This window comes from Paenibacillus sp. J22P165, assembly GCF_059692015.1.
This window is the reverse complement of record NZ_JCAUAP010000001.1, coordinates 519,043-932,022: the sequence shown is the minus strand read 5'-3', so window position 1 is coordinate 932,022 and position 412,980 is coordinate 519,043. Positions and strand designations below refer to the sequence as shown.

341 protein-coding genes, 3 pseudogenes, 3 riboswitches and 1 other annotated feature (1 of these 348 only partly in view) are annotated in these 412,980 nt (G+C 44.9%); of the genes and pseudogenes, 72 read left to right on the top strand and 272 right to left on the bottom strand.

From position 1 onward, the window contains the following. The 5 genes from AC58QM_RS04040 to AC58QM_RS04020 form a co-directional block, all read right to left on the bottom strand. A partial coding sequence (locus AC58QM_RS04040; protein ID WP_497281541.1) for a helix-turn-helix domain-containing protein occupies window positions 1-224 on the bottom strand: 224 nt, incomplete at its 3' end. 406 nt (window positions 225-630) lie between these two features. Then, window positions 631-1,686 (bottom strand): acyltransferase, encoded by a 1,056-nt coding sequence (locus AC58QM_RS04035; protein ID WP_497281539.1) that lies wholly within the window; start codon window positions 1,684-1,686, stop codon window positions 631-633. 116 nt (window positions 1,687-1,802) lie between these two features. Continuing rightward, window positions 1,803-2,375 (bottom strand): ferric reductase-like transmembrane domain-containing protein, encoded by a 573-nt coding sequence (locus tag AC58QM_RS04030; protein WP_497281537.1) that lies wholly within the window; start codon window positions 2,373-2,375, stop codon window positions 1,803-1,805. After that, window positions 2,372-3,337: an FAD:protein FMN transferase gene (locus tag AC58QM_RS04025; protein ID WP_497281536.1), complete on the bottom strand. Its 966-nt coding sequence runs from the start codon at window positions 3,335-3,337 to the stop codon at window positions 2,372-2,374. Before AC58QM_RS04025 ends, AC58QM_RS04030 begins: the two co-directional genes overlap by 4 nt. 32 nt (window positions 3,338-3,369) lie before the next feature. Beyond that, a complete protein-coding gene (locus AC58QM_RS04020) occupies window positions 3,370-3,684 on the bottom strand; it encodes a hypothetical protein (protein WP_497281534.1) in 315 nt (104 codons plus the stop codon). Between the two features lie 383 nt (window positions 3,685-4,067). Between AC58QM_RS04020 and AC58QM_RS04015 the strand changes: the two genes are divergently transcribed. From AC58QM_RS04015 to AC58QM_RS03995, 5 genes are all read left to right on the top strand, one after another. Continuing rightward, on the top strand, window positions 4,068-5,459 hold the full coding sequence (locus tag AC58QM_RS04015) for a YheC/YheD family endospore coat-associated protein (protein ID WP_497281533.1): 1,392 nt from the start codon (window positions 4,068-4,070) through the stop codon (window positions 5,457-5,459). A 14-nt stretch (window positions 5,460-5,473) separates the two neighbouring features. Beyond that, window positions 5,474-6,580: a YheC/YheD family endospore coat-associated protein gene (locus AC58QM_RS04010; protein WP_497281531.1), complete on the top strand. Its 1,107-nt coding sequence runs from the start codon at window positions 5,474-5,476 to the stop codon at window positions 6,578-6,580. Window positions 6,581-6,683: 103 nt separating this feature from the next. Beyond that, window positions 6,684-8,048 carry a YheC/YheD family endospore coat-associated protein gene (locus AC58QM_RS04005; RefSeq protein WP_497281529.1) on the top strand — a complete coding sequence of 455 codons (1,365 nt, stop codon included), beginning with the start codon at window positions 6,684-6,686 and terminating at the stop codon, window positions 8,046-8,048. Beyond that, entirely contained in the window at window positions 8,048-9,175 is a 1,128-nt protein-coding gene (locus AC58QM_RS04000) for a YheC/YheD family endospore coat-associated protein (RefSeq protein WP_497281528.1), read from the top strand. Before AC58QM_RS04005 ends, AC58QM_RS04000 begins: the two co-directional genes overlap by 1 nt. 6 nt (window positions 9,176-9,181) lie before the next feature. Next, a complete protein-coding gene (locus AC58QM_RS03995) occupies window positions 9,182-10,288 on the top strand; it encodes a YheC/YheD family endospore coat-associated protein (RefSeq protein ID WP_497281526.1) in 1,107 nt (368 codons plus the stop codon). A gap of 24 nt (window positions 10,289-10,312) precedes the next feature. Here AC58QM_RS03995 and AC58QM_RS03990 read toward each other — a convergent pair whose 3' ends face one another. The 4 genes from AC58QM_RS03990 to AC58QM_RS03975 all read right to left on the bottom strand — a co-directional run bounded on the left by AC58QM_RS03990 (window position 10,313) and on the right by AC58QM_RS03975 (window position 12,972). After that, entirely contained in the window at window positions 10,313-10,723 is a 411-nt protein-coding gene (locus AC58QM_RS03990) for an ArsR/SmtB family transcription factor (protein ID WP_497281525.1), read from the bottom strand. Between the two features lie 30 nt (window positions 10,724-10,753). Beyond that, window positions 10,754-11,809, bottom strand: coding sequence for a cation diffusion facilitator family transporter (locus AC58QM_RS03985; RefSeq protein ID WP_497281523.1), 1,056 nt, complete (start codon window positions 11,807-11,809; stop codon window positions 10,754-10,756). Between the two features lie 191 nt (window positions 11,810-12,000). After that, a complete protein-coding gene (locus AC58QM_RS03980; protein ID WP_310500439.1) occupies window positions 12,001-12,225 on the bottom strand; it encodes a spore germination protein in 225 nt (74 codons plus the stop codon). 75 nt (window positions 12,226-12,300) lie between these two features. After that, complete coding sequence (locus AC58QM_RS03975) at window positions 12,301-12,972, bottom strand: HAD family hydrolase (protein ID WP_497281521.1); 672 nt, start codon at window positions 12,970-12,972, stop codon at window positions 12,301-12,303. A gap of 248 nt (window positions 12,973-13,220) precedes the next feature. Between AC58QM_RS03975 and nagB the strand changes: the two genes are divergently transcribed. Together nagB and nagA are read left to right on the top strand one after the other, a co-directional pair. Next, window positions 13,221-13,949: a glucosamine-6-phosphate deaminase gene (gene nagB, locus AC58QM_RS03970; RefSeq protein ID WP_497281519.1), complete on the top strand. Its 729-nt coding sequence runs from the start codon at window positions 13,221-13,223 to the stop codon at window positions 13,947-13,949. Continuing rightward, complete coding sequence (gene nagA, locus AC58QM_RS03965) at window positions 13,946-15,115, top strand: N-acetylglucosamine-6-phosphate deacetylase (RefSeq protein WP_497281518.1); 1,170 nt, start codon at window positions 13,946-13,948, stop codon at window positions 15,113-15,115. The genes nagB and nagA overlap by 4 nt, the downstream gene beginning before the upstream one ends. 184 nt (window positions 15,116-15,299) lie before the next feature. Here the strand turns inward: nagA and AC58QM_RS03960 are convergent. Further along, window positions 15,300-15,371, bottom strand: a pseudogene (locus tag AC58QM_RS03960) (manganese catalase family protein); the annotation flags it as partial. A 262-nt stretch (window positions 15,372-15,633) separates the two neighbouring features. Here AC58QM_RS03960 and AC58QM_RS03955 point away from each other — a divergent pair. Then, window positions 15,634-17,046 (top strand): MDR family MFS transporter, encoded by a 1,413-nt coding sequence (locus AC58QM_RS03955; RefSeq protein WP_497281517.1) that lies wholly within the window; start codon window positions 15,634-15,636, stop codon window positions 17,044-17,046. A gap of 96 nt (window positions 17,047-17,142) precedes the next feature. Here AC58QM_RS03955 and AC58QM_RS03950 read toward each other — a convergent pair whose 3' ends face one another. The 11 genes from AC58QM_RS03950 to AC58QM_RS03900 form a co-directional block, all read right to left on the bottom strand. Next, entirely contained in the window at window positions 17,143-17,709 is a 567-nt protein-coding gene (locus AC58QM_RS03950) for a manganese catalase family protein (RefSeq protein WP_497281516.1), read from the bottom strand. A gap of 15 nt (window positions 17,710-17,724) precedes the next feature. Continuing rightward, the gene (locus AC58QM_RS03945; protein ID WP_497281514.1) at window positions 17,725-17,991 is read right to left on the bottom strand and encodes a spore coat protein CotJB; all 267 of its coding nucleotides are present in this window, start codon (window positions 17,989-17,991) and stop codon (window positions 17,725-17,727) included. Further along, a complete protein-coding gene (locus tag AC58QM_RS03940) occupies window positions 17,988-18,233 on the bottom strand; it encodes a spore coat associated protein CotJA (protein ID WP_497281512.1) in 246 nt (81 codons plus the stop codon). The genes AC58QM_RS03945 and AC58QM_RS03940 overlap by 4 nt, the downstream gene beginning before the upstream one ends. 163 nt (window positions 18,234-18,396) lie before the next feature. After that, window positions 18,397-19,443, bottom strand: a complete 1,047-nt coding sequence (ytvI, locus tag AC58QM_RS03935; protein WP_497281510.1) for a sporulation integral membrane protein YtvI — start codon at window positions 19,441-19,443, stop codon at window positions 18,397-18,399. 14 nt (window positions 19,444-19,457) lie between these two features. Next, complete coding sequence (locus tag AC58QM_RS03930) at window positions 19,458-20,795, bottom strand: hemolysin family protein (RefSeq protein WP_497281508.1); 1,338 nt, start codon at window positions 20,793-20,795, stop codon at window positions 19,458-19,460. 27 nt (window positions 20,796-20,822) lie between these two features. Further along, window positions 20,823-21,950 (bottom strand): radical SAM/CxCxxxxC motif protein YfkAB, encoded by a 1,128-nt coding sequence (gene yfkAB, locus AC58QM_RS03925; RefSeq protein ID WP_497281506.1) that lies wholly within the window; start codon window positions 21,948-21,950, stop codon window positions 20,823-20,825. Between the two features lie 126 nt (window positions 21,951-22,076). Further along, window positions 22,077-24,317, bottom strand: coding sequence for an MMPL family transporter (locus AC58QM_RS03920; RefSeq protein ID WP_497281504.1), 2,241 nt, complete (start codon window positions 24,315-24,317; stop codon window positions 22,077-22,079). A 69-nt stretch (window positions 24,318-24,386) separates the two neighbouring features. Next, on the bottom strand, window positions 24,387-25,520 hold the full coding sequence (locus AC58QM_RS03915; RefSeq protein WP_497281502.1) for an HD-GYP domain-containing protein: 1,134 nt from the start codon (window positions 25,518-25,520) through the stop codon (window positions 24,387-24,389). A 117-nt stretch (window positions 25,521-25,637) separates the two neighbouring features. Next, the gene (locus AC58QM_RS03910) at window positions 25,638-26,456 is read right to left on the bottom strand and encodes an undecaprenyl-diphosphate phosphatase (protein WP_497281501.1); all 819 of its coding nucleotides are present in this window, start codon (window positions 26,454-26,456) and stop codon (window positions 25,638-25,640) included. A gap of 48 nt (window positions 26,457-26,504) precedes the next feature. Further along, window positions 26,505-27,971: a bifunctional metallophosphatase/5'-nucleotidase gene (locus tag AC58QM_RS03905; RefSeq protein ID WP_497281499.1), complete on the bottom strand. Its 1,467-nt coding sequence runs from the start codon at window positions 27,969-27,971 to the stop codon at window positions 26,505-26,507. A gap of 68 nt (window positions 27,972-28,039) precedes the next feature. Further along, on the bottom strand, window positions 28,040-28,510 hold the full coding sequence (locus AC58QM_RS03900) for a hypothetical protein (protein ID WP_497281497.1): 471 nt from the start codon (window positions 28,508-28,510) through the stop codon (window positions 28,040-28,042). A 123-nt stretch (window positions 28,511-28,633) separates the two neighbouring features. Here AC58QM_RS03900 and AC58QM_RS03895 point away from each other — a divergent pair, with 123 nt between their 5' ends. The 3 genes from AC58QM_RS03895 to AC58QM_RS03885 are packed head-to-tail and all read left to right on the top strand — an operon-like array spanning window position 28,634 to window position 31,520. Then, a complete protein-coding gene (locus tag AC58QM_RS03895) occupies window positions 28,634-29,338 on the top strand; it encodes a molybdenum cofactor biosynthesis protein MoaE (protein ID WP_497281495.1) in 705 nt (234 codons plus the stop codon). Window positions 29,339-29,359: 21 nt separating this feature from the next. Next, entirely contained in the window at window positions 29,360-30,424 is a 1,065-nt protein-coding gene (locus AC58QM_RS03890; protein WP_497281493.1) for a ThiF family adenylyltransferase, read from the top strand. A 46-nt stretch (window positions 30,425-30,470) separates the two neighbouring features. Then, on the top strand, window positions 30,471-31,520 hold the full coding sequence (locus AC58QM_RS03885) for an HD-GYP domain-containing protein (RefSeq protein ID WP_497281491.1): 1,050 nt from the start codon (window positions 30,471-30,473) through the stop codon (window positions 31,518-31,520). Window positions 31,521-31,532: 12 nt separating this feature from the next. Here the strand turns inward: AC58QM_RS03885 and AC58QM_RS03880 are convergent, their stop codons facing one another. From AC58QM_RS03880 to AC58QM_RS03855, 6 genes are all read right to left on the bottom strand, one after another. After that, window positions 31,533-31,922 (bottom strand): DUF350 domain-containing protein, encoded by a 390-nt coding sequence (locus tag AC58QM_RS03880; RefSeq protein WP_497281490.1) that lies wholly within the window; start codon window positions 31,920-31,922, stop codon window positions 31,533-31,535. Continuing rightward, window positions 31,919-32,584, bottom strand: coding sequence for a signal peptide protein (locus AC58QM_RS03875; RefSeq protein WP_497281488.1), 666 nt, complete (start codon window positions 32,582-32,584; stop codon window positions 31,919-31,921). Before AC58QM_RS03875 ends, AC58QM_RS03880 begins: the two co-directional genes overlap by 4 nt. Next, entirely contained in the window at window positions 32,581-33,777 is a 1,197-nt protein-coding gene (locus AC58QM_RS03870; RefSeq protein ID WP_497281486.1) for a glutathionylspermidine synthase family protein, read from the bottom strand. The genes AC58QM_RS03875 and AC58QM_RS03870 overlap by 4 nt, the downstream gene beginning before the upstream one ends. A 4-nt stretch (window positions 33,778-33,781) precedes the next feature. Beyond that, a complete protein-coding gene (locus AC58QM_RS03865; RefSeq protein ID WP_497281484.1) occupies window positions 33,782-34,429 on the bottom strand; it encodes a hypothetical protein in 648 nt (215 codons plus the stop codon). Beyond that, the gene (locus tag AC58QM_RS03860) at window positions 34,426-34,647 is read right to left on the bottom strand and encodes a hypothetical protein (protein ID WP_497281483.1); all 222 of its coding nucleotides are present in this window, start codon (window positions 34,645-34,647) and stop codon (window positions 34,426-34,428) included. Before AC58QM_RS03860 ends, AC58QM_RS03865 begins: the two co-directional genes overlap by 4 nt. 120 nt (window positions 34,648-34,767) lie before the next feature. Next, window positions 34,768-35,889, bottom strand: coding sequence for a C40 family peptidase (locus AC58QM_RS03855; RefSeq protein ID WP_497281481.1), 1,122 nt, complete (start codon window positions 35,887-35,889; stop codon window positions 34,768-34,770). Window positions 35,890-36,077: 188 nt separating this feature from the next. Here AC58QM_RS03855 and AC58QM_RS03850 point away from each other — a divergent pair, with 188 nt between their 5' ends. Further along, a complete protein-coding gene (locus AC58QM_RS03850; RefSeq protein ID WP_497281479.1) occupies window positions 36,078-36,503 on the top strand; it encodes a PH domain-containing protein in 426 nt (141 codons plus the stop codon). A 60-nt stretch (window positions 36,504-36,563) separates the two neighbouring features. On the opposite strand, the gene sufB is transcribed toward AC58QM_RS03850, so the two are convergent. From sufB to AC58QM_RS03810, 8 genes are all read right to left on the bottom strand, one after another. Next, window positions 36,564-37,961 carry a Fe-S cluster assembly protein SufB gene (sufB, locus tag AC58QM_RS03845; RefSeq protein ID WP_056624188.1) on the bottom strand — a complete coding sequence of 466 codons (1,398 nt, stop codon included), beginning with the start codon at window positions 37,959-37,961 and terminating at the stop codon, window positions 36,564-36,566. 62 nt (window positions 37,962-38,023) lie between these two features. Then, entirely contained in the window at window positions 38,024-38,458 is a 435-nt protein-coding gene (gene sufU / locus AC58QM_RS03840) for a Fe-S cluster assembly sulfur transfer protein SufU (protein ID WP_497281477.1), read from the bottom strand. Then, window positions 38,445-39,671, bottom strand: coding sequence for a cysteine desulfurase (locus AC58QM_RS03835; RefSeq protein WP_497281475.1), 1,227 nt, complete (start codon window positions 39,669-39,671; stop codon window positions 38,445-38,447). Before AC58QM_RS03835 ends, sufU begins: the two co-directional genes overlap by 14 nt. Next, a complete protein-coding gene (gene sufD / locus AC58QM_RS03830) occupies window positions 39,668-40,963 on the bottom strand; it encodes a Fe-S cluster assembly protein SufD (protein ID WP_497281473.1) in 1,296 nt (431 codons plus the stop codon). The genes AC58QM_RS03835 and sufD overlap by 4 nt, the downstream gene beginning before the upstream one ends. Window positions 40,964-40,977: 14 nt before the next feature. Beyond that, complete coding sequence (gene sufC / locus AC58QM_RS03825) at window positions 40,978-41,808, bottom strand: Fe-S cluster assembly ATPase SufC (RefSeq protein ID WP_497281471.1); 831 nt, start codon at window positions 41,806-41,808, stop codon at window positions 40,978-40,980. A 166-nt stretch (window positions 41,809-41,974) separates the two neighbouring features. Then, window positions 41,975-42,544, bottom strand: a complete 570-nt coding sequence (locus tag AC58QM_RS03820; protein WP_497281470.1) for a DUF1802 family protein — start codon at window positions 42,542-42,544, stop codon at window positions 41,975-41,977. Between the two features lie 129 nt (window positions 42,545-42,673). Continuing rightward, window positions 42,674-42,832, bottom strand: a complete 159-nt coding sequence (locus AC58QM_RS03815) for a hypothetical protein (protein ID WP_497281468.1) — start codon at window positions 42,830-42,832, stop codon at window positions 42,674-42,676. Between the two features lie 91 nt (window positions 42,833-42,923). After that, a complete protein-coding gene (locus AC58QM_RS03810) occupies window positions 42,924-43,382 on the bottom strand; it encodes a Dps family protein (RefSeq protein ID WP_497281466.1) in 459 nt (152 codons plus the stop codon). 199 nt (window positions 43,383-43,581) lie between these two features. On the opposite strand from AC58QM_RS03810, the gene mtnK reads away from it, so the two are divergent. Then, window positions 43,582-44,802 (top strand): S-methyl-5-thioribose kinase, encoded by a 1,221-nt coding sequence (gene mtnK, locus AC58QM_RS03805; RefSeq protein ID WP_497281464.1) that lies wholly within the window; start codon window positions 43,582-43,584, stop codon window positions 44,800-44,802. Further along, window positions 44,799-45,875, top strand: coding sequence for an S-methyl-5-thioribose-1-phosphate isomerase (gene mtnA, locus AC58QM_RS03800; RefSeq protein WP_497281462.1), 1,077 nt, complete (start codon window positions 44,799-44,801; stop codon window positions 45,873-45,875). The genes mtnK and mtnA overlap by 4 nt, the downstream gene beginning before the upstream one ends. A gap of 330 nt (window positions 45,876-46,205) precedes the next feature. On the opposite strand, the gene AC58QM_RS03795 is transcribed toward mtnA, so the two are convergent. Then, window positions 46,206-47,174, bottom strand: a complete 969-nt coding sequence (locus AC58QM_RS03795; protein WP_497281460.1) for a cupin domain-containing protein — start codon at window positions 47,172-47,174, stop codon at window positions 46,206-46,208. Window positions 47,175-47,210: 36 nt separating this feature from the next. Next, the gene (locus tag AC58QM_RS03790; protein WP_497281458.1) at window positions 47,211-48,227 is read right to left on the bottom strand and encodes a Gfo/Idh/MocA family protein; all 1,017 of its coding nucleotides are present in this window, start codon (window positions 48,225-48,227) and stop codon (window positions 47,211-47,213) included. 240 nt (window positions 48,228-48,467) lie between these two features. Between AC58QM_RS03790 and namA the strand changes: the two genes are divergently transcribed. Further along, on the top strand, window positions 48,468-49,472 hold the full coding sequence (gene namA / locus AC58QM_RS03785) for an NADPH dehydrogenase NamA (protein WP_497281456.1): 1,005 nt from the start codon (window positions 48,468-48,470) through the stop codon (window positions 49,470-49,472). A 54-nt stretch (window positions 49,473-49,526) separates the two neighbouring features. On the opposite strand, the gene AC58QM_RS03780 is transcribed toward namA, so the two are convergent. From AC58QM_RS03780 to AC58QM_RS03720, 13 genes are all read right to left on the bottom strand, one after another. Beyond that, the gene (locus tag AC58QM_RS03780; protein ID WP_497281454.1) at window positions 49,527-50,417 is read right to left on the bottom strand and encodes a M15 family metallopeptidase; all 891 of its coding nucleotides are present in this window, start codon (window positions 50,415-50,417) and stop codon (window positions 49,527-49,529) included. Between the two features lie 179 nt (window positions 50,418-50,596). Next, window positions 50,597-51,892 (bottom strand): homocysteine synthase, encoded by a 1,296-nt coding sequence (locus tag AC58QM_RS03775; protein WP_497281452.1) that lies wholly within the window; start codon window positions 51,890-51,892, stop codon window positions 50,597-50,599. 112 nt (window positions 51,893-52,004) lie between these two features. Further along, on the bottom strand, window positions 52,005-52,889 hold the full coding sequence (locus AC58QM_RS03770) for an ABC transporter ATP-binding protein (RefSeq protein ID WP_310500478.1): 885 nt from the start codon (window positions 52,887-52,889) through the stop codon (window positions 52,005-52,007). A gap of 2 nt (window positions 52,890-52,891) precedes the next feature. After that, window positions 52,892-55,792: an ABC transporter permease gene (locus tag AC58QM_RS03765; protein ID WP_497281450.1), complete on the bottom strand. Its 2,901-nt coding sequence runs from the start codon at window positions 55,790-55,792 to the stop codon at window positions 52,892-52,894. Window positions 55,793-55,856: 64 nt separating this feature from the next. Further along, window positions 55,857-56,891, bottom strand: a complete 1,035-nt coding sequence (locus tag AC58QM_RS03760) for an efflux RND transporter periplasmic adaptor subunit (RefSeq protein ID WP_497281604.1) — start codon at window positions 56,889-56,891, stop codon at window positions 55,857-55,859. Continuing rightward, window positions 56,881-57,570, bottom strand: coding sequence for an ABC transporter ATP-binding protein (locus AC58QM_RS03755; protein WP_497281602.1), 690 nt, complete (start codon window positions 57,568-57,570; stop codon window positions 56,881-56,883). Before AC58QM_RS03755 ends, AC58QM_RS03760 begins: the two co-directional genes overlap by 11 nt. A 157-nt stretch (window positions 57,571-57,727) precedes the next feature. Continuing rightward, entirely contained in the window at window positions 57,728-59,287 is a 1,560-nt protein-coding gene (locus AC58QM_RS03750) for a response regulator (RefSeq protein ID WP_497281448.1), read from the bottom strand. A gap of 8 nt (window positions 59,288-59,295) precedes the next feature. Continuing rightward, window positions 59,296-61,047, bottom strand: coding sequence for a sensor histidine kinase (locus AC58QM_RS03745; RefSeq protein ID WP_497281446.1), 1,752 nt, complete (start codon window positions 61,045-61,047; stop codon window positions 59,296-59,298). Between the two features lie 130 nt (window positions 61,048-61,177). Further along, window positions 61,178-61,900, bottom strand: coding sequence for an amino acid ABC transporter ATP-binding protein (locus tag AC58QM_RS03740; RefSeq protein ID WP_497281601.1), 723 nt, complete (start codon window positions 61,898-61,900; stop codon window positions 61,178-61,180). 12 nt (window positions 61,901-61,912) lie between these two features. After that, window positions 61,913-62,560: an amino acid ABC transporter permease gene (locus AC58QM_RS03735; RefSeq protein ID WP_497281444.1), complete on the bottom strand. Its 648-nt coding sequence runs from the start codon at window positions 62,558-62,560 to the stop codon at window positions 61,913-61,915. An 83-nt stretch (window positions 62,561-62,643) separates the two neighbouring features. After that, window positions 62,644-63,384, bottom strand: a complete 741-nt coding sequence (locus AC58QM_RS03730) for a basic amino acid ABC transporter substrate-binding protein (RefSeq protein WP_497281599.1) — start codon at window positions 63,382-63,384, stop codon at window positions 62,644-62,646. A 274-nt stretch (window positions 63,385-63,658) separates the two neighbouring features. Next, window positions 63,659-63,961, bottom strand: a complete 303-nt coding sequence (locus AC58QM_RS03725; RefSeq protein ID WP_065854190.1) for a YunC family protein — start codon at window positions 63,959-63,961, stop codon at window positions 63,659-63,661. Between the two features lie 125 nt (window positions 63,962-64,086). Next, entirely contained in the window at window positions 64,087-64,359 is a 273-nt protein-coding gene (locus tag AC58QM_RS03720; protein WP_497281442.1) for a hypothetical protein, read from the bottom strand. Between the two features lie 135 nt (window positions 64,360-64,494). On the opposite strand from AC58QM_RS03720, the gene AC58QM_RS03715 reads away from it, so the two are divergent. Continuing rightward, window positions 64,495-64,989, top strand: coding sequence for a hypothetical protein (locus AC58QM_RS03715; protein WP_497281440.1), 495 nt, complete (start codon window positions 64,495-64,497; stop codon window positions 64,987-64,989). A gap of 42 nt (window positions 64,990-65,031) precedes the next feature. On the opposite strand, the gene AC58QM_RS03710 is transcribed toward AC58QM_RS03715, so the two are convergent. From AC58QM_RS03710 to AC58QM_RS03675, 8 genes are all read right to left on the bottom strand, one after another. Beyond that, window positions 65,032-66,897: a putative bifunctional diguanylate cyclase/phosphodiesterase gene (locus tag AC58QM_RS03710; RefSeq protein ID WP_497281438.1), complete on the bottom strand. Its 1,866-nt coding sequence runs from the start codon at window positions 66,895-66,897 to the stop codon at window positions 65,032-65,034. 189 nt (window positions 66,898-67,086) lie between these two features. Further along, complete coding sequence (locus AC58QM_RS03705) at window positions 67,087-67,455, bottom strand: DUF423 domain-containing protein (protein ID WP_497281597.1); 369 nt, start codon at window positions 67,453-67,455, stop codon at window positions 67,087-67,089. Window positions 67,456-67,490: 35 nt separating this feature from the next. After that, window positions 67,491-67,793, bottom strand: a complete 303-nt coding sequence (locus AC58QM_RS03700; RefSeq protein ID WP_497281436.1) for a hypothetical protein — start codon at window positions 67,791-67,793, stop codon at window positions 67,491-67,493. A 99-nt stretch (window positions 67,794-67,892) separates the two neighbouring features. Next, window positions 67,893-68,813 carry an AEC family transporter gene (locus AC58QM_RS03695; RefSeq protein ID WP_497281595.1) on the bottom strand — a complete coding sequence of 307 codons (921 nt, stop codon included), beginning with the start codon at window positions 68,811-68,813 and terminating at the stop codon, window positions 67,893-67,895. A gap of 39 nt (window positions 68,814-68,852) precedes the next feature. Then, window positions 68,853-69,293: a MarR family winged helix-turn-helix transcriptional regulator gene (locus AC58QM_RS03690; protein WP_497281435.1), complete on the bottom strand. Its 441-nt coding sequence runs from the start codon at window positions 69,291-69,293 to the stop codon at window positions 68,853-68,855. A gap of 143 nt (window positions 69,294-69,436) precedes the next feature. Continuing rightward, a complete protein-coding gene (locus AC58QM_RS03685; RefSeq protein WP_497281593.1) occupies window positions 69,437-71,038 on the bottom strand; it encodes an extracellular solute-binding protein in 1,602 nt (533 codons plus the stop codon). Window positions 71,039-71,113: 75 nt separating this feature from the next. Continuing rightward, window positions 71,114-72,004 carry a carbohydrate ABC transporter permease gene (locus AC58QM_RS03680; RefSeq protein ID WP_497281433.1) on the bottom strand — a complete coding sequence of 297 codons (891 nt, stop codon included), beginning with the start codon at window positions 72,002-72,004 and terminating at the stop codon, window positions 71,114-71,116. A gap of 12 nt (window positions 72,005-72,016) precedes the next feature. Next, entirely contained in the window at window positions 72,017-72,940 is a 924-nt protein-coding gene (locus AC58QM_RS03675; protein WP_310500491.1) for an ABC transporter permease, read from the bottom strand. Window positions 72,941-73,214: 274 nt separating this feature from the next. Between AC58QM_RS03675 and AC58QM_RS03670 the strand changes: the two genes are divergently transcribed. The 3 genes from AC58QM_RS03670 (at window position 73,215) to AC58QM_RS03660 (ending at window position 76,750) form a co-directional block, all read left to right on the top strand. Then, window positions 73,215-75,500: a helix-turn-helix domain-containing protein gene (locus AC58QM_RS03670; RefSeq protein ID WP_497281431.1), complete on the top strand. Its 2,286-nt coding sequence runs from the start codon at window positions 73,215-73,217 to the stop codon at window positions 75,498-75,500. Then, a complete protein-coding gene (locus AC58QM_RS03665; protein ID WP_497281429.1) occupies window positions 75,497-76,435 on the top strand; it encodes a hypothetical protein in 939 nt (312 codons plus the stop codon). Before AC58QM_RS03670 ends, AC58QM_RS03665 begins: the two co-directional genes overlap by 4 nt. 75 nt (window positions 76,436-76,510) lie before the next feature. Further along, complete coding sequence (locus AC58QM_RS03660) at window positions 76,511-76,750, top strand: NHLP leader peptide family RiPP precursor (protein WP_497281427.1); 240 nt, start codon at window positions 76,511-76,513, stop codon at window positions 76,748-76,750. Between the two features lie 45 nt (window positions 76,751-76,795). Here AC58QM_RS03660 and AC58QM_RS03655 read toward each other — a convergent pair whose 3' ends face one another. The 11 genes from AC58QM_RS03655 to AC58QM_RS03605 all read right to left on the bottom strand — a co-directional run bounded on the left by AC58QM_RS03655 (window position 76,796) and on the right by AC58QM_RS03605 (window position 89,993). After that, window positions 76,796-78,697, bottom strand: coding sequence for an ATP-binding protein (locus tag AC58QM_RS03655; RefSeq protein WP_497281426.1), 1,902 nt, complete (start codon window positions 78,695-78,697; stop codon window positions 76,796-76,798). Window positions 78,698-78,836: 139 nt separating this feature from the next. After that, window positions 78,837-80,078, bottom strand: coding sequence for an amidohydrolase family protein (locus AC58QM_RS03650; RefSeq protein ID WP_497281591.1), 1,242 nt, complete (start codon window positions 80,076-80,078; stop codon window positions 78,837-78,839). A 39-nt stretch (window positions 80,079-80,117) separates the two neighbouring features. Further along, the gene (locus AC58QM_RS03645) at window positions 80,118-80,900 is read right to left on the bottom strand and encodes an ABC transporter permease (protein WP_497281590.1); all 783 of its coding nucleotides are present in this window, start codon (window positions 80,898-80,900) and stop codon (window positions 80,118-80,120) included. Window positions 80,901-81,033: 133 nt separating this feature from the next. Further along, on the bottom strand, window positions 81,034-82,377 hold the full coding sequence (locus tag AC58QM_RS03640; RefSeq protein WP_497281424.1) for an FAD-binding oxidoreductase: 1,344 nt from the start codon (window positions 82,375-82,377) through the stop codon (window positions 81,034-81,036). Between the two features lie 19 nt (window positions 82,378-82,396). Next, entirely contained in the window at window positions 82,397-83,200 is an 804-nt protein-coding gene (locus tag AC58QM_RS03635; RefSeq protein ID WP_497281423.1) for an ABC transporter ATP-binding protein, read from the bottom strand. 40 nt (window positions 83,201-83,240) lie between these two features. Beyond that, window positions 83,241-84,053: a creatininase family protein gene (locus AC58QM_RS03630; RefSeq protein ID WP_497281421.1), complete on the bottom strand. Its 813-nt coding sequence runs from the start codon at window positions 84,051-84,053 to the stop codon at window positions 83,241-83,243. Window positions 84,054-84,157: 104 nt separating this feature from the next. Then, window positions 84,158-84,880 (bottom strand): NAD(P)H-dependent oxidoreductase, encoded by a 723-nt coding sequence (locus AC58QM_RS03625; RefSeq protein WP_497281419.1) that lies wholly within the window; start codon window positions 84,878-84,880, stop codon window positions 84,158-84,160. A gap of 9 nt (window positions 84,881-84,889) precedes the next feature. Next, window positions 84,890-86,266 carry an amidohydrolase family protein gene (locus tag AC58QM_RS03620; RefSeq protein ID WP_497281418.1) on the bottom strand — a complete coding sequence of 459 codons (1,377 nt, stop codon included), beginning with the start codon at window positions 86,264-86,266 and terminating at the stop codon, window positions 84,890-84,892. Between the two features lie 23 nt (window positions 86,267-86,289). After that, window positions 86,290-87,375: an ABC transporter substrate-binding protein gene (locus AC58QM_RS03615; RefSeq protein ID WP_497281417.1), complete on the bottom strand. Its 1,086-nt coding sequence runs from the start codon at window positions 87,373-87,375 to the stop codon at window positions 86,290-86,292. Window positions 87,376-87,586: 211 nt separating this feature from the next. Next, complete coding sequence (locus AC58QM_RS03610) at window positions 87,587-88,582, bottom strand: aromatic ring-hydroxylating dioxygenase subunit alpha (RefSeq protein ID WP_497281415.1); 996 nt, start codon at window positions 88,580-88,582, stop codon at window positions 87,587-87,589. Between the two features lie 25 nt (window positions 88,583-88,607). Further along, the gene (locus tag AC58QM_RS03605) at window positions 88,608-89,993 is read right to left on the bottom strand and encodes an amidohydrolase family protein (protein ID WP_497281413.1); all 1,386 of its coding nucleotides are present in this window, start codon (window positions 89,991-89,993) and stop codon (window positions 88,608-88,610) included. Between the two features lie 270 nt (window positions 89,994-90,263). Here AC58QM_RS03605 and AC58QM_RS03600 point away from each other — a divergent pair, with 270 nt between their 5' ends. After that, window positions 90,264-90,725 carry an Lrp/AsnC family transcriptional regulator gene (locus AC58QM_RS03600; RefSeq protein WP_497281412.1) on the top strand — a complete coding sequence of 154 codons (462 nt, stop codon included), beginning with the start codon at window positions 90,264-90,266 and terminating at the stop codon, window positions 90,723-90,725. A gap of 385 nt (window positions 90,726-91,110) precedes the next feature. On the opposite strand, the gene AC58QM_RS03595 is transcribed toward AC58QM_RS03600, so the two are convergent. The 11 genes from AC58QM_RS03595 to AC58QM_RS03545 form a co-directional block, all read right to left on the bottom strand. Continuing rightward, window positions 91,111-92,067 carry a 3'-5' exoribonuclease YhaM family protein gene (locus AC58QM_RS03595; protein ID WP_497281410.1) on the bottom strand — a complete coding sequence of 319 codons (957 nt, stop codon included), beginning with the start codon at window positions 92,065-92,067 and terminating at the stop codon, window positions 91,111-91,113. A 113-nt stretch (window positions 92,068-92,180) separates the two neighbouring features. Then, window positions 92,181-92,789 carry a hypothetical protein gene (locus tag AC58QM_RS03590; protein ID WP_497281408.1) on the bottom strand — a complete coding sequence of 203 codons (609 nt, stop codon included), beginning with the start codon at window positions 92,787-92,789 and terminating at the stop codon, window positions 92,181-92,183. Window positions 92,790-92,972: 183 nt separating this feature from the next. Continuing rightward, a complete protein-coding gene (locus AC58QM_RS03585) occupies window positions 92,973-94,838 on the bottom strand; it encodes an FAD-dependent oxidoreductase (RefSeq protein ID WP_497281406.1) in 1,866 nt (621 codons plus the stop codon). Window positions 94,839-95,022: 184 nt separating this feature from the next. Next, window positions 95,023-96,270: an NAD(P)/FAD-dependent oxidoreductase gene (locus AC58QM_RS03580; RefSeq protein WP_497281404.1), complete on the bottom strand. Its 1,248-nt coding sequence runs from the start codon at window positions 96,268-96,270 to the stop codon at window positions 95,023-95,025. Between the two features lie 95 nt (window positions 96,271-96,365). Further along, window positions 96,366-99,011 (bottom strand): winged helix-turn-helix domain-containing protein, encoded by a 2,646-nt coding sequence (locus AC58QM_RS03575; RefSeq protein WP_497281402.1) that lies wholly within the window; start codon window positions 99,009-99,011, stop codon window positions 96,366-96,368. Between the two features lie 105 nt (window positions 99,012-99,116). Then, window positions 99,117-99,953: a (2Fe-2S)-binding protein gene (locus AC58QM_RS03570; RefSeq protein WP_497281400.1), complete on the bottom strand. Its 837-nt coding sequence runs from the start codon at window positions 99,951-99,953 to the stop codon at window positions 99,117-99,119. A 230-nt stretch (window positions 99,954-100,183) separates the two neighbouring features. Further along, on the bottom strand, window positions 100,184-104,614 hold the full coding sequence (locus tag AC58QM_RS03565) for a coiled-coil domain-containing protein (RefSeq protein WP_497281399.1): 4,431 nt from the start codon (window positions 104,612-104,614) through the stop codon (window positions 100,184-100,186). Then, window positions 104,598-105,359, bottom strand: a complete 762-nt coding sequence (locus AC58QM_RS03560; RefSeq protein ID WP_497281398.1) for a DUF6063 family protein — start codon at window positions 105,357-105,359, stop codon at window positions 104,598-104,600. The genes AC58QM_RS03565 and AC58QM_RS03560 overlap by 17 nt, the downstream gene beginning before the upstream one ends. Next, on the bottom strand, window positions 105,343-106,869 hold the full coding sequence (locus AC58QM_RS03555) for a replicative DNA helicase (protein ID WP_497281397.1): 1,527 nt from the start codon (window positions 106,867-106,869) through the stop codon (window positions 105,343-105,345). The genes AC58QM_RS03560 and AC58QM_RS03555 overlap by 17 nt, the downstream gene beginning before the upstream one ends. A gap of 213 nt (window positions 106,870-107,082) precedes the next feature. After that, complete coding sequence (locus tag AC58QM_RS03550; protein WP_497281395.1) at window positions 107,083-107,322, bottom strand: Uma2 family endonuclease; 240 nt, start codon at window positions 107,320-107,322, stop codon at window positions 107,083-107,085. After that, window positions 107,291-107,536 carry a hypothetical protein gene (locus AC58QM_RS03545; RefSeq protein ID WP_497281606.1) on the bottom strand — a complete coding sequence of 82 codons (246 nt, stop codon included), beginning with the start codon at window positions 107,534-107,536 and terminating at the stop codon, window positions 107,291-107,293. Before AC58QM_RS03545 ends, AC58QM_RS03550 begins: the two co-directional genes overlap by 32 nt. A 316-nt stretch (window positions 107,537-107,852) precedes the next feature. Between AC58QM_RS03545 and yhbH the strand changes: the two genes are divergently transcribed. Both yhbH and AC58QM_RS03535 read left to right on the top strand, forming a co-directional pair. Then, window positions 107,853-109,010, top strand: a complete 1,158-nt coding sequence (yhbH, locus tag AC58QM_RS03540) for a sporulation protein YhbH (protein ID WP_497281393.1) — start codon at window positions 107,853-107,855, stop codon at window positions 109,008-109,010. Beyond that, window positions 109,007-109,822, top strand: a pseudogene (locus tag AC58QM_RS03535) (SpoVR family protein); the annotation flags it as partial. The gene yhbH and the pseudogene AC58QM_RS03535, both read left to right, overlap by 4 nt. 59 nt (window positions 109,823-109,881) lie before the next feature. On the opposite strand, the gene AC58QM_RS03530 reads toward AC58QM_RS03535, so the two are convergent. Both AC58QM_RS03530 and AC58QM_RS03525 read right to left on the bottom strand, forming a co-directional pair. Continuing rightward, complete coding sequence (locus tag AC58QM_RS03530) at window positions 109,882-110,163, bottom strand: hypothetical protein (RefSeq protein ID WP_497281391.1); 282 nt, start codon at window positions 110,161-110,163, stop codon at window positions 109,882-109,884. Continuing rightward, the gene (locus tag AC58QM_RS03525) at window positions 110,164-110,397 is read right to left on the bottom strand and encodes a hypothetical protein (RefSeq protein WP_497281389.1); all 234 of its coding nucleotides are present in this window, start codon (window positions 110,395-110,397) and stop codon (window positions 110,164-110,166) included. It lies immediately after the preceding gene. A gap of 199 nt (window positions 110,398-110,596) precedes the next feature. Here AC58QM_RS03525 and AC58QM_RS03520 point away from each other — a divergent pair, with 199 nt between their 5' ends. Then, window positions 110,597-112,027, top strand: a complete 1,431-nt coding sequence (locus tag AC58QM_RS03520) for a SpoVR family protein (RefSeq protein ID WP_497281387.1) — start codon at window positions 110,597-110,599, stop codon at window positions 112,025-112,027. An 85-nt stretch (window positions 112,028-112,112) separates the two neighbouring features. Here the strand turns inward: AC58QM_RS03520 and AC58QM_RS03515 are convergent, their stop codons facing one another. The 11 genes from AC58QM_RS03515 to AC58QM_RS03465 form a co-directional block, all read right to left on the bottom strand. Further along, window positions 112,113-114,005, bottom strand: coding sequence for a Helicase associated domain protein (locus AC58QM_RS03515; protein WP_497281588.1), 1,893 nt, complete (start codon window positions 114,003-114,005; stop codon window positions 112,113-112,115). Then, window positions 113,906-115,243, bottom strand: coding sequence for a DEAD/DEAH box helicase family protein (locus AC58QM_RS03510; RefSeq protein WP_497281385.1), 1,338 nt, complete (start codon window positions 115,241-115,243; stop codon window positions 113,906-113,908). Before AC58QM_RS03510 ends, AC58QM_RS03515 begins: the two co-directional genes overlap by 100 nt. 337 nt (window positions 115,244-115,580) lie before the next feature. Further along, window positions 115,581-117,029 (bottom strand): restriction endonuclease subunit S, encoded by a 1,449-nt coding sequence (locus AC58QM_RS03505; protein ID WP_497281383.1) that lies wholly within the window; start codon window positions 117,027-117,029, stop codon window positions 115,581-115,583. Next, complete coding sequence (locus AC58QM_RS03500; RefSeq protein WP_497281381.1) at window positions 117,022-118,509, bottom strand: class I SAM-dependent DNA methyltransferase; 1,488 nt, start codon at window positions 118,507-118,509, stop codon at window positions 117,022-117,024. Before AC58QM_RS03500 ends, AC58QM_RS03505 begins: the two co-directional genes overlap by 8 nt. After that, the gene (hsdR, locus tag AC58QM_RS03495; protein WP_497281379.1) at window positions 118,510-121,758 is read right to left on the bottom strand and encodes a type I restriction-modification system endonuclease; all 3,249 of its coding nucleotides are present in this window, start codon (window positions 121,756-121,758) and stop codon (window positions 118,510-118,512) included. Between the two features lie 444 nt (window positions 121,759-122,202). Further along, complete coding sequence (locus AC58QM_RS03490) at window positions 122,203-122,505, bottom strand: hypothetical protein (protein ID WP_497281378.1); 303 nt, start codon at window positions 122,503-122,505, stop codon at window positions 122,203-122,205. A gap of 450 nt (window positions 122,506-122,955) precedes the next feature. Next, the gene (locus AC58QM_RS03485) at window positions 122,956-124,086 is read right to left on the bottom strand and encodes a hypothetical protein (protein WP_497281377.1); all 1,131 of its coding nucleotides are present in this window, start codon (window positions 124,084-124,086) and stop codon (window positions 122,956-122,958) included. A gap of 108 nt (window positions 124,087-124,194) precedes the next feature. After that, window positions 124,195-125,097, bottom strand: coding sequence for a GIY-YIG nuclease family protein (locus AC58QM_RS03480; RefSeq protein WP_497281375.1), 903 nt, complete (start codon window positions 125,095-125,097; stop codon window positions 124,195-124,197). 28 nt (window positions 125,098-125,125) lie between these two features. Beyond that, window positions 125,126-126,286 carry an EVE domain-containing protein gene (locus AC58QM_RS03475; protein ID WP_497281373.1) on the bottom strand — a complete coding sequence of 387 codons (1,161 nt, stop codon included), beginning with the start codon at window positions 126,284-126,286 and terminating at the stop codon, window positions 125,126-125,128. Between the two features lie 6 nt (window positions 126,287-126,292). Continuing rightward, a complete protein-coding gene (locus AC58QM_RS03470; protein WP_497281371.1) occupies window positions 126,293-127,330 on the bottom strand; it encodes an McrC family protein in 1,038 nt (345 codons plus the stop codon). 2 nt (window positions 127,331-127,332) lie between these two features. Next, the gene (locus AC58QM_RS03465; protein WP_497281369.1) at window positions 127,333-129,930 is read right to left on the bottom strand and encodes an AAA family ATPase; all 2,598 of its coding nucleotides are present in this window, start codon (window positions 129,928-129,930) and stop codon (window positions 127,333-127,335) included. 519 nt (window positions 129,931-130,449) lie between these two features. On the opposite strand from AC58QM_RS03465, the gene AC58QM_RS03460 reads away from it, so the two are divergent. The 3 genes from AC58QM_RS03460 to AC58QM_RS03450 all read left to right on the top strand — a co-directional run bounded on the left by AC58QM_RS03460 (window position 130,450) and on the right by AC58QM_RS03450 (window position 135,370). Next, the gene (locus AC58QM_RS03460; RefSeq protein ID WP_497281367.1) at window positions 130,450-131,361 is read left to right on the top strand and encodes a hypothetical protein; all 912 of its coding nucleotides are present in this window, start codon (window positions 130,450-130,452) and stop codon (window positions 131,359-131,361) included. Window positions 131,362-131,513: 152 nt separating this feature from the next. Continuing rightward, on the top strand, window positions 131,514-134,840 hold the full coding sequence (locus tag AC58QM_RS03455; RefSeq protein WP_497281365.1) for a RecQ family ATP-dependent DNA helicase: 3,327 nt from the start codon (window positions 131,514-131,516) through the stop codon (window positions 134,838-134,840). Further along, on the top strand, window positions 134,828-135,370 hold the full coding sequence (locus tag AC58QM_RS03450; RefSeq protein WP_497281363.1) for a hypothetical protein: 543 nt from the start codon (window positions 134,828-134,830) through the stop codon (window positions 135,368-135,370). Before AC58QM_RS03455 ends, AC58QM_RS03450 begins: the two co-directional genes overlap by 13 nt. A gap of 292 nt (window positions 135,371-135,662) precedes the next feature. Here the strand turns inward: AC58QM_RS03450 and AC58QM_RS03445 are convergent, their stop codons facing one another. Beyond that, window positions 135,663-137,144 (bottom strand): recombinase family protein, encoded by a 1,482-nt coding sequence (locus AC58QM_RS03445; RefSeq protein WP_497281361.1) that lies wholly within the window; start codon window positions 137,142-137,144, stop codon window positions 135,663-135,665. Window positions 137,145-137,247: 103 nt separating this feature from the next. Here AC58QM_RS03445 and AC58QM_RS03440 point away from each other — a divergent pair, with 103 nt between their 5' ends. Continuing rightward, a complete protein-coding gene (locus tag AC58QM_RS03440) occupies window positions 137,248-137,508 on the top strand; it encodes a hypothetical protein (RefSeq protein WP_497281359.1) in 261 nt (86 codons plus the stop codon). A gap of 101 nt (window positions 137,509-137,609) precedes the next feature. On the opposite strand, the gene AC58QM_RS03435 is transcribed toward AC58QM_RS03440, so the two are convergent. Continuing rightward, window positions 137,610-137,954, bottom strand: a complete 345-nt coding sequence (locus AC58QM_RS03435) for a helix-turn-helix domain-containing protein (protein ID WP_497281358.1) — start codon at window positions 137,952-137,954, stop codon at window positions 137,610-137,612. A 30-nt stretch (window positions 137,955-137,984) separates the two neighbouring features. On the opposite strand from AC58QM_RS03435, the gene AC58QM_RS03430 reads away from it, so the two are divergent. The 5 genes from AC58QM_RS03430 to AC58QM_RS03410 all read left to right on the top strand — a co-directional run bounded on the left by AC58QM_RS03430 (window position 137,985) and on the right by AC58QM_RS03410 (window position 144,396). After that, window positions 137,985-138,146 (top strand): hypothetical protein, encoded by a 162-nt coding sequence (locus AC58QM_RS03430; protein WP_497281356.1) that lies wholly within the window; start codon window positions 137,985-137,987, stop codon window positions 138,144-138,146. Between the two features lie 3 nt (window positions 138,147-138,149). Beyond that, the gene (locus AC58QM_RS03425; protein ID WP_497281354.1) at window positions 138,150-139,601 is read left to right on the top strand and encodes a recombinase family protein; all 1,452 of its coding nucleotides are present in this window, start codon (window positions 138,150-138,152) and stop codon (window positions 139,599-139,601) included. Continuing rightward, entirely contained in the window at window positions 139,585-141,162 is a 1,578-nt protein-coding gene (locus AC58QM_RS03420; protein WP_497281352.1) for a recombinase family protein, read from the top strand. The genes AC58QM_RS03425 and AC58QM_RS03420 overlap by 17 nt, the downstream gene beginning before the upstream one ends. A gap of 387 nt (window positions 141,163-141,549) precedes the next feature. After that, entirely contained in the window at window positions 141,550-142,602 is a 1,053-nt protein-coding gene (locus tag AC58QM_RS03415; RefSeq protein WP_497281350.1) for an SIR2 family protein, read from the top strand. Between the two features lie 15 nt (window positions 142,603-142,617). After that, window positions 142,618-144,396 (top strand): ATP-binding protein, encoded by a 1,779-nt coding sequence (locus tag AC58QM_RS03410; RefSeq protein WP_497281348.1) that lies wholly within the window; start codon window positions 142,618-142,620, stop codon window positions 144,394-144,396. A 55-nt stretch (window positions 144,397-144,451) separates the two neighbouring features. On the opposite strand, the gene AC58QM_RS03405 is transcribed toward AC58QM_RS03410, so the two are convergent. The 3 genes from AC58QM_RS03405 to AC58QM_RS03395 form a co-directional block, all read right to left on the bottom strand. After that, window positions 144,452-144,751, bottom strand: coding sequence for a hypothetical protein (locus tag AC58QM_RS03405; RefSeq protein WP_497281346.1), 300 nt, complete (start codon window positions 144,749-144,751; stop codon window positions 144,452-144,454). A gap of 107 nt (window positions 144,752-144,858) precedes the next feature. Further along, complete coding sequence (locus AC58QM_RS03400) at window positions 144,859-146,208, bottom strand: hypothetical protein (RefSeq protein WP_497281345.1); 1,350 nt, start codon at window positions 146,206-146,208, stop codon at window positions 144,859-144,861. A gap of 2 nt (window positions 146,209-146,210) precedes the next feature. Then, window positions 146,211-147,464 (bottom strand): hypothetical protein, encoded by a 1,254-nt coding sequence (locus tag AC58QM_RS03395; protein ID WP_497281343.1) that lies wholly within the window; start codon window positions 147,462-147,464, stop codon window positions 146,211-146,213. A 513-nt stretch (window positions 147,465-147,977) separates the two neighbouring features. Between AC58QM_RS03395 and AC58QM_RS03390 the strand changes: the two are divergent. After that, a pseudogene (locus AC58QM_RS03390) lies at window positions 147,978-148,613 on the top strand (SpoVR family protein); the annotation flags it as partial. Window positions 148,614-148,718: 105 nt separating this feature from the next. Continuing rightward, window positions 148,719-148,895, top strand: coding sequence for a YjfB family protein (locus tag AC58QM_RS03385; RefSeq protein WP_310500517.1), 177 nt, complete (start codon window positions 148,719-148,721; stop codon window positions 148,893-148,895). 123 nt (window positions 148,896-149,018) lie between these two features. On the opposite strand, the gene AC58QM_RS03380 is transcribed toward AC58QM_RS03385, so the two are convergent. Then, window positions 149,019-150,122, bottom strand: coding sequence for an ABC transporter permease (locus AC58QM_RS03380; RefSeq protein ID WP_497281342.1), 1,104 nt, complete (start codon window positions 150,120-150,122; stop codon window positions 149,019-149,021). Further along, window positions 150,119-151,066 (bottom strand): ABC transporter ATP-binding protein, encoded by a 948-nt coding sequence (locus AC58QM_RS03375; protein ID WP_497281340.1) that lies wholly within the window; start codon window positions 151,064-151,066, stop codon window positions 150,119-150,121. Before AC58QM_RS03375 ends, AC58QM_RS03380 begins: the two co-directional genes overlap by 4 nt. 245 nt (window positions 151,067-151,311) lie before the next feature. On the opposite strand from AC58QM_RS03375, the gene AC58QM_RS03370 reads away from it, so the two are divergent. Both AC58QM_RS03370 and AC58QM_RS03365 read left to right on the top strand, forming a co-directional pair. Beyond that, entirely contained in the window at window positions 151,312-151,524 is a 213-nt protein-coding gene (locus tag AC58QM_RS03370) for a hypothetical protein (RefSeq protein WP_173111184.1), read from the top strand. A gap of 160 nt (window positions 151,525-151,684) precedes the next feature. Then, on the top strand, window positions 151,685-152,485 hold the full coding sequence (locus AC58QM_RS03365) for a hypothetical protein (protein WP_497281338.1): 801 nt from the start codon (window positions 151,685-151,687) through the stop codon (window positions 152,483-152,485). A gap of 182 nt (window positions 152,486-152,667) precedes the next feature. On the opposite strand, the gene AC58QM_RS03360 is transcribed toward AC58QM_RS03365, so the two are convergent. The 6 genes from AC58QM_RS03360 to AC58QM_RS03335 all read right to left on the bottom strand — a co-directional run bounded on the left by AC58QM_RS03360 (window position 152,668) and on the right by AC58QM_RS03335 (window position 159,279). After that, window positions 152,668-153,447 carry an aldo/keto reductase gene (locus AC58QM_RS03360; protein WP_497281586.1) on the bottom strand — a complete coding sequence of 260 codons (780 nt, stop codon included), beginning with the start codon at window positions 153,445-153,447 and terminating at the stop codon, window positions 152,668-152,670. Between the two features lie 199 nt (window positions 153,448-153,646). Next, complete coding sequence (locus AC58QM_RS03355) at window positions 153,647-155,107, bottom strand: nicotinate phosphoribosyltransferase (RefSeq protein WP_497281336.1); 1,461 nt, start codon at window positions 155,105-155,107, stop codon at window positions 153,647-153,649. A 49-nt stretch (window positions 155,108-155,156) separates the two neighbouring features. Next, the gene (locus AC58QM_RS03350) at window positions 155,157-155,705 is read right to left on the bottom strand and encodes a cysteine hydrolase family protein (protein WP_497281334.1); all 549 of its coding nucleotides are present in this window, start codon (window positions 155,703-155,705) and stop codon (window positions 155,157-155,159) included. Between the two features lie 190 nt (window positions 155,706-155,895). Continuing rightward, window positions 155,896-156,216 carry an SPW repeat domain-containing protein gene (locus tag AC58QM_RS03345; RefSeq protein ID WP_497281332.1) on the bottom strand — a complete coding sequence of 107 codons (321 nt, stop codon included), beginning with the start codon at window positions 156,214-156,216 and terminating at the stop codon, window positions 155,896-155,898. Between the two features lie 138 nt (window positions 156,217-156,354). Continuing rightward, on the bottom strand, window positions 156,355-157,464 hold the full coding sequence (locus tag AC58QM_RS03340; protein ID WP_497281331.1) for a stalk domain-containing protein: 1,110 nt from the start codon (window positions 157,462-157,464) through the stop codon (window positions 156,355-156,357). A 111-nt stretch (window positions 157,465-157,575) separates the two neighbouring features. Further along, on the bottom strand, window positions 157,576-159,279 hold the full coding sequence (locus tag AC58QM_RS03335; RefSeq protein ID WP_497281329.1) for a methyl-accepting chemotaxis protein: 1,704 nt from the start codon (window positions 159,277-159,279) through the stop codon (window positions 157,576-157,578). Window positions 159,280-159,438: 159 nt separating this feature from the next. Here AC58QM_RS03335 and AC58QM_RS03330 point away from each other — a divergent pair, with 159 nt between their 5' ends. Together AC58QM_RS03330 and trhO are read left to right on the top strand one after the other, a co-directional pair. Further along, the gene (locus AC58QM_RS03330) at window positions 159,439-163,230 is read left to right on the top strand and encodes a response regulator (RefSeq protein ID WP_497281328.1); all 3,792 of its coding nucleotides are present in this window, start codon (window positions 159,439-159,441) and stop codon (window positions 163,228-163,230) included. Between the two features lie 82 nt (window positions 163,231-163,312). Then, window positions 163,313-164,218, top strand: a complete 906-nt coding sequence (trhO, locus tag AC58QM_RS03325; protein ID WP_497281326.1) for an oxygen-dependent tRNA uridine(34) hydroxylase TrhO — start codon at window positions 163,313-163,315, stop codon at window positions 164,216-164,218. 310 nt (window positions 164,219-164,528) lie between these two features. Here the strand turns inward: trhO and AC58QM_RS03320 are convergent, their stop codons facing one another. Both AC58QM_RS03320 and AC58QM_RS03315 read right to left on the bottom strand, forming a co-directional pair. Further along, complete coding sequence (locus AC58QM_RS03320; protein WP_497281325.1) at window positions 164,529-165,071, bottom strand: hemerythrin domain-containing protein; 543 nt, start codon at window positions 165,069-165,071, stop codon at window positions 164,529-164,531. A 272-nt stretch (window positions 165,072-165,343) separates the two neighbouring features. Further along, the gene (locus tag AC58QM_RS03315; protein ID WP_497281324.1) at window positions 165,344-167,557 is read right to left on the bottom strand and encodes a methyl-accepting chemotaxis protein; all 2,214 of its coding nucleotides are present in this window, start codon (window positions 167,555-167,557) and stop codon (window positions 165,344-165,346) included. A 346-nt stretch (window positions 167,558-167,903) separates the two neighbouring features. Here AC58QM_RS03315 and AC58QM_RS03310 point away from each other — a divergent pair, with 346 nt between their 5' ends. From AC58QM_RS03310 to AC58QM_RS03300, 3 genes are read left to right on the top strand one after another with little or no spacing between them, the layout of a single operon-like run. Next, window positions 167,904-169,358 (top strand): circularly permuted type 2 ATP-grasp protein, encoded by a 1,455-nt coding sequence (locus AC58QM_RS03310; protein ID WP_497281322.1) that lies wholly within the window; start codon window positions 167,904-167,906, stop codon window positions 169,356-169,358. Window positions 169,359-169,392: 34 nt separating this feature from the next. Beyond that, the gene (locus AC58QM_RS03305; protein WP_497281320.1) at window positions 169,393-170,352 is read left to right on the top strand and encodes an alpha-E domain-containing protein; all 960 of its coding nucleotides are present in this window, start codon (window positions 169,393-169,395) and stop codon (window positions 170,350-170,352) included. Further along, window positions 170,349-171,212, top strand: a complete 864-nt coding sequence (locus tag AC58QM_RS03300; protein WP_497281318.1) for a transglutaminase family protein — start codon at window positions 170,349-170,351, stop codon at window positions 171,210-171,212. Before AC58QM_RS03305 ends, AC58QM_RS03300 begins: the two co-directional genes overlap by 4 nt. A gap of 64 nt (window positions 171,213-171,276) precedes the next feature. Here the strand turns inward: AC58QM_RS03300 and AC58QM_RS03295 are convergent, their stop codons facing one another. Continuing rightward, on the bottom strand, window positions 171,277-172,470 hold the full coding sequence (locus AC58QM_RS03295; RefSeq protein WP_497281316.1) for a GNAT family N-acetyltransferase: 1,194 nt from the start codon (window positions 172,468-172,470) through the stop codon (window positions 171,277-171,279). Between the two features lie 396 nt (window positions 172,471-172,866). Between AC58QM_RS03295 and AC58QM_RS03290 the strand changes: the two genes are divergently transcribed. Next, window positions 172,867-174,114, top strand: a complete 1,248-nt coding sequence (locus AC58QM_RS03290) for a carbohydrate-binding protein (protein WP_497281314.1) — start codon at window positions 172,867-172,869, stop codon at window positions 174,112-174,114. Between the two features lie 970 nt (window positions 174,115-175,084). On the opposite strand, the gene AC58QM_RS03285 is transcribed toward AC58QM_RS03290, so the two are convergent. The 4 genes from AC58QM_RS03285 to AC58QM_RS03270 all read right to left on the bottom strand — a co-directional run bounded on the left by AC58QM_RS03285 (window position 175,085) and on the right by AC58QM_RS03270 (window position 183,898). Further along, window positions 175,085-180,346, bottom strand: coding sequence for an S-layer homology domain-containing protein (locus AC58QM_RS03285; RefSeq protein WP_497281312.1), 5,262 nt, complete (start codon window positions 180,344-180,346; stop codon window positions 175,085-175,087). Between the two features lie 87 nt (window positions 180,347-180,433). Further along, window positions 180,434-182,095, bottom strand: coding sequence for an extracellular solute-binding protein (locus AC58QM_RS03280; protein ID WP_497281311.1), 1,662 nt, complete (start codon window positions 182,093-182,095; stop codon window positions 180,434-180,436). 18 nt (window positions 182,096-182,113) lie between these two features. Continuing rightward, window positions 182,114-182,974 (bottom strand): carbohydrate ABC transporter permease, encoded by an 861-nt coding sequence (locus AC58QM_RS03275; protein WP_497281309.1) that lies wholly within the window; start codon window positions 182,972-182,974, stop codon window positions 182,114-182,116. Between the two features lie 18 nt (window positions 182,975-182,992). Further along, entirely contained in the window at window positions 182,993-183,898 is a 906-nt protein-coding gene (locus AC58QM_RS03270) for an ABC transporter permease (protein WP_497281307.1), read from the bottom strand. A gap of 336 nt (window positions 183,899-184,234) precedes the next feature. Here AC58QM_RS03270 and AC58QM_RS03265 point away from each other — a divergent pair, with 336 nt between their 5' ends. Then, a complete protein-coding gene (locus AC58QM_RS03265) occupies window positions 184,235-185,386 on the top strand; it encodes a hypothetical protein (protein ID WP_497281306.1) in 1,152 nt (383 codons plus the stop codon). Further along, a complete protein-coding gene (locus tag AC58QM_RS03260) occupies window positions 185,383-186,507 on the top strand; it encodes a helix-turn-helix domain-containing protein (RefSeq protein ID WP_497281305.1) in 1,125 nt (374 codons plus the stop codon). Before AC58QM_RS03265 ends, AC58QM_RS03260 begins: the two co-directional genes overlap by 4 nt. A 61-nt stretch (window positions 186,508-186,568) precedes the next feature. Here AC58QM_RS03260 and AC58QM_RS03255 read toward each other — a convergent pair whose 3' ends face one another. From AC58QM_RS03255 to AC58QM_RS03225, 7 genes are all read right to left on the bottom strand, one after another. Then, entirely contained in the window at window positions 186,569-187,537 is a 969-nt protein-coding gene (locus AC58QM_RS03255; RefSeq protein WP_497281303.1) for a GNAT family N-acetyltransferase, read from the bottom strand. A gap of 430 nt (window positions 187,538-187,967) precedes the next feature. Further along, window positions 187,968-189,047 carry a Gfo/Idh/MocA family protein gene (locus AC58QM_RS03250; protein WP_497281302.1) on the bottom strand — a complete coding sequence of 360 codons (1,080 nt, stop codon included), beginning with the start codon at window positions 189,045-189,047 and terminating at the stop codon, window positions 187,968-187,970. A gap of 27 nt (window positions 189,048-189,074) precedes the next feature. Then, the gene (locus tag AC58QM_RS03245) at window positions 189,075-189,983 is read right to left on the bottom strand and encodes an AraC family transcriptional regulator (RefSeq protein ID WP_497281301.1); all 909 of its coding nucleotides are present in this window, start codon (window positions 189,981-189,983) and stop codon (window positions 189,075-189,077) included. 98 nt (window positions 189,984-190,081) lie between these two features. Further along, the gene (locus AC58QM_RS03240) at window positions 190,082-191,263 is read right to left on the bottom strand and encodes an N-acetylglucosamine-6-phosphate deacetylase (RefSeq protein ID WP_497281300.1); all 1,182 of its coding nucleotides are present in this window, start codon (window positions 191,261-191,263) and stop codon (window positions 190,082-190,084) included. Then, a complete protein-coding gene (locus AC58QM_RS03235) occupies window positions 191,253-192,035 on the bottom strand; it encodes a glucosamine-6-phosphate deaminase (RefSeq protein WP_497281298.1) in 783 nt (260 codons plus the stop codon). Before AC58QM_RS03235 ends, AC58QM_RS03240 begins: the two co-directional genes overlap by 11 nt. A gap of 18 nt (window positions 192,036-192,053) precedes the next feature. After that, window positions 192,054-193,070 (bottom strand): Gfo/Idh/MocA family protein, encoded by a 1,017-nt coding sequence (locus AC58QM_RS03230; RefSeq protein WP_497281296.1) that lies wholly within the window; start codon window positions 193,068-193,070, stop codon window positions 192,054-192,056. 2 nt (window positions 193,071-193,072) lie between these two features. Continuing rightward, entirely contained in the window at window positions 193,073-193,927 is an 855-nt protein-coding gene (locus AC58QM_RS03225; RefSeq protein WP_497281294.1) for a sugar phosphate isomerase/epimerase family protein, read from the bottom strand. Window positions 193,928-194,203: 276 nt separating this feature from the next. Here AC58QM_RS03225 and AC58QM_RS03220 point away from each other — a divergent pair, with 276 nt between their 5' ends. Beyond that, window positions 194,204-194,440: an AbrB/MazE/SpoVT family DNA-binding domain-containing protein gene (locus AC58QM_RS03220; protein ID WP_310500548.1), complete on the top strand. Its 237-nt coding sequence runs from the start codon at window positions 194,204-194,206 to the stop codon at window positions 194,438-194,440. Between the two features lie 510 nt (window positions 194,441-194,950). Here AC58QM_RS03220 and AC58QM_RS03215 read toward each other — a convergent pair. Beyond that, window positions 194,951-198,067, bottom strand: coding sequence for a beta-galactosidase (locus AC58QM_RS03215; protein WP_497281292.1), 3,117 nt, complete (start codon window positions 198,065-198,067; stop codon window positions 194,951-194,953). A 242-nt stretch (window positions 198,068-198,309) separates the two neighbouring features. On the opposite strand from AC58QM_RS03215, the gene AC58QM_RS03210 reads away from it, so the two are divergent. Beyond that, on the top strand, window positions 198,310-199,377 hold the full coding sequence (locus AC58QM_RS03210) for a LacI family DNA-binding transcriptional regulator (RefSeq protein ID WP_497281290.1): 1,068 nt from the start codon (window positions 198,310-198,312) through the stop codon (window positions 199,375-199,377). Window positions 199,378-199,454: 77 nt separating this feature from the next. Here the strand turns inward: AC58QM_RS03210 and AC58QM_RS03205 are convergent, their stop codons facing one another. The 28 genes from AC58QM_RS03205 to AC58QM_RS03070 form a co-directional block, all read right to left on the bottom strand. After that, a complete protein-coding gene (locus tag AC58QM_RS03205; protein WP_497281288.1) occupies window positions 199,455-199,718 on the bottom strand; it encodes a hypothetical protein in 264 nt (87 codons plus the stop codon). A 126-nt stretch (window positions 199,719-199,844) separates the two neighbouring features. Then, window positions 199,845-200,534: a putative endonuclease domain-containing protein gene (locus tag AC58QM_RS03200; RefSeq protein ID WP_497281286.1), complete on the bottom strand. Its 690-nt coding sequence runs from the start codon at window positions 200,532-200,534 to the stop codon at window positions 199,845-199,847. A gap of 302 nt (window positions 200,535-200,836) precedes the next feature. Beyond that, window positions 200,837-201,406 (bottom strand): peroxiredoxin, encoded by a 570-nt coding sequence (locus AC58QM_RS03195; RefSeq protein ID WP_497281285.1) that lies wholly within the window; start codon window positions 201,404-201,406, stop codon window positions 200,837-200,839. Between the two features lie 31 nt (window positions 201,407-201,437). Next, window positions 201,438-201,677 (bottom strand): glutaredoxin family protein, encoded by a 240-nt coding sequence (locus AC58QM_RS03190; protein ID WP_310500553.1) that lies wholly within the window; start codon window positions 201,675-201,677, stop codon window positions 201,438-201,440. Window positions 201,678-201,703: 26 nt separating this feature from the next. Beyond that, a complete protein-coding gene (locus tag AC58QM_RS03185) occupies window positions 201,704-202,627 on the bottom strand; it encodes an NAD(P)/FAD-dependent oxidoreductase (protein ID WP_497281283.1) in 924 nt (307 codons plus the stop codon). A 271-nt stretch (window positions 202,628-202,898) separates the two neighbouring features. Then, window positions 202,899-209,399, bottom strand: coding sequence for a polysaccharide lyase family 8 super-sandwich domain-containing protein (locus AC58QM_RS03180; protein ID WP_497281282.1), 6,501 nt, complete (start codon window positions 209,397-209,399; stop codon window positions 202,899-202,901). A 460-nt stretch (window positions 209,400-209,859) separates the two neighbouring features. Next, window positions 209,860-210,315, bottom strand: a complete 456-nt coding sequence (locus AC58QM_RS03175) for a hypothetical protein (protein WP_497281281.1) — start codon at window positions 210,313-210,315, stop codon at window positions 209,860-209,862. Window positions 210,316-210,625: 310 nt separating this feature from the next. Continuing rightward, complete coding sequence (locus tag AC58QM_RS03170) at window positions 210,626-211,681, bottom strand: hypothetical protein (RefSeq protein WP_497281279.1); 1,056 nt, start codon at window positions 211,679-211,681, stop codon at window positions 210,626-210,628. Between the two features lie 489 nt (window positions 211,682-212,170). Next, window positions 212,171-212,494 carry a hypothetical protein gene (locus tag AC58QM_RS03165; RefSeq protein ID WP_497281277.1) on the bottom strand — a complete coding sequence of 108 codons (324 nt, stop codon included), beginning with the start codon at window positions 212,492-212,494 and terminating at the stop codon, window positions 212,171-212,173. After that, the gene (locus tag AC58QM_RS03160; protein WP_497281276.1) at window positions 212,466-212,687 is read right to left on the bottom strand and encodes a hypothetical protein; all 222 of its coding nucleotides are present in this window, start codon (window positions 212,685-212,687) and stop codon (window positions 212,466-212,468) included. The genes AC58QM_RS03165 and AC58QM_RS03160 overlap by 29 nt, the downstream gene beginning before the upstream one ends. A gap of 149 nt (window positions 212,688-212,836) precedes the next feature. Beyond that, complete coding sequence (locus AC58QM_RS03155; RefSeq protein ID WP_310500564.1) at window positions 212,837-214,732, bottom strand: PrkA family serine protein kinase; 1,896 nt, start codon at window positions 214,730-214,732, stop codon at window positions 212,837-212,839. Window positions 214,733-214,908: 176 nt separating this feature from the next. Continuing rightward, on the bottom strand, window positions 214,909-217,197 hold the full coding sequence (locus AC58QM_RS03150) for a glycosyl hydrolase family 95 catalytic domain-containing protein (protein ID WP_497281274.1): 2,289 nt from the start codon (window positions 217,195-217,197) through the stop codon (window positions 214,909-214,911). Window positions 217,198-217,208: 11 nt separating this feature from the next. Continuing rightward, window positions 217,209-219,044 carry a cache domain-containing sensor histidine kinase gene (locus tag AC58QM_RS03145; RefSeq protein WP_497281272.1) on the bottom strand — a complete coding sequence of 612 codons (1,836 nt, stop codon included), beginning with the start codon at window positions 219,042-219,044 and terminating at the stop codon, window positions 217,209-217,211. Continuing rightward, window positions 219,041-220,060 (bottom strand): response regulator transcription factor, encoded by a 1,020-nt coding sequence (locus tag AC58QM_RS03140; RefSeq protein WP_497281271.1) that lies wholly within the window; start codon window positions 220,058-220,060, stop codon window positions 219,041-219,043. Before AC58QM_RS03140 ends, AC58QM_RS03145 begins: the two co-directional genes overlap by 4 nt. Before the next feature lie 79 nt (window positions 220,061-220,139). After that, a complete protein-coding gene (locus AC58QM_RS03135; protein WP_497281269.1) occupies window positions 220,140-222,260 on the bottom strand; it encodes a glycoside hydrolase family 31 protein in 2,121 nt (706 codons plus the stop codon). A gap of 18 nt (window positions 222,261-222,278) precedes the next feature. Further along, window positions 222,279-223,241 (bottom strand): Gfo/Idh/MocA family protein, encoded by a 963-nt coding sequence (locus AC58QM_RS03130; protein WP_497281267.1) that lies wholly within the window; start codon window positions 223,239-223,241, stop codon window positions 222,279-222,281. A gap of 174 nt (window positions 223,242-223,415) precedes the next feature. Further along, window positions 223,416-224,993 carry an extracellular solute-binding protein gene (locus tag AC58QM_RS03125; protein ID WP_497281266.1) on the bottom strand — a complete coding sequence of 526 codons (1,578 nt, stop codon included), beginning with the start codon at window positions 224,991-224,993 and terminating at the stop codon, window positions 223,416-223,418. A gap of 350 nt (window positions 224,994-225,343) precedes the next feature. Next, window positions 225,344-232,177, bottom strand: a complete 6,834-nt coding sequence (locus AC58QM_RS03120; RefSeq protein ID WP_497281264.1) for an Ig-like domain-containing protein — start codon at window positions 232,175-232,177, stop codon at window positions 225,344-225,346. Window positions 232,178-232,442: 265 nt separating this feature from the next. Continuing rightward, window positions 232,443-233,312: a carbohydrate ABC transporter permease gene (locus AC58QM_RS03115; protein WP_497281262.1), complete on the bottom strand. Its 870-nt coding sequence runs from the start codon at window positions 233,310-233,312 to the stop codon at window positions 232,443-232,445. A 28-nt stretch (window positions 233,313-233,340) separates the two neighbouring features. Next, window positions 233,341-234,297 carry an ABC transporter permease gene (locus AC58QM_RS03110; protein ID WP_497281261.1) on the bottom strand — a complete coding sequence of 319 codons (957 nt, stop codon included), beginning with the start codon at window positions 234,295-234,297 and terminating at the stop codon, window positions 233,341-233,343. Between the two features lie 101 nt (window positions 234,298-234,398). Continuing rightward, on the bottom strand, window positions 234,399-235,604 hold the full coding sequence (locus tag AC58QM_RS03105; protein ID WP_497281259.1) for a glucuronate isomerase: 1,206 nt from the start codon (window positions 235,602-235,604) through the stop codon (window positions 234,399-234,401). A 224-nt stretch (window positions 235,605-235,828) separates the two neighbouring features. Further along, window positions 235,829-236,821 carry an aldo/keto reductase gene (locus AC58QM_RS03100; protein WP_497281257.1) on the bottom strand — a complete coding sequence of 331 codons (993 nt, stop codon included), beginning with the start codon at window positions 236,819-236,821 and terminating at the stop codon, window positions 235,829-235,831. 38 nt (window positions 236,822-236,859) lie between these two features. After that, entirely contained in the window at window positions 236,860-238,638 is a 1,779-nt protein-coding gene (locus AC58QM_RS03095; RefSeq protein ID WP_497281252.1) for a glycoside hydrolase family 36 protein, read from the bottom strand. Further along, on the bottom strand, window positions 238,635-239,009 hold the full coding sequence (locus AC58QM_RS03090; protein WP_497281251.1) for a cupin domain-containing protein: 375 nt from the start codon (window positions 239,007-239,009) through the stop codon (window positions 238,635-238,637). Before AC58QM_RS03090 ends, AC58QM_RS03095 begins: the two co-directional genes overlap by 4 nt. A gap of 4 nt (window positions 239,010-239,013) precedes the next feature. Then, a complete protein-coding gene (locus AC58QM_RS03085; RefSeq protein ID WP_497281249.1) occupies window positions 239,014-241,224 on the bottom strand; it encodes an alpha-galactosidase in 2,211 nt (736 codons plus the stop codon). 25 nt (window positions 241,225-241,249) lie between these two features. After that, window positions 241,250-242,632 carry an MATE family efflux transporter gene (locus AC58QM_RS03080; RefSeq protein WP_497281247.1) on the bottom strand — a complete coding sequence of 461 codons (1,383 nt, stop codon included), beginning with the start codon at window positions 242,630-242,632 and terminating at the stop codon, window positions 241,250-241,252. 13 nt (window positions 242,633-242,645) lie between these two features. Next, on the bottom strand, window positions 242,646-244,031 hold the full coding sequence (locus tag AC58QM_RS03075) for a family 4 glycosyl hydrolase (RefSeq protein WP_497281245.1): 1,386 nt from the start codon (window positions 244,029-244,031) through the stop codon (window positions 242,646-242,648). Between the two features lie 210 nt (window positions 244,032-244,241). Further along, entirely contained in the window at window positions 244,242-245,540 is a 1,299-nt protein-coding gene (locus tag AC58QM_RS03070) for a sn-glycerol-1-phosphate dehydrogenase (protein ID WP_497281243.1), read from the bottom strand. A gap of 119 nt (window positions 245,541-245,659) precedes the next feature. On the opposite strand from AC58QM_RS03070, the gene AC58QM_RS03065 reads away from it, so the two are divergent. Continuing rightward, entirely contained in the window at window positions 245,660-246,382 is a 723-nt protein-coding gene (locus AC58QM_RS03065) for a DUF2161 domain-containing phosphodiesterase (RefSeq protein ID WP_497281242.1), read from the top strand. On the opposite strand, the gene AC58QM_RS03060 is transcribed toward AC58QM_RS03065, so the two are convergent. The 5 genes from AC58QM_RS03060 to AC58QM_RS03040 form a co-directional block, all read right to left on the bottom strand. Then, complete coding sequence (locus AC58QM_RS03060) at window positions 246,377-247,327, bottom strand: NAD(P)/FAD-dependent oxidoreductase (protein WP_497281240.1); 951 nt, start codon at window positions 247,325-247,327, stop codon at window positions 246,377-246,379. The two genes, AC58QM_RS03065 and AC58QM_RS03060, sit on opposite strands and share 6 nt — an antisense overlap. Window positions 247,328-247,439: 112 nt before the next feature. Beyond that, on the bottom strand, window positions 247,440-248,669 hold the full coding sequence (locus tag AC58QM_RS03055) for an MFS transporter (protein ID WP_497281238.1): 1,230 nt from the start codon (window positions 248,667-248,669) through the stop codon (window positions 247,440-247,442). Between the two features lie 104 nt (window positions 248,670-248,773). Continuing rightward, window positions 248,774-250,096 (bottom strand): ABC transporter substrate-binding protein, encoded by a 1,323-nt coding sequence (locus AC58QM_RS03050; protein ID WP_497281237.1) that lies wholly within the window; start codon window positions 250,094-250,096, stop codon window positions 248,774-248,776. Between the two features lie 160 nt (window positions 250,097-250,256). Further along, window positions 250,257-251,093 (bottom strand): carbohydrate ABC transporter permease, encoded by an 837-nt coding sequence (locus AC58QM_RS03045; RefSeq protein ID WP_497281235.1) that lies wholly within the window; start codon window positions 251,091-251,093, stop codon window positions 250,257-250,259. Further along, window positions 251,093-251,962 (bottom strand): carbohydrate ABC transporter permease, encoded by an 870-nt coding sequence (locus AC58QM_RS03040; protein WP_310502017.1) that lies wholly within the window; start codon window positions 251,960-251,962, stop codon window positions 251,093-251,095. The genes AC58QM_RS03045 and AC58QM_RS03040 overlap by 1 nt, the downstream gene beginning before the upstream one ends. Before the next feature lie 172 nt (window positions 251,963-252,134). Between AC58QM_RS03040 and AC58QM_RS03035 the strand changes: the two genes are divergently transcribed. Genes AC58QM_RS03035 through AC58QM_RS03020 form a run of 4 tightly spaced genes read left to right on the top strand, consistent with a single transcriptional unit; the run spans window position 252,135 to window position 257,149 of the window. Further along, entirely contained in the window at window positions 252,135-253,961 is a 1,827-nt protein-coding gene (locus AC58QM_RS03035) for a cache domain-containing sensor histidine kinase (protein ID WP_497281233.1), read from the top strand. 1 nt (window position 253,962) lies between these two features. Beyond that, on the top strand, window positions 253,963-255,591 hold the full coding sequence (locus AC58QM_RS03030) for a response regulator (RefSeq protein WP_497281231.1): 1,629 nt from the start codon (window positions 253,963-253,965) through the stop codon (window positions 255,589-255,591). Window positions 255,592-255,644: 53 nt separating this feature from the next. Continuing rightward, on the top strand, window positions 255,645-256,076 hold the full coding sequence (locus AC58QM_RS03025; RefSeq protein WP_310501919.1) for a hypothetical protein: 432 nt from the start codon (window positions 255,645-255,647) through the stop codon (window positions 256,074-256,076). Beyond that, entirely contained in the window at window positions 256,076-257,149 is a 1,074-nt protein-coding gene (locus tag AC58QM_RS03020) for a phosphodiester glycosidase family protein (protein WP_497281230.1), read from the top strand. Before AC58QM_RS03025 ends, AC58QM_RS03020 begins: the two co-directional genes overlap by 1 nt. Before the next feature lie 277 nt (window positions 257,150-257,426). Here the strand turns inward: AC58QM_RS03020 and AC58QM_RS03015 are convergent, their stop codons facing one another. Both AC58QM_RS03015 and trmL read right to left on the bottom strand, forming a co-directional pair. Beyond that, a complete protein-coding gene (locus AC58QM_RS03015) occupies window positions 257,427-257,681 on the bottom strand; it encodes an AbrB/MazE/SpoVT family DNA-binding domain-containing protein (protein ID WP_171630099.1) in 255 nt (84 codons plus the stop codon). A gap of 194 nt (window positions 257,682-257,875) precedes the next feature. Further along, complete coding sequence (gene trmL / locus AC58QM_RS03010; protein WP_497281228.1) at window positions 257,876-258,340, bottom strand: tRNA (uridine(34)/cytosine(34)/5-carboxymethylaminomethyluridine(34)-2'-O)-methyltransferase TrmL; 465 nt, start codon at window positions 258,338-258,340, stop codon at window positions 257,876-257,878. A 142-nt stretch (window positions 258,341-258,482) separates the two neighbouring features. Between trmL and AC58QM_RS03005 the strand changes: the two genes are divergently transcribed. Then, window positions 258,483-259,196, top strand: coding sequence for a response regulator transcription factor (locus AC58QM_RS03005; protein WP_497281226.1), 714 nt, complete (start codon window positions 258,483-258,485; stop codon window positions 259,194-259,196). Between the two features lie 64 nt (window positions 259,197-259,260). On the opposite strand, the gene AC58QM_RS03000 is transcribed toward AC58QM_RS03005, so the two are convergent. From AC58QM_RS03000 to liaF, 23 genes are all read right to left on the bottom strand, one after another. Beyond that, on the bottom strand, window positions 259,261-260,814 hold the full coding sequence (locus AC58QM_RS03000) for an MDR family MFS transporter (protein ID WP_497281224.1): 1,554 nt from the start codon (window positions 260,812-260,814) through the stop codon (window positions 259,261-259,263). 60 nt (window positions 260,815-260,874) lie between these two features. After that, the gene (locus AC58QM_RS02995) at window positions 260,875-261,615 is read right to left on the bottom strand and encodes a hypothetical protein (RefSeq protein WP_497281223.1); all 741 of its coding nucleotides are present in this window, start codon (window positions 261,613-261,615) and stop codon (window positions 260,875-260,877) included. A 25-nt stretch (window positions 261,616-261,640) separates the two neighbouring features. Continuing rightward, the gene (locus AC58QM_RS02990; protein ID WP_497281221.1) at window positions 261,641-262,321 is read right to left on the bottom strand and encodes a polymer-forming cytoskeletal protein; all 681 of its coding nucleotides are present in this window, start codon (window positions 262,319-262,321) and stop codon (window positions 261,641-261,643) included. Between the two features lie 13 nt (window positions 262,322-262,334). After that, window positions 262,335-262,964 carry a YhbD family protein gene (locus AC58QM_RS02985; RefSeq protein ID WP_497281219.1) on the bottom strand — a complete coding sequence of 210 codons (630 nt, stop codon included), beginning with the start codon at window positions 262,962-262,964 and terminating at the stop codon, window positions 262,335-262,337. Window positions 262,965-263,590: 626 nt separating this feature from the next. After that, window positions 263,591-264,577 (bottom strand): class 1b ribonucleoside-diphosphate reductase subunit beta, encoded by a 987-nt coding sequence (gene nrdF / locus AC58QM_RS02980; protein ID WP_497281217.1) that lies wholly within the window; start codon window positions 264,575-264,577, stop codon window positions 263,591-263,593. A 21-nt stretch (window positions 264,578-264,598) separates the two neighbouring features. After that, on the bottom strand, window positions 264,599-266,683 hold the full coding sequence (gene nrdE / locus AC58QM_RS02975; RefSeq protein WP_497281215.1) for a class 1b ribonucleoside-diphosphate reductase subunit alpha: 2,085 nt from the start codon (window positions 266,681-266,683) through the stop codon (window positions 264,599-264,601). Then, window positions 266,670-267,029: a class Ib ribonucleoside-diphosphate reductase assembly flavoprotein NrdI gene (nrdI, locus tag AC58QM_RS02970; RefSeq protein ID WP_310501929.1), complete on the bottom strand. Its 360-nt coding sequence runs from the start codon at window positions 267,027-267,029 to the stop codon at window positions 266,670-266,672. Before nrdI ends, nrdE begins: the two co-directional genes overlap by 14 nt. Before the next feature lie 592 nt (window positions 267,030-267,621). Next, window positions 267,622-268,710, bottom strand: a complete 1,089-nt coding sequence (gene serC, locus AC58QM_RS02965) for a 3-phosphoserine/phosphohydroxythreonine transaminase (RefSeq protein WP_497281213.1) — start codon at window positions 268,708-268,710, stop codon at window positions 267,622-267,624. Window positions 268,711-268,780: 70 nt separating this feature from the next. Further along, window positions 268,781-269,299, bottom strand: a complete 519-nt coding sequence (locus AC58QM_RS02960; RefSeq protein WP_497281211.1) for a mismatch-specific DNA-glycosylase — start codon at window positions 269,297-269,299, stop codon at window positions 268,781-268,783. 24 nt (window positions 269,300-269,323) lie between these two features. Then, window positions 269,324-270,556, bottom strand: a complete 1,233-nt coding sequence (locus AC58QM_RS02955; RefSeq protein ID WP_497281209.1) for a DUF1501 domain-containing protein — start codon at window positions 270,554-270,556, stop codon at window positions 269,324-269,326. 11 nt (window positions 270,557-270,567) lie between these two features. After that, window positions 270,568-271,896 carry a DUF1800 domain-containing protein gene (locus AC58QM_RS02950; protein WP_497281208.1) on the bottom strand — a complete coding sequence of 443 codons (1,329 nt, stop codon included), beginning with the start codon at window positions 271,894-271,896 and terminating at the stop codon, window positions 270,568-270,570. 125 nt (window positions 271,897-272,021) lie between these two features. Continuing rightward, window positions 272,022-272,573, bottom strand: a complete 552-nt coding sequence (locus tag AC58QM_RS02945) for an NADPH-dependent FMN reductase (RefSeq protein WP_497281206.1) — start codon at window positions 272,571-272,573, stop codon at window positions 272,022-272,024. 158 nt (window positions 272,574-272,731) lie between these two features. After that, window positions 272,732-274,156 (bottom strand): type I glutamate--ammonia ligase, encoded by a 1,425-nt coding sequence (gene glnA, locus AC58QM_RS02940; RefSeq protein ID WP_310501935.1) that lies wholly within the window; start codon window positions 274,154-274,156, stop codon window positions 272,732-272,734. Between the two features lie 238 nt (window positions 274,157-274,394). Then, entirely contained in the window at window positions 274,395-275,438 is a 1,044-nt protein-coding gene (aroF, locus tag AC58QM_RS02935; RefSeq protein WP_310501936.1) for a 3-deoxy-7-phosphoheptulonate synthase, read from the bottom strand. A gap of 155 nt (window positions 275,439-275,593) precedes the next feature. Next, window positions 275,594-276,133 (bottom strand): DUF2062 domain-containing protein, encoded by a 540-nt coding sequence (locus AC58QM_RS02930; RefSeq protein WP_497281203.1) that lies wholly within the window; start codon window positions 276,131-276,133, stop codon window positions 275,594-275,596. A 36-nt stretch (window positions 276,134-276,169) separates the two neighbouring features. Further along, window positions 276,170-277,126, bottom strand: a complete 957-nt coding sequence (locus tag AC58QM_RS02925; protein WP_497281584.1) for a 4-hydroxy-3-methylbut-2-enyl diphosphate reductase — start codon at window positions 277,124-277,126, stop codon at window positions 276,170-276,172. A gap of 45 nt (window positions 277,127-277,171) precedes the next feature. Beyond that, entirely contained in the window at window positions 277,172-278,665 is a 1,494-nt protein-coding gene (locus AC58QM_RS02920; RefSeq protein WP_497281201.1) for a sensor histidine kinase, read from the bottom strand. Between the two features lies 1 nt (window position 278,666). Then, window positions 278,667-279,356: a response regulator transcription factor gene (locus tag AC58QM_RS02915; protein WP_497281199.1), complete on the bottom strand. Its 690-nt coding sequence runs from the start codon at window positions 279,354-279,356 to the stop codon at window positions 278,667-278,669. 120 nt (window positions 279,357-279,476) lie between these two features. Then, window positions 279,477-281,066: a S1C family serine protease gene (locus tag AC58QM_RS02910; RefSeq protein WP_497281197.1), complete on the bottom strand. Its 1,590-nt coding sequence runs from the start codon at window positions 281,064-281,066 to the stop codon at window positions 279,477-279,479. A 139-nt stretch (window positions 281,067-281,205) separates the two neighbouring features. Continuing rightward, window positions 281,206-281,619 (bottom strand): YugN family protein, encoded by a 414-nt coding sequence (locus AC58QM_RS02905; RefSeq protein ID WP_497281195.1) that lies wholly within the window; start codon window positions 281,617-281,619, stop codon window positions 281,206-281,208. Between the two features lie 103 nt (window positions 281,620-281,722). Next, window positions 281,723-282,373, bottom strand: a complete 651-nt coding sequence (locus AC58QM_RS02900; RefSeq protein WP_497281193.1) for a response regulator transcription factor — start codon at window positions 282,371-282,373, stop codon at window positions 281,723-281,725. A 12-nt stretch (window positions 282,374-282,385) separates the two neighbouring features. Beyond that, complete coding sequence (locus AC58QM_RS02895) at window positions 282,386-283,408, bottom strand: HAMP domain-containing sensor histidine kinase (RefSeq protein WP_497281192.1); 1,023 nt, start codon at window positions 283,406-283,408, stop codon at window positions 282,386-282,388. A 9-nt stretch (window positions 283,409-283,417) separates the two neighbouring features. Next, a complete protein-coding gene (liaF, locus tag AC58QM_RS02890; RefSeq protein ID WP_497281190.1) occupies window positions 283,418-284,536 on the bottom strand; it encodes a cell wall-active antibiotics response protein LiaF in 1,119 nt (372 codons plus the stop codon). Between the two features lie 273 nt (window positions 284,537-284,809). Between liaF and AC58QM_RS02885 the strand changes: the two genes are divergently transcribed. Further along, entirely contained in the window at window positions 284,810-286,099 is a 1,290-nt protein-coding gene (locus AC58QM_RS02885; RefSeq protein ID WP_497281188.1) for an ammonium transporter, read from the top strand. Window positions 286,100-286,146: 47 nt separating this feature from the next. Here the strand turns inward: AC58QM_RS02885 and AC58QM_RS02880 are convergent, their stop codons facing one another. The 9 genes from AC58QM_RS02880 to metA form a co-directional block, all read right to left on the bottom strand. After that, complete coding sequence (locus AC58QM_RS02880; protein ID WP_497281186.1) at window positions 286,147-286,524, bottom strand: hypothetical protein; 378 nt, start codon at window positions 286,522-286,524, stop codon at window positions 286,147-286,149. 78 nt (window positions 286,525-286,602) lie between these two features. After that, entirely contained in the window at window positions 286,603-288,126 is a 1,524-nt protein-coding gene (locus AC58QM_RS02875) for a methyl-accepting chemotaxis protein (protein ID WP_497281582.1), read from the bottom strand. Window positions 288,127-288,440: 314 nt separating this feature from the next. After that, complete coding sequence (locus AC58QM_RS02870; RefSeq protein WP_497281184.1) at window positions 288,441-289,094, bottom strand: 3D domain-containing protein; 654 nt, start codon at window positions 289,092-289,094, stop codon at window positions 288,441-288,443. Between the two features lie 179 nt (window positions 289,095-289,273). Then, entirely contained in the window at window positions 289,274-291,208 is a 1,935-nt protein-coding gene (gene thrS, locus AC58QM_RS02865; RefSeq protein ID WP_497281182.1) for a threonine--tRNA ligase, read from the bottom strand. A gap of 347 nt (window positions 291,209-291,555) precedes the next feature. Next, the gene (locus tag AC58QM_RS02860; RefSeq protein WP_497281180.1) at window positions 291,556-292,503 is read right to left on the bottom strand and encodes a putative sporulation protein YtxC; all 948 of its coding nucleotides are present in this window, start codon (window positions 292,501-292,503) and stop codon (window positions 291,556-291,558) included. A 470-nt stretch (window positions 292,504-292,973) separates the two neighbouring features. Next, entirely contained in the window at window positions 292,974-294,110 is a 1,137-nt protein-coding gene (gene mqnC, locus AC58QM_RS02855; RefSeq protein WP_497281178.1) for a cyclic dehypoxanthinyl futalosine synthase, read from the bottom strand. A 136-nt stretch (window positions 294,111-294,246) separates the two neighbouring features. Continuing rightward, complete coding sequence (locus tag AC58QM_RS02850; RefSeq protein WP_497281176.1) at window positions 294,247-295,422, bottom strand: trans-sulfuration enzyme family protein; 1,176 nt, start codon at window positions 295,420-295,422, stop codon at window positions 294,247-294,249. Continuing rightward, entirely contained in the window at window positions 295,419-296,588 is a 1,170-nt protein-coding gene (locus AC58QM_RS02845) for an aminotransferase class I/II-fold pyridoxal phosphate-dependent enzyme (RefSeq protein ID WP_497281580.1), read from the bottom strand. Before AC58QM_RS02845 ends, AC58QM_RS02850 begins: the two co-directional genes overlap by 4 nt. Before the next feature lie 38 nt (window positions 296,589-296,626). Beyond that, a complete protein-coding gene (gene metA, locus AC58QM_RS02840; protein ID WP_497281174.1) occupies window positions 296,627-297,571 on the bottom strand; it encodes a homoserine O-acetyltransferase MetA in 945 nt (314 codons plus the stop codon). A 113-nt stretch (window positions 297,572-297,684) separates the two neighbouring features. Then, a riboswitch (SAM riboswitch) is annotated at window positions 297,685-297,811 on the bottom strand. Window positions 297,812-298,055: 244 nt separating this feature from the next. On the opposite strand from metA, the gene AC58QM_RS02835 reads away from it, so the two are divergent. Together AC58QM_RS02835 and corA are read left to right on the top strand one after the other, a co-directional pair. Further along, on the top strand, window positions 298,056-298,283 hold the full coding sequence (locus AC58QM_RS02835; protein WP_497281172.1) for a hypothetical protein: 228 nt from the start codon (window positions 298,056-298,058) through the stop codon (window positions 298,281-298,283). Between the two features lie 307 nt (window positions 298,284-298,590). Continuing rightward, window positions 298,591-299,529 carry a magnesium/cobalt transporter CorA gene (gene corA, locus AC58QM_RS02830; RefSeq protein WP_310501954.1) on the top strand — a complete coding sequence of 313 codons (939 nt, stop codon included), beginning with the start codon at window positions 298,591-298,593 and terminating at the stop codon, window positions 299,527-299,529. A gap of 71 nt (window positions 299,530-299,600) precedes the next feature. Here corA and tyrS read toward each other — a convergent pair whose 3' ends face one another. Both tyrS and AC58QM_RS02820 read right to left on the bottom strand, forming a co-directional pair. After that, entirely contained in the window at window positions 299,601-300,860 is a 1,260-nt protein-coding gene (tyrS, locus tag AC58QM_RS02825) for a tyrosine--tRNA ligase (protein ID WP_497281170.1), read from the bottom strand. Window positions 300,861-300,916: 56 nt separating this feature from the next. Continuing rightward, window positions 300,917-301,189 (bottom strand) — a binding site (T-box leader). A 55-nt stretch (window positions 301,190-301,244) separates the two neighbouring features. After that, window positions 301,245-302,258 (bottom strand): HRDC domain-containing protein, encoded by a 1,014-nt coding sequence (locus tag AC58QM_RS02820; RefSeq protein WP_497281168.1) that lies wholly within the window; start codon window positions 302,256-302,258, stop codon window positions 301,245-301,247. A 205-nt stretch (window positions 302,259-302,463) separates the two neighbouring features. Between AC58QM_RS02820 and AC58QM_RS02815 the strand changes: the two genes are divergently transcribed. Continuing rightward, on the top strand, window positions 302,464-302,757 hold the full coding sequence (locus AC58QM_RS02815; protein WP_310501957.1) for a DUF3055 domain-containing protein: 294 nt from the start codon (window positions 302,464-302,466) through the stop codon (window positions 302,755-302,757). 52 nt (window positions 302,758-302,809) lie between these two features. Continuing rightward, window positions 302,810-303,121, top strand: a complete 312-nt coding sequence (locus AC58QM_RS02810) for a hypothetical protein (RefSeq protein WP_497281166.1) — start codon at window positions 302,810-302,812, stop codon at window positions 303,119-303,121. Between the two features lie 61 nt (window positions 303,122-303,182). On the opposite strand, the gene AC58QM_RS02805 is transcribed toward AC58QM_RS02810, so the two are convergent. Next, window positions 303,183-304,667: a tagaturonate epimerase family protein gene (locus AC58QM_RS02805; protein WP_497281164.1), complete on the bottom strand. Its 1,485-nt coding sequence runs from the start codon at window positions 304,665-304,667 to the stop codon at window positions 303,183-303,185. Between the two features lie 177 nt (window positions 304,668-304,844). On the opposite strand from AC58QM_RS02805, the gene AC58QM_RS02800 reads away from it, so the two are divergent. After that, window positions 304,845-305,699 (top strand): AraC family transcriptional regulator, encoded by an 855-nt coding sequence (locus AC58QM_RS02800; RefSeq protein WP_497281162.1) that lies wholly within the window; start codon window positions 304,845-304,847, stop codon window positions 305,697-305,699. A 378-nt stretch (window positions 305,700-306,077) separates the two neighbouring features. Here the strand turns inward: AC58QM_RS02800 and AC58QM_RS02795 are convergent, their stop codons facing one another. From AC58QM_RS02795 to AC58QM_RS02585, 43 genes are all read right to left on the bottom strand, one after another. After that, window positions 306,078-308,189, bottom strand: coding sequence for an alpha-galactosidase (locus tag AC58QM_RS02795; protein ID WP_497281160.1), 2,112 nt, complete (start codon window positions 308,187-308,189; stop codon window positions 306,078-306,080). A 19-nt stretch (window positions 308,190-308,208) separates the two neighbouring features. Further along, window positions 308,209-309,027, bottom strand: a complete 819-nt coding sequence (locus AC58QM_RS02790; protein WP_497281159.1) for a carbohydrate ABC transporter permease — start codon at window positions 309,025-309,027, stop codon at window positions 308,209-308,211. After that, a complete protein-coding gene (locus AC58QM_RS02785; protein ID WP_497281157.1) occupies window positions 309,027-309,905 on the bottom strand; it encodes a carbohydrate ABC transporter permease in 879 nt (292 codons plus the stop codon). Before AC58QM_RS02785 ends, AC58QM_RS02790 begins: the two co-directional genes overlap by 1 nt. 63 nt (window positions 309,906-309,968) lie before the next feature. Continuing rightward, on the bottom strand, window positions 309,969-311,297 hold the full coding sequence (locus tag AC58QM_RS02780; protein WP_497281156.1) for an ABC transporter substrate-binding protein: 1,329 nt from the start codon (window positions 311,295-311,297) through the stop codon (window positions 309,969-309,971). Window positions 311,298-311,408: 111 nt separating this feature from the next. Further along, window positions 311,409-313,031, bottom strand: coding sequence for a response regulator transcription factor (locus AC58QM_RS02775; RefSeq protein WP_497281155.1), 1,623 nt, complete (start codon window positions 313,029-313,031; stop codon window positions 311,409-311,411). Continuing rightward, window positions 313,006-314,823 (bottom strand): sensor histidine kinase, encoded by a 1,818-nt coding sequence (locus AC58QM_RS02770; protein WP_497281154.1) that lies wholly within the window; start codon window positions 314,821-314,823, stop codon window positions 313,006-313,008. Before AC58QM_RS02770 ends, AC58QM_RS02775 begins: the two co-directional genes overlap by 26 nt. Before the next feature lie 195 nt (window positions 314,824-315,018). Beyond that, complete coding sequence (locus tag AC58QM_RS02765; protein ID WP_497281152.1) at window positions 315,019-316,359, bottom strand: ABC transporter substrate-binding protein; 1,341 nt, start codon at window positions 316,357-316,359, stop codon at window positions 315,019-315,021. Window positions 316,360-316,923: 564 nt separating this feature from the next. Then, window positions 316,924-317,799, bottom strand: coding sequence for a 5'-3' exonuclease (locus tag AC58QM_RS02760; protein ID WP_497281150.1), 876 nt, complete (start codon window positions 317,797-317,799; stop codon window positions 316,924-316,926). Window positions 317,800-317,950: 151 nt separating this feature from the next. Further along, complete coding sequence (locus AC58QM_RS02755; protein WP_497281149.1) at window positions 317,951-320,134, bottom strand: alpha-galactosidase; 2,184 nt, start codon at window positions 320,132-320,134, stop codon at window positions 317,951-317,953. Window positions 320,135-320,176: 42 nt separating this feature from the next. Beyond that, window positions 320,177-322,360, bottom strand: coding sequence for a helix-turn-helix domain-containing protein (locus AC58QM_RS02750; RefSeq protein ID WP_497281148.1), 2,184 nt, complete (start codon window positions 322,358-322,360; stop codon window positions 320,177-320,179). 109 nt (window positions 322,361-322,469) lie between these two features. Then, window positions 322,470-324,083 (bottom strand): type 2 periplasmic-binding domain-containing protein, encoded by a 1,614-nt coding sequence (locus AC58QM_RS02745; RefSeq protein WP_497281146.1) that lies wholly within the window; start codon window positions 324,081-324,083, stop codon window positions 322,470-322,472. A 64-nt stretch (window positions 324,084-324,147) separates the two neighbouring features. Then, window positions 324,148-325,023, bottom strand: a complete 876-nt coding sequence (locus AC58QM_RS02740) for a carbohydrate ABC transporter permease (RefSeq protein WP_497281144.1) — start codon at window positions 325,021-325,023, stop codon at window positions 324,148-324,150. A gap of 30 nt (window positions 325,024-325,053) precedes the next feature. Next, window positions 325,054-325,968, bottom strand: coding sequence for an ABC transporter permease (locus AC58QM_RS02735; RefSeq protein ID WP_497281142.1), 915 nt, complete (start codon window positions 325,966-325,968; stop codon window positions 325,054-325,056). A 267-nt stretch (window positions 325,969-326,235) separates the two neighbouring features. Further along, window positions 326,236-326,778: an NADPH-dependent FMN reductase gene (ssuE, locus tag AC58QM_RS02730; protein WP_310501969.1), complete on the bottom strand. Its 543-nt coding sequence runs from the start codon at window positions 326,776-326,778 to the stop codon at window positions 326,236-326,238. A 164-nt stretch (window positions 326,779-326,942) separates the two neighbouring features. Further along, window positions 326,943-330,185: a glycosyltransferase family 39 protein gene (locus tag AC58QM_RS02725; protein WP_497281140.1), complete on the bottom strand. Its 3,243-nt coding sequence runs from the start codon at window positions 330,183-330,185 to the stop codon at window positions 326,943-326,945. Between the two features lie 81 nt (window positions 330,186-330,266). Next, window positions 330,267-330,494 carry a DUF7667 family protein gene (locus AC58QM_RS02720; RefSeq protein ID WP_497281138.1) on the bottom strand — a complete coding sequence of 76 codons (228 nt, stop codon included), beginning with the start codon at window positions 330,492-330,494 and terminating at the stop codon, window positions 330,267-330,269. A gap of 231 nt (window positions 330,495-330,725) precedes the next feature. Continuing rightward, window positions 330,726-330,917, bottom strand: a complete 192-nt coding sequence (locus AC58QM_RS02715) for a hypothetical protein (RefSeq protein ID WP_310501972.1) — start codon at window positions 330,915-330,917, stop codon at window positions 330,726-330,728. Window positions 330,918-331,088: 171 nt separating this feature from the next. Continuing rightward, window positions 331,089-332,264 carry a DNA sulfur modification protein DndB gene (locus tag AC58QM_RS02710; RefSeq protein ID WP_310501973.1) on the bottom strand — a complete coding sequence of 392 codons (1,176 nt, stop codon included), beginning with the start codon at window positions 332,262-332,264 and terminating at the stop codon, window positions 331,089-331,091. Then, window positions 332,264-333,430 (bottom strand): DNA sulfur modification protein DndB, encoded by a 1,167-nt coding sequence (locus AC58QM_RS02705; protein WP_497281135.1) that lies wholly within the window; start codon window positions 333,428-333,430, stop codon window positions 332,264-332,266. Before AC58QM_RS02705 ends, AC58QM_RS02710 begins: the two co-directional genes overlap by 1 nt. A gap of 90 nt (window positions 333,431-333,520) precedes the next feature. Then, window positions 333,521-334,696, bottom strand: coding sequence for an aminotransferase class I/II-fold pyridoxal phosphate-dependent enzyme (locus tag AC58QM_RS02700; protein ID WP_497281133.1), 1,176 nt, complete (start codon window positions 334,694-334,696; stop codon window positions 333,521-333,523). Between the two features lie 31 nt (window positions 334,697-334,727). Next, window positions 334,728-335,828 (bottom strand): site-2 protease family protein, encoded by a 1,101-nt coding sequence (locus AC58QM_RS02695; RefSeq protein ID WP_497281131.1) that lies wholly within the window; start codon window positions 335,826-335,828, stop codon window positions 334,728-334,730. 7 nt (window positions 335,829-335,835) lie between these two features. Continuing rightward, window positions 335,836-336,201: an arsenate reductase family protein gene (locus tag AC58QM_RS02690; RefSeq protein ID WP_497281129.1), complete on the bottom strand. Its 366-nt coding sequence runs from the start codon at window positions 336,199-336,201 to the stop codon at window positions 335,836-335,838. Between the two features lie 127 nt (window positions 336,202-336,328). Then, on the bottom strand, window positions 336,329-337,270 hold the full coding sequence (locus tag AC58QM_RS02685) for an RluA family pseudouridine synthase (protein WP_497281127.1): 942 nt from the start codon (window positions 337,268-337,270) through the stop codon (window positions 336,329-336,331). Beyond that, complete coding sequence (locus AC58QM_RS02680; RefSeq protein WP_497281125.1) at window positions 337,267-337,836, bottom strand: cob(I)yrinic acid a,c-diamide adenosyltransferase; 570 nt, start codon at window positions 337,834-337,836, stop codon at window positions 337,267-337,269. The genes AC58QM_RS02685 and AC58QM_RS02680 overlap by 4 nt, the downstream gene beginning before the upstream one ends. Further along, complete coding sequence (locus AC58QM_RS02675; RefSeq protein ID WP_497281124.1) at window positions 337,833-339,437, bottom strand: cobyric acid synthase; 1,605 nt, start codon at window positions 339,435-339,437, stop codon at window positions 337,833-337,835. The genes AC58QM_RS02680 and AC58QM_RS02675 overlap by 4 nt, the downstream gene beginning before the upstream one ends. A gap of 2 nt (window positions 339,438-339,439) precedes the next feature. Next, window positions 339,440-340,537 (bottom strand): threonine-phosphate decarboxylase CobD, encoded by a 1,098-nt coding sequence (cobD, locus tag AC58QM_RS02670; RefSeq protein ID WP_497281122.1) that lies wholly within the window; start codon window positions 340,535-340,537, stop codon window positions 339,440-339,442. Window positions 340,538-340,573: 36 nt separating this feature from the next. Continuing rightward, a complete protein-coding gene (gene cobS / locus AC58QM_RS02665; RefSeq protein WP_497281121.1) occupies window positions 340,574-341,398 on the bottom strand; it encodes an adenosylcobinamide-GDP ribazoletransferase in 825 nt (274 codons plus the stop codon). Beyond that, window positions 341,374-342,369, bottom strand: a complete 996-nt coding sequence (gene cbiB / locus AC58QM_RS02660) for an adenosylcobinamide-phosphate synthase CbiB (RefSeq protein WP_497281119.1) — start codon at window positions 342,367-342,369, stop codon at window positions 341,374-341,376. Before cbiB ends, cobS begins: the two co-directional genes overlap by 25 nt. A gap of 36 nt (window positions 342,370-342,405) precedes the next feature. Next, window positions 342,406-342,972: a bifunctional adenosylcobinamide kinase/adenosylcobinamide-phosphate guanylyltransferase gene (gene cobU, locus AC58QM_RS02655; RefSeq protein WP_497281117.1), complete on the bottom strand. Its 567-nt coding sequence runs from the start codon at window positions 342,970-342,972 to the stop codon at window positions 342,406-342,408. 31 nt (window positions 342,973-343,003) lie between these two features. Next, window positions 343,004-344,149 (bottom strand): nicotinate-nucleotide--dimethylbenzimidazole phosphoribosyltransferase, encoded by a 1,146-nt coding sequence (locus tag AC58QM_RS02650; RefSeq protein ID WP_497281115.1) that lies wholly within the window; start codon window positions 344,147-344,149, stop codon window positions 343,004-343,006. Window positions 344,150-344,169: 20 nt separating this feature from the next. Further along, on the bottom strand, window positions 344,170-344,946 hold the full coding sequence (locus AC58QM_RS02645) for a heme ABC transporter ATP-binding protein (protein WP_497281113.1): 777 nt from the start codon (window positions 344,944-344,946) through the stop codon (window positions 344,170-344,172). A gap of 2 nt (window positions 344,947-344,948) precedes the next feature. Further along, window positions 344,949-345,989 (bottom strand): FecCD family ABC transporter permease, encoded by a 1,041-nt coding sequence (locus tag AC58QM_RS02640; protein WP_497281112.1) that lies wholly within the window; start codon window positions 345,987-345,989, stop codon window positions 344,949-344,951. Then, window positions 345,989-347,005, bottom strand: coding sequence for an ABC transporter substrate-binding protein (locus AC58QM_RS02635; RefSeq protein WP_497281110.1), 1,017 nt, complete (start codon window positions 347,003-347,005; stop codon window positions 345,989-345,991). The genes AC58QM_RS02640 and AC58QM_RS02635 overlap by 1 nt, the downstream gene beginning before the upstream one ends. A gap of 151 nt (window positions 347,006-347,156) precedes the next feature. After that, window positions 347,157-347,309, bottom strand: a riboswitch (cobalamin riboswitch). Window positions 347,310-347,346: 37 nt separating this feature from the next. Next, window positions 347,347-347,874 carry a hypothetical protein gene (locus AC58QM_RS02630; protein ID WP_497281109.1) on the bottom strand — a complete coding sequence of 176 codons (528 nt, stop codon included), beginning with the start codon at window positions 347,872-347,874 and terminating at the stop codon, window positions 347,347-347,349. 62 nt (window positions 347,875-347,936) lie between these two features. Then, the gene (locus tag AC58QM_RS02625; RefSeq protein ID WP_497281578.1) at window positions 347,937-348,194 is read right to left on the bottom strand and encodes an aspartyl-phosphate phosphatase Spo0E family protein; all 258 of its coding nucleotides are present in this window, start codon (window positions 348,192-348,194) and stop codon (window positions 347,937-347,939) included. A gap of 77 nt (window positions 348,195-348,271) precedes the next feature. After that, on the bottom strand, window positions 348,272-349,474 hold the full coding sequence (locus AC58QM_RS02620; RefSeq protein WP_497281107.1) for an aminotransferase class I/II-fold pyridoxal phosphate-dependent enzyme: 1,203 nt from the start codon (window positions 349,472-349,474) through the stop codon (window positions 348,272-348,274). 15 nt (window positions 349,475-349,489) lie between these two features. Continuing rightward, a complete protein-coding gene (locus AC58QM_RS02615; RefSeq protein ID WP_171630068.1) occupies window positions 349,490-349,981 on the bottom strand; it encodes an Lrp/AsnC family transcriptional regulator in 492 nt (163 codons plus the stop codon). Window positions 349,982-350,184: 203 nt separating this feature from the next. After that, window positions 350,185-351,105: a cysteine synthase A gene (cysK, locus tag AC58QM_RS02610; RefSeq protein WP_497281104.1), complete on the bottom strand. Its 921-nt coding sequence runs from the start codon at window positions 351,103-351,105 to the stop codon at window positions 350,185-350,187. A 63-nt stretch (window positions 351,106-351,168) separates the two neighbouring features. Then, window positions 351,169-352,395, bottom strand: a complete 1,227-nt coding sequence (locus AC58QM_RS02605; protein ID WP_497281103.1) for an MFS transporter — start codon at window positions 352,393-352,395, stop codon at window positions 351,169-351,171. Between the two features lie 122 nt (window positions 352,396-352,517). Continuing rightward, window positions 352,518-353,018, bottom strand: coding sequence for a hypothetical protein (locus tag AC58QM_RS02600; RefSeq protein ID WP_056609397.1), 501 nt, complete (start codon window positions 353,016-353,018; stop codon window positions 352,518-352,520). Window positions 353,019-353,155: 137 nt separating this feature from the next. Further along, window positions 353,156-353,575: a DUF350 domain-containing protein gene (locus tag AC58QM_RS02595; RefSeq protein WP_497281101.1), complete on the bottom strand. Its 420-nt coding sequence runs from the start codon at window positions 353,573-353,575 to the stop codon at window positions 353,156-353,158. Between the two features lie 123 nt (window positions 353,576-353,698). Further along, the gene (locus AC58QM_RS02590; RefSeq protein ID WP_497281099.1) at window positions 353,699-354,379 is read right to left on the bottom strand and encodes a PspA/IM30 family protein; all 681 of its coding nucleotides are present in this window, start codon (window positions 354,377-354,379) and stop codon (window positions 353,699-353,701) included. 92 nt (window positions 354,380-354,471) lie between these two features. Next, the gene (locus AC58QM_RS02585; RefSeq protein WP_497281098.1) at window positions 354,472-356,832 is read right to left on the bottom strand and encodes an endonuclease MutS2; all 2,361 of its coding nucleotides are present in this window, start codon (window positions 356,830-356,832) and stop codon (window positions 354,472-354,474) included. Between the two features lie 241 nt (window positions 356,833-357,073). Here AC58QM_RS02585 and AC58QM_RS02580 point away from each other — a divergent pair, with 241 nt between their 5' ends. Both AC58QM_RS02580 and AC58QM_RS02575 read left to right on the top strand, forming a co-directional pair. Continuing rightward, a complete protein-coding gene (locus tag AC58QM_RS02580) occupies window positions 357,074-357,442 on the top strand; it encodes a phage holin family protein (RefSeq protein WP_310501995.1) in 369 nt (122 codons plus the stop codon). Between the two features lie 176 nt (window positions 357,443-357,618). Continuing rightward, entirely contained in the window at window positions 357,619-358,062 is a 444-nt protein-coding gene (locus AC58QM_RS02575) for a cupredoxin domain-containing protein (protein ID WP_497281096.1), read from the top strand. 59 nt (window positions 358,063-358,121) lie between these two features. On the opposite strand, the gene AC58QM_RS02570 is transcribed toward AC58QM_RS02575, so the two are convergent. The 5 genes from AC58QM_RS02570 to pheS all read right to left on the bottom strand — a co-directional run bounded on the left by AC58QM_RS02570 (window position 358,122) and on the right by pheS (window position 365,659). Continuing rightward, window positions 358,122-358,736: a transposase gene (locus tag AC58QM_RS02570; protein WP_497281094.1), complete on the bottom strand. Its 615-nt coding sequence runs from the start codon at window positions 358,734-358,736 to the stop codon at window positions 358,122-358,124. Window positions 358,737-359,189: 453 nt separating this feature from the next. Next, window positions 359,190-359,744, bottom strand: a complete 555-nt coding sequence (locus AC58QM_RS02565; RefSeq protein ID WP_310501998.1) for a CvpA family protein — start codon at window positions 359,742-359,744, stop codon at window positions 359,190-359,192. A gap of 6 nt (window positions 359,745-359,750) precedes the next feature. Next, entirely contained in the window at window positions 359,751-362,012 is a 2,262-nt protein-coding gene (gene zapA, locus AC58QM_RS02560) for a cell division protein ZapA (protein WP_497281092.1), read from the bottom strand. 94 nt (window positions 362,013-362,106) lie between these two features. Beyond that, complete coding sequence (gene pheT / locus AC58QM_RS02555; RefSeq protein ID WP_497281090.1) at window positions 362,107-364,599, bottom strand: phenylalanine--tRNA ligase subunit beta; 2,493 nt, start codon at window positions 364,597-364,599, stop codon at window positions 362,107-362,109. 25 nt (window positions 364,600-364,624) lie between these two features. Further along, entirely contained in the window at window positions 364,625-365,659 is a 1,035-nt protein-coding gene (pheS, locus tag AC58QM_RS02550; RefSeq protein WP_497281088.1) for a phenylalanine--tRNA ligase subunit alpha, read from the bottom strand. Between the two features lie 532 nt (window positions 365,660-366,191). Between pheS and AC58QM_RS02545 the strand changes: the two genes are divergently transcribed. Next, on the top strand, window positions 366,192-366,620 hold the full coding sequence (locus AC58QM_RS02545; RefSeq protein ID WP_497281086.1) for a MarR family winged helix-turn-helix transcriptional regulator: 429 nt from the start codon (window positions 366,192-366,194) through the stop codon (window positions 366,618-366,620). Between the two features lie 129 nt (window positions 366,621-366,749). Continuing rightward, entirely contained in the window at window positions 366,750-368,297 is a 1,548-nt protein-coding gene (locus tag AC58QM_RS02540; protein WP_497281576.1) for an MDR family MFS transporter, read from the top strand. A 43-nt stretch (window positions 368,298-368,340) separates the two neighbouring features. On the opposite strand, the gene lepB is transcribed toward AC58QM_RS02540, so the two are convergent. Continuing rightward, window positions 368,341-368,871, bottom strand: coding sequence for a signal peptidase I (gene lepB, locus AC58QM_RS02535; RefSeq protein WP_497281084.1), 531 nt, complete (start codon window positions 368,869-368,871; stop codon window positions 368,341-368,343). 206 nt (window positions 368,872-369,077) lie between these two features. Between lepB and AC58QM_RS02530 the strand changes: the two genes are divergently transcribed. Continuing rightward, on the top strand, window positions 369,078-369,998 hold the full coding sequence (locus tag AC58QM_RS02530) for an aldo/keto reductase (protein WP_497281082.1): 921 nt from the start codon (window positions 369,078-369,080) through the stop codon (window positions 369,996-369,998). A 24-nt stretch (window positions 369,999-370,022) separates the two neighbouring features. Further along, entirely contained in the window at window positions 370,023-370,976 is a 954-nt protein-coding gene (gene glsA, locus AC58QM_RS02525; protein ID WP_497281081.1) for a glutaminase A, read from the top strand. 84 nt (window positions 370,977-371,060) lie between these two features. Here glsA and AC58QM_RS02520 read toward each other — a convergent pair whose 3' ends face one another. The 12 genes from AC58QM_RS02520 to AC58QM_RS02465 all read right to left on the bottom strand — a co-directional run bounded on the left by AC58QM_RS02520 (window position 371,061) and on the right by AC58QM_RS02465 (window position 381,769). Then, window positions 371,061-371,246, bottom strand: a complete 186-nt coding sequence (locus tag AC58QM_RS02520) for a hypothetical protein (RefSeq protein WP_497281079.1) — start codon at window positions 371,244-371,246, stop codon at window positions 371,061-371,063. A 42-nt stretch (window positions 371,247-371,288) separates the two neighbouring features. Beyond that, window positions 371,289-372,938 carry a copper resistance CopC/CopD family protein gene (locus AC58QM_RS02515; protein WP_497281077.1) on the bottom strand — a complete coding sequence of 550 codons (1,650 nt, stop codon included), beginning with the start codon at window positions 372,936-372,938 and terminating at the stop codon, window positions 371,289-371,291. Window positions 372,939-372,951: 13 nt separating this feature from the next. Further along, complete coding sequence (locus AC58QM_RS02510) at window positions 372,952-373,356, bottom strand: DUF2203 domain-containing protein (RefSeq protein ID WP_497281076.1); 405 nt, start codon at window positions 373,354-373,356, stop codon at window positions 372,952-372,954. Between the two features lie 51 nt (window positions 373,357-373,407). Beyond that, window positions 373,408-373,884 carry a nickel-responsive transcriptional regulator NikR gene (nikR, locus tag AC58QM_RS02505; RefSeq protein ID WP_497281074.1) on the bottom strand — a complete coding sequence of 159 codons (477 nt, stop codon included), beginning with the start codon at window positions 373,882-373,884 and terminating at the stop codon, window positions 373,408-373,410. A 145-nt stretch (window positions 373,885-374,029) separates the two neighbouring features. Then, window positions 374,030-375,793, bottom strand: coding sequence for a response regulator (locus tag AC58QM_RS02500; RefSeq protein ID WP_497281072.1), 1,764 nt, complete (start codon window positions 375,791-375,793; stop codon window positions 374,030-374,032). Between the two features lie 59 nt (window positions 375,794-375,852). Continuing rightward, a complete protein-coding gene (locus AC58QM_RS02495; protein WP_497281070.1) occupies window positions 375,853-376,227 on the bottom strand; it encodes a response regulator in 375 nt (124 codons plus the stop codon). A 92-nt stretch (window positions 376,228-376,319) separates the two neighbouring features. Continuing rightward, a complete protein-coding gene (locus AC58QM_RS02490; RefSeq protein ID WP_497281068.1) occupies window positions 376,320-376,706 on the bottom strand; it encodes a gamma-glutamylcyclotransferase family protein in 387 nt (128 codons plus the stop codon). Between the two features lie 116 nt (window positions 376,707-376,822). Beyond that, a complete protein-coding gene (locus AC58QM_RS02485; protein ID WP_028556449.1) occupies window positions 376,823-377,110 on the bottom strand; it encodes a CD3324 family protein in 288 nt (95 codons plus the stop codon). A 1,324-nt stretch (window positions 377,111-378,434) separates the two neighbouring features. Next, the gene (locus AC58QM_RS02480) at window positions 378,435-379,196 is read right to left on the bottom strand and encodes a LamB/YcsF family protein (RefSeq protein ID WP_497281066.1); all 762 of its coding nucleotides are present in this window, start codon (window positions 379,194-379,196) and stop codon (window positions 378,435-378,437) included. Between the two features lie 14 nt (window positions 379,197-379,210). Beyond that, window positions 379,211-380,206 carry a 5-oxoprolinase subunit C family protein gene (locus AC58QM_RS02475; RefSeq protein ID WP_497281065.1) on the bottom strand — a complete coding sequence of 332 codons (996 nt, stop codon included), beginning with the start codon at window positions 380,204-380,206 and terminating at the stop codon, window positions 379,211-379,213. Next, window positions 380,196-380,969: a 5-oxoprolinase subunit PxpB gene (gene pxpB, locus AC58QM_RS02470; protein ID WP_497281063.1), complete on the bottom strand. Its 774-nt coding sequence runs from the start codon at window positions 380,967-380,969 to the stop codon at window positions 380,196-380,198. The genes AC58QM_RS02475 and pxpB overlap by 11 nt, the downstream gene beginning before the upstream one ends. Next, window positions 380,957-381,769 carry an alpha/beta hydrolase gene (locus AC58QM_RS02465; protein ID WP_497281061.1) on the bottom strand — a complete coding sequence of 271 codons (813 nt, stop codon included), beginning with the start codon at window positions 381,767-381,769 and terminating at the stop codon, window positions 380,957-380,959. Before AC58QM_RS02465 ends, pxpB begins: the two co-directional genes overlap by 13 nt. 99 nt (window positions 381,770-381,868) lie before the next feature. On the opposite strand from AC58QM_RS02465, the gene AC58QM_RS02460 reads away from it, so the two are divergent. Together AC58QM_RS02460 and AC58QM_RS02455 are read left to right on the top strand one after the other, a co-directional pair. Then, window positions 381,869-382,189 carry a YbjQ family protein gene (locus AC58QM_RS02460; RefSeq protein ID WP_310501165.1) on the top strand — a complete coding sequence of 107 codons (321 nt, stop codon included), beginning with the start codon at window positions 381,869-381,871 and terminating at the stop codon, window positions 382,187-382,189. After that, window positions 382,186-382,431: an HD family phosphohydrolase gene (locus AC58QM_RS02455; protein WP_497281059.1), complete on the top strand. Its 246-nt coding sequence runs from the start codon at window positions 382,186-382,188 to the stop codon at window positions 382,429-382,431. The genes AC58QM_RS02460 and AC58QM_RS02455 overlap by 4 nt, the downstream gene beginning before the upstream one ends. Window positions 382,432-382,504: 73 nt before the next feature. Here the strand turns inward: AC58QM_RS02455 and AC58QM_RS02450 are convergent, their stop codons facing one another. Further along, window positions 382,505-384,097: a bifunctional metallophosphatase/5'-nucleotidase gene (locus AC58QM_RS02450; protein WP_497281058.1), complete on the bottom strand. Its 1,593-nt coding sequence runs from the start codon at window positions 384,095-384,097 to the stop codon at window positions 382,505-382,507. 147 nt (window positions 384,098-384,244) lie between these two features. Here AC58QM_RS02450 and AC58QM_RS02445 point away from each other — a divergent pair, with 147 nt between their 5' ends. Together AC58QM_RS02445 and AC58QM_RS02440 are read left to right on the top strand one after the other, a co-directional pair. Beyond that, complete coding sequence (locus AC58QM_RS02445) at window positions 384,245-385,216, top strand: phosphate/phosphite/phosphonate ABC transporter substrate-binding protein (protein WP_497281056.1); 972 nt, start codon at window positions 384,245-384,247, stop codon at window positions 385,214-385,216. A gap of 226 nt (window positions 385,217-385,442) precedes the next feature. Beyond that, on the top strand, window positions 385,443-385,682 hold the full coding sequence (locus AC58QM_RS02440) for a hypothetical protein (protein WP_497281054.1): 240 nt from the start codon (window positions 385,443-385,445) through the stop codon (window positions 385,680-385,682). A 94-nt stretch (window positions 385,683-385,776) separates the two neighbouring features. Here the strand turns inward: AC58QM_RS02440 and phnE are convergent, their stop codons facing one another. The 3 genes from phnE to AC58QM_RS02425 all read right to left on the bottom strand — a co-directional run bounded on the left by phnE (window position 385,777) and on the right by AC58QM_RS02425 (window position 389,408). Next, complete coding sequence (phnE, locus tag AC58QM_RS02435) at window positions 385,777-387,351, bottom strand: phosphonate ABC transporter, permease protein PhnE (protein ID WP_497281052.1); 1,575 nt, start codon at window positions 387,349-387,351, stop codon at window positions 385,777-385,779. Continuing rightward, window positions 387,348-388,121, bottom strand: coding sequence for a phosphonate ABC transporter ATP-binding protein (phnC, locus tag AC58QM_RS02430; protein WP_497281050.1), 774 nt, complete (start codon window positions 388,119-388,121; stop codon window positions 387,348-387,350). The genes phnE and phnC overlap by 4 nt, the downstream gene beginning before the upstream one ends. Before the next feature lie 255 nt (window positions 388,122-388,376). Further along, window positions 388,377-389,408, bottom strand: a complete 1,032-nt coding sequence (locus AC58QM_RS02425) for a HoxN/HupN/NixA family nickel/cobalt transporter (RefSeq protein ID WP_497281048.1) — start codon at window positions 389,406-389,408, stop codon at window positions 388,377-388,379. A gap of 206 nt (window positions 389,409-389,614) precedes the next feature. On the opposite strand from AC58QM_RS02425, the gene AC58QM_RS02420 reads away from it, so the two are divergent. The 3 genes from AC58QM_RS02420 to AC58QM_RS02410 all read left to right on the top strand — a co-directional run bounded on the left by AC58QM_RS02420 (window position 389,615) and on the right by AC58QM_RS02410 (window position 391,927). Continuing rightward, window positions 389,615-390,436, top strand: coding sequence for a sensor histidine kinase (locus AC58QM_RS02420; RefSeq protein ID WP_497281047.1), 822 nt, complete (start codon window positions 389,615-389,617; stop codon window positions 390,434-390,436). After that, complete coding sequence (locus AC58QM_RS02415; protein ID WP_497281045.1) at window positions 390,436-391,098, top strand: response regulator; 663 nt, start codon at window positions 390,436-390,438, stop codon at window positions 391,096-391,098. The genes AC58QM_RS02420 and AC58QM_RS02415 overlap by 1 nt, the downstream gene beginning before the upstream one ends. 199 nt (window positions 391,099-391,297) lie before the next feature. Continuing rightward, the gene (locus tag AC58QM_RS02410) at window positions 391,298-391,927 is read left to right on the top strand and encodes a YcnI family copper-binding membrane protein (protein WP_497281044.1); all 630 of its coding nucleotides are present in this window, start codon (window positions 391,298-391,300) and stop codon (window positions 391,925-391,927) included. A 303-nt stretch (window positions 391,928-392,230) separates the two neighbouring features. Here the strand turns inward: AC58QM_RS02410 and AC58QM_RS02405 are convergent, their stop codons facing one another. Further along, on the bottom strand, window positions 392,231-392,710 hold the full coding sequence (locus AC58QM_RS02405) for a dihydrofolate reductase (RefSeq protein ID WP_497281043.1): 480 nt from the start codon (window positions 392,708-392,710) through the stop codon (window positions 392,231-392,233). 33 nt (window positions 392,711-392,743) lie between these two features. Next, on the bottom strand, window positions 392,744-393,538 hold the full coding sequence (thyA, locus tag AC58QM_RS02400) for a thymidylate synthase (RefSeq protein ID WP_497281042.1): 795 nt from the start codon (window positions 393,536-393,538) through the stop codon (window positions 392,744-392,746). Window positions 393,539-393,686: 148 nt separating this feature from the next. Between thyA and AC58QM_RS02395 the strand changes: the two genes are divergently transcribed. Then, the gene (locus AC58QM_RS02395; protein WP_497281040.1) at window positions 393,687-394,244 is read left to right on the top strand and encodes a DJ-1/PfpI family protein; all 558 of its coding nucleotides are present in this window, start codon (window positions 393,687-393,689) and stop codon (window positions 394,242-394,244) included. An 89-nt stretch (window positions 394,245-394,333) separates the two neighbouring features. Here AC58QM_RS02395 and AC58QM_RS02390 read toward each other — a convergent pair whose 3' ends face one another. The 14 genes from AC58QM_RS02390 to AC58QM_RS02325 all read right to left on the bottom strand — a co-directional run bounded on the left by AC58QM_RS02390 (window position 394,334) and on the right by AC58QM_RS02325 (window position 412,729). Then, window positions 394,334-395,236: a fumarylacetoacetate hydrolase family protein gene (locus tag AC58QM_RS02390; RefSeq protein WP_497281039.1), complete on the bottom strand. Its 903-nt coding sequence runs from the start codon at window positions 395,234-395,236 to the stop codon at window positions 394,334-394,336. 29 nt (window positions 395,237-395,265) lie between these two features. Then, window positions 395,266-396,549 carry an aspartate aminotransferase family protein gene (locus AC58QM_RS02385; RefSeq protein WP_497281037.1) on the bottom strand — a complete coding sequence of 428 codons (1,284 nt, stop codon included), beginning with the start codon at window positions 396,547-396,549 and terminating at the stop codon, window positions 395,266-395,268. A 22-nt stretch (window positions 396,550-396,571) separates the two neighbouring features. Then, the gene (locus AC58QM_RS02380) at window positions 396,572-397,420 is read right to left on the bottom strand and encodes an amidohydrolase family protein (protein WP_497281035.1); all 849 of its coding nucleotides are present in this window, start codon (window positions 397,418-397,420) and stop codon (window positions 396,572-396,574) included. A 111-nt stretch (window positions 397,421-397,531) separates the two neighbouring features. Next, window positions 397,532-397,717 (bottom strand): twin-arginine translocase TatA/TatE family subunit, encoded by a 186-nt coding sequence (locus tag AC58QM_RS02375; protein WP_497281575.1) that lies wholly within the window; start codon window positions 397,715-397,717, stop codon window positions 397,532-397,534. Window positions 397,718-397,805: 88 nt separating this feature from the next. Further along, complete coding sequence (locus AC58QM_RS02370; protein WP_497281034.1) at window positions 397,806-399,185, bottom strand: extracellular solute-binding protein; 1,380 nt, start codon at window positions 399,183-399,185, stop codon at window positions 397,806-397,808. A gap of 139 nt (window positions 399,186-399,324) precedes the next feature. Beyond that, on the bottom strand, window positions 399,325-401,757 hold the full coding sequence (locus AC58QM_RS02365) for a putative phage tail protein (RefSeq protein ID WP_497281033.1): 2,433 nt from the start codon (window positions 401,755-401,757) through the stop codon (window positions 399,325-399,327). Between the two features lie 57 nt (window positions 401,758-401,814). After that, window positions 401,815-403,542 (bottom strand): IlvD/Edd family dehydratase, encoded by a 1,728-nt coding sequence (locus AC58QM_RS02360; RefSeq protein ID WP_497281032.1) that lies wholly within the window; start codon window positions 403,540-403,542, stop codon window positions 401,815-401,817. Window positions 403,543-403,590: 48 nt separating this feature from the next. Continuing rightward, complete coding sequence (locus AC58QM_RS02355; protein ID WP_497281031.1) at window positions 403,591-404,373, bottom strand: SDR family NAD(P)-dependent oxidoreductase; 783 nt, start codon at window positions 404,371-404,373, stop codon at window positions 403,591-403,593. Window positions 404,374-404,481: 108 nt separating this feature from the next. Then, window positions 404,482-406,086: a type 2 periplasmic-binding domain-containing protein gene (locus tag AC58QM_RS02350; RefSeq protein WP_497281029.1), complete on the bottom strand. Its 1,605-nt coding sequence runs from the start codon at window positions 406,084-406,086 to the stop codon at window positions 404,482-404,484. 186 nt (window positions 406,087-406,272) lie between these two features. After that, entirely contained in the window at window positions 406,273-407,160 is an 888-nt protein-coding gene (locus AC58QM_RS02345) for a carbohydrate ABC transporter permease (RefSeq protein WP_173110729.1), read from the bottom strand. 13 nt (window positions 407,161-407,173) lie between these two features. Beyond that, window positions 407,174-408,133: an ABC transporter permease gene (locus tag AC58QM_RS02340; RefSeq protein WP_497281027.1), complete on the bottom strand. Its 960-nt coding sequence runs from the start codon at window positions 408,131-408,133 to the stop codon at window positions 407,174-407,176. Window positions 408,134-408,151: 18 nt separating this feature from the next. Further along, window positions 408,152-409,177 carry a zinc-dependent alcohol dehydrogenase gene (locus AC58QM_RS02335; RefSeq protein WP_497281026.1) on the bottom strand — a complete coding sequence of 342 codons (1,026 nt, stop codon included), beginning with the start codon at window positions 409,175-409,177 and terminating at the stop codon, window positions 408,152-408,154. A 246-nt stretch (window positions 409,178-409,423) separates the two neighbouring features. Next, entirely contained in the window at window positions 409,424-411,541 is a 2,118-nt protein-coding gene (locus tag AC58QM_RS02330) for a putative phage tail protein (RefSeq protein WP_497281024.1), read from the bottom strand. 42 nt (window positions 411,542-411,583) lie between these two features. Further along, the gene (locus tag AC58QM_RS02325) at window positions 411,584-412,729 is read right to left on the bottom strand and encodes a GNAT family N-acetyltransferase (protein ID WP_497281022.1); all 1,146 of its coding nucleotides are present in this window, start codon (window positions 412,727-412,729) and stop codon (window positions 411,584-411,586) included. Between the two features lie 242 nt (window positions 412,730-412,971). Continuing rightward, window positions 412,972-412,980, top strand: a riboswitch (PreQ1 riboswitch) (it continues 35 nt past the right edge of the window).

Below are 412,980 nucleotides of genomic sequence, written 5' to 3'. Positions count from 1 at the left end.
TTTTCATAACGTTCTTCAACCATTTGTAGTCTTTGTAGTTCTTGCAAATGCTCGTCCGCCATTGGTATTTCTTCTTGTGAAATGGTGTCACGATGTTCCCTAATCCACTGGAGAATAGTTTCTGGATGAATGTCGTACATACGAGCTAAAACCCCAACCTTAACTCCAGCCAATGCTTCTTTAACTATTTTAAGACGTTCTTCTTCTTTTAACCTTTTTCCCATGCCGAATCATCTCCCTTATCCCTATTTTAATAAAATGGGTAGGAAGACTCCAGTTTAGTTAGGGGGCCTAGGAGAAAGTACAACTTTCTCACCACTTTCCAGCTCAAAACTAGTGAATTGTTGCAAAAATACATCTTTTTCGCATAAAAACATGCTTTTTTTACGATACAACCAAAAATAGATGCTTATTTGCATGCATTTCCTTTTCCATCCGAAAAATGGCCTCCAAAGCTGCATTTTCGCAGTTTTGCAAGGCACTTTTTTGCACTCATCTTCCTAGCACTCACTTAGAATCCTAGGAGCCGTATTCCCTTCTCCAACAAAAAGCCCTCACCACAACTACATTTTCGCAGTTGTGGTGGGAGCTTTTTTGCAAGAGCTACTTTTGTGTAAATTAGTTTTGAAGTCACTTCAGCAACACTTTTCTTCCCTTCCGATATAACAAAGTCAGTATCCAAGGAATGGCTACAATCAAGACGAAAACAACACCGTTATAAACATTAAATAATAGAATCGAACCTGGCATGTGCACCTTATACTTCCATAAGGAGAGTAAGGCAGGATGCATGAGGTATACGCCGAAAGAAACCAATCCCAGTGAGACGAAAAATTGCGCGATGCGCTTCCATCTTACTAGAAGCTCCTTCGCCATCCAGATCATGCTCACGCCTATGCCCAGATTGTAGATCAGCCATGTAATCTCATACCACGTATTTTCAAACGAATAGCCTCGCGATGCTAACAGATAAAGCCCGGTGTATACCAATCCACTTACGATGGAAGCTGGAATGACCCACCCTTTGTTGCGTTCGAGCCAAGCGCGGAAATTGCTATAGTTCATCCCTATAGCACCGCCAACGAGGAAGTAACCAAAATAGGTAATACACAGCTCTGGTTTATGACTAATAGGACCGACCCAGTGACTGTAAATGTAGACACCTGCCTGAATCGCTAACCCCCAGAATGCGAGTGTTTTACGAAACCATGCTGCATTTCTTACTGCCCACACGAGCAGTGGAAACAACAAGTAGAACTGCACGATAATGATCATAAAATACAAATGATAGCCTGAATCTGCCCATTTTAGCTGCTCGAGAAAGACTTTCAGATCTATTTTGATTGGATGCCCTGGCGTCCATAGCCACGGATTATATATATAGTAGAAAAACGACCAAACAATATAAGGAACAAGCACTTGCCTAACACGTTTCCAATAGAAAATGCCTGCTTGCTTAGCGCTCCAATTATCTGCATAAATATAGAACAACACAATACCGCTCAAAAAGATAAAGACAGGAACTGCGAAATAACTTATTTTGTTTAAAAATAAAACAAGCAACTGCGTGCTGCTGCCTTTCAAAGCCGGATCCACGGTCCAATCCGCCGTTACATGAATCAGAACAACAGCAAGGATCGAAATTGCTCTAACAATATCAAGCTCTGTGATTTTTGCTTTTGCCATATCGGTTTATTATCCTCATTTCCTTATAAATACCCTTTAACTATAGACATTTTCGACATGTTTCGCAACAAGGGAATATGTAAAAGAGCCCCAATCCAAGGGATTGAAACTCTGTGTCATAATTGTTTGGTTCGCCCTAACTTAACTTGACGTTTTCGTGAGGATTGTTGCATTCGCAATACGGTTAAACCAAGAAGGATGATGGCTGTTGTCATGTACATCATGATTGCCCAACCTTGCTTACTATCTGTCCCTAGAAAGAATCCATGAAGTAACGACAATGCAAAAATCGGATAGGACAACATATGCAGAGCCAGCCACAGTTTTCTTTTTAACTTATGCCGAATATCCGTTGTAAATAAAACAAGAAGTAAGCCATACATCGCGATTGTACCTACGCCATTCCATAGCGGGCTATGTGCCGCATGAAAAGGGATTAGGAGTTCAGCCCAGTCGAAAGGCATGAAAGTATCTATAATGAGAAGAACCGTATGAAGAAGTGCGAAGCAAGTTCCTGTTATATTGGCATAAGTGTGCCATCGGAGCAGTTGGCCCTTACGGTGCCCTTTGATATTAGGAAAGCTATAGCTAATCCCTATTACCATGCCAATGAACAAGGTTAGATAGGATAGGATACCGAATGATCGAATGAGCATCCACGTAGGTAATTCAACCAAAATAGGAATCATAGGCATCTCACTCCTTTCAGACCTGTCCAGGATAATTCCTTACTGCCGAAACGTGGCTTCACATGACACACATCACCGACTGAGGTGAACAATAGAGCTTCCATTCCCTGGGCCTTGCGCTGAAAGAGGGGGACGCCATCCTCAATACTTCGCATACACAGCACTTTGGCCCATACTTCACAAGCAATCAAATCCTGACCGGCAACGGTGCACTGCACCACATCGGATAGACTTGGCTGCATCGTACGTGTATCAATGAGGTGATGCCTCTCTCCTTCACTCGTTTGCCAACGTCTATGCAATTTACTCGAGGTAGCTACAGCACCAGTTACGAGTTGAACCGCAGCTTCTTGGGACGTATCCGATGCATAGGGATTTGCAATGCCGATACACCAGGGTTCCTTCTCCGATGATCCTCCCCACACTACCACATCGCCGCCTGCATTGATGAAGCCTCTATTCACTTGCCAATCCATCAGTAGGTGATTCGCTGTCTGTTGTGCTGTCCAGCTCTTCACTATCCCGCCAAAATCCAACTTATGGCCCTTCGAGATGCGAACTGATTTCATCCTAGCATCTACTAGCAGCGACATGCCTAATTTGGCAAGGGGCTGTGGCTGCTCAATCTCTACAGGACTTACCTGTATGATCTCAAAAGATTGTCTATATCCGGCCTGCTCTATCGCTTGTCCAACACCAATATCAAAAGCGCCATTCGTTTGTTCCTGATAGTACTTCGCTAACTCAAGTACCCCCAGCATACTGTCAGAAACGAAACTTAGCTGCCCGCTTCTCGCATTGAGATACGAACATTCACTTGTGGAAAGAAAACGACTAAACCGTTGTTCTGCCTGTACGAAACGCTCCAATACGGGGATTTCAAGCTGAGCCAAAGGCACATCGGATTCCAGAAGGAGCTGCACGTGTGCATTCATGGATCGAAATGTGAGCTCGTGAAACATACATTATCAACTCCCTTCCTAGCTTTAAAAGACTAGGATGCACGGCTTCTAGTATGGGACTTTGTTTGTGGAAGGGATTGCGAGAACGAATCGTCCGACTCATTCAGTTGGTCGCGGCTTCTTCCCGTGCGCTCCATTTTCGCAGCTGCATTTCTATCGAAAGGTTCTGATGATAAATCTTGCCTTTGTTGTGTAGTCACTGGGGCCATAGGAAGTTTGGCATTCGCCGCTTCACGAACAGCTGCTAGGAACTCTGGGCTTTCTTTGACTTCCTGAAACAAATAAACCACAAGCATCGCGATTACGATTGCAATCTGCCACTTCGTCCATCTCGAGGATACTTTCATACCTCATCCATCCCATCTCAATGAATAAGAATCTAAGCTCATTATACGCGGTTATGGTCCTAAAATCCTGAATAACTCCTAAAAAATGGCTGAAAGATCCCTGAAGTTATGTTTGAAGAATGGGCGCTTTCCTGCAGAAGCCTAGGCACAAAGGGAAATATGTCCTCATATGATGGAGTAGTTTACTTTGCTTGAGCAGTAATACCATTGTGACCATATGAGAAAAGATACGTTTTCGATGAACGAAAATAGCTTTCTTGTTGGCGATAAAATCTAACTTTCCCGGGGCCCCCGCAAAGGTCACTTTGTAGGGGAGAATAGCGGTCGATCATCCTTGAATGACCTCGATAGGGATTTTCTCATGCTGGAAGGAGTGTTCACTATTGACCAGAACGAAAGTTGGCGTATCCATTCAAAGCACCAGCATCTATTTGGATGATCGGACCGTTGTTCTAAGTGCAGCCATTGCAAAAAAATGGAAAGTTCCATCCAATCAAATGATTAACATGCGATTCGGCTCTTATCAGCAGGATGTCAAAGTGGTCACAGCTGCTGTACCGAATAGCCTCCGCGTCGACCCTGCACTTGCATCTAAGATAGGTCTTCAACAAGGGGCTCGGCTTACGATCAACTATAAGCCAACTTCGAATACAATGTCGATTGGACCCTTAATTGGCGTTATGATTAGCCGCGTTAATGCGAGTTCCCAGAGTCGCCCATTCGGTCCGATTACCACCTTTTGCAAAGAGTTGACCGATGCTTGTGATCAACTAGGGGCTAGTGTATGTTTCTTTCCACCCAAAGAAATGCGCGCCAATCCCCAATCCATTTCAGCGTATTCCTACGCAAATGGCTCTTGGAGTAAAAGAACGTTCCCAATTCCGAATGTCATCTACAATCGTCTCACCTCGCGCAAGTACGAGAATATGACCAATGTTCAACAGTTCATGAAAGACGTCAAATCTCGCTATGGCACGGAAATTTTTAATGAGAAATATTTGAACAAAACAGAAGTGTTTGAGGCTTTACGTAAAGATAGCTCCTTGCATACTTACTTACCTGAGTCTTATCTTTTCAAAAACTTTCAAATGCTGAAATCTATGGCCGCCCGCCACAGTGTTCTATTCCTTAAACCAATAACTGGAAGTCTTGGAAATGGCATTATTCGTGTTCGAAGAGATGGTTTTGGCGAATCGTATACAGCTCATTCAACTAGCCTTGCCGGCGTACGTAGACAAACGTTTCCTTCTTTACTAGCCGTATTTCAATCCATTTCTGGGAAACTGAAAACGCAGCGCTATCAAATTCAACAAGGGCTTGATCTCATTACATCCGAGGGAAATCCAATTGACTTCCGATCACTTGTACAGCGGGGGGAAAAAGGAGAATGGGAAATTACTTCCATTGTAGGTCGGATTGCAGGTGCGCAGCACTTTGTATCCAACTTGGCAAGAGGCGGATCCTTATCCACTGTACCGGCAGCGTTAGCCAAAGCCTCCTTCTCGACAACTGCAGCCCGCGCCTCCATCATACGTCGATTACGTAAAGCTTCATTGGATATCGCTAAAGGAATCGAAACTCAGATTCCCAGTCATTTCGGTGAACTAGGAATTGATCTTGCCGTAGATCGATTAGGCAGAGTTTGGCTGCTTGAAGTGAACTCCAAACCGTCTAAAGACGATAATACAGCTCTTAACACGGATAATACTAAAAATAAAATTAGACCTTCCGTCAAAACATTAGTCAAATACGCTCGCTTTCTAGCGAAGTATTGAGGTGAATTATGCGATTGCGAACACAACGCCCTTTGTTAGGTATCATGGTTACCGAACTGAATCGCGACCTTCCTTTTGCCAGCTCGAGTTTCTATCAGAATCTAACCATACAGGGTGCTAACAAGGGCATCGATGTGTTTGTTTTCTCGCCTAATCGCATCGATTGGTTGCAAGCAACGGTACGGGGCTATATGTATGATCGGACACAGTTGGCCTGGATTACCAAGCTGTTCCCTCTTCCATCACTCATTTACGATCGTTGCTTCTTTGGTACGAAGCAGAGTTATCTCACGTATCAATATCACGTGCGCAAGCTGCGTGAAATCCCCTCCATCCGTTTCCTAGGTTACGGACTTGGCGGCAAGTGGGAAGTGGGCCAGATTCTCCAGCAAGATGCTGCTTTACGTCCCTTCTTACCAGAGACTAGTCGATTACGGAGCGGTCAGCAACTTGAAACATGGCTGCTGAGCCAGCCTGACGTATTCCTAAAGCCCCAAGGTGGCAGTCAAGGCAAAGGTGCCATACACATACACAAAGATGGCTACCTTTTTCAAGTAAAAGGAAGAGATGGACGTAATCATCCCGTAGCAGCCGAGTTCAAGGAATGGACCGCTTGCTGGCAGTGGCTGAAGCGTTTATTAGGCTCACGTCCGTACCTCCTGCAACAATATTTACATCTCCACGCGATGAACGGGAAGTCTTACGATGTACGTTCCTTAGTACAGAAAAACGGGCGCGGAAATTGGGAACACACAGGAGTAGCCGTTCGCGTAGGTCAACAGGGAAGCATTACCTCCAATCTGCATGGCGGAGGCACTGCCGAAGATGCGAGTGATTATCTCACTAGAGAATTTGGTGAATCGAAGTCTACTCAACTGATGGATACGATTGATATGCTATCAAAGCACATACCATCCGTACTGGAGTCCTATCATGGTCGACTAGCCGAGCTCGGCATTGATTTCGGCATTGATACCAGCGGAAACGTTTGGATTCTAGAAGTAAATTCAAAGCCAGGCCGAACAATCTTCGCCCGTTTGCATAATGAACGAGCACGAACGAAATCAATTGCAAATCCGATCCACTATGCTGGATTTTTGTTGAACAAACAGCTGAGCTGAAGTCAGGCTAAGCTTTGTTTGAACGTGCTCATGGGGGCAGAAAGTCAACTGCTTGTTTGACACGGAAAGCCCCGTAGGGCAACAAGTTTAGGAGGGTAACCTAATGAGTTTGACATCGTGTATGCTCCACGCCGTACAACGAACAGATAGATCGGTCTACTTAACGAGTGATCTCGCCAAAGCTTTACGGTTAACCGGAACTAAATCCATTACTGTAAAGGTTGGGAGTAAAGGGACTTCGTTACCGGTCCGTTTGATCAAAAAAAGTGGTCAGCATATGTACATCCCGCTTTCCCTAATGGCCTCCTTGCGTATTCCTCGCACAGGGAATGTGTTAGTCATCAATACGAACAATAAAGAACTTCGCATCGGTCCGCTTATTGGCGTTCTAACCAATGTGGAAAGCGGTACATCACCTTTCGGTTCCAAAACTGGCTTCATTCGTCAAGTGATCAACACTGGTTCACAACGCTCTTTCAGTTTTGCTTTCAGTCCTAAGAGTGTGAACTGGATTCAAGAGACCGTGTCCGGCATAATCCCCAAAGAAGGCGGAGGTTGGACACGTAAAACATTCCCGCTCCCAGATGTCATCTACAATCGGCTATCCAGCCGTAAAGCAGAGAAATCAGCAGGTATGGAGGGATTTAAGAATCGCTTCGTAGGGCGGGGTATTCCGATCTTTAACTGGAGCTTCTTTGATAAATGGGATGTTTACAAATTATTAGACGGCGACGAAGCGTTTCGTTTCGTACCTGAATCCCGTATAAATCCCACTGCCGAACAGATCAAGGATATGCTCGATAAACATAAATTTATTTACTTGAAACCAACAGCAGGCAGCTTAGGCATCGGTATTTATCGCGTTACTTATAATCCGAAGCGTGGTTATTTCGTCCGTTACCGAAAAGCTAATAAAAATGTGCTGATTCGTTATTCCAAATTTGAAGGCTTGATGCAAATGCTGGGAACAGGACGGGGTCGATTAGCAAGCTACGTTGCCCAACAAGGGATTCGGCTTATAGAAATTGATAATTGCCCTATTGATTTCCGTTTTCATTTAACAAAAAATGGTAGTAATCAGTGGGTAGTCTCAGCCATTGGCGCCAAGAAGTCTGGTAAAGGCAGTGTTACAACTCATATCCGTAACGGCGGTCAACTCATGACACCTGAGCAGGTACTTCGTTTAGTTTATGGGGCACGTGGGGAACAGATTCTCGACAATGCGAAGGAAACAGCAATTAAACTCGCGCAAGGCATTGAAAATAATTACAATCATTTGCTCGGTGAACTTGGTTTCGATATCGGTATTGATCAAAATGAAAAAATATGGATGTTTGAAGCCAATGCGAAACCTGGTCGATCGATTTTCAAACATCCATCATTAAAAGACGGAGATACCGCCACGCTGCAAAGTGTCTATGAGCATTGCCTTTATTTGAGCCGCTTCCGCTCAAGGAGGGAGAACTAATGGGTTTTACCCTTCATGAGAAATCTCCTAAACCTACATTAGCTATCCTCACGGTAAAAGACAGTTCCCGTGTATTTCGCGGAAACTTAGATAACTTTCTAGATCTGATTCGAACAGGTGAACGCTATGGGCTCGACGTGTACGTCGTAACTACGAAAGACTTCAGTATTTCAAATTCTGAAATGTACGGTTATCGCTTTTACCCAAGTACAAAGAAATGGAGCAGGGAACTTGTTCCCTCTCCTCAAGTTGTCTATAACCGCATTCCCTACCGCAAAATGGAAATGAAACCAGAGGTTCAACAAACCATTCAAGCCTGCAAGCGCAGCACCAGCATTCATTTATTCAATCCTTCATTTTTTAACAAATGGACATTATTCAGTTGGTTAAATAGTGCGAAAGAAAGTAAACCGTTCATGCCTGATACTTTGCAAATGAATGAAGTATCCGATGTCTCTCAATTATTACAGAAGCACCCAGTCCTTTACTTGAAGCCTGTGAAAGGTAAAGCTGGAATGGGGATTATGCGGATAGATCGCGTAAATGCGAAGGGACAAAGTGGACACTATCGTTTAAGCCGTCTTCATGAGAAGAAAATGGTCTATAGCTATCACAACACAGCAGATGACATCTGGCTGGAATGGGACCGTCATCGCGGTGGCCAAGATTATATCGTCCAACAGGGTATTGCACTTACCCGATTCAAAGAGCGTGCCTATGATCTGCGTGCTCTAGTCCAGAAAACAGCAAAAGGTGAATGGAAGGTTTCTGGCATTGGAGCTAGGGTAGCTGGTAAAGCAAGTATTACCACACACGTTCCGCGCGGAGGCTCAATTGATGAACCTAGAAAACTGCTCACGTATGCTTTTGGAGCCAAAGAAGCCAAAAACATTTTAAAACGCGTGGGAGCTGCGGCTGTTACCTTAGCCACTCAAATAGAGAAATCATCGGGTAATCCACTTGGTGAAATGTCGATGGATATTGGTGTTGACACTTCTGGACACATCTGGTTCTTTGAGGCAAATTCAAAGCCAATGAAATTCGATGAACCCCGAATCCGCCAGAAATCACTTGAACGAATTATTCAATACAGCTTGCATTTGATTAATTCTAGGAGAAGAAGGTGATTATGCTTGGCTCAAGAACGACTAGGCGTACTCGCTATCTATCTAAACAACTCACGACTTGAAGAACTGGCTTATTTTAAACGGCTAAGCAAGGAAGGCCAACGACTAGGCGTTCAAGTTGAGGTATTCACTCCGGCGGATGTACAGGGAAACGCAGTGCGAACACTCACATTTGATTCCAATCGAGAAAGATGGCTTCGGAAATACACCACCTTACCTCCAATTATCTATGATCGCTGCCGCTATAAAGCCGCGGCGAATTATCATATGCTTCAAGCCTTTCGCAATCGACATGGCAAGCTCATCTATTTAAGTAAACCACTCGCCAATAAATGGTCAATGCATCAAACCTTATCTCAAAGCGCAGCCATTCGTCCCTATCTCCCCGCCACGGTTCGTTACAGTTCAATCTCTGAGTTGATGAAGTTTCTAAAGAAATATAAGCTCATTTATGTTAAACCGAAGAATGGCACTGGGGGAAGAGGGATTCTACGAATTGAACAAATCTCCCCCGATTTGTATTTGTTACAAGGTAGAAATCAATATCGCTCCATCATCGCGCCTTTCAGAGCTAATGAAAGACAGCTGGCCATCAAGCTGCATACGCTGAATTTGAGCCCTGACTATGTCGTTCAACAAGGGATCCATCTGACTCTGAATGACGGTCGTGTTCATGACTATCGTTTGCTTATTCAGAAAAATGGTCAAGGTGAGTGGGAAGTGACGGGGTGTGCAGGAAGAATTGGTCCTCATCGCAGTATTACATCCAATCTTCACGGCGGCGGTACGGCTGTAACGCAAGATCGCTTGTTAAGCTATCGGTTCCCTTCCCCAGAGAAAAGAGAATCCATTAAGGAAGAGATGAACGAATTTGCTTATAACCTGGCTGACTACTTGGAAGTCAAATTCGGTAAGTTATGTGAGTTGGGTATGGACATCGCCGTCGATCTCAAAGGCAATGTCTGGCTGCTTGAAGTGAATCCGAAGCCTTCCCGGGAAGTGTTCCGCAGGATTGGTCAGCATGCCACTTACCAGAAAGCCGTCACACGACCATTGGAATATGCACTCTGGATGCTCAGTCAAAAAAAAAGCGCTGACGATAGGAATGATTAATACCATATGAAAAAAACAAGCGTTTCACTTAGTAGAGTGAACGCTTGTTTTTGGTGTTTCCTGATTGTGCCCTAGATGCCCCATCGTTTGAACAAAGATCTGCTCAATGTGCTCATCATCCAGCGAGTAATAGACCGTCTTTCCTTCTTTGCGTCTTTTCACAATATGCAGATCCCTCAAATACCTTAGTTGATGTGAAACTGCAGATTGTTCCATCCCAATTCGCAGCCCAAGATCGTGAACACAGAGCTCTTTATTCAGCAAAAAGTAAATGATCTTAACGCGCGTTGGATCTCCAAGGGCTTTGAATATCTCAGCAATCCCAATCGCTTGTTCATCGGCTAGCCCAATCTCGCGTTCATTTTGATTCGAATCCGAATGGACGCAGCTGCAATCGTCAGCGATCGTATTTACTTCCAGCACTCCTTTATCCATACTTATCTCCTCCTGTCTTCGCTACTTATTTTATACTTGAAGAGCCCGGTGGTTGTTCGTTGACTTCTCGATTTGGATCGTCGCGTGCGTTATGCCGAATTGCTTCTCAATCGCAGTAATCCCTTGTTGCAGAATGGCTTGACTGTCTTGATCATCCTTTATCAACAGATGGCAGCTTAAAGCTTCCATACCCGAAGTAATCGTCCACACATGTAAATCATGAACGTCAACGACACCGTCAATACCTTCTAGCACTTGTTTCACAGATGTCATCGAGATCGCATGCGGTGTTCCTTCCATCAAGATGTGGAGCGTTGATTTGAGGACACCCCATGCCCCTTTCAAAATAAGAAGAGACACAATAATACTTATAATAGGATCGGCCGCATACCACCCAAACAGCAGCATGACAGCACCAGCAATGATTGCACCTACAGAGCCTAACGCATCTCCTAATATATGCAAATAAGCACTGCGCAAATTCAAATTGCCATGAACATCTCCCTTACGCATGAGCGACCAGGCACTTAATAAATTGGCTAGTAGACCAATGCATGCGATCAACATCATAGAGCCACTAGCAACAACTGTAGGATGAAGGAAACGTTCAATGGCTTCCCATATAATGAGTCCAGCAATAACAAATAACGTCACCGCATTAAAGAGTGCGGCCAATATCTCAAAACGATGAAAACCGAAGGATAACCGTGTCGATGTCGGCTTCGCTGCAAACCACAGTGCCAATAAACTTAATGCTAATGCACCTGCATCGCTTAACATATGGCCCGAATCAGAAAGCAACGCCAAGCTATTCGTCCAGAGGCCGCCGACAAATTCAAGTAACATGATGCCTGCCGTTATGCATAAGGCAATGAGCAACCCCGCTTTATTACCAGAATGTCCATGATGATGCCCATGCCCGTGATGATGATGGCCGTGTCCATGGCTATGTCCATGACTGTGTCCATGATGTTCGTCATGACCGTGATGGCTGTGCCCTTCATGAGCATGATGCTCATGACCTTTCTTCTCATGCTCATGGTCATGTCCACATGCGTGTTCCTTTTCCGAATCATGCTGATGCATGGCATTCCCTCCCTAGCTGCTCACAAATGATGAATTTAAGTCTATATCCTTATATATGAATGATTGTTCATATGTTAATAATAAATAAGCAGACTTGCCAGTGTCAATAGGCTTCACCAAAAATAAAAGACCGATTCATCAACTCACGTATGTGAGTTTGAATCGGTCTTCATCATGCTCCGCTCCATGGACTAAGTCCCTGTCGCTGTTTTATTCGCCCCCGCTTCAATCACGTCAGGATCTAACGTAATTGTTGCACTGAAAACGGATGTGGATATCGAGAAATCCCCTGTGATTCCACCGCCAGCTCCTGTATATGTTTTGGAGGCACTTGTCGGGGCAATGACAGCTGTATCTCCGTTAATCAGGTTTCCTTCATTCCTTATAATATTAAATATTCCTACAAAAGAAGGCATTCTGATCAGCACCTTTATCTCTCAATGTGCTACAGTGTATGCCCAAAGCACCCGCTTTGCGACAACCTGCGCGAATTAGCTTAAATGATCAAGCAACTCGGCAAATCGACCGATACGGATATGTGCACCCTCGAGCTCACCAGCATCTCGGAAGCCTGCATAATCGCAAGCTGCAACAATCAGGTTATTGCGAAGTCCTGCCTCTACATCGGACGAGCGATCTCCAACCATCCAAGCGGACTGAATCCCGTGTTTTTCCAGCAAGATTTGAACTAAATCTACTTTGGATCTCGTTTGATACTCGCCAGCACTGAACAAGCCTTCAAAAAGATGAGCAATCCCCATCGCAGCTACGACTTGTTTGACATAATCCTCCAACCCGTTGCTAGCTACAAATAAACGAACACCTTTGGCATGCAAGGTCTGTAAGGTTTCAGCCACACCTTCATATAACACGCCGCGGCCTTCTTGAAGCCCTTCAACCTGGTATTTAATCAATAACTTGTCCGCTTCCTGATGCACGGTAACAGGCGCTTCTGGCATGACACGCATCCAGATATGTTCAAGGAGCATACCCAATGCACCTAGAATTCGTTCCTCTGGTGGTGTCTCTCCTTCAAAAATACCTCTTGCTCGAAGTTCGTCGAATGTCGCATGGTACGCCGGTAAAAGTAAGGTTTCCGTTTGAAATAACGTCCCATCCAAATCAAAGAGCATTGCTTCTGGCAGTTGTCCCCGAGTAGTCATTTTCTTACTCCTTTATATGTATAAAATAGTTGTAATGATCTACGTTAAGAATGGCAAACATACCCATGTAAGTCAATGTACAATCATGGAAAATGCTTATTGCCGATCTTAATAATTTCAGTTATGATTGAAATGAGAATAATTTGATCAAAAAATGAAATTTTCATGCAAAATAAATTGAGCTTCATCTAAATAGCAACTTGAATTCAACCTTCCACTCCCACCTATGAAAGCGAGGAATAATGATTATGAATCTTCATATTTTTCAAAACCAACAAGAACTGAACGAAGCAGGTGCAGGTATTATCACCTCCCTCGTTCAAATGCAGCCAAAAGCCGTTCTCGGCTTGGCAACCGGCGGAACACCCGTTGGTATTTACGAAGAACTGGTGAAGGCTTATCAAAAAGGTCGCGTTAGTTTTAAACAAGTGACGACATTTAACCTAGATGAGTACGTCGGGTTACCTGACGACCACTCTGAGAGCTACCATGCCTATATGCAGCAGCATTTATTTGCTCATATCGATCTTCCTGCTGAATCCGCTCATATACCGAATGGCAATGCCTCTGATTTGGAAGCAGAATGTGCGCGATTCAATCAACTTTTGGACGACGCCAAGCAAATCGATCTTCAAATTCTAGGTCTTGGTCATAACGGACATATTGGCTTTAATGAGCCTGATGATTCCTTAATTAGTGGCACTCACCGTGTAGAATTAAAAGAAGAAACACGTGAAGCGAATGCTCGTTACTTCGATTCGATCAATGATGTGCCGACGCACGCTTTGACAATGGGGGTAGGCACGATCCTGAAAGCCAAAACCATCCTATTAATCGTACGTGGTGCCGATAAAGCAGAAATCGTACACCGTGCGTTAACAGGTCCTATTACAACGGAAGTTCCTGCTACACTCTTGCAAACTCATCCTCACCTTGTTGTACTGCTTGATGCTGAGGCTGGGAGGTTGTTCGAATGAGCGAACTTCTCATCTCAGGTGCCAAGGTTGTTACGGAACAAGGCATAATTGAAAATGGATTGGTTCACGTCATTGATGGCAAATTGGCGTACGTCGGCGAATCCTCTGCTTGGCAGAATACAGCTAGTCCAAGTGTGGTTCGCATAGAAGCAGACGGTAAATGGTTACTCCCTGGCTTCATTGACGTTCATGTGCATGGCGGTTACGGGGCCGATTTCATGGATTCGAACACTGAGAACCTAGATACCATTACACGTTTTCATGCTGCTCACGGCACAACGGGCATGCTGGCTACGACAATGACTGCAACACGTGAAGCGATTGATCGAGTACTTGTTGAAGTGCACAGCTATATGGAGCAAGAAATGCCTTATGCTCAGTTACTTGGCGTGCACTTGGAAGGACCTTTCATTTCGCCCAAATGGGCAGGAGCTCAAGATCCGAAGCTCATGGTCACGCCGCAGCTTAATTGGTTGAGGGATTGGCATGAGCGGTTCCCACAGCTCATGAAGCAGTTGACGTTGGCCCCTGAACGCGAGGGGGGCCATGAGATGATCGCGTGGCTGCGCGATCAAGGCATCGTTGCCGCATGCGGCCACACGGACGCCTCCTACGCCGACATTCAGGCGGCGGCGGAAGTGGGGCTCTCGCATGCGGTGCACACCTTCAACGCGATGAAGCCACTGCATCATCGCGAGCCAGGTACCGTCGGTGCTGTGCTCACCGACGCACGTATCAGCGGCGAGGTGATCGCCGATGGGATTCACGTGCATCCAGCAGCGATTAAGCTGCTGACGATGGTGAAGCAGCCGCATGGCTTGCTGCTGATCACGGACGCCATGTCCGCCGCCGGGCTCGGCGACGGGCAGTACGACCTTGGCGGCCAAGCCGTGACCGTGCAGTCGGGCGTTGCCCGGCTGACGGAGGGCGGCGCGCTCGCCGGCAGTACGCTGACGATGATCGATGCGCTCCGGTTTATGGTGCGCGAGGTCGGTGTCAGCGTCGCAGACGCGAGCCGCTATGCGAGCGGCAATCCGGCGAGGCTGCTTGGCCTCACGGATACGCACGGCTCGATTGCCGAAGGCAGACACGCCGACTTGCTGCTGCTCAGCTCGGAGCTGGAACTGGAGCAGGTTTGGGTGCACGGCTCGGCGATAAAACAATAACTATGCACTTAGGGACGTCCAGTCCCAGTGCTCTTAAAAAAAAAGGCCCTATGGGGCCTTTTTTTGCTATACATCGGTAGCGGCGTACCTTTTCCCTGCTTTAGCGCCCCTTTTGGGCGTTAAAGCTATCCCTGCGACGCTCACCCGCGCCAATAAGGCCCCAAAAGGGCCTTATTTCCCCAATCTCCAAAGTTGCATCTTTCGTCAGCTTATACACCATCGTAGCAATCATCTCAAGATGAGCAAATTCTTCTGTACATCATTTCAGTGACGATTACTCCCACAACTGAGATGAAGAATTTGCTTGCTTGTTTCAATTGACTTATAAGAAGCTGCTATTTATACTTTCCAAGAAAGGAAGTGGTCCGGTCTATGTACCAGCTCATCATCTTTACGCCAGAGAAAACCCGTTCAATAACATAATGGGCCTCAGGCGAATAGCATAATTCTACAATAATCTAACGTGACGTTGAATGTGGATTCGCTTTTTCCTTGAGGTACCACCTGGAGGAGAAAAAATGAAGCAAGATACGGGAAAGTGGCCGGTAATTCTGGCCGTATTACTTGGCACATTTACGGTGATATTAAATACAAGTCTACTAAATCCAGCGTTGCCTGCTTTTGCAGAGCAATTCAAGGTTGACGAATTAAGCGTCAGCTGGATTATAAACATATATGTATTAGTAATGGGTCTTACACTTCCGTTAACAGGATTTTTTAGCAGGAGATATGGTTCCAAGAAGGTGTACTTGGTCGGCTTAATTCTATTTCTGATAGGTTCATCTTTGGCAGCAGTTTCTGGGAATCTTGCGGAGCTTATTGCTTGCCGTGCCTTGCAAGGGTTTGGCGCGGGACTTTTGATGCCTTTATCGATTACGCTTATATTTACGGCTGTTCCTGCCCACGAAAGGGGAATGGCAACGGGAATTTGGGGTGTAGTAAGTATGCTGGCCCCAACAATTGGGCCCACTCTGGGTGGTTTGATTATCGACCACGGGGATCCCAGACTGTTATTCCTAATTAACCTTCCTACATGTCTGCTTGGTTGGCTAACAGCAGTACGGTTTCTTAAGACTTCTGCTACTGAAAACAAACAAGACTCTCCATTTGACGCAAAAGGATATTTGTATCTGTCAGCAGGTATCGGATTGTCCTTATATGCACTTGGAAATATGAATACAGTTGAACGCATATCGAGCCTGTTTCATTGGGGCGTACTGTTTGCGGGGATATGCTGTATTTTACTTTTTATCACGGGACGGCGTAAGCATACCTTATTGAATTTGTCTTTACTGAAAATCCAGCAATTTCGGATCGGTACGATCGTTACCACTTTAACTGCTGTAGGTTATTATTTATCGTTTTTATTAATCCCGATTATTATTCAGAATGTGTATCATTACAGTGCTACGTATACCGGCCTTTTGTTTATTCCTGATGCCGTGATGACAGGAATATTTATGCTGGCTGGAGGCAAAATTCTGGATCGAAAAGGTGCTCGGAATGTCGTTGCCTGGGGCCTTTGTATAACCGGGGTAACGACACTCCTGCTCGGGTGTTTAACTTCGAATACCTCATTCTGGTTCATTACTTTGTTAATGGCAGTACGGGGAGCCGGTTTTGGACTTTCCAGCATTCCCGCCACCACAGCAGGACTGGGGGCTTTGCCGGAGGATAGTCTCGTAGAAGGATCTGTGTTAAATGATTTGATTGAACAGATCGTCTCTTCCGTAGCCATTGTCATTTGTTTATTAGCTTTTGTCATTTGGAGAGATGCTTCAGCAGTGTCCCAACATCTTTCATTGGAAGCAGCCAGTCTGAAAGTATCAAATGGATTATTTATCGCGCTTGGTATTGCCATATTCTTCGTGCTTGTTGTCTGGCTGCGTTCTTCGCCAAAGCCGAGTCAAGATGTCGTGAGAGAGCTCTGAACTAATAATAATTTCATAACAGTAAAGCCACCCTTGAGCAGGGTGGCTTTTTTAATGCGTGAGGTACCAAGTTCAGAGGATATCTGCGGACTGGATTCAAAATATCTTCTTCACCCGATCATCCTTCAGAATCTCAACAGCCTCCCTAAAACGAAGCGAATGCACAATCTCCCTCTCCCTGAGAAATTTCAAGCTATCCTGTAAATCCACATCATCCGTGAGGTCGATTAGCCACTGATATGTCGCTCTCGCTTTCTCCTCTGCCGCTATATCCTCGTAAAGGTCAGCTATGGGATCTCCCTTGGCTTGTATGTATGTCGCTGACCAGGGTACCCCTCCGGCGCTCTGATAGAACAGCCCGCGATCATGAGCTACATAGTGATCATCCAATCCAGCCGCCTTCATTTGCTCCAAAGTTGCATCTTTCGTCAGCTTATACACCATGGTTGCAATCATTTCAAGATGAGCAAATTCCTCCGTCCCAATATCCGTCAATAATCCGACAACCTTATCCGGAATCGAGTAGCGTTGGTTCAAATAACGAAGCGCCGCAGCGAGCTCCCCATCAGCTCCCCCGTACTGCTCTAGAAGCAGTTTGGCCATCCGAGGGTCGCATTTACTAACCTTGACCGGGTATTGCAGCTTTTTTTCATAAATCCACATTGACAATCCTCCTTCCTAAACTTGCCACGGCCAAGGAGTTTCGCCCCACTGCCATGGCGCTTTCGAGAAGCTATGTCCATAGGACATCAAAGGACCGAATTCCAACTCAAACTGTTGAACCATGTGCATTCGCTTGTGGGCAAATTGATTATATTGTTGGATCACGCTCAGATCATCAGGGTGTGTGTCCAAATAAAGCGTCAACTCCACCAATACAAAATCCACGGCTTGCAGATCACGAAGTTGCTTGTAATAGGCTTCTGGCAGCACACGCTCGCTCATGTTGACTGGCCCCCTTCATCCCCTCTTGGCTCCTCCTGTAACGGATTCGGATAAGGCCCATAAAGAGCAGGCCAAAGCGTCCCAACCCTTAAAGCATCATAAGGACTAAACTGAGGCAATCCTGGCGGTTGAAAATGCATATATAATTGCGGCGGTGTATTATACCATTTCACGCGGATCGGCGGACAAGGATCGCACGGCCCAACATACGGGTACCAACTTTTAAATTGTGTGTGTTTCATACGTCTCCTCCTTCTCAGAGCCTATATGACACGTTATATGCTGTATAACTTGACCAAAATCACCGATTTCCCATCTTTTTCGAGGAAATGTTCTCAAATAACTGAAAAATCCCTCTCCGGTTGCGTCACACACAACTCGAAAAGGGATTTAAGTTACTCGCCGTTAATCCAATTTGATATTATATCTCAACACGTCTGCTTTGCGTAAGGCTTGATAAATAATAACGACCAAGGGTCCGAGGAACAGTCCTGCAAGCCCAAGCCACTCGAATCCGATATACAAGGAAATCAACGCTGCTAATGAATTGATGCCAACGGCATCACTAAGCACTTTAGGCTCGACAATCCGGCGGAGAATGATCAGTACCAAGAAAAGTACAAACAAACCAATTCCCATTCCCGAGTATCCCATCAATAGCTGATAAATAATCCACGGAATGAAAATAATACCAGTCCCGATCACCGGCACGAATTCCATCACCATGACGAGGAGAGAAATGGCCAGTGGATACTCAGCACGAAGAACAAGTAAGCCGATGAACGTGAGCAAATAGGTGAAAATCGCCATGATCAACTGGGCTCGAATGAAGCCGAAGATCGCCTCTCGTAAATAGACCAAGACATGTTCCATTTTATCTTTGGATTTCGTTTCAAACATGGAGAGAAATGCCGCCTTCAGATTAGGCAGGTTATACATGCACAAATAGAGGGCGATCACATACACGATTAGCAGCATGAAGAGATTCGGAATTTTCCCGGCCATGTTCAGGAAAAAACCTGAAATGCCACTCAAAATACTCGTCAACGCACCTGTTAACGTTTCTGTACTGCGTTCCACCCAGGTCTGTACCTGTTCTGCCATTTCCGGCGATAAAGAATCATAGAACACTTGAGTTCGCGTAACAGCTTGATCCACGTATTTATTGACATCTTCCATATAGTTAGGCGCTTTCCGCCCAAGATCGATGAGCTCGGTTACCACATTCATCCCAATGAAATAGATTAAGGCCACCATCAGTAACGTAAAGGCTGTACTAACGATAGTCGCTGCAATAAAGCGGCTTATTTTCGCGAAACGCATCAAAAGAGATGTTAATGGGTCCAAGAAAATAGCTGTCACCAGTGCTAGGAGAAAAGGCAGTCCTACGGTGAATAAACCGTATAACAGCAACAATCCTAACACCATGAGTATGGCTGTCTTAGGTGACATAGAGACTCCTCCGATTATTCATTTCCCGGTTTAACAGTGTCGATATTCGTGATATGTATACGAACAATACGCAATCGATCTACCTCGGTCACTTCAAATACATGATTAGCATAAGGCACTTTCTTCCCTTTGACAGGTGCGCCTTCCACTTTTTTAAACAACCATCCACCAATCGAATCTACATCGTCATCTTCAATTTGGAGGTCTAGCATATCATTCAGATCTTCCAGCAAAACACGACCATCGACAGATGTGTATTTGTCTTTGACTTCCACACCAGGACGCTCATTCACATCGAATTCATCATGCAGTTCTCCCACGATTTCTTCGATAATATCTTCTAACGCCAAGAGCCCTGCCGTTCCCCCATACTCATCAACAACAATTGCGAGTTGGGAATGCTTTTTCTGCATGAGCTTAAGCACGCGGCTAACTTCCATCGACTCAGGAACGTTCAGAATAGGACGAATAAAGGTCTTAAGCTCCTGCTCAACATCTGGGTCTGCCGTAAGTAGATCGGCAATATGTACAAAGCCTACAATGTTATCTTTGTGCTGATCAGCAACCGGATAGCGTGTATGCTTGGTTTCATGAACGAAGCGTAAATTATCAATAAAGCTTACTTCTAGAAATAGACAATCCATATCGGTCCGCGGCAGCATAACTTCCCGAGCGATGAGATCGGAGAATTCAAAAATATTATCAAACAGCGTCATTTCATCTTCGTTGATATGACCGCTTTTGACACTCTCATCCATCAGGATGCGAATTTCTTCCTCCGTGTGCGCTGCCTCATTCTCACTTGCAGGCTCGACACCTATCATTGCGAGAAATTTATTCGCGGCTCCGTTAAGTACCCAAATTATCGGGCTAAATAATTTATAGAAAAACAATAGCGGTGCTGATAACCACAAGGAAGTCAATTCTGGCTTTTGAATGGCAAAGGATTTGGGCGCAAGCTCACCGAGCACGATATGCATAAATGTAATAAACCCGAAAGCGACGATAAACGACAGCGTCGTTGTATACATTGATTCGCCTACACCAAGTGTGTGAAAAAGAGGCTCCATAATCAACTCATCAATCGCCGGTTCCCCAATCCAACCTAGCCCCAATGAAGCTAGTGTAATCCCCAGCTGCGTAGCGGATAGATACCGATCCAGCTGAGAAGTCACTCTACTCGCATATTTGGCCTTGCCGCTGCCTTCATTAACCAGTTGTTGAAGTCGAGACTGTCGAACCTTCACAAGCGCAAACTCTGCTGCTACGAAAAATCCGTTTAGCATCACGAGTAGGATAACTAGGAAAAGATTAAGTACGATAGAACCGAAATCAAACGACGTATGTGGCAAAATGTAATTTCTCCTTCAGAAAGATGATTAGATAATAGCTTTACGGCTTTTGAAATCCACATCTCGATAGTACGAATCAGCAACAAGCAGGTTGGGACCGCAGCACGATGCGGCACTACAGAAGCAATTCACGCGCTGGTTCAGCGCATTATTCTCCCAACGTGCAAAGATGGCATCAAGACCATCATCATGTATATTTCCAAGCGGAGGCTCATTAGCAAAATCGGTGACGAACACTTCGCCAGTGAATGTACTGACATTCAAGCGGTTCCGTCCATCCGGGTCATTACGAACCGTAACATTCGGTGCTTCACGCAGACGCTTAACTAAATTTCGATCCACATCTAGCTGATTACATGCGAAGAAAGGTAGCGTTCCGAACAGCATCCACATGTCAGGGTTACGCTGATCCAACAAACGATGGATACTCGCACGCAATTCGTCCAGTGAAACCATCGGAAGATGTGAGGCAAAAGAGCTCGCATACATCGGATGTACCTCGTGACGCTGGCAGCCCATTTCGTTAATCAGCTGGTGAATCTCAGGCAACTTCAAATGCGTCCGTGTGTTAATCATGGATTCCGCAGAAACATACAAGCCGCCTTTGCTAAGTGCGATTGTATTGTTAACCATCCGCTCATACATCCCTGCAGCCACCACTTGCCCAACTGGACGCTGCGAATTAACAAAGCCTACTTGATGGAAGTCGTCAGCATTCAAATAATTAAACGAGATATGCATCACATCGAGATAGGGTGCAAGCAGCTCATAACGCTCCAAATCTAACGTTAAATTCGAGTTGATTTGAGTGCGAATGCCCCGCTCCCGCGCATACTTAAGGATCGGAAGCATATAGTCCTTCACGATCTTAATGTGGTAAGACGGCTCGCCGCCCGTAAGACTGATCGTTTCCAAATGCTCAATTTCATCCAGCTTTTGCAAAATGACTGGCAACGGGATACGTGGCCCTTCTGTCATTGTAAGTGAATCCCCAACTGCACAATGCTCACAACGCATGTTACACAGATTGGTGATGGTTAGCTCTATACTTGTTAATACATGTTTCCCGTATTTCCGATACGACCGGATGGGGTCCCAAGGATCATACTGGGGAGTTAACTCCGGTAAGATGGAGTGTGTTACGTTCCTATTCATGCTGTTTACACCTGACCTATCATTTCCTATTCAAGAACTTATTAGTACCTATTATGCCTATACCTATGCCCTTTATTGTAACTTATGATTCACAAAAAAGGAAACAGCCGAAGGGGCCATGAGGGGCTACGGCTTCTCCACTTTGGCCTGAAGCTTCACATGGGGCTTCACTCGGAGCCACCTCGGCGCCCACCAGTTCGCTTCACCAAGCAATTTCATAAGGGCAGGCACAAGCATGACGCGTACGATCGTGGCATCGATCAATACGGCAAGTCCGAGACCTAGTCCCAGCGCTTTCATAATTTCAATATCCGTGAAAATAAATGAACCCACAACGACAACAAGGATGAAAGCTGCGCTTGTAATTAAGCTTCCTGTTTTTTTCAAACCTTCCGCTGTACTCTGATCGTTGTCGCCGGTTGCCTCGTATTCCTCCATGATCCGAGAAATAAGGAACACTTCGTAATCCATCGAAATGCCAAACACGACACAGAAAATAATCACAGGTAAGGTCGCGCTCACATAACCGATTGACGTGATGTGCAGCATATCCGCCATATACCCATACTGAAATACGACAACAACGATACCCAAGCTAGCACCTAAACTAAGCATATTCATAAGTACTGCCTTCAGAGGAAGCAAAATAGAGCGGAAAGCAAATAGCAGAACCAGATAAGTAATCCCCATTACGAAAATGAGCACTACCGGAATTTCCTTTTGAATACGGTCAATGATGTCCAAACGGTAGGCTGGTCCACCTGTAACTGCCGTCTCTAAACCTTCATGATTCAGCTTGCGGAGCTCATGAACTAGCGCATCCGTCGCAGGATCGTCGGTATCCTTTTCAGGAACAACAATCATCAAAGCCGTATGCCCCTTCGCTAATTGTGCGTCCTCTATTTGCTTTTTAACCTCTAATTTCGTAAACATACCAGCAAGTTCTGTATCCGTATGTGTTCCCAAAACACTTAGATAGCTCTGCACTTCTTTAACACCAGCCACAGCTTTGACGCGATCCCCGTAAGCATGAATCTCCTCAATCGAAGCTGATGACCATATCTCTTCTTTCGTATGTATCACAACCTGAATCGGTCCTGTCATGCGAGGATCATAGGCCGTTTTCAACAGTTCCGCACCATAGCGGGATTCATAGGTTGGGGGAAGCACCTCAGCATTAGGTACGCCTAATTTCATATGTCCAATGGGTGTCATACTATAGATCAATACACCACCAACAAGAACGACCAATACGACCGGACGCTTCATCACTGCGTAAGCAATTTTCTCCCAGAACTTCGATGTTTCTTGTTTACGAAATCGCTTAGGAACGACTTGCAGGGAGTTTATCCGATGTCCCAAAATACCTAGAAGTGCTAGCAGCACCGTATTGGCTACAACCACAGAAATTGAAACTACGATTACCCCTCCCAGACATAGGGATCTGAAGAACGTTAAATCCACAAACAGCATACCCAATAACCCAATGAGTACAGCGATCCCTGAGAAGAAAATCGATCTTCCTGCTGTTTGACACGTCATGGCCACGGCAGCAGCTACACTACTTTGAACCTTGAGCTCTTCACGAAAGCGGCTGACCAGAAAGAGCGCATAATCAATTCCGACAGCAAGTCCCAGCATCGTAACCATATTGGGCAAAAAATTGGATAAAGACTGATGTTGTGCTATGAAATAGGTCACTCCAAGCGTGAGAGTCACGCTCATGATTCCGACAATCATCGGCAGGAGCGCTGCAACGAATGTACCGAAGACTACGAGCAGAACAAGGAGCGCAATGGGTAAACCAATTGCTTCTGACTTGGCAATATCATGTTTGCTGGCCACCTGCATGTCATAGAGAATCGCTGGTCCCCCGGTTACATACACGTCCATGCCGTCCGGTGGATGTACGAGTGACTTGAGCTCTGGGAATTTCTCTAGCGCAGGATCTGTATCCAACTCGAGCGATACGTTTACTGCTTGAACGTCCAGATGCCCCTCGTTACGTGGCGTAGTTACAAATTTCACATCTTCCACATAAGGCAGTTCTTTCAGCTTCGTAAGTGATGCCATGATCGCATCTTGCTGCGCTTTTTCCGTTAAATGAAGCCCATTATGCCCTGTATATACCAAACTCAACTGCGTTCGCGGCACACCCAGCTCATCCCTCATTTGAATCAAGCCCTGATCCGATTCACTACCTTTCGGTGTAAACCCGTTATCTTTCAGCATCCCCGGCGTTTTCTGCGCGAACACAGCAAAGATGAGCATTAAGCTGATTCCAATCGCCAGCACTAGCCAGCGGAACCGAAACATGGCGTGCCCCCATTTCCAAAACCTTCCTTGTTCCATGGTCTCCCGCATCATGCATCCTCCTTGATCTACAAAAAGAACCTGGTTTCCCAGGTTCTTCATTCAATAAGTGCTATGTTTATTCTAAAGAATGGTTGGCATACTTGCATCAAGCTCTACATCATTCACTTTAATTTCCCCAATTTCGGAAATTAATATCGACAGTTTGCTTGAAAGGTCAACTTCATAAGGCTCCTTCAGCACCGTACCTGCCTCATCTTGAAGCACGCGTATCGTCGGTCTGTGAGGTACGGACATGTTCAGCTTAGATACGATACCGTATTCCCCTGTATTCAGACGTACCGTTATCCCTAATGGGTAAATGGCGATTTTGTCTCGGAACAGAGCAATCTGACTTTGATCATACATGGTACCAGAGCCAGCAAATAATTGCTCCATCGCTTCATGCGGTAATAACGGTCTTCGATACACCCGCGTAGTCGTCATGGCATCATAAGAATCGACAAGTCCAATCCATCTGGCGAACTCATTAATTTCATTCCCTTTAATCCCGCGTGGATATCCGCTGCCATTAATTCGTTCATGATGCTGCAAGGCACAATGGGCAGAAAGTAATGGGATGTTCGGCTCATCCTTCAATAGATTAAAACCATAGGTTGTATGATTCTTCATCTCTTGGAACTCTTCAGGAGTTAGCTGAGAAGGCTTTCGTAGAATGCCTAATGGCACTTTGGTCTTCCCAATATCATGCAATAATGCTCCCAAACCAAGCGTCTCAAGCTTCTCCCTGCTATACCCATAACTAATACCAAGCATAATTGCGTATATACTTACATTCACGGAGTGCTGGAATAAGTAATTATCTTTGACGTTCATATTATTGAGCATCACCATGGCTCCTTCATGAGCACTGAGATCATCAATAATCATCTTCATCACATCTCGAAAATTACGACCAATATTATAATAATTAACAGCTCCGCGTTTATTCGAGTCCTCCATGACCTTCTTGAAGGTGTTCCGAATTTCGGTAACCGCTCTGCTTCTTGTTTCGTCTTGAATGATATCTTCTTGAATGATGTCATCCGTTCTAGCGTCTTCTATGTAGATATAATCGATTCCATAACTAAACAGGCGATCAAGGAGTCTCTGTGTAAGCTCAACATTCACAGCTAGCAGGACCATACCATCATCGTTGTATATATTCTTGGCCAACCTCATTCCAGGCTGACACATGTTGATCGGCATAAACAGCATTTCAGGACCCCCGCCTAGGTGAGCATTACGTTCTATCTAAATGTAATAGATTTCCGGGAAAAGTTCAATACAAAAAACCGCGTCTTTCGACGCGATTCGCTAGTCTTATGCCTTATATTACTTAAGAAACATGTAAAGTGCGAAAATAATCGCAATAGCAAAACGATAATATGCAAAGTACGTTAACTTCATTTTTTGAACAAGTTTAATGAATGTTACGACAGCCAGCAGGGCAACAACGAAAGCCACTAGGAATCCAACGATAAAAAAGGCCAAATCATCGGACGAAAGCGCATCATAGTTTTTCAAAAAGTAGACCCCGGAAGCTCCGAACATAATCGGAATCGCCATGATGAAGGTAAAGTCAGCAGAAGCCGCACGGCTTACGCCAGAAAGCATTCCCCCTGCTATCGTTGAACCCGATCTTGAAAACCCTGGCCAGATAGAAACGAGTTGCCATAAACCGATGGCAAAAGCTTGACGATACGTCAAGTCATCCAGCACCATCGTTGTAGGCTGCTCTTTCCTCTTCTCAGCAATGATCAACAGAATACCGCCAAGCATGAGTCCAACTAACACGGTAGTTGTGTTGAAGAGCTTTTCATCCACAATATCATTAAAGAGTACGCCAACGATCCCTGCAGGCACGATACCAATTAAAATGTGAAATAAATTCAGCTTTTTCCCTGTTTTACTTTCGCTCTTCCGTTTCACTAATCCAAATAAGGAAAGGATTCGCTTCCAATAGATGAGTACAACAGCCAGAATAGCGCCCAATTGAATGACAAAATTGAACGTATTCATCACCGGGTCATTCTCCATGTCAATGTGTAACAAACTTTCAGTTAAAATCATATGCCCTGTTGAGGATACGGGTAAAAACTCAGTTAAGCCTTCAACGATCCCAATAATGATCGCCTCAAAAATTGTATGCATAATAGCCCCCTATAATCTGATAACGATCAGAAATCTTGCTCCAAGTTCCTATTCTACCTGTTTATGACTGGGTCTGACAACATCTATGAATCGAAGCTGATGGCTGCTTGCAATCGCAGTCTCATTCTGCAGTTGATCCGCCAGCACATCACGGATAAATTCTGGCAGCATGTAAACGATCTGCTTGCCGCGGCTCAGTGATAAATAGCCAGAGCCGAACGTAAACATATCGATCGTACCCACGAGGTAGGATCGTTCTGGATCTAACAGTTCCTCGCCAACATAGACGGCGAGGATTCGCTCATTTGGGGATCTCGTGGCATCCACGTGGACGGTAATCCCGTCCACACAGAGTACGCCGAGTACCTCTCCCCGGAAGCCGTAGCCGCGTATCGGCTTCTCCATGAATTCGTCAAGCAGCGACTCTTCGAGCGCTTGACGAATATCCGCGCCGCTGAGCAGCATGCGGCAGGGATTGATCGGGCCGGGGCAGATTTCCAGCAGCCGGCCCCGGGTCAAGCCCCCCTCCTTCAGTCCCTGAAGGAGCTGCCCGCTATTGACCAGCCCGATCTCGGCGCTGGTCCAGCGGCGAATACCCGCGGCAAGCAAGTTGCCGAGCGGGGATTCGCCGTACCAATCCAGGCGCATCGGCTGCCGCAGCTGCGCCACCTCCACCGCCAGCGCTGAGCTGCTGGCGATGCGGTAGTGCTCCAGCAGCGTGATGACGCTGCTGTCTTCTTCGCTCGCGTCGGTCATCGGGACGACGCGGCCCTGCAGCTCCACGATCCGGCGCTGCGCCGGGTCGTAGGCAAGTTCGATGTGGCCGGCGTATTGACCGAACTTGCCGGCCGCACAAATATAAGTGCCGCTGAGCAAGAGCGGCTCTTCGAGAAGATGATGGGTATGTCCGCCGAGGATGACATCAATACCCTCCAGCTCCTCAGCCATCCGTTGATCCGTTCTCAGACCCAGGTGCGACATAACGATTAGAATATCCACCTTAGGCCGCAAAAGGCTCACATGGGCGCTTACAGCCTTCATAGGATCACTCACATCCCAACCAAGCAATTCATAGTAAGCTTGGTAGGCGGCTGTAACCCCAATCAGACCGATACGAAGACCCGATTTCTCAAGTGTGAGTGAAGGCAGCATCCAATCAGGCGTTTTGTTCGTTTGGATTTCCGTAATATTGCTGCCAATAATCGGGAATTGCGCATGTTCTAGCACAACCGATCGCAGCCAATCCGGTGTAAAAGTCAGCCCTTCATTATTTCCAAGAACCATAGCCTCATAGCCTGTGGCATTCATGATTTCCAAATTGGCGATGGCATTGGTTCCTTCGGTCTCTGGAAACATCCGATCCATATGGTCGCCAATATCTAGTGTCAGTACCTGATCAGGGGGCCAAAGGCGGCGGACTCGATCAAAATAGGCACTAATTTTGGGCATCTGTTCAAAATGACTGTGAATATCGTTCGTATGTAAAATGACAAGTCGTTGCAAAGGCGCCGACATCCCGTTCACCTCTCTTCGTGGTCAACTAGTTCCTAGCATGTCTATATATTATGCAAGTTTCTGCTTGCTCATTTCTTGAATTTGAGCTCATCCAAAGATACATTGTTCTTAAACCCATATGTGGCTTCATCGCCTAAGGCTGGTTCGTTCAGAAACCACACTTTAACAATACTTTTTACATTGAGACATTCACTGCTGCCATCCGGCACGTATAGACGAATAGGATACCCTTTCTTGAGCGGAAGACCCTCTTGTTCATACAGAAATACAGCTTGATCCACTTGAATCCACGGAATCAACGCCTGAAATTCATCTACAGCTTCCACCCTTACATGGGTAGGCTCCTCTTCCTCGTTCTCTTGCTTCTGGCTTTGCCAGCTTCGATACCAGGATTTAAGATCAAAAGCCGCTCCTTCCACCGACGGTACACGCTCTTGAATAGGTAATCGCTGATTCGCCAAAGCCACCATTTCATCAACGGTAAAAGTCTCATTCTTCCTATGTATGTCAGTCACTACTATGTGTAATTTAGCTTGCATGCTGAAATCTCCTTCCCTGGATCCAAGGCATTTCCTGCCCAGCGATCACTCCATTATACCATTTTCAGGGCAAAATATGATATGCTGTAAGGGATTCTAACATCTATCGCTAGGAGAAACAAATTGAACCTACACATCCAACTTTTCGCAGGTCTCGCTGACCTGTTCGGGACTTCTGTTTTGACTATTCCCATTGAACAAGACTCCATCACCATCGCACAATTGAAGGATAAAATCATGACTGACTATCCTGCGGCCTCGGCGCAGCTTCCTATATGCTTTTTTGCCAAAAATCAAGCTTACGCCAGCGATCAAGAGACCGTTTCCGCGTCCGATGAGCTCGCTCTCATCCCGCCTGTTTCCGGCGGACAACCTTCGCTGTATGAAATCACCGACTCAACAATTGATGTTGTATCGGTGACATCCAAGGTGAATCATCCGAATCACGGTGCCTCCCTTGCCTTCATTGGCACAACTCGTGAAATGACGTTTGGACAACGAACTGTCCTTCTGGAGTATGAAGCTTACATTCCGATGGCTTTAAAAACGATGGCGAGCATCGGAGAGGAAATTGATGCCAAGTGGCCAGGCACCCTGTGTGCCATCACACATCGTTTAGGTAAAGTTGCGATTGCAGAGGCAAGTGTCGTGATCGCGGTATCTTCTCCACACCGTGCGGGTTGTTATGAAGCAAGCCGCTACGCCATTGAGCGCTTGAAACAAATCGTCCCTATTTGGAAAAAAGAAATATGGGAAGATGGGTCCGAGTGGAAAGGGAATCAAACAGGACCCTGGAACCCGCTCCAAGTACCGAACGCAGAAAACTGATTTGATCGGAGATGACCTTTCTTGGAACCACATTTACATACAGATATCGCTTCAGATGTTGACCCGCGCTACTCCAGACAAATTCTCTTCCCCCCTATTGGCATGGAGGGTCAGCGTAAGCTTGGCCAGGGCCGTGTCGCCATTGTTGGTATGGGTGCTCTTGGTACCGTTCTAGCTAATCATATGGTACGTGCAGGCGTTGGCTATGTACGAATCATTGATCGTGATTTTGTTGACAAGAGCAATCTGCAAAGACAAATGCTCTACGACGAAGAAGATGCTTCCGCTACGGTTCCAAAGTCTATTGCCGCAGCCAAGCGTCTGCAGTTAGTGAATTCTGCTGTCGTTATTGATCCGCATGTTTGCGATCTTAACGTTACGAATGCCGAACAGTTGCTTCATGATGTCGATGTGATTCTCGACGGTACAGATAATTTTGCCGTTCGGTTCCTGCTCAACGATGTCAGCATGAAATTAGGCATTCCATGGATCTATGGAGGTGCCGTAGCCTCTAGAGGTGTCTCATTAACGATAATCCCAGAACAAACACCATGCTTACGTTGTCTTTTCCCACAAGCACCAGCTGCTGGTACTACAGATACGTGTGACACGGCTGGAGTCATAGGCGGAATTATCCATGTTGTTGCTTCATTTCAAGCCACTGAGGCGCTCAAACTGCTCGTTAGAGCTACAGATCAGCTCAATCTCAGCATGCAGCAATGGGACTTATGGTTCAATCAAAATTCAGCAATCCGGGTATCTGGGGCTAAGAAGTCAGATTGTCCTGCTTGTGCGCTAAAGCGCTATGAGTACTTAGACGCACATCTTGAAAGTGATACCATTCAGTCCTTATGCGGGAGAAATTCCGTCCAAATTCATCCAGTTATTCCTAGCACGCAACCCCTGGAATACTGGGAGGAGCGGTTGAAACCCCTTGGCCTCGTTGAGAAAAACCGATTTTTGTTGAAGTTTCACGCTTCTGAAGATATCCAAATTATTCTGTTCCCTGGCGGTCGTGTTCTCATTCAAGGGACTGAGGATTTAATTCAAGCCAAAAGTCTTTACAGTCGTTATATTGGGATGTAGTATTACAATATACCTATCTGATACTAGGATTTGGAGAGGAGCTTCTATGCGCGTACATGTGCTTCAACTAATCGTTGGTGACAAATTAATTTCCGATTCCTACAATGCAGTAGGTCTACATCTTCTATCGTCCGGGACGATTCTTGATGCTGGAGACATTTCGATGCTCAATCGCCACAGTGTGGATTATGTAGATATAGCTTCAAGAAACAGTGAAATTGAGAACGTCGTCGAGGAAACCCCAACCAGACAAGCTAACACGTTACAGGTTACCTCATTTAATAACGCAAGTCAGGGCATCAGAGAAATATTTGAAACTTTACAAGACGGGGGTACTCTTCGCAATGAAGCTGTAGAATCCGCTTTCAATCCCCTGATCGAGAGCATTCAAGACGAGAAAGATGTGGTTTCGTTACTTCTTTCGTTACATAGTCAAGATGACTATACCCTTCAACATAGTGTCCAGGTTGGTATGTTGTCTTATTATATTGCCAAATGGATGAATAAATCCGAGAAAGAAGCTTTGATCATTGGGAAAGCAGGGTATTTACATGACATTGGGAAGTGTAGAATTCATCCCGATATTCTGAATAAACCCGGCAAGCTGACGAAGGAAGAGTTCGAGGAAGTTCAGAAGCATACGATTCATGGTTATGATATCATTCGCAAATCGATAAAGGATGAAACACTCGCTCTTGTAGCCCTACAGCATCATGAGCGTATGGATGGCACTGGCTATCCATTGCGCAAAGTCGGGACGGACATCCATTCTTACTCGCGAATTGTCGCAGTTGCTGATGTCTACAGCGCTATGATATCCAGGAGGGTCTATCAACAGCGACGTGATCTCTTGTTTGTATTGAAAGAGCTTCATCGCATGAGCTTTGGTGAATTGGACCCCAAAATCACCCAAGTATTCATTCGCAACATGATTCCAAACTTTATTGGCAAAAAAGTGTCATTGAGCGACGGACGCGAAGGAACGATCATCATGACGAACCCTACTGATTTCTTCCGACCGCTCATCAACATTGACAATCAGTTCTTAGATTTATCGCAACTTGGGGATGTAGAAATCACCAAAATTGCGATCTAAGACTTACGTCTCTTAAATAATTAAACTGCTTACCGAAATCGCAATACCAATATATACAGAAGCAAGCAGGGTACCAACAGCCACGTTACCTTGCTTTAGCTGGTCTGATAGTTTCATGCCTGGGGTTAACCAATCGAACACCCAATATGAAGCGATTAAGCATACATAACCAACCGCAAACCACAAGCTCATATGCCAAATGGAGGAGTTCGTATAGGCAGCGATGCCCAAAATGATAGCAGTAGCCACGAACTTACCTCCCATGGTGATCCCAACGGCCATATTGCCGTTGTTTATCTCTTCCATATCCCGATAAGGTGTCATTAAACTAAAGATGTACATACCTGCAAACTGTAATAGGACAATGACAAATAAACTAATAATAAGATCCACTACGATCACTCTGCCCACCCCCGAAATTTAGCCATGGTTTGATCAAAATTGGTATAATCATGTACTTCTTCTAGAACCACACTAACTTCTTTTTTATCCTTAAAGGTTGAATAGCGATCTTCTGGAATCGGCTGCTTGACCTTCTGTCCCGTTGGCAGTTCCACCACAGCAAAGTACCTAACTTTGCTATCCATCTCTGTTTTATAAACCCCAACCAAACTTACATCCGTTTTGATCTCTACTTTCAACTCCGCCAAATCTTTATCTGCATCTTCTTTTGATTTGAAGGACTTTAGGGGTTTCCATTGTGACAAAGTAACCTCATTCTTCCCCTGACTATCTGCTTTCATCGATGCTTGCATGAAGCTCAACACCCAGATGGTATCCCCAGTCGCGAAGTTCTGGTCGTTAGAAATCCGTTCATTGTTCGGCAGCAACACCATATCACCATCAATCAGATCACCAACCTTGACTTGCTGGACCTGATAGTCCCAAGGTACTTCACCACTGTTTGAAACGATTGTTCCATTGCTGGTGTATGATGTCTGATTACCTGATGTGGATTGGCTTAGAACCGTTGGCTTCTTATCAAATGCCGTGCTGATGATCCAAATGATCACAATAATGCCGATTAATCCTATTGCCAATAGCATAAATCTTCCTTGTTTCAAGGCGCTTTCACTCCAATCGCCACAAATTGACTTGCATTTCCTGTTATGATCCCGCCAGCCCTGCCCAGAAGCCCGCATGGCGTACCATTTAATACGAATAGACCGGTTAATAAATGGCCTTGACCATGCTGGAAGGATAGCCGCGGCAAATCCGCCCGCTGTTGATACACACGTTTAAAAAACACACTGGTGTCAAAGCCTGCCTCATCCTTGAACTCCAGCTCACCATGCTCGTTATATAGCTCGACAGAGCCGCCTTCTCGACCGAACATCGATTTGGACACATAATGACCTTCTAGAACAGGCTCCATGTACGTGGGAAGCATGTAGGTCTTTATGATTGCGTGCTCCTCTAGGGTAAATAAGTCCGAATGACTTGAATGGAGATCCCAGATAATCGCCTGTAAACCTTTGGATTGCAAAATCACAGCGTGCAAGGGATTAAACAAATGTACGAATTGTTCTTCGATCGCATACGACAGCGCTTCTCCCCCATCGTCTACCCCCATCCACTCCTTCGGATATAGGGCATACATACGCTGAATGATTTGATCAGTACCCACCTTGACGACACCTTCATCAATCCATAGATCCAAACAATCTACACACGTCATCTTTCTCTCGCTATGTGCGACAAGTGCATTGATCGTGCCGGTGTCTTCTGCATGTTTGCCGTAAGCGATACACGCTGCGTAATCAGGCGCTTCAATTTCCCATGCGGCTCTAACAAGCTCTTTCATCCGCAGATTTGGTGATGCCAAACCGTACTGCTCGCAGAGCCAAGGAGTCGCGATGGCTGCCTCGACATAGCCTGTAGGTGTATCTGCGTTTAGTTCTAGTAGTTTAATGTTGCCTGACTGATCGATTGTGAAATCAAATCTGGCATAGCGACTTATGACACCTTCACTATTCATCTCAAGTCGATCTAAGCCATCCCATAGCACCTCTGGGATCGATAAGTTTGCATATAGGTCCCTTTTCTGGTGAACGAAACGAGCCGCTTTATCAAACACCTGCCATAACCCTGCTGCCGCATAAATAAGATCCTGATAGACCTCGTTAGGCAGAAGAACAAGCTGATCAATCCAGTATTCTTCATCCTCCAAATTAGCCCATGTAAACCCTAGATCAGCTAATTGTTGAACGCGAGCATTTCTGTCCGGGTCTGGCGTTCCTATGACTTCAAATCCCATCCAATTAACCCCCTGAGCTTGAGCTGGAGGAGGAACTAAATCCACTTGATTTACCGCCTATGCTGCCCGAAGAGGTAGAAGTCGACTTGGATCCACTGGATGACGTGCTTCCACTCGAGCTTGAGCTGCCAACCGAAGAACTGGTCGTGCCTGATTTATTCGACGTAAAGGTTCCGCTTCCGCTTGAGGTCGTCGGTGTCTTCGTGGTCGAACGATTCGTAAACGAGCTTGGCTGATAGGTTTTATTCACATAAGGTGTATTAGAACGATAGTAATAAGAGCGATGCTTGCTCCCCCAGTTGCTAGATGAATAAGGACTTACCGTATTGAAAATGAGATGATACAGCAATAAATCATCCCATCCAAATCCACCACCTGACACTTGATTCACAATAATAGGTGCGGTGCCCCCACCTGTACTCGGTGTAGGGGATGGCGAGGGTGAAGCTAGACTCTTATCCGGCGGGATAGGTAAGCTCCAATCGACCTGCGGATCATAATAAGCTTTGACATCCTCATTCGACCACTCCACCAATTTGGCTGAACCTGCATTCGGACTTGGCGTCTCCGCAGCCTGAGCAGCTCCTAGCATCATTTGCCCCAACAGAATCAGACTAAGCGAAGCTGATAGTACTTTAAGCGGTCTCTTCACCCCTTGCTCCCTCCCCCTTCTGAACTGGCAGCTACGAGAAGCAATTCAAACACGTTGAGATCTAAATTCAATCGCCCCTCAATCATTTCGTATTCCTTCCCACCAACAAGGATAAAGTTAGCCACATTTAAGGCTTGAATCAACTTATCATCCCATGTACGTTCGCCAAGTCGGAGCAGTTGCCCCTCGAGCAATTTTTCATAAAGTACAATTGTCATTCAGTCTTGCCTCCTCCACAAAAAACTTCATACACAATTAAACGCATAAAGCATTCATTTGTTTCAAAATTAACAAAAATAAAGGCCTATCCATGGGATAGACCTTTACCACTACTTCCATTAATAGGCAATACGTTTTGCTTTTAGAAACGTTTTTTTCCAATATGGTTTATTAATATTCGTAATTTGCACGCCATTTTTAGGCTCTGGCGAAGCATGAAGCATCTTCATATTGCCAATGTAAATGCCTACATGGCCAACTGTTCTATTGGATTTGAAGCGCCCTGGCACATAAAAGAACATCAAATCCCCTTTACGCAAGGACTTGCGTGAGATCAAGTTCCCTTTAGCACCTTGTTGACGTGCCACACGTGGCAGCTTGACATTATATTTCCCAAAAATATATTGGGTAAAGGTGGAACAGTCGAAACGCCCCGTTTTCGGATAGGCACCTGTGCCAAATTTATATTTTACACCTAAATAATTCTTCCCCTTATTTATTAGGGCATTGATGTCGACATTTTTCAAAACTGGCATGACCTCACCTGGATTACTCGCCGACCAAGCTTGTAAAACTTGTAAATCCGCATTTGTTTGATTAGATATCCATGCGGGATTTGCCTCAGCCTCCCCTCCTTTGAAGGGATCGGTTGGATCATCACCGAAATTTAGCTCTGGCGAGTTGTCATTCGCGCTTGCAGGATCATCTTCATGCTCGATAATTGCAATAGGTGAAGCGTGAATAACGACCTCATTGGTCTTAACTTCATAAGACATATCATCTTGGAACAGATCTGCTAAATCTGAAACAGGTAAATAAGCCGTGGTCCCTTCCTTCACAACAGGCTGGCTAAGTTGAATATCTGTTCCATCCTTAACGGCCTTATTCGAGTTCATGATCAATTCGAAATTGGCATCATTATCACCTATAATCAGCCTACCTTGGTTATCTTCCCATTCTGATTGAAATTTCAGTGTTTTGATAAGGTCTTGAGCAGATACATAGTTTACGCTCCCGATTTGTTTCATGGGGAGAATGGCATCGTCAGTTGCAAGCCCAATGACATTATTGCCAGTTTGAGATAAACTCTTCGTTATCGAATTTCCTGTTCCTGTCACAGATGGACTTTGCGATGGTGATACATTTCGGGGACTCCCCGTATCCTTCCCACAAGCTGCTGTCGTAATCGCCAGCATGACGACCATACTCCCTATGGCTGGTGTCTTAAGCTTACTCCACATGAATTTCTCTCTCCTTCAGGGGCACATTCTTATCCTTTATAGAGTGAGACAAGTGGCACACAAATATGCAATTCCTTCGTTCAATCTGAGTTGGCTTATGTTGGAAGGCAGCCACCCCATTGAAAAAGGTTTACACTGTATATTTGTAGAATCTATACATATATTTGTTCAAGGAGGAGTGATGATTAATGGGTATTTTCAGTGGATTACTTGGAAATTTATCAGAAGTTTCGGTTGAGGAGCTCACCAAGCAGTATGGCGCTTATTTGATGCCGAATGAAGTAATCTCTACAGGCTTTAAGCTAGTTCGGGATTCATTCATAATCACTGATGAGCGCATTGTTTTAATTGATCACCAAGGGGTAACAGGCAAGAAGACCAAAGTATCCACCATCGATCTGGATGCTATTTATGAAGTATCCATGGAATCTGGCGGCACAGGATTCGATGATAGCGAGTTAATCATCCACTACATAACGTCTCCCTATTACAAAGCGAATAACATTACAACTGCTGTATACCGTTTTGAATTCAAGAAAAAATTCAATATCCAATCGTTGTATGTGGCTCTCCAGTCGGCCGCGACACAAAATCGTAAGCGGATTAATGGGTAAATAAAAAAGCGTGCCTGAGAAAGTTCTCTCTCTGGCACGCTTTTTTATTTATATTGACAATTAACCGATAGAGCCTTCCATCTCAAACTTGATGAGACGATTCATTTCCACGGCATATTCCATCGGAAGTTCTTTGGTGAATGGCTCGATGAAGCCCATAACGATCATTTGCGTCGCTTCAGCTTCGGTAAGGCCACGGCTCATGAGGTAGAACAATTGGTCCTCAGATACCTTGGATACGGTCGCTTCATGCTCAAGCGTAATGTTATCGTTCAGGATTTCATTGTAAGGAATAGTATCTGATGTTGATTCGTTATCCAAGATCAACGTATCGCATTTGATGTTAGCTTTGGAACCTTGGGAGTTACGTCCGAAGGAAGCCAAACCACGGTACGTTACTTTACCGCCATGCTTGGAAATCGATTTGGATACGATTGTAGACGTTGTATCTGGAGCCAAATGCGTCATTTTCGCGCCCGCATCTTGATGTTGACCTTTGCCTGCAACAGCGATGGAAAGAACCATCCCTTTAGCGCCGCGGCCTTTAAGTACAACTGCTGGGTACTTCATTGTCAATTTGGAACCGATGTTACCATCAACCCACTCCATCGTAGCTCCTTCTTCTGCAACCGCACGTTTCGTAACGAGGTTGTAGATGTTAGGTGCCCAGTTTTGGATCGTTGTGTAACGAGCACGGGAATTTTTTAGACATACGATCTCAACAACCGCACTATGAAGGGAGTTCGTGCTGTAGATTGGAGCTGTACAGCCCTCAACGTAGTGCACGAAGCTGTCTTCATCGGTGATGATCAACGTACGCTCGAATTGCCCCATGTTCTCGGAGTTAATACGGAAGTAAGCCTGCAAAGGCACTTCACATTTAACGCCTTTTGGTACATAGATGAAGGATCCACCGGACCAAACTGCGCTGTTTAATGCAGCAAATTTGTTGTCAGCTGGCGGAATGATTGTTCCAAAATATTGTCTGAACAATTCTGGGTATTCACGAAGAGCTGTGTCTGTATCTGTAAAGATAACACCTTGATCTTCGAGCTCTTTTTGCATGCTGTGGTAAACAACCTCTGACTCATACTGAGCAGATACACCAGCAAGGAACTTTTGCTCTGCTTCAGGGATACCAAGCTTGTCGAATGTTTCTTTAATTTCTGTAGGAACTTCTTCCCACGTTTTACCTTGCTTTTCGGATGGACGAACATAGTACTGGATATCATCAAAATCCAGGTCATCCATGTTTCCGCCCCAACGCGGCATCGGCATTTTGAAGAATTGCTCAAGTGATTTCAGACGGAACTCTAACATCCATTCTGGTTCGCCTTTAATTCTTGAGATTTCTTCAACGATTTCACGAGTCAAACCTTTACCGGATTGGAAAATGGATTTGTGCTCGTCTCTAAAACCATATTTGTAATCCTCTAAATCTGGCATTTGTTTAGCCATGGTTGATTCCTCCTTAACGTTCTCTTACTTACATATAGTTAACCTATTCCATCGCAAATGCGTTAGTTATCGGTCTTATGAGAATGTTCAATCCCTTTGCGTAGTGCGTTCCACGCCAGAGTTGCGCATTTAATCCTCGCTGGGAATTTATTAACGCCCGACAGAGCCTCAATGTCTTCATATTCAAAATCTACGGATTCACCCTTCATCAAGCCAGAGAAATCATCCGCCATCTTCAGTGCTTCTTCGATTGTTTTGCCTTTGACAGCATCCGTCATCATGGATGCAGAGGATAAGCTAATCGAGCAGCCTTCACCTGTGAATTTCGCCATTTTCACGATACCCTCTTCAACTTGCATCTGTAGTGAGATTTTATCCCCACAGGTTGGGTTGTTAAGATCAATCGTGACGGACTCGCCGGACTCAAATTTTCCACGGTTGCGAGGAGTTTTATAGTGATCCATAATTACTCTACGGTATAAATCATCCAATTGCATCGCCGAAGTACTCCTTTGTTTTCAGTAAAGCCGTCACAAGACGGTCTACATCATCTTCCGTATTATATAGATAAAAGCTAGCACGAGCTGTGCTGCTTTGTTCTAACCATCTCATAAGCGGTTGGCAGCAGTGGTGACCAGCACGGACAGCAATGCCCATGGAATCTAAAACGGTTGCCACGTCATGCGGATGAACATCTCCAAGATTGAAAGTTACAAGACCTGCACGATTCGTTGTCGGCCCGTAAACAGCTAAATCAGGAATCTGCATCATACGATCCAAAGCATAATTCGTCAGTTGAACATCATGTTTATATATATTATCCATCCCGACCTCAGTTAAGAAGTCGATCGCTGCGCCAAGACCTACTGCTCCTGCAATCATAGGCGTTCCGCCTTCAAATTTCCACGGAAGTTCCTTCCAAGTCGACTCGTAAAGATCAACGTGATCGATCATTTCGCCGCCAAACTCAACAGGTTCCATGTTATTTAGCAAAGACTTCTTCCCATACAATGCCCCGATTCCGGTTGGACCACACATCTTATGCCCGGACAAGGCATAAAAGTCACAATCCAAATCTTGCACATCTACCTTCATATGCGGCGTGCTTTGTGCACCATCGACCATGATTTTGGCGCCATGCTTGTGGGCAATAGCTGCAATTTCTTTGATCGGGTTGATTACGCCTAACACATTGGATACATATACAATCGACACGATCTTCGTACGATCTGTAATGGTATTCTCAACATCTGCTAAGGAGATAGATCCATCAGCTTGCAACGGAATATATTTTAAAGTAGCCCCTGATTTCTTAGCTGCTTGCTGCCAAGGGATCAGGTTACTGTGATGCTCCATCGGTGTAAGGACGATTTCATCGCCCTCACGAAGTACCGACTCAGCAAAACTAGCTGCCACGATATTAATAGCAGTTGTCGTGCCTCTAGTAAAAATAATTTCTTGTTCGCTGGCTGCGCCGATGAACTTAGCCACTTTGGCTCTAGCTCCTTCGTACGCATCCGTTGCTCGGGAACCAAGGGTATGAACCCCGCGATGAACGTTCGCATTATCCCACTCGTAGTAATGCTTCAGTGCCTCAATCACCTGAATAGGCTTCTGGGAAGTAGCAGCACTATCCAAGTAAACCAGAGGATGACCGTTCACTTCTTGCTTCAGAATGGGAAAAAGTTCACGTATCTCGGCAGATATCATTGTCCTAGCTTCCTCTCCACTAAGCTTTGCAGCTGTTCTTCAACGCTCTTAACAGGAATTTCGGACACGACTGGCGCCAAGAATCCGTAAATGATTAAGCGTTGAGCTTCTTCCTTCGTAATACCACGGGACATAAGGTAGTGAACTTGTTCTGCATTCACTTGCCCAACGCTCGCAGCATGACCTGCTTTAACATCATCTTCGTCAATAAGAAGAATCGGATTCGCGTCTCCACGAGCTTTCGGGCTTAGCATCAAGACTTTCTCCGTCTGTTGACCATTACAGCCTTGTGCGCCTTTTTCGATCTTCGTGATTCCATTGATGATGGCTGTAGAACTATCACGCATAACTGCACGTGTAATCATATCACTTGTCGACGCTTTGCCCCAATGTACGGCGCGAGTCGTTAGATTTAGTTTTTGTTCATGAGTACCAACACAGATCACTTTGGCATCGGAGTCAGACCCTTTTCCTTTGAGAATAGATGTCGTATCAGACATCGAATTCCCATAATTCAATTCGCCAACAACCCAACCAATGCGGGAATCATCTTCAAGGATCGCACGACGATACGTGAGATCTGTTACGGATGCTTCCAAGCTGTGGATGGAGGAATAGCTTACCCGTGAACCTGGTTTTGCAAACACTTCAACAATCCCGTTCTGTACTAGAGCTGCACCGCCAACGGAGGATACGAAGTTATCTACATACGTCACAGAGCTGAATTGTTCAGCTACAATCAGAACATGCGGAGCAAATGTAGCTTCTGCATCATCTGCTACAAACAAAGCTTGAAGTGGGATGTCTACAACAACGTTCTTCGGAACGTAGATGAAGATACCGCCATTCCACAAAGCTGCATGTAACGCTGTAAGCTGATTCTCATTCGCTTGAACAGCTTTCATGAAATAAGGCTTTACAAGGTCAGCATGATCACGAACCGCTGTTTCTAAATCCGTGAAAATAACGCCTTGCTTTTTCAATTCTTCAGACACTTGATTGAACACAATTCCGGAATTGCGTTGAACAATCAGGTTATCGGAATTTGTTAATCCTTTGGTCACTTCTGGCAATGCCTCAAGTGAGCTCAAAGTTGCTTGCGCTTTATAGGAACCGTAGGCGGAGATGCTCCAACGGTCAATTCTCGTCTTTTCTAGCGTTGGTAATTCCAACGAATTTGCTAATGCTAACCCTTCTGTACGAAGGGCTGTCATCCATTCTGGCTCTTGCTTGCTGCGCGAGAGCTCAATGACAGCATTAGTATCGATGGAAATGGTTGTTTGAGTGCTCATGGTTTTCCTCCTGATTAGTACTTCGGCCCTGGCGTGTTCATAGGAACTTTGAATTCTTCCGTATCTTGACCAACGGTTTCATCAACAATGCCGAGCTCTTCTTTGATCCAGTCGTAACCTTCCGCTTCCAAACGCTCTGCGAGCTCAGGACCACCGGATTTCACGATACGACCTTGCATCATAACATGTACAAAATCAGGTTTCACGTAGTTCAACAAACGTTGGTAATGCGTAATGATCAAGAATCCACGCTCTTCACTGCGCATTGCATTAACACCTTCAGCTACGATACGCAAAGCATCGATATCTAGACCGGAGTCAATTTCATCAAGGATCACGAATTTAGGCTCAAGCAAAAGCATTTGAAGAATTTCATTACGCTTTTTCTCACCGCCGGAGAAACCTTCATTCAAGTAACGGTGCATGAACTCAGGGTTCATTTCCAGTTGCTTCATTTTTGCTTCCATTTGACGAATGAATTTGATTAAGGAAATCTCGTTACCTTCACCGCGGCGAACGTTCATTGCACTGCGCAAGAAGTCAGCATTTGTTACGCCAGTGATTTCGCTTGGGTACTGCATTGCCAAGAACAAACCAGCGCGTGCTCTTTCGTCAACAGCCATCTCAAGAACATCTTCGCCATCCAAAGTGACAGTACCCTCTGTTACTTCATATTTCGGGTGACCCATTAACGCGGATGCCAATGTACTTTTACCTGTACCATTCGGCCCCATGATCGCGTGAATTTCGCCGCCTTTGATTTCTAGGCTAAGACCTTTCAAAATTTCCTTTCCTTCGATGGTCGCCTTCAGACCGTCTATTGTAAATGTTGATGAATTTGCCATTTTCTTTAAGCCTCCATAATGTTTGAGTGTACTTGATAGATGACAATCTTGTGTAGTGATTATCACTGATTCTCATTAGAATAATTCTATTATAACTTACTGTAACAAATCAAGAAAGGGCAATCCCATGAAAAAGGCGAGCGTTTTGTGAAATACTACGTAAATTTTACGCCAAAGTACGTTTAATTTCAGCAACTTGTGCGGAAAATTGTTCGTCATTTAACACGGGGGTCATCTCAGAATCATCTGGTACCGAAGCGCCAAGCTGTATCCATGATTTGCAGCCAATATAGGCCTGTTCGATCTCAATTTGAAGCGGCTGATGGAGCGTATAGACCCGTAATAACATTATATGCAGGGGGTTTTTACGTTTCCACTTTAAACGCTCTTCCGTAAAATTTTCCGTCCAAATGTGAAAAGGAAATAACTGATTGAGCTTATCTTGATCGCTGATTTCAATATCCTCCACCATTCGAGCAAAAGAGTTAATTGTTACGTGAGTATCTGTAGCGCTCCAATGAATCAATGTGTCATCGATAATTCCGCGAAATTGCTCTTTCAGCAGTTCTTTTCGCTGATGTTCATATGTTGGATAGAGGAAGAAATCATTCGACTCCACCTGGAAATCTCTCGTTTCTTCAACAATACCTCCCTTGCGCATAATAAAAATTTGCGAGCCAGCTTCTAACGCTTTGACCGCAGACGCCCATTCCTTTAACGCCTTCCCCTGTCCCATAACGCCCACTCCTCGTTCTCCTCATTAATCCATCTATTATAAATAAACTTTGTATGCAAAACAAATGGATTTGACATTTTACAGGAAAAATAAAAAGGAACAGCCCAAAATTCAGGCCATTCCTTCTCCTTATTTCGATGAATCCTTGTCATACGTAGGCTGTATTCGGGAAAACTGTTCTTGATTATGTTTCATTGGATGGGGATCTTGGGTGCGATCAGGCGTATCTGCCTGATAGGCAAGAAGCAATAAAAGAATGCAGGCTGCCACGGCAAATATGAATTTCATCCATTCCACATCCTTTGACCCTAATTAGTCTCTAGATTAACTGACTTACATTAAGTGAATATTCGAGGGTAATGAAGATTGTGTAAATTTCTCACCCAAGAAATGATTGCAGCATCCAGCGATGCTTTTCTAAGGACGTTTGAATCGCTAGCAGCATATCCGATGTCGTATCATCGCTGGCTTCTTCACAGATCTTCATGCCCGCCTTTAACTCTTGGGTAAGGATTGTGAAGTCTTCAACAATCGCTTCAACCATTTTCGTGGCGGTCTCCGTGCCTGAGGCTTCTTTCAAGGAAGATACCTCTAAATAAGCTTTCATCGTCGCGGCAGGCTGCCCGCCAATTGCTAATAATCGTTCAGCCAATTCATCGACATGCAGGGCAGCCTCATTATAAAGCTCTTCGAATTTCACATGGAGTGTGAAAAATTGATTTCCTTTTACATACCAATGAAAGTTATGAAGTTTTACGAACAGTAAATTCCAATTGGCGATCTGTTTATTGAGAACAGCTTGAATCGATTGCGTGGATGCTAAGGTTGCGCTCGTCATCTAAATCCTCCTCATGTTGCCTGAAAATTGTCCTTGTACACGCTAATTTACGTTTATTTGGAGGATTTTATGTAAAATAAACGACATTTCTGAAAAGTGTATTTCATGCGGTAACATTTTGTCTTATACTAGGTAAAGACTTATTAATACTCAGTAAACTAGTTGGAATTAATTCCAATCACTTATAGGAGGTTCGTCCATGTCCACTTACCATCCGTTATCGGAAGCACAAGCCATTGAATACGCACGCCAAATCCCGCAATTGTTCCAAGCTGATGCTGATTTGACTAGCCAAGAAATCGGGGATGGGAATTTAAACCTCGTATTTCGCATAACAGAAGCGGCTACAGGAAAAAGTATTATTTTGAAGCAAGCACTCCCTTATGCCAAAGTTGTTGGTGAATCTTGGCCACTGACACTAGACCGTGCCCGCATTGAGAGTGAAGCTTTGATCATCGAAGAAGCCTTAAATCCTGATCTTGTTCCTCATGTTTATGCTTATGATGCTGAGCTTGCTCTCACCGTGATGGAAGACTTAAGCGATCATGTTATTATGCGCAGAGGGTTGATCGAGGGTAACCAATACCCGCTATTTGCTGAGCATATTGGCCGTTTTCTAGCTAATACGTTGTTCTTCACTTCGGATTTAGGGAAACATCAACAAGAGAAAAAGATTCAGATGGGACGCTTTATTAACCCTGAACTTTGCAAAATCACAGAAGATCTGATCTTCGATGATCCCTATCGCGATGCGGAAACGAACAACATTGAAGCGCCAATCCGTGATGCAGCGGAACTGCTTTGGGCAGACAACGAACTTCACTTCGAAGTTGCGATTCTACGCAATAAGTTCCTGACTTCAGCCCAAGCGCTATTGCATGGCGACTTGCATACAGGCAGTATTTTCATCAAACAGGATTCTACCAAAGTGATTGACCCCGAATTCGCCTACTATGGCCCAATGGGCTTTGATATTGGTGCTGTTCTAGCCAACCTCCTTCTTAACTTTGCTGCCCAAGAAGGTTGGAGTAAGGATGAAGCAAGCCGTTCCGCTTACCGTGCTTATTTAACGCAAACCGTCAAGGATGTATGGACGCATTTCGAGCAGAATTTCCGTGCATTATGGAACGAACAAGGGGTAGATCGTGTATTTGCTGCTCCTGGTTACCAAGATTATTTCATTTCCAACTTGCTTCGTGATACGGTCGGATTCACAGGCGCCAAAATGGTGCGTCGCGTAGTCGGTCTTGCCCACGTCGCAGATATCGATAAAATTGAGGACGCTGCAGCAAGAGAACGCGCGCAGCGCATGGCACTAACGATCGGTACAGCATGCATTCGCGCTAACCGTCAGGTAGCAACGATTGATGAGCTTATTGCAATTGCAACACGAGCAGCAGAAAGAGGTTATGTACTATGACTACGACGAACAACGTAACAGAAGAAGTGCAAGGTGCTTTGCAATCCTTGCGCTGGAATGGTCAGCAGCTAGATTTGCTGGATCAACGACTGCTGCCAGAGGAGATTGTTTACTTGCCGCTGGAGACACCGATTGAGGTGTGGGAAGCGATTCGGCACTTAAAAGTGCGCGGCGCACCTGCGATTGGGATCGCCGCCGCGTATGGGGTATATCTCGGCATCCGCGGTGTGGATGCTGCGATTGATGGGCTTCTGGCGGAAGTCCAGAAGCAAGCGGACTATCTGGCGACGTCGCGTCCGACGGCGGTGAACTTGTTCTGGGCACTCGATCGCATGCGCGCGAGAGCAAGTGCTTTGGCAGCCGAAGGCGTGAGCCCGGATGCCTTCAAGGCTGCGCTTCTGACAGAAGCGCAAGTCATTCAGGCGGAGGACGAAGACACCAACCGCCGTATTGGGGAACATGCGCTCACGCTGTTCGAGGATGGGTTTGGCGTGCTGACGCATTGCAACGCCGGCGGTTTGGCTACAGCCAAGTACGGCACGGCGCTAGCGCCGTTCTACTTGGCGAAGGAACAAGGGATGAACATCAAAGTGTTCGCCGATGAAACTCGCCCCGTGCTGCAAGGCGCGCGGCTGACAGCATTTGAACTGCAGCAAGCCGGCGTAGACGTTACGCTGATCTGTGATAACATGGCCGGCGCGGTCATGGCGAAGGGCTGGATTCAAGCGGTCATCGTCGGAACAGATCGCGTTGCGGCTAACGGCGATGTCGCCAACAAAATCGGCACGTACAGCGTTGCTGTACTGGCGAAGGCGCACGGCATCCCGTTCTATGTGGCAAGTCCGTTGTCCACGATCGACTTGAACACGCCGACTGGCGGCGATATCCCGATTGAGGAGCGCCACGAGGACGAGATCACGCAAGGATTTGGCAAACGCACGGCGCCTGTGGGCGTGAAAGTGTTTAACCCAGCTTTTGACGTGACACCGAATGAATATGTGACGGCGATTATCACGGAAAAAGGAATCGTTCAAGCGCCTTATACGAAAAATCTGCGTAAGCTTTTTGAATAAAGCTCGGAAGTCGATGTCTTGGACTTGCCGCGATGCAAATAACTGGAGAACCTCCAGTTAAATCCTTGATTTTCAGCTAAAATACGACCTTAGATGGAAAAACTCCAGTTAATTTTCGGCTCTCTGCTTCATTTGCGGAAATAGCCTGAAAATAACTGGAGTTTTTCCTGTTAATTCAGATTTTGACTACTGATTGATTAAAATAGCTGGATATTTTCCATTTAATGGGTTATAAGGAAAATAGTTGGCAATTCGTTGACTTCCCTCCACAAAAAAGAAGCTCAAACGCAGTAGATTTCACGTTTGAGCTTCTTTGAGTTTCTCGCGGTTTTACATGGTGCTGACTTGTTGGAGCAGTTTATTTTCACGGTAGGCGTTTGGCGTTGTGCCATGCGCTTTTTTGAAGACATAGTGCAAGTAATTGCTAGACGTAAAGCCGCTGCGCTCAGCTATTTTCTCCAGTGTCAAGGTCGTTTGCTGCAACTCGTTGCAAACAAATTTGAGGCGAACTTGTTCCAAATACTCGCTAAACGAAACATCCGCTTTTTCCTTGAAAATCCGCTGGAGCTGCCTAGAGCTGATCTGCACGCGTTCTGCTACCCCTTCCAAAGTCAGGGGACGACGGAAATTATCTGCAATGAATTGAACGGCCATGTGATAACGATAGCTTTTCATATCGCGGGCAGGCAAGTTCACTCCCTGTTGCTCCGGCTTATAGGCGCTAACCGTTCTTAAAAGCATCTGGAGGATGGACTGTTTAATAACCGTGTACTGACCTAGTTGGTTGTTCCTCCAGGCTTCATACGCGACGAGGAAACATTTCATCGCTTCGTGACGATCTACTGCAGGTATAAGAGGCAGATGGCTTAGCTGCCCGATACACGCTTCTGCTTCTGCGATCTCCCACTCTTCTCCCCAACCGGGGGCTGAGCTTGCCTTGGAAGCTGCTTCCTCATTGTCCGTTAGCTTCACTATATCCACATGGAGACACAGCTCACCCATTGCTTCATGTTCATCTGCTTCTTGCCGATGAATCACACCAGGGGCTGTGACATAGAGCAGTCCTTCATGGAGTGAATGTGTAATCCCATCCAGAATGACTCTCCCTTTGCCACTGGGGATATAGTGAATCTCATACTCCGAATGCTGATGATAATTTACGATGGCTCCTGGAGGAAAGGAAGTCAGGTGACAACGCAAAACGCGAATGCCGTAAGCTCCCCAACGAAAACTTAACTCTAGGCGATCTAAAGCCATCGGATTTTCAAGCATGGGTTCGAAGTAAAAGGGTTGACTCATGAGGATAAACACCGCTTCCTATCCAGGATGTGAGCTTTAATTTTGCAAAGAATCTAGTCTAACTTGGCCTTTGTTTGCAACGGATAAATTAGAAGCTTCCATCAGCTTCGTTAAGTCCACAGCCAGCCCGATATTCTCAGTCGCTTTGGTACCATTTTGAATATGAGCTACCCATTGGTCAAATGCACTTGGCTTTGCCTCTGGCAGTGACTCGTAAGCCACCCATTGTCCTGTAGCATCTTCTAATTTGTTCGTACGCAGCATAACGCGGCCATCTTGATCCGAATACAAGACACTGCCTGCGGTACCGTGAACTTCAATAACGAAAGGCGAGAAAGCATTCACAAAGCCCGCTTCAACAATCCCTAAAGCACCGTTCTCATATTGCAACAGTGATACGGCATTATCTTCAACTTCTCTTCCTGTCACATAACCATAAGAAGCGCTTACAGAGACAGGTAATCCTAGGAAAAGACGGTTGAGATACATAGGATGACAACCCAGATCGATTAGAGCTCCACCACCACATTGCTCGGCATTATAGAAATGCTGCGGCAACCAGCCGTTTGGATTCGCTGAAGTTGAAATCCCACCATTATGAGAAAGACGTGTACGAACAAGCGTGATTTCGCCTAGCAACTCTTTGGCAACAATTTCTTGAATGGCTAGTGTAGATGGTGAATTCAAACGTGGTAAAGAGACAGTTAACGTTACGCCTGCTTCTTCCACAGCTGCGAGAATCTCGTTCACTTCACGAAGTGTAGGAGCAATAACTTTCTCTGTAAAAATATGTTTACCTGCTCTTGCAGCAGCGATGATTACATCTCGGTGAAGGTTGGTAGGTGTATCTACCACAACAGCTTCGATTTCTGGATTAGCTAGTAACTCTTCAAGACTTGCGTAAAAAGCCACACCACGAACTTCGGCTTCTTGCTGACCTCTTTCCACAATCTCGTCCCAAATCGCAACAATCTCTGTATCTGGGTGCTCATTTACCTGTTTGGCATAATCTTTTGCGTGTACATGCCAGAAACTCAACATTGCTACTTTCATCTTGAATAACCTCCAAATAAGTGACTTGGGATCATTGTATCATGGGCAATGAAGCGGTTAAATTTCGAATTAGTGACAGATCAAGGTGCAAAATTACGACGTAATCGCAATGATGATCTTACACGAAGATTATGATAGAATCGCTGGAACGTCAAGCATTATCTTAAAATTGATAATTCCCATGGGTTTAGTATACAATTAAAAGATTATTGTTCATACCCTGAAAGGAGTTCATTTCCTATGTTATTTACACCCTATACGATAGCTGGTGTCACGCTCAAGAATCGGATCGTCATGTCACCGATGTGTATGTATGCCTCTGATGATTCAGGTGAGGTCAAAGACTGGCACCATGTTCATTACGCTACACGAGCCGTCGGTCAAGTTGGACTTATCCTATTAGAAGCAACAGCAGTCACTGCACAAGGACGAATTTCGACGCGGGATTTGGGCATCTGGGAGGACGCGCATATCGATGGTTTAAAGCGCATTGTCTCTTCCATCCATGGACATGGTGCTCATGTGGGCATTCAGCTCGCACACGCAGGCAGAAAAGCCGTCCTCGATACACCAATCATTGCCCCCTCCTCCATCCCGTTCTCAGATACGTTCAAAACACCTGATGAAGCTACACTGACAAACATTCAAGAGACGATTCAAGCATTCGCTGATGCGGCTGATCGTGCCAAGCAAGCGGGATTTGATGTCATCGAAATTCATGCGGCACATGGCTATCTCATTAATGAATTCCTATCTCCCTACTCAAATCATCGTCAAGATGCATACGGTGGTGATCAAAATGGACGATTCCGCTTCTTACGTGAAACGGTTCAGGCCATTCAAACCCGGTGGGACGGTCCGTTGTTTGTCCGGATTTCGGCCCACGAGTATGTGGAAGGCGGTCTTACGCCGCAGGATCATGTCTATTTCGCGACGCAGCTCAAAGAGCTTGGCGTTCATCTGATTGATGTCAGCTCTGGCGGCAATGCACCGATAGTTCCACACTTTTTCCCAGGTTATCAAGTACCATTCGCCGAAGAAATCGGCACCCAAGCTGCGATTCCTGTTGGGGCAGTCGGGCTCATCACAGAGCCGCAGCAAGCGGAAGAACTTCTTCAAAATAACCGCGCCGATCTTGTATTTCTAGGCAGAGTGTTATTACGCGACCCTTACTGGGCTAGATCAGCTGCGCATGCCTTACGCGTAGAACTCGTGCCTCCTACTCCTTACCAACGCGGTTGGTAACAAAAACAACCCCACATGGATTTTTCGGATCCTAGTGGGGTTATTGGCAATACGTTATTTGGAGACAGCCACCGTATGATAATATTCTTCCATCGTCACATTCTTCGACTGAATTTCCTTAGCAATATCAGTCCCTACATATCTCAAATGCCAAGGCTCATATTGATAACCCGTAATGGCCGCTTTTCCTTGTGGATAACGGATAATAAAACCGTACTCAGTAGCATGCTTCTCTAACCAAATGGCTTCCTTTGTTCCGCCAAAGCAATCTGACGCCGCGCATTTGCCATTACTGCCCGCTACATCGATAGCAAGTCCTGTTTCATGCTCACTAGTTCCCGGCACGGCGCTGTAGGTTTTTGCCTTTTCTTCACCGTCTTTTTTCACATAGCTATCAAAAAGTGATTTCTGTGTTGCATACGAACGATACGCAGAAACACCTGCTAATGGAACACCATCTTTGGCCGCTCCAGCGAATAGCTTCTCTATCGCAGTTGCTGCGACTTGGCGCATTTTACGCTTATCAATTTTCTCGGAAAATGTAAAGGCAATATTCGGATACACAAGATCTGTCGGCTCATAGCTCGCTGGCAGCGAGTTCTGTTTATTGACCAGAACGGTAATACTTTCCGGTTTGGCAATCACTTGAACTGCGCCATTCTTAGTTGGCGTAGTGCTGGCAGCAGGTGAAGTCGCAGGATTTGAAGATGGCTTCACAGTAGCCGTAGCCGCTGGTGAAGTAGTCGCTGATGTCGTCGGTGTAGAACCTGCACTCGGTGAAACCGTAGGGCTAGTTGTTACACTAGCTGAAGGTGTTGGGCTAGGAGAATTCGTAGAGTCTCCTTCATTCTTACTCCCACAACCTGCCACAATCGTTAATGCCAAGAGAATGGTCAAGGTTGCATTCATTTTAATTTTCATGTTAGTTTCCAATATTCCTTTCATTTCGTGTCGTCATGCCTCCTAGAAGTTGAAAAAGCTTTTCAAAATAATAGACAGCGATTTGAATCAAAAAGTTTCATTCTCGCAATAATTGTAACTCAACAAAAAAAGGCTGCATTTAGGTTGAGCTCCTAAATCGCAGCCTTCTCATATTTTATGCGGAAAGAGTTATCGTTTCAAGTTTACTTCTGACTAGCAACAATCGCTTGCTCTAAATCATAGATAATATCTTCAATTGCTTCTGTTCCAACGGATAAACGTATAAGTCCTGGTGAAACACCTGCTGATACTTGTTCTTGTTCATTCAATTGCGAATGCGTTGTGCTTGCGGGATGAATAATTAAGGACTTGGAATCGCCTACGTTGGCCAAATGAGAGAATAATTCCACGGCGTGTATGAGCTTTTTGCCTGCTTCGATACCGCCTTTGATGCCAAAGCTTAGAATTGCGCCCTGTCCTTTCGGCAAATACTTCTTAGCTAAGGAATAGGACGGATGACTCTCAAGTCCCGCATAGCTAACCCACTCGACAGACTCATGTGCTTCTAAATATTGAGCTACTTTCAACGCATTGGCACTGTGACGTTCAAGACGAAGATGCAACGTTTCTAGGCCTTGTAATAATAGGAATGAACTGTTCGGAGACAAGGATGCTCCCAAATCTCGCAATAGTTGCACACGTGCCTTGATAATATAGGCAATTGCACCAACCGCTTCTGTGTAAACTACGCCATTATAACTCGGATCTGGTGTCGTCAAACCTGGGAATTTGCCACTTGCCGCCCAATCAAACTTTCCTCCGTCTACAATAACGCCACCGATGGTCGTACCATGACCTCCGATAAACTTGGTCGCAGAGTGCACCACGATATCAGCGCCATGCTCGATCGGTCTAAGCAGATACGGACTTGGGAACGTATTATCTACGATAAGCGGAATGCCATTCTCATGTGCAATGGCCGCTACGGCTTCAATATCCAAGACGTCCCCTTTGGGATTACCAATGGATTCAGCATAGATCGCTTTCGTTTTATCCGTAATCGCAGCCCGGAAATTATCAGGATTACTAGCATCTACGAATTTCACTTTAATCCCTAATTTAGGCAATGTATTGGCAAATAAATTGTATGTACCACCATATAAAGCAGAAGCTGATACGATTTCATCCCCAACTTCAGCAATGTTCAGAATCGAAAATGTGATAGCTGCTTGACCGGATGCCACAGCAAGCGCGGCTGGTGCACCTTCGAGTGCAGCAATACGTTGTTCAAATACGTCTGTTGTCGGATTCATAATGCGTGTATAGATATTGCCGAATTCCTTGAGTGCGAATAAGTTAGCAGCATGCTCCGTGTCGTTAAAAACATAAGACGTCGTTTGATAGATGGGAACCGCTCGTGAATTAGTCGCAGGATCAACTTTTTGACCTGCATGAATCGCTAGTGTTTCCGGTAAGTGTTTACGTTCAGAATTGGACATGAGCATGCCTCCTAGGATTATGTTTCATTTGTCGAGCGATTAAGAAATAAGAACTAAAATAATTCCTACTGGAATAGTATGTTATAATTTTACTGGCACATTCTTCCTAAAGTCAAGCTTTATCCTGTGGAAGAAGAATAATCCGCCCATTCTCCATCTCCACCCGCATTTTATTCGTACCTGCAGCGCCTATGGACTCCAGATAGTTCGCTGGAATCTGCAATCTGCCTGCCTTGTCAACGACCGCATACTCAACATGAGAATCTTCTTCAGACGAAATAATCCCTTGCTCGAGCTCCAGCAATTCCTCTTGATAGGATTTGCGTCGTAAGATTTCGGAGGAGGTTTTGCCATCTCGAATCGCGACTACGCGATCTACCTTCTTCGCCAGTAGCGGATCATGCGTTACAATGACGACCGTCAAGCCGAAGCTGCGGTTCAACTCACGGAATAGGTCCAGAATCTGATTCGCCATCTTCGTATCAACAGATCCAGTCGGTTCATCTGCAAGCAAAAGCCTTGGCTGATTAGCTAGCGCAATCGCAATGGCAACGCGCTGCTGCTCCCCCCCAGATAGCTCATTCAGCTTATTATTTTTCCGATGGCTCAAGCCTACAGCCTCCAATAAATCCAGCGCACGATAACGTTTGCGCCGGCCCTGCAGAAGGATCGGCAATTCTACATTTTCCATGGCCGTCAAATAAGGAATCAAGTTCCGCGCATTATTTTGCCACACGAAGCCCACCGTTTCCCGTTTATATTTGACCAAATCCGCTTCCTTAAATTTCAATAAATCTTTCCCATCCACACTGAGATTACCAGCTGAAGGACGATCGAGCCCACCTAGCATATTAAGCAGGGTCGACTTGCCACTACCGCTATTGCCGATAATGGCCATTAATTCTCCCTCTTCAATATGAAGGTCAAGCCCTTGCAGAGCAACTACTTCAAGATCAGCCGCTTTATAAATTTTAACTAAATTTTCACAATGAATCATGCTTAATCCTCCCCAAGCTTAACGGCTTGATGAATTTTAATTCTGGAGAGCATCGTGCCGAGAAGTAATAATCCAATGCCAATCATGATGATCACAATGACATATAAATGCAGCTGATCTTGCGGATCGAAACGGACTTGAAACGGCGGTACTTGGCTCGATGAATCGAACGTTAATTGGAATAAGGGAACGAACAAACGGCTTGCTGCATTTCCCGTTATCATGCCAATGATCACCGCTGCGCCCGAGGTTAGCAGCTGCTCCGCAACTAGCATCCCAATTAACTGCCTGAAGGAAATCCCCATGGCACGGAGCACACCAAATTGTAGAATCTGCCCGTACAAAGAGAGCAGCCAGTACAATAGAAAGCCAATGAAGCTGATACTTATTGCGATCAAGAAGCCAAGCGTCATCACACCATTCACAGCCAACTGGAAAGGGTCATTCTTCGAACGAATCACCATCATATTCGTATCGACTAAACGCGTGACCGACATATGTTTCTGTTCCAGCAATTCATACAAAGCTTGGCTTGTCATATCTGGCTTCAGTTTTAACCACACGTCATAGGGCTCTACCGCTAGATTATTTTGGATGAACGATAGATGACCAATAACCAGCTTCGGCGCATCCACTTTGCTTGGCTTCGAAGTATCTGTCTTGCTTGCTGTACTTGTTGATGCGGTCAAAATCGGATTCGGATTCCAGCTAGGCCAATAATCAATAATGCCATTGACGACAGAGGTAGCTCCCTCGACATCATTCCATCCAATCCGAACTACATCGCCTACTTTGGCCCCTATTTCATCGGCAATGGATCTCGAAATCAGCACAGCTTTGGAATCGGTCGCCAACACGTTCAAATAGTCATAGAAATGATGATCTAGCAGCTGGTCCCTGAACCAGGCTGTTCGTCCGAAATCATCCGTATCAATCCCCATAAGCGTTGTTTTTTTCGTATCTTTGCCTAGTGCAATATAGGCGTCCTGTTTCTTAAACACGCGAGCCGCTGATTCTACCCCTGTCAGTTGCGAGAACGGCATAAACGGGGGCTCTACGTATTGGACGCGTTTTTTGCCTCCACCCGCACTCCCGGATGCGTTCCCTTCACCAGCGGCCCCTGGCGGCCCCGACTGTGGTGGAGGGGCATCATTATCCCAAGCTGTTTGGAGAACAATATCGGCACCGTTTTTATAATGAATTTTCTCTTCCACATTCTTGTTCATCGTTCTGGCGGCGCTGGCACTAAAAATCCCTGTAGCTAGCGTCATAATAATAAAAAGCATGATGAATTGATATTGTGTCGTGGATCTGCCCACCTGAAGCAACGTAGAATACAAGTAAGGCGGCCACCATTTTCGCCCAATGATATAAATCAGTTGAATGATCCACGGGTAAATCCGCAGCACCACAAGGCCCAATGCGAAGATAAAAATAGCAGGTACCACGAATAGAAGCGGATCCACCTTCATATCCATCGAATCCAAGCCTAACGCGACCAGATCACCCATTCTTCGATTAAAGCTTTGTAATAAATACATGGAAACAGCCAGTAGCACGACATCAAGGTATATTTTATGAACAAAAGAAAGCTTATTCTTCCTCGCTAATGTTTGCTTATGACCAACGATACTTACACGCGTAGCTAAGACCGCAGGAATGAGCGTCATCCCTACAGAAGCAACAACGGCAATGATACCGTATTGATACGCCTCTCTATTCAGCTTCACTTCCATCGCAGCACGTTGGACAAACGATAGAAACCCATTCGAAGCTCCTAAAATTTGTGTTAATTGAAGTCCCAGTAAAGGCCCTACAAGCAGCGCAATGCCTCCTAGTAAGATACCTTCTATCACATATCCCAGTAGGATTTGTGTTCGACTAGCGCCTCGACTTCGCAGAACGGCAATCTCTGTTTTCTGTCTTTCGGTTATCAAATTAGCAACCATGAATAAATAGAAAGCAAGCAAGATGCTAACGGGCACATTCAAGGACCAGAGTAAGATGCGGAGCTTTTTCTCTTTGTCATCATACGTCGTTAAGGTGACGATGGTTTGATTAAACGACTTGTAGGTCTCCAAATAGTTCCAAGCGTATTCCTCCATTTGTGCATAGGCCGTGATGTATGTATCTAGTCCTTCTAATTTTAATTGATGATAATCTAAGGCATAATTCCAGTACGTTAATTGATCGACAAACTTGCTGCCCCTTGTTAATTCTTGCTCGAATAAGGAAGTAGGTATGAAGAATCTTGAACTCAAATCCGGCATCATATTCGTCGTCCAGTAGATATCAGCAAGATCTGCGCGATCAATCACAGCTACGGGTTTAATGCGAATATTTCTATTCAGTTCCTCGCTCTTCACTGTCACTTCATTGCCAAGTACGATTTTCATCTTCGTTAATAGTTCAGGAAATACCCATGCCTCATAGACACCATCCACGAGCTTGGCAGCAGGCATCACACCATCAACGAGGCGTATGTGCTTCTCCAAATCTGTCATAGCGGCAATTTCGCCATACCGTTTCTCTTTCGGATCGACTTTGCTAGGATCGCTAGGCGTAAGTTCAAAGGTCTTGGTGCTGCGCGTAATCGTAGACTGAAGAATGGGCAATCCGAATTGCTTTATGTGCTCCGTCATATACGCTTCTGCATCACGCATACGATCAGCACCATCTTTGATCACCGTAAAGAAGGCATGATTGTTCACTAATCCAGGAAATCGCTGTGTATCTGTCTGCTGAACTTCCAAATCTTTGATCAGCATACGTTGCAAAATGGCATGTGTATAAATCGGCATTGAGCTAGCTAGCGCAACGGAAATAATTAACCCGATGAGTAGGCTTAGCTCTAACCAACGGTTTTTGGCCATTTTACGGAGAATCATCAGAAATAAAGCCATTGCAATCCTCCTAAAAGTTTTGCTTAAGCAAAACTAGCATCATAAGCATATACTCTAAAGCGTGCTAATTATTTAAAATGACTTGCTGACCTTCGGTCAGTCCAGAACGGATTTCCACTTCGGTGGCTGTGAGAAGCCCTCTCTCGACATCCACTTCTTTCCGGCTTTCGCCATTGAGCACTTGTACATAGTCACGACCTAAATAAGAACGAAGTCCTGTTCTTGGGATCACGAGCACATTTTCTCTTTTCTCTACAATGATCGTCATGTCGCCAGATGCTCCAATTTGCGCTCCCGCTGTACCCTCTGGAATACCTACTATAATCGTTTTGGCATTTCGTTCAGCTTGCTGTTTATTATCCGTTCGAGGCGCGCTTGAAGGCGTCTGCAGCACTTTACCTGGCACTGCACTCCCTTGGGAGCCGATCTTCACTTCCACATTCATACCAACTTCAACACCTGCAAGCGCTGTACTATCGGATGATTCATAATATAATTGCAGCTTCGCTGGATCCGACACAACCACCAATGTGTTGAAAGGATCGATCATATTTCCTGTCTGCGCATCCGTCACAAAGGTAACTACGCCACCGGATTCAGCCGTAATTCTGGTTTTTGCTAACTCAGCCTGCAGATTGGCAAGCTGTAGCTGCGCCGCCTCCACATCGATAGCCTTAAGTCGAATCGAAAGTTCCTGATCTGGCGTAGTCACCTTAGCCTGTTGGCTGGCAATCTGCGCCTTTTCTAGATTTAACTTTTGCAACGCGATCTTCGTTGGTAAGTCACCCTGCTCTAATTCACCAAGTACATCTCCCTGCTTCACGATATCTCCGGATTTGACACGCATGCCAGCTAGTCGATGACCCGATTCTTTAAAGGAATAACTCGTCGTTTGGCTTGATCTGAATGTCGCAAGCGCACTGAGCTTTCTGGTAATCGTACTTTTCTTCACTTCATACAGCTCGAAATTTTCTTTGACTGGTTTAACTAAAGGCGGCTTCAACGCTTCTTCTTCCTTCGGCAGCAAAGAACAGCCCGCTAGTATGAATAGGGAGCCCGCTATTAGAATAAACCTTGAAGCGATTGTATTAACCTTCATCGACAATGGAACCATCCTCCAATGCATAGACTTCATCGACAATCTCCATGATTGCCAAATCATGTGTAGTTAAAATAATGGTCATTCCTTCTTGCACCAAATCCTTGAACAATTTGAGTATCTGAAGACCCATTCTACTATCTAGTTCCGCCGTAGGCTCATCGGCCAGAATCAGTTTAGGCTTATGGGCAATTGCTCTGGCAATCGCAACTCGCTGCTGCTCACCACCAGAAAGCTCATAAGGACGATGCTTCATTCTAGCTTTCAAACCTACGAAATGAAGCGCTTCTTCAGCTAATGATTTATGCTGACTGGGTGGAATACCCGAAATACGCAAACCGAACTCTACATTTTCATAAGCGGACATATACGGAACTAAGGCAAATGATTGGAAGATAAGGCCGATCTGCTTCCGTCTAAGTTCATTTCGTTTGGACTCGGAAAGTGAGCTAATCTCCATCCCTTCCAGGTAAACGGCACCTTCCGAAGGGTGATCCAAGGCTCCAATGATGTTCAACAGGGTTGTTTTACCAGAACCAGACCTCCCGCGTAAGGCCACAAGTCTGCCTCTTGGTATGGAAAGATTTGCTCCACGCAAAGCATGTACCGCACCGGTTCCCTTCCCAAATACACGTGTGACACCAATGGTTTGCACCATAGGCACTTGATACTCATGCATAGTCAAAGCTAACACCTCATCTTTACACTCATTCTACAGGTTAGGTTCTCTTTAAATGTAAACCTATACAACCCAAATAAACAGACCACCTTTGTTGGAAAAGGTGTCTGTTTGTTCGTTTTTCACTCTACGATATACGAGATTCGAACAAAAGCGACTACATAGGCTTCTCAAACTCTTTGGGTGAGCAACCTACAACACGTTTGAACGTCTTGGCGAATGTTTTGGCATCAGGAAAGCCTACCGCATCCGCTACTTCGTAGACCTTCATTTCCCCCGCCCGCAATCTCATCTTCGCTTCCTCCATCCGAATGCGCGTCAACGTTTCACTCAGAGATTCTCCCATTTCTTTACTGTATAAATCACTTAAATAGCTGCGACTAAGCCGAACGTGATCGGCCATGTCTGATGTGCTGATTGGCAAAGCATAGTTCTCTTGCATATAGGTCAGCACTTTCCGTATAAACGTATTGTTGGAGCGAGACGGCTGATTGCCACCTATCACAGCACCCGTGTTCGCCATGAGCATGCTTAGCGCTTGACGAACAAGCTCCGTAACTCCTTCGAAGCTGACACAATGATTCAGCGCTTTGTTATGAACGAACAGCTCTTCATAGCGTTCAATCTCTGCGCATCCGCGTTCGCGCGCATAACCGGCAGCAAGCGCTAGCAGCTCTTGGATAAAGGGCAGCACCTTCCCCTTCTCAGGGCGCTGCTCCCTCAATCGTGCGCATAGTGTGTCCGCATGATGCAGATATCCCTCGCTGTTATCGTGCACGATACAGCGCAGAAGATCGCTGCGTATGTCATACGGCAGCGATGTTGTAATCTCGCTTGCGGCCTCTGGCGCAAGCACGATCCGGCGATTCCGGCTCACGCCGTAGAATCGCTCATGCAGCTGCTGCGCGTGGAGCGCCGCAGCAGGCTGCACTTCTTGGAGCCGGCGGATGACGACGCCGGCTCCGATGAACCAGTCCGGCGCATCCGCGAGCCGGACCTGCGCCGCGCGCTCCAGCGCAGCCGCAGCGCTGTCTACGTCTGCTGCCGACATGAGCAGCAGCACGCTGTCGGCTGCCAGCGGCAGCGCCGCCAGGCAGCCCGTCCAGCGCCAGCCTGCGGCGGCAGCGCTGGTCCCGGTGTGCAGCAGCAGGCTCACTAAGCCGCCTGCTGTAAGATGGGTACGACTAGCGCTAGCCGACTCAGCGCCAAATAGCTCCTCTTGCAGCTCCGCTTCGCCGAGCCCCGCCTGCAGATACAGCTGCAGACGATGCGCAAGCTGCATCTGCAGGGTCGACGCCAATTCAAGATCCCGCTGCTCTTGTTCCTTGCGTTCGTTTCGTTGATTTTGGAGTTCTCTCTTCACGCCGAGCAGAATGTCAATTAAGGATTCGGGCTCCATGGTCGGCTTCAGCAAATAATCCTTAGCCCCCAGCTTCATTGCTTCTTTCACATACGTAAAATCATCCATACAGCTCAGTACGACGGCACTGATCGGTCTTGGATTGTCTTTTAACTTCCGTATCAAGGCTAACCCATCCATTCGTGGCATGATGAGGTCTGTGATCACGATATCGATGTCTAAAGCATCTAGAAGCTCGTATGCCTCCAGACCATCCTCCGCATCCCCCGCATAGGTAAAGCCATGGTATTCCCAATCTACTAATTCACGTAATCCTTGCCGAATGATAGGTTCATCATCCACCACAAGTACATTCATTTGCCCGTTCACTCCTCGCCCTGATGGATGGGAAGAAACATCCTGACCGTGGTCCCTTCACCAGGTTTGCTAGTAATATGCATTTTGAACTCTGGGCCATAGATCAGTTTAATTTTCTCCCGAATATGTGAGATTCCCACACCGCTCATCCGCTCCTTCAGCATGCGCTCTGCCTGTGCTCCGCCTGCGGCTTGCATAGCTTCCCAGCCCGAACTGCCCTCTGCGACCTGCATCCCCACACCATTATCCTCCACCTGGCAAAATAAAAGATCCCTATCTAACCAGGCCCGAATTGTAATGACGCCTTCTCGTTTGGTCGGTCCAATGCCGTGAATAATCGCATTCTCCACTAGCGGCTGCAAGAGCATTCTTGGAACTAAACACCCTAGTGTGATTTCATCCACATGCGTTTCGATCTGGATCCGATCTCCGTATCTAAATCTTTGGATGGCCATGTAATCATGGGTCAGCCCCATTTCATCACGCAGCGTGATAAAATCCCCTTTTTTCCCTAAACTAGCTTGCAAAAGACGTACTAATGCACTAACGACCTCAGAGATCTGAGGTGTTTTATGGAGTTTGGCCACCCATTTTATCGTATTCAACGTGTTGTAGAGGAAATGCGGATTCAACTGATAGTGGAGCGCCTCCATCTCAGCTTCTTTCTTCAAAGACTCTTCCCGCTTCACCTGCTTAATCAGATCTTCTAACCGATTCAACATTTGATTATAGCTTTGCCCCACTTGCATCCATGCATCAGCGCTTTTGAACGTCCAATACGCCCGCAGATCCCCTCGCTCAGCACGATTCATTAGTGCTTTCAGTACATACAGCGGCTTCGTTACCGTGGAGATAAAAAGCAGGATTCCCATTAAACTTAATGCGATAACTAAACCAATTAGTAAGATAAGCCACATACGGTAACCAGGTAATGCACTTAAACTATATGGTAACAGTGGAGCATCGTAATACGATAACCAAGGGTCGTTGCCAATCACTTCTACTTGTTTCACGGAATAGATCCGTGTTCCATCCTTATGTACACTGCCAAGTTCCTGGACCCCGCCTTGCCAATCTCCTGTGTAAACACCATCTCGGTAAATCATCCGTTTATCTGGGGCTAGCAACACATAGGTATAGGAAGTGTTTTTTCCAGTGCCCGTAATCTCTTTCCACAGCTTGTTCATATTTATCCAAATGATCACTTTACCAAGCTCTTGCGTGCTTGCCCGATCTATCATGGACTCCGAATACGTCAGCAGATAAGCGTTGGCATGACTAACATCTTCTCCTAACGGTTCAAAGCGTTTATTCAAACTTTTCCCTTGTAACATCAGCTTCCCATCTACTTCCCCATTTTGGGCACATAAGGTTCGGTTGGATGCTTGGACCGTTAAACACACCTGCTCGATATACCGTGTGTGCACCGTTTGCTCAGAAAGCAGACTATTCACATAGGCATTTAAATCTGCTGTTGTTTGGTTAGCTGCCTCTTGGCGCTTAGCAAACGAAAGAATGCCATAATCCGCAGCGAGTCGATGCGTTATTTCCGTCAAATCGGAGAGTTCTCGTTGTACGCCTTGGACAAGTTGATCATGTTGCTTATCAATGTCCTGCATCATGGCTCGCTCACTGTAGGATGAGAATTGGTGATTGCCCACATAGAGCGCGACAAACAACGGCAGGGTTATAGCTACAAGCAAATAAAGCAGAACACGAAGTTGAAATCTATTAATGAGGTGAGAGAACAGCGATGGCATACGTCACCTTTCGTTACTATTAAATGGAATGGGATATTTTATTTCCATCATAGCACATTGTGATTTTTCCCATCTCTACTTTTTGGCAAAAAAAAGAAGAGCCGCATCCAGCGACTCTCCTAACCTAGCACTATAATACTTTAGACAAAAATGATTTCGTACGCTCTTGGGTCGGTGCCTCAAAAATTTGCTCTGGCTTGCCTTCCTCCACAATAACCCCTTGCTCCATGAACATAACGCGATCGCCTACCTCACGGGCAAAGCCCATTTCATGGGTAACGACAACCATCGTCATGCCTTCTTTGGCTAATTGTTTCATGACGCCCAGCACTTCGCCAACCATTTCGGGATCCAGGGCTGACGTCGGTTCATCAAACAGCATAATCTTCGGCTCCATCGCAAGTGCACGTGCAATCGCGACACGTTGTGCCTGACCACCCGATAAAGAGTCCGGCAGTGCATTCGCTTTATCTGCAAGTCCGACTTTAGCTAGAAGCTCCATAGCTTTCTTCCGTGCTTTCTCTTCCGGCCACTTCCGTACCTGGATCGGAGCCAGCATAATATTATCAATAACCTTCATATGTGGAAATAAGTGAAACCGCTGAAATACCATACCCAATTCCATGCGGATCTCATTAATTTTGTTCGTTGGATCCATGAGATTCCGACCTTCAATCGAAATCGTTCCGCCATTTGGTTGCTCCAGCAAGTTCAGGCATCGCAAGAATGTCGATTTTCCTGATCCTGAAGGACCAATCACAACGAGAACTTCTTGATGCTGGATATCTGCGCTGATATCGCGAAGAACGACATTATCTCCGAAAGCTTTCTTTAAGTTCCTAACTTCAATCATAGCTGTCATGGTTTATACTCTCCTTTCAATATAGCTGAGAAGCTTGCTAAGAGAGTAAGTAAGAATGAAATAAATGAGTGCAGCTGTTAGATACGGCTCCCATACCTTGAAATACTGGCTGCGCATGGCATTGGACCAATACATAAGTTCAGGCGCTGCAATGATGGCAAATAACGACGAATCCTTGATCAATACGATAAATTCGTTCCCGAAAGGTGGAATCATGCGTTTAATGGCTTGCGGTAAAATGACCGATTTCATCGTTTGGAAATGCGTCATACCCAGAGAATGAGCGGCTTCGGTCTGTCCTTTATCAATCGACTGAATACCTGCACGGAAAATTTCCGCCATATATCCTGCTGAATTCAAGGATAGTGCCACAATAGAAGCAATAATCGGGTTCGTTGACCCTAAAAATAAAGGAACTACCCCGAAATGGACGAGCAATATTTGAACCAGCAACGGTGTGCCACGGAAAAAGTTAACGTAAATACTCGTTGGCCATCTCAGATAGCCGCGGTGCGACATTTTGCCCAAACCAACCGCCAGTCCCAATACAGAACCGAAGCAGATGGAGAGAATGGAAATACCAATCGTCCATAGCGTACCTTTCAGCAGCAAGGGAAGATAATCAAGAATAATATCAAAGCGAAAATCCATTCCACACTTCCTTTCTATTCATTATTTTGCTACTTACAGAAGAAAAGCATGCGTTTGGTTACATCACGCATGCTTTTGAACTTTTATTTTTGATCGAGCAATTTTTTCGTGTCTGGCTCTTGACCAAACCACTTTTTGTATACTGTTGCGTATTTGCCGTTCTCAATGACTTTTTTGATGGCTGGATCAATCTTTGCTTTAAGGTCGCTGCCTTTTGGAAGCAAAATGCCGTAGTATTCGGATTCGAAGTTTTTCGCGTCAGCGATGGAAACGAATTTTTTGTTTGGATTGTTTTTAACATACTCACGAATAATAGCAATATCCGCAACTACCGCGTCTACACCGTTATTCTCAAGTTCCAGTAGTGCAAGCGTGTTGTTGTCCATACGTTTTAAAGACTTGTTTTCGCCACCCATGATTTTCGTCATAAGCGTATCTGCCGTCGTGGAAATTTGAACAGCCACTTTCTTATCTTTCAAATCTAGTGCTGTTTTGATTGGGCTGCCTTCTTTAACAAGAATCATGTTCGTTGATTCAAAATAGGGAGCAGAGTAATCGTACGTTTGTTTACGCTCATCCGTAATGGATACGCTGGAAATACCCGCTTGGTACTCTTTACCTTGTTGAACACTCGTTAACATGGTATCCCAACCTGTGTTGGTAATTGAATAAGAAAGACCTGCTTCTTTCATAACTTCAGCAAGGAAATCAATATCAAACCCTGCCACCTTGTCTTTATCCATATATTCCATCGGTGCATAGGCTGCATCTGTTGCAAATTTAATTTTAGTACCACCGCTATCTTTTGAGCCACAACCGGCCATTGTTAGAACTAGAGCTGCTGCTACGATAGATATCATTAACTTTTTCACTGTTTTTCCCCCATTCTATGTATTGGACGAATCATATATTAACACTTGGTTAATAAAATAACAACTCCTTTATACATAAAAAAAGCAAGGAAATTGCAGGAAGTGTGAATTTTTATACATTTTTATTTTCATGCACAGCTGACTAGGTTTGCTTTGTATACTTGCACGAAGCAAAAAAACGCTAAGGTCAATTCCCCCAGCGTTTAAGCTTACCATTTCATATGGCTTACATCATTTTCAAAATAGCTTCTCTACCTGTCATCCCAGCTACAATGCCCAGGTCTTCCGCTGTATAGGTCACTGATTCAAGCGGTGCTTCCAGCAGCTCCTCGATCGTTCGAACCCCAGTTGCTCGCGCCGCTACAATATTCCTGTCACTCAATCGCTCATTCAGTAGCCCCACATCAAGGGCTCCACACATAATGTATCCTTTATCCGTCGTCACCACTAATAAGGTCGTCTTCGGCAATTTGACCTCTATCGCGATTGCTGTATGGCCTTCAAGAAGAATGGGTTCCACGCGCATCATGCTCTGCACAGCTCCTCTTCGCAGTCTTACGGTAGTATATGCGCCTGCGGCTAGTACGGTGTGAGGTTACTGTAAAGATTCTGTGTGAATTTCCTATTTATTGTGAAAATGCTCTTTATTTTCGATTATAACCGCATTAACGCTCTTCGTTCCGCTTGTTGCCTGCAGACCGGACAAACGCCAACAACCCTTCCCTGCTCGTCAGAGTAGAAGATGAGTTTCTTTTGCTTCTTACGACAAAATGAACAAGTTTGCTTATTCAGCTTCAAAGATTTCTTCCCCTGCAAAGACAGTTTAATGATCTTCCCTGCTGTAACCTTATCTTTTACTTTCAACGTCATCCGATAAACCAAAAGCAGGATCCCCAATAGAACAAGAACAAGTACAATCCATTTCATGGCTCAACCTTCCTTCACGGTATAATCATCTCATTGTATTCTTCTATCACAACGATTTATGAAAAACGATGCTACATTTGGTCATGATATCATGATATAGTTAAGCTATTGCGTTTTCAGTGCAGTTAGGAGGCAATGATGAACCCGCGGAATTCAAACATAAGTCCAAAGAATGGGCATTTATTCACCGTAGAGATTTTAATTGAAGACGAAACAAATGGCCTTGCAATGGAAAAGCTCCTTCATTTATTAAATGTAGAAACCGTTAAAGATTATCAAATCCTTAAAGGTATTCAGCTGGGTCAACTTATTGAATTGAACACGAAACAAGGAAGTGCAGCTTCCTCACATTCAAATAAAAATCCTTTCGTTTCTTCACCAGTTTCTACGGTCAGAACGAACCACTCCGAAGCTGCTTTGAACATTGTTGAGCAGCTGGAAAATTTCAAAGCCAATAATACCTTGATCCGTTTGACAGTGATCAAAGCACAAGGTATTAAATTGAGTCTACCCTGTCGGATCCTCAACTTTGATACCATGAGCCAGAATGTAACCGTTTATCATGTTGATGAGAAGAAGGTTTATCTGTTCAAGCTCAATGAAATTGAAGATTATGTAGCCACCCAATAAACAAAAAGGTACCTTTGCTGATCATCTGCAAGGGTACCTTTTCTATTCTCTTAACGCAATTGCTGAGCCAACAGCAATACCGTTCTTGAGCATATGCTCCAACTCAACTCGGTTAACCGGAGGACTATACCAATACCCCTGCACTTCATAGCATCGATTCTGATGTAAGAAATTCAACTGATCTTCCGTCTCCACACCTTCTGCAATGACCTTCAGATTTAAATGGTGCGTCATGGCAATAATTGTCGCCACAATAGCCGCATCATTCGGATCCACCATAATATCTCTTACGAAGGAACGGTCAATTTTCAACTTATCAATCGGAAATTTCTTCAAATAATAGAGTGAGCTGTAGCCCGTACCGAAATCGTCGATACTTACATTCACACCAAGTTCTTTCAATTCCAGCAGCGATAGAATCGCATGTTCAACATCCATCGTCATACTTTCAGTGATTTCCAGCTCCAAATATGCGGGATCCAGACCTGTCTGCTCAAGGACATGACTGATTTTCCCTTTCAAATTATGCTGAAAGAACTGTCGCATGGATAAATTCACGGAGATAGGAATAGGGGCATAACCCTCAGATTGCCAGGTTTTATTTTGCTTGCATGCGGCTCGGAGCACCCATTCGCCAATGGGAACAATCAATCCGCTTTCTTCGGCTAATGGAATAAAATGATTAGGCATAACCATACCTTTATCGGGGTGATTCCACCGAATCAAAGCTTCAACACCAACGATACGCCCGGATTCAATCTCGACTTGCGGCTGATAGTACAGTACGAATTCTTCGTTAGTTAACGCTCTGCGAAGCTCATTCTCCAGCTTTAACCGATTAATAGAAACAGATTTCATATCCGAATTGAAGATCTGAAAATCATTTCGACCTTTCTCTTTCGCCCTCGCTAATGCAATATCCGCATATTTCATCAAGGTATCCGCTTCGTCTGTATCATCTGCTGAAATAGCTACACCGATGCTCGAAGTGAGATGCAACTCGTATTGTTCAAGAAGAAACGGCTTCTCCAAGACACGATTGATCTCTGCAATAACCGTCATCACATCGTTCACATCTTCAACATGTGAATAGCAAAAGGCGAATTCATCACCTTCCGTGCGTGCCAGAAAATCCTCCTCGGTTAAACAACGCGTGAATCGCTCCGCAAGTTGAAGCAGCAGCATGTTGCCATAGTCATGGCCGAAACTGTCATTAACCAACTTAAAGCGATCAATATCCAAATAAAACACCGCAACTTTATGTCCTTCCGCTTTACATAAACGAAGTCGTTCATTCAGATGATCTCTAAATAACCGTCGATTCGGCAGCCCCGTCATATCATCGTAATAAGCCATATAACGGACTTGCTCATCCCCCCGCTTACGCTCTGTCACGTCCTGACAAATCAGAATAGTACCTTTGGCATGATGATGGATATCGACAGGGACAGCTGTGACATGCAAATCAACACGATAACCACGCTGATGATTCACAGCAGTCTCAAAAGTATAGGGAATCCCATTACGGCTTTGCTGTAACTGCCGCTCCGTACGCTTCAATTGTTCTTCCGTTACAATGCTCGTAAAAGGGTGGTGCAACAGTTCTGTAACCGAGTACCCTAGGATCGATTCTGCCGCTTGATTCATCCGAATGAATTTACCCTCTTCATTAAAAATTCCGATCGCATTGGGGTTATGTTCAAAAAGGGAATCCAGTACGCTGAGATAGGCGTGATCCCTCGGTAATTCCTTGGAAATCGACTTCGCTTGCCGCATCCTGTTATCACGCAAGAGATAAAGCAATGCAAGTGCGCCCAAGAGACAAATCCATGGTGCGTACGGCTTTACAAAAAGGCTAACGTATATGGCTGCGACGACATATATGCCAATATAGAGCCGATTTTTCACGAATTGGCCTCCTACCTTGTTTTATCTTCGTTAGGGATGCTTTTCATAGATGTCCGACCTGACTCCCAGATGTTGTCCTTCATTCACGCGCTAATGACTAATCCTTATTTCATTCTACAAAGGTAGTGCTTTTTCCTGCTAACTTGCCATAAAATGCTAAAAAGAGCCAAATTTCTCTGGCTCTTTCTCCTATTTCAACTTAAGCGCAGCAAGGGCTAGCAGGATCCAGCCGACTAGGAAGCTTAGTCCACCTAAAGGTGTTATCGGCCCAAAGGCCTTGATTCCTGTCAAGCTTAATCCATACAGACTGCCAGAGAACAAAATAATTCCGATGAAGATCGCCCAACCTGAAGCAGTTACCAACGAATTATTTCCTAGCTTGTCTGTAAGCAACGCGACCACGATAAGAGCAATCGCATGAATCATGTGATAATGAACGCCGGTTTGAAAAACATCGATCTTATCCGGAATTTTCGTTTTTAAATAGTGAGCGCCAAATGCACCTAAGGCAACGGATAGGAAGGCATTCAAGCTTCCAATCAGCATAAACAATTTCATCATAAGACTTTCTTTCCTTTCACAGCTAAAATAGATTACTCGACTTCACCAATATCATGTTGACCCACAATCAATTGAACAGGCTCCAAGAAGACACGCGATACGGTAGGCATCTCGATTAAATTCACTTCAATATCTTCAATCTTGTAACGAATCGTTTTGCCTTCACGCTTGTCATAGACAACATCGAACTGTTTCAAGCCTAATTGGTGAATCAGAACGGATGAACCGATCGCAATCGCATTCGCTTCATATTCCCCATGCTCAAATAATACCTCAGACAAAATCTCATCATTCATATCGACAATCGTAACATACTGGCAAAATTGGTATCTCATCGCAAAAAATCCCCCTTAGATTTGGATAATTTTAGGTATAAGTACCCATTCGCCGAAAATTGTCGATATTCCTGCTATTTTCATGATTCCCTATCATGTTCACATAAAATCCAATAAATAGATAACAATTGGAATCGTAAACATACTAAATAGCGTTGATGTAAAGACCGCCTGAGAGGAGAACTCCGCCTCATTTTCATACTCAATAGCCAGCAATACGCTGCTGAGTGAAGTAGGAACTGCGCAAGACAGGACTAATGCCTTAGCCGTCAAGCCTTCAATGCCTAGCATCCACACGACAAAAAAACCTAACAGTGGTGCAATCGCCAATCGCAGCATATTTGATAATAACACATTTGAGAAGTGAAACTCCCATTTCATCGCGCCGAGCTGTACACCTAAGGTCAACAAGGCCGTTGCCATAAAGGCATTTGCAATGTAATTCAACGGGATATGAATCGAGGATGGCACCGGTACATGGTAATAACGCAACAAGAGCGCGATGGGAATGGCATAAATCACCGGTAACGAGAGAATCGTTTTCAATGTTGCTTTCCAAGTCGCTTTATGCGCATTTAACGTATAAATCCCATACGTATTCGGGATGAGCGTCTGCATAATCATAATCACGATCTGGATGGCAAGTGTATAGGCATTGCCGCCGAATACGGTTTGATTCAATGGCAGTGCATAATTGGCACTATTATAGAAAATAACACTATTTCGCATGGCAATGCGCATGCCGCGTTGCATCTTCTGTATGCGAATGATCACTTCAATGATTGCGAATAACAAGCTGAAGAAAATGGCAAAGAATAAGAGCACCTGCATCAGGATGGAAAGACTCATTTCGGATTCATAGAGCTTCACAAAAACAAGTGCAGGGGAGAATACATAGAAATTAAGCTTGGACAACGTACGAATATCAATGCGGAAGGCCCGATACATCGTTACGCCAATTGCAATCATAATACAAATCGGAACAATGTTATTAATAAGAATATACACAAAGTAATTCATTTGAAAGCCTCGATTCATCGAGAATCCCCAAGATGCTCCTTACATTGAGGCATTCACGCTAGTAATAATTCGTTTCAACTGTGCATTAAAATTGGCAATTTCTTCAGCTGATAAACCACTCGAAGCGAACAGTGTCTGTGGGATGCACAGCGCCTGATCATGGAGGGCTAGCCCTGCCTCTGTGATGCGAATAAGAACAACACGCTCATCTTCCTGCGAACGGTTTCGAACGAGTAGCTTCTGTGCCTCCATTCGCTTGAGCATCGGTGTTAGGGTCCCTGAGTCTAGATCCAGCTTCTCACTAAGCTCCTTCACCGTGCTTTCCTTTTGTTCCCAGAGCACAAGCAGTACGAGATATTGTGGATAGGTAATACCGAGTTCTTCGAGAAAAGGGCGATACATACGAGTGATCGCTCTGGAGCTCGCATATAGGCTGAAACAAAGCTGATTCTCCAGCTTCAAAAATTCACTACTGTTCATTGTCGTTTCCTTTCTCTCCGTCATATTGTGAACAATCGATTTGCTTCCAATTTAAACAAAAAGCCTCTGACTGTCAATACAAAACGCAAAGAACGCCCCTCCAACAGGCGCTCTTCGGCTGATTCGCATTTATTCAAACTGGCTTATTTAATATTTTGACTTTTTACATACTCCAACCATTGTTTCTTGTATTCCGCTTGAATTTTATCCAGCCCAGCTACTTTCGCTTTTTCCATAAATGTTTTCAGACCGCCTTCTACGTCCGCTACAAGCCCTGCTTCAAGTGGGTAGAGGTATTGCTTCTCAACTTGCTCTAACGCCGCTCTTTCAGCTTGATAGCTTGTGTAGTCTTCTGCAAAACCTGTGTATTTATCTGGAGTTGCAATTTTATCTAAATCTGCGAAAATCTTCTTCACGCCATCATACCCTTTGTCGAATAACATAAACTCTGGATTTCTCCAAGCCCAACCTTGCATAGCTTCTCTTGGGAAACCATTGCTGTTGCTGTCACCGATCATGGTGTAGTAACCATTATCAACCGTATAGTTTTTGCCTAAAATACCATACTCCGTTAATTGATTATACGTTTTGTCTGTTACCATTTTTTCATAGAACGCCAGCGCACGCTCAGCATTTTTACTGCTTTTTGGAATCGCGAAGCCGTTGTGAATCGGGTGAACAGGCTCAGCATGACCTTTGATCATAGGAGCTGGATAGTACTCGAGCTTCCAATCTGGGTGAGTAGAGGCAATTTTGAGCTTCTGATCGTTGAAACGCGTAGGATTATCCCCTAGATTCGCTGCTGCTTTACCGCTTGTAATCAGGTCTGTCATGGCATCCTTCGTATTCAGAACGTTCTTCGTAATGTAACCGGCGTCTTGCCATTTCTTCATCGTTTTCAACTCATTTAAGTGCTCAGGGGAGCCCCAATACAAGCTAACCTCTGATGGTGTTTTATAACCAATGTTCAACCCATAAGGAACAGCTCCAATTGGGTCGATCGTCAAGTTCTTGTATTGATCAGAAAGACTGCCCTTCACATCGCTATTGGCTGCCAATGGTACCATGTCAGGTACATTTTTCTTAATGCCAGCTAGATAGGCTTCGAAATTAGCCAGGGAATCCGGTTTCGGCAAATTGAATTTCTCTCTGAGATCTTCACGCCAGATGAAACCTGTCGTTACATACTCTTTATAGGTGGCAGGAACGGTGAAGATTTTGCCATCAATTTTGACAGCTTCCCACATATCTTTCGGTACGAAGCTATTCAATTTCGGTGCGGCTTTCGGGAGTAACTCATCGAGTGCTAGGAAGGCTCCTTTTTTCGCGTACGATTGATACTGTGTCCACTCCGCTGTGAAGATCAGATCCACCGCTTGACCGGAAGATAATAGCAGCTTATATTTCTGATCCCAATCCGTCCATGTTGTGAAATTGAATTTTACCGTCGCGTTCAAATCTTTCAAGGCTAACTTGTTAATTTCTTCTTCAATGACAGGAAGATCCTTCGGTGCAGGTCCTAACATGTAGAATTGCAATTCCACTTTCTTCGATGTATCTAGTCCTGTTGGTTTCGCGGTAGCCGCTGCCGCCGTTGCTTCTGGAGCTTTGGTTGCTACTGCTGCTGCGGAAGGGCTCGGAGAACTTGTAGTTGTGGTGCTGCTGCACCCTGCTACGACGGAACCGGCGAGCGCAACGGCAACGGACACACTATACATCTTCTTTGCATTTCTTTTCATGTAAATCCTCCCTTTTATTTGAGTAAATTTAGAATGAGAACAGCAATCTATGTTAGCTGACGGAGTGATTCCGTTTCAGTTCTAACCTTTAACAGCGCCTATCGTTAGGCCTTTAACGAAAAACCGTTGAACGAACGGGTACAGGAATAGAATAGGGCCCGTCACGATGATGGCCATCGCCAGTTTGGTGGATTCCGTCGGAATTTCCTGACTCATCGTCGCACCTGTGCTGATTCCAAGACTGGATACGGCCGCTGCCGTGTTTATGATGTTATATAAGAAATACTGCAGCTCGTATTTGTTCTGATCATTAATGAAAAGCGATGTGGAAAACCAGCTGTTCCAATAATGTAGCGCTAGGAATAAACCAACCGTTGCTATGCCGGGCATGGCTAGAGGCAGTACGACACGATAGTATATTGTAAAATCATTCGCACCGTCGATCTTTGAACACTCCGTCAACTCTTCAGGAATCGATGACTTAATGAAGCTGCGCATTAATATAATAAGAAAGGGAGACATGAGGCCTGGGAAAATAAGTGCCGCATACGTATCTGTCAGCTGCAGATATTTCGTTATCATGATGTACCATGGGACAAGGCCGCCTCCGAATAGGGTCGTGAAGTAAATATAGAAGGAAAGCTTATTCCGATATTTAAAATCTTTCCTTTGAAGGACATACCCTGCCATAGTCATCATGAACAACCCTAGCACGGTGCCAACCACGGTAACGAAGATAGTAACTCCATATGCTCTTAACACTTTTTCAGGGTAAGTTAGCACAGCTTTATAAGCCGTTAATGAAAAGACATCCGGTATGAGGTGATAGCCATCGCGTATAATCGATTCATTATCTGTTAAAGAGCCGGAAATGATGAGCAGGAAAGGAAACATACAGACAAGGGAAATTGCGATAATGACAAGATAGGCAATGAAATTAAATGTAACAGAATCAATTCCTCTAGTTCGCAAGCGATTCACCTCCTAAAAGAGTGCATATTCATCGTTAGATTTTTTGATCAAATAGTTGACGGTCATGATCAGCGCAAATCCAAAGATGGACTGATATAACCCAGCAGAAGTCGCCATACCGATATCAAACGTCACCTTCAAAGAACGGAATACATAGGTGTCCAAGATGTCGGTCGCATTGTACAAAATACCGTTATTTCCAATTAACTGGTAGAACAAATCAAACTGACCTTTCATAATGCTGCCCAGAGCGAACAAAAGTAAGATAATGAAAGTTGGCTTGAGCATTGGAATCGTGATGTACCAGATTCGCTGGAATATGTTTGCTCCGTCAATCTTCGCTGCTTCGTAATACTCATCACTGATGCCTGTGATCGTCGCCAGATAGATCACCATGGTGTAGCCTACATTCTTCCATACATAGAACATCACAAGCAGAAAGACCCAGGAAGATGGGGTGTTATAAATATCGACCGGGTTAGATCCCCAGGATTTAAGGGTGGTATTCACGAATCCCGTATCGTAATTAAACATGTTGTAAGCGATTGCATTAAGAAGAACAAATGAAATAAAATAAGGTAAGAACATCACGGATTGCGTAAGTTTCTTGAAAAACTTGCCTGACATTTCACTTAATAGGATGGCGCAAAAAATGGCTGTCACATTTAAGAAAACAATGAATGCCAGGTTATAGGCCACTGTATTGCGCGTCAATGTCCACAGCACGCCAGATTTCCACAAGAATTCGAAATTCTCGAATCCTACAAATGGACTTCCGAAAAGCCCCCCATTAAAATCAAAACGGGTAAATGCGAAGTAGATCCCTACCATCGGTACATACGAGTTAATAAAGAAGAAAATCAATGTTGGCGCTATCATGAGAAACAACAATTTATTTTTGTTTAACTCATAGAAGAAACCTTTCTTTCGGATCATGCTGTAAAACCTCCCTAGCATTAATGTATCCTGTTGTTCTTGTCGGTTGCCATAATCGAATTATAGACAGGATCGTATCATCAGCGATACTGAAGATCTGCTAACATTTATGAACGAAATAACCAGTGAAGCCTATTTTCACATATGCACAATCTAAACTTTCATGGAAAAACTGGCTTTTCTCGTGCTTTTCAGCCCCCAAGACTATCCGATTCCATTGCACGCAGTATATAGTTGGGATATACTTTTTTTACCAAAGGGGGAGACAGATCGCATGATGCTTCGCAATCAAGAGAGTAAATTTATGTATCGCAACATACTGCTTAGTATCGTTTTATCCATTGTCATTACACTGCTTGTCTCCTCAACGATCCTCTATGTTAATTTCGATAATATTGCACTTAAACAAGTGTATGAATCCGATTCCAACTCCTTGCTCCAAACAAGCCAAGAAATTCGAACTATTACGGAAACAGCAACCTCCCTGTCCTTTCAGATTTATCGTGATTTTGTGATCAGTAAATTGCTTTTTTACGATAAACCCGATATCTATGATGTCCAAGGCAGCATGTCGCAATTGAATTTATATCGTCTAGCCATGCCATTCATCGAATCGATTTATGTGTATAATGGAAAATCGGAGCTCTTCTATGTCAGCTCTAACAATTTCCAGAGCGGTATCCAAACGAAAGCCACGCTAGGCGATCCTAGCATGATTGATATTCTCGATCATTTTCAGAATTATATCCCTTTCTTACCAATCCCCCGATATTTCAAAGCGAATGGTGCCAACACACTTGAATCAACCTCCATCGGGATCTATTCTTATTTGTGCTATGATGCGATTAATTTGAATAATTCCTTAAATTCTGCTGTCGTCGTCAATATTTCAGAATCCTTCTTCAATAAATCTTTAAAAAACGTGGCCAACAATCGAGCAAGCAATGAAATCATTATTAATAAAGAAGGCATTCTCATTTCCACAGATGGGACAAATCCCGTCTTGTCCAATTATGCCGATAAGGGCTATATCCAACAGATTATCGCCAATCCATCCTCACCAGGCTATTTGGTGGATCAAGTGAATGAAACGAAATCTTTAATTTCGTACACAGCACCAGATTCTCTAGGTTGGCGTTATGTGCGTACAACCCCCTACACAATTATTACGGAAGAAATCAGAGACATGCGTCTCAAAACGATATATATCTCCCTCACTATCCTTCTTGTGGGGCTGCTGATTTCACTCATTATGTCCAAACGACTCTTCGATCCCATTGATAAAGTCATTCGAAACTTAAAAACGTTAGAGATAGAAAAACGTGATAATCTTCAAATTTTGCGGCAAAATTTCCTGAGAAATATTATTATGGGAAGAGACGCCTATCACCCTCAAGCATTACAATCAAAATTAACGTATTTCGGCTCCAAAATCACAGTCGGACATCCCTCTCTGCTGCTTATGGTCAAAATGGATCGCTACGAAGAAAACATGCGCACCTATAAGGATCAGCTTACGTTGCTTCGTTATGCCGTTATGAATATTTGTACAGAGATTAGTTCGACCACCTATCACGCGGAGGGCGTCGATATGGGAGATGATCATATCATCCTGATTCTTTCTGCTAAGGAAGCGGATTTCATCTGGGAGTGCTCAGCTTTTACCGAGTTACTCCAGAACATGCAAGCGTCTATCGCATCCTTCATTAAGTTATCCGTATCGATCACTGTGAGCCCGCTGCAAGATGACGCCACACAGAGCTTTCAGCTTTACAAACAGCTGCTAGAAGCCTCCTATCATCGCTTGTTTAGAGGCCATGGCTGTATCATCTCATCAGAAGAAATCATTGCGTACCGCACCAAAGAGTACAAGTTCCCCTCTCAGAAGGAAAGACAGCTTGTCGATTGTCTCATGACGGGTGATTCCGAAGAAGCTGAACGTATTTATACCGATATCATTCATGAAACGTCTTTATATCCTTACACAGTTGTTCATTTAGCCATTTCTCATCTGACGTTAACCGTCAATAATGTGCTGACGACGATCAACAAGAATAACGCGCTTGCTTTCCCTCTCTACCTGGATGCTGCAGTCGCTTCTCTGACTCACGTAGAGACGATTGAAGAAATCAACATGCAATTCATTGACTTATTCAGGCAGTTACAGAAAAAACTAGACGAAAAACGAAGCTCCAAGCACGTGGAACTGATCAAGAAGATGAACGACATCATTGATCGGGATTATGCGAATCAAAATTTGTCACTCAATTCCATTGCCGATGAACTTGCGATGTCCTCCATTTATATCAGCCGCTTGTACAAACAACATACGATGATTGCCATTACCGATGTTATCCAAGATGTGCGCATGCATAAGTCCAAAGATCTACTGTTAAACACATCACTCTCCGTAGCTGAAATCGCTGAAAAAACTGGCTTCACAAGCGACTCCTACTTCTATCGATTGTTCAAGAAATACAATGGCATCACGCCGAACGATTTCCGCAAGCAGCTGAAATACGAAAATACCCTCAATCAGAAAGGAATTGAAGAACGATGACATGGCTAACTGCTCACGAAAACCAATTACACATTGTTTTTGAAGAAGCTAAGGAAGCTGTCCGCCAATTTCCAACGCCATTGGATCAGCTTGGTCTCGCCTATCTAGCCAAATTTGACGCAAGTCGTGAGGGTACTACCAAAAATTATATTTGCTATCTCCTCCCTTATTGGATGGAAGATATCAGTGAGCTTCGTGCTGAAACGTTGAATAAGCTGTCACTGGCCAATATATTCGTTATGCTCTATTACTTCATTCAAGATGATATTATGGATGCTGCCAAAGGGGAGCATGCGAGCAAGCTGCCCCTTGCTAACCTGTTTCACTTTCAATTCCTGTCTATCTATCGGGAACTCTTTCCTTCAGATTCCCCTTTCTGGAGCTACTATGAGACGTATATTCTTGAATGGGCCCAAAGTGTAACGAATGAGCAGCAGTCTGATTACTTTCATCATGACAAATTGCAAATAGCCAAGAAAGCGAGTCCTGTTAAAAATGCCAGTACTGGTGCACTTCTCCTCGCTAATCAAGCGCAGCTCATACCTGCCGTCACAGCTGCGGTTGAGCAAACGCTTGTTACCCTGCAAATGTTGGACGATTGGGCAGACTGGGAAGAGGATCTAGAGGATGGATCCTATAATTGCTTATTGGCATCCATCCGCAATCAATTACAGCTTTCGACAGCAGATGCACTCACGCCTGAAATAGTCAAAAAGCAAATCTATGTCCATGATTTCTTTGCGGCTTATGCCGGGGTTGCTGACTCCCATCACGAGCACCTGCTCAGCCTGACCGTCGGCATGGGGCAGCTTACCGCTTTCCATGATTCACTCGTACAGAATATCCATCGGGTGGCTAATGAAATTAAAGCTAGAAGGGCTGCTTTAGTCTCTGGCGGCTTCTACTATTTTTTGTCTAATAATGATAAATTTTGATAGATTATTAGATTTAGTCATGGTATACTTTTTTTATGTAGGAAAAATTACCCAAATGACTAGGAGTGAATACAAATGTCCACAAATGAAAGCGTAAAAGCCAAAATTATTCAAAAAGCTTGGGAAGATGAAGCCTTTAAACAACAACTTCTAGCCGATCCTAAAGCAGCGCTTAAACAAGCATTTAACATTACACTCCCAGGTGATATCAAAGTTAAAGCTGTTGAAGAAACATCAACAGAATTCGTTCTAGTAATCCCTACAAATCCAGCTAAGATATTGGTTACTTCCAATGGTGCAGAAGGTATCTGGTAGTCATATAAAAAGGTGTCCCGCTTCGTAAGCGGAACACCTTTTTTTTCAATTCACAATCACATAGGGGAAACGCATGATGACCTCTGTGCCTGCATATTTTTGACTTTTAAACTCAATATGGCCTTTCATAATCTCGATAAGCCTAAAGGTGACCATTAAGCCTAAGCCTGTCCCCTTCGTTTTTGTTGAGTAATAGGGCTCCCCTAGCTTTGCCAGCTGTATCGGCTCGATCCCCTCACCATTATCCTTGATATGGATAAAGACTTCCTCATTTTTCTTATAGGCCCAAATATTAATTTGACCATCTACTTGGAAAGCTTCGATACTATTCTTAATAATATTGATCAAGATTTGCTTCAGCTTTGAAGAATTCCCATATATGTGCAAATCTGCTGGTACGCTGACGGTGATTCTTCCACCATTCAATGTCGCTAAAGGAACGATGATTCCTTCAATTTGGCTAATTTCCTTACTCACATTCAATTCCACGATCTCATCCAATTGCGGCTTCGCAAAGGTCAGAAAATCAGTAATGATCACAGAAGCCCGATCCAATTCTTCGATCGCGATGGTCATATATTCCTTGTTCTTGTCGTCTGTTCTAGCTGCCACAAGCTGCAGGAATCCACGCGTAACTTGAAGCGGATTTCTCACCTCGTGTGCGACAGATGCCGCTAATGAGCTAATCATTTCCATTTTCTCCGAAAGCTGCAGCTGATGATTGTAGAATTCAAGCTCTTTCGAATAGTTGGACATCTGCTCCTGATTAATCGCGAATCTCCTACCCAGAATGACGATAAGCGCAATAATGAATCCAACTACCCCAAATTTCCAAAGGAAAAACTGATACTTTTGATTATTCGCATAGTAGAGAATGAGATCAAACATCCCCATGAGTGCGAAAATAGCGAAACCAGAAGAGAAAATGACAGCCTCTCTATTACCCCTTATGACAAAAAAGATAGAAAGTCCTATAATCGTAATAAATTGGATGATCATAATCGCACCTAACAGGGTAACCGTGAACAAATGATAAGCGTCAACAAATTGATAATCATTGAGTTGATTAAATAAGATTAATACAACACAGAACGTTGAATACATAATTTGAAATTTACGAAACCATCGAACCCATTTGAAGCGGCCATTGTCGAAAATTTTCTCAAAAAAGTACGTTAACGCTGGCAGTAAGACGGCCAGTGAAATATCGAAAATATCCAAGAATACGACCCCAAAGCGGGTAAAATTAGCATAGAGAAATGGCGAATAGGTAAGAAAAATTGTGCCTAAGGTTAGAATGATTAAACTTAGAGAAATCCATGTAGCCCGCCCTATTTTTTTCAAGTAAAAGGAACAAATGAGCATGATCACGGCAATAAATAGAAAAGCAAACCCGAGAATAATATTCTGTAAATCACGGAAAATAAATGTTCGCGTCAAGGTGGAGTAATGGTCTATTCTAATGTCAGATTGAATTCCAAGACGCTCCATGGAGGTCTGAAGCTTAAGATACACAATGCCTCCAGCGTCTTCTGCACTCAGTGGAAATAAGCTGCGTTGTTGGTCTGTCAGAAAATCAAATTTAACCTCATCTAGGAGCCGGCCTCCAATATACACGGACAAATGTTGCGCATAGATACGATCAATATACATGCCATAGTCCTTGGGCAACTGTTTCGGAAGTTGGATACGAACCCAGGCTGTAGAAACTTCATCTGGCTTATCCGGCATCTCAGCTTCACTCTCGATGGTCATCCATTCACGTGGAGAAGCGATGATATCCTCGATCTTATCCGTGGGACTACCCCAAAGTAACGACCAATTTGGAATCGCTTTCACTCCTTCAGGCTGCTCCGCGAAAACATGATTACCCATAAATAATAGACCAATAAGGAGAACTAACCATGTTTTCCATCGTAGTTGATGCTTTTGAAGCAATTGTTGCATGTACTCACCTTCCCCCTAGATGACTGTAAGTTATTTACATTAAATGAATTCGACGGGGGTATGTGCTTTCCTTCTTAACTAAGTAAACATTCTATAAACAAAATGAAACGCCCACCTCATTGTAACAGGCGAGCGTTCCTTAATTGTCAGTGAACCAAAAAGTTTTGGCTGGCAAGGTTTCGGTAATAAGTTGACCCTGACTTACGACATTACGGCACGAAGGTTGCCCCCGAATCAGATCCATTGCCGTCTCACCAGGAAGCATAATGAAACTAGCAGGTAGACCTAATCCTATGCCGTAATCCTTCAATTGTAAGGTTTGGGCAGCTCGTAGGGTAACCATCCGAACCAGCTCAGCTAGTTCCTCACGCCCTGTCATATGGGCTAGATGGGCAGCCATATGAGCCGCTTGCAACATATTTCCCGTACCTAGGGGATAGAATGGCGTCCGAATATCATCATGAGCAACGCTTACATTGATACCAGCCAGCCACATCTCCTTGATGCGAGCAATACCCCGACCTTTGGGACTACTGTCGAATCGCCCCTGCATAGCACTATTGATTAGCGGACAGCATACGATATGAATCCCTGAACTGGCCACGATGCCCAGCAATTTCTGGAAATATGCTTCACTATAGTAAGCTGTCGCATTCACATGTGCAGCAGTTACTCGTTCTCTTAAACCCGAACGAATGGCTAGATGGGCAACATTTTCTATAAATGTGGCGTGTGGATCATCCGTTTCATCACAGAATACGTGAACGAAGCATCCGTACTTCTCTGCTATCCGGAAGCAGATGTCCAAGGAGGCTTCACCTTCCGATCGCGTAGGCTCCAGATGCGGGACTGCACTTATACCGTCTGCACCTAGCTCCAAGGCAAGTTCGAGCCGTCGTTCGTTATCGGGGCAGGCACGAATCCCATCTTGCGGAAAGGCGATAACCTGCAGTTGCATATAAGGCTTCACACGCTCACGAAGCGCCAGTATCGCTCTTAATGCAGTTAGACTTGGATCTGAAATATCCACCATCGACCGTACATGAAGGACACCCGATGAGATTTGCATCCGAAGCACCTTCTCTGCACGCGCCATGACGTCATCATACGTGAGTGTCTGTTTGCGCTTCTGCCAAAGGCCTATCCCTTCGAACAGTGTACCACTCTCATTCCAAGTAGGCTCCCCCGCAGTTAATACGGTGTCCAAATGAATGTGCGACTCTACGAAAGGGGGCAAAAGCAAGTGCCCCGTTCCGTCAACCTCTCGCTCTCCGCGATCGGCGACTTCACCCATCGCGACGATTTTACCCTTTGCCACGCCGATGTCTATGGGCCCTTGGAAGGTGGGATCACCGAGTAATCGCACTTGACGATACACCATATCAAGCAAATCTATCACCTCTCACTTATCGCTGTGCGATTAATTATCACGTTTCATTTCTGACTCGTGCCAGGAGCTCAAAAGCCATTTCGCAAAGGCATTCACCAACAAGAAGAAAACAATCCCCAGCGCGGAAGCAGATAACCCACAAGCGAATAAGTAAGGTGTTTTTAAGCGCGCAGCGGCATAAGTAATGGCATAGCCTAATCCACCTTGCCCACCGCCGATACCTGCAATATATTCCCCGACAATGGCACCAACAACAGACAACGTACAAGAAATTTTCAAGCCAGCCACAATATAAGGAAGTGCGGCCGGAATACGAAGCTTCCACATCGTTTGAAAGCCATTGGCATTATAGAGATAGAATAAATTGCTCATATTTTGATCCGTCGAATTGAGTCCGATTAAGGTATTGGACAGCATCGGAAAGAACCCGATTAAGAACGTAATGATCACGATCGCATTCATGCCTGCATCGAACCAGATCACGATCAATGGTGCGATCGCAACAATGGGAATCGTTTGTAAGATAATTGCGTATGGATACACGCTTTTCTCAATCCATTTCGAGCTGGCAAGCAGAATAGCTCCCGCAATACCCAGGATAATACTGAGGATAAATCCAAGAACAGCTTCGAAAGTTGTCGTTCGCACGGATACCCAAAGCCCGCTCCTGTTCTCAATGGCTGCTTTTACGATATCCGAAGGTTTAGGAACAAGATACACAGGCGCGTTCGTCAAGGCAGCGATTAGCTCCCATCCGCCAATAAAGACAACGAACGCAACTAAAGGTGGCAGTAGCTGTTTGAGCAGCATCATCAAACGGCGACTTAACGACACCCCCTCCTCCATGCGACTCAACCAAGCTGCACGCTCACGAGCGGGAAATATTTCATCAGGTAATATTTGTAGGTACTTCGAATCGACAGCCATTGCACATATCCCCCCTTCTTTATGACTTACAAATGATTTTGCCAGGATTGAGAAGTCCCTTCGGATCATTCTCCCGTTTCTTGCGTTCCATACTGCCTACTTCGCCACGACCACCTTGGTCGAGCACCCAGGTATGTGGATCGAATATTTTGACACCAACAGATTCGAAGTAGTCGATAATTTCATATAAACGTTCTTCCGTTGTAAACCTGACTACAGGGAGTGCCGATGGCGTCACAGCCCCGCCACTACGCACCCATTCGACATGCAGATACACTTCATCACCGAACTCGGATTTGATCTGTCTGATCTGCTCCAAGTAGCTATCCGTCTTAAATCCCGCTTGCAGATACGTCATCGATGCGTCTGTTTTCATTGCCCACAACGTCGTGTGGTTCCAAGTAAAGTCGGATACTCCTATGGTTTTACGGTAGTTTTTCGCCTCGATCACATGACCGATATGCCCGCCAAATTGCTTCGCAAGTACATCTACTGACCCTAGTGTTTCTTCAGCAAATTCCAACATAACAGCAGCCATTTCTGGGATAATCACTTTGCTAAAAGGTATAAAATACGAAGGAATCGGCCACTCCATCGGTGCGATGAGACGTTTAGGAATCGCTTCTTCACGAGCGAGAGCCTCACCAAACTGCATCGCCTGCTCAAATGTTGGGAATTGGGCAATGGCTTGTGTCCATTCCGTCCGCGGTGAAAGTGGAATCGTAACCTCGGTCAAAATGCCCGTAGTCCCGTAATTGTGAATATAGGTAAACAATTCAGAACCTGTAACAACGAGGCGCTGTGGCGTTTCTTCCATTGTATAGATCACAGCCTCGTGTACGTTGCCATCCCACAGATTGCCATGCATGATTGAACCAATACCACCAGAACCACCGCTCACGAAGCCTCCAACCGTCGCTTTCACATACGTACTAGGGTAGATGCGAATTTCTTGCCCAACTTCACGTGCTTTCTTATCAATCACACCTAGACGAACTCCGCATTGCAGGCGGGCAAAACCCAGTCCAATCTCAAGGATTTCATCCATGCGGCTAAGATCCAGAACGATCCCTTTCTGTAATGGAACGGCCTGACCGTAGTTGCCAGTCCCAGCACCGCGTACCGTTACCGGAATGCCATGGCGATATCCAAAAGCCAACGCATCGGATACCTCATCTTCATTACGGGGTAACACTACAACATCAGCGGATGCGATCCCCTGCAGCTGACGATTAAGGACTGGTGAATACCAGTAATAGTCTTTAGAAAGCTTATCTCTTGTTTCTTGATCGATGGCTACGATTTCTTTCCCTAGCTGCTCTTCAATCTCATGAACCCAGGTAACTTCCGCTTCCGTGGACATGCTGTCATCACCTCTCGTCTTAATGGTCCAAAGCGTCATTCACAATGCGCACTAAATCGCTGAATTGATTTGTTGTTCGGTACGATTCATCTCTTGGAAATGGAACAGGTATATCAATACGTGCTGAGATTTTACCTGGCCTTGGTGTCATAACAACCACACTTGTCGATAAGAACACCGATTCGAACACATTATGTGTGACGAACAACACGGTCATCGATTTATCCTGCTGCCAAATATTAAGCAGCTCCATTTGCAACGTTTGACGCGTAATTTCGTCCAATGCACCGAACGGCTCATCCATCAGCAGCAGCTTCGGCCTCGAAATGAGCGCTCGCGCGATAGATACGCGCATTTTCATACCACCTGAAAGCTGCCTAGGCAGCACTTTCATGTAATCCTTCAAGCCAACAAGCTCAAGCACTCGCTCCGCTTCTTGTTGTTGGGTCTTCTTATCCACTCCGCGCAATTCTAGCGGGAGCTTCACATTCGCTTCAACCGTCGACCAGGGTAAGAGCGTATGATCTTGAAACACAAAAGCGATGTCACTTTGCTTGCGCGCTTCCTTCGGTGTTGTTCCAAAGACATCCAACGAGCCTTTGCTCGGTTTGGATAAGCCTGTGATGATTTTAAAAATCGTCGATTTCCCGCATCCCGATGGACCTACAAAGCATAAAAACTCACCTTCTTGAATAGTCAGATTGACATCCTGCAAGGCAATCGTTCCGTTCGGATAAGTCTTAGAAAGATTCGTCATACTCACGAAAGTAGAACCTGCGGTTTGTCGGCTAGCTGTATCAATTAGAGAAGAATTTTTCGACATGTGTGTCATCTCCTATACGTGTTTGTTTGGCTTACCCGATCTACTTGCTAATTTTGAGCGATTGCATATCGAAAGCTTGAAATTCAAGCAGTGCCTCTGCGATATAAGTCCCATACTTATCCGTCATCGCCTTGCCTTTGGCCATTGTTGCCGCTGTTGCATCTCCAGAAACGCCGGTATGAGAAAGATCATCCATCACCCAAGCGAAGGCACGATTCCGTAGTGCCAGATATCGAGATTCGGGGTAACTCGGATACTCCGTTGGCGCTACATCCATGTCCACCCAATGCGGCATCGCCGCCATGACGATGGATGTCTCCATATCACCTGCATGAATGCCGGCCTGTTTCTCTAACGGTGTTATCCATTCATCTGCGCCGCCGAGCCCACCGGGATCTAAGCGAAACACAGCTAAACCTGTTTCGATGCGAATTTCCCTCCCCATCATGTTCAACAGATCGGTATTCCCGCCATGCGAGTTAACGAGAACGAGCTTCTGAAAGCCGCTACGCCGAAGGCTTTTGGCAATATCCATCACGACAGCCATTAACGTTGTTGCCGATAAGGTGATCGTACCTGCATGACCTAGATGCTCCGTGCTCTTCCCGTAGGGAATCGCTGGAAGCAGCCATATATTCGCATCGTCAGGAAGCTGCTCGAAAGCTTCTGTCAACAGTACTTCCGAGATTAATGTGTCGGTAAACACCGGCATATGTGGACCGTGTTGCTCAACAGCCCCGACTGGCAGCACGATTAAAGCATTTTCCTTGGGAATCTCAGCTACTTGAAGTTTACTAAGGCTCGGGAAGAAGCACTGATCCCAGGCTTTCCCTTGATAGCGATTGAATGTCATGCCGAGAAGCACCTCCTGTAAGATGGATCATCTATTTGTGAAAAAAGAACCAAACTCTTTCTAGAGGGGTTCTTTCTACTTTCGAATTTATAGGGTTACGCGCCCTAGCTCTTCTTGATTTGAAACTGCTTGATAGCCGCCGCAATGTCCGCTACTCGCTCACCTAATCGCGCTGCCATCAGCAACTCCCTAGGATCTGGCAAAAGGGAACTGTCCGGTCCCGCTAAAGTGGATGCCCCATAAGGCGAGCAGCCAATCGCATCGGCGGTTAAATACTCCGGATTCTCCGAATACGGCAACCCTACAAAGATCATACCGAAATGAAATAAAGGTACCATTGCGGTTAATATCGCTGCTTCATGCCCCGTATGGATGGATGCTGTACTATTAAATATGCCGGTCGGTTTGCCCTCAAGGGCACCCTCGATGCAAAGATCTCCAGCCATCTCAAGGAACAATTTAACTTGCGCCGGCATTGAGCCGTAATACGTCGGGAACCCCCAGAGGATGCCATCAGCCCAGCGCAGATCATCATTTGTTGCGATTGGAATTTCTTTTTGCAACGCTAGTGTAGCTTCATACTTCGAATAACGATCCGTTAAACGAAATTGCTTAGATAACGTAGTCGAGTTAGATGTTTTCTCTTGCATGGCAGGGCGTCTGTCTTGATCAGATTGGATCACACGATTCACATCTGCAGCCATTTCCGGTATACGCACAATTCGTACAGGATGCGCACCAGATTGGCTGGCACCATCTGCAACGGCTTGCGCCATCTGATATACGTGACCAAAAGCGCTGTAATAAATGACCAACAGATTAGCCATCTTAACGGTTCACCCTTTCGCGAATTCGGGCTTTTGGAACGATACAGCTTCACTTGCCTTTTGCCAGAACTGCGCTAAGGCATTGTTGTTCCACACTGCTTTCGTGCCAGGTGATCTGACGAAGCGTCCTTGGCTGTACACCCATCTGCGATCAGGAAGCATGGTAAATATTTCTTCAACTGAATGACCATCTACAATGACAAAATTGGCTGGAAGACCCTCAGTGATCCCATAATCCGTAAGTCCAAGAACATGAGCAGGAGCTTCCGTGATCATCCGCAGCAATGTGCGTAGATCTGCGGGTCTGCCCATATGGGCAGCATAGGAGGAGATCAGTGCTATTTGAAGTAAATCCCCTCGCCCGAAAGGGTGGAAAGGATCATGAATATTGTCCGATGCAACTGCGATTGGAATGCCTCTCTCATGAATTTGCTTTAAGCGAGTGACCCCTCTTCTCACAGGGAATGAATCATGTCTTCCTTGCAAGTACAGATTAACTGCTGGCAAGGAAACTGCCTTTAGTTTGGCCTCTGCCATCTTGTCCATGATGCCGCCTGCATCCTCATCAGTCATCGAGGCTAATGCACACAAGTGATCAACGGTCACTCTGCCCTCGTAGCCTGTTTCTTTCGTGCGTTCTGCTACATATTCCACAGTTCGCATCTGCGGATTATCGGTTTCGTCACAGTGTAGATCAATCAGAACATCGTATTTCTCTGCCATTTTAAAAATAAAATCAATGTCTTCCTTCGGTGTTAACGATAAATGCGGTGCGCCACCGATGCCATCCACACCCATTCGTAAGGCTTCCTCAATGGCTTCATTATCCAGAGAAATGAAATTGTAGGGACACATTGGGAAAAGCTGCAAAGTCATGTAAGGCGCTAAGGCTGCTTTGGCTTCCAGTGCTGCTTCAATTGTGCGTAAAGCGATGTCACGTGAAAATCGAAGATTGAAATCCAGATGCGTGCGAATATGCGTGGTTCCAAAAGACAGAGCTTGTAGCGCAGATCGCATCATTCTGGCTTTGATCTCGTCTTTCGAGAACGTAGGCGATGCCGCTGAGTAGTTACGAACAGCCTCTTCCAGCGTACCGCTGATATTCTCAACGGTTGTTAACGAGAACGCTTTGTCGAGATGCATATGCGAATCTACAAAGCCTGGCAGTAAGATTTTACCCTGAAGATCCAGTCGTGTGATGCCGGACGTTGCTACCTGTTGATCAGGATTCCATTCTTCGAGTATGGTTGAAATGGAAGCAGCGGCATCTGCTTCTTGTTTCCGAATATGCGTCCAACTTCCATCGCGAATCGAGAGAAGATATAATTCCCTTTCATCTACTAATGGCAATCGGACATTACATAGATCGATGTTGTTAGAAACCAATGCCGCCACCTCCTGAAGGTTGTTTATTTCTTAGGTAAGAATTGTGTCGTAAACACTTTATCAATATTCTCAGCAGTCTTCAGTACGCCTACTTCAACTAATTGCTTCTGCACTTCTTCCCATCTCTCTTTGGTCATGATGCCTGTGCCTTTGGTCGCTGCATCCCCACCGAATACAAAATCCATTTCTTTCGCTGCGCTGTATTTCATCATGTCGATGCCCATATCTGGGTTCTTCGTTTGAATGCTTGGGTTGATCTCATCGGAATGATCTTTGTAGTAATCCCAGCCCTTCACCGTCGCTTCAACGAAAGCTTTAACTTGATCAGGATGCTCTGCAATCATTTTCTCCGTTGTGAAGTACACGCCAGCATAGATTTTATAACCAGAATCCGCTACAAGCAGCGTTCCGTAATCCACTTTTTGTTGATCCATCGTAAATGGCTCTGAGGTCACATAGCCTTGCGTTAGTGCCGTTTTGTCACTCACAAAGTTTACTAATTGTCCTGTATATTTCATTTCTTGAGCGTTAGTTAATTTGTATTTGTTTTTGATAAATTGCCAGAAGCTCGCTGTTGATGCTACATACACCTTATGCGTATTTAAATCCCCGAAATCTTTCACACCGGAATCTTTATGATAAAACAGGGCTTGTGGACTCTTCTGCATCGAGGTTGCAATCGCTACGACAGGTATGCCTTCTTGTCTGGCTACCAAAATGTCATCACCATTCGCCATCCCGAATTGGGCCTTACCGGAAGCAACGATCTGAGTTGAGGATACGGACGGACCACCAGGCATCAAGGTCATATCGAAACCTGCATCCTTGTAATAACCTTTCGCTAGTGCTGCGAAATTCCCACCATGCTCAGGTTCCGCGAACCAGTTCAATACCACGGTTGCTGGAACAATCGGTTTGGCAGTTGGCGCCGCCGATGCTGCAGGAGAAACCGCCGCCGCCGTAGTTGGTGCTACTGTTGGTGCTGACGAGGAAACGGGAGTACTTGAACTTCCACATGCGGCTAACAAACTAGAAATCATCACTAAACTAAGGGATACAGCTCCTCGGCGTTTTGTTGCAAGTGCAAGAGTACGTTGAAATCGTTTCATGGTTAACTTCCCCTCCATATTTGGTTTTCTATCTGTCTACATCGTGCTAACCTTGAGTCAAATATACGTTTCACGGCTTGTCTCCGTCAACGAATAGACTGACGTTTTGTATTTTTTACAATAAAAGTACGCCTTTTTATCACTTTTCCAACTGTATGATATTCGAAAAGTGAATAATTCCATTCAAACCCGAACATTAAGCCGAAAAAAACTAAATCGTCCCAACCACTACACCTAATTCTTTCAACCAACGGCGATAAGCAATCGAGAAGCGATCTACTTTATGATTCAGCTCGACTTGAAGGTCTAGAGGCAGCAGTTCAGGCTTCTGCGTCTCAATGACTCTGGCATCCTGTTCAAACACGATATCTTGGAATTTAATGAAATTTGCATCATCTACGTCGTACGCATAATTACGAGAAACCATCATGAAGACGACGCATTCTTCCGCAGCTACTGGCAGTACAGTGAGCATAATCCATAACGTTTGACCATTACTTGGATCCGCCTTCGATAACCTAGCAGACAACGGCCGATACACTTCCTTCCTATAGACATACGTGGTGCCTGCGCTTTTATCGGAACCAGAATGCGCAACAGGCTGGAAAATTGGAATATTGTCGATATAGATGCGATCCTCTTCCTTCACAACCTGGAAATCCGGAAGCTCGGCATAGTCTGGGTGACCTAGTAAATCCTGATGCACGAACATGAGGTGAGCGAAGTCTGTGAAATTTTCAATCACACGCGTTCCCGCTGCGGCAACCTTATACGGCCCACAAGGAAGTGGGTGATACTCGAGATTCGCAAACTCCTCAAAATGTGGAATCGGAGCTGCTGGTTCACCAATACATACCCAGATGAAGCCATATTTCTCTTCACATGCATACGTAACAGCTTTCGCCCGGAGTGGAATTTTCTCCCCTTTAGGCTGTGCAGGAATACACACACATTGTCCAGAGGAGTCGTACTGCCAGCCATGATACGGACAAACCAGCACATCATCCTTGACCCAGCCTTTGGATAACATAGCACCGCGATGTACGCATAGATCTTGCATGGCGTGAACGCCGCTACTGGAGCGGTAAAGCGCTACTCTTTCTCCTAAAATAATGACACCCACAGGCTGATCCTTCAGTTCGGACGCAAGGAATACCGCATGCCAATCATTTTCAAGAACGGGATCGTGTAGTCGTTGTAATGCCATAGAAATCATCCTCCTCTTATTGGACCTACGTGTGATTTGCAAAAATAGGATATTGTCCCGCCAACTTGTTGCGAAGTACATCTACTCTGGCTTGTGCTCTTTTTAAAATTTCCTGCTCATCGATCCATGTGCTCTTCCCATGTTCCACAACGACTTGCCCGCCTACCATCACCAAATCGACGTCATTGCCGTTGGCGTTATAGACAAGTGCCGAAGATGCGCGATGTACGGGGCTGATATGGGCTTTCATCATATCTACTGTGACTAGATCTGCTTTCTTACCCGGCTCTAGGCTGCCTAGATCTTGGCTTCGGCCTACTGCCTTGGCACCATTCACCGTTGCCATTCGCAGCACATCCATTGGGGGAAGCAATGTGGCATCCAGCTCATTCACTTTGTGCAAGCACGCAGTAAACTTCAACACTTCGAGATTATCTTGGCAGTTGTTGCTGCCAGGTCCATCTGTTCCTAGGGCTACATTGATGCCCATTCGCAACATCTCAGGTACCCGAGCAACGCCGGAAGCTAGATACATATTAGAAACGGGACAATGGATCACGGATGCTTGTTTATCTTTAATGAGCTCGAGCTCCCCGTCATCTAGCCAAACACCATGGACAACCTGCGTCTGATCGCCGAGTAAGCCTACTTCATTAAGTAGCTCCAAATTCCTAAGACCATATCGCGCCATCGTCGTATCGATTTGTTCACTCGTTTCTGCGACATGTACATGAGAAATGAGCTTGCGATCTCGGCTGAACATGGCTGCTTGTTCGAGGTATTCGCGGGAACATCCGTATAAGTTCAGTGGTCCTAACGCTATTCGGATACGACCGTTCGCTGCACCTTCCCACTGATCGAGCAATGCATCTGTAGCATTGAATATCTGCTCACTAGTCTCTCGCAAACGAACTTCACCTGCTAGGTCGGACCCTCCTCGTGCCAAATGTCCACGAATTCCCGAATCGACCATTGCCCTCAGCACGCTGGCATCATTCTCAGGGTATGTGTGGATATAGTGATGATCCATCATATACGTAGCCCCTGATTTCAGATTTTCAATACACCCGATCAATGCAGCCAGATAGAAATCCTCCGGCTCCATCGCGAGACTCATCGGCCATATAATCTCTTTCAGCCATTGGGCTAAGGGAGAATGGTCCGATACGCCACGCATAAATGTTTGGAACAGATGTGTATGGCCATTCACTATGCCGGGGATCACTACTTTTCCTTCAGCGTTGTACCGATAGGAAGCCTCTTGGAGAAGATGATCTAAGCTGCCATCTGACTTCCATTCGCCAACTTCACAAATCACATCATGTTCCATGTACACATACCCTGGTTTGAACATTTCGTTCGTAGCATTCATCGTCAGGACAGTTCCGTTGTAGATGAGTTTTTTGGACATATGACAGCTCCTTATGTTATATTTTATAACATTTAATTCATGGTTGTTAATTTATGTTATATTAATTAACATGATTATATGTACACTTACGAGTATGGTCAACACCATATGTAAATGCACATCACAATAATAGTTTCGTTTTTTCAAAAATATCGTGATAATTAATTAACATTCGTTGTATTTTTGATGTTTTTAGCGACATATTTTAAAAAGAGCAAGGAATACCGAGCAATTGTATATATTTTCAGATTTGGATGAGGAGTGAGGTTTATGTTAGATTTGCATGATCTAGACCCTGTCGATCAAGAAATTATTAAGTTGCTGCACGAGAACAGTAGAATGTCCTATGCGAAAATCGGTGAGATTTTGAATCTATCGCGTGTCGCGATTCAAAAACGTGTTGAAAACCTGATCGACAATGAAATCATCGAGAATTTCACGATACGCTTGAATGCGACGAAGCTAGGGAAGGTCGTTAGCGCCTTTTTCGAGGTCGAAGTGGAGCCGCGCTATGCCGAGGAAGTGGGGAACACACTTTCAGCTGATCCGAACGTGGTGTCCATCTACCAAATGACCGGAACGAGCTCCTTGCATATGCATGCTTTGTTGAAGGATGAAGCTGCGCTGGAGGAATTCCTCTATAAGAACCTTTACAAACTAAATGGGGTTGTGCGGGTGAATACCCAAATGGTCATTAAGCGATTCAAGCAGGGGACTGGTTTGGAGCTTTGATCGGGACTATCGGAAGGTGATTAGATGCCTGAGGTTGTCTATGCCAATTAGCCGAAAAGTCCCCCCTGACGACCTCGTAACGTTTAGTCGAAGAAGAAAGAGAGAGAATATCGGCTACTATAAAGGAGCTTGTGGGTTGAAGTGTTGTTGCTGGGAATAGGTTAGTTGGTGAGGTGAGATAGCTCGAGTATAATGCTGCTGAATATGAGAATTGTGGTAGGCTTGGGGTGCGGGAAGGCTTGGACCTGTTGGGAGTTGCGATTCACTCGCGAGGACAAGTTCGGGTTAGGCTTCGGTGATAGGTGCTTTGAGCATCACCTACCTCCTCCAAACACAAAAAGCTGCTTCCAAGTAGATAACTCCACTCGGAAACAGCTTCCCACTACTACAGCTTCAAACGATACATCGCTTTGTTTTCTAACCCGCGGATCATCGGTGTCCATGCATCGGACTCCGGAGTGACAAGCAGCGTGTCTTCGACCATTTGCAGCTTCGCATCCATCGAGTCGATATAATGAAGTGCGACCGCTTCCGGAAGCTGTGGCAGAACAGGACTTCCCCACTCTGGCAAGTTGTGGTGGGACAATACAATATGCTGCAATCCAATGACGAGATCCGATTGAAGATCAACCCCATGGTGCAAAGCAGCCTCTGTAATCCAATTGGAGGCCATGGAGATGTGACCCAATAGCTTACCTTGCACGCTATAGTCCGAAACGATGCCGAGCTGTGCGATCATTTCCTCTGGCTTCGCGATATCATGAAGGATTATGCCCGCTTTGATCAGGTCAGCATTAAGAAATGGACGCTGTTTGCAAATAAACTCACCGAGCTCCAGCATCCGCACGATATGATAAGCAAGTCCTGCGAAATACGCATGGTGATGCGTTTTGGCCGCTGGATAATGATCCAGTTTATCTTGTACCTTCGCAACACAGAACGAGACGATGGACTGAATCGTTGGGTTCGTAATACTCGCTAATACATGATTAATCGTATGAATGAGGTCGGCTGGACTGATCGGCGCAGAGCGGATAAAATCAGTGATTTGCACGCCATCTTCCGGCAGTGCTTTGCGAATCTTGCCAATCTTCACTTGCAAGCGTTCGCGGTACAATTGAACAAGTCCCTGCACCTTCACTAACGTCATCGGAAAGAATGTCTCTTTATCCGCGCTACTTACGTCCCACATCTTCGCAGATACCTGTCCACTCGCATCGCAGAGTACAATATCCATGAAATCTTTGGCAGGTGTTGTATTCGTCTGTTTAATTTCCAATTCTTTAATTAAGTAAAAGCCCGTAAATTCATCTGGTGCTTGAAAATGTTTAATTAATGTCATGTATGTGCCTCCAATAATCAATAGGAACATTATACTACGAAATAGGCCCAATTGATTAGTGTCACGCTTAGAAATTTATACCGCATCCTTCTTCACAGCACGTGACGGCGAAGTCACATGACATACTCCCTAAAAACTTCATTCAAATACACATACTTACTCTCTGGATATTTGAAACCGAGAAAGAAGCCGGAGAAATCAATGTCAACCGAGACTAACCTCCGACTTGTTACTGTGCTCCGTACCAACCGATTCAATAATACCTTATTCTGCGTATTAATCGCTTTCACGATAAGCGCCGCGTAATAGGGATTACAACTAATTTCCTTATACAAAGGAATAACAGCTTTTGCGATAGCGCGATTTATCGTGGAGCTGAATGTGAACTGCACTTGCCCTGGACGAATCGTGGTTCCATTGGTGATCACCAGAAGCGGCTTCGGCAGCGGAAAATCAACGAACCACCCTACACCATTGGATCCTAGGGCCGATAGTGGTTCTGCCCCGATGACCGAACGCAGCAGCTTATTCATCCGGGCAATATCCGTTTTCCGCACAGCTGTTGCCCACTGTATGGAAAAAGTAAGGTTGCTCGCAAGCTTACGATAAAATGGCAGCATTATTTTAGCAACTTTTCGTATGGCGTACACCCGTTGTTTGATAGGTCTTGTTGCAGACAAGCTAGCTTTCGATGTTAACTTAAGTTTTCGATTTATTCTCATCCATGTTCACACTCCCAAACTCCATATAGAGTAGACTATTGCTAATGTCGGGAGATGGTGCGGGCTTGATAATCCAACGCGCTACAAGTTGAAAACAAAAAATCTGCCTTCCTCCTATGGAGAATCGACAGATTTTCGTTTTACTGATGGATGACTTCGTGATAATACCGATAAACGCAGCCATTAAAGAAGTTTTGCAAGGACTTCGTCTCCCGCTTTATTCCACTCCCAGGTGTAACCTAGCACTTCCGCGAGCTTCGCCCAACTTACAAGTACAAAATTGTTCAGTACCTGAACGTCTGCCGACTCAATCGTTCCTGATTTCCCCTTGAACGTGTAAAGGATTCGTTTGTTTTCTTCATCATAAGTTGCATCGCCAAGCCCTATCTTCTCGAATGTCTGACTTAACGGCACCCATGGGATGCCATTAATCACAATAGGCTTAATTCCATTGTATGTGATGGTCTGGCCTTCCACGCTGACCCGAATGAATGGCAGATGATGGGCGATCTTATTGCCTTTCAGCAGCGTAATCCTCCCACTATTCAACTCCGCTTTCTCTCCCTCAGAGAGATGAGCGATTTTATTCTTGGCTATGATGCGATCATCTAGCTTGATCTGATATTTATGTTCCATCCGTTCATGAAGTCGCTTAATTTCCTCTTGGGATGTCGACTTCAAGCTTCTTCCATTCATTTGCGCCATGAGCACACCGATCGTCTCCCCAGCCATGGCTCCATTCGGTTGAATCCTTGCACTTCCATAGGCTACTGCAGTTGCCCCAACTAGCTTCCCCGTTGTGACAACGTTATCGTAGTCATGCAGCAAATAGCTTCGCAGCGGAATCCCATATTTATCCGGACGACCGATAGCAAGTCCTTCCCGATTGGAGCGCGAACCTTGAATGTCCATAAAATAGCCGCCAATGCTTACGTTATCCCAGAACATACGGCCACTCATTAAGTCAGAAGCTTGCAGTACATATTCGGTTGGGTAGTGGTTGAACTCTCGAATGTACAGTTCGTTGGGCTCTCCACCCAATTCCACCTGCTCGAAGCCAACCATCTGATTACGAAGATGATCGCGTATGAAGGGCATTTCTGCTTTGGCTAACTCCATGCCCCTTTGAATCGTTTCCTTCTGGCTCGGATCAATGCCGTATATCTGCAGTGCGTTAATAATAATTTCCCCGTTGCCTTGATTCAGGATGTTCAACCCTCGGAGATTCAGTTCATTCTTGTTGCGCAGTTCATAAGCCGATACAACTGGCGGGAACCCGTATGCAATGTGTGAATTTACGTAACTTTCAGGTCCGTATTTGTGTGCTCTCTCTACTTTATTCATTTTCCAATAATGCGTTTGAAACTTGTCCCAGTCGACCCCTTTGAATTTCATCATGTACGTGCCGCTCATATATTCGCGTTCCTTGCTCCCATATAGCGCTTCCAACCCTGGTAGAGGTGCCACATCAAGCTTGCGAATTAAGGCAGCATCATCCGAATTATCTACGAAATAGGAAGGCTTTACGATGCGTTTTTTCCCATTACCGTCAAGATAAGTTAGCGAATCGACTTTATTCCCTGACATGCTCACGTCTTCTAGAACAACATTTTTCTCTAGTGGAATTCCTTCAATCAATCTATGAAAATAATGAGCAAAATCTGTTTTGGTACGAATACTTCCTTTCGTATATTGCTGAAATAACTCCTTCATACCGCCCTGCATAAGCTGGGCACCATCATCATCGTAGGTACCATCGAGATAGAGCATTTCCCCCTGGATAAGCTGTCCACCCAATCTACCCTTCGTTTCAAGGATTAACACGCCTAGGCCTTCTTGTTTTGCCCTTTGTGCGAGGTACATCCCTTCAAGCTCGGTTCCCATAACAACGACATCAGGCCGAAAAGACGTTTGTGTATGCAGCGTGAAGCCGCCGTCACTATCTCGGTGCAATCCGAAGTAGCCTAACACACCGCCAACGGCTGCGACGATGATGAGAATGCTTAAGATTACTGTCGATTTCATATTACTCATTAACCAATTTTTCAATATTCATCACCCTGCTGCATCGAATTAGTGCTTCCCTTATTGTATGCATAAAGAGGAAAAAAACCAACAAAAAAGTCAACAGATACGATTAAGCGAAAAGAGTCATGAAAAAAAAGAGCTAACCGATTTCACGAAGGAAATCAATTAGCCCTTTCCGATTATTTCCCAAGCAATTATTGGGTGCTCATTCTACCGATCCAATCCCTTCTTGAATCAAACGGATGATGATTTGTTGTAGCAATTCGGGCTCATTCGCGTAATTATAAATACCAAGAAAAGCCTGAGATGCATCAGGATGACTACCAATCAATCGATTAACCATCGCTTGTTCCATTGTGACGGGTGTATTCTTCGTCGTTTGGCAGGCTAATTGATAGCGAGACATCATTTTGGACTCCATCGCGGTCTGATATTTATGAGCCATTTCGCTCCAATTGGATGTCCAATCAACCGTTTCGGATAAAATATCCCGCAATAAGCGCGCTCCGTATATCGCATCATGCATGCCTTGCCCAACCGCAGGATCCTTGAATGAGACGCTGTCTCCAACTAAAGCCCAACCCTTCCCCATACCTTGGAACCAATCGTTATCGTAACCAAGCAGCCCTTTCATTGGCTCATCCAATGTAGCTTCTCGCAGCCTCTCAGGAAAAGTAGTAGAACTGAAACCTATCTCCACTAATTCGCGCATACCTGCTTCTGGATCGTTGCGAAATTTCTCGCTCCATACCGTATTAGCCAAAGGAAACATAATCCCAATGACCACGAGGTTATCACTTGTCGGAAATACAATCGCGATTTGATCTTTGAGTTTATAAAATTCAACACAAGGGTCGCCTTCTTGACGAAAATCCGAAAAGTACCCCACATACGAAGCGAAATCCGTAGGAACGCTCCACTTCCTTTCACTATTGACCCATTTGCGCACCGTTGAATTACGCCCATCAGCACCAACAATCAACTTGGCCGTAAACTGCTCAGTTGTACCATCGCGTCGCATACCAACAATTCCGGACACGGTATCCTTCTCGTAAAGCAATTCTGTGACTCGGAACCCCTCAATGGCCGTAACAAGCTCCTGATCACAGGCATGATCGAACAGCACTTGATCCAAGTACTTGCGCCGCACACATAAACAGTGGGTTTCTCCATTAACTTCGGGAAATATCCCATCCACGATCATGTCGTCCATTTGAATAAATGCTCGGTTATACATCGGGGTCCCTGTCTGAAGTAATTTCTCCAACACGCCCATCTCTCGAAGCATGGCGACCGAATTGTTAAACAAATTGTGGGTAGATAAAATTTCACTTGGAAACGTAGTACGATCCACGAGCAGCACTTTATACCCCGCTTTCGATAATTCATAAGCCAAGGTTGAACCGGCAACTCGTGCACCAATAATAATAACATCATAGAAATTTTCTGACATTTCCTTCCTCCTCCAGCACTGAATGCTATCAGCTTATCAGAAGTGAAAGTGAGTGCCATCTAACGAACGATATATACGATGGTTATATCTTTTGCTTAAAGTAACCGATGTTGGTTAGCTTTCTGAATAGCCTGCGTTCTGCCGCTTACCTGCAGTTTGCTGTACACGCGATGGAGATGAAGCTTTACTGTCCCTTCGGCAAGCACTAACTTCTTTGCTATCGCTTTGTTGGACAATCCCTCAACGATGAGCTGGAGCACCTCTTTTTCACGAATAGTCAGCATAAACACAGAGGATGCCTCCCGGCTCTCACTACTTTCAGCCTGCCACTTTGCAGAAGAAAGGGAGAGGATCGCTTGAAGATAGTGAAGGGAGACACGCTGTCCTTGCACTTCTACCATATATTTATTCTTCCGCACATCCGCATATTGTCTCAGCAAATGCGCTATATCCGTACCCATAAATATACGCAGATACCCCTCCCGCTCACCCAGTAAAAGCGCCTGATGTAAATGCAGCATACTCGTATGAGGCTTGTTCGTTTTATCATGCAAAAGCGCTAACGCTATGTGAACTTCCAGTTCTGTCATCATTCGACCAGAGATTTTCGATTTCTTTAAGAGTTGCTCACACCAAGTGAGTGCTTCTGCCCAGCTTTTTTTCATCATTAAAATCTGTATATAAATCAGGAGCTCAAAGTCTTGATCTCCAATAATCTCGTTTTGTCTGCTCCAAGGCGACGCCGTCATCCAGTGATCTACAGCCTCTACCTCTCCCATCTCAAGTTGACAGCGAGTCAGAAAAGCATGCAGTAAACTATGCCATTGTGAACTATGGTGATGGGTCAACTTGAGATGATCCATCGCTGCGTAGAGAATGGCTAACGCTTCTTCTTTGTCTTCTCTCTCCCAAAGAATTTTCGACTGAATGATGACAGCGGGAACATAAGCCCCAATGACATGATTCCGTTTGGCGAGGCGAATAGCGTCCTCCGCTAAACAAAAAGACTCTGTTAGCTGATTACGTTCAAAACTTACCTCACAAAGGGCTGCCCGCTGATAGGCCGTAAACGGATAATCGTGGAACCCATTCTTATCGATAAATTCACCATAAAATCGGTGATAACGTTCTGCATGCTTGATTCGACCGCTAAAGCCATAATAGCTTCTGATGAGTGGAATCGTCCCGTCATTCAGCTCCATGCCTAAGCCAAACAGCATCGGCAGTCCTTCAATATTGGGGAGATTCTCGTCGACATACATCTCCTCCAAGAGGGCATAACATTGCTTGAAATCACCTAGCAGCATCGCCTGAAAGTTTTTAACAACCTTCATATCTTCCCGAATGGCAATGTAAAACGAGTCGTCTACACGGTTGGGTGCATGGAGCCCCTTTTGCAAAGTACCCATATGCTTATCCATTTGTTCTTTGTGACCCATAAACAGTTCCGTCCATATTTGAATAATCAGCAACGCGGGACGTTCCCGGATGGCAACAGGTAGTTGAAGCAACCAACGATGCAAGGTGGTAAGTTCTCTTCTTTTTAAAAGCTCTGTAGCAATCGTTAAAATGAGCTCGCTCGCTTTATCAAACGCACTTGCTGCCATCGCATGCTCAATGGCTTCACCCACATGGTTGTGCTTTTCGAACCACTCGCTTGCCGCTAGATGTAAAGAAATAATCTCTTCCGGATGCTGCTGCTTGAGGCGGCAACGCAAAAAATCCGCAAATAAGTGATGATAACGGAACCATTTGCCTTCTGCGTCCAGAGGAATGACAAACAAGTTGGATTTCTCCATTTCTTGCAATCGCCCGCTCTGTGCGGGTTCATCCGTCAACTCGGCGCAAAGCTCTGCATTCATCCTTTCTAATAGTGAAGTCTTTAATAAAAACTTACGAGTTCCCTCTGGTAAGTGATCAAAAACCTCTTCCATTAAATAGTCAACAACATAGCGATGATCGCCTTTAAATTGATGTAAAGCGTCCGCTTGACCTGATAAATGGGATAAAACAGCTAGCTGGATACCAGCAACCCATCCCTCTGTGCGGTCAGATAACAGCTTTAAAGATAATTCGTTAGGTGAAATTCCTGTTTGCCGAAACCAAAAGTCCGCTATTTCCTGCTCCTTAAATCGTAATTCAGAAAGACTGATTTCATTGAGTTGTCCTTGAACGCGTAACTGACCAAAAGCAATTGGAGGTTGTTTGCGACTGAGTAAACACACATGGATGTGAGGAGGCATACGTTCAATAAAAAACGCCACCCAGCGATGAACCTCTTCCGACTCAATGAGATGGTAATCATCAAGAACAAGCAGGATCGGATGTGAGCTTTTAAATAAATCATTGAGCAGCCACGCTATCATTTGCTCTGCAGAAAACGACACTGTCTTCAGTAATGAGAACGATTTATGACCAACACCTGGGCAGATCCGATTTATAGCAGCCATGACATACGTCCAAAATCGCAGTAAGTCATTCTCGCCGCGATCCAAAGAGACCCACGCTACTGGTATCTCCCCATTTAAACACCAATGACTGACCATGGTCGTCTTCCCAAAACCAGGTGGCGAAGTAACGACTGTTACTTTACAATGCATGGCCGAAGACATTTTCGCCATCAGGTGTTCTCTGGGAACAAGATAGGAAGGTTGATGAGGAATATATAATTTCGTGGCAAGCAAGGGATAATCGTCGAATAAAGGCTTGCTCAATTCATCATTTGGTTGCTGACCTCGCACACACCGGTCCTCCTTTGGAAGTAACTAAAAAGTCTGCCTTATCCCGCTGCTTTGCCCCCGGAAATAAGAAACAGACTTTTTTTGAACTCCACTTGCACATAATGGTTACTTCGCAGCACTTTTAGCAGCGGCTGCCTCTTCCGCGAATTGAAGTCGCAATTGTTCTTTGCGCTCTTCCCGCTCTTGCGGTTTCATACGGGGACACGTGTAGCAATATTGTCCGCCTTCCGTTCGGTAGAACATACAACAGGCCGTTTTCATTTTAATTGTAGTGTCGGGCTCGCCGGGTTTACCAGGGTAATCCAGATTCACAACCTTGACAAACAAGGGATTTCGAAGGTGGCCGAATACCTCCCCTTTCAACTCTTTCGTAACGAAGAGATGGTCCTCTTCATAACGAGCCTGCCATTCTTCTGAGGTACTCGCTGCTTTCCATTGTCCAAAAATAATTCGAAGTCGACCAGGTATAATTTTCCATAAATGCAATATGTCCATATCTGCAGCGGCAGCAATCGCTTCCACAAGAGGCCGGATCGTCTCCGCATACCAGCGGGATAAGTGCTCTTCACGCCATTCGTTTCGAAGTCCGCATGGCGGACCGCTCAGTTTTCTTATTTCTTGAAGCACAACACGGAACTCAATAAACCCCTTCTCACTTCGATACATTTGCAGCGACCAAAGCTCAGGAGACAGATCAAATAATTCATCATGTGTAACCATATACTGCATCGCTGCATTTAGGCTTCCGAGACGGCTGATTAAATAGGCTCCAGCAGCTGCAGGTTCAAGTGCTTTCATCAGAGGTGAATAAGCAGCTAAGAACTCTCGCATCCCATTTTCCGTCAAAAGAAGCGGCCCTGCCATCGTGAAAAGCGGATCTGGATGGGACTCCAGATTAACTCCGTAATTGTCCGCTATATAAGTCTGAACTGATACGCTCATTTTCCTCTCTCCTTGTCGGAAATATCACTCCTATTTTATTTGATTATACCATCATCAATAATGATTATCATTATTGATGATGAAAAAGAACTCAACACTCTCTTTCATATTGCCATGATGAGATCCTCTTGGTTCTACGAATTTCAGACGTAACAAAAAGCCTGCTTGATCTCCGACGCACAGCCTCGGAAGATGAAGCAGACTATCTGTGGTTCAATTATAAATATGTCTTAAATAAACAACTCCATCTGCTTAACGTCCCCTAGTCTTTCCAGCGAAAACGGCGCATGATCACGGAAATAAGCTTGATTAATTTCCTTTTCTTTGGTCATGACCTGTTTGCTGCCATTGGCCGCTTGTCTGAGCCTACAGCTAAAGACAACAGGGAAATAGTCCTTGAGGAATTTGCCTTCCGCATGCGCAGTCAGTGCGATGATCTGGAAGCCAAGCTGTTCCGCGATAAAAAATACAGGACTTAACACATGGTCACTCGATGCTTTACCGAAGGGATTATCTAGGATTACGGTGCGATGCCGCTTCATGTTCGCTTGAATATGTTGGCGTTTCTCAGCGACATAGTTGAGCAGTCCTAAGAATAACGTCATATTCTTGCTCCACTTTTCCCCGCCAGACCAATTGTTCGACTGCTCCCATGAGAATGAGGCTTTCGTAACGTTATTCTCATTGGTGACCTTACGACAGGAGACTTTCATGACTTTTTCTTGCAAAACAATCTGCAGAAGCTGCTTCGTATCCAGCCATTTTTCAAGTTCCTTGCGAACCGTTGATTTCACTTCTTGATCGTTTTCATCGCGGTAATGACCTTTTTCTAGTTCGGTTAAAACCCATTCCAGATGCTTACGCAGATGATCCTTCGCCTCCAGTTCATCCCATTCAGGAATGAGAAACGAGAAAATATGCTTCCACTGATCCTCGACTTTGACTCTCGTTTTATTCGGAATATCTCGAAGTTCAGAGGCAATCAGCTTCAAATGGCTGTGCACATGAATGATATACTGTTCGAGCTGCTGGTTGTGCGTGCGCATCGTCTCTTCCGCGACATGATTGACGCGTTCAATGCGGCTGTGCATTTTATGCTGAAATTGCGTTAGTTCGAGATAGTTCACTTTGTTCTCGACACCTTGCTCAGCCATATCCCTCATCTTGACATCTTTGATTTGTTTCCGGCAAAAATCAATAAAGTGCAATCTAGCCTTTTTCACCGTCGCCTCTTCCGCTTCCAGTTCCTTCATCAAGGCAGTTAGTGACGCCACCGATTTCCGCACCCATGTCTGTCTGTCATTCGGAAACTCCGCTCTCTGCTCCGGTGTGATAAAGGCTGCCTGAATGAGTGGATTCTCAAACCCGTGCAAAATTTTGTATTGATTTAGGTAATCGATCACGTCTCCGATTTTACTTAATTGCGCCTGGATTTGCGTATGTTGCTGCTGCAAGCCCAATTTCATCTGTTGTAGACGCATATCCTCACTTTGGACGTGTACATCCACTGTGCTCAGCGAATCTGAGAATGCCAGCGGCCGTTCACCCTTATGGGTATCACGATACTGCTCAACAAGCAATTTAATTCTCGCTGTCATTTCATTAAATTGTTTGTTAATCCGAACCAATTCTTCCTTATCGCGCATCAGTCGTGACTCGTGTTCTTTGAGCTCGGACATTAGCTGGGACATCTGATCTTCACCCGTCACAGAGAAAGCGAGTTCCTCGTTCAAATTCAGGTCCGCTTGTTCTAAGCGAAGCTTGTTCATCTCCCGCTCCAACGTTGTTCTGCTAGTCTGAGCATGCTTCAATTCCGCTTCCAGCTGCTGGCGTCCTTGGGAAATATGATTGAGCTTGAGATGCAAATCTTTTCTCTCTGTTTTCAGCCAATCTAAGCTATGATTCGCCTCTATGGGCTGCACATCACTTAGTTCAATGTACAGATCTTGACTTTGAAGACTCGCTTTCTCGGTTTTCAAAGCGCTCATTCTGCCCCTCACCGATTCGCTCTCCAGCTTTGCTTGATCCATTGAACGACGTCTGCCCTCCAGCTTAAGCTGCTGATCGTCAGACTGCTGGGCAAGCTGATCGATTGCCCCGTTCAACGTGACAATTTCTTTGCCCAGCTCGATGTACTTCCGCCCTTTTTCGATCCACTGCCCAAGCTGAACCATCTCTTCTTTCTGCTCATCTAAAACGGTATTATGCTGCTGAATCATCATCTCTGCCTGACGAATGGATTTCTTGATGGCATCTTCTTGGCTCTCTAGCTCACGAACGGAGTCGCGAGTGAGTCCTACTCGCCGCTCCAATTCTTGCTTAACTTCAAGCGGATATGCCAGAAGGAATCGGCTAAAAGCAGCTTGAAGCTCAGAAGTACGCTGCAGATCACGTTCCTTTTCTTGACGTGCTGTGCGAACTTCCTCTCCTTTCAAAGAGATAGCTTGCTTCCAGCTGTCAAATTCCGCTGCCTCCGCGTTATCACGCCAATGCTGCGGTTCAACCCACATGCTATTGGCCGCCGCAGCTGGAGTATCACTCTTCGCCCGACGCGCCGCTTCCTCAGATGAAATTACCTGAATAGGGAACTGCATATCTTCCGCATACTGCCGCAGCTTACTTGTGACTAACCCGACCTCGCCTTCCGTCGTAATCAATGTGACAGACCAAAGGGGATGGATCAACGCGCGCTCCGTTAACTTTAAACTCTGCAAATAGTAAATACCTGTCTCCAATAACGTGAACTGGTTTCTCCACTTCTCCACCAAGCCAGCCACATAGACATCGGCAAAAAATATAGGCTGGGCGCCATAATCATCGATATATCGGAACGCAAGACGCTCTTTCAGCAAGTAAGCTTCCTTCTCGAGCAGCAACTTTGCCGTATCCTCACTAAGTCGTTCTTCAATCGAACTCTGCTTCTCATAAACAGATGTGAGTCTTCCCCATGAAGACCTGTACGATGCGATTTGTTCCAGCATGGATTGCTGCTCTTTTTCAAATGAAGCAAGCTTATGCTCTGCACTGGCACGGTCTACAAAGGCGGTCTTGAGGCTTTCACTCACGCCAGCCAGTTGTCTTTCATTTTCCTCTTTAGCAAATGCCAAATCTTTGTTCTTCTGCACCAGCCCCACATTGCTGTCATCCAACTTTTGATACCGCTGAATCCAGTCCGTCATACTGCCTTCCATGCTCTCTACGGTTGGATTGGCTAATACATTAGCTCTCAGCTCATCTCTATCCTTCTCACGCGCTTGTACAAGGGATCTATGTTCAATGAGCTGCTTGTTTAATAGCTCTAGTTCACTTGAGAGTTCATTCAGAATCGTTTCCTCTAGATTCAATCTATTCTGATGAGCAGTTACTTCCAGACTGAGTTTCTCTTCTTCAGCCTGCCACTCCCGCTCCATTTTGCTATAAATACTGCGAATTTGCCCGCCATTCTGGCTCCACGCTTCCCGCAGAACATCCTCTTCTTGCGTATGACCGAATCGTTCAAGTTCACGCTGCACATAGTTCATGCGCTCTTCGGCAGAAGTCCACTGCTGTCTGTAATCGGCCAAACGCAACGAATAATAGCTCTCTTTCGCACTTTGGACTAGTTTTTCTTTGAACTCCACGTCATCCTCGACCAATTTGAGCTTCGTTTCCAAGACAGATTGCTCCTGCCCTTGCTTAGCAATATGCAACGATTCCTTCTTTCGAGCGAGTTCTTGCCATTGCTCATCGCATACCGCCATTTGCTGATGCCAATGCGAAAGCTTGGCGGTTTCCTCATTCTTCTGTTCATTGACGAGCAGCCAATAGGCCTTCGTTTCAGCTTGCGCAGCTGCATATGCGGTCTGCTTCATATCCATTGCGGCATAGCGAAGTACATACTGGTCTAATTCCAAGAGGATTTTTTTATTTTCTTCGATTTTTTCTTTTAATTCTTTATATTTTTTGAAGCTATCCCTATGCATTTCAAAATTATTCGCGAACTCGCCTTGTTCATAACCAGCCATGGCATCTTCTACTGTCGGAATTAACAAGCGATCAAACAACTGGCCCGTCGTTTTGCATTCGTCAAAAAAGCTCTCGACCCCGCCCTCCGAGCTATTGATCTTCGCAATCCGTTCCCACTCGGAGGCGATAATATGGTAATCATTTTCCAATATTTTGCGGTATTCTTTCATCGTGGACGGCAGCTTCGCATTCATTCTTTTTACCGTCATCCCGTGGTAATAATCATGAATTTCGCCTTTATCCGCTGCACGAAGATTGCCGGCACTTTCCTTCACAAAAGGAATACGATCAATCGCGTCAGGATCAAGCACCGGATAATCATACACATACCGATAGGAATCTATTCCTGTTGCTGTCAAAAACAAGCTGATGCAGGTCACAACATATCGCCTTGGCCGTTCACTTAGGATCCACTCAATCGCGATGTGCGCAGGACCATTTTCGAGACTTAATGTATCTTTAATTTTACGTCCAGCTAGCTCCTCATGAGGTAGAATAGCTTGAATAGCAGACTGGATGAAAACCGTCTTGCCTCCCCCATTTTCCAGCAAAATCGCGCCGTTATGCCCATCGAAATGAAACAATTCATCGTTGTAACGCTTATTTCCATCCTCGTAGACGACATTCGTAAACCGTATTCTAGAGATCGCTGGCATGTTCGCTTCCCTCCCCCTCAAACGTATGGTTTTGATATAAAAACTCCAAAATACCGCGGTTATACTCCAACTCCATGAAATAACGCTGCACTACGACTTTGGCCTTTTCGGTCAACGTAATTTCTTGATTGCCAATATCGATCACCAATTCTTGTGCGATGAGAAACTTGCGGACAGCATCCATAAAGCTAACCCGGCTTATTGTATTCCCGCTTTGCTTCGCAGCCGTTTCTTTGATATCGTCCATAGCACTCCATTTTTCGATCAAGGCTGTCCAGTTATAGGAGAATTCCTTCTCCATTTCTTTTAATTCTGCTTCCGGATGTGTACTTAATAAGGCAATTCGCTCATTCACAAGCGCTGTCCACTCTTCAATCCCGATAAAACTTCTCGTCGGCTCCATCGTTTGGTAACTGTCATAGAAAGCACCAATCAATACAATAATGCTGACATACATCAGATAAAGATCTGCATTCACCGCGTTCGCTCTCAGATAAGTGCGTTTAATTACTTCATTATTCATATGAAAAGGCGATAGCCTTGTCTCCGGAATCATATATAGCTGTTCGCCTGCAATAATCGTTACGCAATCCACTTCTCGGGCAAATTGATCCACAAGTCCGCGTACCACGTCGTCCGCCATGTAAGCTTGAAGCCATTCTTTCCCCACTTCGTTATCGCGAGCGAGCAAAGTGTAAATTCGAAAAGCTTTCATTACTGTTCCATTTTCAAGTCCGATTGTCATCCTGTTCTCCCCATGAAATCAACATATTCTGTATGCTAAACCTGTCATTCACCTGAATGATGTCCTGTTGTTCAATTACGACCAAACAGCGGTTTCCGAGAAGCGCATACATATCTTCCAGTAACGTCGCCTGCTCCTCATTCTGCTGCAGATCCATATCCACCGCCTGTAAAGGGCTTCTCTGATGCAGATAAATCCAAAAATCATAAAATGCTCGCTCGCTCAGCAATCTTGTATCTTCATTCATTTCTAACCATGCAATGAAAAGTTTCACTTCAACTTGGCCTTGCTCTTCCATCATCTGCAAAAGGAGCTCCATCAGATGCTTGTACAACTTTTTCTGCATCGTCTGGTACCGGTATTCGTCGCTGTCTCCGCCAATTTCCAGAAACGTATTATCCCGCTCCTGACCGGTGCTGTCTTCCAGCAAGTTTTGCTCGGACCACACTGTCAACAGTGACCACATCTTCGTCTCTTGTACAGGTAAAAATGGGGCAATAACACCTTTCATGGTCTCTAAAGGCAGCGGCGTACTAAAGATAAGAGAAGCAATATCCTGATCAAAATTAAAAGAGTCCAATCCCGTATAATATAAGGATTCTTGCGCTGCGCCTAAGGCATGCGATTTCAGCACCATACTCTGGTGAAAAAGAACAGAATGCTCGCCATGCACCTTTTCCAACTCATTAGATATTCGTAAAATTAACTCATACGGTCGTTGATCCACTTGTCTAACGGTCTGTGCCTGAACACGATCCTTGGTCTCTTTCACGAATTGTCGTAATTCTTCAAACTCGTCATTTTCCATTTGCAATCGTAAATAGATATCTTCTAGCAGACCTTTATATCGTCCGAATGTTTCCTCTGATACAATGTTTCTTTTCAGCTCATGCTCCAGCTTAACCATCCGCTCCTGCAGCGCTTCTACATCGATCCGCATTTCGTTGATTTGACGCAAGGCACCTTCGAACTCACCTTTCTCCAACTGTTTGCGCAATACTAACTGATGAATAGACAATTGAAATTCAGTGTAAAATTCCTTGGTCGCAAAAATAAGCTCCAACCCATCTTCGTCGAGCGTGTAGTACTGCGTATTCGTTTTTAAGTCGAAGGCATTCGCTTTCAGAATCGATATGTAAATATGCTCTTTCTGGCCAGATTCCCAGTTCATAAACGTAAAGTCCCGTTTCTTCCCTGTTGTCGGGCGAAACACTTGTGTGATCTGCCTCGCCAGATCTTCGAATCCAGCTTCATCCAAATCAATGAAGATCCCCGTTACTTTCAAAAGAAACTCGGCCAGGTCCTTGACGCCAGCCTTGTTATTTCGCATCAACTTTTGCTCAAAGAAATAAAGTAATGTTAAAAGTCCAAGTTCCATAAAATCAATCGGTTTGTTTTGTCGATCTGTTTGCCGCTTTCTCTGCAGCTCATAGAGCGGGTCAAAAAGTGCCAGCTTGGTCATCCGTTCCCGAAACCCGGAAATCACCTGACCAATTTCTACGTAGTCCATGCTGTGTGCCTCCAAATCTTGTAAAGCTCTTGTGTTGCTCCTGTTTGAGAATTTATCCACCTTACATCATAACCGATTGTAATCGTTCAAACCATTGATCATTGACAGCTTCCAGAAATAAGAAAAAAAATCCACCCGAACTCCAATGCTTGGCATCAGGAGATTAGGCAGACTTTTGTAGTTGCATGAATGAATCCTTGCACCACACCAGTATTACACGATTACGAATATATTCTTCAATTCAAATTCGCATTCTGGAAAAGCAAATGAATACAACTTGTCTTCTCTTCCAAAAACCTCTCGCTTTTGAAACGCCCCCTCTTCTAAACCATAAACTTCAACAGTTAGATGTGCGGGGTCAACTATCCAATATTCTAAAACACCGAACTTTTCATATGTTTTAAACTTTTGGTTTCTATCTTTATTCTGGATTGTCGTATTCTTCTGTTTCACTTAATCTCACATCAAACGGAGAGAAAAGTACCTCACATATTGAATCCTTGAGAAATGAGTGAAGTTCAAGAAAGATGCTACTTAAGATTCGTTGATGTGTCGTAGTAGGAGCAGACGTCATATTAAATGGTACTCCACTAATTAACTCCCATCTGCCTTCCCATTCTTGTAGATCTTGAAAATTATAGTGATGATCCTGTTCAGGCATTTTCATGAAAGTCCCTCACTCACTACTATATTCCCTTTATTTTATCACAATTAGATGAAAAGTCGAAGTTGTAAATCCAGCAACAGACCTTCTCTTCCCATTATTACCGATTGCGAACTATTCAACCTGTAACCATCCCTATCCGTACTGCCAACCTGTCAAAATCATTTTAACAGCCAAACTCATACGCAATTAATTCCTTGCTATCAAAAAAATTTGCACCACATATCCCCCGCACACTTGAATATATTTAATAACAAGCTTTATTTCCCTATGTCTGATCAGCGCTGCCGCTTATCATAAACGCCAAGGAGGTGTCCCCATGACAGAGCCCTTATTTATCGTTTCCAAAGAGGATTGGTCACTCCACCGCAAAGGATACCAAGATCAAACCAGACATCAAGAGAAGGTCAAAGATGCGATTAAACAGAACCTTCCGGATCTCGTTACAGATGAAAGCATTGTCATGTCCAACGGTAAACAAGTCGTGAAGGTACCGATAAAAAGCTTGGACGAATACCGCTTCCGCTATAACTTCAACAAAGGCAAGCATGTCGGTCAAGGCGACGGCGATTCGCAGGTAGGGGATGTTCTGGGAACAGACCCGCAGCCTGCACAGGGGCCAGGCAAAGGCGAAGGCGCAGGAGATAAAGCCGGCGATGATTATTACGAGGCCGAGGTCAGCATGGAGGAACTGCAAGCCATGCTCTTCTCCGAGTTGGAACTGCCAAATCTGCAGCAAAAAGATAAGCGGAACATGACGTCGACCGAAGTTATTTTCAACGACATTCGTAAAAAAGGGATCATGTCCAACATCGATAAGAAGCGGACGATCCTCGAAAATATGCGCCGCAACTCTCGTTCCACGAACCCAGGTATTCATCATATCTCACCAGATGATTTGCGTTTCAAAACGTGGGAAGAGATCGAAAAGCCGCACTCCAATGCGCTTATTATTGCCATGATGGACACCTCTGGTTCTATGGGCTCCTTCGAGAAATACATAGCCCGCAGCTTCTTTTTCTGGATGACCCGATTCTTGCGAACGAAGTATGAGAACGTTGAAATTGTGTTTATCGCTCACCATACCGAGGCCAAAGAGGTAACGGAGGAGGAGTTTTTCACCAAAGGCGAGAGCGGGGGCACGATCTGTTCTTCAGCTTATCAAACAGCCATTGATATTATTGATAAAAGGTACCCCCCTTCTCAATTCAATATTTATCCCTTCCACTTCTCAGACGGCGATAATTTAACTTCCGATAATGAACGATGTGTGAAGCTGATTACACAGTTGATGGAGCGCTCGAACATGTTCGGCTATGGGGAAGTGAACCAATATAATCGCAGCTCAACGCTGATGTCAGCCTTCCGTCATATTAACAACCCTAAATTCCTGCATTATGTCATCCGTGAAAAAGGTGAAGTTTATAAAGCATTAAAAACCTTTTTCACCAAACAGGAAGGAGTGCCTGCACAGTGAGTAAATCCGAAATCCAGAAGCTGGAATATGCCATTGATGAAATTACGGAAATCGCGAAAGGCTTTGGGCTCGACTTCTTTCCGATGCGGTACGAAATTTGTCCAGCAGAAATCATCTACACCTTCGGTGCTTATGGGATGCCAACACGCTATAGTCACTGGAGCTTTGGTAAAAATTTTCATCGTATGAAGACGCAGTACGATTTTGGACTTAGTAAAATTTATGAATTGGTCATCAACTCCGACCCCTGCTATGCCTTCCTTTTGGACGGAAATTCCTTGATTCAAAATAAACTGATCGTCGCGCACGTGTTGGCTCACTGCGACTTCTTCAAAAATAATGCCCGCTTCTCCAAAACGAATCGGAATATGGTGGAAAGCATGTCAGCCACAGCCGAACGCATCCGCCAATATGAAATTGAGCATGGCATCGATGAAGTCGAACAATTCATAGATGCTGTTCTCGCCATCCAAGAGCACATTGACCCCGTACTAACGCTAACGTATGGTCAAACTCGCAAACGCCAAGAGAATAATAAAGCGGCTACACCAAGCGTTCGAGGCGAAGCCACCTACGGATATGAGGATTTATGGGACTTAGATAGTCGCAATAAGCCCCATGTCTCTCTGGATAAAGAAGATACGAAGCGTTTTCCACCGAAGCCGGAGAAGGATCTTCTTCTTTTTATAGAGGAGAATGCCCCTTACATGGAGGAATGGCAACGCGATATCTTGACCATGCTGCGAGATGAAATGCTGTACTTCTGGCCGCAGCTTGAAACCAAAATCATGAACGAAGGCTGGGCTTCGTTTCGCCAAGGTGCTTAAATTGGGGTACAAAAAAACCGACTCGCTTAGGAGCCGGATAATGTTCAATATTTAAGATTGCGTTTCATGGCGCCGTGCTTGAACGAGGTGATCACGTATCTCTCGCCGTTATCCAGCACTTTGTAGGACACAATATAGCGATCCACCACGCAGTAATAAGTGTCGCGGTACTCACGCGATGGCATCATCGTTCCCATACCGACGACCTTCCGCTCCACCCGTCGAAGCAAATTAATCTTGTAGTCGATGGTTTCCTGCTCGCTGAAATGATCGCTCTTGATTTGTCGGAATCGATTTCGCGCCGTCTCGGTCCATTGAACGATCAATTACAGTTCACCACGCTTTATCGCTTCAACCATCTCTTCAGTGGAATAGACTTTACCTTGCATTAAGTCTTTCTCGGAAGCCTCAATCATTTGTCTGATTTCTGGATCGGAATCAAATTCATCAACAGGGCTATAAACTTCATATTCCATGCCTGCAATACGGATGAACTCTTTGTGGTCTTTTAGATAAGAACCAATGACACTGCCGTCTGGAGCTTTGAGACTAAATTGCATGAGCTTCGCCTCCTTAAATGTTTTCGTAGAAAACATGACTTCGTAAGCATATTCTATCTTTGAATTATACCACATCCAGTGCTTCAGCTGAAGCACGTTCACGATGACCGGTGCAAACTCAGGCGGTTACTTCATAAACAGTTTTACCCAAAATGAGCAATGTCACACGTATTCTACAACATTCAAAGGGGGTTCAAGTATGACATCCTCGGATATCAAGTCATTGGAATATGCTATTGATGAAATCACGGAGATCGCCAAGGGGTTCGGACTTGATTTCTACTCGATGCGGTACGAAATTTGCCCCTCCGATATTATTTACACCTTCGGCGCTTACGGTATGCCGACCCGCTTCAGCCATTGGAGCTTCGGTAAGACGTTCAACAAAATGAAGATGCAGTATGATCTCGGACTTAGTAAAATATATGAGCTCGTCATTAACTCCGATCCTTGCTATGCCTTCCTGTTGGACAGTAACTCCCTTGTCCAGAATAAACTGATCGTCGCCCATGTACTCGCCCATTGCGACTTCTTCAAGAATAACGCCCGCTTCTCAAAGACAAATCGGAACATGGTCGAGAGTATGACCGCAACAGCGGAACGTATCAGCGAGTATGCGATGACATACGGAAAATTGGCTGTCGAGCAGTTCATTGACGCCGTTCTTGCGATTCAAGAACACGTCGATTCTTCGATCGTAAAGCCATACCAAATGAGTAGAGACGCATATGTTTCTTCCTTGCAGAAGCAAAAGTCCGCCTCCCCAACGCCTGTTCACTCACCGTATGATGATATTTGGTCTCTGGATACCACGAACGATGTACCGGTGAATCGAGATGAGCCTGTTCGCTTCCCTCCACAGCCGGAGAAGGATATATTATGGTTCATCGAAGAGTATTCATCGATATTGGAGCCGTGGCAGCGCGACATCTTAACGATGCTTCGGGATGAGATGCTCTATTTCTGGGCGCAGATGGAAACGAAAATCATGAATGAAGGCTGGGCGACTTTCTTCCATCAGCGGATCATGCGAGAGCTTGATTTAACTGTCTCTGAGACCATCGAATATGCAAAACTGAACTCCTCTGTTGTACAGCCATCGCAGCATTCATTAAACCCTTATTACTTGGGACTAAAAATTTTTGAAGATATCGAGAAGCGCTGGGATAACCCTACTACGGAGGAAAGAGATCGATACGGTCGAGTACCAGGGCGCGGCAGAGAAAAATTGTTTGAGGTGCGGGAGTACGATCATGATATTTCGTTCATTCGAAATTACTTAACCAAGGACTTGGTAAGGGATCTGGACCTGTATGTATTCGAGAAGAAAGGTCCTGAGTGGAAGATTACAGATAAATCGTGGGAGAATATTCGTGATCAGCTCGCCTATTCGCGAGTGAACGGCGGTTTTCCTTATTTGGTTGTGAAAGATGGGGATTATTTGCGGAACGGGGAAATTTACTTGTTGCACCAGTTCGAAGGCGTAGAGCTGGATTTGAAGTATGTGGAGCGGACGCTACCTTATGTTTATCAGTTGTGGGGGAAGGCGGTTTATTTGGAGACGGTGGTGGAGGATAAGGGAGTGGTATTTTCGTATGATGGGAAGAAAGTGAGTCGGAAGTTTTTATAGGTGGATAAACCCGCGTTCCAGCGCGGGTTTATTTATCATTAATGGAGAAACGTACTTTCACATAAAATCGAATTAACACATATTCTTAGCGGCTCCACTCAAAACCAAGCTTATTTAATCGTTGAAATCTTTCAATGTCGAGTATGCCTTTTTTATATGCGCTCCTTTGTGTTCTAACCCACTCGCCAAGCTGCGGAAAATCTAAGAACTTAAGTGGCACGCTGCAGTGCCCATACTCATAACTGTATTGTACAAGTAGTTTGAACATTTCTTCCCAATTGTCACCATAGGGGTTCCATATAAACCCTAAATCGTTTAATCGCCCCACTTTTTCAAGTTCCAATTCCCCTTTTCTATACCTCCCCCTTTGTTTTGCAACCCACGTACCCAGTTGTGGATTTTCGTCAAATTTATGAGGAACACGAGAATGACCATACTTGGATATAAATTCTTTAAGTTTCATGAACATCTCTTCCCATTTGTTGTAAAAGGGGCTCCAGTCAACTCCGAGATTATTAAAACGCTCAATTAGCTCAATCTCGAGTTTTCCTTTATTATACAAGCTCCGTTGCTTGCCCAACCAATTTGCCAGAATCAGGTTTTCTACATACTTTTGAGGCACACGACAATGACCGAATTTTTCTTTGAATATTTCCAGTTGCCGGAACATTTTTTCTCTCTTGTTATCAAGAGGAGTCCACTCAAACCCAATATTTCTTAACCGTTCTATTTTCTCAGCGGAAAGTTCTCCTTTTTTATATGTGCGTCTTTGCACTAATACCCACATGCCAAGCTGCGGGTTTTCGGCATATCTATTCGGCACACGGCAGTGACCATATTTGACATTATATTGTACAAGCTGATTGAACATTTCTTCCCATACGCCATCTTGCAGAATCCACTCGAAACCAATTTGATTTAATCGTTCTATTTTCTCGAGTATAAGCTTCGCTTCTTTATACGATTGTCTTTGGTTGTTAACCCATGTGCCAAGTTTCTTGTTTTCGGTGAATCTATTCGGCACACGGCAATGACCGTGTTTGATTTTATATTGTACAAGCTGATTGAACATTTCTTCCCACTTGCTTTCAATGGGATTCCATTCAAACTCGAGCTTATCTAAGCGTTCTAACTGCTCACCAACAAGTTTGCCCTCTCTATTTAATTTTCTTTGAGTAAGTATCCACGAACTAAGCTGCGGGTTTTCGGCATATCTTCTCGGCACACGACAATCACCTTGTTTGATTTTGAATTGCACAAGCTGATTAAACATTTCTTCCCATGCACTATCAAGCGGAGCCCACTCAAAATCGAGCTTATTTAGGCGCTCAATCTTCTCAGACGCGAGCTTCCCCTTGAAATATGCTTTTCTTTGCATTCCTACCCAATTTGCCAACTGTGTGTTTTCAGTAAAACCTTGTGGCACTCGGCAATGTCCGTGATTGAATTTAAACATTTCCAGTTCCTGATACCGATAATTCCACGAATCGATCAATCGTTCTTCCACTGATCGAAAAAAAGAAAGCGTTTCATTCAAATCTTCAAGACTTTTGGTCATCAATGTTAGGTCAACTTCCCGTTTAGATAAACCGAATTCTGATCTTCGTTTCGAATGGTTAGCGACCGCTGTTTGGAGTTCCCCATAAAAATCTTCGTAGGTGCGGACCGAGATAAAGTTGTTTACGAAATCAAAAATAAGCGGTTGAAAATGACTGCCAGTTTGAATAGCGCGTCCAATTTGCTGATAATATACATTAGGCGACTCTGTTTCACGCAGTAAAATAACACCCGTAATATTTTTCACATGAATGCCTTCATTTAACATATTAACAGCAAAAAGCAAACAAACTTCTTTGCCTTTATATTTGTCAAAAGCTTTTAGCTTCTCATTGTTACCATTTTCACCACTAAAAATAAAAATTTTATTAGGCAAAGGAAATCCTGCTTTTTGAAACCATTTCTCCACCGTTGGTGACATCTCTGCAAGGTGTTTTTTATCTTTGCAAAACACGATATATTTATTACTCCCTTTTTTACATGTTGTTTTAACACATCAGCTACGCCTTCTGTACGCTCCCAGTTTAGCGCATATGTTTTTAACTGAAGCATGAGCTCTTGTTTGCTTAAATTCGAATTAATGCTATTTTGAATTTTTGTTTTTACTCTCTTCATTTCGGCTTCGATAGAGTAAATGGCGAACACATATCGTGGCATTGGTAACACTTCAGATGCAATTGCATCGGGCAAACTTAAACGTGAAGCAATGATGCCATCGAAAAGTTCATCTGACATATCACGACTATCGTCCAAATAGCGAATCGGAGTTGCGGACGCACCGAGCACTTTTGTAGTTGGGTGTTGAGCAAGCAAACGTTCTACACCTTTTCCCCACACATCAGCACCTGCGCGGTGAAACTCATCCAACACAATGATTGAGGGGTTTAGACGTTGAATATCTGCGTTGTTTAAATTCGCTAGCTTCGCATATGTTAAAAAAGTTGTATCTTTGCCAGACCAACTTACGTTTTTCTCGATTTCCTTCAACACAAAGTGGGACGGGGCAACGACAACACTCATGGTGCCGATGAATTTTGATAACGACTTCGCAATTATAAAACTTTTGCCCGTCCCCGTCGCTTGCACTACCGCTGCTTTTCCCGACTTTTCCCAAGCCTCTACCAAGGCTTCAAAAGCAATTTCGTTATGGGCATACAATTTAATTTGCGGCACCTGCCTGCTCAGATCAAATGACAATATCAGTTCTTCCACATACGACCAGTCATCAAGGCATAAATTAAATTGTTTTAGTTCTATTGCTGCACTTACAAATCCGTTCACAGAAATGACCTGAAATTGGTTACAAGCATAATGATTGTTTGCTTTTTCTTCAAACTTTGTAAGCTCAATTTTGGTGTCGGACCAGCTCAGTGGGTTGTTTTGGTTTTTCGCTTGCACAATCCAGTTGACCCGATCTGGCGTCTTGGGGTGGTACAGCAATATATCTGCACCTAAATCGTTTTTGCCACCTTTTCGAACAGCGATCCAGCCGTTTCCGTTAAAAAGTGCTGTTAGGTACAGCTCGAATACTTTGCCTTTGATCCCTGGGGGTAGTTTTACTAAAGCAAATTTAATAGCTTCAACTTTTTGTTGCTCAGTTAATGACAACAATGTTTTTAATTCGTGTTCAATTCTATCGTTTAAGCCCTTTAAGTCCATAGGCAAATCATCTCCGAACAAAGATTACTATATTCAAGTATTAGCGCTTCAAATTCACTTTAAATTAAATTTGTTAAGTCGTTCAATGTTGCTCAAGATGACTGCTCTGGGATCAACTCTTTCTTAATGTCGAGCGGATGCTGCCTTAAATTTATCAGTTGTAGGGTAAAGCGGTTTATTTGGAGACGGTTGTGGAGGATATGGGTTTGGGGTAAATGTATGATGGGAAAAAGCGAGTAGGAAAATGTTATAGTTTGTAATGTTTGTAGTAATAACAAAATTCAGATTTTGATAACCAAGACTGCCACTCCAGCAGCCTTGGTTACATGTTTGAACATTAAATATATTCTGATAATAACACAACTGAGCTTTGCTCATTTAAATCATTTGTACCAAGGCTTCCACTAAATGCAGATAATAATATTGATTGTGTCAATTTATCTATGCTTTCATACTTTTCCAGGTTGCTCTGAAGCGTCTGTTCAATATTCCAAAATGAATCTAACAAATTGACTATCTCCAATTGTTCTTCGATTGGAGGTAAAAGTAATCGCATCTTTTTTATTGTTTCTGCATTGATATTGGGTTGTGTAATTGCAGTTGTTCCTAACCCCATCATTTTTTGTCCTTTTGGAGACATAAGATAATAAAAAATATATCTGGTGTTTACTTGATGGGTAAATCTAAATCTAATCAAATAGGCACTTGGTACGGCTAAGTAATCTTCATTAAAAATAGCCATAGTACCTATACTACCTGTACGAGTTATAAGTAGGTCACCTTTATTCAACCGAAACTTATCTATATTTTTCTCTTCAATTTGAACTTTTGGTGGGTCTTTGAGTATTATTTCACCATTTTTTGTCATATCGGTCGTTCGAATTGTAGGTATTCCTTCATTTGAATATTCCTCTTTACTAAATCGAGGACCGTAAAATGATTCAGAACACACGTCACCTATCGTCGTTATTTCCCAGGTCTGTGGAATCATTCCTCTTTCAGTAATCTCTAATCCTTTTAGATCATTATTATTAATACCATTAGCGATTGATCCATGACTTTTATCTGAGACTTCTTTCTCTTCCCGCCACTTCTCCGTCATCTCTCCACGAAAAGCCTTGTTTAAAATTGCCGCTCGACGAAGTTCAAAGGTTTCTTTGGCTTCTTCGATTAATTGTTTGGCTTGATTGATTTTGTACAAGAGTCTTTCGACTTTGTCAGTAATTCGGTTTTGTTCGTTTATTGGTGGGAGTGGTATTTTTAAATCTTGAATTCTATGCAATGCTAATTTTGGTTGCGATGTTGCTTTCATTGAATTTTGTATTTGTTCTTTCAGATATTCGCTGTTCAATGCATAATAAATATAACTATTAGTTGAAACCGCCTTAATATTGGATATCTTTGCAGCATTTTCAGTCAAATTTGCTCCGTTTAAATGCTTAGGTATAATTCCACATTTTCCTATAGTACCAGCTATGGAAATATACACATCATCATTCGATATCGTGTATCTAGAGATTAATTTTTGAGTATCATTTGAGATATATTTAAGTCCTTCTTCATTGATAGAACCATTTTCGAAATCACTCACCCGAATATATGGGTGATTCGTTATCTCTTCAACAAATCCATGACCAGATGGTAATCTTTTCCCTCCTTTTACATCAGCAACTGAATTTATTGTAGTCCAAACCCAATTCTCCGGCACCTTATAAGGCTGCTCCTCTTCCGGTACCAATGCCTCTTTCAGCAAATCTTCAACCGATTTTCCGTCTTTCTTACTCATTGCTGTACACCCCGGATGCTTCGGCGACCATTGCAATTCTTGGTTTGCTCTCATCATAACCATCTCGCTTCGTCTCAACCGCCTTCAACTCCGCAACGACCTCACCCAGCAAAGCCAATGCTTCTTCCAGCTTCGCCATGGCTTCTTCTGCAGAGTCAATCGGGTCCGGCAAATTATCGTAGGCAGACAACGATTCATCGGCAATTAAGCCGATATCAAGGCTATCATCCTTCTTGCGTATTTCTACACGAGTAAACACATTAAACCGCTCATCTTCCACTTTCGTACGATCTTCAGCCCCATATGCAGCCACAAAAGCATCAAAATGTGCCACTGTCAAAGGCGTTCGCTTGCCGAAGCTAGGCATGTTGGTGCGTAAATCATACACCCCTAGATCCTTCGTGCTATCTTTATCCGTTTTCTCACGCGTAAAGAACAAGACGTTCGTCTTAACCCCCTGCGCATAGAAAATCCCTGTAGGCAAACGCAGGATCGTATGTAGGTTACACTTATCCATCAAGTCCGCACGAATCTTCGCACCGACACCGCTTTCAAACAAAACGTTGTCCGGCAGAACAACCGCCGCACGCGCTTTACCATTTGCTCTCAACGCACGATAAATATGCTGCAGGAAGTTCAGCTGTTTGTTCGTCGTCGAAAAGGTCAAGTCGTCGCGTGTTGGACGTTCGCCTCCTTGCTTCGTACCAAACGGCGGATTCGTCATAATGACGTCGAAGTTTTTCAAGTTTTCCCCATCGTTGGAGAGTGTATCGCCGAGCATGATCTCGCCATGAATGTCATGTAGCATCGCATTCATCATCGCCAGACGATGCGTATCCTTGACCAATTCGACGCCGGTGAACGCTTGATTTTTCTGGAACTCAGCTTCTTTCTCCCCTAGATCGAAGTAATCGTCTGTCTTGCTGCGTACGTGACGATCTGCCGCGATCATGAAGCCGAAAGTCCCTGCAGCAGGATCATTACAACGCTCCCCTGGTTGCGGATCCACAAGCTTCACGATGACATCAATCAGCGGACGAGGGGTAAAATATTGTCCCGCTCCTGACTTCGTTTCACTGGCGTTCTTCTCAAGCAATCCCTCGTACAGATCGCCAAGACCTTCTTCTTTGGCGCTGTACCAATCTAGCTGATCGATGGAAGTAATGATTTTCTCCAAATTTTTCGGCTCATTGATGTTGGAGGATGCGTTCATGTAAATTTGCTTAATGGTCTCGTTACCTTGAATACCGAGATCAAGGAGCAGCTTCCGATAATGCTGCTGTAGAACCAATCCGTGTTTCTCCGTCAAGGCATCCCACCGATATTCCTCCGGAAGAATGCCCTCGTTATCGGTTTCTTTCATCATTTTCAAAAAGAGCAAGTACGTCAATTCCGTTACATATTGATGGTACGTGATGCCGTCATCACGCAGTACATTACACAAATTCCACAGTTTCTGAACAATATCCTGATTACCCATTTACGCAAGATCCCTCTTTCTAGGTGTATAAAGTGCGAAATTGATGGTCGTTACAATCGTTTCCATCTCGCCATCGAAAATTTTATTCAACTGTTTATAGCCGCCTTTGCTCTTGAAGGGCTCGACGTCAAATGCCTTCTCCGGGCTCGGGTCCAGTACCGATTCCTGCAGCAGCTGCTTCTCAATCCGCTTCAGCCAGTCCTTCTGAACCTTCGACCAGACTTTCATATCATATATCTTTTTCATCGCGCCCTCAATACGCTCTTCGTGGCTAATTAATGGATCGCCGAGCGCTTGCTGACGGATAAAGCTAATAATGTCCGCCGCGATGTCTTCGTTCTTCGCATCCCTCCATGCCGCTTGCAGCATTTTCTCCGAATAGCCTTGTTGATCCAGTGCTACGCGCAGCTTACGAAGTTCGTCACGAGTCAAGTCATTAGGACGCTTACAGATGATTGCAAGAGCCGGTATAAGGTTCATATTCTCTTCTATAAAGGATTGGAACCCCTCCAAATAATCCTCCGGCTTCTCGGCATTGCCATACCCGCGCGTGGTCGAAAGCAGCTTATCCTCATGCTCGGAAATGTAGATTCGATGAGCTCTACCGCGATTTTCATCGATGAATGCGACAAGTGATTTCCTCACTTGCAGGTCAGCTCCTGCCTGAAGAGCACTCATATTTTTCAAATCGGTGATAAACTTCTCTATGCTCATCCCGCCGGACAACGCCTTAAAGTCTTCGTGATCCTTAGACGTCCACGTACGCTTCTTGCGCTGCATTTTGGCGACGATCTCATCCTTATGCTGTTTACCTTTTTCTTCGCTATCGATCTGGGCAAGCTCATCTGTAAGCACATCCAGCGTTATGGACGGTTTGGTCACGACCGGCTTCATGTCTGTATATGGTTTCAACGTCTCGTAAATCCCTACAGCGTCGTAGATCATAAAATGGTCCTTACCAATCTCATCGCAACGTCTGGTCGCTCTTCCCAGCATTTGCTCATACAATATGCGCGAACGTAAGCGGCGCAGGAACACGAGGTTCGTAATGCTCGGAATATCTATACCTGTGGTTAACAGATCTACGGTTACGACAATACTGGGCAGCCTCTCATTTTTGAACAGCTTAATCGCATGCAGCGGGTCCTTGATCGAACCCGTAATCTTGAGAACAGCATTATCATCTACAGTTCCGTACACCTTCTCCAACTCTTCCTTGAAAATCCGAACGACCATATCCGCATGATCATCCGTCGCGGCGAAGATGAGCGTCTTCCCTTCTGATTCTGGGTCTATATATTTGGTGAGTTCTTCCAATATAACTCGATTGAAATTTTCAGTGATGACGGTCTTGTTAAATTGGGTTACTTCCAGGTTGATCTCATCCTGAAGCATCTCCTTATCAATACTTCCGGAGGAGACGTCGTACACCGCAACCTCTTCCCCGATCTGCCATTTGATCCCATGTTTCTTAAGCTGCGTCTCAAATTGCATCGGCGGCTCATGGTCGATCAAATAGCCGTCGATGACCGCTTCCCGGTACGAATAATTGAATACGGGGCGTCCGAAAATATCTACGGTATGCAGCGCTGGCGTAGCTGTTAATCCGATGCGGACCGCATCGAAATAATCAAGCACCTTGCGGTACTTGCTCACGTAATCTTCGTGATCGCGGAACTCCAGCTCAAGCTCCGACATTTCTTTGTCCAACGTGTAACCACGGTGAGCTTCATCGACGATAATACAGTCATACTGATCCACTGAAGGGATATCGTTATCCTCTGAATCGCTATAAAACAACCGCTTAACCATACCCTGAACAGTAGCGATCTGGACTTTGGTCTCTTGATTGGGCTTCTTGTCACCCAGCGTCTGAAGCTCGAAAATTTCAGTAAAAGAATGATAGCTTTCCAACTTGGAATCTTTAAACGCCGCTTCCGCCTGTCGTCCAAGCGCCGAGCGGTCAACAAGGAAGAGGATGCGTTTGAATCGATTATGCTTGATTAGACGGTAAATAAGCCCGATTGCCATACGTGTTTTCCCAGTGCCGGTCGCCATCGCGAGCAGAATATTGCGTTGTCCCGTTTCAATTGCATGTTCGACGGAAAGGATCGCATCCTCTTGATAAGGACGCAGTTTAAGATAATCTAAAGTTTCGTCTTGCAATGCTTGGGTAGATTGCTCCAGATCCTGCTGCAGCAGACTTTTCAGTCCCTGCGGTGAGTACCAGGATTGCAGCGGACGCGGATGATTGGTAGGCTTACGCGAATCGAGGAACCAGATACCCGACATATGTTTCAGCTGCTCGAGATAAGGGCGTCCGTTTGTGGAAAAAAGAAACGGAACCTGGTAGTTGCCCCATGGTCCATGAATGATCTCATCGCCGTGACGAACGACCTGCATCGCATATTTTTTGGCTTGCGCAATATCCGCTTCCACGTTCTTGCTTATCCGTTTCGCTTCAACAATGCCAACCAGCTCTAAGCCACAAAATAGCGCATAGTCTGCAAATCCGGTTTTAAGCGCCCATTCGGCTATCGCAAGATTTCGACCTTTTTCCGGACGAACACCATGACCAAAGCGTAGAGCTTGTGAATCAGCTTCCCAGCCAACTTGGCGCAGCTTCTCGTCGATGATTAGTCTAGTCTCGGCTTCGGTTAGGGTGAAGGCGCTGCCTGCCTGCTTGGACTTCGTGTGGCGCTTCTTCTTAACTTCATTCGTGACGGTCGTCTGCTGCTGACGGAGAGCTACCAGTTCTTGCTGAAGCTGAATCATCTTGTCTTCATAGGATTTAGCAAGCTGATCCAGTTGCTCTTGATTGGCTACGCTATCCTGTTGTGTAGGCTCCATGAATTCAGGCGCTTTGAAGTCCCAATCGCCGTATACCTGCATGAACCAAACACCGATTCGAAAAGCCAGGTGAGTAAGAGTTTGCGCTTCTCGAGTAGACCCGTAGCCTGCTTCATGGTTCGCTTTGTTTCCGATTTTGCGCAGGGTATGGAGCATATCCACGATCTCATCAGATATCAGGTCATCCCGCTTCAGCTGTGACAGCCGATCTATTTGCGTTAGTTCCTTCGTCTCATCCATCTCTTCAATAGCGCAAATAAATTTGGTTAACGTTTCTCCGAACATTCGGAGCTTTATTAATGATGTATTGGGATCAATAAAAAGATTGCGCTCCGCCATCTCACCAAGATTAGATAATATTTCCCATCGGTTATGTAAAAATTGAAAATTTCCAGTCATTCACAACACCTCAATACGCAGTTGATATCGTGCATTTTAACATATTCGTATGACATCTCTCTGTCATGAAACGTTTGTTTGGTAAAATCATGATTAGTTCTTTAGTAACAGATACGAAATAATATTCGGTATTAAGTCCTCAAAAACCTTTATTCCCATTAAGTGCACATCTTAGTGCGTGGCACTTATAAATAGGCTCTATTATCATTGAATGTTGATTTTAGCAAAAGAAAACCACCCGTTAAGGTGGTTATTGAACCATCGTCTCCCGATAGTTCAACGAATGGGATTCGAAATTTTAATTTATTCAACGATAATTGTCGTGTGAACTTCACCAATATAATGGCTATCAACTACCTTATCGGTGAGTGAAAAAGAGCAGTAGGCTGTAATTAAATACTTTCCTGCTGGCAGTATAAGATCCTTTTCCGAATAAAACTTTTTCTAGTATCCTGCATCAGGGTCATCAGCGGAGTAGCCGCCACTTTTGAAAAAAGGAAACTCGTGTGTCTCTCCTCGGTTCAATTTCGTACTTGTCAGTTCTGCTGTATTCACGCCATCCATTATTATTTTTTTGCCATCTGTCACGGTAAACAGAATATAAGTATGACCGCCCCAAATTGTAATCGACTCGTTGTTTCCAATGTAAGTAAGAGATGCTGAGTAAACGATCGGTTCGCCTACTTTAAATTTCGTCTTCTCAATGTTCAGTTTCATCTCGAATTGATTATCTTTGTGTATTACCATTGGGTTTTCCATCATCGTTTTGATTGTCGGATCAATCGCAGATGACTCAAGAGCCTTGCCATTTTGGGTATCACAGGCGGTGAATAAAAGAGTTACCATTTAGACCTATCAGCAAGCATAAATGTTCTAAAAACTGATTTCAACAAATGAAAAAGGAGCTACCGCTTGATATGCTCCTCATCTATCGTTCTTACATTTTATCATTTCTTTCCATTTCTACCGCTTTTGCCGAGTAATGCTAGTATGAAGATGGACACAGCTACGCTGGGTAGTCCAAATTTTTTCAATTTACCATTCCAACATTTATGGCAATAACGCCAAGAAGAAATCATATAATTGCATTCCTTGCCAGCGCATGGACACATGATAGCCTCGCAAACCTTGCATTTAAACTTATTACTTTCATTTATTTTTTCAAATTGCGTATGTCCGTTACATTTCGTGCAGAGCTTAATCATAGTTATCAACCTCCAGCAAAGATATTGGTATATCAATCCTTATTTCTGCGTTTGTTTCAAAAAGAACATTACCGATAGTGATTTTACTGTCAGACTCATTAAGAGCATTAGAGATATTAATTCCTTGACGCTTAAGTTGTGGAGTTAAGCTTGAAAGATTCTCAATATGGTGTTCCACATGGTCTACAAGATTAAAACAGAACATGACCTTTTTCCGTAATTCTGCGTTTTTATCCTGTATAAAGTAATACGATTCTTCATAATTTGCTTCGGCTATTGAGTATTCACCGATATACTGATAACAAATATACAGGAGGTCACGTGCCTCAAGGTATAAGTCAACAAAAAAAGAGTACTCATTAAGTAAAGTTTTGACTTCATAAATATATGTATCATTGTAATCATTCTTTTGTTTGCTAAAAAAATAATTGAATATTTCAAAAAATGATTTTGAATAATTGAGCTTTATTTTTTTTGTGAGTTCATGCTCTATAGAGTTTCTGAAAAAATCCAAATGCTTTTCGATAACAAGTATCGCATTACGAATTAGCTCTATCTCGTTTTCTTTGTGCTTAAATTTTTTAGCCTGTACATTGTGAATAACACGAGAATGTGCATTCAACTCGGAAATCCTGTCCCGCCATGCCTCTTCTCGAACTTTATTAACGGATTCCTGTATTTTATCTAACTTCTTGTTTATTTCAGCTATCTGTATCTGTCCTGAAACTGAACATATCATTTTTGTAATTCCAGAAACGACAGCTTTGGCTTTTGATATCCCGTCAATTTCAAATTTTTCTACTTTAATCTGTCCTGCGAATCTCTTATTGTCGGCACGTTTGAGTACACAGCTACAGCCATCCCAAGTCAGCTCTCCGCTTTTTAGTCCAGCTTGCAAATCCGGTTTCAAAATAACCTTAAAAACTTCTTCTCCCGCATTTTTCGCAGCTTTTAAATGCTCTTTGGTTTCTGATAGGTTTTTAAAAGCAGTGACCGCTGTGTCGAGTATGCTTTTTGGAACGTCAACTTGAGATTTACCTTCTCCAATAACTAGTTCACCTTTACATAATTGAATTTCCCGACTATTTATATACTTTTGAATCTCGTTATTCCCAGCTATCATTTGTACACCTCCAAAAAAACAATAATCGTCTAATTACTAATAAACGTGATCAATAATATTCTTAATGCTGCCGATGAGCAACCTAACTTTAATTGAAACCGTTCTTTCTTAATTACCCCGAGGTTCCGCGCTACTATATTTTCTTTCCTGGTTCTGTTTGTAGGTAAGTCCGTCAGAATCCACCCATTCAATTGGACCCGCCGCTGACCGTCCCAAGATCACTGCTGCAGCCGCGCTTATACTTGTAAATATTGCATTTTCTTTAAAGACATACAAGCTTCCGTTATCCATCAAAACATTCGTCTCAATTAGTTTCTCGCGTAATTTGAGATAGCCTTCTGGAAATGAATTTTGCACCTGCTTCAAACACTGCGAGTTCTCCAATACAACGAACCCTTCTTCGGCTTCAATCAACTTTGCTTCTGCTAATTTGCTCTTTAAATAATACATTTTTGAATCGACTGTTTGCTGCAATTCTTTATGATCATTATTAGATGGTTTATACACAGATGGAACAAGAAACATAAAATTAACTACAGGCAAAATCAATTTGATTTGTTCCAAATAAAATTCCATATCGGATCGATCAGCTTCCGGTAACGTAGTCAACTCAGGATTTACGCTATTATCAATTTCAGCAGCTTTAGCTTCCCGAGCTAATCCAATGATTTTGGATTCAAGATACTTAATATGTGATTTCGTTAACATTTCATCTTTACTGACGAATGCTACCAGTTCAACAAAGTCTTTTTCTGAGTTAGCTAAATGTTGCTTCAACCTCTTCTTGAGATTCTCCGCCTCCCCAATGTAGACGCGCTCATTAAAGTTCTCGCTGTTGGGCATGGATTTAAAAATGTAAACACCTGGTCGTTCAAATTCTTCGCGATCCAAAATCTTAGCTAATGAAGACCGCTGCGAATAGATGGCTTTCCCAGACCAATTGCCTATTTCAATTGTCCTAGGACCTGTAGCTAATCCATCGATTAGGAATATCGTAAGTTTCTTCCCCATTGAGATCTCCTTTAAACTAATAACAATATTATGGGTTCAATATATTTTTCAGTTCATCCATTTTGATCCAAGGACGTCTTCGATGAAGCATTCGATGACAATTGGAGCAGACTAACGCGATATCCTCGATTTTCGCATGATATTCCTCAGCCATCTCGGAAATAGGAATGGTATGATGTCCTTCAATAAAGTCTTCCCCAATTAATCCATATTTTTCAACAAAAGAAAATCCGCATGCCATGCACTGCATTTCATTATTTTGCAGTTTGTACTTTTCTTTGGCTGATTTAATGAGGTGCGGGTTACGTTCTATCATTCGATGTTTTCGATAAACTCTTCTTCCTTCCGGGAAAAGCATTCCTTCTTCATCATCATCAATGTGCTCAACATCAGGCATTCCCCAAATTTCATGTAATTCAGATGCATGTTCATTGCTGATTTTATAATTCGTTTGATTCGCCATTCGAAGGATAAGCAAGTCTTCAAGTACCTTATTTTGCAAAATAGCCGTTCTGGGAATAAACCCATTTAAAACTTTGACTTCTTGTAGTTCAATGGGTACACCAAGCCCTGCCTCTTTCCAATCTTCCGTCTTCCAATATTGCTTCGCGTCTTCATCAGTTCTCATAATCGGCGATCCAATAATTAGTCCTCTTGCAATAAGTCCGCCACTACCAGGCTGACCTGACTCGGTTCTCCACAGGAATACTTCATCTCCTGTACGGATTTCCTTCTCGAAGTGTTTTTGCCGAAGGCTCCACCATATATATTTCTGGTCTTTTATATATGCATCGATATCGAATTTACTGGGATTCCCTTGAAATATCCAGGTTGTTTGATTTTCTGGTGCTTTGTTCTCTAAATCAGAGAGTGAAAGATAAGCTAATTCACTTTTAGAGCCAAATTTTTTTAAGATCATGTCTGTTCGAACTTGGAGCTTATTTAACAGACTGACAGATCCCTCGAACCCTTCGAAAGATAACTGATCTTTGCCGTGGCTATTTTTTTCTACATACCAATTATTTATTTCATAAACACATACAACTTTGCCGCGATTTATTCCGACTGCATATTGAAGATAATTGGTCCGTTTCTTATCTATTCTCCAGATGTGCCTTGTAGCTTCATAAAGATCCTGTCCCTCAACGATGGTGTTATGTATTTTCAATAATACAATTTCTTCTTTCATGAATTGTTATTCCTCCAGAGGGATAATCACTTTCATTAATGCCCTATATATATCCTTCCATGATAAATCCAGATTGATCGTGGTGACTTCCATTGTTATATTAGCATTCCATCTGAACGATTCCTCAACATCAACCCCGTTATACGGGTAAATCAATATACCTCTAACGTTCAATGTTTCTGATTGATGCATTAGATATGTAAAAAGCTGATACATGTTATGGCTATGAAACGTTGATTTCTGAAAATTCTCCTGAAATATGTTTTTGTAAAATTTCGCGTCTATGATAATTTTGTTATTTCCTTGTTTTTGAGATAAAGAAACGTCGGTCTGCATTGAAGGCAGATACATACGGTTTCCTTCGAGCCGCCACTTTAACGTTTCCGATGAGACACTGTACTCTTGTTGTTCCAATCGGTAAAAATGAAACAAAAACTTCTCGAATATTCGATTCAACGAGGTCTCATCCACTTCAGCGGAAATTAAAGACCACTGCCCTGCGTTATGAGAAAGCAACATAAATTCAAATAGTATTTTTGCAATGTGTATCATGCGACGATAGTGCATGTTAAATCGATTAAAGCGAATTTGCGAAAAATATTCCTTTTCCAGTGGCATTGACTCTACTTCCGAAATCGACTCTGCGATCATATATCCGGCTTTTCTGGTCTCATCTTTTACGTATCGATTATTGCAAATCGTACGTAATGTAGATTTCAAGATTTGATTAAGCCTAATATTTGCTGTATATTCATCCTTTTCACAAACAATGACCGGCGCTCTCGCAGCGATAAAAGGAAGCGACTCATTCATCAACAATCGTCCACCTAACCGACCGGTCGATTCCTTTTTCGCTACATATTCTTTCACAAGTCCACACCGAATCAAGTACCGCGCTTCCTTTATAAATTGCTTGCAAATAAAATCGTACGTAATCAAATCTTCATCGACTTCATTTAAGCTATTTATGAGCTCTGGCATTTCATTTAAATAGCTCAGCATACAAAACAAATTGCGGATGGGAACTTTGAAAGTAGTCTCCATAATTACAGACCAACAAACAACGAATTTACAATTTCAGGACGGTCGTAGAAATATTCCTCAACTAATGGCTTAATTTCAAATTGAATAATCCCCTCATACCAGCTAACTTCGTCGAGGTGATCCGGCTTCGCTGCAAAAAAGGAGTGACCAATGGCATAGCCTCTACCTAATTGAAAATCCGCAAGAATTTCTTTATTTATTTTTTCCACATCCAGAAGAATCCGTTCTACAAGGCTATTGGAGACGCCAGATTGTTGAAGGACACGTCTCCACTTATCATTGAAAGTTGGTTCAAGAGTGACAAAAGCAAACCGGCGGCGAAGCGCAACTTCGATCTGCGCAAGAGATCGATCCGCTGTATTCATCGTGCCGATTAAATAAACGTTACTGGGAACTGTAAATTTCGCTTTTGAATATCCCATTGTTACATATTCATCACGTTTATCATGCTCAATCAACATGAACAATTCGCCGAAAATTTTGGATAAGTTACCTCGGTTAATTTCATCTATGATGAAAAAGAAATCATGTTCTGGATGTTTTAAGGCACGCTCACAAAACTCATAGAATACACCATATTCCAAGCCGAACCCGTTTTCCATAGGTCTATATCCCATCACAAAATCTTCATAAGCATAATTTTGGTGAAACTGTACCATCTCTATACGGCTTTCATCTTTTACGCCCATAATCGAATAACCTAGGCGTTTGGATACGAAAGTTTTTCCGACACCAGGTGGACCCTGCAAGATCAAATTCTTCTTATACTTTAATAAGTTAGCCATCGTGTCATACAGTGCTTCATTAATAAATACTTCATTCAAGAAATCCATTTTTGTATAGCTTGGAAGAGAATCATGGCTGACTGAGTCCTCATAAGTTGACGCTATAGCAGCATAGAGATTCGGTTTTAACGACCAAAAGATGTGACCGTTATCTGCGTACCCCCAATCAAACAACACTTCAATGTATGATACTTTGCCATCAATACCTATTATCGGTGGAATGTCCGTTTCATCGTATATGCGTGTTGCCAATTGAACAACCGGCGAATTAAATGAGGAAAAATGTTTATCCATCGCAGTTGCAAGCTCTGTAGCCGTTGCTTTCCCACCTAGTTCATATATTTTATCGATATACTCTCGATCGGTTGATTTAAAAATCTTTTTATTCTGAAGAAGATCCTCCCATTTACTTACACTGATCTCTTGTTCCGGTGCAGAGTTCTCCATGTTTTCTAGTTCATCTCTAAATGTTATTTGATCTTCAGTTTGATCTTCAGAAGCTTGCTCAAGTACGAATTGTGAGATCGAGGACATTTTATGTTGGAATGATTCGTACGTAAACGCATTGCTATCTGTAGTTTCAACCACATCTTCCTGACCTCTGTTTGGATGTTGGTCACCGTATACAAGTCCATAGCGAATGCCGTTTTCATCGATACCAACAAAGCATTGTGGAGCTGTCCGATGATTGAAATGCTTTATATTATATACAGCCAACCAACATTCGCTATTCCCAAAATTTTGATTCCAATTAAAACCATTCAGCACCTTGTTTGGTTCACAATCTGCATTTTTAAATGCGTCCATCCTACGAATTGCTTCATGGATCTTACGTAGTTCTTCTTGGACTTTCTCCTTTACATTGGCATAATACAGCTGAAACAAGATCGTGAAGTTATTCCACGACTGCAAAATGTTGGTTTCGTACTTTTCATTAATTTGTTGTTTTATTTCCTCCAGATCTTCCATATGAACAGACCCGAATTCGACAATCCTGTCAAGCACTTCAAATTTGATACGATTAATCTTTTCCTGGTTGCGATAACGCTCCCGCAGAGCATGCAGCCCGTCGGAATCAAATCGTGCAATTCTTGCTAACAATTGATCCGGTTGCCTCATATATTCGCTTAATTCTATTGCCAATTCATATAAGTATTGGGCTGCACTTTCTACAATGATCTGATCATATTGCGTAGCGCAAAAAAAGAAATCTTGAATATCGAGCATCATCAGATTAGGATTTATTGCAGATAAATGTTCCAAAGCAATCTGACACATGTTCAAAAATATTTGATAATTACTGCCTACACTCCCTAATTTTGAATCAATCCCGAAAGTTGACTTTATACTTGTAAATACCTCTTGGTTGTAAATCGAATAAAGTTCACAGTTCTTTGCAGATAGGAGATATCCAAACAACGGTGCTCCAAGTGAAATAGAAGGATTATACTGTTTTCCTTTTTCTTTAAAGTGATCAATTCTGTTTTCTACAGGGGATGAGGACAAGTAGAGTTCATTAAGTAGTTCCGCAACTTCGGACGGACGGTCCTCAGCATATTTCATCAAATCTGCCATGCTGCTCCCGTGTACAAAACTGACAAATTGAGGATTTTCTTTTTGAATCTTTTTTACAATATCACAAACGGTGAACTCATTGATGTCCAGACCTTTCACGAAATGGTTTAATCGAGGGAGAACCTCATATTTGTATGATTCGTCATATTTCTCAGAATTTTTGAAAGCTAAGTATCTGTTAAATGAAATGTCTATGTATTGATCCCTCAGCATGTACTTTTTCAAATGTATGTAATCCATGGCAATTAACACCTCATTAGAAAATACTTAAATTCACGAATACTATACCGCATTTTTACAGTAAATCACATGGACATTCTGTAATAAACGTAAGTACCTTAATACGAAGACATGGCAGTCTAAATGAAAATATGTTTGATGGGCATGAAGTCTTTAAAATCCTTTATTCCCATAAAATGCTGGTTCTTATGCGTCGAAATTCACATATCAAAAAAGCTAAGCTTTAATCGTAGCCAGCTCAGCCCTAATTGATTTATTTGAATAAACTGAGAATAAACGCATAACTGACATTTCATTTGGTTCAATAGTTTTCTTCAATGAACCTAACCTCTCTCTAGTTCCAAAGTAATAGATTGATAGGTTTATTCGACACTGATACCTATAAAACCTTTCATATTTGGAAATTCCAAGCGTATATATAAGACGAGGGGATCTATCAAGTTAACTTCAACAACTGGTTAACCTCAAGCCAGTCAACGGTTACAACGTTAACCAAATCAAAGGAGCCGTGTTAGAACTATGGCTGATGTTACATTTGGAGTAAAAGTCACACCTGAACTGAAGGATACGATCGAAAAATTTATCAAGGATTCTGACTTCGATACAAACAAAGAATGGCTTCAGCATGTACTCTCCATCTATGAGTTGCATCTACTAAAGAATCAAGATAGCACAAAACGATACGCTAGCGATTTGGACTATATCCAGCAGAACCTGACACGCATCCAAGAGACCATTTTACAGATGATGAAGAAAACAGCCAATGAGGTGGCACATCAAGAAGCAGAATGGAAAAAAGCATCAGATGAGCTTCAGCAGCAACTAAAGCATAACGAACAATTGCGCAAGGATGTAGAATTTAGATTAATTGAAGCCGAGGGGCAGGCAAATCAACACAAGAAAAATCTGACAGACTTACAGAAGCAAAGCAGCGTTCACGACGAACTCTGTTCTACATTGAAGAAATCGTTATTGGGTAAAGAAAACGAAATCGAAACTTTGAAACATGAACAAGCTAGGTGGGTAGCCTCGGACTATCCCGCTACAATCCAGCGTTTAACAGATGAAAACAACGCCCTCAAACAACATTACCAGATGCAGCAACATCAGATCGATCTACTGCGTATGGAATATGAGAAAAAGCTGGAATATGAACAATTAAAAACGGAATTAGCTAAGAAAGATGCGGAGTTGTTCTTTTTGTCCCAACGCAAACCACTCAAAGAAGTTACGGAGACATCAACTCGTAAAAGGGGACGTCCTCCGAGAAATAACGAAGCTGTACTCCCTGTCAGTGGGCAACAGCAACTATTTAATGACGAGTATGATGACGCTGATAATGAGAATGATGAGGAATTTGATCTACCTTTAAATGTTGGTGATTTGCATGAAATGCTCGGGGACGAACCTCCACAGCAACAAGAAGAATAAACGTACCCCCGTCGGAATTCGGCGGGGGCATCTTCATGTTTTTTGTAAGGCTTAGATAGTTATTGGAATCCAGCCAAAAAGCAGATAAGATATAACATAGGAAGTAATGAATATCTTACTAATAGATCATATTCCACTGGAGAAACATACAAATGAAAAAGTTTACAGCCAATTACTGCTACTCAAATCCCAATTTTATTATAACGAATTTGCCTGTTAATCAAATAGTTAACCCTCATACAAACATTATTCGAATTATACAAAATATGATCATGCGTGGGGCACCTACGATTGCTTCGACATTCCTCAGAGGGGAATTAAATATAGACCGCAATTATCTTAATCATCTCGAATCAGTAAAATTTCTATCAAGAGATAATCTGGATTGGTCCAAGCGAATTAAGGGTGATAAACAAAATAATTATTTCCCAGCAGAGCAGTTCTACAATGATCTTGAAGAGATATTAAATAGAGTTGGTTTTATTAGAAACTTAACTATGGCTGAAGTACCGATAACGGATATCATCCCAGAATCGTCGAATGTATTTGCCGAACAACAAGTTGATTTTTACATTCCTATACTTAAAACTGTAATCGAAGTTGATGGTGGGTCACATCACATCCATGAACAGCAAAAGCAACTTGATACAAATAGAGACCGAGCTCTTAACAAAGCCGGCATACAAGTAATTAGGATTAATACAAAAAACATCAATAACAAGGACTATAAAGGGTTTCTCTCTGAGTTTCGGGAGATATACAAACATCACAAATCCAAAATAACTGAATACGAGCATTGTATGGAACTGGATAGGAAGCAGTACAATGCACAAATCAAATTAACATCTATCGCAAGATTCCAGGTCTTCATACTTGAACTCCTAGATAGAGGTGTTATCTCCCTTAATGATGAATATTGGAACATTAATTTGTTCGATAAAGACGCTAAGTCGTATCTCGAGCTAAGCTTAAGGGACTTGGAATTATGGATTAGTAATATCGCGTCTTTATTTAATATACAAATCAGTATGCCTCACCTGAATATAACAACAACCGAAGATGTAAAGCTCTTACCTATCAATCACAAAACCATAAACATCAAATTTGACTTATTTAAGCGTTGGGATGACTCCACTAAAGAATCCAATGTATTTCACATCAAAACTGACTTTGATGACGAGGCAAATTATTCATTTGTAAAAGTAAAGGATCCCATTATTTACTCTTTACAACCAAACTTACATAGAGAAAATTTAGAGTTTTTGCTAGAAAACTTATTCGGTCATAAGTCATTTAATGATGGTCAACTTGAAATTATAATAAATTGCCTGAATGGTCAGGATACTATTGGATTGTTGCCAACTGGTGGCGGTAAATCTCTAACTTATCAAATCTGTGTGATGCTTCAACCTGCTATAAGTTTTGTTGTCGCCCCCATTAAATCTTTGATGTTAGACCAAATCAATAATTTGAGAGCAAAACATTTCATTACTTCATGCAGTTACATCAATGCCGATTTACAGGCTGAAGAATCTAAGAATAGACTTAGTGAATTTGCCAAAGGGAAATATTTATTCCTGATTATTTCACCAGAGCGATTTCAGTCCAAACACTTCAGAGCGCAGTTATCCGACATTAATCTAACTAAAGCAATATCAATTGCCGTTATTGATGAAGTACACTGCTTATCTGAATGGGGACATGAGTTTAGAACATCCTACTTGGCTCTTGCAAATACAATCAATAAATATGCGCCTTCAGCTAGATTTCTTGCTTTAACCGCAACTGCATCTTCAAAAGTATTATTGGATATCAGAAATGAATTAGCTATCGATAACAACAATGTTATAACCATTTCTCGTTTCACTCGAGATGAATTGAAATTCAACATCATACCAATAACTTCAAAAGAACGAGATGAAGTATTAGTTGATCAGTTAATTAATTTTCAGAACCATAATACCAATCGTGCTTCATTAGTTTTTACAACTAACGTGAATGGAAATTCTGGTTGCTTCGAGTTACACCATAAGATAAATAATGTGACGGGATTAAGAACAGGATTTTTCTCAGGAAAACAGCCGAAAAAATGGGAAGCAGAACCATCCCAATCATTCTCAAACTATAAGGATCATATTCAGCAAAAGTTCATGGCAGATCAAATCGATGTCATGGTTGCTACGAAAGCCTTTGGTATGGGCATAGATAAGCCGAATATCGGGTTAACCCTTCATTACGGTATTCCAGGATCATTAGAATCCTTCTATCAAGAAGCCGGTCGTGCAGGTCGGGATAAGAATAATGCTAATTGCGTTGTATTGTATAACCCTGATAATCTGCAAGAAGTTACAAAGCAATCCCTATTTGGCATTCATACCGATGTTGACTTATTAAAAACAGCAGCAAAGCATTTGAAGGGGGATTTAAACTCTTTATATTATTTTTTGTCTAGTAATCTAATGAACATTGAAGCAGAAATAGAAGAAATATTTGATTTTTACGAATTCATTCGCACTACAGATAATATTGAAGTGTTATTAAATTTCCACTTTGATGAAGATCGCGAAAATAAAGAACGGTACGTCTATCGATTAGCATTGCTTGGGGTTATAGAGGACTGGACCATTGATTGGAAAATGCGACAGATTGAAGTTGTATTCGCCAATTGGACAGAGGATAGTGTGATTAAACAACTCATTTCCCATATCCAGAAATATGAGTATACATTTACTTTAAATCCAACTGACCGACATGCTGAACAATATACCGATTACATTACTCGTTTCAATAACGAGAATATCCCCTTTATTAAGAGAGCGCTGCACGTGTTATTGAAATGGTACAACGATAATGTCGTTTACTCCAAAAAACAATCCATTTTGTTGATGAAACAATTCGCAGACGATTTTACTGATAGCGATAGCTTTCAACAGAAGATTGAGACTTATTTCAAGCGAAACGACGATGTTTATGTATTAGAAAGCATTGTCGGCAAACGAAATAATCTTTCTTTGTGGAATAAAATTTTTGTTGTTCAAGCTGAAGGTAAAGAAGATATCCCTCGTGCGAAAAGTACCTTCAAAAGCCTGAAAATCACAGTAAGCCGTTTCTTGGAAAGTTACAAGAATGATATTGCTTTGAATTTAGTCAGCGGCTTACTCAGCCTTGCTGAAGACGACTTTGAGACTATCGACGGAAGAGAAAGGTTACTCTCAGCAATTCGGGATACTAATCAATTGGAATCTGGCGAGCGCGGCGAAATGCTACAATCCATATTGACAACGTCAGATCAATATTTAAACACGGATCAGAAAGAACAATTAAGTGAGTTACTTATTACCAATGGATTTGATCAGATGCCTGATCTAAAGAGCATTTATCAAACTTTCGAAAGTAATAGCATATACGCGCATATCATTAAGAGCCTTCATTCGAGCATTAAACAACAGTCATTGGGAGGATATCCATGGGAAGCTTAGACCAGGTGAATCAACTAGAAGTCTATATCGAGGAATTAGGTGCCGAAATCTCAAAAGTGAAAAAAGCATCGGAGTATTTGAATCTCATTGAAAAAATGCAAATTGAATTAACTCGCACCTCTGCCACGTTGCTTCAATCCAAAGATCAAATCAAATTGTATCAAGAAATTTTAGATAGCAAGCTGGAGTTGTATCACACAATAGCCAAAAATATTGAAGCCAGGCAAGTATTACAAGAACAAGCCCAGGTTAACATCATCGATAAAATTTCGGGGTTGTCGAAACAATTCAAAGCCATTGAAGTGTCATTAGAAAATAACCATAGGGATATTAATAATGAGATTAAACAAGCCCAGCAACAACAAAACCAAAACCATGATAAGCTTGTCCATAACCTCAGTAACATTAGTAACCAGCAAGATCAACAACATTCAACATTATTAGCAAGTATGAAATTTAATAAGATATCATTAGCTATTAACGCTGGTTTAATGGTTATCGTAATATTCCTTGTATTGTTTTTAAAATAGAGATCATAGGCAACCAATACTCTAAACCTCAACTGTAAAATATACAGATAACCCCCGTCCGAGTCCGACGGGGCAGCTTAATGATATTTTTTCTTTTGCGGCAAATAAGGCGGTTCCTTCGATCGACAATCAATTAGCCCTGCTCTCCTTCAATTCGATCTGCAATGCTGAATATTGCATATTAGGAATCAGCCACATATTGCGCCGCTAGCTCTTCCACCTCCTCGACGGTCGAATAAACGATCATCATCTCGTCCACGTCACCACATGAGATACCAATACTTGTCCTCTCTTATAGAGGTAGCAAACGGATCTCAATGTCTTCAACTCCATGAACGACCACAAATTGTATCAACGTTTGAATAATTCCTTTCGCTTGCTCAACTGGCAGTAAATCCATAGCAGAAATGATGTTGTTTATTTTACCGTTCAACTCCTTCTGAACCTGTCCCATATCCAGCTCATCAATTTCCCCATTAGCCATCTGCTCTAATCCAGATAAAATGTGGTCCAATCTAGCCTTCTCCTCGTTCAAATCGTTCAACTCAATTAAGCCTGAGGTATATGCTTCGATTTTCCGCTTATAGCGCGCTTTTGCCGTGTTTACCTTTTGTTCAAGCTGCTCCCGCTCCGATTTTACAGACGCCTCCTTCGCCATGATCATTAGAACGCCTGTTGTATCTTCAACCAGCTGTAGTAAACCATCTTTAAACCATTCTTCGACGGAATCAGCGCGATATTGCTTACTCGTACAAGTCCCTTTATTCTTATTCGCAGAGCAGCGATATACCCGATATCGTTTTCCCGGAGTACCCGAGAATCCGATGCTCATACCCGATCCGCAGTTTCCACATTTAAGCAAGCCACCCAACAGATGAGGGCTCGTCTGGGCTCTTGGAGCTACGGTAATCTGTCCCATTCTCTTCTGAACACGTTCCCAATCCGGTTTGTCGATAATGACAGGGAGACAATCTTCCACATTCACCCACTCCTTTTCATCCTTATCTTTGCGCTGAGATTTGCTCGAATCTATCCGATTCCATACCAAGGCACCTTTGTAGGCAGGATTCGTTAGCATCAGCTTAATCGCTCGAATCGACCACTCTTTCCGCTGTCTGGACGGAATGCCTTCCTCGTTTAATCTTTTGGCAATAGAAAAAAATCCTAGCCCCTCATTTAGATACAAATCGTATACCCTCTTCACAATTTCCGATTCCTTTTCATTAATAACTAGGGACTTGTCCACTAAGTCATACCCGTACGGACTTTGTGTTAGCCATTTCCCAGTAGTGGCGGCATGAAACATATTTTCAAAAACACGTTCACGAATACGCTCCCTCTCAAATTCAGCTACTGCCCCAAGTACCTGAAGCGTCAATCTTCCCGAAGGTGTATTCGTATCGAACGATTCGCTAATGGATACAAACGAAACTTCATAATCCTGAAATAAATCAATCAGATTGAGTAGATCCAGCAATCTTCTACTCATACGATCAAGCTTAGTAACCATGATTCGAGAAACACTGCCACTTTTCAATGCATGAAGCAATCGTTTAAGCTCCGGACGTTCCATGTTTTTGGCTGAGAATCCATCATCTACAAAGACTTGCACCTGATCGGACCAACCCATTGCTCGACAATAGGCTTTCAGTCTTTCTTGCTGCTCATCGAGCGAGACGCCCTCTCTTGCTTGCTCATCCGTCGAGACCCTGCAGTACAAAGCCACTGAACGGAGGCTGCTGAATGGTTCTTTATGCTGCTGTTTGCCGCTCATGACTTCCCCCCTTGTCCATTCCTATGCTTGTCCACTTGAATTTATGTTAAATCGAGGGGTTGTCCCTTCCACCCTACTGCATAGAATAGACCGAGGTGATGTTATGGGACAACTCAAAGTCCGTTTTACAATTGAACATCGTGACAAACAGATCAGCTTTGCATCATTGTCCGACCTTAGTCAGCACTCATTTTCTGATCTTGTTTTATGTCGCCTCAACGAATTTGAAATTCGCATGAAACGTGCAGCGGCGGATATTTGGTTGCAACAAAGGCTCGGCAGAGATAACCAACCAAGTTTCCAAATTACGATCGCTCAGGATGATTCCACCTCAGAATTAACCTGCTGCACGACAAAAGCCTAACCCCTTGTATATGGGTTAGGCTTTCCTCTTCGCAATTATTTTATTCACCAAAATGAACAGCCATTTATTTTCATGAATACTATTCCAGTTTCTGGGGTAGCTTAATGGATGTCCATTGATCTGGCTCCGAATATTTCTACTCCCTGCTCGACCACCGTCATTAAGTAATCTGCAGCATTCGGATTCGTACTGTGCAAGTCCCGTAACAAATCGCTTATGCGTTCTGCGCGCCATACAGCATCGTCGTTCTCTTTTGAGGTTTCGTCGATGATCATATGTAATTCCTGCTGCAGTTTGCTGAGTATTTCCAATTGAATAGTCTGTGTTTTCCCTGTCTCCAGATTACTTAAATACGCTGGTGACACACCTATCTCTTTGGCAAACTCATTCAGTCCGACCCCTCTCTGCTGTCTGATTTGCCGAAGCTGTTGACCAAAATTGCTCATTTTTCATCACCACCTTAGGAGGAATCTCGCATGAACCGTAAAAGACCTCGAACAACTGAGCTTCAAATATCATCCATTAGCCAGATTCATGATCCTCAAGCCGCGCGCAAATGGATGGAGTTATACGTCGATTTACTGAAGAAACAGCTTATCGTTGATCATGCTGACAACAGCCTTGAGGAGGCTGAATAGCCAATGAAGACGGTATTGTATGCACGATCTTCCATTAAATCGCAGGAGCATTCCATTGATATGCAAAAGGCTCTTGCTTTGGAGAAAGTCAAGTCGAAAGGAGTTTTATTCGACGACCTGTATCTGGATGAAGCTGTATCGGCAAGAAAAACCGAAATTCATGAGAGACCGCAGCTGAACCGTCTTATTCATGACATCAAATCGGGCTTAATCTCAACGATCTACGTGTATAAACGTGATCGTTTAGCCAGAAATGTTCTGCAATCGATGGAGTTATTCGAGCTGCTTCGTTCTAAGCAAATTACGGTCGTTTTCACCGCCGACAATGAAATCCCCATTCAATATTCGCCAGCGGGAGAATTCTTCGAACTAATTATTGCCGGCTTCAATCAGCGTGAAGCTAATCAGATCGTCCAGCGTATTAAAGAAACGAAATATTCGATGACAAGACAAGGTAAGCATGCTCAAGGTCGGGTTGCATATGGCTACGTAGTCAACAAAGATAAGAAATACCAAGTTGATCCTACTCAAGGGGAGACGATCAGAAAGCTCTATGATGCGATCATCGAGACAAATTGTGATACATTTTCAGATTTTGTCCGAGATATGCAGCAGAAAACTTGGTTTCCTGCCAAATGGGATTACAATCAAATCCAAAGATTGATTGGACACACTATCTATAAAGGCATCAGAAAAATCGAAGAGTTTGGCGAGTATGTTGAGATCGAAAATGATGACCTCGTTATCGTTGACGAATTGACTTGGAAAATGGCTAACGATCGTTTAAAAAGCCTAGTCCAAACTCGTACTCGAAATAGTAGTCGAACATCCATGATGCTGGACGGTTTGTTATTTTGCAAGAAATGCGGAAATGCCATGTTTGGGAAGGAAGTACCGGATGTAAACACTAGGAAATTTTATACCTGTAAGAAGCATAATTACATCCGTTTTGCTCCTGACCAGTTAGAGACAAGGATTTTAGAGGAGTGTGCAAAATTCATTACCGGGCAGTTTCAAACCTACTTCCTTGAAGTATATCAGCTGACTCATGGCGACTGGATTCAGTTCTATCAAAATTCCATTGCTGAAAGCAAAGAGGCGATTGTGGTATACAAACAAAAACTCTATGAATGTACAGCAATATGGATGGAGTCCACCACGACAAATTCACAGGATGAGTTGTTCTACCTGCTCGATTGCATTCATCGAGAAGAGCTGTTGCAGCAGCATTATCCAGAAGAACTAGATCGATTACGGCAACAATTTCATCTCATGAAGCGGCTACAGCTTTCGGTTGATTTGACTACTGAAGTTCTCTCCTACAGTGACAGCGAAAGAGAAACTTTCATTCGCGACATCGTCCATCGTATCGAGCTTGATGCCCCCTCACTACATCTGCAATTTCGGGATCCTTTCCAAGGAAAGGCTGTGGTCGCACATGTTGCCGTTAGCTAATCTAATTAAGCCTGGGATGAGAGGCGCTTTCTATGGTCGTCACTCTACCGATAAGCAAACGTTGGAAACACAGCGCTCCATGGTTTATGAGTTTGCCAAAAAATACGGGTGTATAATTACGTGTGAGTATGAAGATGCTGGCGTATCCGCTAGAAAAAAACAATTAGATGACCGGGAAGGGGTTTCCCGTCTTCTTAAAGATGCGATTGACGGCAAATTTGATTATGTCGTAATCAATCATCATGACCGTCTTGCGCGAAATCCGATGGAACATCAAAAAATTCGAATGACTCTAACCGGTTGCAATATCCCCGTTGTTATTAGCAGCTCAGAGAGCTTGTATGACTCTGGAGATTTTATTGTTGATCTGATCAAGGATGGAACATCCAAATTAGAAGTCGACAATACCAGGATACGTACTCGCGATACTGCAAAGAGCATTGCAATGCAAGGAAAATGGACTGGTGGAAAAGCTCCATTTGGTTACCGTTATGACAAAATAACCAAAACCTTTTCTCAATGCGCAGAAGAATTAACGATTGTACGACGTGTGTACGAGTTGTACCGCAACAGAGAAGGCTTTCAATCCATTGCTCGCTTGATTAGCAATGAATTCGAAAAGCCTATGAATAAAACAGCTGTTCGGTGGATCATTACGAACCCATTTTACGCAGGTTATTTGTCTCATCATCGCAAGTCCGAACGCTCAAGAAACTCGATAACTCCAATTGATAACTGGATGATGGTAGAAAGTGATTTAATCGAACCCATAATGAGCTTGGATGAATGGAAAGAGACCTGGGCGATCTATGAGAAGAGAAAAACTGGCGAATTAAGTCCAAAAATGTACAAAACGAGCTTCTTTCTCAGCAATCTGCTCTATTGCTCAGTCTGTAGCGGATTATTGGTTTGCAAGGACCAAATCACATTTGATAAGACCCGAAGTCGCCAATATGGAAAAAGGTGGTACCAATGTACGATTTGCAAATATAAAATCGAAGCGGATCGGATGCATGCTGTCATAGATGCCGTGTTAAATGATTTGAAATCACAAAACATGGAGACTGTTAGCTCACTTGTATATGACGAGCTATTGAAGGAACGTCAACTCGTTGCTCATCGGTTGAATAAGACCAAATCCGAGTTAAATAGAGCTGAACATCAGCTGCAGATGGTTGAAGATCACTCTAAACGCCTCGCGGCTTTAGTTAAGGATCTTGAAACCATCGATGGTAACACCAAGATGGTTCAAATCCTTACGCTTCAGAATCAACACCTTACCAGTCGGATTAAAGAACTCAAAACAGAACTTATTCGGTTAGATAAGAGCGCTCAGTACCTTGAACTGATTGAAGGAAACGAAGCTGAAATCACCCGAAATATCAAATCCATGAGCATCATGACGAGCCGCGACAATGACCACGACATCCGGAAAATGATCACTTATTTGGTTCAGCAAGCTTCTTTAACTCCAAAAACCATTGACAGCAAAAATGTTGTTTCTCATGGCGACATCGCCATCCAAACTAGAAGTAGCCTTGTCAGAACGACCATCAGTTAACCGACCGTCCTTAATGAGACGGTCGGTTTTTTAGTTAACTTGGATAAATCAATTGAAAGCTGGACAAGTTCTCGGTTATTGGGTCAGCTTGTCCGTCGCGGGTGCCAAAATCTCGGTAACGAGATAGGCACCCGATCGGTAGCCTACCCAGCTACCGAGACGAAACGCTTGGAAGGTGCTTGTCCACTGGGGTTTGTCCTCTTTCTTACATTCATCAGTATGGACAGGAATTTAGGATGGTAAACGTTTCTCGGTTTTTTGGGATTCTATTATAAAATGATCTCTTACTAATCTCGGAAATTGGTGTTGTTATAAAAAGAGGGAAATTGTCAATATTTGCCGAATATAAAAACAAGTTAAATAATAACACTTTTTTGCGAGGGTCTGATGAACTTTGAAGCAGGATTAGTATACATTCAAGAATTTATTCGAAAAAAACCTATAATAATCGTCGGAACAGGTTTATCCCTATCTATGGGTTTACCCGGAATGAGCCAACTAATGGAACACTTAAAAACAAGAATCCCTCAGTTATGTGATGGAAATAACGAAATATTAACAGAATGGGATACCTGTCTTAAGCTTATAAATCAATTCGGTTTTGAAGAAGGATTAAATAAAATAAATATTTGCGAAGAACTGCTCGATATTATCATCGATGAGACAGCCCTGCTAGTACACAGTAAGGACATTGAAGCTCATAATTTAATTCCAAAACTACAATTAAGTGATTATCCATTTGCTAAATTACTTAAACATCTTGTCGACAGCCTTCCTCCAGACAACCAAACTTTAAATGTTATTACTCCAAATTATGATCATCTAGTAGAATATGCTTGCGATTTAATTGAAGTCAATTGTTGCACTGGCTTCAAGGGAACCTATTTATTAAAATTTGATCTAAATCATTTGAAATCTGATTTATACAAACCAACCCTCCACTTCGATCGGCGAAGTAATGTAAGATACAAAAAAGTACCACGAGTCAGATTACTGAAGCCTCACGGTTCACTATATTGGCAGAGAATCAATGGGGAAACCTACGAATCACACCAAATAATAGATGGAGCTAAACGAGTTATAATTACACCAGGTAGCACAAAATTCAAGACGAGCCTCACAGATTCCACAATGAACTCTCATAGAGAAATGGCAAATGAGTGTATTCAAAATTCCAACTCAATTTTAATACTCGGATATGGATTCAATGATGTTCATCTCCAGACAGTCTTACAAGACAAACTAAAAGCTGGCGTAGATTGTTTGATTTTAACAAAATGGCTTTCTCCCTCAGCTAAAGAACTAATTAATTCATTTAAACAGATAATTGCATTAGAAGAAGTCGGTCACCTGCAAACAAAATGGTACTTTAATCAACAAGAGGGAATTTGGGATGATCCAATTTGGAGTCTTGATCAATTTGTAAAGAGAATTATATAAACTTAGGGGGCAACCATGTCGATATTTGAATACGGAGAACATATGGCTATTGGTGAAGTTAGAGGAGTTGATACATCTCAAATATTTATCAGAGTAACTTCGTCTGAAAAATTATCACAGGCACGCGTTGGACGCTTAGTTTCAATTCAGGGACAAGATGCCAACGAATGGGTGATTGGACTTGTAAATAGAGTTTGGAGAGATCCGATCGAGTATAAACTTCAAGATCAATCAGATGAAGCTACTGTAGACCAAATTCCAGATGAAATGAATACAATTCAAGTCACTTTAGTTGGAACTTATTTAGCACGCCACGGTACAAAGCACAATCATTTTACTAGAGCTATATTAAGTTTACCTGATATAAATCGACTTGTTTTCCCTTTAGAGGGCACTGCACTTGAAAAGTTCATGAGTATTATAGGTAATGCTGAGAACGGAGATATACTCCAGCCTCTTGAGATAGGTGTATATGCATTAGACAGAAAAGCAAAAACTTATCTTGACGCAAACAAACTTTTTCAGCGACATGCTGCATTACTTGGAAGCACAGGATCAGGTAAGTCATGGTCTGTGGCAACAATACTTGAACAAGCCACTCAGCTTAATAATACAAACATAATTCTCTTTGATCTACATGGTGAGTACACAGAACTTCCATATACACAGCAACTGAGAATCGCTGGACCAGGTGATTTAACATCTCCGGATAAAAATGTGCTTTTTTTACCTTTTTGGCTTATGAATTATGAGGAAATCCAATCATTGATTATTGACTATTCAGAACAGTCGGCACCAAATCAGTCTATGGCTGTCCTTGAAGCAATTACAGAAATAAAAAAGCAGACTCTAACTTCTTTAGGTAAAAAAGACGTTCTAGATAGTTTTACTGTAAACAGCCCTATTCCTTTTCATATGGAAAGTATCATTAATTTATTGGAGCAAAAAAACAACGAAGAAATTGAAACAGGTGAAGTATATAAGACCGGAGATAACAAAGGACAAGCAAAAACAAAACAGGGACCCCTATTCGATAAATTAACAAGATTGCTGATAAGATTAAAAAACAAAATTGAAGACAGACGTTACGGTTTTTTATTCCAAGCGCCCGAGGAAAATTACGAATACGAATCATTATTCGAAATTGCAAATACACTCATGGGACATTCCGGTATTGCTGGGTATGAAAAGCCTGGAATTAAAATAATTGACTTCTCAGAGGTACCATCAGACATACTTCCCATTATTGTAAGCTTAGTTGCAAGATTAGTTTACCAAGTACAATTTTGGCTTGATCCTGGTAGTGACAATGAAGGAAGGCATCCAATTTTACTTATCTGTGATGAGGCACATTTATATTTACCAAATTCGCCTCAGAACTCAACAGAACGCAAATCACTCGAAAATTTTGAGCGAATAGCAAAAGAGGGACGTAAATATGGTATTGGGCTCTTTGTTGTCAGTCAGCGTCCATCAGATGTCAGTACCACGATCTTAAGTCAATGTAACAACATTATTTCCTTAAGATTAACGAACGAGCGTGATAAATCAGTCGTTAAAAATTTATTACCAGATACTCTAGGCGGTTTATTAGATGTGTTGCCTGGGCTTGAAGTAGGAGAAGCTGTTGTTGTTGGTGACTCTACGTTGCTACCAACAAGAATATTATTGAATAAGCCTAAACATCCTCCAAAGAGTTCTACAATAGAGTTCTGGTCTAGATGGCAGAATAGTGGCGAAAAGGTTGATTTAGCACAGGCTGTAGAAAATTTACGAAAACAAAGCAGGAACTAACCAATAAAAAAAACGATTGAGCTTGAGCACTCTATCGTTTTTTTTAACTTTTAAATTATAAAGAGCTTTGCAATGTTTCAATATCATCGTTAACTTGTTGAATTTCATCTTTTGCATAAATTCCATTTTCAATTTCTTGTTGTCTGTTTGTAATAGATTCTTGTACACGATTTTTCATTTCATCGTACAAAGCATCAAATACTTGTTCAAAATCATCAGAAGTAACATCTTCTTCATTTACCAAATCTAAATCAGTTAAATAGTCCCTCAATTTACTTACAACTTTTCTTTTCAATAGGGCATCTTCAAAATCTTCATAATTCTTATTTGCTAAATCAACAATATCATAACTCAAAATCAACACTCCTTATTATTTATGAAAGATAAGATGATTTTAACATCTGGAATTAATTTCCGCAAAGCTTTTTAACACCTTAACGAAATAAGCCTATTTTTCATACATTAGGAATTTTTGTATAATTTTATTGTTGACTTATCATACCAGATAAAATTGTTTTTCTTTATCAGCAAATTATAAACTATCTCTTCCAAACATATGATAAGATGGTTTTCCATAATATTGGATATTGCAGGGTATTGATCGAAGTTCCCATATGTAATGTGAAACTCTGTTTCTTTATTGTGAACTATGCAATTTCTCATTCGATATACTAACTCAGAAAAAAAATCACTGATATCTCCATTCCCCACATTATTCCCACGATTATTTTTAAAACCTAGTCTAACTAATAAATCATTGATTTCTACTCTGCTAGTAGAAGTTTTGTTTAACGTGTTTGTCCAAGTTGACATTATTACATTTTTGAACGTTGACGAACCAACGAAAGATGAATCGCTTACAGCCTTAATAAATTTTTTTAATGAATCTTGTTCGCCATCCTGCACTCTCTTGTATAAATTCTGGAAGTGTCTTATGGAAAACATATCCGTTCCACTTCCATTCACAAGTGAGCATATAGGCTCTCTAAACATAAAATTCTCAATAACTTGATAAAGTTTTAGGTATTTATCAATAATATTTTTTTGGAAATTGTATTCACTTAATATGTAAAACGATTCCTCGAATTGTTGATACCCTAATTGGTAATCCCAATTAATTTCCGATGTTATCGAAGGACCTTTGGTGTATCTGTATGGGTTATGAATTTCTCGACCTTCCGAAACCTCAAATAGCTCTATAAATGCATTTATTTTATCAACTTCGATTGGGAGATCCTTGTTGATCATCAAATATTTTTTATTTGCTGGAGGATCTACTGTTATATCAAGATTTAATAATAAATGAAAAATCAATTCATTCGTTAACTCTGAAATTAGTTCATCAAATTTATCAAGGGAATCCAAAGAAAATACAACAACATATTTATCAAGTGTTGCCGCTTTATCAAAATAAAATTTTTTAAATTTTGTATCAAAAGGAACTATTTTAAACAAATCATGTATTAAGGCTAATCCTGCAAGATAACTTGGGTCAAACGAAGCAACTTTTTTTAATAGTTTCAATATTATTTGATAGTAATTAATTGTATTACCCAGAACATCTGGATATTTTTTATGAAGCTCATCAAATATTTTCTCGATTTTCTTTAAATCAGCTACAATATCTCCTTCAGCCCTAGTAGCATCAACTTCAATAAAAGTGTCATTTAATACTGTAATCAAATCGTCCAGATCATTTATACCTTTATCACTAAAATTATTATCGCTATAATTATTAATGACATAATTAACCATTTTTTCTATATTATCATAAAATATATCAATTGGACCTTTTACAATTCCCGTTACCATTTTTAAAGTACACCTCCGAAACAAACACGCCAATCAATACGATCATTTGTATGTAACAAGTTCCGGATCCCAAGTGAAACGGCTTTTTTTGTTATATCTCCAATATTAACTTTGCTTAGGTCCAAATTAGACCTGTATTCATTATAGAGACGCACATTTATTAGATCATTTTCGGTTGAGTTCAAAATATCCATAAAATAATTAAATGTATGTCCAATAGGCTTATCTGTCATTAAATCTTCATGGAATCTACCTAGTGCTGCGAATAGTCCAATAGTCACTGTATCTCTTGAAAGCCATTGCAGACCTTCCTTATCAGGATATTTCTCATCTAAAAAATTATCCAATTCAAGTAAGAACTTTACAACGTCCTGCAAGAAGTCAAATGTAATATGAGATTGTATTGATTCTCCGTTTAAAAATTTCTCTTCTTGTATATCATGTATTAATGACGCATTTGGAGTTATGGTATCCTGCAATAAAAAAGATAGAGATGCTGTAATTAGATGAGAAAATAAAAACTCTCCTTTTTCCCTTCCTTTACTATAAGTTATAGAGCTAATTTTTTTATCTCTTAACAATTTGAATTCATTATGCTTGTATGGGAGGACATCTTCAAAATATGGAAGCAAATTGAGGAAAAGTAACTCTAATTGATGTTTTAACGAAACCTGCTTATGACCCGCATTAAGTAGCAACATTTTTTCCACTTCTTCTTTAGGACTAAGCCCTTCCCAAATTTCAAACCATTGGATTTCGTTAAAACAATCTTTGATGTCATTTAAATTCTTTCCACTATGTATTAATCTTTCTAAAATTAATGTTGAAGAAGAAAATTCTTTTAATTCCTTTCCGAATTTTCTTGAAAGTTCAAGTTTGGAATAGTTATTTAAATCATCATTTAAATTTCGTGATTTATCTTCGAGGAATAAAACAGTATCCCATAATATTTTTAATCTAAATGTTCTTTGTAGCCCGTCGAGAATTTTCACTTCATTAATAATTAAACCATTTTCTACATCCACATTTATGCTCACTTCATCAGTAACAAGAGTAATCGGAGGTATGTGGTCTTTATTCAATACAGTATCGACTATTTTATCTAAATAGATATTATTAACAACACCTCTTTGGATATCATATTCCATAAAATCACTTGATAGATTGTCTAAATATTGCCTTAAACTTATTCCACAAAAATAACATGTTTTATCATTATTCATCACTTTTTTAAATGTGTACTTAGTAAATAACATGTAGTCCTCCTTGTGTTAACTTTAAAATATTAGTTGTACTACCTTCAACTATCGAGCACTTTAAGATTTTTCTCGATCTGTCTCGATTTATTTAACTACCAATTTCTTCCCCATATCCTGTTTATTCTACAACCTCGCTCTCAATGATCATCTATAAAAATCCCTCTCCAGAGCAACCTTCATTAAATGATACGAGGTGCTGTATGTCTTGGCGTCTGAAATAGTAAGATCAATTCGATAACCAGAGTTCTTGAGTAACAATGGGTTATTTTTATCTTGGATGTTTGTTCCAACAACAACTCCATTAGAATTGATTGAGCAATTACATCATTACCACAGAAATGACTTTTTCATACTCGAAATACCTCTTCAGAACAACACCTTTAATTTCGAAAACTTGTAACCTTAAAATTATATCATGGTTCCAAAATTTAGCATATATTAAACACCTCCTTATTTATACCTCACAATAGCCATGGTTATCGTAGATAATTAAAAGCACCTTAGCGATACGAAGGCTGGGCTTCGTACTGGCATCAACATATCCTGCGTGAAATGGATTTGACTGAGGATGAAACGATCGAGTACTCCAAGCTGAACTCCTCCGTCGTCGTTCCCTCTCGCCATTCCTTAAATCCATATTATCTGGGTGTCAAAATATTTGAGGACATCGAGAAGCACTGGGATGCCCCGACGGATGAAGAAATCCGCAGATTCGGGCGGAAGCCTGGTCAAGGCAGGAAGAAGATTTTCGAAGTGCGGGAATACGAGTCCGACACCTCATTTATCCGCAATTATTTGAATAAGCCGCTGGTTGAAGAATTAGACTTGTACGTATTTGAGAAGAAAGGGCCTGAGTGGAAAATCACGGATAAAACGTGGGAAAATACGCGCGATCAGCTGATTTATTCCAGAGTGAATGGCGGCTTCCCTTATATTGTGGTGGAAGACGGGGATTACCAGCGTAACGGCGAGTTGTATTTGAAGCACGCATTCGAAAGTGTAGAGCTGGATTTGAAATATGTCGAGCGGACTCTGCCTTATATCTATAAACTGTGGGGCAAGACTATTCATATGCATACGGTTGTGGAGGATAAGCCGGTGTTGTTTAGCTTTGATGGGAAGAAGCATCATCGACGGTTTTTGTGAGAGAAGGCCCAGCCCAGGAGGGTTGGGCTTTTTTGTCCTAAGAATTACTAACTGATATACCGATATAACAAATGTTGGATACTCACAATTACAAGGAGGGACCTCATGGACATTTCAGCTGCATCAGTTATTCTTGCCCACAATAATCTATCCCAAGCTGTAGGGATCAGTGTTATGAAAATGGCCAAGGATCAGTTTACCGATCAAAGCCAGCAAATGATTCAAATGTTAGAACGCTCTGTACAGCCGAATTTAGGCGGAAATCTGGATATACGTGTTTAAAATCCAGCAACTAATAGGCCGCTAGATTAACTCTGCCTATAAACCTATCAAAATAAGCCCAACCTCTCAATTGGAGAGGTTGGGCTTTCTACTTTTAGAAGACTCATAGCTTACAAACTAGCACTACTCCCACTTAAATGTGAACGTAGCCACGATGAATGATACGACCAACCAGAGAGCTAACATAAGACCTTCCTGCCACAGATCGCCGATACCTGCACCCACATTCATAATTTGCCGAAGGGCCGTGCTGAGTTGGGTAATGGGGATCGATTTCACGATCGGCTGCAAGAACTCTGGCATGCTGGACACGGAGAAAAACACGCCGCCTAAGAACATCAACGGAAATGAGATCAGCCCGGAAATCGGTCCGACGCTCTCTGGGGTTTTGGCTACGCCAGCGATAATAAAACCGATGGACATGAACGTCAATGTACCCATGACGATAAACAACAAGAGCAACCACCATGAGCCGTTCACTTGTGTCCCAAAAATTAAAGCACCAACAAGCAACACGATCAGGGCTTGTGCCGTGTTCATGATAAGTCGTGCGGTAATCTGTGCGGCAATGAAGGTGGACGATGTCAGCGGCGTACTTTGCATCCGTCGCAACACACCACGCTCCCGCCAGGAAGCAATTTGCCCCGAGACGCCGTTCAAGTTGTTGGTCATAATCATCATCGCCAAAATGCCCGGCACCAAGAAATCGATATAACGGAGCTGCAATGCCTGCACACCAACAGGTTCAATTTTTACAACCGGTATGTAGTTAGAGATTTGCTTGGAAACCGTATCTGCCACCTGACTAATTGTTTGAAGACCAATCTGCGCACTCTGTTGGTTCGTCTGATCATAATAGACTTGCAAGAAGCTTGCCTTGGAGCTATCAGCACCTTTTTTGGCTACAGCCTCACCGTAATTCTTCTGAATAATCACAACGAGCTTCTGATCGCCATGCTTCAGTTGTTCTAACGACTTATCCATGTCATCCGACGGCTTAAGCTTCAGAATGCTATTCGTCTGAAGTGCCTCAACCATGATTCTAGATTCCGCACTCTGATCTTGGTCAATAACGACACCATCAACGATGATTTCATTTCCCTTGCCCAGAAAGGAGCCAAGCATAATCATAAAGAATAACGGCATGAACAAGGTGAATATGAGTACTTGTCGGTTGCGCACAAAAAAACGAAGCTGACTTAACGTTAATTGGATATAAGCATTCATTCCTCTTTCAAACTCCTTCCGGTCATGGAAATAAACACATCTTCCAACGTAGCCGTACGCGTCTGCAAGTCTGCCAATTGCCAGCGTCCGCCAGCGCTTTTCTCAATTAGGTCGATCAATGATTCCTGCAGCTTATCTGTGTAGAGGACGAACACGTCCTTCCGCACATCGATTCCCTTAACTTCACGAACCGTGTGCAGCTCCTGAAGAACCGAAGCCTTATCGGCTTCCGCCAAGTCTTGAAGGCTGAATTCGATCGCGCTGTCCGACTGCAAGCTGCTCACTAGATTACGCGGCGTATCCAGCGCAACGACTTTCCCTTGATCCATTAAACAAATACGATCGCAAAGCACGTGCGCTTCTTCCATATAATGCGTGGAGAGCACAATCGTCTTGCCTCGCTCCTTCAGCTTTAGAATAATCTCCCATAGTGTTCGTCTTGCTGTCGGGTCCAGCCCGGTTGTCGGTTCGTCCAAAAAAATAACTTTAGGATCATTCAGAAGGGCAAGCCCAATGGCAAGTCTCTGCTTTTGCCCACCAGATAAATGCTTGACACGCCCATTTTTTTTGTCCGTCAACGTCATATCTTCTAACAGCGGCTTAATAGGAACCGAGCTCGGGTAGAAGCTGGCATACATGCGCATAATTTCCTCAACCGTCAACAACTCGAATAGGGAAGTGGATTGCAATTGCACACCGATGACTTCCTTCACCTTGTTCAAATCCTTCTGCGTATCAAAACCCGCTACAATCGCACGACCGCCGTCAGGCTTACGCAGCCCTTCGATCATCTCCATCGTGGTTGTTTTCCCAGCACCATTAGGACCGAGCAAGCCGAATACTTCGCCTTGAAAAACTTGAAAATTAACCCCTCGCACAGCTTGGAAGGATCCATAGTTTTTAATTAAACCATCCGCTTCAATAACAATGTGTGAAGACTCCATTACGCTAGCCCCCTCCGCTTCCAAATTTTTCTTAACTTACCCTATCATATACCAAACGTATGCGCAGTTACACTATCTCCTTCATAGTTTCAACTCGTGGACAACTTCAAGAAATATCTGCTGACAGAACTAGTGGAATTCCGACACCGTCAATCGACGAACTTATTGAGAAAGGTGTGATAATCTTAATTTCTACTTAATAAAAAAACAATATCTGAAAACAAACCAGAAGGAGATGTGTTGTAGTGAGAATGAACATTTTATTTAATAAGAAGCCGATTTCCGTTAATTTTGTCGGCACCGACCACAAGTTAATTCCTTCTTTGATCAACGCACTTCGCCATAACAAATTCACCACCATGAATTTAGTTAACTCGTTAGAGCGAGTAGATTTATTTAGCTCTGAAGCGATTTTATATGCCAAAGATGGAAATAAGGCTCGTATTCCAATTTTCTAATCCTTGTCATACATAGATGGTTCAAGGTCAACACCTCCGAATGGTAGATTCCTTCGGAGGTGTTTTTTTTCGTAGGCAGCTAGCATAACTAGGCATATCCTCTCTCCATTTTTCATAGACTAATAGAAACAACACTATTACAGCTGGGATGGAGAATGCTATGTACCTTATCCGCCTTTTCAAAGCACATGCTGCTCAGCTACTAATCTATCTACTTATCGTAATCATCAGTTTCGTATGGACCTTAATTTGGGGGCTTCACAATCAGAGCACAACCCATCCGCCTCCTCCAAAGACAACTGCCGCGTATAGCATCAAACCTGCAACGAATGGTGTAAGCCTTCACGTCATTCAAACCTCCCCAGAGAACATTGGGCTCAAAGCCATTCAAGCCAATGTGACCGAACGAGCTGACAATGGGATTAATGGCGGTTTCTTTTGGCAAGGGTACTTGCTCAGCATCGCAGTAACCAATGATCAGCCTGTGAAAGGCCAACCTGGCGATTACGGCTCAGGCTGGTACAATACAGACCGTAAACGAGGGACACTCGTGTGGGATGAGAAGGCGCAAACCTTTACCGTCCAAGTTGTCGAAAATGCAAGTGAACTCAAGGTCATGGATCGATCCCGATATTGGGCGCAGGGAGGTGTCAGCATGGGGCTTATGAATCCAATGGGCTGGGCCGCTCAGGCAGTCTCGGAAGAAATGCCTGTAATCAACGAGAAGCGCATGCGATCCGGCATCGTGTATGATCGAATGAACAACGTGTATCTCGTTGTCGCGCCTACCCCTTGTACAGGCGAACAGTTCCGAACCGCGGTACAGGAGCAAGTAGGAGAGAAGCAGTTGGTGGATGGGCTTTTCCTTGACGGAGATGGTTCTTCACAGCTGAAGGTTGCGAATTTCTTATTGCCAGGCGATCACCGCGAGGTATATCAAATGATTGCTTTATTGCAATAAGTGGAGGGGGGCTGAGCTGCTCACTTGAGGCGTTGATAAGCGCGGGCTCAGTAATGCCTCAGCTTCAGATTCACTCTGAGGCGTCGAAATGCGCGCGCTCAGACTCCTGATCCCGTTACCAGTACGTAAAAAAGAGGAAACCCCGCACAAACGGGCGTTTCCTCTTGCTAATTAATAACATACTAGAACGTTACGTTATCCGGATCCGGACCAATACGCTTGTTGATATTCAACGCATCAACCAAAGCCATATCTTCTGCGCTCAGCTCAAAATCGAAAATGTCCGCATTCTCCCGAATCCGATGCTCTGTTACCGACTTCGGAATCGTCACGACGCCATGCTGAATATCCCAGCGCAGCACGATTTGTGCAGCTGATTTGCCGTATTTAGCAGCAAGCTGCGCCAATTCAGGCTGATTCAGCTTACCCTGCATAAGCGGGCTCCACGCTTCCAATTGGATGCCATGTTCACGTGTGAACGTGAGCAGCTCCTTTTGCGATAGCTCTGGATGATACTCCACTTGATTCACCGCAGGGACAACCCCCGTATCCTCTATCACGTGCTCCAAATGAGAGATTTGGAAGTTGCTCACGCCAATCGCGCGAACATGCCCCTCCTTGTAGAGGTGGACGAGCGCTTTCCAAGTCTCACGGTACGTGGCGGACACGGCCCAGTGGACCAAGTAAAGATCAATCGTCTCCAAACCGAGACGCTTGCGGCTTGCTTCAAATGCTTGCAGCGTAGACTCGTAGCCTTGGTCCGCATTCCATACTTTCGTCGTAATGAAAATATCCTCACGCTTCACACCGCTTTGGCGCAAACCTTGCCCAACGCCTTCTTCGTTGCGATAGACAGCAGCTGTATCAATGCTTCGATAGCCTAATTGTAAAGCAGTTTGAACCGCTCCAATGACCTCTTGACCTTCTTTGCTTTTATAAACTCCGAGCCCCAGCCAAGGCATATGTACACCATTATTGAGCGTAACTCCAGCTGTTAATGCTTGATTCGCTTGTGTTGACAATGCTAACAACCTCCATCGGAATAAGATTAGAATGAGCGCATCTTTACCGTGTAGCTCCTATTAATCATACCACCGAAGTCGGATATAGCACAATTTGTACGAAAATGAGACGGATACCAGCAGTTCGTTAACGATCTGCTTAGTTTTGATGTGCGTGGATTAAATCCATTTTCAACTGCCATAAGGCAGTACTCAAATTGACACGATAGACTTCGGGATTTAGCATCCGCAGATATTGCGGCCAAACGGTCTGCATTTGCTCAGCATGATAATCGCGAATCCTTTCCAAGGTAGGCAATTCATAGACTAACTCACCCGCTTCAAATATCGGTTTCAACAGCGGAACCGCCTCATAATCCTCGATAAATTTGAAAAGATACGGATGGATGGGGTCGAATAGCTTAATTCGCTGCCCTTCCCGAATATCCACCTCATCCTGCAAAGCCAAATAATCGGCCTCTGCTTTGCCAGTCGCCTTATTCATAATCCGGTACGCTTCCTTGAAGCCCGGATTCGTCACCTTCTCCGGGTTGCCCGATATCTTAATGACCGGCACAAGCGTGCCGTCCTTCTCACGGGCAACGAGCTTATACACCCCGCCCAGCGCGGGCTGGTCGGCCGCTGTAATCAGCTGGGTGCCAATGCCCCAGCTGTCTATCTTAGCCCCCTGGGCTTTCAGCCCGGCGATGATGTGCTCATCCAAGTCATTGGATGCCACAATCTTCACCTCCGGAAAGCCCGCCTCATCCAGCATGCGCCGCGCCTGCTGGGATAAGTACGCCAAATCGCCGCTGTCGAGGCGAATGGCGTTCAAGCGCTTGCCGCGGCTCGCGAGCTCCCGCGCCGTAGCAATGGCGTTCGGCACGCCGCTGCGCAGCGTGTCGTAGGTGTCCACGAGCAGCGTGACCTGCTCGGGCAGGGCCTCGGCATACGCACGGAAGGCTTCCTCTTCCGTTTCATGGGCCTGCACCCATGCGTGCGCGTGGGTGCCCTTAGTCGGGATGCCGAACAGCATCCCGGCTCGCAGGTTCGATGTCGCGTGGAACCCCGCGATGTAAGCGGCTCTTGCGCCCCAGATGGCGGCGTCAGCCTCTTGGGCGCGGCGTGTGCCGAACTCCAGCAGCACATCGTGCGGAGCAACGCCTTTCATGCGCGAAGCTTTCGTCGCGATAAGCGTCTGGAAATTCACGAAGTTGAGAATCGCTGTCTCAACGAGCTGCGCTTCAAAAATACTGCCAACCACACGTACAAGCGGCACATTTGGGAAAACAAGCGTCCCTTCGGGTACGGCTTGAATATCCCCGTTGAATGTAAAAGCGCGAAGCGCATCAAGGAACTCTTCCTTATAGTTCTCCTCCTGCTCACGCAAATAAGCGATTTCTTCCTCACCGAAATGCAGATGTTGCACATAATGAATCACTCGCTCAAGCCCCGCGAAGACCGCATATCCCCCGTCAAATGGCAGCTTGCGGAAGTACACCTCAAACACAGACTTCTCCGTATGTGTCCCTTGTAACCAATGGGCGTACATCATATTAATTTGATATTTATCCGTATGCAGCGTTAGATTATTCATCGCATCCATGGCGTGCCATTTCATTTGTATTCATCCTTTCCATCGCACATTAGCTCATCTAATGCATCGTCCCTTAATTTTTCCAATTCCGAACAACCTTAGCCCCTAGTGTACTAGTAAAATGCCGCAATGCCCAGTCATGACCTTGTGCATCAAAGCTAGCGACCGCATCCTCATGAATGATCAGGGAGAAACCTTTATTATACGCATCCACTGCGGTATGTAAGACACATATATCTGTACACACGCCCACTAGATGAAGCTCCTGAATACCTCTAGCTCTAAGCTGCAGCTCCAAATCTGTCCCGCAAAAAGCACTGTATCTCGTTTTGTCCATCCAATAGATATCTGATCTATGCGCTTCATGCACTTCTTTTAAACCGCCATAAAGCTCCCTACCCGCCGTATCACGTATATTGTGAGGTGGGAACAACGCCGTCTCCGGATGAAAGGGATCTCCTTCCACATGCAAATCTACAGCCATCACGACAAAATCCTGATGGGCAAGAAAGCGATTAGCAAGCTCGCAAATCCGCGCATCAATGGCAACGGCAGGATCACCGCAAGGCAGCTTTCCAATTACAAAATCCACCGTATAATCAATCACAATAAAGGCTTTCATATGCCTCACTCCTTATATTGTATATCTAATATTATTAGAACGACTTTATCAATTAGCAAAAAGAGAAGCCTAACTTCATAATGACAGCTGAGGCGTTTAATCGCAAACGGAGCTATTTATTTCATAACTTCATTTTAATATTGTCATTATGACATATTAAAACCAAATTATCAATAGGCATTTTTAATCGTTATTGGGAGTCTGGAAATAGGTTAGCGTAATTAATGAGAATCGTCATAAATCCAAGGGCAACAAATGAGAAAAACGCCATGAAAGATAAATGAAAGACATTTGGAAATACAATAAACACGGTGCCTGTGGCCACACAAACCCAGTTCTGCCACATATGCTTCCCTGTTTTGCCTAATGCTAACATCGAACTTACGAATTGCAGACTTCCGAACAGTGCACAGGTGAAAAGCGCATTCGTTACATCTCCAAATCCAAACACCCAAGGCGTCATTAGAAACCAAAGGCCCATGAGTGCTGATAAACTATTTTTGAGATACATACCGATCACACCTCCTACATGCGGGATGTTACAGTATATGCAAACGCTTTCAGTAACGTGTTAGTCGAAAAGCCTTCAGATCACCTGAATCGGCAACTGAAGGCATATTTTTACTGAATATTCATGTTATTTATTCGATTATTGTTCGATATGAATCCCTTTAGAATCAATTGTCACTTCGGCCTTTAGAATGTCTGACACGAATTTAGTAGGCACAAAAAGCGTATCATTCAAAATGACCGGAGCCGCTCCTAGCGCAACTGGCGCCATTTTGGCAAAGAAATAGCTATCTTTCCCCACACTCACACTCGTCCACTGCGCACCTTTCGAGAGTTCAGCCGCATACGTATCTTGATTCCATTTCACCGTGTAACCCAGACCTTCTGCTACTTTACGGAAAGGAACAAGGGAAACGCCATCTGCATTCTGTTCGACTTCACCCGTCCCCAAATCCACTTTCACTTTGTCAGGCAGCGGAGTAGGATTCGGTTTGATGACCAAATTGTTAGGCAAGCTAAAGCGGAATTCTGGACTTCCTGCCACACCAGCTGCGATCGCGTATTTCGGGAACACCACAACCGCATCCCCTTTTTCTACAAAAAAGCCTTGATCTGCACTAATACCTTTAAATTGATCTTTGAAGAAATATTGCGGATTCTCGTCAATTTTGGCAATAACGCCTGCATCAATCGTTGCCTTGTAATCTGTACCAAGTAGATCCTGGAGCGTCACACGTTGTGCCGCTGCCGCATTCAGCACATTATATGTATCCACTCTCGGCATCCCTGTACCACCCGTTTGTCCATACGTAGTAACAGTGAGGGAAACAACGCCTGAAGGATTTCTTGTGCCATCTGATTTCAATGTGTAGACAATTGTAAGCTCATACGGGCGGTACGTATATCCCTTTTCTTTGGCTGCTGCTGCATCCTCCGAAGCTGTCTTCTCCCAGTTGGCTAAATCTTTATTGGCATGTGAAAGGATGATGTCGTTCAGTTCATCTTGATATTTCGTATCCAGCATACCTGTCAATTGAGGAACTTTAATATTCGTCGTTAAATCTGTGCTCTTGGACGTTAGCACCACTTCTTTAATAACCACTGGTGCTGATGGTGTAGATGCCGAAATGGCTGTAACCGTATCCGCTGAAGCAACACCAGATACAGTCCATACAGAAGCACTTACACCTACAAGCACAGCACAACCAACAACACCGATTTTCAACATGTTCCATGGATTTCTTTTCATTTCCTATTCACTCCTTCTGAGTTATCGTGTTTTTAACTTCTGTTCTAACCTTCACGATAACTAAGACGTACCAGCTTGCGAAAAAGTCCGATAGACACAATTTGTTCACAATTAAGCGAGTCGGAACGTACCTACTACTTGATTCAGATCTGTGGCAATGCCCGCAAGATTTTTGGCAGACGCTGTGATCTCTTCGGCAGAGGCGAGTTGCTCCTCCGTCACCGCTGCGACAGACTGCGCTGTGCCTGAGGTTTGCTGTGCAACGAAGCCTACTTGTGCTACTGTCGCTGCCACTTCTTCTGAACTTGCTGCCATCTGCTCAGCTGCTGCCGCTGTTTCTTGAATTTTGCTCGCTACTTCTTGCGATGCTTGTACGATTTGACCGAATGCTTTCTCGGCAATGCCAACTTCATGAAGACCTTCTTGCACTTCGGTTCTGCCATTGTTCATTACGCCAACAGCTCGCGCTGAATCCCGTTGAATCGAAGTAATAAGATCGGAGATTTCGCGAACGGAGTCATCGGTTTGTGAAGACAACTTGCGAACCTCCCCAGCAACCACCGCAAAACCCTTGCCACTTTCACCTGCACGCGCAGCTTCAATCGCAGCATTCAGCGCAAGCAAATTCGTTTGCGAAGCAATATTTCCTATTATGGTGGTAATTTGGCCAATGCTTTGGGAATGTTTCTCCAGCTCTTGAATGACCAGATTCGCTGCATCAACGGATGTGCTGACTGCTTGCATTTTATTCACAACACGCCCCATAGCATGCGTACCTTGCTCCGCAATGTTTGTAGCCGTCATGGATAACTCGGATACATCGGCGGTTGTTTCTGCAATACGCGAGATCCCTGCTGCCATTTCCTCCATCGCTCTCCCACATTCAACAGAGCTTTGGGCTTGTGTATCTGCTCCATTGGCAAAATCCTGTACCGATACCGCAACATGCTGCGAAGCTGATGTATTCTGCTCAGCGCTGGCGAATAGCTCCTGCGACGAAGCTGCAACGCTTGTCGAGGCTAGCTGCATTTGTTCAACAGAATGACGCAGATGATTCACCATTTGATTCACAGCCCCAACGAACTGGCCAATTTCATCTTTATTGGAAACCATAATCGGCTCAACCGTAAGATCACCTTTTGCAATACGATCCAGTGCTAGTGAAGCTTTGCGTACAGGAACTGAAATAATCCGAACGAGCACGTAGCAGGTTGCGATCATAAATAAGATGATTACGGACAGTACGGTGACTGACATCGTCACACTTTCTCGGTACACTTTCTGGCTATTTTCCTCCGCTAGTAATCCCCCTTGTTGATTGTAAGTAACCATATCTGACATTGTCTTTTGTGCCGCCGCAAAGGCAGTTGACATAGCTGTTAGACTATCTTGCGCTGCTTTGCTCGTTGGATCGCTAGCTAGTTGCTTATTGGCTAGAAACGCTTTTTTGAAGCTCTCCCACTTCACGGTAAGCTCATCTGCGAGGGTAATATCTTCTGCATTCGCAACAGTTTCCTTATATTTTCCTAACAAGTTGTCGATTTGTGTAATGGTTGCATTTAGATCTGTGTCCATTGGCGCATGCTTCGTCACATCAGGCTCCAGCTTTTTTTTATAATACACCGTTAGTAAATGTTCCGAGTTGTAATGAATCTCCTCGATCGTTTCAATACCCTTCATCCAATTCTGCACTAGCGTTCGATTGCTTTCTTTTAGGGCACCCATTCTGCTCATATCTGTCCAGCTTAATGCCCCTACCATGATTAAAATAATTGCAAATACCATGACTAATTTGGTGCGAACGTTCATCTGCATGTCCCATTTCCCCCTATAAAATGTGTAATTCCGAAGGCTTGTGTATACGTCTTTCCTCTCTTGGATATATCATAGATTGAATTCATTAAGTTTGTTCTGTTCTAAACATGTTTAAACTATGAGGTTTTTTAACAATTAGACTGCATCAGGAGGCTGTTCATGTCATCATCTTTGCGTTTCAAACTGGTTGCCTGGCTTGTTCTCATTACATCCATCTCCCTCGCCGTGGTAGGGTTTACCAATTATAAACTTTCAAGCAATAAGCTCTTGCAGAAAATGAACGAGCAGTCTCTTAGTTCAGTCTCGAATTCCGCTCGGAACTTGTATGATTTCTTGTCTATTCGATTGGCAGAGGTCGAGCTCATCAGTCGAGTAAGTATTATGAAACAAGGCACGCAAGCCGAACGCCTGAATTTTTTGACCCATGAACTACAATCAGATAGAAATCACTATCATGCTATGGCTATTGTCGATTTGGAAGGTAACATGGAATTTACCTCAGGTACGAAGATTTCCATCGCGGATGAACTTCGCTTTCAGCAAGCTATGCATGGAAAAACCTATATTTCCGATCCGCATCTAAGCAAAATGAAGGGCGTTTACGTTATCTCGATTACAGCGCCAATCTTTAATGATCAACAAAAGGTCGTCAGTCTAATTGATGTTTCATTAGAAGCTGCACCCTTATTTCATGAACATCTCCTTGCTCCGTTGAATAACGGAGACCTGTTAATCGTCAACCGGGACGGACTCACGATTTATGATACCGATCCTAACGCTATTCTTAAGATGAATATTTTGAACGATTTTCCGGAACTTAGACCCGCTTTTCAACAAGCTGTACGCGACGGAATTGGCTTTGTCGACGAATCCATTATCACGGGTAATAAGATCAGATGGTTCTACGCTCGTATTCCCCATCTCGATTGGTATCTTGCTTATTCCATGCCGATCAAGGACATCGAGGCCCCTACGAGCGCTCTACTGTGGTGGACGGTGGGATTAATCGCGATGGCTGCTGTGATCATTTTCATGCTTATTTACCTCACAACGAATCAGCTGATTATCAAAAGAATTAAACAAATCCTCCAAGTCACTGAGGCCGTTGCAGCTGGTAACTTCCACACGAGACCTATCGTGTTTACAAGTAAAGATGAATTAGGCGCACTCGCCCTTTCTGTTAATGGAATGATGGAAAATATACGTGAGCTCTTCGAGCCCTTTGAAGCTTTTATTCGTCATAATCAATATGCCATGATCGTGTTGGATCCGAATTTCATGATTAACCACCTCAACAGCAGAGCTACGCAGATGCTTGGGTATTCCTTAGGAGAAGTACATAAAATTGCCTCTCCCCTCATCTGGTTAGATCAACAACAGCTTCGTGAACGTGCGATTCAGTATTCTGCTGAACTCGGCGAGATGATTCCCGCGGACTGTACGACACTTGTGATTCGATCCTTACGACATCTGAAGGAGGACTTGGAGTGGACTTGGTATCACAAAGATGGTACCCGACTCTATGTACAGGCGAGTGTTAGCTGTATCACGCATCCGAATGGCGAACTGAAAGGGTATGTGCTCATTGCGCGCGATATCAGTGACATTAAGGAAAGTAATGAGACTAAGGAACGGCTGTTCACGATTGTTGAGAGTGCACGGGATGCGATTCTGACTTTTGATCAAGACGGTTACATCTTCTATATAAATCCTGCCGGCATCCATTCAATGGGATTAGAGGGAGCCAACTATACGCGTGTGCATTTCCATGAGTTTGTGGAAATTCTGAATGACATTAATTTTGAGGAAGGACTTCAAACGGCAATCCGCGAGGGATTCTGGGAATTCGAAGCTGAAGTTAGGACCAAAAAACATCACAATATCATCGTTTCGCTCGTCATTGTCCCTCACTTCCCCCTCAATAACGGTGAGCTGTATTTCTCGGCAATCACGAGAGATATTACAGATCAAGTCCAAGCCAAAGAGGCACTTATCCTAGCCAAACAAGAAGCGGATGATGCCAATCTAGCCAAAGGCGTGTTCCTTGCCCGGATGAGCCATGAAATACGTACGCCGCTTAATGGGATCGTAGGACTTTCTCACTTGCTGGAGAAAACCGCGATGACCGAATTGCAAACAGATTACATGCGCAAAATTTCGCGTTCCGCGCTCTCTCTTTCCCATATCATCAACGACATTCTGGACTTCTCTAAACTGGAAGTAGATAAGCTTGTGATTGAACATCACCCCTTCCAGCTCGATGAGACCATTGATCGTGTGTGTGAAACGCTGAGTGTACTGCTAGGGCATAAACCTGTTGATTTCATATGCGATATTCCTGATCAAGTTCCCGTTGGATTGATTGGTGATTCCCTGAGGCTCTATCAAGTGCTTCTGAATCTCTCCAGCAATGCGATTAAATTCACCGAGCAGGGAACTGTCACACTTCGGGTGCGAATTGATCAGATCGTTGAGAATGAAGTGACCCTCCGCTTCACAGTCACTGACACCGGCATCGGCATGGATGAGAAGCAGTTAGCTAATTTGTTTCAACCCTTTATCCAAGGAGACGAAGTCACGAGTCGTAAATATGGCGGGACTGGGCTTGGACTGGTCATTTCCAAAAACATTATTGAAAATATGGGGGGCTCAATCTCCGTCTCCAGTACACAAGATGTGGGGAGTGAATTTCTTGTCCTCCTCACCTTTACCTTGTATTTACCAACACATCACTCCTACTTGCCATTACCGCTTACTATGCTCGTCGTCGAAGATCACCCTGCGCTCAATCAGGTGCTTGTCCAGAATCTTCAATCCATGTGCATGGATGCAGCAGGCGTCTACACGTGGAAAGAGGCCCTTCAACTTCTTGATCATATTGCGTTTGATATTTTGCTGTTGGATATGGAAGCTGATGATATGTACGGTGAAGAGGTGTGGTTAACTATGCTGGGCTCTTGCAAAAGACAAGGGATCTGGACAGTCGTATACACCTCCTTATCGGGAAGAGATGCGCTTGAGCAGCTTCCGAGTGACTCATCGCCCGATGCCATTCTGGTTAAGCCGATCTCGCGAAGTCTACTGTACAGGACACTTGCCGCACTACATGCTGATAGGGAGACTATTCCATCTAGTTTGACAGATAAGCCTGCCAAAGTGAGTGAGCAAGCGTTGACCACCAAGCCGGTCTTCACGGGAGAAGATCCGCTCCGCATTCTAATTGTCGAAGATAACGAGATTAATCAAACCGTAGCACGCTCATTACTGGAAAACATGATGAATTGTCACATCCAATTAGCTGGAAATGGATTCGAAGCTTTGCACGATTTGGAGAATCATAGCTATGATTTGATCCTGATGGATATCCATTTGCCTGAGCTAGATGGCATAGAAACAACCAAGCGTATACGGAATGAACCAAGGTGGGCGCACATTCCGATCATTGCCATTACAGCTGATTCAACGCTGGATAATCGGATGGCCTGCTTGGAGGCAGGTATGAGTGAGATGATCTCTAAGCCCATCATTCCAGAACGGCTGCAAGCTGCCATTGAGACCACACTCCAGCTGCATAAGGAGGAGAGGACCCTGCCACATCTCCATATCGCAGAGGCACTCCAACGTATTGGAGGAAAAACAGAGATTTATCGTGAAATGCTGCGCAAATTCCAAGATCAAACGAACCCCATTATGGCGCAATTGCAAGTGGCAATCGAGACGCAGAATCTCGAACGAGCACTTGATTTACTTCATGGTATTCGTGGCTCTTCCAGCAACCTATCGGCTTATCTTGTGTATGCCGCGGCAAGCCATTTGGAGGATGTTGTGAAGGCACAAGCGGGGCTGCAAGCAGCTGATCGAGACGTAGCTGGTATGATGCAATTGCTTCAAACGTTAACGTTAGAGCTGCAGGCTGTTTATCAAACGATCCAAAAATTGCTACTTGATTGAAAAAAACATGAATTTATGTCACTATATGCGTATGCTCCCTCTAAGAGCGTGTCATTTTATACGTATAGGTGGTTAAATTGTTATGACTGAACATGACGCTCCATATCGCATCTTGTTGTACTATAAATTCGTTGCTGTTGCTGATCACGAAGCATTGGCGCGAGAACATCTGGCTTATTGCAAAAAGCTCGGTGTAAAAGGACGCATTCTGATTGCTCCTGAAGGTATTAACGGTACTCTTTCCGGGACCGTAGAGCAAACGGAAGCCTACATGGCCATGATGAATCTCATGCCATTGTTTAAAGATATGGTTTACAAGATCGACGAGCACGAAGGACATGCCTTCAAAAAGCTGTTTGTCCGTCCGAAGAAGGAACTCGTTACCTTCCGTCTTGAAGAAGACGTGAATCCGAATGAGCTGACAGGGACGCATTTGAAGCCGAAGGAATTTTATGAGAAGCTCCAAAATGAAGATGTCATCGTCCTCGATGGCCGTAATCATTATGAGTATGATATCGGACATTTCCGTGGTGCGATTCGCCCCGAAGTCGAGACGACCAAGGAATTCCCGGAGTGGATTCGCAACAATCTGCAGGAGTTTAAAAACAAACCAATTCTTACTTACTGCACGGGCGGCATCCGTTGTGAGAAATTATCTGGTTTCTTGATCAACGAAGGCTTCACCGACGTGTATCAGCTCGATGGTGGGATCGTCACCTACGGCAAAGATGAAGAGGTTCAGGGTCGTCTATTCGATGGGAAATGCTATGTATTCGATGAGCGCATCTCCGTACCGATTAACCGAACAGAAGAGGACATTGTTGTTGGCAAATGTTACCACTGCGGCACCGCAGAGGATCGCTATATTAACTGTGCGAACGACCTTTGCCACTTGAAACATATTTGCTGCGAGGCTTGTGAAGAGGAGCATGACAGCTTCTGTTCCAAGGAATGCGAGGAGAAAACGTTGAGCTCGTTGGAGGCTTAGGATTTGTTCGGCGGGGCTACATTTTGTAGACCGAGCTACTCCGCTTAGCCGCAGCTGTACTGCTGCCCTGCTCAGCCTCACGCGACCAGCCGCGTTTAGCTGGACAAACTACAGCTAAATTCGCAAGGATCAGCTGAATAAGCCATCTACATGTAAAAACTCCAGTTAAATTTCACCTTTATCGCGATAAGCGGTCAAAGGGGTGAAATTAGCTGGAGTTTTTACAGTTATTCGCTTAAATCGGGCGAATCAGCCCGAAATAGCTGTAGCTTTTACAGTTAAGTGGCTGCGAATGCAAGCGTGCCTGCCTCTAGCCAGTCGGATCTTCTATCTGTTCCATTATTCGATCAATTAAGGGGTAGACAAGCTCCTCTTCCAATGTGAAATGCTTCAGCAGAATGAGACAGGCCGTCAGCAGCTCAGAGGCCATCACATGGACGAAGTCCATATCGATCGGGACGGTCATGGCATTGACACCATTGACGTATGACTGTACGACTCTTTTGGCCAAATCATGATCCTGCTCCAACACATGCATGGACCGCGACACCGAGATAGCCATCGTCGGATGTAAATAAGTTTGCAGGCTCGGGAATAAGACTTGCTCTTCCCATTCCGAATGCTGCTCCAACTCCTCCACCAAGGATAGAATGCCGTCCTGAAGTTCGATCAGACGACACATTCCAATTGAGCAATCATCAAGGGTGTACAAAGCTGCAGCTAACGTTCGAATATCGGAGAGCTGCTCACGCATTTGCACATGCTCCTCCTTCAAACGCTGGGCTAGCATTCTAAATTCACTAGGATTCACATTATTTGCCCGATTCGTTTGAATGCTCAAACGGTCACTCATTCGACATCCTCCTCCGAGTTTTCATAAGAAAACTTTCTTCGTAAGCATCAGCTTAAAGTTTCTTTTAGAAACTGCTTCGTATGTAACCAAACCTCGTCCCCGAAAACGCCCTCTCGCACGGCCAACAGAGGCAGGTTTCATCACCAATAAGAGAGTCCTTCTCGCGTAAGATAGCTACATCTATTTATGCGGGCAGCAAAAACCCCATACCGCATTATCATTGTATGCGGCATGGGGCTGTTATCATGCGAAAGAATGTCTAATAATCGTTCCTATCGAACTCGGCTTTCCGTCAAATGAAATTGATTCACAAGCAGCAGCATAGAATGCGTGATCGCACCTACATCACCTGTGGTTTGACGCACATGATGCATGTCCTGCAGCAGCTCCTTCACCGTCTGCTCAACCTCCGCAGAGATAAGCCGGTTCTCTTTGCTCACCGCTGCAATCTTCTCCATGAGCGCAACGACTTCCTCCACAACCTGGGTTTTCATGGTATCGTGCGCGTTTGCCGAGCTAAGAATTTCAGAAGCCGCAGCCACAATCTGTGTCCCTTCAAGAACGACCTTTGTGCCTTCTTCCATGGAAATGAAAGCTTCATTCGCATGTCGTTCAATATGTTCGATCGTCTCATTGATCTCTGTGGTTGATTTCTTGGTCAAATCTGCCAGCTTGCGAATCTCACCAGCAACGACGGCAAAGCCTTTGCCATGCTCACCAACACGCGCGGCTTCAATGGAAGCATTCAAAGAAAGTAAATTCGTCTGTGCAGAAATTTCTTCAATGACTTTCAGCAGCTTCGGAATTTCTTGCGTTGTATGCAAGAAGGTTTGGATCGTTTGATTCGTTTCTTCCACCTTCGCCGAAATATCCGTCATCTTCTGACCGATCCGTTCAACCTCATCTTGTGCGACAGCTATCTGCCCGGATGCCTTCATCTCCAGCTCGCGTAGGGTTCCGCTCATATTTAGCGTTACATCCTTTGCGACATCAATGTCCTTCAGCTGACCACGCAGTGAGCGAATCATATCATGGATCTTCGTACTCATACGTCCGGTTGATTGCTCGGTAGAACCCGTTGAGTCGTTCATCCGTTCTTGGCTAACCTGAACCTCCGCTGCCGCTTGCTTCACTTGCAGCATAATACCTTCCAAGGAATCGATCATATTATTGATCCATTTGGCCAAATCCCGCGTCTCATCTCCAGCAAATTCATCCACCTTCAGACGCTGTGTCAAATCCCCTTTTCCCTCTGCGTTAATCCGGATAAATTTGTTGATTTGTGCAAGCTGCCTGGCAATCGGCTTACTCCCCCTGCGCCTAATCAAGCTTGCGCCAATTCCGCCGAAGAATAGACTGACACCTGCCATAATGGCAGCGCCGACAACATTGGATACATGCCCATTTAATAACCAGAAGCCGCCTGCGGACAGTAGTATGTAGAGCGTAATAAATCTCATTTGTAGGCTGAACATTTTCCAATCGATCGAACGTATTCGATACACTTCTTCCAAATCTCCTTCGCACATCATCCCCCATACGTCGGGGCAATGAGGCAGCTGGAAGGTTACACCTTTTCCAATAACTGAAATATGACGATAATCGGAATAACCTGGGTATTCAACGAATAAATTATTTCCCTTAGCAATCGTTCCCGCAACACCTGGATGCAGTTGTCCTGTCGCAGGATCCGTAAAAACAAGTTCCAACTCTGTGTGCTCTTTGACACCAACGATACCAAAGTCAGTGCGAACGCCATCTTTTAAATTATCCCCATGGGTAAAGGTCAAATCTTCGAATCGACTTCGCGATAGGGCTGTTCCAGGAATTATTTGTTTATTTAACACTGGTTTGGCCATGAATAAATAGTTATCACCTGAGTCTGGATACACATGTCCTGATTCCCGTTGGATCAAATCTCCCAGCACATCGTTCGGTACACGGCCGCATACCGCTCCTTTCCATTGCCCACGTTCCATAATAGGTGCAATAAAAGCAATCGTCATCGCATCATGGAAGGGTGAGGTGCTCGGTCCGATTTGCAATGTAAGCGGGTCAGAGAACGGTCCGAATAGGCATTTCACACCTTTGCGCGATTCCTCCAGCCCTTTCCCAAGTACACCGCCTCCCGCATAAGATCTTCCCGTATGAGCTTGATGTGTGGAGTATACGACAGAAGCTTTCTCATTCAAAATGAATACCTCAGAGAAATCTGCGCCACTCTTCATTGTCGCGGCCAGCATTCTTCCTACTACAGATGAATCCTTGGAAACGGGCTCCGTCAACCATTCTGTTCCTGATAATTGTAACTGTTCCAGCAACCGATCCAAATTGGACCAGTAAGCAAGGGCCCAGCCACGTAAAATTTCCGTCCTTGTGTGAGCAATGCCTTCGAAAATATGCTCCACATCTTCCTTGATATGACGATTCAGGCGGTAAGACCACCACAAAGGCAGCCCCTTCTTAAATCCCAGCCAATCAAACATATCCAACACCCCTTTATCACATTTACTGTGACTTTATTTAACATTCACTTATTCGACAATTTTATAGCGATTTCCATTGTAAAGCAAGACAAATAACTGAATATTCCAGTACATTTCCGAACATTCACAAAAAATTCATGAGGAATGTCGGTATTTTTACTTGTTAGTTATATTGACATAATTTTCTGAAAAATCTACAATATAAGAAAAACCACCTCAGAATAACTATACAATGTTATTTTATCTAACAAAAAGAACTTAGATCAGAAAGGAGGCCTGGTTTCTGCTTCGGGCCCTTAGCTTCCTGTAGCTTCCGAAAGCATAATGATGAAACCAGGGAGCTGCGATGTCCAAACCTGAGAATCTGGTCACTACCCCTTATGATCCTCGTCCTTTTTTTGATGAGATGTTTATGAACGCTTACTCGGTTCGCCCTCATTATCAAAGTACATTCCTTCAATTCATGTCGATGAAGACAGGTAATTTAAACAAGCGCCAGACCGCTACGATGAAAAGGATGATGGAAGAAGGGATTACTTTTACCCTTTACAGCCCTGATCAGACGGAGGCACTTGAACGCACACTCCCTTTCGATCCAATCCCTAGGATTATTCCTCAGGACGAATGGCTGAAGCTCGAGCGAGGGCTCAAGCAGCGGGTTAAGGCACTTAATCTGTTTCTCAAAGATATTTATCATGATCAGGCTATTCTCAAAGATGGGATTATTCCTAGAAAAATGGTGCTTTCGAATTGTTATTTCCGACCTGAGATGATGCGCCTTTCGATTCCAAATGATGTCTACGTTACAGCCTCTGGTATTGACTTAATTCGAGATGAACAGGGTGAATATTTCGTTCTTGAAGATAATCTCCGTTCTCCCTCTGGCTTCTCTTACTTATATAAAAGCAGATCGATTATGACGCACTTATTCCCTGAACTCGTATTCAGTCATTCCATTCAAGATATCGAGCATAGCTTAAATGTGTTTCTAACCGCACTTCGCAAGTTAAGTCCTTCCGGTAAGGCAGATCCTGTTATCGGTTTGTTGACACCAGGCTGCTATAACTCCGCCTATTTCGAGCACACTTTCCTCGCTCAGCAAATGGGGTTAGAGCTCGTTGAAGGGCACGATCTCGTGGTTATTGACCATAAAGTGTATATTCGTGGCATCAAAGGACTTCGCCAAATCGATGTTCTCTACCGCCGGATTGATGATGATTTCTTGGATCCTCTCGCTTTCGATCCGAGTTCGATGTTAGGTGTCGCTGGCATAATGAACGCCTATCGCGCGGGTAATATCAACATCGTAAACGCCCCTGGTACAGGTGTAGCCGATGACAAAGCCATCTACGCCTACGTACCCGATATGATTCGTTACTATCTAAATGAAGAACCCATTTTAAACAACGTACCGACGTATATTCTTTCCCGTCCTGATGAGCGGGAGCATGTTCTGGCGCATTTGCACGAAATGGTTGTCAAAGAAACCTCCCTGTCGGGCGGCTATGGCATGCTGATTGGACCTTCAGCTTCTGAGAGTGAAATCGCTGATTTCCGGCTCAAAATCCTAGCCAACCCTGATCGCTATATCGCACAACCAACCATTCAATTATCCAGAGCTCCTGTCATGATTGATGGTCAGATGGCTGCTAGGCATATTGATTTGCGAGCTTTTGTCATTGCAGGTGAAGACATTCAAGTAATTCCAGGTGGACTCACGCGTGTTGCGTTGAAAGAAGGCTCTCTTGTGGTGAATTCTTCGCAAGGCGGAGGATGTAAAGATACGTGGGTTGTTCGCTAAACGCGACCTACAATTTGAATGGAGGCTAAGGGATATGGTAATGATGGGACGAACAGCGGAAGCTTTATTCTGGATCGGTAGATATTCGGAAAGAACTGAGAATCACGCTAGGCTGATCGATGTGTATTATCATATCCGCGAGGACAGAGAGGCCAGCGGCAGTCAATCTTGGAGCAGGCTTATTGATACCATCGGGGACCGATCTGTTTTCATAGAGCATTACGGCAGCTTCACCGAGCAGCATGTACTTCAATACATTACACTTGATAAAAATAATGCCAACTCCCTACTCGCCTGCACAAACCACGCACGTGCTAATCTACGAAATATTCGGGAGAAAATGCCTTCCGAGTTGTGGGATATTTTGAATGGACTCTATTTGTGGCTAAAAGAAAAAGAAGTCCGTGATATCACGAATGATTCCCCTCATCTGTTCTATCGCTTTATCCGCGACACGTTATCCATGTTTCAAGGTGCGGCTATTTCGGTCATGCCTCGTCAGAACGAGTGGCATTTCGTAGAAGCTGGGCGCTACCTAGAACGGGCGGAGAATCTGCTTCGCTTAATTCAGTCTCTCTGTTCGGAGTATGCTAAGGAGGACTTCTCGTCCTATCCGCTTATGCTTGCGGTATTAAAATCGGTCAGCGGATACGAATCATATCGAAAAGAGTATGCGGACACGGTAAATCTGACGAACATCATCAAATTTTTGCTGTTAAATGAGACCTTCCCACGTTCAGTCGCTTTCTCTATTCATTCTTTGGAACGCTCGTTCAAAGGAATTCAATTGGATGATCCCGAGCTCAACAACGCCGTGCATAAGTTAGCCAAACTAGCTGGAAAAGTGAAAGCGAATTTGGCCTGCATGGATGAGGATGACTTGAAATCTGGCAAATTAGAAACGACACTACACACATTACTCGACTCCTGCAATGGGATGGGGGCTAAAATGTCGAAGGTCTTTTTTCCCTCTCGGGAGGAGGTTATCGCATGAAAAAGCTGGAGATCACGCACATTACTCGTTATTCCTACACCGATTCCGCACAGGACAGTGTCAATGAGATTCGGCTAACCCCATTAACGGACAATCGTCAGTCTTGTTATCACCATGCAATTACCACAGAGCCTGTGTCGGCTTTCTTTACGTATTCCGATTATTTTCACAACCGTGTACATGCTTTTACTGTCAACAAGCTTCATCGTGAGCTCACGATCAAAATGGTCTCTACCGTCGTCACACATGACAATGATAACCATCCTGTGTCCATCCCCTCACTCTACGAGGAAAAAGCTTCGAGATTCGCAGACGACTTTCAAAATGAATATGCCGAATATTTATTACCTACAAGCTATACCGGTTTAACCCCGGAGCTCAAAGTATATTCCGATGCTATCGTCGATGATGGCGTACCTTTATACGATCTGCTCCAAACGATCTATACCACTATCAATCGCGATTTCACCTATGATGTTTCAGCAACCTCCGTGCAGACAACGGTAGGCGAAATGCTAAAGCTGAGACGTGGTGTTTGTCAGGACTACTCTCATTTCATGATCACGATTTGCCGCGAGAAAGGCATACCCGCCAGATATGTGAGCGGCTACCATTTCGTTGGGGATTTGCAAGGAGGCAGTGCTGATTTCACGCAAGCGTCCCACGCTTGGGTCGAATGTCTCATCCCAGGCTCAGGCTGGTTCGGTTATGATCCGACGAATAATTGTGAAGTTAATTGGCGCTATATCAAGCTAGGTCATGGGCGAGACTATAATGATATCGTCCCTGTCAAAGGTGTCTATCGCGGCTCAGGTACACAGGATTTAGAAGTTATCGTGGATGTTAAGCTAGTGGAATAGACGCCACAGCAGATACGAAACTTCCGAAAAAAGGCGCGGATCCTGGATCCGCGCCTTTTGCTATTTAAAAGAAATCTGTCAAATACGTTGTTCGCTCTGGAATGATGCGTTCCAATCTCGCGATCTCCCCAACGTCGCCATGTAGACGGCCAATGCGATGCAGCAAGGAAGCTCCTTTATATCCCATTAGCAGCGCGGATAATGTTTGAATATCACACGAAATGAAATCGAACGCATGTTCCCCTTCAACTTTGACAATTTCATTCCCTTCGCCACTTCCTGGTTGAATGCGGAATAGCCCATTATTCCACTCGGCATGGCTGTCACTGAGTTGAAGATAGAATGGCTCGCTAGCCTCTGTCTCTTCCGCAACAGCATTGAATGGATACAACCGAAGGAATGCAGCTGCATCAACGATCCTTGCCATAAAATAAGGAATGACTTCTTGTTTAATTCGTGGATCGTTCAACATATATGGCAGCGGGTCGCCAATCGGCGCTTGGCATACCACTTTTTCAATCATTGAGTCATGATTAGAGATTAAACGCCATAGTCCGCGAGTGGCATCCTCTGTTAGCGCTATCAACTCATGTACAGTGAGCACCTTATCCTTTACCTGATAAATGATGTAGCCTTCCGGTTCTCCAGCAGGATTCAAATACAGGGTTACGATCCCTTTCTTCTTTCCATTAAATACTTTCTTGTGCCACCAGTCCTCCGTTCGAACGATCATGCCGTTGTAGCGTTTGGCATATGCCTCGTAGATTGGATTCAGCACTGCAGCATCCGCTTTAATCCGTCGCAACGAGCTGCCTTCAGCAACCACTGGCTTCGGTAACTGATTGACAGCAAGTTCATACCGCATGTAATCGATGTAAGCTTCCCAACCATATTTGCGATAAAAAGCAAAGGCAAACGGTGCTAGGAATGAAACAATCTGCCCGGAATCTTTCATCATCTGCAATGATTGTGACAACAATTGACCGACCATTCCCTGGCGACGATATTCCGGCCATGTCGCAACGCCAGCAATACCTCCCATGGCAAAGGCTTTACCGTTAATCCATGTTTCGAAATCTAGAATCGTTAGTTTGGCTGCTAACTGATCTTCAATGAAATATCCCCATGTCTCTTGTGAAGCCATGGCAGCCAGACGTTCTTCCCGCTCCTCCGGCAATACCGTATATTGAAATGCAAACTCCGATAAGGCAAGACTGTCATTAAAATTTTCCTGTTTCAACAATCTGATCTGATCCATAGTGCCTCCTACTAGTCCATTTTCTACTATTGTAACATGTAGAAATCAACATAATCTAGATAACCCAATTACAAGCAACATTCTTAAAAAGTGATAAGACTTCACACCCTCCTGAACATATTTATGGTTATTTTCCGAAAATCAGACGATAGTTCCACGGCTATCACACAACTACAATAGAAATACGCAGATCGTCATCACTTCCTGAAGACAGCATGCATTCCTAATTCTGCGTAGTGGAGAGGTTTCCTAGACAATGAAAGAAGGTGATCAACCTCACATCGCAAGTCCAGAACGACCAACAATCAGCATGAATTTTGCAGCAGCCAGCCATTCATTCATTCATTCATTCATTCCGAGACAAGGCGTTTATTTCGTACAAACAGGAGGTTTTTTATGAAAACGAAAGTAACACTGTTAGTGCTTGTTTTCTTCCTTATGATGGGGTCAGTTGTCGCGTTTGCTGCACCACAAGTTAATACCTTTGAGCGGCCCGCAAGAGGAAGCGCTTACAGCTTGTCACAATGGGGAATCGACGGTTGGAGCGCACCTTGGGACCTTGGCATGAGCACAAGAACATGGATCGACGGCTACAATTTTAACCACTCTGGCGGTCAATCTCTTCGCGTCTTCTATCCACAAGGCCAAATTGACCCGCAAAACTCGGGAGCTCAAGCACCTTTTACCGTAACACCAGGACAGGAATATTACTTATCCTATTGGGTACGTTTCAGCAGTGATTTCAGTTGGGGCTCAACCGAAAATGCAGGCAAACTGGGGCTTGGACTAGCCGGTGGTGCCGCTTGTTCAGGTGGTCAGGAGTGTACGGGCTACAATGGTTTTAGCTCTCGGATGATTTGGCGTTCAGGCGGGCAAGCCGCTATTTATTACTATCACATGGGCAATGCTGGCCAATATGGGGATTATGCTGTTTTGAAAAATAACGGCAACGACATCTATTACCCCAAAGGCACATGGGTAAACATCGTCCAGCGCCTTAAAGTCAACACCGTTACTGGCGGAAATGCCAATCCGGATGGCGAGATCCAAATTTGGTATAATGGCATTTCTGCAGCCAACATTACTGGATTGCGTTTCGTTCGCAACACCGACAAGGTCGATAAAGCTTACTTCTCCTCTTTCTTCGGCGGAGCTACTTCGGCATTCGCGCCTCAGAACGACTCCTACATCTGGTACGACGATCTTAAGGTTTCCACCAATATTGCAGAAATTTGCGAGCTAGCCGTTGGCGGTTGTTACAACCGCACGTTCCAAGCGGAAAGCTACAATTCTATGAGTGGCGTCATCACTGAGACCACACCTGATACAGGCGGTGGCCAGAATGTTGGCGCGATTGACAACCAAGATTGGATCGCATTTAGCAATGTAAACATTCCCACGGCGGGTACGTATTTGGTCGAATATCGAATTGCGTCACCGAATAATAACGGGAAGATCTCGCTGGACATTAATTCTGGCGGAACCGTATTAGGTCAAATTGATATTCCCAATACCGGTAGCTGGTCTAGCTATCGTACCGTCTCTCATCAGGTTCAGATTCCCGCAGGGACACATCAATTAGGCCTCTATGCGGTTACCGGCGGCTTTGATATCAATTGGTGGAAAATCACGAAATTATATTAATTACATTTGAGGTAAGAACAAGCCAGTTGCCGAGGCAACTGGCTTGTTCTTTTTTACTCCTCCTCACAAACTGCCGAATTAAACCGAGCATTCTACCTTAACCACTGCTATACCCAATTCTACTCTATCCCTCTTCTTTTCTCTTCTCATTCTCTCCTTTCACTCCATCCATCCATCCATACATACATCCATCCATCCATCTTTCCTTCAACTTCTCTCCTTTCACTCCATCTCTCAAAAATGCAAAAATACAACCTTTTCTACTATTTTTTCGTTAATATTGGAAAATGCGTGCAAATAGGCAACCTTTTTAACGTTTTTGCTGAGTATCTCCTGAAATCACTTCAAATTGATGCCTATTTGCATCAATTTACAATAATCAAGGGAAAACCCATTCAAAAAGTGCTTTTTTGCACTTTTGACAGGGTTAGAGGACTTGAAGACTTGAAGACATCAGAGCTCTCATAAAATCAAATTTGCTCCATCGGGCACTATATTGGTTACCTCCACTCCTCTGTTACTTATTACTCCACATCCTCCTACTTCTTCACATTATTCAACTTTTCCCACATTCTTTCTTTATCCTCACTATTTTCCAATTATTCTCATTTCACTTATAGCTCCTCATTACTGTCCTTACTGCTCACTACTCTCATATTGGGGGAGATAGTTGAGGGAGATAGTCGAAGGAGATAGTCGTGGGAGATAGTCGTGGGAGATAGTCGTGGGAGATAGTCGTGGGAGATAGTCGTGGGAGATAGTCGTGGGAGATAGTCGTGGGAGATAGTCGTGGGAGATAGTCGTGGGAGGTAGTCGTGGGAGGTAGTCGAAGGAGATAGTCGAGGGAGATAGTTAGCAGGGGATGCGGGGGTGGTGCGGTAGTAGTTGGAGCTCCGGCTGGAACTGGGTGCTACACAAACAACAAACCAGAAAGACACACACTTGCAGGCAAGCGTGTGTCCTTCTGGTTTTATTGGTTAGTTTGTTTTAGCAACAATCGCGTAATCACCGTAATCGCCTCTGCACGTGTAACTGTGGCAAGAGGTCCAAAGCGGTTCTCTGCGTATCCTTGCATCAGCCCCGCTTTTTGCACGATGCCTACAGCATTTAAGGCCCACGCTGGAATGTCGGAGACATCCGCGAATGCCACGGCTTTCTCAGCTGAGGCACCCAGTCCATAAGCGTTCGCCAGCACAACAGCCAGTTGTGCTCTTGTTAATTGATCAGCAGGACGAAATGTGCCGTCCTCATATCCTTGAATAAGATTCGATTTAGCAGCCAGCGCAATCGCTTGCTTCGCCCAATCGCCGATCGAACCGCTATCGCTGTAGTTCGGCAGCTTCTCTGCGCCAGCGTTCGGATGCAAAGCATTCATCAGCATGACGATGAATTCCGCACGCGATACGAACTGATTCGGCTTGAATGTGCCATCCTCATAGCCATGTACGATACCCGTTTTCAACGCTGATTGAATTTCCGCCTCTGCCCAATGCCCTGCTACATCATTAAGCATTTCAGGCACAATCGTCGCTTGTTTAACGGCAAATACGGCATACTTCGTCAAATGGTCTACATCGACGGTGATCTGATCTCCATTCACCTTACCACCAGGGACTTCTACCCACACTTTTGTAGCTTCATCATAATAGAAAACTGCTACTCTCTGGTCAGAAAGCAAGCTAGCTTTGTCGAACGTAAACGTTAATGTGATCGGCTTACTGAAGTTCTCCGAGAAATTTTTCAATATCTCAAAAATCGGACTCGCCAAACCATCTTTATTAGTTAAAAGTTTTTGAGTATCTAGTACTTTGTCAATCGTGATCTTCAATTCTTTGACCGAAGCATCAGCCGGAATCGTAATCTTGACCTCATTGTTTAAACTAACTTCGCCTGTTTTACCTTGCGGCAATGTCAACGTACCATTTTTAGAAACAAGGGGTAAGTCATTTGCAATTGGCGTTATGAAACCTTGGCCACCTAAGTCCGACGGCGAATCATCATTACTTGCAGGTGCTATTTTCACACTTACCATTACAAAACCACTATCTTTGCTAAATGGTACCTCACTACCATTCCATACTACCTTCGTTGTGGATGGCGCGTAAGTCACCGTAGTCACACTGCTGACGCCTGACAACTCTCCTACAGCCAGCTGTAGTTCGTTCGTGTTCACACTAGTTGTGATGCTCACATTCTCCGCTGTTTGTTGCGTACCGTCTACAAAATAATATTGCACCTGTCCAGCTACTTCCTTATCGCTATTCGAATAGAATAATTGCTTACGACCATCTTTCATGTCCACCACGATGTGTGTGGGATCTGTTCTACGAACGTTCTCGATTTTACTCGTACCAGAGAAAGGTTCAAGTACGCTAACAAATTGCGCGTTGTTGCCGTATACCCGATTAACCACGGTTGGTGTATATACAGCAGTATCATTACCAGGTCCCGGTGCTTCACCTACGATCATCGTAGAAGTTGTGCTCGGGGAGCTAGTTAAGCTGAATAGCTTTAATCCCTTGCCATTGACGGTGTTCCATGCACCTTCCCATTTACCAGAAAGCTCCTTGGATTTCCCATTTCGGAAGAAAGGCGTCGAGTCCTTCGTACCCAGTGGACCTGCAAAAGTATCCATAGTCGTGCCAGGAGTGAATGAGCCAATACCGTGCAATACCCAATCATACTGACGTTTTGTTGCCGATTCCAGCGTAAACAGATCGATCATGTAATCCTTTGTCACAGCCACTGTACGCTCATAGCGTCCCATACCCGTGTACGCTTTACTTGAGGTGTTCGTCATCAAATTAAAAGGTTCCGATTGCATGAATAACTTCGTCGGTTCATACACTTCCACATTGTTCACAGTCGGAATTGCCTGTGTATCGCCGTCAACCATGACGGTGTTGTGTGAGAATGTCGTTTTGTAATAAGACGTGTACATGGAATTACTGTAAGGAGGAATACCCAGATCCGGTGCTAACCGCTCACCTTTCCCGAATACCTCTAAATGAAGTTTATCCGGATGACCGTGGTAACCACCATGCACACCGTAATCAACAAGTGCGTACAGTTGTTCATTTCCCGTACCTGCTCGCAAAACAGAATGGCCAAGTCCAGTGAAATTCTTGCTCTCTGACGGTAATGTGCCGCCAGTTGGAATCACAGATTTCCCGTAAAACACCGCTTGTTCCCCAACAATACCTGAGCTTGTATTGCCTGGTACAATAAAGCCGCCTCTTGCCCGCTCTTTGTCATTATAAAGAGTACTTAGCAGCGTACCGTAAACAGCGTCATTGTACTGCGCGTATACACCTTCGTAATCCATCGGCACGACTCTTCCTGGCGCTCCTAAATTCGTAGGATACTTACCAGAATCGTTACTGTTAATAATGCCGAGATCAGGGAAAGCATACTGAATCGTAACATCAAATGTTTTCTTGAAGTTCGGACTAGCAAATAGATCATATCCCATGTTCTTCAAGGCTTGCGCATGAAAGAACAGAGCAGACTGTGCGTAGAAATGGTAACCAATTGCGCCCTCATACCAGAAACCATCGGATAGAACACTATTTGCCATTTGGAAGTTAAATCCACTACGTCCTAGAACGGAGAAATCCATCAGTGTTTTATCTTCCAACACAGCCCCGACAGCGCCAATTGCCGCATTGTGCCAAGTTTGCCAGTTGGACTTCCCTACATCGTAGCCTTGCAACGTTTTCGCTGATGGAGCAAACAAATTCTGCTCCACATTGTACTTCTCAGCAGCATTCAATAAACCACTTGGCTCAATCAAGTCATAGGCTTGAACCAGCATAATCATTTGAACCGCTTCATCTAGCGATTGGTAATACAATCTACCGTTCTGCGCTTGCAGAGCGTAGCTAGGATACAGTTCCGCATAATGGAGTAGCATATCTTTGGCTTTCTGCGCGTACTTCGCTTCTCCACTTAACGCATACGTCAGTGCAAGATTGCGTACGGCTTCAATATTCACCGTATGCGCCGTAAACCGCCATCCACCATCGATATCTGCGCCCGTGTACACTTGGTTGTTGGTCGGACACAAGTGAGCATTAGGACTATCATAGTTGAACACGAGTGGTGTATCCCCACAGACGAATTTCCCACTCTCTCCCGCTGGTTTGGTAGGATAGTAGACCGTTTTATTCAACCAGCTATCAGCCTTTAGCTTTATCGCATCTAGGTAATCCTCGGCCCAACCATAGGTCTGAATCTTAGCTTTGGATTCATTCAATTGCGTTTGTGATGTCATGATGTAAGGATGCTGCTTCGTTGCGACCCTTGACGCACCAACCTTCACATTCAATTCAATATTAATTTCCTTACCGCCAGCCAAAGGCTTAACGGTGTATATCGCTTTCTTCGTCTCACCCGCTTGTGCGGAGGCAGGTACTTTCACTTCGATATCCACATCAGTTTCAGCACCTTGCGCGACGACAGGCGTAGTTCCTGATAGCGTTACGTTATAGCCCGCACCAAACGCTGTTTTCGGTGTAATTTGATAGGTTGTATCTACGTTACTAATATTCTTGAGTGAGAAAGTATAGTGCAACGTGCTGTCTGGCAACGCACTTTTATCAATTTGCTTAATAGATGGTTCTACCGCGTTTTTAGCCAAGGCAAAACCATCAAAATACAGCTTATCTGTCGGATCTGGTGCTGGATCAGAATCATACCATTTAGGGTGAATGATAATTTGGTTAAAATTTACTAAGTTTGCTGATCCCGTAGAGTTCAGCATTTTGTTAAATGGAATTTCAACCTTCTTCCATCCTGCCCAATCCACATAGAACGTGGACATGAAATAATCGAAGCTAGGCGTCGATGCAATGTTAGTGTCTAAGATGAAGTACACCTTTTTGTTCGATGCCTTCTCTGAATACAACCAAAATTCGATTTGGTCATTTTGGCTCCATGGTGCTGTAAGACCTGTGACATTAATTGCCGTTGCTGGGTTCGTCCATAGACCAGACTTCAGTCCTTGCACAGCGATGGTCGAACTTGCCGTCGTATTCGTCCATCCTGTAAACGCCTCCATGTTTCCGATTGGTGTACTCGAGCTGCCAGATAAATCAATCGTGTACGCTTGACTCGTTACTTCACTCACTTTGCTATCAAATTCCGCTTTGGTCGTGATCGTCTGTGATTGATCAACCAAGATCGGTGCCGTGTACAGCTTGAATGATGCATCTACGCCTTCCACTTTATAATATACCGCAGCACCTACAGTTTCAGAGGTCAATGTGACGTTCTTCGCTTCTGCATACGTTCCTGCTGGTGGATTTGCAACGACATTTTCAACGAAATCGCGATAAACGAACGTGTAGTGATAAGTCGTTTCTTCGCTATCTACATTGGAAATAGATGACTTCGTTACCAATGTCGTATTCGTAGTTAATGTAAGCGGTGTTGTATAGAGTTGAAAAACGCTATCAATGCCGACTCTTTTGTAATACGTTTTGGCAAGTAGGGCTGGTGTAGATTGGGTTGTTAAACTTACCAATACTTTGTTGACATATTCACCGGACGGTTTGTCAGCTAGGGCTGGCATAACGGTTGCCGTATTCGTTAACCGAAGATCATCTAAGTAAATTTGCAATCCTAAGTCAAGTGTTGTTCCTGAAACAGCAGCTTGATCAAATCGCACATAATCTAAAGGTCCCCAATTATTTAACGAATCAATGCTTTTTTGAGTTTGGACAGTACTTAACGGAACCTCAATTTCTTTCCACCCCGTCCAATCCAATGGGACTCTGTAGTAATAATAGTTACTTGTGTCACCTTTCATGAAAAATCGAATCTGAATCGGCTTATCCGCTTGGTCCCCTGCTCTTGCTTTCACGGAATAGGCCCACACTTTAAGTGTGCTATAGCCCCTCAAATCAACAGTTGGTGCCGCTTTAGGATACATGAGAGCTGAGCCTGCAACATCTGTAGTGCCATTGTTAAAAGCTAAAAGCCACTTCTTCGAGCCTGTGCCTTCCTTAATATATTGTGAATCCGTATTCGCAATAACGGCCACACCTGAGGTACCTACCGTATCACCTGTTGCATTCGTCGCTGAATCCATATTGTTGAGTTGTTGCGAAATTGGAAAAGGAGCAACCGCAGCATCCACCACTGGTGGTGCTACGAATAAGGGAATCATGCTTACAAGGAGCAGTGCTGTCAGCATCATTGATAACCTTTTCTTGAACGAATGAATATCCATTTGTATCTTCCTCTCTATCGCGAGATAATACAAAGCCCCGCTATCTCAGGCGGGGCTGTAATCGGTGAATCCATTCAACCATTAATCTTATTTTTTCACAGCAGCCTTAGCACGTTTATCAGCATTTCTGTAGATATTCACGATTTCCTCATAACCAAGCTTCTTCTGCTCTTCAATGAATTTATCCCATTCGCTAAAATTACGTGTACCCATGATGAATTTAGAGAAATTCTCGTCACGATTAGCGTTCAAAGAATCACCTTTCGTGTCCAAAACTTGTTGCTCTTCCAATGTGAAAGAAAGCGTACTATTTTTCTCACCATCATACTTAGGAGCTTCTTTATATGCAGCTTGCAACTCAGGGGAAGAAACGGAAATATGCGAATTGAAATCAAACCAAGTATAAGCTCCATCTGTGGACAAGCCCGTTTTCTTTCTCAAATCTGCGATGTCAGCATACTTCGTTGTGAAGGATGTTCCACTCGCTGTCTCTCCTTCTTTACCCCAACTCACTAGTTTCTTACCTTCTTCCGAGTAGAAGAAATCCAGATACTTCATGACTTCTTTGATTTGTTTCGACTTGGATGAAACCATGAAGCCTTCTTCTGTTACTGCCGTAAATGCCGTCTTACGTGGTCCGCCTGCCCATCCTGCCGGTGGAGCCATATAGTTCATCGTAAACTGTGGGTTGTCTTTACCTAATGCACTGTTATAGAAGTCAATACGTCCAATGTAGTCGAGTGTAACGAATGCACGATTCGTGGAAACGATATCCTGCCACATTTTCGTATCAATCGTTAAGAAATCTTTCGGGATCAAGCTCTCTTTGTAGAACTTGTTCATATACGTCAACAGCGTCTTGTATTCGTTCTGAATTGGCGCATACTTCCAATCCTTGGATGCACTGTCATAGAACACAGATGCTTTTCGTTTCTCTACTTCTGCTGGTACGTTGAAGCCAGCTCCGAAATCGTACATATACCGCAAGCCATTACGGAATGTCAACGGATAGCTATCTGGATAAGCCGCTTTCAACTTCTTCAAAGTCTCATACAGTTCATCCCAGTTCGTTGGCGTCGTTAAGCCAAGCTTCTTGAATACATCTTCCCGATACATCCAGGTACGACGGTTCGATTCACCCAAACCTTGGTTCGGGAACACATACATTTTGCCATCTGAAGATAGTACGTTCTGCGCTTCTGTTGGGTACTTCTCCATCCAAGCCTTCAGGTTCGGCATATCTTTCACATAATCAAGAATGTTGACCAAGGCACCTTGCTGACCAAATTTATCCGCTATCGCTTTCGTCTGTGTCCACATTAGATCCGGCATATCACCAGAAGCAACAGTCATTGCGAGCGCATCCTCAAGCAGGTTTCCTGGCGGCAATTGAATGTCCAGCTTCACGCCGGTTTTCTCCGTCAGATATCCCCATACTTTCCAGTTCGCATCATAAGGCCAGCTCGGGTTACTGTAGTCTAGAAACTTGAAGGTTTGCGCTTTCGGTGCTGACGAAGCTGTTGTTGCTGCTGTCGATGCTGCGGATGGCGTTGCTACACTGCTTTCTTTGGAACATGCACCCATGACGAAACTCATGCTCATAATTGTTGCTAACATAACGACCGACTTTTTCTTCATACGTTGCCCCACTCTCCCTAATTCCTTTGAATTTGCTTTCCCCTTGTGTGAAATGGCCTCATGCTGTTTGACTTTCCATGTCTCACTTGCCATGCTTTCCTTGCGTCCCATTGTTCTTGTACCTCTATATTAACCTTTGATCGACCCAATTAGTGCTCCTTTTGCAAAATACTTCTGCAGGAACGGGTAGATCATTAGGATGGGAACCGTTGTAATAATGATGGTTGCATATTTTATGGATTCATCCACGATCATGCTGTCGCCACCGATATTTCCAGCGCCGGTGCCTTGTCCTTGCAGCACCATGTTGCGGACAATAATTTGCAAGGGGAACAAGTCGGCATCTCGCAAATATAAGAGCGCAGAGAAGAAGTTGTTCCAGATCGCAACGCCGTAAAATAAACCAATCGTCGCCAGAATTGCTTTAGATAGTGGTAATACAAGTCGGAAGAAGATGCCGATGTCTGTAAGTCCATCCATTTTGCCTGACTCCTCAACCTCTTGGGGCATGCCTGCGAAAAATGTACGCATGACAATGAGGTTCCAAGAACTAACCAGAGTTGGTATAATCATGGCCCAAATCGTATCAATAAGATGATAGCTTTTGACGACTAGGAACGTCGGAATCAAGCCACCGCTGAAGAATAACGTAATGACAATCATGATCATGAAGCCACGTTGAAACAACATATGTTTCTTCGAAAGGGCATAAGCAGCAGCTGCGCTAACGACCAAGGAAAGCGTCGTACCTAGTACGGTATACAAGATCGTATTGAGATAAGCCCTCCCAATTTCTGGTTTTTCAAAAACGGAGGCATACGTGTTCAAATTAAACTCTTTTGGCCACAGGAAGACTTGCCCCTTTAGGACAGGAACTACTCCACTGAACGAAACCGCTATCATATAAACGAAGGGATACAGCGCCGATACGACCACGCCTAGCAAACTCACAAATAAAACGACATCAAAGACACCAAATTTTCTTTTCATACTCGTGTACTCCCTTCGTTACCATAAGCTTGTCTCGCTCGTTCTGCGGCTAATCCAATTGGCAGTCAGAATGAAGATGAGGTTAATGATAGAGCTGAATAAATCAATGGCTGTCGCATAGCTGTAGTTCAATGACTGTATACCCGTCCGATACACGTAGGTAGATAGTACGTCGGCAGTCGAATAGATGGAAGGATTCAACATCAGTAGCACTTTCTCGAAACCGATATCTAGGACATGTCCGATGTTCAAAATAAACAGAATAATAATCGCCGGCATAATGCCCGGAATTGTAATATGAAGCAATTGGTGTCTGCGATTCGCACCATCCACTCTTGCTGCCTCATACAACTGAGGATCAATTGCACTTAGAGCTGCTAAATAAATGATCGTTTCCCAACCGACATGCTGCCAAATCTCTGATAAAATGTAGATCGCTCGGAAATAGTTTTCATTTTGCATGAAGTTTATTGCGTCATAACCGAACCATTCGATCACGTTATTGACTAATCCACTCGTTGGCGAGAGAAATAAGAACATCATACTCACAACAACAACATTGGAAATAAAATGAGGTAAATAACTAACCGATTGAACAAAACGTTTTAATGTCGCCTTGCGCACTTCATTTAATAAGAGAGCTAAAATAATAGGTGCAGGGAATCCGAAAATAATCTTGTACACGCCTAGGAGCACCGTATTTTTCAGCAGCTTCAGAAAATCAGGACTATGGAAGAACAGCGAATAGTATTTTAATCCGACCCATTCACTCGCCCACACGCCTTTGAAGGTGTTATAGTCCTTAAACGAAATCAAAATCCCGAACATTGGCACGTACTTAAATAATATGTAGTAAATTAGCGCCGGCAAAAACAAAAGCATGAGATACTTGCTGTTATGCCATCTCTTTAGGAATGGATGCATCCCTTGACCTCCTGTCTGAATATCCTGTCTATGCATCAAACTTTAAAGGAACGGCGAATACCGGGCAATGAGTCATAATTTCGATTCCTCACTATTTTCTGCTTTCCCCCAAAATGACATATTATCTTAAGGAAAGTGAAGATATCTCCCTCCAGCTTGATTGGCAAATTCCACAATCGCATCCATGATCTGTCACCTATTTACCAATCAAATACACGTTATAATGCCTGAATCATGAAAATGGATAACTTTTTAAAGGTCAGAGTATTGAACCCCTCCTACTCCTCCATGCTATACTCAATATTGTTAATCTCCCGTAAAGAAAGGAATGACACGATGAAGTGGATAGCACGATTTTCGACAAAAATCCAAAATCAAGTATCACTGTTCTACACCCTGTTCTGCAGCTTCATCGCGATTATTCTCTTGCTCGTTTCCATTAATGCGTGGTCCTATTCCTTCTTTCGCGATCGGATTAAGGATGAGATTATCGTCAATAGCGGTCTGAATTTGAACACAACATTCGCTAATTATGAGAAACATATCAAACTGATTCGCAGTATCATGGTTGGTTATCTGTTCAGCAATGAGACAGAATTACTTAAGAATGGGAACCCCTTGTCCCACTACGATATTGTGATTAAAGCGCAAAATGAATTACAGTACTCGCTTAACAATTCCTTGCTCTATTTGGACAACATTCTCTATTACTTCAAAGATAGTCGTTTCATCATTGAAAAAGATGGTACCCGGAATGCCGAGACCATGTTCAACAAGTTTTATTCCCAATCTGCTTACACCGTCGATTTCTGGAATAAGGAGATTGAAAGCCCACAGAGCTTTAAAATCTATCCTTCCGCCGTTTTCAACTCGGTCACTGCATTTGAGCACAAGCAGATCGGCAGTCTCATGCCTATTATGATCAAGAGCGCGTATGATACGAATTTCGCTTTTATCGTCTTTATGAAGAGCGCGAATACCTATGAATCCTTTCACCAGTCACAACCCGACAGCAGCCTCTCCATCGTGGATAGCGATCGAAACGTTGTCTTCTCCTCCAAGGTCTTAGAACTACCCGAAGAAATTAAGGAGAAGACAGGAGTCGGCTATACACGGATTAAGAATATCTATTATTTTTACCGTACTAGTGCAGAAACAGGTTTAACGTATATTGAAATCGTTTCAGACAAAGGACTTACGGAACAAATACACCGGCTTAACCTTAACATGCTGGCGCTTATCTTATTGTCCTTGTTCATTTCACTTGCTGTGTCCTATTTGATCGCCAAAAGATTCCACAATCCTTTAGCGAATATGGTTCGTTCTTTGGAAATGTATCATCCTGTTGGTCTACAAGGAATTTCAAATAGTCGAATTAGAGAATTCAATGTGCTGCACAATACACTCAACAATTTGTCCCGTTCCAATCAAGAATTTCATAACGATCTTCGCTCCAAAAACACCTATTACAGCAATTTGCATATATGACTCGCTTGAAGAAGCTTGATGGAAAGGGTTCCCAATTACACACCTTGATCGACTCCAACAAGCCTTACAAGCTCGTGCTGATTCAGATCGATTTCAATGATAAGTTCCTCACGGAAATTACGAACGCGCATCAGCGCACTTTTAACACATATAAAGAGTTGATTGATGCTCATTTCTCGAGCCTATACACAGATTCGTTGACCTTCCAATTAGAAAAGGATCAGATCTTATCCATTATTTTTGTTGAAAATGAGCAGGAAGAAGCGCGTTCTGATGATCTAGTACGACTTGTACAAATGCTAGATATCGATGCGTCGTATGGCAACTTCACGATTGCACCTAGCCCTATCCACAAGCATTCGTCTGACTTCGTCGAGACTTACCAGAACGCGCTGGATCTGATCAAGCAACGGCGTCTTGGCGAAGGTGTCCAGATTATTAGGGAATGGCTGCCACAGCCTGCTTTACTGATTCCTACGCCGTCGGAGGAGAATGAGCTGACTGTCAATCTGCACGCTGGATCTGATGGAGTCACAATTCCATTAGCTGACAAGCTTCTCGATCAACTTGCCAAAGCTGGCGCACTCGCGCAGCAATTCCAAGACTTTACCAAAGATATCGTCAACAAAGCATTGAAGAGCATGTATGCGCAAAATATTTCCATTCATACGTTCTCAGACAGAGGGTCCCCTTATGATCTCTTGAAGGCTTGTCATACCTTAGAACAGTACAAAGCGTTCTTGCATTGGTTCCTTGCGCAATCTGCGGCAGCCATTAGAGAAAAAAAATCCGAAACCGACGTCATGACCAAATTCGTTATGGAATATGTGGAGTCAAATTTCGGAGACGACCTGTCACTGGAAGCCATATCAGCCAAGTTGGGAATTACTGGGCCGTATCTGTCGACCTATTTTAAAGAAAAGACAGGAACGAATTTCAGCGACTACATTTTCACCGTCCGAATGAATAAATCGATTGAAATGCTGCGAGATACCGATTTAAAAATTCAAGAAATCGCTTCGCTTGTTGGCTACTTTACGGCCGCCTCTTTCAACCGAGTTTTCAAACGGCATACAGGGATTACACCAAGCGAATTCCGTAGGCTTAATAATAAGAACTAAATGAAAAAGAGGGAGCAATTACGCCTTGATGACGTAGTTGCTCCCTCTTTGTTATTCAACCTTATAGATCCTTCGCATATCTTGCATAGCTCTTCCAACTTTGATAACCCAACTTTCCGTAGAAATCTACGAAAGGAGTCGTATCAATGACCACGTGACGTATGCCACGCTCCAGCAAATAATGAATCGCAGCTTGTACGATAGAGATACCGTACCTATGACCTCGGAAGCTCTCATCGATACCGAGTGGTCCAATGCCCCCTAATTCTCCCTCGAAAAGCGGCGACCAGTAGATGTTCTGCGCTAATAAGGGAGACTGCGCATCATTCATCCGACAGAACCCGATAATCGCACCCTGCTTTTCCAATAGGACGAACTCTCGACCTGTTCCTCCGCGCTCCCAATAATCGCTATGCTGATAATCCCATGTTCCTGGAAAGCATCGGCTCATGAAGGCTGTTAATTGGTCCTTGTCGCTGCGATCAGCAATTCGGAATGATGCTTCATGGACAGCAGGCAAAGTGACAATGGGATCGTCATCGTATGCGTTCAGCAGATCATACGATCGCTCTAGGAAGGTGTAAGCTCGCTTCTCGAACCAAAGCTTCGTTCCCTCGAGGGTGTCTGGAATACCCGGAAAAAGACGACCGTAGAGATCATTTCCCAGCATGATCCGCTTAGCGCCGGATTCCTTAAGCGCTTCTTCAGCTTTGCGTAGCAAGCTGTTCCCAATCCCTTGATTGCGATATCCTGGATCTACCATAAGCGCATGAATCCAACCCAAATCCCCACGAATCCCAAACCGCTCTGTTGCTTCACTTGCTCTCTTCGCTACAACGAACCCGACGACGTGCTCCGTCCCTTGTTCTAACGCTACCCAGGATCCCTCCTGCAACCAGATTCGGTCTTCCACCGTATTCTGTTGCAGCAATCGATACCTCATCGGAAACGAATCCGACAACGTCCTATTCCAAAGCGCCATCATATCGCTCAGATGCGACACGTCCATCTGTTTGTAATGTAAGCTCATTCTGCTCCTCCTCTGGGTACCCTTGTTTACACAAACGTAACTTATGGCATTTGGCATTGCTTTTGTCACTCGATACTCACATACACCCGCTAACCGACAACTAACTGGATAAACTACAGCTATTTCCTACTCATTCGGCAAGAGAATCCAATTAATTGTAAAAAGTACAGTTAATACAGCAACATCTCACTATTCCCATCAAATCGAGCACTATTAGCTGTATAAAATACAGTTATTTCTTGAAAATGAGGAAAAGCTGCAAAATTAACTACTGGAAATCCAGTTATAATATAATCCGCTTGCAAACATGATAATCGTTCAAACATTATAATCTTGCGAGATCTCGCTAACCCGCCGCCTTCTCAACACAAATGATCTCAAAAAGCCCCGCCCCGCCTTGGAAAGCGAGAACGGGACTTCCTAACCAATCCTATTCCCCATAAATGTGAGGATTCTGGCGTTGGCATTCCTCGATGACCCATAGCTGCCTGCGCACCTGCTGAGGTGTAATTTCCAGCTCTTTGCCCTCGGTAAGGGTCTCATACAACATCAGATACAGCCTCTCTGTCATATGTTCGAAAGCCGATTTCCCGTCTGCAATCGCAACTTCCCAGCTGTCCGTTTGCCATGGCAGCGTTTCACTGCAATACGCAGGTTTCCCTTCCGCTGAGAATAACGGCTCACGGATTAACTTCTGTTCAGGCGCTTCTTCCGGCTTAAAATATTTCCACTCCAGCTTATTCCCTGTTCCATGAAGACCGCCATTCGTTCCTTGAATGTTGAATTGTTCATGAGGGAAGGTGCAACTGGATGAAATTTCCAGATCAATGGTAGGTCTTCCTTTTCCGCGCAGCAGCAGCTTCACATAATCCTCCGCATCACCGAAGGTATTCGTTCTGTCCATGATACATGTGACCTCTGGCTGTGCATCCGCCCCAAAAAGCTGCAGCGCCTGATCCAGCGGGTGAGGTCCCGTATTCATTAAGCTTCCGCCATTATTGCTTTGCAGCGTTTGCCAATCCCAGCGACGTGCAAAGCCATTCAGGCTGAAATCAATCTGCACGATACGCCCCAGCACGCCTGATTCAATCACTTTGCGCAGCTGGACGAAAGCCGGCTGGTAACGGGATTGCTGGAATACGGCCAAAACAGCCCCTGTTCGCTCGGATGCGGCTATCAATTGATCGACTTCCTCCGTTGTCTTAGCCAATGGCTTCTCGCACAAGACATGCAGTCCGCGATTGAGCAGCTCCAATGTGATCGGAAAATGCTGATGGCTCGGAGAAGCATTCACAATCAAATCCAGCTCCTCATTCGCCACCATTTCCTCCCAAGATGCGTACGCTTTGCAGCCGTATTCTTGTTTGGCAAGCTCTTGACGTTCTGGAATGGAGTCTGCAACCGCCGTAATGCGGTAATGCTCAGGAAGCTGCACTAGCAAATTGCCGTGGATGTCGCGCCCGCTGCGCCCTTGCCCAATAATACCAACCTTTACTATTTTCTTAGTCATCGTGAATCCCTCTTTCCTTCATCAAATTTAGGGGTTATTCCCAAACGTTTTCTTATATTCAGTAGGCGTGATGCCGGTTCGTTTTTTGAAAGTTCGGATGAAATGACTAAGATGATGAAACCCAACCTGAAAGCCAATTTGTGTAATGGTATGCATATTACGTTGAATTAGCTCCATCGCTCTTTCAATGCGTACCTCATTTACATAATCGACGAAGTTCTGGCCTGTTTCTTTTTTGAAAATCGTGCTGAAATAAGCTGGAGCCATATTGGCCAGAAATGCCCCTTGCTCAAGTGGAATATCCTGACTGTAATTGTCATGGATGAATCGTTTTACTTCTTCGATCGGATGCTGGCTCGTGGACGTCGACTTTACACTTTGCTTACGCCGCGCCCTGCGGTATTCGCGATCCATAAGGATGAGCAGCTTGACTAGACTCGTACAGATGGCATATTCATAACCCGCTTCACGATGCTCAAATTCATCCTGTATATCTTGAAGAAGCTGCTCCATTAACAGTTGCTTTGGCTTGGCGATATGCAGCCACGGCTGTGGCATGATCCCTAACTCTGGCATTTCGTCAGCCGTATTGTGTAGGAAAGGCTGCAAAGTATCCGAGAAAGGCTTCAACTGCTCCCTCACCAAATATGGGAGGAAATCAATCAGCACCACCTCGAACTCCCGTTCCTCAATCGCGCTCAAGCTGTGCTCCACCCCAGGCGATATGATGAACATATCCCCTCTGCTGACATTCAGCGATTTGCCGCGCAGCTGATGGTTGCACACACCTTTGAGCACATAAGCAATCTGCGTATATTCGTGGATATGCAAGGGCTGCTTCAGCGCTAGGCTGGAGTAGCGGAATATTTTAAAAGGAAATTCCTTTTTCAGTGTGGATTTGCTTTGAAAATAGGACATTCCCTTCCCCATGCTCATACGATTACCACCTATCCGATGCCATATTTCATTCAAGCATATGTCAATTAACGGAATAGAACAACCCTTCTGTGCAGACGCGCAAAATAGCAGGTTTATTAGCTCTTCTGGCTTCGATCATAGACGATCTTGCCAGCTTTGTAGGTCTGTAGCAATGGGATCCGCCCGTCCGCTTGAATGCTGTCCAGGAGGACGAAATCGGCCGGTGCCCCAATCGATAAGCCCTCTGCGACAGGCAATCCCATCAAACGGGCCGGGCGTGTCGATGCCATTTCCCACGCTGTTGGGAAATCGGCCAGCCCCCGTCGATTCAAATGCGCAATGCCCCACAGCAGCATCTGAGCGGAGCCCGCTAGGAGACGAGGATCAGCAGCAAGGTGAAGCTTGCCTTCTGAGGTCAGTACAACGTCGCCTCCAATGTGCGTCTTGTACACGCCAGGTTCAAGACCGCTGATAGCTACAGCATCACTAACTAGCAGTGCTTGCTCTCCTTTCACTTTCAGCACAACCTTCAGCACTTGGTCCGGTAAATGAAAGCCGTCGGCAATGACACAGCTCCACAGTTCATCCTGCGCCAGCTGCTCCCACAGGTAATTCGGATGGCGCGGAAGCATCAGATGCGCCCCATTCCCCAGATGCGTCGACATCCGAGCGCCTGCCGCGACGGCTTCCCCTATCTGCGAAGCGTCTGCTGCCGTGTGGCCGATGGACACGATCACGCCGCTATCGACGCAGCGCTGGATGAATGTGGCGCTGTCGGGCCATTCCGGCGACAGCGTCACAAGCTTGATGCGTCCGCCAGCCGCTTCCTGCCAGCGGCAGAAGAGGTCCCAATCCGGCGGCCTTACGGCATCACGCGGGTGTGCGCCGCGCGCCCCGTCGTCGAGCGAAATGAACGGGCCTTCCAGGTGAATGCCCGCAATGCCCTGCTCCGTCGCCGGATCCGCTTCGCAAGCGCTAGCAATACTGCCGAGCGCGCTTGCAATCGCCTCGGGACTGCTCGTAATGACGGTGGGGTAACTAGCAGTTACCCCTTCCCGCCAAAGCTTGCGAACGATGCGACTGACCGTCTCCGCTTCAAGCGGCAATGTGTTGAAGTCGCTTCCCGCATAGCCATTGATCTGCAGGTCAACCAAGCCAGGCGCGACAATCGGCAGGTCTACCGATTCTGATGCAGCAAGCGCTTCCACTGTCGCAATCCGTCCATTGCGGACGGTAATCGCGACAGGTGCTCCTGTAGCATAATGGCGCGCATGAATGACGCTCGTACTATCGGCCATAGGAATCTAGGTCCAGATACATCGTGCAGTTCGGATGCCTGCGGAGAATCGTCGAAGGACACTCGGTTGAAATGGATCCGCTCAATGTGCGTTGAACTGCCTGATGTTTCGTAACACCAGGTACAGAGCAGAACAGATGCGCGCCCGACATCAGCGCTGGTATGGTCAGGGTTAACGCATGCGTAGGCACATCTGCAAAACGGCCGAAACATCCATCATTCACCTGCTGCTGCCGGCAAATATCATCCAGTTCTACACGCTTGATCCATAAAGGATCCGCAAAATCAGCAACAGGAGGGTCATTGAAGGCAATGTGACCGTTCTCACCAATACCGAGGCAGACCACATCTATCGGAGCCTCTTCCAAAAGTGCGCTATACCGTCTGCACTCGTCCTCCGCTTCATTCGAGCTATTGATTAGGTGAACTGTACCCGGCTTAACTAGATCGAATAAACGATCGGTTAAAAACCTTCCAAATCTCTGCGGCGCCTCTTCACTGAGTCCGATGTACTCATCCATGTGGAACGCGGTAATCCGTGACCAATCGATCGCTTCATCCTGAGCCAGCGTTTCGAGCATTTCATTCTGCGAAGGCGCTGCCGCGAAAATAATGCGAATAGCCGCTTTCTCTGCAAGCAGCGATTTGATCCTTTGGGCTGCATCTAATCCCGCAGCTTGCCCCAATGCTTTCCGGTTCTGATATACATTAACCTGTAACTCATCGATTCGTACTTGGCTGACTGGTTGCCCCTGTAATTGTGGCTCACGCATAGTTAAGTTCCTCCAGTATTATAAAGTTAACTGCCGACCTTCCGCCGCACTCTTATAAATCTGTTCAACCAGCCGCACCGCTCGCAGCCCAGCTTCCCCCGTAACCAGCGGCTCTTCGCCGGCTTCGATAGAAGCCATTACATCCAACAACTGGCTTTGATGGAAATCCGACGCAATACTGCGTGGATCCGTAATACCGCCATAGGCTCCTTCCTCTGTCCAAGTCGGTTCACTTCGACCTGGCACCGTCCAATGGACAATCGTCGAACCTTCCAGCTTGATCGTCCCTTTCTCCCCATACAAATGGATGGTTGCAGCGAAGCCTGGGCGAATGCTGGTCGATGCCATGATCGTACCAAATGCCCCATTTTTAAATTGCAAAATGGCCAACCCTAAATCCTCAGCTTCCATCTCATGCGTCTGCGTCGCAACTTTGCCGAAAACCGTGTGAACCTCACCTGCGAACCATAGCAGCAAATCCAAGCAGTGAATCCCTTGATTCATCAGGGCACCGCCATCCTCTGCGATCGTTCCACGCCACTGCGCGCTATCGTAATAAGACTGAGATCGATGGAAGGGCAGCGATACCTCGACTAGCAAAAGCTTTCCGAGAGCCCCTTCGTCTAGCACCCGTTTAATCGCTTGATTCTGCGCCTCGAATCGACGCTGTGAGATGACAGAGAGTGTCACGTTCTTCTCTCGTGCCGCTTGCACTAACCGCTCCGCGTCCACCACATTCATGCTGATTGGCTTCTCAATAATCAAATGCTTGCCCGCATTCACGACCTCCAGCCCAATCGTCGCATGGCTGCCGCTTGGGGTTGTGACACAGACAATATCGACATCGTTCCTGGCAAGCAGCTCACGATAGTCCGTCGTCCAAGCGCATCCCTCACGCTCAGCGATCGCTTTTGCTTTTGCCTCCGTACGGCTGGCTACCGCAACCAGGCTTGCCTCTTCGATTTGGCGGATAGCCTCGATATGAAAATCTGCCACCGAGCCGCAACCTATGATGCCAAATTTCCAGTTAGCCAACGCTACACCTCCTCTAACAAAGCGCGAAGCGCATCTAGCGTCATGCGCGTGCCCGTCAGCTGACTGCCGCCATCTGGCACAAAATGAGTTTCTATTGTATATAAACCCGTGTATCCATCAGCTTCAAGCGCCTTGATCTGAGCTGTTATTGGCACATTACCAGAGCCAAGGGGCACACATTTGGGCGTTCCATCATGACGAATATAAGCATCTTTTAGATGGACATGTGCTAAGGTATCTTTCATGAATTGGTAGCCTCTCGGGAATGCTTCCTTCGCCCCATACGCTTCATTCCCTGGATCCCATAGCCCCCTAACAGCTGGGGAATCAATACCAGAAACAAGCGAAGCCACTTCCTCAGCAAAGCCTCCATTGCAAGATGGCTCATTCTCTAACAGCAAAATCACGCCCTCACGCTCGGCGATCTCTCCTGCCCTTTTTAGATGATGAATAACCTCATTTCGATGTTGTTGTGGATCAAGCTCCCGCCAAAACGAGAAAATCCGAATACGAGATGTCCCGAGCAGCTTCGCGATCTCAATAACCCTATGAAGTTTTTTAAAATGTTCCTCCACACTCTGTTCCTTCTGCCCGAACGTATCCCCCGATTCAACCAATCGCTTCGGATCCAGTGCGCATTTGAACAATGGAGATGCAATCGCTGAAATGTATAATCCGTGATCTTCTACTAATTTGCGGATGTCGACGAGCTGAGCATCTCCCAGTTCCGCAACATTGACGCCATTCACAACTCTTACTTCGACATGTCGCAAGCCCTGTTCAGCGGCCCACTTCACCGCTTGTTCGAAATCAGCAGATACCTCATCCGTTAATACGCCTAATCGGTTCCAAATCAATGAAATACCTCCACCTTCGCTTGTGAATTCGTTCTGTTCTTCTTATTTTCTTAACTATAACAAGATTGTCTTAGGGAAAGTTGACGTTTCTATCGAACTAAGTTTACATTTTTTTCGGTTTGCATCAGCGATACAGAAATTATCAACTTTATCTAAAACTCAATCAGTAAATAAAAGGGATTTGAGTGCATATGTGGAATAGATGTATATACAGAATATGAGTCTTTGTAACTAGGTGAAGTAGTTCGTTGGTTCATGAAAAAGGGAGGTTGTTGTATGAAGTCGACGGGAATTGTAAGAAAAGTGGACGAACTGGGACGGATTGTTTTACCTATTGAGCTGCGTCGGACGCTCCACATTGAAATTGGTGACGCCATTGAAGTTTACGTGGATCCTGAGCGAATCACATTAAAAAAGTATATGCCTGCATGCGTATTTTGTGGTAATTTCGAGGATATGACGTATTTCAAAGGAAAGCTCGTTTGCAGCAATTGTATTGATCAAATTACGTAATCATATAGCGTGGCACTAACCCCCTCAGTGAAAGACACTGAGGGGGTTTGCTGATTGGAGGACCCTCTACTCCTTCCCCCGCTCGAACTGATTTTAACTGGATTTTATGTAACTATTTTTATCGATTTTGTCCAATCAGAACCAATAGATGGATTTCATACAGTTAATATCCTTCAGAAACCGAGAAACCACTAATCCCTGCTCAAATTAGCTGTACATTCTCCATCTATTTACTAAATTCCAGGAAATACTCCTATTATAACTGTACTTTTTCCATCTATTTAAAAGCTAGCTAGCTAAATGACCTCCCTACTCCTACCTCAACATTCCCATCCACCACCTAGCGCCGACCGAAACACATCGTTTACCAAACTGACACGCCCATCTCTACTTTCCATAACTCCCTGTACTTCCCTCCCTACTCCCACCACACGCAAAAGCCCCCAAATGAGAACTTCCTCATTTAGGGGCTTCATCAATTGCATCAATTAGCGTCTCTGACGCAAATTGTTATTTCACCTCGACCTGCACTTGCTCAGGTCGATACACCGCCAACAACTCGCCCGCTGAGTTCGCGGCGAACATGACTGTACGCTCGGCTTCCAGCTCGAACGCATAGCTCCGTCCTGTTGCCGGATCGGTCACTTCGATCTGCGTGTCCACGCCGAACTCCGAGACGAAGATAAACAACGCACCAGCATCGAAGCTGAGCTTCCGCCCATAAACCCCTGGCAACTGTCCGCCTTTTACCCAGTTCAGCTCCGCCTCAACACCAGCTGTTTTCAGCGCATACGTGTACAGCTTCTCAAGTACCTCGCTGCGCTCGCCAAGCTCAACGGGGAGCGGACACCAGATCAATTGTCCTTTGCCCAACGCGTAGCTGCGAACAACACCATGCTGCGAGTTCCAGCCGCCATCACCTGCAAGCGTAACTTCCTTGTTCAGCTGAGCGATCCGCGCGCCACCAAAAGACACCGGAACCATCTCGCCGTCCAACACCATCGCCTCTTCGCGAACAATGTTGCTCAGCACCGTTTCACCTACGATATCGGTCAACCGAGCGACCGGCGCCCAGTACTCATTCAAACCAAGAGGCCCTGTAAAGAGCAGTGTTCCGCCATTCTCACGCACATGCGCTGTCAAGGTCTCCAGCGCACCATCACTGAAGTTATGTGCGCTTGGCACGATAATCAGCTTCGGTTGATCCGATGCCAAAGCTTCCAAGTGATACTCGCTCAAGCCGCGGAATGGTACATTCATGCCGTAAGCCAGCGTGCGAGTTAGCTTCGCAGTTGCGTCTCCGGCAACTTTTCGCGTGGAGAAATCATTCGAATACGGGAACACAGCTACGACGTCCTCTAATTTACGGCCAACGAAGAGATCGCGAATCTCTGCCATGAATGCCCCAAAATCATAAGAAACATCGGCCTCTGGCTTCTCCGTCCCGTCTGCCCGCAGCGCACCAATATGCGACTCATTGATGTTGTTCATATAGAAGTTGATGTTCCAAATCCACTGAACAGCACCAGCTCCACCTGTCGAGAACGCATAAGCATATTTACGCTCCAAAATATTACGTAGCTCATATTCCGAACGCTTCGCACGCCCATCCGCCGTCTCGACATACATAATGCCTGTTTCTTGAATCAAACTCGGCTTCGTCGGCGCCTTGGAGAAAATCCCGTCCCACACCAGCTGATCCATCAACCACCACGTATGCACCGTTGTATAATCTACAGCTTCAGCATAAAAGAAAGGCGATGGCCGCTGCGCTCCTAAGCCCTCATCCTGGCCAACTGTCGCCAGCTGAGCTGGATTGATACTGCGAATTGTCGCGATCAATTCCTTCGCCCACCGATTGTGCATGTCCATGGTGAATAGGGTGTAGTCCAGCCATGGGGAACCTTTTTTCTCGACAGTCTCCGTCGTACTCATGTTCACCTCGGATGGATTGAGCAAACGGACACTAGCGAAGCTCGGCAACTCCGAAGGAGACATATTCCAGCGCTCTTGCAGCTTGCGAATATCCCCATGACGCTCCTCCAGCCAAGCTACATAGGCCTCGTGCTCGAAAGCATCATGTGCCGACTGCGGCCCAGCAAAAGGCTTGTTCGGATTAAACATCGACGGCTCATTGATCAAATCCCAATGCACGTTCGTCGTTTCCTTATGTCTGGACACCACGGAAGAAATAAACCGCTTCTGCGCCTCCACACTGCGTGGATCCAAATATGGATTTACGCCCTCCCATAGCTCTGGTGTAAACGAGAAGAAATTGAACGTGACTTCAATGCCATGTCTTTTACAAGTCAAAATGAATGCATCGATACTGCGCAAAACTTCCTCATAGGGATGTCCATCCACGAACATGATTTGACGCCATGCTGACCAGACGCCTGTACGCAACAGGTTAATGCCCGCATTGACCATTTGCGCAATATCCCGATCCCACACGGAAACGTTTGGCAAGAACAAAAACTTCCTCGCCACATCACTCGTCATATACGTCATCCCCACGATCGGAAGCGGACGTCCGTCCTTCCAGAAGTAGTCGCGATCACAAGACATCGGCGTCCCTTCACGAAGCAAGTCTGCATCATACCCCCAGAAACCTTGGTTAAACGTGTGCGTCTCCCCCGTATTCGCTACGGCTTTACAAACCGCTGTATAGTAACCAGCTTCGATATCAATGGGCATGTTTACCTTTTTAAAAGAGAGCTCTCGCGACGCGTTCATCAGGAATTCCGTCGTCCAGATCGGTGCCGCTTGCCCCGATTTCGTTACTTGAATATGGAAGTTCCACTCCACATTCTCCGAAGTCCCACCTGTACGATTCGCAAGCGTCTGCAATTGAACCGTCAGAGATGCACGGTCGCCCGGATCATAACAAGCGTAGTTCGGCTTGAACCAAATTTCCGTTACGCCTCGCTTCGTGTATGCAGCTAGCTCACTTACTAACGCGGCTCCACCATTTCCCCAAAACGCTTCATCCGTGACCACATTGGCAAAAATCCACCGCCCCCCCGCGAATGCCCCCTTCGTATTCTCAAGAAGTACGATCGGCGCTGCAACTTCACGTCCATCCTTCGAGATCCCCTTCAGCAGAGGCGTGAAATGAGCATCCATCGGACCACTGGAACCAATTTGACCTGGATGATCATCTGTCCGTGTTACATGCAATGCGAATCCAACGGTCGGTTGAATGGCAAATAGATCTTCTTTACCTGCCAGCAATGGTAACTCGGCATTCGCAGAATAACGAGCAATCGGGGCGTCATCCACGGCAAGAATTTCATGAATTTGCAGCTGCTGGTGATACGCGGTCTGCTCAATCTCCAGCTCCCAGCCTTCTGCGCCTAGGTAAGCAGGTACTCGGAATGGCGCGCTTCCTACATGCACAAGACCTTTACCTTTACGCGTATGAGTAAGAATTGCCTGCCACGCTGACTTCGGGAAGTAGCGACCATGTAGATGAATGAAGTTATCTGCCCCTTGCTGCAGCGCTTCTTCCAGCCCCTCGGCTCCAACCACTTTTCCTATTTCTCCTAGTTGTGCAACAGCTTTATCATCGGGTCGAATCCCCTCATAAGGAAATGTGGGATCGTAAAAAATAATCGTTGTAAGCATGCTTTCATCCTCCAAGTCGGTGTGTGTTTCTTCAATTTCTTATGTGCATTTTGTTATTTTTGTTAGGCTAACAACTCATAATTATGAACATAATTTACTCACTTTCTTTGGTGCGGTCAATCTTTTTTTTCGCAAACCTATTAGATAGGCTACATTGACAATTCCTACATTATCAGGAACAATAGATTTGTTAGGTTCCGAACGATGTATATAACGTATTTTCAACATAAAGGATGTCTCTCATGAGCAAAAAAGTATCTATGCAGCAAATCGCCGACCGACTCGGCATGTCCAAATATACGGTTTCCCAAGCGTTATCAGGTAAATCAGGCGTTAGCGAAGAGAACCGGCTTCGTATTCAAGAGACTGCGAAAGCGATGGGCTATACGCTCCAGCAAACTCAAGCAGCACGCTCATCCAATCAATCCGTCATCCCTAATACCATTGAAGGTCCGCACACGACGCCTGAATTCACTCCCTATATTTTGGTTTGGATTCAGTCTACCTATTTGCAGGACAACCCCTTCTGGGGAAAGGTTCTCACGGGTATTGCTACTGCTAGTAAAGAGCTAGGCTATGAGCATCTAATCGTCCCTATTGCACCTAATCACCAGCCCCAACTGCAGATCCCATCCTATATTGATCTATCGCATTGTATTGGACAGCTGTTAGCAGGAACTTTTCCAACGCAATCCGTCATTTCATTGAAGCAGAGTGGGATTCCGCTCGTCCTTATCGACCATAATGAACCGCTGATCGAAGTGGATAGTGTGCTTAATAATAATTTGGATGCTGGCAAAATGGCATGTCAACGCTTGCTGTCCACTGCCGCGAAGCGTGTTATTTTCATTGGCGATGATCAATTCGCCGTTAGCTTCAAAGAGCGCTGGTGGGGCTGCCGCATGGCACTCGAGGATATGGCTGGACCGGCTGAGCACTATCATTTGAAGAAATGGCAAATCGCCTACTCCCACCCCCACATGCTTCACCAGTTGGAACGTAAAGTAGCGGCATTAACCCAGGAAACCATGCCTGATGGTTTTGTTTGCGCCAATGATCACCTTGCTCTAGCACTGTTGCCTATTTTGAAACGCCACGGTCTCGAGGTACCGAGTCAGGTAAAGGTCATTGGGCTAGACAACATTGAAACAGCCGCCTACGCGACTCCATCTCTTAGCACCATCGAGCTCGGCAAGGAAGCGTTAGGCATTCGAGCCGTTGAAACACTTCTTTACCGCCTCCAGCACCCGGGCAGACAAGTGGAGAAAGTCGTGCTGTCATCGCGGTTTATTGCGCGGGATTCCGGCTAATTCGGAAATAAGCTTGACCATGACAAAAAAGCACACCGCATTCGGCGTGCTTTTTTTCTGCCTATTTGACGTACACGTTATAAATAACTTAACCCTATCGAAATCAACATGCCCGCTACCGCAATCCAAAATAAGTAAGAGCGCCCGATTCGTTTCAAACTTTTATCTTGTCGATCCATAACGGATTTCTTGCGATTACTGCTCGTCTTCGTTTCTTCTTCTAGCTCATTGTTCACTTGCGATTTCCAATTTATGAATTGGAAGCCAACCCCGCTAACGACAACCGCTACCATCATCAAAATTAAAGAACCCATAAATACCTTGTCCGCAATGGACGCCATGCTGCACTCAACCTCACTATCTAACTGTAATTTCTTCATTATACTTCAAAAGGTGAACAGAATACAGGAAGGGAAGGCTCTACAGACAGGAGACAACAAGGTGCCCGCTTAACCACCTAACACAAATTAACTCTTGCTTGAGCGATTGGTGCGATATCTCCTTATTGGACCACCATTTGTAACATCAGGTATTACTTTGCCTTTATCAACAAGAGACTTAAGGTATTTTACAGCTGTATTTCTGTCGATACCCACTGCTTGAGCTATCGAAATCGGCGAGTAGGATTTTGACTTATTTTCGATAAGTTTAAAAATAGCCAGTTCCGTTGGAGACAAAGATGGTTGGATGACATTTGATTCCATCCCCCACTTCGCTAGCGCATGCATCATCTGTTGTTGGCAACGGCGAGGCTGCTCCATGATACTATGTAGTGAAAAGCGCAGTACCTTCCAATCGTCGATGATAAGGTCATTCTGGCGAAAGCGATCATCTGAAAATTTATACGAATCCGCGTTATGACCATGCGTTCCCTTGTCGTCTACTTCGATGCACATATTGATAGCGGGGGATGGACAGGCCAGATCTAGGTATCTGAAACCGTCTTTATAATCCGTCACTTCGTACTCAGCAAACCAACCATCAAAACTCCCTATAGCGGGCCAAAACACATGGATAATGAATTTCTTTAAAGAGAAACTCAGACCTTTTTGCAATCGCAGCCGCCGATCCCCTGTGCATGACCTGATTTGTAATGCCATCCACGATTCGTACGCAACGCGAAGCTGCAAACTCATCTCACTATTTATTTGTTCCATGTTCTTCTCTCCACCTTGAGGAAATAAAATAGCCGCTTGCACTGGAAACGAGTTCCGATGCAAGCGGCGTGTTCTTCACGACTTAATGAAAAATTTACTCCATATTATGGTAAATTGCAATAGTTTGTTTGCAAGAAGCGCTAGCGGGTGGCCGGCGGCGGCGGGCTACCTCTCCTTGCGCACATTTTTTGTGCGCTAGCGTGCGGCCTGCGGCGGGGACGCTGCTTTTTACGAATCACACGATGCTAAGCAAAAGTCCCAACCGACAACATGTCGATTGGGACTTCATTATTTCATCTGGCTTACAACGTGCGATCGCCTGGCTTCCAGTTAGCTGGGCATAGGCCGCCGGCTTGCAGCGCTTGTAGCACACGAAGTGTTTCGTCAACGGAACGTCCTACATTCATGTCCGTCACTACTTGGTAGCGAAGCACGCCATCCGGATCAATGATGAACAAGCCGCGGTGCGCAGCACCAGTCTCATCATCTAGGACACCATAGGCACGTGCTGTTTCTTTGGAGAAGTCACTCACCAATGGGAACTTCACAGGGCCGATGCCGCTTTGATCGCGTGGTGTTTGTGTCCAAGCACGATGCGTGTAGACACTGTCTACAGACGCACCTACGATATCACAGTCTAGGTCAAGGAACTGTTCATAATTATCACTGAATGCTGTGATTTCTGTCGGACACACGAAAGTGAAATCGAATGGCCAGAAAAAGAATACGAGCCATCTGCCGCGGTAATCTTCTAGCGAGATTTTTTCCTCGAGCGTGTCCATATTTTTTGTAGAGAGCAGGGAGAAGCTCGGTGCTGGCAGCCCTATTTTAGCAAAAGTAGCAGGTGATTGAACGGTTAGTTGTTGTGTCATGATGTGATTCTCCTTTGAGTGTTAGTATAGTTTAGCTAGCGATTTCGGCTAGTGCTTTTTTGAGTTTAGTGACATTGAGGCCAAGAATTTTGTGCTCACCGATGACAGTAACAGGTAGTGACATGAGGCCCATATCATGCAGCTCTTGTCCGAATTGGTCATTTAAATCAATGTTTCTTTCTTCAAAACCGACTTGTTGCTCCGTTAAATATTTCTTTAATTGCACACAATAAGGGCAGTTGGTACTGGAATAAACGATTACATTAGACATAGTTGGTCATCTCCTAATAAGTAGAATTATTTATATTGCGGGATCAATTGAGCCCGTTTATTAATAAATTTATCGACTGCCATAGCGGCAATCGCACCATCCGCAGCGGCAACAACTGCTTGCTTAACCGGTGTGCGTCTTACTTCGCCAGCCCCGAACACACCTGCAACTGAAGACTGCATGGAGCTATCCAAAATCATAAAGCCTTCCTCATCAAGAGGAACTTGATCCTGTAAGAAATCTGTGCCTGGCTTACTGCCAGATAAGAAAACGAAGACGCCATCCACATCCAGCACTTCCTCGCCACCAGAGCTTGTACGAATTCGAAGACCTTGTACTTGCTTATCTCCCAGCACCTCGAGGGGCTTCGTTTTGTAAAGAATGTTCGTACCTTTCAGATCTGGAACGTGATGAACACCTTGCAATTCAGGTCGAGGAACAACGAAATGGATGGATTTAGTAAACTTGCTCAACGCTTGTGCTTCTTCCAATGCCTCTTCGGAATCACCGATTACAGCGACCGTCTTTCCTTCAAAAAAAGCACCATCACAAGTCGCACACGTGCTTACGCCGCGCCCCATCAGATTTTCCTCACCTGGCAGCATACGATTGCGTCCTTTAGAGCCAGTTGCAATGATGATCGACTTGCCCTCATACATCCCATCTGCGGTAAAAACATACTTCGTCTCACCTTCTACATCAACATCCGTAATTGTCGTCTGGATAAACTCAGCTCCAAAGCCCTTGGCTTGGTCGCGCATCGTATCGAGCAGATCCTTGCCTGACAATTCACCAATGACACCGGGGTAGTTCGCAATTTTGTGCGTAATGGCGAGTGCTCCTGTATTTGGTGCTTTATCAATAACTAACGTTTTTAAATTCCCTCTTGCTGTATAAATCGCCGCCGAAGCTCCTGCGGGACCAGCTCCAACAATAATGACATCATACATCGGTGATGCACTCCTTCCATACGGCCTGCCTTTTTAATTGATAATCGATATCAGATAATAATTATTATAAATAAAATAGAAATAAAGTCAACCTTATTTATAATAATTCTAATTAACAAATAAGGATATATGCTTGTTTCTAATGATTTACATACCTTTACCAGCAATTGATTAACCAATTTAGAAACGCCAATTAATGCGAAAATAGAAAACCATAACTGAGCATTTGAATACGAAAAGACCGCCAGATCTGGCGGTCCTTCTACTCTAATTACTTTTGATACATTCTATACATCATCACAGCAGCTTCTGCTCTCGTCGCAAATCCAGCAGGATTCAAAAAGCCTCCACTTCCCTGAATCAGTCCTTCCCTCAGCATGGCTGCCAAATCACTAACAGCATAGGCAGCTACGGCTGACCGATCATTGAATGCGTTCAAGTCAGCGCTAGTATCAGCTGCACTAAGCTTCTTCGCCACTCGTAACGCTCTTACTGCAATCACCATCATATCCTGTCTTGAAATCGTCTCATTCGGATTAAACTTGTTCTCACCGCTGCCTTGCACGATATCTAGCATCTTCAACGTGGCCACAGCGTCATAATAGTAAGCATCCTTACTCACATCATTGAAGTTTAATTTGACGTTCGAATCTCCACGAGCTGACAGACTTAACGCTTTTACCAATAGTAAGGAGAAGTCTGCTCTGGAGATATTGGCTGCTGGAGCGAACGTAACTTCGCTCGTTCCGTTAATAATCCCTTTGGACGCCATCACCTCGATGGCATCTTGGGCCCAGTCATACGCCGAGATATCGTCAAAGGTTTTGAATACATAGGCTACAGCATACAAGCTGAAGTGAGTCGTTGAGAAGCTTACCATCCCCGTTACCGGATCGTATTTCCCATTAGGAACGGAAACAGCTTTTCCGGCTCCGTCAATATACCACACTACCAGATGCTCAGGATTTCTGAGCTCCTCTGCCGTCGGCTTATACGGTAAGGATACTTTAACTAGAGCATCGGGGTTATTGTAGACAACTTGTTTGCCGTCTACGGTTACATGAAGTTCAATCACAGGCCGGTTACCGTTCTGTGCTTTCAGTGCTTCAGACAGCTTAGATGGATCAACCATGGAGATCGTTAAGCCTACTTCCTTCGCACCGACTGTTTGGCCAAGTGCAAGCATGTTAGTAGGAACGAGAACAGTACCCACAGCTGTTCTTAACTCCAGCTGCTGAGCAGTTGTACCTGCCGTGAGAGCTTGCGCCGGAAGAGCAACTGTGTAACCTATCGCCCCATCTACCTTCGGCACTTCGATTGGCAGCAATTTCGTACCGGCGGCATCCGCCGTGAGCGCTCCAAATCCATCCGCAATGGCTTTCATATCCAGTGTCACCTTCGCCTCGCCTGTCTTGGTGTCAAGCTGAGGCTTTAGAGTAGCATCCGCAGAAGGTGTTCCAGTTGCGGGTGGTGAAACATCCGAATCAGACGAAGAAGAATCGTTCTCTTCGATTATCGCTGGAGCTGTATACGCCACGGGCAAGCTCACAGATGAGGTATGCCCTAGATTATCATAGGCAGCGATGGTGAATTGATATGTTCTGCCAGCTTCCAAAGGAGCGTCGATATAGAAGGTATTGAAGGTTCGGCCCACTTCTACCCCATCCCGAAACACGATATAACCTACTTGGCCGGGATCAACGGCCGCGGAGAGCACGCTCACTTCATTCTTCAACCTTGGCATAGCCGTAGCAACCGGTGTGCCTGTCGTAGCTGATGTCACCATATTGGAGGCATCGGATGTGGCCGTTCCTTTTACCCCTGCAACCTTATAATAGTATGTCTTCCCACTTTGGAGTCCTGTGTCGGTATAGGTCAATGCTGGACCAGCGTATACCAGCTGATAGCCTTCGTTAGCGCTAGTGGAACGGTACAGCTTGTAGCTCGAAGCTCCAGCAGAAGTACCCCACGTTAATTTGATACTTGAATTGGTGTTCTGACTCGCGGCTAATGCCGTTGGTGCAAAAGGCTTAAAATACGCTTTGACATTGTCAAAGTCGAAGCTGCTCACATTGTCGACGGCCATCTTCACACCGTAAACTGCAGATGTTGCAGTTCTAAAACCAAACTGACTTGCAGCTGGTGTTGCTGCATCATTGACATACAGATCAAATTTATTCGTACTGGTATTTATCGTAAGTTTTGTTTTATACCATGTTCCGTCATAAACAACCGGAGAGAAGACCGATGTCTTAGAGCTGGATTGGTTTGTCTTGTAGGCAAAAATTTGGCCGGCGCTAAAATAGACGTGCACAGCCTGCGTACCAGAAGCAGTCAAGACAAGCGGAATGTTCTTCCAGTTCGAATTTGTTGGTAGAACATGCGTTTCTACTGTCACGATACCTTGAACCCCTTGCGAATCACCGAAGCTTCTAACAGCGCTAGTCTCTATCATATTGCCGCCGGTAACTCTAACCGCATGACCTGGCGCCGCAGCATAGGTAGCATTGACAACCGTGACTGGTCTGCCTGTGTCTTCCACAATTGTCCATCCTGCTGGATCTGCTCCGAGAGCATCGTTATCGAAATTATCGTCAATGAGCGTCTGCACGACACCGAATGCGGAAGATACGATATCCGAATCTGGGGAAACACCTTCCTCATTCAACGCAACGACCTTATAACTATAGTTCGTCACTCCGTCAAGTCCCGAATCCACGTAAGACAGTGAGGCTGTGCTGCCGATCAGCTCGAACGAGTTACTGCTCGCTGTAGATCTGTAGATTGAATAGGTAGCCGCATCCTTGCCAGGATTCCAGTTTAGCTTGATGGTTGAGCCTGTTGAATCACTGGCGTACAACCCTGTTGGCGCTTTAGGGATATCCGTGCCAGAAGCGTTCGTTGTTGCCGTAGTCAACACACTCGATTCTGCTGAAACTGCACCGCTGCTTAACGTTACAATTTTATAGAAATAGTTCATTTTCGGCGTTAGACCGCTGTCCGTAAAGGTGGTACCGGAAGCTATCTCCGCCACTTGCTTGAAACCAGCATTCGGATCCTGGGAACGGTACAGCCGATAGCCTGTAGCTCCCGTAACCGCACTCCATGTCAGCTTGATGCCTGTTCCAGTTCGTTCAGCTACCGCTACATTCGTTGGAGCAGCTGGAATATAAGAAATCTTGATATCATCCAGTGTCATGGCGCTGGTCGTACCAGCTAAAGCAAACATGACCGCATCTAGATTGTTAACCGGACTTTCTCTGTAAGACCAATTGGAGCCTAACAGCTGATCATCCACATACATATCAAATTTCTTGGTTACTGTATTGATTACAGCCTTCAATCGATAGTCTCGATTGAACTCCATTGGATTCAGTAAATCCACCTTGTTTGAGCCGCTGTATCCCCAAATTTTTCCGCTCTGCATGATGATGTTAACCGCTCTTTTACCCGCCACACTGTCTCTAACATCAAGTACGGTTTTGTATTCCGCGTTTGAGGCATTCACAGTTACTTCTGCAGTTACATAAGCTCCAGCAGGTACGCTAAAGGTATGGCTAACAAGAGGATCGCCTGTGCTTTCTTTCTTCATCACCACATTCGCACTCGTTGCCGAATTTTCTTTGACCGAAATCTCCCCGCCGACAGTTCCCGCCGGTACCGTCGCAATCCATCCGCGTTGCCCGTTCAGTGCACCTCTGGTCATATCATCGAAGCTTTCATTAAGGGCATACGCCGGGATGTTAAATAAGGTTGAAATCGGAGCCGAAGTGGCAGACAAGCCACCAGGATTTAATGCAGCGACTTTATAATAATAATTCGTCCCCTCTGCAATCCCTGAATCGGTGTAGGTCACTCCTGTGACGGATGGCCCCGTCAAAGACTCGTATTCACCAGTCAACGTGGCAGAGCGATAGAGTCGATATTCCGTAGCTCCCGGCACTTCATTCCATGCGAGTGTGATGCTCGTTCCCGCAACATTCACGACCTTCAAGCCGGAAGGCGGAGCAGAAACCGTCCATCCGGAAGAAACGGCTGAATAAGCGGACATACCCTTACTGTTCATCGCTGCTACTTTATAAAAATACTGGCTGCCGCTGTCCAGCTTCATGTCTGTATAGCTCAAGGCTCCACTCGGAAGATCTGAAATCGAATAATAATCACCGTCTTCCGAAGTGGAACGATACAGCCTATAATCCGCCGCACCTGGAACGGCATCCCATTTCGCGGTCAAGCTATTTTCCGTATTCCCATCAACCATTAATCCTGTAGGAGCGGAAGGCGATGTAATGGCTTGATCAACGCCATTCCAAGTCAACTTGACACTATTGGCGGAGTTTTGTACGGCCGTCAAACCAGTAGGCGTATGAAGCGCTTGGTTCTTCCCAGGCAAACGGAATTTAACTTTAAACGTTTTTCCTAATGCGTTCTTGACATTAACGGACAATTTCGCTTTTCCGTCAACGTGATTTAAGGAAACGCCTGGATCCAAATAAACGATATCGCCAAAATCCGTATCTAACACAAGATCAATCGTTCCCGTATTAGCCTTCGTTGGATCCGAGACGGACACTTCGATATCCTCTTCCGTCTTCTTGATCATGACAGAAGCTTTTTTATTGCTTATAATCTGGTCTACAGCGGTTATGCCATCGTTCCAGAAGTTGATTGCCGTGATGCCTAGCTTCTTTTCTTTGACAGCTTGTACATTCGGTGTATTGGCCAACACTTCAATATCCGGAAGGCTAGCGTATTGGTCAACTTCTTCGCTTGACTTCCCAGGAAGTAGAACGTAATCATATGTTCCATTGGTAGGATTGGTACCATGATCGAACCACAAATTCATATAGTTGCGAGTATATTCGGTTTCGTAATCAGAGCCTTGATAATATTGGTTCACACTTGACCATTGGTCTGTTCTCGACTCACGCAACCCATGTACTGACGATGCCGTAGGGAAATAGTAGCCAATGTCTGACCCTGGCACATTGCCCGCTAGATGAATGCTGTTCACTCCATCCATAGTCTCGCTCCAACCTAGTTCCGTTGGCTTCGTTGAGCCGTTCACCGTGAGCGCATTATTCCCGCTTTCGTTCAGCTTGCGATTCTCAACAATCGTTTCCACAATCTTGTTATCTGTGGATGTAATGCCGGCGCCAAGACTTACGATCTCATCATCGAACATGAACCACGATTTCTTCGCTTTGAGATTGTATCCATTGGCTGTATATTGCATGCCTGTAGCCCCGTACAATCCATCTATCTCCGTGCCTCCAACCCAGTTGTTAGGATTTTTGGCGTTGGGTGCAGCCGTGGTATTCTGATTGACCGTGGTTCCTGGCAAGCGATAGCTGTTTACCGTAGGCCAGAAGGAATCCTTGTATTGTCCCAAATCCGAATTATATAGATAAGTCATCCCGTCTCCGGTATGCCATCCTTTAAGATTTTCTTCATTCACAATTTCAAAATTCCCAACCTTGTCCGAGGACATGCTGATTCCGAAGACGTATCCCGGTCTATGGTGTACGGCTTTTGCCATATTGGGATATTGTTTATTTCCTATATATGCTGCTCTCGGTATAACAGAGGAATCGTTTACAATTTGTTTCGTCTGAATAATAATGATGATCGAGCTCAAATCTGCATATTTGGTAGGCGAAGTAGACTCTAACATCCACTTTTTAACCATAGACTTAAAAGCTGCCCGATCCTCGACCGAAGGCGCGGAATAGGACATCCTCACCACCGCCGCACCAAGAGCTCCCATGGAAGTTGCCCCGTTATCATCGCTGGCTTTTCTTGCAATATTTCTTCCTCTGACCATGTCGAACATGGAATTGTTGTAAAAGAGAGGCTCGAAGGCATTATATATCCATTGATAAATATTGTTTACATCTGGATCCGTAATGTCCCAAGATGAGCCCGCTATAATATACATTACCTTGGTCAAATTATCGATAAGGTTAATCCCATATCCACCGTTATAGGCTATAAGTGCCGTATGCTGAAGAAATGAACCGTCATCATACATGCCTTCGCCGGAAGTAACATAATCGAATACCGAGCTAAGCTGATCTCTTCCCTCAATGATCTTCGCACTGTGCTTAACGACAATCCCGCTTGAGATCTTAATGTTGCAAGCCCACACACGATTGGCCCCTGTCAGTCCAGCTCCCCACGTAAGAGCTTGATAGTCGATTACCGCATGCCAATTACTAATCTGCGTCGGGGTTAGACTGGAATAAATCATCGTCGTGATGTTATTAATACTTAACGGAGAGCTAATTTGCCAATCAAACCAGTTGTCATAGCCTCGAAAAACCACGCTCTTGTTATATCGATTGGCATACATCCAGTCCATTGCGCTGATGATATCTCCCAGCATATCTGCGTTATGCTCTAAGGTTGATCCTCTTGTCGCGTAAGCTAGCGTCATCGCTTCCAGCCGCTGATAGCTGCCGGAAACATGCTCCGATTCCGTTGTAGTAGCCATATCACTCCAGAGATAGGCTCTTCCCTCACTTTTATTCATGGTGCCCCAATTATTCTGAGCAATGGTAGTAATGTTCGTAATTTTGTCAGCTATGACCGGGTCTGCTGGATCATAGTCCGGTCCGCCCGTCAACATGTCATACATTCTGGCCCGGAGTAAGTCATACTCATCTGCCGAAGCATCGGCTGCATGGGCAGGAGTTATTGGCAGCGCCGCTAAGTTAACTAACATGGCTACCACCAACAAAAGCGCTTTCAAATTTCGTAAGTTTATAGTCATAGAACCTCTTAGCCCCTTTCCTAAAGTAAATTGAATTTCCTTAATTCCATGGGCAGCTTCAATCCTCCGAAGCTATGGAACAGTCCACGTATGAACTCGTTCATCTTACTTGACAGCTCTTGCTGGAACAATATACATGTTTCCAATTAGTTAACAGGCCTAAGCTAATGCGAAAATATCAAAAACTGTATGATTCGATTTAATCAATATACAAAATATTGTTGAATTAACATGTAACATCTCGAGAGAAGGTGAATCTAAAGTTGGCATTTTGAAATATGGACTCAGTTCCAGGTCTTTGACGATCTGATCATGGCTACACAAGAAAATCCGTACAAATGAAAAAAGAACCTTGATTTCTCAAGGTTCTAAAGTAGGCTTATCCTGTCGTCGTACAAAAACTGTGCCTTCAATGGAGTATTACCTATTTGAAGGCAGCTCTGTTTTTAACACGATGTGACTATTGATCTTCTTCCCTTATTACAGGGTACTGTGTATATGGGGGATATTGCTGATAGTATGGCGGGTAGGGATAAGGATATGGGTAATACGGTGGGTAATATGGCTGTGTCGCCGCACCATATAACAATGGCGCTACTACCCATGGCAGTACATTATTAAAGCCGCCGCCGTGCGGATACCAGCCAGGTCCGTGACCAGGCCATTTGCCTGGGCCTCCAGGTCCGCCTGGGAAATAGCCCGCTCCTCCGGGACCACCGGGGAAATGACCAGGTCCTCCTGGGCCACCTGGGAAATGACCAGGTCCTCCTGGACCTCCTGGGAAGTGACCAGGTCCTCCTGGGCCACCTGGTCCTCCTGGACCGTGACCGGGTCCGCCTAGGCCGCCGAGTCCATGTCCAGGGCCGCCGTGCCCTCCAATCGGTGGACGAAATTCTTGATCTTCACGCTTCGTCATATCGGAATCACTCACATTCTGTGTATAGTTTGATTTCTTCCTATACTGTATGTGTGCGATTGCCTACTCGGTGAACGAAAGCCCAAAAATGGGCGCGTTCGCAACATTTATGTAGACTTCTTAACAGATTGCCAAACATAACATGATTAAATTATGCGTCTCTTGTTATTTTTGGGTCACCATGATACTTTCCCATTATGCTTTCCGAAGAAATTTATGACGAATCAACTTCTCATCATTAATAATACTCATCACATCTCGCATGAACACAAAAAGAACTTACCATATTCGGTAAGTTCTTTAGCTTAATTCAAGTACTCACAGGTATTATCTTGTAAAAGCACCCACGGGGAACGAGTAGTTTTGTGTTTCCATCTTCATTTGTAACTACGTAGACTACTCTGACATCATATCCAGTTCCGACTTCTAGTTTTTCAAGAGAGGATAATCTATCAACCGTATTTCCTGATGCAACGAACAGGTAGTCTGTGCCAGTTACTAGCGTAGATGGTTGTGGCTGTAACACACCATCTACTACATATCTTATGAATCCCCACCCTTTGGATCTTGTGAACACCTCACCCGCAAGATTTTTGACAGTTTCAACTGTGCGCCATCCGTCAGTTGAATATTCGTAGTAAGAAGCAAATTGAGAATGTGCATCAGTTAAGTTCAAGTCTCTGCTAACTTGAAATTGCATTGCTAAGAAATATCCATCATTTATAGCAAATATAGGTGTTGAAGCATCCGTAGCAACGTGGTGCACTGTGTTCACTAAGGGTAATACTACTTCGACTCTACTACCATCCGTAGTAGCTTCGATAGTTTGAGAGGTAAGCCCTGCTTCATTTGTGACACTGATTTGTAATGTTGCTACTCCAATCGGATCAGTTTCAGTAATAATATGTCTTGCATGATAAACCCATTCAGAATTGTTGTTGGATGTTTTTTCAAAGAAATATGGAATAACTCCATTAATTTTGAAGTTGCTTGACATAGTGATTTCTTGACTAACCCCGAACATTATTTCAATTTCGTCACTTACTGTACTTTTACCTAAACTCAAATCTGGGTTTGGATTTGTTCCAATTGAAACACTATGAATCACAGGAGCTTCAATTACAGGAACACCAGTCAATGTGCTGTTTGTAACCCTGAAGATACGTCCAGTGTTATCCTTTATTGTGATAACGGCTTTCTTCGGTGTTGTGAAAGTATAAGGTGAACTAGTCCAGTAATCATTTCTTTCTTGAGCACCACGTTGTTTAAATGAAGCACTTAGCTGACCGTCAAGACCGTTCCCGTATCGCTCATCATCAGCTTTCAAGAATCCTAATTGTGTGCCTGTTGCTGTACGTGTAGCCAATAGTGAATCATTGTCACCCAATAAAGATACTTGGATTTCTGTAATGTTCGCATAGTCTAGCTTGTTGATGTCAAATTTGAAACCTACATTATAAGAAATATCTACAGGAACATCGGATCCCCAGTATGTGAAGTCTTCAGGTTGTACGTAGCATATATATTACAAACTGCCTATGTAAAAAAATTGGTAAAAAAAGACCCAGAAACCCATCTTTATCTAATCTTAATTACCTGTATTATGTTTGTAATAAGTCCGAATCTTTCACTACATTTTAGGTATAAAGAACTAATTTTACTCACTCCATACATTTACTCCTATATATCTTTTCCAATCGACAATATCCAACAAACATTCGCGTACATTCGACAAAATTACCTAGCGTCCAATTCACAGAATATTCCGTAATATTAAACATACAAAATTCATTTAAAAAAGCCCCTCACCAGAAAGTTAGTAGAGGCTAGAAGTAATTTAAACTATTTTTTTTAGCTATTTCTTTAATTTCATCAAATCGCACAGCCCTACGAAGAAAATAACAATTGTTGTAAGCACGATCAGTCTGAAATCCCAAGCATTCGGAAACTCATTCATTTTGGTATCTGTCACACGTAGAATGAGAATAAAAAACAATAAAACCAAATCGAAAAACATGCAATAAGCCATTCTAGCTGAGAGTTTATGAAGTGGGAGTTTGTCCATCATTTTACCGAAACCAAAAAGATCACTCCACTTCCCGGATTCAGACTTCGACTTTTGGGGGGTATGGTCCTTTTCCTCTTGTTTATCAGCGATCAGCTTTGGCTCGGTTGACATTCTCCGCGCCAACTCCTTGCAATGACTCGACGGCATCCTGCCACATCAGAACAGCCCCTACGAAGCTTACACCTGCAATGAAAATCCCCCCCAAAGGTGTCAATAGCTTCAACTCCCATGTTAAGATGATAGCTACAAAGCTTACTAAGATTAATAGATAAGCGCCTGTTATTTTCATTGAGTTCCCTGCCATGATCTTCTACACCTCCTCTATTATGAAGCTAAAGTAGTATATGAGAGATTAATAGATTACGTGTTAGGCAACAATCGGCATCCTTCGCACAGTAAAAAAGACCTAAGGGGTCGTCACCCGCTCAGGTCTTTAGTTTCAAGCACGTTAGCCTATCTATTCAATAAGCTTCCTACATACCGTAGTAATTCATTCGCACAAACCGGGCAATAACCATGCTCATCGATCAACTGTTTCGAAACATCGTTAATTTTCTTCAGCTGCTTCTCATCCGGTGTTTTCGTTGAGGTTGTAATCTTCACGATGTCCTTCAAATCTGCGAAAAGCTTCTTCTCAATTGCTTCACGCAGCCGTTCGTGACTGCTGTAGTCAAATTTTCTGCCTTTGCGTGAGTAGGAAGAGATACGAATCAGTATTTCTTCGCGGAATGCTTTTTTCGCATTTTCCGATATCCCAATCTGCTCTTCAATGGAACGCATGAGGCGCTCATCTGGATCCATCTCTTCACCAGTTAATGGATCTTTAATTTTACCCCAGTTGCAATAGGCTTCAATATTATCCAAGTAGTTATCGAAAATCGTTCTGGCAGACTCTTCAAAAGAGTACACGAACGCCTTCTGCACTTCCTTCTTGGCAATATCGTCGTATTCCTTACGAGCAACGGAGATGAAATTGAGGAAGCGCTCCCGCTCATCTTTGGTAATCGATGGATGCTGATCCAGCCCATCCTTCAATGCACGCAGCACATCTAAGGCATTAATACATTGGAGATCCTGACGGATCAAGGCACTAGAGATCCGGTTAATAACATACCGCGGATCAATGCCGCTCATGCCTTCTTCTTGGTACTCATTTTGCATTTCCTTCAAATCGGCTTCTTTGTAGCCTTCGACAACTTCACCGTCATACATACGCATTTTTTTGATCAAATCCATACCTTGCTTCTTCGTTTCCTTCAAACGTGTAAGAATCGAGAAGATTGCAGCTACACGAAGCGCATGCGGTGCAATATGGATGTGGGACATATCACTCTGTCCGATAAGCTTGGTATAAATCTTTTCTTCATCTGTTACGCGTAAATTATAAGGGATCGGCATGACAATCATACGAGACTGCAAGGCCTCATTTTTCTTATTCGCGATAAATGACTTATACTCCGTTTCATTCGTATGCGCAATGATTAACTCATCGGCACTGATCAAGGCGAAGCGTCCCGCTTTGAAATTCCCCTCCTGGGTAAGTGAGAGCAAATTCCATAGGAATTTCTCATCACATTTCAGCATTTCCTGGAACTCCATGATGCCCCTGTTCGCCTTATTGAGCTCGCCATCGAATCGATACGCCCGCGGATCAGACTCAGAACCAAACTCTGTAATGGTTGAGAAGTCAATGCTTCCCGTTAAATCCGCGATATCCTGCGATTTTGGATCGGACGGACTGAAGGTACCAATCCCCACACGACCTTCTTCTGAGACAAATACACGCTCCACATGCACATCTTCAATACAACCGTTGTACTCCGTTTTCAGACGCATTTGGCAGGAAGGACAAAGGCTGCCCTCGATTTTCACATTGAGCTCACGCTCAATCTCCAACCGCAGCTCCATCGGAATCAAATGAAGCGGCTCTTCGTGCATCGGACACCCTTTGATCGCATAGACGGCCCCTAGATCAGTTTTCGCAAATTGCTCTAATCCGCGTTTTAGCATGGTCACAATTGTGGATTTCCCACCGCTTACAGGACCCATTAGCAACAAAATACGTTTACGAACATCCAATCGACGGGCAGCGGAGTGGAAATATTCTTCCACCAGCTTCTCAACGGCACGATCTAGACCAAAAATCTCTTGGTTGAAAAACTTGTAAGATTTGTGGCCACTCTGATCGTTGATCCCTTGGGAAGCAATCATATCATAGACCCTTGAATGCGCAGTTCTCGCGAGTCCAGGATTACTGCGAAGCAATTCTATGTACTCCGCGAACGTACCGGTCCAGCTCAATGAATCCTTCTCCGTACGATGCTCTGAAATTCTTTTGAATATGTCCATGGGTACCTCCTTTCACTGCTGCCTTTAATAGCAATAGGTCAGCTCGTGATGGTGAATTGTGTACTACAATCCTATGCACCCAAGAAGGAGAACTTGCCCGAAATTTTAAATTGTCACGTATTTCTCTCTAACGATTTATGAAAATGGAAATGACTAGGAATCAGAGTCGATGTTCCCTATTTTCTGAAAATTTCATACTTGCAGCCGGCTTCAACTCCAAATTCAATAACCGTTTGATCCCTGTTGACTAGCATTTCTTTCCCGCCACAGAACACAAGAACAGCTTCACGTGTGCGAACTCTACACTGGCCAGATAAGGCTGCACGAATAACTGCTTGCGATAATTGACCATCGTTCCACTTAAGGTCAATTACATAGCCATTGCGTCCTCTCAGGCCGCTCACAGCCCCTTGTCGCCACGCAGAAGGCAGGGCAGGGAGCAAACTCAGCTCACCTGCATGTGTCTGCAGCAACATCTCAACAACACCCGCTGTCGCTCCGAAATTACCGTCTATCTGAAAAGGAGGATGCGCATCAAACAGGTTGGGATACGTTGACTTGCGCAGCATATGACTCAAGTGGGTGTACGACTGCTCACCATCTTCAAGTCTCGCATACATATTGACGATCCACGCGCTGCTCCAGCCCGTATGACCGCCTCCGTTTTCCAATCTGCGCTGAAGGGTTGCTGCTGCAGCCTCAGCTAATTCCGGTGTGCGATGAGGGCTGATTTGCGTTCCGGGATGAAGGGCAAACAACTGTGAAATATGACGATGCCCTGGATCCACCTCCGCATAATCCTCCAGCCATTCCATGATCTGACCATGTTTGCCGATTTGAGGCTTAGGCAGACGTTCTAACAGCGCTGTAAGCTGATCTCGCAGCTCACCATCCACCTGCAGATGATCGCAGCTCTGAATACATGCAGTGAACAACGCATAGATGATCTGCGAATCCATAGCCGGTCCCATCGTCAATGCCCCTCTAGTTCCATCGGCCAATACATATAGGTTTTCTGGCGAAACAGAGGGACCAGTTACAAGCTGCCCATTCGGAGATTCCACCAAATAATCAACGAAAAATGCCGCGGCTTCCTTCAAGATGGGATAGGCTCTCATCCGTAAAAACGCCTGATCTGCCGTAAACAGAAATTGCTCCCACAGATGTAAGCTCAGCCATGCCGCTCCCATTGGCCAAATCACACAAGTCGGAAACAAGCCCTCTGGTCGTGTTTCTCCCCAAATATTCGTGTTGTGATGTGCGACAAAGCCGGAACAGCCATATAGCTCCCTTGCGGTTTGCCGACCACTAACTTGCATGCGTTCAATATGATCAAATAAAGGCTCATGACACTCAGATAACCCGCATACCTCCGCTGGCCAATAATTCATTTGCGTATTGATATTAATCGTGTATTTAGACTCCCAAGGCGGTGTAAAGCTATCATTCCAAATCCCCTGAAGATTAGCTGGCAAACACCCAGGTCGGGAGCTCGCGATCAGCAAATACCGGCCGTAGTGGAAGTAAAGCTCCGTCAATCCAATGTCCACATGCGAATGTGACTCCTGCAGCAGCTTTAATCGCTGATCGGTTGCAACGTCATCTAACGGATCATGTTCCGTCAGTTGCAGACTGATCCGATTGTACAACGCTTGATAATCGTGGATATGCCGGCTCTCTAGCTCTTCCGTACTAACCTGCTCTGCTGCCGCGATATGCTCTTGGCATGCAGCTAATGGATCCGGCTCTCGAAACGTACTGGCTGCGGCAAGCAGCAGCGTCACGGAGCTAGCCCCTTCCACAGAGAGGAAATCGCCAACGACCGAGACAGAACCATCCTCAGCTTTTGCCTTCAACACACAGGCATAGTCGACACCGTGCTTCCCGCAATCGCCGCTCATCCAGATGCTGTTTGCCGATAGCTTCCCCGATTCTCCCTCGTATGGTCTGCGGTTGAGATTCGCCGAGAAATTCAGCTGTCCAGGCTGATCACAGGTAAGTCTCATGACGATCACTTGATCGGGATAGCTGGCATACATCGTACGATGATAGGTGACGCCGTCTATCCGATAGCTTGTCCGAGCTATGGCATTCTTGATATCCAACTCGCGCCGATATCCTTCAACCTCCCCCTTTTGACCATGAAAATAAATCCTCAGATCTCCCAATGGCTGATAGGGATTATAATATTTAGGCGTGGAAAAAAGAGCCATACGCGTTAATCGCGTGGCCTCTTCCACCTTCCCAGCAAAAAGCAGCTCCCGAATTTGTTCCAAATAACGGGACCCATCAGGATTCAGTCCATCCTTAGGTCCTCCGTACCAGATGGAATCTTCATTGAGCTGAATTCGTTCCTCCTGTACATGGCCGAAAACCATCCCACCTAACCGACCGTTCCCGATCGGAAGCGCCTCCACCCACAATTGTGCGGGTTGCAGATACCACAGTTTCTCACGATTGTTCAAGAATATGCCCCCTATTTACCAATTGGCTTAGCACCCTGCTTAGGGGATGCTGGCATTACCATAATCATCTTCGTACCTTGCTCAGGCACACTTTCAATCCTCAGGCCATAGCTCTCCCCATAAACCATTTGAATACGGCGATGGACGTTCAACACACCAATGCCACCCTTTTTACCCGCTTCATCTGTTTCGGCATCCGCTAGCCGGTTAGCACTCAATTTCTCTTGAAGTTGCGTTAACTTCGCCTCCGTCATCCCCGAACCATTATCCTCAACGCTGATCCAGAAGATGCCATCAACAACACCTCCGTCAATACGAACGAAATGATAATCTTCCAACCCGTCTGGGAACGCATGCTGGAACACATTCTCCACTAACGGTTGGAGGGTTAATCGAACCATGACATGAAGCAAGTACTCCGGCTTTATAGCCACATCAATCTCGAATTCACGGCCAATTCTGTGCTTCAAAACAACAATATAATACAAAACGTGCTTCAATTCGTTAGCAACGGTAATTTCCTCAAGATTGGTTTGAACCGAATATCGCAGCATGTAAGCCAACGCCTTCACAATTTCAGATATCTCTTCTGATTCTTGAATCGTGGCATAGCAAACAATGGTCTCGAGTGTGTTGTACATAAAATGAGGATTGATTTGCAGCTGCAAGGATTGAAACTCCGCTTGCTGACGCTCCATACGAATCTCAGAGTTGCTGATTTCAACCTGAACCACACGATCCACAGCTTCAGATAGCCGCTTAACCATCAGATTGTAGCGCACCATGAGCTCAACAATCTCATCCTTGTGAGGGGGTAACGGAATCGTTGCCCAATTCCCTTTCTCCGTTTCTCTCATCCCGTTTTTTAACACTTGAATCGGCTTGGCAATCGACTTGCCGAATCGATAGGCTAATAAAATCGCCAGAATCAACGTAAATAACCCGACGATTAGTGTTGTCGAACGAATGTTAGTTAAAGGTTTACGCAGCTCACTTAGCGGCATAGAGACGACAAGCTGCCAATCCGAATAATCGGACTTTCGGCTCACATACATGCGCTCGTCACCCTCACTCGTATCGATGAAAGAGGATTTCCCTGCCTTTTCTAGTTTCTTTACAAACTCGTTTGGCACTTCCAATCCGACTTTCTTCCCATCTGGGTGATAGACATATCGTCCCTTATTATCAATGATGAACAGGTAGCCGTATTTGCCTAAATCTATCCCTTTCCATAGGGCAGACAGATCCGCTGATCGCATCTCAATTGCGAGTATGCCACTCAATTCAGCCGAGGTAAAACCTCGAAACCGGCGAACAAGCGTAAGCATTTGATTCTCTTGACCTTCAATAATCGTATGGTTCAAAATACTCAATTTGCCATCTGCCGCTGTATTGGCGAGCAAATATTGTCGCTGCTTCCGTTTATCTTCTGCATTGAAGGATTGCTCACTCACACCGTTATAGTAATAGACCGCATTCAGTTTATCGCTGATCACATAGACGGATGCCAACTTCGGATTACGAATAAATAACGGTTCGACACTCGTTTCGAGAATCGTTTTCCGATACATATAATAGTCGTATTCCTCCCGATCAACCTTCAAATCTATAAACTCCATAATCTGTCTGTTCGTCAAAAGTGATACAATCGAGCGCTCATAGTCCTTCAAATACAGATCCGTATGATGAACGGCATTTCCGACGATTTGATTCATCTGATTCTCCACCATTTCCGTTAATTCACCGGAAGAAGTCATGTAGGAGAAGATGCCGACACTGCTTAGTGAAAGAATGATAACAATCAAGAAATAAACGAAAATCTTCTTCGTTAGCCCTCTAATTTTCATTTGATACCCAGTCCTGCACGATATTCAGAAGGGGATACGCCCACGATCTTTTTGAAGGTTTTTGTAAAATGCGGATAATCGTCGTACCCTACATCAGCGGCCACATCCACAATGCGAACATACGGAATAGCCAACATTTCCTTCGCCTTCATCATTCTTTTGTTAATCCGGTATTGCACGAAGGTCTCTTGTGTTACTTTTTTAAAAAGCGAACTGAAATAAGTCGGTGTCAATCCGACCATGGCCGCAACTTGATCCAACGAAATGTCTTCCGATAGTCGGCTGTCAATATAACTTTTGGCCTCTTCCATCGGATCTTTAAAGCTTCCGCTTCGTACAGCTTGCAGTCCCTTGGCCATTTGAATTAATCCTTTATTAAACATATCTAAGGCATCCCTCACACTATCAGCCTGCATATAAGCTTGCGTGATTGAAGGTGAGTAGTTGCGTGCTTGAAAGCGCTTGACCAACAAGGAATGGCAATCATCCAGTAACTCTTTAAGTCCAGCCAACGAGAGATGCACAGAGAGACAATAGTCGCGCCAACGGTCGATGAGGCTGCCTAACTCCTCCATCTGCAAAGCCCATATTTGCTGCTCCATCTGATCAATCCACTCAATATAACGGGAAGGCGGCATGTAGCCGCGAGAAGGCTCCTTGATTAACTGATTCAGCATGTCATGTACATCCGATGTCGTGACTGGTTTCAACATATAATGACGAACACCATAATTGACACTTTTTTGAGCATATTCAAAATCACTGTAACCAGATATCACAACTGTTTTGATTTGCGGGAATTCCTCATGAATGATTCGGCAGAGCTCTAATCCGTCCATTTTCGGCATACGAACGTCTATCAGCACAAGATCAGGCTCGCAGGCACGAATTTGTTCCAAAGCATCCACGCCATTCTCGGCTGTCTGAATGCGTGAGAAAGCTGGTTGGTACATTTCCGCCATCTTAACAATCCCTCTGCGTATGACCGGCTCATCATCTACAATCAATACATGCATGTCCTGGCCCCCTTCCCATGTTTCAAAATCAATATTCAATTATGATAACTCACCCTAATAGGTTCTTCAACGGAAGGAATTACAAGCGCGTTTGTGCCAAGCGCCACGTGACAGTATTGTAAGCTTGTGGCATATCCGTCGGTCCAGTAAGCTGCCCCTTGTAAGAGCCATCCGTCTGTTTGGTAACGGTTGCTTTCCAGACGCCGCATACACCTGCCTCGTAGTCAAAGGTTTCCCCGTCATCGTCGTACACATGGCCTTCACCCGCTTCATCACCGAAATGAATGATCTCAAGCGGGACTTGTGTACCCAGTCGTGGGACATGCGACAGAGCAGGAATCATCGGAATTACAGATCCATTTTTAACAAATACTGGAATATGTTCCAAATCACAATCAATCCGAATGATACAGCCACCCGTGTATCGTTCACCATTTTCTAATCCATACCAGACTCCCGATGGGAGCAAGACTTCTCTCTCATACTCTCCCTCGACAAGAGGAGCTACGAGCAAGGCATCGCCAACCATATATTGGTCATCCCATTCTCTCACCTTTTTCTTGCCGTAAGCGCCGTCTGTCGTATTTAAGGTTTGCTCAGCTGCTTCAGCTTGAAGAACCTCGGCTGCAACGATTTCGGATGGCGTCATCACGAATGGCATGGCACGGAAAGGAGGAATTCCCTTTTCTCGGTAAGCTGCAAACGCCGTATATAAATAAGGCAGCAGTCTCATTCGCAGCTTAATATAATGACGAACGGTGTCCTCCACCTCAGGGAAAGACCACGGTTTCGTTCCATCTCCCCATGCATTAAGCATCGCGAGTGGCGAGAAAATAACCGTTTGCATCCGTCTGACCCAATCTTCGGCATTCCTAGCTCTTCGCACTTCCGGCGTCCACAGCAGTCCGCTGAACGAGGCGCTGCATATCCCCCGAATGAATTGCTTATGATCATAAAGATCCGAATATAACACATAAGGCATGGAGGATGCCCCTGTATTCGAAGCTCTAACAAGGCCGTAGGTTCGCCGATTTTGGCTGCGGAATAGTTCTGCCGTCATCTTTTGAAACATTAACCCATACATTTGTCTCATCTGTTCGCCGTCTAGTCCGGACGGAAACTGAGCATGTCCAGGAAACATCCACGAGTTGTTCGTCAAATCACTGCCGTCACATTCATCCAGCTTGTATCCCGCTACCCCGATATTGACATGCTGCTCCTCATGCTGCTTGGTATAAAGTTCCACAGCTTCTGGCAAGGAATAATCAGGAGCAAGTCCTCCCCATACGGAATGACTCCCCGATAGTGGCTTCAATTGATCGTACAATGTACTCTCCGGTGCTACAAAAGGATGTTCCCATAGGTTCACCCGAAAGCCTTTTTGATCCAGTGCTTTCACAAACTGTTCAGGTTCAGGGAATCGATTCTTCTCCCATTCATAACTAACTGGGTAGCTTTGGCTGTGCCAACCAGGCTCGAGACCGATCACATCACAGGGCATATCATGCTGACGGAACTGCTCAGCTTCTTCGAGCACTTGCCCGTCCGTATACAGCGTCGGAACACGATGCCAGAAGCCAAGTCCCCACTTCGGAGGCAATGTGCCTCCCCCGCAAAACAAATTATATCTAGCCACCACATCCGAGAGGGTAGGTCCGCCAAATAAATAAACGTCTGCCCCCACCAGAGGAATCTTGATCTCCACGCGCGAGGCCACCATCGTCGCTTTCCATCCCTTATCGGTGTTACGATCACGAATATCCTCGTTCAGTGTTTCCGCTTGTCTCATGGTTGATCCGCAGTACATCGTAACAATACGTGAAGTATCCACTAACACACCATACCCAAGATCGCTTATATAAAAAGGTACCGGAGCATGCGTCTCCCCTGTATCCTGCTTGGGATCGCTGTTTACCCGCAAGTAACGGTTTCTTCCACGTTGATTCATTCGTAATAACTGCAGACCTGTCCCATAGAGCTTCTCTGTACGATTTAGGGGGATAGATACCATACGATAGTCGCCTAGATCTTCAATCTCAATGCTATCTCTTTCAAAAGGAGGCTCCACTTGCGGCAACTTCTTCATCTCATCCGTTTTCGGTAAATTGCCCATCAAAGAGAGAGGTGTCATGTCCTGCGGATCTCCAATTGTAAACTTCCATACGCCTGGTGCCGTTTGTTGCCAATTCGTTGTCTTCATGCTTATATCCCCATTCCTCTATAAAGTTGGAACCTTAATCGACATAGTGCTTCCTGACGCATTGGCCAGCTTCGTGTAATGAACAAGTGCTTGGGTTTTCAAATAATCCCTGCCGCTAGTTTCAGCTTCGCGCCCTTCACGGAGTGCTGCCAAAAATTCAGCTAATGTATCTTTTTCATCTACACCAGTTAGATCATCAACGACTTCAACTTTGCCATCTCGAATTAGGCGAATCTCTTTATCGACCACTTCCATAGCGCCTTCTGTTCCCTCGATTCGCCAATTGCCGCTCCATGGCGTCTCCGTCCCTCTAGCAGAAATGGAGGCTTGATAGGCCGCTGTAATGCCCCCTTCCATTTCAAAAAAGGCATAAGCATTAATCAGTGCACCCTCCTCTTTCCAGGCGCCGATTGGATTGTACAGCTTCGATTGAACTGATTTCCCCTCTCTGCCCGTGAAATAGCGAATCATATCTAAGTGATGCACGCCGATGTCATCCAGAATACTAACCGTATATCTCCGCGCTACATGATGGTATCTGTAGAACTGAATATCCATAGACGAAATGCTGCCGATTGCACCTTCGTCCAAAAGCTGTTTCATTTTCCGAACATAAGGCATTCTGCGGTAATTTTCTGCGATCATAAATGGGATGTTTTCCCTAGCTGCTCGAGCTACGATCTCAAGAGATTCCTCATAGTCAAAGGAAATCGGTTTCTCGCACAAAACGGCCAACTTACGGTCAAATGCCGCATGGTTCACCACTGTGTGCATCATTGGCGAAGTCACATTGACTAGAAAATCAGCTTGTTCGTTCTGCAACGCCTCTTCTAATGACGTGTAAAAGGGAAACTGATCACCCTGCATCTTCTCTTTCATTGATATATCAACTTCAACAACAGCTGCTAATAGGCCCTGATCTCTTAAACGTTTATACCAACTGAACCCGGCTGAACCCAAACCAACCAATATCGCTTTCATATGTAAAATACCCCCTTAAGATTTCATGAAATTTTATTGCCTTCATTATAGGTAATTATCCACCTAAGCAAAACGTCTAAACTTACGGCAGCATGTGTTTTTTTACGATTTCCACATAAAAAAGCACCCCTCTGCACAAAACGCTACGCTAGAGGGATGCTGCTTTAGTTAACTTTATTTCGTGTCAATCATAATCGCGCCTTGCTTCTTGTTCCAACGATCCGTCGCTTCTTTAATAATTTCGGTGCCGCCTTTGGATTTGTACTCTTCAATGACTTTCGGCCAATCGGAGATCGGTTCTTTGCCATAAATCATTTTGATCATGTGATCGACGATGATTTTCGGACCTACGTCTGGTTGAGGAGCTGCAAGATCCGGAAATTTAGCAAAGCTGCTCAAATCCGGATAAAATCCGATACCAGGTAAGCCTTCTTTCGAAAGGACTTCGTCGAATGCTTTCAACGTCGTTTTTCCATCATCGTTTAACTGCATTCTTGGTTTGTTGTAGGTAGAGTCATGTACCGCCCAAAGCGTTCCGCTGCGGAACCCTTCTTCATCAATTTCTTCTTTGGTTACTGGGAATTTATAATTAATCGCACCGCTGCTGTCCTTGGTATACGTATCGCCTTCAATCCCAAAGGTGAAGAATGTTTCTGCATCCTTGGACGTCATCATCCAATCGAACATTTTGATAATACCAGCAGCCGTATCTTGCTTCACGTTTTTATTAATATAGAACGTCCGCACGACTGGTGAATAAAGGAAGTAACCACCTTTGCCCTCTGGCCCCTTCGGAGAAGGAATGATATCCGCTTTAAAGTCTGGATTAAGTGCTCTCAGCTTGGTTTTTGATCCTGGTAATCCGGAAGCATTCTGCGACCAGATCCCTGCTTTCCCCGCATCTAGGCTTTTGTTGTAATCCGTAGCCGAAATGGTAGCGAATTCCTTCGGAATCAAACCTTCCTCATACATCGTTTTATAGGCCGTCAGTGCTTTCTGTACATTCTCGGAATCGAAGAACTTCGGAACCACTTGACCGTCCACGAGTTCAAATTGATCCTTATAAGGCAGTACATCGTAAGCTCCCAGAAGGACGTCAGCATACTTGAAGTTTTCCCTCATTTGATACGGACTCTCAACGCCTAACTTCTTGAACTCACGTAGAACATTCAGAAACTCCTCAACCGTTTTGGGAGCTTGAAGTCCCGTTTTCGCTAGCAAATCTGTACGAATGTACGTGGCACGACGGGAAGGATTGCTCAAAAATTCAGGGATACCATAAATCTTGCCATTGTACGACACACTCTCCCAAGCTGCTTTCGGGACATTTTTCATTAAATTAGGACCATACTGTTTCAACAGATCGTCCAGCGGCATAAACACACCGTTCTCAACCGAACCCGACATCGACTTACTGCCTGGACCACCGATACTGCCGACAACATCAGGAATATCGTTACTTGCGAACATAACTCCGAATTTGGCATCCTCTACAACCCTGACGTCCAAGTCAGTATTAGTTAATTCTTCAAGCTTCAAAACCCACTTATCCTTGTTTAAGTCAGGTACTTTGGTGTGGTAGCCCGTACTCACTGTCGTTGGAAAAAGAAGTGAGAACTTAACCGGCGCTGGCTTCGCATTCGCTGATGGCTGAGGGGAAGCATCCCCAGCTACTTTCCCATCTGAAGAACATGCCGTCAATGCAGTAGCCGTCATCATAACGGCAAGACTAAGACTGATCATTTTTTTCATTGAAAACCCCTTCTTTCCTTATTCTACTGAAAGCGATTGCATCGATCTGTGATTATCATAACGATTACTCTCTGATTACTGAATGTATAAATTTAAGACGCTATGTGATTTTATACGATTGAAGAAAGACAGGTATTTCGAGCTCAACATGTTAATCAAGCGAAAGACAAGAACGAAAGACAAGCTCTCCCCGCTTCGTGATTAGATGGATATACTACAGGTAATTTTCTCAAATCCGCTGTATTTTCGTGAATAGATGGAGTAAATCCAGTTAAATGATAGCTTGAGCTTAGTTTCCCCAAAATAAGCCGAAGAAAGACCGCCAAACAGCATGGCGGTCTGGATAGTAATCAGTTTATAAATTGTAAGGATTGCAGCATTCGCTTCAGCATGGTAGCCGCTTGTGCACGTGTTGCAGGTTCCGTAGGCGCGAAAACATTGTTCGTCATGCCTTGAATAAGACCAGCTGTCAGTGCCTGTGCGACTGCTGTTTTCGACCAGTCGCCGATCGTTGAACGATCCGCGAAGCGATCTATGAGAGAGTTGCCTGCTTGAATTTCCTTGCCGCCAACTTTCATCGCACGCATCATCATCGCTACCATTTGTTCACGAGTGATGTTTGCGTTAGGTTTAAAGGTACCATCCTCATAGCCGTCAATCAACCCAGCTTGATGCGCCGTGCTAACAGCCCCATCAAACCAGTCTCCCGGCTGTACATCACGGAAGGCATTCGATTTTTTCTCAGCTAATCCAAGCGAACGAACGAGCATAGCCGCAAACTCAGCACGCGTGACTTGCGCCTCTGGTGCAAACTGCTTATCCGTTATTCCGTTAACAATCCATTTATTCGCCAGCAGCTCAACATCCGCTTTGGCCCAATGCCCAGCTAAATCTGCAAAGGTTTGATTGGACTGGATGACCGTGTATATGCTGTAGTGCGGCGAGCGAATCGCAGCTTCAGATGATCCATTCTTCGTCGTAATCAAGGCTGGTACGAAATGGATCCCATTGTTCGCATCGATCCACACCGCCGTTACCTTGCCAGGGTCACCTATCCATGTGCCAAGGCTGAGGGTGCGGTTCACATATACGCCGCCAAAATCATTCCATTCTTTCCCATTAACCGTGATTGTAAAATCAATAGGGTTCGCAACTACTTGCTTTGCGTTCAGTTTATTGACCGCTGCATTGACATCGTCTCCGGCTTTACCGGTCACTTTTGAAATGACAACGTTTATTATAGAATCCTTAGCTATATCTTTAAACAATTGTACTGGTAACTCATATACGGCACCATTCGCTTTAATCTGAATCACCGCACCAGTTTGTTTGTTCATTGCGTTCAGGATCGACTGGGCAGGCAATTCCACATTTACAATGGATGCACTGTCCTTCACTTCGATCACGACAACGGGAATTGCTAAGGCTTTCTCCAACTTATTCGCATCTAAGGTGACTTTGGTGACCGACTTTCCATCCGCCGTTGTTTCTTTGGTTACTTTAGCATCTTTATCCAAATCAATGATACCGGTTGTTCCTGAACTAGAACCAGTACTTGACCCAGTACCTGATCCTGATCCAGGATTTGATCCTTGATCTGTCGTACGCGCTGTAACTGTGATCGTTGCTTCTGCCTTCAAGGACGCCCCCTCAACGGTTCCCTGCACTTTAAAGTTACCTGCCGAAGCGTACTGCGTAGCTTCCATGTTGTTCCAAACGACACCTAGCTGTCTAGTCGAATTATCGCTGTAAACCGCTGTAACTACCGTTGGCAGTACAGGAGCTGTTCCAGCTGTTGTTGTGATTGTGACTGGTGAGTAACTAACGATAACAGGTAATGGGATATCCCCAGCTTTAACTGTAATAGTAGCTAAAGCCTTATAAGTTACGCCAGTAACGGTCCCTTGCACGCTAAAGCTCCCTACAGCCGCATATTGGGAAGCGAGAATAGGATCCCAGATTACTGCGCGCTGTCCTGTTGAATTGTCACTGTAAACCGCTGTGACTACTGTCGGTAACACAGGTGCTACGCCCACATTAGTTGTGATACTAAGCGGTGCAATTCCGATAATGTCAGTTGACATATTAAGAGAAGTTGGGGCTGAAATCATAAACTTACGTGAATACGGGTCTGTCCCTTTTGACCTTACGGTCACTTTGGAAAGATCAGTCATCCCACTCGGTAACATATAGCTCGTTAGATCTGCTGGGAGATTAGCAAGTACCGTTGTCTCATTGTACACCGTGTATCCCTCACTTAAAACATTTGCGTCCCATTTCAGCAGGTTACCTGATTGGCTTGCTTCAAGGATCAAATGCTGCGGAGGAAGCGGTGCATTAAACACTTGTACTTGTGTCAGACGTGGAGGTCCAGTAAGATCTGTGCCTGCATTTCCACCAGAAGCGTTCTCTACCGTTACTTTGATATATCTGGCATGGTAAGTCTTACCTAGGTTAATGGGGTACGAGCTATCTGCGGAGTCCGCACCGCTATCCTTATTGCCAGTCTCATACGTATACCCTAAGGCTGTCTGTTTCTCCACTTGTTGAAAGACCATGTTGTTAAAGTCAGCCGCCGATGAATGATCTCCAATATCAGTAGATACAGACACCGTTGCACCTTTTAACCTCGTGGATTTGGCAAACAATCTAATTTGGCTAAAATCCATAGCCTGGCCAAGGTCGATGACGAAGCTGCCTTTGCGCTCTCCGTCAGTACCCAGCCAAGAATAATTACCGATTTGATCCAAATTGGTAACGTTCGTTACCGTCCATTTGGTCGGATCCTGCAAGACACCATTGGTCAATTTATTCGCATTTCCATACCCATTTGCCGCAGCAGATTGCATCTGAATCGGGTTAGCGCCAACTGTCGGCCCAACATTGTACGCCTTCTTATTCAACGCAAGGTTGACAGATGACACCCCAGATGACACTTTGCTTATGGTAATGTCGGATAGCCCGAGCTCAGCGTCATAGGCAGAGTTGGTCCCGTTAGCAGAGCTGCGGTAAATCCCCCACTTTGGTCGCAAATATTGATCAAAAGCAGCCGGATACTCCGTCTCAAAGCCGCCAGCACGTTCTGGTCTACGCCATAAGTCTTTAACGCCGTCGCCTGTACCTTGATTCCCGAATACTTGATACACATCAGGGCTGTCAAAGGTGTATACCTTGCCCGTGACTTGATCCGTAATTTTAATTGTGATCCAGCCGCTATCCGAGATGAGAGCGCCCAGTTCAACTTTTATCCAGTGTCCATCGATTTCTTTTAATGGAATTGTCATCAGGTTCTTATCGCCGTCATAACGGTTATGATTGACAACTAGATTCCTGTTCGTCGTACCGGAAATGGACATCGCAAGAATATAAGCGCCGTTTTCACCACCGCTGTTGCCGCCCTGTAATGTATCTGCTAATTGGCGATTCGTAGCCTTCAACTGGAAGATATGCCTGAAGTTTGACTGATTCCATTGGATGCCATCTGGAATGTTCCACAGCCACGAATAGGAAACCACATCACCTTCGTACGCTACAAAATCGCGATTGGAATCTTCGCTGGGGCGAATTTCAATACGTTGTCTGTCCGTAAATGCCGCACCGTCCACAACATAACCTAAGGTTTTGTCGAAAACACCCTTGTGCCCATACTCACCATCGCGGACCTTATCCAGGAATTCGTTATTCAGACCTCTGCCGTTGGCTGTAATTTTGAATATATTCTTTTGTAAGGTGCTATCCCACACGCTCTTAATATGATCGTCGGCAGCCATTGCTTGTGGTTGATTTCCATAAAATTCATGGTAGCCATCTCTTATTCTTTTCGTGATACCTTCTACAGGTTCGTCGGTACCCATGGCTCCACCAAACACATTATAAGGAGATACACCTTCGATTGCGTTCATCTTGATCGTCTTGTCATTTACACCATATCCTCGATCCATGACATCCACTGTAAATAGCGAAGGAGCACCGCTGTTGAAATGGAACCACCATTCATTCGTACCCAAAGGTAATTTAGCAAGGTACGAAGGTGTCAACGTAACTGTATTACCAGATAGCGTGTAATCTGTATTTAGAAGAAGCGTATAATCACCCTTGGTAATGCTCGTCAGCACTTTCCCTCCAAGGTTCATCGTGGTAGATATCGGTGCAACTTGATCCCATGTACTGTAAGTATCTTTTGCCGGTACTAAAGCAGTTGCATTCGTTACGACGTCTTTGCCGTATATCGTCAAACCAGATAACCCCATCATGGAATTAGCCTCATTTGCCCGCCGATCGCTAGGGCCAACTAATACCGTGTTAACCATGACATAACGAGCAGTAAACGGGTATAAGAACGTCTTCGTATCATAGCCCCATTGTTGACCATTGTACGTCACATAGGACCACAAACCTTCGGTCTCCGTGCCCCCCGCTAATGTCCAGCCATTAGCTTGCCAATCATACTGTTGCTCACCATCAGCAGCCGTAGGCGCACTCGCCCATGATGCAGGATTATTTGTGTAATACACCTCAAATCTGGTTGCATTACTTTGGATATTCGCTATGGTGTTGGGAATCTCAAGATACAGTTTATCAATGACTTTAGGAGCGCCTAGATCAAGGGTTAAGGCTAGTGAGGAGGGTGAATAGTCCCCCTTATAGACAGTTGAATTGGCATTTTGCCAATAGCCGCTGCCTCCCGAACGCAAAGCATCTATCCCCGGATGATCGACAGCTTCCGAGCTTACTTTGAGATTGACGCCAGCTTGCGGTGTAAAGCGTGATGGATCTAACAAGTTCACAGAGTTTGCAGGAATAACTGGAACTTCCGTTACCGAAGGTACTCCATATACATTGAATACATTCGCTTTAATTCCGCCAGCACTATTATCGAGCGTGACATCGGATACAAGCAATATATACTGGGCTGCAACGGGTACAGCCAATGTATGACTAGCCTTTTCGTTATTTTCTAATGCTGTCGTTTTCCCTACATCAGGGATTGGCTGCCAGAGGGAACCATTTGCGGTCTCAAGCGGTTTACGCGTTGCATCTGAAGTAGCCGAAAGGGCATTGCCCTCTTTTAGCTCATCATAAGCTGCTGCATCATTCGCATAGTAAACCTGATAGTTTTTCAAAAACTTACTGTTACTCGTCCATTCAATTTGAATTTTACTCACATCTATTTTATGCTCCAGCTTTACAGCTGCCCAATACTGGTAACCGTCCGTTTTCGTTAACGAGCTGTTCGCCTGCCAAGCAGTTGTCGCATTATCATCAATAAAACTGCCTTTGCTGTTGCCGCTGCTAGACACGACTTTAATTACAGCCCCCGGCGTTACCGCCCAGTTCTTATAACTGGAAAGATTAACTTCTATATAAGGCTGAATGTGGGCAGAGTTCGTGATGCCAGGGCTGTTGAATTCCCCATAAATCTTTTGAATTCCAGTTTGATCCGGATGGTAGCCATTGGAGCTCCATGTTACGTTCACAGGCTCAATTGCACCCGTACTTAGCGTTACATCAAGCTGTGAAGGTAAAGTTAAACTACCGAATGCCGTGCCCTGGGCAGCTGACACTGCTGCTGGTCTTGCCCATGCAACCGCATCTTTCGATTGTGCACGGGGGTTCCAGCCATTAGGGAAAATATAGCTGTTTTTATCCCTTTTAATTAAATGTACATCTGACAGATACATCGTTGCCGATTGCCATTCATCTGCATAGGCTGCATCGGCCTCGCCGTTATACATCCCCCGGTATAGCCCCCATTTGGAACGGTTTTGTTGACCCGCTTCAACTGGCAGATCACCTCTTTCTAATCGGCCCGTAGACGGGTTGGTCACTTCAGGTCTTCGATACGTTTCCGCTGTCATCCCGCCTTCGAACAACTTGTCACCTGACTCCAGATCGACAAGCTTCCCATATAAATAACCTTTATCCGCCGTTAAAATAGTAACTTCAAAATCAAGCCAGCGATCCGCAATCTGCTCGAATGGAATTGTGAATAAGGGCTTAATGCGATCTGCAGCACTGCCATCCGGATTGTTCCTAAATTCAAGCTGACCTTTGCCTTCGCTGGATACCAAAGTCAATGTCGTTACTGGCTGACCAGCTGCGTTGCCTGCGATTTCTTTTAATTGAAAGATGTGAAAAAAACGATGAGGATTAATAAAATCGCCAGCTTTTTTCTCACCAACATCTTGTTGGAATCTTAATGTTTCCGAAGGAAGCATGAGTCTCCAGTGGTGCGTCATAATGTCGCCGCCTACACTATTGGCATTTATGTTAGCTGCACTGGTATTGCTCTTAATCTCCAAGCGCTGCCTGTCGCTGTCCACGGCTCCACGATCACCGTCATCCCGACTTACACCTGCCGGCGTAACAAAAGGCTTAAATTCATGAAACCGCAGAATATCCGAGTTGAGCTTGGATGTACCGGGTACGCCTGCAATACCATATTTGGTAAGCGCATTCACATCATTGCGCCCAATCGTCTGCAAATACATATTGTCTCCTAACCATGTGTCATTCACAGTCGAAGCCACGGGGTAATCTCCTGAACGGTCATATACCGACTCCGCCCATGGTTTTCCACTGTAGGAGGAAGGGACGCCAGGACCCTCGATAGAGCCCGTTCCACTGCCATTGCCTATTTTGGAAGCGCCGATCACATCCCAGGCAGATTCACCTGCTTGAATATTCAGTGGCGAGTATGTATCATTGGGCCCCATATTACCAGCTAAAGGGGGTACTACTGAATTTACCGTAACCGTGATCGTATATTTTCTGCTATTATTGCTATTCTGAATATCGGTTACGACCAAATAATAAGTTGTCGTTCCACTTGGTGAGAATTGGTCCAATTTTGCATCACCTTTGTTCAATCCACTGGTTGCAAAAGAGATCCCCGTCGTTTCGTCATTTCTGTAGAGCAATGCGTTTGCTCCGTTGGTTGTTACATTCAGCATTTGATAGATAGTACCGTAAGGCAAGGATACGTCAATTGTTGCATTGTGAAGATCAACGACTGCATTGACTGGCTTATTCACGTGTATGTCCAAAATGCCCAAGTTGTCTTCCGGCGCTGCATGAACCGTTGCTACTGGATTCATGTTGAATAACGTAAGAGCAAGTGCTAATGAAAGCAATACGCTTACCGCCTTTTTAAGTACTTGTTGCTTCAACATCTTACTGAACATTCTAAAGCCTCCTCTGTGTCAGTTACACCTACTTGAAACAAGGGGTTCTCATTTGTTATGCAATCGCTTCCATAACAAAAGTAAGAATCATCTCCTTCCTTCCCTTGCCTTACTAAGTGTAAATCACATTCTTATTTCCATAGATGGAAAAATTTACGATTGAGGTTGATTTATTTACGATATGAGCTCACGCCCATGAAGTGATAAAAAACCACCCCACATATGCTGACGGGATGGCTGATTTCACATTTTTTAACTTTACTGATTAAGATTTCACCGAACCCACCATCATACCTTGGATAAAGTGCCTTTGCAGGAACGGATATACACACAGGATTGGAATCGTAGCTACCACGATGACCGCCATCTTAATTCCTTCCGGTGACAGAAGCTGTAGGAGCTCAGAGGATACGTCCGATTGCCCCATTTGATCCGTAAATACAATTTCCCTTAACCGTACTTGCAATGGAATCCATTGACGATGATCGATATAGAAGACGGCCTCCGCATAACGGTTCCAGTGACCTACTGCATACATAATACCCATTGTAGCCATTGCTGGTTTAGACAGCGGCAAGACAATATTCCAAAGTATACGGAACTCGCCGCAGCCGTCCATTCGTGCTGAATCCAACAGTTCTGAAGGCAAGTTCAGGAAGAATGAACGCATAACGAACAAGTTAAACGCGCTAATCGCCATAGGAAGCATTAATGCCCATAGGGTATTCAGCATCCCTAATTGCTTGATCAATAAATAGTTGGGAATTAACGGTGCGCTGAAAATCAAAGTAAACAGTACTAACAGCAGAACCGATTTACGATACAAATACTCCGGTCTCGATAATGGATAAGCAAGTGTTGTCGTCATGAACAAATTAATGAATGTTCCAAATACCGTTATAATGACACTATTCCGAAACCCCAGCCATATCGTCGGATCCTGCAAAATTAATTTATAGCTGCCCAGCGTAAAACCTACAGGCCACAGGGAAACCTCACCCGCATTTATGGCCGCATTATTACTTAAAGACTGCGCAATAATGTGAATAAGGGGCAGCACCATGCTAAGTCCAAGTGCACCTAACAATACTAGGTTGAATATATTAAAAATTTTATGGCTTCTTGTCATAATCATAGCGATTCACCTCCGGTCTCCTTCCGTATCAGTACAATCCTTCTCCGGTCATTTTCTTACTAAACGTATTACTGATCATAATCAACATAAGACCCACAACCGACTTGAACAACCCAATAGCCGTCGTGTAGCTGTATTGCCGATCAACCAGTCCTGCCCGGTACACAAACGTATCGATAATCTCCCCATTCTCGTTATTGAGCGGGTTAAGAAATACGAAGACGCGTTCGAAACCGAAATCCAGAAAATTACCAATTTGCAGTAAAAATAAAATAACGATCGTTGGTAAAATACTAGGTATCGTGATGGAGAACACTTGACGAATGCGACTGGCTCCATCAATTTGTGCGGCTTCATAGAGATCAGGATTAATGCCTGCAATCGCTGCTAAATAGATGATCGTCCCCCAACCGCTATCTTTCCAAATCCCCGTACTAATGAGAATGGTCCGAATATAGCTACTTTCCCCTAGAAAATAAATGGGCTCTACACCAAACAAGGAAAGCAAATGATTGACGATCCCCGTAGAAGGGGATAATACCCCAACCACAACGCCACCGACGATGACCCAGGATAGGAAATGTGGCATATAAACCACCGTCTGTACAATCCGTTTGTAAGCCATGATGCGTACTTCATTAATGAGAAGTGCCAATACGATTGGAACCGGAAACGCGAAACAGATATCATAGATGCCGATTATTATCGTATTTTTTAATATTTGCAGGAAGTCGGTGTACGCAAACATCCGTTGAAAATGCTCTAAACCTACCCAATTACTGCCTTTTATTCCTTTGAAAATGTTGTAGTTTTGAAACGCGATGACCGAACCGAATAAGGGGATATATTTAAAAAGTAAGAAATAAATAATTCCCGGTAATGAGATCACATAAATCGGCCAATGTTTTCGCATAAATGCCCATTTCTGACCCTGCGTTGAAAACGTATACATGGTGTGATCGGATGGCTGTATTTTACTGGCCATGGTGTCCTCCCCTTCTTGCATGCTGCATCAATTTGACTTCTTCATCTTACTAGGGTTGTTCCAAGGTAGACATGGTGAAACTTATAGCGCTTTGTGTTTTTTTACGATTTGGAAACTCCATAACGCTTTGCTGCACTAGTGTACAGCCAATTCTCTGCCACATAGATCGCCGTATCGTAATCGATCCAGCCTGACTCGATTTGTCCCCATAAGAAATCGCTCACGATTTTTTTAACAAGCCATATCTTGCCGTAGCTCCACTCTATACACCTGGCATCGGAGACAATGAGTGAGCTCTTGATGGCCGGAAGCGCCTCAAGACGGTACTGCATACTATCTCGATATGTACTCGTCCGGAAGTTAAACCACCAATGTCCACCTACATGTACATTCGGAAAGTTCCAGGCGGCTTGCACAATATCCAAATTGTTGAGCTCTGAAGCTACTACGAGCTCGAATGTGCAGTTCGCATACGTGTCAAACAAGGCAGACAGCTTGAGGATACGAGTAGGGTCATTGACCGGCGTGGCTGTTCCACACCAGGAGCGTTCCACACCGAGGAAGAGCTGTATGAGAAGTCCCCTTTGCTCAGCAGCGGCTCCTAACTCGTGCAGCAGCATCATTAATATCTCATCCTTGGTGCTGTCTGGCCCAATCTCAACCTTGCGGTTAGCGCTCGTTTCATAGCTCGGCAATGTGGTCATGATGCCCACGTAGCCCGCTTCCTTATAGCTATCCAAGAGCTGCGCCAGCTGATCACTCGCTTGAACGAATGCTTCAGCAGGGGTAGGAGACAGCTGAATTTCTTTGGTCCATCCGCCTAATTTACCATCAATTCGCGGGATCAGAATGGCGTTATCACGCATCCCTTGAAATTCTGCATGTTCGGGGATATTGACGACAAATCGGCTAACATGCAATCGGTCTGCTACTTCTTGCGCCCACGTTGCCCGCCCAGCACTTTGTTTAACGGCAGCGTCAGCTTCTCTAACCGAAGACGCGTCATCGATAACGATGCCATATAAATGTTTGAACATGTTCGTCATCGCGATATTCATCATCGTATTTCTTGACCCATGATAAGCTTCCAAGAAGGCCGTAATCCGCTCATCCTCAGGGAGCTCCATCGCATTCGCCGGGTAACCGGCAGCCTGCAGCTCACGAAACAACCAGAAATAATGGGCAATCTCCCAGAAGTCGCCAGCACAGAGTCGATCCCCCACTAGGTGGGTATGTGTATCCACAACGGGCAGCTGCATAATCTGCGCCTCTAAGATTTCCTTCCCCTGCTTCATCTGCCTATTCATTCCTCTTCCTCCTTCTACAAGCCTTATATTCTGATGGTACATGGATTACCTGATCTGTTACATGGGATAACTTCCACTGGGTTGTGATTTTTTATGATCGTTAAAAATGAGGATAGTGGCCTGCAGGCGAGTTAGTCGATTTTATCGACTAACTTCACTCTTATACTTTCAATAAAGTATAAAAAAGCACCGAATGGACGCCACGTCCACCCGATGCTCTTAGCTTATTTACTTAGTATGCTATCGATTAGATCCAATTCTTCCTGCGTGAAATCAGGCTGCTTCAAGGCCGCCACATTATCATCTAATTGGCTGAGTTTGCTTGCGCCAATGAGAGCAGACGTCACATGTCCCTTGCGAAGAACCCAAACTAGGGCCATCTGAGCAAGACTCTGACCTCGTTCCTGAGCTAGTGCATGTAAAAGACGAGACTTAGCAATCTTCTCCTCCGTAATATCTTCAGGTCTTAAGAACACACTGCCCCCTGCCGCACGGGAATCTGCCGGAATGTGTTCCAAATAACGATCCGTCAGAAGCCCTCTCGCAAGAGGACTATAGGCGATAGATCCCACACCTTCTCTTAGCAAAATATCCTGCAGCCCCTGCTCCAAGCGTCTTTCGAACATGGAATAATGCACTTGATGAATGATGAATGGGGTGCCCAGACCTTTCAAAATAGCTGCCGCTTGCTCCGTTTGCTCTGCATTATAATTAGACACGCCCACATACAGCGCTTTTCCCTGACGGACAGCCTGATCCAAAGCGCTCATCGTTTCTTCCAGAGGTGTCTCCGCATCGAAACGGTGCGAATAATAAATATCCACATAATCCAGGCCTAGTCGCTTAAGGCTTTGATCAAGACTGGCGAGCATGCTTTTGCGGGAGCCACGCTCTCCGTATGGGCCGTCCCACATACGGTAACCAGCTTTTGTAGCAATGATTAGCTCATCACGATACGGCTGCAAATCCTTTTTCAAAATCTGCCCAAACACTTCTTCTGCTGATCCCGTCGGTGGACCATAATTATTCGCAAGATCAAAATGCGTAATCCCTAGATCAAAGGCATGACGCGCTAACGCTCTGCTATTCTCAAAGAGATCTACGCCGCCAAAATTGTGCCACAATCCTAAAGAGATCGGCGGCAGCTTAAGGCCACTCTTTCCGCTTCGATTGTAGGGCATGCCTGCATATCTGCCTTCATTTGCTGTATAGTTCATCGCTGTTCCCCCTCAATATGACTGCCGATGTCATCTCTTTATTCCATGGTAATGGTTGCAAGACCTGATGCCGGAATCGCAACCTTATGCATACCTGCCGTCAATTCGACAGACTGCTCCTCCGTAATCTCTCCACAGCAATTACGAATCGTCACCTTCGCAGCCCTGATTTCACCCGTTACCTCTACATACAGTCCATCCTGTCTTCTGCCGTTTACGACGATCCATTGAGACACCGGTGCCGCTGTATCGATAGTCACAATCTGCTCCTGATAGGTGACGATAATCCCGCGATCCTCATGAACCGCACGAACTAATGGATATAACAATTCCGGGTTCATAGGCTCGATAGAGCCGTCTAGCAACAAGTCGCGGTTCTCTTTCCAGAAAGCAAGCCAGTAGGTAAGCATTTTCAAATGATCAGAAGGCAGTTTATCCAAAAGAACAGATACCTGCGGCACCGAGAACAAACAATTAATTAACTGTAAAGCGGCGCTTTCCACAGGTTCTTCCGGATGCCACATGATCATATCCGCATGCGCAGCTGTGTTTCCACAGATCAGCCTGAGATCCAGCGTTCGCACACGATTCTGGATGCTGTCGTTCGGACAATCGGAAGCACGGAACATGTTACCGTATTTGCGCATCGCAGGACCGATATACATTTGCCGAAACTCAATCATGATAGCTGGATTTAATTCTCTCAATCTACCGATCGAATCCGTCAATAGACGGTCAACCGCAGCAGGTATGGACTCATAATCCTTACCTTCCACTGTCGAAGGTATTTGCAGCTCAGGCGAATAGAACGTATCAATGAAATCAAGTTTGAAGCCGTCTAAGCCCCATTCTTTAACCGCTTTCTCATAGGTATTGATGATATATTCTCGAACATCCGGATATCTCGGATCCAATACAGCCGCTCCGTGTCCTTCATTAAATCGCAGAATTTTATGATTAAACCGATTCCAAGCTTGACTATATTTTCCTATAAAAGGTACTGAGTACCAAAGGATAAACTTCATGCCTAATGCATGAACCGCATCCACATGGCGTTTCATATCGGGGAATTTGCCCTCATAAGTCTCCCAATCTCCACAATACGCATATCCTCTGCGGTTATCTGCCGTCTGCCAGCCATCATCCACAATAACAGCTTCCATCCCCAACTGCTTGGCGATACGGCACTGTTCTTCAATTTGCACATCTGTGACGTTCTGATGCATGCTATACCACGTTGAATACATCGGTTCTTTCGCAGCCTCTGGCACGTATGCTGGTTGATATTCCGGCATCTCGCTCCACCACGCTTGAACGCCATCAAGACTTTCAAAGTAAGGTACATCTCTTGTATCTACAAGAAGCTTCGCTTCATACGATTGAAATGGCGCCGTCGTCTCTGTAAACAATTGGACGCAGCAATGAAAATCAGCCGTTTCCTCACTGATGCCACCCGAATAGTGTACCGTGTTAAGGGCATCTGAATAAGCAAAAGTCATCCTGTTGCGACCTAGGCTATTAAACAAGGCGTAAACAGGTGCCGACGCTGCAGCATTGGAACGCAACGTGCGCATCCAATCGGCCTTAAAGCTCTTATTCCGGTCCTGAGCGGGATGCCAGCTGCCTTGAATATCACAAGCAGGATGTGACCAACGAAGGGTGAAGACGGGAGGCGTTGCCGACTCGCCCGCTTCCAATCGCAAGGTAATGAGATCGATGCCCTCCTGCAGCTTCTCCGTTAATAACGTGACGTTAAACCCATGATCCTCACTAGTTAAATTGAAAGTATGGGTATCCGTGTTTATAATTTTGTTCACACGACATCCTCCTGCTGTTGATTCTTATGCCGATTCGCACCCGCATGGCACCACACAGTGACAATCGGGTCATCCTCGCTTGAAATGAGATGATGATCCTCTCCTGGCTCAACAATCACGATATCTCCGGTTGTTACTGGTATAAACTCACCATTCAATTCCATCGTTCCAGTTCCTTGCAAAATCATAAATGCTTCACAATCACCGTGAACATGGTAGTCTCTTCCTTCAGGACCATCATTCGTATGGCTGCGTTCGCCCCGTTTTGCAAAAGACAGACCGCCTGACGATAAATAAGCACCTGGTAATACATCCTGTAAAATATGACCGTTCCTCTTATCCTGCAAATCGCTCAAACGCAGCTTTTTCATCTGGTTATTCCTCCATTTTTAAGCGGTAAAGGCGACTTCGGAAATCGCCCTTCCAGATCGGTAAATTAAGACCTACGTGCATGAGTTCGTCTCCTCCAAATATTTCCACACACTCATCCTGATTTCCCGCATCATAGAGTAAATAATTGCTCTCCGGTGCAAGACCTTTCAATCGCATTTTCCTGAGAGGTGCATTCGGCTCTGACAGCACTTGAAAAAAAGCAACCAAAGCTTCCTTCTTATCCTCGGAAACGAACATCCAAGCCGCAGTAGTTTGTTCAAAAGGGCTAATTAGTCGGTAAAATTCGCCAAACTGGATCAGATGCCGCAATTGTTTATAAAGAACAACTTGCCCCTTCACGGCTTCCTTGTCCGCTTCCCCGAAAGCTGTCAAATCAAGCTCGTAGCCGAAGTTACCTGACATCGCCACATGCCCACGCATATCAAGCGGCGTCGTCCGATGGACTTGATGATTAGGGACAGCGGAAACATGAGCGCCCATCGAGCTGATTGGATACACGAGACTCGTGCCATATTGAATTTTGAGCCGTTCAACGGCGTCCGTATTATCACTCGTCCATGTCTGCGGCATGTAGTAGAGCATCCCTGGATCGAACCTTCCTCCACCGCCAGAACAACTTTCAAACAATACGTTCGGAAATGCCGAGGTTATCCGTTCCATCACTTCGTAAAGCCCGAGTATATACCGATGGGACGTTTCTCGCTGTCGCTCTGGCGGGAGCTGAGCAGAACCGATTTCCGTCATATTGCGGTTCATATCCCACTTCACATACATGATAGGACTGCTCGCAAGAATATCAGTGATGACCCTCACGATGTAGTCTCTAACATCTTGTCGCGAATAGTCTAGAACTAACTGCTGCCGCGCTTCTGTCCTCCGCCTACCCGGAACGTGCAGACACCAGTCAGGATGAGCCCGATTCAGATCACTATCTGGCGATACCATCTCTGGTTCAAACCATAGGCCGAACTCCAGCCCTTGCTGATTCACACGGTTTACCAGATCAGGCATGCCTTGTGGGAGCTTATTTCGATCGACAAACCAATCGCCGAGTGAGCTTTTGTCATTGTCTCGCTTGCCAAACCAACCATCGTCCAGCACGAGCAGCTCTAAACCGAGCTCCTTACCCACTCGGGCAAGCTCTTCGATTTTATCTGCGTTAAAATTGAAATACGTTGCTTCCCAGTTGTTGATGAGAATCGGTCTATGACGATCACGGAAATGTCCACGGCATAGACGTGTGCGGTACAGCTTATGATACGTGCGCGACATTCCACCGAGGCCCTCTGCCGAATAAACGAGAACTGCCTCTGGCGTCTGGAAGGTTTGTCCTGGCTCCAGCAGCCATGAAAAATCAAACGAATTGATGCCCATCACGACACGGGTCGTTCCATAGGGGTCCACCTCAGCCTGTGCAACAAAGCTCCCACTATAAACAAGACTAAAACCATAGACTTCGCCATGCTCTTCATCCGCCTGCTTGGAAAGCAGCGCCACAAATGGGTTAAGCGAATGGCTGCTAGACCCTCTACGACTCTCAATCACAGAACCGCCTGTTACCAGGGGACGTCTTTCGATATGACGCTCACGCGCCCAAGTGCCAGATAAATGAAGCATATCAAAATCACTAGAAGGCATATCGATACCGAAGCTCAATGCTCGAAACAGCTTCATGGATCGGTTCCCCACATTCAAGAATTGAACAGACCTTGTGATCACATCCAAATCACGAAAAACAGTATACGTAAGTATCACCTTTAATCCGATCACTGAATCTGCCAATACAATATCGAGACTCTCCGCTTCATTTTCATCCTCCACATAAGTGGACGGCATGTCCGTTAATGGTGCTTTTCCAGCATAAATCCGGTGGGACTCATAGACGAGCTCACTGACCGTCGTACCGTCTTCCATTTGAACCTGATAGGCCGGAACTCGAAAATCACTGGCTCCATATCCCGGAAACTCCTGCGGCAATGTGTCCAAAGACAGTGTCAAATCATCCGGATCCGTGGATGGAGAGAACGAGCAGCGACGTCGCCTAACGAGCAACCCTCCTGGATTGCTTCCACGTACTCGGCGCCCCCAATGAACATGAGCTATATATTTGGAATTGATCAGCTGCATGATATAGCTTGACGACTTCCCTTGAAGATGGAAGGTTTGCGAAATCGAATCGTAAACAATCCCCATTGTTGACGCGTCCCCTTTATATAAATTAAACCTTCAAATGCTTCCAAGCCCCGCGTTTAAACCTCAAATAAATGAGATTAGATCTAAGAAATTGATCACTTGCCACCGCACTCCATAATCCGATCATGCCCCAATGAAAGACATACACGAACAAGTAGCTGAGTACAACTCTGATTCCCCATACACCAATAAAAGTCGAATACAACGGATAGCGTGTATCTCCTGCGCCTCGTAAGGCGCCTCCAAGAACAAATTGCGATATTTGTGATACTTGAATAAAACCTACGATGCGAAGAGCCCAGGCCCCTTCACGAATAATCGTCTCGTCATTTGTATACAGCCTAAGGATATGCGGTGCGAACACAATAAAAAGCGCCCCCATAAAGCCGGCCACCATCATGCCGTACTTTCGGACCTGCCACACGTATCGTTCGGCAAGATCGGGTTTGCTTACACCTAGTGTTTGCCCAACTAACGTTGAAGCTGCTATCGCGAATGCAGCACCTGGCATAAACGAGATGCCAATAATGCTCGTTACAATTTGCGATGCCGCGATGGCAACAGTCCCTAATCCCGCACAAATTTTCACAAATGTCATAATCCCTAATCGCATGATCAATTGCTCTAGACTACTTGGTATGCCAATCCTCAACATTCGACTGATCATGACGCGATCCAAACGGCTGATCTCTGACCATCCGATTCGAACTGTAAACCTGCCGCTAAACATAACAACGATAAAGCAAATCATCGCTCCGAACTGAACCAGCAACGTAGCCATTGCCGCACCCGTAATGCCCATTTGCGGAAAATCGAGATGACCATAAATCAGCAAGAACCCAAGGGTCACATTCATGCAGCCTGCCAGCACATTGATTATCATCGGTGTCCGGGTGTCGCCTGAGCCTCGCAGAATAGCAGATAAAGCAGATGAAATTGAGGAAAAACCGATTGAAAAAAACATAATTTTTGCATAGGTTAGTCCAAGCTGAACGACCTCATCACTAGCGCCCATCAGTTGAAGCAGGCTCTCTGCAAAGGTCACGCCAATCGAAACTATAAGGACAGATAAGACAGCACCTAGCATAAGCGATTGCCCAGCAGCTAAATTCGCGTCCTCCATCTTCCCCGCTCCAGTCGAACGAGCAACAATAACGGTTGTACCCGAATTCAGCGCTGCAAAAAGCACGGTCAATAAGGAATAGGGTTGGCTTGTTAAGCCAACTGCTGCCACGGCAACAGCCCCGAGATGTCCGACTAGAATCATCATCACCATTTGAGTTGCATTCATGAGCAGCATTTCCGTCAAAGATGGACCTGCCAATTTGAAAATCATCCGGCGAACAGCTTTATCATCCTGTGGATTTATGGAGGCGGATTCGCTGGATATCGCTGCATCTGCATTCATGGCTGGCCTGCCATTAGATGTTCCATCCAGGCAAATACGCTTTTGTATTGTGCAGCATCTGATCGAATAATACCTCTGCATCGTGAATATCAATCGTCACTAGCGGATCGTTGATAAACGCTTTAAATGCCAAGTTCTTGTCCTTTTGAAGAGCCGCCTTCAGAATTAACTCCTGATTCATCGTGTGCTGTAAAACCAGATTATTAACTTCCATCGGAAGCTCACCTGCGTAAACCGGACGCAAGCTGTTTGTAGCGAACACCGCATTCGTTTCTACAACTGCCCCCATGGGAATGCCCTTCATTTGGCCAACGTTAGGCACGTTAATATTAGTGACAAATTGCTCAAGTCCAATGAGACCTTTTAACTGTCTCACTTCTTCTTCGCCTGATGTTTTGAGCGGCAGTTTCTCCTCGCCACTTAGCAGCTTTCCGTAAAAAAGCTCGGTTGCAGCATGCTTTTCAACACGACTTTGAACCGTCGTTAACCCAAACTTCCATGATCGAACCGTCTCTGGATCTTTTAAATACCAAGGAGGCATAAATTCTGCCAAGTGACGGTCGCCCGCAGCAGCAATTACACCATAACGCCGAAATAAATCAAACTTCACGCGGTTAGCCGCCGTATATGTGTTCGTCATCCAAGCATCTTTGTTATGTTCAAATCCAGATTCATAATAGTTATCAACAAACTTACGATACATCGGAAGTAAGTCCCTATTCTGATACGTCGCTTGATCGATCCATGTAAAATGGTTAATCCCCAGCACATTCACTTTCACTTCATCCCTGTGTACACCCTCCATGCCTTCCATATCGCGCAGCATGCGAATCAGAAGACCTTGTACCCCGAAAATCTCATGGCAGCAGCCAATTGCTTTAATTTTCGGAAACACTTCGTAAAGTGTCCGTGTACAGAGTGTCATTGGGTTCGTGTAATTAAACACCCAGGCGTCAGGCGAATATCGCTCGATCGCTTGGGCAATTTCCACATACATGGGAATGGTACGAAGAGCTCTGAGCAGCCCCCCTGGTCCCGTTGTATCACCAACAGCCTGATAAATACCGTATTTCTCAGGGGCATGAACGTCGGATTCCATTTCTTCAAAAGTACCAGGTAGAATCGAAATAAACACAAAATCGCAGCCACTCAACGCTTCTTGGAGCGTCGGATACGCCTTATACGTCCATTTGGATTTCGTCTCTGGATAGTCAGCAACCGAGTTACCCAGTTTTTCATTGTTTTGGGCTTTCCCATAGTCAAGATCATACAACCGAATCGTACCCGACAATTGACCATCCAACGCCAAATCGGCAACCAGATTTTTAGCCCAATACATCGAACCCCCGCCAATATAAGCGATTTGTATATCGCTGACTTTCTCATTAGCAAATTTCATGTTGTTCCTCCTTCATATCTTTCAACACCCACATTAGCTATCAGTATAGAAAACAATTCCACATTAGGGGATGGCAAAAATTAAGTCGGGTTGTGATTTTTTACACTTTGCAAAAAGAGAAACTAAAAAACGCCAGCCCTCTTTAGAGGATTGGCGTTGTATGAAAGATGACAAAATCGGTTATGAAAAACCATTGACCGCGTGCCGTGCTTACAGCAGCCGCTGTAAACGTAAGATCGTAAACCGGTTGCGCACGAACAGCGCATCCTGCAGCGATGCCTCCACCAGCGCTGGCTCCACGCCAAGCTGGTCCGGCGTTACCGGCCCCTGCACCGCCGCGAGCCACGCAGCAAGCTGCGTTGGCGGCGGAACCGCCCGGGCGATGCTCTGCACATCGCCCCAATGCTTCGTGATGCGCGCTTGCAGCGCATGCGCATCAACCCCCATCGCCGACGCATTCTCGGCGATGATAGCCTCGGCCATGGCCCCGTAGGCCGCCCGAATGCGTTCCGCATCCGTCTGCGCACTCGGGGCCTGCCCGTGCGCTAGGCGCGCAGCGGCCTCGTCGGCCGTAAGCTCCAGCAGCGCCTGATAGCGCTGCGCCATGAGCACGGTCGCGACGCCGACCTTCGCGCCGTGCAGCAGCGCCCGGCGGCGCTGCTGCAGAAGCACCATCTCCCAATAATGGGAGAGATGGTGCTCAGCCCCAGAGGCCGGCCGGGAGTGGCCGACCAAAAGCATGGAAAGGCCGGATAGGATCAGGCCTTCCATCAATCGGCGCATGCCCAGCTCGGTGCGCTGCGCAATCTCTTCCAGATGGGCGGTGGTCAGCTCCACCGCCTCCAAAGTCAAGCGAGCACTCAGCTCGCAGTAGTGCTCGTCTAACAGCACGCGGCCGAGTGCCCAGTCCGCGAGTGAGGTGTGCTTGCCGAGCATGTCGCCAACGCCAGCTGCAATCATGGCTTGCGGCGCTGCTGCGAGTATGCCCAAGTCAGCGAACAGCGCCTCGGGCGCAGAGCAGGGAATCGTCTGTTTGAAACCGCGAACGATGAGCGGTGCGCCCACTGAGGCAAACCCATCAACGGACGGCGCTGTCGGCACGGAGAGGAAAGGCCGATTCGTTCGATGGCTTACAAAGCGTACAATGTCATGCAGCGTCCCTGTACCCACGGCGATCAGAACTTGTGAAGTCGTCGACGCGTCCAACATCAATTGTACGATGGCTTCCTCGTCAGCTGCGACTTCGCCCATTTCATTCTCACGAATGACACAAGTGCCAACCTTCACCTGTCCGTCTTCCAGCAGCGAACGCAGCTTTTCACCAGCCACCGCATAGGTATTCGCATCGGCTACCAGCGTTATTTCCTCATACCCTGTTTCCTTCACATAAGCAACAACATCAGCTAAAGCATTTTGAGCTATGACAATACGGCGAATCGGAATCTCATGCTTTTGCCCGCAGGCGCAATCTAGTCTTTTTCCCAACCACGCTTGTAATAATTCACTCATATCTCTCATCTCCTAACTCGTACGTACAAGTGATCCTTCCTCCTATTCTAGCTCAACCTATGCTATAATGAAAGCCATTCTAATAGACTTTTCGCACGAAAAGAGGAGACAAATCCCTCATGCCGATCCAATCCGAAACCGAGCTATATGCACCGATCAAACACTTCTTCGAACAGCGTGGCTATACCGTCCGCGGGGAAGTTAAGCACTGTGACTTGGTGGCCATTCGCGGCGAAGAACCACCGCTTATTGTTGAATTAAAGAAGAGCTTTAATATCCCGCTGCTCATTCAAGGTATTGATCGATTACGGCTTACACAAGATGTCTATGTCGCCTTCGAGCTCCCTAATAAGGGGAAAGCCCCCCATCGCGTGCAATGGGAGGATATTCGTCGTCTTTGTCGCATGCTTGGACTAGGCGTGTTAACGGTCCAATTCTACAAACGCAAACAGCCCACAGTCGATCTTGTCTGTGAGCCTACACCTTATACTTTACGCCCTAACAAAAGAGCTTCTGGCAAGTTAATGACCGAATTTCATGAGCGCAGCGGTGACTATAACGTTGGCGGCAGCTCCCAGCAGAAGCTGATGACCGCGTATCGTGAGAAATCACTCCATTGTGCCTATCTGATGCAGCAGCATGGACCTCTCAGTCCACGCAAGTTGCGTGAGATGACCAGCAATATGAACGTGAGCTCACTTCTGCAGCAAAACTACTATCGTTGGTTTGTCCGACAAAGCCGCGGCATCTATCATCTTACACCCGGCGGCGAGAAAGCCTTAGTCGAGTATGCGCACGTAGTTTCGGCTTTCCCAACGATAACCATCCCTTCGTCTTTATGACCGAATAACTACCCGATGAACATTGGCCTCCTCATTCATCCGCAGCAGTGCCTTGTTCATCCAAATAGCGGCTTGTGAGCCTTCACCCATGGCGATCGTCACTTGTTCTGCATGGACACCCACATCGCCAGCCGCCCATACGAACGGGACGCTCGTCATCTTACTGCGAGGATCGGTCATAATGTGCCGATTCTCCATGCGTTCTGCACCCAGTTGGCGCGCTAGATCTGACTTGACTTCATTCCCTCCGAAAGCAATAAAGCCTCTCTCTGCTTCCACTTTACTGCCATCTTTGAGCACAATGCCCTTGAAGCGCCCCGGTGAATCGGCAATAACCTCGGCAAGGTCTTCTGTCAAATAGGTGATGCCTTTCTTCTTCATTTCCACCAGATGTTCGCTTTTCACCGCACGATTTTGGTGATTCACATACGTTATCATCTCTGTTCGGTAACGCAGCTTAATCGCCATTGCTGCTCCTGCATCTCCTGAGCCCATCACCACCGTACTGCGATCCCTGATCTCATATCCGTCGCAATCGGGACACACATATACGGTTAGTCCCAAGCACTCTTTCAGGTTCGGGATTTCAGGCATACGATCGATCAAACCCGTCGCCAGCAGAAGCGTCTTCGCTTCATAACCTCGGCCGCTTTTTCCCCATAGCTCGAAGCCATCACCGATTCTTCCTTTGGCGACAGCTTGTACAACTTCATCTTGGACAAAAACAACGCCTAGCCGCTCCGCTTGCACCCTGCCTAATTGTCGTAATTGTTCCCCTGATACGCCGTCTGGCCAACCAAGAATATTATGATAGCTCCTACACAGTGTTGAACGCCCGTAACCCGCGTCAATTACAAGTACTTTATGCTCATATCTGCCTAGTTGAATCGCCGCTTGAAGCCCTGCAATGCCTCCTCCGACGATCACAGCATCCACTCTCTCCATGTCCACAGTGCCCCTCTTCTTCAATTCACTACCAACTAGGATAACCGAAATGTGGGGCAATCATCCTTTTCATCCTTATAGAGGTCGTTTACTTGTGATTCTTATTATATCCCTATCGATTCTTAATCGACCAGATCAACCCAAATTGCGTCATTGCAGCAAGCAGCAGGATCCATGGAATGAGGCCGCTATCCAAATCACTACCAAAAGTAATCAGAACGAGAATGGAAATGACCCGCCCGACATTCAAGAAAAATTCCCGAACAACCACACTTTCGACCTTTAATTCCCCTTTAAGAGGAAGTCTCGCTATTAAGCTGTAATAGAAACCTGTCATTGTATTCCCTTGCAGAGGTGCAAAGATCGAGTACAGAATCATAAAGCCGACAACCGACCACACATTTAAGCTTCCTAAAATACAGGAGACACCCACAAGGTAACCCACTGTCGAAATGGTCAAATACATTCTTGCTCTGCCCGCATTCGCGTACTTTGAAATAAAAATCCCCATCACGATACTTAGACTCGAATAAAGGACACCGAGGTAACCAACCAAATCTTCTCGAGGCAGTACTTTGAATAAGAGAATGTTTGGAAGAAACATCATCGTGCCTTGCAGCAATCCCATCCCGAAAAAGCCAAACAACGCTTTCGACCACTCTTGCTTTTTCTTCATAATGAGCCCTGTGTATTTCAAATAATACACACGATGATGCCCGCCTGACGCCTTAATTTTCAAAGAAATTAACGCGGCCAATAAAAACATAAGGAATGCAATCGAGAAGACGATCGTATATCCGCTTAAGCCTTCTTTTAACCGAATAATGAAACCAGCAAGAGCCGGTCCTGCAAGCGTAGCAGCTGTGAAGAACATCATATTGTACGCGAGATAACGAATCCGATTCTGCTCCGTCGACACATCATACATCAGCGTTAAATAGCCAACCCAGTAGAAAGCGCCTGCAAGTCCATTAAATATGGCAAAAAGCACATAATAATCGACCAACCGCTCCCCTGCAATACTCACACTTAAATAGAAGAGACCAATGAGTACGATACCTAGCCGGTACGCAACCATACGATCCTTCTTCTTAATCATATAACCGCCAATGGCGAACCCTATCGGTGTTAGGATATACACGATAATACTGTACGTCCCATTCACGACTACACTATGCGTTAACCGCCACAAGTATAAATTGAGGAACACCCCTGACATGGAAGCTCCGAATTGAAAAATGGAATGAATAATCAAGGAAATAATCGCATCGCGAGACAACTTTTTCTCAAGCGGAAGCGCATTCCCTCTGTTCTGCAGCCATGCTCTAATTTTATAATTCATGGTAATCCCCCAGTCCTCTACATTGTAACAGCCATTGCGCGAACTGTTAAACAGTAAAAAGCCCCAGCATCGGCGCTGGGGCTTGACGTACGTCTAGATTTGGCTTACTTCTTAAGGCTATCCCATGTTTTCTGGAATTCTTCCAACATTTGATCCTTCGTATACTTCTTCGCAACATAACCTTGCATGATATCGCCGAATTTCTTACTGGATGCTTCTCCACCTGGGAATTTGAACCAGTTCCAGCTCAATGTTTTACCAGCTTTGCTGTATGCGATAATGTCTGCTGCTAATGGTCCAAGTACTTTCTCGTCAGCAGGAATTGATTTGAAAGCAGGGATAAACTTGAACTCATCTGTGATGTATTTCTTACCGATATCGGAGCTAACCATCCAGTTCAAGAATTTCTTAGCTTCGTCTTTAACGGCCGAGTTTTTATTGACAACCCAGTTATTCGGTACGCCTACGAACAATTTATCGTTCGCTGTTGCATCATCACTGATCGGCATTGGCAAGAAACCAATTTTGATATCTGGGTTTGTTTTGGAAATTTGAACTTGTGTCCAGTTACCTTGTTGCGTCATAGCCGCTTTACCCGTAGCAAAATCCGTTACTTGTGTATTGTAGTCGGTTTGTAGAGGGTTTTTGTTGCCATATTGCAATTGTAGGTCGAACAATTTCGCCCATTGGTTGAACACTTCGTTACCTGTAATTTTTGATGTACCTTTGTTCAAGCCATCGATGAACGCGTTCGGATCCTTTTGATAAGCAAATGGAAGGTTCACGAAATGGTTTCCAAGTACCCACCACTCGGCATAGCCTGTTTCAAATGGTGTGATACCCGCATCTTTCAACTTTTTAGCCGCTGCTTCTAGTTGTGAGAATGTTTTTGGAAGCTCTGTAATGCCTGCTTTAGCAAATAGATCTTTGTTGTATTGGAAACCGTAACCTTCAAGGTTAAGCGGCTGACCGTATAGTTTGCCACCTTTAGTCATAGGCTCTTTCGCAACATCTACCAGATCTTTCACCCAAGGTTGATCGGATAGATCTTCCAAGTTGTCGATCCATTTATCTAGATCCGTGAAACCACCGTTGTTGAAAATATCCGGTTTGTCACCTGCGTTAAACTTTGCAAGAAGGGCTGCACCGTAGTCAGCTCCACCGCCGACAGTGTCAACTTGAATTTTCACGTTCGGGTTCAGCTTCTGATATTCTTGCACCATTTTACCAAGTTGATCTGCAATCTCTACTTTGAATTGGAAGATTTTAATAGTGACTGGCTTACCGCCAGCAGCAGGTGTTGTTGTAGATGTTGAAGCGCCCGTAGTTGGTGCTGGACTTGCTGTCTCGTCTTTTTTCCCGCAGCCAGCTGCTAGTACGGATAAGGATAATACTGCCGCCATTGAAACCATCGTTAATTTTTTCATTTAGGTAATGCCTCCCTTTAACTTGTTTCTTCTTTTGTGACCCGTTTACTCGTTGTTGACTTGCTTCCTTACATGATTCATTGTAAACACTTACATCGTGCCTTAACACCGAGTATATTGAACATAAAGGTGGAATATCTTGAACTTATTTGAAATTCTGTCACCCTTTTACTGAACCTGCCGTAATCCCTTCTACAATATGTTTCTGTAAGAACAAGAAGAAAATAACGATTGGCAGTACGCTTAAGGTTAACCCAGCAAGAGCTAAATCCCATTGTTTCGTATATTGTCCAAAGAAAGAGAAGGTTGCGAGCGGAATCGTTCGCAGTTCCGGATTGCCCAGTACGAGAGATGGAAGCAAGTAGTCATTCCAAATCCATAAGCTGTTCAAAATGATAATCGTGATCGACATCGGCTTGAGCAGCGGAAATACGATTTTCCAAAACACGCCATAAGCTGAACTGCCATCGACTTTTGCCGACTCCTCAATTTCCAGCGGAATGGACTTGATGAAGCCATGGTACAAGAACACATTTAATGAAACACCAAAACCGAAGTAACAAGCAACCAATCCCAGCTTACTATCCATGAAACCGATTTGACTAGCTACACGTACTAACGGAATCATAATCGACTGGAAAGGAATAACCATCGCAGCTACGAAAGCCAGGAACACTAAGTTATTGAATTTACTAGATTTTCTGACCATGCGATAAGATGCCATTGATGAGATGACCACAAGGCCCACATTAGCCAAAACGGTAATGAACAAAGAGTTGAAGAACGCCTTCGGAAACTTCATGATGCTCCACACTTTCGTGTAGTTATCAAGGTAAAGAGAACTTGGAAGTTTCGCTGTATTCGCTGCAAGCTCAGGGAACGTCTTCAAGGAATTTGCGATAACAAAGTAAAACGGAATTAAGAACAGTAAGGCAACTAGAATGCCCAGCACTTCAAGAGCAAATAATCGACCTGTATACTTTTTGACGGAAGCCATTAGACCTCAACCTCCTTGCGCTTGGTGTACATCACTTGGATGGTTGAAATGATGGCAACCACGATGAAGAATACGAGAGCTTTGGCCGTACCTAAGCCGTAGCGGTTATTACGGAATGCTTCTTGATAAATATTGATGGATACGGACTCCGTGGAATTGAACGGTCCGCCTTTCGTTAATGAGAAGTTCAAATCAAAGATTTTGAACGACCATGAAATCGTCAGGAACAAACAGACTGTCACTGCTGGCATAATAAGTGGAACGATGATGCTTCGCAATACTTGTAAACGTGATGCACCGTCAATATAGGCTGCTTCCAGCATATCCTTAGGTACATTCGACAAGGCAGCTATGTAGATAATCATAAGATAACCTGCACCTTGCCACACACTGACAATAACGATCGCCCAGAAAGCTGTCGGTGAATCGCCCAACCAAGGTAATTCGAAAAAGCCGATATGTGTAAGATTGCCAAGAGTCGCAAATCCTTTTACAAAAATAAACTGCCAAATAAAACCAAGTAACAAACCACCAATTACGTTAGGCATGAAAAAGATTGTGCGCAGCACATTTCTTGTTTTCAGCGCTTGTGTAAGCAATAAGGCGAGTAAGAAGCCTACAAGGTTTGTCAGAATAACGTTCGTCACGGTTAAACGTGAAGTAAAGTTAAAAGCATTGCGATAATCCTTATCATGGAATAGGATTTGTTTGAAGTTTTCCAACCCATTGAATTTTACTTCTGTTGTTACGCCATTCCATTCAGTAAACGAATAATAGATGCTCATCAGAAATGGAATCAAGACTACGATGGTAAAAAATACTAACGCAGGTCCGATAAAAACCCATTGCTGAAGCCATCCAGAAAGCATTCTTTTTGTTTTCACTGGGAAGCCCCCCTTACCATTTTGCTACTATACCCCAAGTATAGAGTGCTGCAGTACCCCAAAACACAGACAATGGTGACGCATTAGGTGGAATTTGTTGACCTCTCCTGCTACAATGTAGGGGAAAATCCTAATACAGAAACCGAGTTGATGAAGTGTGATTCGACATAGTATCCGCAATAAACTCATCTTATTTTTGCTAATTGCCACGTTAATCCCCTTCCTCACCTCCCTTGTTGTGTCCTACTTTTTCACGAAGCAGAAGGTTACCGAGGATACTCTTACGAACAACTCTGTGCTGCTTACACAGGGTAAAACAAACATCGAAAACTATCTGAACGGCCTTGTTCAGGCTTCCTCTACGATTTACACAGGAAGGAATCTGGCTGAGCTTGGTCAATTTTATGATATTATTCAAACGCAGCGTGAGATCGACTATCAGAGCGATAAAGTGATCAAAAGCGGGCTTCAGGTTATGTCACACTCCGTGAAGGAAATCAAACAAATTTACCTGTATGCCTCAGTGAGCAACCGTTCTTATCTCTCTAACAATGACATTCAAGTAGGCATGGTTGGTAAATATGAAGGACTGCAGCCGTTCCCAGCGGACAAGCTTGTCTATTTTGAAACGACACACCAGAGCAACTTATATGGGATGTCGCTTACTGCGTATTCTATCCCAACGCCAGTTATTTCTATGCACCGAAACGTCATGTACTCACCAAGTAATCAATCCATTGGCGAGCTGGTTATTGATTTAAAATTAGACCTTATTTCTGACATTTCCCAAAGTCTTTTCACTCATGATCAAGAAGAGCTCTATATTTTAGATGAAAAAGGACGGATCGTCTTTGGCCCAGACGCAAGCAAATGGGGGCATCCCTTAGGTGACAGTTGGGGAAATGAAGCGATTCAAAGTACGCTTGATAGAGGAAGTTACGAGTGGACGAAAGGTACGTTTGCCGGGATTAATATGTATGAGAAAATGCGTACAGACTATTTGAACTGGACGATTGTCAAACGCATTCCGTATGAACTGTTAACCAAGAATGCTCGCCAGTTGACCTTCATTAACGCACTTATTCTTTCCTTCTCCATGCTGATTGTCATGGCTGGTACGGTCTATATTAGTATTCGTTTCACAGCCCCAATCAAACAGTTAATTCGTTACATTACACGTATTCAAACTGGACAAGCTGGACTAGGTGATCAGCAAAGCGACATTGAGTTAACCCGCGTGGACGAAATGGGAATTCTCGCAAACCGTTTTCACGGGCTTATGCAAGATCTAGATCAAATGGTTATGCGTGAATATCGGTTAGAACTAGCGAATAAATCGAATCAGCTCATGGCGCTGCAAGCGCAAATTAATCCGCATTTTCTGAATAATGCCTTGCAATCTATCGGTACATTAGCCTTGCAGCACGAAGCCCCTAAGATTTACACCTTGATTAATTCTTTGGCCAAAATGATGCATTACAGCATGAACACGAATGAATCGGTTGTTCCGCTTCGTAAAGAAATCGAACATACGAAAGCCTATTTAGAGCTGCAGAAGCAGCGTTTTGAACATCAATTTGATATTGTTTATGCGATTGAGGAAGGCACTCAGACCTTATCTGTTCCTAAAATGATACTTCAACCGCTTGTCGAAAATTATTTCAAGCATGGCTTTAAACCTAGCCAATCGCAAGACGTTGGTCTGTTGCGCATCGAATCTGCAAAGCTAATTACCACAGAAGGCGACTTTTTGAAGCTCACCGTTGCTGATAATGGCATTGGGATGACGGAGCAGCGGATCCATGAAGTCCGAAGTCGATTGAAAACGCCAACTGCAGCAGATGATTCCTATATCGGTTTACGTAATGTTCTTACGCGCGTCCAGCTCTATTTCAATGATGATGCCACATTGGAGATTGACCATGTCCATCCCCAAGGCCTGCGAATTGTCATTCTTATTCCGATGAAAAAGGGAGTTACCTGAAATGAAAGTATTACTTGTAGATGATGAGAAGCATGTTCGTGATGCCATCCGATTGCTTGTGGATTGGAAGCATTATGGCATTGATACAATATTAGAAGCATCTGATGGGGAAGCCGCCATTGCTTTGGTTGGCAGTTCGCATCCTGAAATCATTATGACCGATATGATGATGCCCGGCATGAATGGCGTGAAGCTGCTAGAGTGGCTGCACCGTTATGCCCCTGATGCCAAGACCATCGTTATCAGTGGTCACGACGACTTTTCTTTACTTCGACATACGGTAAAGTTCGGTGGAACGGATTATATTTTGAAACCGATAGATCCCGATCAGTTGAACGAAGCTTTGGACAAAGCCATTCAGACTTGGCTTAAAGATGAAGAACAGCGGCATGCCAGTCGGGAGCTGAACATCGAAGTGAACCAATTCAAGCCGATTTACTGGGACAAGCTGCTTTCCGCGTTAATTGCCGAACCGAACACGTACGAACCTGTCGCTGACCAGCTTGAGCGTGAGCTTCATTTATCCAGACATGTCACGACCTGTCGAGTTGCCATTCTCTCGCTAGATACGATGGAGGCTAGTATCAAGAATAAATTCAGTCAAAATATGGATCTCCTGCTTTTCTCCCTGATTAATATTTGCAATGAATTTCTTGTTCCGCATCAGCGCGGCTACGCTTTCCGACACCTGCATAATTCGAATGAGATTGTCCTCTTTTTATGGTCAGAGCCTTCCCAAGCTGAGGAATTGCTCGCAACGATTAATGATGGGATTCGCACTGCTTTGCATGCCCGTGTGGACTTCGGGATTGGGCGTGAACATAGTTTCCCAAGTCAATTAAAGCTTTCCTACCAGGAAGCGCGCGATGCCCTCCGTCAACGTAATCTGAAATCCAAAGAAACCTGGATTCATACGAATTGGCTGCCTGCCAAAGTTACACCACAAACGTTAACCTTTCACCAGTTTGAAGAGCAAATCTATCTGGCGCTGCGCAGTGGGAATGTCGAGCAGATCCAAGAGATCGTACAGCTGTGGATCGACGCAATCCGAAGCTGTGAAGTGATTACGCCTGAGCAGCTGGAGCACTGGTGGGGAGAATATCGGGTGATGATGCGTCGTTGGGTCCAGCAGTTGCTGCCGAACAGCCGCGAGGAAGAGATTCATCCGCTGCTCCTAGAAGATAGCGTTGCTACGATTATTACACTCGACGAGAAGGGTATCCTCTCTTTGTCTCTCTGGCAGCAAGAGTTAACTCGCAGCCTCGTTCAGCTATCCAAGCTCCATCTTGAGAGTCAGCACAAGGGGAACAATGTTATTTTCGAAATCGCTAGTTTTCTAGAAAAGCACTACCACGAGGATATTTCACTTGCGGATATTGCCAGTCGATTCTATCTAAGCCGCGAGTATATCTCTCGCAAGTTCAAACAGGAGTTCGAAGTCAATCTATCTGATTACTTAGGACAGATTCGAATGAGCAAGGCGAAGGTGCTGCTCTGCAACCCCAATCTGCGCATTTCCCAGGTTGCTGAGATGGTTGGTTATCAGGATGAAAAGTATTTCAGCAAGGTTTTCAAAAAAATGTCGGGTATGACCCCCAATGAATATCGAAAAACAGCGAATTCTATCTAAAGTTCCGAGAAAATAATGGAATATGTTATACTAGTATTTAAGAGGTGATTTTCATGAGTATGCCCATTGAGAGCGCAACGGCGAATTCTTTTCCCCGCACGTCGAAGGCAACAAGGGTCAAGAAGAAAACGTATGTCTACCTATTCGTGGGTTGGGTCATGCTGATCGCAGTCGGAGTAACAGCTACGATGATGTACACGGAGCATCTGAGGCAACAAATATCAACCGATATCGCACAGCAAACCCAGCAGCAATTACAGGTTATTCAGCAAGATTATCAGAAGCAAGTCTCTCAATTGAAGGATAGTGTGACTACCGATATGAAGACTTTGCAAGCCAAAGTAGATTCATTGAATGAACTACTAGCGTTCACCAAAGATAGCGCTAACAGCAAGACCGATAATAGTAATCAATTGTACACACAGCTTGCAGACGTTAAAAAGAAGCTAGATGAGCTGACTAAGAATCTGGATGTGTTGAAATAATGACAGCAAATTCGATTCAGCAAATCAATCGTATGATGTTGCTTGTGTGTGCCCCATTCCTGGGCATGCTGATTTGGCTGCTCTTCGTCTCCCTGCATATTTCTATTCCAGTTAAGTCACCCATAGCGTCAACACCCATCAATCTAGAGCAAGAGACGAATAACTTGAACAGTCTATTGACCAAGGCGAATAATGATGCGGTTCAAACCAAAACCATTATTCAACAGTATTTTCAGCTGTACGAGAAAAGCACGGCAGAAGTAACCGCCATGCTCCAAAGCGCGGCTTCGCAAGTCGTCAAACCCGGACTTATCTATGATGCAAGGATTACAGCCAAGCTTGGTAGCCCTATTCGCCAAGCCACTTCTGGCAATATCGACATTCAGTTGTTCGCTTTGAATGAAAAACATTATTCAGGTTATGCTCTTAAAGTGAACCTCAAAACCGATAAAGCAATCAAGCTTGTGTTAGGGAATGATAAGCTCGGCTCCAGTGAAACGACGTTAGCCGCGGCTTCGCGCTATGGCGCCGTTGTCGGCATTAACGCTGGCGGCTTCGCGGACGATAATCGTGGAAAACGCTATCCGCTTGACACCACCGTGATGAACGGGAAATATGTTAACGGCTTCTTCCCCACCAACAACGACACAGCTTTCATCGGTTTGAACAAGGACCGTAAGCTGATCGGCGGCAAGTTCAGCTCTCAGTCGGAGCTTGATAAGTTGAATCCTCTAATGGGTTCGACCTTCGTCCCCGTGTTGATGAAGAACGGTAGTAAGATGTCCATTCCGTATCAATGGCAGAGCTCACCAGCAAGAGCTGCACGAACCGTGATGGCTAATTATAAGCATGATCAGCTCTTATTCCTTGTCACGGATGGCTACGATGAAAGCGGCAATTCTGGTGCTACACTGGCTGAGCTACAGGACAAGATGCAACAACTAGGCGTCGTTGATGCTTATAATCTGGATGGAGGCGGCTCTACCACACTCGTCTGGGGTGGCAGCGTAATCAATCGTCCTTCAGATGGAAGACTCCGGCCACTCGCTACGAACTTCTTGTTTTTCAAATGACCCAAATTATTCACACAATATTCGTTTCTTTTTTGGGGATGGTTGGGTATAATAAGCCTTAACTATGTGCAAAAATGTTCTTTAACCCTATAGGAGGTGCAGCAATGTTCGGTTTATCTACAACATTTTGGCTCGTTAATTCGGTTTTTCTATTATTCATCGTCGCTATGTTGACGGCTTCCTATAACGAGGACAAAACAAAAGGCCTATAAAAGCCAAGAAAAAAAGCATCGTCTTCTCCAGTTGGAGAGCGATGCTTTTTTCATTTGTTTAACTACTAGGCTCTCGCCTTAAGCAGGTTCATTTCAGTTATACAAACGCCGCAAATATAGCGATCTTTGAATTCACTGACACTTTCCATGCTACCGCAGAATACACATTTCGGACGATATCTCTCAAGAATGATATGGTCTCCCTGCACTAGAATTTCTACAGGATCTCCCTCATTCATTTGGTATCGCTTTCTTAACGATTTAGGTAATACGATTCGTCCCAATTGATCGACTTTACGTACGACTCCAGCTGGCTTCATCATAGGACTTCACCTCTCTTTTCCCAGACGTTTTCTACACTTCCGGCAATTTCACTTCGACCATCATAACCATATCGAGCTTACCGATACTATTCGCCGTAATTCATGTAATTCCTTCTGCCAAAGCCCTAAAAACTTTCTTTTCTTGTCAGAAATGTCGCTTGAGCACTAAAAAACATAGGTCACGAGTATTCCTACTCGAGACCTATAAATCCAGTTTGGCGTAATCCCTCATATAAAATAATAGCCGCAGAGTTGGAAAGATTTAACGATCTTACCGCGTCGGACATTGGCAACCGTATTAAGGTATCTGGATGTTGACGAAGCAGTTCCTCAGGCAGACCTTTGGTCTCTTTACCAAACACGAAAAAATCGCCATCTTGGAAAGTAAAATCGGAGTAACGCAGGCTTGCCTTCGTTGATGCGAAGAAGAATCTATGACCCTCATACGCTGCCAAGACCTCATCGAATGAATCGTGGTAGTCAATCTTTACGGAATGCCAATAATCAAGACCAGCTCGCTTCAGCGTCTTATCATCGGTATCAAAGCCAAGGGGTCTCACCAAATGAAGATGAGTACCAGTCGCTGCACATGTGCGAGAAATGTTACCTGTGTTCGCAGGAATTTCGGGTTCTACTAATACAATATGAAAAGCCATCTCTGTTCATTCACCTCATTCTCTATCCTATTATAACCTGATCTGGAATGCAATTTAACACAGGGTTAACTTTATCTTAATATCACGATGATAGAGGTACGTCATACTAGAGATATCCTTCATTAAAAGGAGATACCTAACAATGAAAAAGAAAATTCTTATTGTTGATGACGAACCTTCAATTTCCATGCTGATTGAATTCAACCTGAAGCTTGCCGGCTTCGAAGTACACTGTGTGTTCGACGGAGAAGCTGTCTTCGGTGCTATTCAATCCTTTCGCCCTGATCTTATTGTCCTTGATCTCATGCTGCCCAAAATGGACGGCTTACAAGTATGCCGCAAGCTGAGAAGCCAGAACAACCTTGTTCCAATTATTATGTTGACGGCCATGCAGGATCTAACCGATAAAATTGCCGGTTTAGACAACGGAGCCGATGATTACATGACAAAGCCGTTCTCACCGCTTGAGCTTGTCTCACGCATCCAAGCGATCCATCGCCGTATTCAAACCTTGCCTTCAACGTCAGAAGAAGCACCGATTGCGATCGGCCAAATTTCCGTCAAAGCAGAGCAACGCGAAGTAACGATGAATGGCACGCCTATTGAGCTTACACCGAAGGAATTTGAATTACTTCTATTCCTCTGCAAGCATCGCGGCAAAGTGCTTAGTCGACAACAGCTGCTTCATGGCGTGTGGGACTATCACTTCCTCGGGGATACGCGCATCGTAGACGTCCATATCTCGCATCTGCGTGACAAGATTGAGCAGAATGCACGTCATCCGGAATATATCATGACGATTCGCAACGTCGGTTACAAATTGACTGAGCCTGTCATCAAAGAGTCTTACGCTTAATGCGCGAGCTAAATTAAAGAAACATCCCAGAACATGAATCATGTCTTGGGATGTTTTTTTGGTTTTAGGATTTTCCTTTCAGCTCTGCTGCCGCTTGCTCAGCTTGCTTATGCTCCAAGGATTCGGTTAATCGCTCTTTACTCATGAGAACTGCTGCAATGACAGCCAAAGCTGTTGGAATCAACGCCCACATAAATGTATAGGAAATCGAGGATGATAATCCTGCTGTAATTTTATCTAGAGCAGGTTTCGGAATTTGGGCACGCATTTCAGGTGCCAGCAATACCCTAGGATCACTAAACGCTGGATTGTCAGCCATGTTCCCTTGCCCGCTTCCAGCGAAAATTTCCTTAAGCTTCGCTGTGAAATCATTCCGTTGAATAATTCCGAATAGTGTAATTCCTAAAGTCATACCTAAGGAACGAACGAACGAGACTGTTGCATTCACTGAACCACGCTGCGATGGATCAAAGTGATGAATTGCCGCATTGGAAAGTACGGAGAAGCTCGCACCGATCCCAACACCAACGACGATCATGCACATTGTCACATACAAGCGGCTTGTATCCGGTTCAAGCTGCGTCAGCATGAACATACCTGCTGCTAGAATCACAACAAAGATCATCATAATGTTCCGGTATGGCATCTTATTCATTAAGAAACCACCGCCGACCGCTGAGAATACGGAACCTACCATCATCGGCAATAAGACGAGTCCAGAATTCGTAGCTGTACCGCCAAGTACACCTTGAATATAAATCGGGATATACACAGATGCTGTGATGAAGCCCATCCCGCTCAATAAACCAAGCGCATTACTCGTCGTAAACAAACGGTTCTTAAACATGGGGAATGAAATAATCGGCTCAATAACTTTTCTTTCAATGAGGATGAAGCAAATCGTTAATACGGCGAAAGCTGCAAATAGTCCAATAATTAAGCTGGAATCCCATGCATATTTGTTTCCACCGAGCTCAAGGGCAAACATCATACTGACAACGGCACCAACAAGCGTAACGGCACCCCACCAGTCAATCTTCTGCTTCGTATGGATCGGTGATTCTTTGTAGTAGACTGCAATAAAAATAAGGGCCAAAATACCAAGAGGAATATTGACATAAAAGACCCAATGCCAATTGATATAATCCGTAATATAGGCGCCAAGCAACGGTCCGAAAATACTCGACAAACCGAATACCGCACCGAACAAACCGCCTAGCTTCCCGCGTTGTTCAACAGGGACGGTATCAAACATGATCGTGAACGCAATCGGAATAAGCGCTCCGCCGCCGATCCCTTGAAGCGCACGGTAAATACTAAGCTGAACGATACTTTCTGCTGTACCACACAGGATGGAAGCAAGCAAGAATACTATTAAACCAAAAATAAAAAACCGTTTACGCCCGAACATATCGGATAACTTACCAAAAATCGGCATACCCGCCATTTCAGCAACCATGTACGCGGATGTCACCCAAACGAACTTATCTAGTCCGCCAAGATCTCCTACGATTGTTCCCATTGCTGTAGCCACAATCGTGTTATCCATCGATGCCATCAGCATCGCCAAGAGCAGACCTGCTAGAACAAAGCCTACTTTATTATTTGTTTTCGTCATTCTTACACATTCCTTTACTATTTCGTTTCGTCTTACCACCTTAATACTGACACAGGCGTACTACATCTTGCGTGATTCTTTCACAATGGCACCCTTCTTTTTCTCCAGATGCATCTTGTATTCAACCAGTTCGACTTCACAACCAGGACCAATGACAACTTGGTTACCGCGGACCACCTTCGCACTCGTATGCTCCAGGTAAATATCATCCCCTTCAATCACCGAAACCATTACCTTTGCGTGCGGTGAGGGTCTAAAGAAGAAGCTTAACGGATGCAGCATACTCGCTTTGCGAATTCTTATTTTCTCTCCGCCGATCTCTCTCACTGTTGAATCTTGGAATAGTCTAATGTCGATATCCCCTGCGTTAAGCAGTCCTCCAATATCAAACATCCCCTTCAAGTGAAACACATCGACTTCGCAATCCCCTCCCGCAGTGACTTGGCCCTTCAAAGTAATCTGGTTGCCTAACATATGGCCTTTCACTTCAATCGTCCCTGAACCAGTAAGTGAGCCAATTTCGGCATCACCACTGATACTCACCGTCCCCGAATTTTTCATTGTATCGCTTTGGACATTACCCGTCAATGAAAATGTGCCTACAATGCCTGTTTTGCCTGCCTGCAGATCACCATCCATCTCTATGGTTCCGATACATTTCAACAGACGGCATTTCATATCACCTTCTACGATGCCTTCTCCAACAATTTTCACACGATCATAGAGGCCACCTGCCACAGTGGAGCTACCTGTAATGTTCAAGTTACTAATTGGCGAACGTTTGTTTGCATTCATTTCCATTGTACCTCAAACCCTCCTCTCTCCGCTACACTTTTTCGCTGTGCTTCACTTTGGATTTCTTATCCTGTTCGAGCTTGACCGTATATTCTATGAGTCCGATCTCACAACCAGGCCCAATCGTAATATTCGCCCCTCTTACTACATCTGCCGTCGTGTACTCCAGATAAATATGATCGCCTTCGATCGTCTGGCACGTCAAATGATTGCCGATAGCTGCAGGCAGAATCTTCAACAAACTAGCAAAGCTAATACCCGACTGCTTACGAATTTGGATTCGTTCTCCGCCGATCTCCGCTATTTTGCAATGACCGTGCAAGGTAACTTGGATGGTATCTGCATTGAGTGTGCCCACTTGCAGCTTACCATTCGCATTAAACTTCTCTGCTTCGCAGCTGCCGGTTATCGTGGATGCGCCGTGTATATCAATATTCTCGCCAATATAATTGCCCTCGACCTTCACTCTACCGTGAATTCGTGTGCGTTTAGCCTTCAAATTCCCTTGAATCGTAAGGGTCCCATTCATTTCCGCAGTTTCCGATAGGATGCTGCCGTTCACTTCCCCACGACCATTTAGCGTAAAATGCGAGCAAATAACGTCCCCTTCCAGGCGTCCTAATCCATCAATTTTCACGGTACGAAAGCTCCCGCCATTCGAAGAACCTATCCCAGAAATCATCAAATTACGTTTCAGTTCCGCTGTCTGCATGGGTACCACCTCCTTACACTGTTGTTATTTTTAGTTTCAACTCTTCAATTTTGTTCGCTACCTGCACGCGGAGCACAATCTTAACACCACGCTCACCAAACAGTTCACAGCCCGTCGTCACAAGGAGGAACAATGTTAAGCCCATCTTACGAATAAAAATCAAATCGCAAGGCTTTCCTTCAAACTTGGCATACTGCTCTTTCATTGTCAGAAGCAGGTGCTTTCCTTCATCAAGGCTCATTTCACCTGATTGTAAGCAATCCTCTAATAAGAAAAGAAACAAAGTTTCTTCAAAGCTGTACACCGCAGTCGCACCTAAAAAGGGGGAAGCATATTCAATCGTCGCTAGAGAAACAATGTTACGCTTGATTAGCTCCAATTTGTCTATTTTTAGATCACTCGGAACGATAGAGAACACATCCGCTAGTTCGTCCAGAGATAGATCATCTTTCATATTTAAAATTTTATCGATACGCGCCAGCATCTGCCCCTTCGGGAAAAACGTTTCCTGTCCCGTAAACGCTGATTTCCGTATAAACCATTCCTCAGGAACTAAGTTTTTCCGTTTCCAGCGATATAATTGACCATAGGATATACCTGTTAGCTCTAATAGCTCTTTTTTGGAAATCAAATCCTCTTCCAACGTACATCCCTCCTTTGCAAATTTAATGTAACATAACATTGTTACGTTGACATCAGCCTTGAGACTGAACCCCAATCAGTCCTGGATACGATTCCATATTTGTAACTCGATTTTTTCGACTTACAGCAGCTACATCGTCTCTTTCTCAGCCTGTAACTCGAATTTTTCGACTTACAGCAGCTACATCGTCTCTTTCTCATCCCGTAACTCGATTTTTTCGACTTACAGCAGCTACTTCGCCTCTTTCTCATCCTGTAACTCGATTTTTTCGACTTACAGCAGCTACTTCGCTTCTTTCTCAGCCTGTAACTCGAATATTTCGACTTACAGCAGCTACATCGTCTCTTTCTCATCCTGTAACTCGATTTTTTCGACTTACAGCAGCTACTTCGCCTCTTTCTCATCCCGTAACTCGATTTTTTCGACTTACAGCAGCTACTTCGCCTCTTTTTCATCCCGTAACTCGATTTTTTCGACTTACAGCAGCTACTTCGCTTCTTTCTTATCCTGTAACTCGACTTTTCGACTTAAGGGCCTTATCACCACCAATTGGCTGAGTACAAACCTCAAAAAAACCACCCAGCAACCGCTGAGTGGTTCATTTCTTCACTTCTATGTTTCACTTCTTAAAATATAAAGTCATCGTCCGTCAAAGCCTCGACGTGAATCGTGCGCACATAACCATTGCCTTTTTTGGAGAAAAAGTCATGCTGCTTCGTCTTCGTGCTCAGTCCGTTCAATACAATCGGGTTGATCTCCTCTTCCGGGAACATCGGTTCAACACCCAGATTCATGAACGCCTTATTCGCATTATAGCGCAAGAATGCTTTCACTTCGTCTGCTAGACCTAGCGGTCCGTACAGACTATCCGTATAGCCTTCTTCATTCGCATGAAGCTCTTTCAACAGCGCACACAGCGTCGCGTACGCCTCATCTTGCTCAGCTGGGCTAAGCTCCGCGTAGACCTCTTGTGCCAACACGCCGATGTACAACCCGTGGATGCTCTCATCGCGTAGAATCAAGTCAATGATTTCGCCGCTGCTCGTCATTTTACCTTGGCCAGCCAAGTACAACGGATAATAGAAACCGCTATAGAACAAATAGCTTTCTAGCAAAACAGACGAAGCCATCGCTAGATACAGCTCTTTGGTCGTATTAATATTTTCATAGTAATGTGAAATCTTATTCGCTTTAAACTGCAAGTGTGGATTGCGCTCCACCCATTGGAACAGCTCGTTGATCTCTTCTGTCGTAGACAGCGTCGTGAAAATCGAACTATAAGACTTCGCATGAATCTGCTCCATCATTCCCATGAAGCTAAGCACAGCTTTGCGCTGAAGCCCATCAACATGCTCGAGAATCTTCGGCATCCCAACGCCGCCTTGCATCGTATCAAGCAAAGTAAGACCGCCAAGCACTTTCATATACAATTCACGCTCAACGTTGCTAAGTGTAATCCAGGACATTTTATCATCAGACAATGGAATCTCTTCATCTGTCCAAAATTGCATAATATTTTGATTCCAGAACGTATTCGTAAAATCATCATCAGGTCGGTTCCAATTTACCGCTTTACGAACGATTGGTTTATTTAGAGTAGGTGCAGTTGTCATGATTGGTAATCCCCTTCCTAATTATACCGAGCAGCTTACACATTCCTCAACGGATAGCTGATTGGTTCGTGTGTAGTAGAGCGATTTAAGTCCTTTGTGTGCCGCATACAGGTATAATTTAGCAAGTTGTCTTGTTGAAACATCACTGTTTACGTGTAAAATGGTCGAGATCCCTTGATCCACATGCGTTTGAATCTCCGAAATGAGGTCAAGAATTTTGAACTGATCCATTTGATAAGCAGATTTATAGTAGAAGAAATTGTCACGTGCCATAAATGGCATCGGATAATATGTTGTTGAGTTCGCATACGTACGTGTCTCAATCGGTTCAACAATCGGCATAACGCTGGAGGTTGAATTTTGAATATATGAGATACTTTGCGTCGGCGCTACTGCCAAACGATACGCATGATAGAGACCGTGCTTCTGAACGTTCGCTTGCAACGCTTTCCAGTCGTCTGGAGACGGAATCGGCATGCCTTCGAATAAACCTTTCACTTTGTCCGACAAGGGGCGGTAATCTATTTCTGTATAACGGGTAAAATAGTTCCCATTCGCATACTCGGACAGCTCAAAGCCTTCAAAAGTTTGCCCGGATTCTTTGGCAATCTCCATACTTTTTTCGATGGAATAGAAATTCATCGCTGCAAAGAAGGTACGAACGAAATCCTTCGCTTCGGCACTCTCATAAGCAATTTTGTTCTTAGACAAATAACCATGTAAGTTCATTACACCAAGACCGACAGAATGCAGCTCACGGTTCGCTTTAGCGACACCTGGCGCATTGCTGATCGTCGTCATATCACTCACCGAAGTTAGGGCAATCATGCCTTCATGGACGGTTTCGCGCAACTTCTTACGATCCATGACATTTGCAATGTTCATAGAAGCTAGGTTACAGCTAATATCGCGAAGAATGACATCTTCTTGCCCGTAATCATTAATTTCAGATGTTTCCTGCAATTGGAATATCTCTGTACAAAGATTGGACATCTTGATCGTCCCAATCCCTTTCAGAGCATGATCCTTATTCGCATTCGTACGATTCATCATATATGGATAACCGGATTCCAGTTGAGTTGTCGCAATTTTGGTCAGCATATCACGTGCCTGCATGACGACTTTCTTTTTCACTTTCGGATTCGCTAGTAGTTCATCATACATCTCATCCATATCAAGATCATCGAGATGCTTGCCATAAGCTTGAAGAACAGTGTAAGGTGCAAAAATATGTAGAGGCTTGTTTTCCTCCGCCAGCTTATAAAACTTATTCGGAACAATAAGTCCGATCGAAAGAGTTTTCAGACGAGATTTCTCATCCGCGTTAATTTTCTTACTATCCAGGAATTCCAATACATCCCAGCCAAAAATGTTGTAATACGCCGCGCCTGAGCCCTTACGTTGCCCCATTTGATCCGCGTAGGAGAACGCATCCTCCATCAGCTTAAGAACAGGGATAATACCTTTCGCTGCGCCCTCAACGCCTTTAATCGTTTCACCGCGCCCGCGAAGCTTGGATAAATTCACGGCAACCCCGCCGCCAATTTTGGAAAGCTGCATGCATGTTGCGAGCACATAGTTGATGGAGTTTAAGGAATCGTCCATTTCCAACAAGAAGCAAGAAACCATTTCCCCTCGACGACTCTTACCTGCGTTCAAGAATGTAGGTGTCGCTGGCTGCAAGCGCTGCTCCATCATGGATACCGCAAGCACGCGAGCTGTCTCGGCGTTTCCGCGACCTAAGTACAGAGCTACAATCGCTACGCGATCTGGGAAATGCTCCAGGTACAACGTCTTATCATCACTGCGTAAAGCATAATCTGTATAAAATTTCGAAGCTGCCATATACGAAGCAAACTTGAATTGATTGTCATGTGCAATTTGGTAGACGCTGTTCACTTCATCTTCGGTGTATTTGTCATATACGTTTTCGTAGAAGTTATTGTCGATCATGTAACGAACCTTCGAAGAGGTATCGGGGAACGTGAGGCTTTTGCTGTGGACTTCCTTCATAAACACTTCTACAGCTTCTTTATCCTTCTCTAATTGGAAGAAACCATCCGTACCGCGTTGCATTAATTCATTATTAAGTTCAATGTGCCGCAATTGCTTGTACCCCCTGAACAAATCGTTCTACATCATTTTTGGTGCCAGATAATTCGAATTTCGTTAAAACGGGAACATCGTAAAGTGCAGAGATCGTATCTGCGCTTTTGGCGAAGCCATCACCCCAGTTGCGATTACCGCTAGCTGCTACGCCTTGAAGACGAGAAGAATTACTTTCTAGGAAAGAAGCTACCTTGGGAGGAATTTGACCAAAACCAGTTGTGTACGTCACGAGAACGAATGGCTCGTCCATCGTCATCGCTTCCTCAATTTGAACTGCAGGCATTTGGAGTTTCGCAATAAAACGGCGAACATTTCCAGTCTTCGAATCGTAAGCAATTATCATAGCTTCCGTCTCCTATCATTTTCAATTCTCTCTATCTTGTGCCAACACGTGCTAGTAACCTATATGTAGTAAAGAAGCTCATTCTATCGTCTGTCACTCGTGGGTGATACTACCCTGTAATCGACAGAATCTGCGTTTTCCAATTAACTCCGTACGCGGTCAAAAAAGCTTAAAACCTGCGGTTTCACTTGGTTTCCGGCGCTATTTGAGCCTTCAGCCAGCAATCTCGCAATGCGCTTTTCATCACGACATCTAGTTGATAGATTCAAATTTATATCAATATATTGTGTTTGTCAACGAGCAAAACGGCCTATTTACATTTCCAAAACACCAGATCCTAGACGGGGCGTGGCTCGATAGGTTTAGAAAAAATATTTTAATTTTTCACTTGATTTTTTCAGAAATGTCGAAATGCCTAGGACCATTATCACCTACTAGATCTAGTTGCAACTTCTCTCTCATTCACCCTCTTTAAACCTTCTCAGAGACCCTCTAGAGGCTTCAGAACACTTCGATTGAAACTCTATGCCTCCGACAAAAAAAAGCTATCCATGCGCACACGAGGGTGCCATGAATAGCTTAACTCAATAACTCAACTGTTGCGTTGTTGGAAATCCGTCATGAATTCAGCTAGTGCTTTACAAGATGCGTAAGGGACTGCGTTATACGTAGAAGCACGTAAACCACCCACGCTGCGGTGACCTTTCAATCCAACGAACCCTTGCTGTTCGGTTTCTTTAATGAACTTCTTCTCCAACTCTTCATCTTGCAATCGGAACGTAATGTTCATCATAGAACGGCTGCTTAGATCCACCGGACCGCGATAGAAGCCATTGCTGCTATCAATTGCGCTATAGATAAGCCCTGATTTTTCTACATTATTCTTCTCAATTACTGTTAATCCGCCTTGCTCCTCAATCCATTTCAACACCAGATTCACCATATAGATGGAGTACGCTGGCGGCGTGTTGTAAAGTGAATTGTTTTTGCTGTGCGTCTCGTAGCGCATCATCGTTGGAATCGTTTTAGGCAGATCTTGAAGAAGATCGTCTTTAATGATCGCAACGGTCACACCAGACGGTCCAAGGTTCTTCTGTGCTCCCGCATAGATCATGCTGAACTTCGACACATCTACCGGGCGGCTCAAAATATCACTAGACATGTCACCAATCAGAGGAATGTTGCCTGTTTCCGGGAAACTTTGGAATTGTGCACCTTCAATCGTCTCATTGGACGTGATGTGCAAGTAAGCTGAATTCGGATCTAGGTTAATGTCGCTCAATGCAGGAATTTTCATGAATTTCTGTTCTTTCGAACTAGCTGCAAGAGAAACTTCTCCGAATAGTGCCGCTTCTTGTACAGCTTTCTCAGCCCAAGCACCTGTCAGCACATAGCTGCCAACCTTGCCAGCCTTCAAGAAATTCATAGGGATCATGGAGAACTGAGAGCTCGCCCCACCTGTCAAAAAGAGAATTTGGTACCCATCAGGAATACCAAAAATACGTTTCAATAACGTTTGAGTTTCATTATGTACTTGCTCATATTCCGAACTACGGTGAGAAATTTCCATGATGGACATGCCAATACCCTTAAAATCAACAAACTCCTCTTGCGCTCTTTGAAGTACTTCGAGCGGTAACGCCGCAGGCCCTGCGTTAAAGTTAAAGGCCCTGTTTCCCATGAGTGACCACACCTTTGCTTTTGTATTATGGCTATGATAGCAATATTCTGATCAAGCATCAAGTAAAACCTCAAACAAGCTCTCCAAGCGCAGGTCGAATACCGCTGTAAATCGCAACCATTTCCTCCAGCTTCATCCGAACAAGACCGCTCGAAGACGGGCATACATAATCGACAACACCGTCTACCATAGGATTCGGTTGAATCCCCCATACGATGCCTCTGCGGCCGCTATACTGCTCATAAACACCTTTCCCCACAAAGCACACGACCTTAGGTCGGTAGTAGTCAATTTTCGCTTTCAAAATACGTCTGCCCTCTCGATACTCCTCCGCCGTGATTTCCGCTGCGGTTAGAGAGGGGCGTGCTACGATATTTGTGAAGCCGTACCCGATTTGAAGGAGATCGCCATCCTCTTGCGGTTTGTAGAGCCTGGGCGTTAAACCCGCTTGCAGCAGGATGCGATAGAATCGATTACTCGGATTCGCATAATGATGCCCCGTTTCGCCAGATCGAATACTCGGGTTATAACCAACGAAGAGAATTTGCAGCCCCTCCGCGATATGATCTGATATTGCCGCTAATTCCAAGCGTGCACCGCCTTCTATCTCTCATTATATGAACTTTAAATTCTCATAAGATTTGCCCAGCACGCTGGTTGTATCTCCTTTTAACCACGAGTCAACTAACGTGCTATAGACGGATCGGAAATCCACCTCATATTTTAAATCATCATTGTCTAGGTTACTCAAGTTGGGATAGGCGCCATACAGCCCGCCTTTTACTTTACCGCCAATAACGAACATCGGCGCCGCTGTACCGTGGTCTGTCCCACCGCTTCCGTTCTCTTTCACGCGACGTCCGAACTCCGAAAATACCATCACAGCCACACGATCCTGTAATCCTTGAGCCTGCAAATCCTGGTAGAAGGCCGTCAGCCCTTCATCGACTTGAGTAAGCATTTGTGCATGCTGCTGCTTTTCATCCGCATGATCATCAAATCCACCCACCTCTACATTGAAGAGTCGCGTACCCGACTTTCCAGCCATTAGCTTCGTCACGAGTTGCAAATCTCTAGCAAAATTCGAATTCGGGTACTCTATTTTCTTTGTATAGGTGGCGGCAAGTGATTGAATCGCTTCGACGCTCTTATAGGCTTCTGACCCTCTGGTTGATGCAACGCGCAGCTGTTCCAACGGATTGGATGCCCCATACATATCCAAGAAGGCTTTGGTTATTCTATTCTTGTCCATGAGTGCCGTCTTAGGATCAAATACATGATAGGATTCCAGGGATTGAATCACGGGAAAGCTGGATTGATCTGAGGCGAATGCTTTGCTGCCTGAACCGCCAATTTGAATCACTTTGAGCGGGTTTGGATTATGCTGCAAGGAAGACTCCGCGTATCTGGCCAACCAGCCGCTGCGGCTCATCTTTGCAGGTTCTGCCGTTTGCCAGATCTCCATAGAGCGAAAGTGGGAACGATTAGGCTCGGGATAACCAACTCCTTGTATAATAGCCATTTTGCCTAACTTATACAACGCCGCTAAGCCCGCGAGACTGGGATGCAGGCCAACTTGATTATTAAGGGTCAAGACTTCTTTTTGCGCATACGCCAGCGTTGGGCGCGTATCATAGTATATGCCTTGTCCATATGGAATCAACGTATTGATGCCGTCATTCCCGCCGCTTAATTGCACAACAACTAGCACCGGGTCATCCACGTCGGATTCGGAACTACCAGCCCATAGGGATTTCCCTGTTTCTGTGAACAGTGCACCGCCAAGCCCCAGGGTTGCGAATAACGCCGTACCTTTGATCAGAAAATCTCTTCTCGTTAATTTCACAAAGTTCCCCCCTATTTCATTTGAGCTTCTGGACTGATCAATACAAGCTGCAATAGACCACGCAAACCTGTCAGCTTTTGCTTCACTTGCGCGTTATGTACAATGGTATCGTCTGCATAAGCACTTAAACTTCGCTGTGTTTGTTCCGATAAATCTGTAATCCCCATGCGCTCTGCATAAATCTTCGCCCATGCCAATGAGGATTCTCCTTGATCAGGTTTCATTTCTGGCGCGCTCAGCTGTTGTCCGTTCATTTGCTTCGCAATACCCTCCGCGAACTGATATCTGGCCAATAAGCAATTCGTTGTGAGCCATGTGGCGCCGCCTCTCCAGCCTGCAACGTCAGGAGGTACGAATAGTTCCTGGCCCATCTTCCGCATCGCTTGTGCATGCCCCTTGGCGACAGAGAGCTTGCAGCATTTGAGAATACCAGCTACATAATCAGCCGGTGTTTTGATGAGCGCCATCCTATGATTCTCTGCGTAGAATTCATCGGATAGGAATAGTTCTTGCAGCACTTCCCCCACGGTTTGCTTTTGCGTGATTAATGCTGCTAGGCTCTGAACCCAGCTATCCGAAGGTGTATCGGTTGCAAAATAGTGCAACAACTTAACAGCTAAGAACAATGGCAATGCTTTTTGATGAAATAAAATGTCAATCACATCATCTGCATCTAACTTACCGCTTTCTCCCAGCAATGTTTTGGCATCGTTATCGTGTTGCTTCGCATTATAGTTCACTTTATGTTCGTTCTTATTGTACGACCAGCCAGTGAACGCCCGCGCCGACTCCTTCACATCCGTCTCGGTATAATGGCCGATACCCAGCGTGAATAGCTCCATCACCTCACGGGCATAATTTTCATTCGGCTTGCCCTTCTTGTTCTGATTCACATCCAGCCAAATCATCATGGCAGGGTCCTTGCCGATTTCAGTGAGCAGCTCTTTAAAGTTCCCCAGGGCATGTGTTCGAAAAAGTTCATTTTGCTTCGCCATAAGCGAAGCATCCCTCACCTTGTAATTCGCCGTCGCGAAATGCCCATGCCAAAACAGCGTCATCTTCTCAATGAGCGGCGTAGGGGAATTGACCATGCGATAAAGCCAATATATCTGCTGATCCACGAGTTGCAACGGGTCTAAGGTCTTCTTACCATCCGTATGAAATTGATCGAAAAGAACGGGATCCGGTGCTTTATCAAGCAATTTCTCACCCCTGACTAAACGCCGAACCGTTTCTTCCCTGCCTAACGACAAGCAAGCCGCAACCTCCTCTTTCGTTGAACCAAAACCTGCACGCCGTAACAAATGAACAACTTCTGTGTTTGTCCACTGGGCTCCCATATTCTCCCCACCGTTCATTTTTTACCATACTGTACCATATAAATGTGTCAAAAGTGTGTAGAAATACAAAAAGGCCAAGTCTAGTGACTTGGTCCTTTTTTGATATGTATACCTATGCGTTACATTTATGCTCGTCCCGAAAGTTGCTCAGCAAGCGTAAGGAAAGATCCGACTACACGACGTATTCTCTTATCGATATCGGGTTGAATGTCTTCGTAACTAGCATCTACACGGAAGCTCTTCCGTTGATCCCCACCAATGGAAATCCATTCCGGACAGTTTATTCCGTGTAGATTGCGGACCGTCGTCTGCATCTGTGTCAGCGAGCTGACAGCAACTGCTCCACCAGAGGAGCTAATAGATAGCACAGCTTTATTCTTGAAATGATCTTGTCCAACATGATCGAGCGCATTTTTCAATACTCCCGACATACCGCTGTGATATTCTGGGGTTGCTAGTACAATCGCATCGGCGGACAGCATCGCATGTTTAAATGCCTCCAAGGCTGGGTGAGTGTCCCCTTCATCTTCAGGCGAATAGAACGGTAAAGGTGTTCGGTATAGATCTAGGAGTGCTACATCATGTTGTTCCTGCATAGCCAACTGCTGAATATATGCGGCAAGTCGTGTACTTGTAGCAGCGCTATGATTACTTCCCGCAACAATCGTAATTTTCATTAATTTCATCCTTCCTTTGTAAACATCTCTCGCTAATTATACCTGACAATTATACTTTGTATATACTTATGTTTAGTAATTAATAAAAAGAAAACTGCTCCTCCATAGCGTCCTATGAAGGGGCAGTTTCTATGATCATACTCTATAAGTGCTAAAGATTAGCAATCGAAGTAAAGGTTGTACTCGTGCGGGTGAATACGGATTGCAACTTGTTTCGCTTCGCCGCGTTTCAAGTCGATGTAGTTATCGATGAAGTCTTGTGTGAATACGCCGCCTTCAAGCAAGAAGTCGGAATCCGCTGCAAGAGCATCCAAAGCTTCGTCTAATGTACCAGGAACGCTGCGGATTTCAGCTTTCTCAGCATCTGACATTTCATAGATGTTAGTATCGAAAGGACCGTATCCAAGAGCACGTGGATCGATTTTCTTTTTGATACCGTCAAGACCAGCCATCAACATTGCTGCGAAAGCAAGGTATGGGTTAGCTGTGCTATCAGGTGTACGGAACTCAATACGGCAACCTTTTGGTGTCACAGCTGCGATTGGAATACGAACTGCTGCAGAACGGTTACCTTTGGAGAATACAAGGTTTACCGGAGCTTCGTAACCAGGAACTAGACGTTTGAAGGAGTTTGTACTTGGGTTCGTGATCGCGATCAACGCTGGTGCGTGATACAGGATACCACCGATGTAGTTGATAGCCATTTCGGAAAGGTTAGCATATGCGCCTTTTTCGTAGAACAAAGGGTTACCTTCGTTGAAAATGGACATATGAACGTGCATTCCGCTACCGTTGTCACCAAATAGTGGTTTCGGCATGAAAGTAGCTACTTTACCGTATTCTCTCGCTGTGTTAGCAACGATGTACTTGTATTTAAGCAGGTTGTCTGCTGTTTTAGTCAATGTGTCAAAACGGAAGTTGATTTCAGCTTGACCAGCTGTTGCCACTTCGTGGTGATGACGTTCGATGCGTAGACCTGCGTCAGCAAGCTTATTACACATTTCGGAACGGATATCTTGTTGAGAATCGATTGGAGCTACTGGAACGTAACCGCCTTTAACTGGAACTTTATAAGCAAGGTTACCGCCTTCTTCTTTACGGCCTGTGTTCCAACCAGCTTCTTCGGAGTCAACTTCGAAGTAAGATTTGTTCATGCCATTTTCGAAACGTACATCATCAAAAATGAAGAATTCGGATTCTGGTGCGAAGTATGCAGTTGTACCAACACCAGTTGTTTGCAAATACTCTTCAGCCTTTTGAGCGATGCTACGTGGATCACGGTCATAACGGTCGCCTTCAGGTGTATGGATGTTGCTCATAATTACTAGTGTAGGGTGTGCTGTGAAAGGATCTACATACGCAGTTTCCGTATCTGGCATCATTACCATGTCAGATTGTTCAATACCACGGAATCCTGGGATGGATGAACCGTCAAAAGCTACGCCATTTACGAATGTTTCTTCATCTACTTCTGTAGAAGGCAAAGAGATATGTTGCGCTTTACCGGAAAGACCAACGAAACGAAAATCTACCCACTCAATATTTTTTTCCTTGATAAGGTTCAACACGTTTTGAACTGACATTTAAAAAACCCTCCCATTTCCGTACATTCAACGTACTTTGCATGATTAATGTTCAACTTTTGCTTGTTTTCTTTCACATATTATATAGCGATTCCTCTAAGACAGTCAATACTTATGTCAGGTATTTTTTAAAGATGTGTAAGCTATGCTTACACAATTTCACATAGTTCTCATATATCCAAAAACAGGAAACGGATTCCCCTATTTCTTGGGAAATCCGTTCTTGTGAATCCGTATATTAGGCCAAAATAGGCTCTTTCTTCGTATCAAACTTCTTACCTAGCAATGGCGCCAGCTTCTCAAGATCATTCAGCAAGTGCGCAAATTGATCTGGGAACAAAGACTGTACTCCGTCGCCTGTCATTGAATTATCAGGGTCCGTGTGCATTTCAATAATTAATCCATCCGCACCAGCTGCAACAGATGCCTTCGTCATTGGCACTACAAGCTCTCTGCGTCCTGTTCCATGACTTGGATCGGAGATGACCGGCAAGTGACTTAATTGTTTAAGCACAGGAATCGCCGATAAATCTAACGTGTTACGTGTGTAAGTCTCGAATGTACGGATTCCGCGTTCACAAAGCATAACGTTCGGATTACCGCCAGCAAGAATGTATTCAGCTGCGTTCAAGAATTCATCATAAGTAGAGCTAAATCCACGTTTCAGCAATACAGGTGTTTGAATCGTACCTAATTTGCGAAGAAGATCAAAGTTCTGCATATTACGTGTTCCTACTTGTAGAATGTCCGCGTATTGCGCACAGACATCTACGTACTCCGGCGTCATTACTTCTGTAATGGTAAGTAGACCATGTTTCTTACCTGCTTCAGCCATCATGATCAAACCTTCAACGCCGACACCTTGGAAGCTGTAAGGACCTGTTCTTGGTTTGAAAGCACCGCCGCGAAGCACCTGTCCGCCAGCCGCTTTCACTAAGCGTGCAATCTCATCAATCTGTTCTGGTGTTTCCACTGCGCAAGGTCCACCCATTACGACTAGTTGTTCGCCACCGATTTCAACACCTTTAATAGAAATAACAGTATCGGCTGGGTGGAAATCGCGGCTAGCCAACTTGTATGATTTCGAAATTTTGACTACTTGCTCTACACCAGACATCTGACGAAGCTGTTCGGCTAACTTCGGATCCGCTTGACCGATGATGCCAATTACTGTGCGATCCTCACCTTTAGATACATGAGCTTGAACCCCTTGCTTCTCGATAAATTGGACAATTTCCTGAATACGCTCATCTGACGTTTTGTTGGATGTAATTGCGATCATGTGATCCACGCTCCTAATTCCTATGATATGGGATAATTTATAATAAATTTTACTAACACACTTCAACGCTTGTTCGCTTCTACGCTTTTATGCTTTTAACCACTAAAGCAAATATACAACGCTTGACGATATTTCGTCAAGCGCAAATTTATTTACTATTCTTTTGTTTCCGCAGGAGCTAATTGATCCTTACGGATTCTACGCTTTTCTTTACGGCGATTCGTATGGTATTTAAGTAGGAGCACGACAGGGAAATAAGCAATAATACCAAGAAAAAGACCAACGACCATCCCACCGACAATTAAATCCAAACCACTGCGAATTATATTAGAGAGCAGATGCGGTAGATGGTGAATCAGATAGATCTTAAAATGCTTCGGCACTAAATATTCCCCGACCTGCTTATTAAGAATGGAAAAAGGTATATAGATGACTTTACCGAACACAAAGCCAATTAAAGCTGCAGGCAAGTTCGCTCTCAATAGATAAACCAAAGGAAAAATAAGAACAAACGCAAATCCTGCTGTCGGTAATGTGAACATCTCAACGAATAGACCAATCGAAAATCCCCTTGCTACCATGGAAGGTCCACCCTTGGCACGTAAAAGAAGTAAATATTTGAACTTAAACCAACGTTTAGTACTTTTCCAATCGTAGCGAGCTTTCATCATTTTCACCTTCTGAGTACTTTGCATGCTAGTTTCAATCCCGTCGAGTGGAATAAGCAGGAACTACACGGTACTTGCTGCTTTGGATTTAACAGTGGGAATTAGCTTCTTCATATTGATAGTACGTTTTATTTCCCAACTGGTTTCATCTTTCGCATCGTAGTTCTCCAAGTAGGTAATTACCTCTTTGGTTATCGGTGTTGGCGTGGAAGCCCCAGAGGTTACGCCGACTTTACGAACATTTGCTAACCAAGCTAAGTTCAATTCGGAGACATCGGAAATTCGGTACGCCATGACACCAGCGATCTCTTGCGAAACCTGTGCCAAACGGTTCGAATTGTTGCTTTTGGGATCTCCGACAACAATAACAAGATCAACTTCCTTGGCTTGCTCCGCGACAGCTTCTTGACGAACCTGCGTAGCCAAACAAATTTCGTTATGAATTTCGGCTTTTGGAAATAGATCTAATAAGCGATTCATAATATGCTTGATATCCCATTGACTCATCGTTGTTTGGTTCGTAATAATAATGCGATTCGAATTCAGCTTGAGCAACTCAGCTTCCTCAAGCTTCTCGATAAGATGAACATGTTCAGGAGCTACGCCGATCGCACCTTCCGGCTCAGGATGTCCTTTTTTACCAATATAAATAATGTCATAACCATCTGCGACTTTCTCACGAATCAAATCGTGTGTCTTTGTCACATCCGGGCATGTCGCGTCAACAACGGTTAAACCTTTGTCACGCGCCATGCGTCTAACTTCAGGAGAAACCCCGTGTGCAGTGAATATAACAGTTCCCGTTTCGACTTTCTCCAAAATCTCTAGACGATTCTCGCCATCCAGCGTAATAACGCCTTCTTCTTTGAAGAAATCCGTGACATGCGCATTATGAACAATCATGCCTAAAATATATATAGGTCTCGGAAGATTTAAATTTTTAGCAGTTTGCATAGCGAGCGCCATTGCATCAACAACCCCATAACAGTAGCCTCTGGGGGATATTCGAACAACTTCCATTTCTTCCACCTGCCTAGCCATCGTATTTCTTCTAATTATATCTGATTATATGGCATGAGGGAAGTTTGCCGGGATCCATATTAAAAATGTACTTCCTTCATCCTTCCTTGTAGTCACTTCAACAGAACCATCGTGTTCATCAATGATCCATTTGGCAATGGAAAGACCTAATCCAGTCCCTGTTGTTACGCCTCTAGACAAGTCAGCCCGATAGAAACGATCGAAAATATGTGGAATATCTTCTTTATCCATCCCTATGCCGGTATCGGATATACGTATGCCAATAAAGGTGTTCCTCCGAATCGCTTCAATAGACACAGTCCCCGCAGGCGTGTATTTAAAGGCATTTTCAATAAAGATAAACAGCAATTGCTGCAAATAATCACGGTTCCCTTGCACAATCGCATCCTCAAGCGCATCTAGATTGCCAACCTGCCATTCGGCCGTATGCTCGAGCAACTGCGCCCTCCGCACCACCTCATGCACTAAAGGCTTGAATTCAATCGGTTGTTTCTCCATGAGAACACCAGCATCTGCCCTCGCAAGTGCGAGCAAGTCGTTGACTAATCTGCTCATTCGCTGCGCTTCGCCGGCAATATCGTGCATCGCCTCTAAGGACATCTGAACTTGCTCCGGCGTCGCCAACGCTTTCGTCCCTGACGTTTGCTTCCACATTTTCTCCAGCAAATCCACATTGCCGCGAATTGTCGTTAATGGTGTTCTAAGCTCGTGAGAAGCATCCGATACGAATCTACGCTGTGCGCGGTACGCTTCATCTAATTCCACATACGTAATTTGGATACGCGACAGCATGCCATTAATCGTATTTGTTAACCGCCCTATTTCATCAAGAGGTCCATCGTAGTGTATGCGCTTCTCTAGATCGTCTCCACTCTCGATTTGGTTCGCCGCATCAATGACACGCTCAATTGGTTTGAGTGCCTTACGTGCCAAAAACCAACCTAACGAAGCTGCAACGATGATGGTTAATATAGCCCAGATGATGAGGGTGTAACGCAGCGTAACAGCCGTTCGCTCGTAGCTGCCAATAGGCACAGCTGATTGCAGAACCCCTATGAGATTCCCCTGGTTATCTGATGTTATCCCTAAGTAATAAATTAGAAAATCCTGATTGAGGATCTTGGTTTTCTCGAAAAAGCCAACTTCATCTTGCTGCTTATTTACCTGCCGTTGCAATTTATCAATCGTCGTCTGGTTTATTGGCAGTGTTTGATCATAATATTGCAAGTTTGCCGATCGGTTATAGCTCTTTAAGGCGATATTATATAATTGTAAAAAAGTATTCGTTGAGTAGAAATCTCGGCTTTCTAACTCTAGATCAACAACTAGACCTTTTTGAGAAAGAGCAATGCTTTTCTGTATACGAGAGGAACTGTTAACGGCTTCCCTCTTTACATCTTGTCGAATTTGATCATATAGAAAGTAGTTCAAGAAGAAATAAAGAACAATACCGAAAAGCAGCATCGTGATGGCCAAAATGCCTGAATACCAGAGCGTTAGCCGCAAACGAAGCGACATTTTAATTTTCCCCTCTCAATACATAGCCTGCTCCTCGAACCGTTTGGATCAAACGTTTATGACCAAACTCTTCTGTCTTCTGACGAAGTAGCGCTATGTAAACCTCCAGAACATTGGACTCTCCACTGTAATCATAGCCCCAGATTTTTTCCATAATAATATCTCGTGAGAGCACTCGTTTGGGATTCTGCATAAACAAATGCAATAAATCGAACTCTTTCGTCGTTAACTCAATCAACTTATCTCCACGGAAAACCTCACGTGTATCTAAATCCAACACAGCATCTTCAAAGCTGAGCCGGTTGTTCATTTGTTCAGGCCTTTCTGCTCTTCGACGAAGTAATACACGGACTCTGGCAAGGAGTTCTTCCAATGCAAATGGCTTGACCAAATAATCGTCAGCACCTAAATCTAATCCTTTTACGCGATCACTAATATCGTCCTTCGCAGTCAACATGAGAATTGGCACCTCGCTGCCGCTTTCACGAATACGACGAACGACTTCCCAGCCATCAATATGCGGCATCATGACATCAAGAATAATAAGCTGTGGCTCTGTCACCAACATTTGCTTAAGACCTTCTAACCCATTCGCTGCCGTCGTGACCAAGTAGCCTTCAAAGGCAAGTCCTCGTCTGAGCATGGATGTGATTTTCTCATCATCATCAATAACCATAATATTTTCTCTCATTGCTCCGCCCCCATTCTACATCCTATTGTAGCAAAATTACCGCTTAGCAAAAAGAAGCAGAGCCTGCAAGCTTGAGGCCGCGGACTCTACTCCTTTCATTTAGTTCTGTATACGTGCAGTTTACTCAGCTGGCGTCTCAGCAAGTGCGTTTTTATCACCAATGGTAACTGGGACTTCCATACGTTTGCCATCACGAATAATACCTAATGTGACTTTATCGCCAACCTTCATCGTTTGAACCTTCGTAATCAAGTCTTGTGAATTTTTGATCTTCGTACTATTTAAATCTACGATCACATCATATTGACGCAGACCCGCTTGGAAAGCTGGCGTCTTACGTTGCACACTGCCAACCAAAGCACCATCTGTATTCGACAGTTTCAATTCACTAACCCAGTCTTTGCCGATATCTTGAAGGCCAACCCCTAAGTAAGGAACTGGTTCTTTCGGAATCGTAACATTGTTTTTCAAATTCTCAAGGACTGAGGAAATCGTACTTGTCGGAATCGCGAAGCCAATACCTTGTGCTTGAGAGCTTACTGCTGTATTGATTCCAATAACTTCACCGTTCAAATTAAGCAATGGTCCGCCTGAGTTACCAGGGTTAATGGAAGCATCCGTTTGCAAGAGATGTTTATATTCGCGAGTACCCTTCTCATCAGGAATACTGATTGGACGTTCCTTCGCACTAAGCACACCAACGGTTACCGTATGGTCGAATCCGTACGGATTACCAATCGCAACAACCCAGTCCCCTACGTTAACGTCGTCTGCTTTGCCAAGAGGAAGGATAGGGAAATCTTTGTCGCCTTCAATTTTAAGCACGGCTAAGTCCAAGTCATAGCTGTTACCTAACAATTTTGCTTTGAAAGGTTTGTCGTAGCCTTCTACCGTCACTTGAATTTCATCTGCACCGTCAACCACATGCTCATTTGTTAGGATATAACCTGTTTTCTCAAAAATAAAGCCAGTTCCCATACCCGCTGGTTGCAGTTGTCCGCTTCCTGCGTCATTTTGACTACTCTTCGGAGTCGTCTGCCCGCCGCCATTATCACCAAAGAATTGACGGAAGAACGGATCATCAAAAAGGGAATTACCACCATTGCTTCGGCTGGAAGTCTTCGGCTTTACAAGTGATTCCACTTTTACAATGGCAGGTCCTGCGTTTTGAGCAATCTCCGCAATGTTACCAGGGCGCACTACATCTAATGCTGCTTTTTTCACATCGCCATTGTTCGAACCACTTGCTACGGCTGTCGCGGAACTCGCACTGGAAGCAAGCGGCTGGTTACCTGAGAACATGTTCGTCTTATCCGCAGTAAACATCAAACCACCGACAACGATCGCCCCTGCCATGAAGGCAGCAAATATGCTCTTGACCGAGGAACGCTTCTTCGCATTCGGATCCCAAGCTGCAGGCCCCTGCGGTGAATTCTCTGGTCCGAAGCTGAAAGGACGAAGTGTCTTAGGAGGTGTTACTTCAACATTCGAAGTTCCTTCCGAGTTGGAGGAAGACGTCGTTAAGGCTTGCCCTTCACTTTCTTCATTAAAAGCAGATTTGTATGGCCCATAAGAATAATAGTAGGAAGGTCTTTCTTTGTTAGCCTCTTGTCCGTCATTCCCTTGCGTATGCTCACGCTTCGTATCTTCGTTGTTATCATTATTCTGCGGCTTGAAAAAGTCGCTATAGTCTTTTTTATTCTCGTCCATGGGTCTTACCTCCATTGATTAAAATGATAAGTGCATGCTCTCTTGAAGGATCATGTTGTTCTCTATGTGTCTATCATGCACTCACAACCTTAAACGAATATTAAAAAACAATAAAATGGAGGTAAAAATAGGACATATTTTAGTGAATCCAGGCTTGTTCAACTTTTTGGAGTACGTTTGCGGCTTCTTTTACCCATTTATCCTCGATCCCCGCATCCGAATCCACGGGTGCTTGGAACTGATCGATTAGCGCGCCTGCTGTTTCGATTTCAGCCTCCGGATCTAGTCCTTCATTATAGACATGCTTTAGCACAAAAGGGGTACCTACTTCAACAAGCGCATCGGTCGCTTCGACATCGCCGTCAATTCTACCCGTGATCACCTGAACCGGAATTCGCAGCCATACTTTATGCGCTTCATCTAAAGAACGATCAAAGTAGCCATGGTCGTAATCCCAACCGCCGCCCAAGTTAAAATCAAACTGTTCAAGCTGGGCACGCACCTTGTCAAATGTTTCTTGAACCTGTTCCAAAGAGGAAGATAGTGGTTTCATAGCTATTGGACACTCCTTAAGCGCTCATATTATTTTACTTACGCATAGAATGTGCCAAATTGACGTTTTTATGTGCAATAATCCCTCTATTTGTTCGATTGTACTAAACCCATCCTTTACGATGAGCAAATATGGCCAATTGCGTACGATCTTCAAGCTCACACTTCATCAACAGATTGCTGACGTGTGTTTTCACCGTTTTGATACTAATAAAAAGTTCTTCAGAAATATCCTTGTTGCTTTTCCCTTCGGCAATTAGGAGGAGCACTTCTCGTTCCCGCGCAGTTAGGCCCTCTTGCTCAGGCAATTCATTGCGTTGTCTAATCCCTCTCGTTAGCGCTTGAGACACTTCCGCATTCATAATCGGCATCCCGCGGTACGCGCTCTGAATCGCATGAATCAATTGATCAGAAGAAACCGTCTTCAACATGTAACTAATGGCGCCAGATTCAACAGCCTCCAACACCTTGGCTTCCTCTAGAAAGGAAGTTAACATGATCACTTTCATCTGCGGAAACTTCTCACAAATCAACTTCGTCGCGCCAATCCCATCTAATACCGGCATCGTTAAATCCATCAGAACAACATCTGGCAGTAACGCATCGTTACCTTCATTCAACTGATCAAAAGCCGCTTGACCGTTCGATGCTTCACCTACAACTTCTAATCCAGGCTCAAGCGATATGTAAGTGCGTAAACCTACACGTACCATGTCATGATCATCAACAATCATCACTTTAATGTTCGGATTCATTCTTATTTCCCCCTATTGCCCAGAAAATCGCGGAATACGCACACGCACACGCGTTCCAGACCCTAATTTGCTATCAATTTCTACTTCGCCGCCTAACTTTTGTGCGCGTTCTCTCATGGTTGACAAGCCGTGGGAAGCAGAAGGAATATCACTTCTTTCAAATCCTTGACCATCATCCTGCAATTGCAGCACATATTGGTGCTCCCGCTCATAGATCGCGAGTCGAACCTGTTTGGCCGAAGCATGTTTAATGACATTCGCAAGTCCTTCTTGAATAATGAGAAAAAACTGATGCTCAATCGCCTCTGAGATGAGTTCAGGCAGTGAAACATCAAGTTGACCCTGAAGTTCATGTGTCCGGCAATATTCCGGAAACCATTTCTCCAGGGCTTCTTGTAAGCTCATATCTTTTAATTCGATCGGTCTAAGTTGTGAAATGAGACCTCGCATCTGCTTCTGAGCGTGATGGGACATCTCGATGAGCTGATTCATCAGAGCTGGTGCAGCCGATGGGTTTCTTTCCAATATTTTCGGAAGAGAAGAAGCTGACATGTGAATAGCAAACAGTTCTTGGCTGACCGTATCATGGAGATCACGCGCAAGTCGGCGCCTCTCCTCCATCACAGCATTTTCTGTTAACTCTTGATCCCGAATTGCTTCGGCTTCCCCTAACTTTTGCAACAGCTGCACACGTTTTTCAATTGAAGTCGCCATGCTGTTAAAAGCATCATACAAGTATAAGAAGGGCTCCACCGGCTCCATATCGATGCGGACCGAAAAATTCCCTTTTGATAGTTCCAACATCGCGACATGAAGTTCATCTACCTTACGCTGCCATCTTCTAGTTGCAATGAAACCTACGGTCAAGCTCACGACAAGTATCGCGATAGCGAACCACAATCGGAAGTCCCAAGAACTCAGTTCCTTCTCGTAATACTCAAGTACGATATAAATACCTGAAACCGTTAATACGCTCGAGATGAGAAAGTAATTCAGCAGTTGCCACTTCATATTGAACATTCGCAATTTATACATGCTCCATCCTTAACCTATCTTCTTAATTGTGATATCACCGATAAACATGCTTGTCGTAACAACGATCTTGTGTTCAGCCTCTTCATAATGGGAGGTTTGCGTTCTAATGTTGCGCAGGAATCCACTCTCTCGACGATCAAGCACCTTCATATCACCGATAAAGGAGCTCGCCAAGACGCGTACCTCTACATCCATGTCATTAGGAATGAAAATCTTCACATCGCCAATAAAAGCAGTAACATGAATCGTAGTTTCTCCACGAGGTATCGAGGCACGCGTTAAATCAATAACCGAGTCACCGATAAAATGTGAGATTTGAACAGGCTTTAATTCCCATGCTTCTTGACCAAGATGAACATCGCCTATAAAACCATGACGGTGAAGCACATTGCCTGAATCAAAATTACGAACAAAACCATCATATTTATGTTGGTGATCGTTATCAAAGCTGTTTGTCTTCGGCTGACTAGCACGACCTGCTTTTTCCTTGGCGTCAATTTCGTCCGAAATCTGCCACTCATCACGCTGGTCATCCAACGGGTAGGTACCGTGAATTTCCTTCAGAACTTCTTTTTCTTCTTCTGTTAGTCCATATTTCACGTTACTTGTTGTGGAATGGTCCCTCTGCTCTTTCGGATTACTCGATAAATCGTTGGACATATTCCAATTAGCGGACTCCCAATTCTTCTTATGATGTGCATGACGCATGCGATGCGCTTCTCTTCGCGCTTGTCTTTCTTCCTCTTTGGCTTTCTTAATAGAAGGCCAATCAGGTGACTCTTTCTTGCCAGGTCTAAAAATCACATGTAATCCAAAGAATATTAATGCAACCGGAGCTAGAAACTTAAACATCTCTCCAATGGATAGATCGGTTAGATTTAAATTTTTCAGTAGAAAAATGGTACCAACCCCGCACATCAGTAAGCTGCCGATGGATCCACCCCAATGGTATTTGCGCTGTGAGACAAAACCAATAAGACCGTAGCAAATAAGAATGGCTGGCCAATACGTGGAAAACAAATATCCGATGTCTACTTGAACGATTCCCAATTGATTTAGTAAAAAGAGTGTCCCCGCGGACACGAGAACTAGCCCCCAGATCACTCTTTGAAGCATATGCGGATTCATACGTTCTTCCTCCATTTGTGTAAAGCGTTGTTAAGATAACTCTAGTTTATAAGATCCAAGGAAATATGAAAAGAGACGTTAGATTGACGGCTCCCTCCGTCTCGAGACTGATTTTTTAGAGGCCGTGATTCCCAAACCTCACATGACTGTCGTATAAGACGAACAATTCGCCTTCCATGTTATGTATTCTTACGTATTCCGTTGACATGCTTATCATCAGAACCGTATAATTGGTGCTGAGAATGCTAGTATTATAAGGAGAGATTACAGGGAATGGATCAAATCCAACAACTAACTTCTGGTTTAGACACGATTTGGGTTGTATTAACTGCTGCTATGATTTTATTAATGGAAGGCGGCTTCGCCTTACTAGAAGCAGGGTTTGTCAGACAAAAGAATGCTGTAAGTATCATCATGAAAGTGTTCGTAGATATCTCATTTGGTGCTCTTATTTTTTACTTTTTTGGATTTGCTCTTATGTACGGCAAGGATGTCGGAGGAATCATTGGTACAACGGGCTTCTTCATGGGAGGAGATCTATCACATATCGCGTTAACGATCTCACATGACACCTACTGGCTATTCCAATGCGCCTTTGTTATCGCTGTAATTTCGATTGTATCTGGCGCAGTAGCAGAACGCATCAATTTCCGTGCTTATATCCTTTATACGATTGCCATGACGGGAATCATCTATCCTGTCGCTGGCCACTGGGTATGGGGCATCAATGGTTGGCTTGGCAAGCTCGGCATGGTTGATTTCGCCGGATCGGCTGTCATTCATGGCCTTGGTGGTTTCTCTGCTTTAGCTGCGGCGATGATTATCGGTCCAAGGATCGGCAAATTCTCGGCAGATGGAAAAGCTAACATCGTCCCTCCATCTAACCTGCCACTTGCCTCTGTAGGCGCGTTTATCCTGTGGTTCGGTTGGTTTGGGTTTAACTCGGGTAGTACATTAAGCGCTACCAACGCTTCCATTGGGCACATCGCGGTCACCACGATGCTATCCGCTGCGGCTGGCTGTGCGGCCTGTATCCTCTTCACCATGATGCGCTATCGCAAAGCTGATCCACCGATGGTTATCAACGGTGCGCTTGCCGGCCTCGTCGGGATCACTGCAGGCTGCGCCTTTGTAAGTGACGCTGCTGCCATCTGCATTGGTGCGATATGCGGTATTGCCATGGTCTACGCAACAGAATTTCTGGAAGCTAGACAGATTGATGATCCGGTCGGAGCCTTTCCCGTACACGGAATCAGTGGTTGCATCGGTACACTCGCAGTTGGCTTATGCGCAAAACCAGACGCGATCCGCGAAGGAACGGCTGGATTATTCTATGGCGGCGGCTTTGATCTTCTAGGTGTTCAAGCGCTAGGTCTACTTACAGTCTGTGCATGGGGCTTCTTCATCACTTGGGCATTCTTGAAGCTCATTAAGCTCATTGTTCCTTTACGTGTAACTCGCGATGAGGAACTAGTTGGTCTAGACGTTGGGTCACACGGTGTTCCTGCGTATAGCCAAGAAGAAGGATTCTTGGATCTGCAGAACCTGAAGAATAACCAATAATAGGACTACATAGAAAAGGACACTGCACTCGCAGTGTCCTCTTCCTTTTATGAAAATATATTTTCGAATTCGTCTGGGAAAGTGATATCTTCCCCTGGCTTCGAATTATTCATGATTTGTCTCGCTTGCTCGATTTCGGCACGAAGCTTTCTTACTTGCTCCATCGGTTTCTTTACATAATGGATATACTCAACAGCAAGATGATGATCAGGCTTCTTACCGGAGAGCATGCGCCGAAACGATGACATGGTTTGATAAGCCCGTTCTTCCTTCATTCTCTTAACTTCATAACGCTCAACAACCTGCTCAATTTCACGAGCCTGTTGTTCTTTCCGCGTAATAAAAGCTTCCAAGAAGGGAAGTACCTCCGCAGCTTTCCTTGGTGTTCTTAAGGGCTTTCCATCCGATCGTAATGCTTGTAGCATAATCCGTCACCTATCTCTCCGTGTCAAGATTTATAACAGTAATCTTATTTTACACTAAAAAGAGCGGTTTGAGAACTATTAATTTAACACTAAGTCGATTCCAACGACACCAATTGGATTTCCCATGTCATCTATGACAGCTTTTGATAACGTAATACATGGTTTTTTCGTAATAGCTGACACGTACTCGTCCGAAATGAAGAGTTCACCAGCCATCGCGCGCTTCCACCACTCTCTGCCTTTGGCATTCACTAGGCCTGCCTCTGGTTCAGAGTAAATAAAGGTGCCATCACCACGATTAGACCAAATCGCTTCAACTCCTGCAGTTTTCTTCAAAATGCCATGCAAATGGGAAGTATGCTTATCTTCCAGCAATGATCTGATGTCAGGTACGCGAACAAGCGCGTTCAACAATTGCTTCATTTCTTCAATATTCACATGAACGGTTCCCGCTTTACTCTTCAGGCCAACTGCTTGGATTGCTTGGATGAGCTCTGCAGAAGAGCGATCTAAATTCTGATTAATATGCTGCAATCTCGATACCTCATGACGCTGCTTTTTCATCTGATCCAAGGTATGCTCAACACTCGACATTGTATCTTCCATCAAGTCCACAACTTCCCCTAGTGATGACCTTGTCCCCGAAACCAGAGAAGATTGGTGCTTCGTTGAACTCGTGGTGCTTGCCACTAAGCTATTGACGTTAAGGATCAACGAGAAGATCGTATCAATCTTGCCCTTCATCACCTTCATCTCATCAATCCCGTGCGTAACTGAGGCTTTCTCCTCAGCAACCGCTGCGACAACCTGCGATACGCCGCTCTCAATGTCAGCGAGAAGCTCAGAAGACTTCTGAACGGCTTCATAGCTTTGCGCAGCTAGCTTCTTAATCTCCTGGGCTACGACCGAAAAGCCTCTTCCATGTTCACCAGCTCTAGCCGCTTCGATAGATGCATTTAAGGCGAGCAAAGATGTTTGAGCAACGACTTCGGTAATGAATGTATTGATTTCTTCAATCTTGGAGGTATGTGCTGTTAAATCCTGAATTTTCTTCTGCATCGTATCATTGTTCACGTGCAAATCATTCATTACTTCATCTGTCGCATTTAGGGAGCGACACACATCAACTACTGTATCTTTGGTTTGTTCACTTTCACGATGCATATGTAACGACGAATCCAAGATCTGATCGGCAGCGGCAGACACCTGCTGAATCGCAGCAAAGGCCTCTTGGAGCTGTCCTGCGGCATGCTGGCTGCGCCCCTTCAATTCCTCTTCGCCTTGGATAGAAGCATCCGCAATTTGAAGCAAATGACCAATGGAGCGATTCACTTCTTCAACTGCCGCAGCTAAACGATCCGCAACAACTTGCGATTCTTGGATAAAGGTACGAAATTGCTCTTCGTGATCAAGCGTCCCCTGCTCTCGAGCTTTGCCTGACGCTCTAGAACCTAGTAATGCGCTTACACCCATAAGCAGGAAAATAGCGACACTCACCACGGTAACCCACTTTGAAGCTGAAAAAATAGCGAATGCATTCAAACCAATACCAATAACGATAAAACCGTAGAACCAAGCTTTCTGCCTTGAATCCGTCCACATGCGCAACCGGAACTCCTCCCAAAAGGAACAAAATGTTAGTTTTTGTTACATTATATCGTAGGAGGGCGGGAAAAGAAATGAGAAAAACGGAGACCCTCTCGGATCTCCGTCTTTGTTATCAGCTATTTTTTATTTATTTTGGTTTTGTGTGTTGTTTTGTTGCTGCTTGTTAGGTACCGCTACTTCAGTAGCAAATTCAGCGTCTTGCGCTGCTTTCTTGTTGTTCTTGTTCTTTGCCATGTCAATCACCTCCTGTATGAGTATCTTTTCCCAAACAGGATTTTTTATGAATTTATTTTTTACCAATTTGACGATTACAGTGCTTTAGCAGGTGCCAAAATTTCATCTTTTAGCTGCTTCCAAATGACCTCTGTCACTTTGCCATTCCCTTTTTTCACCACAAAAACTTTAACGGTTTTCTTACCCCATTCTTTATAAACCTGGTCCTTCGTGTCAAAATACAGATCGATTTTCTTCCCCTTAATCGCACTTCCTGTATCCGCAACAACCCCATAACCATAGCCAGGGATAAACAAAACCGTCCCTAATGGAAACACCTTCGTGTCTGCAGCAATCGTTGACAAAGCTTTATCATCACGTTTGACTTTAATACCTGAATATGTAATTCCATAGGTAGGATGATCTGGGGTTTTCCCCGTCGATTCTTTGCCTGCAAAGTACCCTGTGGCAGTCACTTCAACTGCTGTGTATTTCGACAAATCTGAATCAAGGTTGGGTACAAAACGGTAACTCACTTGCTGCTGATGCTCTTGAGCTACAGGCAATGCCACAGGTTCAACGAGCCCTGGCTGTTTACCTTGCTGAACTTGTATATGGGTATCGGTGATTGCCGCCCTGTCTGTACCTGAATGACTAACCTTCTCTTCTCCGAAAATCACGACCAAAACGGTAAGCACCATCCATGCCAAAATCCATTTGGATTGTACCTGCGCATCGGTTATTCTCATTGTTTTAAGCCTCCCCCTACTAAAGTAGGCTGTCCATTTCCTATCATCAATAAACCTCCACATCTAGATTCCATGTTTAACATGTCCTTCTTTTAACTACTTATTCACCAACTTTCCCTATTTTGAACACAAAAAAGCCGAGATGTGTTTTCACATCTCGGCTTCCTACTCATGATTGATTATAGTTTTTGATTAATCTCATCGTTAATCATGCTAATGACTTGATCAATTGGCTGCGTACCTAAATCCCCTTGACCGCGTTTACGAATGGACAAGCTGTCATTCTTCACTTCATTCTCACCAACAACGAGCATGAAAGGAATTTTCTCCAGCTGTGCTTCTCTGATCTTGTACCCTAGCTTCTCATTGCGATTGTCTGCTTCAACTCGAATGCCCGCGGCTCTCAATCTGTCTGTTACTTGATTGGAGAACTCTTCAAATGCTGGAGATACCGGAATAACTTTTGCTTGTGTTGGCATCAACCACGTTGGCAGAGCACCAGCGAAATTCTCTAGCAAGAAAGCAGTCATACGCTCCATTGTGGAGATGATTCCTCTGTGGATGACGACTGGACGGTGTTTCTGACCATCTTCCCCTGTGTATTCAAGCTGGAAGCGTTCTGGCAGCAAGAAATCGATTTGTGCTGTCGAAAGCGTCTCTTCTTTTTTCAACGCTGTCTTGATTTGAACATCTAATTTAGGACCATAGAACGCTGCTTCACCTTCGGCTTCAAAGAACGGCAAACCAAGCTCTTCAACAACCTCACGAAGCATGCGTTGGGAAGTTTCCCACATTTCATCATCTTGGAAGTACTTCTCCGTATCCTTCGGATCACGATAAGAAAGACGGAAACGGTAGTCCGTGATTCCGAAATCCGCATACACTTGACGAATTAAAGTAACAACGCGGGAGAATTCTTCTTTGATTTGATCCAAACGGCAGAAGATATGAGCATCATTCAACGTCATTGCACGAACACGGTGCAAACCAGTCAGTGCGCCTGACATCTCATAACGGTGCATTGTGCCCAGCTCAGCAATCCGAACCGGAAGGTCACGGTAGCTGCGCATATCACTCTTATAAACCATCATATGATGCGGACAGTTCATCGGACGAAGAACCAGTTCTTCATTGTCCATGATCATTTTCGGGAACATATCTTCGCTGTAGTGCTCCCAGTGCCCAGAAGTTTTGTACAATTCAACGTTCGCAAGTACAGGTGTATACACGTGTTGGTAGCCTAGACGCTCTTCCAAATCAACGATATAACGCTCCATTGTACGTCTTAGCTTCGCACCATTTGGCAACCAAAGCGGTAAGCCTTGACCTACTTCACGCGAGAATGCGAACATTTTGAGCTCGCGGCCTAGTTTACGGTGATCCCGCTTCTTTGCCTCTTCAAGCAAGTGCAAGTGCTCATCCAATTGTGCTTTCTTAGGGAAAGCAGTTCCGTAAATACGTTGCAGCATTTTGTTTTTGGCATCTCCGCGCCAGTAAGCACCAGCTACACTCAACAATTTGAACGCTTTAATGCGTCCTGTTGACGGCAAATGTGGTCCGCGGCAGAGGTCAAAGAATTCACCTTGATCATAAATTGTAAGAACGGAATCTTCCGGTAGATCACGGATCAATTCTAGCTTGAACGGATCTTCCAGCTCTGTGAAAATACGGATCGCTTCTTCACGTGATACTACACGGCGCGTAATTGCCAAATTTTCATTGGAGATTCGCTCCATTTCCTTCTCGATTTTGATCAAATCTTCAGGGTTAAGCGGAGTTTCCAAATCAATATCGTAGTAGAAGCCGTCTTCAATGACAGGGCCGATCCCTAATTTGACTGCTTTATTGCCATAAATGCGCTTGATTGCTTGTGCCATCAAATGCGCCGTGCTATGACGGTACATTTCTAGACCTGCTTCGCTATCGAGCGTTAGGATTTCAACGTCAGCATCATTGTCCAAAGCGAAGGATAAATCAACGGCTTTCCCGTTAACTTTACCACCCACTGCATTTTTTTTCAGACCGGATGAAATGGATTCCGCTACTTGTTCAATGGTCGTCCCTACTGCATACTCTCTCACTGCGCCATCTGGTAATTTTACTTGTACAACCATGTCCTTGCCTCCTATTGTGTTAGTAAATTGAACGCAAAAAAGCACACTACATCCCATAAAGGGACGAGTGCGCTCAGCTCGTGGTTCCACCCTAGTTCGATTCGCTCCTACCTAAAGATAAGCCGAATCCTCATCAGCATTCGTTAACGGGAATGATTCCGGTACTGTATAGTATCGCACCTGCAAGTCAGGTCGAATTCCACAATACGGCTACAAAGGGGTAAACAATCCGATTTGCTGAAGGAGATTGCAGCCTGGTCTCCTCTCTCTGAGCAGTTCATACAGAAAGTTCATGTCTTTGATACTAACGCCTTCGATCACTATTATAAATGGCGAGAAGGGCAAGGTCAAGGGGATAGTTGATCCTGCTTTTTGGCATCTCCAAGATAAAGGTCGCAAGTTCGGCAATAACTGCACACCGATGTACGGTCCTCAAAGATCTGTCGGATTGTTTTAATAATCGTCAATTCAGGATCCCGTGTATGAATATAAATGTTCGCAGGCGAGACCGTAATCAGTGTACTCACGATCATATCCTCGAAATTAATATCCTTCTCCAGCATTTCCATTCGGAAGCTTGCATCAAATTCGTTCGCATCAATCGGCTCCATACGGTCATTTAAAATAACAAACTCGTGGCCGCCTTTATGAATTAGATGTGCTGCAGGAATTTTGGCCTCTTGAATATACACGAAATATTGCAGGAGCGAAATAAATTCCTGATATTGGCGATCCATCATAAATTCATCAATCGCATATTCAGCAATTTCCCGCAACTCTTCCTTGTATTCCTGAATGCGAAATTTCAGAAACCCATCCAGGCTGAACTGTGGATTCTCCTCAAGCAAAATGACGATCTGCTCCTTCAGCATTTGAATGCGACGAAGCCGGCTTGGGCTGCTGTTCACCAGTGGTAATCCTTCCAAATCGCTTTCTTGCTTCAAGGACTGCTTACAGTAGCCTTCAATAGCTTCGATATCCGACTGCTTTTCATATTTAAAATCCTTTGTGATTAGATTACGCAATATGCCCGATTCCTTGTCCGCTACGATGTGGCTCGCCAGCACTTCAGCCAGACAAGATCTCACTTGAGCTTCATGGATAACAGGATCGTGGATCACACTTCCAGCTTCTGCCTCCACATAAATAAAAGCACGTGTTTCACACCAAGTATAAGTAGCCTTTAAACCATTTTGGGCGATATGTAAATGCTGCAGTGCTTGATTCAACTGTGCACTCAGCGAACGTACATAGAATTCCTCAACATGAATAAGGGTAATTGCAAACAGTTCCATGTGCTCACTCCTTCCGTCTATGCATCCTCCTCTTAAGAGTATATGGTCGAGAGGATGGAGATATACAACCAACAATTTGCCATTTGCGGAAGGGTTATAAATGCAAAAAAGGAGCAGCACAAGGCTGCTCCTCTCATAAGAAAGGATGGCATGTTACAACTGCTCTAGCAGAGTCTTAACCAGTAAGAATGGGAGAGCACCGATAGAGATGAAAGCAAAAAGGAATCCTTGCATAAAATTTTTAAGCAACTTCACAAAAATCACTCCGATCTTCAATCTCATATTGTGGTGTGCCTTCATTCTACTCCTATTGACCATTGGTTACCTGAAGCTAAGATTAATTTTCCCTTAAAGAGGTGCAGAAAGTTGAAATACACGGGTGATTTTTGAGTAACTGACGACAAAAACGCTTATCTATTCAAATCCCACCAGTGGATTAATCGTAGATAAGCGCTGCCGTTCATATATGTTTAGTTCTGCATTACAAAATCACGATCAATCTTCACATTCTCATCATCAAACACGCGTAGAATTTGATACTTGGTGTTCCGCTGCGCAGGGATTTTGCCTGCTTGACGGATGATGTCCAGTGTTGAAGACACGTTAACTTTGTGCGTAGTACCCGCCGCGGACACAACGTTCTCTTCAATCATAGTGCTGCCGAAGTCGTTACAACCGTAGCTAAGCGTCTGCTTGCCTACCTCAGGTCCCATGGTGACCCACGAGGATTGGAAGTTTGGCACGTTGTCCAGCATAATGCGGCTAATCGCTAATGTTTTCAAGTATTCTTCAGGCGTCACTTTCTCCGCCTTCATATTCGTGTTGTCCGGTTGGAACGTCCACGGAATGAATGCCAAGAAGCCTGGTGTGTTCAGCTTCTGCAGCAACACATCGTCTTGCGCATCGCGGATACGGAGCATATGCAGCGCACGTTCTTCCATAGATTCGCCAAAGCCGATAACCATCGTCCCGGTCGTGTGCATGCCAAGCTTGTGCGCCGTCTGCATAACGTCCATCCAATCGCGCCAAGAGCCTTTCAGCTTGGAGATCTTGCGACGCGTACGGTCATCAAGGATTTCTGCTCCGCCGCCTGGCAAGGAATCCAAGCCCGCTTCGTGCAATTGACGAACGATTTCTTCTAACGATAAACCGCCGGAAACATCTTTCATTTTCATAATTTCAGCGGGTGAAAAGGAGTGCATCGTAATATCAAAACGGTTCTTAATTTCGCGTAAAATGTTCGTGTAATAGCTAAATGGCAGATTCGGATTCGTGCCACCTTGCATCAGAATTTCGGTACCGTCAACATCCAAAGTCTCTTGGATCTTCTGGAAAATCGTTTCATCCGGCAGTACATAACCTTCCTTCGAACCTGGTGGTCGGTAGAACGCACAGAATCTACAATACACATCACAAATATTCGTGTAATTGATGTTACGCCCAATCACGAAAGTCGTTATCGGATCTGGGTGCCACTTCTTCATAATCTGATTGGCGGTGTCGCCAATTTTCTCTATTTGATCGGATTCGAATAGCGTAATGCATTCTTCTACATCAATTCGTCCGCCTGCTTGTGCTTTATTTAAAATGCGATCGATCGGTTTCATTGCAACTCACTCCTTTACTTTCTGAAGGCTCGTATCCATTAATCGTACCATATTCAAGCCAAAAAAGCAGCACAGGGCTGCTTTTTCCAGACGTTATTCCTTTGTAAATATGAATAATTTCTGAATACAGTAACGCTTAACCGCGTAGAGCTTGTTCCAAATCTTCAATAATATCTTCGATATCTTCCAGTCCTACGGAGTATCTCACGAGACCATCCGTAATACCGCGCAACAAGCGAACTTCCTTCGGCATCGCCGCGTGTGACATCATCGCAGGGTACGAGAGGATACTCTCAACAGCACCTAGACTCACCGCAACGAGTGGAATCTTCACTTTGCTTAGCAATTTCTTCGCTTTCTCCCCTGAACCTACATCAAATGAGACGACAGCTCCGTAACCGAGCGATTGCTTTTCATGAATTTCTCTACCTGGGTGGTTAGGCAAACCTGGGTAGTAAACCACATCAATATCCGGCTGCTCAGTCAGCCATTGTGCTAATCTACGAGCACCCTTCTCGGACATCTCCATACGAGCTTGCAAGGTTTTCATGCCGCGAATGAGCAGCCATGAATCTTGAATGCCGAGCACGTTCCCCATGCCGTTCTGAATTTGCTTCATACGACGGCCTAAACTGTCATTCGCAACAACAGCTAGTCCAGCCAACACGTCACTGTGCCCGCCTAGGAATTTTGTCGCGCTATGAAGCACGATGTCAATGCCTAGCTCAATCGGACGCTGATGATAAGGCGTCATGAACGTATTATCCAGCATCGTGAGTAGATCATGCTCCTTCGCAAAAGCAGCGATTTCACCGATGTCTGTGATGCGAAGCGTCGGATTCGACGGCGTCTCGATGAAGACAGCTCTTGTATTCGAACGAAGCGCCGCTCTCACTTGAGCGATATCGGTCATATCCACGAAAGTGGATTCCACACCCATGCGATTCATAATCGTTGTCAACAAACGATACGTACCACCGTACACGTCTTCCGTACAGATGACATGATCCCCTTGAGATAGCAGCATCAATGCGGATGAGATTGCCGCCATTCCAGAGGCGAACGCAAAGCCTCGCGTTCCGCCTTCCAGCAAAGCAATATAATCTTCCAACGCCTGACGTGTCGGGTTACCAGAACGCGTGTAGTCGTACTCTTGGTTGGCTTCCAAATCAGCCTGATGAAAGGTAGAAGCCTGGTACAAGGGCACACTCGATGCCCCTGTCGCTTCATCAATTTCAGCACCAAAGTGGATTAGTCTTGTTGCAAATTTGCCTTGCGGCTGGCGTTTGTCTTTATCCGAGGAATGGCTCATGATTGTGGAGCTCCTTCCAATTCGGCTTGTGACGCCTCAAGCGCATTCGACAAATCTGCAATCAGATCATCGATGTGCTCGATCCCCACGGAGAAACGAAGTAGACGGTCGTCTACACCGATTTGCTGTCTTATTTCCAGCGGAATATCCGCGTGTGTTTGTACCGCAGGGTACGTCATCAAGGACTCCACGCCGCCTAAGCTTTCAGCGAAAGCAATGAGCTTAATGTGACGAAGAATCGGTTCGATCAATCTCGCATCTTTCACTTTGAAGGAGAAAATCCCTGTGTTCCCGTTCGATTGTTTGTTTTGAATTTCATAACCCGGATGAGACTCTAATGCTGGGTAGTACACGTCTGAAATCAGCGGATGCGCAAGCAAGAAGTTGGCAATAGCTGTTGCATTCTGCTCATGACGCTCCATGCGCAGCGCAAGAGTTTTCATCCCTCTCATTAAAAGCCAGCTATCCTGAGGTCCAAGTACCGCACCAATTGAATTATGAAGGATAGCCATCTGCTCAGAAAGTTCTTTCCCTTTTGTAACAATCAAACCAGCTAACACGTCATTATGACCACCCAAATACTTCGTCGCGCTGTGGATAACGATATCCGCACCAAGTTCAATCGGACGTTGTAGGTAAGGCGTAAGCAATGTGTTATCAACGATAGAAACGATGCCCTTTTTACGGGCCCAAGTACACACAAGCTCAAGATCAGTAATCATCATCAACGGGTTCGTTGGCGTTTCAATAACAAGACCCTTCGTATTTGGCTGATAGGCACCTTCTAGGGCATCCAAATCATTCGTGTCTACATACGTAGCCGTTACACCGAAACGGGACATAATTCTTTCTAATAACCGATACGTACCACCGTATAGATCCAAGGATACGATTAAATGATCCCCTTGGCTGAAATAGGCGAAAATCGTTTGCAATGCTGCCATACCTGAAGAGCAAGCAAATCCTGCATCTCCGGATTCAAGCCCAGCAATGGCGTCTTCTAGCACTTTACGGGTCGGACTCTTCGTGCGAGCATAATCAAATCCTGTGCTCTGTCCAAGCTTAGGATGGCGAAACGCAGTTGCTTGATACACTGGAAAGCTTACAGCACCTGTAACAGGTTCTTCAATTGAGCCAATTTGAGCGAGACGACTTTCAATTTTCAACAAGGGAATTCCTCCTCAGGATGTGGGTACGAATATTTTTACAATTGCGAACTTGCCAAGCTTTCATTAATGTTCACTGTCAATTCAAAAGGCGTTTCTTGATATACATAATAGTTCAGCCAGTTTGAGAACAGCAAATTCGCATGGGCTCTCCAAGTGTTGTAAGGCATTCTACTAGGATCGTTATTCGGGTAATAATTGTTCGGGATATCGATCGGCAGCCCTTTCGCCACATCGCGGTCATATTCCCATTTCAAGGAACAAGCATCATATTCCGAATGTCCGGTTACGAAAATATGTTTGCCATCGCGCGTTGCCACAATATAAACGCCTGATTCCTCGGATTCAGATAAAATTTCTAAATCTGGACATCGTTCGATATCTTCACGAGTAATATCGGTGTGACGTGATTGTGGAACGTTGAATACTTCATCAAAGCCGCGCAGCAACTTCGTGTTCGGAACACTCACCGTATGTGGGAATACACCAAACGTCTTTTTCTCAAGACCATATTTGCGTACGCCGAAATGATGGTATAGTCCTGCTTGCGCTGCCCAGCAAATATGCAAAGTGGAGGTAACATTACGTTTGCTCCATTCAAGGATCTGTGTTAGCTCCTCCCAGTAGTTCACATCTTCGAAGTCCATTTGCTCTACGGGTGCGCCAGTTATAATCATACCATCTAGCTTATCATCTTTGATATCATCAAAGGTTTTGTAAAACATATCTAAATGTTCGAGAGATGTATTTTTGGAAGTGTGGGTTTTGGGATGCAGCAGCACGAACTCCACTTGCAGCGGCGTATTTCCGATCAAGCGCAACAATTGCGTCTCCGTTGTTTCTTTGGTCGGCATTAAGTTAAGCAGGGCAATGCGAAGTGGACGTATATCCTGGTGATACGCGACAGATTCGTCCATGGTGAAGATGTTCTCTTGGTTTAAAATTTCTTTGGCAGGCAGGTTGTCAGGAATCTTGATCGGCATCCTGTTCACTCCTCTTCTTTAATTTAGTTTAGGTGGAAAATATCTATAGAAACGCAAAAATGACCCTCTCTGGGATCAGAGAAAGGCCATGGAAAATCAAAGTCAATGTCCTTTCCTTATCTCCCAGATTCGCTGTAAACAGCGTTTCCGCAAGAATTAGCACCGTGCTCCCCTTTTTACAAAGGTTTGTCGGTTGCCGGGTGTCATAGGGCTAGTCCCTCCACCTACTCTTGATAAGAAAACGTAACGTATGCGATTAGCATTATCATACTATAAATTAAGTGAAAGTCAAGATGGTACTGCTTGTATTTCTCATTAGAAATATTTAAGATTTAGCATTTGCAGTAAAATAAAAAGGTATGATACAATTTGTATCACACGGACTATGTTTCAACAATTGAAGAGAAGGTTATATAGGTAGGATAAGCTGTCGCACTACAAAGCTCATTTGATTCCTAATCATAGCAAAGAAATGAGGGCTACTATGTCAACCCAAACCTCGGATAATTTCTCAGCTTTCGCTTCCCTACATCGCTACTTCGCCTTAATTGAAAGTGACAAGCCTACACTTGAGCAAGCAGCAATTGCTGTTTCACAGCTTCCTCTCGTCTACGGCGCTGTCAATGAAGATGACTTGATGAAGCGCGGCGGCCCTGAACTGATTCAAATGTACACGGACATTAAAAATAAAATCCTGAATGCCGCCAAGTAAATTTTGGCGGTTATTTTTTTGACACCGACCTTGCCTATTTCCCATAAGCTATCTAAACGACAATTCCCTTTATTCATGTAACTTTATGGCTTGAAACGTGATATATGAACGGGTATACTAGACAAGTATTCGACACGGACGGAAAAGGAGGGCATACGCTTGGACGGAGAACCGAGGAGTAGAACCTGTAAAGTCATTAGTAAACAATTTCAAAGTGTAGGAATGAAGTCGGTTATTCCATCATCCAGAGTATTGCTCTTCTAGATAGATGAACTAACCGGCTGATTCCATTCAAAGGGGTGGGCAGATGAAAACACGGTTGGTTCAAAATGGTATTTTTACGTTAGTTGAAGATGTGACCACTGCGCTATTACCTCCAAGCCAAGGTTTCTATTGGATTGATGCGGGGATCGAGGATTTAGAATTATTACAGCCTCTGTTCCATTTGCATGATTTGGCCGTAGAAGACTGTCTGAGTGAGGAAGAACAGCGTCCAAAGATTGAATTTTATGATTCTCATTATTTCATTGTGATTAATAGCATTCGTTTCGATGATGAAGAAATTTTCCTTCGTGCACTTAATTTATTTCTCAGCAAACATGTCATCATTACCGTAACACGACAAAAAATAAATGAACTTCGCGCGCTTAAGCCTTTCCTTTGGGAAGAAGAAGTGAACAGCGCCGATCGATTCTTATATCACTTGGTCGATCTTGTTGTCGATAACTATGTAGCGGTCGGTGACCGGATTGAAGCTAAAATAGAGAAACTGGAAGAAGATATTCTCATGGCGACGAAGAAGTCCCACTTGAATGAGATTATTGGTCTCCGTTCTGAGATTCTATGGCTGAAAAAGATGCTGGTGCCTCAACGTGACGTCATCGGGACGCTGGGCAAAAAAGAATTGAGACTGATTGACCATCAGCTCCAAAAGTATTTCGGCGACATCTATGAGAATGCCGTCAAAATCGTGGATACCTTCGATACGCTCCGCGATCTCATGGGGAACTTACGAGAAGCTTATCAATCCAGTTTGGCGAACCGCGCGAATGATATCATGCGTGTGTTTACCGCGTTGACAACAATCTTCATGCCATTGACGTTTATTACCGGTGTGTTCGGGATGAATTTCGATAACATTCTTGGTCTGCATCTAACCGACCATGGGGATGAAATTGTGCTAGCCTTCATGGGTGTACTCGGCATTGCCATGTATATCCTCTTCCGTAAGAAAGAATGGTTATGACCCTTTCCGATTTAATAAGATGGTGACTTCAAACAGCACGTTGCTGAGAAGTCACCTTTTTTATATTTCACTTAGGCTAGTTTAATTTTGACAAACTTCCGTTTCCCTACTTGCAGAATATCACCATCTGCTGGCGTGATTTGTGCATGAATGTCGGTTAGCTTCTGTTCGTTGATTTTGACAGCGCCTTGCTCCACACTCCTTCTTGCTTCCCCATTCGACGCTTGCAGAGCTAGATGAACCAACAGCTTGATAATTGAGATCCGTCCTTCATCCAAATGCTCGGAACTTAGGTTAACCTCCTCAATTTCATCAGGTAAAGACCGTTTCTGAAAAACAGTGATGAAATGCTGTTCGGCTTCCTCAGCCGCTTGTTCTCCGTGATACATCCCCACATACAATTTGGCCAGCCTCAGCTTGGCATCTCTTGGATGGATTGTACCCGCAGCAAGACCTTGCCGCAGCTCTTCTAATTGCGAATTCGACAAGGCTGTCGTCAGCTCGAAATATTTGAGCATCAGTGTGTCCGGAATGGACATCGTTTTGCCGAAAATATCATTCGGTGACTCATCGATTCCGATGTAGTTGCGCAGGCTTTTGCTCATTTTCTGAACACCATCCAGCCCCTCAAGCAAAGGCATCAGAATCGCCACTTGACCTTCTTTGATCTCATAAGCACCTTGAAGCGTGCGGCCCATTAAGATGTTAAACGTCTGATCGGTTCCACCTAATTCGATGTCACTTTCCAAAGAAACTGAATCGTAACCTTGCATAAGCGGGTAGAAAAACTCGTGTACATGAATCGGCTGATTCGCCACATACCGTTTGGCAAAATCATCTCTTTCGAGCATGCGAGCAACAGTTACCTTTCCAGCTAGTCTTAGCACATCATCAAAACGAAGCTCACCTAACCAAGAAGAGTTGTAATGGAAAGTTGTTTTATTAAGATCCAACACTTTGGCTAACTGTGTTTGGTAGGTTTCTGCATTACGTTTGACATCTTCCTCTGAAAGCTGTTTACGCGTCTCTGATTTCCCCGTCGGATCTCCGATTCGTCCTGTAAAATCACCAATAATGAGCTGAACCTCATGGCCCAAATCTTGAAATTGACGGAGCTTCTGCAGGACAACGGTATGTCCGATATGAATATCGGGTGCTGATGGGTCTAAGCCAAGTTTAACTTTGAGGGGAATCCCTGTCACAACAGCCTTCATTATTTTCTGCTTTAGCGCTTCCTCGGGCACGATGTCTGCTGCGCCTCTTTGGAGAATACTTAATTGATGTTCCACTTGATGTTGTTGCTCTTCCGTAAGCTTATCCCATGAAACCATACGATCCCTCCGTTCAATTGGTAAAAAGAAAACAAAAAAGACAACCACCTCGTCCACAAAGGGACGAGAAGGTTGTCTCGCGGTACCACCCTAATTAAAGAGAGGGGTTCCACGCTTAACAGCATGTCACTTCTCTTTCACTTAGAAGAATAACGACAATAAAATTGCCGGGTGTAAGCTACTGATACTCGAATGAGTACGTTCCCTCCACCAACTCAGAACTGTAATTCGGAAAACATGCTTGCATCGGTTTGCACCTTCCACCGACTCTCTGCAGCAGCGGCATTTCTCCTACTTGGGGCATCGCCCGTGTTCGTCATCGCATTAACGGTTATTAGATTATTGACCATTTAATCATATCCGGTTAGTTCTTGTCAATACACCTCAACTAGCGGCTTGCGACGTAAATCTTTCCTTCTCCCTGCGAAAACGCAACCGAAGCAGACGCAGCCATTCATAGGCACGATCAAGCTCTTTTCCTTTCAGTTCATCCGTCCCCGTAAGGTTCTTTAGAACTGGTTTCAAATAGCGGTCACCTTCAGATTCATACGCATTCCACGCCTTAATTTGCTCTTCTTCAGGGATCGTAGCAAGCTCTGCCTCCACGAGTGGATCCATATCATAGCCTTCACGATCCAATTCTTCGACCCACAGCAGTAATTCTCTTCGCGGCATCGTTAAATTGGCTTGAAGATCGGCTAAGCTGCCGCCCCCAGCAACGATTTCAAGCAGTTTACGTTTACTGATTTCGCGATCTTGTTCGATTCGCAGCTTCTGTTCCCTCTGTGCGAGCAGCCAGCTTTCGAATTTCATCGTATCCACATAGTTGGCTACCCAATCCAGCGGGAAACCGTTGGTGCGTGTGCTTTCACCGATTAGATTAAGCAATTGCTCTGCGTACATAGCGGTTTTTTGCTCACCGAAACCAGGGATTTGCTGCAGCTCTTCCTTGGTCTGAGGCAAGAAGACCGAAATCATCCGTAGAACGCGGTTCGTTGCAAGAATATAGGGAGCTTTCTTCTCACGACTGGACTGTTCGCGGCGCCATGTACGCAAAGACTCGTACATCACATCATTCGGATTTTCCTCACAGTAATACGTTAGCATTTGGGTCATTCTCGCTTTGCCAGTAAGCCCGTTCGTCAGATCTAATTCTGTGTGAACTAATGGCCGGAAGCCGCTCCGAATCTTCTCGCGTAAGCCTTGACGAAACGCAAATAGCATTTCATCCCAGCTAATGCCTTGGAACCATTCATCCTGCTCCAGCTTACCAACGAAGTCAGGTTCACTCCAATACACGCTCCAAATCCCTTGCTCCTCGACAATTGAAACCTGCGCGGAGATCACTTGCTGATCCCCCGAATTCTTCTCCAACGTGTTCAAAAATACAATGTTCATCGCTTTCCATGCCTCCAGACGTTTTTATGAAATGAGTGTGAGAAAAACGAAAAAGCACCTCTACCGCCCACTAGGGCAGAAAAGGTGCTTCCCATTTTCAATATCCAAATCATACCATGTTTGTCAGTTAGGCGCAAGACTGTTTTGCCCGGCACCTTTTATCGGTTATAATGGGTGCATACTAGAAAGAGAATGGAGTGTCCTCATGTCTGATTATGACTTTTTATATGATCATCAAGAAGAAACAACAACACGATTTGTGTGTTTTGTTGGTAATGCCTTACACCGTTTTGACCTCGCTATCATGACGACTACCCGTTATTACGGGAAAAAGCTAGTTATCGATTTACAATCAGGACGCAGTGCTGTTATTGGGCCGGACGATTTGGACGAAGAAGGCTACCTCGAGCATGTGTTTAAGATCAACGAAGAACAAGCTCAAGAGCTTACCGAATTTTTATCCCAAATTATTGGATCCATACATTTCACGGATATTTAAGGGATTGGCGGGGGACACTGGAAAAAGCATAACCTGAAAAGGAGGCTTATCCATGCCTAAAAAGTCATCACAGAATAACCACGTAGAAGGATTAGGCTTCCTCTCAGAGGACCGCCTCGCCGCGTACACGGACCTCAAGACTGTAGAATCCCAACGGAACGATATGATTCCTGAGGAGTTCCCAGAAGGGGCCTACGGCACCAGCATGATGTCTGAGTCACTTGGGAAGAGCACCCCTTGGCGAGAAGATCAACGTCCGACTAACCGATTTGCTTATGAGAATCGCGAACTGCACGAAGGTATTACAAGGGACTATCCGGGAGCAGATGATGCGAACGGCGAGTCTACTGAGGGCTTGTCCTAAGAACAACGAAACGCCACGAGCACCCGTCAAAGGGATGTTCGTGGCGTTTTTGTTCAATTCTCTATTTGCCGAGCAGTTCCAAGTGTCTGCCGATATGATGACGAAGGCCTTCTGCGAAGGTATCTTCTTGATCAGCCAATGTTTGGAAGAATTCGTCCGCAAATGTGCGGCTTCCGTCTTCATTTTTCGCTTGAAGGAGCAGACCATACGTAATGTGCAGCAATTGACGCGCATTGTTCTCTTCCATGTAATCAGGCAGCTGAGCATCCGTTACATCACTAAGCAGAGCAATTGCGCTAATATCTGTCGTTACGTGGTAGTATGCTGTCGCCTCGACGAAGTGATCAAGTGCGTATTGGTGCATACGGCGATAAAGCGTAGGATTCACTTTCGCTACAACACGTACCGCTTCCAACCAGTTCGTGCCCGCTGTTTTGATGTGGAATAAGCCATTCGTGTATTGCCCAATCAACGGGAACACACTGAATTTATCACTGCCGGAATGGATGCTTAGCTTGTATTCAAAATGAACAGCAATCGCAGCATGACTAGCTAGCTCACGCTCAAATTGTGCGATGTCGCCAATGTAGTCGATCCCTTTTTGAAATTCACCGCAGAAACGTGGCGCCATGCTGAAAATGGTAACACCGCGGTCACGCAGCTCATTGGCTACCAAGTAATGTGCCTCAGGTGATGTCGGCGTCGCTGTTTCATCAATGGAAATCTCGAAATCAACCGCACGATCAAGTGTGACGATATACTTGCGGTAGATCGCTTCCATGAAATTAATCGCTGCATCATAGATCAGTACATCTTTTTTCAAGGCTTCAGCCGTGTAAGCAAGTGTGGCTCCTGGAACATTAGCTGCCGTTTGCAGGTAGCGTTCTTCATAGCGGCTGCGTAAGCTAGCTGGTAGTTGCTCGTATTTCGCTGCAATTTCTGTTTCAGACAACGATTCAATGGTATTGTCGATGTTTTCGGAGCAATCCAATGTCAACATCGTAAAGCCAAGACGCAACGCGTACTCGATGTCCGCTTCTTTCTTCAAGTGGTCGCCGTCAGCGCCGTATCCGTCTGTGTATCCTTCTTGCAGAACCGCATAAGCCGCTGCATCCAGAACATCCTCATAGGTGCGGCCAGTTAGAGCAAGCTCACGAATACTTTGTTGAGCAAGAACTGGACGAATATCTTTACCGCGAATCGTTTGGATATGACCAGGACTTGCAATACCAAGACGATCACCTAAGCCCATTGTTGCTACTTGTGTACCGAAGGCTTGTGGAGCTGTGTAAGGTAAAAACTGATTGATTACCAGTCGGTTTGCATGTGTTAATGGTGCTACTTTTCCGCCTTCTACAACTTCACCTTGCAATTGGTCGAACAATTCTCCGGAGCCTACGACGATTAGCTGCTTGCCTTCTGTTGTGCGTACCATCAGCAATGTTGTATCTCCCACTTGCGTTAAGGAAGAAGCATACACTTTAATTACCTCAGATGAGAACTCGTTTACTTTTCCTGCGCGTACTGCCTCTATAAGTGCGTTCACGTTTAATTTCCTCCTAATTTTGCAAGCGTTTGCTAATCATTCTATAGCTTCATTTTATCGCAAGTAAGGAGCGTTTTCTCATCATCTATTCCTATTTTTAGCGAAAACTATTCATATTTTTCACTAATTTCATGCTATACTTCAGTTACCTCATTTCCAAATAAGGAGCATACTCATATGTCACGTACCGTCACCTTCGGCAATGAAGATGAAGGCCCCTTTTACATTCAACATATTCATCGTTCCGGTCCCTTCGAGAGAACTCAGCACATGCATGAAATGTATGAGCTGTATTATTTATACGAAGGTGAACGTATGTATTTTATCCGGGATAGATCGTATCTCATTCTTCCGGGAGATTTGGTTCTCATCAATCGTCGTGAACTTCATGCCACTTCCGATTCAGATCGATTAGGACATGCAAGGGTCGTCATCAACTTTAGTGACAGCCTTTTGGAAGGTAAAAAAGATGAAGCTCCCTTTCTACTCGACGCCTTCACACATGCTACGCCAGTACTGCGGTTAGATTTGCTTACTCGGCGGCTCGTAGAAGACATTCTCGGTAAACTGCTTTATGAAGCGAAGGAGCCACATATTGGGCAATCCTTTGCCATTACGCACTATCTGATTGAACTGCTTCTATTCACGGCACGTTTCGTTCGTGTACACCCAGTTACTTCACCGGAACATGTTTCGCCTTTACATCGAAAAATATCCACCATCGTCCGATATATCAATGACCATTCTGCTGAATCGGTGCGATTGGAGGAGCTTGCTGAGCAGTTTGAAATCAGCCCTGCTTATTTAAGCCGGATGTTCAAAGAAATCACCGGATTCTCACTTGTTGAATATGTGAATCTCGTGCGCGTACAGGAAGCTCAGAGACTTCTGGCCACGACGAGGCTAAAAGTCATCGTGATTGCTGAGCAAGTAGGCTTCGGCTCCCTCGTGCAATTTGGGCGTGTATTCCGCCAAATGACGAAAATGACACCGCTTCGTTATCGGCAGTCGGCTAGTGCAATAGTTAGGTAGAACAAACCATTTTTTCGAGTTACGTTACTCCTTTGGCCACTTTCAACACGCGCAACTCGATTTTTTCGAGTTACGTTAGTCCTTTGGCCACTTTCGTCATGCGTAACTCGATTTTTTCGTGTTACGTTACTCCTTTGACCACTTTCGTCACGCGTAACTCGATTTTTTCGTGTTACGTTACTCCTTTGGCCACTTTCGATACGTGTAACTCGATTTTTTCGTGTTGCGTTACTCCTTTGGCCACTTTCGTCATGCGTAACTCGATTTTTTCGAGTTGCGTTACTTCTTTGGCCACTTTCGTCACGCGTAACTCGATTTTTTCGAGTTGCAAATCGAAGCACATGAAAAAGCCCGCATCATGCGGGCTCTACTTACAAGCTAATCCAAACGTTTTACTCGTATCAGCCTACTTTGATAATCCCCGCGCAAAGTCAAAGGAATGCCTAAGTTCATGAGTGTTGAGCCGTGACGGACAAACGGTTCTCCTCCATCCAATCTCACCTCATAGGAAGCATGGGGCACAAGGTTTTGTAAAGGTAAATGCCGAACTTCAGCGCCAAAATGCTGCGATTGCAAGAAAGTAAATACTACACTTTCACTTCGATCCGCGCTATTGTACTGACAAGCAGCTACATTCGAATCTCGCAGCGAGGACAGCCTATACAAGTCACCTTTTAAAATAATAGGCCTGATCTCCTTGTACAGTTCTACATAGCTCTTCGCTTCCTCTAATTCTGCTTGCGACCATTTGCTAATGTTCGCCCCAATGCCCAAGCCGCCCATCATTGCACTATGGAATCGGTACGATAAAGGAAGACTCCTCCCGTTAAAGCCATGCGGCGACTCCGTCACCCAACACATCATGACAGATGGACTGTAGGCGTAAGAGAATCCCTCCTGAATCGCTAAACGATCACGCGCATCGGTGTTATCACTAATCCATGCTTGGTCCGCATAGCGCAGAATACCTAAATCAATTCTCGCGCCGCCGCCCGCGCATGTCTCAAATTCCACATCAGGGAAGCGATCCCTTAATTCCGCCAAAATGGCATATAAATGATCAACATGTTTGATCCAAATGGCTGCATTAGCATCCTGCCCCGAGGCAATCGTACCTGGCTCTGTCACAGTTCGGTTCATATCCCACTTGATAAATCGGATATCATAGGTAGTAAGCAAGGTCGTCATGAAGTCGAGAACGAATTGCTTCACTTCAGGCAGCCCCAAGTTCAACAATAATTGATTGCGCAGCTGCGTACCTTCGCGTGTCGGAAATTGATACACCCATTCCGGATGCGCTCGGAACAAGTCACTGTCCGGATTGACTGACTCCGGCTCGACCCATAACCCGATTTCCATGCCCAGTCCCTTTACGTGGTCGATTAACTCCTCAAGACCGTTGGGGAATTTCTCCGCATTGACATACCAATCACCTAAGCCCGCTCGATCGCTATGGCGCTGGCCGAACCAGCCGTCGTCAACAACGAAACGCTCCACTCCCAAACGAGCAGCTTGGCCAGCAAGCTCCTTTTGCCCTTCCACGGTTACAGCGAATTCCGTCGCCTCCCACGAGTTGTACAGCACTTTGCGTAGTTTACTAGTCGGCAGCACGCAATCTTTTTGGTACCGGTGCAGATTACGGCTCATCTGACCAAATCCACCAGATGTGAATCCGCCGACAAAGACAGGCGAAGCATATACTTCCCCCGATCCGAGCATCAAGGGGCTATCAAAATCGTTCACGCCTCCAACAATTCGCACATGCCCGAAAGTCGTTTTCTCTGCAGCGATTTTCCAATTGCCGCTCCAGCCAAGTGCCCCGAACCACACGTTCCCCGATGTCTCGTCCGCTTTGCCATTATCAATGGCATACCATGGATTAGCGTGTGGACCCGTGAAGCCTCTGCGCGACTCCAGTACTTTTTTACCTTCGGATAAGACTGTCGATCTTAATTGATACTCGCCTGCCCAGCGACCTGTCACATGCGTCATGCGGTAATCAGGCAGAGCCTGTACCGTCCAAACAGCTGCCATGATCTGCTCAATGCGAATGGACTCGTTCAGCCCATTTTTCACCTGTACGTATCGCTCAATGAGATCATACACAGGCAACGCCTTGTAATGAACATCAACTTCTAACGAATAGTAAGCATCCACCATCCGCAATACGATTTCATTTTCGCTCACTAATCGATGTCCCTCATACTTCAGCTTCAAGTCCCGAACACCGTCTGCAAACGAAACTTTCATCGCCGGTTCAGCATAATGGCAGCCGCCCCAGCCTCCATACTCCTCTGTCTCCCGATCGATTTCCACATCGAAGGAGCTGTGTAACCTGCTCACCAGTAAATACCCGCACTCCGAAGCCTCAATGTGTTCTCCCCAATACAAGTGCTGAATGGTACCTTTCTCATTGATCCCAAACACATACGATGATTGATCAGTGCGAATTTCAAAGATGTTTTCTTTTTCCAAATACGTTATAGGCACCTCAATTGCCTCCTTGTTACTATCCTTTGATCGCGCCAGCGGCAATCCCTTTAATGATGAATCTCTGCATGAATAAGAAAAAGATGATAATCGGAATCATACCCATAACCGCATAAGCAAAAGCCAGATTTAAGTCACTGCTGTATTGACCAAAGAAAAAGTACTGCTGCAGTGGAATGGTGCGGTAACTTTTATCCTGTAGGTAGAGTAGTGGAAGTAAGAAATCGTTCCAAATGTACAACACATTAAGTACGAGAACCGTTGCTGTAACCGGCTTGAGCAATGGCATCACAACACGGATAAAAATACCTGGTGTCGAACAGCCATCTATTCTAGCGGCTTCCTCAATTTCACGCGAAATTCCTTTCACGAAACCTGTGTAAAACAGTACGCCCATCTGCACACCGAAACCGCCGTAGATCAGCGCTAGCCCCCAATGTGAATTAACAAGATGAAATGATTTTCCAATTTGATACAACGGCAGCATAATGACTTGAAAAGGGACCATCATACCCGAGAGGAACAAAATAAAGATAAAGCTATAAAACGGCTTATTTCTACGCGCTATGGCATACCCAGCCAGTGCTGAAGCGAAGATAATCAGCGTAACGGAGATGGCCGTTACAGCTAAGCTGTTTAACAGTGCTGCGGGATACTTGGATGTACTCCACGCATGCGTGTAATTCGCAAAATTCAAGCTTGTCGGCAATGCATAAAAGGAATCGAAGGTTTGCTTCGCTGTTTTGAGCGACATCAGTAATGCGACATACATCGGAAACACAAACAGAATAGCTAGAATTGCAACCGCAGCGAACGTGCTGTATCGCGTTATTTTCATTACATTTCCACTTCCCGTCTTCTGAAAATGGATAATTGCACAATCGTCACGATCACCAAAATGACGAAGAAAATCATCGATAACGCCATGCCATAACCTGCTTTAAAGGAGTTAAACGCTGTTTTATAGACAAACGTTGTAATGACCTCCGTAGCAAAGCCCGGCCCTCCCTGCGTGGTTACCCAAACAAGATCAAACACTTTGAGTGAACCCGTCAACACGAGCAGCAGATTGATCGTAATCGAGGGCGCAAGCAGTGGTAATGTCACATGCCAGAATGCTCGACCTACGCCAGCCCCGTCCATTTTCGCACTCTCTACAAGCTCGCTCGGAATTCCCTGTAAACCAGCGATATAGATAATCATAGGTGCTCCCACGCCCTGCCACAGGGCTACAAGAATCAATCCGAACAAAGCATGATCCGGATTGCCAAGTGGACTGGTCACATCTAATCCGAATATGGTCAACAGTTTAGGAAAACCTGTGCTGAAATTGTATTTCCAAATAAATGCAGATAATACAACAGAGAGAATGCTCGGCAGGAAGAAAATCGTCCGAAACACGTTCTTAAACTTCAAGTAAGAATCCAGAAGCAATGCCAGTAGAAGAGATAACACATTCACAAGCACCATTAGAATAAATGCATATTTAAACGTATTTCCAAGCGCGGCCCATACGTCCGAGTCTTGAAAAGCATGCACGTAATTTTCCCACCCAATATACGTCAGCTTACGTGAAACACCGTCCCAACTTGTGAATGAATACCGCGTGCCTATCACAAATGGAATGAGAACTGCTAACGTAAATAACAGAATACCCGGAATAAGGAACAGAACATACCAGAACTCACCACGGATCATTCGTTTCATATTTCCCATAAGTTATTCCCTTTCTCATGAATAAAGGCATAGGCAGAAGCCTATGCCTTTATAACGCTTTTGTTATTTGTGGTTTTTGGCAACCCAGTCATCGAGATCCTTAATGATTTGTTCAGGCGTTGCTTTCTTGAAAAACACCTTTTGAACATATTGTGTAAATTGTGAGTTCCAATCAATTGTCGAGGTAATAAAGGATTGAGAATCATAGGTTAACCCTTTATCAAAATACGGCTTAAGATCATTAACTGCTGGCGCGATGTCTGTTGAAGCGCCTTTGACAAAGCTAAGCGAGTTAATATTTTTCACCCAGGCATCTCCGCCCTCTTTACTGGCCATGAATGAAAGGAATTTCAACGCTGCTTCTTTATTCGCTGATTTGCTGTTCACGGCAAGAGAGGCATCAGGGTTAAATTCAAGCTTATTCAAGCTTTCATCATTGCTGAACGGATATGGGAAGTAACCAATGCCTGTTTTGTACAATTCCGGATTTTTCTTCTGAATATCCGCTAATGGCCATGTACCCATGTACATCATACCGACATCGCCTTTGGAGAAGAGGTCAACAACACCGTTATAATCGACACCAAGCTGATCCTTGTTACCGAGGTCAAACAACTCTTGCGCATGTGCGATAACCGTTTTGGACGCAGGGTTGTCAGCGAATTTCGCTGTGCCCTTTTCCACTTTGCTGAAGAAGTCCGCTTGTTTCTCGACCAAGACCGTGTTACTCGGCAGATCTCGGCTCAACCACATGGCTAACGTCCAGTTGTCTTTCCAGCCAAGGGCGAAAGGAGTTTTGCCCGCTTCCTTTATTTTTTTAGCAGCAGCAATCATCGCATCGTACGTTCTAGGAACTTGGAGCCCAAGATCACTGAATATTTTCTTGTTATAAAATACGGCAATCGGTGTAGCGTTAACTGGCATAATATAGTTTTTGCCGTCAGTCGCTTGCGCTTTCAGTATGCTCGGATCGAAGTTGGACATGAAATCTTTCCCTGTCAAATCTTCGAGATACCCGCCGTCATGCAGCAGTTTCGTATTGCTTCCCGCATTTAGCGTAAATACATCAACGATGTCGCCGCTAGCTATTTTCGTTTTGAGTAACGTGTAGTAATCATCATATTTAACGGGCTGTACCTCGACTTTGATGTTGGGGTTTTGCTTTTCGAACTGCTCGACGATTTTGGCTACTCCGTCCGTAACATCACTTTTGAAATGCATGAAAGAAATCGTAACAGGCTTCTCTACTTTGGCTGTTGCGGTAGCAGCAGGCTTCGTCTCACTGCTTGCAGCTGGCGTTGCCGTACTTGTCGCAGTGCCGTCGTTGCCGCAAGCTGATAATAAAAGGGCCACCATCGTTGCCGAAACACCTGCACTTGCCATCTTTTTCATATCTTTACCCCTCTTCCTCGTTTTCGGTTTAGAACTGTGAGCTCTCGTTCTGAATCCTATCTTACCCGTAGAAAGAAGGAATCGTAATAAAATAAATTGTCGTTCTGATGTTCAAAATTTTGGTGTGAAGGATTTCGCCCCATGCCTCTCTCGGTATTCCGATGGCGTTTGTCCCGTGAATTTTTTGAACACTTGGCTGAAATAACGCTGATTTTCATAGCCCACAAGCTCGGAAATTTCACTGATTTTAGATTCAGACATGTTAAGCAGCTCGCACGACTTTTCCATCCGTTTACGTGTCACGTACTCGATGAAATTTTCAGAGGTCACCGATTTAAACTGCTTACTTAAGTAACTCGGATCGAGATGAAAGCGTGTGGCGATGTCAATTAGACTGATGTCTTCAAAGTAATGCGCATCCAAATAGGCAGCAATCTCGTGAATAGAATGAACAGATGGCGTCATTCCCTTGCTCGCATGGTACTCCTCGATAGCCTCAGTGAACTGGCTAAGGAAGTCGCTAAACTGACTGTGATTCACGACACCTGAGATCGAACGCGCATCGAAAAGCTGTGGATACGATATCACCATGTCTGCCATTTCAGCAGCGGCGATCTCTGTTAGTTTTTTAAGTGCCCGCTGACCCTCACGGATGGTCAATCCGCTTAATTTCTCCGCCTTCAAAAGGATATTCCGCAGCAGCTCGCGACTCTCGCTCCCATTCCCTGCAGCAAACGCTTGCTGTAGACTCTTCAATTCAAACACCGTTAACAACTCCGACACAGATGGCATCGAAGCAACGGGTAGTTCTGGCGAGCTCAGAGAGAAGCTAGTCGCATGCAGCACATTGCTTCTCAACTGCTCATTAGCCATGTCAAAGGCGTCCGGCAATCGTTCCAAATTATGAAATACACTGCTCAAACCTGCAACCACGTCAAGCTTCAGCATCTGGTTGATCACGTTATGAAAGGTTACAAGTAGATCTCGAATTTGCGACTCCTTGTAATCAGACTCGGGTATGTACAGACATAGACTCATCCTGTCATCTGATTTGTAGATGTACGGAGCAGCATCCTGACTGGCTGAGGAGATCACTTCGGACAATATATTTTCGATGCTGTACATCAACAAATCTGCATTGCCATGAAATTTCATCGTTGAAATGTCATGGAATTTACGAAACATACAGAGCGCTAATCTAAAACTGCCTCTAGCACAGGATATCGAAAGTTCCTCCGCTTGGGACTGAATATCCATCACATTCGTGATACGACGACTGGTCACATGCTGAAGAAACACCTCTCTGCGGAGTTGCCACATGTCTTGCGTGAATTTCTTTTGCTGCTGCAGTGTCAAATGGTTGTGACTTGCCTCCATAGCCTTCACCAAAGCGCTCTTCAAATCCGTTAAGGAGATCGGCTTCAGCACGTACTCACAAGCCTGATACGTTACTGCAGCTTTCATATATTCATACTGGGAATACCCACTAATGACGATCACCTTAATCTCCGAATAGTTCGTGTACAAGGCTTCGAGAAACTGTTGACCGTTCATGACCGGCATATTCATATCTGTCACAATAATATGTGGCTTGCTGATTCGCATAAGCTCCAATGCTTCTTCTCCATGCCGCGCTTCCGCGATGACTTCCACGTCCAGAGAGAGTTCACTAATCATTTTACAAACAGACTTCCTACCTAGCGATTCATCATCCACGACCATTACTTTGTACAAAGCTGTCACCCCCATTAGGATTGTAAGGAATTCGTATACGAATCGTCGTCCCTATGCCCACTTCACTCTCGATGTCCAAGCCAAAAGGTGATCCATACACCAATCTTAATCGTTCATGAACGTTCTTAAGCCCGATGGATACCCCGTAGAAGACGTCAGACGATTTGTTGTCAAAAGACGATCGGAGCGCAAGCAACTTTTCCGTTTCAATGCCCGGACCGTTATCTTGAACTGCTAGTACTACGGAATCCGAATCCCGCAGCACACGTACACCAATCCGAAGGGACTGCTCCACCTCCCGCTTGCTGAACGCATGCACAATCACATTCTCGATAATCGGCTGCATGACGAAGCGAATAATAGCACAGTCCATCAGATCAGAGGCGACGTCGAACTCGATCTGCAGCGTTTCCTCGAAGCGAAGCTGTTGGATGTACAAGTAATTATTCACATGCGCAAGCTCCTGACCAATGGTCGACGCTGCATTACCTTCGTAGAAGCTGTACCGAAACATGTCACCTAAAGCACGACACATCTCGTGAATTTCATAATCGCCGATAAGTACAGCCTTCCCACCGATCGTCTGCAGCGTATTGTACAGAAAATGCGGATTAATCTGCATCTGTAGGGCAAGAATTTGTGCTTCTTTATTGAGCAGCTGCATTTCGTATTTGGATTCAATCAGCTCGCGAATTTTATCCGTCATGAAATTAAAATTGCTCGTTAGCTCCGAAATATCATCGCGATAATTGGTATTCTGCTGCAGACTGACATGAAAGTTGCCTTTGCGAACAGTCTTCATCGCTTTTCCGAGTAACTTAATAGGTCTAGTTATGTAATGCTGCGCAAGAATAGAAAGCAAGGAAATGCTCAGCATCACAATAATGAACGCGCCAATCGTCGTAAGCAGTATGTTCCTGCGGTTCTGTTCCAGTTCAGGGTTCGGATACACGATCGAAAGCGCAATATTGCCATAATTGAGACGAGAGGTACCGACGAGTAAATCTTTCTTCTTCATGAATGCGATATGCTTAGGATTATTCTGCGTGTTGAACTCCGGCTTTTCGTATTTGGGTATGATATCTGCATATTGGCCATTTGTCTGATAAAAAGGTTCCCCGCTTGCGTTCTGTAAGACGATGACGTTCGGTGTGTGATTGTTCTCTTCAATCATTTTCGCTAATTCTTTACTTTGTATATAAAAAACAAGCGTACCGAACTTCGTTCTGTAGAACGGATCATAAATAGGAATCGAGTAAACAAAGAAATCCTGTTGCAAGGTGATGTCTTTATACGTAAACATAAGCGCTTGCTGAAATGGCAAATCGAGCATCTCCTTGTAATGAGGAATGCTCTGATCTATTTTGACAGACTCATAGCTGGCTGCTCTTGACCATGAGTCTTCCAGTTTATTTTCTTTCCCGAAAATCATGATCTTAATGATGTCTTTGTTTTTATTTTGAATGAGCAAATCATAATTTTTGATGGATTCTCTGAGTAAAATGATTTCCGCATCATTATAATTGGCCCCATGCTCCATGAGATTTAGAATGCGTTCGAAACCATATATTTGCAAGGCCGACGAAGAAATATTACTAAAATATTGATCCAAATACCCCGATAAATATGCCGCATTCTGGTCCGAGCTTCGGAACATCGAGTTTTCCAGAGAACGGGTACTCGACTTATAGAAAATCATGGAGAGTACAAGCATGGGGATCAAGGAAATCAGGACACTGCTCCATACAATTTTGGTGCGGATGCTCCGATTAATAAATAGCCACCTGATCATGCTATCCCAACTTCCCCTGTTGTTCATCTTAAAATGCAATCGATTATACCACATTGTAACATCAATCCTGCTTCTTACAATTCAACTTTTTGTAATCTTCATGTTCAAATTTTTGAGTAAGTTAAACAGGTACCCAATGTCTAAACACTTCTTGTAAGTGTTTGGGCATTGGGTACCTGTTATTAAAACCTCATGTTATTTTTTATTTTTGTCTAAAATCGCAGTAGCATCTTTACGGAAAGATGTTGCTGCTTCTTGAACTGTTATTTTCTTGTACATGATTTTCTCCGCGGTATCTTTAAGCAGCTTCTCGATCTCGATGGAACCGACTGGGTTCGGAGGATCCATCGGTGCGCTGTTTTTCTCAGCCCACGCCACGTAGTCGAAAACTTTTATTTCATTCGGGCTTAACAGCGGTTTCAATGCTTCTTTCACTTTGGATGCTACGGGTACTCCGCGCTCACCTTTAATGATTTTATTCGCTTCAATATCATTAATCCAGAAATCAATAAATTTAGCAGCTTCTTCTTGTACTTTGGAACTACTTGAGACGGACCAGTACATACTTGGTTTCAAGAATAATCCTTTATTGGCATCTGGACCCGGCATTGGCTGCAGGACAAGCTCACGTTTGGATGCCGTAGCTAGACCAATGAACTGATTAGACCAACCATTGGAGGAAATGGAATTACCCAATGTCATCTCGTCATCTTCCGGTGTACCTTTCTTTTGTGCAGCTTTATCAAGCGCCAGTACGCTACCAGCGTCATAATATTTCTGAGAGCGATTGAAATAATCAACAAATAGTTTATCGTCGGTATAACCCAGTGCTGTACCTTCTGCGTTATACATTTTTTGACCAAGTGTACGCAGGTAATAAGGGAAGAAAACATCATCTCGGAAGCCGCCCGTGATTTTGCCCGCTGCTTTCGCTTTGGCCGTAATCTCATCCAAATCATTCCACGTCCAGTTCTTCTCCGGAGGCGTAATACCTGCCTTTTTCAGCATTTCAAAGTCCATCATGCTGGTTAAAGCATTAACCCCTAAGTTCATAGCGACGAGTTTCCCGCCTACTTGACCACCTGAAACTGCATTTGGACTTACGTCGTCCACATTAAGAATTTTACTCTTCGTAAAAGGTGTCAAATCTGCTAATTGGTTTCTTCCACCGTATTGTGTCAAATATGAGATGTCCATCTGTATAATATCTGGCAGTTGATTTGCAGCTGCTTGAGGAGCAAGCTTCTTCCAATAATCATCGAAAGCCGCATATTCAGCTTCAATTTTCACATTCGGATGTGCTTTCTCATACATTTCGATAACTTTCAGCGTATAATCGTGGCGCGCTTGACCACCCCACCAGGCCATACGAAGCTTTACTGGTTCCTTACTTGCACTTACTGTTGCACTAGGAGTCGTTGCTGTTGTTGGCGCTGTTGTAGCTCCTCCACTTTGGTTACTAGAAGTACCCGAAGAACAAGCGGTTGCTGTAAAAATCATGGATAATGACATTAATGTAACTACTGCCTTTTTCATGGTTTTTCTCCCCTTTGTACGTACATTTCAAAACCGTAATCGCTTACATTTCTATTATCTGCTAAAAATTAACATCCCGTAATTAAAAAAACCGTCTTCTTTGTTCAATTTTCCGTTTACGCTGTGCGTGAACTCAGCAAACTTACTCCCGCTTCTACCTCTACTTCTACTTCTACTTCTACTTCTACAGACAAACCTTTCTCCACCGCCCCAAACAAATTAAATGGATTTTATGTCGTTATTATTGCTGATTCGCGCCATTTCGGAGCCATAGATGGATTTCATACAGTTAATTTCTACTAAAAACCACCAAACGAGCAATTCTTCTCAAATCAGCTGTACAATTTCCATTTATTTACTATAACTCTAACAAATTAGCAAAATTAACTGTATATATTACATTAAATTTAAATCTAGCTACTCAACTGACCACACTACTTCTATCTACTCCTACCCAACCCGCTACCAGCATGCCACGAATCACACACTATTGAATAAGGGGCTTGGCTTTTCTAGAAAAAAAGACAGTACCCAATTACAGGCACTGTCCCTTAACTTGATCGCTTATCCGATCAACCTCACTAATCCTTTATACGCAATTTCATCGAATTTGCTAATGACCTTCTCCCGATCCATCGCCCACGCGCAATCTTCTAACGCACAAGCAACCGGCGCATCCAAGCGAATCGTTGCCAGATCCAGCGAAAGATGCAACATCTCCAGCTCCGCTTCGATCTTCGCACGCACACCCTTCGGAAGCGCAGCTAAGTTCTCAAGGATACCAGCGATATTCACATATTCGTTAAGTAACTTCGTTGCTGTTTTCTCCCCGATCCCTTTAACCCCTGGATAATTATCTGCGGTATCACCCGTTAATCCCTTCAGATCAATGATTTGAGCTGGGGTTAGGCTTTTCTCCTCCATGAGCGTTTCTAGCGTGTACACCATGTAGTTGGATTGCCCTTTTTTCATAATGATAACTTCGGTATTCTCATCCACGAGCTGGAGCATATCATGATCACCCGTTAAAATTTGCACTTTTGTCTCCGGGCTGTATGTACGAGCCAATGTGCCGATACAATCATCCGCTTCATAGCCAACAACGCCTACATTCGGAATATTAAAGCTGGCTGTCACTTCTTTGACCAGATCAAATTGGGGAATTAATTCTTCAGGAGCAGGACCGCGATTCGCTTTATAGGCGTCAAATTTCTCCGTCCGGAAAGTCTTGCTTCCCATATCCCAACAACACACGACATGAGTCGGTTTGAATGTGCCGATCGCATCAAGCAAATATTTTAGAAATCCGTAGACACCATTAATCGGCACACCGTGATCGGTTCTCATAATATAGCCACTTGATGATGTTGCATAATAACCGCGAAATAATAAGGCCATGCCGTCTACGAGCAGCACAGTTTCAGATGAATTTTGTGACATTAATAATAGCTCCCATTCCTGTGAAGATATGAATTCATTACAATCAGTATAGCACGGCATACCGATTCCCGACACGCAAAAACCCGCCATCAGCAAAAGTTACCAATGACGAGTTACACAGGAATCTATTCAAATATATCTTTCAAAATCTTCAACAAATTTTAAGTTCAATCATTTCCTGGCCATAGATGGGCAGCGATAGAACACAAGCACCCGCTTGCAATTCACGTCCTGTGAATGTTCCTACTTCGCGGTCGGTGAATAGCAGTGTCACTTGATAGGTAAACTCTGGATTGACCCAAGGGATATAGACAACACACGATTCGGATTCTACGTCTCCCCGTAGTGCAATCACAACACCTTCGCCACTGGAATTCAGTTTCCCCCACCAATGCCAATCCTCGTCAGTCGGCTCCGGAACTCCGCTCCACTGAAAGTTACGGTAAATATCATAATCCTTTTGCAGCCTTCTTAACAGGTCAAACCGCTGTTTATAATGGTTAAGATTCTCCTGGGTCAAAGAGGCCAAATCTCCGGCAAATAGCTGGGGTGCTCCCATCAACCAACTGCAGATTTGTCTATCCTGAATTTGCGTAGTCAAGCTGCCTCGCACATTCACAGTTGCTGCACCATAATATTCAATACATTGCAACGGTAGTCCGCGGTGAGCATACAACTGAACGCGTGCTTGGTAACACCCCGTAATCAGCTGCTCGCTAAGCTGCTTCGGATCATAGTCCCAATCCTCACGATAACGCTCCTTCCAATGACCTACACCCGAATAATCGTTAGGAGGGATGTGATACGTATCCGCATGTTGCAGTGCCGCAAGATCACAAGGAACTCCTGGTGTTCCCCAATAGATTTCATGGGTTATTTCTAACGTGATGCCCGGGCTTCCTGCTCGAATACGATCTTGCGCTGCTAGAAGGCCGCGGAGGCCGCGAAGCAAGGATTCCTTTCGCGTTCGGCTCTCATGGCCTTGTGCGATATCGCCGAATTTAATATTGGTGAAGTCTTGCTTGTAATACGACACGCCATATTCTTGGGAAAGACTCACAAGATCATCCGCATAATAGTCTCGCCACGGGCTTGTAAAGCTCATCCCATAACCACCTAATCGTTTGAGCCACGGGACGCTGAGTCCGTCAGGAACATCTCTTAGATCCTTTGATTGTTCATCTCGGAATGTGGACACCCACAGTCCCAGCTCTAGACCAGAAGCCTTTATGGACGCGCACATGCCTTTAAAATCAGGAAACAGCGCGAAGTCAGGCTCAGTACCCAAGCGCCCACGCTGCCAACCATCATCAATTTGCATGGTTTGAAATCCTGCTTGGACTGCCAAATCAGCTAACTCTAGGATGATGGGCTGGTCAATATTGGGGCCGAAATTGGACCATGTACACCACAGAGGTGCGATTCGTTCAATGGGAGCACGTGCCAAGTGCAGTTCATGTCGCAGGAAGGATTGAAACTCACTTTCTATGGCGCGATCAACTGGCTTGGACAGACCTGCTCCCGAATCCCATGTCTTCCCAGCGCATCCATAATAGAACGTTCCTTCGCTTTCGAATTGTTCTCCTGGTCCAAGAACCCACTCAAAGTAGTCTGGGTTATAGCCCATCGCCCCAGTGCCATCTACATAACGAAGCGCCGAAGGAATCTCGCTGCCTAGAATAATACCTTGCGTATGATCCGGGCTCTCAATAGCCAATATACTGGACTGCGCGCCTCTACCAGATGGTGTATATTCCGTTGCAGGATGGCAATTGACCAAACGTAGATGATCAATCATGACTTCATCTATCTTAACCCAGTTGGCACTTTCATTGTGCACAATCAACTTCTTACGGATGGCTGAATGATGTGGAAACAACTCATAGCGAAGAATAATTCGAACTTGACTAAACGTTGGATCCTCCCAATCGGTCAACTCCACGTTCCAACATTCAATGCCATTCCCCTGGATCTCCGTTGTGACCTTCTTAGAACGAGGATATAGTTGACTCTCCGCGCTGCCATCAATAAGGAGTGCATCACTCCAATTCGCATCATCCGCTTTCCATTCTCCCGTATCGGATACAGCCAATTCATCTGTCTTACCAAATGTAGCTGTCGTTTCTATGATGCTATCCTCGCTGCCTTGCATCCCCACTGGTGGCTTATCCGTTGTCCGATAGCGGAGAGATACCTTAAACTCTTTCCCTGCGTCCAGCCACTCGGTTCCATCTACAAGTAAACGTGAAGTAACAACCCCCGTCTCTGACAAATCAAGAATACGAGTAAGGAGTCCGCTCTGTAAAACGACTTGATAATAATCGGTATTAGGCATACTTATCTCTCCTTAAGAGCATGGCTCTTCCTAACCCTGTACTTACAGCCATTTCTGATATTGCTTCGGTGTTTCTCCGTATTTCTCCTTAAAAATGCGAATAAAATGGTTCGCGGAGCTATAGCCTAACTTGCTAGCAATTTCATTCACGGCAAGCTGTTTTTCTCTTAACAATTTAACGGCTTCCGTAAGCTTCCGCTCCGTCATATATTCCGTGAATTTAACCCCTGTAATTTTCTTAAAAAGCTTCCCTAAATAATTTGCACTTACTTTCATGTGATCAGCAACCATCTCCAAGCTTATATCTTCGAACAAATGCTCTTCGATATAGCCTTTCACCCTAATTTCAAGATTATGGTCGATGCTCATCTTTCTATCTTCAATGGTTGCAATAGCCGTTTGAATTAATTCATTCGCCCATTCCGTAAAGCCATGAATATGTGGAACTTCCTCCAGTTTTTCTCGAATGTCATAACCGAATAGTTGCGTTGAACTAAACCCCATCGACTTCACAACTTTACGAATCGTCGTTACGATATCGGATAGCAAGTTTTTGCAATAGGTGATTGAATAGTGGTCATTTCTGATATCTTCGGACATCATGCTAAGTAGTTGATAAGCTTTTTTACCATCACAGGCACGAATGCAATCTTCAATTTCATCCAAAATGACAACAGAGCTCCCTGTACGCTTTCGAGCAGCAATATCCAGTTTGGCATACGATATAATTGTCTCTTCCGGAAGTATAAAGGTATAGGAAAGTGCCTCCAAGGCTTCGCGGTAAGACGCGGAAACAGGACGAACATCTCTGCTATGTTCGTTACCATAGGCGATCACGAAATCACTTTCATACACGGCTTTCACTTTCTCTTCTACATAATCAATCGCTGCGTGCTTCTCATTCACCGTGCAATTTACAATACCAATAATTCGACGACCATAATCTTTAATGGCCCAGATTTGAAAGCCAAGGTCCTGTTCCAACTGCAATAGATCAATGAGATGATACGAGAGCAGCTGTTCATTCTCAAAATCTTCCTTCTGAGGTACCTTCACAATAAAACAAAAAACTTGCTCCCAACCAGGCTGTATATCCAGCATATCCGCAAGGTCTTCACGATTCATTGGGAGATCGTCATGCAGCAGGCTCATAATGAGGTTGTGTCTAATAATTGGCTTATTGTTCTCTACTTTCTGATGTAAATCACTTAACACACTGCGTAAGGGTCTATGCGCGCGGCGACTAAGCAGAATCGTTAATGAAATACTCCCGAGCAGAAATAAGATCCCAATTGAAAGTGTCCAATTCCTTAATTCATTCGCCTTTTTGTAAAAAACATCTGTATTAGCTAAAGCCACATAGCGCCAACTGTTATAATCGGAGTGAACCGATGAAATCATCCTAGATTTTCCAGCGATTTGATTGATAAACATTGTGTTTTGATCTGAAGCTAGCACTTTCTGAAGCCAACCACCTTGATCTTTCTGGATATCCGCGATCCCATTCGTATCTTGGTTATCCGCTATGAAGTTGCCTTGATCATCAATAATAATTAGCACACCATCCGCTGCATTCATAACAGACTGCAAGGATTTTTTGAGCGCGCTCTCATAAATATTAATGGCGACAATGGCTTTGCGATTTCCGAAGGCAGCAAAATAAGGAACACTCCGAACATGCGTAATCACTTTCTCAGAGCCCTGTCCTTGAATGGGACGAGGAGGCATCCAAGAAATTTGCACATCATTCTGCTGAAACCAATCCAACCACTCTCTCCTTGAGCCGATGTCACATGTACTTGAACTCAGAAAGCAAAATTTATTATCATAAAATAAAACATTGTCCGTTTTATAGTAGACATCAATGGATTTTACAAAATTCAAATCTCTTTGAATAAAATCTAATTGGGAAACGATCCCGATAATCGAAGAGGAATCATTACGAATGGTATGGCTCATGGGGTAGAGCAAAATAGAGTCTTGTCCGCCATCTACAGCGCTGCGATTTAACGTAGAGATACTTTCCTTCACAAATTGCTGATCGATGGATTGCCGAAATTGAACAACCGTCTGTTGGTTAAATTTCTCCAATTCATTGGTGTAAGCCTTTGCAAAATATTGATAATAAATGCTGACTGGCACAACCGTAATCAGTATAACCGTAAGTATATTCGACCAATATAACCGGGTGAAAACCTTTTTCTGGATCAGTAGAGTTTGTTTCATTGCCCCTCCACACTTCTTCTATCCGTTTTCAGTTCAGTATAGCAAGAAATGGTTATGGATTGAAGAGGCTGGCTAATCTGTCAGCCTCTTCCTTTGGCATAAATCTATTCTATTTCCCTAGCATTTTCTTATAAGCTTCGTTGACCTCTTTCTCAATCGCATCTCCACCATTCGCTTTAAACGTTTTCACGTAGTCATCGAAGCTGTCTGGGCTTGCTTCGCCTAAGATGATCTTGAAATACGTTTGAACGGTCAACTTTGTTAAATTCGTCGCATATTTAACGTGCGATTCCACGGAAGGAACTGCCATATTCAAATAGCCTTTGGGTTTAACCTTATCGCCGAAATCATAATTGAATTTATCCATGCTTTTATCGAATTCCGGTACGTTAATAATATTAAACACTTGCCCGCCTTTTTTCATGAATTCAGCCGCTGGTACGGAAGCACTTAAATTGATGAATCTTCCGTTCTCTTCCTTCCAGGCTTCGCCTTTCCAGCCTCTGAATACGGTTTTGTAATATTCGATATCCGTTGCACTTGCTTCAATCATTTTCAAGAACGTTTCCACTTTACGTGGGTCTTTTGCTCCTTTTACAGTTATGCCAAGTGTCGTTGAATTCACACCCCATTGTGGTGTACCCGATGCTCCTTTAGGCCCAACTGGCGCTTTACCTAGTACTATTTCTCCCGTTGGCTGCGACTTTTTAAGATTGACATATTGTCCGCCGCCTTTATCCTCCGGATTGGCAGAATCGATCACATTTCGCCAGTGATAGAACATCCCTTTCCCTGTGAGCCCAATGCGATTGTTATAGAAGGCTTGGGAGTCAAAACCGTAACCCCCTGTGTTCTCCGATGTGATCATCTCCGGATCAATGAGATCCATTTTGTACCATTTACTTAAAAGAGTTAACGCTTCCTTCATTTCCGGTTGAATCGCAGCGAAGGTGATCTTGCCGTCTTTCTCCATATAGATCAAATTCTCTTTGTTCTGAACAGCTGCACTTTTCACTTCTGTGAGACCAGGAGATCCAAATGCTCCAAGGATGGCTGGAAGGGCAAAATCAGAAAATCCGTACGTATCCTTTTTCCCATTGCCATCGGGATCATTATTGCGAATTTTGACTAGCGCATCTTCGAATTCTTGTATGGTTTCAGGTACCTTCGTAATGCCAACCTTGGTAAGCCAATCTTGACGCCAGACCAAGACAGTCGGATAGTCGCCATTCACATTCAGACTCGGCAGACCATAAATTTTACCCTCGTACTTAACCGTATTCCATAAGTTATATTTATCAATGAGCTTGGCATAGTTCGGTGCAAATTTACGAATGGTTTCATCAGCAATCGGAGCAAGCACACCATTGGACACATAGGTACCCACAGGGCTTCTAACCTGCATGACATCAGGCATTTCTCCAGCAGCCAACTTCACGTTCAAATTATCATTCCATTTCTGCGAATCGACGAACCAGAACTTGAATTTGGCATTAAATTTCTCGGAAACCATCTGCACGACTTTCGAATCCGGATCTGGTTCTGAGAATGAATTGTAGGCGAGCCATTCCATGACAACCGGTTCTTTCAATGCACTCGCTGCTGCTTCTGGTTGTTTGGTGTCCAATGCTGTTGTTGTCTCTTTGGAACACCCTGCGATGATGCCAACTAGTATGGTTGTAGCCAGAACCACTGAAAATCTTCTACGCATGAGTTTCGACATATAAACCCTCCCTATTCTAATTATACGTTAAACCCGCAAACTACGGGATATAACCAAGCCGATACTACCCTTTTATGGAGCCAATTAGCGTCCCTTTCACAAAATACTTCTGTACGAACGGATACACACAAAGAATTGGGAGAATCGAAACGACCAATGTGGCCATCTTCATTGTCTGGGTATTGACCACCATCTGACTTGACTCTGTTCCAGCCGCACTGAGTTCGCCATCAAGAATAATTTTCCTCAGAATTAATTGGAGGACTTGCTTCTTCTCCGTTTGAATATAGAGCATGCTATCAAACCAGGCATTCCAGTGATAAACAGCCGTGTATAAGGAAACCGTGGCGAGCACAGGTAGCGAGAGTGGTAATATAATTTTGATCAAAATCGTCACATCATTAGCGCCATCCATCTTGGCTGACTCTTCCAGAGCCTCAGGAATCTCATGCACGAAATTCCTCACAATGAGCAGCAGAAATGTACTCACCGCTCCAGGTAAAATTAAAGCCCACATACTGTTCATGAGTCCTAGATTTTTCACTAGAATGTACGAGGGAATCAAACCGCCTGAGAAAAACATCGTAAGCACGACAAATCCTGTCCAGAAGGTGCGATGTGGCAGTGTTTTTTTGGATAAGGGATACGCCCCCAGAAACGTCAAACTCACTGTCAACAAGGTGGCCAAAATCGTCCGCATGATCGTGTTCCCGTAGGCCGTCCAGATTAAGGAATTGTTCATTACTTGCTTGTAGCCCGAGAAATCGAATTGGGTAGGAATAAAGTGAAAGCCATAGCTATTGATGACTTGCGCTGGACTCATGGATAACGTCACGACCTGCATAAAGGGAAGTAAAGTGATTATGGTCAAAAGAAGGAGTGACATATAAACGATAGTCATGAAGATGGCATCTGATAATCGGAATGATGTACGCGTCATAAGCGACTCCTTTCTGTGTGTATTGTCTTTCTAGAATATCGTCTCATCACTGAAACGCTTCGCTAAGGTATTCGTAAACAAAACCACCGCTAACGCAACTACATTCTTGAATAAGCCAACGGCAGCGGCATAGCTGTAATTCATCTTCGAAATCCCCTCATTGTAGGTGTAGGTTCCGATCACATCCCCGACACTCATGACTTTGGCATTAAGTAAGTTATAGACTTGATCGAAATCATCACTAATGATCTGTCCGGATGTTAGGATGAGTAGAATGACCACGACAGGTGCGATCGAAGGCAGTGTAATCCACCATATTTTTTGAATTCTGTTGATACCGTCCACTTCCGCAGCTTCATACATCTCCGGATTAATCCCCGACATGGCAGCTAAATAGATGATGGCATTAAATCCGATGGTCTTCCAAATTTCAGTGCTCACCAGAACAGAACGGAACCAATCCACACTGGCAATAAAAAAGATTGGCTTATAATCCAACATGGTTAAGACAACGTTGATTGGTCCTCGGCTTGGAGATAGAAATTCGATAATAATACCAGCTAACACGACCCACGAGAGGAAATAAGGTAAATAACTAACCGTTTGGACGACTCTTTTGAAAATAGTAAATCTCACTTCGTTAATCATCAGTGCGAGTATGATGGGGGCGGGAAAACCAAATAACAACTTATAGAAATTAATAATGAGTGTGTTTCTAAGCACAGGTAGAAAGTACATGGAGGTAAATAGATCTTTGAAGTTATCAACGCCAACCCATTTACTTCCCGTTATGCCTTTTAAAATTTTGAAATCTTGGAAAGCAATGAGGACACCATAAATAGGAGCATAATGAAAAATCAGATAATACAGTAATACGGGCAATAACATCATGAAAAAGTATTTGTGCGACATGTATTTCTTAAATGATATCTGCACCCTCGCCATCCCCTTCGGATATTCTTGTTAGCGTTTTCATTTATTTCTGGACTCACTATATCGTCAATAATTATCCCGTTCAATCGCCAATTTCCGTTAAAATCCCGATTTTCAACACTGATTCATCATGATACTGAAAATGGTGAAAATCAACAAAATAGCGATTATTGGTTCTTCGCTCAATTCACCTTCACGTAAACACAAAAAATAGGAGTGCCCCACGGTCATGATGACCTCTGGGACAACTCCTATTTCATTAAACCAAGCTTATGACAATTAGCGGCTCGTATGCCACTTAATTTCTTGGATGAATTCCGTTAGGGATTCGTTCAATCGGGAAGAGATTTCATCATCGAGAATCGCTTGTCCTTGTTCACCCCAAGTTACTTGTTTATCAAGCACGTACACACCTTGCAGAATGTTCTGCGCGCCTAGGACAGACAACACGGGTTTAAGTGCATAATCAATGGCTAGCAAATGTGCGTAAGTACCTCCAACCGCTAATGGCAATACGATTTTGCGCTCAAGTCCTTTCTGTGGCAACAGATCTAGGAAAGCTTTCAATACACCTGTATACGAAGCTTTGTAGACGGGTGTAGCTACGAAAACAGCGTCAGCCTCTGCTACTCGTTTACTCGCATTCACAATCGCCTCGCTATCAAACTTGGCATACAACAAATCCTCAGCAGGCAGGTCGCGAACCTTGATCCAATCGACTTCCAGTCCAGCTAGTTGAAGCTCATTCTTCGCAACTTCGATAACACCATGTAAGCGTGAGGTTGGGGTTGGACTTCCTGAAATGATGACTACTTTCGCCATGTGATTCACTCTCCATTTGCAATTTGTGGGTGAAAAAAGAGACTCGCCTCCATGTGTTCGATACATAGTGGGAGTCTCCTGCTGTTCGGTCGACTTATTTTAATTCATAGTAATTCACTTGGAATTATATTACCATGGCTTATGAGGGACGTCAATCCGTCGACTCAAAAGAAATTCCAGCCCGGCATCCATCTTAGAAAGAACGAATATTTCGATGGAATAATCATCCCCGATAGAATCGGGTAAAACAGTGCGAATAGCACGAAGACGGCGGCTAAGTAGCCGTAAACCCATCTTCTTTTGTGCAGAGAACCTTGTTCCAAGTAGTCTTTGATGTAATAAGTTAAGATCAGGACTAGGAACGGCACCATGGCAAAATAGTGGTAAATAAACGTAAGTCGCGGCACCAACATCCACGGTAAATATTGCGAGCAATAGGCAATAAGCAGCACGCGCAGCAACTTATCTTTGCGCTTTATCGCGATGTAGAAGGACATTAACACCGCTATGAAGCCAGGCCACCACACCAGTGGATTGCCGAATGAAACGATACTCGAAAGCATGCCCTGCGGCATAAGCTTCGCTTGGTAATACCAGATTGGACGCAGCATCATCGGCCACTCCCACCAAGGTGAGGAGAACGGATGTGTGGCAACCAAATCCTTATGATATTTGTACATATGTACTTGATAGGTTACAACATCTTTCAATTGATGCCCAGGACCTGGAACCATCATGAAAGGGATATAGGATAAGGTGTAGACACCTAACGGTACGATAACAAACATGAGTACACACCAAAGTATTGTAAGCAATGTGTTTCGTACGAAAAGCTTCTGTACCCGTTGGAGCTTCGTCGATTCCTCTCCTGATAGAAGATCTTCGTAAACCGCGGCGCTCTCATCAACTTCAGGTTCATCACGCCTATTCTCCCTTAGTACTCGCTTAGCAAATTGGTACTCTCTGTACCGCTCGAAGAGCGAGATAAACAACAGGACGGCTAAGCCGGCACCGCCATAAATAACGATCCATTTGGAAGCCGCACCAATGCCGAAGAATAATCCGGATAGTCCCAACGGAATCAGGGTCGTCCAAAGCTTTTCACGGAAGAAGCTCAGTGTCGTATACCGATACATGAAATAGAACATCAGCATGATAAAGAATACACCGTACACATCAATCGTGGAAATTCTGGTTTGCGCAAAGTGCATGAAATCAAAGCTAAGTAAGAAGGCTGCAATAAAGGCATATTCCGAACGGCCGAACATCCGCTTAGCGAACACATACATAATAGGAATCATGCCAACACCGAATAGTGTGCCGATAATACGCCATCCAAACGGATTTAAACCGAACACATAAATACCGATAGAAATGAATATTTTGCCGAGCGGCGGGTGCGTGCTTTCATACGGCTCGATCTTGTGAAGATGCTCATACGCCGTTCTTGCATGATAAATCTCATCGAAATAGGTACCATTCATGTAAGTCGGTGTATACGGAACAACACTCGCTTCATCAAATAAATGGGCTGTACTCCCCTTATCGGAGGCGTCGACATCGACTTCCTTTACACTAGCAATCGGTAACGACGTCGTTCCTCCATCTCCGAAAATGCCAATCTCATGAAGATGCAGCTTAGCGCTTTCTTGCGTGTCGATTACAATTTTCACATAACGAGCTGCTTTATTGGCTTCAACCGTATGCCAGGTGAACACCTTCGTATGGTCCGATTTAACAGCCATCGCATCTTGCCACTGCTCACCGTCATTCGAGAACCAATAGGAGTAGGTACCTTCCCCAACCCCAGCAAAACTATTAATACGTGTAATCTGATGCGGTCCGCCGAGATCTGCAATGACCGTTTCTCCGCCACGTGTAGGCTGCCAGAACGTAGTGGGATCTTTGTGCCCGCCGAGATGGAACAGCGCAATGATCGTATAAACCACCACAAGTGCGCCTAGATATAAAACATCTTTACGCGAGAAGAAGCGTCCACGCATACTTCTTTCTATATGATCCTCTGTCGGATGGAAAATCGCCTTCCATAGTGAGGTCTCTCTGATATGCGTTGCTTTCACTTCGGGGTCATCTTCCACTTGAAACATGTCTACCTTGTCGTTGGCCGGAGGTATTGTCTCCTCCACATTGCCATCTTGATCTGATTTCACGAAAAGCCTCCATCCCAATATACATGCATAGACAAACATCATAACATTGATCCACGAAACCGTCAGCATCAATGGGTTATATCGCGGAATGTGATAGTCTTGATGAAAGCTTCGCAAGAGGACATCACCGATATTAATAAAATGCGTGATACTGAAGCCGATAAAAAGCCACAGAATCCGCCGATCCTTCATATAAATAAAGCTCGTTAAGGCTAGCAGTAAGCCATAGTGCAAATAGCGCTCGTGCATTTTGGTCATACACATAAACATTGCCGTGATAAATAAGAAGGATATGTACAATACGGCTCCGCGCCGCTGCTTACCCAGCCAGTAGAGTAGATAGACGTATAGGATGGACAGCACCATCAAAACAAGCCCGATCCACTTATAAGACATATGCCAGAAGCCGCTGTTAATGTCCACAAAATTTCCGCCAAGCAGTGCAAACAGATTAAACGCGTTGAGCGAAGCATAGGGATAAGAAGCTAGCGTGCCCGAATACAACTCAATCATCCAGCCATAACCTCGGCCAATTGCAAAAGGAAGGGAAAGAACAGCCATTGTAGCTAGTCCTGTCAAAACACTCAATATCCAAACCATCGCGTTGCGTGCACGTATCACATCAATCAATAAGAAGATACCAAACAGCAGCGCTTGAGGTTTAAGTAAAAGAGCAAGTGCGATAAAGAAGGCCGCTTGAGGCAATTTGCCTTTCATTTGCATCAATAAAGTGGCCACAATAAATAACATAAAAAAAGAATCTACCTGTCCCCATACCGCAGAATTTGCCCATATGGCAGGGTTGAAAGCAAATAGAGCAGCAATCCAGAGCGCTTGCTTCCATGTACGTGCCCCTTCGTGTTTGCTGATCGCTAGTCGAAACAGCAGATAAACCGTTCCAAGATCCGCAAGGATTGCGGGCAGTTTAAGGATGATTAAGGAGCTGCTACTCTCCCAAGGAATGGACAGCTTATGATGTAAAAAGCCAACCACATATAGGACATACATGTAGCCAGGAGGATAATCCAAGAAATAATCTTTGGCATTCGTATATAAGTCCTTTAACCCTACCGTATAGGCGCGATCTGCCCATGCCATGAACGTTCGCACGTCCGTATCATAGCCCACCCATGTAGGTGCCAAAATAAGTCTAAGTATGAGGGCAATCAGAAGCATGAATCCTAATAAAACGAATGTAGTGGGAGCTACTCCCCTTTGCTTGAACCAGCTGACCATGCGACATCTCCTTAGCTATGAACTATTCTCATTATACCTGTCCACACTGTTGCAGAAAAGGAAAAAAGCACTGACGCTAGGTCAGTGCTTGGGTTCAATCTTTTCGATGCGCTCACAAATGTCATGCAACCACTCATAGTCTCCTGTAATGGAGGCGCAGAGCGATAAATTTTCTAATTTTAATCGATTCCACACATAAGTCGCATTCGCTTCCATGCACAGCATTAATTCTTCTTGCTCGCCTCGAGTTAACTCTCGGGCTCTGCGTAGTGTCCATAATTCCGCCATACGTTGATGAACGGCTAACATCGCTCTTAGCCCCCTGCCCGGTGAAGTCGCTTTCATTAGCTAGTATGGACAAAGTAAGGAGACTCGAAACAAAAATTGGTTATCTCAAAAGAATGAAATATTCCGGGCTAGTCAATGGAGTCTACCTATGTGTCCTACTCTATTTGTCGTCATTACTTTTATATGAAAAGAGAAAGCAAGAGAGCTCGTCCGCTCTCTTGCTTGTTGTGTTGCTTCAATCGGGTACAATTATTAAGGAATATGAACGACAGCAATTTTATCAATTGGGAAATAGAATACAACACCGTTATTATTAGCAATGACAACATTACCATTTTGGATACCAAGAAATCTTCCTTGATGATTCGGTGTAGTACCTGCATGAATTGTAATAACTGTACCAAGTCCAACATGAGCCAAAGTAGCATATACAGAGCAACTCATTGTGTTTTCCTCCCTTCAAACTTTATATGATATCGTATGCTAGTTTCAGACTTTTGATATAGACGGATGCAGAAGTAGATGCGTATATTTTAAGAGTTTGGTATAGAAACGCAAAAAAACCTTTCTATCTCTCAACTTGCATTGAGATAGAAAGGTTCCGCCCGTCTCCAATTATGCGGAAGATACTTCTTCTGAATCTGTTGCCGAATCCGTGCCTTCTAGGAAGAATTGCACGAGTTTTGCATGCTTTTTCAACGATTTCTCGTGAATGAGGTTGATTTTCCCATTATCCAACGAGCCGAATACATAGATCAACTCTTCATTGTCATGTGACCAATCAAAACCGTCTAGCAGTTGCAAAGACTGCGTCCACTCTTCGTTATATTCACCATTCGGGAATAAGAAACGATTAGCATACAGGGCGATACTCTCCTGAATCACACGATTCGCGGAGGTATATTGCGCTAATCCTGGCTGCTCTGGCATCATTGGCAAGATCGTGTTAAAGAATTGATGCAAGATTTCCACATAAGTCGATGGATCATGTCGAATCTTACGTTGCAGTTCATAGGAAGGCTGCATTCTACCTGAGAACAGCATCGTCGCTGTCGCGTACAACCAGCTGAAACATGTAAAGTTACGGTTGAAGGAGGTCAAGTTACTGCGTCTCTCTACACCCGCTGCCTTCAAATACACGTTGTGGTCTACAACTTGTTGGATAACCAGATTAAGCGGATCGATGGAATCGAAGGAATGTCCTAGTTCCTTACTAACTAGCTGCACTTTGGAGTTGATATCCCCGAATAACTGCTGCTCTTCTTCCTCCGTTAAGCCGATATAGATTTGCACAGCAAGCTGTGTTTCCATCAGGTCCAAACGTCTACCCTCAAGTTGATTAATGGTACCTTCTGTTTCCTCAACCTCTTGCTTAATCTCCGCATCGTCACTAAACTTCCGTTGTTTAATCTTCAGCAGAGCCAGCTTCTTCTCATAACGGCGCACTTCTTTTTGCATCTGATCGTTCACATAACCCAGTGCTAGAATACGATGCTGACCATCTAAAATGGATAGTTTCGAGCCATGACGCAAGAGGAACTCCTTCGCTCCTTTGGAGAGCTGGTTCACCTCGCGAAGCGATAGCGTGACAGGACCGAAGAACACATGGTCCAACTCACGTTCTTGCAAATAAGTTGAGATCTTCCGGCGCTGCATATTACTCAGCTTCCGTTGAACCATCGGATCAATCATCGTATAGTTCAGCAAGTCCTGAACGCGCAAGGCTACAGTCGCAAGACCGAACCTTTCGCAGAAAGGATGGATAGTCATTTTTAGGCGTAATCCTTCCATTAGCTCACGTCCTCCTTATTTGCAAAACTAGCTTTATAAGCGTCAGCATCACTGATTAAGAACGCATTCTGCTCTTGATAGAAGCTTTTAATATGGTTGTAAGCCTTCATAATCCGCGTGCGTCTTGGTAGACGGTCTTTTTCTTCCCCAGCATAAATGCTGTTCCAGTTCACATGCGGCAATATTTTCAAAGCATGCTCAAGCGCATAGCGATTAAAGCTGCCTGTTTTCGTTGCTTCTTCGTGCATGAACAGGGCTAACGCAATTTGGATATTCTCAGACCAGACGATTTCACCCTTTGTCGGTGACGGCAGGTGAGTCAACAAACCGTTAAAATAGCCGCCTGCTAGGGAAATAAGCTCCTGCAAATCTTTATCGGCATATTGATAATTGTTATTGCGGGCAGCTGATTTCATTCTACCTTCAAACAGGCCCACTAGAATCTCAATTAACAAGTGGTAGGAGAACAAATACTCCGGTGATTTCCCACGCTCGGAGAACATGTCGACAGTCAACTTCTGCATAGCTGGTGCTTTGGCCGCAAGCTCAGTTGCCGCAACATGATAGAACCGGCGCTGATCGCGAAGTACGGCTAAGTTCCCACCAAGCTTACGAGGAAGCTTGTTAATGTCTGAGAACAATTGACGTTCTTGACGCGCATTGATATCCAGATATGTCATGGTCGAGATTGGGAACGCATATAAACGGCGTAGTTTCTCCGTAATCTCTTCCATTTTATCGTATTCACGACGATCTTTCGCACGTGCCATCTGACTTTGCAATGTTTCCATAATGCGCTGGAAAGCTGCCAAACGATGTTGGCCGTCAACGACATACAATTTCTCAATTGGCTGTAGTCGAAGAGCCTGATTATCCTCATCATAATGCCCTGCGCCTCTTGCTGAGAAAATAATGCCAGGGAAATAGATAGGCTGGCGATCTTCTAAATATAGATTCACATAGTCAATTAACTTGGAGAGGTTCCGCGGAATGATCGCACGTTGTACTTCTAAATCCACCTCAAAAATAGAAAATAGTTTGCTAATAGGTAGTGTCGCTGCTATTGTCGCTTGACCGAACGTTTGGCCTAAAATCCCGGGAATCTCTACGTACGATGACGGCTTCTGTTCAGCTAACAACTCCGATAGTGAAGAAATGGCATCCATATGCTTACCCCTTTCAACGTATAAATTTTCTCATAACCTTACACCTAAATATGTCTCTCATTCTCCTATTTTTGCCAAAATATCTAACTTTCATTCTAAGGATTGAAGCCAAGCTCCTATACGCCTTGCTGCCTCAAGTAATCGAGCCTCATCTTGCACTAAAGCAATACGGACAAATCCTTCTCCTTCAGCGCCAAATGCATCACCAGGAATAACAACTACACCTGCTTGAAATAACATTTCCCGGGAAATTTGTCGAGACGTCCAACCTTTGGGAATTGGAGCCCAAATAAACATCGTTGCTTTCGGTGGTGGAATAATCCAACCCGCATCATTTAATGCCGAAATAAAACCATTTCGTCTCTTCTCATACACACTTGAGACAGTGTGATCGTTTTCCATATCTTCTTCTAATGCTGCAATACCAGCTGCCTGAATGGCCCCGAATACGCCGTAATCAATATTTGATTTGAGCGTCTTAAGCGCTTTGACCGCATCAGCATGCCCTGTTAGAAATGCAATGCGACAGCCAGCCATATTGAAGCTTTTGGATAAAGAATGGAATTCAATGGCAACCTCCTTAGCACCTTCAATTTCCAAAATACTCATAGGCTTATAGCCATCAAAAGCCATTTCGGAATAGGCAAGATCGTGTACAACAAGCAAATCCTGCTTCTTGGCATACGCAATTAAATGCTCAAAAAAGGCACGATCTGCAACAGCAGACAACGGATTGCTTGGATAGTTAAGCAAGATGAATTTCGCCTTAGCAGCCACGTCATCTGGAATGTCCTCTAGTTGGGGTAAAAAATCATTTGCTGCACGCAGCGGTAGTAAATAGGGTTCAACACCTGCAAGTACAAGACTTGCCGAATATATGGGATACCCTGGATCAGGGACAATGGCAATATCCCCAGGATCACAGAGTGAAAGCGCTAAGTGAGCGAGCCCATCTTGTGAGCCCATCAGGGTTAGAATCTCGGTTTCTGCATCAAGATCCACCCCGAAGCGAAAGTTATACCATTTAGCAACAGCTTCGCGAAAGGCTAAACTTCCTTCCGAAGTTGGATATCCGTAATAAGCAGGGTTGCGCACGGCCTCAGCCATCGCTTCCAAAATGCGATTAGAGGGAGGCAGGTCAGGACTTCCTATACCTAAATCTATGACGTCCACCCCTTGGTTCATAACCTCTCTCTTCCATTCTGCTACTTCCGAAAAAATAGCCGAGCCTAGCTGTTGCAGTCGCTTAGAACCTTTAAATGTCATGGATTGCTTCCTCATTATATGAAATATGATGTTAGGTAATGATACCGACCTGATGAACGAGTCTTATCATATAGAGTAAAAATAAGATTAATACCAAATACGAGATCCCAAACTTCCAACGCGTCTTAACGGGTACTTCATAATAACTCTCTTGCATCCCTAGTGGGGAGTACTCTACTTGAACCTGGAGACCTAGATGCAAGCCGTCCTCTTTATTCATACGTTCTGCTTTTACCAATTGCACTCTCTTCACAATCGCTTGTACAGGCAAATAGGCGTGCCCTTCAAATCCAATTGCTGGCCATGACATATGTAAGGTTTGTCGGCCTGCACCTGGTCCTTGCAGCTCTGAATAGGTGATATAGTCCAAGTCACGCGTATGACTCTCACCTGGAATCATATAACCTTGCTGCAGCAAATGATTCGCAGGAAATTCGAATCGTGTAGCCACGGTTACACGTTCTTCTTTATGGCGATACCGCACATATTTCTTGTACAAATCCCATGCAAACATCGCCCAAATGATCAAGAAAATAATCTTACTCGAGAAATAACTATCCAGATACACAATGAGGATGAGCCCGCCAACTAAACCAACCAACCATAACCAGCGTGTTACGGCTGTTGCGATTCGTCCGCCGTCCAAGGGATGTATAGGCAGCAAGTTGATCAGATTCAGGTAAAAAGCAGCGTAAGCAACGGAAACGATCACAGCTGAATCCAAATACACACCAACACCGAAAGCGGCAACACCTCCGAGAGTCCCTAAAATAGGACCTCCAAAGCCTATGAAGGCTTCTGTTGCTGCATCAGTTGGATTTTTCTTCATCGTGATCAGTGCACCGAGGAATGGGATGAAGACAGGTGCAGAAACGGGTAACCCCTTCATCTTCGCAGCAATCACATGACCTAACTCATGAATAAGAATCATAAGGACCAAGCCAATTGCAAACGGCAATGGCGCTAAGTAAGCGTAAGCCCAAATCGTGATAAACATGGAGATGACAGCGCCGCCAACTTTCCCAAACTTCAAAGCGGTAAGCAGCAGCTTGCCCTGTGATAGGAGGACAGCGATAAATCCGCCAATGGCTAGTGGTGACTTCTTACGTGCTGGTTTCTTGTCGTCTGCCACGTCCGCATCACCCTTTCGCCCAAACGTCCTTAAATGCATCTTCTTTAAAGCCAACTGTTACTTTATGACCATCCGTTACAATCGGTCTTTTAATTAAGCGACCATTCGAAGCAAGTAATTCTAGCATTTGTTCTTGTGACATGCCGGGCAGCTTGTCTTTCATATTCATCTCTTTGTAGACTTCACCTGATGTATTGAAAAACTTCTTAATTTCTAAACCACTTAGCTTAAGTAATTCTGCAAGTTCTATCGCTGAAGGCGGCGTTTCAAATAAAGGGACCTGCTCTGTTATTTCAATATCATGTGCTTTCAGCCACTTTACAGTACTCCGGCACGTCCCACATTTATCGTAACCATACACTTTAATTCCCACGTTGTAATAACTCCTTTATGCTGTATGTTGATGAAATAGAACTACTTAAAATTTTGGGCTAATTGTAAACGAAAGTCAAGTAATTGCAAAGAAAAACCACCCAAAAATTGGAATGGTTTCGGTTTTATTACCTTTTTTCATCTAACCATTGCTCAAGTTCCGACAAATCGACAGGCAAAGGCGCGTTAAATTCCGTCCATTCCCGTGTTCCAGGGTGTACAAAGCCCAGTTTATACGCATGAAGCGCTTGACGATTTAAGCGTTCGCTAGCTTCTAGTTCGGCTGCAAACTCCCCATACTGAGGCAATGTGTACATCTTATCCCCCAGCAGTGGATGTCCTAAGTGTCGCATATGCACGCGAATTTGATGTGTACGCCCTGTTTCCAGCCAAATCCGGACAAGAGCCGCCTTCTCAAATTGTTTCACGACCTCATAGTGGGTCACCGCACGGTATCCGTCCGGCCTAACAATACGCACATGCGGCTGATCGTCATCACGATCAATGGGCTCATCTATCGTCCCTGTAGGCGCAGCAACTGTGCCCCAGACGAAGGCAAGGTACTCTTTTTTCACGAGATGCTGAATCATTTGCTCGGAAATTTGTTGATGCACATAAGGAGTTTTCGCTATTGCGAGCACGCCTGAGGTTTCTTGATCCAAACGATGTACAGGGCGGAAACGACACGTAATCCCTGCTTGCTGCCAATGGTAGACAACCCCATTTGCAATCGTATTTACATAATGGCCATGCGTTGGATGTACGATAATCCCCGCGTCCTTCGCCAAGATGAGCAGGTGCTCATCTTCATGCAGAATGTGCAGCGGAAGTTCCTGAGGCAGAATATCCTCCGACTGCTCCTCCTCCATTCGAATTTCCACTCGGTCGCCAGCCTTTACTTTAATATTGATGTACTGCCTTTCCCCGTTTACAGTTATCCCACGTTCCGTTAGTTTGATGCGGGACAGCAGTTTACGTGAGACCATCAACCTTTTTTGCAACACCGTTTTGAGAATGAAGCCTTCTTCCTCTGTCGGAACAATGTATACTAATGGTTCATAATAACTCATGATTTACGTTTAAACACCTCAGCGCTGCGTATATATTCCACATCTGCAATCCCCTCACGGAAGTTCGCTGTGCGAGCAATTGTGAAGAACAAGTCGGACAATCGGTTCAAATAACGGCGCACTTCAGGATTAATCTCCTGTGTGCGTGCCAATGTTACGACAAGACGCTCGGCTCTTCGACATACCGTACGACATACATGCAAAGTCGAAGATACCGTCCCGCCTCCTGGCAAAATAAAACGTGTGATGTCCGGCGTCTCAGCATCGTATTTATCAATCCAACCCTCTAACGCATCCACCATTTCTGCGGTTACCTTGTAGGGACGCAAATCCTGCTTTAACAGCGCAAGATCTGAGCCGCAATCAAACAATTCATGCTGAACCTGCAGCAAATCAGGCAACAAGTCTGGGTATTTGTCTGGATCCATGAAGCTCATCGCTTGACCTAGGAAGCTATTCAGCTCATCTGTCGTCCCATAGGCTTCGACGCGATCATCGTCTTTATCCACACGACCACCAATCACACTTGTTTGTCCCGCATCTCCAGTACGCGTATATATTTTCATCTCAGAACCCCTCCCGCCCTCGTAGAATGTGTTACATCCATCATCTCATAGATTCGCGTCATATCCAAGTGAGCTCGTACGTGCTCAGCCAATCGATCAAACGCCGCTTCTCGGCGCTCTTTATAACGAAGTCCTTGTGAGATTGGAGTTAAGCCTTTATGTAAACGAATTTGATTTAACCAAGATCTGCGGAAATCATCGTTGTGTAGAATACCATGGATATAGGTTCCCCATACACGTCCATCTAACGTAACTGCTCCGTCTGGATGTAAGCTGGATTCGGTGGATATGGAGGCAATAGCGTCGGTTTCAGCAATTTGGAATGGAGCAACAAGATCTTGCAAGTACTGTGTCTGTCCCATATGGATCTCATAGCCATCGATTGGGAGTTCCGACCCTTGCTCTGCAAAAATCGTGCTAACGCCTTGTATCCGTATGGTTCGTTTATCCGGTGTGAACACCGTTTGTGTCGGCAGCAGCCCTAAACCTTCGAGCTCAGCGTGCTCGGATTCATACTTACCTGGATCCGAAAGTGTAACCCCAAGCATTTGATACCCCGCACAAATACCAACGATCCAACCGTCTTCCTTTTGAGCAAAAGAAATGAGTCTCGCAGCTAGGCCTGATTTCTTCAGATAGTGCAAGTCTTCCATTGTATTCTTACTTCCAGGAATCAGAACAACATCCGGCTCGCCCCATTCTGCTAACGAATCGATATATCGGAAATGAATGTCGGATTCTTCTTGCAGCGGATCAAAATCCGTGAAGTTCGAAAGGCGAGGCAGGCGAATGACAGCAACGTCCAACTGATCATCTTGTTTGCCCTGACGGCTCGGCGATCTTCTGGTTTGTGCACGTTTGGAATCAAGTGATGCCGAGTCTTCGTCCTCAATACCAAGCTGCTGTAAATACGGGATTACACCGAGTACTGGCTTCCCCGTGCGCTCTTCCAACCAATCCAAGCCTGGCTTCAGCAAGCTGACATCTCCGCGAAATTTATTAATGATAAAACCCTTCACGCGGTCTCTTTCCTCTGGGGTTAATATGTCAAGCGTACCCACAATCGAAGCGAAAACTCCGCCACGATCAATATCAGCAACCAGCACGACAGGTGAATCTGCCCAACCAGCAAGTCGCATATTGACGATATCACGATCCTTGAGATTGACCTCAGCTGGACTGCCTGCCCCTTCCAGAACGACAATGTCATGCCCACTGCGTAGACGTGCCAAGGCATCCTTCACAATAGCTTCCGCTCGTGGCAGGTAAGATTCTCTGTATGTCCTAGCATCCAAATCTGCATAGGGCTTACCGTGAACAATCACTTGTGCGACCATGTCTTGCTTAGGCTTCAACAGAATCGGATTCATGTCCGTCGTTGCAACAATCCGGCAAGCATCAGCTTGCACACCTTGCGCTCTGCCGATCTCTTTACCATCAAACGTGATGTAGGAGTTGAGGGACATATTTTGCGATTTAAAAGGTGCGGTCAACCAGCCGTCCTGTACAAAAATACGGCATAAGGCTGCCGTAAGAATACTTTTGCCCACATCGGAAGCTGTGCCTTGAATCATGAGAACCGCTGATTGTGATTCACTCATGGCTATACCCCTTTCCTAGATAAGTCACTCATCATCTTTCGTAAGGCTTGGAGTAAACGCTCATTATCCTCCCGAAGTCGTATGGCTACGCGACAATAACGTTCATTTAACCCTTCGAATAACGAAGCATCCCGAATCAAAATCCCTTGATGACCCATATGTTGTTGCGCTTGTTTGATATGAATTCCCATCGATTCAGGGAATGAAAATAGGAGGAAATTCACATCGCTCTGGGCGACTTCCAGACCTAATGCTGCTAGCTGCTCGATAAGCCAAGGCTTCTCGACGCAGAGCCACTCTCTCGTGGATTGTTCAAAGGTCGTATCTTCAAGAACTTTTGAGCCAATTCGTTGCGCGAGATAATTCACGCTCCACTGTACCTGCTGCCCTCGCAGTTGCTGTATAAGGTCAGGGTGGGCCACCATAAAACCTAAACGAATACCTGGAATCGAATAAAACTTCGTCATCGAACGGATCACGACCAGGTCGTGGCTTGTTGAAGCAAGCTTAAGCAGCGAATGCTCCGACTCCTGAGGAACAAAATCCATAAAAGCCTCATCGAGAATAAGCTTCCGTTGACTCTGGAGCAGATTGGTTATCACGCTCTGAGGAAGTAGTTTACCTGTCGGGTTGTTGGGATGCCCTAGGAAAAACAAATCAAGGGCTGGCAGCGCTGCTTCGACATCCTGCCATTGTAGTTCGAACTGATGTTGAGGGAGTAAAGGGATGTTGGTTACCAGACCCCCCGTTTTGTGAACTGCCTCTTCATATTCGCTGAAGGATGGCCTTGCAAGTCCCGTCCTCTTTGGCTTCACTACACGAATGATCAAATCAATCAGCTCTGCAGCACCATTGCCAACTAAAATACTATCCGGGTCAATTCCGTATTTCAGTGATAAGCTTCGGCGGAGCTCACGAACAGCCGGATCTGGATATTTGACAATATCTTGCCAGTTCGCTGTCAGAATCTCTTTGACCACGTCAGGAGGCCCAAGTGGATTCATGTTCGAGCTGTAATCTAGAAACTGCTCCTTAGGCCGATTGAAAGCTTCCTCCGCCGTCCACAGATCACCTCCGTGACCGTAACGCTCTAACATCATAGTCATTCCTTTCAAGTAAAAATTAGAGCCGCCACCTTACATGCCAATGAGGATGATAACAGCAAGCAAAAGCAAGCTCTCCAGCAGCTCATTTAGCGCACCATACGTATCTCCGGTAAGTCCGCCAAGCTTGCTGCTGATATAAGCTGCCATCCCACTTCCTACAAGCATAGTCATGATCAAAAAGCTTAGGATCATGCTCCAGTTGGGTAAGGTTGTTAGGCTGCTGCTGTTGAAAATCAATAGCGTAGTTGTTAATAGAGCTACTAAAAGGGATACCGTGACATGCGTGATATTAACGCCACGGAACAGGCTGCCTAACCCCGAATTCGGCCGTGCGTAAGGCCACATGCGAATGGCTGCCACCATGAACCAACGACTCCATATCGGTACGACGGCCAGTAGGATAAGGAGACTTCCTCGTTCCGCTGCATGGTTCGCATCCAACATGGTATGAAGCAAGGAAAATTTTAGTAATACATGCAGGACACACACGATAACGCCCATCGCACCAACGCGGCTATCCTTCATGATCTCGAGCATTTGCTCGCGGGGGCGATGACTGAGAATCCCATCTGCGGTATCCATTAGACCATCAAGATGCAGTCCGCCTGTGAGAACGACCCAGAGTGTCAGGAGCAAGACCGCTGCTGGCATGGTTGGCAGTACGTGGGATAGTAGATTGCCAGCGAACAGAAGAATGAGTCCGATTACAAAACCAACAAGGGGGTAAAATATGGAGCTGCGCTGAAACACGCGCTCGTTATAATCAATCTGCACCGGAATCGGCAGACGCGTTAGGAATTGGAAGGCGGCTAGACAAGCTCGCAGCCAATCTACCCAAGCATGAGTATGACGCATAGGAGTCCTCCCATCACTACAAAACTGACGCCGTATAGCATGCTCACGGCGTGCACAATATCCCGCTGCGTACGCGGGCGCAGCGGCCAGCCCAGGCGGGCGCGCTCACTCGCCGCGCCGCCATAGATGTTCAGCCCGCCAAGCTCGATCCCGAGTGCCCCGGCTACCGCCGACTCTGGGATCCCGCTGTTCGGGCTGGGGTGTAGATGCGCGAAGCGGCGGATCGCCGTCGCCGCGCGTGGTGCTGAGAGGCCCGGCTTAGCCAGGGCCACGAGGACAAGCAGGATCCCGGTGAGCCGCGCCGGGATCCAGTTCATCGCGTCGTCCCAGCGGGCCGACGCGGTGCCGAAATGACGGTATCTGTCATTTCGGTAGCCGACCATCGAATCCAGCGTATTCGATGCACGGTACAGCATCGCCAGCGGCGCACCGCCGATGAGTGCGTAGAACAAGGGCGCGATGACCGCGTCCACGATGTTCTCCGCGACCGTCTCCACGACGGCTCGCGTGAGCTCCTCCTCGTGGAGCGCATCGGTATCCCGGCCTACAATGTAGCCGGTGTACTTGCGAGCATCCGCGAGATTGCTCTCGCGAAGCGGACGGTAGACCAGATACGCGGCGTCCTTTAATCCCTTGATCGCCACCGTTGTGGAGATCAGCCAGGTTGACACCGCATACCCTAACCAGCGATGAATATCGTTTGCAAAATGCACGAGTACAAGAACGACAACAAAGCTCAGTGTGATTGTAGAAAGCGTGAGCAGTGCACCTTTCATTCGCAGCCATCTGGGTTGTCCCACTAGCCCATTCTTTGTCTCTTCTTTGGGATGCAGTCTATCCTCGACCCAGCGTATCCAGCGGCCCATTATAATAACAGGATGAGTGGGCCATTTGGGATCCCCAATCATCCAGTCCAAAGCAATTGCAGCTGCCGTCATCCAGACGATTTCCTGCCATGTATAAATCCACATTAGGTCTTCACCATTCCATGCTTGCTCAATTAGCTATCAGTCTAACCTATAAGCTCTACTCTTTAGTTCGATCGGGATACCGACCGTAACTAGAAATACTTGCTGACACACTTCTGCCAAACGCTGATTCATCCGTCCAGCCAAATCTCTAAACTGACGGCCGAGCGGGTATTCAGGCACAATACCATCACCCACTTCATTCGTAACTAGGATGAGTTGTCCACTGTAGGAGGACACGACTTCCACGAGTTCGTCAATTTGCATCGTAACAAGTTGCGCTGCATCGCTCATGCCTTCATAGTGTAGAAGCCAGTTCGTTAGCCATAGTGTCAGACAGTCCACTAACACCACAGCCCCCTCACTCTCGCTGCTCTCATTCTGCTGTTGGAGACAAGCACTCAGCGCATACGGCTCCTCCCGGGTTTCCCAAGGGAATCCCGATTGAAGCCTCATCTGCTGGTGCAACCCCACCCGCTCCCTCATTTCCTCATCGTAGATGTGGGAGGTTGCGATGTACACCCCCTGCTTGCTGCGATGCATCGCCAGCTTCTCTGCAAAAGAGCTTTTGCCGCTGCGCGCGCCGCCCGTTACCAGAACCGCCATCGTGTCCGCCTCCTTCTCTCTGCTAGGGCCATTACCCTCGCGATACGCCTGCGCTTTCGAAGGTCGCCATTTCCTGCATGATCTTGCCTGCGGCATCGATCAAGTGGAATGCGAGCACAGCGCCCGTGCCTTCGCCCAGCCGCATATCCATCTGCAGCATCGCTGCGAGGCCAACCGACTCGAGCACCTTCGTGTGCCCCTGCTCCTGTGATAAGTGCGAGGCGAGCATGTAGGACGCGCTTAGCGGGGCTAATCGGCTCGCCACGAGCGCTGCGGTCGACGAGATGAAGCCGTCGACGACAACCGGGCAGCGATGCTTCGCTGCACCAAGGATCACCCCAACAAGTCCGGCGATCTCTAATCCGCCGACCTTGCTCAACACCTCAAGTGCATAATCACCGCTTGAGCCTGCACTCGCATCTGCATTTGCATTTTCACTTGCACTTGCACTTGCACTTGCACTTGCACTTGCACTTGCACTCACATCCCGCCCAGTCAAACCATTCACATCCAACGCCCTATTCACAACCGATTGCTTATGCACCCAAGTAGCGTCATCGATACCTGTCCCACGGCCTACAGCAAGACCAGCGTCGACCCCTGTTAGTGCACACAAAATAGCCGCACTCGCCGTCGTATTGCCAATCCCCATTTCGCCGGTAGCGAAAAGACGATACCCTTTTGCCACTAATTCGTCCACAATTTCACTGCCTGCTACGATCGCTTCGATCGTCTCCTCTAGCGTAAGAGCCGCTTCCTTCGCCATATTGCGCGTGCCTTTACGAACCTTGCGCGATAAGAGATTCGGATGCTCCAAATCCGCATTGACCCCCATATCCACACAAATCACTTCAGCCCCAGCATGTCTTGCTAATACATTGACAGCAGCCCCGCCATACAGAAAATTAAGCACCATTTGCGGTGTCACTGCCGCAGGAAAAGCACTGATGCCTTCCTCACAAACACCATGATCACCGGCCATGACAATAACCGCTTTTTTTTCGAAAGTCGGCATTACCTCACCCGTGATCCCTGCAACTTGACGTGCGATATCCTCTAGCTTTCCTAAGCTTCCTTGCGGCTTTGTTAATTGGTTCAAGTGATCATTTGCTTGATGAGCAGCCTCCTGATCAACGGGTTCAATCGCGTGAATTAACTGATGTAATCGGTTCATCATCTTCCTCCTCTGGTCCTTCATTATTTCCCAGGCTGTAATATAATCTGCGGAACCTCACTCACTGGGTGTTTCAGTACAATCGGCTCGGTTCCATACACGTCGGCAATTTGTTCACTCGTAATGATATCTGCTGGCGTTCCAATCGCGGTTACCCGCCCCTCATGCACGATCATCAATCGTGTACAGTACTGCGCAGCCAAATTCAAATCATGCAACACAGCGACAACCGTAAGCGCCGATTCCTGCTGCCAGCTTCGGATATAATCCATCATTTGTATCTGATAACCGATATCTAAAAAGGTCGTGGGTTCATCCAACATAAGCAAGCTTGGTTGCTGTGCCATTACTTTGGCCAGTGCAACACGTTGGCGCTCTCCTCCACTCAGTCTCTCAATAGTTCGATCAACCAGCGATTCCAACTCAAGCTTTTTAATAATCGCATCTATGAGTCCATTCGATTCTGTTAGATCCTCGCCAAGCCAATTTTGGAATGGATAGCGCCCCATCTCAACAACTTCACGCACCGTAAAACCAACAGGGGGCAACGCATCCTGCTGAAGCACTGCGAGCCATTTAGCCAGCTCTTTTCGCGAATAAGAAGCTACCTTCTTCCCCTGCAAAAGCACACTGCCCTGCCTAACAGGATCCATGCCGGATAACAGTCGTAGTAGCGTAGATTTACCGCTGCCATTCGGTCCAATAATTCCAAAAAACTCCCCTTGCCCAACCTCAAAGCTTATATTCTCTAACACTTGCTGCTCGCGAAAGCTCTGAAAAAGCTGCTCCACTTTAATCATCGTCATCTACCTCTTAACGTTTTCTTATCTTTATGGAGCAGATAGGCAAAAAATGGCGCACCCAGAAACGCCGTAATGACTCCCAAAGGAATTTCCGTAGGACTGAGGATCGTTCGAGCCAAGGTGTCCGCCCACAACACATAAATCCCACCACAGATCGCAGATAAAGGAATGATTAGTCGATAATCAGGACCAACCAACAGTCGCACCAGGTGCGGTACGATTAATCCAACAAAGCCGATCACTCCTGCCACAGACACGGCTGCAGCCGTAATCAACGTCGATGCAATCAATACGATTAATTTCGTTCGCTCCACATGAACACCGAGATGAGCAGCTTGACGCTCCCCAAGTGCAAGTAGATTTAAGGATCTCGCATAGCATAACAGAATCACGATGCCTATTACGAGATAAGGTAAAATCATATACGTATATGACCAACCGCGCATCGCTAGACTGCCCATCAGCCAGAAAATAATTTCGTTTATCGTTTGATTCGAAATCGAAACCAAGAACGACACGATCGCGCCTAGAAAAGCTTGCATCACAACACCGGATAATATCAATGTCTCCATCTTTAGCTTTCCTTCAATCAAGGCCAGCTTCAGTACTAAAAATAGGGAAATCAACCCCGTTACGAATGCCACAATCGGAATCGACCATTGCCCAAACCAGGCATATTGCAGCCCAAAATAAATAAGAAAAGCAGCCCCTACAGAAGCTCCTGAGGATACGCCCAGGGAGTACGGGTCCGCGAGCGGATTGCGTAGAACCCCTTGAAAACCAGCACCTGCAATAGAAAGTACAGCCCCCACTAGAATCCCTAGTAACACGCGAGGGATCCTTACTTTATTAATAATTTGTTCCGAAGATTGCGGCCAGTTCACCTCGATGTGACTTCCTATCCAAGGCAGATGCTTCGCTAGAATCCCCACAATATGTGAAAGTGGAAGATGAGCTGACCCGATGGATAAACTCACCACAATAGAAAGAAGAAGGAGTATAACGCCTACTCCTCCTCCAAGCATCAATTTTCTTTTCATTATTTCACCAATTCAGGATAAATCCCTTTCGCCATTTCCAGCAACCCATCCGTCAATCTCGGACCTGGGCGACTTACGGAGTTCTGGTCGAGACCTATCACGCGTTTATTTTTCACGGCATCAATGGCATCCCACCCACCACGTGTGCGAATAATTTCTTCTAACGGTTTCTTCGTCTTGATGTCGACGATCCCATTTGCGAACAAAATGACATTTGGATTTTGCTGAATGATCTTCTCTTCACTGATCTCATACCAGCCTGCTTTATCGCTAGCTACGTTAATTCCACCTGCGATTTTGATTAACTCATCCATGAACTCCCCGCTTCCAACAGTCCAACCAGGAGCAAACTCCATGTACACTTTTTTCTTATTCTCTTGCTTCACGTCTTTTACAGCATCAACAACCTTCTGACGATCCGCTTTCATCTTGGCGACAACTTTCTCCGCTTGCTCCTGATGATCGGTAATTAATCCGAATGTTTGAATATTGTTTATCGCATCGTCTAACGTTTTAGGCTCCACTTTAAAGACATTAATGTTCATCTCACGCAGCTTCTCAACCGATTCTGCTTTCATAGAAACACCAGTGAAAACTATATTCGCATTTGAAGCAATGACCGCTTCCATATTTGGTTTCGTGATGCTGCCCAATTTCGGCTTAGCTTTAGCCGCTGCAGGATAATCATCAAAATCTGATACACCAACAATATTCGCTTCTAGTCCAATCGCAAACAGCGATTCGGTCTCCGATGGTGACACGGATGCGATTCGTTCTGGTGCTTTGTCAAACGTAAACTCTTTTCCTGTCGCATCTTTCACTTTCAACGGATACGTCGTTTTCTTCGCAGCCGCTGGAGCTGGTGTTGCTGTCGTTGTTGGAGCTTTTGTTCCCGCACCGCCAAGTTTCGATGGATCCGTAATTTCTGTTTCCTTTTTCGCACATGCTGCCAATGAGATCGCTGTCGCAACCGCTAATGTAAGAATAAGACTTTTTTTGAACTTGCTCTGTTTCATCACTTAACCCTCTTTTCATTAGTATGAATCTATAACCAAACAAAAAAGTCCCCTTGTTCACGAGGAACAAAGGGACGATAAATCGCGGTATTGGGCAACGAACACGCATACGCTGCTTCCTGATTTAACGCGATCCTTTTCCTCGAAGGATGTTGTATCGGCACTATAGGCAGGTATCCTGACTCTTCAGTCTTACGTAAGACTGAATTACAGTGGCGGGACCGTGCCGGATTTGAACCGGCTTCCCCTAAACTAATAAACATCCAATTGGAAGCTTACTAGTACCTATAGTTGCAAATTATTTGAATACGATCAAGCTATTGTCGATTATAGGCGCTCTCTTACTTTTGCGCAATGATCTTCATGACTTTCAATGCCTCGTCCATTTTCGGAGCATTCTGTGGAATGAACGCATATAATCCTTTGCCCTCATAACCTTGCTCTTTCATCCATTTATTTCCAGCGAGCGGAATGCCATACAAGTGCTTCTCCGCTGCTTTGCCTTCTTCTTTGATTTCGATAACACCATCTGGGTAATCCGAAGGATTAATTGTATTATCCAATGACACAAATCCAGCTTGATTACTCAAGCCCTTGAACTGTTCTTCTCCCAAAATAAAGATGCCGTTACCACCAGCAGCCAGCTCAACAATCATCTTTTCCAATGAAAAAATAGGAGATGTATTCAACTTTACTGTAGGAAGCTCTCCAACCTTATCTTTCAAAGATAGTTCCAACTTCTCCGCCGCTTCACTTGGAAAACCGTTAGGTCCCATCATAAATACCGATACATCTGCTTTTGGTCCACCACAAGCGGTAAGCATAAGCATCATTCCGAGCATGACAACGAATAACCATTTTGCCTTCATGTATGTAATTCCCTCCGTCGAGTACTCTCTCTTTTGTCGATAGTCGCCAGAAAAGTCGGTTTTCACCGACTTTTCTTTCCAGATGTCATATATTCATTTATTTTTTGATCCAGCATTGTGCTTAATTCAACAACCGCATCAGATGTCATTTCTCGACCTTCCATGACCATCTGTTCCATTTTTTTTCGTAACGTGTTGATCTCTTCTTCAAGTACAGTCAGGGAATGTTGCTTCTTGGCATTTCTGGTCAGCCATCGCTGTCCAAACTCTTGCTCGCGAATTTGAAATTGCTTCTGAAAGTTAGTAAGCTGATACTCCATAAAAGCCACGCTCATCCCTCCTTACTCTTAGAATACCAGTTTTCGTCTCCTATGAACATATGAATTTATTAAGAATATTATAATTTCCTCAAGAAATTACCGATTCTCTCTAATGCTTCATTCAGTTGGGAAACACTATAGGCATAAGAGCACCGCAGAAAACCTTCTCCACCTAATCCAAATACATCACCAGGAACAGCAGCAACCTTAGACTCATACAACAGACGTTGCGCAAATTCATCGGAAGTTAACCCTGTAGCGACAATACTTGGGAATGCATAGAATGCGCCCTGGGGTTCATGACATTCAAGTCCAACTTCCCGGAAGCCTCTGACCACCAATCGTCTCCGTTGATTATAGGATTCAATCATCCGGTCTTTCTCTTCCAGCCCATTGGTTAGCGCTTCATGCGCAGCTACTTGCCCCATGACTGGTGCACACATGACGGTATACTGGTGAATCTTGGTCATCGCTGAGATAAGCTCTCTATGTCCGCATGCATATCCCATCCGCCAGCCTGTCATGGCAAAAGCCTTCGAAAACCCGCTAACGAGAATCGTCCGATCCTGCATGCCTGGAACTGCTGCGAAGCTCACATGCTTCTGACCATACGTCAATTCGGCATAAATTTCATCGGAGATGACAATCAGATCATGCTCTTCAACAACTTTCGCAATCGGCAGCCAGTCCTCATATGTCATGATGCCCCCAGTTGGATTACTAGGATAGCAGAGAATTAATATTTTGGATTTCGGCGTAATCGCATCGCGAAGCGCTTTCTCCGTCAGTTTGAACTGATCCTTTGCAAACGTTTCGATACCCACTGGCACACCACCGCTGATCGCAGTGATTGGCGAATACGAAATATAACAAGGCTCCGGAATTAGAATTTCGTCTCCCGGTGTAATTAATGAGCGAAGTGCTAGATCAATAGCTTCACTACCACCCACGGTTACGAGTACTTCATTGGATGGCTCATATTTTACTTTAAAGGAAGTATACAAATAGTTCGCAATCGCTTCACGGAGCTCAGGAATACCTGAGTTTGGCGTATATTTGGTTCTGCCTCGCTCTAAGGAATGAACTGCCGCTTCACGAACGTGCCATGGTGTTGAAAAGTCAGGTTCACCCACACCTAGCGAGATGATATCCTCTTTACTATTGCTTACGAGGTCAAAAAACTTCCGAATTCCAGACGGTTTCATCTCTCGTACCGCAGGGGCGAGGTAGTCCTTCATTGATTTTTTGCTTGATTGAATCGTAGTCTCATCCTTGATCATAGCGCTACCTCTCCCTTACGGCGATACAAGCATTCGGTGATCATCTTCCTGATCTTCGAAAATAATGCCGTCTTGTTTGTATTTTTTCAAAATAAAATTCGTTTTTGTAGAAAGTACGCGGTCAATTGGTGACAGCTTATTAGAAACAAAAGAAGCCACCTGCTTAAGCGAGCTGCCCTCGATCTCAACGAGCAGATCATACGCACCAGACATAAGATAAACCGATTTGACTTCTGGATATAAATAGATCCGTTCCGCAATCGCATCAAACCCGCGTCCGCGCTCCGGCGTAATTTGCACTTCAATTAGGGCGGTAACCTTTTCGTCATCTACTTTGCTCCAGTTCACGACTGTCGCGTATTTGACGATGACCTTATCCGCTTCCATCTCGCTTATCGCTCGCGCAACATCGGCCTCCGCCGTTCCTAACATGGTGGCGATCAGATCCGCGCTCCTGCGGGCGTCTTCCTTTAGTAAATCGAGAATTTTAAGCTTCAAAGTATCCATGGTTAAACCTACCTTTCTGAGATATGTTTCATTCATCCATTCATCTTACAATGAATCGATGTCCTAATTCAATTACTGATCGCGGAGAAAGGCAGAATATTTATATATATTTGAAAATTCCACTTCGATCGACAAAATAAAAAGCCATTGGATGACCTCCACATGGCTCTTATCCCTCAATTCAACACCTACAAAATACAAAATTAAAAGAGATCCATACTTAAATACCGTTCACCTGTATCTGGCGCAATACAGAGCACTCGTTTACCCGCCCCTAACTTCCTTGCCACTTGAATCCCTGTCCATACCGAGGCTCCAGCTGAAGGACCGACTAGAATGCCTTCCTTACTCGCCAAATCTCTCATCGTTTGGATGGCATCCTCATCCGACACTTGCACAATTTCATCATAGACGCTGGTATTCAAAATGGCCGGAACAAAGCCTGGGCTTGTACCCACCAGCTTATGTGGTCCTGGGCTTCCTCCAGATAGCACGGGTGACCCCTTGGGCTCTACGACATAAATCTGAATATTCGGCAGCTGTTCCCGTAGGACCTCACCTGTTCCTGTAATCGTGCCGCCCGTTCCTGAAGTGGCGACAAAGGCATCTAGGCGCCCTTCCATTTGCTGCAAAATTTCCGGTGCTGTCGTAACACGATGAATACTCGGATTCGCCGGATTCTCAAACTGCTGGGGGATGAAGCTGCCAGGAATTTGATCCCTTAGCTCCACAGCCTTAGCAATTGCACCTGGCATCCGCAAAGCTGCTGGCGTGAGAACAACTTCAGCGCCGTAGGCTTTCAGGATATTTATCCGTTCCTTGCTCATATTATCCGGCATAATCAAAATCGCTTTATATCCCTTAGCCGCCGCGTTCATCGCAAGTCCAATTCCCGTATTTCCGCTTGTTGGCTCTATGATCGTCGCTCCTGGCACAAGATGACCAGACTTTTCAGCCTGCTCAATCAGATTCCAAGCAGCGCGATCCTTCACGCTTCCGCTCGGATTGAAATACTCCAATTTCACGTACAGCTCCGCGGCTTCCGGCTCTACTAATCGTTTAACTCTCACTGCGGGGGTATCTCCGATCAGCTCTGTGATGCTATTTACCATTTTTGGCGGCATTGGTGCCCCCTCCTCAACCCATAATCATACTACTCACATTTTCATGTGGAAACCTAGTCCCTGTCAAGACTTCGTTGCCCGCAGCTGATTTCTGATGAATACCCAGGAGAAGAACGTCGAGCTTCCGATTACCAGCATCAGTACGTTGATAACAAGGGGCTCCTTGCTCCAAGAAATGACACATATGAAAAGCAGAACTCCCAATACGCGCCCCACATTCAGTGACAGCTCACGCAAAACAATGTATTCTTCCCTTTGCTTCGCACTCTGATCATCCGATCCAATCAAATCAAAGACAACAGAAACCATAGGAATAGAGTACATTGGGAAAAAGAGTGCTGACCCTATCCCAAACATTAGCAAGGTACTGAACGTTATGGTCCAGAAGAACGGTAAAATGACGAGCACAACCATGACCGAGCCAATGAACATACTCATTTTGCGAAAAGAAGGTCGAATAAAACGCCCTGCTGCCCAGAAGCTAACTAGCGCTACGGATGAAGTAATTAGAGCGAAATTCCCTAAGCTGGCTTCACTTGAAGTCGATATGTACACGAGCAAACCAATCATAAAGCCAAAGACACCTTCACGGACTCCTTGAAAAAGCAAAGCTAGACTTACTCGCTTCCACGGTGTTTCCGGTTGTCTTAGTATCCGTAATGGCAGCAGCCATTCGTAGGTACCACTCAATTTTCTTTTCTTCAGAAAAAAGCTGATGACTACGCCTAACAGAAATATTCCTAGCGATATAGAAAAGATAAGCCGATATCCCGTTCCATCACCTAGATTGACAATGAGTAGCCCCGAAATCCACGGAGCAATGATACCCGCGCCTGCGCCCAAAAGGCCGACCCAACCATTGAATCGATCTCGGTTATCCGGATCTGTCACTTCAAAGTAAACGACATTGAAGGCTATCCAGAACAAGCCTACCGAGATCCCTTGTACCATGCCTAGCCAAACAAAATAGTGGACACTGCTAGTCCCCATCCAAAGCACCAGCATGTAAAAACAAGCTGAAATGGATACACCCACACGTAAGCAGTTCATTTTATTATGTTCTTTCACCCATTTCCCAGCTAACCAAAAGGTAATGGCCATCGTCAAATGGGTCGTTAAAGTAAACCATCCGATTAACGTAAAATCGTTTTTGGCTTTCCAAAGATACACGCCGACGAATGTGCCTGATAGCGCATTGGCTCCGCCAAATAACGCGTGAACAACCAGCAAAAGGATCGCTTGAGCATCCAGCTTCCCTTTGCTATTCACAGTCGTTTGATTCGTTTGCATAAGCCTCCTCCTCACTTAGATCCATGTAAGCTCTTGTTAAGCTTCCCCTTTGAAGTGAAAATATGAGGCGAATACACGCAAAAAAACCGAATCCATGAGGATTCGGTTCGTATCTGTTGCTGTTATTCCGATTTGATCCGTTCAACCATCAGTAATCGGTCCGTATCTGAGAGCACTTTTTCCACTCTGAAGCAAGAAGGACATACATAGACATCCGTCGTAAACGGACCTGTCAGGAATGCACTTCCTAGCGTCTTAGGAATCGTTGGCGTAAAGGAAGCTCCGCTCGTCACTTCGGTTCCTGCAAGAAGCAAGAATTCATGACAACTCGAGCACTCTGGCGCTTCTTCCTGCTCATCTGTTAATTGTTGAACTTTTTCGCCATACTTATCCAGCGGCTCATCGGAATCATCCCAAGCCAAAGATAAATCCTCATCGGACTCAGCGTATTCTTGTTCATTAAAACGCAGCTTCTGACCTGTTTGTTTCACCTTCAGATCAATGCTCCGGTAATCATTCAATTCGTTAAAACAGTGTGGACATTCGTCTTCAGGTCCAATCTCGGGATCCCATACGATCTCTGTTTGGCACCACGGACATACAACTTCTTCATTGCTACTCATTACGAAATCCTCCAGCTAATTGCTTTATGCATATTTCCATACATAATAAACCCCTGCCGCTACAAATACAAGCGCTATAGCAAACAAGGTTCCCCACAGGTATTTCATTCTTCAAGCCTCCAAGACTATGTATGATTCTAAGTTACACATGCTCCGACCACATAGGATAAGGACACTGATAACGTTAAGGACAAGAAACCAACCGCGCGATTGTCCTTCTTAATTTCCTCATCAATTTTAAAATAAGGCGTTAAGAACTCAAAAATAAAGTAAGCAACCAACAAAAGCACAAACCCATAGCCAGCCCATATAAGAGAGTTAATCATGGTGTCATTGTTTAGAATGGCAAAGCGGAACAAGTTACAAATCCCAAAAATTTTCCCACCAGTTGCCATAGCAACCGATAAATTACCTTTTTTAATCTCAGCCCAATCGTCGTACTTCGTAACCATTTCAAAGATGGTAAGGAAAACAACAAGCGCGACCACTGCTACTGCAAAAAAAGCAAGCGTTGCTAAATACGGGTTACTTAACAAGACATCCACCTCTTCGTTCATATCATCTCCTGCCTTCCTTTACACAAGTAGAGAGACTTTAACGATTAAAGATCCCTTAATCCCTATATATGGTAGTAGAGACTGAGTATGACTCAGTCTCTCGCAGGTACATCTATTATAACATTAGGATTGTTTTTTTTCAGCAAGCTTTGCACGCATTGCTGCCAGTTCATCATCAATTCCGCTGCTGCTTGCACCTAGCTTATCCAACTCATCATCTAAGCTGCGGTTTTTGGCGCGAATTTCTCCGCTTGCTTGTGCTTCAGCTTCCATTTGAAGAACTTTCTCGCTCATGCGATCAAATCCTTTTGCTGCATTGTCTGTACCAAAACCAGACATCGCTTGGTTGATTTGTTTTTGCGCTTTTGCTGTTTCAGCACGAGCAATTAGCAAATCCTTTTTGTTTTTCATTTTGGTGAACTCGTCTTTCATCTCCGTCAATTGAGCACGAAGTTGATCCGCGTTCGTTTTGGCAAGATCATATTGACGTTTCAACTCATCACAACGACCTTGGTGCTCTTTCTTATCTTCCAGTGCGCGGCGGGCCAAATCTTCATTCCCTGCTTCAAGGGCTTTCATAGCCTGCTCTGTACGTTTCGTTACCATTTCTTCGGACTCTTCAACTTGCAGCTTGAATTTCTTCTCGATAGCAATTTGCTTCGCTACTGCAGTTTCTGCTTCCAAGATATCTTCTTCCATATCACGTAAAAACTGATTTAACATTTTTACAGGATCTTCTGCCTTATCCAACAAATCATTGACTGAAGCCATAGTCATATCACGAAGTCTTTTGAAAATTCCCATCTAAAATTCCTCCTAAGGTTTAATACTCTTCTATACCTATTTCATACGCACTATCAAAGAATGAGTTTCAAAAAGGATACAAATTTATAAAGTTATTTCAATTCGACAACTGTAACCCCAGCTCCACCTTCATTGTAATTACCCATGCGATAGCTTTTCACGTGTCTGTGTCGACGCAAATATTCTTGCATCCCCGTTCGAAGCACACCCGTGCCTTTGCCATGAATTAAATACACTTGGCCAAAATTGCTCAAGAAAGATTCATCTAAGAAGCGGTCTGCCTCAATCAAAGCCTCTTCCATATTCATGCCGCGCATATCCAATTCCATTTTGACATTATCATCGCGAGTCCGCTTCAAAGTCGTGGCGACTTTCTGCGGTTGCTTTGATTGTGGCGCATTGCCGGTTTTCTCAAGGTTGGATAACTGAACTTTCATTTTCATAATACCTAATTGAACATTAGCTTCGGTTGTTCCCACAAGCTCAACAACGTGCCCTTTTTGTCCTAATGAAATGACCCGGACTTCATCCCCTGCCTCAATGCGCTCAGGACGCTTCTTCAAAGCACGCACTTGCTTGCTGCGCAGTTCCGGTGTCGCTTGATCCAGTCGCCGCTTCGCCTCAACGAGCTTGTGGTCCTTGACGCCTCCAGCCTCTTCCAGAGCCATTCGACGCAAATCCGCAATAACCTCATCAGCCTCACGGCGGGCTTTGACAACAGCTTCGCGAGCATCGCGCTCTGCTTTCTCTAGCAGCTTATCACGTTGCTCATCAAATTTGAGCTGCTGAGCTTCCAGCGATTTACGCATCGCTTCGGCTTCTCTGCGCAGCTCCTCCGCAGCATATCGCTCGGATTCCGCGATCAGGCGATTCTCCTCGAGCGAAGCGATCATAGATTCTACCCGCTGATCTTCCTCACCGACTTGTGTGCGAGCATGTTCAATAATGCGGCGGGATAATCCGAGTCGCTCCGCTATCGCGAACGCATTACTACGACCTGGCACGCCAACTAACAAACGATACGTCGGGCTTAGGGTTTGGATATCAAACTCCATACTCGCATTAATCGTGCCTTGCTTTTGATAAGCATATGCCTTCAACTCCGAATAGTGCGTAGTTGCAATAATACGGCAGCCAATTTGATGGATATAGTCCAAGATCGAAATAGCTAAGGCAGACCCTTCAGCAGGATCCGTACCTGCCCCAAGCTCATCAAGCAATACTAAGCTTTTCGGCGTCATATCGCGCAAAATACTGATAATATTCGTCATGTGACTTGAAAAGGTACTTAGGTTTTGCTCAATACTTTGCTCATCCCCGATATCCGCATAAATAGCATCGAAAACACACAGTTGCGTGCCTTCCTCGGCAGGGACAAACAGTCCTGACATCGCCATCAGACTCAGAAGACCTACTGTTTTAAGGGAAACCGTCTTACCTCCCGTATTCGGGCCTGTAACAATAATTTGCGAGAAGTCATTGCCCAGCTCCAAATCAAGTGGTACCACAGCGTCTGCTGCAATAAGCGGATGTCTACCTTTTTTGATTTTAATAAAGCCGCGGTCATTCAATCTTGGCATAGTAGCCTTGAGCTCTCTAGCTAGGCCAGCTTTGGCAAACGTAAAATCAAGCTCCGCCAACTGATCAACATCCATAACAAGCACTTCTACTTGTTCGGCAACTAGCTCAGTCAATGCACGTAAAATCTTCTCGATCTCCGCTTCTTCTTTGAACTTGAGCTCACGAATTTTGTTATTTAATTGCACAATCGCATCTGGTTCAATGTAAAGCGTCGCCCCTGAGGCTGATTGATCATGAATCATACCGCCAAAGCTAGAACGATACTCCGACTTCACCGGAATAACAAAACGGTCATTCCTAATCGTAATCAGCACATCCTGCAGCATCTTCTGGACAGAGGAGTTACGAATCATCTGTTCCAGACGCTCGCGCACTCTCCCTTCACCCGTTCGAAGCTCACTTCGAACACGCCCAAGTTCAGGGCTTGCTCCATCCACAACGACAGCATTTTCATCAATACAACTATTGATTTTATCTTCTAATTGCTTGTTTTCAGTCAACAATTCCACTTGAGATTTGAGCATCGGAATTGCATATTCCTCATGAACAGCTAGAACAAACCGCTTCAATCTACGAGTTCCAAACATCGTCGTCGAAATTTCAAGAAGCTCAGTTGGATTCAGCATACCGCCGATTCTAGCTCTGTGTAGAGGTGCCCGAATGTCTCGGATGCCGCCAAAAGGGGCATTTCCTTTGAGCCGCTCAACATTAACTGCCTCGTCCGTTGCTTGCAAACGAAGCTTAACCAGTTCAAAGTCTCCTATAGGCTCCAGCTTTTCTGCGGCATCTTTACCGAGCGAAGTGGACGCATGATGAGCTACTTTATGTAAAATTTTCTGATATTCTAGTGTTTTTATTATTTTCGGATTCAATGTTCCAACCTCTTTTCTCTAACCTATATTATAAACCAAATGGATCCTGATTAGCTACGGAGACAATGATTATATGGAAGATACTGCCCACCATAAATAACACAAAGTTGGATACACTAAGTTGTGCATCTAATCCTCTGCCAAAAGGAATTGCAAAAACGTCACTATCAAAGCATTCTGCTCAAAAAATCGCTTCTAGTCATTGGTGTTTGACCATGACAGAAAGAAGGAGGTTCACGACATGCATCTTCTTGGACATCTGGTAAGGTTTATTGTTTCAGCTTTGGTTTTAATGTTTGTAAGCTGGTTAGTTCCAGGATTTAAAGTCGGTGGTTTTTGGAGTGCTTTTTTCTTAGCGCTAGTCATCGCTATCGCGGCTTGGATCATTGAGGGAATCTTCGGCAAACAAATCACCCCATTCGGCAGAGGAATCGTAGGTTTTATAGTGAGCGCATTAGTCATTTGGGCTGCTCAGTTCATCGTGAATGATGTTTCTACGAGTATGATAGGTGCCATTCTTGCTGCTTTAGTCATTGGGATCATCGACTTATTCATTCCAGTGAAGACCCCTTTCGAACAAGGGATCACAGGTAGAGAAGATCGTCGATAAACTTATCAGCTTCCATAGCTGATAGCTAAGGTAAAGCCCAAAAAAAGGTCGGCCTGCAGCGTTCTCACTCGCCGGGCCGATCTTTTATTTTTGTGGTTTCACTAGTTTGTCACTGTAATTTGGAAATAGGTCGTGTACAATAATGAGGAAATCATTATGTATACGGAGGGGTACGCATGAAAAAACTTACTATTCTTTTGATGGGACTAGCAGTCGTCATTGCCATCACAGCATGTGGAAACAAAGACTCCAAAACAACAGAAGCTACTACCACACCAGCGGCATCTGCACAAACTAGCGCAACGCCAGCTGCATCCACTACAACACCAGCTGCGTCTGCCTCAGCTACATCCGGTGCTCAACAAGTCGTATTAAAAGCTACCAATTTCCAATTCGACAAGACTGAATACCGCATCAAAAAAGGCGAGTCCGTCACAATAACACTCGACAACTCCCAAGGTATCCACGGAGCAGCTATTAAAGAGTTCAACATTAATCTTAACAACGGTAATAAATCTGTTACTTTTACACCAGATAAAACAGGTTCATTCCCAATCAATTGCTCCATCATGTGCGGATCTGGCCATGCAGCAATGAAAACAACACTTATTGTTGAATAATTTATTGTTCTTATTGGATAAGCCTTATCACGAAATTCGTGATGGGGCTTTTTCTATATTCAGCCTACTTGAAAATACCGCAAAAAATGAGGATACAAGTAAACAGAAAAGCAAGCATGCATCCATTTTGCGAACAAGTCAGTATCTGCTAATCTAACATTCCTAGAAGTCTTAAATAAAAACTTGTCTAATACGCTGGTACTCTTATTTTGTTTGGCACTTTCCCTTTCTAACCTCTGTTGCTCGCTTTCGACTTCTATGGACTCATCAATTGGTTTAACCAGCTTTTGTTTCCCCATACGTGCGTATTGCTTGTGCAAGGCTAATTTAAGTTTTTCGAGTATCAACTTAGCTGTGCGGTAGTTCACACTCAACAAGCTTGCAAACACTGGAATTGAATAGGTCATCTCGTCTTGTATCAAAATTCGGATAGCTTTAAACCAAATTAATAACGGTAGCTTAGATTTATGCATAATGGTACCAGCTGTTATCGAAATCTGTGTCCGACACTCCTTGCATTCCAGTAGATTGCGTGTCTTTATTTTATAAAATGAATCATGATCACATCTTGGACAAAAGAAACCGTTGGCCCATCGACTTTTTATTAAGAAACTTTCACAATCTTCTTCTGATTGAAAAGCATTATTTAGTGAGCCTATAAGTTGTATATCCATTATCAGACTCACACCCCTATACCGAACATTTGTTTCTATACCCTAATTATATCGAACATTTGTTTCCAAGTAAAGAAAAATTTGTTTGTTTTTAAGCGATGCAGTTCGGATTTTTGTATTTTCTGAGATAACTACACTAACATTCGTTAGGCTTACGTAGGGATGTAAATATAATAAAATCAGTACAGTAATGGAGACTGGCTATAAATGTCATCTTTTGGAGAAACGGTGGGTGCAAGTCAATGTATGGGAATGTCGAAACTTGGAGTTGTAGATACTTCAGAAAATTTGTTTTTGCGATATACTGCCCCCTCCAGTGTCACCCGATCGATACACTCACTCATCCTTACATCCATGGAAGGAAAAAGAACGAGAAGGAGGGCGAGCAGGGGTTCTCTTCTACTTGAAACAAAAAGAAACTACCGCTCTTTATTTCAAAAAGGCAGTAGTTTCTTATAAGGATATTCCTTGTTTCCACAGGTCATGGAGTTTGCCCGCAACTTGCGGCAGCTCAGTAATCAAATAAGGAGCGATGGATGAGTTTGCTAAAAGCTTCTGAGGACCATCGGAAGGAATAATGGTCATGACATTAACTGCTATTACGATGATAAGCAGCGCCTCAGCCAACCCTAGTAATGCGCCGCTCCAACGGTTAATTGCGTTGAGTCCCGGCGTTTTAGCTAGAATATTTAATGCTCGTCCAATGATCACCAGCGCCAGTTTAACACTGAAAAATAGTAACGCAAAGGCAATAGCATTTAGGATGTAGACATCTAAATTGAGGCCTTTAACGATGAATTCATATTTCTCATAATTTTGATACGTTGGCAGCGATATTGCACTTTTGAGTAGAGGCGCTAAATCTTTATAAAAGTAAAAAGCAACAAGATAAGCAAGGATCATACCCGAAATGGATACAATCTGAGCGATAAATCCTCTAAAATAGCCAATTAGGAGTCCCAAGATAACAACCGACATTAAGACATAATCTAATGTGTTCAGTGTCACTTCGATCTACCCAACCGGGCTATCCGCTTCTACAAGCTCAATCCACTCGTTGTATTCGATTTGTAATTTAGCATATTCCTCACGCAATTTTCTGTACTCTTCTTTGATAGCTACCAGTTCTTCTTGCTGTGCTTCATCATTCATATTCATTTGGAGAAGATCTTCTTTCTCCTGTTGAACTTGGGCCAAGATACGTTCTTTTTCTTCTTCAAACTGCTGTGTGCGTGTACTTCGCTCAGTCTGCATCTGCGCAAGCAATTCTTCTATTTTGCCTTGATAATGTTGAATGATTGCTGCTTTTTGTTCCTCAAGCTGTTGCTGAAATGTTGTTTGTTGTTCTTGGAAATGACCTTCTAGATCCCCTTTTTCCACCTCAAAGCGTCGAAGCTTCTCTTCTTCTTCTTCCTGATAAAGCAACGCTAGTGAGTCTATATCTTCTTGATAAGAAGTAGCTGCAACCTCGAGCTCAGCTTGATGCTTTTGTTTAATGGCATGAATTTCAGCGTGATGGCCGCGTACAATAGCCGCAATTTCATTATGATGCTTCTTTGTGTTAGTGGCTGATTCATCGTCGTGAAGCTCAGAGAGCGATTTCAACTCTAACTGATGTTTCTCTGAAAAAGAACGCAATTCGTTTTGGTGCTTTTCCGAAATTGTATGTAGTTCGACCTGGTGGTTCTTTTTGATGGAAGCCACTTCATTTTGGTGACTCTCTGTTAAGGTCGCAATCTCGAAATGGTGCTCATCTGTTTGATTGGCGATTTCATTTTGAAGTTTATCTGCGATTGCAGTTAACTCCGTTTGGTACTCTTCAGAAATCGTTTCAATCTCACTTAGATGACTGTCTGAGATCGCTACTAATTCGGCTTGATGTTCTTCAGTGAAAAGAGAGACTGCGGCTTGCTGTTCTTCTTTCAAGATTGCTATGGCTACTTGTTGTTCCTCGGCCATGAGATCTATCGCAAGCTGTTGTTCCTCAGCCATGCGGGATATCGCACCTTGATGCTCGTCCGTTAGGGTCAGAATAGCTGCTTGATGCTCTTGTTTTAACTTCGCTAGTTGGGTTTGATGTTCAAGTGCAGTAGACGCTTGTGCGTCTTGGTGCTGCTTGGTTAGAGATTCAATTTGTGCTTGGTAGTGCTGGTGGATACCGTCGATATCAGAACCGCTTTGCTTGGACAGTAATGCCAGTGCTTCTTGATGTTGAAGTTCTATGATTTCTTTATCCTCAAGATGTGACTGGATAAGTAATTGTTTCTCTTCTTGCAGCTTGTCTAGCAGAGTTTCATTCTCTTGTCGATGTGTGTCGACAATAGCAGACAAATCTGCCTTATGTTGTTCAGCCAACTTCAAAAGTTGTTGTGATTTCTGTTGCTGAACTTGTGCAAGCTGCTGTTTACTTTGTTGATGATGTTTCTTTTCTTGATCTAACTGCTGGTTTAACTGTAGACCTTGGTTCTTCTCTTGGTCGAGCTTCTTATTCAATGCTAGGCTTTGGTTTTTCTCATTTTCAAGCTGTTGGTTTAGCTCTAAACTTTGGTTTTTCGCTTGTTCCAGCTGCTGGACTAGCTCAAGACTTTGGCTGTTCTCTTGTTCAAGCTGCTTGCTTAGCTGCAAGCTATGGCTCTTCTCGTGCTCGAGTTGCTCCTTAAATTGGTCTATTTGTTTGTTCACTTGATCTTGTTGTTGCTTCGCTTTATCGATCTGGTGTTTAGCTTGATCCATCTGTTGTTTGCTTTGAACTTGCTGTTGTTTAACTTGTTCAAGCTGCTGCTTGGTTTGATCTAGTTGTTGCTTGCCTAGCTCGTACTTTTGTTTCATTTGCAGCATCTGCTGATTCGCTTGTTCTTGTTCCTGTTTTACTTTGAGTATTTCTTGTTTCTGTAGTTTTTCTTGCTCTGTAATTTGTTGCAGCTTCCCGTTCTGCTCAGTTAGCAGTGTTTGTTTCTTGTCATCCTCTTCTTTTAGTTCTTGATACCTTGATGTAAGCTTCTCGTAGGCGATTTTGGTCGCTTCCTGCTCTCTCTGCATCTTGCTGAGTTCTTCCATAATTTCATTCATTCGGAAGCATTCATCTGCCATGTTGACTGCCGCTAAAACAGCGATTCGCTGCGAATCCAAACGAGGATATCCTTTGGCAATACGAAACATTTGATCATTCACATATTCAGCAACACGCTTCATGTGATTCGTGCTAGTATCTGCTTTGAGTTTATATTGGTGTCCATATATATCAACAGTAATTCGTGTTTTATCTTCAATAGTCAATTTAAAATCCTCCCTTAAGATGAAAGGCTGGCCCTATCGAGAATAATTTCGATAAGACCAGCCTATATTCCTGCAACCTATAAGGAAAGTTACACTATTTTCTTAACTCTGCCTCAAATTGTTGTTCAAGTGTTGCCACAACTTTGGCATGCAGTTCAGTTACCTCTTCATCAAGCAATGTTCTGTCCGCATGACGGTACACAAGTGCGATTGCTACGCTCTTACGATTAGCACCTAGGCGCTCTCCTGTATAGATATCAAACACTTGAATTGACTCCAGCAATTCCCCTGCAACTTCGGAAATCGCTCCCTCCATAAGTCCAACTGGGACGCCTGTATTCACCACAACTGCAATATCACGCCCGATAGACGGATAACGAGGTAACAGCTTATAAATAATCTCCTCGCCAGCCGCTTCCAAGATAGGTGCTAGTTCAACTTCAAGCACATACGTGTCGTCCAGATCACGCTGCTGTTGCGCAGTCGGATGGAGTTGGCCTACACGACCAATCACTTTTGGACCTTCAGCGGATGCAAGTAAGATCTCAGCTGTACGACCTGGGTGGAAGCCTTCTGGTGCTGCTGATGTATATGTCAGACCTTTAATTCCAAGGTACTCAACTAAGCGATCGAAAATCCCTTTGATGTCGTAGAAATCAACTACTTCTGACTTCTGAGCCCAGTGAGCTTGGCGACGTTTACCTGTCAGTACGATAGACAGTAACAGCTTTTCTTGCGGCAGAGCCGTAAGTGCTGCTTCATCCGTAATGAACGCTTTGCCCATTTCGAAAATAGCGACATCATCCATTGTACGATTGCGATTATAGCTAACAACATCAAGCAAATGCGGTACTAAGCTAGTGCGCAGCTGACTGCGGTCTTCGCTCATTGGCATCGCTAGTGAAATTGGCTTCGCAGTCGGGTATAGGCCAGGAATAGCATCTACTTGCGCTTGTGGATTCACTTCAGCACTTGCATCGCCTTGTGAACGTGGGTTGGTGAAGGAATACGTAATGACTTCATTCAATCCGCTTTGCGTTAAGATATTCCGTGTAATCCGGCGAATCGATTGCTCTTTGGATAGTGACCCAGGCGTCGTAACACCGGTCATCAAGGTTGTCGGGATGTTATCGTAGCCGAAGAGACGTGCTACTTCTTCGATCAAATCGACATCACGCGTAATGTCTCCGCGGCGGCTCGGCACATGCACGAGCAGCTTGCCTTCGCCAGCTTGCTCGAATGTGAAATGCAAGCGCGAAAGGATTTGCCCCATCTCGGTCAAGGATAGCGCTGTACCGAGATAGTTGTTCACGCGGTCAGCCCCAAGCTCGATGCTGACCGACTTGTGTGTTCCGCTAGCGGCTTCTACGATGCCGTCAGCGACTTTACCACTTGCGTATTGCGCAATCAGCGCAGCAGCACGGTTCAATGCCGGAATCACGGATTCCGGGTTCACTTCTTTCTCGAAGCGAAGGCTCGCTTCTGAGCGAAGACCTAGCTGGCGCGATGTGCGGCGCACGGAGCTGCCTGCGAACTTTGCGGATTCCAGAAGGATCCGCGAAGTTCCATCGGTCACTTCGGAGTTGGCGCCGCCCATAACTCCGGCAATCGCCACAGGCTTCGTGCCGTCCGTCACGAGCAGCATGTGTGGCTCTAGCGTACGTTCCACATCGTCAAGTGTAACGAGCTTCTCGCCTGCTTCAGCGAGTCGTACGTCGATGTGTCCGTTGTTCAGCTTCTCCGCATCAAACGCGTGAAGCGGTTGGCCGTACTCTAGCATCACGAAGTTCGTGATGTCGACGATGTTGTTGATGGGGCGGATGCCCGCAGCCATCAAACGGTTCTGGATCCACAGCGGAGAAGTGCCCACGCGTACGCCTTCGATTAGGCGAGCCGCGTAGTGTGTGCACTGCTCCGTCGCTGTGATCTTCACGCTGATGCGGTCCGCAGCTTTCACGCCGGCAGTGCCTGCCGCTTGAAGATCAGCTTCCGCATCAGGCAGCTTAACTTCGCGGCCAAGGATCGCCGCGATCTCGTAAGCAGCTCCGAGCATGCTCAAGCAATCGGAGCGGTTCGGCGTCAAGTCGAGATCCATGACTTTGTCGCTAATTGCCAGTACATCTAGAATGGATTGGCCAATTTCGGTATCCTCAGGCAACACCAAGATGCCTTCTTGAATTTCTTTTGGAAGCAATTTGTCGTTAAGCCCTAGCTCTTTCGCGGAACAGATCATACCTTGGGATTCCACGCCGCGCAGCTTCGCACGTTTGATTTCCAGTCCGCCCGGAAGGACTGCACCGATCATCGCGACAGGAACCTTTTGTCCAGCGTCAATATTTTTGGCACCACACACGATTTGCAAGTCTTCGCCTTGCCCTGCATCGATCACACATACACTTAGTTTATCCGCATCTGGGTGCTTCTCGCGGGATTTAACAAAACCTACAACAACGTTCGAAACCCCTTTGTTACGATCCTCAACGATATCTACTTCGATCCCGCTACGGGTTAATTTTTCAGCTAATTCCTCGGCTGTGAAGCCTGTTACGTCAACATATTCCGATAACCATTGATAAGAAACTTTCATGCTTTTACCCTCCTTTTCCTAATGCTTACACATGTAAAAATTGCTTTAAGAAACGCAAATCATTCGTATAGAAATGGCGAATATCTTCGATGCCATATTTCAACATAGCAATACGCTCAACACCCATACCGAATGCGAAGCCAGTATATTCTTTCGGATCATAGCCACCCATTTCAAGAACTCGCGGATGAACCATACCCGCTCCGAGAATTTCCAACCAACCTGTTTGCTTACACGTACGACAGCCTTCGCCGCCACACATCGCACAGCTCACATCGACTTCAACACTCGGCTCTGTGAACGGGAAGAAGCTTGGACGCATGCGAATTTTCGTCGATGGGCCATACATTTCTTGCACGAATTGAAGCAATGTCCCTTTGAGATCACTCATGCGAACATTGCGGTCAATAACCAGACCTTCAATTTGTTGAAACATGTGAGAGTGAGTCGCATCGTCGTCATCGCGGCGGTATACTTTGCCTGGGCAAATGATTTTGATCGGAACTTCGCCCTTACGCTTCTCCATTGTTCTTACTTGAACAGGGGAAGTCTGGGTACGCATCAAAATCTCTTCTGTAACATAGAACGAATCCTGCATATCACGAGCCGGGTGATCCTTTGGCAAGTTCAACGCTTCGAAGTTGTAATAATCTTGTTCGACTTCTGGACCTTCAGCTACGGTGTAGCCCATCCCGATGAAAATGTCTTCAATTTCTTGAATCACTTTGCTCAAAGGATGCACAGCACCTTGCTGTGAAGGACGTCCCGGCAAGGTTACGTCGATCATTTCAGCGCGAAGTCTGTTTTCTGTCTCTTGCTTCGTGTATGCAGCTTGTTTCTCTTCAATAACAGACTCAATTGCTGCGCGAACATCATTCGCTACTTGGCCGATGACCGGTCTTTCTTCTGCACTTAACGCGCCCATGCCGCGAAGAACTTCCGTTAATGGTCCTTTTTTGCCCAAATATTTAACTCTTAAATCGTTCAGCTCCTGCTGACTTCCAACGCCGCTTAGCTCCTGCAGCGCTTCCTGCTTCAAAGCCTCTAACCGCTCTTTCATTGAAATCCCTCCTGATTTAGGCCTCTGAATCGCCCTTTATGAAAACACAAAAAAGACTTTCCGCTCCCTCGCAAGGGACGAAAAGCCGTGGTACCACCCTAATTAGATTCGTCTATGTCCAGTTGACAAATAAACGAGTCTCACTTCATTCCAGATAACGGACGATGTGTCCGGTTCCCTCTAATGAGAAGCTGCTTAGTGCTTCTGTTCAAAGGACTGCTCGGGAGCGAACTTCCACAGCCTGATTCTCGGGGCCAGCTCTCAATCATCGGCTTTCCCTCCCTGTCAAGAAGCACTGCGTACTCTTCTCCGTCAAAGCATTTCCACGTATATGTACCAGTTATTATATGCAAGATACAGAGGATATGCAAGTACAACCAACCTTTGTTTCTGAAAGTTTTCAGAAATATCCTGTTGACTTCATGCAACGACAGGTTTATATTTTACTTAAACAATTTAAATATTACTCGATTTAATTATTATATTGTTTAATTATTAGACAATTCGAACAATTTGCAAGGGAGGTTATGACTTGGAAGATGATTTGAATGAATTCACCAATCGCTTCCGTACAACATTTGAATTAGCTCACCGCAAAATCTCACAAAGAGTCCTTGCGGAGTTGAATTCAGAGTTAACGGCTCCCCAATTATTCATGTTAGCGATGATCTCTAAAGAACAAACACCGAAACAATCTCAGCTTGCTGATAAATTGGGGGTTAAACCAAGTGCTATCACAGTGATGATTGATCGACTTGTTCAGAGCGGGCATGTGATACGTAAACATCATGAGACGGATCGTCGGATCGTGCTGGTTGAAAACACAGCTGAAGGAGCTGCTGTTCTTGCTAAGGCTACCGAAGTCCAGAAGAAAGTAATTGCTAGTGGATTATCTCAGCTTCCTACGGATGAGCTTCATATTTTCGTAAGTGCGTTCGAAAAATTCACTTCATCTTATTAATTCATTTTATTCATCAAAGGAGTGATACACATGGACAATATTCAAAAAGCAGCACCAAAGGAACTCTCGGATTCAGCTGCACCTGAGCTCAAAAACCGAGGACTCTTGCTCACTGGTTTGATCATCGCCATGCTCTTCGGAGCGTTGGACGGTACGATCGTAGGAACTGCAATGCCGCGTATCGTTGGGGAATTCGGTGGACTAGGGTTAATGACCTGGTTAACGACAGCTTACATGTTAACATCAACCGTCGTCGTGCCTATCGCGGGTAAACTGGCTGACTTAATTGGCCGCCGCGTCATTTATGTAACAGGACTTATCATCTTTATCGTTGCATCTGCGCTTTGTGGTATGTCACAGAACATGACTGAACTTATTTTGTTCCGTGGTTTGCAAGGTCTTGGCGGTGGTATCATGATGCCAATGGCCATTATCATTATCGGGGATTTATTCACAGGTAAACAGCGCGCTAAATGGCAAGGTGTTTTCGGAGCGATCTTCGGTTTATCCTCTGTTATCGGGCCGCAAGTTGGTGGCTGGATCGTAGATGCTTGGGACTGGCGTTGGGTGTTTTACATCAACCTGCCTGTTGGTATTCTAGCTGTTATTCTGATCTCTATTGCCTTACCGAAGCATAAATCAGTAGGGAAAGTTAAGTTCGATATTCCAGGTATTGTGACCATGATCGTCGGTGTTGTGAGCTTACTTCTTGCTCTTACGTTTGGCGGAAGTGAGTATGCTTGGGGCTCTTGGCAGATTATAGGTCTGTTCGCACTAGCTGTTGTGTCATTAGTTGCCTTCGTATTCATTGAAAGTAAAGCAGATGAGCCAATCCTTCCTGTTCGTTTGTTCAAAAATAGAACTTTCTCCACCATTAACGGCGTAGGCTTCCTGATGGCGGTTGGTATGTTCGGTGCTATTATGTTCGTTCCTCTTTTCATGCAAGGGATTGTTGGTATTAGCGCGTCAGCTTCTGGAACTGTCATGACACCGCTCATGATTACAATGATTGCTGCCAGCGTCGTTTCTGGCCAATTGATTGATAAGATTGGTGTTCGAAGACAAATGTTCATCGGTATGATCGTCATGGCTGTTGGCTTTGTATTCCTTAGCACAATGGGCATTTCTACTACGAAGTTGATCGCATCCAGCTACATGGTTCTTCTTGGTTTAGGAATGGGGCTTGTTATGCCGATCCTAACGCTCGCTTTACAAGAAAGCTTCCCTAAATCGGAGCTAGGTGTTGTAACATCTTCCAGCCAATTTTTCCGTCAAATCGGTGGTACCTTCGGGATGACGATTCTCGGCACTATTATGAATCACAAATCAACGATTTTGCTTGAACAAAATTTAGAGCCCGTAGTGAAACAGTTCCCCGCGGAAGTAGGCAGTCCGTTAATTGACATGATTCATAAGAACCCACAAACTCTCTATTCCTCCCTCTTAAGCCCAGAGGCGTTGGCTAAATTGCCAAAAGAATTAGTAGAGAGATTGCCAATCATTAAAGATGCGCTTGTTTCCTCTCTACATCAAGTGTTTATCTACGGACTGGTATTCGTACTACTCGGCGCGATCCTTACGCTATTCGTTGGGAATATCAAGCTTTCTGACCGTAAATCGAAGAAAAAAGAAGATGGAGAAGATGATAACCAAGTTTCCCCTCATCTTGCTCACTAAAAAAAGCTCCCTTCCTCTACTGAGGCTGGGAGCTTCTTTCATATTAATCAATCGTTCCTATTTGGCTAAGCGGAAATATCCGAAATACAGCTTTTCCAATAATATCTTTCTCCGCTACAAATGGTGTCGATGGCCACAAATGGGAATCATAACTGTCGTTGCGATTATCGCCTAAGAAGAAATATTTCCCTTCCGGCACAGTCACTTGATGGAAAGTATACGTCATAGGCGCTTGGATATAGGGCTCGTCTACTTTCGCTCCATTTCGATATAAGGCACCATCTTTGATCTCAATCGTATCGCCAGGCAGACCAATGAGACGCTTCACATAGCGGTCTTCATTCCCTTCAATCGGCGGCCAAAACACAACGATATCACCGAATTCAAAGTCGGTTAACGGCTTCATTTTCTCCACAATAAGCTCGTCTTGCAATTGTATGGTTGGCAGCATAGAGCCTGTTGGAACTGTCATCGCTTGCGCAACATACGTATTGACGACAAGCGCGATAATGATTGCGAATGCGATCGTAGGCACCCATTCTTTCAATAGGCTAAGCACATACTTTTTGACCAAAACACCAACATCCTCTCGTAAAAGTTCATTCCCTCTTTACACCATAACCCATATATGGAAAGCTTACATTAAGATGAGATAAACTTTGTTAATAGAACCTGTTAGCAAGTCGTTTCAGGAACCGAAAACTTCAACTAGCTAAATGTGGTAAAATAACAGGTAGTTGTATAATAATTTGGATACCCTATTGAGGAGAGTGGCACGACATGAAATATCGTAGACTTGGCAAAACAGACCTGAAAGTTTCCATTGTTGGTGTTGGCACCTGGCAATTTGGCGGTGAGTGGGGATTAACCTATACGCAAGCAGAAGCAGATGCGATTCTAGATCAAGCCGCTGAGCTTGGAATTAATTTGATTGATACGGCAGAGTGCTATGGGGATCATCTATCTGAATCCTTTATTGGTAGTTATTTATCCCGCCGCGATCGCGATAAGTGGGTTGTAGCTACGAAATTCGGTCATCATTTCCATGATTTATTTACCCGGACTGATGAGTTCAGTGCTGAATCTGTTGTCAAGCAGCTGGATGCTTCCTTACAGGCTTTACATACGGATTATATTGACTTATACCAATTCCATTCCGGACCTGATGCATTATTCGATAATGATGATCTATGGACAACCCTTGATAAACAAGTCCAAGCAGGCAAAATTCGTCACCTAGGCACGTCGATCGGCAGCAATGCCAATATTCATCAGACTGCCGCTTCTACAAAAGTGAACTCCAAAGCGATTCAAGTTGTCTACAATCGTTTGGATCGTGCTCCTGAAGAGTCCGTCTTCCAGTCCTGTATCGAACAAGATCTTGGTGTACTCGCACGTGTACCGCTAGCAAGTGGTTATTTAAGCGGGAAATATAAGCCAGGTGCCGTATTCAGTAACACGGACGTTCGTCACCGTCACGATGCGGAAAGCGTCAAACAGAAGCTGGAGGAAGTTCAGCGCATACAGCAAAATGAAGTACCAGAAGGAATGGATATGGCGAAATGGGCACTTGCTTGGTGCTTGAAGCATGATGCTGTCACTTCCGTTATTCCAGGCTGTAAAAACCCTGAGCAAGTGATTGCGAATGCTGCGGCAACTGAGCTTATCAGCGACAATCATCCGCAAGCTTGGAAAGCCTAAGGAAGAGGAAGGACGGACTTCACCATGCCTCACCTACAGCACGATGAAACCTGGAAGAAGATGCATACCCATATCGACGAGTGGGTGGCTAGCAGCAAAACACATACCAAAGAAGGTCATGTCGCTTCCTATATTCCTGAATTAGCGAACGCTTCTGGGGATATTCTTGGTTTTTGCATCATGGATAGCGCAGGGCAAACCATCACAGCTGGTGATTCTGAGTTTCGTTTCACCCTGCAAAGTATTTCGAAAGTTTTTTCACTGATTTTAGCTCTCATGGATAACGGCGAAGAGGTTGTCTTCTCCAAGGTGGGTATGGAACCGACGGGCGATGACTTCAACTCCATGTTGAAGCTCGAACTCATTGAGCCAGGCATTCCTTTCAACCCTTTAATCAATGCGGGGGCGATTGCTATCTCTTCTTTGATCGGAGGGAATACGCCAGATGAACAGATCGATCGTATCCTTCATTTCTTCAGGGATATTGCTGATAATCCTGCACTTGATATCAATCAAAATGTGTATAAATCGGAATCCGATACAGCTCATCGGAATCGTTCTTTAGCTTACTTCCTGAAGGATAATGGCGTTTTGGATAAAGATGTTGACGATGTGCTGCGTGTTTACTTCAGTCACTGCTCCGTTGAAGTGAATTGCACGGATCTGGCCAGAATGGCCCTTGTTCTGGCGAATAACGGTGTGGATCCGATCCGCAAACAGCGTCTCATCCCGCGGCGCTTCGTGCAAATCGCCAAGACCTTCATGTTTACCTGCGGCATGTACAATGCCTCTGGCGAATTCGCGATGAATGTCGGGCTGCCTGCGAAGAGCGGCGTGTCCGGCAGCATCCTGACGATGGTGCCGGGACAATACGGCATTGGTCTCGTCGGACCGGCCCTCAATCGCAAGGGAAACAGCACAGCTGGTGTACATCTTCTCGGCATACTCTCGCAGGAATTCGACTGGAGCTTATTCTAAAAAGGCTCGCAAACAAAAAGAACCTTCCCTTTGACTACGTTTCCGTCGTTCAAGGGGAAGGTTCTTTCCATTCACACCGTACTTTTATTGCATCGATTGTTTGACTCGTTGGAGAGCTTCAATCAACTCATCCACTTCATGTTCACTCAGCCGAATCGTCACATAGTTGGGTGAAATGCCGCCGTCGTTGATCTCAATGAGCGCCGAATCATCTTTGTCATCTAGCTTGACTGATAGGTTGTCTTTATCTAACATGTGAACCCAAGCCATAGTTGTGATCCTCCTCGTCCAGTGAATCTGCTTTGTTTATCCTCAATATACGATAAAGTCTTTGGTGTAGACAGTCTCGTTATCATCTGTATCCATGACACGCATTTCTAGCTCCCAATTCCCTCTAAAAGGCAAATACGGCCCTTCCGATTTGTAGCTAAACTTGGCAAATCCGTACGATTCCTCTTCCTTCGTGTCTTTATAGATCGTTAACGGAATAGAAATCGGCGCGATCTCCTTGTCATCCTTGTTATGCAAAATTAAGAGTACCTGCTTCGGTTGACCTGATTTCTCAGGCAGCCATACCTTGGCAACGAAAGCATTGTTTCCGGGGATTTTCGGCGTAATATCGACTGAGACATGAACCTTCTCCCCCATTTGATGCCACTGCAGCGGCTCATTAGCTGGGATCGGCGCCATATACGTAAGCAGCCCGACTAGGACAACAATGATGACCATAAGCGAGAGATCTAGCTTAACCCAAACGATGGATTGATTTACTTGTTTCCTGCGAAGGAAGAGGCGAATTACGAACCCAATTAGGGCAACTAGGACTACCACGCCTACTTTCACAAGTAACAGAATTCCCCACGTAGTGTACGTCAAATATTCCAAACTCGGTAAAAATAACAGAACAGATAGAATCCCTGAAACGGTTAAAACAATAATCGAAATCAGTGCGAATTTCGAAAATTTCTGCATGTAGCTGCCGAGGTCCATCTTGTTATGACGCCATTTGGCATACAACAGAATCAATCCGCCTACCCAACAAGCGGCAGCAACGAGATGAATAAAGTCGAGCCCAATCGTCGCCCATAGTGGAGAGAAGGAGGCTGCGTGGCCGCTAAAGCTTTTGACAGCCAATAAAGCAATTGACCAACCCACATCAATCCAGGCCAACCTCCCCAGCAAAACAAAGCCTAGAAAGGATAATACAAGTAGCAGTACCCAAGAAATTCCGATATTCGTGGCACTAAGCAGCTGCCATATTTCTTCGACACCACCGCCACCTAGCAGATCTTCGATATGCGTGAAAATCAACAACAATAGAGCAACAATGTGCGCGCGTTGAAGATTGAGCGTCCACGTAGAAACGAACTTCTGTGTTTCCTCGCCTTGCGGTCTCATCAATCGCAACCAGAAAGCCCATCCCGTCAAGGCTAACAGCATCAAGAACCACAAGCCGCGAGAGGCGTATTGCAGTAATCCTTTTGTCGTTAGAGGTCCCGAACTATGATCATGCCCCGTATGAGCCGAAGGCACATCGAGGACATCTTCTTGTGGAGGATTCCCGACCGTAATCGGATAGCTCCCACCTACTGGATGACCGTCAGCTGAGATGACGTGATAACTAATTAAATACACACCTTCTGCCAGCCTCGGCAAATCCAGTTTAATGCCCATCTGATCCTTATTCATGACCGCTTTTCGATTGGTCGTCTCTGTTCCATTATGATCATAAACTTTGATATAAAAGAGTCCGCTATCTAATTGTTCATTGAAAGTAACGGAAATTTGCTGTGGTGAGGTTTCGAGCTTCGCTCCCGCTTCCGGCACTGCTTCGACTAATGAGGCATGCGCAGAAACGGTTTGAGGCGCTATGGCCGTGCTCAGCAACATAATCGCCAGTACAGCAAGCATGACGGCAGGCAGTCGCAAGAACCACTTGGTTCGTTGATTGAATAATCCCATTATCCCTATCCCTCTAATCCGCTATTGGTCTACGTCCAGCAAAACCATCTTGCTCACCGTGATAATAACGAATCTGATCCTCTCCTTGCTTCCAACACAGCAATACTTCTTGTCCATTCATTACCGATGGAAAATCCACAAGTCCTGAATCGATATCCTTCAGCTCAATGCCCGTCTTTTGAAAGCTTTGGATAAGCCCACGCGCTTCAATTTGCAGAAATTCCAGTGCCGCTTCCATGACAAAAAAGGGATCCTTTTCCCCGCTCGGCTTCTCTGCGTACTCATTCTTCTTATGGCGTAGTTCCATATATTTATCCTCAAACTCGCTCTTCAAGGCTTGCATTTTCTTCAGTTCCTGATTAACAAAAGGTAATAAACCATTGGCCTCTTCCAAAGAGAACCATTTCTTCTCAGACATAACGCACCTCCATGTCCTTATTTTAGCAAAAAAGCGGAAGAACTACGAATTCTACTCATGTGTATGAGGCTTATCGTGAACGTGATGATGATGTCCATGGCTGTGACCGTGCTCGTCTACATGTGTAACAGACAGCTCCGCGTAGCCAACCCCTTTTAACACTTGGATTCGTTGCTGCAGCTCTCTAAGCTTCTGCACTTCACCGCGAACGACGAGTATTTCCAAGCATTGCTGATGGTTTAAATGGATATGCATCGTTGAGATGATCGCATGATGATAATCGTGCTGAAGCTCCATTAACGTAATGGGCAGATCTCTAATCTCATGGTCATACACCATGACAATCGTTCCGGCAACCATTTCCTCTGGCTGCATACTGCTTGACGTTAAAAGCGCTTTGCGCGCGAGATCTCGGATCGCCTCCGAGCGATTATCATACCCCTGTAAGGCAATTAACCGATCGAATTGCTCAATGAGTGATTGTGGCATCGAAATTCCAAAACGTACCAGATTGTCTTTCTCCGACATTCTTCTTACTCCTTCATAAATAGCTTTGTATCATCTTACTGTATCAGAAAGTGCGGAAGTCGCAAACCTCCGACACCGAAGATTCACCTATACACAACCTACTGCAGGCAAACAGCAAAAAAGAGAGGCCATATGCCCCTCTTACTTAGTTCAATTTCATCAGTTGTTTGACGCGGTTTTCTAGTTCTACGAGTGAGAATGGCTTCGTCATATAATCATCTGCACCCATTTGGAGTCCCTTCGCTACATCCGAGGCTTTCTTTTTGCCCGAGAGCATGAGGACCTTCATCTCCTTGGTGAGCTCGCTAGCGTCTGTCTTGATCTTCTCCAATAATGTAAATCCATCCAGCTTAGGCAGGATGCCATCCAAGATGCACGCATCGAAGGCTTGATTAGCCAGTAGGTGCCACGCTTGCTCTCCATCTGATACCTGGGTAATCACAATCGGCAAATGCTCCAATTGGGAAGTCAGGATCGCTCTTAGAATGGGATCATCATCAACAATTAAGAGCTTCTTCTTCTGCAGCTGAGCATTCGCATGTGCGACGAGCTTCGTAAATTGTGCGCCCTCATCCTCTAAGTCCGCCAGTACGATGCGATTCTTGCCCTGTTGCTTCGCTTGATACATCGCGTCGTCAGCCTTCGCAACCCACTCTGCAATTAACATGCCTACTTGCCATTCGGCAACACCAGCTGAAAATGTGATCGAGAACGATTGGCCTTCATTTTTCGCTACAGCTTTCACACGGACTTTATCTAGAATATCTTGCATGATCGCTCGGGCCTGATCTACAGTCGTATTCGGAAGTGCTATCACAAATTCTTCTCCGCCAAAGCGGGCCAACAAATCCGTCGACCGCAAATTCACCTGCATTAAATGTGCCAAACCTTGAAGAACCAAATCACCTACGTGATGACCGTACGTATCGTTGACACTTTTGAAATTGTCGATATCAATGAAAACAAGCGATATTGGCGCTGGATAGCGTTCAATACGCTGCAGCTCCAACCCAATTTGCAGATCAAAATATCGACGATTAAACACACCTGTCAGCGGGTCACGGAAAGCTAACTGTTCAAAATTCCGCGTCCGTTTGAGGAGACCGTAAATACGTGCTGCCAATTCTTCATATTGGAATGGCTTGGTCACATAATCATCTGCTCCCAAATGGAAACAACGAACTTTATCGCTGACATCGTCTCGTCCCGATAAAACAATCAGCGGCAGCCACTTAAGTGTAGGATCTTCCTTCAAAAACTCAAATAGCTCATAGCCCGACTGCGGATGCATCATCAGATCTAACGTAACGAGGTCATACGTATGTTCTCGAAGCAACTTTTTAGCCGATTCCACATCAGCTGCCTCATCCACAACACAGTCATCGAGTTGCAACCGTCTTGTCAAATAAGAACGAAGTACATCGTCATCATCAACTAATAAAATACGACTTTTGAGAGTTCGAAGCATCGAACCTGTAATAGGGTCTTGCTCCTCATCCATCTGAATTTCTGTTAAGCCAATGTCCAGTTCCATTTTCAATTGTAGCAATAGGCCAGCCGTTCGTTCTATGCTTTCAGATACAGGGCTCGTTGATTGAAGTAACTCATCGTCCTGCTTCTCAATGGCTAATGTCCATTCCCAATTCCTGACCAGATCCTCGGCCAATTTACCAATTCGCACAAAACCAAATACAGGCGCACTGCCTTTAAGTGTGTGTGCAATCCGATAGCAATGCTGCAAATCCTCTAGGATTGGCTCCGTCTGAACGGCAGTCAGCAAGGACTGCAGCTGCTGAAGCTGCTTGTCATATTCACGAATAAAAATCTTTCTACCCTGCTTGAGGATTCTTGCTTCGCGATCCGACTCTGAACCTGAATCTTTGGATCTCTCTAGGTTTCTATGGCTCATAACAGACAATCACCCTTTATAAGCTTAATTAATCGGATTCCAGCGACTGCTTGTCTAACCTATCGTTGCAACAGCTGCCCTATCGTGTCTAATAATTGAAGTGGACTGAAGGGTTTTACAATGTACGTGGTGACACCGGCTGCCTTCGCTTTCTCTTTATCTTTCTCCAAGGCCTTGGCTGTCAAAAGAATAACCGGCAAGTCCTTGTTCACATTATCACTTTGTCTCAACCAGGAACATACCTCTACACCCGTGCGTTCCGGCATCATATAATCCAGAATGATTAAGTCGTAAGCTTCCTGGCCGAGCTGCTCGATTGCTTGTTGGCCATCCTCAACCTCCGTGATGACGTATCCCTCATCAGATAACGTTTCCGTCAGCAGAAAGCGAAGCGCCAGTTCATCGTCAGCTAGCAAAATTCTGTAAGATGACATGTTCTCTCTCCTCGAGTCCATCTAAATTAGTACTAATTATAGCATCATATCTGAGGGCAAGATAGGAAAATGTCGGAAAACCGCGAAAGAAATCACATGTTTTTGTGGTGCAAATGCTCTTTCCACGAAGATCCAGATATGGCTGGAAGTCCGCGCGGACTTGTGTAGCCATACACCCAGCCTTCTCGCTCTCCGTTAATATCCTGTACCCACGTTCGCTCGTATTCATTATCCGGATGCCCTGGACTGTAGTACGTTTCCAAAATGTCCATGGCGGCTAGTCCTTCTTCTGTAACTTCAATCCATTCCCCTATAACCACTTGATCATCCTCACCTGTCCGAACTAACGCTGGATAGGGTCCAACATCATACAATCGACCATTAATCGCCCCAGGTTGCACAGCTAGTAAATACGGTGAGACAACAAAATGATTACTTTCTCCTACAAGTAACGTTCCATACACGAATACAGCTATCATCTCTATACCCTCCTGATTCTCTACATGCTCTATCTACATGTTTTCGGCGCGAAAACCATGGATTCCTACAGGTTACGATAAAAAGGAAAAAAGCAGCATCACAATGGATGCTGCTTCTATGCCTGATTGGCTGTTAATTCTCTTGTTTTTACAATAATTTTACGGATGCTGTCTTCGGATAAATGAAACACTTTGATCAGCTCTAAAACCGTCGAACCTGTTTGGTACAGACGGAAAATCTCACGATTTCTCCGCTCAATAATGATGCGAGTGCCGTTATTTTCTCCCCAACCTGCACGTTTCTGCTCTTTCTTAGGGATATACACGATTTCGCCTTGGATATATTCTTGTAATTGTTTTAATAGGTTAGGGGGAAGAACATCTTTCCCGTTCTTATAACTCATGGATGAAAACCTCCTCAAATTGTGCAAAGCTTAACTTTGACTGATTTGCAGAGAGTATCTTCATCGCCCCTTAACCTCCTACCATTCTCAAAAATGGAATAAAAAAAACACGATCATAATCGTGCCTGTCGGTTGTATATGCAATTATACAATTCAGGTGAACGGTTATTCCACGAATGATATTCAGTTAGGAGACGAGTACCTCTGCGGCGGCCGCAACATTCATCGCTACTGTCATTGTCATTGTGTACATTAAAAAGCACTCCCTTCACCGTAGTTTATTGTTGTGTTCACTTCGTGTTCACAATTTTCATTATATGTAAAAAGCTTCTCGCTGTCTACTCGTTCGTAAAAGTTATGCGAGGGCCTAGTGGCCCCCGCTTGGAACAGTGACCCCTGCTTACGCAGAGATCACCTCTGTTTGCGTTGTAATCACCTTGATCACTCCTTTCCGAAGGAATTAGCCGGCCGGCTACATATCTATTAACTCATATTATGGCGCCGCTCTCAAGTGAAAGAATGGTTATAGGGATTCTTTCCTTGTTGGGGGAGAACTCCCCCCTCTAAGGTGAGGGGGGAGTGAGGATTCTTGGGGCGGCGAAAGTGGCAGGCTCAGATAACATACTAGTCTGACTTGGCGCGATTCACTTCTTGAGACGGCGATTTTTGCTGGCTCAGCAGGTTATCAGCAGTGAGTGCACTCTGAGACGTCGAAAGTTGCAGGCTCGGCACTCTAACTAGTCTGAAGTGGTGTGATTCGTTTCTTGAGACGTCGATTTTTGCTGGCTCAGCAGGATATCAGCAGTGAGTGTGCTCTGAGACGTCGAAAATGGCAGGCTCAGATAACATACTAGTCTGAAGTGGTGCGATTCGCTTCTTGAGACGTCGATTTTTGCTGGCTCAGCAGGATATCAGCAGTGAGTGTGCTCTGAGACGTCGAAAATTGCAGGCTCGGTACTCTAACTAGTATGAAGTGGTGTGATTCGCTTCTTGAGACGTCGATTTTTGCAGGCTCAGCAGGCTATTAGCAGTGACTGCTCTCTGAGACGTCGAAAGTGGCAGGCTCGGTACTCTAACTAGTCTGATTTGGCGCGATTCGCTTCTTGAGACGTCGATTTTTGCTACCTCAGCAGGTTATCAGCAGTGAGTGCACTCTGAGACGTCGAAAGTTGCAGGCTCAGCACAAGTAATGGTACTGGCTGGTAGCGGAGTTTGAATTACAGGAATATGTATCGACTTGATGGGGAAAGTTGCTTTACCGAGTTATTCATGATGTAGGAGGAGGAGGAGACTCTGAGGGATACAAAAAAACCTAGCGAAATCGCTAGGTCCCCAGCGGCATGACTGCGATGCCGCTTTGCGTAAGCAGCGCGCGGATATCGCGCGCGAATTCCACGGCGTGCACACCGTCGCCGTGGATGCATATCGTGTCCGCGCGCATGCTCAGGTCCTCTCCCGTACGGGAGAGGACCCTGCCTTCGCGGACAAGCCGTTCCACCTGCGCCGCAGCCTCGGCGGCGCTCTCAAGCAGCGCCCCCGGCTGGTCGCGGGGCGTCAAAGAGCCGTCCCGCTGGTAGCTGCGGTCCGCGAAAGCCTCGCTCGCGGTCCGCAGCCCCGCGGCGGCGCCCGCCCGCAGCAGCTCGCTGCCGGGCGGGCCATACAGCGTCAGCTCTGCGCTGACGCTAGCCGTTGCAGCCGCAATCGCGGCGGCTAACTCATGGCGCTTCGCAGCCATGTGGTAGAGCGCGCCATGCGGCTTGACGTGCTGCAGGCGTCCGCCTTCGGCGTGGACGAACGCCTGCAGCGCTCCGAGCTGATACAACGTCAGCTCGTATGCCTCTGCCGGCGTGATCGCGATCTCGCGCCGGCCAAAGCCCTGAAGATCGGGCAGGCCCGGATGGGCCCCGATCGCTACGCCCTTGCGCAAGCACAGCTGTACGGTGCTACGCATGGTTGCTGGATCGCCTGCGTGGAAACCGCAGGCGATGTTGGCCGAGCTGACGTAGTCGAGCAGCTCCGCGTCACGGCCGAGGCGGTAAGCGCCGAAGCCTTCACCCATGTCACAATTCAAGTCAATGCGCAACATCGCGCTCACTCTCCTTATTTTTTCAGCCCTCGGAACCAAGTCTGCATGCCTGTCTCCAACAACTTCAGATCCATGGCTTGCAGCAGGAACTGCTCCTGCGCTTCGCTATGTGTAACCTCTTGGAACTGCAGCATCCCTCCTGGCTTTACTTGCGCGACAAGCGGGAGATCTGCAGAGATCACATGACCGATGCGAGGATATCCCCCTGTTGTTTGACAATCAGCAAGCAATACAATCGGTTGTCCACTTGAAGGGACCTGGATTGTGCCACAAGCCACAGCTTCCGAAATCATCTCATAAGATATACCCTCGATAAGCGCAAGCTTAGGCTCACTCGACAATCGATACCCCATTCGATCTGATTGCGAGGTAACCTGAAAGCTTTGAGACAGCAAATGCGACCAGCTCTCTGGCGTAAAGAATGATGCTTCCTTACCTTTAACGATCCTTACGACTGGATTATCGCGATAGTCTGGACGAATTCTTGGACTTGCGGACCTAGCTCCAAGCTCAACAGCGTTAATGAGCTGAACAGGCGATTCATCTTTCTCCATTTTCAAGACGTCCCCAACCCGAAGAGCTCGTCCCTCATATCCACCCATGCCTGCTCTCAGATACGTACTATGACTTCCCAGAGCGTCCGCAGCCATAAATCCGCCATGCACGGCTAAATAGGCTCTACAACCCTCTACAGCGTATTGGAATTGAAGTTCACTTCCAGCGCGAAGAACGAAAGGCTGCCATAAAGGCGCTAAGCTTCCATCCACCTTCGCTTCCATGTCTGCACCGCAAATGGCAACTACCCTATCACTCTGGGTAACTAGCGTGGGACCGCTGAGTGTCATTTCCAATGCCACTGCTTCATAACCATTGCCCACCAATAAGTTGGCAGTTCGGTGAGCAAACCGATCCATCGGTCCTGCCACAATGACACCATATTTTCGATAACCGTAGCGTCCCTCATCTTGTAAGGTGGATAATAGACCCGGTTTTATGACCTCAAAGCCCATCGCTTGCAGTCCCTTCTTCTATCGCTTGAAACTCCCCCGATGTGATCGCCACAAATTTCACTTGATCGCCAACCTTGAGCAGGGAGGGTGGATCTGTGTCTGGACGAAACAAACGGAGTGGCGTTCGACCAATAAGCTGCCAGCCGCCTGGCGTTTCAAAAGGGTAGATGCCTGTTTGTGCCCCGCCAATGCCTACAGAGCCAGCTGGAATTCGTGTCCGCGGCACTGATTTACGAGGTGTCGCAAGCCTTTCATCCATACCCCCTAAATAGGGAAACCCAGGTGCGAAGCCTATCATGTACACCGGATACACGCGAGATGTATGCCATGTCACGATATCGGCTGTACTCACCTTATGATAATTCGCTACTTCCACGAGATCAGGCCCATAGGCCTCCTCATAGCACACAAGAATATCTGTGATGGCACCTAACTGGCTAGCTGTACCATCTGTATAGCTTTCTAGCAACTGCACAGTATGTTGCAAGACATAATCATACGGGTGCCAAGCCGCAGCCCACTGGGATTGTCCACTTTTTAACACGACTTCGGAAGCATAGTTATAAATGCGGAAAGCATCATAATAGATTGTAATGGTTGTATAGGCAGGGACTAGTTCTATGGAGCCCTCCTGCCAATTATTTTCCAGATAATTCGCTACCTGCCTGACCAATTGCAGATTCGTTAACGAAATGTCCGACCCAAGTCGAATCACGATAGCCGAGTCTCCAAGCGGATGGCATTCGTAGACTAATTTTGCCATGCAAAATGCTGCTTTTTCAACCAATTTGCGCAAACCTCAGGCCAGACATACGCTTCTGGATGATCGGCTGCAATGCCAATTCCGTGACGTCCTGATTCGAAAACATGCAGGTCGAATGGAATTTTATTGCGACTTAGCGCACTAGCAAAAAGCAAGCTATTTTCAACTGAAACCGCTGCATCATCCGCTGTGTGCCACAGGAAAGTTGGCGGTGTATCTGACGTTACTTGTAGTTCATTACTTAAATGCTGGACTAAATCTTCACTAGCATCTGCGCCTATCAAATTGATTCGTGAACCTTGGTGCGCGTTCACTCCAAGTGAAATAACCGGATAACACAGCACCATGAGATTTGGGCGGGAACTTTGATGTTCAATTGGATCTTCAGAAGCCTGATCTCCTGCATCGAAGTGCGTGCCCGCAGTAGCTGCCAAATGTCCGCCTGCAGAAAAACCAAGAATACCAATGCGGTTCGCATCGACACCCCATGCTTCCGCATGGTGTCTGACAGTTCGAATAGCCCGTTGCGCGTCATTTAGAGGAATAGGATGTTTATACGGAGCTACACGATAGTTCAACACGTAAGCGGATATGCCAAGTGCATTCAGCCACTTTGCGATGGGCTCACCTTCATGAGGGGCACGTCTGCCGTAGCCTCCACCTGGACATACAATAACTGCTGCGCGAAGGCCATCCCCCTCTGCTGGATATAAGGTTAAGCTTGGACAGCCTTGATTTTCCTCACCTTGACTATCTTGTACAGCTCCTGGCCACAATTCAATCGTTGTCCCTGCGTTCAAGTTTGAAACCCCCTCATTGGATTAACGTACTTAGTTAATAATAGCCAATCCTAATCAAGTAGAAAAGCATCTATTTCAACATTGAAGGAGCGATTTGATATGATGGTAGTTACAACTGAAAACATTGCCGGGTATGAGATCACAGAAGTTCTAGGTAGTACATTTGGTGTTGTCGTGCGAGCCCGCGGCATTGGCGGGGATATTATGGCCTCTTTGAAAGGATTAATTGGCGGAGAAGTCACACAATATACGCAAATGGTGGAAGACGGCCGACGGCAAGCTATGGACCGACTGGTCAAGAATGCAGCAGCCATGGGCGGAGATGCGATTGTCATGATGCGGTTCGATAGTGGGGATATTGGTCAAAATATGAGCGAAATCGTCGCGTATGGCACAGCCGTCCGGACGCGAAGGCTATGAGCGGGAACTCCTCTATTTTGCTTATATACGGCTTGTGGATCGTAGGCTTTCTTATATTACTTCTTCTCGGTTATCTCGTTTACGACAAACGTTACAAAACGGATGGTGCCGCGACACCTCAATCGCCTCCAAACGGCTTTGTTTTTACAACTGAAGTCTTCATTGATCCCCAAGACGGTTTCACTTATCGGGTCTATTACAACCCTCGAACGGGTGATCGAGCTTATATTCGTGAGAAATAATCGCTGCACAACATAAAAAGCCTTACAAAAGCTGAGAATCGGCTTTGTAAGGCTCTTCTAATTGAAGGACGAGCTACGTCCAAATGACTTGCCAATTGTGGTTAACGCTTGCCTCGATGGTACCTCGCTCCATAATATACCCTGCCAGCAGCTCAGCTACATCCGTTGGGATATCCTTCACAACCGGTTTATTCTGGAACATCGCATAATTACCTCCGCCAGCAGCGCGGTAATTGTTCATGACCACCTCGAAAGATGCTTCAAGATCAATCGGTTCCCCTTTAAAATCCAACTGTACAACTCGGTTCCCAACAGGACGGGCAATGTTCAGCGTGTAGGAAATTCCCTCCCACATATCATAGTTGTAATGGGCAGGCTTCGGTTCCATGAACGCTTTACTTACCTGAAGAACGCCATCCACCAATTCAAAATACTCCGCAGACTGTTCCAAGGCATCCTTAATATCTTGTCCTGAGATGCGAATGACCTTCAGTGTGTTCGGGTAAATATAGTTGGACACAATATCTCGCATGGTAATATCCGAAGGAAACCCAGGAGAAATATTATCAAACAGTGCCGTGTTGGAAATTTGTGCACCTGACAGCTCCATTTGGACTTTGTTAATGAACTCAATCAGTGCATTATCAACTGTACGAATCTGCATAGGATCTTTCACGAGCATGTCTCCTGTAAGCTTCCCGATGGGTTGATCCAGCCATAGCTGTGTTTTCGCCTCGTAAGAGCTGATCTGCGTGAGCAGCACCGTGTCCGCTTCTACTTTGTCTACAGATAGAAGCTCAGATTGCTTGGAAGCAATACGCCAATTCCCTTCCACCTGATCTAGCGCGATGTCCACCTTCCCAAGCGTAACGCCAGCTGTACCAGGTTGAACAATGGTAACTCCATTAATTTGAGCCCCAGCGATACTACGATGCTGATGACCTGTGAGGAGAACATCGATTCCCTCTACTTCCATACATAGCTGATACCCTTGATTTTCGCCTGTTAACGGCTCAGTAGGCTCACCGGTTACGATATCTCTTTCGAATCCGCCATGGTAGGAAACCACAACGACATCGACATGTTCTTGCTCTCGCAGGAATTGCACCCATGTACGAGCCGCTGCAATAGGATCTTCAAACCGTAAGCCGACAATATGCTTCGGATCTTCCCAGTTTGGGATATAGGGTGTCGTGATTCCGAGAATTCCAACACGTACGCCATCCGGAAATTGTTTAATCAGATACGGCTTACCGAAGAAAGGCTCACCTGTCTTCTCATTCAAAATATTCGCACATAACCAAGGAAAATTAGATTCACGCACTGCTTTTTGCAGAACATTCATGCCATAATTGAACTCATGATTTCCGAGTACTGCCGCATCATATTTCAAATAATTCAAACCCAGTACCATAGGATTCATTGGTTCATTATCTAATCGTGCGTGGTGGTAGGCGAGTGGTGTACCTTGAATGAGGTCGCCGTTATCCAAAACAATCACATTTTCTTTATGAGCACGTTCTTGTGCAACTAAGGTTGCAATTTTCGATAATCCGACATTATTGTGCTTATTATTTGCGTAATGAATGGGAAACATATTCCCATGGAGATCGCTTGTTTCCAAAATTGTAATGTGACTTCTTAGTCCTTGATTCGTCTGCGTCAAGCGTTTCACTCCATCCTTTATATTGTAAAGTTTTACATATCATTTGTCAGTTTAACAAATACTTCACACTATCTTCCATATCTCTTATGATAATGTTATAGTACATCATAGATAAAAAGTAAATATTTAAACGGAGGTCAAAAAGACATGAAAAAATTAACATTACTAAGCTTGTCCATGGTTGTAGCTGCAGGTGCACTTGTTGGCTGCGCGAAAAAAGACGAAACTCCAGCTGCTTCATCAACTGCAGCAGCAACTACTGCGGCAACTGCTACTCCAGCTGCAGCAGGTTTTGTTCCTAAAGAACTTAGAGTACAATTCGTACCTTCCCAAAATGCAGAGACACTTGAAGCAAAAGCTAAGCCGCTTGAAAAATTGCTTGGAGATAAATTAGGAATTCCGGTTAAGGTTTCCGTTTCCACAGATTACAACGTTGTTATCGAAGCGATGTCTTCCAAACAAGTTGATGTTGGTTTCTTGCCACCAAGTAACTATGTTGTTGCCCATGATAACCGTAAAGCTGCTGATCTTCTTGTACAAGCTCAACGTTTTGGCGTTGATGATGCAACAGGTCAACCATCGAAAGATCTTGTTGATTTCTACAAATCGATGATTGTTGTCAAAGCTGATTCCCCAATTAAATCCGTAGCTGATTTGAAAGGTAAGAAGATGGGCTGGCAAGGTGTTACTTCCGCAGCTGGTTACGTTTACCCAGGTCTTGTGTTGAAACAAGCCGGCGTTGATCCTGTGAAGGATGTAACTGGTGTTCAATTCCAAGGACATGACAAAGCGGTAATCGCACTTCTTAATGGCCAAGTTGATGCAGTAGGCGTGTTCCAAGACATCCGTGCCAACATGGTTAAAGATTACCCAGATATTTTCAAACAAACGAAAGTTCTTGCTTTCTCCGATAAAATTCCAAACGATACAATCGCTGTTCGTTCCGATATGGATGCAGCTTGGAAGAAGAAAATTCAAGATGCTTTCATCGCGATCGGTAACGATCCAGAAGGTAAAAAAGTGATCATCGATGTATACACACACCAAGGTTACGTAGCTACAACTGATGATAAATTCAACATCGTTCGTGAAGCTAACAAAGCAATGGGCTTGAAATAAGTTAAGCTAAGCTTACACAACTACACTATGAAACCACCGCAGCATGAGCCTTGCTTCCATGACGCGGTGGTTTTTTCCTTCTAATTTTACATTCTATACCAGACTTTCCTTGCATATTATGAATGTGGCACGCCCGTCCAAGCTCTTCGTTTACTTTTAACCATCAAACGTTTACTAAGTCGGTCGTGTCATAACTCATTGTGGGGTGAAAAACAGGATGTACGAAATGCTGATCATGCGTAAATCAGAAGTCATAATTCGGTGCGGCACCGATGAAGTACACGGAATCATTTCACAGTATTACCCAGAATTTCAGCTGCTAAAAATAAACAACATTATGGTCCCAATAACGTTAATTGATCAAATTGAACTTTTAGGACCCGACGAACCGCTCTTACCCGCTTCTCATCGTCTTCGTGAACCTCGTTTCCTTCACTTGGTTGCACAAGGTGGAAATAGCAAGTAGGTTTGGCTACTGGTCTTGCATGAATGATAAAAGGCAGTTCTTGAAGGTTGCGACCTTCAGGAGCTGCCTTTTATTTGTGAGACTAGTGGGTATTCTAGACGATTCGTTTTCTTAATGATCCGGAGATATAGTCAATGATCGAAACAGTGACGATAATCCCAATCAAAATGATACCTACACGCGGCCACTGCCGAGCATTCAGTGCGAAGATCAACGGTGTCCCGATCCCTCCAGCACCAATGACCCCAAGCAAGGTTGCGGAGCGAACATTGATTTCAAAACGGTACAGTGTATACGAAATGAAATCCGGTATCACCTGTGGAATGACAGCGAACGACATCCGTTGCCAGAAGTTCGCACCAACAGCTGTCATCGCCTCTGTAGGACCCATATCCATGTTCTCAATGGCCTCGGCATACAATTTACCAAGCATCCCCACGGAATGCAATCCAAGGGCCATTACGCCTGCGTAAGCGTTCGGTCCAACGGCTTTAATAAAGATGAGAGCCATAATGATCTCAGGAATTGTTCGAACAACACTCAAGAACAATTTCCCTGTGGCCGAAACAGCACGGAAACGACTCATATTCGCCGCAGCCCAGAAAGCAAAAGGCAGACAAACAATCGCGGATACGAAGTTTCCTAAATAAGAAATCGATAAGGTTTCAAGTAGGGAACGAAGTAAATCCTCGCCTTCAGGGATATACACATAAGCCCAGTCTGGGTGGAATAATCCACTGATCATCGCTTTTGTAAGAATCCAAGTCGTTGGCTGGAAGCCTGTCAACTCCAAGCCAGTTAGAGCCCATACAATTAATCCAACTACAGCTAACCCACCAATGATTTTGTACGTGTTCGCACGCGATTCGCTCATTGGCTTGGCACTGCCTTTTAACAAATACGTCCGGAATCGTGTACTCACCAAATCAATGATAACAACGATAAGCAGCGTATAAATAACAATGGCACAAGACTGATCATAACGGAACAGATCTAGTGTATTTTTGAGCAATAATCCGATACCGCCTGCGCCAACCAAACCAAGGATCGCAGAGGCACGAATACTTACTTCAAAGGTATACAGAAAATGAGCCAGATACGTCGGTGCAACTTGCGGAAGAACCCCATAACGAATCAACTTCAGCTTGTTAGCTCCAACTGCAGTCATCGCCTCAAGCGGACCTGGGTCGATCGCCTCGGTTGATTCATAGGAAAGCTTTGAAATAATACCGAATGTGAAGAAAATTAAAGCTAATGTACCTGCGGTTGGACCAAAGCCTACTAATACAGCAAACAAGGCTGCATAGAGCAGATCCGGAATGGTACGAATCAAATTCATAAAAAAACGTGCCGGGTAGTACAGCCAAGGTGACGTTGTTACGTTACGAGCTGCTAGCAAAGCCATTGGAAATGCGAATAGAGCCCCAATGACCGTACCCAGGATGGACATTTGAATCGTTTGAGCCATCGGCTTCCAAATGTCTGCAAAGAATAGCCAATCTGGCGGAAACATTTCTGCGATAAACTTCAGAATCTCCGGCGTACCCGTAGCTAATCTTGTCAACGTTGCATCCGTTTGATAAATACTACCAATCAAGAACAGCACCATGATCGCGATGATCATGTAGAACTTCGTGCGTGGAGGCTTTTTGACGGTTGCTACACTCATCCCTCCTGCACCCCCAGCAGTTCATCCTTCTTGATGGCGCGGCCATAAATCTCGGAGAACACATCATCCGTCGCATCAGCAACAGGTCCATCGTAGACGACCTTACCAGCACGAAGTCCGATAATACGTGTTGCGTACTCACGAGCCAAATCGATAAAGTGAAGGTTGACAACGGTTGTGATACCGAGATCCTTGTTAATGCGTTTCAGGTCATCCATAACCTGTCGAGTTGTAAGCGGATCTAGTGAAGCAACAGGCTCATCCGCGAGGATAATTTTCGCTTCCTGCGCAAGTGCTCTTGCGATGGAAACACGTTGCTGTTGACCGCCGGACAATTCATCAGCGCGTGAATACGCTTTTTCTCGAATGTTCACACGCTCCAATGCTTTAAGCGAAAGCTCAACATCCGCTTTTGGGAACAAACCAAACATCGTACGAAGTGTGGAATGGTAACCTACGCGACCGGAAAGGACGTTACGAAGTACCGTGGATCTTTTTACTAGATTAAACGTTTGGAAAATCATCCCTATGTCTCTACGCATCCGACGCAGTTGTGCGCCATTAGCTGATGTAATGGATTTTCCATCGATTAAAATCTCACCGCTCGTCGTCTCATGCAGACGATTAATCGAACGAAGCAATGTCGACTTGCCAGCCCCTGATAAACCTACAATAACTACGAACTCCCCTGGGTGTATGGTAAGGTTAATGTCATTTAAACCAACAGTACCATTTGGATAAACCTTTGAAAGATGCTTAAACTCGATCATATTCGTCCTACTTTCTTTTACTCAGTTTCGAAGTACTAGACAGACTACTTTCAACGAACAGTGGGAAAATCCTTTTTTCTATCATTACCTTTAGAAAATATTCATATTCCATTGTTCACCATGCACAATAAAGGACTACATAGTCCATTTTGGACGAGTGCCCCATCCAGAATTATAGCCGAATTTTGGAGTGAAGCCTATACCTGATAAATTGACAAAAAAAGGGCCCATGCGCGCTCGCAGAGGCCGTTTCTTCTATCGATTGTACTTAGCGCCCCAGCGCTCCTCGATCTTCATGCCTCTCCAAACGGCAATCGAAACGATCCAGGCGATGACGAACATCCCAACCAGAATAAAGCCTAACGTACCAAAATCAATCGCTTGCAGCCATGTCCAGAATGCACCTTCCATACTGAATTCTTCGGAAAGCACCTGTCCGAGCTCAATCACACCAATAATTAATGCGGCAACCACCGCGAGTGCGGTTACCGTCAAATTGTAATAAAGCTTGCGCACTGGGGTGTGAAACGCCCATTTGTACGCTTTTGTCATGAACATGCCGTCCGCTGTATCGAATAGGCTCATCCCAGCAGCGAACAAGAGAGGCAGTGAGATGACGCCGATAAACGGGATCGCATCCTTCGCCGCGTGCGCGGATATGGCCAACAAAGCGATTTCACTGGCGGTGTCAAAGCCTAATCCGAAGAGAAAGCCTAACGGGTATACGTGCCAGCTTTTGGTGATGAATGAGAAAAGTGGCTTAATGAGGCGTGCAATAAACCCACGTGACTCTAATAGATCCTCAAACTCGTTGTTGTCGTACTCACCGCCGCGAAACTTCAGAAACATTTTGTACAAGCTAATCAAAATCAATAAATTGATGACACCGATAATGACGAGGAAAAGTCCTGAAACAGAAGCACCAATCACACCGCCGAAACGTTGCATCCAAGGGAGCTCACGTGCCGCCCATTGCACCGAGAATGCGGTCACAATAGCCATGACGAACACTACTGAGGAGTGACCCAATGAAAAGTAAAAGCCAACGCCTAACGGATTTTTCTTCTGTTGGACAAGCTTCCGTACCGTATTGTCAATAGCTGCAATATGATCAACGTCGAACGCATGACGCATCCCTAGCGTGTAAGCTAATAGTCCAATCCCCCAGAATGCAGGAGATGATTGGGCAACGGTGTATAAACCGATCAGGCCGAGTACGTGAAGCAGGATAATAACAATCACATATCCGGCCCAGTTCTTTTTCTCCTGCAGCAAAGATTTCCACATAGTAAAGCAAACACACCCTTCCCATTCGTGTTACGATTAACTAATAATGTAGCACACACGTGCGTGAATTGAGAAGTACTGATCCGATTATTTGTACAGAATTCTAAATCAGATCTGATATAATAGAAACCGTTCCAATTCTAAGTCCAGCAATTCCTTGTTACATCCTATATCTTCATTATTCTGAAAAGGAGCTGATTTACTCCATGTCTATGCGTAAATACAAGCTTTTCACGGTTTTATTACCCGTATTGATTATTGGTGGATTTGAATATATCCGCCATGAATATTTACTCCGCTATTTAACAATGGAAGCTGGCAATTTCACGATCACGGTCATTACTTTGTTCTTATCTTATCTCTTCGCTTCCTGGATGTTTAGTAGCATGGAACGCAGCAATGAGCAAATCCTACATAGCGAAGCCCGTAGAGCGGTCTTCGAAGAGCGTGAGCGATTGGCAAGAGAGCTGCATGATGATTTGGCGCAGACGCTTTTCTTCCTGAATGTAAAACTGCGCCAGGGGGACATCGAAGAAGCGAAAGCCGCTGTTTCCGAGATCGACAATTCGCTGCGGCAGGCTATTTTCAATTTGCGAACACCGCCAGAAGAAGGCACTTCTTTTGGGCAACGCATCCAAACTTTCCTAGCCAACTGGAAGTTAGTCAGCGGCATTCACCTTCAGGTGACCGTGCAGATCGAAGAAGATAGCTTCACGCCAAGTGAAGAAGTTCAACTCTTTGGCATCATGCAGGAAGCTTTTACAAACATTCGCAAACACTCGATGGCAACAGATGCCACATTTCATTTAGAAGCTACACCCGATCGTTGGCGGCTACACGTGACAGACAATGGCTGCGGTATGCAGCTCGACTCGGATGCGGATACAGTTAAAAAGAAGAATACGACCTACGGCATCGACCTTATGCAGAAACGTACTTCCGAACTTGGCGCTACTTTGGAGCTTCGGAGTGAGAAAGGCTGCGGTACAGAAGTGATCGTACTTGCCGAAAGAAAGGTGACTAGCTGATGCAAGAAACGATGCCGTTTCGTGTCCTTATTGTTGATGATCATCCCCTAGCTCGCAAAGCAATACAAAGCATGCTGGCACCCTGCTCTGATTTCTTCATCGTCGGAGAAGCCAGCTCAGGAGAAGATGCCATTCGTCTTTGCGGAGAGCTTGCCCCTGACGTAGTCTTAATGGATATTCATATGTCGCCCATGGACGGCTTACAAGCCACACGTCACATCAAACAAGCCTACAGCGGGATACGCATCGTTATGCTCACGGTTTCGGATGATGTCGCCGATCTTTTCACGGCATTGCAATTCGGGGCTCAAGGGTATTTGCTCAAAAATATGGACCCCGATGAGTGGTTGAACTATCTCCGTGCGCTGCTCGATGATAATTCCGAGGTGGCTCGAGGCATGGCGGACAAGCTATTTGGACGCTTCCGCTCACCAGCTGGCGCGCACACGGAAGGTCCAAGCCCTCATATGCTCACTTCTCGAGAACAAGAAATTACTGCTTATGTCGCTCAAGGGGATAACAATCGTGTCATTGCCGAAAAGCTGCTAATCTCCGAACATACTGTAAAAAATCACATGAAAAATATTCTCGTGAAGCTCTCTTTAGAAAATCGCGTGCAACTCACCGCTTTCGCTATTAAACATGGGTTGACACGGAAATGACATAAACCCCTAAACCGTCCCGCAACGAGGTAGGCATGTCTCCAAAATTGAGACAACATCTGATGGAAATCCCTTAAATGCTACCATTTAGACAAAACTAGTCGAAAAAATAGCCCAGTCGAGTCATACTCTTATGCTTGTCTATCAGGTAAGATGGACAACATGGTAAGAGTTGAAATTGAAAGGGGAATATGTTTCCATGTTTAAAAAATTTGTGTTAACCGCAAGCTCGATGATGATCGCCTCCATGCTTCTTGTGGGAATTGCCAGTGCTCACGTCGTTGTATATCCGAAAGAAGCTACGCAAGGCAGCTATGAAGTTTTCACCGTACGTGTACCTTCCGAGAAGGATAGTGCAACCGTTAAAGTAGAGGTTAAGTTCCCACTTGATTCGGTCGCTGTTTCTCGTTTTGAACCTAAAGCTGGATGGAAGTATGACATTGCGAAAGACGCTGCTGGCAAAATTACCGGCGTTACTTGGACAGCAACGGGGGATGGACTAAGCGCAACTGAATTCGGAGATTTCAGCATGCAAGGTAAAGTAGCTGATGCCGCTACTCAAATCATCTGGAAAGCTTACCAAACATACAAAGACGGTTCTGTTGTGGAATGGGTTGGCGCAAATGGATCAGACAAGCCTGCTTCAGTTACAACCGTAAAAGCAAAAGCTGCTGCTGGCGCAACGACAGATAGCCACGGTAATGTAACGGCGGGTACTGCTGCTGCTGGAGATAGCTCCGAGTCGAATACGTCACTTTACTTATCTATTGCTGGTTTAGTGCTTGGTGCAGCTGCATTGATTATCGCGTTAGTAAGAAAACGGGCATAAGCACACTTATGATCCTGTAGAAAATAGAAAAAGACTTCCATCAGATCTCGTTGATCTGATGGAAGTCTTTTTTGGTTGCTTGTGGTTGCACCTGCGCGGCTGAGATAACTGCAAAAGCACATCAATTTCGGCTCTTTTTCCTCAATTATCCCGAATAAATGGAAAATATGAAGTTAATTTCGACTAAATCGCTACACAAGCTGATTTCGCCCGAAATTAACTGTATGTTCTCCAGCTATTTCATTCAAATCAAGAATACAGCTGGAATTAACTGTACGATTTCCATTTAATCAATGAAACCGACTATCTCTCGTAAATCCGGAAATAGTACTCATACGGATTCTTCTCGTTACGCTCACCTTGCTCAGACGATACCAGTGTCCAAGTGGACAAATCGAGATCGGACATAAAGGTATCCGCTTCAAACTCATCCTCAATGTATGTGATGTACATACGATTCACATGCGAAGCAAACAGTTTGAAGATCTCTGCTCCTCCGATGACGAATAGCTCCTGATCAGGAAACGCGTCGATTGCTTCGTCTACCGAGTGAATAACTTCGCAGCCCTCGGCTTGATAAGCGGAATTCTGCGTGAGAATGACGTTGCGTCTTCCGGGAAGCGGCTTGCCGATGGACTCATACGTTTTGCGTCCCATCAGGATGGGGTGCCCCATCGTCACGTTTTTGAAAAATTTCAAATCACCTGGCAGATGCCAAGGCAGTTTATTATTGACGCCAATGGCTCGGTTACGATCCATAGCAAATATAAATGAGATACTCATACGCCGAAAACTCCTTTCGTTACAACAACTTCCTTAGATCGCAATCGGCGCCTTAATGCCCGGCAGCGGTGTGTAGTTAAGAAATTCAAAATCATCGAATTGATAATCGAAGATAGAAGCTGGCTTTCTTTTGATATGAAGCGTCGGCAGCTCTTGTGGCTCTCTCACTAACTGTTTATTCACTTGTTCAACATGATTCTGATAAATGTGGACATCGCCGCCGTTCCAGATCAGATCCCCTACTTCGAGATCACACTGCTGAGCAATCATATGGGTTAACAGGGCATACGACGCCAGATTAAAAGGCAGACCCAAGAACGTGTCTACGGATCTCATTTGGAACATACACGATAAACGACCGTTCGCTACATAAAATTGAAACGCATAGTGGCACGGCGGCAAGGCCATGCTATCCACTTCCGCAGGGTTCCAAGCGCTAACTAAGTGTCTACGCGAATCCGGATTCGTCTTGATTTGGTGAATCAGCTTCTCAATTTGATCGATAATTTGCCCATTTGGCGCCTGCCATGTACGCCACTGTGCACCGTATACGCGGCCAAGATTTCCCTCTTCGTCAGCCCATTCATCCCAAATTGAAACACCATTATCGCGCAAATATTGAATATTCGTGCTGCCGCTTATGAACCACAACAGTTCATGAACAATAGATCTGATATGCATCTTCTTCGTTGTTAAAAGAGGGAAACCTTCCCTCAGATTGATTCGCATCTGACGCCCAAAAACAGAAATCGTTCCTGTTCCTGTGCGATCTCCCTTTTCAACACCTTGATCTAAGACATCCTTAAGCAATTCTAAATATGCTTTCATACTTTAATCATTCCCCACATTTTCGACATATCTTCTATTATAACATCATCCAATTCGACAATTCATCTCAAATTCCACCCGTATACAAGAAAACCAGGTTTGTTCATAATTAAATATGGATTACCAACTATTACCAAGGAGTGATTTTATGTCCAAAAGGATCTTATTTCTAACTGGTGATGCTGTAGAAGTATTGGAAGTATACTATCCCTATTACCGTGTATTAGAGGAGGGATATGAGGCTGTGATCGCATCTCCCGTGAAGAAAGTGCTTCGTACCGTGGTTCACGATTTCGTAGAAGATTGGGAAACGTACACCGAAAAACCAGGACATCTTCTCCCCTCCCACGTCGCTTTCGCCGATGTTGATCCCAGCCAGTTCGATGGGCTTATCATTCCTGGTGGCAGAGCTCCAGAATACATTCGCTCGAGTGAAGATGTGCCACGCATCCTTCGTCATTTCCTTGAAGCGGATAAGCCTGTAGGTGCCATCTGTCATGGTGCACAAGTATTCGCCGCTCTGAAAGATAACTCCCTCTTCGAGGGTCGCACGTTGACCGCGTATAACGCATGTCGCTTGGATGTTGAGGCACTTGGCGCGACCTATACAACCGATACGCTTCATGTCGATGGCAAACTCGTGAGCGGTCATGCATGGCCGGATTTACCAGGTTTCATGCGGGAATTTTTGAAGTTACTGGCCTAATCAATTTACATACAAAACAATAACAAACGGGGCCGTCTCGTAAGTAGTTACGCTACTTGTGAGACAGCCCCGTTTTCTCAAATCCTCATTTACTCCGCGACCATCCGATTGGTCAGTGCCCCGAGCTTTTCAATCTCAATCGTCACGATATCCCCATCTTTCAGATATACCTGCTTATCTAGCGGATATCCTAACACAACACCTTCTGGTGTCCCTGTCAAAATAATATCTCCAGGCATTAAGGTCATATGCTGTGAAATGTAACTGATGATTTCATCGCAATGGAATATCATATCTGATGTATTCGAATGCTGCCTTACCTCTCCATTTACAATCGTTGTAATCGCAAGATCATTCGGGTTGCCTACTTCATCAGCCGTCACCACATAAGGACCGATAGGGGCAAATTGATCACACGATTTTCCCAACAGCCATTGTGGGGTCCTCACTTGTAAATCGCGGGCTGACAAATCATTCGCATTACAGTACCCGAAGACGTGAGAAAGCGCTTGTTCCTTCGAAATATATTTCCCTTTTTTACCAATGACAATGGCTAATTCCGCTTCATAATCAACTTTCACAGAAACCTTGGGTAACGAAATCTCTTCACCATGACCCGCTAAGGCGTTATTGAACTTGTTGAACAAAATAGGAAATTGCGGGATCTGTGCATTCGTTTCCTCCGCATGTCTGCGATAATTAAGGCCCACACAAATGATTTTATTCGGATGCGTGATGCATGGTCCAAGTGTTAATGTAGATTCATCCAATAGATAAGCGGTTTGATCTGCATCCGAAACAAGAACTCGTTCTATAAATGAAAGAAGATGATTTAAAGCCTCGGCACCACCATCAATAACCTCGTGAATGGTTGTTGGAATCGCGTTCTCTTCCGTTACTGCGGAGAGTGCCGCCACAACATCGACCACGCCTTGCTCTATTTTGACACCTAATCGGTAGCTATCTTGATAAAGAAACGAAACGAATTTCATGTGCCCATAAACTCCTAACTTTAGATTAATTAAATAAGTTCCTTCAGCACCGACTCGATGATTGTAAGTGTTGTGTCGATGTCCTCATCGGTATGAGAATAACTAATATGATTACGTTTAATGTTCATCGGCATTTTGAAGATGCCTTTCTCGATCAACTTCTTACGATAGGTTATGTATAGTTCTGCATCATTTTGCTGCAAATCCGAGTAATTCTTCGGCTCGCTATTCATGAAATACGTCGTCCATACGGAACCGAAACCTGCCACATATGCCTCAATGCCAAGTCGTTCATGAATACCACGAATGCCGGAACGCATCTTCTCGCCCAACCGGAAAATATGCTCATGCACCGGTTCGTTCTCCATCAGTTCAAGCGTTGCAATCGAAGCGGCCGTACCTACCGAGTGCCCGTTATAGGTGCCTGCAAACCAGACGTCGCCGCCTGGGTACGTATTGAAACGCTGCATATATTCACGCTTACCCGCTACAGCGGCGATGGGATAGCCGTTCGCCATCGCTTTCCCCATCGTTGTCAAATCGGGAGTAACGCCTGCAACCTTCTGATAACCGCCAATATCATGGCGGAAGCCTGTAATCACTTCATCAAAGATGAGCAGTGCACCATGTGCCGTACAAAGCTCACGAAGCCCTTCCAAGAAGCCAGGCTGCGGCATAACACAGCCGATATTATGGGGAATCGGCTCAACAATCAGCGATGCGATTTGCCCTTTATTTTCACGGAAGGTTCTCTCCACATCATCAAGATCATTAAAGGTACAGACCAAGGTATTGTCAATCGCTTCATCTAACATACCGGCAGATCCCGGATCCCTTTTGCCTATCATGTCCCAAGAACTAAGCATGTTGCGAGCGACATAATCGTGCCAGCCGTGATAGCATCCTTGAAATTTGATCAGCTTGTTGCGACCTGTAATCGCACGGGTTAGGCGAATCGCGTGATAGGTGGCTTCAGATCCTGAATTACAAAAGAGCACCTGCTCAGACGATGGGACGTGCGTACAAATTTTGCGCGACAACTCCACTTCCAGATCCGTACAGCCAACGCCGTACAAATCCGTTCTCTCAATAGCTTCAATCACTTTGCGATTGACGTAAGGATGGCTGTGCCCCAAAATAATCGGGCCGAATGCACCTTGATAGTCGATGTACTTCTTGCCATCTGCATCATAGATGTAAGCACCCTCACCTTTCGTAAAAACCTTCATGGGATTCACATTACGAATGGACGTATGTACCCCGCCTGGCGAGTACAATTTTGATTCTTCATATAACTCTACATTCTTTGACATATGTTATTCCTCCTGAAAAATGTTATAGGGATGCCGTCAGACCAAGTATCTCTGGCGTATTGCGATGAATGATGTCTTCGATGATCTTCTCTGGAATGTGCGGCATCTTCGTTCCTTCGACCAAGTGATTAATATTCCGAAACGAGTCAATGGTTTGTTGGGTAGTGAAAAAAGGATAATCGGAACCAAATAAAATCTTATGTGTGACCCCATACTCCATGGCTGAAACGAGTGCGTTATAGAACTGCCATGGTCGTGAACCTAATGCCGACAAATCCATATACATATTGGCATTTTTGCGAACTACAGCTATACATTCATCCACCCAAGGATGACCCATATGTGCAATAACCATTTTCAGAGAAGGAAATGCACGGGCAATCGGATCTAATGCTGCTGGCCTAGACGCATCGAGGTATCCTTCGGGTACAAAGGACGTTCCTTGATGCCACATAATGGGCAATCCCAATTCATCCGCTTTGGCATACAACTCAAAATGACGTTGCTCACCCGGGTAAAAATTCTGATAAATCGGTCCCAGTTTAAGTCCGCTAAGGCCATATTCTTTGATAGCCTCTTCTAACAGTCTAGCTGCAGATGCCCTGTTGGGATCGATGCTCGCAAAGCCGAATAATCGTCCACGATGCTTAGCTACATACTCAGCAACAACCTGATTAGGTACTTGGATGCCGGTAGCAGGAGCGTCAAAAGCAAGCACGATAGCTCCATCAAAAGCACGTATATTTTCTTCATGCATCTCTGGCGTTGCGAGGATATCCATATGTTCACCCCAACTGCGCTTTACTGCAGCTAGGAAGGGTCCATCGGTTTGACCAGGAAGAAATAAATGCGTATGACAATCAAAGATCATCTGTTGCACCGCCTTTTTGCTTTTTTTGGGCATCGTAAAGAGACCGTACTCCATCCGGCTATAGCCCTATCGAGTCGATCTGTTTCATTGCTATATGTTAAAGGAAATCATTTATCGTTTATTAGCCTCATCCAAGTGAGAATCTTTACGTGACTGCAGTGAAGGGGATGAGTCCTCTTCCTCCATAAAGCCCTTGGTTCCCTTCTTAAACTCCCTCAAGGTCTTACCAAACGCACGACCTAATTCAGGCAGCTTCTTGGGACCGAACAATACCAGCGCAGTTATAATTAGTAACATAATAGTTGAAGCACTAAAATGCGGCACATAACTCACTCCTTCTGGTTAGACGAATTTTGACCAACAAGATTGTGGATGAAAGGCGTTCTCACACTGAACTAACAGTAAGACGCTCTTCGATATGAGAACACAATACCTCTTCCGTTTCCAAGCCAGCCCAATACATTTTGAGCTCTTGGTTTATATCCGATAGCTCTCTTGCACTAATAGCTAAATCTGTGAAATAGCGAAACCCAGGGATCGTTTCGCGAAATAGCGAAAATCGGGACGGCAGATAGCGTTTTTCTTCCCCTACCCATTCTGCGGCAGATTTTCTGGCGGGAAGACTGTATGTGTGCTGACGAACGAAAAGTTGAGCCTTATAGCTAGTTAGATATTCCACTAACTTGACCGCCGCGTCCTTCACCTGTGACTTCCGATTGACAGCAAGTCCCGTGTTAAGCAGCATTGTCATTGGGGTACCAAAATGCGGTACAGGCGCGATGTCAAAGGACAGCCTCTCACCCAGCAGGTAATTTAAGTAGAAGTAACTGGTCATGATGATCGAGGCTTTGCCTTTGGCTAAGAGCAGTTCCGATTCACCCGTAGTAATCCCTTCTGATAAGGAAGGAATACTGTGCTTCATCTCCCCACAATAGCGAAGCGCATCCATCATAGCTGTGCCAGCTAGCTTAAGTCTGCCATCTTCATGGCGCTCAAACTTCCCACCTTTTTGCAACAGGAGTAACGGCCAACGATTGGACGAGTATAAGTCGCAGTGAAAGCCGAGGCGTTCATTCGGAATGGCCAGTCTCGACGAATATTCGATCAAATCCTTCCACTGCCAGGAGCTATCTGGTTCAGGCAAGTTCGCCGCATGGAAATGCTCGCGATTGTAACATAGAATAAGTGGGGAAAAGATAAACGGCTGCACGAGCTGTCGACCATCTGCCACAAAGGCATCTGATAAAAATGAATACAGCTCTGGATTCCGTTCCGTCGGCTCCAGCATGCCTTCTTCGCCAGTTTCCACACACTCCTGGAAATCTTTAAAGTTCATCATGACCACGTCGAGGAGCCCACTGGACAAGTACTCGCTGATATAACTGTAGTTATTGCTTGAGGTAGGAACGGCTTGCACCCGAATATGTGGGTTTTCCTTTTGAAAACTGGATAGCAACCTATGAATATCCGCCTCATCGGTAACGGAACTATGGAAGCCAAGCTTCACGGTTACGAAAGCGCCTTCAGGCGCACCGACAACCTTGGTACCAACACGAGGGATCTTCTCAATTAATTCCTCTGCAACAAGAATATCCAGCCCTTTACGAACCGATTGATTGCTTAAATTGTATTCCGCGGCGAACGTTTTCTCGGAAGGTAAGTATTCCCCTACCGACCTCTTTCCTGTCAAAATATCTTCTCTCAATGTGTTGACGAGTTCGCTTAGGCGCGAGCGAGAGGAGCTGCGAGTTGTCCGTTTTTCCATCTATAAACCTCATTTCCATCCGATACACTGACAAGATCAGGAAACATGGGTACTTCCTGTATCTGCATTGTTATTTGTATTATAGCAACGACCCACCATCACATGTCAATGTACATAAGGTTTCAACGACTATTGCCAATTAGTATGAAGTGGTAAAATTGCCCACGCTATGTTTCACGGTATCACTTTCTGCTGGAAGGGCAGTCCGATTCACACCCTCTTCCACACAAGAAGTCATAAAGAGGTAATTCCCGCTGCCAAATGCGTTAGCCGATACGTCATACTTCCCTCCTGTAAATTGGGAGCCGATCGCCTTCAATTTATTCATCCCACCTTGAATGGAGAAATGTGCTGTACTAGCATCCGAGGCAACACTCGTATAGTTTCCGAAATTCCAAGTAACCACATTCGTTGTATCTACACTCTTCAGAAACGCCTTCTCCCCATTTACTCCGCTAAGAATTGCGCTTCCGTCAATGGTGATCCATTGGTCAGGCTTACTCTTCGCATTGTTAACGTCCCCCACTTTGTCCCAAGCACCGGTGAGCAAGAAGCAGCAATCCACGAGACCACCACCTTGCATGATGATTTCACGCGTACCCACCTTCACAGTACCTCCTACCTGAGGCAGGCCTTTGAACCACGTATTAATGAGTGTAAGCTTATTAATACTTCCAAGCGTGACCTCTTCAATGTTGTAGAATTCACTATTGAGGATCGTCAATTCCCCATTGCTCGGCGTGTACCCCACTTGGGTCGTCCCACTGCGAATCGGACGGGCGATTTCGTAGCCCTTCAGCATGCCGAAGGAGCAGCTATCAATGATGTTCTTCCTTTTTGCACGCGAGGAGCCTTTGGAAATCGTCACCATCTCTTGCGCCGTACATCCCCTCATCTGCAAGCCGTCCATATTCACCCAGAATGATCCTGAATTAGCCATTTTCACCCCAGGTTTGGTATACGTTACGACGGCATGGCAATCCTCAAGTGTTAAGTCAGTTAACCGCTTGTTCGCGACAATTCGCGATGCGATATGCTTCTTGACGGTCACGCGCTTCGCGCTATCCCCCCAAGTCGTACCGCTGTTGGCAAAGGATAAAAGACCTGAGTTATTGATGTAGGTCAGATCATGTTCATATTGACCGTGCGTGACGAACGGACCGTACTCATCGCCATCCCCATGACAGTTCTCAACCATACAATAAGCTGCGCAGGTAAAATCATTCAAGTGACGTGCATTGCTCGTATTGCAATCTCGGACATGCCCGTACAGCACGTTGATCTGCTGCGTCAAATAGCCAGTGCCGCCCCAATCGCGTTCTTCTGGGTTCATCAATTGACAGCGTTCTGTCACATAATGCGTGTTGTATCTCCGCATGACAACTGGCCAGAACACTTTGCTAGCTTTGATGCCCGATGCATCGCATTCAACAGCGAATTCATAAGCAACCGGATTCGATCCAATCTGATCCCATGTCGGGAATGGTCTGAGACTAGTGCCGTTAAGCGGCACAGGTATGCCGATAAAACTCATGTTGCGCACATGGCAGCGGAAAGCTGGGTTGATTTTTTTGTACGTAATCGGACGTCCCTTAGCCAGGAGCCAGCCTAGCTTATAGTTGAATCTGACGTGGGTAGCATCAAAAATCTCCGTTACTTTGATGAGGTAATCGAGCTCACGCTGGGCACCACCAGCCGCATTATTCTTAATCTGTGCGTGCCACCAGCTATCCACCTCAAAGATGGACGAATCAGCCACCTCGAATATATCTGAATATTCAGATATATCTTCCGTCAGCGTAACTGTTTGCGCCACACCAGTTACGACACCTTGGAAAAACATGACCGCTCCGAACGGATTGTCTAACGTGTTCAGTTCGATTCCTTCGGTCGTGACGGTGTGGCCGTGGAAATCAATTTCGATGTCACTACGGTGATACACATGGCGCTTCACAAAATTAAGGTCCGAGTGTGCTTCGACACGGTGGATTGAAAGATCGTTGATTAGTGCATCCAGCGCATTATCTGCATTTTGACTCGTATCGAAAATACCAAACCACCGGAAATCGCCTACACCATGATGTACGACTTCAAAGCAACCTTCTCCTTTGGGCGGTTTGTTTCCCTTGCCTGCATCGTTCGACTCGCGTCCATTACCGCCAATCGTCGGCCTATGCACGGTACCGCCATTGTCTGCCTTGGTACTGTCCGCTACATAACGAACCAGTTTGCCGCCTCCATCACCGCTCTTATTGTAACCACCAACGAACAAATGCTGGCCATCCCTCAACTGACCTGGTGGGAGAGATTTTAGTTCAGCCACATTGTTAACTAGCTGTACGCGTTCGCCATCCTTAATGTCTTTGCCATCTTTGTCATTCGACGACCCGTTATCCGCCGAGGCGAATCTAGGACCTAAGACACTGCCAGCCAACATGACGCCGCCAAGCCCTATCGTTGCCAAAACTTTACGTCTACTGATAGCCTCATTTGACTTACCGTTCGTTTGATTCTCCTCGTTGCTTACGTCTGTCGCATTCGATTTTCCCTTTTTGTCATCTAGGAAGAACATCGTTGAACAACTCCTCATCGTAAGGGGATAGGTAAGACAAACACATACTTATACTCGCTATTTGCGAAGCTCTGGCGGCAGTAGGAAGTCGAAATCACAGCCTTCATCCGCTTGCAGTACTCGTTCTAGGAACAGAAGGCCATACCCACGATCGTAGGCAGGGGGAGGTGCCTGCCACTTCGCTTTGCGTTCACGTAGTGTTTCTTCATCTACATGTAACTCCAGCTTGCGCATATCGATATCGAGCTCAATCTCATCGCCATCCTGCACGAGCCCAAGAGGTCCACCGATGGCTGCTTCAGGAGCAACGTGTACAATCAAAGTACCGTATGAAGTACCGCTGATGCGGGCATCCGAAATTCGCACCATATCCCGTACTCCTTGTACCAGCAACTTCTTCGGAATCGGGATTTGCCCGATTTCTGGCATCGCTGGTGCGCCTTTCGGTCCAGCGTTCTTCAACACGAGTACACTGTTCGCATCGACGTCCAAATCTGGATCGTCAATCCTTGCATTCAGATCGGCCGGCGATTCAAAGACGACAGCGCGTCCACGGTGCTTTTTGAGATGCGGGGAAACGGCCGTTTGCTTGATCAGCGCACCGTTCGGCGAGAGGTTTCCGCGTAGCACCGCAATACCGCCTTGCGGAGCAATTGGCTGCTCAAGCGGATAGATCAGCTCGCGGTCAGTGACCTTCACGCCTCGCAGGTTCTCGCTAACAGTTTGACCCGTAACGGTCAAACAACCCCCATTGAGCAGCGGTTCAATTTCCTTCATTAGAGACGGCACGCCGCCCGCTTCGAAGAACTCTTCCATCTGATATTTGCCGGATGGGCGAACGTTCAGGATAAACGGTGTCGTCGCGCTAATTTCGTCAAACCGCTCAAGCGGTAACCGGTAGCCAAGTCGTCCAGCAATCGCCACCAAATGGATAATGGCATTGGTTGATCCTGCGCATGCCATCGTAACTCGAATCGCGTTATCCAGCGATTCTGGGGTAATAATGTCTCGCGGTCGGATATTGCGACGGACGAGTTCCACGATTTGCTTTCCCGTCTGCTCCGACATATGGCGACGCCTAGAATCTGGGGCAGGAATTGCTGCACAACCAGGAAGTGCCATTCCAAGCCCTTCAGCGATTGCCGCCATTGTACTGGCCGTCCCCATCACCATGCAGTGACCATCACTGCGGCAAATGGCATTCTCGGCGATGGTGAGCTGTTCGTCAGAAATGTTGCCCGCTTTGTGCTCAAGCGTAAACTGATAACAATCGGTGCAGGCGCCAAGCGTCTGGCCGTTTAATTTACCGTTCAACATCGGTCCGCCGGTTAGGACAATCGCTGGAATATTCGCACTCACAGCTGCCATCAGCTGCGCTGGCACTGTCTTATCACAGCCGCCAAGGAGCACGACACCGTCAATCGGGTGCGCTTTAACCATTTCTTCCGTGTCCATCGCCATGAGATTCCGAAGCAGCATCGTCGTCGGTTTCACGTAGGGCTCCCCGATCGAAATAGTCGGAAATTCCATCGGCAGACCACCGGCTTGCCATACACCACGCTTCACATAGTCCGTCAATTCCCTAAAATGAGAGTGGCATTTGTTCAACTCGCTGAATGTGTTACAAATACCGATGACCGGCTTTTTTAAATCGTCGTCCGTGTAGCCCATGGATTTCGTAAATGAACGATGGATAAACCCCCAAAGCCCTGTGTCGTTAAAATATTTTTCACCACGAAGTTGATCTGCCTCATTTACTCCATGCTTGTTGTCCTCATCTGCCATGTTACTCTGTCCTCCTTGCACGCAATCCTGATGTATGGTTACAAACGTTTACAAATCACAAGCATTGGCGAGATGACCTCCGTCCACAACCAGTGTCGTGCCCGTTATGTAGGATGCTTCGTCTGATGCCAAGAATAGAAACGCATTCGCTACTTCCTCAATGGTACCGAGTCTGCGCATCGGGGTTCGTTCCGTCAAGGTAAGTGTTACTTCGGATTTCTCCTTCAGTTCGCGATCAAGCGGAGTGTCAATGAAGCCAGGTGCAACGCTATTCACACGAATGTTATTCTTGGCCAAATCAACAGCCATCGACTGGGTTAGCAAAACAACGCCACCTTTGGATGCATTGTAATGAGCCAATACGGCACTTCCAGCCAAGCCATTTTTCGAGGCCATATTGACGATCGAACCGCAAATCCCATTCGCGATCATCCCCTTCGCCACACGTTGGCTCAGTTGGAACGTCGCATTTAAATTAATGTTGATCACCTGCTGCCAACGAGAGAGCGGAATGTCGATGAACGACTCACGTGTAGCAATGCCAGCGTTATTGACCAGAATGTCGATGCCATCCCAGTAAGCCCACGCTTGTTCAGCAGCTTTGTCCACTTGCTCAGGCACACTCAAGTCACAGACGACCGTTGCAACATGAGCCGTTTGTCCCCTATCTATCGCTTGCTTCCGAATTGTGTCAGCAGATGCTTCAAGCTGATCCGCCCTGTAATCAAGCAATACGACACGTGCCCCTTCTTGCACGAATTTCTCTGCAATACCTTGACCAATGCCTCTGGCACTACCTGTAATCAATGCCCGTTTCCCTTGCAAACGCACGCGGAAAACCTCCATTCTATAGATTGCAGGAACACCACTTAAGTCAGACTGACGAAACGGAGGTGCATCCGCCAGTCTGAGTGGTATCAGCCTCATACAAATTGCCGTTTAGTTATCCGATTTGAACTTGATTGTCTTGCCTTTCGCTGTGGAAGTAAGCTCAGCATAGTTATCAAAGATCGCTTTGCCACCGAATTTGGTCATCACTTCTTGGCGATATTGCGGCCAGTTCGCAGCATCCTTCTCTTTATACAAGATTTGAACATGCAGTTCATTCATGCGTTTGCGCATAGCTCCGATATCCATGCCTTCTTTGACCGTAAGAGCCGTACCGACAGATGGAAGAATCTTGTAAGAGTTAATTTTTTCAACGATTTTCTTATCGCGCTCCGTTACTTTAGGGTCAATGATATTTAATCCAAACACTTCCGGTTTACGCGGTGTAAACCAACCATAGACTTCAATAAAGTTGTTATTGTCGATAACGTCTTTTTTATAGGCGTCTTGATTGACTTCGATGTCTTTCCCATTGCGTTTGTAATCTACGTTTTCCTTCCCGTAACGCGTCAACAAGAAACCTTCTTCTCCAGCGAGCCAATCTAGAATTTCAATAGAGCGCTGTACTTTGGCATCTGAGCTTTTGGAGCTGAGTAAGAACGGATTTTGTGGAATCGTTTCTACCCAAGTACCGGTTTTTTCCCACGGATGGAACGGCTCCCAGTCTGCAGTTGTTTGACCTGCTGCCTTCGCTTTCATTTGCAATCCAGCTGGATTGTTATCGAAGGCAAGGTCTCTGCCTTGACCGATCACAATACCTGCTTTCCCTTGTGCAGCTTTGTCAAAATGTTGGCCATACTTGTTCAAGAACCAGTCTGGATCGACAACTTTCATATCCAGTAGTGTCTTAATATCCGTAAGCACATTTTGCATGCGGATATCGGTACGAACGTCAATGAACTGATCATTTTCTACATACGTATCTCCCGCAAAGCCGTTTTTCAGGAATTCTGGGAAGTCCATCGAAATGCTTGCACCGCCGCCTGCCGCTGTAAAACCATACGTATCGTTCTTGCCATTACCGTCTGGATCATTGAACGTAAAAGCTTTCATGACACTGACAAGCTCATCGTAGTTCGTTGGCATTTTCAAGTTAAGCTTATCCAGCCAATCTTTCCGAATATAGAAGGTACGGTAGTAGCTTGTTTCGTACGGCACGGGAGCACGCTTGAACGCACCTTGTACCTGATACGACTTCAAAGTAGCTTCTGATACCCAATTTTTGAAGTAGTTTGGCATTTTAGCTGGTGTAACAATCCCCGTCAAATCTCTTGCAACACCATCTCGGATGTAGTTATTGGAGGGTACGCCGTCTGCGTAGAAAACATCGGGAATGTCACCAGAAGCTATCATCGTATTCAATTTATTGGTATAGTCCTGGCCAAATGGCAAGTAGGTCATTTTCAGTGAGACATTGAATTTCTCTTCAATCGCTTTCTTCACGAAGTCTTTATCGGCTGAAGGAAGTTGGGCGCTTGCATCTGCGATAACCATCCAACTCAGGTCTAGCTTTTCCTTCTTGGCATCTGGGCTCGACGACGTTGTCGCCGACGTGTTCGCTGGGGAAGTAGAAGCCTCCTCTTTCGAACTCGTACATGCGACAAGGACCAGCGAAGATGCTAATAATAGCGTAGTTACTTTTGATAACGTTTTCAAATGAAAGACCCCCCTGTTCGTTTTAGAAGAATGAGAACGCGTATGAAACTACTATCAAGCCATTTTACTTCCGTCAAATTATTGAATACGAGTCGTTGCTAGCAAACCATTGCAGACCTACTTCCCGTTGTCACCCCCTCGTACTTAATACGCGACTGGCTTACAGCCAATTGGCTGCTGTTAGACTTATCCTTTGACAGCGCCTAACAGCATGCCTTTGACGAAATATTTTTGTAGAAATGGATACACGATAAGAACGGGTATGATTGCCACCACAACAGTTGCCATCTTGATGGTTTCCGGCGGCATGGTATTTAAGGAAGATTGAGAAATGGCAAGCTCCTGACTAATGGCCGGTGACACAATCATATTCCGCAGCACAACCTGTATCGGATATAGACTGCGATCATTCAAATACATGACCCCGCCGAAGTACGCATTCCAGTGATTCACACCATAGAACAAACCAAGCGTTGCCATAATTGGCATCGAGAGCGGCAGCACAATCCGCATAAGTGTACCAATATCGCTGCAGCCATCCACTTTCGCCGCCTCTTCAATTTCATAGGGGAGGCCTTCGAAGAAGGTCTTCATAATCAGAATATTAAAGGACGATACCAGACCTGGAATGATAAGTGCCCATAATGAATCCATCAAGCCCGTGGCTTTCACCGTCAAGTACATGGGGATGATCCCCCCTGAGAACAACATCGTAAACACGATGCCCATCAGAACGATATTGCGCCCCGGCAAAAATTTCTTCGATAGCGGATAGGCCAACATCGTCGTAATGGCTAGATTACACGCTGTTCCAACGACCGTAACGAATATCGATACTTGCAGAGCTTTGGGTACTGTATTGCTTGAAAAAATCGTTGTGAATGCTTCGAATGTGATTGCATGCGGTACGATGACAAATCCGCCGTTCTTGAGCACTTCCGTATAGGGTGTGATGGACATAATGAAGACAAAGTAGATTGGAAACAGCGTTGCTAAACAGAAAAGTCCGAGTACGGTGTAAAGAACGGCATCTACAATGCGGTCTGATTTGGTTTTCTTAAGTATGAATGGCATAACGATGCCTCCTTTACCAGATGCCGGACCCGCCGACTTTTTTGGCCAATTTATTCGCTCCAATTACGAGCACCAGCCCGATTACTGATTTGAAAACGCCCATTGCTGCTGGAACACTGAATTCCATTTGTTCAATCCCTCGGCGGAAGATCCAGGTGTCGAGAATATCTCCCACATCGTAAACACGTGCGTTCAAGAATATGTATACCTGTTCGAAACCAGCATCCATAATATGTCCGATTCGCAAGATTAACAGTAAGATGAACACTTCACGTATACCCGGGAGCGTAATATGCCACAATTGCCGCCAACGGCCTGCGCCATCAACAACCGCCGCTTCATATAATTCATGGTTGATCGAGGCCAGTGCCGCCAAATAGATAATGGCTCCAAAACCAGTACTCTTCCAAATATCCGAGGTAACTAGCAGTGAACGGAAATAGTCCGAGTTGGTCAACACATCAAGTTCTCCCCAGCCCATATCTCGAAAGAACGTCGTGACTAGCCCCGCACCAGGCGCAAAGAATGAAAACACAAGACCATACACTATAATCCATGATAAGAAATGAGGCCCGTAGGTAATCGTTTGTACAATCCTTTTGAACCAAGGAGCACGAATTTCATTTAAAATAAGGGCCAGCATCACATCAGGCAGCATGTTGAACAAAATACGATACACACTGATCAGCAGCGTATTTCGAACGAGACTAGGAAATTCTGGCGATGCGAAAATGGTCCGAAAATTATCGAAGCCAACCCATTCACTGCCCCATAACCCCTTCATGAGGTTATACTTCTTAAACGCGATTACGAGTCCGAACATCGGTACATAGTGATAAATAATGTAATACGCAATCCCCGGAACCATAAGTAAGTACAACCATTTGTATCGGAGAAACGTTTTCCAAATATGCGTGGTCATTCGTCTTCTTCCTATGGGTTCACCAGAAATCGACTTCACACTTGCTCGCATACCCCATCACCTCCTTTATTAATTGTTAAAGGAATCTGCTACTCCGGCGGGATTGGGTTGTTCATAGCGCACGACAATACCCATCGATTTCTGTGGCTTTTCAAAGCAGTTTTGATACATGGCGGGTAACTCTTCGAGTGCGCACTCATTAGTAATCAGCGATTGAATATCAATCTTTTTCTGTGCGATCAAACGTAAAAACTCCCCCATATTCCTGCCTTCCGTCCAACGAACATAGCCTATTGGGTAATCGACCCCTTGCTGCTCATAGGTTTCTTCATAGCGACCAGGACCACCCGCACGTGAAATATGAACACTCGCTTCTTTCATGAAAAGCAGATCCCTATCAAATTCCGTTCCAGTATCCCCGACGATCACAACGCGACCGCGGTCCCGCAGCCAACCAATTGCATCATCTATCATACTAAACTTCCGGTTGCTCGCACAAAGCATAACCGCATCTGCACCTTTACATCCTGGATCAGATTCCACAGCTTTCTGAAGCTCTTCCTTGGTGCGGCATGCAATGGCGCCAATCGCCTCAAGTGTTCGGCAGCGTTCCTCCATCAACTCTAGACCAATGACTTTATAAGACGCTGCATGCGCAATACGGGCGATGACTTGCCCAAGTATGCCTAGCCCCGCGATGATAATCGTTTCTCCGAAGCTTAGTTTGGCTTGACGCAAAGCATGAATTGCAATAGCACCAATGCCAACAAATGCCGCTTCCTCCTGAGTCACAGCCTCTGGCACGGGTACCACTAGATGCTTGGGTACAAGCAGGAGTTCCCTATGGGCAGGTACCCCATAACAAGCCACGCGTTGTCCAGGGATGACGTGTGTAACCCCTTCCCCTATCTCCATAACAATGCCACTGGCACTATAACCTAAATTGGCATCCCCATTATTAGTTATCATCATCAACTCTGTGCCTACGCTAACGACTGAATATTCCGTTTTCACTTTGACAAATTGAGGAATCATTTCCGGGTTCGGAAGCTCCAACACTTGTGCTGACCCATTGATGCCCTTTACTGCTTTCATAACCCTACCTCTTTTCTGATTTATTTCTAATTTGTAAAGTACACCACAACAACTTTTTTTGTAAGTTGTGGTTTGTTTCTGATGTTTTTTATTATAAGGAGCTAACATATGTGTTGTCAACAACTTTTTAATTTGGAATCGCTTACAATGTTAGATAAACTTACATAATTTAATCGTTTCATCGCAAATATATAACATTAACATGACATAAAAAGAGCCTATCTATGAAAAGACAGGCTCCAACGATTATTCAAATATGACCATGTTTCCCTCTTTATGTTTCACTCTATCCGATTCAGCTGGAAGAGATGATCTATCGACTCCCTCTTCTACGCATGCCATCATGAGCAAGTAAGAATCCTGGTTGAACGCATTCTCCGCAATTTCATACTTACCGCCAAAGAAACGAGAACCTATGACTCTCATTTTATTAGGGCCGGTGGGTATGCTGAAATGCGATGTCTCGGCATCCATGGCTAAGCTTTTGTAATCACCGAATACCCACGTCACGATTCCTGACATTTCTTCACGCTTTATATAAGACTTTTCGGCATTCGTCCCAGTGAACATAGCGCCGCCATCAACTGTGATGGACTGATCACTCGCCCTCGTCAGATCTTCATCAAATGCGCCCATCACTTTCATGCCGCTATTCTCACAACCACCGCCTTGCATGACCACTTCCGAACACCATACTTGAAGGGGTTTTGCTTCTGGAGAAGCGCCTCTAAACCAGGTATTCATCAGAACGAGTTTGTTAATACTGCCAAGGGAATTACCATCAACGTTGTGAAATTGGCAGTTCTGCATCGTGAAATCCGTCGTAACTGGGCGAAATCCCACTTGGGTATTAACGGGCGCACGAGCGATTTCAGCCCCCTTCGACATGCCAAAGGAACAACCGTCAGCCAGATTACTTCGCTTTGAACGTGATGAGCTCTGCGAAAGTGTAAGCATCGTATCCGCCGTACAGCCTCTCATTTGCAACCCATCTGCGTTAGCCCAGATCGTACCGGAATCCACCAATCCTTCTTTCCAGACAGCATGGACATCCTCCAGGGTCAAATCCGTAATTCGCTTGTGCGCAACTACGCGCGAGGCAACGTGTTTCTTCACGGTGATCCGTTTCGCACTATCCCCCCAAGTTGTGCCACTGTTGGCAAACGACAGCAAACCTGAATTCCCGATAAACGTGAGATCATGCTCGTATTGACCGTGCGTGACAAAAGAACCATGTTCATCGCCATCACCATGGCAGTTCTCCACCATGCAGTAAGCTCCACACGTGAAATCGTTTAAGTGACGGGCATTGCTTGTATGGCAATCTCGGACATGACCGTACAACACATTGAGTTGCTGTGTAAGATAGCCCGTTCCACCCCAAATCACTTCCTCTGGATTCATTAACCTGCAACCCTCCGTCACAAAATAGGTGCAGTAACGCCGCTCGATGACCGGCCAGAAAACCTTCGTAGCTGTGACATCGCTAACGTTGCAAGCAACAGCGAATTCATAGGCAATGGGATGTGATCCTATTTGATCCCAATCTTCAGATGGTTTTGCGCTCGTCGATCCATTGTCAGGCACAGAAACACCTATGAAATTCATATTCCGAATGTGGCTGTGTAAGACAGGATGCATTTTCTCATATGTGATTTCTCTACCCGCAGCAAGCGTCCATCCGAGCTTATAATTCACGCGAATATGTCGAGCATCAATAATTTCTGTAACCTGCAACATATAATCCAGCTCGCGCTGCGCATAGCCTTCGGGGTGATTTTGAATCCTAACGACCCACCAGTCTTCCACCTCAAAAGACTTCGCATCGAGCACCTCTAGCACATCAGATTGCTCTGGTAGATCAGCAGAGAGTGTAAGCGTCTGTGTATCGCCCATTGCTTTCCCCTGAAAAAAAATAACGGCTCCAAATGGATTGCTTTTCGCATTCAGCTCGATTCCGACCGTTGTGACTCTATGTCCTCCAAAATCGAGTTCGATATGACTTCTGTCGTACGTATGACGTCTGACAAAGTTCAGATCTGAATGTGATTCGATCCGATGAATAGAGAGATCCTTCACCATCGCATCCAAGGCGTCATCTGCATTTCTTGATGGGTCTAGAATGCCAAACCAGCGAAAATCCCCAACCCCATTATGTACAGTCTGCCATCGGCCACTCCCGCCATGTCCGGGATCATGAATCGTGCCGCCATTGTCGGCTTGGTCGCTGTCATTCAACCAACGAACAACCTTGGAACCACCGTCTCCCTTTTGATAATACCCATCCACATAGACTAGCTGCCCATCCTTAATCGTATTAACTTGAAACGCTAATAACTCTTCCAGATTCGATAGTTGGATCATGATATATCCTCCGTTTACTTCACTTTGCCTTCCAAGCCAGCGTCAAACAAAATTCAACCCTCCCGCATGCGGGAACGGAACGGGAAACAGTTGAGTCAGCACATCTTTCAGTGGTTCAGGAACGTTCAACTCAGCTTCTGGATCAAACCATACAGCAACAACCTCTTGGGCAGTCAAGCTCGCCATTTCCTTGCCATCCAACAACACAACAGCCCCATCTTCCGGCGCTTGCTGAATCAGCAATCTTGAAGCAGCGGCAGGCGCTTTCTCTGACAAATACGGCAACAACTCACTGAACAGCCGCTCCGGATTAACGATATGCACTGTACCATGGTTCCGCATCCTCTTAGAAGGGAAATCCGAGAGCACCTGGAGCAGCCTGGTTTCATACCACATCACCGGGATTTCCAATGCGTCCAGCTCCTGCTCTTGCAATGCAAACTGTAGAATAGCCGCTAACGCTTCCGGGCTGCCGCCCCACTCTACAACAAAAGGAGCCTCCTCTTCCACCACTCTACCCTGCACAGGCATGGCAACGATGCCATAAGCCGCGATTCGGTCACATTCAAACGCTGCGTATACAGCATGATGCATATGATAACAGCTGGCGATAGCCTCACTATCCATCAAGATTGGGAGCTCATTCACGCCTTGTACATAGCGAACTTCACGGCTTTCAGCCGCAGCATGAAGTCGAAACCAATCATCTGTATGCACACGTCGAATCTCGATACCGGGATTCCCAATGAATGATTGATATGTCGCATGGTCATTCGTTATTTCGTAGCGTGTGACCCGCCCAAAGTAATGGCAACCGCTTCGCATATATAGCGGACCATCCCCCGAAACCAGGAGCATACTCGCACCAACACGTTTGGCGTGCGTATGTACGACTTGTAACATGTTAGAAGCGATCTTCTGTCCCCGATAGTTCGGGTGGGTGCATACAGAACCTAAAGACAGCACATTGAGTTTAGCAGCCGAGACTTGTACAACAGATGGAACAAGCCCCATGAAAGCGACAAGTTCCCCATTTTCAAATGCGCCGAATGACTGATTAAGGCGAGAATCAAACGCATTCGGAAATGCTTTTAACATCGATTTCTGGCTTGCATCTCGAAAAGTCTCATCCGAGAGACGAACCGCTTGCTCCATTTCGTTTGCGCACACACAACGAATCTCGATCATGAAGTATCCTCCCTGGTAATCCGGAATCACAATCCACTTTCACACTGATTCTCTTCTAGTTTACTTTTGAAATAAAATACGTCGAATTAAGTCATATCTGGTTTGTTTCAGATTTGTTTTCAAATCCATAATTGATTAATTTCAGTCTGTTGTCAATCTTTTTTTAACATAAGTCTGTAATAATTGCCACCTCGCAGCAAGGTGCTTTTTCCTGCGGATTATGATACATTTTGTACAGAATATAAGAAGAG

Bases quoted from the DNA above. Each gene is read 5' to 3' on its own strand.
- AC58QM_RS04025 (WP_497281536.1), bottom strand. From the start codon at position 3,337: ATGTTTCACGAGCTCACATTTCGATCCATGAATGCACACGTGCAGCTC.
- cysK (WP_497281104.1), bottom strand. From the start codon at position 351,105: ATGCCGCCAAAAATGGTAAATAGCATCACAGAGCTGATCGGAGATACC.
- AC58QM_RS03205 (WP_497281288.1), bottom strand. From the start codon at position 199,718: ATGGCGTCCATTGCGGACAAGGTATTTATGGGTTCTTTAATTTTGATG.
- AC58QM_RS03085 (WP_497281249.1), bottom strand. From the start codon at position 241,224: ATGGGGATTGTTTACGATTCGATTTCGCAAACCTTCCATCTTCAAGGG.
- hsdR (WP_497281379.1), bottom strand. From the start codon at position 121,758: ATGACTGGAAATTTTCAATTTTTACATAACCGATGGGAAATATTATCT.
- AC58QM_RS03245 (WP_497281301.1), bottom strand. From the start codon at position 189,983: ATGAGCATGGGGAAGGGAATGTCCTATTTTCAAAGCAAATCCACACTG.
- AC58QM_RS03610 (WP_497281415.1), bottom strand. From the start codon at position 88,582: ATGGCATTACAACGACTACACGATCCCGTTCTTGAAAATGATTGGCAT.
- AC58QM_RS03165 (WP_497281277.1), bottom strand. From the start codon at position 212,494: ATGTCAACCGAGCCAAAGCTGATCGCTGATAAACAAGAGGAAAAGGAC.
- mtnK (WP_497281464.1), top strand. From the start codon at position 43,582: ATGTCCACTTACCATCCGTTATCGGAAGCACAAGCCATTGAATACGCA.
- AC58QM_RS03365 (WP_497281338.1), top strand. From the start codon at position 151,685: ATGTACCTTATCCGCCTTTTCAAAGCACATGCTGCTCAGCTACTAATC.
- AC58QM_RS02905 (WP_497281195.1), bottom strand. From the start codon at position 281,619: ATGAAACCACTATCTTCCTCTTTGGAACAGGTTCAAGAAACATTTGAC.
- AC58QM_RS02750 (WP_497281148.1), bottom strand. From the start codon at position 322,360: ATGAAACAAACTCTACTGATCCAGAAAAAGGTTTTCACCCGGTTATAT.
- AC58QM_RS02835 (WP_497281172.1), top strand. From the start codon at position 298,056: ATGTCAACCCAAACCTCGGATAATTTCTCAGCTTTCGCTTCCCTACAT.
- AC58QM_RS02630 (WP_497281109.1), bottom strand. From the start codon at position 347,874: ATGAAGGCAAAATGGTTATTCGTTGTCATGCTCGGAATGATGCTTATG.
- AC58QM_RS03285 (WP_497281312.1), bottom strand. From the start codon at position 180,346: ATGGATATTCATTCGTTCAAGAAAAGGTTATCAATGATGCTGACAGCA.
- AC58QM_RS03050 (WP_497281237.1), bottom strand. From the start codon at position 250,096: ATGAAAAAATTAACGATGGTTTCAATGGCGGCAGTATTATCCTTATCC.
- AC58QM_RS03885 (WP_497281491.1), top strand. From the start codon at position 30,471: ATGCGCGTACATGTGCTTCAACTAATCGTTGGTGACAAATTAATTTCC.
- AC58QM_RS03740 (WP_497281601.1), bottom strand. From the start codon at position 61,900: ATGATTGAAGTTAGGAACTTAAAGAAAGCTTTCGGAGATAATGTCGTT.
- AC58QM_RS02420 (WP_497281047.1), top strand. From the start codon at position 389,615: ATGTCTATGCGTAAATACAAGCTTTTCACGGTTTTATTACCCGTATTG.
- AC58QM_RS03730 (WP_497281599.1), bottom strand. From the start codon at position 63,384: ATGGCCGGTTGTGGCTCAAAAGATAGCGGTGGTACTAAAATTAAATTT.
- AC58QM_RS03770 (WP_310500478.1), bottom strand. From the start codon at position 52,889: ATGATTCATTGTGAAAATTTAGTTAAAATTTATAAAGCGGCTGATCTT.
- AC58QM_RS02915 (WP_497281199.1), bottom strand. From the start codon at position 279,356: ATGAGAGAAAATATTATGGTTATTGATGATGATGAGAAAATCACATCC.
- AC58QM_RS03435 (WP_497281358.1), bottom strand. From the start codon at position 137,954: ATGAGCAATTTTGGTCAACAGCTTCGGCAAATCAGACAGCAGAGAGGG.
- AC58QM_RS03345 (WP_497281332.1), bottom strand. From the start codon at position 156,216: ATGTATCTCAAAAATAGTTTATCAGCACTCATGGGCCTTTGGTTTCTA.
- AC58QM_RS03725 (WP_065854190.1), bottom strand. From the start codon at position 63,961: ATGATGCGCGTGGAACCCATTCTTCTTGAAGGCCATACAGCAATCGCG.
- sufB (WP_056624188.1), bottom strand. From the start codon at position 37,961: ATGGCTAAACAAATGCCAGATTTAGAGGATTACAAATATGGTTTTAGA.
- AC58QM_RS03250 (WP_497281302.1), bottom strand. From the start codon at position 189,047: ATGACTAAGAAAATAGTAAAGGTTGGTATTATTGGGCAAGGGCGCAGC.
- AC58QM_RS03975 (WP_497281521.1), bottom strand. From the start codon at position 12,972: ATGACTACTCGGGGACAACTGCCAGAAGCAATGCTCTTTGATTTGGAT.
- AC58QM_RS03210 (WP_497281290.1), top strand. From the start codon at position 198,310: ATGAGCAAAAAAGTATCTATGCAGCAAATCGCCGACCGACTCGGCATG.
- sufU (WP_497281477.1), bottom strand. From the start codon at position 38,458: ATGCAATTGGATGATTTATACCGTAGAGTAATTATGGATCACTATAAA.
- cobS (WP_497281121.1), bottom strand. From the start codon at position 341,398: ATGCGTCATACTCATGCTTGGGTAGATTGGCTGCGAGCTTGTCTAGCC.
- AC58QM_RS02575 (WP_497281096.1), top strand. From the start codon at position 357,619: ATGAAAAAACTTACTATTCTTTTGATGGGACTAGCAGTCGTCATTGCC.
- AC58QM_RS04035 (WP_497281539.1), bottom strand. From the start codon at position 1,686: ATGGCAAAAGCAAAAATCACAGAGCTTGATATTGTTAGAGCAATTTCG.
- AC58QM_RS03950 (WP_497281516.1), bottom strand. From the start codon at position 17,709: ATGTGGATTTATGAAAAAAAGCTGCAATACCCGGTCAAGGTTAGTAAA.
- pxpB (WP_497281063.1), bottom strand. From the start codon at position 380,969: ATGGCAAAATTAGTCTACGAATGCCATCCGCTTGGAGACTCGGCTATC.
- AC58QM_RS02475 (WP_497281065.1), bottom strand. From the start codon at position 380,206: ATGGGCTTTGAGGTCATAAAACCGGGTCTATTATCCACCTTACAAGAT.
- AC58QM_RS03045 (WP_497281235.1), bottom strand. From the start codon at position 251,093: ATGGCTTCCGTCAAAAAGTATACAGGTCGATTATTTGCTCTTGAAGTG.
- AC58QM_RS03915 (WP_497281502.1), bottom strand. From the start codon at position 25,520: ATGCTGTTTATGCCGATCAACATGTGTCAGCCTGGAATGAGGTTGGCC.
- yfkAB (WP_497281506.1), bottom strand. From the start codon at position 21,950: ATGAATAGGAACGTAACACACTCCATCTTACCGGAGTTAACTCCCCAG.
- AC58QM_RS02495 (WP_497281070.1), bottom strand. From the start codon at position 376,227: ATGTCATCTTACAGAATTTTGCTAGCTGACGATGAACTGGCGCTTCGC.
- AC58QM_RS03565 (WP_497281399.1), bottom strand. From the start codon at position 104,614: ATGCCAGCGATCTCTAGAATACGGTTTACGAATGTCGTCTACGAGGAT.
- glsA (WP_497281081.1), top strand. From the start codon at position 370,023: ATGCCTCACCTACAGCACGATGAAACCTGGAAGAAGATGCATACCCAT.
- AC58QM_RS03195 (WP_497281285.1), bottom strand. From the start codon at position 201,406: ATGACACAACAACTAACCGTTCAATCACCTGCTACTTTTGCTAAAATA.
- AC58QM_RS02500 (WP_497281072.1), bottom strand. From the start codon at position 375,793: ATGAGCCATAGAAACCTAGAGAGATCCAAAGATTCAGGTTCAGAGTCG.
- AC58QM_RS03760 (WP_497281604.1), bottom strand. From the start codon at position 56,891: ATGAAGGTTAATACAATCGCTTCAAGGTTTATTCTAATAGCGGGCTCC.
- AC58QM_RS03415 (WP_497281350.1), top strand. From the start codon at position 141,550: ATGAACTTTGAAGCAGGATTAGTATACATTCAAGAATTTATTCGAAAA.
- AC58QM_RS03660 (WP_497281427.1), top strand. From the start codon at position 76,511: ATGTCCACAAATGAAAGCGTAAAAGCCAAAATTATTCAAAAAGCTTGG.
- AC58QM_RS03070 (WP_497281243.1), bottom strand. From the start codon at position 245,540: ATGAGTGAATTATTACAAGCGTGGTTGGGAAAAAGACTAGATTGCGCC.
- pheT (WP_497281090.1), bottom strand. From the start codon at position 364,599: ATGAAAGTTTCTTATCAATGGTTATCGGAATATGTTGACGTAACAGGC.
- AC58QM_RS03110 (WP_497281261.1), bottom strand. From the start codon at position 234,297: ATGGCCAGTAAAATACAGCCATCCGATCACACCATGTATACGTTTTCA.
- AC58QM_RS03450 (WP_497281363.1), top strand. From the start codon at position 134,828: ATGGGAAGCTTAGACCAGGTGAATCAACTAGAAGTCTATATCGAGGAA.
- AC58QM_RS03315 (WP_497281324.1), bottom strand. From the start codon at position 167,557: ATGTTTGATTGGCTGGGATTTAAGAAGGGGCTGCCTTTGTGGTGGTCT.
- AC58QM_RS03490 (WP_497281378.1), bottom strand. From the start codon at position 122,505: ATGGTAATACACAAAGATAATCAATTCGAGATGAAACTGAACATTGAG.
- AC58QM_RS03175 (WP_497281281.1), bottom strand. From the start codon at position 210,315: ATGACGAAGCGTGAAGATCAAGAATTTCGTCCACCGATTGGAGGGCAC.
- AC58QM_RS02895 (WP_497281192.1), bottom strand. From the start codon at position 283,408: ATGTATAAATTGCGAATGTTCAATATGAAGTGGCAACTGCTGAATTAC.
- AC58QM_RS03560 (WP_497281398.1), bottom strand. From the start codon at position 105,359: ATGACAATCGGACTTGAAAATGGAACAGTAATGAAAGCTTTTCGAATT.
- AC58QM_RS03820 (WP_497281470.1), bottom strand. From the start codon at position 42,544: ATGGGACAGGGGAAGGCGTTAAAGGAATGGGCGTCTGCGGTCAAAGCG.
- AC58QM_RS03755 (WP_497281602.1), bottom strand. From the start codon at position 57,570: ATGCATGAGTATCAAGTGCCTATGGTGCAAACCATTGGTGTCACACGT.
- AC58QM_RS02445 (WP_497281056.1), top strand. From the start codon at position 384,245: ATGAAAAAATTAACATTACTAAGCTTGTCCATGGTTGTAGCTGCAGGT.
- AC58QM_RS03430 (WP_497281356.1), top strand. From the start codon at position 137,985: ATGAACCGTAAAAGACCTCGAACAACTGAGCTTCAAATATCATCCATT.
- AC58QM_RS03500 (WP_497281381.1), bottom strand. From the start codon at position 118,509: ATGGGTAATCAGGATATTGTTCAGAAACTGTGGAATTTGTGTAATGTA.
- AC58QM_RS02780 (WP_497281156.1), bottom strand. From the start codon at position 311,297: ATGAAAAAGATGGCAAGTGCAGGTGTTTCGGCAACGATGGTGGCCCTT.
- AC58QM_RS02625 (WP_497281578.1), bottom strand. From the start codon at position 348,194: ATGGAGTATCAGCTTACTAACTTTCAGAAGCAATTTCAAATTCGCGAG.
- AC58QM_RS02620 (WP_497281107.1), bottom strand. From the start codon at position 349,474: ATGATCAAGGATGAGACTACGATTCAATCAAGCAAAAAATCAATGAAG.
- nagB (WP_497281519.1), top strand. From the start codon at position 13,221: ATGAATCTTCATATTTTTCAAAACCAACAAGAACTGAACGAAGCAGGT.
- AC58QM_RS02580 (WP_310501995.1), top strand. From the start codon at position 357,074: ATGCATCTTCTTGGACATCTGGTAAGGTTTATTGTTTCAGCTTTGGTT.
- AC58QM_RS02405 (WP_497281043.1), bottom strand. From the start codon at position 392,710: ATGAGTATCTCATTTATATTTGCTATGGATCGTAACCGAGCCATTGGC.
- AC58QM_RS02950 (WP_497281208.1), bottom strand. From the start codon at position 271,896: ATGGGAGCCCAGTGGACAAACACAGAAGTTGTTCATTTGTTACGGCGT.
- AC58QM_RS03185 (WP_497281283.1), bottom strand. From the start codon at position 202,627: ATGTATGATGTCATTATTGTTGGAGCTGGTCCCGCAGGAGCTTCGGCG.
- mqnC (WP_497281178.1), bottom strand. From the start codon at position 294,110: ATGAAACCGATCGATCGCATTTTAAATAAAGCACAAGCAGGCGGACGA.
- tyrS (WP_497281170.1), bottom strand. From the start codon at position 300,860: ATGGTTTCATGGGATAAGCTTACGGAAGAGCAACAACATCAAGTGGAA.
- AC58QM_RS02755 (WP_497281149.1), bottom strand. From the start codon at position 320,134: ATGCCTAATACCGATTATTATCAAGTCGTTTTACAGAGCGGACTCCTT.
- AC58QM_RS03060 (WP_497281240.1), bottom strand. From the start codon at position 247,327: ATGGAGAGAGTGGATGCTGTGATCGTCGGAGGAGGCATTGCAGGGCTT.
- AC58QM_RS03715 (WP_497281440.1), top strand. From the start codon at position 64,495: ATGATGAACCCGCGGAATTCAAACATAAGTCCAAAGAATGGGCATTTA.
- AC58QM_RS03160 (WP_497281276.1), bottom strand. From the start codon at position 212,687: ATGGCAGGGAACTCAATGAAAATAACAGGCGCTTATCTATTAATCTTA.
- AC58QM_RS02325 (WP_497281022.1), bottom strand. From the start codon at position 412,729: ATGATCGAGATTCGTTGTGTGTGCGCAAACGAAATGGAGCAAGCGGTT.
- AC58QM_RS03000 (WP_497281224.1), bottom strand. From the start codon at position 260,814: ATGACGAAAACAAATAATAAAGTAGGCTTTGTTCTAGCAGGTCTGCTC.
- AC58QM_RS03695 (WP_497281595.1), bottom strand. From the start codon at position 68,813: ATGAATTACTTTGTGTATATTCTTATTAATAACATTGTTCCGATTTGT.
- AC58QM_RS03720 (WP_497281442.1), bottom strand. From the start codon at position 64,359: ATGAAATGGATTGTACTTGTTCTTGTTCTATTGGGGATCCTGCTTTTG.
- AC58QM_RS02945 (WP_497281206.1), bottom strand. From the start codon at position 272,573: ATGAAAATTACGATTGTTGCGGGAAGTAATCATAGCGCTGCTACAAGT.
- AC58QM_RS03910 (WP_497281501.1), bottom strand. From the start codon at position 26,456: ATGCATACAATTTTTGAGGCGATCATTATTGGGATCGTTGAAGGCTTA.
- AC58QM_RS03375 (WP_497281340.1), bottom strand. From the start codon at position 151,066: ATGGAGTCTTCACACATTGTTATTGAAGCGGATGGTTTAATTAAAAAC.
- AC58QM_RS03600 (WP_497281412.1), top strand. From the start codon at position 90,264: ATGTTAGATTTGCATGATCTAGACCCTGTCGATCAAGAAATTATTAAG.
- AC58QM_RS02335 (WP_497281026.1), bottom strand. From the start codon at position 409,177: ATGAAAGCAGTAAAGGGCATCAATGGGTCAGCACAAGTGTTGGAGCTT.
- AC58QM_RS03655 (WP_497281426.1), bottom strand. From the start codon at position 78,697: ATGCAACAATTGCTTCAAAAGCATCAACTACGATGGAAAACATGGTTA.
- cbiB (WP_497281119.1), bottom strand. From the start codon at position 342,369: ATGTGGATTTATACATGGCAGGAAATCGTCTGGATGACGGCAGCTGCA.
- AC58QM_RS02480 (WP_497281066.1), bottom strand. From the start codon at position 379,196: ATGTTGCGCATTGACTTGAATTGTGACATGGGTGAAGGCTTCGGCGCT.
- AC58QM_RS03025 (WP_310501919.1), top strand. From the start codon at position 255,645: ATGAGTATGCCCATTGAGAGCGCAACGGCGAATTCTTTTCCCCGCACG.
- AC58QM_RS03750 (WP_497281448.1), bottom strand. From the start codon at position 59,287: ATGAATGTACTTGTGGTGGATGATGAACCTATCATTCGGCAAGGATTA.
- thyA (WP_497281042.1), bottom strand. From the start codon at position 393,538: ATGAAAGCATATTTAGAATTGCTTAAGGATGTCTTAGATCAAGGTGTT.
- AC58QM_RS03080 (WP_497281247.1), bottom strand. From the start codon at position 242,632: ATGAATGCAGATGCAGCGATATCCAGCGAATCCGCCTCCATAAATCCA.
- AC58QM_RS02885 (WP_497281188.1), top strand. From the start codon at position 284,810: ATGGATCAAATCCAACAACTAACTTCTGGTTTAGACACGATTTGGGTT.
- AC58QM_RS03270 (WP_497281307.1), bottom strand. From the start codon at position 183,898: ATGCATCCATTCCTAAAGAGATGGCATAACAGCAAGTATCTCATGCTT.
- AC58QM_RS03700 (WP_497281436.1), bottom strand. From the start codon at position 67,793: ATGAGATACCAATTTTGCCAGTATGTTACGATTGTCGATATGAATGAT.
- AC58QM_RS03295 (WP_497281316.1), bottom strand. From the start codon at position 172,470: ATGGATCAGATCAGATTGTTGAAACAGGAAAATTTTAATGACAGTCTT.
- AC58QM_RS02770 (WP_497281154.1), bottom strand. From the start codon at position 314,823: ATGATCAGGTGGCTATTTATTAATCGGAGCATCCGCACCAAAATTGTA.
- AC58QM_RS03255 (WP_497281303.1), bottom strand. From the start codon at position 187,537: ATGAGCTTACATTACAAACAGATGGACGTGTCGCATCTGAGCGATATG.
- AC58QM_RS02395 (WP_497281040.1), top strand. From the start codon at position 393,687: ATGTCCAAAAGGATCTTATTTCTAACTGGTGATGCTGTAGAAGTATTG.
- AC58QM_RS03520 (WP_497281387.1), top strand. From the start codon at position 110,597: ATGACATCCTCGGATATCAAGTCATTGGAATATGCTATTGATGAAATC.
- AC58QM_RS03860 (WP_497281483.1), bottom strand. From the start codon at position 34,647: ATGACAATTGTACTTTATGAAAAATTGCTCGAGGGGCAACTGCTCCGA.
- cobU (WP_497281117.1), bottom strand. From the start codon at position 342,972: ATGGCGGTTCTGGTAACGGGCGGCGCGCGCAGCGGCAAAAGCTCTTTT.
- AC58QM_RS03355 (WP_497281336.1), bottom strand. From the start codon at position 155,107: ATGAAATGGCACGCCATGGATGCGATGAATAATCTAACGCTGCATACG.
- AC58QM_RS03735 (WP_497281444.1), bottom strand. From the start codon at position 62,560: ATGGATTTTCGCTTTGATATTATTCTTGATTATCTTCCCTTGCTGCTG.
- AC58QM_RS02715 (WP_310501972.1), bottom strand. From the start codon at position 330,917: ATGAGTTGCTCTGTATATGCTACTTTGGCTCATGTTGGACTTGGTACA.
- AC58QM_RS02485 (WP_028556449.1), bottom strand. From the start codon at position 377,110: ATGAGTTATAAGAACGGGAAAGATGTTCTTCCCCCTAACCTATTAAAA.
- AC58QM_RS03360 (WP_497281586.1), bottom strand. From the start codon at position 153,447: ATGCCTTGGCTGGGGCTCGGAGTTTATAAAAGCAAAGAAGGTCAAGAG.
- AC58QM_RS02455 (WP_497281059.1), top strand. From the start codon at position 382,186: ATGAGCGGGAACTCCTCTATTTTGCTTATATACGGCTTGTGGATCGTA.
- AC58QM_RS03055 (WP_497281238.1), bottom strand. From the start codon at position 248,669: ATGAATTATAAAATTAGAGCATGGCTGCAGAACAGAGGGAATGCGCTT.
- AC58QM_RS03145 (WP_497281272.1), bottom strand. From the start codon at position 219,044: ATGAAAATTAGAGGGCTAACGAAGAAGATTTTCGTTTATTTCTTGATT.
- AC58QM_RS03385 (WP_310500517.1), top strand. From the start codon at position 148,719: ATGGACATTTCAGCTGCATCAGTTATTCTTGCCCACAATAATCTATCC.
- AC58QM_RS03125 (WP_497281266.1), bottom strand. From the start codon at position 224,993: ATGAAAAAAATGATCAGTCTTAGTCTTGCCGTTATGATGACGGCTACT.
- AC58QM_RS03215 (WP_497281292.1), bottom strand. From the start codon at position 198,067: ATGCTTACAACGATTATTTTTTACGATCCCACATTTCCTTATGAGGGG.
- AC58QM_RS03505 (WP_497281383.1), bottom strand. From the start codon at position 117,029: ATGAGTAAGAAAGACGGAAAATCGGTTGAAGATTTGCTGAAAGAGGCA.
- AC58QM_RS02800 (WP_497281162.1), top strand. From the start codon at position 304,845: ATGTCACGTACCGTCACCTTCGGCAATGAAGATGAAGGCCCCTTTTAC.
- AC58QM_RS03625 (WP_497281419.1), bottom strand. From the start codon at position 84,880: ATGGCTAATCTGTTGGTCATTTATTACAGCGCTTTTGGTCACGTATAT.
- glnA (WP_310501935.1), bottom strand. From the start codon at position 274,156: ATGTCAGTTCAAAACGTGTTGAACCTTATCAAGGAAAAAAATATTGAG.
- aroF (WP_310501936.1), bottom strand. From the start codon at position 275,438: ATGATCGCAATTACATCCAACAAAACGTCAGATGAGCGTATTCAGGAA.
- nagA (WP_497281518.1), top strand. From the start codon at position 13,946: ATGAGCGAACTTCTCATCTCAGGTGCCAAGGTTGTTACGGAACAAGGC.
- AC58QM_RS02995 (WP_497281223.1), bottom strand. From the start codon at position 261,615: ATGGAAATGAATGCAAACAAACGTTCGCCAATTAGTAACTTGAACATT.
- trhO (WP_497281326.1), top strand. From the start codon at position 163,313: ATGACTGAACATGACGCTCCATATCGCATCTTGTTGTACTATAAATTC.
- AC58QM_RS03015 (WP_171630099.1), bottom strand. From the start codon at position 257,681: ATGAAGCCAGCTGGAGTCGTACGTAAAGTCGATCAATTGGGACGAATC.
- AC58QM_RS02790 (WP_497281159.1), bottom strand. From the start codon at position 309,027: ATGAAAATAACGCGATACAGCACGTTCGCTGCGGTTGCAATTCTAGCT.
- AC58QM_RS03705 (WP_497281597.1), bottom strand. From the start codon at position 67,455: ATGAAATTGTTTATGCTGATTGGAAGCTTGAATGCCTTCCTATCCGTT.
- AC58QM_RS02990 (WP_497281221.1), bottom strand. From the start codon at position 262,321: ATGCAGACAGCGGAACTGAAACGTAATTTGATGATTTCTGGGATAGGT.
- AC58QM_RS03670 (WP_497281431.1), top strand. From the start codon at position 73,215: ATGATGCTTCGCAATCAAGAGAGTAAATTTATGTATCGCAACATACTG.
- AC58QM_RS04005 (WP_497281529.1), top strand. From the start codon at position 6,684: ATGAGTTTGACATCGTGTATGCTCCACGCCGTACAACGAACAGATAGA.
- AC58QM_RS03545 (WP_497281606.1), bottom strand. From the start codon at position 107,536: ATGAAAATGCCTGAACAGGATCATCACTATAATTTTCAAGATCTACAA.
- AC58QM_RS03235 (WP_497281298.1), bottom strand. From the start codon at position 192,035: ATGCGTGAGCCACAATTACAGGGGCAACCAGTCAGCCAAGTACGAATC.
- AC58QM_RS02900 (WP_497281193.1), bottom strand. From the start codon at position 282,373: ATGAATCCGAACATTAAAGTGATGATTGTTGATGATCATGACATGGTA.
- AC58QM_RS03855 (WP_497281481.1), bottom strand. From the start codon at position 35,889: ATGTGGAGTAAGCTTAAGACACCAGCCATAGGGAGTATGGTCGTCATG.
- mtnA (WP_497281462.1), top strand. From the start codon at position 44,799: ATGACTACGACGAACAACGTAACAGAAGAAGTGCAAGGTGCTTTGCAA.
- AC58QM_RS02910 (WP_497281197.1), bottom strand. From the start codon at position 281,066: ATGGACGAGAATAAAAAAGACTATAGCGACTTTTTCAAGCCGCAGAAT.
- AC58QM_RS03675 (WP_310500491.1), bottom strand. From the start codon at position 72,940: ATGATCCGAAAGAAAGGTTTCTTCTATGAGTTAAACAAAAATAAATTG.
- AC58QM_RS03335 (WP_497281329.1), bottom strand. From the start codon at position 159,279: ATGCAGATGAACGTTCGCACCAAATTAGTCATGGTATTTGCAATTATT.
- AC58QM_RS03850 (WP_497281479.1), top strand. From the start codon at position 36,078: ATGGGTATTTTCAGTGGATTACTTGGAAATTTATCAGAAGTTTCGGTT.
- AC58QM_RS03440 (WP_497281359.1), top strand. From the start codon at position 137,248: ATGGGACAACTCAAAGTCCGTTTTACAATTGAACATCGTGACAAACAG.
- AC58QM_RS02365 (WP_497281033.1), bottom strand. From the start codon at position 401,757: ATGTTCTTCCTAGATGACAAAAAGGGAAAATCGAATGCGACAGACGTA.
- AC58QM_RS03090 (WP_497281251.1), bottom strand. From the start codon at position 239,009: ATGAAAAAGCTGCGTTTGAGCGATTTGCAGGATAAGAGGAACGGTCAT.
- AC58QM_RS02645 (WP_497281113.1), bottom strand. From the start codon at position 344,946: ATGATTAAAGTGGAGCAGCTTTTTCAGAGCTTTCGCGAGCAGCAAGTG.
- AC58QM_RS03265 (WP_497281306.1), top strand. From the start codon at position 184,235: ATGAAGTGGATAGCACGATTTTCGACAAAAATCCAAAATCAAGTATCA.
- AC58QM_RS02385 (WP_497281037.1), bottom strand. From the start codon at position 396,549: ATGTCAAAGAATGTAGAGTTATATGAAGAATCAAAATTGTACTCGCCA.
- AC58QM_RS02815 (WP_310501957.1), top strand. From the start codon at position 302,464: ATGTCTGATTATGACTTTTTATATGATCATCAAGAAGAAACAACAACA.
- AC58QM_RS02765 (WP_497281152.1), bottom strand. From the start codon at position 316,359: ATGAAAAAGGCAGTAGTTACATTAATGTCATTATCCATGATTTTTACA.
- AC58QM_RS03155 (WP_310500564.1), bottom strand. From the start codon at position 214,732: ATGGACATATTCAAAAGAATTTCAGAGCATCGTACGGAGAAGGATTCA.
- AC58QM_RS03380 (WP_497281342.1), bottom strand. From the start codon at position 150,122: ATGAATGCTTATATCCAATTAACGTTAAGTCAGCTTCGTTTTTTTGTG.
- AC58QM_RS02675 (WP_497281124.1), bottom strand. From the start codon at position 339,437: ATGAGTGAATCACAATCAGCGGTTCTCATGATTCAAGGCACAGCTTCC.
- AC58QM_RS03455 (WP_497281365.1), top strand. From the start codon at position 131,514: ATGAAAAAGTTTACAGCCAATTACTGCTACTCAAATCCCAATTTTATT.
- AC58QM_RS03920 (WP_497281504.1), bottom strand. From the start codon at position 24,317: ATGATGCGGGAGACCATGGAACAAGGAAGGTTTTGGAAATGGGGGCAC.
- AC58QM_RS03590 (WP_497281408.1), bottom strand. From the start codon at position 92,789: ATGAGAATAAATCGAAAACTTAAGTTAACATCGAAAGCTAGCTTGTCT.
- trmL (WP_497281228.1), bottom strand. From the start codon at position 258,340: ATGGCTTTTCATATTGTATTAGTAGAACCCGAAATTCCTGCGAACACA.
- AC58QM_RS03810 (WP_497281466.1), bottom strand. From the start codon at position 43,382: ATGACGAGCGCAACCTTAGCATCCACGCAATCGATTCAAGCTGTTCTC.
- AC58QM_RS03765 (WP_497281450.1), bottom strand. From the start codon at position 55,792: ATGGCTTTATTTCTGATGATTCTCCGTAAAATGGCCAAAAACCGTTGG.
- AC58QM_RS03310 (WP_497281322.1), top strand. From the start codon at position 167,904: ATGTCCAAACCTGAGAATCTGGTCACTACCCCTTATGATCCTCGTCCT.
- AC58QM_RS03100 (WP_497281257.1), bottom strand. From the start codon at position 236,821: ATGAACTATACAGCAAATGAAGGCAGATATGCAGGCATGCCCTACAAT.
- AC58QM_RS03775 (WP_497281452.1), bottom strand. From the start codon at position 51,892: ATGTCCAATTCTGAACGTAAACACTTACCGGAAACACTAGCGATTCAT.
- AC58QM_RS03200 (WP_497281286.1), bottom strand. From the start codon at position 200,534: ATGGAACAAATAAATAGTGAGATGAGTTTGCAGCTTCGCGTTGCGTAC.
- AC58QM_RS02530 (WP_497281082.1), top strand. From the start codon at position 369,078: ATGAAATATCGTAGACTTGGCAAAACAGACCTGAAAGTTTCCATTGTT.
- AC58QM_RS03290 (WP_497281314.1), top strand. From the start codon at position 172,867: ATGAAAACGAAAGTAACACTGTTAGTGCTTGTTTTCTTCCTTATGATG.
- AC58QM_RS03985 (WP_497281523.1), bottom strand. From the start codon at position 11,809: ATGCATCAGCATGATTCGGAAAAGGAACACGCATGTGGACATGACCAT.
- AC58QM_RS03180 (WP_497281282.1), bottom strand. From the start codon at position 209,399: ATGACTATAAACTTACGAAATTTGAAAGCGCTTTTGTTGGTGGTAGCC.
- AC58QM_RS03020 (WP_497281230.1), top strand. From the start codon at position 256,076: ATGACAGCAAATTCGATTCAGCAAATCAATCGTATGATGTTGCTTGTG.
- AC58QM_RS02850 (WP_497281176.1), bottom strand. From the start codon at position 295,422: ATGAGCCATTCCTCGGATAAAGACAAACGCCAGCCGCAAGGCAAATTT.
- metA (WP_497281174.1), bottom strand. From the start codon at position 297,571: ATGCCGATCAAGATTCCTGACAACCTGCCTGCCAAAGAAATTTTAAAC.
- AC58QM_RS02875 (WP_497281582.1), bottom strand. From the start codon at position 288,126: ATGTGGACGGATTCAAGGCAGAAAGCTTGGTTCTACGGTTTTATCGTT.
- AC58QM_RS02375 (WP_497281575.1), bottom strand. From the start codon at position 397,717: ATGTTACTAATTATAACTGCGCTGGTATTGTTCGGTCCCAAGAAGCTG.
- AC58QM_RS02510 (WP_497281076.1), bottom strand. From the start codon at position 373,356: ATGTCTGAGAAGAAATGGTTCTCTTTGGAAGAGGCCAATGGTTTATTA.
- AC58QM_RS02925 (WP_497281584.1), bottom strand. From the start codon at position 277,126: ATGGAAGTTGTTCGAATATCCCCCAGAGGCTACTGTTATGGGGTTGTT.
- phnE (WP_497281052.1), bottom strand. From the start codon at position 387,351: ATGAGTGTAGCAACCGTCAAAAAGCCTCCACGCACGAAGTTCTACATG.
- AC58QM_RS04030 (WP_497281537.1), bottom strand. From the start codon at position 2,375: ATGATTCCTATTTTGGTTGAATTACCTACGTGGATGCTCATTCGATCA.
- AC58QM_RS02410 (WP_497281044.1), top strand. From the start codon at position 391,298: ATGTTTAAAAAATTTGTGTTAACCGCAAGCTCGATGATGATCGCCTCC.
- AC58QM_RS03570 (WP_497281400.1), bottom strand. From the start codon at position 99,953: ATGAGCGTATCAGTTCAGACTTATATAGCGGACAATTACGGAGTTAAT.
- AC58QM_RS02640 (WP_497281112.1), bottom strand. From the start codon at position 345,989: ATGAAAAGAAAATTGATGCTTGGAGGAGGAGTAGGCGTTATACTCCTT.
- AC58QM_RS02860 (WP_497281180.1), bottom strand. From the start codon at position 292,503: ATGGAACTGTTTGCAATTACCCTTATTCATGTTGAGGAATTCTATGTA.
- AC58QM_RS03645 (WP_497281590.1), bottom strand. From the start codon at position 80,900: ATGATGCTGCTCAAACAGCTACTGCCACCTTTAGTTGCGTTCGTTGTC.
- corA (WP_310501954.1), top strand. From the start codon at position 298,591: ATGAAAACACGGTTGGTTCAAAATGGTATTTTTACGTTAGTTGAAGAT.
- AC58QM_RS03480 (WP_497281375.1), bottom strand. From the start codon at position 125,097: ATGGGGAAGAAACTTACGATATTCCTAATCGATGGATTAGCTACAGGT.
- AC58QM_RS03300 (WP_497281318.1), top strand. From the start codon at position 170,349: ATGAAAAAGCTGGAGATCACGCACATTACTCGTTATTCCTACACCGAT.
- AC58QM_RS03105 (WP_497281259.1), bottom strand. From the start codon at position 235,604: ATGAATAGGCAGATGAAGCAGGGGAAGGAAATCTTAGAGGCGCAGATT.
- AC58QM_RS02680 (WP_497281125.1), bottom strand. From the start codon at position 337,836: ATGAAAATATATACGCGTACTGGAGATGCGGGACAAACAAGTGTGATT.
- AC58QM_RS03420 (WP_497281352.1), top strand. From the start codon at position 139,585: ATGTTGCCGTTAGCTAATCTAATTAAGCCTGGGATGAGAGGCGCTTTC.
- AC58QM_RS03400 (WP_497281345.1), bottom strand. From the start codon at position 146,208: ATGGTAACGGGAATTGTAAAAGGTCCAATTGATATATTTTATGATAAT.
- AC58QM_RS03980 (WP_310500439.1), bottom strand. From the start codon at position 12,225: ATGCCTTCTTTTGTAGGAATATTTAATATTATAAGGAATGAAGGAAAC.
- AC58QM_RS03580 (WP_497281404.1), bottom strand. From the start codon at position 96,270: ATGTCAGAAAATTTCTATGATGTTATTATTATTGGTGCACGAGTTGCC.
- AC58QM_RS03940 (WP_497281512.1), bottom strand. From the start codon at position 18,233: ATGAAACACACACAATTTAAAAGTTGGTACCCGTATGTTGGGCCGTGC.
- AC58QM_RS03005 (WP_497281226.1), top strand. From the start codon at position 258,483: ATGAAAAAGAAAATTCTTATTGTTGATGACGAACCTTCAATTTCCATG.
- AC58QM_RS02595 (WP_497281101.1), bottom strand. From the start codon at position 353,575: ATGAACGAAGAGGTGGATGTCTTGTTAAGTAACCCGTATTTAGCAACG.
- AC58QM_RS02425 (WP_497281048.1), bottom strand. From the start codon at position 389,408: ATGTGGAAATCTTTGCTGCAGGAGAAAAAGAACTGGGCCGGATATGTG.
- AC58QM_RS02330 (WP_497281024.1), bottom strand. From the start codon at position 411,541: ATGATCCAACTATCGAATCTGGAAGAGTTATTAGCGTTTCAAGTTAAT.
- AC58QM_RS03815 (WP_497281468.1), bottom strand. From the start codon at position 42,832: ATGAAATTCATATTTGCCGTGGCAGCCTGCATTCTTTTATTGCTTCTT.
- AC58QM_RS03595 (WP_497281410.1), bottom strand. From the start codon at position 92,067: ATGACATTAATTAAACATTTTCAAGCACCAGATGAATTTACGGGCTTT.
- AC58QM_RS02920 (WP_497281201.1), bottom strand. From the start codon at position 278,665: ATGTCGCTTCGTTTGCGGCTAACGCTCTGGTATTCAGGCATTTTGGCC.
- AC58QM_RS03790 (WP_497281458.1), bottom strand. From the start codon at position 48,227: ATGAAAGTAGCAATGTTGAGTTTCTGGCATGTACACGCAAAAGATTAT.
- nrdF (WP_497281217.1), bottom strand. From the start codon at position 264,577: ATGACAACTGCACCTACTCTAAATAAACCAATCGTTCGTAAAGCGGTA.
- AC58QM_RS02735 (WP_497281142.1), bottom strand. From the start codon at position 325,968: ATGGCGAGGGTGCAGATATCATTTAAGAAATACATGTCGCACAAATAC.
- serC (WP_497281213.1), bottom strand. From the start codon at position 268,710: ATGGGAAACAGGGCCTTTAACTTTAACGCAGGGCCTGCGGCGTTACCG.
- AC58QM_RS03475 (WP_497281373.1), bottom strand. From the start codon at position 126,286: ATGAAAGAAGAAATTGTATTATTGAAAATACATAACACCATCGTTGAG.
- AC58QM_RS03280 (WP_497281311.1), bottom strand. From the start codon at position 182,095: ATGGGACGCAAGGAAAGCATGGCAAGTGAGACATGGAAAGTCAAACAG.
- AC58QM_RS02720 (WP_497281138.1), bottom strand. From the start codon at position 330,494: ATGTTAGCCGTTCATCAACGTATGGCGGAATTATGGACACTACGCAGA.
- ssuE (WP_310501969.1), bottom strand. From the start codon at position 326,778: ATGGCGAAAGTAGTCATCATTTCAGGAAGTCCAACCCCAACCTCACGC.
- AC58QM_RS03460 (WP_497281367.1), top strand. From the start codon at position 130,450: ATGGCTGATGTTACATTTGGAGTAAAAGTCACACCTGAACTGAAGGAT.
- AC58QM_RS03510 (WP_497281385.1), bottom strand. From the start codon at position 115,243: ATGGACTTAAAGGGCTTAAACGATAGAATTGAACACGAATTAAAAACA.
- AC58QM_RS03525 (WP_497281389.1), bottom strand. From the start codon at position 110,397: ATGCAATTTAGTCTCAAAGCTCCAGACGGCAGTGTCATTGGTTCTTAT.
- AC58QM_RS03115 (WP_497281262.1), bottom strand. From the start codon at position 233,312: ATGATTATGACAAGAAGCCATAAAATTTTTAATATATTCAACCTAGTA.
- sufC (WP_497281471.1), bottom strand. From the start codon at position 41,808: ATGGCAAATTCATCAACATTTACAATAGACGGTCTGAAGGCGACCATC.
- AC58QM_RS03945 (WP_497281514.1), bottom strand. From the start codon at position 17,991: ATGAGCGAGCGTGTGCTGCCAGAAGCCTATTACAAGCAACTTCGTGAT.
- liaF (WP_497281190.1), bottom strand. From the start codon at position 284,536: ATGAATCCGCATATGCTTCAAAGAGTGATCTGGGGGCTAGTTCTCGTG.
- AC58QM_RS03410 (WP_497281348.1), top strand. From the start codon at position 142,618: ATGTCGATATTTGAATACGGAGAACATATGGCTATTGGTGAAGTTAGA.
- AC58QM_RS03795 (WP_497281460.1), bottom strand. From the start codon at position 47,174: ATGAGTCAACCCTTTTACTTCGAACCCATGCTTGAAAATCCGATGGCT.
- AC58QM_RS03615 (WP_497281417.1), bottom strand. From the start codon at position 87,375: ATGAAACGATTTCAACGTACTCTTGCACTTGCAACAAAACGCCGAGGA.
- AC58QM_RS02515 (WP_497281077.1), bottom strand. From the start codon at position 372,938: ATGGGATTATTCAATCAACGAACCAAGTGGTTCTTGCGACTGCCTGCC.
- AC58QM_RS03470 (WP_497281371.1), bottom strand. From the start codon at position 127,330: ATGGAGACTACTTTCAAAGTTCCCATCCGCAATTTGTTTTGTATGCTG.
- nikR (WP_497281074.1), bottom strand. From the start codon at position 373,884: ATGTCGGAGAAAGACAATCTGGTACGTTTTGGAATTTCGATGCCACAA.
- AC58QM_RS02460 (WP_310501165.1), top strand. From the start codon at position 381,869: ATGATGGTAGTTACAACTGAAAACATTGCCGGGTATGAGATCACAGAA.
- AC58QM_RS02635 (WP_497281110.1), bottom strand. From the start codon at position 347,005: ATGAAACAGAGCAAGTTCAAAAAAAGTCTTATTCTTACATTAGCGGTT.
- AC58QM_RS02590 (WP_497281099.1), bottom strand. From the start codon at position 354,379: ATGGGAATTTTCAAAAGACTTCGTGATATGACTATGGCTTCAGTCAAT.
- AC58QM_RS02345 (WP_173110729.1), bottom strand. From the start codon at position 407,160: ATGCCATTCATACTTAAGAAAACCAAATCAGACCGCATTGTAGATGCC.
- AC58QM_RS02740 (WP_497281144.1), bottom strand. From the start codon at position 325,023: ATGACGCGTACATCATTCCGATTATCAGATGCCATCTTCATGACTATC.
- AC58QM_RS02570 (WP_497281094.1), bottom strand. From the start codon at position 358,736: ATGGATATACAACTTATAGGCTCACTAAATAATGCTTTTCAATCAGAA.
- AC58QM_RS02785 (WP_497281157.1), bottom strand. From the start codon at position 309,905: ATGGGAAATATGAAACGAATGATCCGTGGTGAGTTCTGGTATGTTCTG.
- AC58QM_RS03835 (WP_497281475.1), bottom strand. From the start codon at position 39,671: ATGATATCTGCCGAGATACGTGAACTTTTTCCCATTCTGAAGCAAGAA.
- AC58QM_RS03515 (WP_497281588.1), bottom strand. From the start codon at position 114,005: ATGTCACCAACGGTGGAGAAATGGTTTCAAAAAGCAGGATTTCCTTTG.
- AC58QM_RS04020 (WP_497281534.1), bottom strand. From the start codon at position 3,684: ATGAAAGTATCCTCGAGATGGACGAAGTGGCAGATTGCAATCGTAATC.
- AC58QM_RS03120 (WP_497281264.1), bottom strand. From the start codon at position 232,177: ATGTTCAGTAAGATGTTGAAGCAACAAGTACTTAAAAAGGCGGTAAGC.
- AC58QM_RS02710 (WP_310501973.1), bottom strand. From the start codon at position 332,264: ATGGAAGGATTACGCCTAAAAATGACTATCCATCCTTTCTGCGAAAGG.
- AC58QM_RS03395 (WP_497281343.1), bottom strand. From the start codon at position 147,464: ATGTTATTTACTAAGTACACATTTAAAAAAGTGATGAATAATGATAAA.
- AC58QM_RS03780 (WP_497281454.1), bottom strand. From the start codon at position 50,417: ATGAAAGGAATATTGGAAACTAACATGAAAATTAAAATGAATGCAACC.
- AC58QM_RS02380 (WP_497281035.1), bottom strand. From the start codon at position 397,420: ATGATCTTTGATTGTCATACGCATTTATTTCTTCCTGGTCAAACCGAT.
- AC58QM_RS02605 (WP_497281103.1), bottom strand. From the start codon at position 352,395: ATGCAAACGAATCAAACGACTGTGAATAGCAAAGGGAAGCTGGATGCT.
- AC58QM_RS03240 (WP_497281300.1), bottom strand. From the start codon at position 191,263: ATGGCCGATAGTACGAGCGTCATTCATGCGCGCCATTATGCTACAGGA.
- AC58QM_RS03040 (WP_310502017.1), bottom strand. From the start codon at position 251,962: ATGCTTTCTGGATGGCTTCAGCAATGGGTTTTTATCGGACCTGCGTTA.
- AC58QM_RS03425 (WP_497281354.1), top strand. From the start codon at position 138,150: ATGAAGACGGTATTGTATGCACGATCTTCCATTAAATCGCAGGAGCAT.
- AC58QM_RS02370 (WP_497281034.1), bottom strand. From the start codon at position 399,185: ATGGAAAAACGGACAACTCGCAGCTCCTCTCGCTCGCGCCTAAGCGAA.
- AC58QM_RS03030 (WP_497281231.1), top strand. From the start codon at position 253,963: ATGAAAGTATTACTTGTAGATGATGAGAAGCATGTTCGTGATGCCATC.
- AC58QM_RS03275 (WP_497281309.1), bottom strand. From the start codon at position 182,974: ATGAAAAGAAAATTTGGTGTCTTTGATGTCGTTTTATTTGTGAGTTTG.
- AC58QM_RS03465 (WP_497281369.1), bottom strand. From the start codon at position 129,930: ATGGATTACATACATTTGAAAAAGTACATGCTGAGGGATCAATACATA.
- AC58QM_RS02880 (WP_497281186.1), bottom strand. From the start codon at position 286,524: ATGCTACAAGCATTACGATCGGATGGAAAGCCCTTAAGAACACCAAGG.
- AC58QM_RS03870 (WP_497281486.1), bottom strand. From the start codon at position 33,777: ATGGGATTTGAAGTCATAGGAACGCCAGACCCGGACAGAAATGCTCGC.
- AC58QM_RS03350 (WP_497281334.1), bottom strand. From the start codon at position 155,705: ATGAAAGCCTTTATTGTGATTGATTATACGGTGGATTTTGTAATTGGA.
- AC58QM_RS02725 (WP_497281140.1), bottom strand. From the start codon at position 330,185: ATGGTCAGCTGGTTCAAGCAAAGGGGAGTAGCTCCCACTACATTCGTT.
- AC58QM_RS03955 (WP_497281517.1), top strand. From the start codon at position 15,634: ATGAAGCAAGATACGGGAAAGTGGCCGGTAATTCTGGCCGTATTACTT.
- AC58QM_RS03305 (WP_497281320.1), top strand. From the start codon at position 169,393: ATGGTAATGATGGGACGAACAGCGGAAGCTTTATTCTGGATCGGTAGA.
- AC58QM_RS03260 (WP_497281305.1), top strand. From the start codon at position 185,383: ATGACTCGCTTGAAGAAGCTTGATGGAAAGGGTTCCCAATTACACACC.
- AC58QM_RS02745 (WP_497281146.1), bottom strand. From the start codon at position 324,083: ATGTCGAAACTCATGCGTAGAAGATTTTCAGTGGTTCTGGCTACAACC.
- sufD (WP_497281473.1), bottom strand. From the start codon at position 40,963: ATGAGCACTCAAACAACCATTTCCATCGATACTAATGCTGTCATTGAG.
- AC58QM_RS03445 (WP_497281361.1), bottom strand. From the start codon at position 137,144: ATGAGCGGCAAACAGCAGCATAAAGAACCATTCAGCAGCCTCCGTTCA.
- AC58QM_RS02700 (WP_497281133.1), bottom strand. From the start codon at position 334,696: ATGACATTTAAAGGTTCTAAGCGACTGCAACAGCTAGGCTCGGCTATT.
- AC58QM_RS04000 (WP_497281528.1), top strand. From the start codon at position 8,048: ATGGGTTTTACCCTTCATGAGAAATCTCCTAAACCTACATTAGCTATC.
- AC58QM_RS03640 (WP_497281424.1), bottom strand. From the start codon at position 82,377: ATGTCCACGGAAGCGGAAGTTACCTGGGTTCATGAGATTGAAGAGCAG.
- AC58QM_RS03745 (WP_497281446.1), bottom strand. From the start codon at position 61,047: ATGCCATCGCTGTTCTCTCACCTCATTAATAGATTTCAACTTCGTGTT.
- yhbH (WP_497281393.1), top strand. From the start codon at position 107,853: ATGACAGAGCCCTTATTTATCGTTTCCAAAGAGGATTGGTCACTCCAC.
- nrdI (WP_310501929.1), bottom strand. From the start codon at position 267,029: ATGATAATTGCTTACGATTCGAAGACTGGAAATGTTCGCCGTTTTATT.
- AC58QM_RS02760 (WP_497281150.1), bottom strand. From the start codon at position 317,799: ATGTCACAAAATTCATCTGAAACTGTGCTGCTCGTAGACGGCATGGCC.
- AC58QM_RS03190 (WP_310500553.1), bottom strand. From the start codon at position 201,677: ATGTCTAATGTAATCGTTTATTCCAGTACCAACTGCCCTTATTGTGTG.
- AC58QM_RS02520 (WP_497281079.1), bottom strand. From the start codon at position 371,246: ATGGCTTGGGTTCACATGTTAGATAAAGACAACCTATCAGTCAAGCTA.
- AC58QM_RS03635 (WP_497281423.1), bottom strand. From the start codon at position 83,200: ATGTCGAAAAATTCTTCTCTAATTGATACAGCTAGCCGACAAACCGCA.
- AC58QM_RS03130 (WP_497281267.1), bottom strand. From the start codon at position 223,241: ATGAAAGCGATATTGGTTGGTTTGGGTTCAGCCGGGTTCAGTTGGTAT.
- AC58QM_RS03340 (WP_497281331.1), bottom strand. From the start codon at position 157,464: ATGAAAAGAAATCCATGGAACATGTTGAAAATCGGTGTTGTTGGTTGT.
- AC58QM_RS03990 (WP_497281525.1), bottom strand. From the start codon at position 10,723: ATGGATAAAGGAGTGCTGGAAGTAAATACGATCGCTGACGATTGCAGC.
- thrS (WP_497281182.1), bottom strand. From the start codon at position 291,208: ATGGTTGTACAAGTAAAATTACCAGATGGCGCAGTGAGAGAGTATGCA.
- AC58QM_RS03905 (WP_497281499.1), bottom strand. From the start codon at position 27,971: ATGTCGGCGCCTTTGCAACGACTTGTCATTTTACATACGAACGATATT.
- AC58QM_RS03330 (WP_497281328.1), top strand. From the start codon at position 159,439: ATGTCATCATCTTTGCGTTTCAAACTGGTTGCCTGGCTTGTTCTCATT.
- namA (WP_497281456.1), top strand. From the start codon at position 48,468: ATGTTATTTACACCCTATACGATAGCTGGTGTCACGCTCAAGAATCGG.
- AC58QM_RS03075 (WP_497281245.1), bottom strand. From the start codon at position 244,031: ATGAAATTTGCTAATGAGAAAGTCAGCGATATACAAATCGCTTATATT.
- AC58QM_RS02490 (WP_497281068.1), bottom strand. From the start codon at position 376,706: ATGATAGCTGTATTCGTGTATGGAACGTTACTTGTAGGAGAAAGTAAT.
- AC58QM_RS02930 (WP_497281203.1), bottom strand. From the start codon at position 276,133: ATGCAAAGTACTCAGAAGGTGAAAATGATGAAAGCTCGCTACGATTGG.
- AC58QM_RS02340 (WP_497281027.1), bottom strand. From the start codon at position 408,133: ATGCGAGCAAGTGTGAAGTCGATTTCTGGTGAACCCATAGGAAGAAGA.
- AC58QM_RS02705 (WP_497281135.1), bottom strand. From the start codon at position 333,430: ATGGATGCCATTTCTTCACTATCGGAGTTGTTAGCTGAACAGAAGCCG.
- AC58QM_RS03900 (WP_497281497.1), bottom strand. From the start codon at position 28,510: ATGCAAGCTAAATTACACATAGTAGTGACTGACATACATAGGAAGAAT.
- ytvI (WP_497281510.1), bottom strand. From the start codon at position 19,443: ATGTCACCTAAGACAGCCATACTCATGGTGTTAGGATTGTTGCTGTTA.
- AC58QM_RS03140 (WP_497281271.1), bottom strand. From the start codon at position 220,060: ATGCATGTATTGATTGTAGATGATGAGCCGGTCATACGCAGAGGGATT.
- AC58QM_RS02820 (WP_497281168.1), bottom strand. From the start codon at position 302,258: ATGAACATTGTATTTTTGAACACGTTGGAGAAGAATTCGGGGGATCAG.
- AC58QM_RS03065 (WP_497281242.1), top strand. From the start codon at position 245,660: ATGCCGATCCAATCCGAAACCGAGCTATATGCACCGATCAAACACTTC.
- AC58QM_RS02440 (WP_497281054.1), top strand. From the start codon at position 385,443: ATGCTGATCATGCGTAAATCAGAAGTCATAATTCGGTGCGGCACCGAT.
- AC58QM_RS02650 (WP_497281115.1), bottom strand. From the start codon at position 344,149: ATGATGAACCGATTACATCAGTTAATTCACGCGATTGAACCCGTTGAT.
- AC58QM_RS02615 (WP_171630068.1), bottom strand. From the start codon at position 349,981: ATGGATACTTTGAAGCTTAAAATTCTCGATTTACTAAAGGAAGACGCC.
- AC58QM_RS02540 (WP_497281576.1), top strand. From the start codon at position 366,750: ATGCTCTTCGGAGCGTTGGACGGTACGATCGTAGGAACTGCAATGCCG.
- AC58QM_RS03135 (WP_497281269.1), bottom strand. From the start codon at position 222,260: ATGAAGACAACGAATTGGCAACAAACGGCACCAGGCGTATGGAAGTTT.
- AC58QM_RS03630 (WP_497281421.1), bottom strand. From the start codon at position 84,053: ATGACATTCAATCGCTATCAAGGGAAAGCCTGGGATCAGTGCTTCTTC.
- AC58QM_RS02810 (WP_497281166.1), top strand. From the start codon at position 302,810: ATGCCTAAAAAGTCATCACAGAATAACCACGTAGAAGGATTAGGCTTC.
- pheS (WP_497281088.1), bottom strand. From the start codon at position 365,659: ATGAAAGAGCGGTTAGAGGCTTTGAAGCAGGAAGCGCTGCAGGAGCTA.
- AC58QM_RS03220 (WP_310500548.1), top strand. From the start codon at position 194,204: ATGAAGTCGACGGGAATTGTAAGAAAAGTGGACGAACTGGGACGGATT.
- AC58QM_RS02870 (WP_497281184.1), bottom strand. From the start codon at position 289,094: ATGAGAATAACCGATGCGCAGGTACAATCCAAATGGATTTTGGCATGG.
- AC58QM_RS03320 (WP_497281325.1), bottom strand. From the start codon at position 165,071: ATGAGTGACCGTTTGAGCATTCAAACGAATCGGGCAAATAATGTGAAT.
- AC58QM_RS03605 (WP_497281413.1), bottom strand. From the start codon at position 89,993: ATGTCCAAAAAACTCATCTACAACGGAACTGTCCTGACGATGAATGCT.
- AC58QM_RS03485 (WP_497281377.1), bottom strand. From the start codon at position 124,086: ATGATAGCTGGGAATAACGAGATTCAAAAGTATATAAATAGTCGGGAA.
- AC58QM_RS02390 (WP_497281039.1), bottom strand. From the start codon at position 395,236: ATGAAATTCGTTTCGTTTCTTTATCAAGATAGCTACCGATTAGGTGTC.
- AC58QM_RS02360 (WP_497281032.1), bottom strand. From the start codon at position 403,542: ATGGCAGATGAGGACAACAAGCATGGAGTAAATGAGGCAGATCAACTT.
- AC58QM_RS03665 (WP_497281429.1), top strand. From the start codon at position 75,497: ATGACATGGCTAACTGCTCACGAAAACCAATTACACATTGTTTTTGAA.
- AC58QM_RS02685 (WP_497281127.1), bottom strand. From the start codon at position 337,270: ATGAGTTATTATGAACCATTAGTATACATTGTTCCGACAGAGGAAGAA.
- AC58QM_RS02415 (WP_497281045.1), top strand. From the start codon at position 390,436: ATGCAAGAAACGATGCCGTTTCGTGTCCTTATTGTTGATGATCATCCC.
- phnC (WP_497281050.1), bottom strand. From the start codon at position 388,121: ATGATCGAGTTTAAGCATCTTTCAAAGGTTTATCCAAATGGTACTGTT.
- AC58QM_RS03555 (WP_497281397.1), bottom strand. From the start codon at position 106,869: ATGGACTACGTAGAAATTGGTCAGGTGATTTCCGGGTTTCGGGAACGG.
- AC58QM_RS03690 (WP_497281435.1), bottom strand. From the start codon at position 69,293: ATGAACAGTAGTGAATTTTTGAAGCTGGAGAATCAGCTTTGTTTCAGC.
- cobD (WP_497281122.1), bottom strand. From the start codon at position 340,537: ATGATGTTAGAGCGTTACGGTCACGGAGGTGATCTGTGGACGGCGGAG.
- AC58QM_RS02600 (WP_056609397.1), bottom strand. From the start codon at position 353,018: ATGAGTAGCAATGAAGAAGTTGTATGTCCGTGGTGCCAAACAGAGATC.
- AC58QM_RS03650 (WP_497281591.1), bottom strand. From the start codon at position 80,078: ATGGTGTATCGTCAAGTGCGATTACTCGGTGATCCCACCTTCCAAGGG.